This window comes from Agrobacterium larrymoorei (assembly GCF_037722385.1).
GTDB lineage: Bacteria > Pseudomonadota > Alphaproteobacteria > Rhizobiales > Rhizobiaceae > Agrobacterium > Agrobacterium larrymoorei_C.
On record NZ_JBBKAQ010000018.1, the window covers coordinates 1 to 357,267 of the forward strand.

Annotated in this window: 311 protein-coding genes, 2 pseudogenes and 4 riboswitches; of the genes and pseudogenes, 178 read left to right on the forward strand and 135 right to left on the reverse strand. The window is 58.9% G+C overall.

The window, feature by feature from the left end; translation table 11 throughout:
* Window positions 1-158: 158 nt before the first annotated feature.
* The 4 genes from WKI41_RS16425 (at window position 159) to WKI41_RS16440 (ending at window position 5,598) form a co-directional block, all read left to right on the forward strand.
* The gene (locus WKI41_RS16425) at window positions 159-1,109 is read left to right on the forward strand and encodes an ornithine cyclodeaminase family protein (protein ID WP_340194562.1); all 951 of its coding nucleotides are present in this window, start codon (window positions 159-161) and stop codon (window positions 1,107-1,109) included.
* Between the two features lie 4 nt (window positions 1,110-1,113).
* Entirely contained in the window at window positions 1,114-3,600 is a 2,487-nt protein-coding gene (gene hrpB / locus WKI41_RS16430; RefSeq protein ID WP_340194563.1) for an ATP-dependent helicase HrpB, read from the forward strand.
* 18 nt (window positions 3,601-3,618) lie between these two features.
* Complete coding sequence (locus WKI41_RS16435; RefSeq protein WP_340194564.1) at window positions 3,619-4,926, forward strand: ActS/PrrB/RegB family redox-sensitive histidine kinase; 1,308 nt, start codon at window positions 3,619-3,621, stop codon at window positions 4,924-4,926.
* Between the two features lie 87 nt (window positions 4,927-5,013).
* Entirely contained in the window at window positions 5,014-5,598 is a 585-nt protein-coding gene (locus WKI41_RS16440) for an ActR/PrrA/RegA family redox response regulator transcription factor (RefSeq protein ID WP_340194565.1), read from the forward strand.
* 15 nt (window positions 5,599-5,613) lie between these two features.
* Here the strand turns inward: WKI41_RS16440 and WKI41_RS16445 are convergent, their stop codons facing one another.
* Window positions 5,614-6,099: an MmcB family DNA repair protein gene (locus WKI41_RS16445; protein WP_340194566.1), complete on the reverse strand. Its 486-nt coding sequence runs from the start codon at window positions 6,097-6,099 to the stop codon at window positions 5,614-5,616.
* 182 nt (window positions 6,100-6,281) lie between these two features.
* Between WKI41_RS16445 and WKI41_RS16450 the strand changes: the two genes are divergently transcribed.
* Window positions 6,282-6,968: a L,D-transpeptidase gene (locus WKI41_RS16450; protein WP_340194567.1), complete on the forward strand. Its 687-nt coding sequence runs from the start codon at window positions 6,282-6,284 to the stop codon at window positions 6,966-6,968.
* A gap of 114 nt (window positions 6,969-7,082) precedes the next feature.
* Here WKI41_RS16450 and WKI41_RS16455 read toward each other — a convergent pair whose 3' ends face one another.
* From WKI41_RS16455 to hslV, 4 genes are all read right to left on the reverse strand, one after another.
* Window positions 7,083-9,251: a malate synthase G gene (locus WKI41_RS16455; protein ID WP_340194568.1), complete on the reverse strand. Its 2,169-nt coding sequence runs from the start codon at window positions 9,249-9,251 to the stop codon at window positions 7,083-7,085.
* A 118-nt stretch (window positions 9,252-9,369) separates the two neighbouring features.
* On the reverse strand, window positions 9,370-10,323 hold the full coding sequence (locus tag WKI41_RS16460; protein WP_340194569.1) for a DUF1402 family protein: 954 nt from the start codon (window positions 10,321-10,323) through the stop codon (window positions 9,370-9,372).
* A gap of 185 nt (window positions 10,324-10,508) precedes the next feature.
* Window positions 10,509-11,816, reverse strand: coding sequence for an ATP-dependent protease ATPase subunit HslU (gene hslU, locus WKI41_RS16465; protein ID WP_306934726.1), 1,308 nt, complete (start codon window positions 11,814-11,816; stop codon window positions 10,509-10,511).
* 77 nt (window positions 11,817-11,893) lie between these two features.
* Entirely contained in the window at window positions 11,894-12,418 is a 525-nt protein-coding gene (gene hslV / locus WKI41_RS16470) for an ATP-dependent protease subunit HslV (RefSeq protein ID WP_340194570.1), read from the reverse strand.
* A gap of 213 nt (window positions 12,419-12,631) precedes the next feature.
* Here hslV and hisB point away from each other — a divergent pair, with 213 nt between their 5' ends.
* The 7 genes from hisB (at window position 12,632) to coaA (ending at window position 17,391) form a co-directional block, all read left to right on the forward strand.
* Entirely contained in the window at window positions 12,632-13,228 is a 597-nt protein-coding gene (gene hisB, locus WKI41_RS16475; protein ID WP_062424656.1) for an imidazoleglycerol-phosphate dehydratase HisB, read from the forward strand.
* Window positions 13,229-13,289: 61 nt separating this feature from the next.
* Window positions 13,290-13,778: a DUF2628 domain-containing protein gene (locus WKI41_RS16480; protein ID WP_340194571.1), complete on the forward strand. Its 489-nt coding sequence runs from the start codon at window positions 13,290-13,292 to the stop codon at window positions 13,776-13,778.
* Window position 13,779: 1 nt separating this feature from the next.
* On the forward strand, window positions 13,780-14,430 hold the full coding sequence (gene hisH / locus WKI41_RS16485) for an imidazole glycerol phosphate synthase subunit HisH (protein WP_340194572.1): 651 nt from the start codon (window positions 13,780-13,782) through the stop codon (window positions 14,428-14,430).
* A gap of 1 nt (window position 14,431) precedes the next feature.
* A complete protein-coding gene (hisA, locus tag WKI41_RS16490) occupies window positions 14,432-15,166 on the forward strand; it encodes a 1-(5-phosphoribosyl)-5-[(5-phosphoribosylamino)methylideneamino]imidazole-4-carboxamide isomerase (RefSeq protein ID WP_340194573.1) in 735 nt (244 codons plus the stop codon).
* A gap of 106 nt (window positions 15,167-15,272) precedes the next feature.
* Window positions 15,273-16,049 carry an imidazole glycerol phosphate synthase subunit HisF gene (gene hisF / locus WKI41_RS16495; RefSeq protein ID WP_062444626.1) on the forward strand — a complete coding sequence of 259 codons (777 nt, stop codon included), beginning with the start codon at window positions 15,273-15,275 and terminating at the stop codon, window positions 16,047-16,049.
* 20 nt (window positions 16,050-16,069) lie between these two features.
* A complete protein-coding gene (locus WKI41_RS16500; protein ID WP_340194574.1) occupies window positions 16,070-16,393 on the forward strand; it encodes a phosphoribosyl-ATP diphosphatase in 324 nt (107 codons plus the stop codon).
* Between the two features lie 5 nt (window positions 16,394-16,398).
* Window positions 16,399-17,391: a type I pantothenate kinase gene (gene coaA, locus WKI41_RS16505; RefSeq protein WP_186330281.1), complete on the forward strand. Its 993-nt coding sequence runs from the start codon at window positions 16,399-16,401 to the stop codon at window positions 17,389-17,391.
* A gap of 40 nt (window positions 17,392-17,431) precedes the next feature.
* Here the strand turns inward: coaA and arfB are convergent, their stop codons facing one another.
* Window positions 17,432-17,866, reverse strand: a complete 435-nt coding sequence (arfB, locus tag WKI41_RS16510) for an alternative ribosome rescue aminoacyl-tRNA hydrolase ArfB (RefSeq protein WP_062424662.1) — start codon at window positions 17,864-17,866, stop codon at window positions 17,432-17,434.
* A 203-nt stretch (window positions 17,867-18,069) separates the two neighbouring features.
* On the reverse strand, window positions 18,070-19,680 hold the full coding sequence (locus WKI41_RS16515) for a phosphoenolpyruvate carboxykinase (RefSeq protein WP_340194575.1): 1,611 nt from the start codon (window positions 19,678-19,680) through the stop codon (window positions 18,070-18,072).
* Window positions 19,681-20,021: 341 nt separating this feature from the next.
* Here WKI41_RS16515 and chvI point away from each other — a divergent pair, with 341 nt between their 5' ends.
* From chvI to trxA, 12 genes are all read left to right on the forward strand, one after another.
* Entirely contained in the window at window positions 20,022-20,747 is a 726-nt protein-coding gene (chvI, locus tag WKI41_RS16520; RefSeq protein WP_340194576.1) for a two-component system response regulator ChvI, read from the forward strand.
* Between the two features lie 201 nt (window positions 20,748-20,948).
* A complete protein-coding gene (locus tag WKI41_RS16525) occupies window positions 20,949-22,736 on the forward strand; it encodes a stimulus-sensing domain-containing protein (RefSeq protein ID WP_425341059.1) in 1,788 nt (595 codons plus the stop codon).
* The gene (locus WKI41_RS16530) at window positions 22,726-23,190 is read left to right on the forward strand and encodes an HPr kinase/phosphorylase (protein WP_340194578.1); all 465 of its coding nucleotides are present in this window, start codon (window positions 22,726-22,728) and stop codon (window positions 23,188-23,190) included. Before WKI41_RS16525 ends, WKI41_RS16530 begins: the two co-directional genes overlap by 11 nt.
* A gap of 146 nt (window positions 23,191-23,336) precedes the next feature.
* Window positions 23,337-23,738: a PTS sugar transporter subunit IIA gene (locus WKI41_RS16535; protein ID WP_340194579.1), complete on the forward strand. Its 402-nt coding sequence runs from the start codon at window positions 23,337-23,339 to the stop codon at window positions 23,736-23,738.
* Window positions 23,739-23,752: 14 nt separating this feature from the next.
* Window positions 23,753-24,028: an HPr family phosphocarrier protein gene (locus tag WKI41_RS16540; RefSeq protein ID WP_340194580.1), complete on the forward strand. Its 276-nt coding sequence runs from the start codon at window positions 23,753-23,755 to the stop codon at window positions 24,026-24,028.
* A 130-nt stretch (window positions 24,029-24,158) separates the two neighbouring features.
* Window positions 24,159-25,559 carry an adenosylhomocysteinase gene (gene ahcY, locus WKI41_RS16545; protein WP_296077760.1) on the forward strand — a complete coding sequence of 467 codons (1,401 nt, stop codon included), beginning with the start codon at window positions 24,159-24,161 and terminating at the stop codon, window positions 25,557-25,559.
* A 310-nt stretch (window positions 25,560-25,869) separates the two neighbouring features.
* Window positions 25,870-28,350: a sensor histidine kinase gene (locus WKI41_RS16550; RefSeq protein ID WP_340194828.1), complete on the forward strand. Its 2,481-nt coding sequence runs from the start codon at window positions 25,870-25,872 to the stop codon at window positions 28,348-28,350.
* Window positions 28,347-29,864 (forward strand): tRNA (adenosine(37)-N6)-threonylcarbamoyltransferase complex ATPase subunit type 1 TsaE, encoded by a 1,518-nt coding sequence (gene tsaE, locus WKI41_RS16555; RefSeq protein WP_340194581.1) that lies wholly within the window; start codon window positions 28,347-28,349, stop codon window positions 29,862-29,864. Before WKI41_RS16550 ends, tsaE begins: the two co-directional genes overlap by 4 nt.
* Before the next feature lie 10 nt (window positions 29,865-29,874).
* Complete coding sequence (locus WKI41_RS16560) at window positions 29,875-30,594, forward strand: nucleotidyltransferase family protein (RefSeq protein ID WP_340194582.1); 720 nt, start codon at window positions 29,875-29,877, stop codon at window positions 30,592-30,594.
* 88 nt (window positions 30,595-30,682) lie between these two features.
* Entirely contained in the window at window positions 30,683-33,859 is a 3,177-nt protein-coding gene (gene addB / locus WKI41_RS16565; RefSeq protein WP_340194583.1) for a double-strand break repair protein AddB, read from the forward strand.
* Window positions 33,849-37,427 carry a double-strand break repair helicase AddA gene (gene addA, locus WKI41_RS16570; protein WP_340194584.1) on the forward strand — a complete coding sequence of 1,193 codons (3,579 nt, stop codon included), beginning with the start codon at window positions 33,849-33,851 and terminating at the stop codon, window positions 37,425-37,427. Before addB ends, addA begins: the two co-directional genes overlap by 11 nt.
* Window positions 37,428-37,502: 75 nt before the next feature.
* Window positions 37,503-37,823 carry a thioredoxin gene (gene trxA / locus WKI41_RS16575; protein ID WP_340194585.1) on the forward strand — a complete coding sequence of 107 codons (321 nt, stop codon included), beginning with the start codon at window positions 37,503-37,505 and terminating at the stop codon, window positions 37,821-37,823.
* An 83-nt stretch (window positions 37,824-37,906) separates the two neighbouring features.
* Here trxA and WKI41_RS16580 read toward each other — a convergent pair whose 3' ends face one another.
* From WKI41_RS16580 to WKI41_RS16620, 9 genes are all read right to left on the reverse strand, one after another.
* Entirely contained in the window at window positions 37,907-39,250 is a 1,344-nt protein-coding gene (locus tag WKI41_RS16580; protein WP_340194829.1) for a bifunctional folylpolyglutamate synthase/dihydrofolate synthase, read from the reverse strand.
* Between the two features lie 39 nt (window positions 39,251-39,289).
* Window positions 39,290-40,183: an acetyl-CoA carboxylase, carboxyltransferase subunit beta gene (gene accD / locus WKI41_RS16585; RefSeq protein WP_340194586.1), complete on the reverse strand. Its 894-nt coding sequence runs from the start codon at window positions 40,181-40,183 to the stop codon at window positions 39,290-39,292.
* A complete protein-coding gene (locus tag WKI41_RS16590; protein WP_340194587.1) occupies window positions 40,180-40,308 on the reverse strand; it encodes a hypothetical protein in 129 nt (42 codons plus the stop codon). The genes accD and WKI41_RS16590 overlap by 4 nt, the downstream gene beginning before the upstream one ends.
* Before the next feature lie 40 nt (window positions 40,309-40,348).
* On the reverse strand, window positions 40,349-41,176 hold the full coding sequence (gene trpA, locus WKI41_RS16595; RefSeq protein WP_340194588.1) for a tryptophan synthase subunit alpha: 828 nt from the start codon (window positions 41,174-41,176) through the stop codon (window positions 40,349-40,351).
* Window position 41,177: 1 nt separating this feature from the next.
* Window positions 41,178-42,398 (reverse strand): tryptophan synthase subunit beta, encoded by a 1,221-nt coding sequence (gene trpB, locus WKI41_RS16600; protein ID WP_340194589.1) that lies wholly within the window; start codon window positions 42,396-42,398, stop codon window positions 41,178-41,180.
* A 2-nt stretch (window positions 42,399-42,400) separates the two neighbouring features.
* Window positions 42,401-43,054 carry a phosphoribosylanthranilate isomerase gene (locus WKI41_RS16605; protein WP_340194830.1) on the reverse strand — a complete coding sequence of 218 codons (654 nt, stop codon included), beginning with the start codon at window positions 43,052-43,054 and terminating at the stop codon, window positions 42,401-42,403.
* A gap of 115 nt (window positions 43,055-43,169) precedes the next feature.
* Window positions 43,170-43,937, reverse strand: coding sequence for a M48 family metallopeptidase (locus tag WKI41_RS16610; protein ID WP_340194831.1), 768 nt, complete (start codon window positions 43,935-43,937; stop codon window positions 43,170-43,172).
* Between the two features lie 50 nt (window positions 43,938-43,987).
* Window positions 43,988-45,217: a polyhydroxyalkanoate depolymerase gene (locus tag WKI41_RS16615; protein ID WP_340194590.1), complete on the reverse strand. Its 1,230-nt coding sequence runs from the start codon at window positions 45,215-45,217 to the stop codon at window positions 43,988-43,990.
* A gap of 165 nt (window positions 45,218-45,382) precedes the next feature.
* Window positions 45,383-46,225 (reverse strand): fumarylacetoacetate hydrolase family protein, encoded by an 843-nt coding sequence (locus WKI41_RS16620; RefSeq protein WP_340194591.1) that lies wholly within the window; start codon window positions 46,223-46,225, stop codon window positions 45,383-45,385.
* 131 nt (window positions 46,226-46,356) lie between these two features.
* Between WKI41_RS16620 and WKI41_RS16625 the strand changes: the two genes are divergently transcribed.
* Entirely contained in the window at window positions 46,357-46,956 is a 600-nt protein-coding gene (locus WKI41_RS16625; protein WP_340194592.1) for a nitroreductase family protein, read from the forward strand.
* Between the two features lie 155 nt (window positions 46,957-47,111).
* Here the strand turns inward: WKI41_RS16625 and gyrB are convergent, their stop codons facing one another.
* From gyrB to WKI41_RS16650, 5 genes are all read right to left on the reverse strand, one after another.
* Window positions 47,112-49,547: a DNA topoisomerase (ATP-hydrolyzing) subunit B gene (gyrB, locus tag WKI41_RS16630; protein ID WP_340194593.1), complete on the reverse strand. Its 2,436-nt coding sequence runs from the start codon at window positions 49,545-49,547 to the stop codon at window positions 47,112-47,114.
* Between the two features lie 160 nt (window positions 49,548-49,707).
* Complete coding sequence (locus WKI41_RS16635) at window positions 49,708-50,073, reverse strand: helix-turn-helix domain-containing protein (protein ID WP_340194594.1); 366 nt, start codon at window positions 50,071-50,073, stop codon at window positions 49,708-49,710.
* Complete coding sequence (locus tag WKI41_RS16640; protein WP_340194595.1) at window positions 50,070-50,648, reverse strand: Smr/MutS family protein; 579 nt, start codon at window positions 50,646-50,648, stop codon at window positions 50,070-50,072. Before WKI41_RS16640 ends, WKI41_RS16635 begins: the two co-directional genes overlap by 4 nt.
* Window positions 50,648-51,763 (reverse strand): murein transglycosylase A, encoded by a 1,116-nt coding sequence (gene mltA, locus WKI41_RS16645; protein WP_340194596.1) that lies wholly within the window; start codon window positions 51,761-51,763, stop codon window positions 50,648-50,650. Before mltA ends, WKI41_RS16640 begins: the two co-directional genes overlap by 1 nt.
* Complete coding sequence (locus WKI41_RS16650; protein WP_340194597.1) at window positions 51,760-52,452, reverse strand: Tim44/TimA family putative adaptor protein; 693 nt, start codon at window positions 52,450-52,452, stop codon at window positions 51,760-51,762. The genes mltA and WKI41_RS16650 overlap by 4 nt, the downstream gene beginning before the upstream one ends.
* A gap of 139 nt (window positions 52,453-52,591) precedes the next feature.
* On the opposite strand from WKI41_RS16650, the gene WKI41_RS16655 reads away from it, so the two are divergent.
* Together WKI41_RS16655 and secB are read left to right on the forward strand one after the other, a co-directional pair.
* Window positions 52,592-53,101: an FxsA family protein gene (locus WKI41_RS16655; RefSeq protein WP_340194598.1), complete on the forward strand. Its 510-nt coding sequence runs from the start codon at window positions 52,592-52,594 to the stop codon at window positions 53,099-53,101.
* Window positions 53,102-53,185: 84 nt separating this feature from the next.
* Window positions 53,186-53,668 (forward strand): protein-export chaperone SecB, encoded by a 483-nt coding sequence (gene secB, locus WKI41_RS16660; RefSeq protein ID WP_062424798.1) that lies wholly within the window; start codon window positions 53,186-53,188, stop codon window positions 53,666-53,668.
* A gap of 86 nt (window positions 53,669-53,754) precedes the next feature.
* Here secB and dnaQ read toward each other — a convergent pair whose 3' ends face one another.
* From dnaQ to WKI41_RS16685, 5 genes are all read right to left on the reverse strand, one after another.
* On the reverse strand, window positions 53,755-54,459 hold the full coding sequence (dnaQ, locus tag WKI41_RS16665; RefSeq protein WP_340194599.1) for a DNA polymerase III subunit epsilon: 705 nt from the start codon (window positions 54,457-54,459) through the stop codon (window positions 53,755-53,757).
* Window positions 54,460-54,515: 56 nt separating this feature from the next.
* The gene (gene coaE / locus WKI41_RS16670) at window positions 54,516-55,109 is read right to left on the reverse strand and encodes a dephospho-CoA kinase (protein WP_340194600.1); all 594 of its coding nucleotides are present in this window, start codon (window positions 55,107-55,109) and stop codon (window positions 54,516-54,518) included.
* The gene (locus tag WKI41_RS16675; RefSeq protein WP_340194601.1) at window positions 55,106-55,966 is read right to left on the reverse strand and encodes a shikimate dehydrogenase; all 861 of its coding nucleotides are present in this window, start codon (window positions 55,964-55,966) and stop codon (window positions 55,106-55,108) included. Before WKI41_RS16675 ends, coaE begins: the two co-directional genes overlap by 4 nt.
* Window positions 55,959-56,558: a Maf-like protein gene (locus WKI41_RS16680; RefSeq protein ID WP_340194602.1), complete on the reverse strand. Its 600-nt coding sequence runs from the start codon at window positions 56,556-56,558 to the stop codon at window positions 55,959-55,961. The genes WKI41_RS16675 and WKI41_RS16680 overlap by 8 nt, the downstream gene beginning before the upstream one ends.
* 106 nt (window positions 56,559-56,664) lie before the next feature.
* Entirely contained in the window at window positions 56,665-57,507 is an 843-nt protein-coding gene (locus WKI41_RS16685; RefSeq protein WP_340194603.1) for a pyruvate, phosphate dikinase/phosphoenolpyruvate synthase regulator, read from the reverse strand.
* Window positions 57,508-57,915: 408 nt separating this feature from the next.
* Here WKI41_RS16685 and hemE point away from each other — a divergent pair, with 408 nt between their 5' ends.
* The 8 genes from hemE (at window position 57,916) to WKI41_RS16725 (ending at window position 66,643) form a co-directional block, all read left to right on the forward strand.
* The gene (hemE, locus tag WKI41_RS16690; RefSeq protein WP_340194604.1) at window positions 57,916-58,950 is read left to right on the forward strand and encodes a uroporphyrinogen decarboxylase; all 1,035 of its coding nucleotides are present in this window, start codon (window positions 57,916-57,918) and stop codon (window positions 58,948-58,950) included.
* Window positions 58,947-59,492 (forward strand): protoporphyrinogen oxidase HemJ, encoded by a 546-nt coding sequence (gene hemJ / locus WKI41_RS16695; RefSeq protein WP_340194605.1) that lies wholly within the window; start codon window positions 58,947-58,949, stop codon window positions 59,490-59,492. Before hemE ends, hemJ begins: the two co-directional genes overlap by 4 nt.
* 184 nt (window positions 59,493-59,676) lie before the next feature.
* Window positions 59,677-60,942: a transcription termination factor Rho gene (gene rho, locus WKI41_RS16700; protein WP_296016142.1), complete on the forward strand. Its 1,266-nt coding sequence runs from the start codon at window positions 59,677-59,679 to the stop codon at window positions 60,940-60,942.
* 83 nt (window positions 60,943-61,025) lie between these two features.
* Window positions 61,026-62,351 (forward strand): tRNA uridine-5-carboxymethylaminomethyl(34) synthesis GTPase MnmE, encoded by a 1,326-nt coding sequence (mnmE, locus tag WKI41_RS16705; RefSeq protein WP_340194606.1) that lies wholly within the window; start codon window positions 61,026-61,028, stop codon window positions 62,349-62,351.
* A 50-nt stretch (window positions 62,352-62,401) separates the two neighbouring features.
* A complete protein-coding gene (gene mnmG, locus WKI41_RS16710; protein WP_340194607.1) occupies window positions 62,402-64,279 on the forward strand; it encodes a tRNA uridine-5-carboxymethylaminomethyl(34) synthesis enzyme MnmG in 1,878 nt (625 codons plus the stop codon).
* Between the two features lie 11 nt (window positions 64,280-64,290).
* Window positions 64,291-64,908: a 16S rRNA (guanine(527)-N(7))-methyltransferase RsmG gene (gene rsmG / locus WKI41_RS16715; RefSeq protein ID WP_340194608.1), complete on the forward strand. Its 618-nt coding sequence runs from the start codon at window positions 64,291-64,293 to the stop codon at window positions 64,906-64,908.
* Between the two features lie 20 nt (window positions 64,909-64,928).
* Window positions 64,929-65,723 carry a ParA family protein gene (locus tag WKI41_RS16720; RefSeq protein ID WP_340194832.1) on the forward strand — a complete coding sequence of 265 codons (795 nt, stop codon included), beginning with the start codon at window positions 64,929-64,931 and terminating at the stop codon, window positions 65,721-65,723.
* A gap of 38 nt (window positions 65,724-65,761) precedes the next feature.
* Entirely contained in the window at window positions 65,762-66,643 is an 882-nt protein-coding gene (locus WKI41_RS16725; RefSeq protein WP_340194609.1) for a ParB/RepB/Spo0J family partition protein, read from the forward strand.
* A gap of 361 nt (window positions 66,644-67,004) precedes the next feature.
* Here WKI41_RS16725 and WKI41_RS16730 read toward each other — a convergent pair whose 3' ends face one another.
* Window positions 67,005-67,205, reverse strand: a complete 201-nt coding sequence (locus tag WKI41_RS16730) for a DUF1674 domain-containing protein (RefSeq protein WP_340194610.1) — start codon at window positions 67,203-67,205, stop codon at window positions 67,005-67,007.
* 117 nt (window positions 67,206-67,322) lie between these two features.
* Here WKI41_RS16730 and htpX point away from each other — a divergent pair, with 117 nt between their 5' ends.
* The 4 genes from htpX (at window position 67,323) to purH (ending at window position 73,287) form a co-directional block, all read left to right on the forward strand.
* Window positions 67,323-68,282 carry a zinc metalloprotease HtpX gene (htpX, locus tag WKI41_RS16735; RefSeq protein WP_340194611.1) on the forward strand — a complete coding sequence of 320 codons (960 nt, stop codon included), beginning with the start codon at window positions 67,323-67,325 and terminating at the stop codon, window positions 68,280-68,282.
* Entirely contained in the window at window positions 68,279-69,664 is a 1,386-nt protein-coding gene (locus WKI41_RS16740) for an RsmB/NOP family class I SAM-dependent RNA methyltransferase (RefSeq protein WP_425341060.1), read from the forward strand. The genes htpX and WKI41_RS16740 overlap by 4 nt, the downstream gene beginning before the upstream one ends.
* Before the next feature lie 193 nt (window positions 69,665-69,857).
* Window positions 69,858-71,537 (forward strand): heparinase II/III family protein, encoded by a 1,680-nt coding sequence (locus WKI41_RS16745; RefSeq protein ID WP_425341061.1) that lies wholly within the window; start codon window positions 69,858-69,860, stop codon window positions 71,535-71,537.
* 133 nt (window positions 71,538-71,670) lie between these two features.
* On the forward strand, window positions 71,671-73,287 hold the full coding sequence (purH, locus tag WKI41_RS16750; protein ID WP_340194613.1) for a bifunctional phosphoribosylaminoimidazolecarboxamide formyltransferase/IMP cyclohydrolase: 1,617 nt from the start codon (window positions 71,671-71,673) through the stop codon (window positions 73,285-73,287).
* Between the two features lie 78 nt (window positions 73,288-73,365).
* On the opposite strand, the gene WKI41_RS16755 is transcribed toward purH, so the two are convergent.
* Both WKI41_RS16755 and WKI41_RS16760 read right to left on the reverse strand, forming a co-directional pair.
* Window positions 73,366-74,898, reverse strand: a complete 1,533-nt coding sequence (locus tag WKI41_RS16755) for a UxaA family hydrolase (RefSeq protein ID WP_340194614.1) — start codon at window positions 74,896-74,898, stop codon at window positions 73,366-73,368.
* Between the two features lie 47 nt (window positions 74,899-74,945).
* Complete coding sequence (locus tag WKI41_RS16760; protein ID WP_340194615.1) at window positions 74,946-75,638, reverse strand: FadR/GntR family transcriptional regulator; 693 nt, start codon at window positions 75,636-75,638, stop codon at window positions 74,946-74,948.
* Between the two features lie 258 nt (window positions 75,639-75,896).
* On the opposite strand from WKI41_RS16760, the gene WKI41_RS16765 reads away from it, so the two are divergent.
* From WKI41_RS16765 to WKI41_RS16795, 7 genes are all read left to right on the forward strand, one after another.
* Window positions 75,897-77,462 (forward strand): sugar ABC transporter ATP-binding protein, encoded by a 1,566-nt coding sequence (locus WKI41_RS16765; protein WP_340194616.1) that lies wholly within the window; start codon window positions 75,897-75,899, stop codon window positions 77,460-77,462.
* A gap of 8 nt (window positions 77,463-77,470) precedes the next feature.
* Window positions 77,471-78,493, forward strand: a complete 1,023-nt coding sequence (locus WKI41_RS16770; RefSeq protein ID WP_062424708.1) for an ABC transporter permease — start codon at window positions 77,471-77,473, stop codon at window positions 78,491-78,493.
* 100 nt (window positions 78,494-78,593) lie between these two features.
* Entirely contained in the window at window positions 78,594-79,535 is a 942-nt protein-coding gene (locus WKI41_RS16775) for an ABC transporter substrate-binding protein (protein ID WP_340194617.1), read from the forward strand.
* Between the two features lie 124 nt (window positions 79,536-79,659).
* Window positions 79,660-80,673: an aldo/keto reductase gene (locus WKI41_RS16780; protein WP_340194618.1), complete on the forward strand. Its 1,014-nt coding sequence runs from the start codon at window positions 79,660-79,662 to the stop codon at window positions 80,671-80,673.
* 3 nt (window positions 80,674-80,676) lie between these two features.
* Window positions 80,677-81,498: an amidohydrolase family protein gene (locus WKI41_RS16785; RefSeq protein ID WP_340194619.1), complete on the forward strand. Its 822-nt coding sequence runs from the start codon at window positions 80,677-80,679 to the stop codon at window positions 81,496-81,498.
* 3 nt (window positions 81,499-81,501) lie between these two features.
* Window positions 81,502-82,512 (forward strand): zinc-binding alcohol dehydrogenase family protein, encoded by a 1,011-nt coding sequence (locus tag WKI41_RS16790; RefSeq protein WP_340194620.1) that lies wholly within the window; start codon window positions 81,502-81,504, stop codon window positions 82,510-82,512.
* Window positions 82,513-82,564: 52 nt separating this feature from the next.
* Window positions 82,565-83,842 (forward strand): L-fuconate dehydratase, encoded by a 1,278-nt coding sequence (locus tag WKI41_RS16795; RefSeq protein ID WP_340194621.1) that lies wholly within the window; start codon window positions 82,565-82,567, stop codon window positions 83,840-83,842.
* A gap of 79 nt (window positions 83,843-83,921) precedes the next feature.
* Here the strand turns inward: WKI41_RS16795 and cobD are convergent, their stop codons facing one another.
* Complete coding sequence (cobD, locus tag WKI41_RS16800) at window positions 83,922-84,950, reverse strand: threonine-phosphate decarboxylase CobD (RefSeq protein WP_340194622.1); 1,029 nt, start codon at window positions 84,948-84,950, stop codon at window positions 83,922-83,924.
* On the opposite strand from cobD, the gene cbiB reads away from it, so the two are divergent.
* Window positions 84,949-85,914, forward strand: a complete 966-nt coding sequence (gene cbiB, locus WKI41_RS16805; RefSeq protein WP_340194623.1) for an adenosylcobinamide-phosphate synthase CbiB — start codon at window positions 84,949-84,951, stop codon at window positions 85,912-85,914. The two genes, cobD and cbiB, sit on opposite strands and share 2 nt — an antisense overlap.
* Here cbiB and WKI41_RS16810 read toward each other — a convergent pair.
* Together WKI41_RS16810 and cobO are read right to left on the reverse strand one after the other, a co-directional pair.
* Window positions 85,901-87,358 carry a cobyric acid synthase gene (locus tag WKI41_RS16810; protein WP_340194624.1) on the reverse strand — a complete coding sequence of 486 codons (1,458 nt, stop codon included), beginning with the start codon at window positions 87,356-87,358 and terminating at the stop codon, window positions 85,901-85,903. The genes cbiB and WKI41_RS16810 overlap by 14 nt on opposite strands.
* A gap of 3 nt (window positions 87,359-87,361) precedes the next feature.
* The gene (cobO, locus tag WKI41_RS16815; RefSeq protein ID WP_340194625.1) at window positions 87,362-87,979 is read right to left on the reverse strand and encodes a cob(I)yrinic acid a,c-diamide adenosyltransferase; all 618 of its coding nucleotides are present in this window, start codon (window positions 87,977-87,979) and stop codon (window positions 87,362-87,364) included.
* Window positions 87,980-88,101: 122 nt separating this feature from the next.
* Window positions 88,102-88,313: riboswitch (cobalamin riboswitch) on the forward strand.
* 117 nt (window positions 88,314-88,430) lie between these two features.
* Here cobO and WKI41_RS16820 point away from each other — a divergent pair.
* Genes WKI41_RS16820 through WKI41_RS16850 form a run of 7 tightly spaced genes read left to right on the forward strand, consistent with a single transcriptional unit; the run spans window position 88,431 to window position 96,798 of the window.
* Window positions 88,431-88,856 carry a DUF1636 family protein gene (locus tag WKI41_RS16820; protein ID WP_340194626.1) on the forward strand — a complete coding sequence of 142 codons (426 nt, stop codon included), beginning with the start codon at window positions 88,431-88,433 and terminating at the stop codon, window positions 88,854-88,856.
* Entirely contained in the window at window positions 88,850-89,887 is a 1,038-nt protein-coding gene (cobW, locus tag WKI41_RS16825; protein ID WP_340194834.1) for a cobalamin biosynthesis protein CobW, read from the forward strand. The genes WKI41_RS16820 and cobW overlap by 7 nt, the downstream gene beginning before the upstream one ends.
* Window positions 89,888-89,893: 6 nt before the next feature.
* Window positions 89,894-93,253 (forward strand): cobaltochelatase subunit CobN, encoded by a 3,360-nt coding sequence (gene cobN / locus WKI41_RS16830; protein WP_340194627.1) that lies wholly within the window; start codon window positions 89,894-89,896, stop codon window positions 93,251-93,253.
* Window positions 93,250-94,623 (forward strand): precorrin-3B synthase, encoded by a 1,374-nt coding sequence (gene cobG, locus WKI41_RS16835; RefSeq protein WP_340194628.1) that lies wholly within the window; start codon window positions 93,250-93,252, stop codon window positions 94,621-94,623. Before cobN ends, cobG begins: the two co-directional genes overlap by 4 nt.
* Window positions 94,620-95,252, forward strand: coding sequence for a precorrin-8X methylmutase (locus WKI41_RS16840; RefSeq protein ID WP_340194629.1), 633 nt, complete (start codon window positions 94,620-94,622; stop codon window positions 95,250-95,252). Before cobG ends, WKI41_RS16840 begins: the two co-directional genes overlap by 4 nt.
* Window positions 95,249-96,028, forward strand: coding sequence for a precorrin-2 C(20)-methyltransferase (locus tag WKI41_RS16845; RefSeq protein WP_340194630.1), 780 nt, complete (start codon window positions 95,249-95,251; stop codon window positions 96,026-96,028). Before WKI41_RS16840 ends, WKI41_RS16845 begins: the two co-directional genes overlap by 4 nt.
* Window positions 96,025-96,798, forward strand: a complete 774-nt coding sequence (locus WKI41_RS16850; RefSeq protein WP_340194631.1) for a precorrin-3B C(17)-methyltransferase — start codon at window positions 96,025-96,027, stop codon at window positions 96,796-96,798. The genes WKI41_RS16845 and WKI41_RS16850 overlap by 4 nt, the downstream gene beginning before the upstream one ends.
* Here the strand turns inward: WKI41_RS16850 and WKI41_RS16855 are convergent.
* Window positions 96,765-97,544: a cobalt-precorrin-6A reductase gene (locus WKI41_RS16855; RefSeq protein WP_340194632.1), complete on the reverse strand. Its 780-nt coding sequence runs from the start codon at window positions 97,542-97,544 to the stop codon at window positions 96,765-96,767. The genes WKI41_RS16850 and WKI41_RS16855 overlap by 34 nt on opposite strands.
* Here WKI41_RS16855 and cbiE point away from each other — a divergent pair.
* Genes cbiE through cobM form a run of 3 tightly spaced genes read left to right on the forward strand, consistent with a single transcriptional unit; the run spans window position 97,543 to window position 99,943 of the window.
* Entirely contained in the window at window positions 97,543-98,808 is a 1,266-nt protein-coding gene (cbiE, locus tag WKI41_RS16860; protein ID WP_340194633.1) for a precorrin-6y C5,15-methyltransferase (decarboxylating) subunit CbiE, read from the forward strand. The genes WKI41_RS16855 and cbiE overlap by 2 nt on opposite strands.
* Window positions 98,805-99,182 carry a cobalamin biosynthesis protein gene (locus tag WKI41_RS16865; protein WP_340194634.1) on the forward strand — a complete coding sequence of 126 codons (378 nt, stop codon included), beginning with the start codon at window positions 98,805-98,807 and terminating at the stop codon, window positions 99,180-99,182. Before cbiE ends, WKI41_RS16865 begins: the two co-directional genes overlap by 4 nt.
* The gene (cobM, locus tag WKI41_RS16870) at window positions 99,179-99,943 is read left to right on the forward strand and encodes a precorrin-4 C(11)-methyltransferase (protein ID WP_340194635.1); all 765 of its coding nucleotides are present in this window, start codon (window positions 99,179-99,181) and stop codon (window positions 99,941-99,943) included. Before WKI41_RS16865 ends, cobM begins: the two co-directional genes overlap by 4 nt.
* A 2-nt stretch (window positions 99,944-99,945) precedes the next feature.
* Here cobM and WKI41_RS16875 read toward each other — a convergent pair whose 3' ends face one another.
* Window positions 99,946-101,085: a M20 aminoacylase family protein gene (locus WKI41_RS16875; protein WP_425341063.1), complete on the reverse strand. Its 1,140-nt coding sequence runs from the start codon at window positions 101,083-101,085 to the stop codon at window positions 99,946-99,948.
* Window positions 101,086-101,677: 592 nt separating this feature from the next.
* Here WKI41_RS16875 and WKI41_RS16880 point away from each other — a divergent pair.
* Window positions 101,678-110,170 carry a GH36-type glycosyl hydrolase domain-containing protein gene (locus WKI41_RS16880; protein WP_340194637.1) on the forward strand — a complete coding sequence of 2,831 codons (8,493 nt, stop codon included), beginning with the start codon at window positions 101,678-101,680 and terminating at the stop codon, window positions 110,168-110,170.
* 80 nt (window positions 110,171-110,250) lie between these two features.
* Here the strand turns inward: WKI41_RS16880 and WKI41_RS16885 are convergent, their stop codons facing one another.
* The gene (locus WKI41_RS16885; RefSeq protein ID WP_340194638.1) at window positions 110,251-110,910 is read right to left on the reverse strand and encodes a YggS family pyridoxal phosphate-dependent enzyme; all 660 of its coding nucleotides are present in this window, start codon (window positions 110,908-110,910) and stop codon (window positions 110,251-110,253) included.
* Between the two features lie 197 nt (window positions 110,911-111,107).
* Between WKI41_RS16885 and leuS the strand changes: the two genes are divergently transcribed.
* The 3 genes from leuS to holA are packed head-to-tail and all read left to right on the forward strand — an operon-like array spanning window position 111,108 to window position 115,323.
* On the forward strand, window positions 111,108-113,738 hold the full coding sequence (gene leuS / locus WKI41_RS16890) for a leucine--tRNA ligase (protein ID WP_340194639.1): 2,631 nt from the start codon (window positions 111,108-111,110) through the stop codon (window positions 113,736-113,738).
* Window positions 113,728-114,276: an LPS assembly lipoprotein LptE gene (locus WKI41_RS16895; protein ID WP_340194640.1), complete on the forward strand. Its 549-nt coding sequence runs from the start codon at window positions 113,728-113,730 to the stop codon at window positions 114,274-114,276. Before leuS ends, WKI41_RS16895 begins: the two co-directional genes overlap by 11 nt.
* A gap of 9 nt (window positions 114,277-114,285) precedes the next feature.
* The gene (gene holA, locus WKI41_RS16900; protein WP_340194641.1) at window positions 114,286-115,323 is read left to right on the forward strand and encodes a DNA polymerase III subunit delta; all 1,038 of its coding nucleotides are present in this window, start codon (window positions 114,286-114,288) and stop codon (window positions 115,321-115,323) included.
* Window positions 115,324-115,405: 82 nt separating this feature from the next.
* Here holA and fdxA read toward each other — a convergent pair whose 3' ends face one another.
* The 4 genes from fdxA to WKI41_RS16920 form a co-directional block, all read right to left on the reverse strand.
* The gene (fdxA, locus tag WKI41_RS16905) at window positions 115,406-115,744 is read right to left on the reverse strand and encodes a ferredoxin FdxA (protein ID WP_062444698.1); all 339 of its coding nucleotides are present in this window, start codon (window positions 115,742-115,744) and stop codon (window positions 115,406-115,408) included.
* Window positions 115,745-115,901: 157 nt separating this feature from the next.
* Window positions 115,902-116,318: an RNA-binding S4 domain-containing protein gene (locus tag WKI41_RS16910; RefSeq protein ID WP_340194642.1), complete on the reverse strand. Its 417-nt coding sequence runs from the start codon at window positions 116,316-116,318 to the stop codon at window positions 115,902-115,904.
* 4 nt (window positions 116,319-116,322) lie between these two features.
* Entirely contained in the window at window positions 116,323-119,385 is a 3,063-nt protein-coding gene (locus tag WKI41_RS16915) for a helicase-related protein (RefSeq protein ID WP_340194835.1), read from the reverse strand.
* Window positions 119,386-119,738: 353 nt separating this feature from the next.
* Window positions 119,739-120,986, reverse strand: coding sequence for a ubiquinone biosynthesis hydroxylase (locus tag WKI41_RS16920; protein WP_340194643.1), 1,248 nt, complete (start codon window positions 120,984-120,986; stop codon window positions 119,739-119,741).
* A gap of 58 nt (window positions 120,987-121,044) precedes the next feature.
* Between WKI41_RS16920 and tesB the strand changes: the two genes are divergently transcribed.
* From tesB to WKI41_RS16950, 6 genes are all read left to right on the forward strand, one after another.
* Complete coding sequence (gene tesB / locus WKI41_RS16925; RefSeq protein WP_340194644.1) at window positions 121,045-121,929, forward strand: acyl-CoA thioesterase II; 885 nt, start codon at window positions 121,045-121,047, stop codon at window positions 121,927-121,929.
* A gap of 214 nt (window positions 121,930-122,143) precedes the next feature.
* On the forward strand, window positions 122,144-122,494 hold the full coding sequence (locus WKI41_RS16930; RefSeq protein WP_062424736.1) for a P-II family nitrogen regulator: 351 nt from the start codon (window positions 122,144-122,146) through the stop codon (window positions 122,492-122,494).
* Between the two features lie 29 nt (window positions 122,495-122,523).
* A complete protein-coding gene (locus WKI41_RS16935) occupies window positions 122,524-123,879 on the forward strand; it encodes an ammonium transporter (RefSeq protein WP_340194645.1) in 1,356 nt (451 codons plus the stop codon).
* Window positions 123,880-124,087: 208 nt separating this feature from the next.
* Complete coding sequence (locus tag WKI41_RS16940; protein WP_340194646.1) at window positions 124,088-126,721, forward strand: DNA translocase FtsK; 2,634 nt, start codon at window positions 124,088-124,090, stop codon at window positions 126,719-126,721.
* 117 nt (window positions 126,722-126,838) lie between these two features.
* Window positions 126,839-127,564, forward strand: a complete 726-nt coding sequence (locus WKI41_RS16945) for an outer membrane lipoprotein carrier protein LolA (RefSeq protein WP_340194647.1) — start codon at window positions 126,839-126,841, stop codon at window positions 127,562-127,564.
* Window positions 127,565-127,741: 177 nt separating this feature from the next.
* The gene (locus tag WKI41_RS16950) at window positions 127,742-128,545 is read left to right on the forward strand and encodes an exodeoxyribonuclease III (protein WP_340194648.1); all 804 of its coding nucleotides are present in this window, start codon (window positions 127,742-127,744) and stop codon (window positions 128,543-128,545) included.
* Window positions 128,546-128,659: 114 nt separating this feature from the next.
* Here WKI41_RS16950 and WKI41_RS16955 read toward each other — a convergent pair whose 3' ends face one another.
* Together WKI41_RS16955 and WKI41_RS16960 are read right to left on the reverse strand one after the other, a co-directional pair.
* The gene (locus tag WKI41_RS16955) at window positions 128,660-129,115 is read right to left on the reverse strand and encodes a cyclic nucleotide-binding domain-containing protein (RefSeq protein ID WP_340194649.1); all 456 of its coding nucleotides are present in this window, start codon (window positions 129,113-129,115) and stop codon (window positions 128,660-128,662) included.
* 146 nt (window positions 129,116-129,261) lie between these two features.
* Entirely contained in the window at window positions 129,262-129,945 is a 684-nt protein-coding gene (locus WKI41_RS16960) for a response regulator transcription factor (protein ID WP_340194650.1), read from the reverse strand.
* 141 nt (window positions 129,946-130,086) lie between these two features.
* Between WKI41_RS16960 and WKI41_RS16965 the strand changes: the two genes are divergently transcribed.
* A complete protein-coding gene (locus WKI41_RS16965; RefSeq protein ID WP_340194651.1) occupies window positions 130,087-130,632 on the forward strand; it encodes a L,D-transpeptidase family protein in 546 nt (181 codons plus the stop codon).
* A 121-nt stretch (window positions 130,633-130,753) separates the two neighbouring features.
* Here WKI41_RS16965 and WKI41_RS16970 read toward each other — a convergent pair whose 3' ends face one another.
* Entirely contained in the window at window positions 130,754-131,326 is a 573-nt protein-coding gene (locus tag WKI41_RS16970; protein ID WP_027673546.1) for a CarD family transcriptional regulator, read from the reverse strand.
* Between the two features lie 535 nt (window positions 131,327-131,861).
* Between WKI41_RS16970 and WKI41_RS16975 the strand changes: the two genes are divergently transcribed.
* Window positions 131,862-136,625, forward strand: coding sequence for an NAD-glutamate dehydrogenase (locus tag WKI41_RS16975; RefSeq protein WP_340194652.1), 4,764 nt, complete (start codon window positions 131,862-131,864; stop codon window positions 136,623-136,625).
* Between the two features lie 132 nt (window positions 136,626-136,757).
* Window positions 136,758-138,068, forward strand: a complete 1,311-nt coding sequence (locus WKI41_RS16980; RefSeq protein WP_340194836.1) for an MFS transporter — start codon at window positions 136,758-136,760, stop codon at window positions 138,066-138,068.
* Here the strand turns inward: WKI41_RS16980 and phaR are convergent.
* Window positions 138,063-138,641, reverse strand: coding sequence for a polyhydroxyalkanoate synthesis repressor PhaR (phaR, locus tag WKI41_RS16985; RefSeq protein ID WP_340194653.1), 579 nt, complete (start codon window positions 138,639-138,641; stop codon window positions 138,063-138,065). The two genes, WKI41_RS16980 and phaR, sit on opposite strands and share 6 nt — an antisense overlap.
* 244 nt (window positions 138,642-138,885) lie before the next feature.
* Between phaR and WKI41_RS16990 the strand changes: the two genes are divergently transcribed.
* The 4 genes from WKI41_RS16990 (at window position 138,886) to bfr (ending at window position 141,879) form a co-directional block, all read left to right on the forward strand.
* Window positions 138,886-140,067: an acetyl-CoA C-acyltransferase gene (locus WKI41_RS16990; protein WP_340194654.1), complete on the forward strand. Its 1,182-nt coding sequence runs from the start codon at window positions 138,886-138,888 to the stop codon at window positions 140,065-140,067.
* Between the two features lie 71 nt (window positions 140,068-140,138).
* A complete protein-coding gene (phbB, locus tag WKI41_RS16995) occupies window positions 140,139-140,864 on the forward strand; it encodes an acetoacetyl-CoA reductase (RefSeq protein WP_340194655.1) in 726 nt (241 codons plus the stop codon).
* Between the two features lie 246 nt (window positions 140,865-141,110).
* A complete protein-coding gene (locus tag WKI41_RS17000) occupies window positions 141,111-141,422 on the forward strand; it encodes a (2Fe-2S)-binding protein (protein WP_113326764.1) in 312 nt (103 codons plus the stop codon).
* On the forward strand, window positions 141,388-141,879 hold the full coding sequence (bfr, locus tag WKI41_RS17005) for a bacterioferritin (protein ID WP_027673553.1): 492 nt from the start codon (window positions 141,388-141,390) through the stop codon (window positions 141,877-141,879). Before WKI41_RS17000 ends, bfr begins: the two co-directional genes overlap by 35 nt.
* 52 nt (window positions 141,880-141,931) lie before the next feature.
* Here the strand turns inward: bfr and WKI41_RS17010 are convergent, their stop codons facing one another.
* The 14 genes from WKI41_RS17010 to rplU form a co-directional block, all read right to left on the reverse strand.
* Window positions 141,932-142,444, reverse strand: a complete 513-nt coding sequence (locus WKI41_RS17010; RefSeq protein ID WP_340194656.1) for an RNA pyrophosphohydrolase — start codon at window positions 142,442-142,444, stop codon at window positions 141,932-141,934.
* Window positions 142,445-142,479: 35 nt separating this feature from the next.
* Complete coding sequence (locus WKI41_RS17015) at window positions 142,480-143,670, reverse strand: divergent polysaccharide deacetylase family protein (RefSeq protein WP_340194657.1); 1,191 nt, start codon at window positions 143,668-143,670, stop codon at window positions 142,480-142,482.
* Between the two features lie 80 nt (window positions 143,671-143,750).
* Entirely contained in the window at window positions 143,751-145,079 is a 1,329-nt protein-coding gene (locus WKI41_RS17020; RefSeq protein WP_340194658.1) for a S41 family peptidase, read from the reverse strand.
* Window positions 145,069-146,490 carry a murein hydrolase activator EnvC family protein gene (locus WKI41_RS17025; protein WP_340194659.1) on the reverse strand — a complete coding sequence of 474 codons (1,422 nt, stop codon included), beginning with the start codon at window positions 146,488-146,490 and terminating at the stop codon, window positions 145,069-145,071. The genes WKI41_RS17020 and WKI41_RS17025 overlap by 11 nt, the downstream gene beginning before the upstream one ends.
* 141 nt (window positions 146,491-146,631) lie before the next feature.
* Entirely contained in the window at window positions 146,632-147,114 is a 483-nt protein-coding gene (gene rlmH, locus WKI41_RS17030; protein ID WP_340194660.1) for a 23S rRNA (pseudouridine(1915)-N(3))-methyltransferase RlmH, read from the reverse strand.
* A gap of 204 nt (window positions 147,115-147,318) precedes the next feature.
* Entirely contained in the window at window positions 147,319-147,861 is a 543-nt protein-coding gene (gene rsfS / locus WKI41_RS17035) for a ribosome silencing factor (RefSeq protein WP_340194661.1), read from the reverse strand.
* Window positions 147,858-148,442: a nicotinate-nucleotide adenylyltransferase gene (locus tag WKI41_RS17040; protein WP_296019317.1), complete on the reverse strand. Its 585-nt coding sequence runs from the start codon at window positions 148,440-148,442 to the stop codon at window positions 147,858-147,860. Before WKI41_RS17040 ends, rsfS begins: the two co-directional genes overlap by 4 nt.
* 42 nt (window positions 148,443-148,484) lie before the next feature.
* Complete coding sequence (locus tag WKI41_RS17045) at window positions 148,485-149,771, reverse strand: glutamate-5-semialdehyde dehydrogenase (RefSeq protein ID WP_340194662.1); 1,287 nt, start codon at window positions 149,769-149,771, stop codon at window positions 148,485-148,487.
* Window positions 149,764-150,933: a glutamate 5-kinase gene (gene proB / locus WKI41_RS17050; protein WP_340194663.1), complete on the reverse strand. Its 1,170-nt coding sequence runs from the start codon at window positions 150,931-150,933 to the stop codon at window positions 149,764-149,766. Before proB ends, WKI41_RS17045 begins: the two co-directional genes overlap by 8 nt.
* Window positions 150,930-151,994: a GTPase ObgE gene (gene obgE, locus WKI41_RS17055; protein ID WP_340194664.1), complete on the reverse strand. Its 1,065-nt coding sequence runs from the start codon at window positions 151,992-151,994 to the stop codon at window positions 150,930-150,932. Before obgE ends, proB begins: the two co-directional genes overlap by 4 nt.
* Window positions 151,995-152,167: 173 nt before the next feature.
* Entirely contained in the window at window positions 152,168-152,752 is a 585-nt protein-coding gene (locus WKI41_RS17060; protein ID WP_340194665.1) for a GNAT family N-acetyltransferase, read from the reverse strand.
* Window positions 152,749-153,381, reverse strand: a complete 633-nt coding sequence (locus WKI41_RS17065) for a GNAT family N-acetyltransferase (protein WP_340194666.1) — start codon at window positions 153,379-153,381, stop codon at window positions 152,749-152,751. Before WKI41_RS17065 ends, WKI41_RS17060 begins: the two co-directional genes overlap by 4 nt.
* 129 nt (window positions 153,382-153,510) lie before the next feature.
* A complete protein-coding gene (rpmA, locus tag WKI41_RS17070; protein WP_062424761.1) occupies window positions 153,511-153,780 on the reverse strand; it encodes a 50S ribosomal protein L27 in 270 nt (89 codons plus the stop codon).
* Window positions 153,781-153,820: 40 nt separating this feature from the next.
* Window positions 153,821-154,135: a 50S ribosomal protein L21 gene (rplU, locus tag WKI41_RS17075; protein ID WP_062424762.1), complete on the reverse strand. Its 315-nt coding sequence runs from the start codon at window positions 154,133-154,135 to the stop codon at window positions 153,821-153,823.
* Between the two features lie 324 nt (window positions 154,136-154,459).
* Here rplU and WKI41_RS17080 point away from each other — a divergent pair, with 324 nt between their 5' ends.
* Window positions 154,460-154,903: a metallopeptidase family protein gene (locus tag WKI41_RS17080; RefSeq protein WP_340194667.1), complete on the forward strand. Its 444-nt coding sequence runs from the start codon at window positions 154,460-154,462 to the stop codon at window positions 154,901-154,903.
* A gap of 174 nt (window positions 154,904-155,077) precedes the next feature.
* Here the strand turns inward: WKI41_RS17080 and WKI41_RS17085 are convergent, their stop codons facing one another.
* Together WKI41_RS17085 and WKI41_RS17090 are read right to left on the reverse strand one after the other, a co-directional pair.
* Window positions 155,078-155,284: a DUF1737 domain-containing protein gene (locus tag WKI41_RS17085; protein WP_340194668.1), complete on the reverse strand. Its 207-nt coding sequence runs from the start codon at window positions 155,282-155,284 to the stop codon at window positions 155,078-155,080.
* Window positions 155,281-156,192 (reverse strand): HpcH/HpaI aldolase/citrate lyase family protein, encoded by a 912-nt coding sequence (locus tag WKI41_RS17090; protein WP_340194669.1) that lies wholly within the window; start codon window positions 156,190-156,192, stop codon window positions 155,281-155,283. The genes WKI41_RS17085 and WKI41_RS17090 overlap by 4 nt, the downstream gene beginning before the upstream one ends.
* Before the next feature lie 111 nt (window positions 156,193-156,303).
* Here WKI41_RS17090 and WKI41_RS17095 point away from each other — a divergent pair, with 111 nt between their 5' ends.
* The 3 genes from WKI41_RS17095 to leuB all read left to right on the forward strand — a co-directional run bounded on the left by WKI41_RS17095 (window position 156,304) and on the right by leuB (window position 158,817).
* On the forward strand, window positions 156,304-156,540 hold the full coding sequence (locus tag WKI41_RS17095) for a hypothetical protein (RefSeq protein WP_062424811.1): 237 nt from the start codon (window positions 156,304-156,306) through the stop codon (window positions 156,538-156,540).
* A gap of 145 nt (window positions 156,541-156,685) precedes the next feature.
* Complete coding sequence (leuD, locus tag WKI41_RS17100) at window positions 156,686-157,291, forward strand: 3-isopropylmalate dehydratase small subunit (RefSeq protein WP_340194670.1); 606 nt, start codon at window positions 156,686-156,688, stop codon at window positions 157,289-157,291.
* Between the two features lie 419 nt (window positions 157,292-157,710).
* The gene (gene leuB, locus WKI41_RS17105; protein ID WP_340194671.1) at window positions 157,711-158,817 is read left to right on the forward strand and encodes a 3-isopropylmalate dehydrogenase; all 1,107 of its coding nucleotides are present in this window, start codon (window positions 157,711-157,713) and stop codon (window positions 158,815-158,817) included.
* A gap of 70 nt (window positions 158,818-158,887) precedes the next feature.
* Here the strand turns inward: leuB and WKI41_RS17110 are convergent, their stop codons facing one another.
* Window positions 158,888-159,505 (reverse strand): helix-turn-helix transcriptional regulator, encoded by a 618-nt coding sequence (locus WKI41_RS17110; RefSeq protein WP_340194672.1) that lies wholly within the window; start codon window positions 159,503-159,505, stop codon window positions 158,888-158,890.
* Between the two features lie 111 nt (window positions 159,506-159,616).
* Between WKI41_RS17110 and WKI41_RS17115 the strand changes: the two genes are divergently transcribed.
* A complete protein-coding gene (locus WKI41_RS17115) occupies window positions 159,617-161,029 on the forward strand; it encodes an MFS transporter (protein ID WP_340194673.1) in 1,413 nt (470 codons plus the stop codon).
* Between the two features lie 38 nt (window positions 161,030-161,067).
* On the opposite strand, the gene WKI41_RS17120 is transcribed toward WKI41_RS17115, so the two are convergent.
* The 4 genes from WKI41_RS17120 to WKI41_RS17135 all read right to left on the reverse strand — a co-directional run bounded on the left by WKI41_RS17120 (window position 161,068) and on the right by WKI41_RS17135 (window position 165,143).
* Window positions 161,068-162,318 carry a cytochrome-c peroxidase gene (locus tag WKI41_RS17120; RefSeq protein ID WP_340194674.1) on the reverse strand — a complete coding sequence of 417 codons (1,251 nt, stop codon included), beginning with the start codon at window positions 162,316-162,318 and terminating at the stop codon, window positions 161,068-161,070.
* 109 nt (window positions 162,319-162,427) lie between these two features.
* Complete coding sequence (locus tag WKI41_RS17125; protein WP_340194675.1) at window positions 162,428-162,805, reverse strand: hypothetical protein; 378 nt, start codon at window positions 162,803-162,805, stop codon at window positions 162,428-162,430.
* A 12-nt stretch (window positions 162,806-162,817) separates the two neighbouring features.
* Window positions 162,818-163,714, reverse strand: a complete 897-nt coding sequence (gene yghU / locus WKI41_RS17130; protein WP_340194676.1) for a glutathione-dependent disulfide-bond oxidoreductase — start codon at window positions 163,712-163,714, stop codon at window positions 162,818-162,820.
* 115 nt (window positions 163,715-163,829) lie between these two features.
* On the reverse strand, window positions 163,830-165,143 hold the full coding sequence (locus tag WKI41_RS17135) for a cobyrinate a,c-diamide synthase (RefSeq protein ID WP_340194677.1): 1,314 nt from the start codon (window positions 165,141-165,143) through the stop codon (window positions 163,830-163,832).
* A gap of 91 nt (window positions 165,144-165,234) precedes the next feature.
* Here WKI41_RS17135 and WKI41_RS17140 point away from each other — a divergent pair, with 91 nt between their 5' ends.
* Window positions 165,235-166,356 (forward strand): cobalt-precorrin-5B (C(1))-methyltransferase, encoded by a 1,122-nt coding sequence (locus tag WKI41_RS17140; protein ID WP_340194837.1) that lies wholly within the window; start codon window positions 165,235-165,237, stop codon window positions 166,354-166,356.
* 7 nt (window positions 166,357-166,363) lie between these two features.
* Here WKI41_RS17140 and WKI41_RS17145 read toward each other — a convergent pair whose 3' ends face one another.
* Window positions 166,364-166,507: a hypothetical protein gene (locus WKI41_RS17145; RefSeq protein WP_340194678.1), complete on the reverse strand. Its 144-nt coding sequence runs from the start codon at window positions 166,505-166,507 to the stop codon at window positions 166,364-166,366.
* A 225-nt stretch (window positions 166,508-166,732) separates the two neighbouring features.
* Here WKI41_RS17145 and WKI41_RS17150 point away from each other — a divergent pair, with 225 nt between their 5' ends.
* Entirely contained in the window at window positions 166,733-167,836 is a 1,104-nt protein-coding gene (locus WKI41_RS17150) for an NAD(P)/FAD-dependent oxidoreductase (RefSeq protein WP_340194679.1), read from the forward strand.
* Window positions 167,837-167,852: 16 nt separating this feature from the next.
* Here the strand turns inward: WKI41_RS17150 and WKI41_RS17155 are convergent, their stop codons facing one another.
* The 5 genes from WKI41_RS17155 to denD form a co-directional block, all read right to left on the reverse strand.
* Complete coding sequence (locus WKI41_RS17155; RefSeq protein WP_340194680.1) at window positions 167,853-168,251, reverse strand: (R)-mandelonitrile lyase; 399 nt, start codon at window positions 168,249-168,251, stop codon at window positions 167,853-167,855.
* Between the two features lie 34 nt (window positions 168,252-168,285).
* The gene (locus WKI41_RS17160) at window positions 168,286-169,260 is read right to left on the reverse strand and encodes a threonine ammonia-lyase (protein WP_340194838.1); all 975 of its coding nucleotides are present in this window, start codon (window positions 169,258-169,260) and stop codon (window positions 168,286-168,288) included.
* Window positions 169,261-169,369: 109 nt separating this feature from the next.
* Window positions 169,370-170,803, reverse strand: coding sequence for an aldehyde dehydrogenase family protein (locus WKI41_RS17165; protein ID WP_340194681.1), 1,434 nt, complete (start codon window positions 170,801-170,803; stop codon window positions 169,370-169,372).
* Window positions 170,804-170,977: 174 nt separating this feature from the next.
* Window positions 170,978-171,880 (reverse strand): NAD(P)-dependent oxidoreductase, encoded by a 903-nt coding sequence (locus WKI41_RS17170; RefSeq protein ID WP_340194682.1) that lies wholly within the window; start codon window positions 171,878-171,880, stop codon window positions 170,978-170,980.
* Window positions 171,877-172,863, reverse strand: a complete 987-nt coding sequence (gene denD, locus WKI41_RS17175; protein WP_340194683.1) for a D-erythronate dehydrogenase — start codon at window positions 172,861-172,863, stop codon at window positions 171,877-171,879. Before denD ends, WKI41_RS17170 begins: the two co-directional genes overlap by 4 nt.
* A gap of 154 nt (window positions 172,864-173,017) precedes the next feature.
* On the opposite strand from denD, the gene WKI41_RS17180 reads away from it, so the two are divergent.
* The 6 genes from WKI41_RS17180 (at window position 173,018) to WKI41_RS17205 (ending at window position 179,715) form a co-directional block, all read left to right on the forward strand.
* Window positions 173,018-174,463: an FAD-binding oxidoreductase gene (locus tag WKI41_RS17180; protein WP_340194684.1), complete on the forward strand. Its 1,446-nt coding sequence runs from the start codon at window positions 173,018-173,020 to the stop codon at window positions 174,461-174,463.
* Window positions 174,464-174,513: 50 nt separating this feature from the next.
* Complete coding sequence (locus WKI41_RS17185; protein WP_340194685.1) at window positions 174,514-175,233, forward strand: FadR/GntR family transcriptional regulator; 720 nt, start codon at window positions 174,514-174,516, stop codon at window positions 175,231-175,233.
* Between the two features lie 297 nt (window positions 175,234-175,530).
* Window positions 175,531-176,691, forward strand: coding sequence for a fumarylacetoacetate hydrolase family protein (locus tag WKI41_RS17190; protein WP_340194686.1), 1,161 nt, complete (start codon window positions 175,531-175,533; stop codon window positions 176,689-176,691).
* Window positions 176,692-176,810: 119 nt separating this feature from the next.
* On the forward strand, window positions 176,811-177,341 hold the full coding sequence (locus WKI41_RS17195) for a TRAP transporter small permease (RefSeq protein WP_340194687.1): 531 nt from the start codon (window positions 176,811-176,813) through the stop codon (window positions 177,339-177,341).
* A gap of 3 nt (window positions 177,342-177,344) precedes the next feature.
* Window positions 177,345-178,622 carry a TRAP transporter large permease subunit gene (locus WKI41_RS17200; protein WP_340194688.1) on the forward strand — a complete coding sequence of 426 codons (1,278 nt, stop codon included), beginning with the start codon at window positions 177,345-177,347 and terminating at the stop codon, window positions 178,620-178,622.
* A gap of 85 nt (window positions 178,623-178,707) precedes the next feature.
* Entirely contained in the window at window positions 178,708-179,715 is a 1,008-nt protein-coding gene (locus WKI41_RS17205) for a TRAP transporter substrate-binding protein (RefSeq protein ID WP_340194689.1), read from the forward strand.
* A gap of 231 nt (window positions 179,716-179,946) precedes the next feature.
* Here the strand turns inward: WKI41_RS17205 and acs are convergent, their stop codons facing one another.
* Complete coding sequence (gene acs, locus WKI41_RS17210; RefSeq protein WP_340194690.1) at window positions 179,947-181,905, reverse strand: acetate--CoA ligase; 1,959 nt, start codon at window positions 181,903-181,905, stop codon at window positions 179,947-179,949.
* A 229-nt stretch (window positions 181,906-182,134) separates the two neighbouring features.
* Between acs and WKI41_RS17215 the strand changes: the two genes are divergently transcribed.
* On the forward strand, window positions 182,135-182,836 hold the full coding sequence (locus WKI41_RS17215; protein WP_340194691.1) for a DUF1013 domain-containing protein: 702 nt from the start codon (window positions 182,135-182,137) through the stop codon (window positions 182,834-182,836).
* A 230-nt stretch (window positions 182,837-183,066) separates the two neighbouring features.
* On the opposite strand, the gene WKI41_RS17220 is transcribed toward WKI41_RS17215, so the two are convergent.
* Window positions 183,067-184,851 (reverse strand): glucan ABC transporter ATP-binding protein/ permease, encoded by a 1,785-nt coding sequence (locus WKI41_RS17220; RefSeq protein ID WP_340194692.1) that lies wholly within the window; start codon window positions 184,849-184,851, stop codon window positions 183,067-183,069.
* 342 nt (window positions 184,852-185,193) lie between these two features.
* On the opposite strand from WKI41_RS17220, the gene WKI41_RS17225 reads away from it, so the two are divergent.
* The 6 genes from WKI41_RS17225 to WKI41_RS17250 all read left to right on the forward strand — a co-directional run bounded on the left by WKI41_RS17225 (window position 185,194) and on the right by WKI41_RS17250 (window position 193,904).
* Window positions 185,194-185,931 carry a helix-turn-helix transcriptional regulator gene (locus tag WKI41_RS17225; protein ID WP_340194693.1) on the forward strand — a complete coding sequence of 246 codons (738 nt, stop codon included), beginning with the start codon at window positions 185,194-185,196 and terminating at the stop codon, window positions 185,929-185,931.
* Between the two features lie 120 nt (window positions 185,932-186,051).
* The gene (pyc, locus tag WKI41_RS17230) at window positions 186,052-189,513 is read left to right on the forward strand and encodes a pyruvate carboxylase (RefSeq protein ID WP_340194694.1); all 3,462 of its coding nucleotides are present in this window, start codon (window positions 186,052-186,054) and stop codon (window positions 189,511-189,513) included.
* A 114-nt stretch (window positions 189,514-189,627) separates the two neighbouring features.
* Window positions 189,628-190,452, forward strand: a complete 825-nt coding sequence (locus tag WKI41_RS17235; protein WP_340194695.1) for a DeoR/GlpR family DNA-binding transcription regulator — start codon at window positions 189,628-189,630, stop codon at window positions 190,450-190,452.
* Window positions 190,449-191,636 carry an MFS transporter gene (locus tag WKI41_RS17240; RefSeq protein ID WP_340194696.1) on the forward strand — a complete coding sequence of 396 codons (1,188 nt, stop codon included), beginning with the start codon at window positions 190,449-190,451 and terminating at the stop codon, window positions 191,634-191,636. The genes WKI41_RS17235 and WKI41_RS17240 overlap by 4 nt, the downstream gene beginning before the upstream one ends.
* Before the next feature lie 287 nt (window positions 191,637-191,923).
* Entirely contained in the window at window positions 191,924-193,174 is a 1,251-nt protein-coding gene (gene ispG, locus WKI41_RS17245; RefSeq protein ID WP_340194697.1) for a flavodoxin-dependent (E)-4-hydroxy-3-methylbut-2-enyl-diphosphate synthase, read from the forward strand.
* A 67-nt stretch (window positions 193,175-193,241) separates the two neighbouring features.
* Window positions 193,242-193,904: an OmpA family protein gene (locus WKI41_RS17250; RefSeq protein WP_340194698.1), complete on the forward strand. Its 663-nt coding sequence runs from the start codon at window positions 193,242-193,244 to the stop codon at window positions 193,902-193,904.
* A 101-nt stretch (window positions 193,905-194,005) separates the two neighbouring features.
* On the opposite strand, the gene WKI41_RS17255 is transcribed toward WKI41_RS17250, so the two are convergent.
* On the reverse strand, window positions 194,006-194,905 hold the full coding sequence (locus WKI41_RS17255) for a farnesyl diphosphate synthase (RefSeq protein ID WP_340194699.1): 900 nt from the start codon (window positions 194,903-194,905) through the stop codon (window positions 194,006-194,008).
* Between the two features lie 252 nt (window positions 194,906-195,157).
* Between WKI41_RS17255 and mtgA the strand changes: the two genes are divergently transcribed.
* Window positions 195,158-195,805, forward strand: coding sequence for a monofunctional biosynthetic peptidoglycan transglycosylase (gene mtgA, locus WKI41_RS17260; RefSeq protein WP_340194839.1), 648 nt, complete (start codon window positions 195,158-195,160; stop codon window positions 195,803-195,805).
* 6 nt (window positions 195,806-195,811) lie between these two features.
* Here mtgA and WKI41_RS17265 read toward each other — a convergent pair whose 3' ends face one another.
* Window positions 195,812-196,837 carry a galactose-1-epimerase gene (locus tag WKI41_RS17265; RefSeq protein WP_340194700.1) on the reverse strand — a complete coding sequence of 342 codons (1,026 nt, stop codon included), beginning with the start codon at window positions 196,835-196,837 and terminating at the stop codon, window positions 195,812-195,814.
* Window positions 196,838-196,933: 96 nt separating this feature from the next.
* Complete coding sequence (gene metA / locus WKI41_RS17270) at window positions 196,934-197,860, reverse strand: homoserine O-acetyltransferase MetA (protein ID WP_340194701.1); 927 nt, start codon at window positions 197,858-197,860, stop codon at window positions 196,934-196,936.
* A gap of 62 nt (window positions 197,861-197,922) precedes the next feature.
* Window positions 197,923-197,999: riboswitch (SAM riboswitch) on the reverse strand.
* A gap of 90 nt (window positions 198,000-198,089) precedes the next feature.
* Between metA and WKI41_RS17275 the strand changes: the two genes are divergently transcribed.
* From WKI41_RS17275 to WKI41_RS17305, 7 genes are all read left to right on the forward strand, one after another.
* Window positions 198,090-198,740 carry a thiamine diphosphokinase gene (locus tag WKI41_RS17275; RefSeq protein WP_340194702.1) on the forward strand — a complete coding sequence of 217 codons (651 nt, stop codon included), beginning with the start codon at window positions 198,090-198,092 and terminating at the stop codon, window positions 198,738-198,740.
* Window positions 198,741-198,744: 4 nt separating this feature from the next.
* Window positions 198,745-200,571, forward strand: a complete 1,827-nt coding sequence (locus tag WKI41_RS17280) for an ABC-F family ATP-binding cassette domain-containing protein (RefSeq protein WP_340194703.1) — start codon at window positions 198,745-198,747, stop codon at window positions 200,569-200,571.
* Between the two features lie 64 nt (window positions 200,572-200,635).
* Window positions 200,636-201,028: a VOC family protein gene (locus tag WKI41_RS17285; RefSeq protein ID WP_340194704.1), complete on the forward strand. Its 393-nt coding sequence runs from the start codon at window positions 200,636-200,638 to the stop codon at window positions 201,026-201,028.
* A 45-nt stretch (window positions 201,029-201,073) separates the two neighbouring features.
* Window positions 201,074-201,182, forward strand: a riboswitch (TPP riboswitch).
* A gap of 38 nt (window positions 201,183-201,220) precedes the next feature.
* Window positions 201,221-202,234, forward strand: a complete 1,014-nt coding sequence (thiB, locus tag WKI41_RS17290; RefSeq protein ID WP_340194705.1) for a thiamine ABC transporter substrate binding subunit — start codon at window positions 201,221-201,223, stop codon at window positions 202,232-202,234.
* 19 nt (window positions 202,235-202,253) lie between these two features.
* Window positions 202,254-203,879 (forward strand): thiamine/thiamine pyrophosphate ABC transporter permease ThiP, encoded by a 1,626-nt coding sequence (gene thiP / locus WKI41_RS17295; protein WP_340194706.1) that lies wholly within the window; start codon window positions 202,254-202,256, stop codon window positions 203,877-203,879.
* Complete coding sequence (locus WKI41_RS17300; RefSeq protein WP_340194707.1) at window positions 203,876-204,592, forward strand: ATP-binding cassette domain-containing protein; 717 nt, start codon at window positions 203,876-203,878, stop codon at window positions 204,590-204,592. Before thiP ends, WKI41_RS17300 begins: the two co-directional genes overlap by 4 nt.
* 263 nt (window positions 204,593-204,855) lie before the next feature.
* Window positions 204,856-206,379, forward strand: a complete 1,524-nt coding sequence (locus WKI41_RS17305) for a M48 family metalloprotease (RefSeq protein ID WP_340194708.1) — start codon at window positions 204,856-204,858, stop codon at window positions 206,377-206,379.
* Between the two features lie 40 nt (window positions 206,380-206,419).
* Here the strand turns inward: WKI41_RS17305 and WKI41_RS17310 are convergent, their stop codons facing one another.
* Window positions 206,420-207,493, reverse strand: a complete 1,074-nt coding sequence (locus tag WKI41_RS17310) for an MBL fold metallo-hydrolase (RefSeq protein ID WP_340194709.1) — start codon at window positions 207,491-207,493, stop codon at window positions 206,420-206,422.
* Between the two features lie 338 nt (window positions 207,494-207,831).
* On the opposite strand from WKI41_RS17310, the gene ffh reads away from it, so the two are divergent.
* The 5 genes from ffh to trmD all read left to right on the forward strand — a co-directional run bounded on the left by ffh (window position 207,832) and on the right by trmD (window position 211,549).
* On the forward strand, window positions 207,832-209,400 hold the full coding sequence (gene ffh, locus WKI41_RS17315; RefSeq protein WP_340194710.1) for a signal recognition particle protein: 1,569 nt from the start codon (window positions 207,832-207,834) through the stop codon (window positions 209,398-209,400).
* Between the two features lie 8 nt (window positions 209,401-209,408).
* Window positions 209,409-209,726: a chorismate mutase gene (locus WKI41_RS17320; RefSeq protein ID WP_340194711.1), complete on the forward strand. Its 318-nt coding sequence runs from the start codon at window positions 209,409-209,411 to the stop codon at window positions 209,724-209,726.
* Between the two features lie 32 nt (window positions 209,727-209,758).
* On the forward strand, window positions 209,759-210,136 hold the full coding sequence (gene rpsP, locus WKI41_RS17325) for a 30S ribosomal protein S16 (RefSeq protein ID WP_340194712.1): 378 nt from the start codon (window positions 209,759-209,761) through the stop codon (window positions 210,134-210,136).
* Window positions 210,137-210,270: 134 nt separating this feature from the next.
* Window positions 210,271-210,846 (forward strand): ribosome maturation factor RimM, encoded by a 576-nt coding sequence (gene rimM, locus WKI41_RS17330; RefSeq protein ID WP_340194713.1) that lies wholly within the window; start codon window positions 210,271-210,273, stop codon window positions 210,844-210,846.
* A gap of 4 nt (window positions 210,847-210,850) precedes the next feature.
* Window positions 210,851-211,549: a tRNA (guanosine(37)-N1)-methyltransferase TrmD gene (trmD, locus tag WKI41_RS17335; RefSeq protein WP_340194714.1), complete on the forward strand. Its 699-nt coding sequence runs from the start codon at window positions 210,851-210,853 to the stop codon at window positions 211,547-211,549.
* On the opposite strand, the gene WKI41_RS17340 is transcribed toward trmD, so the two are convergent.
* A complete protein-coding gene (locus WKI41_RS17340) occupies window positions 211,531-212,277 on the reverse strand; it encodes a sulfite exporter TauE/SafE family protein (protein WP_340194715.1) in 747 nt (248 codons plus the stop codon). The genes trmD and WKI41_RS17340 overlap by 19 nt on opposite strands.
* 263 nt (window positions 212,278-212,540) lie before the next feature.
* On the opposite strand from WKI41_RS17340, the gene rplS reads away from it, so the two are divergent.
* The 3 genes from rplS (at window position 212,541) to WKI41_RS17355 (ending at window position 214,976) form a co-directional block, all read left to right on the forward strand.
* Window positions 212,541-213,086: a 50S ribosomal protein L19 gene (gene rplS, locus WKI41_RS17345; protein WP_296076383.1), complete on the forward strand. Its 546-nt coding sequence runs from the start codon at window positions 212,541-212,543 to the stop codon at window positions 213,084-213,086.
* A 243-nt stretch (window positions 213,087-213,329) separates the two neighbouring features.
* Window positions 213,330-214,124, forward strand: a complete 795-nt coding sequence (locus WKI41_RS17350; protein ID WP_340194716.1) for a transporter substrate-binding domain-containing protein — start codon at window positions 213,330-213,332, stop codon at window positions 214,122-214,124.
* Between the two features lie 36 nt (window positions 214,125-214,160).
* Complete coding sequence (locus WKI41_RS17355) at window positions 214,161-214,976, forward strand: ABC transporter permease subunit (protein WP_340194717.1); 816 nt, start codon at window positions 214,161-214,163, stop codon at window positions 214,974-214,976.
* 6 nt (window positions 214,977-214,982) lie between these two features.
* Here the strand turns inward: WKI41_RS17355 and WKI41_RS17360 are convergent, their stop codons facing one another.
* Window positions 214,983-216,275: an MFS transporter gene (locus WKI41_RS17360; RefSeq protein ID WP_340194718.1), complete on the reverse strand. Its 1,293-nt coding sequence runs from the start codon at window positions 216,273-216,275 to the stop codon at window positions 214,983-214,985.
* Between the two features lie 446 nt (window positions 216,276-216,721).
* On the opposite strand from WKI41_RS17360, the gene leuC reads away from it, so the two are divergent.
* The 7 genes from leuC to WKI41_RS17395 all read left to right on the forward strand — a co-directional run bounded on the left by leuC (window position 216,722) and on the right by WKI41_RS17395 (window position 224,492).
* Window positions 216,722-218,131 carry a 3-isopropylmalate dehydratase large subunit gene (gene leuC / locus WKI41_RS17365; protein WP_340194719.1) on the forward strand — a complete coding sequence of 470 codons (1,410 nt, stop codon included), beginning with the start codon at window positions 216,722-216,724 and terminating at the stop codon, window positions 218,129-218,131.
* A gap of 172 nt (window positions 218,132-218,303) precedes the next feature.
* Window positions 218,304-219,206: a diaminopimelate epimerase gene (gene dapF, locus WKI41_RS17370; RefSeq protein WP_340194720.1), complete on the forward strand. Its 903-nt coding sequence runs from the start codon at window positions 218,304-218,306 to the stop codon at window positions 219,204-219,206.
* Window positions 219,203-220,477, forward strand: coding sequence for a tRNA (N(6)-L-threonylcarbamoyladenosine(37)-C(2))-methylthiotransferase MtaB (gene mtaB, locus WKI41_RS17375; RefSeq protein WP_340194721.1), 1,275 nt, complete (start codon window positions 219,203-219,205; stop codon window positions 220,475-220,477). Before dapF ends, mtaB begins: the two co-directional genes overlap by 4 nt.
* Before the next feature lie 22 nt (window positions 220,478-220,499).
* Window positions 220,500-221,966 carry a signal recognition particle-docking protein FtsY gene (gene ftsY / locus WKI41_RS17380; protein ID WP_340194722.1) on the forward strand — a complete coding sequence of 489 codons (1,467 nt, stop codon included), beginning with the start codon at window positions 220,500-220,502 and terminating at the stop codon, window positions 221,964-221,966.
* Between the two features lie 2 nt (window positions 221,967-221,968).
* Window positions 221,969-222,619 (forward strand): septation protein A, encoded by a 651-nt coding sequence (locus WKI41_RS17385; RefSeq protein ID WP_340194723.1) that lies wholly within the window; start codon window positions 221,969-221,971, stop codon window positions 222,617-222,619.
* Entirely contained in the window at window positions 222,616-223,212 is a 597-nt protein-coding gene (locus tag WKI41_RS17390) for a DUF2585 domain-containing protein (protein WP_340194724.1), read from the forward strand. The genes WKI41_RS17385 and WKI41_RS17390 overlap by 4 nt, the downstream gene beginning before the upstream one ends.
* A 92-nt stretch (window positions 223,213-223,304) precedes the next feature.
* The gene (locus WKI41_RS17395; protein ID WP_340194725.1) at window positions 223,305-224,492 is read left to right on the forward strand and encodes a diguanylate cyclase; all 1,188 of its coding nucleotides are present in this window, start codon (window positions 223,305-223,307) and stop codon (window positions 224,490-224,492) included.
* Window positions 224,493-224,510: 18 nt separating this feature from the next.
* Here WKI41_RS17395 and WKI41_RS17400 read toward each other — a convergent pair whose 3' ends face one another.
* The 5 genes from WKI41_RS17400 to ccmA form a co-directional block, all read right to left on the reverse strand.
* Window positions 224,511-225,110 carry a DsbE family thiol:disulfide interchange protein gene (locus WKI41_RS17400; protein ID WP_340194726.1) on the reverse strand — a complete coding sequence of 200 codons (600 nt, stop codon included), beginning with the start codon at window positions 225,108-225,110 and terminating at the stop codon, window positions 224,511-224,513.
* The gene (gene ccmD / locus WKI41_RS17405) at window positions 225,107-225,283 is read right to left on the reverse strand and encodes a heme exporter protein CcmD (protein WP_340194727.1); all 177 of its coding nucleotides are present in this window, start codon (window positions 225,281-225,283) and stop codon (window positions 225,107-225,109) included. Before ccmD ends, WKI41_RS17400 begins: the two co-directional genes overlap by 4 nt.
* Before the next feature lie 5 nt (window positions 225,284-225,288).
* Window positions 225,289-226,050 carry a heme ABC transporter permease CcmC gene (locus WKI41_RS17410; protein WP_340194728.1) on the reverse strand — a complete coding sequence of 254 codons (762 nt, stop codon included), beginning with the start codon at window positions 226,048-226,050 and terminating at the stop codon, window positions 225,289-225,291.
* A gap of 66 nt (window positions 226,051-226,116) precedes the next feature.
* Window positions 226,117-226,776 (reverse strand): heme exporter protein CcmB, encoded by a 660-nt coding sequence (gene ccmB / locus WKI41_RS17415; RefSeq protein ID WP_340194729.1) that lies wholly within the window; start codon window positions 226,774-226,776, stop codon window positions 226,117-226,119.
* 235 nt (window positions 226,777-227,011) lie between these two features.
* Window positions 227,012-227,653 carry a heme ABC exporter ATP-binding protein CcmA gene (gene ccmA / locus WKI41_RS17420; protein ID WP_340194730.1) on the reverse strand — a complete coding sequence of 214 codons (642 nt, stop codon included), beginning with the start codon at window positions 227,651-227,653 and terminating at the stop codon, window positions 227,012-227,014.
* Window positions 227,654-227,926: 273 nt separating this feature from the next.
* On the opposite strand from ccmA, the gene acnA reads away from it, so the two are divergent.
* From acnA to WKI41_RS17435, 3 genes are all read left to right on the forward strand, one after another.
* Window positions 227,927-230,620, forward strand: coding sequence for an aconitate hydratase AcnA (acnA, locus tag WKI41_RS17425; protein ID WP_340194731.1), 2,694 nt, complete (start codon window positions 227,927-227,929; stop codon window positions 230,618-230,620).
* 268 nt (window positions 230,621-230,888) lie between these two features.
* Window positions 230,889-231,671 carry a DUF1223 domain-containing protein gene (locus WKI41_RS17430; protein WP_340194732.1) on the forward strand — a complete coding sequence of 261 codons (783 nt, stop codon included), beginning with the start codon at window positions 230,889-230,891 and terminating at the stop codon, window positions 231,669-231,671.
* Window positions 231,672-231,968: 297 nt separating this feature from the next.
* Window positions 231,969-232,361 carry a DUF2794 domain-containing protein gene (locus tag WKI41_RS17435; RefSeq protein WP_340194733.1) on the forward strand — a complete coding sequence of 131 codons (393 nt, stop codon included), beginning with the start codon at window positions 231,969-231,971 and terminating at the stop codon, window positions 232,359-232,361.
* Window positions 232,362-232,545: 184 nt separating this feature from the next.
* Here WKI41_RS17435 and WKI41_RS17440 read toward each other — a convergent pair whose 3' ends face one another.
* The 3 genes from WKI41_RS17440 to WKI41_RS17450 form a co-directional block, all read right to left on the reverse strand.
* Window positions 232,546-233,328 carry a Bax inhibitor-1/YccA family protein gene (locus tag WKI41_RS17440; protein ID WP_340194734.1) on the reverse strand — a complete coding sequence of 261 codons (783 nt, stop codon included), beginning with the start codon at window positions 233,326-233,328 and terminating at the stop codon, window positions 232,546-232,548.
* A gap of 267 nt (window positions 233,329-233,595) precedes the next feature.
* Window positions 233,596-236,145 carry an ABC transporter permease gene (locus WKI41_RS17445; protein WP_340194735.1) on the reverse strand — a complete coding sequence of 850 codons (2,550 nt, stop codon included), beginning with the start codon at window positions 236,143-236,145 and terminating at the stop codon, window positions 233,596-233,598.
* Window positions 236,142-236,855: an ABC transporter ATP-binding protein gene (locus WKI41_RS17450; protein ID WP_340194736.1), complete on the reverse strand. Its 714-nt coding sequence runs from the start codon at window positions 236,853-236,855 to the stop codon at window positions 236,142-236,144. Before WKI41_RS17450 ends, WKI41_RS17445 begins: the two co-directional genes overlap by 4 nt.
* A gap of 67 nt (window positions 236,856-236,922) precedes the next feature.
* Here WKI41_RS17450 and WKI41_RS17455 point away from each other — a divergent pair, with 67 nt between their 5' ends.
* The 10 genes from WKI41_RS17455 to WKI41_RS17500 all read left to right on the forward strand — a co-directional run bounded on the left by WKI41_RS17455 (window position 236,923) and on the right by WKI41_RS17500 (window position 244,549).
* Window positions 236,923-237,573: an arylesterase gene (locus WKI41_RS17455; RefSeq protein WP_340194737.1), complete on the forward strand. Its 651-nt coding sequence runs from the start codon at window positions 236,923-236,925 to the stop codon at window positions 237,571-237,573.
* A gap of 68 nt (window positions 237,574-237,641) precedes the next feature.
* Window positions 237,642-238,235: an RNA 2',3'-cyclic phosphodiesterase gene (gene thpR, locus WKI41_RS17460; RefSeq protein WP_340194738.1), complete on the forward strand. Its 594-nt coding sequence runs from the start codon at window positions 237,642-237,644 to the stop codon at window positions 238,233-238,235.
* Between the two features lie 152 nt (window positions 238,236-238,387).
* Complete coding sequence (locus WKI41_RS17465) at window positions 238,388-238,693, forward strand: 4a-hydroxytetrahydrobiopterin dehydratase (RefSeq protein WP_340194739.1); 306 nt, start codon at window positions 238,388-238,390, stop codon at window positions 238,691-238,693.
* Window positions 238,694-238,745: 52 nt separating this feature from the next.
* A complete protein-coding gene (locus tag WKI41_RS17470) occupies window positions 238,746-239,123 on the forward strand; it encodes a YkvA family protein (RefSeq protein WP_340194740.1) in 378 nt (125 codons plus the stop codon).
* A 364-nt stretch (window positions 239,124-239,487) separates the two neighbouring features.
* Complete coding sequence (locus tag WKI41_RS17475) at window positions 239,488-239,991, forward strand: invasion associated locus B family protein (protein WP_340194741.1); 504 nt, start codon at window positions 239,488-239,490, stop codon at window positions 239,989-239,991.
* A 22-nt stretch (window positions 239,992-240,013) separates the two neighbouring features.
* Window positions 240,014-240,190 (forward strand): hypothetical protein, encoded by a 177-nt coding sequence (locus WKI41_RS17480; RefSeq protein ID WP_340194742.1) that lies wholly within the window; start codon window positions 240,014-240,016, stop codon window positions 240,188-240,190.
* A gap of 70 nt (window positions 240,191-240,260) precedes the next feature.
* On the forward strand, window positions 240,261-241,433 hold the full coding sequence (rlmN, locus tag WKI41_RS17485; protein WP_340194840.1) for a 23S rRNA (adenine(2503)-C(2))-methyltransferase RlmN: 1,173 nt from the start codon (window positions 240,261-240,263) through the stop codon (window positions 241,431-241,433).
* A gap of 296 nt (window positions 241,434-241,729) precedes the next feature.
* On the forward strand, window positions 241,730-242,683 hold the full coding sequence (locus tag WKI41_RS17490; protein ID WP_340194743.1) for an ABC transporter substrate-binding protein: 954 nt from the start codon (window positions 241,730-241,732) through the stop codon (window positions 242,681-242,683).
* Window positions 242,684-242,876: 193 nt separating this feature from the next.
* On the forward strand, window positions 242,877-243,758 hold the full coding sequence (locus WKI41_RS17495) for an ABC transporter permease (RefSeq protein WP_340194744.1): 882 nt from the start codon (window positions 242,877-242,879) through the stop codon (window positions 243,756-243,758).
* Complete coding sequence (locus WKI41_RS17500) at window positions 243,755-244,549, forward strand: ABC transporter ATP-binding protein (protein WP_340194745.1); 795 nt, start codon at window positions 243,755-243,757, stop codon at window positions 244,547-244,549. The genes WKI41_RS17495 and WKI41_RS17500 overlap by 4 nt, the downstream gene beginning before the upstream one ends.
* A gap of 145 nt (window positions 244,550-244,694) precedes the next feature.
* Here the strand turns inward: WKI41_RS17500 and WKI41_RS17505 are convergent, their stop codons facing one another.
* Window positions 244,695-245,342, reverse strand: coding sequence for a LysE family translocator (locus tag WKI41_RS17505; protein WP_340194746.1), 648 nt, complete (start codon window positions 245,340-245,342; stop codon window positions 244,695-244,697).
* 105 nt (window positions 245,343-245,447) lie between these two features.
* A complete protein-coding gene (locus tag WKI41_RS17510) occupies window positions 245,448-246,302 on the reverse strand; it encodes an SDR family NAD(P)-dependent oxidoreductase (RefSeq protein WP_340194747.1) in 855 nt (284 codons plus the stop codon).
* Window positions 246,303-246,560: 258 nt separating this feature from the next.
* Between WKI41_RS17510 and WKI41_RS17515 the strand changes: the two genes are divergently transcribed.
* The gene (locus tag WKI41_RS17515) at window positions 246,561-247,784 is read left to right on the forward strand and encodes an argininosuccinate synthase (protein WP_306934551.1); all 1,224 of its coding nucleotides are present in this window, start codon (window positions 246,561-246,563) and stop codon (window positions 247,782-247,784) included.
* Window positions 247,785-247,844: 60 nt separating this feature from the next.
* Here the strand turns inward: WKI41_RS17515 and WKI41_RS17520 are convergent, their stop codons facing one another.
* Window positions 247,845-248,312, reverse strand: coding sequence for a MarR family winged helix-turn-helix transcriptional regulator (locus WKI41_RS17520; protein ID WP_340194841.1), 468 nt, complete (start codon window positions 248,310-248,312; stop codon window positions 247,845-247,847).
* A 184-nt stretch (window positions 248,313-248,496) separates the two neighbouring features.
* On the opposite strand from WKI41_RS17520, the gene WKI41_RS17525 reads away from it, so the two are divergent.
* The 4 genes from WKI41_RS17525 to ppa all read left to right on the forward strand — a co-directional run bounded on the left by WKI41_RS17525 (window position 248,497) and on the right by ppa (window position 254,150).
* Window positions 248,497-250,563, forward strand: coding sequence for a M3 family metallopeptidase (locus tag WKI41_RS17525; protein ID WP_340194748.1), 2,067 nt, complete (start codon window positions 248,497-248,499; stop codon window positions 250,561-250,563).
* Window positions 250,564-250,832: 269 nt separating this feature from the next.
* Window positions 250,833-252,653 carry a translational GTPase TypA gene (typA, locus tag WKI41_RS17530; protein ID WP_340194749.1) on the forward strand — a complete coding sequence of 607 codons (1,821 nt, stop codon included), beginning with the start codon at window positions 250,833-250,835 and terminating at the stop codon, window positions 252,651-252,653.
* A 211-nt stretch (window positions 252,654-252,864) separates the two neighbouring features.
* The gene (locus WKI41_RS17535) at window positions 252,865-253,371 is read left to right on the forward strand and encodes a GNAT family N-acetyltransferase (protein ID WP_340194750.1); all 507 of its coding nucleotides are present in this window, start codon (window positions 252,865-252,867) and stop codon (window positions 253,369-253,371) included.
* Window positions 253,372-253,616: 245 nt separating this feature from the next.
* Complete coding sequence (gene ppa / locus WKI41_RS17540; RefSeq protein ID WP_340194751.1) at window positions 253,617-254,150, forward strand: inorganic diphosphatase; 534 nt, start codon at window positions 253,617-253,619, stop codon at window positions 254,148-254,150.
* Between the two features lie 2 nt (window positions 254,151-254,152).
* On the opposite strand, the gene WKI41_RS17545 is transcribed toward ppa, so the two are convergent.
* From WKI41_RS17545 to hemC, 7 genes are all read right to left on the reverse strand, one after another.
* The gene (locus WKI41_RS17545) at window positions 254,153-254,464 is read right to left on the reverse strand and encodes a DUF167 family protein (protein WP_340194842.1); all 312 of its coding nucleotides are present in this window, start codon (window positions 254,462-254,464) and stop codon (window positions 254,153-254,155) included.
* Window positions 254,464-254,778, reverse strand: coding sequence for a YggT family protein (locus WKI41_RS17550; RefSeq protein ID WP_340194752.1), 315 nt, complete (start codon window positions 254,776-254,778; stop codon window positions 254,464-254,466). The genes WKI41_RS17545 and WKI41_RS17550 overlap by 1 nt, the downstream gene beginning before the upstream one ends.
* A gap of 259 nt (window positions 254,779-255,037) precedes the next feature.
* The gene (locus tag WKI41_RS17555) at window positions 255,038-255,529 is read right to left on the reverse strand and encodes a TerB family tellurite resistance protein (RefSeq protein ID WP_340194753.1); all 492 of its coding nucleotides are present in this window, start codon (window positions 255,527-255,529) and stop codon (window positions 255,038-255,040) included.
* A 26-nt stretch (window positions 255,530-255,555) separates the two neighbouring features.
* A complete protein-coding gene (locus WKI41_RS17560) occupies window positions 255,556-257,343 on the reverse strand; it encodes a heme biosynthesis protein HemY (RefSeq protein WP_340194754.1) in 1,788 nt (595 codons plus the stop codon).
* Window positions 257,344-257,346: 3 nt separating this feature from the next.
* Window positions 257,347-258,831 (reverse strand): COG4223 family protein, encoded by a 1,485-nt coding sequence (locus tag WKI41_RS17565; RefSeq protein ID WP_340194755.1) that lies wholly within the window; start codon window positions 258,829-258,831, stop codon window positions 257,347-257,349.
* Between the two features lie 132 nt (window positions 258,832-258,963).
* On the reverse strand, window positions 258,964-259,722 hold the full coding sequence (locus WKI41_RS17570) for a uroporphyrinogen-III synthase (protein ID WP_340194756.1): 759 nt from the start codon (window positions 259,720-259,722) through the stop codon (window positions 258,964-258,966).
* A gap of 3 nt (window positions 259,723-259,725) precedes the next feature.
* Complete coding sequence (gene hemC, locus WKI41_RS17575; protein WP_340194757.1) at window positions 259,726-260,655, reverse strand: hydroxymethylbilane synthase; 930 nt, start codon at window positions 260,653-260,655, stop codon at window positions 259,726-259,728.
* Between the two features lie 72 nt (window positions 260,656-260,727).
* On the opposite strand from hemC, the gene tsaD reads away from it, so the two are divergent.
* Genes tsaD through WKI41_RS17600 form a run of 5 tightly spaced genes read left to right on the forward strand, consistent with a single transcriptional unit; the run spans window position 260,728 to window position 264,242 of the window.
* A complete protein-coding gene (tsaD, locus tag WKI41_RS17580; protein WP_340194758.1) occupies window positions 260,728-261,825 on the forward strand; it encodes a tRNA (adenosine(37)-N6)-threonylcarbamoyltransferase complex transferase subunit TsaD in 1,098 nt (365 codons plus the stop codon).
* Window positions 261,822-262,811, forward strand: a complete 990-nt coding sequence (locus tag WKI41_RS17585; protein ID WP_340194759.1) for an NAD(P)H-dependent glycerol-3-phosphate dehydrogenase — start codon at window positions 261,822-261,824, stop codon at window positions 262,809-262,811. The genes tsaD and WKI41_RS17585 overlap by 4 nt, the downstream gene beginning before the upstream one ends.
* A gap of 25 nt (window positions 262,812-262,836) precedes the next feature.
* Complete coding sequence (locus tag WKI41_RS17590; protein WP_062424898.1) at window positions 262,837-263,130, forward strand: YciI-like protein; 294 nt, start codon at window positions 262,837-262,839, stop codon at window positions 263,128-263,130.
* Window positions 263,131-263,144: 14 nt separating this feature from the next.
* The gene (locus WKI41_RS17595; RefSeq protein WP_062424897.1) at window positions 263,145-263,588 is read left to right on the forward strand and encodes an EVE domain-containing protein; all 444 of its coding nucleotides are present in this window, start codon (window positions 263,145-263,147) and stop codon (window positions 263,586-263,588) included.
* Window positions 263,589-263,597: 9 nt separating this feature from the next.
* Window positions 263,598-264,242 (forward strand): class I SAM-dependent methyltransferase, encoded by a 645-nt coding sequence (locus WKI41_RS17600; RefSeq protein WP_340194760.1) that lies wholly within the window; start codon window positions 263,598-263,600, stop codon window positions 264,240-264,242.
* A 120-nt stretch (window positions 264,243-264,362) separates the two neighbouring features.
* On the opposite strand, the gene WKI41_RS17605 is transcribed toward WKI41_RS17600, so the two are convergent.
* Window positions 264,363-264,728 carry a hypothetical protein gene (locus WKI41_RS17605; RefSeq protein WP_340194761.1) on the reverse strand — a complete coding sequence of 122 codons (366 nt, stop codon included), beginning with the start codon at window positions 264,726-264,728 and terminating at the stop codon, window positions 264,363-264,365.
* Window positions 264,729-265,031: 303 nt separating this feature from the next.
* Between WKI41_RS17605 and sdhC the strand changes: the two genes are divergently transcribed.
* From sdhC to WKI41_RS17685, 16 genes are all read left to right on the forward strand, one after another.
* On the forward strand, window positions 265,032-265,424 hold the full coding sequence (sdhC, locus tag WKI41_RS17610; RefSeq protein ID WP_296035216.1) for a succinate dehydrogenase, cytochrome b556 subunit: 393 nt from the start codon (window positions 265,032-265,034) through the stop codon (window positions 265,422-265,424).
* A 12-nt stretch (window positions 265,425-265,436) separates the two neighbouring features.
* Entirely contained in the window at window positions 265,437-265,817 is a 381-nt protein-coding gene (sdhD, locus tag WKI41_RS17615) for a succinate dehydrogenase, hydrophobic membrane anchor protein (protein ID WP_340194762.1), read from the forward strand.
* A 6-nt stretch (window positions 265,818-265,823) separates the two neighbouring features.
* Window positions 265,824-267,665: a succinate dehydrogenase flavoprotein subunit gene (gene sdhA, locus WKI41_RS17620; RefSeq protein ID WP_340194763.1), complete on the forward strand. Its 1,842-nt coding sequence runs from the start codon at window positions 265,824-265,826 to the stop codon at window positions 267,663-267,665.
* Window positions 267,666-267,682: 17 nt separating this feature from the next.
* The gene (locus WKI41_RS17625; RefSeq protein WP_340194764.1) at window positions 267,683-268,462 is read left to right on the forward strand and encodes a succinate dehydrogenase iron-sulfur subunit; all 780 of its coding nucleotides are present in this window, start codon (window positions 267,683-267,685) and stop codon (window positions 268,460-268,462) included.
* 204 nt (window positions 268,463-268,666) lie between these two features.
* Window positions 268,667-269,200: a protease inhibitor Inh/omp19 family protein gene (locus WKI41_RS17630; RefSeq protein WP_340194765.1), complete on the forward strand. Its 534-nt coding sequence runs from the start codon at window positions 268,667-268,669 to the stop codon at window positions 269,198-269,200.
* 64 nt (window positions 269,201-269,264) lie between these two features.
* The gene (zapE, locus tag WKI41_RS17635) at window positions 269,265-270,428 is read left to right on the forward strand and encodes a cell division protein ZapE (protein WP_340194766.1); all 1,164 of its coding nucleotides are present in this window, start codon (window positions 269,265-269,267) and stop codon (window positions 270,426-270,428) included.
* 178 nt (window positions 270,429-270,606) lie between these two features.
* Window positions 270,607-271,569, forward strand: a complete 963-nt coding sequence (gene mdh, locus WKI41_RS17640) for a malate dehydrogenase (RefSeq protein WP_062424888.1) — start codon at window positions 270,607-270,609, stop codon at window positions 271,567-271,569.
* A 32-nt stretch (window positions 271,570-271,601) separates the two neighbouring features.
* Window positions 271,602-272,795, forward strand: a complete 1,194-nt coding sequence (sucC, locus tag WKI41_RS17645; RefSeq protein ID WP_340194767.1) for an ADP-forming succinate--CoA ligase subunit beta — start codon at window positions 271,602-271,604, stop codon at window positions 272,793-272,795.
* Window positions 272,796-272,814: 19 nt separating this feature from the next.
* Window positions 272,815-273,717 carry a succinate--CoA ligase subunit alpha gene (gene sucD, locus WKI41_RS17650; RefSeq protein ID WP_340194768.1) on the forward strand — a complete coding sequence of 301 codons (903 nt, stop codon included), beginning with the start codon at window positions 272,815-272,817 and terminating at the stop codon, window positions 273,715-273,717.
* A 258-nt stretch (window positions 273,718-273,975) separates the two neighbouring features.
* The gene (locus WKI41_RS17655) at window positions 273,976-276,972 is read left to right on the forward strand and encodes a 2-oxoglutarate dehydrogenase E1 component (RefSeq protein ID WP_340194769.1); all 2,997 of its coding nucleotides are present in this window, start codon (window positions 273,976-273,978) and stop codon (window positions 276,970-276,972) included.
* A 55-nt stretch (window positions 276,973-277,027) separates the two neighbouring features.
* Complete coding sequence (odhB, locus tag WKI41_RS17660; RefSeq protein WP_340194770.1) at window positions 277,028-278,266, forward strand: 2-oxoglutarate dehydrogenase complex dihydrolipoyllysine-residue succinyltransferase; 1,239 nt, start codon at window positions 277,028-277,030, stop codon at window positions 278,264-278,266.
* Window positions 278,267-278,334: 68 nt separating this feature from the next.
* Complete coding sequence (locus tag WKI41_RS17665; RefSeq protein WP_340194771.1) at window positions 278,335-278,748, forward strand: MAPEG family protein; 414 nt, start codon at window positions 278,335-278,337, stop codon at window positions 278,746-278,748.
* 13 nt (window positions 278,749-278,761) lie between these two features.
* A complete protein-coding gene (locus WKI41_RS17670; RefSeq protein ID WP_340194772.1) occupies window positions 278,762-279,400 on the forward strand; it encodes a LysE family translocator in 639 nt (212 codons plus the stop codon).
* A 33-nt stretch (window positions 279,401-279,433) separates the two neighbouring features.
* Window positions 279,434-280,186 carry an SDR family oxidoreductase gene (locus tag WKI41_RS17675; RefSeq protein ID WP_340194773.1) on the forward strand — a complete coding sequence of 251 codons (753 nt, stop codon included), beginning with the start codon at window positions 279,434-279,436 and terminating at the stop codon, window positions 280,184-280,186.
* A 24-nt stretch (window positions 280,187-280,210) separates the two neighbouring features.
* Window positions 280,211-281,617 carry a dihydrolipoyl dehydrogenase gene (gene lpdA / locus WKI41_RS17680; RefSeq protein ID WP_340194774.1) on the forward strand — a complete coding sequence of 469 codons (1,407 nt, stop codon included), beginning with the start codon at window positions 280,211-280,213 and terminating at the stop codon, window positions 281,615-281,617.
* A gap of 135 nt (window positions 281,618-281,752) precedes the next feature.
* Entirely contained in the window at window positions 281,753-282,247 is a 495-nt protein-coding gene (locus WKI41_RS17685) for a cytochrome b (RefSeq protein ID WP_340194775.1), read from the forward strand.
* A 177-nt stretch (window positions 282,248-282,424) separates the two neighbouring features.
* Here WKI41_RS17685 and WKI41_RS17690 read toward each other — a convergent pair whose 3' ends face one another.
* Window positions 282,425-284,422, reverse strand: coding sequence for a BCCT family transporter (locus WKI41_RS17690; protein ID WP_340194776.1), 1,998 nt, complete (start codon window positions 284,420-284,422; stop codon window positions 282,425-282,427).
* A gap of 235 nt (window positions 284,423-284,657) precedes the next feature.
* Between WKI41_RS17690 and WKI41_RS17695 the strand changes: the two genes are divergently transcribed.
* A complete protein-coding gene (locus WKI41_RS17695; protein ID WP_340194777.1) occupies window positions 284,658-285,146 on the forward strand; it encodes a DUF2867 domain-containing protein in 489 nt (162 codons plus the stop codon).
* 8 nt (window positions 285,147-285,154) lie between these two features.
* Here WKI41_RS17695 and WKI41_RS17700 read toward each other — a convergent pair whose 3' ends face one another.
* Window positions 285,155-286,252: a TraB/GumN family protein gene (locus WKI41_RS17700; RefSeq protein ID WP_340194778.1), complete on the reverse strand. Its 1,098-nt coding sequence runs from the start codon at window positions 286,250-286,252 to the stop codon at window positions 285,155-285,157.
* Between the two features lie 90 nt (window positions 286,253-286,342).
* Window positions 286,343-287,278, reverse strand: a complete 936-nt coding sequence (locus WKI41_RS17705; protein WP_340194779.1) for a tyrosine recombinase XerC — start codon at window positions 287,276-287,278, stop codon at window positions 286,343-286,345.
* A gap of 180 nt (window positions 287,279-287,458) precedes the next feature.
* Between WKI41_RS17705 and WKI41_RS17710 the strand changes: the two genes are divergently transcribed.
* The 7 genes from WKI41_RS17710 to WKI41_RS17740 all read left to right on the forward strand — a co-directional run bounded on the left by WKI41_RS17710 (window position 287,459) and on the right by WKI41_RS17740 (window position 295,416).
* The gene (locus WKI41_RS17710) at window positions 287,459-289,702 is read left to right on the forward strand and encodes a primosomal protein N' (protein WP_340194780.1); all 2,244 of its coding nucleotides are present in this window, start codon (window positions 287,459-287,461) and stop codon (window positions 289,700-289,702) included.
* 85 nt (window positions 289,703-289,787) lie between these two features.
* A complete protein-coding gene (locus WKI41_RS17715; RefSeq protein ID WP_340194781.1) occupies window positions 289,788-290,174 on the forward strand; it encodes a DUF4345 domain-containing protein in 387 nt (128 codons plus the stop codon).
* Window positions 290,175-290,435: 261 nt separating this feature from the next.
* Window positions 290,436-291,002, forward strand: coding sequence for a F0F1 ATP synthase subunit delta (locus WKI41_RS17720; RefSeq protein ID WP_340194782.1), 567 nt, complete (start codon window positions 290,436-290,438; stop codon window positions 291,000-291,002).
* Window positions 291,002-292,531 (forward strand): F0F1 ATP synthase subunit alpha, encoded by a 1,530-nt coding sequence (atpA, locus tag WKI41_RS17725; RefSeq protein ID WP_296020386.1) that lies wholly within the window; start codon window positions 291,002-291,004, stop codon window positions 292,529-292,531. The genes WKI41_RS17720 and atpA overlap by 1 nt, the downstream gene beginning before the upstream one ends.
* 27 nt (window positions 292,532-292,558) lie before the next feature.
* The gene (locus WKI41_RS17730) at window positions 292,559-293,437 is read left to right on the forward strand and encodes a F0F1 ATP synthase subunit gamma (protein ID WP_340194783.1); all 879 of its coding nucleotides are present in this window, start codon (window positions 292,559-292,561) and stop codon (window positions 293,435-293,437) included.
* Between the two features lie 23 nt (window positions 293,438-293,460).
* A complete protein-coding gene (gene atpD / locus WKI41_RS17735; protein WP_296020383.1) occupies window positions 293,461-294,918 on the forward strand; it encodes a F0F1 ATP synthase subunit beta in 1,458 nt (485 codons plus the stop codon).
* An 87-nt stretch (window positions 294,919-295,005) separates the two neighbouring features.
* Window positions 295,006-295,416: a F0F1 ATP synthase subunit epsilon gene (locus WKI41_RS17740; RefSeq protein WP_340194784.1), complete on the forward strand. Its 411-nt coding sequence runs from the start codon at window positions 295,006-295,008 to the stop codon at window positions 295,414-295,416.
* 478 nt (window positions 295,417-295,894) lie between these two features.
* On the opposite strand, the gene WKI41_RS17745 is transcribed toward WKI41_RS17740, so the two are convergent.
* The 6 genes from WKI41_RS17745 to WKI41_RS17770 all read right to left on the reverse strand — a co-directional run bounded on the left by WKI41_RS17745 (window position 295,895) and on the right by WKI41_RS17770 (window position 307,168).
* Window positions 295,895-297,664 carry a methyl-accepting chemotaxis protein gene (locus WKI41_RS17745; RefSeq protein ID WP_340194785.1) on the reverse strand — a complete coding sequence of 590 codons (1,770 nt, stop codon included), beginning with the start codon at window positions 297,662-297,664 and terminating at the stop codon, window positions 295,895-295,897.
* A gap of 331 nt (window positions 297,665-297,995) precedes the next feature.
* The gene (locus WKI41_RS17750) at window positions 297,996-298,472 is read right to left on the reverse strand and encodes a chemotaxis protein CheW (RefSeq protein ID WP_062424868.1); all 477 of its coding nucleotides are present in this window, start codon (window positions 298,470-298,472) and stop codon (window positions 297,996-297,998) included.
* A complete protein-coding gene (locus tag WKI41_RS17755) occupies window positions 298,472-300,256 on the reverse strand; it encodes a methyl-accepting chemotaxis protein (protein WP_340194786.1) in 1,785 nt (594 codons plus the stop codon). Before WKI41_RS17755 ends, WKI41_RS17750 begins: the two co-directional genes overlap by 1 nt.
* Before the next feature lie 205 nt (window positions 300,257-300,461).
* The gene (locus WKI41_RS17760) at window positions 300,462-304,622 is read right to left on the reverse strand and encodes a translocation/assembly module TamB domain-containing protein (RefSeq protein ID WP_340194787.1); all 4,161 of its coding nucleotides are present in this window, start codon (window positions 304,620-304,622) and stop codon (window positions 300,462-300,464) included.
* A 96-nt stretch (window positions 304,623-304,718) separates the two neighbouring features.
* Window positions 304,719-306,647: an autotransporter assembly complex protein TamA gene (locus WKI41_RS17765; protein ID WP_340194788.1), complete on the reverse strand. Its 1,929-nt coding sequence runs from the start codon at window positions 306,645-306,647 to the stop codon at window positions 304,719-304,721.
* A 269-nt stretch (window positions 306,648-306,916) separates the two neighbouring features.
* Window positions 306,917-307,168 (reverse strand): glycine zipper domain-containing protein, encoded by a 252-nt coding sequence (locus WKI41_RS17770; protein WP_340194789.1) that lies wholly within the window; start codon window positions 307,166-307,168, stop codon window positions 306,917-306,919.
* Between the two features lie 368 nt (window positions 307,169-307,536).
* Between WKI41_RS17770 and hemA the strand changes: the two genes are divergently transcribed.
* Window positions 307,537-308,754 carry a 5-aminolevulinate synthase gene (gene hemA / locus WKI41_RS17775; protein ID WP_340194790.1) on the forward strand — a complete coding sequence of 406 codons (1,218 nt, stop codon included), beginning with the start codon at window positions 307,537-307,539 and terminating at the stop codon, window positions 308,752-308,754.
* A gap of 58 nt (window positions 308,755-308,812) precedes the next feature.
* Here hemA and WKI41_RS17780 read toward each other — a convergent pair whose 3' ends face one another.
* The 4 genes and pseudogenes from WKI41_RS17780 to dxr all read right to left on the reverse strand — a co-directional run bounded on the left by WKI41_RS17780 (window position 308,813) and on the right by dxr (window position 312,572).
* Window positions 308,813-309,493, reverse strand: coding sequence for a metal-binding protein ZinT (locus tag WKI41_RS17780; protein ID WP_340194791.1), 681 nt, complete (start codon window positions 309,491-309,493; stop codon window positions 308,813-308,815).
* A gap of 333 nt (window positions 309,494-309,826) precedes the next feature.
* Window positions 309,827-310,828, reverse strand: coding sequence for a methyl-accepting chemotaxis protein (locus WKI41_RS17785; RefSeq protein ID WP_425341064.1), 1,002 nt, complete (start codon window positions 310,826-310,828; stop codon window positions 309,827-309,829).
* Window positions 310,823-311,215: pseudogene (locus tag WKI41_RS21760) on the reverse strand (PAS domain-containing protein); the annotation flags it as partial. The pseudogene WKI41_RS21760 and the gene WKI41_RS17785, both read right to left, overlap by 6 nt.
* A 157-nt stretch (window positions 311,216-311,372) precedes the next feature.
* Window positions 311,373-312,572 (reverse strand): 1-deoxy-D-xylulose-5-phosphate reductoisomerase, encoded by a 1,200-nt coding sequence (dxr, locus tag WKI41_RS17790; protein WP_340194793.1) that lies wholly within the window; start codon window positions 312,570-312,572, stop codon window positions 311,373-311,375.
* A gap of 227 nt (window positions 312,573-312,799) precedes the next feature.
* Here dxr and WKI41_RS17795 point away from each other — a divergent pair, with 227 nt between their 5' ends.
* Both WKI41_RS17795 and WKI41_RS17800 read left to right on the forward strand, forming a co-directional pair.
* Entirely contained in the window at window positions 312,800-313,498 is a 699-nt protein-coding gene (locus tag WKI41_RS17795) for a phosphatase PAP2 family protein (protein WP_340194794.1), read from the forward strand.
* A gap of 17 nt (window positions 313,499-313,515) precedes the next feature.
* Complete coding sequence (locus tag WKI41_RS17800) at window positions 313,516-314,748, forward strand: FAD-dependent oxidoreductase (protein WP_340194795.1); 1,233 nt, start codon at window positions 313,516-313,518, stop codon at window positions 314,746-314,748.
* Between the two features lie 10 nt (window positions 314,749-314,758).
* Here the strand turns inward: WKI41_RS17800 and WKI41_RS17805 are convergent, their stop codons facing one another.
* The 7 genes from WKI41_RS17805 to WKI41_RS17835 all read right to left on the reverse strand — a co-directional run bounded on the left by WKI41_RS17805 (window position 314,759) and on the right by WKI41_RS17835 (window position 324,515).
* Entirely contained in the window at window positions 314,759-315,952 is a 1,194-nt protein-coding gene (locus WKI41_RS17805) for a glycosyltransferase family protein (RefSeq protein ID WP_340194796.1), read from the reverse strand.
* Window positions 315,949-317,196: a glycosyltransferase gene (locus tag WKI41_RS17810; RefSeq protein WP_340194797.1), complete on the reverse strand. Its 1,248-nt coding sequence runs from the start codon at window positions 317,194-317,196 to the stop codon at window positions 315,949-315,951. Before WKI41_RS17810 ends, WKI41_RS17805 begins: the two co-directional genes overlap by 4 nt.
* Window positions 317,197-317,287: 91 nt before the next feature.
* Window positions 317,288-318,493: a glycosyltransferase family protein gene (locus WKI41_RS17815; RefSeq protein WP_340194798.1), complete on the reverse strand. Its 1,206-nt coding sequence runs from the start codon at window positions 318,491-318,493 to the stop codon at window positions 317,288-317,290.
* Between the two features lie 56 nt (window positions 318,494-318,549).
* Window positions 318,550-319,725, reverse strand: a complete 1,176-nt coding sequence (locus tag WKI41_RS17820) for an ABC transporter permease (protein ID WP_340194799.1) — start codon at window positions 319,723-319,725, stop codon at window positions 318,550-318,552.
* Window positions 319,722-320,720, reverse strand: coding sequence for an ABC transporter permease (locus tag WKI41_RS17825; protein ID WP_340194800.1), 999 nt, complete (start codon window positions 320,718-320,720; stop codon window positions 319,722-319,724). Before WKI41_RS17825 ends, WKI41_RS17820 begins: the two co-directional genes overlap by 4 nt.
* Window position 320,721: 1 nt before the next feature.
* Window positions 320,722-322,626, reverse strand: coding sequence for an ABC transporter substrate-binding protein (locus WKI41_RS17830; RefSeq protein ID WP_340194801.1), 1,905 nt, complete (start codon window positions 322,624-322,626; stop codon window positions 320,722-320,724).
* The gene (locus WKI41_RS17835) at window positions 322,623-324,515 is read right to left on the reverse strand and encodes a dipeptide ABC transporter ATP-binding protein (RefSeq protein WP_340194802.1); all 1,893 of its coding nucleotides are present in this window, start codon (window positions 324,513-324,515) and stop codon (window positions 322,623-322,625) included. Before WKI41_RS17835 ends, WKI41_RS17830 begins: the two co-directional genes overlap by 4 nt.
* A gap of 197 nt (window positions 324,516-324,712) precedes the next feature.
* Here WKI41_RS17835 and WKI41_RS17840 point away from each other — a divergent pair, with 197 nt between their 5' ends.
* Complete coding sequence (locus tag WKI41_RS17840; RefSeq protein ID WP_340194803.1) at window positions 324,713-325,675, forward strand: glycosyltransferase family 32 protein; 963 nt, start codon at window positions 324,713-324,715, stop codon at window positions 325,673-325,675.
* On the opposite strand, the gene WKI41_RS17845 is transcribed toward WKI41_RS17840, so the two are convergent.
* The 3 genes from WKI41_RS17845 to WKI41_RS17855 all read right to left on the reverse strand — a co-directional run bounded on the left by WKI41_RS17845 (window position 325,667) and on the right by WKI41_RS17855 (window position 327,849).
* Window positions 325,667-325,879 (reverse strand): hypothetical protein, encoded by a 213-nt coding sequence (locus WKI41_RS17845; protein WP_340194804.1) that lies wholly within the window; start codon window positions 325,877-325,879, stop codon window positions 325,667-325,669. The genes WKI41_RS17840 and WKI41_RS17845 overlap by 9 nt on opposite strands.
* 126 nt (window positions 325,880-326,005) lie before the next feature.
* On the reverse strand, window positions 326,006-326,755 hold the full coding sequence (locus tag WKI41_RS17850) for a polysaccharide deacetylase family protein (protein ID WP_340194805.1): 750 nt from the start codon (window positions 326,753-326,755) through the stop codon (window positions 326,006-326,008).
* On the reverse strand, window positions 326,752-327,849 hold the full coding sequence (locus WKI41_RS17855) for a glycosyltransferase family 4 protein (RefSeq protein ID WP_340194806.1): 1,098 nt from the start codon (window positions 327,847-327,849) through the stop codon (window positions 326,752-326,754). Before WKI41_RS17855 ends, WKI41_RS17850 begins: the two co-directional genes overlap by 4 nt.
* A 69-nt stretch (window positions 327,850-327,918) precedes the next feature.
* On the opposite strand from WKI41_RS17855, the gene WKI41_RS17860 reads away from it, so the two are divergent.
* Both WKI41_RS17860 and WKI41_RS17865 read left to right on the forward strand, forming a co-directional pair.
* Window positions 327,919-329,319, forward strand: coding sequence for a nucleotide sugar dehydrogenase (locus WKI41_RS17860; protein ID WP_425341062.1), 1,401 nt, complete (start codon window positions 327,919-327,921; stop codon window positions 329,317-329,319).
* A 15-nt stretch (window positions 329,320-329,334) separates the two neighbouring features.
* Window positions 329,335-329,817 carry a class I SAM-dependent methyltransferase gene (locus WKI41_RS17865; RefSeq protein WP_340194808.1) on the forward strand — a complete coding sequence of 161 codons (483 nt, stop codon included), beginning with the start codon at window positions 329,335-329,337 and terminating at the stop codon, window positions 329,815-329,817.
* A gap of 140 nt (window positions 329,818-329,957) precedes the next feature.
* Here WKI41_RS17865 and WKI41_RS17870 read toward each other — a convergent pair whose 3' ends face one another.
* The 9 genes from WKI41_RS17870 to WKI41_RS17910 form a co-directional block, all read right to left on the reverse strand.
* Complete coding sequence (locus WKI41_RS17870) at window positions 329,958-331,670, reverse strand: adenylate/guanylate cyclase domain-containing protein (protein ID WP_340194809.1); 1,713 nt, start codon at window positions 331,668-331,670, stop codon at window positions 329,958-329,960.
* Window positions 331,671-331,922: 252 nt separating this feature from the next.
* Window positions 331,923-332,783: an MBL fold metallo-hydrolase gene (locus WKI41_RS17875; RefSeq protein WP_340194810.1), complete on the reverse strand. Its 861-nt coding sequence runs from the start codon at window positions 332,781-332,783 to the stop codon at window positions 331,923-331,925.
* A 170-nt stretch (window positions 332,784-332,953) separates the two neighbouring features.
* Window positions 332,954-333,409, reverse strand: a complete 456-nt coding sequence (locus tag WKI41_RS17880) for a cyclic nucleotide-binding domain-containing protein (RefSeq protein WP_340194811.1) — start codon at window positions 333,407-333,409, stop codon at window positions 332,954-332,956.
* 44 nt (window positions 333,410-333,453) lie between these two features.
* Window positions 333,454-336,171 carry an ABC transporter transmembrane domain-containing protein gene (locus WKI41_RS17885; RefSeq protein WP_340194812.1) on the reverse strand — a complete coding sequence of 906 codons (2,718 nt, stop codon included), beginning with the start codon at window positions 336,169-336,171 and terminating at the stop codon, window positions 333,454-333,456.
* A gap of 341 nt (window positions 336,172-336,512) precedes the next feature.
* A complete protein-coding gene (locus WKI41_RS17890; protein WP_340194843.1) occupies window positions 336,513-338,972 on the reverse strand; it encodes a glycosyl hydrolase 2 galactose-binding domain-containing protein in 2,460 nt (819 codons plus the stop codon).
* Window positions 338,973-338,974: 2 nt separating this feature from the next.
* Window positions 338,975-339,961: a DUF1839 family protein gene (locus WKI41_RS17895; RefSeq protein ID WP_340194813.1), complete on the reverse strand. Its 987-nt coding sequence runs from the start codon at window positions 339,959-339,961 to the stop codon at window positions 338,975-338,977.
* A gap of 7 nt (window positions 339,962-339,968) precedes the next feature.
* The gene (locus WKI41_RS17900; protein ID WP_340194814.1) at window positions 339,969-340,880 is read right to left on the reverse strand and encodes an amino acid--[acyl-carrier-protein] ligase; all 912 of its coding nucleotides are present in this window, start codon (window positions 340,878-340,880) and stop codon (window positions 339,969-339,971) included.
* A gap of 4 nt (window positions 340,881-340,884) precedes the next feature.
* Window positions 340,885-342,066, reverse strand: coding sequence for an acyl-CoA dehydrogenase family protein (locus WKI41_RS17905; protein ID WP_340194815.1), 1,182 nt, complete (start codon window positions 342,064-342,066; stop codon window positions 340,885-340,887).
* Window positions 342,066-342,317 (reverse strand): acyl carrier protein, encoded by a 252-nt coding sequence (locus tag WKI41_RS17910; protein ID WP_062424835.1) that lies wholly within the window; start codon window positions 342,315-342,317, stop codon window positions 342,066-342,068. Before WKI41_RS17910 ends, WKI41_RS17905 begins: the two co-directional genes overlap by 1 nt.
* Window positions 342,318-342,493: 176 nt before the next feature.
* Window positions 342,494-342,605: riboswitch (TPP riboswitch) on the forward strand.
* A 107-nt stretch (window positions 342,606-342,712) separates the two neighbouring features.
* Here WKI41_RS17910 and thiC point away from each other — a divergent pair.
* The 6 genes from thiC to WKI41_RS17940 all read left to right on the forward strand — a co-directional run bounded on the left by thiC (window position 342,713) and on the right by WKI41_RS17940 (window position 348,406).
* Complete coding sequence (gene thiC, locus WKI41_RS17915; protein WP_340194816.1) at window positions 342,713-344,536, forward strand: phosphomethylpyrimidine synthase ThiC; 1,824 nt, start codon at window positions 342,713-342,715, stop codon at window positions 344,534-344,536.
* A gap of 1 nt (window position 344,537) precedes the next feature.
* A complete protein-coding gene (thiO, locus tag WKI41_RS17920; protein ID WP_340194817.1) occupies window positions 344,538-345,533 on the forward strand; it encodes a glycine oxidase ThiO in 996 nt (331 codons plus the stop codon).
* A complete protein-coding gene (thiS, locus tag WKI41_RS17925) occupies window positions 345,502-345,699 on the forward strand; it encodes a sulfur carrier protein ThiS (protein WP_340194818.1) in 198 nt (65 codons plus the stop codon). The genes thiO and thiS overlap by 32 nt, the downstream gene beginning before the upstream one ends.
* 3 nt (window positions 345,700-345,702) lie before the next feature.
* Window positions 345,703-346,476: a thiazole synthase gene (locus WKI41_RS17930; protein ID WP_340194819.1), complete on the forward strand. Its 774-nt coding sequence runs from the start codon at window positions 345,703-345,705 to the stop codon at window positions 346,474-346,476.
* 530 nt (window positions 346,477-347,006) lie between these two features.
* Window positions 347,007-348,014, forward strand: coding sequence for a P1 family peptidase (locus tag WKI41_RS17935; protein WP_340194844.1), 1,008 nt, complete (start codon window positions 347,007-347,009; stop codon window positions 348,012-348,014).
* On the forward strand, window positions 348,011-348,406 hold the full coding sequence (locus WKI41_RS17940) for a winged helix-turn-helix domain-containing protein (protein WP_340194820.1): 396 nt from the start codon (window positions 348,011-348,013) through the stop codon (window positions 348,404-348,406). The genes WKI41_RS17935 and WKI41_RS17940 overlap by 4 nt, the downstream gene beginning before the upstream one ends.
* A 7-nt stretch (window positions 348,407-348,413) precedes the next feature.
* On the opposite strand, the gene modC is transcribed toward WKI41_RS17940, so the two are convergent.
* From modC to modA, 3 genes are all read right to left on the reverse strand, one after another.
* Window positions 348,414-349,487: a molybdenum ABC transporter ATP-binding protein gene (modC, locus tag WKI41_RS17945; RefSeq protein WP_340194821.1), complete on the reverse strand. Its 1,074-nt coding sequence runs from the start codon at window positions 349,485-349,487 to the stop codon at window positions 348,414-348,416.
* A complete protein-coding gene (gene modB, locus WKI41_RS17950; RefSeq protein ID WP_340194822.1) occupies window positions 349,484-350,185 on the reverse strand; it encodes a molybdate ABC transporter permease subunit in 702 nt (233 codons plus the stop codon). The genes modC and modB overlap by 4 nt, the downstream gene beginning before the upstream one ends.
* A gap of 462 nt (window positions 350,186-350,647) precedes the next feature.
* Window positions 350,648-351,442 carry a molybdate ABC transporter substrate-binding protein gene (modA, locus tag WKI41_RS17955; RefSeq protein ID WP_340194823.1) on the reverse strand — a complete coding sequence of 265 codons (795 nt, stop codon included), beginning with the start codon at window positions 351,440-351,442 and terminating at the stop codon, window positions 350,648-350,650.
* Between the two features lie 252 nt (window positions 351,443-351,694).
* On the opposite strand from modA, the gene WKI41_RS17960 reads away from it, so the two are divergent.
* On the forward strand, window positions 351,695-353,788 hold the full coding sequence (locus WKI41_RS17960; protein WP_340194824.1) for an AAA family ATPase: 2,094 nt from the start codon (window positions 351,695-351,697) through the stop codon (window positions 353,786-353,788).
* 91 nt (window positions 353,789-353,879) lie between these two features.
* Here the strand turns inward: WKI41_RS17960 and WKI41_RS17965 are convergent, their stop codons facing one another.
* Together WKI41_RS17965 and WKI41_RS17970 are read right to left on the reverse strand one after the other, a co-directional pair.
* Window positions 353,880-354,608, reverse strand: a complete 729-nt coding sequence (locus WKI41_RS17965; RefSeq protein ID WP_340194825.1) for a hypothetical protein — start codon at window positions 354,606-354,608, stop codon at window positions 353,880-353,882.
* Between the two features lie 63 nt (window positions 354,609-354,671).
* Window positions 354,672-355,955 (reverse strand): NAD(P)/FAD-dependent oxidoreductase, encoded by a 1,284-nt coding sequence (locus WKI41_RS17970; RefSeq protein WP_340194826.1) that lies wholly within the window; start codon window positions 355,953-355,955, stop codon window positions 354,672-354,674.
* Window positions 355,956-356,238: 283 nt separating this feature from the next.
* On the opposite strand from WKI41_RS17970, the gene WKI41_RS17975 reads away from it, so the two are divergent.
* Window positions 356,239-356,475, forward strand: a complete 237-nt coding sequence (locus WKI41_RS17975) for an Lrp/AsnC ligand binding domain-containing protein (RefSeq protein ID WP_340194827.1) — start codon at window positions 356,239-356,241, stop codon at window positions 356,473-356,475.
* A gap of 463 nt (window positions 356,476-356,938) precedes the next feature.
* On the opposite strand, the pseudogene WKI41_RS17980 reads toward WKI41_RS17975, so the two are convergent.
* Window positions 356,939-357,267: pseudogene (locus WKI41_RS17980) on the reverse strand (IS481 family transposase); the annotation flags it as partial.

Consider the following 357,267-nt stretch of genomic DNA (forward strand, 5'->3'; position numbering starts at 1 on the left):
TGTAAGTGACCGTAATTGTTGTGTTTTTTCAGCCAACTTAGGGCAGGAGCGCCTTAAGCCCCTTCAAACGTCTTGTTCGAGACTCTGCAAATCGCGCGTCTCTTCCCTGATCCGCACGGCATGCTAAGCTTCGAGGCACAGAGAAGAGGGAAAAGTCCATGCTGGTTCTGAATGAAGACGAAACGCGCAACGCCCTGGCGTGGCCACAGCTTATCGAAGCGATCGAAACGATGTTTCGCACCGGCTGTGAGATGCCCGTTCGGCATCATCATGATGTCTCCGTGCCGGGTGAGAGAGATGCCACGCTTCTGATGATGCCCGCCTGGGTGCCTGGCTCTTATATGGGGGTGAAGATCCTTTCGGTCTTTCCGGATAACAGCACCCGCGCCCTGCCCGCAATCTTCGGAACCTATCTTCTCTCTTCTGGCAAGACTGGGGAAATGCTGGCAGCAGTCGAAGGCGGCGAGTTGACGGCGCGCCGGACTGCGGCGACCTCCGCCCTCGCGGCGAAATACCTCGCGCGACCTGATGCGTCGTCCATGCTGATGGTTGGCACCGGGCGCCTGTCGCTCAACCTGATGCAGGCCCATGCCACGGTGCGAAACATTTCCACCTTCCATATATGGGGACGGAATATGGCCTCTGTGGAGAAGGCAGCCGCTGAAGCCCGGCAGATGGGGCTCAATGCTTTCGCCTGCGCTGATCTGGAAGTCGGCGCACGGGACGCCGATATCATTTCCTGCGCCACGCTCTCCAACGAGCCATTGATCCGAGGCGCTTGGCTGAAACCGGGCGCGCATCTCGATCTCGTTGGCGCTTTCAAGCCCTCCATGCGCGAAAGCGACGATGCGGCCGTGCAGTTGGCAAGCGTTTATGTCGACACCTTCGATGGCGCTCTTAAAGAAGGGGGCGATATCGTACAGCCGCTCCAAGCGGGTCTGCTTCAGCGAGAGGATATCAAGGCAGAGCTTGCCGATCTCGTTTCAGGGCGTCAAAAGGGCCGAGACAACGATAATGAGATCACGCTGTTCAAATCGGTCGGTGCGGCGCTGGAAGATCTGGCTGGCGCGATCCTTGCCTATGAAAGCGTGACGCGACGGACTAACTGACGTCATGAAGAGTACGATCAAAACGGCAATCCAGGATTCGAGCAATCTACCGGTCACGGATGTGCTGGCTGCGTTGGGGCAGGAACTCGCCCGCGCGAAGAAAGCCGTCCTCTGCGCCCCGCCAGGGGCCGGCAAGACGACCCTGGTGCCGCTTTATCTGCTCGATCAGGATTGGCTTGGTGACGGCAAGATCATTCTTCTAGAGCCTCGACGGCTGGCGGCGCGAGCGGCAGCAAGCCGCATGGCGTCGCTCCTGAAAGAAGATGTCGGTGGCACGGTGGGCTATCGCATGCGCCTCGACAATCGCGTTTCTGCCAGAACGCGAATCGAAGTGGTGACCGAAGGCGTGTTCGCGCGGATGGTTTTGGATGATCCTGAGCTTCGCAGCGTGTCTGTTGTCATCTTCGACGAATTTCACGAGCGCTCGCTTGATGGCGACTTTGGCCTTGCGCTAGCGCTGGATGTGCAGGCAGGCCTTCGCGATGATCTGCATTTGCTGGTGATGTCCGCCACGCTGGATTCGGAGCGGATCAGTGCACTGCTCGATGACGCGCCGGTCATCACCAGTCTCGGCCGCAGCTTTCCGGTCGATATACGCTACGAAGACAAAGCCGGACAGGAGCGGGTCGAAGACAAGGTGGCGCGGGCGATCATCAAGGCGCATGTCGCAGAGGCCGGATCGATTCTTGCCTTTCTGCCCGGGCAAGCGGGGATCAAGCGCACCGCTGAGAGACTGGAGGGCCGCTTCGATCCGAATACGCAGGTGATCCCGCTTTATGGAAACCTCTCGCAGAAAGAACAGGACGCGGCGATCAAGCCAGCGGAAAGCGGTCGGCGCAAGATCGTGCTGGCAACCTCGATTGCCGAGACCTCGATCACCATCGACGGTGTGCGGATCGTCATCGATAGCGGGCTGCAACGCCTGCCCGTCTTTGAGCCCTCCACCGGCATCAGCCGACTTGAAACAGTCAAGGTCTCTCGAGCTTCTGCTGACCAGCGTGCTGGCCGCGCGGGGCGAACGGAGCCGGGTATTGCTATGCGTTTGTGGCATGCGGGACAGACGGCGGCGCTGCCGGCCTTTACGCCGCCACAGATTCTCGCCAGCGACCTTTCCGGTTTCGCGCTCGATCTTGCCCATTGGGGTGTCAGCGATCCGGCGTCCCTCAAATTTCTCGATCAACCACCAGCGTCTACGTTGAAAGAGTCAACGTCGTTGCTGCATGGGCTTGGGGCGCTGGATGCGTCAGGGGCGATTACGACGCGGGGAAAGCTGATGCGCGAGATGGCTCTGCCGCCGCGCCTCGCAGCAATGGTGCTCGCGGCAGAAGAGCTTGGATGTGGCCATGAGGCCTCGCTGCTTGCCGTGCTGCTGACTGAACAGGGGCTCGGCGGTAACGATATCGATCTTGAAGAGCGGCTTCGTCGGTTCAGGGGCGAAAAGACAGAGCGCGCGGCCGCTGCCAAACGACTAGCAAAACGGCTCCTTTCCTCCCTTCCAGGCAGAAGGAACGGATCGGAAGCACCTTTGACGGCCGGGCAGCTTCTGTTGCATGCCTATCCGGATCGCATCGCGTTTCAACGCGGAGCACGCGGTCGCTATGTCATGGCCAATGGCCGGGGTGGAGAGCTGGAAGAGACGGAGCGGCTGGCGGCGGAGAAGATGCTGGTGGTTGCCGATATTGTCGGCCGCGCCGCACGACCGAGGATTCTGGCCGCGGCGTCGATCAGCCTTCGAGACGTGGAGGCATTTCTGGCTGAGGCGATTGTCAAGGAAGACCAGCTTTTTTTCGACAGGCCTAGCGGACAGGTGCGCGCCAGACGCGTTTCGCGCATCGGTGCCATTATCCTGGATGAAACACCACTTGCCCGTCCCACCGGCGAAAAGGCCGCGCAAGCGCTAGCAAACGGCATTCGCGAGCATGGGCTTGGCATTGTGCCCTTCTCTAAAGAGGCGCAGCAGTTGCGCCATCGTCTCGGATTTCTTCACCGCAGTGTCGGCGCTCCCTGGCCGGATATGAGCGACGCGGCACTGATCGACAGACTGGACGAATGGTTCGTGCCCTTTCAGAATGACGCCAAGACGATCCATGAGATCAATGGCGGCAACATCATTGAGGGGCTACGCTCTCTGGTCCCGCACGAGGAGTTGCGCCAGCTTGGCAAATTGCTGCCGACCCACTTCGAAGCGCCGACGGGGCAGAGGCATCCGATCCAATATGAGGGTGAAGAGCCGACACTGACCATCCGTGTGCAGGAACTCTTCGGCTTGAAAGAACACCCAAGTGTGGCAGGCGGCAAATTGCCACTGTTGCTAGAATTGACCTCGCCTGCTCATAGGCCGATACAGACCACGCGGGACTTGCCAGGGTTCTGGGCCGGCTCCTGGAAGGACGTGCGCGCGGATATGCGCGGGCGTTATCCGCGCCATCCATGGCCGGAAGATCCTGCCTCCGCACAACCGACGCACCGCGCCAAACCGCGTGGAACTTGACAGAAAAATGAGGCACCGATGGCAAAGCAGCCCGTAGAAACGACACGGTTTGGCCGCGCCAGCCGCCAGATCAGGTTACAGACCATTGTCTGGCTGCGCTGGCTTGCCGTGGCCGGGCAGAGCGCCACGCTTCTAATCGTTGCCTTCGGCCTTGGGTTTCCCCTTCCGCTGCTGACCTGCGCGCTGCTTATTGCGGCCCTGGCGACTGCCAACCTCTTTCTATCGGCACGCTTTCCGGCGACCTATCGTCTGGAGCCCTGGGAGGCGACGCTGCTGCTCGCCTTCGACCTGCTGCAATTGACGGCGCTGATCTACATTACCGGCGGCCTATCCAACCCGTTCGCGCCGCTGATCTGCGTCCAGGTCATCATTGCCTTTGCCTCGCAGCCGCTCAAACATTCTCTCGTGTTGTTGTTCTTCGCGCTGGCTTGCGCGACGGCGATTGCTTTTTCGCCGTTTCCCGTTCCGTGGTATCCAGGGGAAGAACTGCCGATCCAGCTCATCATCCATATCGGCATCTGGTGCTCGATCGTGGCGATGATGCTGTTTGCCGCATTTTATGCGTACCGCGTCTCGCATGAGGCCAATCAGCTTGCCGATGCGCTTGCTGCGACCGAACTGGTGCTGGAGCGGGAAAAGCATCTGTCGCAACTTGACGGGCTAGCTGCCGCAGCGGCCCATGAGTTGGGTACGCCGCTCGCAACGATCAGCGTGGTCGCCAAGGAGATGCAACGCGAGCTTGGAAAGGACGAGCGCTTCAGCGAGGATGTGGCGCTGCTGCGCAGTCAGAGCGAGCGGTGCCGCGATATTCTCCGCCGGCTCACATCTCTATCCGCGGAAGGCGAAGAACATATTCGCCGGCTTCCGCTCTCCTCTTTGATCGAGGAGGTGATGGCACCGCACCGCGAATTTGGGGTCAAGCTCAAGCTGGTGGAAAGGTCCGGAAGGGCAGACGAACCGGTTGGCGCCCGCAATGCAGGCATTCTCTACGGCCTTGGAAATCTGCTGGAAAACGCCGTCGACTACGCCAAGGATATGGTGACCGTTACCGTGGCGCATGATCAGCAGCAGGTGATGGTGACGATCGAGGATGATGGCGACGGTTATTCGCCGGATATTCTTGCGCGCATCGGCGATCCTTACGTGACCAAGCGGCACAATGATGCAACGGCTGGAGGGCTTGGACTTGGTCTCTTCATTGCCAAAACGCTGCTGGAGCGCTCCGGTGCTTCACTAACATTCGAAAATCGTGGACCAAATGCCGCAGGGGCGAGAGTGACCGTCATCTGGCCGCGGTCGGTCATGGAGGATAATAAGAGCCGGTGATCTGGCTTTTGTTAGGAAACTCTTACGCTTGTAGCGCATGAGGGATATGATCGCCGAAAGATAACAGAATGACCGAAGGAAACGACCATGGCTGATGACGGACAAAAGCACGAAGAAGAGGCGATACCGGCTTCGGATGCGATCGGTCCGGATAAGTCGCTGCTGGTCGTCGATGATGACGGCCCGTTCCTTCGCCGTCTGGCGCGCGCCATGGAGGCACGTGGATTTATCGTAGACACCGCCGAATCGGTGAGCGAAGGCATCGAGAAATCGAAGAGCGCGCCGCCGAAATATGCGGTGGTGGACCTGCGGCTCGGCGACGGCAATGGATTGGAAGTAATCGAGGCCATTCGCCAGCATCGCGACGACACGCAAATTGTTGTGCTGACCGGCTATGGAAATATTGCGACCGCAGTGACTGCCGTAAAGCTAGGCGCGCTCGACTATCTGGCAAAGCCAGCGGATGCCGACGACGTCTTCAACGCGCTGACACAGCGTGAAGGCGACCGGATGGAAGTGCCGGAAAACCCGATGTCTGCCGACCGGGTGCGGTGGGAGCACATTCAGCGCGTCTATGAAATGTGCGAGCGAAACGTCTCGGAGACGGCACGGAGGCTCAACATGCATCGCCGCACGCTGCAGCGCATTCTGGCAAAGCGCGCACCCAAATAGCACGACGGCAAGGGATCAGTCCGAATAGCTGGTGCCGCTGGACCATTCGGCCATCATCAGGCGACGGGCAGCGGTTCTGGAGAAATCCAGCATGAGAGATTTGCGCGTGGCAGGCGCCAGCTTATGTTCCGGTGCCTCGCGGACCATGTGGGCACCATAGCCGTCCGAGAGGAACAGGCCGCACTCTTCAGGAAAAATATCGAGCGGGACGCCGGCGTGGGTGGCGAAGAACAGCCGGTCGCAATGCAGCCGGTAGTCCGGCCACTTTCTATCCACCCTGAAATCCTCGATCGAGGATTTGATCTCGATGATCCAGATTTCGCCCTTCACCGACAAGCTGATCAGATCCGCGCGCCTGCCGCTGGACAAAGCCAGTTCCGGCAGAACGGAGTGGCGCATCTCGTTCAGCAATATCTGCACGCCCCGGCGCACAAGCATAGCTTTCTCAGATTGGCGACCGTCGATTAACGGGTTGTTGTTGGTAAAAGAAAGAATAGTCATGGATCGAATCTGGAAAAGGGCCCCGAAATTGTTGCAAAAAGACCATGAAGCGGCAATTTCGCACAAGCGGTAATCTTGCTGCGGTGCGATGGCTTGCCAAGCAAGGATTAATCGAAAATAACCCGATGATCCAATATCGCTTCATGCACCGCTTATATAAGCGAATTTTCCGCGAGAACACCATGCGCATTCGCACTTCATTGACTGCACTCGGCCTGTCGTCCATCCTTGCGCTGACCGGCTGCGCGTCCACGACGACTGAAACCTCTTCCGCCCGCCCGCTGACAACCCCGGTTGTCGTCGAGACCGCCCAGATCTTCGGTGATGAAGTTTACGGCGCGACCACGGACGCTGGTTATGCCCTTCCCGCCATTCCGATCAACCGCGTGGACAAGAAGTTTCATCGCCAGATCGTGAACTATGAGACAGCGGAAAAGCCGGGCACGGTGATCGTCAATACGCGCGAGCGCTTCCTTTATTACATCCTGCCCGGTGGCAAGGCTGTGCGCTACGGCATTGGTGTCGGCAAGCAGGGTTTTGCCTGGGCTGGTGAAGCCTATGTGGCCTGGAAGCAGGAATGGCCGACCTGGCATCCGCCGAAGGAAATGGCTGCCCGCAAGCCTGAAGTCGCCAGATATGTCGAAAACGGCATGGGTCCGGGCATCAGCAATCCGCTCGGTGCGCGCGCCATGTATCTTTTCAACGAGCAGGGCCAGGACACACTGTTCCGTATCCACGGGTCGCCTGAATGGGCTTCGATCGGCACAGCCGCCTCTTCCGGCTGCATTCGCATGATCAACCAGGACGTCATCGATCTCTACAGCCGTATCCGTCCTGGCCGCAGCTCCAAAGTTATCGTGATCCAGTAATCTCCTGGACCACAAAGCATAAAAAAAGCCGCCGATGATTTCCGGCGGCTTTTTTGTTTGCTGTCTGAGGTGCTTGCTGATGAGCCAAGAACCTCAGACCGCTAGAGTGTGCGATCAGGTGCTATGCTTGGCCTTCAGCTCACGGCGACGACGGTGCAGGACCGGCTCGGTGTAGCCGTTTGGCTGCTCCCTACCCTTCAGCACCAGTTCAACCGCCGCCTGGAACGCAACCGAACTCTCGAAGTCTCCGGCCATTGGCGTATAGGCCGCGTCACTGGCATTCTGCTGATCGACCACGGCTGCCATGCGCTTCATGGTCTCGACAATCTGATCCTCAGAGACGACGCCATGGCGCAGCCAGTTTGCCATGTGCTGGGCGGAGATGCGCAGCGTCGCACGGTCCTCCATCAGGCCGATATTGTTGATGTCTGGTACCTTGGAGCAGCCGACACCTTGATCCACCCAGCGCACGACATAACCCAGGATGCCCTGGGCATTGTTGTCCAGTTCTCGCTGAATTTCCTCCGGCGTCCAGTTGGGGCGAACTGCAACCGGAACGGACAGTATGTCGGCAAGCTTGGCGCGGCCGCGGCTCTTCAGACCTTCCTGCACGTGGGCGACATCGACTTTGTGGTAGTGAGTCGCGTGCAGCGTTGCTGCGGTTGGTGACGGTACCCAGGCGGTGTTGGCGCCAGCCTTGGGGTGAGCGATCTTCTGCTCCAGCATGGCGGCCATCAGGTCGGGCATGGCCCACATACCCTTACCAATCTGCGCGTGGCCGGAAAGGCCGCATTCGAGACCGATATCGACATTCCAGTTTTCGTAAGCCGCGATCCAGGCGGCCTGCTTCATGTCGCCCTTGCGAATCATCGGACCCGCTTCCATCGAGGTGTGGATTTCGTCGCCGGTGCGATCGAGGAAGCCGGTATTGATGAAGACGACGCGATCCTTGGCGGCGCGAATGCATTCCTTGAGGTTGACGGTCGTGCGACGCTCCTCGTCCATGATACCCATCTTCATGGTGTTGGACCGCATGCCGACAAGCTGCTCGACGCGGGTAAATATCTCGGCTGCGAAAGCAACCTCCTCCGGCCCATGCATTTTGGGCTTCACCACATACATGGAGCCAGCGCGCGAGTTCTGGTGGCGACCGGCTGGGCCGACGTCGTAAAGCGCAATCACACCGGTAATGACGGCATCCATGATGCCCTCGGGAACTTCGTTACCCTCACGGTCAAGGATAGCCGGGTTTGTCATCAGGTGACCGACATTGCGCACCAGCATCAGCGATCGCCCTGGAAGCGTCAGAGCTGCGCCGTTAGGGGCGGTGTAGTTGCGGTCTGGACTGAGACGGCGGGTGAAGCTTTCACCGCCCTTGGAAACCTTCTCCGTTAGATCGCTGCGCATCAGGCCGAGCCAGTTGCGATAGACGACCAGCTTATCCTCGGCATCGACCGCCGCGACAGAATCCTCGCAGTCCATGATGGTGGTCAGCGCCGATTCGAGGATGACGTCGGAAATGCCGGCGCGATCACCCTTGCCGATGTCAGTGGTAGGATCGATGGCGATCTCGATATGGATGCCGTTGGTTTTCAAGAGAACAGCAGAGGGCTTCGACCCATCGCCATTGAAGCCGGCAAATTGGGCCGGATCGGCAAGCGGTGTCGACTTGCCATCCAGAGCGACAGTGAGAGCACCGTCGTCGACGGTGAGGCCGCTGACATCTGCCCAGCTGCCGCTGGCAAGGGGAACTGAACCATCAAGGAAGGAACGGGCCCAAGCGATGACCTTTTCACCACGGCGGGCATTGTAGCCCCTGCCCTTTTCGGCGCCGTCCTCTTCGGCAATCGCGTCCGTGCCGTAAAGCGAATCATAGAGCGAACCCCATCGCGCATTGGCGGCGTTCAGCGCATAGCGCGCATTCATCACCGGTACGACGAGTTGCGGCCCGGCAAGCTCGGCGATTTCGGGATCGACATTTTGGGTATTGACCTTGAAGGCCTCCCCTTCCGGTACGATATAGCCGATCTCGCGCAGATAGGCCTCGTAGGCAGCGAGATCGGAAGGCGCGCCGTTTTCGCGGTACCAATTATCGAGCTTTTCCTGAAACGCATCGCGTTTGGCGAGGAGTTCTTTGTTCTTCGGCGCAAGATCGTGAACGATCGCAGAGAAACCGTCGAAGAAGGTATCTGCGTTCAGACCTGTCTCGGGCAGAACCTCGTCCTTCAAAAACTGGTAGAGCGTCTCGTCGAATGACAGTCCGTTATGCTCGATGCGGCTCACAACATATCTCCCTATGGTCATTGTCCATAGAGTGGAGGCTGTACACAGCTTCCGTCAACCGTTGCGACGCATCAAAGATTTTTTCCATTCAGGAAACAATCACAAAAACCTGTTCCAGTTACAGAAGTTTCTGCAGCTCTGGCAGCTTCTCATTGACGAGCCAGCCATAGTAATTCTCTTCCGGCCAGATGGTGGAGCCGCTTTGACGGTTTCTCTGCGCCAGCGCAGCAGCGCGCTGCTGTGAGCCGCCGAGGTTGTAGAGCGTCGATGTCAGGCCTGGATTTTTGGAAATATCCATGTCGGCGATTGACTTGTAGTCATCAATAGATTTCCGGATGGCAGCGGCCATATAGGCAAGGGAATGGTCGGGATCCATGATGGCCGTATAAACGGCGGAGGCGTCGTTTTCGTCCAACTTCTCATAGCCAGAGGTCCGCGCCACCGTATCCGACAGCATGAGCGCAGTCAGCGGATTGATCTGTCCCAGTCCGAAGGTCTGTCCAGCATAGAAAGGCTGAAAGAATACGGCGCTGAAGCGGTTATCAGGATAGCTGACGCCATCGACCTTTTTCCCGCGGAAGCTCGCATCCCAGACGTCTTCGCGGCAATTCCACAGGCTATAGGAATCGCTCTTCGACTGACATTTGGAAAATTGCGAATGCGTCAGAAACTGCGCGATCGTCTCATCCTTATAGCCGAAGCGGAAGCTGTTACCCGCGTAGGACGCCGCCTTAACATAATAGGACTGCAGGCGATCATAGGCATCGACATTGTAGGTATGTTCGCCAACGATCGCGCCGATCATGTGGATCGGATCAATGCCATAGCGGCTTGCCGTCGATTTGATCTTGGCGATCAGCTGCTTGTCGCTGGACAGAAGCTCGTAGACCTTCTGATACTTCCGCTCATAGGTGGAGTTAGACCCCTTGGTGCGGCGTGCGGAGGCACCCGGAACATTCGGCTGTTCCGCATTGCGGTTTCCAGGCGGCACAAGCGTCGCGGCCTCAGCATAGGACGGAAGAACGGTGCCAATGGCCAGAAGTGCTGCCAATGCCAGAAGAGTTTTGCGCACGAGCGGATGCCTTTTCTCTTGTCGGCTCTGATGCCGGAGTAATCCAGAGGATCGACTTTCGACATTCATTAACGAAAAGCGATGCCTTATGTCGAGAGAAGGCCGATAAAATAAGAGTGCGGCAAGATTTGCCGCACTCCTCATTATTTTAATACCTAGGCTGACTGCAAAGCCATGGGTGCGCTTTAGAGGATGTACCGCGACAAATCCGTGTCAGCGGCGATATCGCCTACATGTTCCTTGACATAGGCGTCATCGATCTTGACCGACGAGCCACCGCGATCGGGCGCGTTGAAGGAGATTTCGTCCAGAACACGCTCCATAACCGTTTGCAGACGGCGCGCACCGATATTCTCGACCGACGAATTGAGATGGACCGCCACGTCGGCCAGCGCATCGATGGCGTCGTCGGTAAAATCCAGGTCTAGTTCTTCGGTCGCCATCAGCGCCTTGTACTGGCGGATGAGGCTCGCCTCAGTCTCGGTCAGGATGCGACGGAAGTCTTCCTTCGTGAGCGGCTTCAGCTCCACGCGGATCGGCAGGCGGCCCTGAAGTTCCGGCAGCAGATCCGAAGGCTTTGCGACGTGGAAAGCGCCCGACGCGATGAAGAGAATGTGATCCGTCTTCACCGGTCCGTACTTGGTGGAGACCGTTGTGCCCTCGACCAGCGGCAGCAGATCGCGCTGGACGCCCTCGCGAGAGACTCCGGCACCCATTCCGCCATCGCGGGCTGCGATCTTGTCGATTTCGTCAAGGAAGACGATGCCGTCGTTTTCGACGGATTTGACCGCTTCGCGTTGAATCTGCTCGTTGTCCAGAAGCTTGTCCGACTCATCGCGGATCAGTTCGGCGTAGGATTTCTCCACCGTGGTGCGGACCTTCTTGGTACGACCACCCATGGCCTTGCCGAACATTTCAGACAGATTGAGCACACCGATATTGGCACCAGGCATGCCGGGGATCTCGAAGCCGGGCATGCCGGAACCGGTGTCGGCCACCTCGATATCGATCTCCTTCTTGTCGAGTTCGCCGTCGCGCAGCTTCTTGCGGAAGCTGTCCCGGGTGGCGGGCGACGCGGTCTGCCCGACGAGAGCGTCAAGAACACGCTCTTCGGCGCTGGCATGAGCCTTGGCCTGCACCTCGGCGCGCATCTTTTCGCGCACAAGCCCGATACCGATCTCGACCAGATCGCGGATGATCTGTTCGACATCACGGCCGACATAGCCGACTTCGGTGAATTTCGTTGCCTCCACCTTGATGAAGGGGGCACCGGCAAGCTTTGCCAGACGGCGAGAGATTTCGGTCTTGCCGACACCGGTTGGTCCGATCATCAGAATATTCTTCGGCATAACCTCGTCGCGCAGGCTCTCATCAAGCTGCTGGCGGCGCCAGCGGTTACGAAGCGCAATGGCGACCGCACGCTTGGCGTCATGCTGACCGATGATGTAGCGGTCGAGTTCCGAGACGATCTCCCGGGGAGAAAAAGTGGTCATTTCGATCCTTTCGGCTTCCTGTTGCGGCCAGCCGTGGCGGCCCAGCCCGCAGGAACCATGGTTGGTGATCTGTCCGCTTACTCAGCGTCCAGCGTTTCGATGACGAGATTGTGGTTGGTGTAGACGCAGATGTCTGCGGCGATATCGAGCGCCTGACGCGCAACGTCCTCGGCGGATTTCTCGGAATCCATCAGGGCACGTGCCGCAGCAAAGGCGTAGTTGCCGCCGGAACCGATCGCGATGGCACCATGCTCAGGTTCCAGAACATCGCCATTGCCGGTGATGGCAAGTGTGATCGACTTGTCGGCGACGAGCATCATGGCTTCGAGATTGCGCAGATATTTGTCCGTCCGCCAATCCTTGGCAAGTTCGACCGCGGCCCGCATCAGCTGGCCGGGATATTGCTCCAGCTTCTTTTCCAGCCGGTCGAGAAGGGTGAAGGCATCGGCGGTGGCGCCGGCGAAACCGGCGATCACTTCGCCCTTGCCGATGCGGCGCACCTTGCGGGCATTGCCCTTCATCACCGTCTGGCCGAGGCTGACCTGTCCGTCGCCTGCCATGACGACCTTGCCGCCCTTTCTCACTGTAATGATCGTTGTCATAAAGCACCTGTCTGCCCATCCGGGCCTTGCATGTAGAGCACTCGAACCGCTTATCGGCTGCGGTCCTTTTCGCAAATTATGTAAGTCCCGTTTTGCCGATTGCAATCTTGCTTAACCGTAGCACCCAGGCGGCACTGACAAGACGATGGAATGACTGGATATTTGAGGTGCGGGCTGGTAAGTAACGGCCAGATTGTCCAAGGAGCAGCCGCAATGGCAGAGCGCACAGCCGAGATTTCCCGCAAGACCAACGAGACCTCCGTCTCGGTCCGCGTGAATATCGACGGAACGGGTACGGCGAAAATTTCGACAGGCGTCGGCTTTTTTGATCATATGCTGGACCAGCTAAGCCGCCATTCGCTGATCGACATGGAGATCGACGTGAAGGGTGACCTTCACATCGACGATCACCACACAGTGGAAGATACCGGCATCGCCATCGGCCAGGCTATTGCCAAGGCACTTGGGGACCGCAAGGGCATCACGCGTTATGCCTCGCTCGACCTTGCCATGGACGAGACGATGACGAAGGCTGCCGTCGATATTTCCGGCCGGCCTTTCCTCGTTTGGAACGTGCAGTTCTCCGCACCGAAGATCGGTACATTCGATACCGAGCTGGTGCGCGAATTCTTCCAGGCGCTGGCGCAGAATGCCGGGATCACGCTGCATATTCTCAACCATTACGGCGCCAATAATCATCATATTGCCGAGACATGCTTCAAGGCTGTAGCGCGGGTGTTGCGCAGCGCCACAGAAATCGATCCCCGGCAGGCGGGCCGTATTCCTTCGACGAAGGGCATGCTGGCCTGATCCGGTGAAACATGAAGAGCGACCGAGACCGGTGCTGCTCTGAACGTCGTCAGGAACGCCAATGACATCTTATCTTGTTCTGGAAGCACCGGGCGGGCCCGACAGGGATCACCGCACCACTCGCTTCATCGCGGACAGATTTTCGTGGCTTGCTCTTTTGTTTCCGTGGCTCTGGTTTGCCATCCATCGCATGTGGTGGATTGCCGTCTCCGTCTTCATCCTGCAGGTCGCGGCCGGTCAGGTGTCGAGGCTCGATGGCCTCGGCATAGTGGGCCTCCTATTCACTATCACGGCAGGGTTGATAGCCGGATTCGAAGGTCGCAACCTGCTTCAGCGTCATTTGATTGGCAAGGGCTGGACGCTCAAGGATGTGATCGTGGCACGTGATCTTGCGACGGCGGAAGAGATGTATTTTTCGAACCTGCCCGAACAGGACGATGCGCATATGACGGTGTCGCAGCCTGAGTGGAAGACCCGTGATCGGGTGGGCGGCTTCATGACGAACGATCCCGCGGGCTCGTTTCAATTCGATTTGAATGGAAGGCGCTGATATGCGTGTGGCAATTATCGACTACGGCTCCGGCAATCTTCGGTCCGCGACCAAGGCGTTTGAGCGTGCGGCTCGGGAAGCCGGTATCGACGCGACGATCGATCTGACCGACAAGCCTGAAAGCGTCGCATCTGCAGACCGTGTCGTTCTGCCGGGCGTCGGCGCCTATGCCGATTGCCGCGCTGGCCTTGGTGCAGTGACCGGCATGCATGAGGCACTGATCGATGTGGTGGAGAAGAAGGGGCATCCCTTCCTCGGCGTCTGCGTCGGCATGCAGCTCATGTCCTCTCGCGGGCTTGAGAAAACGGTCACCGAGGGGCTTGGCTGGATCGAAGGCGATGTCGTGGAAATGACGCCATCGGACCCGGCGTTGAAGATCCCGCAGATCGGCTGGAATACGTTGGAACTGCACCGCCCTCACCCGCTTTTTGATGGCATCAAAACCGGTGCCGATGGCCTCCACGCCTATTTCGTCCACTCCTACCATCTGGCGGCAAAGCATCGCGACGAGGTGATCGCCACCACCAATTACGGTGGCGCGATGACCGCCTTCGTTGGGCACGACAACATGGCTGGCGCTCAGTTCCATCCGGAAAAGAGCCAGACACTTGGTCTTGCCCTCATTTCGAATTTCCTCCGCTGGAAGCCCTGACATGATCCTTTTTCCCGCAATCGACCTCAAGGACGGCCAGTGCGTTCGCCTGAAACTCGGCGATATGGAGCAGGCCACCGTCTACAACACCGATCCCGGCGCGCAGGCCAAGGCCTTTGAGGACCAGGGCTTCGAGTGGCTGCATGTGGTGGATCTGAACGGCGCCTTTGCCGGCCAGACCGTCAATGGCAAGGCGGTCGACGCCATCTTGAAATCCACCAGGAACCCGGTGCAACTGGGTGGCGGTATTCGCACGCTGGAGCATATCGAGGCCTGGCTGAGCCGCGGTCTCGCACGCGTCATTCTCGGCACCGTTGCGGTGCGCGATCCGGTTCTGGTTCTGGAAGCCTGCAAGCGCTTCCCCGGCCAGGTTGCCGTAGGAATCGATGCCAAGGGCGGCAAGGTTGCGGTGGAAGGCTGGGCGGAAGCGTCCGAACTTGGCGTAATCGAGCTTGCCAAACGCTTCGAAGGGGCAGGTGTGGCGGCGATCATCTACACTGATATCGAGCGCGACGGTATTCTGGCCGGGATCAACTGGGCATCGACGCTGGAGCTTGCCAGTGCCGTCTCTATCCCCGTGATCGCATCTGGTGGACTTGCTTCCATCGACGATATCAAGCGCATGCTGGAGCCGGATGCCGCCAAGCTGGAAGGCGCAATCTCGGGCCGCGCGCTCTATGACGGGCGCATCGATCCGGCAGAGGCATTGGCGTTGATCAAGGAAGCACGGGCATGACTTTGAAAGCGCGCATTGTTCCCTGCCTTGACGTCAAAGACTGCCCGCGTCGCCCCCAGCCGCCACGCGGCGAGGACGTGCAAACTCAAAAAAAGGCGACCGTCTGATGACACTCAAAGCACGCATTATCCCCTGCCTTGACGTAAAAGATGGTCGCGTCGTCAAGGGCGTGAACTTCGTCGATCTGATCGATGCCGGCGATCCGGTCGAGGCGGCGAAAGCCTATGATGCGGCCGGTGCCGATGAGCTCTGCTTTCTCGACATCACCGCCTCTTCCGACAATCGCGAAACGATTTTCGATGTGGTGTCACGCACCGCCGATCACTGCTTCATGCCGGTGACGGTGGGGGGCGGCGTTCGTGCCGTGTCGGATATTCGCAAGCTTCTGCTCTGCGGTGCCGACAAAGTGTCGATCAATTCGGCAGCGGTCAAAGACCCCGATTTCGTCGCCCAGGCGGCGGATAAGTTCGGCAATCAGTGCATCGTTGTCTCCATCGACGCCAAGAAGGTGTCGGCCAGCGACGAAGCCGATCGCTGGGAAATCTTTACCCATGGCGGACGCCAGCCGACAGGCATCGATGCGGTGGAATTTGCCGTGAAGATGGTCGAGCGTGGTGCCGGCGAATTGCTGATCACCTCCATGGACCGCGACGGCACGAAGAGCGGCTATGACATTGCGCTGACCCGCACCATTGCCGATCAGGTGCGTGTTCCGGTTATCGCTTCCGGCGGTGTCGGAAATCTGGACGATCTGGTAGCGGGCGTGAAGGAAGGCCATGCGACAGCGGTTCTGGCGGCGTCGATCTTCCACTTCGGCACCTACACGATCGGGCAAGCCAAGGCCTATATGGCCGATCATGGCATTGCCATGCGTCTCGACTGATCTTTGAAAGGACAAGCAGCATGAGCGGGTTTTCCCTTTCCGATCTCGAGCGCATCGTTGCCGAACGTGCCAGCGTATCGCCTGATCAATCATGGACGGCCAAGCTTTTTGCCGCCGGCCAAGCCAAGGCGGCCAAAAAGCTCGGCGAAGAGGCGGTCGAAACGGTGATCGCGGCGATCTCGCAGGATCGCAAGAACCTGACGGACGAGGCAGCCGATCTGCTTTATCATCTTCTCGTGGTCCTCAAGATCGCCGATATCCCTCTCTCCGATGTCTTTGCGGAGTTGGAGAGACGGACAGGTCAGTCCGGATTGCAGGAAAAGGCATCAAGGCCTCAATCATGACGACGATGGCACGCAGGGGGGAGCAAGGCATGCCAACGACGCTCGATCATTTCAGGCCGGATGAATACTCGCCCTATCACTTCTTCAGTTCGGAAGAGTGGTCGAAGTTTCGCGCCGATACGCCCCTGACACTGTCTGCCGACGAGGTGAAACGCCTCCGATCGCTTGATGACCCGATCGATCTCGACGAGGTTCGGCGGATCTACCTATCGCTCTCGCGACTGCTCTCATCCCATGTGGAAGCGTCGCAACTGCTGTTCGAGCAGCGCAACCGCTTCCTCAATATGGAGCACGTCAACAAGACGCCCTTCGTCATCGGCATTGCGGGCTCTGTGGCGGTCGGTAAATCCACCACGGCGCGTATTCTAAAAGAGCTTCTGGCGCGCTGGCCTTCCAGTCCAAAGGTCGACCTGATCACCACGGACGGGTTTCTCTACCCGAACGAGGTGCTGCGGCGTGAGAACCTTATGGAGCGCAAGGGCTTTCCGGAAAGCTACGACATCGGTGCGCTTCTACGCTTCCTTTCCGCCATCAAGGCGGGCCAGCCGAACGTCCAGGCGCCCCGCTACTCGCACCTGGTCTACGATGTCCTGCCCAGCGAATTCACCAATGTCGACCGGCCCGACATCCTGATTTTCGAAGGCATCAACGTGCTGCAGGCGCGCAACCTGCCGGCCGGCGGGCGAATCGTGCCGATGGTGTCTGACTTCTTCGATTTCTCGATCTATATCGATGCGGACGAGACGATCATCCATAACTGGTACGTCAACCGCTTCATGAACCTGCGCAAGACGGCGTTCCGCGATCCGACATCCTACTTCAATCGCTATGCGTCGATTTCGGAAACTGCGGCGCTCGCGATCGCAGAAGGGCTTTGGGAGAATATCAACCTCAAGAACCTGCGCGAAAACATCGTGCCGACGAGACCGCGTGCCGACCTCATCCTGAGAAAAGGCCAGAACCATCTGATCGACATGGTGGCGCTGAGAAAGCTTTAAGTCTGGGGACGGCACGGAGAGCGTTTCTCGGCCAAAGCTGTTAATCCTGTCCCGGCTTGCCGCGCATCTTCTTGATATCCGAGCGGCCTGATTTTGCTTTCAGTCTTCGTTCGACAGAGCCTTTTGTCGGCTTTGTGGCCTTGCGCGGCGGCGGCGGCGGCTCGGCTGCCTTGAGGATCAGTTCCTTCAGACGCTCCCGCGCATCCTCGCGATTGCGCTCCTGGGTGCGGAACTGGCTTGCCTCGATCATCAACACGCCTTCTTTCGAGACGCGCCGCCCACCAAGCTTGACCAGATTGGTTTTGATCCGATCCGAGAGCGCCGGAGAAGCCGTGATATTGAAGAAGAGTTGAACTGCGGTGGAGACCTTGTTGACATTCTGTCCGCCCGGCCCGCCAGCCAGCACGAATTGCTCCGTCAGTTCCCATCCGGCAATCGTTATTCTGCTGCTGATGTAAAGGGGCGCGCTTGCCATGTCATTCTCCGGCAGGCGTGATGCCACAGATGCGGTGGAATGAAAACAGTTGAGAAGGCTTCAAGCGCCGGAATAAACTGATAGGGCGCCGTGCGTCTTTCTAGACGCACGGCGCCCTATTGTCTTTAGATCTACGCATCGTGCTTTTTCGAACGAAAAACCCGGCGCGAGGCCGGGTTTCGTATTTTGAAGAGATCGACCGCTTATTCGGCGGCAGCCAGGAGGCCAGGAGCCGCGTCGCGGACGGTGCTGTCGACATGGTCTTCGAACTTGGTGAAGTTCGTGACGAACATGTTGACCAGCTTCTTGGCTTGCGCGTCGTAAGCAGCGCCATCGGCCCAGGTCGAGCGTGGGTCGAGGATGCTGTTGTCGATACCTTCGAGCGAAGTCGGTACGGCAAAGCCGAAATTCGCGTCGGTGCGGAACTGGGCGTTCTTCAGCTCGCCGGCCAGTGCAGCGGTCAGAAGCGCGCGGGTGGCCTTGATCGGCATGCGCTTGCCGATGCCGTAGGCACCACCGGTCCAGCCGGTGTTGACCAGCCAGCAATCCACGCCGTGCTGTGCGATCAGATCACGCAGCAGGTTGCCATATTCCGTCGGATGACGCGGCATGAAGGGAGCGCCGAAGCAGGTCGAGAATGTCGCTTCCGGCTCGGTCACGCCTTTTTCCGTGCCGGCTACCTTGGCAGTGTAACCGGAGAGGAAGTGGTACATGGCCTGTTCCGGCGTCAGACGCGCAATCGGAGGCAGCACGCCGAAGGCGTCGGCGGTCAGCATGATGATCGTCTTTGGGTGACCGGCAAGACCTGTCTTCGAGGCGTTCGGGATGAAGTGCAGCGGATAAGCGCTACGGGTATTTTCCGTCAGCGAATTGTCGTTGAAATCAGGAACGCGGTTTTCGTCGAGCACGACGTTTTCCAGAACGGTGCCGAAGCGGCGGGTGGCGGCGTAGATTTCAGGTTCTGCCTCTGCAGAAAGCTTGATCGCCTTGGCATAGCAGCCACCTTCGAAATTGAAGATGCCGTCTTCGCCCCAGCCATGCTCATCGTCACCGATCAGCGTGCGGGCCGGATCGGCAGACAGCGTAGTCTTACCGGTGCCCGACAGGCCGAAGAAGACAGCCGCGTCGCCCTCTGGACCGACATTGGCCGAGCAGTGCATCGGCATGACGCCCTTTGCAGGCAAAAGGTAGTTGAGAACGGTGAATACCGACTTCTTGTTTTCGCCGGCGTAAGACGTGCCGCCGATCAACACGATGCCCTTGATCAGATCGCAGGCGATCACCGTTTCGGTGCGCACACCATGGCGGGCGGGATCAGCCTTGAAGCTTGGCAGGTTGATAATGGTGAGCTTCTGCTTGAATGAGGCCAGCTTCTCGCGCGCTGGGCGGATCAGCAGGTTGCGAATGAAGAGGCCGTGCCACGCAAGCTCTGTCACGACGCGTGTCGGCAGCGCATTCGCTTCATCGGCACCGCCGACGAGATCCTGAACGTAGAGCGTCTTGCCGGCAGCATGCGCGAGCATATCCTTATGGAGGATCTCGAAATGCTCAGGCGACAGCGGCTTGTTGTTGTCCCACCAGATGGTGTTTTCCGTGTGCGCATCGCGCACGACGAATTTGTCCTTCGGAGAACGTCCAGTGTGTTGACCGGTTACAGCGCGCAGTGCGCCATCGACGGTGATATCCGCCTCCCCGTTGCGGATCGACTGCTCGTACAACTCACTCTCGATGAGGTTGTAATGGACGACAGCGGCTTCGCCCAGACCAAGTGCAGACACACCGTTTTCTGGATTGTGTACTCCGAGTTCTTTCATGGCGCGTTCCCTTTGTTCTGAATGCGGGCCGTGTAAATTTGCAGTGAAGCTACCGGCAAGAAGGAGAATTGGCAAGATGCCACTCTAAAAATATCTAACAATTTCAATATATTAATCGATTTAAAAGATTTTATTCCTTTTTAAATCGGTTTAGTCGGCTCGCAAATCCGGGTTCTTGCCGCTGTCTGGAAAATCTTCCTGCAAGCGCGTGCTTTCTTGAGGCTTGGCCTTTGCCACAATTTGTTCCACCTTTATACTCATGAGACATGTTCGCGGCGCACAACCTAGGCTGGGGTGAATGTCGGGAGCAGAGATTGCAAATGACGACGGAGACCAATTTTATGCAAACGATTGCGCTTGTAGACGACGACCGGAATATCCTGACATCGGTGTCGATCGCGCTCGAAGCGGAAGGCTATAAGGTCGAAACGTATACCGATGGCGCTTCCGCCCTCGACGGGCTCATTGCCCGCCCGCCGCAACTGGCGATCTTCGATATCAAGATGCCGCGCATGGATGGCATGGAGCTTTTGCGCCGTCTGCGGCAGAAGTCCGACCTTCCCGTCATCTTCCTGACTTCCAAGGATGAGGAAATCGACGAGCTGTTCGGCTTGAAGATGGGTGCTGACGATTTCATTACCAAGCCGTTTTCGCAGCGCCTTCTCGTGGAGCGCGTCAAGGCAATCCTGCGCCGTGCCAGCAGCCGCGAAGCCGCGGCGACGGGGACCAACCCCATCAAGACTGCTGCCGACCAGGCAGCCAGAACGCTGGAGCGCGGACAACTGGCCATGGACCAGGAGCGCCACACCTGCACCTGGAAGGGTGAGCCGGTGACGCTGACCGTGACCGAGTTCCTGATCCTGCATTCTTTGGCGCAGCGCCCCGGCGTCGTCAAAAGCCGCGATGCGTTGATGGATGCCGCCTATGACGAGCAGGTCTATGTCGACGACCGCACGATCGACAGCCACATCAAGCGCCTGCGCAAGAAGTTCAAACTGGTCGACAACGACTTCGACATGATTGAAACGCTTTACGGCGTGGGCTATCGCTTCCGTGAGGCGGCTTGAGGCCGTACGAGACGCCGCGCTAGTGGCCCGATTTTGACATTTGCCAACGCTTGCAAAGGCCTCGAGAGCAGATGTCAAAATCACGAAGACCACTAGTGAGTTTTTGTTCTAGTGGAATTTCGGAATTTGATCTTCGAAGATCGTCGCACACGGTATCAAATGTCAAAATCATTCCACTAGCGGGGCTGAGGAACGCAATTGTTGAATAAAACGCAGGATAGCGCGTCGGAGACATCCGATGCCGACGATCGTGAAAGCGGTCGGCGGCACCGGATTCATCCGCTGACGATCATCCGACGTATTTTCGGCAATGCCGTCTTTTCCAGCCTGACGCGGCGTATTCTCTTCTTCAATGTCGCGGCGACGGTGGTTCTCGTCGGCGGTATTCTCTACCTCAACCAGTTTCGCGAAGGGCTGATCGATGCGCGCGTCGAAAGCCTGCTGACGCAGGGCGAAATCATCGCTGGCGCTATCTCCGCCTCGGCATCGGTCGATACCAACTCGATCACCATCAATCCGGAAAAGCTGCTGGAGTTGCAGGCGGGCCAGAGCATCACGCCGGTACCGAATGATGAGGACTTAAGCTTTCCGATCAATCCCGAGCGTGTTGCGCCAGTTTTGCGTCGGCTGATCTCGCCAACCCGCACCCGTGCCCGTCTCTTCGATGCGGATGCAAACCTGCTTCTCGATTCCCGGCATCTCTATTCGCGTGGTCAGGTGCTGCGCTACGACCTGCCACCGGTCACCCCCGAGACGCAGACCTGGGGCGAATGGGTGGCCAGCCTGTTCAACCGCATGCTGCAGCCAAGCAGCCTGCCACTTTATAAAGAAACACCAGGCGGCGATGGGTCGATCTACCCGGAGGTGATGAATGCGCTGACAGGTGTTCGAGGCGCTGTCGTGCGCGTGACCGAAAAGGGCGAGTTGATCGTCTCGGTGGCCGTTCCCGTTCAACGTTTTCGCGCCGTGTTGGGTGTTCTGCTTCTGTCAACGCAGGCCGGCGATATCGACAAGATCGTTCACGCCGAACGTCTGGCGATCATGCGCGTCTTCGGCATTGCGACGCTCGTCAATATCGTGCTGTCGCTGCTCCTCTCCTCCACCATCGCCACACCGCTTCGCCGGCTTTCGGCGGCGGCCATCCGTGTACGGCGCGGTGCGAAAGCACGCGAGGAAATTCCGGACTTCTCCGCCCGTCAGGACGAGATCGGCAACCTCTCCATTGCACTTCGCGAAATGACCAACGCTCTTTATGACCGGATCGATGCGATCGAGAGCTTCGCTGCAGATGTCAGCCACGAGCTGAAGAACCCGCTGACCTCACTGCGAAGCGCTGTGGAGACGCTGCCGCGGGCGAAGACGGAAGAATCCAAGCAGCGCCTCACCGAAATCATCTTCCACGATGTCCGCCGCCTCGACCGCCTGATCAGCGACATTTCCGATGCGTCCCGCCTCGATGCGGAATTGGCGCGCGCCGATTCCTCGCCGGTCGATCTTGAGATACTGCTGAACGGCCTTGTGGAAATCTCGCGGCAGATCTCCAGCAAGAAGAAGACCGTCACGATCGATTATGTGGCCGACCACAAGCCGGGCGTGAAGACGAGCTATGTCGTCAATGGTCATGATCTTCGTCTTGGCCAGATCGTCACCAATCTTATCGAGAACGCCCGTTCCTTTGTTTCGCAGGATGGCGGCCGTATCTTCGTGCATCTGCTGAGACACAAGGATCGCTGCCTGGTTCGTGTCGAGGATAATGGTCCGGGCATCCAGGCTGAAGACATCGATCGCATCTTCGAGCGCTTCTATACAGACCGTCCGGCAAGCGAAGGCTTCGGCCAGAATTCAGGCCTTGGTCTCTCGATCAGCCGCCAGATTGCCGAAGCCCATGGCGGCACGCTGAAAGCGGAAAACATCATCGACAAATATGGCGTGATCTCCGGCGCCCGCTTCACGCTCTCGCTTCCTGCAGCCCATACGCATGAGCGCTGACCGCATCAATTACCATGCAACCGCGATCGTCGTCGACGGTGTTGGACTGCTGTTCGTCGGCCCATCCGGCAGCGGCAAAAGCGAACTTGCCTTCAGCTTCTTGACTGAAGCAAAACGGTGTGGCTTAGCGGCCGCGCTTGTGGCGGACGATCAAGTCCTGATCTCATCGGAAAACGCGCGTGTTTTTGTCGAGCGGCCGGAGAGCATCGCAGGACTATTGGAACTTCGCGGCAGCGGAATTATCGAACTCGACAGCATTGCGTCAGCAACGATGGATTATGCGGTGACGACCGTTCTGCATCTGCAGACCCCTCGCCTGCCTCCGCAGGATGAATGGCTGGATTTGCCGACCGGCAACAGGCTACCTCTGATCCGAATTCCGCTTTCCAGCATCACGCCCTATGGAAAATTTGCTGCACTTGCTCAAAATCTGTTCGAAGCCAAGGGAAAGTGAACAAAAATCCCCGGTTTGGGGGCTTGCGCTTCGCATTTTCCTCATCAAGATGGGCTCCCACCGATGGACAGGTTTGCGGCATTGCGATAGGGCGGCACACCAGACGCAAGTCCAGGTGGCAAGGTGCGTGTGTAAGGGAGCATTTCATGATCGGACTAGTGCTTGTCACTCATGGCAAGCTGGCTGAGGAATTTCGTCACGCGGTAGAGCATGTGGTCGGTCCTCAGAAGTTGATCGAGACCGTTTCGATTGGTCCCGAGGACGACATGGATCAGCGCCGGCAGGATATCATCGATGCGGTTACACGCGCCAATGACGGCAATGGCGTCATCATCCTCACAGACATGTTCGGCGGAACGCCTTCCAACCTCGCTATCTCTGTGATGAGCAGCGGCACCGTTGAAGTGATTGCCGGCGTCAACCTTCCCATGTTGATCAAGCTTGCAGGCATCCGTACCGAAGACAATATGGACAAGGCGTTGCAGGAAGCCTCCGATGCCGGTCGCAAATATATCAACGTCGCCAGCCGCGTTCTCAGCGGCAAATAAGAAGAACACGCTTCATGTCCTCACTGTCGAAGGAACTGCTGATCGTCAACAAGCGCGGCCTTCACGCGCGTGCGTCTGCAAAATTCGTGCAGACGGTGGAGAAGTTTGACGCAGCCATCAGCGTTTCGAAGGACGGTATGACGGTGGGCGGCACGTCTATCATGGGTCTGATGATGCTGGCGGCCAGCCCGGGATGCACGGTGTTCGTCGAAGCGAGCGGCAATCAGGCAGAAGAAGCACTTGCAGCACTCGAGGCTTTGGTCGCGGACCGGTTCGGCGAAGAACTTTGATAACCATCATATAAAGACATAAAGACTTCTTTATATGATTATTGCCAGATCGGCCATTGCCTGTTAGAACCGCAGCCTGAATTGCAAGGCAGCGGCACAGGTCCCTGCCATTTTTGAGCAGGAGATCTTTATGAGCGCTGACAAAGACTACATCGTCGCGGACATCAACCTTGCCGACTACGGCCGCAAGGAACTGGATATTGCCGAAACCGAAATGCCTGGCCTGATGGCCTGCCGCAGCGAATTCGGTCAGAGCAAGCCGCTGAAGGGCGCACGTATCTCCGGCTCGCTGCACATGACGATCCAGACGGCGGTTCTCATCGAAACGCTGAAGGAGCTTGGCGCAGACATCCGTTGGGCATCCTGCAACATCTTCTCGACGCAGGACCACGCGGCCGCGGCGATTGCTGCTGCCGGCATTCCGGTCTTTGCCGTCAAGGGTGAAAGCTTGACGGAGTATTGGGAATATACCGACAAGATCTTCCAGTGGACCGACGGCGGCGTCTCCAACATGATCCTGGATGATGGCGGCGATGCCACCATGTACATCCTGCTCGGCGCACGCGCTGAAGCTGGCGAAGACGTTCTGTCGAACCCAGGCTCGGAAGAAGAAGAAATCCTTTTCGCGCAGATCAAGAAGCGCCTTCAGGCTTCTCCCGGCTGGTTCACCAAGCAGCGTGATGCCATCAAGGGCGTGACCGAAGAGACCACGACGGGCGTCCATCGTCTTTATGACCTCAGCAAGAAGGGTCTTCTCCCCTTCCCGGCCATCAACGTCAATGACAGCGTCACCAAGTCGAAGTTCGACAACAAGTATGGCTGCAAGGAATCGCTGGTTGACGGCATCCGTCGCGCAACCGACGTGATGATGGCTGGCAAGGTTGCCGTCGTTTGCGGTTACGGCGATGTCGGCAAGGGTTCGGCTGCTTCGCTTCAGGGCGCTGGCGCTCGCGTCAAGGTCACCGAAATCGACCCGATCTGCGCGCTTCAGGCTGCCATGGACGGTTTCGAAGTCGTTCGCCTGGAAGACGTTGTTTCTTCGGCAGATATCTTCATCACCACCACCGGCAACAAGGACGTCATCCGCATCGAGCATATGCGCGAGATGAAGGACATGGCGATCGTCGGCAATATCGGTCACTTCGACAACGAAATTCAGGTCGCTTCGCTGAAGAACCTAAAATGGACCAACATCAAGCCGCAGGTCGACATGATCGAGTTCGCCAAGGGCAACCGCATGATCCTTCTGTCGGAAGGCCGCCTGCTGAACCTCGGGAATGCGACCGGTCACCCTTCCTTCGTCATGTCGGCCTCTTTCACCAACCAGGTGCTCGGCCAGATTGAACTCTTCACCAAGCAGGGCGAGTACAAGAACGATGTTTACGTACTGCCGAAGCACCTCGACGAGAAGGTAGCGCGTCTCCACCTCGAGAAGCTTGGCGTCAAGCTAACCGAACTTTCCGACACGCAGGCAGATTATATCGGCGTCTCGAAGACGGGTCCTTTCAAGGCAGAACACTACAGATATTGATTTCATAGTTAATATCCACATCAAATACACCACATCTAGGCATCGCGGACTTGACAAAGTCCGCGATTTCTTTTTTGGGCGCCGCCCTTCCCGGAAATTTGCTGAGACGGTATTGTCTGAAGACTTGATTCGTGTGGGCGGATGCCCGTGCGAAAATGGGATGTCTTGTCGAAGATGCGGCACATAGGACGGAGACAGACCGGGGATGTCGGTAAAAAAAGCGAACTCGCGCCAGCGGGTGCAAAACAGCGTGGAGACGGGCAGCGACGAGGCGCCCGTTCTTGAACGATTGCGCGGCTCTCTGACCACCATGGCAGGCGCCTTGCGCCAAAAGATTTGCGCTTTCTCAGCGCTGATGGCTGGAACGGCGCTTAGCGGTTTCGCCACTGCCGCTCGGGCGCAGGACGGTGCTCTCCTCCAAAGAAGTGCTCGACTGTTCTCTTCCAGCGAGACGATCGCCTATTCGATTTTCCTTGGCGTTGTGTCGGCAACCCTGTTTTCCATCGTCTGGCTGGTGCGCCAGCGCGGCAATATCGAAGCCGAGGTCAACGAATACCGTACGGCCCTTTCAGATGCTCAAAACAAGATCTCCAAATACGAGGCGCTGATTTCCGACAAGTCGCGCCGGATCGTCATCTGGGAAGACACTGGCGAGCGTCCCGAGTTCGTCGGACAACTGCCGCCCGAAACCGGCGTGCCTATTGCAGATTCCGATTTTCTGGCCTTTGGCCGCTGGTTGCGCCCTACCTCGGCAGCACCGCTGGAAAAGGCAATCGAGCAGCTGCGCAGCCAGGCGCAGAGCTTCGATCTCACCATCGAGACGCAGCGCGGCGAAGTAATCGAAGTTCAGGGACGGGTGTCTGGCGGCAAAGCCTTTGCCCGCTTCATCGCGCTCAACAACATGCGTGCAGAACTGGCGGAGTTGAGGGTCGAGCGCGAGCGTCTGCTCTCCTCCATGTCGACCTTCCAGGAGCTTCTCGATTCCATCGAGCAACCTGCCTGGCGCCGAAACAATGATGGCGCGCTGATCTGGGTCAATCACGCCTATGCGATTGCTGTCGATGCCACGACGCCGCAGCAAGCGGTCAACGAGCAGCGCGAATTGCTGAACACGGTAACACGGCAGAAGATTCGGGCGACGGCTACGCCGGAATCGCCTTATCACGACCGCATCTCTACCGTGGTTTCCGGCAACCGCACCTTCTTCGATGTGGTCGATATCAAAACACCGAGCGGCTCTGCCGGTATTGCCATTGACGCTTCCGATGCTGAAACCATCCGGGAAGAGCTCAAACGCACGCTGAAGAGCCATGCGGAAACCCTCGATCATCTGGGAACCCCGGTCGCCATCTTCGATGGCGAGCAGCGTCTGCAATTCTACAATCAGGCTTTCGCGCGCCTGTGGGGTCTTGATCTGGTATTCCTGGAATCAAAACCCGGCAATTCCGAGCTTCTCGATCGTCTGCGCAGTGCCGGCAAATTGCCGGAGCAACTCAGCTGGAAAAGCTGGAAAGAGACTGCTCTTTCCGTCTATCGCGCGCTCGATACCCAGACCGATCTCTGGCACCTGCCGAACGGGCAGACGCTGCGTGTGATTGCAACCGCGCATCCGCAAGGCGGCGCGACCTGGGTGTTCGAGAACCTGACCGAACAGGTCGATCTTCAGACCCGCTACAACACGCTGGTCAAAGTCCAGGGCGAGACGATCGATCATCTTGCCGAGGGCGTCGCCGTGTTTGGTGCTGACGGACGCATTCGCCTGTCCAACCCGGCATTCCGGGCGCTTTGGGGCATTACTGCAGATGAGGCGGAAGCCGGCAAACATATCCGCTCCATAGAAGCGGTTTGTGCCCAGTCCTACGACAAGCCGGATGGCTGGCGCGCGTTCTCACAATTCATCACCAGTTTCGACGACGAGCGTCATTCCAAGCAGGGAACGCTCGAACTTCTCTCCGGCTTGGTGCTCGATTATGCTGTGATCCCGCTGCCCGACGCGCAGACGATGCTGACTTTTGTCAACATGACCGACAGCGTTCGCGCCGAACGGGCCTTGAAGGAAAAGAACGAGGCGCTGCGAAAGGCCGACGAGCTGAAGAACGATTTCGTTCAGCACGTCTCCTACGAACTGCGCTCGCCGCTGACCAATATCATTGGCTTTACCGATCTTCTCAAGACCCCTGGCATGGGCGAACTGAACGATCGTCAGGCCGAGTATCTCGACCACATCTCGACCTCTTCATCCGTGCTGCTGACCATCGTCAACGACATTCTCGATCTGGCAACCGTGGATGCCGGCATCATGCATCTGAACTATGCCGAGAACGATCTGAACGAGCTTCTGGACGATGTGGCGGTGCAGATCACCGACCGTCTGCAGGAGAGTGGCGTTTCGCTTGAGATCGTCGCGCCTGCGCATCTCGGTTCCATCGTCGCCGATCACCAGCGACTGAAGCAGATACTGCTGAAGCTCCTGACCAATGCGGTCAACTTTGCGCCCGAAGGGTCTGCAATCCGCCTGACCTGCCAGAGAAGCGAAGGCGATTTCGTCTTTTCCGTTGCCGATCAGGGGCCCGGTATCCCAGAAGATATGCTGAAGACGGTCTTCGACCGCTTCTCGACACGCGGCCAAGGGGGCCGGCGCACCGGTGCGGGGCTTGGCCTCTCGATCGTCGAGAGCTTCGTCAGTTTGCATCAGGGCACCGTCACGCTGGACAGCCGCCCTGGTGAAGGCACAGTCGTCACCTGCCGCATTCCCTCCCACGATCAGCCGCAGTCCATTGCTGCCGAATGAGTGACAAGACGCTTTCCCTCTCGCTCTTCCTTGCAGATGAGGCCGACACCATCCGGCTTGGCGAGGAGCTGGCGCTTGCCGTGAAGCCTGGCGATGCCATTGCGCTGGTGGGCGATCTTGGGGCCGGGAAGTCGACGCTGGCGCGCGCCTTGATCCGGGCCATCGCCGATGATGCGGAGCTTGAGGTGCCAAGCCCGACCTTCACCATCGTCCAGTCCTATGCCCTTCGCTTTCCTGTCGCGCACCTCGATCTCTATCGTCTCTCCGACGTGTCAGAGCTGGATGAGCTTGGAATCGACGAGATGCTGTCGGACGGCGTGTGCCTGATCGAGTGGCCGGAGATGGCAAGCGATGTGCTGCCAAAGGCATCGACCATCCTGCTGCGCCTGACGCATGAGGGAGAAGGTCGACGCGCCGTGATCGAAGCCTCCAGGCGTCACGTCGAGCGACTTGAGCGCGTCTTCGCCATCCGCCGCTTTTTGGAACGAAACGACAAGGCGAATGCGACCCGACGCTATTTCAGTGGCGATGCCGCCTATCGCACCTATGAACTGGTGCGCGATGAAGACCGCCAATATCTGTTGATGGACTGGCAGCCCCAGCCGCCCGGCCCCGCTCTTCACAACGGCAAATCCTATTCGGAGATCGTGCATCTTGCCCGCACGGTCGAGCCGTTCGTTGCTCTTGATCTCCATCTCCGAAGCGAAGGCTTCGCGCTGCCCGAAATCCTGGCGCGCGACATGGATGAAGGCATCCTGCTTTTGAGCGATATGGGACGCGCAGGCGTTCTGGATGCCAATGGTGCGCCCATTGAGGAGCGCTACATCGAAAGCGCTGCCTGTCTGGCGGCGCTGCATGAAAAGCCGATGCCTGCAACGATCGGGCTGCCGGATGGTGGGCGCTATGAGATTCCACGCTTCGATGCCGATGCGATGAAGATCGAGACCTCGTTGCTGCTGGACTGGTACCTGCCCCACATCCATGACGGCAAACCAACCGACGACGCCAAGCGGCAGGATTTTTTCGCCGTTTGGGATCAGTTGATCGCTAAGCTTGCCGATGTGGAAACAGGGCTCGTCTTACGCGACTTCCACTCGCCAAACATCATCTGGCAGCAGGACAAACCAGCGCCGCAGCAAGTGGGCATCATCGATTTTCAGGATGCGATGATCGGCCCAACGGCCTATGATCTGGCGTCTCTGGTACAGGATGCGCGCGTGACCATCCTGCCTGATCTGCAGGCGCGGATGATGGAGCGCTATCTCGATATTCGCCGAAAAAATCCTGCCTTCGATGAGAAGGTGTTTCTCAAAGCCTTCGCCATCATGGCGGCGCAACGCAATTGCAAGTTGGTCGGCGCCTGGGTTCGGCTTTTGAAGCGCGATGGCAAGCCGGGCTATATGAAGCACATGCCACGCACCTTCACCTATATGCGGGCCGCGCTTGAGCATCCCGAACTTGCGCCGCTGCGAGACTGGTTCGCGCGTGCGGGCATAGACCTCAACTCTCACTGAAGCTTTTCCCATGACGATCAGACAAGCGATGGTTCTGGCAGCAGGTCTCGGCACGAGAATGCGCCCGATCACCGACACGATCCCCAAGCCGCTGGTCAAGATCGCGGGCAAGCCGATGATCGATTATGTGCTCGATCTCCTAGCAGCGGCGGGAGTCGAGACGGTTTCCATCAACATCCATCACCATGCCGAGCAGATGGTGGCGCATCTTGAAGGCCGTCAAGACCTTGAGATCCTGATCTCGGATGAGCGCGCGCAGTTGCTGAATTCCGGCGGCGGTCTCGCCAAGGGTTTGAAATTGCTGACGCCAGGACCGGTTCTGGTGATGAATGCCGATCTCTTCTGGGTCGGTGAAACGCCTGGTCTTCCCACCAATCTACAGAAGCTTGCGGCAGGGTTCGATGCTGGCCGCATGGATATGGCGATGCTTTGCGTCGATATGGATCGCACGACTGGCCATAACGGCAAGAAGGATTTCAACTTCGCAGAGGATGGGCGCCTCACCCGTTATCAGGAGGGTGAACCCCACCCGGTGGTTTACGCTGGCGCGATCGCCATGGATTCGCGCCTTCTGAACGATGCCCCTGTCGATGCCTTCAACCTCAATATCTATTTCGACCGTGCCATTGCAAAAAACCGTCTGTATGGCGTGATGCTGGACGGTCAGTGGATTACGGTCGGCACACCGGATGCTATAGAGGATGCGGAGCGAACTATCGCTTCCGTTTAGAGCGCCGTGCATTCATTAGGACGCAAAAAGGACGCTCTAACGCTTTAAATCGAAGCATCGTGCTTTAATCCGAGAGAAGGTCGAACCATTGGCGCATGCCAAACGCATCCTGACCATCGCGCCGGGAACACCCTTTCTAAAGACGCTGGCGCAGAGCCTTTGTGCGGGGACACTCGCGAAGGGCTTTGCCTATGATCCGGCCGACCCGCTGTCGCTTGCCCGCGTGACGATCTATGTGCCGACCCGCCGTTCGGCCCGTGTGCTGCGCTCCGAATTCGTCGATATTCTCGGCGGTCGTTCGGCCATTCTGCCAGTCATCCGCCCGCTCGGCGAGACCGATGACGACAGCGGCTATTTCGACATTGAAACGCCTGCGACAATCGATCTTGCACCACCGATTTCCAGCACGGCTCGGCTTGTGGAACTGGCACGGCTGATTCTTGCCTGGCGAAACAGTCTACCGGATGCGATTCGCGCTATCCATTCCGATTCGCCGCTCGTGGCACCCGCCAGCCCGGCAGACGCGATCTGGCTCGCGCGGGCACTCTCCGAAGTCATCGACGCGATGGATACGGAAGACAAGGATTGGGAAGCGCTTTCCGATCTTGATACGGCCGATCACGCCCAATGGTGGCAGTTGACGGCAAAGTTTCTGGAAATCGCAAGCATTTACTGGCCAGCCCGCCTCACCGAGCTTAACCGCTCCTCTGCCGGTCGGCACCGCAACGCCATCTTGCGCGCAGAGGCGGAGCGGCTGAAGAAGAGCGTGACGACGGATCCAATCGTCGTCGCGGGTTCCACTGGCTCCATTCCGGCTGCCGCCGATCTGATTGCTGCCGTCGCTTCGCTGCCGCATGGCACAATCGTGCTTCCCGGTCTTGACCTCGACATGCCGGAAGATCAGTGGCAGGCAATCAATGAAGCGCCGGATGACGCGGCAAGCCGCACCCATTCGCAATATGGCCTTTTCATTCTGTTGCAGAAGCTTGGGGTCTTGCGTCGCGATGTGGAGCGGATCGGTGCGCTGGACCGCGACCTGCAAGACCGCGCCGCCATTTTTTCCACCGCCCTTGCGCCAGTTCGGGCGACAGCGGAATGGAACGAGTGGCGCGCGGACAAAACCCCGGCCTTTTTCGAAAATGCCTTCTCTGCCGCTTCGATGATAGAGGCTGCCAATGAACGCGAGGAGGCAACCGCAATCGCCATCGCGCTAAGACTGGCGCTTGAAAAGCCCGGTCAGAACGGCCCGTCACAGGCAGCTCTCATCACGCCGGATCGCGGGCTTGGGCGACGGGTGGCGACGGAGCTTGCCCGTTTTGGCATTGAGGCGGACGATTCTGCCGGGACGCCGCTCTCTGCCACGCCACAGGCCGGACTTCTGCAATTGGCGCTGGAAGCGATCTTGCGGCCTGGCGATCCGGTGGCGGTCATTTCTCTGTTGAAGCACCCGCTTTGTCGCTTCGGTCTTAGCGAACATCAAATGACTGAGGCAGTTGCAGCGCTTGAGCTTCTGGCCCTGCGCGGAGGGCGCGAAGAAACGACGCTTGGCAATCTCGGTGCGCTTCTGGCGCATCAGATGGCACTTCATGCCGACGATCGCCATCCGCCGCATTGGCGTACGGCATTGTCCGAGGATGCGCCGCTTGCGGCTGGAGATTTGGCGGCGCGCGTGAAAGCCGCGATAGAGCCGCTGGAGCAGGCTTTCATCCATCACGATCCGCTGCGCGGTCGCCTCACCTCCCGCCTGACGCTGGCTGAATGGGCGGAGCGCTCGGGCCGGGTGATCGAGGCGATCTGCCTGGATGAGGCAGGAGATTTGGCAAGCCTTTGGTCCGGCGAGGCGGGCGAAAAGCTCTCTAGCCTGTTTGCCGAACTGATGGAGTGCGGCAACGCGTTGGAGGCGGATGGTCCGCAGTGGATCGATATCGTCGCTGCCTTCGTCGCGGGCGAATCGATCAAGCCGCGCGCCATGCGCCACCCGCGCGTCTTCATCTTTGGTGCATTGGAAGCACGTTTGCAGAGCGTCGATACCGTCATCATCGGAGGCTTGAACGAGGGCGTCTGGCCGGGACAAACGGCCAACAACCCTTTCCTGTCCCGCAGCATGAAGACGTCGATCGGACTTGAGCCGCCGGAACGCCGTATCGGCCAATTGGCACATGATTTTGAGATGGCGAATGGCACGCGTCACATCATCTATAGCCGCGCACTGCGCCAGGGCTCCACACCCGCCGTCGCTTCACGTTGGCTGCAAAGGCTGCTGGCGCTGGGCGGAGAGGATTTTGCCCAATCGTTGAAACAGCGCGGCGAATCCTTCCGCCATTGGGCGACGATGCTGGATGACGCTGAGACGCAGGATCCGGCACGACGCCCTTCCCCCATCCCGCCTGCCGAACTGCAGCCGAAGAGCTACTCCTTCAGCGAGGTCGGGCGGCTCAGGCGCGACCCCTATTCCATTTATGCGCGGCGCATCCTGAAGCTTAATCCACTGGACGAGTTCAATCGCGATCCAGGCGCTGCCGATCGCGGTACGCTTTATCACCGTATTATCGAACTCTATTCCCGTGAGGAGCACGTTCCAGGCACGCCGGCATCCGAAGACGCCATGATGCGCGTGTTGAACGCGTGTTTCGACGATGAAAATCTGCCAGCACATATCGATATCGTCTGGAGACCTCGGTTCGTCGCGGTCGCACGCGAGTTTCTTGCCTGGGAGAAAGACCGACGTCCGATGGTGCGACGCTCCTATATTGAGGCTCGTGCAGGCCAAGAAATTCCGGAGGCCGGGATCCGGCTGACCGGCGTGGCCGATCGGATCGACATCAAGACCAACGGCAAGGCGGATATTGTCGATTACAAGACTGGCCTTTCTCCCACCGTGAAACAGGCGCGCTCCCTCCTCGATCCGCAACTGGCACTGGAAGGAGCGGCCTTGATGCGCGGCGCTTTCCGCGACGCCGGGACACCAACGCCGGAGGATTTGATCTATGTGCGCCTGCGACCCGGAGAGCGCTTTGGCACCGATGTCGTCAACAACGAGGACGCCAAGGCCACAGCCAAGACGGTGCCTAAGAGCGCGGCGGAATTGGCAACAGACTCGATCGACCAACTGACCAAGTTCATCAAGGCGCTGCGAGAGGGCAAAAATGGCTTCGTGTCGCGGCTGATCCCGGAAGAACAGCAATCCTATGGCGGCGAGTACGACCACCTGGCGCGTGTCTCCGAATGGTCCACCGCAGAACCGGGAGATGGCGATGGCGAATGATCTTTTCGAATACGCCGCCGAGCAGGCTCTCGATCATGGGCCGGAGCGCGATGAACCAAGCGCTTGGATCGACTGGACGACACGGCAGCAGACCCGCGCGTCCGATCCGAAAAGCTCGGCATGGGTGTCGGCAAATGCGGGTTCGGGCAAGACACACGTTTTGACGCAGCGTGTGATCCGTCTGCTGCTGGCCGGTTGCCGCCCTTCCGCCATTCTGTGCCTGACCTATACCAAGGCCGCGGCCTCGGAAATGTCGAGTCGTGTCTTTGATCGTCTCGCGGATTGGGCCACGCTCTCCGACACCGCCTTGAGAGACCGCATCACGTCAATTGAAGGCCGCGTCCCGGACGCGATCAAGCTGAAGGAGGCACGCCGCCTCTTCGCCAAGGCGCTGGAAACACCAGGTGGGCTGAAAATCCAGACGATCCACGCCTTTTGCGAAGCGCTGCTGCACCAATTTCCGCTGGAAGCGAACGTGGCCGGCCACTTCTCGGTTCTGGATGACCGTGCCGCCAGCAGTCTTTTGGCAGAAGCGCGCCGTAGCCTGCTGACCGCCGTTTCGCTGGAACGCGATACACCGCTCGCACAAGCGCTTGCCTATGTGCTCGATCTGGCCGACGAGACCGGGCTGGAAGCTCTACTGAGCGCCATCGTTGCCAACCGCAATCCTCTGCGTGACTTTCTTGAAGACGCGTCCCGCAGCGGCGGGATCGACGCGGCGCTCCGAAGTCATGCCCGCATCGGTGCCAGTGAGACGCTCGAGACGGCAGCGGCCGCTTATTGGCCGCTCCCGGGCCTCTCCGGCCTGTCGCTCGATACCTATATGACGCTATCCGATGAGGTGGGCGGTGCCCGGACACACGAGGTTTCTTATGCATTGCGGGAAGCGGCAAGGGAAAGCGACCCATTCAAGCGTATAGCATTCATCGAAAGCGCGCTTCTGACCCAAAAGGGCGAGCGCAAATCTGATGCCTACGTCGTCAACAAGGCGATGCAGAACGCAGCGCCCAATCTTCTGGACGACCTGACGCTGGCGCGCACCCATGTAGTTGCCTGCCGCGACCGGTACCGGACGCTGCGCATGCTGGAAGCCACCAGACATGCTCTTACACTGGCAGATCGGCTGATCGGCGACTTCGAAGACTTGAAAAAGCAGCGCAGCCAGCTTGATTTCGAAGACCTGATCGAGCGCGCAGCTACGCTTCTCAACCGCGATACGGCAGGCGCATGGGTGCATTACAAGCTGGACCAGGGCATCGACCATATTCTTGTCGACGAGGCGCAGGATACCAGCCCGGTACAGTGGTCGATCATCCAGTCATTGGCGGCAGATTTCTTCCATGGCGAGACCGCACGCGCTGGTCAACGAACGCTTTTTGCCGTGGGTGACGAGAAGCAGTCGATCTATTCTTTCCAAGGAGCAAGGCCGGAGCGTTTTTCGCAGGAGCGTGAGGAAACGGCGCGCCGCGTGACCGCCGTCCAGCAGGTCTTCCATCCCGTTCGTCTGCCGCTGTCCTTCCGTTCCACGGCAGATGTACTGGCCGCAGTGGATCAGGTCTTCTCTCTGCCTGCGAATGCTGCAGGTCTGAGCGCCGACAACGAACCCGTCGAGCATCGCTCCAACCGCCTTGGTCAGCCCGGAACGGTGGAAGTATGGGACATGATCGCCGCCGAGCCCGTGGAAGATGAGGAAGACTGGACGGCACCATTCGATGCACTGCGCGAGAGCGCACCGCCTGCCATCGTTGCAAGACGAATGGCGGCGCGCATCGCAGCGATGATCGGCAATGAAACGGTGATCGAGAAAGGTGTCGAGCGTCTTATCGAGGCCGGCGATATCCTAGTTCTGGTGCGCAAACGCCACGCCTTCGTCAACGCTCTGACGCGCGAGTTGAAGCAGCGCAAGAACATTCCCGTTGCCGGTGCCGACCGCTTGCGGCTGACGGACCACATCGCCATTCAGGATCTGCTGGCGCTCGGCCGCTTCGTGCTTCTGCCGCAGGATGATTTGTCGCTCTCCGCATTGCTAAAAAGCCCGCTCTTCAATCACGATGAAGACGATATTTTTGAGCTCGCCGCTCAACGTCCTGAAAAGACGAGTGTGTGGGACTGGTTGCAGCAGCGGGCAGAACAGCAAGGCAGCCGTTTCGCCAACACGCTGCAAACCCTCTCCACCCTGATTGGGCTATCCCGTACGGCCACGATTCATGATTTCTACGCGGCCGTCATGACCATCCATGAAGGTCGCAAGCGGTTTCTCGCACGGCTCGGCAACGAGGCAAGCGACGTGCTCGACGAGTTCCTGTCCTTTGCGCTCGACCATGAAAAGACCGGTCTTCCCGGCCTGCAATCCTTCATCTCCGTACTTGAGACAGACGCGCCGGAGATCAAGCGCGAGCAGGACAAGGAGCGCGGCGAAGTTCGCATCATGACGGTTCACGCCTCCAAGGGTCTAGAGGCACCCGTGGTGTTTCTCGTCGATGGCGGCTCGAAGGCCTTCATTCCAAGCCATGTGCCGCGCTTACGCTTTCTCGAGACCAAGGATGCGGCGTTCCCCGTGTGGCTTCCGGGGAAGAGCTTCGACAACACTTTGATCGACCAGGATGACAGTCGCTTGAAGGATGCGGCCGAACAGGAATATCGCCGCCTCCTCTATGTCGCCATGACGCGTGCTGCCGACCATCTGATCGTCTGCGGCTATCGTGGGCCGAAGGAGAACCCGGATTGCTGGCACCAGATGGTGAAGCGATCGCTTGCCGCCGACGAAGCCCGCTGTGCGCCCTATCAATTTAAGGCAGGCGATGAAGCCTGGGATGGTTTGCTGTGGCAGATGCATGCGCAGGCCCCCAGAACGATCGCGAAGAGCAAGGTGCTGCCAAGCGCCGAAGCTGAGGCGTTTCCCACCTCGTTGATGCAACCACTGCCACCTGCTCCAGCCCTTCCCCGGCCGCTCAGCCCGTCCGGTGCCGGAACGATCGTCGATGACGGCGCAGACGACCTTATCGTCTCCTCCCCGCTCTTTACCAAACCTGAAACATCGTCCGGCCTTGCACTGCAACGGGGACGACTTGTGCACCGGATGCTGCAAACGCTGCCGGACTATCCCGAGCATGAGCGGGAAGACGCTGCCCATCGTTATGCGGAACGCGCTGCACGGTTTTGGCCAGAGAAGGAACGCGAGCGGCTGATCCGGACCACTCTTGCCGTGATCGCCGAGCCGGCCATTCAATCGGCCTTCTCCGCCAACAGCCGGGCGGAAGTTTCGATCATGGGCACTTTGCGATTGGGCAGGCAGGAGTTTGCCGTTTCAGGCCGGATCGACCGCTTAGCGGTGGAGGGCGAGCGCGTCATTCTGGTGGATTACAAGACCAACCGGGTCCCGCCATTCGACGAGAATGCCATCCCGTTTGCTCATATCGCGCAGCTTGCGATCTATCGCGAGATCCTAAAACCGCTTTATCCAGGCAAGGCTTTCACCTGCGCACTTGTTTATACCGAGAATGCATCTTTCGTGACGCTCAAGGACGAAGCACTGTCACAGGCCCTTGCCGCCATCTCGACAAAGTGAGATACCGGGCATTGAAAATGCGTCGCTTCCGCATCACATGAATGCCGAATAGATTCACTGAAAGGAGAGCCAATCATGGCTACCGTGAAAGTCGATACCTCCAACTTCCAGTCTGAAGTTCTCGAATCCGCTGAGCCTGTCGTCGTGGACTTCTGGGCAGAGTGGTGCGGTCCGTGCAAGATGATTGCGCCGAGCCTCGAAGAAATCGCGACGGAACTCTCCGGCAAGGTGAAGGTCGTGAAGTTGAACATCGACGAAAACCCTGAGCTTGCTGCCCAGTTCGGTGTTCGCTCCATCCCGACGCTTGCCATGTTCAAGGGCGGCGAAGTGGCTGACATCAAGGTAGGTGCGGCTCCGAAGACTGCGCTTTCCGCCTGGATTTCCAGCGCGGCCTGATGGCTTTCAAGATACCAGATTAAACAAAAGCCCGGTTCTGCCGGGCTTTTTTCTTGGGAATTTTTTGTTTCATCTCTTCAAGATTATTGCGGCGGAGTGCCGTTTAGCGCAAGCGCGTTGCCGGCAAGATAGAGCGATCCGCCGATCAGGATGCGTGGCGCGGGCTTTGCCGGATCGAGTCGTTTTGCCAATTCCTCCAAAGCCTCTTCGATGGAGGCTGTCGGCGCTGCCGTCAGGCCGGCGTCGAAAACGGCATGGGCCAGGACAACCGGATCAATCGCCGCATCCGAGCCGTTGATCGGCACGGTGAAGACATATTCGGCAATACCAGCGAAGGCCTTGAAGTAACCAACCTGATCCTTGGTGTTGATCATCCCGGCAATCAGCACTAGTGGACGGGCGGCCTTCTCTTCGAAGCCAGCCATGGCTTCGGCAATGACTTCGCCGGCGCCGGGGTTGTGACCGCCATCGATCCAGATTTCGCTGCCTTGCGGGGCAAGCTCGAAGATGCGGCCACGGGTGATGCGCTGCAGGCGGCCCGGCCACTCGACCGACGTCATGGCCTTTTCGATCATGCGGTCGGTGACGCTGAAACCTGCAGCCTTGACGGCGCGAATGGCGGCTGCCGCATTACCCAGCTGATGGCGGCCAGGGAGCCGCGGTAGCGGCGCATCCACCAGGCTGAACTCGTCCTGATAGACCATGCGGCCATGTTCTTCATGAGCGGAAAAGTCCTGCCCATAGATCGATGTCGGGCACTTCAGCCGCTCGGCCGTCGCGATCAGCACATCGAGTGCTGCGTCGTACTCCTGATAGCCGATGACGACCGGCGAACCGGTCTTCATGATGCCAGCCTTTTCCGCGGCGATTAGTTCGACGCGATCGCCGAGATAAGCCTGATGGTCGAGCGAGATCGGCATGATCACCGAGACGGCCGGATTGGAAATCACATTGGTCGCATCAAAACGACCACCGAGGCCGACTTCCAGAATGACCACGTCCGCTGGCTGTTCGGCAAAGAGCACGAAGGTGACTGCGGTCAGGATTTCGAAAACAGTAATGTGCTGGCCATCATTGGCGACTTCCACGCGCGCTAGCGCGTCTGCCAACATGCCATCTTCCACTAGCCGTCCCGGTGCGCCGGGAACACCGATACGGTAGCGCTCGTTCCAGTTGACCAGATGGGGTGAAGTGTGAACGTGAACGGCCAGGCCTGCCGCTTCCAGCAACGCGCGGCTGAAGGCCGTGACCGAGCCTTTGCCATTGGTGCCCGCCACGTGGATAACCGGCGGCAGGCGCTTATGCGGATTGCCAAGCTTTTCGAGGAGGCGGGTGATCCTATCAAGCGACAGATCGAAGCCCTTGGGATGAAGCTGCATCAATCTGTCGATGATGCGTTCCGCCTCGCTCGTGTCAGGCTTCGTCATATCCGTCATCCACCCCTCCGGAGCGATTTGTTCGAGGCGTCAGGCAGTCGCAGCCAACGGCACGATGTCCTTGGACGTGTTGGCTGGCGCCTTCGTCATGATCTTCAAAAGGTTGGCAAGCGTATCCGGGATCGCATGGCGATCGACAACCATGTCTACCATACCGTGATCCAGCAAATACTCGGAGGTCTGGAAGCCCTCGGGAAGCTTTTCGCGGATCGTCTGCTCGATGACGCGCTTGCCGGCGAAGCAGATTTCAGCACCAGGCTCGGCAATATGAACATCACCCAGCATCGCGTAGGATGCCGTCACGCCGCCCGTCGTAGGGTTGGTGAGAACCACAATATAGGGCATGCCTGCTTCCTTGAGCATATTGACCGCAACCGTTGTGCGCGGAAGCTGCATCAGCGAAAGGATGCCCTCCTGCATGCGCGCACCACCGGAAGCCGGGAACATGACGAGGGGGCAGCGCTCCGAGATTGCGCGCTCGAAAGCCTTGACGATCGCTTCGCCAGCGGCAATGCCGAGCGAACCGCCCATAAATTGAAACTCGTGCACGACGGCGACGATCTTCAGACCCTGAAGCTTGCCGACACCAGCAAGGATTGTGTCTTCCTGCTCTGTCTTGACGCGGCTATCGCGCAGACGATCGGCGTATTTTTTCGAATCGCGAAACTTCAGCGGGTCCTGTGCCACCTTCGGCTGCGGCAGCGCTTCATAGGCGCCGTCGTCGAACAGGTCGGCGAGGCGTGCCTTTGCAGGCATTTTCATATGGAAGCCGGAGGCCGGAATGACCCACTTGTTGTCTTCCAGATCCTTGTGGAAGACCATCTCGCCGGTTTCAGGGCACTTGATCCAGAGATTTTCCGGGGTGTCACGGCGGCCCAGCATGGAATTGATCCGCGGGCGTACGTAATTGGTAATCCAGTTCACGTTCTTTTCTCCTGACTGTCCGCGCTAAACCGATGATCCTTCGGCAGCAGTGAAGCGGAATGGCGACGCATCGCTGCGTTTTCAACCTTGTTCCGCTCGTCTTCTTTTACATTCAAAATCAGCATGGCGATTTCAAGTCGGTCACGACCTCAGTTCGCCTTGATCTTAGGCCCGCGAGGCGCGCACGCCCGTTGAAAGGCCCTTTACCAGCGTTGTTACCGCCGGCACAGTGTCATTCGTCGCCTTGCCATCCTTGGTGAGGCTAAGCGCGATCTGATTGACGATGGCCGAACCGACCACGACACCGTCGGCCACTGCACCGATTGCCTTGGCATGATCAGCGGTCTTGACGCCGAAGCCAACGCAGACAGGGAGACTCGTGTGCGACTTGATCCGCTCTACGGCACCTGAAATCGTCGACGGATCGGGCAAGGCCGAACCGGTAATCCCATTCATCGAGACGTAGTAGACGAAGCCCGAGGTGTTTTTCAGAACCGTCGGAAGACGCTTTTCATCTGTGGTGGGCGTGGCCAGACGAATGAAGTTCACATCCTTCTGGACTGCCGGGATGCACAACTCGTCATCCATTTCCGGCGGCAGATCGACGACGATTAGGCCGTCGATGCCAGCCGCGAGCGCATCGTCCAGGAACTTGTCGACACCGTAGATGTAAATCGGATTGTAGTAACCCATCAGCACGATCGGCGTCTCGTCGTTCTGCTTGCGGAATTCGCGCGCAAGATCAAGCGTCGTTGCCAGCGTCTGTCCGCCTTTTAGTGCCCGCTGGCCGGCCATCTGGATCGCGGGGCCATCGGCCATTGGATCGGAAAACGGCATGCCGAGTTCGATCACATCGGCACCGGCTTCCGGCAGGGCCTTCATGATGCCGAGCGAGGTTTCGAAATCAGGATCGCCACCCATGAAATAGGTGACGAGGGCCGGACGATTTTGCGCACGCAGATCGGCAAAGCGCTTGTCCATACGTGCAGTCATATCAGAGTCCCATTCCCAGAATTTTACCGACCGTGAAAATATCCTTGTCGCCGCGGCCACAGAGATTCATCAAGATGATCTCGTCCTTGCCCATCTTCGGAGCGCGCTTGATGACTTCCGCCAGCGCATGGCTCGGCTCAAGTGCCGGAATGATGCCCTCGGTGCGTGTCAGCATCTGGAACGCTTCCAGCGCCTCATTGTCCATGATCGGCACATATTCGACGCGACCGGCATCCTTCAGCCACGAATGCTCAGGGCCGATGCCCGGATAATCGAGACCGGCGGAGATGGAGTGACCTTCCTTGATCTGCCCGTCATTGTCCTGAAGCAGATAGGTACGGTTGCCGTGGAGCACGCCTGGGGAACCGGCAGTGAGCGAAGCGCAATGCTCTTCGCCATCAAGGCCCTTGCCGCCCGCTTCGACGCCAACGATTTTTACGCTCGCATCATCCAGGAACGGATGGAACAGGCCGATGGCGTTGGAGCCACCGCCCACGGCCGCAACCAGCACGTCCGGCAGGCGGCCTTCAAGCGCCAGCATCTGTTCGCGCGCCTCCTTGCCGATGACGGCCTGGAACTCACGCACCATTTCCGGATAGGGGTGCGGACCAGCTGCAGTGCCAATCATGTAATAGGTGTCGTCGACATTGGTGACCCAGTCGCGCAAGGCCTCGTTCATGGCGTCCTTCAGCGTGCCATGACCCGCCGTCACCGGCTTCACCTCGGCACCGAGAAGCTTCATGCGAAAAACGTTGGGCGCTTGGCGCTCCACGTCCGTTGCGCCCATGTAAACGACGCAAGGAATGCCAAAGCGCGCAGCCACGGTTGCCGAAGCCACACCGTGCTGACCGGCACCGGTCTCGGCAATGATGCGGGTCTTGCCCATGCGCTTGGCAAGCAGGATCTGGCCAAGGCAGTTGTTGATCTTGTGCGAACCGGTGTGGTTCAACTCGTCGCGCTTGAAGTAGATCTTCGCGCCGCCAAGCTCGGCCGTCAGCCGTTCGGCAAAATAGATCGGGCTCGGGCGGCCGGTGTAGTGCGTATTGAGATGCTCAAGCTCCGCCTGGAACTCCGGATCGTTCTTCGCCTTTTCCCACTCAGCCTGCAGGTCAAGGATCAGAGGCATCAGCGTTTCAGCAACGAAGCGGCCTCCGTAAATACCGAAGCGTCCGTCCTCATCGGGACCGGCGCGAAACGAGTTGGGTTTCAGCGTTTCGTTCACTTTCAAGCTCCCTGCAGCCTAGCCGATCGCACAGCATCGAAGAATGCATCGATCCTGGCCAAATCCTTCACACCCGGCGCGCTTTCCACGCCCGAGGAAACATCCAGTCCACCTGCCCCGGTTTCCACCAGAGCCTCAGTGACGTTATCCGCGTTCAGCCCCCCGGAAAGCATGTAATTCACGCCTTCGTCAAGAGAATGCAAAACGCTCCAATCAAAGGAGACGCCGTTGCCTCCCGGCAGTTCAGATCCCGCCGGTGCCTTGGCATCGAAAAGGAAACTGTCTGCGATTCCGATATAGGGATCGATCTTGGCGAGATCATCGGCGTCACGAATAGAAAAAGCCTTCATCACGGGCAAACCGTAGAGCGCCTTGATGCTCAACACACGCTCAGGGCTCTCGCTACCATGGAGCTGAAGAATGTCCGGTTTCAAAAGATCGATGATCTCGTCAAGTTCGTCATTGTCGGCATTGACGGTAACGGCGACGATCTTGACGCTGCCGCGCACGGCGTCCGCGAGCTTGCCGGCAATATCCGGTTCGATGTTGCGCGGGCTCTTCTCGAAGAAGATAAAACCGATATGGCTTGCCCCGCGTCGAACAGCGCGCTCAATGGCTTCCGGCGTCTTCAGCCCGCAAATCTTGATGTCCGGCATACTGGCACTTTTCATGACTGGGACGTGACACGAAATGGTGTGTGAGTCGAGCCAAAATACTGTCGAAGGCGGTCGGGCGAATAATGTTTCACGTGAATCCAGACCCTGATTGAGCTTAATCGAAGTCTATGGCGTGGAGTTGCGAGCCGTTCTGCTTCAGCCAGGCTTTCGCCTTCTCCATCTCCGGACAGAGCGTCTTGCACAGTGCCCAGAACTTCGGTCCGTGGTTCATCTCTTTCAGATGTGCAACCTCGTGCGCGGCCAGGTAATCGATGACGCTTTCCGGCGCCATGACGATACGCCAGGAAAAACTCAGGTTGCCTTCATGCGAGCAGGAACCCCAGCGGCTGCGCGTATCCTTCATCGAGATGGAGCGTGCCGGTCTCCCGACAGCCTTGGAATGGATCGCGACCAACCGTTCGAGATCGGCACGCGCCTCCTTTTTCAAAAAGGTCGCCACACGCCGCCCCGTATGTTCAGGCAGGCCGCTGACCTTAAGAAGAAGCTGACCATCCTCATCCTTCGCAATCTGGGTCACACCGCGCATCAATCCGGTGTGGTGGATCTTGTGAGGCGTGCCGCGAATAGAAATGGTGGCACCATCTCTCATTCCTGTCGGCGCGGAGAACTTGGCAAACTTGGTTTCGAGCCAGCCCTGATGACGATCGAGAAACAGATCAACCTGGGCGTGATGCAGACCATTAGGGATGGTCAGCTTTAGCGCCTTGCCGCCTGGCTCGATGCGCAGCGTGATACGCGTTGCTCGCGGGTTTTCCTTGATGGTGATCGGGATACTCCGTCCGCCAACCTCCACCGTGCGCTGGGAAAGCGTCGGCTTGCGAGGGGACGAAGATTTCAGGGACTTTCGAAGCAACGAAAACATGACGCCGTCATAGCGCTTTCTGCCTTCAAAAGCCATGCACCCCCTTATTGCTAAAGTCGATGCTGCTGAAAGAACGCGACCATCTGCGGAACGATTTCGTTGCGGAAGCGTGAGCCGTTAAAGACGCCGTAATGGCCGACATCTGGCTGCATATAATGGCGGCGTCTATCCGCCGGCAAATTGGAGCAGAGGTCGTGGGCAGCCTTTGTTTGTCCAACGCCGGAGATATCATCATTCTCCCCTTCCACGGTGAAGAGCGCGACATTGCGGATGGCAGCCAGATCCACTGCCCTGCCCTTGTGCATCATCGTGCCCTTGGGAAGAGCATGCTCGATGAAGACAGTCTCGACAGTCTGAAGGTAGAACTCAGCGGTCAGGTCCATGACCGCAAGATATTCGTCATAAAACTCCCGATGCTTTTCCGCCGAATCGCCGTCATTCTTGACGAGGTTCAGGTAGAAATCCTTGTGCGCCGTCATGTGCCGGTCGAGGTTCATCGACATGAAGCCGGACAATTGCAGGAAGCCTGGATAGACAGAGCGGCCAAAGCCTGGTTGCGGCCACGGAACCGGCATGACGACATTGTCGCGGAACCACTCGATCGGCTTTCCCTTTGCCAGTTCGTTGACACCGGTGGGATTGATGCGCGTATCGATCGGTCCACCCATCAGCGTCATGGACGCAGGCGCAAGCGGGTCTTGATCCGCCTCCATCAAGGCTACAGCCGCCAGAACCGGGACGGATGGCTGACAGACGCCAACCACATGGGCACCCTTACCCAAATGATGCAGCATCTCGACGACGTAGGAGATGTAATCATCCAGATCGAAGCGGCCGTCCGTCAGAGGAACCGTACGTGCATCGATCCAGTCGGTGATATAGACATCCGCCTGGGGCAGCAGCGCTTCCACCGTGCCCCGCAAAAGCGTGGCGTAGTGACCCGACATCGGTGCCACCAACAGGATTTTCGGATCGGCTGGCCGGTCTTCGGGGAGCGTACGGTTGAAGTGGATGAGTCGGCAGAAGGGTTTCGACCAGACAACCTCCTCCACCACGTCAACGATCTTGTCATCGATTTTTGTGCTGGAGAGCCCGAACTCCGGCTTGCTGTACCGACGCGTCAGACGCTCGAACACTTCGAAGCCTGCATCGAGGCTGCGGCCGAACGCAGTGTTGGATAAAGGGTTGAGAGGATTATTGCAGGCCTGGCGCATCAGGTCAGCGCTCGCCCGCAAGGGTGCCATAGCGGCATGGTTCATTTCATAAAGATGGTAAAACACGAATAAACGCCTCCCGTCGTCATCGTCGTCTTTTGTGACAGTCTAGCATCTTTTCGCAGTTGCACAAAATGGCGTGCGAACAGCGATTTGTGGCGGAGGTCTATCGCGGTTCATCCCTGCCCTCAACCGCCTTCGCGGTGAGGCCAGGGATGAACGTGTTCAATCTTAGTTGTCGGCGACGAAGGTCTGCTTCTGAGAGCCAAGACCCTCAATGCCGAGCTCGACAACATCACCGGCCTTGAGGAAGCGCTGTGGCTTCATGCCGAGACCCACACCTGGGGGCGTTCCGGTGGAGATCACATCGCCTGGATGAAGCGACATGAACTGGCTGAGATAGGACACGACATTGGCGACGCCATAAACCATGGTCTTGCTGGAGCCATTCTGCATGGTTTCGCCATTGACCTTCAACCACATGCCGAGATTCTGTGGATCAGCGATCTCGTCCTTGGTGACGAGCCAAGGGCCGATAGGGCCGAAAGTGTCACAGGACTTGCCCTTGGTCCACTGGCCCTGACGTTCCGTCTGGAAGGCGCGCTCGGAGACGTCATGCGAGACGCAATAGCCAGCGACGTAATCGAGGGCATCAGCTTCCGACACATATTTCGCGGTTTTGCCGATGACGACGCCAAGTTCGACTTCCCAGTCGGTCTTTTCGGAACCGCGCGGAATGACGACATTATCGTTCGGGCCGACAATCGCAGAGGTGGCCTTCATGAAGATGACAGGCTCGGAGGGAACAGCTGCGCCGGTTTCCGCAGCGTGGTCGGAGAAGTTCAGACCGATGCAAATGAACTTGCCGGTACCGGCAACGCAAGCGCCGATCCGATCGTCGGTCAGAACCGGAAGCGTCGAAAGATCAAGCGCTGCGATCTTCTTCAGACCTTCGGGTGAAATCGCTTCCCCGCCAATGTCTTTGACGTGGCCTGAGAGATCGCGGACTTTTCCTTCCGCATCGAGAATGGCGGGCTTTTCGTGGCCGGGCTGACCGACGCGCATCAGTTTCATGGATCTCTCCCAGTTGTCAGACAAGATTATGCATATATGAACGAACTATTTATACTTGTCACCCCTTGACCATGAAGAGGCCGAAAAAATACGATCGCTCCGACTTCTTCTCCTCTTGATAAGGACAGATCATGACGACCAGCAATTCTCGTGACACGGATTATCCCGTAGATCCTCTTTTTCTTGATCGCTGGTCACCGCGCGCCTATGACGGCAAGCCCATGCCAAAGGACGATGTGCTGACCATTCTCGATGCAGCGAGATGGGCGCCTTCGGCTTCCAACTTGCAGCCCTGGCGCTTCGTCTATGGGTTGAATGGATCGCCTGATTGGGATGGATTTGTCAGCCTTCTAATGGAAGGCAACCAACGCTGGGCGAAGAATGCCTCTGCCCTGATCGTCATTCTGTCACGCACTTACAATCTCCGCGATGGTGAAAAGAAGCCGGCGACGACACATTCCTTCGATGCAGGCGCGGCGTGGTTTGCTCTCGCCATGCAGGCGCATAAACTCGGCTACCACGCTCATGGTATGGCGGGAATCTTCAAGGATAAGATCATCGAGCAGCTAAATGTGCCGGCGGGTTACGCCGTGGAAGCCGTGGTTGCGATCGGCGAGATCGCGCCTAAGAGCACACTTCCCGACGACCTTGCAGAACGCGAAGTGCCGAGCAAAAGGCTGCCGCTGTCGGACATCGCCTTCGAAGGCACGTTTACGGGCAAGGCGGACTAACTCAGAGACTTCCGTTTAGCCGGAGTCTTGAGCTCCGCGCGTGTGTCTCACGGGCGGCAAACTCCTTATCACCAACAAAAAACCCGGCATCAAAGCCGGGTTTCTTAACAAACTGTTTCACGTGAATCGTGCGCCAGCATGATTCACAGCAAAAATCAAATATCGAGGTTCGCGACGCTCAGCGCATTTTCCTGAATGAAGTCGCGGCGTGGTTCCACTTCATCACCCATCAGGCGGGCGAAGAGACCATCGGCATCGGTCGCATCATTGACCTTGACCTGTAGCAGCGAACGGACGTTGGCATCGAGCGTCGTTTCCCACAGCTGCTCGGCGTTCATTTCGCCAAGACCCTTGTATCGCTGCATGGACAGGCCCTTGCGGCCTGCAGCGAAGATAGCCTCGAGAAGCGCACGAGGCCCGGCAATCTGCAGGCTTCCATCCTTCCTCTGCAGGACAGGAACAGTCGCGTACACCTCACGGCTGCGTGCGGCGAGCTGGTCGATGTGGCGAGCGTCGGCTGAACCAAGCAGGCCCATATCGATGGTGGACACTTCCTTGACGCCACGGACCATACGCTGGAAGCGAAGGCCGCCATCGGCCAGAACCTCGCCGGACCAGCCGCGCTCCGTCTCTTCAGCAATCATGTCCAGACGACGGGAGACTTCGGCAACCGTGGCTTCCGCCTGGCTGGCGTCGGCGGATAGTTCCGGGTTCAGAGCACCAGCAATCGCTGCCTGCTCCACGACAGAGCGATTGTAGCGCGAATGCAGACCGTCAATCAGCGAGCGCATGCGAACGGCGTCGGCGATCACTTCACGCAGATCCTGTCCAACGCGCACTTCGCCGGAGCCCAGCGTCAGCGATGCTTCTTCGATGCCCATCGAAATCAGGTAATCTTCCAGTGCTTTTTCGTCCTTCAAATATTGGACGGACTTGCTACGCGTCACCTTATAAAGCGGCGGCTGGGCGATGTAGAGATGACCGCGCTCGATCAGTTCCGGCATCTGACGGAAGAAGAATGTCAGGAGCAGTGTACGAATATGGGCGCCATCCACATCAGCATCGGTCATGATGATGATCTTGTGGTAGCGCAGCTTATCGGCGTTGAATTCGTCCTTGCCGATCGACGTGCCGAGCGCAGTAATTAGTGTACCGATTTCCTGGCTGGACAGCATCTTGTCGAAGCGGGCGCGTTCGACATTAAGAATTTTACCGCGCAGCGGCAGGATGGCCTGCGTTTCACGCGAGCGTCCCTGCTTGGCCGAACCACCAGCGGAGTCACCCTCAACGAGGAAGAGTTCGGATTTTGCCGGATCGCGCTCGGAGCAATCTGCAAGCTTGCCCGGCAGCGACGCGATATCGAGCGCGCCTTTGCGGCGGGTCAATTCGCGGGCCTTGCGCGCGGCCTCGCGCGCAACGGCGGCTTCCACCACCTTACCGACGAGAATCTTTGCTTCCGTCGGGTGCTCTTCGAACCAGGTGCTGAGAGCTTCGTTGACGAGGTTTTCGACGACCGGGCGCACTTCGGACGAAACAAGCTTGTCCTTGGTCTGCGAGGAGAATTTCGGATCAGGCACCTTGACCGAGAGAACGGCAGTCAGGCCTTCGCGGCAATCTTCGCCCTGCAGCGAGACCTTTTCCTTCTTGGTGATCCCTGAGCTATCCGCATAGGATGTGACCTGACGCGTCAGCGCGCCACGAAAGCCCGCCATATGCGTGCCGCCATCGCGCTGGGGAATGTTGTTGGTGAAGCAGAGCACGTTTTCGTGGTAGCTGTCGTTCCACCACATGGCCACTTCGACTGTAATGCCATCCTTTTCACCACGAATGGCCACCGGCTTATCCACCAGGGGCTTCTTGGCGCGGTCGAGATAGCGAACGAAGGCTTCGAGACCGCCATCATAGACCATCTCTTCCTGCTTGATGTCGGAGTGGCGCTTGTCGGTGAGAAGAATGCGAACGCCAGAATTGAGGAAGGCGAGTTCGCGTAGGCGGTGCTCGAGCGTGGCGTAGTTGTACTCAGTCATGGTGAAGGTGTCTGGGCTCGCCAGGAATGTGACTTCCGTTCCCGAGCGGCCTTCGTATTCGCCGATGACTTCAAGCGGCTTGTCCGCAACGCCATGGCTGAAACCGATTTCGTGAACCTTACCGTTGCGGCGGATGCGAAGTTTCAGCCAGACCGACAGGGCGTTGACCACCGACACGCCGACACCATGCAGACCGCCGGAGACCTTGTAGGAGTTCTGGTCGAACTTACCGCCGGCATGGAGCTGCGTCATGATGACTTCGGCAGCCGAGACACCTTCGCCGGTGTGGATGTCGGTCGGAATACCACGGCCGTTATCCGTGACAGTTACGGAGCCGTCGGCATTCAGCGTGACGGTCACAAGGTCGGCATGACCGGCCAGCGCCTCGTCGATGGCATTGTCCACCACTTCGTAGACCATGTGATGCAGGCCGGATCCGTCGTCCGTATCCCCGATATACATGCCGGGGCGTTTGCGCACAGCATCAAGGCCCTTGAGAACCTTGATCGAATCGGCTCCATATTCCGTATTCACGCTGGTTTCGCTCGACGGTGTTTCAGTCATAAGCATTCTTTCCAATGGGCGCCGCCAGAGCGTACCACTTTTCGGGCGCGCAATCGCAGCGAATCACTTTCAATCCGGTTGACCGACTATAGGAATTCCGCCCTGATATCCAAAGTCTGCGCCCCTCAAACCCTCGATAAAACAGGGGATAGCGCGACTTTCAATCATAAGAACGGCCTTTTTGCAGCACGGCCGACAATTCGTCTATCACAGTCGGAGGCAGCTTGCGAATATCACGCGCAAGAGTGTTGGCTAGCGCCGTATATTCCGGCGGAAGACCGACCGTATCGATGATGATACGCGGGTGGGATGTGCCGGCCAAACGAAACAATTCTTCTGCATCGTCCCAAATGATGTTGAAGTAGCCGGCAATGCGCTGCAACAGGTCAAAGCTCGGCGTCCCTCGTTTCCCGTGTTCCAGAGCGGAGAGATAAGCAGGCGAAACACCGATTGCGAGCGCCATTTCCTTCTGCGTCACACCTTTCTGTTCCCGCAGCCGTCGCACCGCTTCGGCAAAAGGTGTCACGTCTTGTCTCCGCGTCTGCGGGAAAGCCGCACGTAAAGCGCGCCGTCTCCGCCATGGTTCATGGACGCATCTTCATAGGATGAGATGAGGTGACGGTATTCCGGCTTGGAGAACCACATCGGCACCGCCCGCTTCAACGCACCGTCACTTCCCATCGACCGACCCTTGCCGGTGATCACAAGGACGTGGCGCAGGCCACGCTCGTGAGCGCGCACCAGAAAGTCGAGCAGCACAGCATGGGCCTCGCTTTGGAACATGCCATGGAGATCAATCCGCGCTTCCAGCGCGAGACGTCCCCGGGTGAGCTTGCGCTTGACGGGCTTTTCCAGCGGGTGATGGACCCGATCCCTCTTCACACCCTGTGTAGGATGCTCCGGCAACACCGGCTCGACGACCATTTGCGGGAATGGCGGAATAGGCTTGGCAACTAATGCCGGAGGCTGAGCAACCGGTTCCGCTTCCACATCATCGAAGGTCAGCAGCTCTTCCATGCGGCCGGAAATGGGTCGCGCCGTCCGGGCGACCTTTCCCCAGAGAACACGCTCCTCCTTGCCGAGTTTGCGCCCGCCCTTCATCAGAGATACCTTTCCGCAGCCTCTTTCGGGATGAGTATAGTAAAATCTGCGGAGTTGCGCACCGTGCCTGCAAGTTCACCTGCTTCATCGCCGGAGCCGGTGAAGATATCGCCGCGAGCTGGGCCGACGATGGCCGAACCGGTGTCGAGCGCCAGCATCAAACGGGCAAAGGGCTTTCCTCCATCGAGATGGGTGAGGCTCTCCGACTGGATGAAAAAGGGAAAGCCAAACGTGTGGATAAGACGATCCACTGCAAGAGACCTTCCCGCCACCAATGGAATTTTGGCTGCAGCTATAGGCCCGAGATCGAGCCCGTCAACTACGGCCTCGCGGAAGAAAATGTAGGATCGGTTGTGCCAAAGGACTTCATCCACCTGGTCGGGATGATCGGCGAGCCATTGGCGAATGGTCTGCATCGAGATGGTCGCCGGGTCGAGTTCGCCACGATCCAGCAACAGGCGACCGACGGGAGAGAAGCGATGACCCGCCTTTGCCGAATAGGTGACGCGTTTCAGCGATCCATCGGTGAAGCGCAGCCTTGCCGCGCCCTGGACATGAACGAAGAACAGATCGACCTTGGATTTAGCGTAGGCGATTTCGAGGCCCCTGCCCTGGAGATAGCCCTTATCGATTGCTCGGCGATCGGGATATTCGGAGATCATCCCGTCCTTACTCCGCGCAAAGGCGTAATAAGGATCGATGTGAGATGGGCGATTGCTATCGTCGAGATCGATCAGGTCGTCCGGTCTATTGTAGATCGGATATTTCCAAACCTCATCACGTATTGCCGAGACCTCTAGTTCCGGCTCATAGAAGGCTGTGACGAAACCGCGCTTGTTCTCCCGCAGATTGATGCCGAAAGGAACGCAGTTGTCCTCGAAAAAGGCGCGCGCTTCATCGGGTCCTGTGATTCTTGCACTTTTTGCCTTTTCCAGCAGCACCGTCAGATCGGCAGCCGTCAGTCCGAGGCTTGCGGTACGATAGGGTTTGCCCTTTTCAAGATGGGTCAGAATATCACTCATGGCGGCAAAAAGGGCTGAGGGGTCGTCTTGCCCCCAGCCCTCAAGCTCATCGAATGACACCTTTGTCAGGTGAAAATCTTCGCCCGTACTCATGCTTCGGATTCGGTTGCGATCAGCTTCCAATTCGGATCGCGCGAACGGATATCGCGAGAGAAGGTCCAGATGTCATCGACCTCAGACACATTCTCAGCGTCGCCATCCACCAGTTTCCCATCCTTGTCATAGGTAGCGGATATCAGCTGGCTGATGATGCGAAGCGTGATCTGCTCTTCGGAGCCGCGCACTGCCGCCTGGGTGATGTCGATCTTCTCGATGCCAACAAAGGTGGACTTGACCACTTCACCACGCTTTTCGCGCTCTGTGATGGCAGCATCGAAACCGTCGTAGACTTCCTTGGACAGAAGGTTCTTCAAGGTGTTCCGGTCGCCATCGGCAAAAGCCATGACGATCATCTCGTACGCCATACGCGCACCGTTCAAAAATTCCTTCGGCTGGAACGACGGGTCGGTCTCCACAAGCTGGCGCAGGGAGTCGCTCAGCGCGGTGCCTGGAGCGGCAATTGCGTCCACCGCAGCGAAGCGATTTTCATCCGTCTCACCGCGCTTCGGCAAGGTAACGACCTTGTTATCGTCAACGGGCGCTTTGGCAGCTTCACGAGCGCTGAAAGGATCGAAAGGCGGCTTCTCATTGCCTGTGCGGCGGCCGAGCACACTGCGCAGTTGGAGAAAGATCAGCACCGCTGCCACAAGGAAAAACAAGGTAATGAAGTCGCTTGAGCCCATCTTTTACAAAAACCACCATTTAAATCCAATGTTGAACCATCATATAGTCTGCATCCGCTTAATCTTCAAATATGCAGATTCAATCGGCGGTTCCCGCAGTTGGGTTTTCTGTCACGATAAAACACGCAAGGCTTGAAATATGCGTTTCTCACTGTTGCCGGTCATCGTCCTTCTGATGCCGATTCTGGAAATTGCCGGCTTCATCGTGGTCGGAAAGGCAATCGGCCTTTGGCCAACCCTTGCACTGATTATCCTGACCTCGATGCTGGGCCTTATCATTTTGCGAAATGGCGGTCTTGGCATGGTGCGTAATTTGCAAAATGCCGGACGCACGGGTGAGCAGCCAGCCGAGGCTCTAGTGCGGGGTGGCATGCGCGTGATCGCCGGCATCCTGCTGTTCGTTCCAGGTTTCATCACCGACATCATCGGGCTGTTGCTGCTGGTCCCCGCGGTTCGTGGGTTTTTCTGGAAAGTGTTCCGACCAAACATCATCGTCACGGATTTTGCCCGCAGCGGCTTTCGCGGCAATCCGCGCGGTCCCGCATCATCCAAGGTCGTCGATCTTGACGAGGAGGATTTTCACCGCGAGGGCCCTAACAATTCACCGTGGTCGGCTGATCGTAACGACCGCGATCTACCGAGACCCTAAGCTAGCAAGCGGGGTCCTGAGGGTTGTAAGCCTCCGGCCCAGATGATAGACGGCTTTCAAGGCATTCACTTTGCGAGGCATATCATGACCACTGAAAATGGTGCACAGAACGGCGCAGCGCCGTCTCTCAATATTCTGACCCAGTACACGAAGGATCTTTCGTTCGAAAATCCGGGTGCACCGCGTTCGCTTCAGGCTCGTGATGGCGCGCCCGCGATCAACATCAACGTCAACGTCAATGCGAACCCGATCTCCGGTTCCGACTTCGATGTGGTGCTGACACTAAATGCAGAAGCCAAGGATGGCGACAAGGTTCTCTTCGTTGCCGAACTGACCTATGGCGGCGTCTTCCGCATCACCGGCTTCCCGCAGGAACACATGCTGCCGGTTCTCTTCATCGAGTGCCCACGCCTGCTCTTCCCCTTCGCGCGTCAGATCATCGCTGATGTAACACGCAACGGCGGCTTCCCGCCGCTGATGATCGACCCGATCGATTTTGCCCAGATGTTTACCCAGCGCGTTGCCGAAGAACAGGCTCGCTCTCAGGTACAGGCCGTTCCGAACTGATCGGATCGTAGACGACCACGTTCAAAACCCGGGTTTAACAGACCCGGGTTTTTTGTTGCCTTATCAAAAAACGCCAAAGTGCGAGATCAGGACGACTGCCGATACTTGTTCCAGATTGCCTTTTCACCCATGGACTGAACCAGCTTTTCATGCGCGGCCAAGGCCTGAACATCCAGCCGCGAGGGCAATGGCCGTTCGCGCTGCAGGGGCGCTACAGGTTGATCGTCCATCTGCGACGAGATCTGCGCTTTCGAGGCCGAGCCGAAGCCGAGAGCCGTCTGACGGCCGCCGATCATCTCGATATAAACTTCCGCCAGAAGCTCGGAGTCGAGGAGCGCGCCGTGCTTGTCGCGGCGAGAATTGTCGACGCCATAGCGGCGGCAGAGAGCATCGAGAGAATTCGGGCCCATCGGATGCTTGCGGCGCGCCAGCGCCAACGTGTCGGTCACCCATTCCGGAGATACGGGCTCGATCCCGAGGCGAGCAAATTCCGCATTGATGAAGCCCATGTCGAAAGTGGCGTTGTGGGCCACCCATCGCGCTCCATCAAAGAACGATCGGATTTCGTCCACGACCTCTGCAAATTTTGGCTTGTCCTGTAAGAATTCATCAGTAATGCCGTGCACGGCAAGCGCATCCGGATGTACCTTGCGGTCTTCAGGATTGATGTAGATGTGAATGCTTCTTCCTGTCGGGAAGTGATTCATCAGCTCGATGCCACCGATTTCGATGATGCGGTCGAACTTGGATTCCAGCCCGGTGGTTTCCGTATCGAAAATGATTTCGCGCATCGAATGCTACCCTCTGATCTGATGTCTATGCACCCAGCGTCGAAACATCTTCGGCGTTAAGCGCTTTGCCGCTGTGTGAGCGTTTCGAGGACGTCTCGAACCTGGGCTCGTGCGTCCTCGATACCACGTCCGGTATCGATCACGAAATCGGCTCTCGAGCGCTTTTCCACATCCGGCATCTGCCTAGCGATGATCATCGCGAATTTTTCTTCCGTCATCCCGGGCCGTGACAGAACCCGTTGCCGCTGAATGTCAGCCGCGCAACTGACGACCACCACGACATCGACACGGCTTTCAGCTCCCGTTTCGAAAAGTAAGGGGATATCGAGAAGCGCAAATCTAGCGCCGTTTCGCCTTTGATCATCGACAAAAGCATCTTGTTTGGCGCGCACCAGCGGATGAACGATCTGCTCCAAAACAGGAAACTGAGCCGGATTCTCTCGCAGGATTTTACTGAGGCGATCACGGTCAACGACGCTGCCGATCACTGCATCCGGAAAGACAGCAGCGATCGGCGCCACCGCTTCGCCACGATAGAGGTCATGGACAACCGCATCGGAATCGCAGAGCGGCACACCCTCTTCCGCAAAGAGTTTCGCGGTTGTGCTCTTTCCCTTACCGATGGAACCGGTTAGGCCGATGACGATCATGCGTGCTGTTCCATATCGGCTATGATCAGCGAGCGGAGGTCTTTTGTAACCTCCGGCTTTCTGCCAAACCACTTCTCAAAACCTGGACGTGCTTGGTGGAGCAGCATGCCAAGACCATCGGCTGTCGCGAAGCCCTGTTGCTCGGCCATACCGAGGATCGGTGTCTTCACCGGCACGTAGACAATATCGGTGACGACGGCGTTGTCGGCTAAAGGCGAGAAGTCGATGAAGGGTGCTTCTGCGCCGTCCATTCCAAGTGAGGTGGTGTTGACGAAGAGACCGGCACCGGTTGAGACTTCCGCCAGCGCCTCCATAGAATGGGCGTAGACAGTCGGGCCAAACCGGTCGGCAAGCTCTGCCGCCCGTTCAACCGTCCGGTTTACGACATGAATCTCAGCAACACCTCGGTTACGAAGTGCCTGGATCACAGCGCGGCTTGCTCCGCCCGCGCCTAGAACAACAGCTCGATCCGTCTTGTCCCAACCTTTGTGTTTTTCATCAAGATTGGAGACGAAGCCAAAACCATCGGTATTGGTGGCGTGGATGAGACCGTTTTCGACCCAGATCGTATTGGCCGCACCCAATTCAGCGGCGAGATCGTCTGGGCGATCGGCTAATCGGTAGGCGGATTCCTTGTGAGGAATCGTGACGTTACCACCGACATAAAGCGCGTCACCTTGCTTCAATGATTGAAAAAATGCTGGAAAATCCTCCGTGGATTTTTCCACCGCCTCGTACAGCCCGTTGATATAGAACTGTCTCAGCCAGAAATTATGGATTATCGGCGAACGCGAGTGCTTGATCGGGAAGCCGGTTACAAAGGCTTTCTTGGTTAATGTTTCACGTGAATCAGCCATCGATCAGTCCAAGCTCCCGCATTTGTATCAGTAGAGGTAGCAGCGGCAGGCCCAGTATCGTAAAGTAATCGCCGTCTATCGAGGTGAATAGCTGGATTCCCTCACCCTCCAACTGGTACGCGCCAACACTGGAAAGCACTTGTGATCCTGCTCTTTCCAGATAGCGTGAAATGTAACCAGGAGAGAGGTCGCGCATTGTCATCTGCGCAAGACTGACAGCCTCCCATACAATCTCGCCATTTTTTGCAATCGCGATCCCACAATTTAGTCTGTGCGTCTTTCCCGATAGAGAAAGAAGATTGGCATGCGCCTCAGCCATATCTTTGGCCTTGTGGTAGATCCTGTTCCCGAGAGACATCGTCTGGTCAGAGCCTATGACATAATCATCCGGGTACAGACGGCTGACGGCGACTGCTTTGGCTTTCGCCAACTCCAGCGCGATCGTTTCAGGCGTTGCCCCTGCCGCTTCCAGTCTCGCGTCGATTGCGCGCTCATCGATCGCTGCAGGAATGCTGGAAAATCTGAGACCAGCATTACGCATCAGCATTTGGCGCGAGGCGCTGGCAGAGGCGAGGATCAATTCGGATGTCATGGCCGTCTCCAGTGAATATCAGGAATCGGATTACAGCATCGAACAGAAAATCGGAATCGCTTTTGGACAAGCATGGTGCAGAAATTGAAAGGGAAGAGCGTCGCGGTCAATCCGAAGAATGAGCGCTCGATCGCGTCCGTTGACGCAAAGCAAGGATCGCTGCAGCCGTCTCCTCGATCGAGCGCCGTGTGACGTCTATCAATGGCCAGTTGTTGCGGGCACAAAGCGCGCGTGCATATTTCAACTCCTCCATGATCGTCGCCCGATCGATATATTGCCCCCTGTCGAACGCGCCCGTCGCTCCGAGTTCGCGGTTCTCGCGAATTTGCGATATGCGATCGGATGTCGCGACCAGTCCGACAACGAGAGGTTTCGTCGCCTTGTAGATGTTGTCCGGCAAAGGGACGTTCGGAACGACCGGGATGTTGGCTGTCTTGATCCCTCGGTTCGCGAGATAGATGCTCGTCGGCGTTTTTGACGTTCGACTGATACCGATGATGACAATATCGGCTTCGTCATAATGTTCCGGCATCTGACCATCATCATGGTCCATGGCGAAGTTCAACGCTTCAATGCGCGCAAAGTAATCTGCGTTTAATGCATGCTGCGCCCCTACCCTGCGCCGCGACGTCGCGCCGAGATAAGTTTGGAAGATACCGATGATTGGCTCAAGCACGTTGACGCAGGGGACGCCGAGTGCATGGCATTGAATTTCCAGGAAGGATGAAAGCTGCTGATCAACGATCGTGTAGAGCACGATGCCCGGCTGGCGATCAATCTCCTCCACCACCGTCTGCAACTGCTTTTGATTGCGGATCATCGGATAGACATGCTCGATTGGCATGGAGGCATGAAACTGTGCCGAGACCGCGCGCCCCGCCGACATCAGAGTCTCGCCGGTTGAGTCCGATATCAGGTGCAGATGGAAGAAGTTTTTTTTGTTCTCCACGCTGTTTTCTACTCCCTGTTGATAAGGCTGGACAGATCCGGGAAGGCGGCGACGGGTCGAGGAGCCCGGCGGAAAACGGGCGACTTATCCACACTTGGCGGTTTGGTGTAGCAAGCTGAAGGGCTGCTGTGAATTGCTGGGAGAAGAGAAAACGGCACTTTGGTTGTTCGTGTCTTATCCACAGGATGTGCCGTTCTGAGCGATAGCTCAAGCCCCTGAAGATACTAGTTTAAATCGGATTTCCACCTGCGCTTTCGAAATCATATCAATCGTCGTTCACTCCGGAAAGCATGCGCGGTCGCCTGCGGCATATCAGCTTGAATGTTTTTAATCCTTGCTACTCACCGACTCTAAGAAATAGAAAATCTTTTAAATCTCTTTGTTTTTTTATTTGGGAAGTTGAGCGAGATGATCGACCGCAGCGTCATGAGGGTTTTGAACGGCGAGACGTTGAGCCCTCCTCCGATTTGGCTTATGAGACAGGCTGGTCGATACCTCCCGGAGTACAGAGAAACGCGCAAGGTCGCGGGAAGTTTTCTCGATCTCTGTTACAATCCAGGTCTGGCAACCGAAGTCACTTTGCAGCCGATCCGTCGTTTTGGTCTGGATGCTGCAATTCTGTTTTCAGACATTCTTGTCATCCCGGATGCTTTAAAACGCAACGTCACTTTCTCCGAGGGCAAGGGACCGCAGATGGATCCGATCGGTGCGTCGGAAATCGATGCGCTTGACCCGTCCAATGTCATCGCCCATCTCGCTCCTGTCTTTCGAACGGTCGGCAAGCTTCGTGCTGAACTGCCGCAACAAACAACGTTGCTCGGTTTCTGCGGTGCGCCCTGGACAGTAGCCACCTACATGATTGCCGGCCACGGCACACCAGACCAGGCGCCTGCGCGCCTTTTCGGCTACCAGCATCCAGAGGCGATGGAGAAGCTTCTGTCATTCCTCGCTGAGGTCTCGGCGGATTATCTGGTGGCGCAACTCGACGCTGGGGCGGACGCCGTTCAGATCTTCGATTCTTGGGCGGGCGTTCTCGGTGAGAAGGAGTTCGAAAACTATGCGGTGAAGCCCGTCGCCCGCATCATCCAGTCCGTGCGTGCGCGTCGCCCGGCTGCCCGTATCATCGCTTTCGCCAAGGGAGCCGGCATCCTGCTGAAAGATTATCGCCAAAAGACCGGTGCTGACGCGATCGGCCTTGACTGGAGCGTGCCCCTCTCCTTTGCACGTGAGCTGCAGAAGGAAGGTCCTGTCCAAGGCAATCTTGACCCGATGCTGATGATTGCCGGTGGTAAACCGTTGGAGGACGGTATCGATGCCATCCTGCAGGCGCTTGGTGATGGTCCTCTGATCTTCAATCTTGGCCACGGCATCACGCCACAGGCCGATCCTGAGAACGTCACGAGGCTTGTAGCGCGAGTTCGGTCTCAAGGGGCTGGACGATGAGCGAAGATACGCAGACATCTGCCACAGCGGGCCGTAAAACCTATTTTCGGGCAGGTGTCGCGCTCGCCGTTTTCATCGGCTTCATCGCATTCGTCCTGCATGTGGATTCTTCCGACGCCTATCTCTGGATCAAAGCGCTGCATATCATCGCGGTTATCTCCTGGATGGCGGGTCTGCTCTATCTGCCGCGGTTGTTCATCTACCACACGGACGCACCGGTTGGCTCCGTTCAGTCGGATACCTTCAAGGTGATGGAGCAGCGATTGATACGGCTGATTATGAACCCGGCGATGATGATCAGCTGGGTTTTAGGACTATACCTCGCCTGGTCCGTTTACGGCTTCAGCGGCGGGTGGCTTCATGCCAAGATCACACTGGTGATCGTGCTGACAGCCACGCATGTCTATTTCAGCCGTAGCGCAAAAGCCTTTGCACAGGACAAGAACCGACGCACTGCCCGTCACTGGCGGTTGATGAATGAGGTGCCTACGGTGCTGATGATAGTAATAGTCATACTGGTGGTTGTGAAACCGTTCGGATAACTGACGATCACGATAATTTTCCCGGAATTGTTGCTTTGCTCTTGCAGCGGCGGGTCTGAAACGCTATTTTCAGCCCACCCATCTCCTGGCATGTGAATTATTCAGACGGCTGCGGTTGCACCTCAGAAGCTGATTCGCGAACACGCCGCTCCCCCACATATATTTAAAGACGGTCTTTCTCTTCATGGCTGAAATGAAGCTACAGGAACTCAAAAGCAAATCCCCGACCGATTTGCTGACGTTTGCCGAATCCCTGGAAGTCGAAAATGCGAGCACCATGCGCAAGCAGGAGCTCATGTTCGCTATTCTCAAGATGCTGGCGAGCCAGGACGTAGAGATCATCGGCGAAGGCGTCGTTGAAGTTCTTCAGGATGGCTTCGGTTTCTTGCGTTCTGCCAATGCCAACTACCTACCCGGCCCGGACGATATCTATATCTCGCCCTCCCAGATCCGCCGCTTCTCGCTGAAGACAGGCGACACGGTTGAAGGGCCAATCCGCGGACCGAAGGAAGGTGAGCGCTATTTTGCCCTGCTCAAGGTCAACACGATCAATTTCGACGATCCTGAAAAGATCCGTCACAAGGTTCACTTCGACAATCTGACGCCGCTCTATCCGAATGAGCGTTTCAAGATGGAACTTGATGTTCCAACGTCCAAGGACCTCTCCTCGCGCGTCATCGATCTGGTCGCCCCTCTCGGCAAGGGTCAGCGCGGTCTGATCGTTGCACCACCGAGAACCGGTAAGACGGTGCTGTTGCAAAACATCGCCCATTCGATCACAGCCAATCATCCGGAATGCTACCTCATCGTGCTTCTCATCGATGAGCGCCCGGAAGAAGTCACGGATATGCAGCGCTCGGTGAAGGGCGAAGTCGTGTCTTCTACCTTCGATGAGCCAGCGGTCCGTCACGTCCAGGTCGCGGAAATGGTCATCGAGAAGGCCAAGCGTCTGGTGGAGCACGGTCGCGACGTCGTCATTCTCCTTGACTCGATCACTCGCCTTGGCCGCGCCTACAACACCGTGGTACCGTCCTCTGGCAAGGTTTTGACCGGTGGTGTGGATGCCAACGCTTTGCAGCGCCCGAAGCGCTTCTTCGGTGCGGCCCGTAACATCGAAGAAGGTGGTTCGCTGACCATCATCGCTACAGCGCTGATCGATACCGGCAGCCGGATGGACGAAGTCATCTTCGAAGAGTTCAAGGGAACGGGTAACTCGGAAATCGTGCTTGATCGCAAGGTTGCCGATAAGCGCATCTTCCCCGCCATGGACATTCTCAAGTCTGGTACCCGTAAGGAAGACTTGCTTGTGCCACGTCAGGACTTGCAGAAGATCTTCGTGCTTCGCCGAATTCTGGCTCCAATGGGAACGACCGACGCGATCGAGTTCCTTATCGATAAGCTCAAGCAGACGAAGAACAACGGCGATTTCTTCGACTCGATGAACACATAAACCTATTAGCCGGATTCTCTGGCAGACAATCGGCTGCGCTTCTTAACTAGAAGCGCGGCCATTTTCTTTAGAAGAGCTTTGGCATGTCTCAGTCGACCGACACGATTTACGCACTTTCCAGTGGATCGCTTCCTTCTGGCGTGGCTATCATCAGGATTAGCGGCTCGAAGGCCATCGAGGCGTTGCGTTCATTGGTCGGCGATGAACTACCCGCCCCGCGTCAGACGAGCTTAAAGACGATTCGTGACCGAAATGGCGAGATGATCGACCAGGCTCTGATCGTCCGATTTCCCTCACCGCAATCGTTCACTGGCGAGGATTGCGTTGAGCTCCATGTTCATGGAAGCCGGGCAGTCGTGTCTGCGGTGTCCAGCCTGCTGGATGCCATACCCGGTTTACGCCCAGCAGAGGCTGGGGAATTCTCGCGAAGAGCCTTTGACAATGGGAAGATGGATCTGGTGGAGGTCGAGGGCCTTGCCGATCTTCTTCAGGCAGAAACGGAGATGCAACGCCGTCTAGCGGTAGAGCAAAGTAGCGGTCACCTTTCAGAACTTTACGATGGGTGGGCAAACCAATTAACACGTTGCCGCGCGCTGATCGAAGCAGAACTCGATTTCGCTGACGAGGATGATGTCCCGGGTTCGGTTGCAGCACAGGTGTGGGAGACGGTGGAGCAGCTTGAAAGAGACCTCCGTCGTCACTTGGCAGACGGCCAGGGCTCAGAAATTATTCGGGACGGTTTTAAGGTAGCGCTGCTCGGCGCTCCGAATGTCGGAAAATCCAGCCTGATGAACGCTTTAAGTGGTCGGGATGTCGCAATCGTCACGGACGTGGCGGGAACGACGCGTGATGTATTGAGTGTTGATCTAGATATTGACGGGTATCTCGTGACGCTTTTCGATACTGCTGGCCTGCGCGAAACAAACGATATCGTGGAAAGAGAGGGCATCAAACGAGCAGAGCGCACAGCAGAGGGCGCCGATCTGGTTCTTTATCTCACCGATATCGATTCGGATACGCAACAATTTGTCACTGGCCCCGACGCTCGTACTCTCTTTGTCAGAACCAAGACAGACCTTGGTATTCTAGAACGGTCCGGCGGAGCCGATCTATTGGTCTCAGCCCAGGCTGGGACCGGTCTTAAAGCCCTGAAATCGGCAATCAAGTGCGCCATCGAGCAACACGTGGGATCAGGTACGAGTTTGATGCCGGCACGGCTTCGGCATAAAAAACGGCTTGAAGAGACGCTGAACTATGTTAGGGAAGCGCTCAAATCCGAAAGCATGGAACTTGCGATCCGTTCGGAGTACCTTCGGTTGGCAGCGACCTCACTCGGGCGCATCACAGGCAGGGTTGACGTCGAAGATTTGCTTGGCGTCATATTTTCCGAATTTTGCATCGGTAAATGATTCACGTGAAACACAGGGTGTACCGCACCCGAACACTTAATGGATACTCGATGGTCTATGATGTTGTCGTGATCGGTGGTGGGCATGCAGGCAGCGAAGCAGCGGCCGCGTCAGCGCGTTACGGTGCGCGGACAGCGTTGTTGACCCACCAGCGTGATACCATTGGTGTAATGTCCTGCAATCCTGCGATTGGCGGCCTTGGCAAAGGCCATCTCGTTAGAGAAATAGATGCTCTCGATGGACTCATGGGCCGCGTCGCCGATACGGGTGGCATTCAGTTCCGGATGCTCAATCGCAAAAAAGGACCCGCAGTTCGCGGGCCGCGAACGCAGGCTGATCGGCGGCTTTACCGCGAGGCCATGCAAAGAGAGATATCTGGTATACAGGGCCTGGATATTGTTGAAGGCGATGCCTTTGATATCGACACCCAGAATGATGAAATCAAAGCGGTCGTTCTTGCGGACGGACGACGTATTCCATGTCGAGCTGTGGTATTAACGACTGGCACATTTTTGCGTGGTCTAATTCATATCGGATCCGATAAGATTCCTGCTGGCCGTGTTGGTGAGGATCCATCGATCGGCTTGTCTGAGACTCTTTCCCGCGCTGGTCTTTCGCTTGGTCGACTGAAGACCGGCACCCCTGCGCGCCTGGACGGTCGCACCATCGACTGGGTCGGACTGGACAAACAAGGTCCGGATGAGGATCCTATTCCGTTCTCCTTCATGACCGACAAGATCACTAATCCCCAAATTGATTGTGGCGTCACGCGAACGACGCCGGAGAGCCATAAAATCATCCAGGACAACATCCATCTGTCCGCGATGTATTCGGGCCAGATTGAGGGTGTCGGCCCGCGTTATTGCCCCTCCATCGAGGACAAGATCGTTCGCTTCGGCGAACGGGATGGGCACCAGATCTTTCTGGAGCCGGAAGGTCTTGACGATCACACTGTCTACCCAAACGGAATTTCGACCTCCCTTCCAGCCCATGTGCAAGAGGCATTCATTCACTCCATCCCAGGGCTGGAACGGGTCACCATTCTTCAACATGGTTACGCGATCGAGTATGACTATGTCGATCCCCGAGAGCTAAAGCCTTCGCTTGAATGTCGCAAGATTCCCGGTCTGTTTCTTGCGGGGCAGATTAATGGGACAACTGGTTACGAAGAGGCGGCCGCTCAAGGCTTGGTGGCTGGTCTAAACGCTGCCCGGTTGGCGGCGGATACAGACGCCCATATCTTTAGCAGAACCGATTCTTACATCGGTGTCATGATCGATGACTTGACCTCAAAAGGCGTCACCGAACCATACCGGATGTTCACATCTCGGGCGGAATATCGACTCTCACTCAGGGTCGATAATGCTGACCTCCGACTGACGCCGATGGGTCTGGAGATCGGTCTCGTCAGGACAGAGCGTACTAAGAAATTCGTTGAGTACACTGGTGCGTTGGGTCAGGGCCGGCAGCTCCTGAATGACCTTGTTATCACTCCAACACAGGCTGCGAAACAAGGGTTGAAGCTCAACCAAGATGGTCAACGACGAAGCGCATATGAGTTGCTTGCCTACCCGGACATTACGCTTGAGACATTGAAACCGATTTGGCCTGAGCTGAATCATCTTGCAACGAAAGTTGCAGAAGTGCTTGAGATTGAGGCCAGCTATGCTGTTTATATGCAGCGCCAGAATGCCGATATCATTGATGTCAAGCGTGACGAAGATCTTCAGATCCCGGCGGACTTCGACTTCGCGAGCCTGTCCGGACTCTCAAACGAATTGAAACAAAAGCTGCTCTTGGCGAAACCCCTAAACCTCGCTCAAGCGGGCAGAGTTGACGGAATGACACCAGCTGCGATCTCTCTTATTCTTGCGCTGGTCAAAAAAGGGACTTATACGCGAGCGGAGAAGATCCGAATACAGCCTTAACGAGTCCCAATATGACGATTAACGGCCAGAGTGTTTCACGTGAAACACAAGAACGCCTGGAGCACTTTGTTGAGCTCTTCAAGAAGTGGAATGCAACGACCAATCTCGTTGCGCCTTCGACACTTAAGGACCTGTGGTCGCGTCACGTAGCCGATAGTGCACAAATCTTTCAGCTTGCTCCCAAGCCATTAGTTTGGGCTGATCTAGGAAGTGGCGGCGGTTTCCCTGGCGTTATCACTGCCATTTTTCTTGCAGAACACCAGGACGGCTGGGTGCATCTGGTTGAAAGCAACCATAAGAAGGCTGCATTTTTGCGTGTCGCTCTGGCGAAAACCGGCGCACGCGGGACTGTTCATCCTCTTCGTATTGAGGCGGCTCCGGATGTCATTGGCAGATGCGATGCCGTGTCCGCCAGGGCTCTGGCGGATCTTGATCTCCTGCTTTCCTACATCTATCCTTGGGCTCAGAAGAACGAAGACCTCAAGGCCTTTCTTAATAAAGGCCGGGATTATGATACAGAGGTCACAAATGCCCGTGGTCGTTGGTCCTTCGATCTGATAAAACATCGAAGTGCGGTCGATGAAGACTCGGTTGTTCTCGAGATCCATAACCTGTCGACGAAGCGCTGAATCATCAAGCCAGGTGCGGCATCATGTCTGATAAGAACCGGATTATTACGATAGCGAACCAGAAGGGTGGCGTGGGCAAGACCACGACCGCTATCAATCTCGCCACCGCGCTTGCTGCTATTGGCGAACGCGTCCTGGTTGTGGACCTTGATCCGCAGGGCAATGCAAGCACAGGTCTAGGGATTGATCGTCGCGAGCGAAAGCTCTCTTCTTATGATTTGCTGGTGGGCGCCAATACCGTCTCAGAAGTCGCAGTGCCGACTGCGGTGCCGAATCTGGACATCATTCCATCGACCATGGATCTCCTAGGCTTCGAGATGGAGGTCGCGAATGCGCCAAATCGCGTTTTCCTGCTTCGGAACGCTTTGCGAAGCCCGGAGGCAATGGCCTATTCGTATATTCTGTTGGATTGCCCGCCCTCATTCAATCTCCTGACGATGAACGCTATGGCGACGGCGCACTCGGTTCTTGTGCCGCTGCAGTGCGAGTTCTTCGCGCTTGAAGGCCTGAGCCAGCTGCTTGATACCGTCAACCAAATTCGCGGCACTGTTAATCCTGCGTTGGATATTCAGGGAATTGTCCTGACAATGTTCGATGCCCGCAACAACCTGGCGCAGCAGGTCGTCAATGATGTGCGTACGCATCTCGGCGACAAGGTTTACCATACGCTCATCCCTCGAAATGTGCGCGTTTCAGAGGCGCCGTCCTATGGTAAGCCTGCCATTCTGTATGATCTGAAGTGTGCGGGTAGCCAGGCCTATCTGCAGCTGGCGTCCGAAGTGATTCAGAGAGAACGGCTGCGCAAGGCTGCCTGAAGCGCAGCTGACCCAAATGAATTGGTATGGAGTATAGTATGAGTGACGATCTCTCCAAGCGCCGCCTCGGTCGCGGTCTTGCTGCCCTGATTGGCGAGATGGATCAGCCTTTGCCCGTCGGTGAGCCACAGCGTGCGATTAGCCCCGACCGCATGGTGCCGATCGAGTTCATCGCTCGTAGCCCCCGTAACCCGCGTCGTTACTTCGACGAAAATGAGCTGCAAGATCTTGCCGCTTCCATTCGTCAGCATGGCATCGTGCAGCCTGTCGTCGTGCGAACGGTTGAACAGAACCGGTTTGAAATAATCGCAGGCGAGCGTCGTTGGCGTGCTGCCCAGCTTGCTGGCTTTACAGAGGTTCCTGTCATCGTTCGCGATGTCGATGATCGCACAGCGCTGGAACTGGCAATTGTCGAAAACGTTCAGCGTTCGGATCTCAATCCGCTTGAAGAAGCTCTCGGATACGAACAGCTGATTGCCGAGCACGGTTACACGCAGAACGATCTCGGAGAGATTATCGGCAAGAGCCGCAGTCACGTTGCCAACAGCCTTCGTTTGCTAAAACTGCCAGACCCCGTGCGTGACATGCTTTCGGAAGGTTCTCTGTCGGCCGGTCATGCACGTGCCCTCGTCTCCACCTCCGATCCCACCACGCTGGCAAAGACCATCGTATCGAAGGGACTTTCGGTTCGCGATGCGGAGCGCTTGGCGCAGAACGATATCCGCTCCCAGCTTGACCCGATGCAAGCGCGCAAGCCTGAGAAGGATTCAGATACGGTTGCGCTTGAACGCACGCTGTCGGACGCCCTCGGTCTTGACGTATCGATCAGCCACAAAGGCAATGGCGGGCAAGTCCGGATCAACTACAAGACGCTCGAGCAACTCGAAGGAGTCTGCCGTCTATTGGAACAGCGCGGCTGAGGTTGTCGATAATTTCCTAAGTTGTTGAAATACAATATAATAATCATGCCCGTTAAGGAAAAGCGCTTGCCCCCGCGTACCGGTCTCATGGCCGGTCGGTAACGGGCTTCGAGTTGGAGCTTGCGGCAGCCACCAAGATGATACGCGGTTGATGAACGCCTCTGCCTGAGGAAAAGACCCTCAAAGCTCTATACGTCCAATGGCACTGCTTTGCCGCATGGGCGCATGGAAAGCATGGTCCTGTCAGCATTGTTAAGGGTCGCAGTAGCGACCACCCACACTGTTATCGATAAACGAACGCTACGTTACTCAAAGTAATGAACGATGTATGCCGAGACGTCGGTCGGCCGAATGGATTTTCTTAAAAATCGATTGCGCGACCGTTGATCTCATAATCTCCGAAGCGCACAGGCTCAGCGCCGCCACGTCCACCGGTTTCCGGTGGAAGCTCAAGCTTCTGTGCGGCACGGCGTCGTTCTTCTGCTTCGTTCAGCGCGCGTTGGGCAGCGGGCGACAGGGCTTTGCCGTCCTTGTTCGCATTGTCGTTATCGGCGTTCTGCATGGGCTTCACCCTCGTCACGGCATATTGAAAAGCATTTTCAGGTAACCAGATTATAGAAAACTGCCCGCTTTGATAAGCCTTTGCGGGTCTTTTCATCGCTTATGACGGAGATGCTGGATGAACCTGATGCGTACGGCCATGCTGTTGGCCTTCATGACGGCCCTGTTCATGGGCGTCGGATTTCTGATCGGCGGTAAAGGCGGCATGATGATCGCGCTGGTGATTGCCGCCGGCATGAACCTGTTCTCCTACTGGAACTCCGACAAGATGGTGCTGGCGGCCTATCGCGCTCAGGAGGTTGACCAGCGCAATGCACCTGAGTTCTTTCACATGATCCGTGACCTTTCGCAGAATGCCGGCCTGCCGATGCCGAAGGTTTATGTCTATGACAGCCCGCAACCAAATGCCTTCGCCACTGGCCGCAATCCGGAGAATGCTGCTGTGGCCGCTTCAACTGGTCTGATGGAGATGCTGACGCCGCAGGAAGTTGCAGGCGTGATGGCGCATGAACTGGCGCATATTCAGAACCGTGACACGTTGACGATGACGATCACCGCCACGCTTGCCGGTGCCATCTCGATGCTCGGCAACTTTGCCTTCTTCTTCGGCGGTAACCGCGAGAACAACAATCCGCTCGGCTTTATCGGCGTATTGGTCGCGATGATCGTAGCCCCTCTCGCCGCCATGCTTGTCCAGATGGCGATCAGCCGCACGCGAGAATACTCCGCAGACCGTCGCGGGGCCGAAATCTGCGGTAATCCGCTGTGGCTGGCCTCGGCGCTGCAGAAGATCGCTGGAGCTGCCCAGCATATCCACAACAATGATGCCGAGCGAAACCCGGCCACGGCGCATATGTTCATCATCAATCCCCTGTCCGGCGAGCGGATGGACAACTTGTTTTCCACCCATCCGAATACAGAAAATCGTGTTGCGGCGCTGAACGCCATGTCGCAGGAGTTCAGCCGGGCATCGACGTATCAACCGACAAGTGGTAATGCCGTGCGCAAATCACGCTCCGTGCCCACCACCGGTCCTGGCCGCGGCACCGACAATCCACACAAAGGTCCTTGGTCTTGACATCATCCAACGCCCCTGCCCGGCCCAAGTTCAAAAATAGAAAGCCAACGTCTTCGGACGCTGGTGGGCCAGGCGGAGAATGGAAACCGGGTCTGTCTGCTCGCATGGCGGCGGCCAAGATCATTTCGGCGGTCATCGACAAGAAGACATCGCTTGATGGGATGATGGATGCCGAGCACGGCAATCCCACGTATCGCTCTCTCAATCTTGCCGACCGTGCATTGGTGCGAGCCATCGTCAATAGTGCACTTCGCCACCTGCCGAGGATCGAAGCTGCCATTTCCATGATGTTGGATGGACCGCTGCCTCAGGGCGCGCGGTCTCTGCACCATGTTCTGGTCGTCGCAGTTGCCCAGATGCTCTACCTTGATGTCCCTGATCACTCCGCAGTCGACCTTGCGGTGGAGCAAGCACATCGCGATCCGCGCAACAAGCGTTTCGTTAAGCTGGTCAATGCCGTCTTGCGCCGTCTCGGGCGTGAGAAGGACGCGGTTATGGCAGAGATCGATGCCGTGCCGGTTCTTCCAGACTGGTTCTACAACAGGTTGGTGAAATCCTATGGTGAGGACGCAGCCTCGCGCATTGCCGCCTCACAGCTTCTTCCCTCTTCGATCGATGTGACAGTAAAGTCCGATCCTGACCATTGGGCCAAGGAACTGAATGGCACCGTGCTGCCCAATGGCAGCGTGCGTCTGGGTTCTTTCGAGGGACAGGTTTCAGCGCTTCCCGGTTTCGCTGAAGGGGAATGGTGGGTTCAGGACTTTTCGGCGAGCATGCCCGTGCGCCTTATGGGAGATTTGAAGGGCAAGCGTGTTGGCGATCTCTGTGCCGCCCCTGGCGGCAAGACGGCCCAATTGATCCTTGCTGGCGCAAAGGTGACGGCGCTCGATCAGTCGGGCAACCGTCTGAAGCGGCTTCGCTCCAATCTTGAGCGTCTTGGATTCGAAGCCGAAACGGTTGAAGCCAATATGCTGAAGTATCAACCAGAAGAGCTGTTCGACGCCGTCCTCCTCGATGCACCTTGCTCATCGACGGGCACGATGCGCAAACACCCCGATGTCAGCTGGACGAAGGACGAGAAGGATATTGCCAAGTTGGCGAGCCTTCAGGAGCAGATGCTTCGTCAAGCCGTCACACTGGTCAAAGCCGGCGGCATGATCGTGTTCTCGAACTGCTCTCTCGATCCTTCCGAGGGAGAGGAGATGGTTGCCCAAGTCTTGGAATCGAACAGCAATCTTGAACGCGTGCCGGTGGAGGCAAAAGATTTGCCTGGCTTGGAAATTGCCATCAATCCCGATGGCGATCTCCGTACGACGCCGGACATGTTCGGTGGCGTCGACGGTTTTTACGCCACGGTTCTACGCAAGCGTGACGTGGGGTGAGGAACCCACACCATCAACACATGTCCTGATGCTTTATGAGGCTTCCTGATCAAGGAATAGGCGTGAGATCTGCGCGCGCTGCTTCATTCGTTTACAAAATATGAAGTTTTTCGTGAAACTTTATCCCTCTTCTTCAATAACGCTTTATATGCGTCGTCTCTAAAGCGAATTCCGCGAGGCAGGATACAGACGTTTGGCGAGCTCCCTGAACAATCGCGTTAGCGTTGCGGGCTACTTCTTCCGCACGGTCAAGCGCCGCGTCATGATCGCGGTTGCACCGTTGCGTCTGCAATTGTGGCGGCTTTCCAGCAGGACCCCAAGCGCGCTTGTCGCTGCACCCACGGATTTGCGCGCCGTCGATCCCTACGTCGCACAGGAACTCGTGCATGGGCGGCTGTTCCTGGCGGGCAAGATCCTGGAAACAGGCGGTGTCTCGCCTTTCCTGCTTGAGGCCCCGTCTCCGGCGTTTGAGGAGCGGCTGCATGCATTTGGCTGGTTGCGCCACGTTCGCGCTAGCAGATCGGAAGAAGCGGGAAACCGTGCGCGTCTGCATGTCGCGGAATGGATGAGCCTTTATGGACGCACAATTCGTGGAGCGGCATGGTCGCCAGAGCTTGCAGCACAGAGATTGACCTCCTGGCTCTCCCACTCGCCGGTGATCCTGCAGAAGGCAGATGCCAATTTTTACCGGCGCTTCTTACGATGCATTGGTTTGCATGTTGGCTATCTCGGTTTTATCGCGAAATATGTGCCGGATGGAGAGGCTCGCCTGAAGATCCGCATCGCGCTTGCCATGGCTTCTATCTCCATGCCCAACAGCGCGTCGAAAATCGCTCGCCAAGGCCGAAAGCTAGACCAGGAGATGGAGCGTCAGATCCTGCCTGATGGAGGTCATGTGTCGCGCAACCCGCGCGTCATGCTGGAGCTGTTGCTTGATCTGCTGCCGCTTCGGCAGAGTTACATCAATCTCGGTCATGACGTACCAGCGGGGCTTGTACCTGCGATCGATCGCATGTTTCCGGCTATTCGCTTTTTCCGCCATCAGGATGGTGATCTGGCTTTGTTCAACGGCGCCACGGCCACACTTGCCAACGAGCTTGCATCTGTGTTGCGTTACGATGAAACGGCTGGGCGTCCGTCGCGCTCGCTTCCCGACATTGCCTATCACCGGCTTTCAGTGGGCGATACGGTCGTCATCGTCGATACGGGCAAGCCTGCTTCCATCGAACTGTCGCGCAGCGCCCATTGTGGCTGCCTGTCTTTCGAGCTCTCTTCGGGCCGCTATCGCTTCATCGTCAATTCCGGCTTCCCGCAATATGCTTCGGTCGCCTTCAAGCGTGTCAGCCGGACCACCGCCGCTCATTCTACCGTCACGATCGCCGACCGCTCATCGGCCCGGATTTCGCACTCGCGTTTCCTAGGCCCCGTGATCGTCAAAGGGATCAGCGAGGTGGAGGTCGATCGTCGGACTGACGAAAAGCGAGCGGACATCCTGACCGCCTCTCACGACGGGTATGAGAAACTTGGTTATGTGCACCAGCGCGAATTGGAGTTGAACGAGGCTGGTACCAAGATCAGGGGGCGGGACTGGGTCAGGATCGATGAGAAGAAGCAACCTGAGCCGGCCGAAGCTGTCAGCCGCTTTCATGTTCATCCCTTGATCGAGCTGACGCAAGAAGATGAAGAAACGGTGCTGATGCAGGCACCGGATGGTACAGCTTGGGCGTTCTCAGCGCCTGCGCGTCAGGTCACCATTGCAGAAGACGTCTTCATGGCGGATGCATCAGGCATCCGGCCTTCGCTGCAAATCGAAGTCGCTTTCCAGCTTCCGCAAACGACGGAAATCCGCTGGATTCTTGAACAGCGCAACTGATCCTCGTCAACTATAGCGCTGCCGATAAAGCCGGACGCTCTGTTTATTAATCTACCAAGCTGTGCTAACGCGGCGGCAACCGCCGGGGCGTGCTTCCTCCGGCTCATCCTCCACCGTTCACGGAGTCGCCACGATGGCCGTCGTTTCCAAGAAGATCCCTGCACCCGACAAAGTTCGTATCCGCACCGCACTTTTGTCCGTCTCCGACAAGACCGACATCATCGAGCTTGCCGGCGCGCTGGTAAAGATGGGTGTGAAGCTGCTTTCTACCGGTGGTACATCCAAGGCGATTGCCGAGGCAGGTCTCCCGGTCACGGACGTATCCGACATCACCAAGTTTCCGGAGATCATGGATGGCCGGGTGAAGACCTTGCATCCGAATGTGCATGGTGGACTTCTCGCCATTCGTGACGATGCAGAGCACCAGGAAGCGATGCGTGCTCACGGTATCGAGGCCATTGATCTGTCCGTGATCAACCTCTACCCCTTCGAAGAGGTTCGCGCCAAAGGTGGCGATTATCCGACAACGGTCGAGAATATCGATATTGGCGGCCCCGCAATGATCCGGGCTTCGGCCAAGAACCACGCCTACGTCACCGTGGTTACCGATCCGACCGACTATCCGGAACTACTGGAAGCCCTGCAGGCGGACGACGGGCAGACGTCCTATGCGCTGCGCCAGCGCTTCGCGGCCAAGGCCTATGCGCGCACCGCCGCCTACGATGCCGTCATCTCGAACTGGTTTGCGGAAGCGCTTGCAATCGAGACGCCGCATTACCGCGCCATTGGTGGGACATTGAAGGAAAAGATGCGTTACGGGGAAAACCCGCATCAGAGTGCCGGCTTCTATCTGACGGGTGAGAAGCGTCCGGGTGTCGCGACGGCCACGCTGCTCCAGGGCAAGCAGCTTTCCTACAACAACATCAACGACACGGATGCGGCCTATGAACTGGTCGCTGAATTCTTGCCTGAGAACGCACCGGCGGTTGCCATCATCAAGCATGCCAATCCATGCGGCGTGGCAACTGGCTCGACGTTGCTCGAGGCTTACAAGCGCGCGCTGGCCTGTGATCCCGTTTCGGCTTTTGGTGGCGTTATCGCCCTGAACCAGACGCTTGATGCACAAACGGCAGAGGAGATCATCCAGCTCTTCACCGAGGTCATCATCGCGCCAGACGTTACGGAAGAGGCAAAGGCGATCGTTGCGCGCAAACCGAATTTGCGTCTCCTTTCCGCTGGCGGCCTTCCTGATCCGCGTGCGGCCGGCATTACTGCCAAGACGGTTTCTGGTGGTCTCCTTGTGCAAAGCCGGGACAATGGCATGGTTGAAGACCTCGATCTAAAGGTCGTTACCAAACGGGCCCCGACGGCGCAGGAACTTGAGGACATGAAGTTCGCCTTCAAGATCGCCAAGCACGTCAAGTCGAATGCGGTGATCTACGCCAAGGATGGACAGACAGCCGGTATCGGCGCCGGTCAGATGAGCCGTGTGGATTCGGCCCGCATCGCGGCGCAGAAGGCGGAAGATGCTGCCAAGGCCATGGGTCTCGCCGAGCCGCTGACCAAGGGTTCGGCGGTTGCCTCTGAAGCCTTTTATCCGTTCGCGGACGGTCTTCTTGCGGCGATTGCCGCCGGTGCCACGGCCGTCATTCAGCCCGGCGGCTCCATGCGTGACCAGGAAGTGATCGACGCAGCTGATGCCCACAATGTGACAATGGTCTTCACCGGCATGCGGCACTTCCGTCACTAAAATCTTCGCTCCAAAAAGCAAAAGGCCCGGAGAACGATCCCGGGCCTTTTCTTTATCATCAACGTTTCACGTGAAGCATCAGGTCACGGCGCCGACCTGCCAAGGCACGAATTCGTTGTCTCCGTAGTCGTAGATTTCGCTAACGGTCTGCTCGCCAGATGCTACGGCGATAATGTGGTCGAAGATGCGTTGCCCGGCTTCTTCGATCGTTTCCTTGCCGGTGACGATGTCGCCGCAGTTGATATCCATATCCTCTTTCATGTGCTCGTACATTTCGGAGTTTGTGGCGATCTTGATGCAAGGGGCTGGCTTGAAGCCGGAGACGGAGCCGCGGCCGGTGGTGAAACAGATGACATTGCAGCCGCCCGCTACCTGGCCCGTGACTGCCACCGGATCATAGCCGGGGGTATCCATAAAGACGAAGCCGGGCTCGGTCACGGTCTCGGCGAATTCATAGACAGCCTTCAGCGGCATCGAGCCGCCTTTGGCAACAGCACCCAGGGATTTTTCCAAAATTGTGGTCAGTCCACCCAGCTTGTTGCCGTGTGACGGATTGTTGTTCAACTCATCACCATTACGGGCGGTGTAATCGCGCCACCAGTCGATCCGCTGCAGCAGCTTCTCTGCAACGGCCGGCGTCACGGCACGGCGTGTCAGAAGGTGTTCTGCGCCATAAATCTCAGGCGTTTCGGCCAGAACCGTGGTTCCGCCATTGCGGACGATGAGATCCGAAGCGTATCCGAGAGCCGGGTTTGCCGAGATGCCGGAGTAACCGTCTGAGCCGCCGCATTCCAGCGCCAGCTTCAGTTTCGACAAGGGCTGTTCGGTGCGCTTTGCCGCGTTGACGATCGGCAGCATCTCCTTGACGTTGGCAATCGCGGCCTCGATCGTCTTGCGTGTGCCGCCATGCTGCTGGATCGTCATGGTGCGCAGACGGTCGCCCTCTTCCATCTTGTAGTGTTCGAGGATCGGAGCAATCTGGTTGGTCTCACAGCCAAGGCCGATCAGGAGGATACCACCGAAATTTGGATGGCGGGCATAGCCCTGGATCGTGCGAATCAGCAGGCGATAGCCTTCAGACTTGGTGTTGAGCGCACAGCCCGTTCCATGCGTTAGCGCCACGACGCCGTCGACATTGTCGAAACCGTCGAGGCCGCCTTCCTTGTTGAAATAGTCGGCTATGTATCGCGACACCGTGGCGGAACAGTTTACCGACGCAATGACGCCGATGTAGTTGCGCGTGCCGGCACCGCCTGTCCCACGATCATAGCCCATGAAGGTCCGACGTTCGGCTTGCGGCAGCATGCCTTTTTCTTCAATGTCGACGCTAAACTGGTGCGCGTGCTCGGATGGCACCATGGCAAGGTTGTGCAGGTGCACGTGGCGGCCTGGCTCAATGTCCTGTGTGGCAACGCCAATCACCTGACCGTATTTGATCACCTCTTCGCCGGACTTGATCGTCTTCAGGGCGACCTTGTGACCGCGCCCGATGAGATCGAGCGCTTTCAGATCACCGCGTCCGATGTCTGTCTCTTTCGGAATAGGTCGGCGGGCGACCGCGACATTGTCCTTGGCGTTCAGCAAAATGGTAGATTCGGTATTCTCAGTCACTCTTTTCCTCCTCCCGACAGATTGTCCGCCGAGGCCTGTCTAAAAAATTACGTGTCGATCCAGCGTCGTCTTGAGCTTTCGAGGTGAATGCGCATGGCAGCCTGAGCCATCAATGGATCACGGTTTTCCAACGCGATCAGAATCGCCTCATGTTCCTCCAACGCGAAGGTCCATGTGCTTCGGTCCTCGAACTTCACCCGCAATTGCGTCGAGATTGGGCTGTGCCTGTCATCGAAGAGATCGGCGACCAAACGCGCCAGAATGGTGTTTCCCGATTGTTCGGCGATCGTGGAGTGAAACTTTCGGTCCTGATCGAGAGGCTTGCGGCCTGCCTCGATCTCCTTCCTCATTTCGTCCAGCGTCGCTCGCAACATCGCAAGAGCAGGCTCATCGATACGGCTCGCCGCAAGGACAATGGTTGCACCTTCCAGTGTGGATCGAGCCTGCATCAGCTCAGAAGGGCTGTCGCCGAGAGACCGCGTGCTTGCCTGTTGGGCGGCGGTCTCTGTCGAGACGTAAACGCCAGAACCCATGCGGATTTCGACGCTGCCGTCGATTTCAAGCGCGATCAATGCCTCGCGCAAAGAGGGACGAGAAACGCCGAGCTTTTGGGCTAAGTCCCTCTCAGAGGGCAGCCGTGTTCCAGGCTGGAACTCTCCACCGTCGATCAAGTCGCGGATCTGGTCTGCAACCTGTTGGTAGAGGCGTCTCGGCTCAACGATTTTGGCCTGACCATTCATTTGAGGTCCACGATGATCCTGAGGGAATTTAAGATTTGGCCTTACCGTAGACCTTACGGAAGGCATTGGCAAAGATATATTTTATCCTATTGAAATATATTGATATTATGAGAATTATGCCAGTTTCATTTCCTGAGGATTGCTATGCGCAGCAACAAAAAATCACAAATTGGCTTGACCACTCAAAAAATGCGGCCTAACCATTGCGGCCATTGAAGCGCTCTGCGGGAGAACGGAGCGGCTATTGGGAGGTAGCGGATGTCGCAAGGCGCATCGTCCATTTCGAGCCATGATGACACACGGCATGACGCGCTTCAGGCGTCCGGTACGCTTTTGCGTCTCGAGGACATCTGCAAGGAGTTTCCTGGCGTCAAGGCTTTGAGCGATGTGCGTTTCGATCTGCGCTCCGGTGAAGTTCATGCCGTCTGCGGCGAGAACGGTGCTGGCAAGTCCACCTTGATGAAGATCATCAGCGGCGTCTATCAGCCCACCAGTGGTACGATCCTGCATAAGGGCCAGAAGGTCCAATATGCCTCTCCTCTGGAATCCGAAGCTGCTGGCATCGCCATCATTCACCAGGAACTCAATCTCGTTCCGCATTTGAGTGTTGCCGAAAACATTTATCTGGCCCGCGAGCCGAGGAAAGGCTTCCTCGTCGATCGCAAGAAGCTACGTGCTGATGCCAAACGCTGTCTCGATCGTCTCGGCGTCGATATCCATCCCGACACGCTGGTACGCGGACTGTCCGTGGCGCAGTGCCAGATGGTCGAAATTGCCAAGGCGCTCTCGCTCGATGCCGAAGTGCTCATCATGGATGAGCCGACTTCTTCGCTCACCGAGCAGGAAACACGCCTGTTGTTCAAGGTCATCCGCGACCTGAAGGCATCTGGCGTCGGTATCGTCTACATCTCCCACCGTCTGGATGAAATGGCCGAGATCGTCGATCGCGTTACCGTGCTTCGCGATGGACGCTATATCTCGACCGACGATTTCAAGTCGATCACGGTCGATGATATCGTCACACGCATGGTTGGCCGCTCGCTGGAAGAGAAGTTTCCTGAGCGGACATCGAAGCCGACGGATGAAGTGATCTTCTCGGTCAAAGGCCTGACGCGGGCGGGCGTATTCCATGACGTTAATTTCGAATTGCGCCGTGGCGAAATCCTGGGATTTGCGGGCCTGATGGGCGCTGGCCGTACTGAAGTCGCACGTGCCATTTTCGGCGCGGATGCTTTCGATGCCGGCACGATCACCTTTGAAGGCCGCGAGCTGACGATCAAGTCGCCTCAGGACGCCATCGAGCAGGGTATTGCCTATCTCTCCGAAGATCGTAAGAGCGACGGCCTGGCGATCAAGATGTCGGTTGCTGCCAATACTTCGCTTGCCAATATGGACGAGGTCTCCAACCGCTTCGGTCTGATCGACTTCAAGAAGCACGACGAGGTGGCAAAGCGCTACGTCGATCTCTTGAATGTTCGTACGCCCTCGATCAAACAGACGGTTCGTCTCCTATCTGGCGGCAACCAGCAGAAGATCATCATCGGCAAATGGTTGTTCCGCCAGTCACGCATCCTGTTTTTCGATGAGCCGACCCGTGGCATCGACGTCGGTGCAAAGTTCGCCATCTACAAGATCATGGATGAACTCGCAGCGCGCGGCATCGGCGTCATCCTCATCAGCTCGGAATTGCCCGAAGTGCTGGGCCTGACGGATCGTATCGCGGTGTTCCACGAAGGAACAATTACCGGTGTGCTGGAAACGGCCAAGACCAATCAAGAAGAAATCATGCGCTATGCCTCCGGCTATAGCCGCAAGGCGCAATGAGGTAAGACATGTCGAAATCACCAGAACCCGTTAAGACCCCTTCGCTCAGCGATAGACAGAAGGACATCATCCAGAAGTTTGCCGCTCTCGGCAGCCTCGTGGTGCTGGCCATCGTGTTTTCGGCAACTAGCAGTGCCTTCTTCAGCGTCAACAACGCCATGACGATCGCTCTGCAGGTCACCTCGATTGCGCTGTTGGGTATCGGCGCGACCTGCGTCATCATCACCGGCGGCATCGACTTGTCCGTCGGTTCGGTTCTGGCGCTTGCCGGCGTGGTTGCTGCACTTGCGGTAAAGGAACTTGGCATGCCTGTTCCGGTTGGCATGTTCCTCGGCATCCTCACGGGTTCGCTCTGCGGTCTGATCAACGGTTTTCTGGTCACGCGCTTCAAGCTGCCGCCCTTCATTGCAACGCTTGGCATGATGTTGATCGCGCGCGGTGTGGCGCTGCAGATCACTGGTGCCCGTGCGGTCTCCGGTCTGGGTGAATCCTTCGGCGAACTTGGCAACGGCGCCCTCTTCCGCATCGTCAATATCGGTGACGATGGGTTCCCGAATGTCGTTTTTCCCGGCATTCCCTACCCGGTCATCTTGATGGTCGTCATTGCCCTTGCCGTGGCCTTCATGCTGAACCGTTCGGTTCTCGGACGCCACATCTATGCGGTCGGCTCCAATGCTGAAGCGGCTCGTCTTTCCGGCGTCAATGTCGCCCGCGTCACCAACTTCACCTACGTTCTTTCCGGCACGCTTGCTGGTCTGACGGGCTGCGTATTGATGTCGCGCCTTGTCACCGCACAGCCGAACGAAGGTGTCATGTACGAGCTTGATGCCATCGCCAGCGCCGTCATCGGCGGAACCTCGCTGATCGGCGGCGTCGGAACGATTTCAGGGACAGCAATCGGTGCATTCGTCATCGGTATCCTGCGCAACGGTCTCAATATGAACGGGGTCTCTGCCTTCACGCAGCAGATCATCATCGGCCTCGTCATCTTGATGACAGTCTGGATCGACCAGTTGCGCAATCGCCGCTGATTGCACTGCAAAGCTTCTGAAAAGGGTGCGGACCCTATCCGCGGGACAGCCGGTGTCGAGAAGAGGAGCTCTCCCTTCGCCGGTACAAATGGAGGAAGACATGAAAAAACTGACGACTGTTCTTTTGACATCCGTGATCGCGCTCTGGAGCGTTTCCGCGGTACAGGCCGGCGAAATCGCCGTCATCGTCAAGACCGTCAACTCGACATTCTGGCAGAACGTCCAGAAGGGCGCCGACGCTGCGATGAAGAATGTCAAGGGCGAAACGATGACCTTCCAGGGTCCGGCGTCCGAATCCGCCATCGCCGACCAGGTGAACATGGTTGAAAACGCAGTCAACCGTAAGGTCGATGGCATCGTGCTCGCACCGTCCGATCCGGACGCTCTTCTTCCAGCCGTCAAGAAGGCATGGGAAGCTCGCATCCCAGTTGTTCTGATCGACTCGCAGCTCGCCAAGGGTGGCGATCAGTATTACCAGTCGTTCCTGGCGACCGACAACAAGAAGGCCGGTGAGCTGGCCGCCGAAGAAATGATCAAGAAGGTCGGCAAGGAAGGCAAGATCGCGGTCATGTCCTACGTCGCCGGTGCCGGTTCTGAAATCGGTCGCGTCGGTGGCTTCATCGACTACATCAAGGCCAATTCCAAGCTGCAGATCGTCGGCCCATACTACTCTCAGTCCCAGATGGCGACCGCTCTGAACCAGACGACCGACGTTCTGGCCGCCAACCCTGACCTGAAGGGCATCTTCGGCGCCAACGAGCCCACCGCAATCGGTGTTGGTCGTGCGCTCGCTCAGTCCGGCAAGGCTGGCAAGGTGGTTGCGATCGGCTTCGACGGTAACGAAGACCTCCAGAACTTCGTCAAGGACGGCACGCTGTCTGCAATCGTCGTTCAGGGTTCCTACCAGATGGGCGAAAAGGGTGTAGAAACCGTCGAAAAGCTGATCAAGAAGGAAAAGGTCGAGAAGTTTGTTGATACCGGTGTCGTCGTCGTCACGAAGGACAACATCGACAAGCCGGAAGCCAAGAACGTTCTGTACTAAAACTCTCCTCTGTCACGCCTGACCCGATTTCGGCGTGATAGAACTCCCGAAGAAACGTTCAAAACAGATGGTCGCATATCGTGCGGCCATCTCCACCAGATGACAAATGTGAAAGTGCCCCGCCATGAAGGTCTCCGATAAACGCAAGTTGCCACACAGAGATGTCGAAGTGACCATCATGGGCCTCGGCTGTGCGCAGATGGGCAACCTCTATCGCCTCACGCCTTATGAGGAATCCAAGGGCGCTTTCGACAAGGCCTGGGACAGCGGAATGCGTTACTTCGATACCGCGCCCTTCTATGGCTACACCCGCTCCGAGCGTCGTCTCGGCACGATGGTGACCGAGCACGATCGCAGCGACTACACGCTCAGCACCAAGGTCGGCCGCGTTATGGTGCCGGATGAAACCGTTGGACCGGAAGAAGACACCTACGTTGCGCCGCTGCCCTTCCGGCCGGTTTACGACTATTCCTATGACGCGATCATGCGCTCCTTCGAAGCGAGCCAGCAGCGTCTGGGGATTCTCAAGCCCGACATTCTCTACATCCACGATATCGGCCCCTATACCCACGGCGACAAGCACCAGCACTACTGGGAACAGCTGACGACAGGTGGCGGCTTCAAGGCGCTCGGCAAGCTGCGCGACGAAGGCTCCACGAAGGCCGTCGGTCTTGGCGTCAACGAATGGGAAGTGGTTCGCGATGCGATGGACGTGTTTGATATCGATGCCGCCATGCTTGCCGGTCGTTATACGCTTCTGGAACAAGAGAGCCTGAGCTTCATGAACGCCTGCGCCGAAAAGGGTGTTGGCATCGTTGTTGCCGGTGCCTTCAATTCCGGTATTCTCGCCGGCAATCGCAAGTTCAACTACAAGGACGCGCCCGCAGAACTTTTGGCACGGGTGGATGCCCTGCACGATGTTTGCGAAGAGATGGGGGTTTCGCTCCAGGCCGCTGCATTGCAGTTCCCGCTGGCTCATCCTGCCTCGGTAACGGTCGTTTCCGGCGCACGCAACGCGGAGCAGTTGACCTCCAACATCGCATGGTTCGAGCAGGAAATCCCGGACGCGTTCTGGGCCGAATTGCACCGCCGGGGTCTCATTGCCGAAGGCTCACCAGTGCCAGGCGCAAAGGGCTGAACCATGCTCATCGATGCACATCAGCATTTCTGGCTGCTGAAGGACCGGCAGGGCCAGTGGCCTCCGGCGTCGCTTGAAGCGATCTATCGGGACTTCCTGCCCGCGGATCTTCAGCCCTTGCTGGAAAAGGCGGGCGTTTCCGGCACCGTGCTGGTGCAGACGATGGAACGCCCGGCCGACACGGATTTCATGCTGGCGCTTGCTGATGACCACAGCTTCATCAAGGGTGTGGTCGGTTGGGTGGATATGAAGGCGGCGGATGCGCCCCACGAGATCGCTCGGCTTGCTTCAAATGCAGCCTTCAAGGGTGTGCGACCGATGTTGCAGGACATCGCGGATGTCCGGTGGATCGACGATCCGGCCCTTGATGCTGCTGTGGAAGTGCTGGTGGAAAAGGGTCTCGTCTTCGATGCGCTGGTTCTGCCGCCGCATCTGCCTTATCTGCTGCGTTTCGCAGAGCGTCATCCTTCACTCAAGATCGTTATCGATCATGGCGCAAAGCCCAAGATCGCGACAGGCCATTATGTCGAATGGCGCAGCGACATGGCCGCACTTGCCGCTCTGCCAAATGTGTACTGCAAACTCTCCGGTCTTCTGGTGGAGCGCGGGGATCAAAAGCCGCAAGCGGTTCGGCCCTATGCTGAAACGATTCTGGAGCTGTTCGGTCCCGAGCGGGTGATCTTCGGCAGCGACTGGCCGGTCATTCGGCTTGCTGGAGACTACCAGGACTGGCTGGATTTTTGCCGGGATGTCGTGCCCCAAGAGCACCATTCCAAGGTTTTTGGCGGCAACGCCATACGTCTCTATTCTCTCTCGGACAGGTGATTCATGCTGGCGATCTTTTGCGACAAACCCGGTCTGCTCGTTTCCAAGGAACTTCCGAAGCCGTCTCGCGCGGAGAATGAAGTTCTGGTCCGCGTTCGCCGCATCGGAGTGTGCGGCACGGATTTGCACATCTTCACCGGTAACCAGCCCTATCTTTCCTACCCTCGTATCATGGGCCATGAACTGTCGGGCACCGTAGAGGAAGCACCGCAGGGCAGCAGCCTGTCGGCCGGAGATATCGTCACCATCATTCCCTACATGTCCTGCGGACACTGCAATGCGTGCTTGAAGGGCAAGAGCAATTGCTGCCGCAACATCGGCGTACTCGGTGTGCATCGCGATGGTGGTATGGTCGAGTATCTGAGCGTGCCGCAGCAATTCGTGCTGAAGGCAGAAGGCCTCTCTCTCGATCAGGCGGCCATGACGGAGTTTCTGGCGATCGGCGCGCATGCCGTGCGTCGCGGCGCGGTCGAGAAGGACCAGCATGTGTTGATCGTCGGTGCCGGCCCCATCGGCATGGCCGTTGCCGTCTTTGCCGTGATGAATGGTGCGACGGTGACAATGATCGACAGCCGCGGGGACCGGCTGTCCTTTTGCCGCGATCATTTGGGCGTTGCCAATATCGTGCTGCTTGGCGACGGCGATAAGGATCGTCTGGGCGAGATTACCGAAGGCAACTTCTTCGATGTCGTCTTCGATGCGACCGGCAATCCGAAAGCCATGGAGCGGGGATTCTCCTTTGTCGGCCACGGCGGTGCTTATGTTCTTGTTTCCATCGTTGCCAGCGACATCAGCTTCAACGATCCAGAATTCCACAAGCGCGAGACGACGCTTCTCGGCAGCCGCAATGCGACCCCGGAAGATTTCGAACGGGTATTGGAAGCTCTGCGCGCCGGACGCGTGCCGGAAGCCCTGATCACCCACCGCATGACGCTTGCCGACGTGCCAGCCAACTTCGCCGGCTTGACCGACCCCCGCGCCGGCGTCATCAAAGGCATGGTGGAAGTGGCCTGAACTGCCCGCCAGCCATCCTATTCAACGACCTCTGACCGCGAGTAAAACGGCCATGACCAAGATTACCGACCTGCGCGTTTTCGATCTGCGCTTCCCAACTTCACAGAGCCTCGACGGCTCGGATGCGATGAATCCAGATCCGGATTACTCAGCGGCCTACGTTATTCTTGATACGGACGAGCCTTCGCTGAAGGGGCACGGACTGACGTTCACCATCGGTCGCGGCAACGACATCTGCTGCATGGCGATCAAGGCAATGCGGCACCTGGTGGTCGGAACGGATCTCGCTAGCGTCGTCGAAAACCCCGGTAAATACTGGCGCCATCTGACGAGCGACAGCCAGCTACGCTGGATCGGGCCTGACAAGGGCGCGATGCACCTGGCAACCGGTGCCGTTGTCAATGCCGTCTGGGATCTGCTTGCAAAGCAGGCCGGTAAGCCGGTATGGCAGTTTGTTGCCGATATGAGCGCCGAAGAAATCGCCGACATTGTCGACTATCGCTATCTGACCGACGTCCTGACCCGCGAGGATGCGCTTGCAATCCTGAAGAAGGCGGAGGTCGGCAAGAAGGAGCGCGTCGATATCCTTAAGTCAGAAGGTTACGCCTGCTACACCACTTCCGCTGGGTGGCTCGGTTACAGCGACGAGAAGCTGCGTCGCCTCTGCCATGAAGCGATCGATGCCGGCTTCAACCATGTGAAGATGAAGGTCGGCCGCGATCTGGACGACGATATTCGTCGCCTCACCATTGCCCGTGAAGTCATCGGTCCCGATCGTTATCTGATGATCGATGCCAACCAGGTCTGGGAAGTCGATCAGGCCATCGAGTGGGTCAACAAGCTTGCGTTCTGCAAGCCGTTCTTCATCGAAGAGCCGACGAGCCCTGACGATGTCGCCGGTCACCGTAAGATTCGCCAGGCCATCGGCTCCGTAAAGGTCGCGACCGGTGAGATGTGCCAGAACCGCATCATGTTCAAGCAGTTCATCGCCGAAGGCGCAATCGACGTCGTGCAGATCGACAGCTGCCGCATGGGCGGTCTGAACGAAGTTCTCGCTGTGCTGCTGATCGCCGCGAAATACAATCTGCCCGTTTGGCCGCACGCCGGTGGCGTGGGTCTGTGCGAATATGTCCAGCATCTGTCGATGATCGACTATCTGGTCGTGTCCGGTACCAAGGAAGGCCGCGTGATCGAGTATGTCGATCATCTGCACGAGCACTTCTTCGAGCCATGCGACATCCAGAACGCAGCTTACATGCCGCCAAAGATGGCTGGCTTCTCCATCGAGATGAAGCCGGAGTCGATCGAGGCTTACACCTTCAAAGGTTGAGGCTCCGAACTCTCCTCTTGGAGCATCCTATGCTCGGGCTTGTCCCGAGCATTTTTTTGTAAGCCGATACAGGAACGATCTAAAGCTCTGAAAGAGCGGCTTGAAGCCTTTGCCATTCCAGTTCCGTGCCCGGCAGACCAAAGCGCATATCGTTCGCCCGCTCATCGAAGATGCGGATCAGGATGCCGCGATGGGCAAGATGGTCAAATATTGTTGCGGCCCTCTCATCGCGGACTAGACGGAAGAGGCTCGTGCCGCCCACGACGTTGAGACCTGCGCCGATCAAACTCGCATCGAGGCGTGCGGCTTCAGTTCTTAGCCGGAGTCGCATGGTGTCACGCCAATGACGATCTGCCATGGCCTCTGCTGCCACGTGCAAAGCCGGACCTGAGACGGCCCACGGCCCCAAACGCTGCTCGAGCCCCTCGACGATGTCCGGGTGCGCAACGGCAAAGCCGAGCCGAAGACCCGCCATTCCGTAGAATTTTCCGAAAGATCGCAGGACAATGAGCCCATCGATTTGCGTGGCATCGGCCAAGCTCTCGACATGGCCGGTTTCGATGAAGGCTTCGTCGATCACCAACAGGCCGCCTTTGCGGCTCATCTTCTCGGCAAGAGCGAGAAGCTCACTCCGCTCTATCATGCGACCGTCGGGGTTGTTCGGGTTAACGACGACGGCGTAGCCGAAATCGGAGAGTTTGGAGAAGTCGGATACCTCGGCAACTTCAAGGCCTGCCATTCGCGCTGTTCTGGCGTGCTCGGCATAGGTTGGAGTAAGAATGGCCGCGCTTTTTGCCCCGCGCTTGAGTGCGAGTTCTGCCAGCAACGGCATCAGCATTTGCGTCCCAGGTGCAGCGCAAATATGCGCCGCAGAAGGCGCGCCAAATGCCGCCGCGGCAATGTCCTTCATGTGGTTCAAGGCAGAAGGTTCGGGCAGACGAGCAAAGGCGCTGGCAGGAATGGGAGAATGCGGATAGGAATGCGGATTGATCCCCGTGGAAAGATCGATCCAGGGTTCCGGTGCCAGCGGAAAAGATGCACGCGCCCGCCCCAGATCGCCACCATGACGGATCGCAGCCTGCATAGTCACCGGTCCCCTATTGCCCATGTTCTTTGCTCTCGCTTTCCTGTCACTTCTGATCGAACGCCTTGTCGGCTATCCCGATTGGCTGTTCCGCCGCATCGGCCATCCGGTCACATGGATCGGTTCGCTTATCGCGCTGCTCGACAGAAAATGGAACCGGGAACAAGGATCATTTTCCAATCGAGAAGCAAAAGGTGTGCTGGCGCTTGTGGTCTTTCTCGGTATCACCGTCGCCGTCGCCCTCTTGTTGCAAAAGGTTTTATTGCTTCTGCCGCTGGGATTGTTGCTGGTCGCTATCGTCGGCGCTTCGCTTCCCGCCCAAAAGAGCCTGGAAGACCATGTTGCGGCGGTGGCGACCGCATTGGAAAGCGAGGGCCTCGAAGGCGGCAGAAAAGCCGTATCGATGATCGTCGGCCGAGATCTGGACCAGCTGGATGAGGCAGCGGTGTGCCGGGCAGCCATCGAAAGCCTTGCGGAGAATTTCTCCGATGGCGTCGTGGCCCCATCCTTTTGGCTCGGACTGCTTGGTCTGCCGGGCGGGGCGGGCTACAAGGCGATCAATACGGCTGACAGCATGATTGGCCACCGCACGCCGCGTCATGAAGCTTTCGGTTGGGCGTCAGCCCGGCTGGATGATCTGGTAAACCTTCCTGCCTCGCGCCTGACGGCATTTTTGTTCGTCGTCGCTGCCATCTTCGTCAAAGGCGCTTCGCCGCTCGAGGCCATGCGTGCTGTCGCGCGCGATGCGAAGCATCACCGCTCACCCAACGCCGGCTGGCCTGAATCGGCGCTAGCGGGCGCGCTTGGTTTTGCACTTGCCGGTCCCCGCTCCTATGGCGGGCAGATGATCCAGGCGCGTTTCATGGGTGAAGGCGGACGGCGTGATCTGACCGCTGCCGATATTCGAAAAGCGCTGAAGCTTGCGCGTGCTGCGGACGCCCTGTTGATCGGGCTCTTCGGCCTATTGGCGTTGGTCACCGTGCTATAGACAGCAGAGCGTCGAGATCGAGGTGGCGCTCCATATGGTCCGCCAACCGTTCCAGAACCGCATCCACCTGCGCCTCGTAATTCAGCGCTGATGGTTGCCCGCCGAGCCTTTGCAGCCAGGCGCTGCGCTGTCCGTCGTCGGAAAAGAGACCATGGACATAGGTGCCGAAGACGCGACCGTCTGCTGAGATTGCACCATCCACATGATTGCCGATCGTGGCAAAGGGACGATTGCAGTCATCGCCCTTTGTCACGCCCACATGCATCTCGTAGCCGGAAAAGGCCTGACCATCGAAGCTGCGCCCTTCGACCGAGACCAGCCTCTTGTCTCCCGTCAGCACTGTTTCGACATTCAGCAAGCCAAGCCCATCAACGGTGGAAGGCGGACCTTCCATGCCGTCCGGGTCCGACAAGACGCGTCCGAGCATCTGATAGCCACCACAAAGACCAAGCACAAAGCCGCCGCGGCGAAGGTGCGCCTTGATGTCGATATCGAAACCGGCCTGCTTCAGGACTGTTAGATCGGCGATCGTCGATTTCGATCCGCAGAGCAGGATGAGGGTGCAATTGCCAGGAATTGCGGCCCCAGGACGCACGCGGATCAGCTCGACATTCGGCTCCATATCGAGTGGATCGAGATCGTCGAAGTTGGAGATATGCGGCAGGATCGGCACGGCGATGCGGATTTTTGCACCGGGCTTTGACGGGCTTACCCCGGCTAAGTCGAGCGCATCCTCGGCTGGCAGGCGCGAAGCATCGGCGAAGTGGGGCAGGAGGCCGATGGAGCGCCAGCCAGTATGCTCGGCAATGATGCGCATGCCTTCATTGAACAGTGATGGGTCGCCGCGAAACCGATTGACGATGAAGCCTTCGATCATCGATGTGTCATCTGCATCCAACACTGTCTTCGTGCCGACGAGGCTGGCGACCACCCCGCCGCGGTCGATATCGCCAATCAGAATCACGGGAACATCGGCTGCACGGGCAAAGCCCATATTGGCAATGTCGTTGGCGCGCAGATTGACTTCCGATGCGCTGCCGGCACCTTCGATGAGCACGAGATCGGCGCAAGTCTTCAGATGCTGGAAGCTTTCCAGCACTCGGGGCATCAGCCCAGCCTTCATCTGTTGATAGTCGGCTGCTTTCGCATTGCCGAGAACTTTTCCCTGAACCACGACTTGCGCACCCGTTTCGCTCTGCGGCTTCAACAGAACGGGGTTCATGTGCACTGACAGCGGCACGCCAGCAGCACGCGCCTGCAGAGCTTGCGCGCGGCCGATCTCGCCGCCATCGGCTGTGACCGCCGCATTGTTGGACATGTTCTGCGGCTTGAATGGCAAAACCGAAAGTCCCCCTCGGGTAAAGGCGCGCGCCAGACCCGCCACCATCAGCGACTTGCCGACATCCGAGCCGGTTCCCTGAAACATGATGGATCTGGCGGCCATGGATCAGTACTCGATGCCGGATTGAGCTTTCACACCCGCCTTGAAGTGATGCTTCACCAGTGTCATCTCCGTCACCATGTCGGCCGCTTCAATCAAGGGCGGCTTGGCATTGCGGCCGGTGACGATGATGTGGAGGTCGGGACGGCGGCTTTGCAGCGTTGCGACGACCTCTGCGAGATCCAGATAGTCATAACGAAGCGCGATATTCAGCTCATCTAAAACCAGAAGACCGATCGTTTCGTCGGCCATCAGCATTTTGGCTTCGTCCCAGGCTTTCGTAGCTGCTGCGACGTCACGCTTAAGATCCTGCGTGTCCCACGTGAAACCTTCGCCCATGGTGCGCCATTCCACCCGGTCGCCGAAAATCGTCAGCGCTTGCTGCTCGCCGGTCGACCACGCACCCTTGATGAACTGAACAATGCCAACGCGTCTCCCGGTGCCAAGCATGCGAAGCGCAAGGCCAAAGGCCGCTGTGGACTTGCCCTTGCCGGGGCCGGTATTGACCATCAGCAGACCCTTCTCGATCGTCTTCTCGGCCACTTCCGCGTCCTGCACGCTCTTGCGGTTCACCATCTTCTCGCGGTGGCGGGCGGCTTCGCTGTCGCTGATCTCGCGTGTCATGATGTTCCATGTCCTTCCGAGCCGTATTTAGAAGCGGCGACTATAGTCAAAACGCCCTCCTCCGCAATGGAGCCTGTAAGCCGGGTGGCAAGGCTTGCATTGACCGCGGCGCGGCTTGCCCTTAAAGGTAAGGCACTGACGGTCTTTTTCCGGCAACGGGAAAAGCTAAGAGGGAACACGGTCCGCCCACTCTTCGGGTCAATCCGTGGCTGCCCCCGCAACTGTAAGCGGCGAGCCCGCACCGTAAAGCCACTGGATTTCGATCCGGGAAGGCGGTGCAAGGGCGCTCATTCAAGCCGCAAGCCAGGAGACCTGCCGTTTCAGAACAAAACGTCTGCCGGGCGGGGTGCTCCGGTCAGTCGGTCTCGCCGAATATCGGTTTGCGGTCTCTCGCATTCCGTCTTCGGCATCCGCACCCCTTGCATGTTTTGATGGCGGAAGCGGATACGGTTTGGATATTACCTCGACATCGTCACGGACTGAAGGACAGACCGAAACGCGTGGCGCGTCCGGCTTGGTCATCTATGTCTGCCGCAGTTGCCGCGACGAGGCGGAGCCGAATGCGGAACCCCGTCCCGGTGCGCTTCTGGCGCAAGCGGCGATCGCGCTCGGCACTGAGGCAAATGTCGAGGTGCGCAGCGTCAATTGTCTCGCCAATTGCAAGCGTGGCGCTAGCGCCGCCATGCGCACAGCCGACGGCTGGTCCTATGTCTTCGGCGGGCTGACGCCTGAAAACGCCGATGATCTGATCACCGGCGCAAAGCTGCTTGCCACGTCCACCGATGGCCTGATGCCCTGGCGCGGCCGTCCTGATAGCTTGAAGCGCGGCATGGTCGCGCGTATCCCCCCTTTGAATTTCGTCGAGGAGACATCATGACCACGCTAGAGCGCGTTCCCTGCACCATCGTCACCGGCTTTCTGGGCGCCGGCAAAACCACGCTGCTGCGCGGCCTTCTGGAAAAGCTCGATGGCAAGCGACTGGCGATCATCGTCAACGAGTTCGGCGATGTCGGCATCGATGGCGAAATTCTCAAAGGCTGTGGCATCGAAAGCTGCCCGGAAGAAAACATCGTTGAGCTTGCCAATGGCTGCATCTGCTGCACGGTCGCTGACGACTTTCAGCCAGCCATCGAACAGATCCTAAGCCGTCAGCCCAAGGTCGAGCATATCCTGATCGAAACCTCGGGCCTCGCACTACCAAAGCCGCTCGTGCAGGCCTTCCAGTGGCCGGCAATCAAAAGCCGCGTGACCGTCGACGCCGTCGTTGCGGTGGCCGATGGTGCGGCCTTGGCGGAAGGCATGGTATCGCATGACATGGATGCGCTCGCCGCCCAGCGCGCCAATGACGAAGCGCTCGATCATGACGATCCGGTCGAAGAAGTCTTCGAGGACCAGATCGCCTGCGCCGACCTGATCGTGCTGACCAAGGGTGATCTTCTCGATGCGCATGGTCTGGAGCGCGCCAAGGCACACATCACGGAGCATCTGCCAAAGGCTGCGAAAATCGTTGTCGCATCGCATGGACAGATCGATCCTGCCGTTTTAATCGGTCTTGGGCTTGCGGTCGAGAACGATATCGAAAACCGCCATACCCACCATGATGATGAAGAAGACCACGATCACGACGAGTTCGACAGCTTCGTCGTCGAGCTTGGCGCGGTGTCCGATCCTGAGGCGCTGGCGGAGCGTATCGCCCAGACGGCGGCCTGCGAGAACGTCCTGCGCATCAAAGGGTTCGTCGAAGTCTCCGCCAAGCCGATGCGTTTGCAGGTTCAGGCCGTCGGCTCGCGCGTGAACCATTACTTTGACCGCCCTTGGGCTGCGGGCGAAGTGCGGCGTTCTGCGCTGGTGGTGATTGGCGAAAAGGGCCTGAACCGCGAGAAGATCGAACAGATGCTGGCTGCCTGACTCATCATGCATATTCTCGCCACCACATCTTCGTCGCTAAACGACCTGATCGAGCCGGTTGATCTCAACCAGCCCCAGGCGGATGTGGTGGTACTGTCTTTCTCGTCAAGCGACCTGGCCGGTCTGCAGCGCGCCTGGCCTGAAGAATCTGGCGTTTCGCTCAGCGTCGCCAATCTCTCTGAACTGCGCCATCCGATGTCCGTCGATCTCTGGATCGAAAAGACAGCAGAACATGCCAAGCTGATCCTTATCCGGATTCTTGGCGGGGCGGACCGTTGGCGCTACGGCGTCGATCAGCTGGCGATGATGGCGCGCAGGCGCGGCGTCAAGCTCCTGCTCCTGCCGGGTGAATGTAGCGAGCGCGACGAAAAGCTCGAGGCGCAATCCACAATCGACCGGACGTGGCTCGCTTCGATCCTCTCCTTCTTCCGCGAAGGCGGCCCGCAGAACATGCGCCGGCTTTCGGAAGGTCTCGCCGCTTTTGCTAAAGAGGGTGCCTGGCCCGGCTTCACGCCGGAGCCGCTGCCGAAGTCCGGCTTCTATCTGCCGGGTCTTGGCGCCGTCCATGTCGATGAGGTGCTCGCGGCTTTTGCCCCCGAAGCGATAAGACTTCCCATCCTTTTCTATCGCTCGATGCTTCTGGCTGCCGATGTTGCGCCAATCGATGCGCTATTCGAGGCGCTGAAATCCCGCGGTTTCGCACCTTTGCCGATCTTTGTCAGCGGCCTGAAGGATGGCGAAGCGATCCAATTTCTCGACGACGCGCTGGCGCCGCTGGAGCCCGCTGCCATCATCGCAGCCACCGCCTTTGCCAGCCAGACGGATGCGGAGAACAAGAGCCTGTTCGACCGGCTTGGCGTGCCGGTGTTCCAAGTGATCATGGCCACGACCCGGCGCGATGGTTGGGCCGAAAACATGCGGGGCCTCAATCCATCCGATCTTGCCATGCATGTGGTCTTGCCGGAACTCGATGGGAGGATTCTCGCGGGTGCGATCTCCTTCAAACAGGCCGATCCTGCCGGTCGCCCGGGGATGATCAATGCTCCCGAGCCAGACCGGGTCGAGCAGGTCGCTCGTCGTATTGCTGCCTTCCTTCGGTTGACGCAGACTGCGGCCCGGGAAAGGCGCCTTGTCATCCTGATGCCGGACTATCCCGGTGCCGCACCCGGTCGCACGGGCTATGCCGTGGGTCTCGACGTGCCCCAAAGCGTGCTGGAGATGCTGCGAGATTTGCAGGATGCGGGTTATGCACTCGGCGATATTCCGGCCACCGCACGGGAGCTTCTCGATTGGATCGAGACTGGGAGCACCGCTCTTCCCCTCGATCGCTACCGAGCCTCTCTCAACGCTCTTCCGGACGAGGCACGCGCTGGAATGGCTTCGGCCTGGGGCGATGCTGCTGACGACGAGGCTGTGGTTGATCAGGCTTTTCACTTCCGCGTCGCCCGTTTCGGCTCCGTCGTTGTCGCGCTTGCTCCAGACCGGGGGCGCCATGCAGACAGGCGGGTGGACTACCACGATCCGGCCTTGCCGCCGCGTCATGCGCTTGCGGCTTTCGGTGCCTGGATGCAGCGGGATTTCGATGCTCATGCGATCATCCATGTGGGCGCTCATGGCACCCTGGAATGGCTGCCGGGAAAGACGGTCGCGCTGTCGCAAACCTGTTTTCCAGAAATCGTCACTGGAGCGCTGCCGGTCATCTACCCCTTCATCGTCTCCAATCCGGGGGAGGCTGCTGTTGCCAAACGACGGATCGCTGCCGTCACCATCGGGCACATTCCGCCCATACTGGTTGCCGCCGGTCTTTCGCCGGAGCAGGCAGCGCTCGAGCAACTGGTGGACGAATATGCTCAGGCCGATGGGCTTGATCGTCGTCGCCGCGACCGTCTGGCGAAGCTGATCGTCGAGAAGGCCTTCGAAACTGGACTTGCAGCGGATGCCGGTATCGGCGCGGAGGAGGACGCGGATTCAGCGCTCACCCGGATCGATGCCTTTCTGTGCGATCTCAAAGATTTCGCCATCAAGGACGGCCAGCATGTGTTCGGGCGTTGCGCTGACGATGAGCCGGATTCTCTGAGGCGCGAAAGTGCTGCCCAAGAAAAGGCGGCGCTGCTGGCGGCGCTGGACGGTCATCATATTGTGCCAGGTCCCTCAGGTGCACCCGCACGCGGACGACTGGATGTGCTGCCGACAGGGCGCAATCTCTATGCTGCCGATCCGCGTACCATGCCGACACCGACGGCGTTCGAGCTGGGGAAAGCAGCGGGCGAAGAGGTGCTGCGTCATCATCTGCAAAGCCATGGCGACTGGCCGCGGCATCTGGTTTTCGATCTCTGGGGCTCCGCATCGCTGCGCAATGGCGGCGAAGATGTCGGTCAGGCGCTGCATCTGATGGGTGCGCGTCCGATCTACGATCAGGCGACCGGCCGGGTCAACGGCATCGAAGTTCTGCCACCGGCCGCGCTCGGACGCCCGCGGGTGGACGTGACCTTCCGCATTTCCGGCCTGTTCCGGGACATGTTCCCGCCTCTGATTGCCCTCCTCGATGCGGCGGCAAGAACGATTGCTTCACGCGAAGAATCCCCCGGCGACAATCCTCTGGCGGAGGAAACGGCGTCTCTCGGTCATATCCCGGCACGCATTTTCGGCTCTGCCCCCGGCACCTATGGCGCTGGCATCGAAGAAGCCTTGGCAAGCGGCGATTGGGACGAGCGGGAAGAGCTTGGCCAAGCCTATCTGGATGCAGCCAGCCACGCCTTTGGCGGGGCAGATGGCTTGTCGATCCTCTCCGATTCAGGCTTTGCCGCCCAAGTCGAACGCGCTGAACTTCTGGTTCACACCGGCGACGATCCGGGCCGCGATCTTCTGGACGGTTCGTCCGATGTCGCCTTCATCGGCGGCTTTGCCGCCGCCAAGGCAAAGCTTGGACAGGCGGCAGACGTGGTGGCTCTGGATACGACCGATCCTGCCCGGCCGCGTGCGCGCTCAATCGCCCAGGCAATCACCCGCGTGGTGCGAGCCCGTGCCGTCAATCCGCGCTTCATCGTCGGACAGATGCGCCATGGTCCGCGCGGTGCCGCCGAATTTGCAGAGACCGTCGACCGGCTGATTGGCTTTGCTGAAACCACGCAGGCCGTTTCCTCGTCGCTGATCGAAGCGCTCTACGATGCCTATTTCGGCAACGAAGAGGTGCGCGATTTCATTTTACGGGAAAACCCCAAGGCTGCGGAACTGATGGCGCAGCGCTTCCTGTCTGCACGCCGCCGCAACCTTTGGCACAGCCGTCGCAACGCCGTGGATGCGGAACTGGAAATGCTGATCGCTCCGCGCTCGTCCGAGGCCTTGTCCAAGAGGGTCTCAGCATGAACCCTCTTCCCCAGGTTCAGCCCTTTTCTCGCAGAGGCGTCTGCCCCGCCCTCTCCGCCCCAATGCGGACGGGCGATGGACTTTTGTCGCGCGTGGCGTTTACCGCTTCGCTGTCGCCAAGCGATCTTGACCGTCTTGGCCATCTCGCCCGCCACCACGGCAACGGGCTTCTGGATGTGACCGCACGCGGTAGTCTTCAATTTCGCGGATTGACGGCTGAAAGCGCTGTTGAGCTGGAGCACGATGTGCTGGCGCTGCAATTGCCCTTGCGTCAGGGGCTTGCTGTGGAAGGCTCACCGCTTGCCGGGATAGACGACAGCGAAGTCGCCAATCCGGGACCAATCCTTGAACTCATCAGCCATAAGGCCACGGCACTTGGTCTCGACGCGAAGCTGGCCGCGAAGATGTCGGTTATCGTGGATGGCGATGGTCGGGCTCCGATGGGCGGGCTGCTTGCCGATATCAGGCTCAAAGCGGCCCAGCGGGACGGCGACGTCCTCTGGCTGTTGATGTTGGGTGGCACGGAAGAAAAGGCGCTGCTTGTAGGGGCTTTGCGGACGGAAGATGCCGCGGATTGCGTCATCGACCTGCTCATTCACCTGGCGGAGCGAGGACCGGATGCGCGCGGGCGCGATCTGGATAGGGCGGCTGCGCACAATATCTGCAGTGATCGTTTCCTGCCGATCTCATCAGACGTTCGCGCTCCACCGCGTGACATCGGGACATTGAGCCAAACCGACGAGCGCCGATTGTGGCCTATCAATGATCGCCTCTACGCCGCTGTCATCGCTCCGGCTTTTGGGCAGATCACCTCGGAAGCGCTGTCTGCGCTGTGCCAGATTGCAGGCGATCTCGGCGTTCGGTCCATCCGGCCCGGTCCTTCGCACGGGCTCTATGCGCTTGGCAATCGCGACGCGTGTGCGGCACTGCTGGATTACGCGCAGAAGGCTGGTCTCATCGTTAGCGACAACGATCCCCGAACCGCCATTGCGGTGTGCGCGGGCGCACCGTCCTGCGCATCGGCCTATACGCCGGTTCAAGCGCTCGCCGCGTTCGCAGCCAAAGAGTGTGGCACGATGCTCGATGGTTCCTTCACCTTGCATCTTTCCGGTTGCGGCAAAGGCTGTGCACATCCTGCGCCCGCCCTTCTTGCCTTTTCGGGCACTTCGGAAGGTTTTTCCTTTGGCTATCAGGCCAAGGTTTCAGCCCTTCCCGATGCGCGCTTGACCATCGATCAGCAGAAGGCCGGGCTTTCCAGGCTTGCCCGCCTCTATGAAAAAGAACATAAGCCCGGAGAAAATGCCCGCACCTTCCTTGTTCGACTGGGCAAGGACAGGATTGTCGCGGCGCTCCGACAGGACAAGACATGACGACGTACGACTATATCCGCAATGGCGACGCGATCTATGAGCGCTCCTTCGCCATCATCCGTGAGGAAGCGGATCTTACCGCCTTCACGCCCGAGCAGGCGGATATCGCCATTCGCATGATCCACGCCTGCGGCCAGGTGGAGGCAGCGCGGCACTTTCGCTTTTCTGACGATTTCGTTTCGGCGGCGCGTGGTGCGCTCGCAGCTGGAAAGCCCATCTTATGTGATGCGGAAATGGTGGCGCACGGCGTCACACGGGCGCGTCTGGCTTCTGGCAATGCCGTGATCTGCACGCTGCGCGATCCGCGGACGCCCGATCTTGCGAAATCCATCGGCAACACTCGTTCTGCGGCGGCCCTCGAGCTCTGGACCGATCATCTTGACGGCGCTTTGGTTGCCATCGGCAATGCGCCGACAGCGCTCTTCTATCTTTTGGAAATGCTGGAAAGAGGCGCGCCTCGTCCGGCTGCTATCATCGGCATGCCTGTGGGCTTCGTCGGGGCGATGGAATCGAAGGACGCGCTGGAAGAAAGCACGCTCGGCATTCCCTACGCCATCGTCAAAGGCCGCATGGGAGGCTCTGCTATGACGGCAGCCGCCGTCAACGCCGTTGCGAGGGCCGGCCTATGAGTGCTGCCCTCTACGATCCGGCACCTGAAAAGGCATTGAAGGGTAAGGTCATCGGTGTCGGCACAGGCCCCGGCGATCCCGATCTTCTGACGCTGAAGGCCGTCCGCGCTATCGAAACGGCAGACGTGCTTGCCTTTTTCTGCAAGCGCGGCAGCAAGGGCAATGGCCGCGGCATCGTCGAAAGCTTCATCCGGCCCGGCACGCTGGAAATGCCGCTCGTCTATCCGGTTACGGTGGAAAGCGACAAGAACGGCGACGACTATCGCGACGCGATCGCCGCCTTCTTCGATCAGTCGGCACGCGACATCGCCGCCCATCTGGATGCGGGCCGCACCGTTGCTGTTCTGTCGGAAGGCGATCCGCTCTTCTACGGTTCCTACATGCATCTGCATCTGCGGCTCGCGCCCAATTATCCAGCGGAAGTCGTTGCGGGCATCACCGCCATGTCCGGTTGCTGGTCGATGACCGGACTGCCGCTCGTACAGGGTGACGACATCCTAAGCGTCCTTCCCGGTACGCTTGGTGAGGATGCGCTTTTCGAGCGGCTCTCCGGCACGGATGGTGCTGTCATCATGAAGGTCGGTCGCAATTTGCCGAAGATACGCCGCGCGCTGGAGAAAGCGGGCAAGCTGGAAGGCGCGCTCTATGTCGAACGTGGTACCATGGCCAATGGCCACGCCATTCGATTGATCGAGCGTGATGAATCGCCTGCCCCCTATTTCTCTCTCGTTCTGGTGCCTGGCTGGAAGGATCGCCCGGCGGGAGAGATTGCGTGAGCCCGTCCTCCACCGGACGTCTGACAGTTGTGGGCCTCGGGCCCGGGAACCTCTCGCAGATCACGCCGGAGGCACTGGCGGCGGTGGATGAGGCGGAGGACTTCTTCGGCTATATTCCCTATCTCGACAGACTGTTGTTGCGTCCAGACCAACGGCGTCACGCGTCCGATAATCGCGAGGAGATCTCGCGCGCAGAGGCGGCGCTGACGCTCGCGGCTGCGGGTGGCAAAGTCTGCGTCGTCTCAGGCGGCGATCCAGGCGTCTTCGCCATGGCGGCTGCTGTCTGCGAGGCGATTGAGAACGGCCCCGCCGAGTGGCGCGACATCGACTTTTCGGTCGTGCCCGGCGTCACAGCCATGCTGGCCGTCGCGGCAAGGGCGGGCGCGCCCCTCGGTCACGACTTCTGCGCGATTTCGCTCTCCGACAATCTGAAACCCTGGTCGCTGATCGAAAAGCGGCTGGTGGCTGCGGCTGAAGCCGGGTTCGTCATGGCCTTCTACAATCCTGTCAGCAAGGCGCGACCGCATCAGTTGGCGACGGCCTTCGATGTGCTGCGAGCACACTTGCCGGGCTCCGTACCTGTCATCTTCGGTCGCGCTGCCGGTCGTGCAGATGAGCGCATGCGGGTCGTGCCTTTGGCCGAAGCGTCGAGCGATATGGCCGACATGTCGACCTGTGTCATCGTCGGGTCGGTCGAAACCCGCATCATCGAGCGTGAAAGCCAGCCGTCGCTCATCTATTCGCCGCGCTTTTCCAAGAGGGAAAGCTGATGGCGGATTGCAGACAGCGCAGTCTCGATATCCGGCACCACCACGCTCGCCGCATCGGCCTGTTGGCGAGCGGGACGGTCGATCATGATTACGGGAATGCCAAGCGCGCTGGCAGCTTCGATCTTCGCATAGGCCGCCGTTCCGCCGGAGTTTTTCGAGACGATCACCTCGATCCCGCTGCCCTTCAACATGTCGATCTCATCGACAAGCGCGAAGGGTCCACGCGCCGTGATGTACCGCGCATTCGACACCTTAAGCGGCGGTTCCACCGGATCGACGCTGCGGATCAGATAGCGGTGCTGAGGCGCGGTCTCGAAGGGCAGGAGCTCTTGTCTTCCAAGCGCCAGAAAAGCGTTTTTGCTGATGGGACCCAGTGTCGTGACCGCTTCTTCAACGCTTCCAACGTTCAGCCAACGGTCGCCCTCCCTCGCGACCCAAGCCGGGCGCGACAGTCTGACCAATGCGACGTCTGCTGTTTCTGCAGCCTTGACGGCATTGGCAGAAATGCGCGCCGCATAAGGGTGCGTCGCATCCACCAGCAGATGAAAACCTTCTTCGGCAATAAAGCGCGCCAAGCCCTCTGCGCCGCCGAAACCGCCGATACGCATCGGTACGGGCTGCCTCACGGGATCCTTCGTACGGCCCGCCATGGACAGCAAAATCCGGTAGCCGGATTCGTCGGCAAGCTTTCCGGCCAGAATGCGGGCATCCGCAGTGCCGCCGAGAATGAGGATGGAGTGCGTCATGGCCGTTGAATATGCCGGAACACCCGCCACTGCCAGCGAAAAACCAGCGCCCTGGCTATCCATCGTTGGTATTGGGGAAGATGGACTTACCGGTCTGGGTGAAAATGCTCAGGCAGCCATCGAGGCGGCCGAGATCGTCTTCGGTGGCAAACGCCATCTCGAACTTGCCTCGGCTGCCATTACCGGCGAAGCACGGCCCTGGCCCGTGCCCTTCGACGTCGGCATGGCGGACGTCGTCGCCCTTTCTGGTCGGAAGGTCTGCGTCCTTGCGTCCGGCGATCCGTTCTTCCACGGTGTTGGCGTCACCTTGTTGCGGCTGGTCGATCCGATAGAGGTGATCACCTACCCTGCTCCCTCCTCCATCTCGCTTGCTGCATCGCGTCTTGGCTGGGCCTTGCAGGATACAGTCTGCATTTCACTGCACGGGCGTTCCATTGATCTCATCCGGCCGCATCTTCATGCTGGCGCTAAAATTATCGCGCTGACATCCGATGCGAATGCCCCAGCGCTGATTGCCAGCCTTCTGAAGGGGGCAGGTTTTGGCCGGTCGGTCTTCCATCTGCTGGAAGCACTTGGCGGCACCCGCGAAAACACTCGCACGACGACGGCCCAGGACTTTGCCTTTGCGGATGTCGATCCGCTCAATGTGGTCGCAATCGACGTCCTTGCGGATGAAGCGGCACGAATCCTTCCCTTCGCCAGCGGGCTGGACGATTCGCTGTTCGAACATGATGGGCAAATGACCAAGCGCGAGATCCGCGCTGTCACGCTCTCCTCTCTTGCACCACGTCATGGTGAGCTTCTATGGGATATCGGTGCTGGTTCGGGTTCGATCGGCATCGAATGGATGCTCTCGCACCCTTCGCTGCGGGCCATCGGCATCGAGCAGAATACGGAGCGGGCAGAGCGCGCCATGCGCAATGCCGAAGCCTTCGGCGTGCCGGGTCTGGATGTGGTGATCGGCACGGCACCGGACGCTTTCGAAGGCCTGCCGACGCCTGATGCCATTTTCATCGGCGGCGGCGGCAGCGAGGCCGGGGTGTTAGAGAGCGCGATCAGCGCCTTGAAGCCGGGCGGGCGGCTGGTCGCCAATGCCGTTACGCTGGAAATGGAGGCCATGCTGCTCTCCGCTCAGTCGCGATTAGGCGGCTCGCTGATCCGGCTTGAGGTGGCGCGTGCATCGCCTGTCGGGCATATGCAGGGCTGGCGTGCGGCAATGCCCGTCACGCAGTGGGCTTGGGTCAAACCGAAGGATGTGCCGTGATTGTCGCTGGCATCGGGTGCCGCAAGGGTGTGAGTCCCGAGGCGGTGATGGCTGCGCTTGAGCAGGCCTCTGCCGAGCATCAAGTATCCTTTGCCTTCATCGCAACGGCACCGATAAAGGCCGATGAGCCGGCGCTTCTTGAAGCGGCGACCCGGCTGGGCATCGCTTTTGTCGTGGTGGCGCGGGCCGATTTCGTCGCAGCTGCCGCTCGCACTCTAACGCATTCTTTCTTGAGTTCGAAACATGCCGGGTCGCCGAGTGTCAGCGAAGCCGCAGCACTCGCAGCACTGGGCGAGCGATCATGGCTGATCGCGCCTCGCATGGTGATTGGCGATATTACCGTGGCCTTTGCCACGTCAGGAGACAAGACATGACGGTTCACTTCATTGGCGCTGGCCCCGGTGCCGCAGATCTCATCACCGTGCGCGGACGCGATCTGATCGCTGCTTCGCCCGTCTGCCTCTATGCCGGTTCGCTGGTGCCAAAAGCGCTTCTCGACTATTGCCCGGAAGGTGCGCGCATTGTTGATACGGCGGCCTTGTCTCTGGATGAAATCGAGGCGGAGTTCGTTGCCGCCGCGCGAGACGGGAAGGATGTCGCTCGCCTACATTCCGGCGATCTTTCTGTCTGGAGCGCCATGGGCGAACAGATCCGCCGTTTGGAAAGGCTGGGGCTCGACTACACCGTCACCCCCGGCGTGCCATCCTTTGCCGCCGCTGCCGCCACGTTGAAGCGAGAGTTGACGGTGCCGGAGGTGGCACAAAGCTTGGTGCTGACACGCATTTCCGGGCGGGCGTCGAAAATGCCGGAGAGCGAAAACCTCAAAGCTTTCGGCGCAACGGGCGCGACGCTTGCCATTCATCTCGCCATCCACGCCATCGGTCAGCTGGTCGAGGAATTGACGCCGCTTTATGGTGCCGATTGCCCGGTCGCCATCGTGGTGCGCGCCTCCTGGCCGGAAGAGCGCGTCATCTCCGGCACGCTGTCCAATATCGAAGCTCGCCTCGCGGAAGAGCCGGTCGAGCGCACTGCGATGATCTTTGTCGGCAAGGGTCTTGCCTCATCCGATTTTCGCGAAAGCGCGCTCTACAGTGCTGATTACGTTCGGCGGTTCCGAACGCCGTCGGCCGAGTAGTCTCAGCTCGCCTTCAGAAAATCTTCTGCAAGCTCGACCCAGAAAGCGGTGCCGATCGGGATGATGTCGTCGTTGAAGTCGAATTTCGGGTGGTGCAGCGGCGGGTCGTTGTCGGTGCGCTTGGTGCCGAGGAAGAAATAGGAACCGGGGCGCTTCTCCAACATATAGGCAAAGTCTTCCGCGCCCATGGTCGGGCGCTCCATTTCCAGAACCTTGTCGGCACCGGCAAAGCGCGTTGCAAGCGCTCGCACATAGTCCGTTTCCGCCTTGTGATTGACGGTCGGGCTATAGCCGCGCTCATACTCCAGTGTCACACTCATGCCGTAGCTGGCCGCCTGCCCTTCGGCGATCATGCGAATGCGCTTTTCCAGTTCGTCGCGGGCTTCGGGATCGAAGGAACGGATGGTGAGCAGCATTTCCGCCGTCTCGGGGATGACATTGCTCGCCTTGCCGCCGTGAAAGGCACCGACAGTGACCACCGCCGGCATCAGCGGATGGACGTTGCGCGAGACCACCGTTTGCAACGCCATGATGATACTGGCGCCGGCAACAATCGGGTCTGAGGCGCTTTGCGGTTCTGCGCCATGGCCGCCGTAGCCGTTGACGGTGATCTTGCATTCATCCACCGCCGCCATGACCGGGCCGTCGCGCAGAACAAAATGGCCGAAGGGCTGGCTCGGATCGTTGTGAAGCGCAAAAACTGCGTCGCAAGGGAAGCGGTCGAACAGGCCGTCTTCGATCATGATGCGCGCCCCGCCGAAATTTTCTTCCGCCGGCTGGAAAATCAGATGGATCGTGCCGTCGAAATTGCGTCGCTCGGCGATGATCTTTGCAGCTCCCAGCAGCATGGCGGTGTGGCCGTCATGGCCGCAGGCATGCATCATGCCCGGTGTTTCGCTGGCATAGTCCGCGCCGGTTTCCTCCTGGATCGGCAGTGCGTCGATGTCGGCGCGGATGCCAATGCTGCGGTTGCTTGTTCCATTTTTCAATGTGGCCACCACGCCGGTGCCGGCCAATCCGCGTGTTACCTCATAGCCCATCGCGGTCAGCCGCTCCGCGACGTAATCGGAGGTCTTGAATTCCGAGAGGCCGATCTCGGGATTGCGATGCAGATGGCGGCGGATTTCAACCACCTCTTCCATGACGTTGGACGACGAAGAAATGGTTACCGGATGGAGGGTCATGCTTGCTATTCCGTATCTTTGCCGCAGTTGTCTTGTCGCTGGGCGCGTTCTTCAAGCATCATGAATAGCAAGAGTAGACCGTGTTGATAAGAGCGCGTCATTGTCTGCCAAGATTTGTCTTCTTGCGCGGCAATCAAACAGATGGCATGGAACTGAAAATGCCTTGAAACATTCCAAACCTTCTGGTCACATCAGTTCAGGAAGACGAATGCTAAGCAGGTACGGGGAGACATCCGGGAAGGCAGTGACAGTTTCGCGCGGAGGAGTTTGCGGAACGTCGAGCACCAAGGCAAAACGTCCTTGCGTTACGATCCGTTCTCGAGAAACTATTGATATCATATATTGAAATCGTAATGCCCCGATTTCACCATGTCGGGGATCAAGATTTGTGCCTCGCTACCGTGCGCTGGTTCGCGGTGGTTCAGCAAAGGTTCAGGATCAGCGCGGAATAAAGCCTGCCACATTGTTTCACTCTCGATGAGAACTCTGAAACAGTTAAGGGTTAAAGACTAGCCTAAAGCACTTCACTCAGGGTCCAGAATACGAGCCGATGTCATTTCATATTACGCCGCCCGCCGCCGCCCGTGAATCCGAAACCAAACAGATCGATCACAACGACTCGATCCGGTCCGTCTATTTCAATATAGACGAGCTGAAAGCTTGCGGATCGGACCTGTCTCAATCCGGCTCACCTGCGTTGCCAGGTTTCACGGAGTTCGACTTCTTTGCGCGTCATCGCGAGAACGAGAAGGAAATTCTGCGCGTCTATCGCACCACGGCGGTGGATTCGGAAAACGGCCTGACGATCACGCCGGCTGCGGAATGGCTGCTCGACAACCACTATGTGATTGAAGAAGCGATCCAGGAAGTCCGCCGCGACTTTCCGAAGAAGTTTTATCGCCAGCTGCCGACGATGAAGATCGGCAATGCCGAGATTCCCCGTGCGCTGGCATTGGCCTGGCTCTATGTCGCCCATACCCACAGCACGGTGTCGCGCGAGAGCCTGACCGCTCTTGTCGAGGGTTTCCAGGCTCACAAGACGTTGCAGATCGGTGAAATCTGGGCCCTGCCTTCTTTCCTGCGCTTCGTGCTGATTGAGAACCTGCGACGCATTTCCATTCGTGTGGAGCGCTCGCGCCGCATGCGCCATAAGGCGAATGAGGTGGTGGACGAGATCATTCGTCTCAACGATGCGGAGCCTTCGGCCGAATTCCTCAAGCAGATCGATCCTCTGGTGGACGATCCGACATTTGCGACCCAGTTCCTCTATCGTCTGAAGAACGGCTCGCAGACCTCCAACTTCGCGCTGAACTGGCTGGAGGAGCGCCTCCACAGTGTCGGCACCGACGCCGAAAACGTGATGATGGCGGAGCATAACCGCCTGGCATCCGGCAACGTGACGATGGGCAATATCGTCAAGAGCTTGCGCGAGATCGACGATACGGAGTGGTCCGTCTGGTTCGAAGAGGTCAGCCATATCGACAAGGTTCTGCGTGAGCAGACCGATTATGAAACGCTCGATTTCGGCTCGCGCAACACGTATCGCAACAATGTCGAACTGCTGGCGCGCCGCTCCAGCAAGACTGAAGTGGAAGTCGCTCAGCTTGCCGTCGATATGGTGGCGGAAGCTGCCAACTCGAAGGATGCCTATCCGCATCAGCCGAATGTCGGCGCGTTCCTTGTCGGCCAGCGCCGCAAGGAGCTTGAGCAGCGCATCGGTTACAATCCGCTATTCGCTCAGCGCGTCGTGCGCACCATGCGCCGTTTCAACTGGCTTGCTGTTGCCGTCCCTGTTCTGGTCTTGACGGCGATTGCCATGCTAGCGGTCGGCTGGTTCCTGGCTGAGGCCGGTATGCCCTGGTATGTCGTCAGCGTGTTCCTGCTGATGTTTGCGCTTCCGGCATCCGAAGGCGCCACAGGTCTTTTCAACACGCTCGTCACCTTCTTCGTCAAACCGTTCCGCCTTGTTGGTTACGAGTTCAAGAACGGCATTCCTGAAGATGCCCGCACGCTGGTTGCCGTGCCGTGCATGATCACCAGCCGCGATGCGGTTGACGAGATGATCCGCAATCTCGAGGTTCACTATCTCGCCAACCCGCACGGCGAGATTTACTTCTCGCTGATCAGCGACTGGCGTGACGCGCAGCAGGAGCAGACCACCCAGGATGTCGAGCTTCTGGAATATGCCAAGCGCGAAGTGGCCACGCTGTCTGCGCGCTACGCCTTTGACGGCAAGACCCGCTTCTTCCTGCTTCATCGTCGCCGCATCTACAATCCATCCGAAGGTTGCTGGATGGGCTGGGAGCGCAAGCGCGGCAAGTTGCATGAGCTGAACCTGCTGCTGCGGGGCGACAAGGACACGACCTTCCTCAATGGTGCCAACGCGGTGCCGAAGGACGTCAAATATGTCATGACGCTCGATGCCGATACGCGCCTGATGCGCGATGCGGTCACCAAGCTTGTCGGCAAGATGCATCACCCGATCAACCGCCCGGTGCATGATCCGGAAACCGGCCGCGTGATCCACGGTTATGGCCTGCTACAGCCGCGTGTGACCCCGTCGCTGACGACGGGCAAGGATGCGTCGGTCTTCCAACGCGTCTTTTCGATCAGCCGCGGTATCGACCCTTACGTCTTCACCGTTTCGGACGTCTATCAGGATCTCACCGCAGAAGGCTCGTTCACCGGTAAGGGTCTTTATGACGTTGACGCTTTTGAAAAGGCCTTGAAGGGCCGTATCGATGAAAACGCCGTTCTGTCGCATGACCTTCTCGAAGGTTCATTCGCCCGCTGCGCGCTCGTCACCGACGTCGAACTGGTTGAAGACTTTCCGACCCGCTACGAGGTGGAAGTCTCGCGTCAGCACCGCTGGGCACGCGGCGACTGGCAGTTGCTTCCTTACATCCTCGATCCTGCACGCGGCGTCACCGCACTTGGTCGCTGGAAGATGATCGACAACCTGCGCCGCTCGCTGACGCCGATTGCATGGTTCGTCGCATCGGTTCTTGGCTGGTACTTCATGGATCCGTTCGGCGCGCTGATCTGGCAGATCCTGCTGATCTTCTCGCTCTTCGTTGCGCCGACGATCTCGCTGCTGTCCGGCCTCGTTCCGCGTTCGACCGATATTGTCCCGCAGGCGCATTTCCATACCATCTGGTCGGAAATTCGCGCCACCAATGCGCAGGTCGCGCTTCGCATCGTCTTCATTGCCGATGGCGCCTGCATGATGGCGGATGCCATTGCCCGCTCGCTCTATCGCCTGTTCGTAAGCCGCAAGCTGATGCTGGAATGGCGCACGGCTGCCAGCATCCAGTCCAGCGCTCAGGGCAGCGTGTTCGATTATTACAAACAGATGTGGCACGCGCCGGTTGTGGCATTGCTCGGTCTGCTCTTTGCAGCCCTTCCAGGCGACAACGCCTTCCTCGTCGGCGTACCGTTTGCGCTACTTTGGGTGCTGTCACCTGTCGTTGCCTGGTATGTCAGTCAGTCGGCTGAAACCGAAGACCGGATGTTTGTCTCCGAGCATGTGTCGAGCGAGTTCAGAAAGATCGCGCGTCGCACGTGGCGCTACTACGAGACCTTCGTCAACAAGGACGAAAACTATCTGCCGCCGGATAATTTTCAGGAAACGCCGACGCCGGTCGTTGCCAGCCGCACCTCGCCGACCAATATCGGTGTCTATCTGCTGTCGACAATTTCCGCCCGTCAGTTCGGCTGGATCAGCTTCTCCGACACGATCGAGCGTCTGGAAAAGACCATCGAGACTGTCGAGAAGATGGAGAAGTATCGCGGTCACCTCTACAACTGGTACCACACCGATACGCTTCAGACGCTTGGCCCCCGCTACGTTTCTGCGGTAGACAGTGGTAACCTCGCCGGTCATTTGATCGCGATCTCGTCCGCGTGCCGCCAGTGGGCAGAGGCACCTTCCGCACATCTGCAGGGTAATCTCGACGGTATCGGCGATGTCGCTGGCATCGTTCGCGAAAGCCTTAAGGAACTGCCGGACGACCGCAAGAACCTGCGTCCGCTGCATCGTCGTCTGGAAGAGCGCATCATCGGCTTCTCCAACGCGCTCGCCTCCGTGAAGCGCGAGCATGAGTTTGCCTCCATCCGCGTCATCAATCTTGCGGTCCTCGCACGCGACATCCAGAAGCTTGCCGCCAATCTCGATCTCGAAGTGAAGTCTGAGCAGAGCGCGGAAATGACGCGCTGGGCACAGATGCTGGTGGATTGCTGCGAAGCGCATATCTCCGATAGTGCCTTCGATCACTCAACCATCGATTCGCTGCGCGAACGGCTGGCCTCGCTTCGCGATCGCAGCCGCGATCTTGCCTTTTCCATGGATTTCGGCTTCCTCTATCGAAAGGATCGCCGCCTGCTTTCCATCGGCTATCGTGTGGAAAGCCAGGAACTGGACGAAGCCTGCTACGACTTGCTGGCTTCCGAGTGCCGCCTGACCTCGCTCTTTGCCATTGCCAAGGGCGATCTGCCGACGGAGCACTGGTATCGTCTCGGTCGCCAGGTCGTGCCGATCGGTGCACAGGGTGCGCTGGTTTCCTGGTCCGGTTCGATGTTCGAATATCTGATGCCGCCGCTCGTCATGCAGGAGCGTCAGGGCGGGATTCTGAACCAGACCAACAATCTGATCGTTCGCGAACAGATCAATCACGGTCGCCGCCTCGGCACGCCATGGGGTATCTCCGAAGCCGCGTTCAATGCCCGTGACCACAATATGAATTACCAGTACACCAACTTCGGTGTGCCGACGCTGGGCCTCAAGCGTGGTCTCGGCCAGAATGCGGTCATCGCGCCTTACGCCTCAATTCTCGCGGCTCAGTATGATCCGGACTTGGCCCTTGAGAACCTCGAGAAGCTGCGCAAGCTCGGCGCTCTTGGCCGCTATGGCTTCCATGACGCCGTGGACTTCACGCCGACCCGCGTGCCGGATGGCAAGGTCTGTGCCGTCGTCTACAACTACTATGCCCACCACCATGGCATGTCGATTGCGGCTGTCGCCAACGTCGCCTTCGATGGCTTCCTGCGCGAACTCTTCCATGCTGATCCGGTGATCGAAGCGGCAGAACTGCTGTTGCAGGAAAAGGCGCCGCGTGAAGTGCCGGTGATGAGCGCCAAGTACGAGCCGGAAACGCCTGGCAAGGAACAGGCGGATCTGTTGCGGGCCGAAGTTCGCACCGTCACCGATCCCGCAATCCGTGATCGCGATGTGGTATTCCTGTCGAATGGCCACTACTCGACGATGCTGACGGCAACCGGTGCCGGCTACTCGAAGTGGAACGGCCAGGCGGTGTCCCGCTGGAAAGCCGATCCGACAGAAGACCGGTGGGGAACATTCCTGTTCCTGCGCGACACGACAACCGGCCAATGGTGGAGTGCAACCGCAGAACCCCGTGTCGCGGAAGGCGAGACGACCAAGACTGTCTTCATGGACGATCGTGCCGAATTCCACAAAACAGTGGGCGATCTGCAGAGCGTCGTCGAGTGCATCGTTGCCACCGAGCACGATGCCGAAGGCCGCCGCATCACCCTTCTGAACGTCGGTACGGAAGATCGCTTCATCGAAGTAACGTCCTATCTCGAGCCGGTTATCGGCAAGGAAGACGACGACAACGCCCATCCGCTCTTTTCACGCATGTTTGTGCAGACGGAGATCGGCAAGCGCGGTGACGTCATCCGCGCATGGCGCAACAAGCGTTCGCCGAGCGAACCTGGCACGATCATCGCCCATCTGGCGGCCGACAATGCCGGCTCGTCGCGCGCGACCGAGTACGAGACCGATCGTGCCAAGTTCATCGGTCGTGGCCGCACGCTCGCCGAAGCGGCAGCCTTCGATCAGGGTGCTTCGCTCTCCAACTCGGATGGCTTTACGCTCGACCCGATCTTGTCGCTGCGTCGCGTGGTTCGCGTGCCTGCTGGCAAGAAAGTCAGCGTGATCTTCTGGACGATCGCGGCCCCTGGCCGTGAGGATGTCGATAAGGCGATCGACCGTTACCGCCATCCGGATGCCTTTGCTCATGAACTGGTCCATGCCTGGACGCGTACTCAGGTGCAGATGCGTCATGTCGGCGTCACCTCGCAGCAGGCGGCAGCCTTCCAGCATCTCGGTCGCTACCTCGTCTATCCGGACATGCATCTGCGTGCCGATGCCGAGACGCTCAAGACCGGACTTGCCTCCCAGCGTTCGCTCTGGTCGCTGGCCATCTCCGGCGACTTCCCGATCTTCGCACTGCGCATCAATGACGACATGGACATGGATATCGTCCGTGAAGCCTTGAGTGCGCACGAATATCTGCGCTCGCGCGGCGTCATTTTCGATCTCGTCATCGTCAATGAGCGCTCAGCATCCTACGCGCAGGATATGCAGCATGCGCTGGATCACATTTCCGAAGCACAGCGCCGCATCAACCCGGCTGACGGCGGTCGCCCGCACGTCTTCTCGGTGCGCCGAGACCTGATGGACGAGGAAACTTGGGCAGCTCTTCTCGCCGCGTCCCGCGTCGTGCTTCACGTGCGCAACGGCAAGATCGTCGACCAGGTCAATCGTGCCGTGTCGCTGTTTGCCGCCAATCGTGGACCGGACAGTGCCAATACGGCGCTTGCCCGCCTGCCGACGCCGACCTACCCGGTTGCGGATCCGGTTGAAGACGCCAACGATCTCGATTTCTGGAACGGTTTTGGTGGCTTCACCAAGGACGGGCGCGAATATGTCGTCCGGCTCAACCGTGGCCAGGCAACCCCGCATCCGTGGATCAACGTCATCTCCAACGAGAAATTCGGCTTCCACATTTCGGCAGAAGGTGCTGGCTTCACCTGGAGCCGCAATTCGCGCGACTACCAGTTGACGCCATGGACGAATGATCCGGTTACCAACCGTCCGGGGGAGGCGATCTATGTTGCTGACGCCGAAAGCGGAAAGATCCATTCGCCCTTCGCTGCCATCGGTCGTAACGCCGAAGCAGTCTTTGAAGCCCGTCACGGTCTCGGCTATTCCACCTTCCGCAGCGTGGATGACGGTCTCGACATCGAAGTGACGCAGACGGTCGATCGCGAGAAGCCGGTGAAGCTCTCGCGCCTGACGATCCGCAACGTCGGAACGCAGAACCGTCGACTGAAGACCTATGGCTACGTCGAATGGGTGCTGGGCAACAATCCCCAGAAGTCTGCGCCATTCATTCTGAGCAGCCATGATGAGGAAACAGGAGCGCTCTTTGCCTCCAATCCTTACAGCATCGACTATAATGAAAGAACGTCGTTCCTGTCGCTTGATGGCCCGTCAACCAGCTTCACCACCAGCAAGCGGGAATTCATTGGCCGCTTCGGCACGATCCAGACCCCGCAGGCGGTGGTCACGGGTGCCGCCCTTTCCGGCAGCACCGAGCTTGATGGCGCGCCATGCGCAGCCGTGATGCAGGAAGTGCATCTCAAGCCGGGCGAAGAACGCCATGTGCTCTTCTACCTTGGCGATGCCGATACCGTGGACGAGGCGCGTGCGCTGGTGAAGGATATCCGCAGCGCGGATTTCGACACGGTGCTTCAGGCCAACAAGGAGTTCTGGAAGGGCTTTACCGGCCAGTTGCAGGTCTCGACGCCGGATGCCGGCTTCAACCACCTGGTCAACACATGGCTGCCATACCAGGCCTTCTCCTGCCGCATTCTGGCACGCACGGCCTTCTATCAGTCGAGCGGTGCCTTCGGCTTCCGCGACCAGTTGCAGGATACGCTTGCCTTCCTGCTCTACCAGCCGGATCTCGCGCGTGCACAGATCCTCCGCGCTGCGGGTCGTCAGTTCGTCGAAGGCGACGTGCAGCACTGGTGGCTGCCGCTCACTGGTGCTGGCGTTCGCACCACGATCTCCGACGACGTGGTGTGGCTCGCCTATGCGACATATCAGTACATCGCGACGACTGGCGACAAGGCGATCCTTGAGGAGAATATTCCGTTCCTCAAGGGTGCCGCCTTGATGCCCGGCCAGCATGACGCCTTCTTCCAGCCGGAAACGAGCGAGAAGACCGGAAGCCTCTACGAGCATGTAGCGCTGGCGCTCGATCTCGCCATCCACCGCACCGGTGAAAATGGCCTCCCGCTGATGCTTGGTGGCGATTGGAACGACGGCATGAACCTCGTCGGTATCGGCGGCAAGGGCACCAGCGTCTGGCTCGGCTGGTTCCTGGCCGGCACGCTGCGCGACTTCATCGCCATTGCCGAAGAGCGTCGTGATCTCGATCGTGTCGAACGGTGGAAGACGCATCGCGACAAGCTGCGTGCGGCCCTCGAAACCGCTGGCTGGGACGGCGAATACTACCGTCGTGGCTATTTCGATGACGGCACACCGCTCGGCTCGTCCTCAAGTGAGGAATGCCAGATCGATTCGCTCGGCCAAAGCTGGAGCGTGCTTTCCGGCGAAGGCGAGGCGGACCGCTCGCAGCAGGCGATGAATGCAGTGATGAGCAAGCTGGTGGATGAAGATCTGGGGATTATCCGCCTCTTTACGCCGCCGTTCAGCCGCACGCCGCACAATCCCGGCTACATCAAGGGTTACCCGCCGGGCGTTCGCGAAAATGGTGGTCAGTACACCCACGCCGCAACTTGGGTGGTGCTGGCGCTCGCAAAGCTTGGTCGCAATGAAGATGCATGGAAGTGCTTCTCAATGCTGAACCCGGTCAACCACGCGCTGGATCGCAGCTCGTCCGAAACCTACCGCGTCGAGCCCTATGTGGTGACGGCAGATGTCTATGGCGAAAACGCCTATGCCGGCCGAGGTGGCTGGAGCTGGTACACCGGGTCTGCGGGCCTGCTCTATCGTGCTGCCGTAGAAGGTATTCTCGGCATCACCCGTCATGGCGGGAAGCTGCATATCGAGCCGTCCCTACCGGACGCTTGGGATGGTTACTCGGTGAAGGTCACGATCGATGGCGAGAGCCGCGACGTGTCGGTCAAGCGTAGCGAAGGCTACTCGCAGATTGCCGTCACCATCGACGGCAAGCCGGTGGAAAGCACGGATCGGCTCATCCCGTTCAACTGAGCGGGACGGCCATAGAGCAAAGAAAAAGCCACGGCGCCAAAAGTGCCGTGGCTTTATCATTTTAAGAAGGCCGGCTTGGTTCAGCGCGTGCCGAAGAGAGCCGAGCCAACTCGCACGCTGGTGGCACCAAACTCGATAGCCGTCTCGAAATCGCCGGACATGCCCATGGAGAGTTTTTCCACGCCGCATTCCTTGGCGAGCTTTGCCAGCAGCGCAAAATGCGGGCCGGGGTTTTCGTCGGCTGGCGGAATGCACATCAGGCCTTCGACGGTCAGCTTCAGCTCGTCGCGGCAGAGCTTGACGAAGGCCGCGGTCTCTCGCGGATCGAGCCCTGCCTTTTGCGGCTCCAGCCCGGTATTCACCTGCACGTAGACGCGAAGCGCCTTGCCCTGCTTGGCGCATTCGTCTGCAAGCGCGCGGGCGATCTTCTCGCGATCGACGCTTTCGATCACGTCGAACAGGGCCACGGCATCGGCGGCCTTGTTGGATTGCAACGGACCGATCAAATGGAGCTCGATATCCGGTGTCTTTTCTGTCAGCGCTGGCCATTTGCCCTGGGCTTCCTGGACACGATTTTCGCCGAAGACGCGCTGACCACAATCGATGACTGGCTGAATTGCGTCATCGTCGAATGTTTTCGAAACGGCGACCAGTGTCACATCGGCTGGCTTTCGCCCTGCCTTCTCGGCTGTGTTAGCAATCCGCTCGTTGATGTCGGCAAGACGGGCTTCGATGTCCATGGGAAACCTCTGTTCTATCTCAGACTGTGTTGTGTTCGTCCTAGAGCCGGCGACGCTTGATGCCAAGCGTGATTGTCACCATTTAAGCGGTGTATTCCAAGTTTGCGCCCCCTAACGCCCTGCAAAACTTGACGCATCGGTCGTTTCATGGTGAAGGTCACCGCGCATTACCCCCTCGATACCCGGATTTCAGAAGTATGGCCATCGAACGTTATAATCCTCGCGACGCCGAGCCGCGCTGGCAGCAGCAATGGAACGAAGACAAGGTCTTCGTGACAGACAATAGCGACAGCCGTGAGAAATATTACGTCCTCGAGATGTTCCCGTACCCATCCGGTCGCATCCATATGGGCCATGTACGCAACTATGCGATGGGCGATGTGGTTGCCCGTTACAAGCGTGCGCGCGGCTACAACGTGCTGCACCCCATGGGTTGGGATGCATTCGGCATGCCGGCCGAAAACGCAGCCATGCAGAACAAGGTGCACCCGAAGGACTGGACCTACCAGAACATCGCCACCATGCGCGGCCAGCTGAAATCCATGGGTCTGTCGCTGGACTGGAGCCGTGAATTTGCGACCTGCGACGTGGATTATTACCACCGTCAGCAGTCGCTGTTCATCGACTTCATGCAGAAGGGCCTGGTCTATCGCAAGCAGTCCAAGGTCAACTGGGACCCGGTCGACCACACGGTTCTGGCCAATGAGCAGGTGATCGACGGTCGCGGCTGGCGCTCCGGTGCGCTGGTCGAACAGCGTGAACTGACGCAATGGTTCTTCCGCATCACCGATTTCAGCCAGGATTTGTTGGATTCGCTGGACGAACTGGATCAGTGGCCGGAAAAGGTCCGCCTGATGCAGAAGAACTGGATCGGAAAGTCTGAAGGCCTGTCGTTGCGCTGGCAGACGGTGGCCGCCACCGCGCCAGAAGGTTTCGACGACATCACCGTCTACACGACGCGTCCGGACACGCTGTTTGGCGCCTCATTCCTGGCGATTGCTGCCGATCATCCGCTGGCGAAAGCGCTGGCTGAGAAGAATGCAGAGATTGCTGAGTTCTGCGACGAGTGCCGTCGTCAGGGCACGTCTCTGGCAGCTTTGGAGACCGCTGAGAAGCGCGGCATGGATACCGGCGTCAAGGTCGTGCATCCGCTGGATTCCTCCTGGGAGCTGCCTGTCTACATCGCCAACTTTGTGCTGATGGATTACGGCACCGGTGCGATCTTCGGTTGCCCATCGGGCGACCAGCGCGACCTGGACTTTGCCCGCAAATATGGTCTGCCCGTGGTCCCGGTCGTCATGCCGGAAGATGGCGATGCGGCAAGCTTTAGCGTCGGCGATACGGCCTATGTCGATGACGGCGTGATGATCAATTCCCGCTTCTTGGACGGCATGAAGACAACTGACGCGTTTGAGGCCGTCGTGACCAAGTTGTCGCAACAGGTTCTTGGCGATGCGCCACAGGCCGAGCGCAAGGTCAATTTCCGCCTCCGCGACTGGGGCATTTCGCGCCAGCGCTATTGGGGGTGCCCAATCCCGGTCATCCATTGCGAAGTCTGCGGCGTCGTTCCCGTTCCGAAGAAGGATCTGCCAGTCAAGCTACCCGACGACGTCACCTTCGACGTGCCGGGCAATCCGCTTGATCGTCATCCGACATGGCGTCACGTCGCCTGCCCGCAATGCGGTCACGATGCGCGGCGCGAAACCGATACGATGGATACGTTCGTCGATTCCAGCTGGTACTTCACCCGCTTTACCGCCCCTTGGGAAGATCAGCCGACCGATCCGAAGGTCGCCAATCGATGGCTGCCGGTCGATCAATACATTGGCGGTATCGAGCACGCGATCCTGCATCTCCTCTATTCCCGCTTCTTCACCCGCGCGATGAAGGAAACCGGCCATGTGGACGTGAAAGAGCCTTTCAAGGGTCTGTTCACCCAGGGCATGGTGGTGCACGAGACCTATCGCCTCGGCGAAGGCCAGAACGGCCAGTGGGTTGTGCCGGCAGATATCCGCATCGAGGATGTCGATGGCAAGCGTCGCGCCTATATGCTGGAGAGCGGTGAAGAAGTTACGATCGGCTCCATCGAGAAGATGTCGAAGTCGAAGAAGAACGTGGTCGATCCGGACGATATCATTGCCTCTTACGGTGCCGATACCGCACGCTTCTTCGTGCTGTCCGATAGCCCACCGGATCGCGACGTGATCTGGTCGGAAGCCGGTGTCGAAGGTGCGCATCGTTTCGTCCAGCGCGTCTGGCGCATCATCGGAGAAGCGGCAGACGAGCTGAAGGCGGTCAATGCGGCGCCGGCAACGGCAGGTGATGGCCTGGCAATCTCCAAGGCAGCTCACAAGACGCTGAAGGCCGTGCAGGACGATCTGGACAAGCTCGCCTTCAACAAGGCCATTGCTCGCATTTACGAACTAGTAAACGCGCTGGCCGGCCCTTTGTCAGAGGTTGCCAGTGGCGGCAAGGGCAATGATGTGAAGGCTGCTGCGCGTGACGCGGTGGAAATTCTCATCCGCATGATTGCGCCGATGACGCCGCATCTGGCGGAAGAGTGCTGGAAGGTGCTTGGCAATTCCGGCTTGGTCGCACAGGCGGCATGGCCGGTCTTCGTGCCTGCGCTGGTCGAAGAGAACGAAGTTGTCTTGCCGATCCAGATCAACGGCAAGAAGCGTGGCGAATTGACAATCGCCCGCGATGCGGATCAAGATACCGTCCGCGCCGCCGTGCTGGAACTGGATGCCGTCAAAGCGGCGCTTGCCGGTTCAGAGCCGAAGAAGATCATCGTGGTTCCACAAAGGATCGTGAACATTGTTGTTTGATGCCTATTCCAGATGGGGCCGCATAGCCGCCGCAGTGTCTGTCGTCGTTTTGTCCGGTACGCTCGCAGGCTGCCAGGTTCGTCCGCTCTACAGCGTGGAATCGGGAACGCGTGAGAAGCTCGCGTCCGTCAGCTTCGCGTCGGCCAGCGACCGCATCACACAAGAGGTGCGCAATCACCTGATCTTCCTCGCTTACGGCGGGGAAGGGGCACCGACGAAGACGGACTACCAGGTCAAACTCGTGGTGTCGTCCAGCGCTACCTCCACCGAAGTGACGAACGACACCAGCCTGTCGGTCGGCAAGAGCAACTATGAGGGTCCTTACCCAGGCCGTGTGACCATGACCGGTCAATATGTGCTGACGCGCATGTCCGATGGTCAGGTGCTGCGCTCCGCCAAGCGCACCGTGACAGCCATGCTGGACCTGCCGCAACAGGAATTCGCCAAGATCCGTGCGATCCGCGATGGTGAAAACCGTGCGGCACGTGAACTGGCTGAGATCATCCGCACGGATATTGCCGCCACGCTCAGCCGATAAGCTGCGATCATGACGGAAATCAAGTCCCATGAATTCGAACGCTTCGCCGATAATCCGGCGGAGCGTTTTCGCATTTTCGTTCTCTACGGACCGGATCGCGGCCTGGTCTCGGAACGTGCTTCGGTGATTGCTGCAAAGACCGGCATCGATCCCAATGATGCTTTCGCCTCGCTGAAATTAGCCGTGACCGACCTTCAGGGCGATCCTGGGCGGCTTCTGGATGAGGTCAATGCGATCGGCCTCTTCGGAGGCGAAAAGCTCGTCTGGGTCAAGGGTGCGGCGAATGAGAAGCCGCTTGTCGATGCACTTCAGGTGCTGGCCGACAACCCGCCGGAAACCAGCTTTCTCATCATCGAGGCGGGGGATCTCAAAAAGGGCACGGGGCTTCGCAAGATCGCCGAGCCATCGCGCGCCATTGCCGCCATCCCCTGCTATGCGGATGATGCGAGATCGTTGAACGCGCTGATCGATCATGAGCTTGCCGATGAAAATCTGAGGATCACGCCTGCGGCACGCCAGCGGCTGATCGAATCGCTTGGCGGCGATCGCATCGCCTCGCGCAACGAGGTGAAGAAGCTGGCTCTTTACTGCCGCGGCCGGGATGTGATCGAGGAAGACGATGTTGCCGCGATCATCGGCGATGCAAGTGCGGTGTCTGCCGACGATGCCGTCGATGCGATCCTGAAGGGCGACCGCAACGCCTTCTTTCACGCCACGCAGAAGATCATATCATCCAAGACGCCGATTTTCCTGGTGCTGCAGGGGTGCCTGCGCCAATTCCAGTTGCTCGATCAGATGCGAGCGGAAATGGATGAGAAGAAGCTGCAGGCCGGGCAGGTGATGCAGACGCTCGGGCGCGGCATCCATTTTCGCCGCAAGCCGGTGATCGAGCGCGCGTTGCGCACATGGCAACCAGCAGCGATTGCCAGAGAGATGAACCGGCTGCAGTCGGCGATCCTGCAAAGCCGCCAGCGCCAGAGCCTGGAGGAGAGCGTGGCACTCCTGACGCTGCTTGCTACAACCCTGCAAGCGGGTAGGGGCAGCTAAACGTTCAACGACCCAGAGACATGAAAAAGCCTCCGCGGCAGATACCGGGAGGCTTTTCGAATTCGCGATAAGTGGACTTGTATCAGTCGCCCTTGCCAGGCTCGGCGGAGAAATAGAGGTCGAGCTTACCTTCGACGCCGTCCATCTCCTTGGCCTCCGGAAGCGGATCGCGCTTGACGGTGATATTCGGCCAAATGGCAGCATATTCGGCGTTAATCTTCAGCCACTTGTCGAGACCCGGTTCGGTATCCGGCTTGATCGCCTCGGCGGGACATTCCGGCTCGCACACGCCGCAATCGATGCATTCGTCGGGATTGATGGCGAGGAAGTTTTCGCCTTCGTAGAAGCAATCTACAGGGCAGACTTCAACACAGTCGGTGTATTTGCAGCGAATGCAATTATCGGTCACGACATACGTCATGAAGAACTCCAGAATATGCAGGCCGGGTCAGTGGCTTTCGAACACAAGCCTTCGCCCGGAATTCAGACAGGGCATTTTCGCAAGTGAGGTAATGCCTTTATGACAAGATGGCAAGGACAAAGGATGCTGAAAAAAGGCAGCGACGTAGTCGTTTATTCTAATCGTCCGCGTTCTCGGCATCGGAGATGAACCTGTCCAGCGCCCGGCGTTCTTTCTTGGTCGGGCGACCGCTTCCGGGCATACGGACGGCCTGCTCGAGCAGGGTCATGTGATCCTTGGGTTCGCGTGGCGGGGTCTGATCGTCATAGAGCAGTTTGGCTTCTTCGTAAGGCCCGCGGCGCTCGCCCGGCGCTTTGACGATGAGAATGCGGTCCATTCTCTCAATCGCGATGTCCAGTCTGTCACCGGTTTTCACCATGTGGCTGGACTGGCGCACGAGCGCGCCGTTCACCTTGATATTGCCCGACTGGATGTAGCTCTGGGCAATCGATCGGGATTTGGCCATACGGGCGAAGAACAGCCACTTGTCGAGGCGCTGACGCCCGGCTTCCAGTGGCTGTTCCTTATCACCCATGGGCTTACTTCTTCAGCTGCTCCTTGAGAGCAGCGAGCTTTGCGAAAGGCGAATCCGGATCCATCGGCTTTTCCTTGCGCGGTGGCTTGGCTTCGAAACGCTGCTGACCCTGCGGCTTGCCACCGCGATCATTGCGTTCAGGACGGTCCTTGTGCTCGCCGCGATCGGGACGATCGCCGCGGTTGTTGCCGCGTGCCTTGTTATCCGGACGTCCGCCTTCGCGCTTGCGATCACCATCACGGTTGCCGTCGCGATTGGCGTTCTGGCGGTTGCCGGGACGGCCTTCGCCGCCCTCACGACGTTCGCCCTCGCCACGGCTACCGGCGTTGCGGTTGCCAGGACGACGGTTGTCGCTGCGCTGGTTGTCGTTTCGGCCACCGGGGCGCCACAGAAGAACCGGCTTCGGCTCGGTATTTTCAGCCGATGCCTCGTCAGACTTTGCTTGCTCAGCAGTGGCTTCCTCGGACTTTGGCTCTTCAGCCGCTACCTCTGCTTGCGTTTCGGCAGGAGTTTCCTGTTCAGGTGCATCGGAAGCATCGGCATCGTCGCCTGCAGCCTCCTCAGCCGGTGCCGCATCCGTCGCGCTCGCCTTCGCAGCATCACCGCTCTGGGCGGCGAGGAAGGTTGCTGCTTCTTCTGCAGAGACCTGGTCGGCGCGGTAGCCGAGACCCTTCAGGATCTCTTCCATATCGTCCAGCGTCGCACCGAGGATCGACAGCATCGCCGTGGTGGTGGTGAAGCGGCGACCGTCATAGGCGCCTTCAGGGCGCGGCTGCTGGCCTGGCTTCCACTGCAGCAGCGGACGGATGAGGTCTGCCAGACGCTCGAGAATATCGATGCGCACGGCGCGCTTGCCGAGGAAACGGAAGCCAGCGAGCTTGTAGAACATGCGTTCGAAGCCGGGATCGGTGACAACCGAGGTACGGCCAGCGGCCAGAATCGGGATGAGATCACCATAGCCCGGCTTGCCGAGACCGTCATTCTTCAGCGCCCAGAGCAGCGTCACGAGTTCGGCTGGAGCCGGCTTCAGGAGTGCGGGCAGGAAAACGTGATAGGCGCCAAAGCGGATGCCATAACGGCGCATCGAGGCGCGAGCATCCTGGTCCAGCGTCTTGACCTCATCGGCCACGTCACGACGGAAGAGGATGCCGAGATTTTCGACCAGCTGGAAGGCGAGACCCTTGGCAAGACCCTGCAGGTCTTCGGCGCGCGAAATATCGTCGAGCGGCTTCAGAACCGTTGCGATCTGGTGATTGACGAAGCGCTCGATGCGAGCCAGCGCGTGATCGCGCGCATTGCCGCTCAGCTGCTCGTCGGCCAGCATGATGACGCGCGGCTTCATGATGTTGTCGCCGGCAGCCAGACGCGCCACGGGCTCACCGAGCCAGCGGACGAGACCGTCCGAGCTCAAGGCGAGGTCGCCATTGCCACTGGCATGAAGACGGGCGGCACGCGCCTCATACTCCAATGCGAGCGCCTTTTGCGCTGCCGCCTGTACGGCCTTGGCATCTGGACCTTCGGTTCCCGAAACCGGAGTGAACCGGAATCCCGCCAATTGACCGACATGATGTCCTTCTACGAAGACATCACCATTCACACTGATTTCAGCTTCAAGCATCGCATTCTCTCTTAGGCGCCTCATGAGCACAGATGTCCTGCGATCAACAAAGCGTTTCGTCAACCTTTCATGTAGAGCATCGGACAATCGATCTTCGATTTCCCGTGTCTTTTCTTGCCAGTGTGTCGGATCGGCAAGCCATCCTGGGCGGTTGGATACATACGTCCATGTTCTGATCTGCGCAATCCTGGCAGAGAGCGTGTCGATTTCACCATCCGTCCGGTCGGCGCGGCGCACCTGTTCGGCCATGAAAGTCTCATTGACCGTGCCACGTTTGACGAGATCGAAGTAGAGCGTCGAAATCAGATCGGCATGTTGTGCAGGCGCGATGCGGCGATAATCCGGCAAAGCGCAGGCTTCCCACAATCTTTCCACGCGCTCCGCCGTCGTGGTGACATCGATGATCTCGGGATAGCGACCAAGATACTCCAGCGCCTGCTGATCGATCGCAGGCAACGCGCGCGACAGGCCCTGTACCGTGGGCGCTGCATCGAGGCTCGCCTGGAGATTTCTGATGGACGAGAAATCGAAATTCTTCGTGCGCCACTGCAGCACTTTGACTGGATCGAACTCATGTGATTCGATCCGTTCCACCAACTCATCGTCTAGCGGATCGACGCGACCGGTGACGCCAAAGGTGCCATCGCGCAAGTGGCGCCCTGCTCGACCGGCGATCTGGCCCATTTCAGCCGGGTTGAGATTGCGGAACTGATAGCCGTCGAATTTTCGATCCTGGGCAAAGGCCACATGATCGACATCGAGGTTCAGGCCCATGCCGATGGCGTCGGTCGCCACCAGATATTCCACATCGCCATTCTGGTAGAGGCCGACCTGGGCGTTGCGGGTGCGCGGCGACAGCGCGCCGAGAACCACCGCCGCACCACCACGCTGACGACGCACCAGTTCGGCAATCGCATAGACCTCGTCGGCCGAGAAGGCGACGATCGCTGTGCGCTGCGGCAGGCGGGTGATTTTCTTCGAGCCCGCATAAAAGAGTTGGGAGAGGCGAGGGCGCTCAACCATGACGATGCCGGGTAGCAGCTTCTCAAGGATCGGCCGCATGGTTCCGGCACCCAGAAGCAGCGTCTCTTCCTTGCCGCGCAGATGCAGAATGCGGTCGGTGAAAATATGGCCGCGTTCCAGGTCGCCTGCGAGCTGAACCTCGTCGATGGCGACGAAGGCGGCATTGGTTTCGCGCGGCATCGCCTCCACGGTGCAGACGGAATATTTGGCGCGGGGTGGGGAAATCTTCTCTTCGCCGGTGATCAGCGCGACATTGTTGGCGCCCACCTTTTCTACCAGCCGCGTATAGACCTCGCGCGCCAGAAGGCGCAGCGGCAGGCCGATGACGCCACTTCCATGCGCCACCATTCTCTCGATGGCATAGTGGGTCTTGCCGGTATTTGTCGGTCCAAGAACGGCCGTTACACCGCGGCCGCTCAAGATCATGGGGCGAAAATTCAACGTACTATCCGCGAAAACGACGAAATTCAGACTTCTCGGGTACGGCGTGAGGGCACCCGCATTTCAGTTGTCTCACACATGGCAATCGCCGGGGGCAAACGCAAGGACGAAAGCGCCTATCATCGGCATCGCCCCTTATTTGACCGCTCATATGGCCAGCCAGAATCGCTTTTTTCGTGAGAAACGCCAAAGGCGCAAGATTCGGAACAGGTTGAGAACGAATCAGAGACGAATCGCTGACTCTATAGGATTCAGTCTTTGTTCACGGCAAGATATGGCTGTCATGGCTGCAAAAGCCACCAGATGCTGAATCAGGGGACGCTACACAATGATGCTGGCTATAGAGGCTGCCCTGCCAGCAATTTCGGCCCATTGCGATCTGATGTGCCGGCCGCCTGTCCAATGAAATAGGATTTTAGCGCTGGGATCCGGTCGACTAGGCCAAGTCCAAAATCGCGTGCAATGCGGATCGGCCCGACGTCGTTGGAGAACAGACGGTTCAGCACGTCGGTGGTCACACCCATGCGCACGGTGTCGAAGCGGCGCCAGGACTGGTAGCGCTCCAGCACATTGAGTGAGCCGATATCGAGCCCGATGCGGTCTGCCTCGACGACGGTTTGTGCCAGCGCTGCCACATCCTTGAAGCCAAGATTGAGACCCTGGCCGGAGATCGGGTGGATACCGTGGGCCGCGTCGCCGGCAAGCGCAATGCGAGGTGCCACAAAAGCGCGGGCAAGCGTCAGGCCAAGCGGGAAGGCGCGGCGCGGACCAACAGGGCGGATGGGTCCGAGCTTGTGCCCGAAGCGTCGCTCAAGCTCTTCTTCGAAGATAAGATCGTCGGAGGCAACGAGGCTGTCGGCATCAGCGGTGCGCTCCGTCCATACGAGCGACGAGCGGTTGCCCTTAAGCGGCAGGATGGCAAAGGGACCGGAAGGCAGAAAATGCTCTTCCGCGCAGCCATTGTGCGGCCGCTCGTGTTCCACAGTCGTAACGATGCCCGACTGATCGTAAGCCCAGTGAACAGTCTTGATGCCGGCCATGTCGCGAAGCGCCGACTTGACACCGTCGCAGGCAACGAGCAGACGCGTTTCCAGAGACGAGCCATCGGAGAGCGAAATCAGGTTGCTTTGCGGACCGGCGGAAAACCCGGTGACACTGAGACCGTGTCGGATTTCAACACCGAGCCGCTCGCACAGCGCCCTGAGAGCACCGACCATCGCGACATTCGGCACCATGTGCGCAAAGGGCTGGCCTTCTGCCACGTCACCGTCGAAGGTCAGAAACACGGGGCGAACGGGATCTGCCGTGCGCGAATCCGTTACGATCATTTTGTTGATTGGCTGGGCTTCCGGTTCCAACTCTTGCCAGATGCCGAAGACATCCAGCATGCGGCTGGCAGCAGCAATGATGGCGGAGGCGCGGACATCCTTCTTCCAGACGTCTTCAGGCGCGGCTTCGATGACCTGTACGCCCAGATGCGGTGCTGCCTGCTTGATGGCGACGGCAACGCTTAGGCCCACATATCCGCCTCCGGCGATCACGACATCAAGCATTGGGTCTCTCCTGCGCCTTGCGTTCTTGTGCATATTCTTTCTGCATTATAGACCATCCCATCACGTCTTCATACAGCCGGAGCATGCCGAAATGTCGCATCCTTCTCATTCATCAAGCCCGATGGAAAATCTTCTCGCCACGCTTGATCTTGAAAAGCTTGAAGAAAATCTCTTCCGCGGCACCAGCCCACAGGTCGGATGGCAGCGCGTCTTCGGTGGTCAGGTCATTGCACAGGCACTGATGGCGGCACAGCGAACGGTGGATGCGGACCGCTTTATCCACTCGCTCCATGCCTATTTCATGCGCCCGGGCGATCCTCTCGTGCCGATTGTCTATCAGGTCGATCGCATTCGCGACGGGGCAAGCTTTGCCACGCGGCGCATCGTCGCCATCCAGCATGGCCATGCCATCTTTTCCATGTCCGCCTCGTTCCAGATCGAGGAGGGTGGATTTGATCATCAAAGCCCGATCCCGAACGTGCCGCAGCCGGAGAGCCTGATGAGCGAAGCGCAGTTGCAAGAGGCATTTCTTGCCAATGCACCGCCTGCGATTCGCAAATACTGGGAGAACAAACGGCCGATCGAAATCCGCCCTGTGTCGCTAACGCATTATATCTCCAAGGAAAAACTCGATCCGAAACAGGACATCTGGGTGCGCGCCGTCGGCGAGGTGCCGGATGACAGGCATTATCAGGCAGCGGTTCTCGCTTATCTTTCCGACATGACACTGCTCGATACGTCACTGTATGCCCATGGAACGACCATCTTCGATCCGACCATCCAGGTTGCGAGCCTTGACCACGCCATGTGGTTTCATCGCCCGTGCAAATTGGAGGACTGGCTGCTCTACACGCAGGACAGCCCTAGCGCGTCCGGTGCCCGCGGATTGACCAGAGGCAGCCTTTTTACACGCGAAGGCGTTCTCATCGCCTCCATGGCGCAAGAGGGGCTGATTCGCAAACGAGCAAATGACTAAAAAATACTCATTTTCAAAAAATCGCCCATAAATTGTTCGCCTAAAGTGCGAACAATTGCCCGTTTTGCGGCCTCATCATTTATAATCATTACTTTTCAATAACTTATTTCCCGCGTGCGCAAACTGGCACGGCCTTTGAATATAGAGTGGCAGTCGCTGTTACTGATCTGCCAGCGGCAAGGAGAGTCGGCTCCATGCCGAGCACAAACAAAGGATGGGAAACCAGATGAAAATTGTGATGGCCATTATCAAGCCGTTCAAGCTGGATGAGGTGCGCGAGGCTCTCACCGCCCTCGGCATTCAGGGCCTGACCGTCACCGAGGTCAAGGGTTACGGACGTCAGAAGGGACATACCGAGATCTATCGCGGTACCGAATATGCGGTCAGCTTTCTTCCGAAGCTGAAGATCGAGATCGCGGTGGCGTCCGACGTGGTGGAAAAGGCAGTCGATGCGATCGCATCCGCGGCCAAGACGGGGCAGATCGGCGACGGCAAGATTTTCGTCTACTCGATTGAACAGGCAGTGCGTATCCGCACCGGCGAAACGAACACAGAAGCGCTTTAAAGCTCGGCTGACAGGGGAGTCCTCACATTATGAACTTCAAAAAAATTTCCACACTCAGCGCGTTGAGCGCCGGTGCGGCAGCCCTCCTGGCGCCGGTCATGTCACTCGCCCAGGATGCCGCCGCTCCGGCCGCAGCAGCCGTTGCAGCCGTTCCGGACAAGGGCGACACCGCCTTCATGTTCCTCTCCACCCTTCTCGTGCTGTTCATGGCGGTGCCGGGTCTCGGCCTGTTCTACGGCGGTCTCGTTCGCGCCAAGAACATGCTTTCCGTTCTCATGCAGTGCACGGTCATTGCTGCGACTGTCATGATCGCCTGGGTAGCCTATGGCTATTCCTTCGCTTTTGGTGGTTCTGAGAGCCCCTTCTTCGGCGGCTTTGCCAAGCTTTTCCTCGCTGGCGTGACCAAGGACACGACTGCTGCGACCTTCTCTCAGGGCGTCGTCATCCCCGAATACATCTTCGTGATGTTCCAGATGACCTTTGCGGCACTGACACCAGCGCTGATCATCGGTGCCTTTGCAGAACGCATCAAGTTCTCGGCTTCGGTTCTCTTCTGCCTGCTTTGGGTTACCTTCGTTTACTTCCCGATCGCTCACATGGTCTGGGACGCAAAGGGCTATCTCTTCGGCCTCGGCGCACTTGATTTTGCTGGCGGCACGGTCGTTCATATCAATGCCGGTGTTGCAGGTCTCATCGGTGCGGTCATGGTCGGCAAGCGTACTGGCTACGGCAAGGACATGATGGCTCCGCACTCCATGACGCTGACCTATGTTGGCGCTGCCATGCTGTGGGTCGGCTGGTTCGGCTTCAATGCTGGTTCCAATCTTGAAGCCTCCGGCGGCGCGATGCTTGCAACCGTCAACACCTTCGTTGCTACGGCTGCTGCCATTCTCTCGTGGTGCGTGGTCGAAAGCTTCACGCGTGGCAAGGCTTCCATGCTCGGTGCTGCTTCGGGCATGATCGCTGGTCTCGTCGCCATTACGCCTGCTGCCGGCATTGCCGGTCCAATGGGCGCGATCATCATGGGTCTGCTCGTATCCCCGATCTGCTACTTCTTCGTCTCGGTGGTAAAGAACAAGTTCGGTTACGACGATACGGCTGACGTCTTCGGCGTTCACGGTGTTGGCGGTCTCTTTGGCGCGCTCGCAACCGGTATCTTCGCAAGCGCATCGCTCGGTGGCGTTGGTTACGCCGGCGAACAGACCATGGCTGGCCAGTTCATGGTCCAGGTGCAGGCGGTCGTCATCACCATCCTGTGGACGGGTATCGGCTCTGCGATCCTCTACAAGATCGTCGACATCATCGTTGGTCTACGTGTGCCGGTCGAAGCCGAACGCGAAGGTCTCGACCTCGCATCGCACGGCGAAGCTGCTTACCACAACTAAGGTCACTCGGGAGCCGTTTGCGCACTCGAACCTTGCTTCATCGAAGCCCGGCGATCGTCTCTCCGGGCTTCTTCTTTCAGTGCGCTCAGCTTGGTAAACGACTTTTCCCGTGGTTAATGCCGCATTAACCACCATGCCGCTATTTTGCCCTGTCATCCCTGCTTCGGTCACGAGGCTCCGGAAACACTAAGGACGACAGGTTCAACATATGGGCAGAGTGAATTCTCCGACATTCGAGGGCCGCGACAACCGCTTCGTGCTGACGGCATTCGTCGTGCGACAGATCATGGCGCTGTGTGGCTTTGCCGTTCTGGCAGCATTGGCGCTGGGCGTGACCGCACTTGCGACCTGGAATGTGGCCGACCCCAGTCTCTCCTACGCAACCTCGAACGAACCGACCAATCTGCTTGGACATAGCGGCGCGATCTTCGCCGATATCATGATGCAGTTTCTTGGGCTGTCGTCACTGATCGCTATGCTGCCCACTCTGTCCTGGGCCTTCGTGCTGATTTCCGGTCGTAAACTCACCCGTATGCCGACCCGCCTGATGGCCTGGATTGCCGGTGCATTTATCGCCTCCGCCTCACTTGGATGCTTTCCGGCGCCGCAGACCTGGCCACTTCCAAACGGCATTGGTGGCGTGATCGGTGACATGATCTTGCGCTTTCCTGCACTCTTCCTCGGCGCCTATCCGACAGGCACCGCAGCGACTGTTCTCGGCGCGATCCTGGCGGTACCCGCGGCCTGGCTGATGCTTGTCGCTTCCGGCCTGCTCGGTGCTTTCGATCAGGATGCGGAGGAGCCCTTTGCGCCACAGGCTGCCACCAACAGCAAGGCTCGCAAGGTTCAGGAGATCGAAGAGGATGATGAGGATGACGGTGAGAGCTTCTTTGCCAACTTCCTCGCATTCGGTGCGCTAACCCATTACTGGTACATCACCCAGGCGAGGCTTCGCCGCATCTTCGGCCTGAAGCCCAAGTCGCTCGCCAACGAATTCGAACAGCCCTATGACTTCAACGATTACGAGTTCGGCACGCTGAATGAGCCATCGCGACTGAAGACTGCCATCAATCGTCTGGAGCGCGCAGAGCCATCCTTCGAGGAACGGGCTGAAGCGCGTGCGCGCGGACAAGCACCATCGGTTTCTCGCGACGATCTTGACGAGCCGTCCTTCGATGACGAAGACAGCCTGCCGGATGGTATCCTCTCTGGGGATGCACCTTTCGCTGCTCGACCCGCACCGGGAACCCCGACGCGTATTACTGCGCCACCTCCGCGGCCGAAGCCGAGCGAACGCGTCGCACGCGAGGCACAAACCTCGTTCATCTCGCCGGACGGCTTCCAGGTTCCGTCGATCCATCTGCTGGCCGAGCCAAAGAATGTCGTGCGCGACAACACGCTGAATGAAGATGTGCTGGAGCAGAATGCCCGTCGTCTCGAAGGCGTCCTGGAAGACTTCGGCGTCAAGGGCGAGATCATCCATGTGCGTCCCGGTCCCGTGGTGACGCTTTATGAGCTCGAACCTGCACCGGGCATCAAGTCTTCGCGCGTCATCGGTCTGGCGGACGATATTGCCCGGTCGATGAGCGCAATTGCCGCGCGCGTCGCGGTCGTCCCTGGCCGCAATGCCATCGGCATTGAGCTTCCGAACCGCACGCGCGAGACGGTGTTCTTGCGCGAACTCGTCGGCTCGCGCGATTTCGAAAGCAGCAAGGCGAAATTGCCCATGGCGCTTGGCAAGACGATCGGCGGTGAAGCCGTCATCGCCGACCTTGCCAAGATGCCGCATCTTCTCGTAGCCGGTACCACCGGCTCGGGTAAGTCGGTCGCGATCAACACCATGATCCTGTCGCTCGTCTATCGCATGACGCCGGAACAGTGCCGCCTGATCATGATCGACCCGAAGATGCTCGAACTGTCGATCTATGACGGTATTCCGCATCTGCTCTCGCCCGTCGTTACCGATCCGAAGAAGGCCGTCGTCGCGCTGAAATGGACCGTGCGGGAGATGGAAGAGCGCTACAAGAAGATGTCGAAGATCGGTGTCCGCAACATCGATGGCTTCAACACCCGCGTTCAGCAGGCGCTCGACAAGGGCGAAGTGCTGACCAGAACGGTGCAGACCGGCTTCGATCGCCAGACGGGCGAAGCGATGTATGAGACGGAAGAGTTCGATCTGAAGCCATTGCCCTATATCGTCGTCATCATCGACGAAATGGCCGACCTGATGATGGTCGCGGGCAAGGACATTGAAGGTGCTGTGCAGCGTCTGGCGCAGATGGCGCGCGCCGCCGGTATTCACGTCATCATGGCCACGCAGCGTCCGTCGGTAGACGTCATCACCGGTACGATCAAAGCCAACTTCCCGACGCGCATTTCCTTCCAGGTCACCTCCAAGATCGACAGCCGTACCATCCTTGGCGAACAGGGTGCCGAACAACTGCTCGGTATGGGCGACATGCTTTACATGGCGGGCGGTGGACGCATCCAGCGCGTACACGGACCGTTTGTCTCGGACAATGAAGTCGAAGAGATCGTTTCCTACCTCAAGACGCAGGGCTCGCCCGACTATCTCGAAGCGGTCACCGAAGAGGATGAAGACGAGGATGGGGGCGGCCCTGCCGGCACCGGCAACATGGCTGAATCCGACGATCCTTACGATCAGGCCGTGGCTGTCGTTCTGCGCGATGGCAAGGCCTCGACATCCTACGTCCAGCGCAGGCTCGGCATCGGTTACAACCGCGCTGCCTCATTGATCGAGCGGATGGAACAGGAGGGAATTATCGGCCCTGCAAACCACGCCGGAAAACGCGAAATTCTCGTGCCAACAGAGAATGATTAAGCCCCACGTGCCGCCATGCTCCACCTTCGGTTGGTCCTTGAGGCGGAGCGCGTAGCTCAAGGTTCGGCAGCCGCAACCAGGCGTGGGCTTTCAGCGTTATAGCGCGTGCTCCATGTCATGAAGCCGCCGTGTTTTTTCGGCACATGGGATGCGATGAAGGAGAACAGAATGAAGAATACCCGCCCGGTCGTTTCCGCTCAGCATCCCAGCTTTGAAAGCAGCATGACACGCCGAGGCGTGATGACGCTGTTTTCGGCAGCGGCGGCCTCTTTGGCGCTTTCGCCGATTGCCGCTCTCGCGCAGGGCGCAGGAGATGGCGTGACGGCGCAGAAGATCGCCAACCACTTCTCGTCGGTCAAGACGATGATGGGCGAGTTCGTCCAGTTCGGCCCGCGCGGCGAGCAGACAGGCGGCAAGTTCTACATTTCGCGTCCCGGCAAGCTTCGCTTCAACTATGAAGACCCGTCGCCCATGCGCGTCATTGCGGATGGCCGCAACGTCGTGATCGGCAACATGAAGCTGAAGACATGGGACATCTACCCGCTGTCCAAGACTCCGCTCAGCCTGCTCTTGGCCGACAAGATCGATCTCAGCAATCAGAAGGTCCGCAGCGTCAAGGAAGAGTCCGATCTGATCACAATCGTTCTCGGTGACAAGAGCATTTTCGGCGATTCAACGATTACGCTGATGTTCGATCCGAAGACCTTCGATCTTCGCCAGTGGACGACGACAGACGCGCAGAACAAGGATACGACCGTCATGATCTTCAACGTTCAGACGGGCGTGAACCTCGACGACAAGGTCTTCAACATCAACTACGAAGAGGTTCGCAAACGCGGTTGACCTCGGGGCCGCAGAAAGCGTTTCCAGTTTTCTGCCCTCTTGTTATAAGCCTGCCTCTACAGCATCGGTCCGAAAATCGAATTCGAATTTCGGAAAAGCGATGCGCAGTTCAAGGTAAAGCGTCGTACGCCGAATAGGACACACGACGCTCAAGCCGCATCGAACGGAGCGTGAGGCATGACTTTCTCGATAACCACCTGGAACATCAACTCGGTGCGGCTGCGCATGCCGATCGTCGAGCAATTTCTGGTGCGTTACAAGCCGGACATTCTCTGCCTGCAGGAGACGAAGTGCCCGAATGGCGAGTTTCCGCTGAAGCCCCTGCGGGCACTCGGTTACGAGCACATCATCATTCACGGTCAGAAGGGCTATCACGGCGTTGCGATCGCTTCGAAGCTGCCGCTCACCGAAGATCATCGCCAGGATTATTGCGGGGTAGGCGACGCCCGCCACATCTCCGCTCTGGTGCAGGTGGGTGCCCGACGCATCCGCCTTCATAACTTTTATGTTCCGGCAGGGGGCGACGAACCGGACCGGTCGATCAATCCGAAGTTCGGCCACAAGCTCGATTTCGTCGAGGAGATGAAGGTGCTGAGCGCCGACAGCATGCCTGGCACCTCATCGATCCTAGTCGGTGACTTAAACATCGCTCCGCTGGAGAACGATGTCTGGTCGCACAAGCAACTGCTGAAGATCGTCAGCCACACACCTGTCGAAACGGAAGGCCTTCTTGAGGTGATGAAGCGCGGCAACTGGCTGGATCTGATGCGGCTCAACGTGCCGGACGCGGAAAAGATCTACACCTGGTGGAGCTACCGTGCCAAGGATTGGGAGGCTGCCAATCGCGGCCGTCGCCTCGACCATATCTGGTCGTCGCAGGATCTAGGTCCATCGCTCGATCGTATCGAGATCCTCAAGGAAGCCCGCGGCTGGAACCGCCCCTCCGACCATGTGCCGGTGACAGCTCACTTCAAGTTCTAAAGCATGTCGCGCGAAAGTGTGCAGCGGTTTCGCGATAACGACATGCGGCAGAAGAAGGAGTTCAAAGCGCAAGGAGCGAATCTGAAAGATAGCGACACGCTTGAACTGGGAAGCTCAGAGAAAGCGGTTGCGCATCTCAGCCGCGCTGGTCGCAAGCGCTGCGATATTGCCGCGGATACGTTCGGACACGACGTCCGCCACATCCGGAAATTCTTCGATCATGCGATGAAAGAGGATGCGGGTGATGCGAATGACTTCGGAATCTTCCCTTGCGACTGCGGTAAACTTGCGTTCGCAAAGGGTAAAGAGCGCCAGCTCTGAGAGGAGGCAACCGCTGCCGACAGTCGCCTGGACGCCGCGCTTGCCGTCGCGTTCTTCGGTCCACAGATCGAAGCTTCCATGACAGACGACGAAACCGCACTCGGCGGGCGAGTGCTGGCGAAACAGCATGTGCCCTTCGGCAATGCGTCTTCTTTCTGCTCCGAAGGCGATCAGCCGCAACTGGTCTTCGCTGAAACCTTTAAACAGCGGCACCTGGGCGAAAAGCTTGATATCGTCATTCAACGCCATGGGCTGGTCCACCTGGGAAATGCAAGTCGGTCGCCGCGCTCCCAGATTTGAGGCAGCACGGTTAAAGCCGTTTTCGACCAATGCGGACCCTAAGACAAGAGCCGGTCACCAAAATAGCCCTAAAGGCCACCCGGCAAGCAACGCTCTTACGGCACGATCTTGTAGCCGCCGTTCTCAGTCACGAGGATTTCGGCGTTGGAGGGGTCGCGTTCTATCTTCTGGCGAAGACGGTACACGTGGGTTTCCAGCGTGTGGGTGGTAACGCCGGAATTGTAGCCCCAGACCTCTTCCAGCAGCACGTCGCGTGTGACGACGGCGCTGCCAGCGCGGTACAGGTAGCGAATGATCGCCGCTTCCTTTTCCGTCAGACGGATCTTCTTGCCGTCCTCCGTGGTCAACAGCTTCTGGCTCGGCTTGAACTGGTAAGGACCGACGGTGAAGACCGCGTCTTCGCTTTGCTCGTATTGGCGCAGTTGCGCGCGCACGCGTGCAAGCAGCACGGCAAAGCGGAAAGGCTTCGTCACATAGTCGTTCGCACCGGCCTCAAGACCAAGGATCGTGTCGGAATCCGTGTCGTGTCCAGTCAGCATGATGATGGGGGATTTGAAGCCGTTCTTGCGCATCAGCTTCACTGCCTCGCGTCCGTCCATATCCGGCAGGCCCACATCCATGATCAAAAGATCGACCTGAGTGGATTTCACCGTCTGGATAGCGGCATTGGCGTTCGCACCCGTCAGAAGCGAGAACTCGTCATAGGGCGAAAGTTGTTCGGCAAGGGTGTCGCGCAGATCGTCGTCGTCATCAACAAGAAGCAATGTACGGGCCGTCATAGAGTACCTTCGCCTTTCTCTTTTAATTTTCGAACCAATTCAGCGGTTTGCACGCTTCGCGTCAACCCTTGTGCCGCAATAACGGCGTGCTATGACGTCAGGGTGAAGCATCTTCAAAGCAAAATCTCGTGAAAAAGAGTGATGACCAGAAAGATTGAATCCAGAACGTCACTCCCCAAGCTTCTCGTCCGTCCCTCGCCATTGAATGCAAGTCGAGCGATCGTTCAGCTTGGCCATTTAACGTTTCAGGCTGCGATTGGTCGCAGTGGACGCACCGTTTTCAAGCGTGAGGGCGATGGCAAAACGCCTATCGCTCAGATGCCATTGCTTCATGGCTTCATCCGTGGGGAGCGCATGCGTGCCGTGCAGACGGCCCTGCCGTTACGCCGCGCCGTCCAATCGATGCTGTGGTGCGACGCGCCAAGCGATCCGAACTACAATCGGCTGGTAAGGGCGCCGTTCAAGCCAAGCCATGAAGAGATTTGTCGCGCCGATGGTCTCTATGACGTCTGCCTTGTGCTCGACTGGAACATCAGGTCCAGGCAGCGCAATCGCGGCTCTGCCATCTTCATGCACATGATCCGCCCAGGCTACGAGCCAACGGCGGGCTGCGTCGCGCTTCATCCCCGAGACATGCGGCGTCTTCTGCCACATCTTCGTGCGGGGCAAATTATCCAGGTTCTATAATAGCTTGTTTAAAGATTGTTGTGTCGAGAGATGCTCAACACAGAATGGCCATCTTTGCGAAACAAACAAAAAACCCGCCACGAGACGGGCGGGTTCTTTGACATTCTGCAGGTGAAAAGCCTTACGCGGCTTCTTCTTCCGGCGCATCGTCTTCTTCGACGGCCTTGCCGCGCTTGGGGCCCTTGTTGAGATTGACTTCAACGAGGCGAACGGCTTCGGTTTCGGACATCTTGTTCACGGCTGCGATTTCGCGCGCCATGCGATCGAGAGCAGCTTCGTAAAGCTGACGCTCGGAGTAGGACTGCTCAGGCTGGTTCTCGGCACGATAGAGATCGCGAACCACTTCCGCGATTGCGATCAGATCGCCGGAATTGATCTTTGCGTCGTATTCCTGCGCGCGACGCGACCACATAGTCCGCTTGACGCGCGCCTTGCCCTGAACAACCTTCAGCGCACGCTCGACGAAATCACCTTCGGACAGCTTACGCATGCCGATGCTCACAGCCTTGGCAACAGGTACCTTGAGGCGCATCTTGTCTTTCTCGAAATCGATGACGAAGAGTTCGAGCTTCATGCCCGCGACTTCCTGTTCTTCGATTGCGGAAATGGTACCGACACCGTGAGCGGGATAAACGATCGCTTCTCCGGTTTTGAAGCCGTGGCGCGCTGGAGATTTCTTCTGCTGGGTCGTCATTCGTTCTTTAAACTCCCTGTTACATACACCCGGGGGTTTCCGGGGTCGGGTCGGTCAGGCCCGGATGAGACGGGGGCAAGCCGTCAGGTGACTCCGAACTGGTCCAGCCGAGCACGCAAAAAGAAACCATCTCGCAGGCCCGGGATCGACAACACAAAAGTGGGATATGTCACGGAAACCGCGTGCAATTGATGACTTGCTTTCGAGGTGTTTTAGGGCACGATAGTGCCGCGCTGTGGATCAGTTTTTTCTGTCTACCACAAAAATAGGTGGAAATCAATAATTTGCTTCCACCGTGGCGACTGAGTCACAACAAGGTTTACGTATACGTTAACAAAACGACCCCGGTTAACGCCCGTCTCACAAGGTCGATCCGTGGCGAATCGATTAAATTCTTCGCCTTGTCCCAATTTGTCGATTGCCACTTAAACTATTCATAATTCCACGCCAATATCCGATTCGAATTTGGGAGAAATCGCGATTTTTCTCTCCTTTATCGACGAGATGAGCAGATTTTTGGAAGAAAGAAGGCAAAATGGGGTACCGGAACAATCCAAAACGCGACAAGCAGCTCGAAAAAGCGAAAAAGTTGGCGGAAGCCACCGGCAACCCATTTCTCGATCCCAATACACTTTTTAGTCGTGCTAGCACGGACGATATCGAGCATTATTCGCCTGAGATGTTGGCGCTGGCTGCAAGCCATACTTTAAGCGAACTTTCGCAGTGGAAGGCCGACCGTCCCTATATCGGTATCGCGCAGGTGGACGGAATTGCACCGCGCGCCACGCCGGTTTCCATCCTGACGATCGTCGGCCGCAACATGCCTTTTCTCTATGACTCCGTCATGGGTGAGGTGACCAGCGGTTATCGCAGTCTTTATCTCGCTGTTCACCCCATCATGGTGGCGGATGCCAAGACGATTGGTGGCTACAGGCTCGCTGATCCGGAAACCGATGCGCCGAAAACCAATATCAGCCTCATTCAGCTGCACATCGCGCCTGTTGCGCCACAAGCAGCCGAGGCCCTGAAAGAGCGACTTCGCTTCGTTCTTGCTCAGGTGCAGTCCGCCTACAGCGACTGGAAGCCGATGCTTGCGAAGCTCGATGAGGCGCTGAACGAGTTGAAGGAGCGCGGATCGTCGCGTCGCAAGACCGACCGCACAGAAGCCGCCGAGTTTCTCGAGTGGCTGCGCAAGGACAATTTCACCTTCCTTGGCATGCGTGACTACAGCTATTCCGTCAAGGGAAGCGCTGCCAAGATCGAACGCGGCGACGGTGTCGGTCTTGGAATCTTGAGCGATCCGGATGTGCGCGTGCTGCGCCTCGGCAAGGATGCGGTGATGACGACGCCGGAAATTCTTGCCTTTCTAGACGGCCCGGACTTCCTCATCGTCACCAAGGCCAACGTCAAGTCGCTCGTCCATCGCCGCGCCTATATGGATTATATCGGAATCAAGCGTTTCGATGCCGATGGAAATGTCGTCGGCGAGCTGCGCATCGTCGGTCTCTTCACCGCCACGGCCTATACGCGCTCGGTTCATGAAATTCCGCTTTTGCGTGCCAAGGCATCCGAGGTCGAAGAACATTTCGGCTTCGACCCAAACAGCCACTCCGGACGCATTCTGCACAATACGCTCGAAGCCTATCCGCGTGACGATCTCTTCCAGATCGAGACCGATCTCCTAGTGCGCTATACCGAGCAGATCATGGAGCTTGCCGATCGCCCGAGGGTGAGAGTGCTTGCCCGTATCGATCGTTTCGACCGCTTCGTTTCCGTCATCATCTATGTGCCGCGCGAGGAGTATAACTCCTATGTGCGCGAGAAGATCGGCGACTATCTGGCCCGCGTCTATGATGGCCACATCTCCGCCTATTATCCGGCGTTTCCGGAAGGGGCTCTCGCCCGCGTCCATTTCATCGTCGGGCGCAGCAACGGCAAGACGCCACGCATCGCGCAGGACAAGCTAGAGGATGCCGTCAGCGATATCGCCGCGCGCTGGATCGATCACTTCACCGCACTCTCTGAACCCGGCGCTCCTCTGCTCGATGTCGACCAGGCCTATCAGGAGGCCTTCACGCCGGAAGAGGCGATCGTCGACATGGCCGATATCGTCGCAACCGCCAAGGGCGAGCCGGTCCGCATCGAGTTCTACCGAACATCCGAGCAGGCGGAGAATATCCTGTCGCTGAAGATTTTCCACCGCGACGGCCATTTGCCGCTGTCGCGCCGTGTGCCGCTTCTTGAAAACCTCGGCTTCAGTGTCATCAGCGAACGGACCTTCGATATTGGCGTCGTCTCCGGCGACCAGACAGACGTGATTGTGCTGCACGATATGGAGCTTCAGGTGCAGCCAGGTGTCACGCTTGATCTTGCGGTCAACGGCCCGCGTCTGGAAGAGGCATTTCTTGCCGCGTTTGACGGCACGGTCGACAATGACAATTTCAACCGACTGATCGTTGCCGCCGGACTGACGGTGCGCGAGGTTTCCGTGCTGCGCGCCTATGCGCGCTATTTGCGCCAGACCGGCATCGTCTATTCGCAGGAGCATATTTCCGAGACGCTGTTCAAGTATCCGGCCACTGCCCGCAGGATTTTCGAGCTCTTCGCCCACGGTTTCGATCCAAAACTCGGCGAAAAGCCGCGTCTTCGCAAACTCTCGGATCTGCACAAGGCAATCGAGGCCGATCTTTCCAGTGTGCCCAATCTGGATGAGGACCGCACGCTTCGCCGCTACGTCAATGCTATCGACTCCACGCTTCGCACCAACTACTTCCAGCGCAACGAAGATGGTTCGCCAAAGGCGATGCTTGCCTTCAAGTTCGATCCGAAGCTTCTGGATGGCCTGCCGGACCCACGCCCCTTCCGCGAAATCTTCGTCTACGGCACGCAAGTGGAAGGTGTTCATCTGCGCTTTGGCAAGGTGGCCCGCGGGGGCTTGCGCTGGTCGGATCGCGGCCAGGATTATCGCACCGAAGTGCTGGGTCTCGTCAAAGCCCAGCAGGTGAAGAACGCTGTTATCGTGCCGGTGGGCGCCAAGGGTGGCTTCTTCCCGAAGATGTTGCCCGTCGCCGGCAACCGAGACGAAATCTTCAACGCCGGCAAGGATGCCTATAAGACCTATATCCGCACGCTGCTTTCCATCACCGACAATATCGTTGGCGATGATGTTGTAGCGCCGGCCGATACGGTGCGGCTCGATGGTGACGACCCTTACTTCGTCGTCGCTGCCGATAAGGGAACGGCCACCTTCTCCGATACCGCCAACGGGCTTGCCCGTGAGGCGGGCTTCTGGCTCGACGATGCCTTTGCCTCTGGCGGGTCCGCCGGGTACGACCACAAGAAGATGGGCATCACCGCGCGTGGCGCCTGGGAAACCGTCAAGCGCCACTTCCGCGAGATGGACACCGATATCCAGACCACGCCGTTCAAGGTCGTCGGCGTCGGCGATATGTCCGGCGACGTGTTCGGCAATGGCATGCTACTGTCGGAAAAGATCGAGCTGATCGCTGCTTTCGACCACCGCGATATCTTTATTGACCCAACGCCGGATACGGATGTTTCATTTGCGGAGAGAAAGCGTCTCTTCGAGTTGCCGCGCTCCAGCTGGCAGGATTATGATCGGTCGACACTCTCCAAGGGTGCGATGATCATCTCGCGCGCGGAGAAATCCGTGACGCTGACGGCGGAAGCCGCTGCCGCAATCGGCATCGACAAGACGGTGGCAACACCCTTCGAGATCATGACGGCGATCCTGAAAGCGCCTGCCGATCTCCTGTGGTTTGGCGGTATCGGCACCTATGTGAAGGCGGCGGTGGAAACCAATGCCGAGGTCGGTGACCGCGCCAACGACCCGATCCGGATCAATGCGACGGAGGTGCGCGCCAAGGTTATCGGCGAAGGCGCCAATCTCGGCATCACGCAGAAGGGCCGCATTGCCTATGCGCTGTCCGGTGGCCGTTGCAACTCCGATGCGATCGACAATTCCGCAGGCGTCAATTCCTCCGACGTCGAGGTCAATATCAAAATCGCGTTGGCATCTGCCGTCAATGATGGTCGCCTGACACTGCCGAAGCGCAATCAGTTGCTGGCCTCCATGACATCGGAGGTGGCGCAACTGGTGCTGCGCAACAACTACCTTCAGTCGCTGGCCATCTCGCTTGTCAAGCGCAAGGGCAGCGGCAATCGCGAGGAGCTGGGCCGCCTGATGGCTGCGTTGGAGTCCTCCGGCCAGTTGAACCGCAAGGTGGAAACCCTGCCGAACGATGTGGAGTTCAGTGAACGCTATGCTTCTGGTAAATCGCTCACCCGCCCCGAGATCGGCGTTCTGCTTTCCTATGCCAAGCTGACGCTGTTCGATACGCTGGTGGCCAGCACCCTGCCGGACGAGCCCTATCTGCAGCATCTGTTGACGGATTACTTCCCGAGCAAGATGCAGAAGACCTATGCAGGGGATATTGCGAGCCATCGTCTGCATCGCGAAATTGTCGCCACTGCGCTCGCCAACCAGGTCGTCAACCGTGGTGGTCCGGGCTTTGTGCAGAAGCTGGTGGATGCAAGTGGCCTGCTTGCGCCAGCTGTGGTCAAGGCGGCGATGATCGTCGAGGATGGCTTTGGGCTGAAGCGGCTTTGGAACGAGATCGATGCGCTCGACGGGCATATTTCCGGTGAGGCGCAGAACGATCTCTATGCCAAGGTCATGCAAATCTTTGGCGATGCGACGCGGCTCTATCTCCAGACGGCAGGCACGATCACCGGCGCCATGCAGGAGGAGGTGGACCGGCTGAAGAGCGCCATCAAGACGCTTTCCCCGGTTGCGGCAAAGTATCAGGAGGAAATGGGCCTTCCGGGGATCGACGGAGTCTCGTCATCACTCATCCGAGAGCTGGAAACGCTGCGCCTGCTGGTCTACGTACCGGAAATCATGCTGATCGCCGATCAATCCGGCACCACGCTCGCACGTGCGGCGGAAAGCTACGCTGCCGTCTCCACCACCTTCCGCGTGGCACGGCTTCTCGATGCCAGCCAGCGTGTCAGCCCGGCCGATCACTATGAGAGCCTTGCATTGCTGCGAAGCCAGGATCAGATCGCCTCGTCGCGCCGACGGATCGTTGTTTCTGCCTTGACGGAGTACGCCAAGGAGAAGAACCCGGTTCAGGCGTGGTACGCAGCCGACCGTGTGCGCGTCAATCGGATCGTCTCGGAACTTGCAGCGCTGAGCGATAGTGGCGAGACGAATCTGGCGCGGCTCACCGTTGCCGCGGGTCTGCTTTCGGATATAGTCCAGACCAGAAGCGTGTAAAATCCAACAGCGAATAGGCCCGGCTGTAAAAGCCGGGTCGCCTGCGTACGGAAAGGCAATCCATTGAGTTCTTCTTTCCGTGTGGCAGAATCCGCCGAACCCAAAGTTGATGCGAAGGGTATCTGGGGTTGGATGCTGTTCGATTGGGCAGCGCAGCCCTTCTTTACCGTCGTCACCACCTTCATCTTCGGACCTTACTTCGTTGCGAGACTGACGGACGATCCGGTCTCCGCCCAGACACTCTGGAGCAATGTTGCGACCATTTCCTCGGTGGTGATCGCGATCTTCTCGCCCATCCTCGGATCGATTGCCGATCAGTCCGGGTCGCGAAAGCCGTGGATCGCGTTCTTTGCCGTCATCAAGATCGCCTGTCTGGCGATGTTGTGGTTTGCCGCGCCGGGATCACCGGTGCTGTGGCCCGCGCTCTTCATGATCTTTGCTTCGATTGCGGCTGAATTTTCCATCGTTTTCAACGATTCGATGATGCCGCGTCTCACAAACCCCGAGAACGTCGGGCGTATCTCAAACACGGCCTGGGGGCTCGGTTATCTCGGCGGCATGATCGTGCTGATCTTCATCGTGCTGTTCATGGCGGCGAGCCCGCAGATGGGGCTCACGATCATCGGCCTGCCGCCGCTTTTCGGGCTGGATCCGACAACGGGAGAGGACGCTCGCATCACGGGGCCGATTGCAGCGGTCTGGTATCTTGTCTTCATCCTGCCGATGTTCTTGTTCACGCCGGACGTGAAGAAAGGGCTGCCCCTTGGGCTCGCTGTGCGCTCCGGCCTGTCAGAGTTGAAGTCGACGCTGAGGGAGCTGCGCCACCGGCCGCTGATCACGCGGTTCCTGATTGCCCGGATGCTCTACCAGGATGGTGTCAACGGTCTGCTCATCCTTGGGGGCGCCTTCGCTGCCGGCATGTTCGGTTGGGCGACAATGGAAATCGGCATTTACGGCATTATTCTCAACATCGTTGCCATTGGCGGCTGCTTTGCCGCCGGTCGGCTCGATCAGCGGCTTGGCTCGCGTATGATGATCATCGTCAGCCTCGTGCTGCTGCTTATGGCGACGATCGGCATCATTTCCACACAGAAGACATCAACGCTCTTCGGGCTGCTGCAATTTTCGACAGAAGAAACCCACGGCCTGTTCAGCAGCGGTGCGGAAAAGGCATATCTGGTTTACGGCGTTCTGATCGGACTTGCCTTCGGCCCCGTGCAGGCCTCGTCGCGGTCTTACCTCGCGCGCAACATTACGATTGCGGAAGCAGGGCGCTATTTCGGCATCTATGCGCTGTCTGGGCGCGCCACCAGCTTCATGGCGACGCTGATGTTTTCGGCCGCGACCTACGCGACCGGGTCCGCCCATATCGGCATGGCAACGCTCATCCTCTTTTTGGGAGCAGGGTTCATCCTGCTCCTGAGAGTTCCAAAGACCCTATAGCTGGTCGAGCTTGGTCTGGAGGCTGCGCAGTTGCGCCTTCAGCTCATCGATTTCCGATGCATCGGGCTTGCGCGGTTCCTTCGGCGTCGATGCAGGCGCCGCAAACGGGGTGAACATCTGCATCGTCTGCTTGAAGAGTTCGGTGTTGCGCTTGATCTGCTCTTCCATCAGTTGAAAGGGAGCGGAGAAATTCTTCGTCATCGACGGGTCGCCGAACGCCTTGCCCATATGCTCCTGCATGTGGCTCTGCTGCTCGGAGAAGGTCTTCATCGAATGTTCGAGAAAGGTCGGCACGACCATCTGCATCTGATCGCCGTAGTACGAGATCAACTGGCGAAGGAAGGCGGTCGGCAGAAGGGTGTTACCGGTCTTGGCTTCCTGTTCGACGATGATCTGCGTCAGCACGGCATGGGTGATGTCTTCAGATGTCTTGGCGTCCTGAACCTTGAATTCTTCGCCTCGCTTGACCATTTTCGCCAGGTCTTCCAGCGTCACGTAGGTGCTGGTGCCGGTGTTATAGAGACGCCGGTTGGCGTATTTCTTGATGATGGTCTCGCCGCCATGTCTTCCCATGCTCGCCTCCTCGCGATGCCGGTATTGCGCATTTTTTTGGTGTTTTTGCTCTTCCCATCCAAAAGAGTATGCTGAAACAAAGGCATCTGACAAATGATTTGTGCGATGCAACAGTCACTTTCTTGCGCAGCAATTTCGCAGCATCAGGATGCTGCTTTGCAGTGTCCCTTTAAATCAACTTGGCCAAATTGACTTGCGCCCCAAGCTTTGACAGTCTCGCGCCAAAATCCGGGAGAAAACATCAATGGCTTCATCCTCCATCGTGATCGCGAGTGCTGCCCGCACGCCGGTCGGCTCGTTCAATGGTAGCTTTGCCAATACGCCGGCGCATGAACTTGGCGCATCCGTCATCAGCGCGGTTTTGGAAAGGGCTGGTGTTGCTGCAGACGATGTCGATGAAGCGATCTTGGGACAGGTGCTGACCGCTGGCGAGGGGCAGAACCCGGCGCGCCAGGCTGCAATGCAGGCGGGCATTCCGCAGGAGGCAACCGCGTTCGGTATCAACCAGCTTTGCGGCTCAGGCCTGCGGGCGGTCGCGCTCGGCGCGCAGCAGATCGCGCTTGGTGATGCCGCAATCATCGTTGCGGGTGGGCAGGAATCCATGTCTATGGCGCCGCATTCAGCGCATCTGCGTGGCGGTGTGAAGATGGGCGACTTCAAGATGGTCGATACCATGCTGAAGGATGGCCTGATTGATGCTTTTCACGGCTACCACATGGGAATCACCGCGGAAAATATTGCACGCCAGTGGCAGTTGTCACGCGAGGAGCAGGACGAGTATGCGGTGCGCTCGCAAAATCGCGCCGAAGCGGCGCAAGCAGCCGGGCGTTTTGAGGACGAAATTGCACCCTTCATCATTAAAGGCCGCAAGGGCGATGTGACCATTTCGTCCGACGAATATATCCGCGCAGGTGCCTCGCTCGAGGCGTTGACCAAGCTACGTCCCGCCTTCGACAAGGAGGGCAGTGTCACGGCTGGCAACGCATCCGGCCTCAACGACGGTGCCGCTGCCGTGCTGCTGATGACGGAAGAAGAAGCCTCCAAGCGCAATATCCAGCCTCTGGCGCGCATCGCCTCCTGGGCAACCGCCGGTGTCGATCCGCAGATCATGGGAACGGGCCCGATTCCCGCGTCGCGCAAGGCCTTGGCGAAGGCCGACTGGGCGGTGGGCGATCTCGATCTGGTCGAGGCAAACGAGGCTTTTGCGGCGCAATCCTGCGCCGTGGTTCGCGATCTCGGCCTCGACCCAGAGATTGTCAACGTCAATGGCGGTGCGATTGCGATCGGCCACCCGATCGGCGCATCCGGTGCACGGGTCTTGAACACGCTGCTTTTCGAGATGAAACGCCGCCAGTCGAAGAAGGGTCTCGTCACGCTTTGCATCGGCGGCGGCATGGGCATTGCCATGTGCCTCGAAGGGCTGTGACCACCGCGTATCATTGAAATGCCACGTTGGCCCCTCTAAAGGGCTACTCAATCGAATCGAGGGCCTTGAAGATGAGCCGTGTGGCATTGGTAACGGGTGGAACGAGCGGCATCGGCGCAGCAATCGCCAAGGCCTTCAAGGCGGCTGGCTACAAGGTCGCGGCCAACTATGCCTTCACCGAGGACCGCGCCGAGACCTTTCGGCAAACGACCGGTATTCCAGCCTACCAATGGGATGTGCGCGATTATGATGCCTGTGTAGCCGGCGTGGCAGAGGTTGAGCAAACACTCGGGCCGATCGACATCCTGGTCAACAATGCCGGCATCACCCGCGACGCGATGTTTCACAAGATGACGCCGCAGCAATGGCGTGATGTGATCGATACCAATCTCAACGGCGTCTTCAATATGACGCATCCGGTCTGGCCGGGCATGCGCGAACGCGGCTTCGGTCGCATCATCACCATCTCGTCGATCAACGGCCAAAAGGGCCAGGCGGGCCAGGCGAACTATTCGGCGTCCAAGGCTGGCGACATCGGACTGACGAAGGCGCTGGCGCAGGAAGGCGCCTCTCGCAACATCACCGTCAACGCAATCTGTCCCGGATATATCGGCACGGAGATGGTGCGCGCAATCCCCGAGACCGTTCTGAATGAGCGCATCCTGCCCCAGATCCCGGTCGGTCGATTGGGTGAACCGGATGAGATTGCCCGATGTGCGCTCTTCCTTGCGTCCGATGAGGCGGGCTTCATCACGGGATCGACGCTGACGGCCAATGGCGGACAGTATTTCGCCTGACGGGGTCGACGCCCGATCACAAACCCGTGATATCTGACGTGGCCAGTCGGTGGAATTCGTCGGTACGATCAACGCACTTCTCATCAAGAATCTGCTAAATAAATGAAAAGACGAAGGTTTTCATCTAGTTTAGAAGCGATCTAAGTCGATCACTTGTCCAATTGCGTGATTGTTTTTCTTGACATGGAATGTCCTGTTTTGGTTTAACAGAAAAAACAACGTGTTGCGTCACGCAGGCAATGGATCATGCTGGTTTGTAGCTGCAATTACATCACCGATAACGACATTCGCGATGTCATCAACGAGCTTCTCGACGAAGACTGTTGGCAGCTCATCGTTCCGGCGAAAGTCTATCACGCCATGCAGAAGCGTGGTCGTTGCTGTGGCTGTTTCCCGACCGTCGTCGACCTGATCATCAAAACAACGGAAGACTATCATGCACGTCGGCACTCGACTGAGGCCGAAGTTTTTGATTTTATGTCCCGCCTGAAACAATTACATGAAGACCACAGGAGAGCGGACATTGAAAGGCGACAAAAGAGTCATCGAGCAGCTTAACGAGGCACTGTTCCTCGAACTCGGTGCAGTGAACCAGTACTGGCTTCACTACCGGCTGTTGAACGACTGGGGCTACACGAAGCTCGCCAAGAAAGAGCGCGCCGAGTCGATCGAAGAGATGCAGCACGCTGACAAGATCATTGATCGCATCATCTTCCTCGAAGGCCATCCGAACCTTCAGACCGTAGCACCCCTGCGCATCGGCCAGAACGTCAAGGAAGTGCTGGAAGCCGATCTTGCTGGCGAGTATGACGCCCGCACAGCGTACAAGAAGTCTCGCGACATCTGTCACGATGCTGGCGACTACGTCTCGATGAAGCTGTTCGAACAGCTGCTCATCGACGAAGAAGGTCATATCGACTTCCTCGAAACACAGCTCGATCTGCTCAACAAGATCGGCGAAGCCAAGTACGGCCAGCTCAACGCCGATTCGGCCGATTCTGCCGAATCCGAGTGATCCATTCAGATTGATCGAAAAGGCGGCAGAGATGCCGCCTTTTTTGTTGCCGTTATTTACCTGCCAGATGTCGGAACTGGTCCACGACCTCTTCATAGACCGCGCGTTTGAACGGTACGATCAGGTCAGGCAATGTTTCCATCGGCTTCCAGTCCCAGGCGTCGAACTCGGCCTCGTTGCTGCCGGGTGGCGGGTTGATCTGGATTTCGCTTTCATCGCCGTCGAAACGGAAGGCAAACCATTTCTGTGCCTGGCCGCGATACTTGCCGCGAAGCCCGACGCCGATCAGCTGCGGCGGCAGATCGTAATGAATCCAGTCGCGCGCCTCGGCCAGCAGCGTCACCGTCTTCATGCCGGTTTCTTCATAAAGCTCGCGAATGGCAGCGGCCAGAGGGGCTTCACCGTCATCGATACCGCCCTGGGGCATCTGCCAGAGTTGAGGCGACCCATCGAACTCGGAATTGCCTTGGGAGATACGGCGCCCGGCCCAGACGAGACCCTTATCGTTTAGAACCATGATACCGGCGCAGGGGCGGTAGGGCAGATCGTCTGCTTTGATCGACATTATTGAACCCGGATGTTGATGTTGGTAGATCAGACTTACTGTTTGCCATCTTGCGAGACAAGCGCGGACACGCCGACGATCTCAATGCCGCGCGCTGCCGCTTCGATGGACCATTTGGAGATGGCAGCAACACTCTCATCGAAGGCAGAGGCGACACCAATGGCGGATCCATTACGGCGCGCAATCCGCTCCAGATCGTCCAGCTTGCGAAGAATAGCGGCGTCGTTCACCTGATCGTCCAGTTGCAGATCGGCAAAGCCGGTGGGCGTGGAAACGGCTTTTGCGATAATGCCGGTGCGCGATTGTGCCGACGACCCGTCATCGAGAAACAGCAAGCCGCGTTGCCCGAGATCGCGAAGCACCGGTTCGAGTGCCTTGTCATCGGCCATGAAGCGCGCGCCGAGATAATTCATCACGCCCGTGTAGTTGGTGATCTTTGCCATGGAGCGGTGAAGCCGCTCCACATTGATCTTCGCCGGATCGGAGACCAGCAGGGTGTCTGGACCTGGATTAGTGCCGGGATAGCCGAAGGGCTCGAAAGGGATTTGCAGCAGAATTTCATGGCCTTCACGGCGGCCCTCCTGCATCCAGCGCTGCAGGCTGTTACCGGTCGCGGCGAAGCCTAGGGTAACTTCCGGCGGAAGCTCCTTGATGGCCTTCTGCGTACCGGTCTGGCTCAAGCCAAGTCCACCCACCACTATGGCGATACGGGTGCCGCGTGCCCCGGACCAAGGTCTGGCATATTGATCCATCGGCTTCAGGCCGTCGGCACTGACGATTGGGAGCTTGCCGAAGGGGCTGTCCTCAAGCAGGTCCTCATTCGGTCGCATCGCGACGCGAGGGTCCTGGCCAATCGTCTGGCCGGTCATCAGCACAGGGGCGTTATCGGTTCGGTCCTTTGGAGAGAAAACGGACACGACATTGCCGTCCGACATCGTGTTGCGCTGGACATTGGCGCCGGATCGTCCGCTTTGCAGATCGACGCTGCCATCCTCATTCGTGGCTGGTGCCCGTTCCTGTGGGGTTCCAGCAGGTCCAAGCGCCACATCCGGCGCTGTTGAGCTCTTTGCCAGATTGCCGGGCGAAAGCGCCGTGTAAAGCGACAATCCCGCCACGCCACCGAAAGCGAGCACCGCCAGCAGCGTCAACACAGAAAAGCGCCGGAAAAACCCGACGCTCTTTTTACGCTTCCGACCCATGAGCGGCTTACGCAGGTCTGATGACAATGGTGTATCCGTGGCTATGCGTGAGTGACGTCTGACCAGACAGAGAAAGACACCGGCCGTTGGCCGGTGCCTTCGATGTCTTACTGCTTGTTGACGACTGCCTTTTCCGGGTTCGGCGGGAAGGACGCGTCGGTCTTGGTACCATGCAGCAGGTCCAGCGCGTAGTTAAGCTGGATATCGTCCTTTGCTTCCGGTGGAACGTAAGCTGCGGAGCCCGATCCTTCTTCGGTTTCGCTCTGGCCCTGGATGTGACCGCGCAGGCTGGATTCACCCTCGGCGCGAACACGACCCTGAAGCTCCGGCGGCAGCGGCTGTTCCACCTTGATGTCCGGCGTAATGCCGGTGCCTTGGATGGATTTGCCGGACGGCGTGTAATAAAGCGCCGTCGTCAGGCGAAGCGCGCCGGTTTCGCCAAGCGGAATAATGGTCTGGACCGAACCCTTGCCGAAGGAGCGCGTACCGACAACAGTCGCGCGACGCAGATCCTGTAGCGCGCCAGCGACAATTTCAGACGCAGAGGCCGAGCCGCCATTGATGAGCACGATAACAGGCTTGCCATCGGTGAGGTCGCCGGCGGTGGCGTTGAATCTGCGGGTTTCATCCGGGTTGCGGCCGCGGGTGGAGACCACTTCGCCACGCTCGAGAAAGGCATCGGACACGTTGATCGCCTGGTCGAGCAGACCGCCTGGGTTCAAGCGCAGGTCGAGCACATAGCCCTTGAGCTTGTCGGCCGGCACGTCCTGCTTGATCTTCTTGATCGCCTTTTCGAGGTCGTCGTAGGTTTTCTCCGTGAAGGAGATGACGCGCAGATAGCCGACATCGCCACCTTCGACGCGCGACTTGACGGCGCGAACCGCGATGATGTCACGCATGACGGTGATGTCGAGCGGCTTGTCGGCGCCCTGACGGATGATGGTGAGCTTGATCGGCGTCTTGACGGCGCCGCGCATCTTCTCGACCGCTTCTTCCAGCTTCAGACCGCGCACCGGCTGACCGTCGATTTCGGAGATGAAGTCACCGGCGAGGATACCAGCCTTGGCGGCAGGCGTATCGTCCATCGGCGAGATGACCTTGACCAACTCGTTTTCCATCGTCACTTCGATGCCGAGACCGCCGAACTCACCCTTCGTCTGGGTGCGCATGTCATTGGCATCTTCGGCGTTCATGAAGCTCGAATGCGGATCGAGCGAGCTCAACATGCCGTTGATGGCGTTTTCGACGAGCTTCTTGTCATCGGGCGGCGTTACATATTGTGCACGCACTCGCTCGAAGACATCGCCAAAAATCGAGAGTTCTTTGTAGGTGGAAGGGCCTGCGGCCTGCGCCGGCAGACTGGCAGAATAGATAACGCTCATCGCTGTGGCGCCCATGAGCCCACCGATGAGAAGAAGCGAAGCCTTACGAATCATTACGCGCCCTTCCGGTATTTTTCGCGGACCACCAGGGTTGAGAATCAACCGGCACTCCATCTTTTCTGAATTCAATGTAAAGCGTCGGCTTGTCAGTTTCCAGCGCCAAAGCCGCCGCACTTGCCACTCTTTTTACGCCCATGGAGGCAATCGGTTCACCGGAGAAAACGAACATGCCCTGCCGCGTTCTCACATTGTCCATGCCCGTCAACACCAGGTGATAACCGTCGCCGGCGTTAAGGATGATCATGCGGCCGTAGCTTCGAAATTCTCCAGCAAAAACCACAAAGCCATCGGCGGGCGCTGTTACCAGTGCTTCCGGGCCGGTCGCGACGACAATTCCCTTGGAGAAATGCCCCGTTCCGTCGGCATCGCCGAAGCGTCTCAGCACGTCCCCGGAAACCGGCATAGCCAGCTTACCCTTCAAGCTCGAAAACGGATATGCTGGCGCAATGCGGTTTTTATCGGGCACCCCAGCCTCGGTTTGTGCCTCCAATTTGTCCCGCTCGGCAGGGGGAAGACGGGCGATCCGCTCCTCCTCCAGACGCGCCTTTTCCTTGGCTTCGCGCACCGATGAAATCTCGTTTTCAAGCGAGGAGACGAGGCCTTCAAGACTGGTCGCTTTGCTCGCAAGTTCTTCTGATCGCTTGCGTTCTGCCTCGAGATCGGCTGTCGTCTGGCTGCTCTTCTTGTCGTTTTCGGCACGCAGCAGATCGAGACGCTTTTCCTCTTCCAGACTTGCCGTCATCATGCCGGTCAACTGCTCGCGCTCGGTAGCAATCGCCTGGCGCAGATCAGTCAACTCTTTGAGAGCAGTAACGAGCTTGTTCGTTTCAGCGCGAATGCCGGGAACGACGGCACCGAGCAGGATTGCGCTTCGCACGGAGGCAAGCGCATCTTCCGGGGATACGAGAAGGGCAGGCGGAGGGTTGCGGCCCATGCGTTGAAGGGCTGCGAGAACTTCGGCCAGCACACCGCGCCGCTCGCGAAGCGACGCTTTCACATCGTCCTCACGCACGCTGAGTTTCGCCAAACGGTCCTGACCATCATTGATCTTGGCTTCCAGATCCTTGCGGCGCTGGGCAGATGCGATCAGTTCTTCCTTGATCCGCGCAGTGTCCTGGTTGAGCGCTGCAATGCTCTCTTCAAGCTGTCGCGCCTTGTCTTCCGATAGCCCGATACTGTCGACCAGTTCCTGCAGGTCCTGGCGGTTCTGGTCGCGTCGTGTTTCCAGTTCCTGCAATTCACTGGAAGATTCGGGCTGCTCTGCGGTCGGCGCGGGCACAGCGTCCTGCGCGTCGGCGCGATGCGGTGTGAGCGAGGTGAGGCCGATGATGACAGCCACGCTCCCTCGGAGCGCAAGTCGACATGCCCTCAAGGCAAGTCGAGATCTGTCGCGCGCTGGACCCATGATGATGTTCTTCTACCCGCTGATAAGATCGGCGACCATACGCTGCTTCGCGGCTTTGCGCCAATAGGCATGATTACAGCGCGACATAGACGCGTTTTTGCGACGAAAGCATGTCGAGGCGAGAAGGATGGAAGGCAACCTTCAGACCCGGTGGTACGGATGGCCGGAGAGGATGGTGACGGCGCGGTAGAGCTGTTCGGAAATCAGGAAGCGCACGATCTGGTGTGGCCATGTCAGTTTGCCGAGGCAGAGCGTGGCGGCTGCCTTCTCCGTCAGCGATTGGTCTAGTCCGTCCGCACCGCCGATGGCGATGATCACATCGCGTTTGCCATTATCGCGCATGGTGGAGAAAAGCTCGGCGAAAGCGGGACTGTCGAGCGCCTTGCCGCGCTCATCCAGCAGGATCAGTGCAGCACCATCGGCCAGATGCTTTTCCAGCATCGCCGCTTCTTCGCGTTTGCGCGTATCCGGGTTGGAGGCGCGGCTTTCCTGCACCTCGATAATCTTGCCGAATTCCAGCCCGATGGCCGGGCCGGCCTTGGCGAAACGATCCAGGTAGCGAGACGCAAGCTCTTTCTCGGGGCCGGATTTCAGCCGTCCCACCGCAAAAATTGAAATCCGCATTCACATATCAGCCTGTTCGCAACCCTGTAAGGCTGCGGCTTGTAGCAGAATTGGCTGCGGATTTCCATGCGACCGAGAAAAGCCTTTGGCCTAAAGCGTGTCGCGACCTCTCAGATTGGCGCTTACGCTTTATTCCTATGCTTCATCGCATGTCGTTAATGCAAAACCGCTGCATATATTTGCGCGGCATGCTCTAACCCGCGATCAATGCAGTGTTTCTTCCTCAATGTCCGGGGTCGCCCACATCTTTTCGATGTTGTAGAACGCCCGCACTTCTGGACGGAACACATGGATGATGACATCGCCTGCGTCGATCAGCACCCAGTCGCCAGCCTCCAGGCCTTCAACACGCGCGCCGCCGAAACCCTCATCCTTCATGTCGGTGATGAGATGTTCGCAGATCGCCGTCACATGCCTGCTTGAGCGCCCGGACACGACCACCATGTAGTCTGCCAGCGCCGACTTTCCGGCAATGTTCAGGGAAACGATATCTTCTGCTTTGGAGTCCTCGACACTCGCAAGGACGGTTTCCAGGGCACGACGGGCGGCATCGACGCCACTCTCCTGGCCCTTCGGGATAGCGCTGTAAGCTCTTCCCTTGGTGTGTACTGTTGTCAGAGGTTTTCCTTTCCGAAATGACAAAACAGATACTGAGCGCCGCGATTCACCACGGCACACAATAAAGGTGGCATCATTATATTCACTTTTCAAGATGGTGGGGCCGTAGCGCAGAGGCTCATACTTCATTTATGCCCGTTGCGTATGGCAGTGGAACTCAAGGTCGAGCGCGGACCGTGAATGAAAACCCAAGCGGGGGCGTCCTTCTTCCACAAGACCCCGGCATCGTCCTCATCGATCCGCGCATGGCTGAAGGCCTGCGCCATGGTGGAGGAGAGGTAGGCAAGCGTTGCCCCCGGGCGGTCGATGACGGCAATTGGAAAGGTCTCAGCAATCACGCGCCATTTCTGCCAATGGTGGAAGGTCCTCAGATTATCCGCACCCATGACCCAGATGAAACGCGCGTGCGGATTTCGCGCTTTGATCTTGGCGAGCGTATTGGCCGTGTAGCTGACCCCAAGGGTCTGCTCGAATGCGGTGATCTTGATGCGCGGATCGGTGACGAGGTCCTCACAGGCGGCAATCCGTTCGGCAAGTGGCGCCAGTCCGGTCTTGCTCTTCAGCGGGTTGCCTGGCGTCACCATCCACCAGAGTTGATCGAGGCCCAAACGACGCATAGCGATTTCCGCCACCAGTGCGTGGCCATCATGCGGGGGATTGAAGGACCCACCAAATAGCCCGATCACCATGCCGCGCTCGGTGTGCGGCATGGTCAGGTAACGTTGGTCAAGAACCGGATCAGCCGCCAAATATCAGATCCGCGTCTGGCCGGTGCCGTGCACACGGTATTTGAAGGAGGTCAACTGTTCGACGCCGACCGGACCGCGCGCATGCATCTTGCCGGTCGCAATGCCGATTTCAGCGCCCATGCCGAACTCGCCGCCATCGGCAAACTGCGTGGAGGCATTGTGCAGAAGAATGGCGCTATCGATCTCGTTGAAGAAGCGGGCAACCACTTGCGGGTCTTCAGCAATCACCGCTTCCGTGTGATTGGACGAATAGGTGCCAATGTGCTGGATCGCGCCATCGATACCGTCCACCAGGGTCACCGATATGATGGCATCGAGATATTCCGTGCGCCAGTCTTCCTCATTCGCCAGCGTCACGCCTACAACGGCGTTTTGCACCTCATCCGAACCGCGTACCTCGCAGCCTGCCTCCAGCAGGATTTTTACCAGGGGTTCAAGGTGGCTTGCCGCCACGGCGCGATCGACCAGCAAGGTTTCGGCGGAGCCGCAAATGCCGGTACGGCGCATCTTGGCGTTCAGCACGATCTTCTGTGCCATATCGAGGTCGGCGGATTTGTCGACATAGACGTGGCAGATGCCTTCCAGATGCGCAAAGACCGGTACGCGGGCTTCCGTCTGTACTCGGCCTACGAGGCTCTTTCCGCCGCGCGGCACGATCACATCGACAGTCCCGCCAAGGCCGCCGAGCAGCAGGCCGACCGCGGCGCGGTCGGTCACCGGCACCAGTTGGATCGCATGCTCTGGAAGTCCTGCAATCTTCAGGCCTTCCACAAGGCAGGTATGGATAGCGCGCGATGAATATTGCGAATCCGATCCGCCGCGCAGGATCACAGCGTTACCCGCTTTTAGACACAGCGCACCGGCATCCGCCGTAACATTCGGACGGCTTTCATAGATCACGCCGACGACGCCGAGCGGTGTGCGCACCCGCTCGATCTTCAGACCATTGGGGCGATCCCATGCAGCGATCACCTCACCGACAGGATCGGCAAGATTGGCGATCGCGCGGATGCCTTCGGAAATGCCGGCGATGCGCGATGGGTCGAGTTTCAGCCGGTCGATGAAGGAGCCTGCCACGCCTGCCTGTTCGGCCGCTGCAACGTCCTTTTTGTTGGCGTCCAGAATGCGATCCACCGAGGCGTCGATGGCAGACGCCATGGCCAGCAGCGCGCGGTTCTTCTGGGCAGTCGACGCGATGGACAACGGTCGTGAAGCAGCGTTCGCCTGTGCGCCGATATTCATCATCAGCGCATCGACAGATTGGCTTTGCTCCAAGGCCTGGTCAGGCATCGACTTCATCCTTCTTTGCTTTTTTCACTTTGACGGCGGTTCCGGTCATCACCAGATCGTCGCGATGGATCATCGCCGAGCGTCCAACGTAACCGAGGATCGCTTCGATCTCGTTCGACTTGTGACCGTAAATGCGGCGTGCCTCGTCGGCATCGTAGCCGGCAAGTCCGCGCGCGATCTCGCGGCCTTGCGCGCCGATGATTGCGACAGCATCGCCGCGGCCGAAATTGCCTTTCACCAGTTTGACACCGGCCGGCAGCAGGCTCTTGCCCTGGTGAAGCGCCTTTTCAGCACCCTCATCGACATGCATTTCGCCGGCGGGCTGCAACTGACCGGCGATCCATGTCTTGCGAGCCGTGACCGGCGTGCCGGATGGCGCAAACCAGGAGGAGCGCGCACCCTCTTCAATGGCCTTCAATGGATGAAGCGTCTTGCCCGATGCGATGATCATGGCGCAGCCAGCGGCAGTGGCAATCTTTCCGGCATCAATCTTGGTGCGCATGCCGCCACGTGACAGTTCCGATGCGGCACCACCGGCCATCGCCTCGATCTCGGGCGTGATGTCCGCAATAGTTTCGAGAAACCGGGCGTCGGGATCGAGATGCGGAGGGGCCGTGTAGAGGCCGTCGATGTCGGAGAGCAGGACAAGCAGATCTGCACCGGTCATGGTGGCAACGCGGGCGGCCAGCCGGTCATTGTCGCCATAGCGGATTTCCGTCGTCGCCACCGTGTCGTTTTCATTGATGATCGGTGTCGCGCCAATCTTCAGCAACTGGTTGATCGTCGCGCGCGCATTGAGATAGCGACGGCGCTCTTCCGTGTCGGAAAGCGTCAGCAGGATTTGCCCTGCGACGATGTCATGCTTGGAAAGGCTTTCCGACCATGCGCGGGCCAGCGCGATCTGTCCGACGGCCGCGGCCGCCTGGCTTTCCTCCAGCTTCAATGCGCCAGAAGGCAGGTCGAGAACCGTTCGGCCAAGCGCGATCGCGCCGGAAGAGACGACCTGCACATCCGCGCCGTTCTTCTTCAGCGCCGCGATGTCATCGCAGATCGCGTCCAGCCAGTCCTTCTTCAGCCCCGTCTTGCGATCCACCAGAAGCGCAGAGCCGATCTTGATGACGATGCGATGATGGCTGCCAAGCGGTTTTCTGGCAGATGTCATAGACGGTCGTCTCCGTCCTCTAGCTCTTCGACGGGCATGGAACGGTCGGGGAGGGCGGTCTCTCCGCCTTCGCTTGCATCGACGATCACGTCGCGCAGTGCGCGCAAGGCTTCCGTCATGCCGATATGGGCCGCTGCCGAGAGAAGAAGCGGCGGACGGCCACAGGCTTTTTCCAGTTCCTTGGCTTTCTTCTTCAGTTCCTTCTCGTCCAGCACGTCGATCTGGGAAAGTGCCACGATCTCGCGCTTGTCGGTCAGGCCGCCACCGTAGGCGTTGAGTTCAGCCTTGACGGTCTTGTATGCCTGGCCAACCTTTTCTTCCTGAGCTGACACCAGATGAAGCAGCACGCGGGTGCGCTCCACATGGCCAAGGAAGCGGTCGCCGATACCCACACCTTCATGCGCGCCTTCGATCAAGCCTGGAATGTCGGCCAGAACGAACTCACGCCCGTCGATGGTCGCAACGCCGAGATTGGGATGAAGCGTGGTGAAGGGATAGTTTGCGATCTTCGGACGCGCGCGGGTCACCGTCGCAAGGAAGGTGGATTTTCCGGCATTTGGCAGACCGACGAGACCGGCATCGGCAATCAGCTTCAGGCGAAGCCAGATGGTCTTTTCTTCACCTGCAAGGCCGGGATTGGCATGCGTCGGTGCCTGGTTAGTGGAGGATTTGAAATAGGCATTGCCGAAGCCGCCATTGCCGCCCGCGGCCAGACGAAAGCGCTGACCTTCCTTGGTCAGGTCGACGATCAGCGTCTCGTTGTCTTCCTCGAAGATTTGCGTGCCGACAGGCACTTTCAACACAACATCGGAGCCCTTGGCGCCGGTACGCGTCTTGCCCATACCGTGCTGGCCGATGGAGGCTTTGAAGTGCTGCTGGAAGCGGAAGTCGATCAGCGTGTTGAGGCCGTTGACGACCTCGACCCACACATCACCCCCGCGTCCGCCATCGCCGCCATCCGGGCCGCCGAATTCGATGAATTTTTCGCGCCGGAAGGATACGGCACCTGCGCCGCCATCGCCGGACTTGATATAGACTTTTGCTTCATCGAGAAATTTCATCGGACTGCCGTTCTGTCAGCTTGCATGCGGTCATGGCCATGCCATCCGCGTAAAAAAGTTTCTGCCGCCTGGAATATAGCCGCTTGCCCTGAAGGTCAAAGATTATCATGGGCAAGCGCCTAGGGAACAAGGCCGGCTTGCGACAAAACCGGCCTTGTCTGTAATGCTTCACGTTACGGTCGGACGAAGCCTTCCGCCCTCAGCTCGGTATCGATATGTGCCACCATGGTGGATCGCGCGACCGCATAGATCTCGCTGCAGCCGGTGATGTTGAAGCCGAGCTTCTGCTGCACCTTCAGCGAAGCCGGGTTGTCAGCAAAGACACCCGAATGCAGGGTTTCACCCGGCATGCGCCGGAAGAAGCGTTCGACAACAGCGCCGACAGCTTCCGTCATGTAGCCCTTGCCCCAGTAGAAGCGGTTCAGCCAGTAACCGAGGTGCCACTGGCCGTGACGCCGCTCCACCGAAACGACGCCGATCAGGGTATCGTCACCGGCAGTGATGGCGAAGTCCCAATCGGGCAGCGTGCCGGAGGTGCGAAGGATCAGCCATTCCAGCGCATCCTGCTTGTAGTAGGGTGCGGGAACGCGGGCCAACATCCGGGTAACCTGGAAGTCGGCAAGTGTTTCCGCAATCGAGCCGGCATCGGTCAACCGCTGGGGCCGAAGCACCAGCCGCTTGGTTTCGATCGTCGGGCAGGGACCGGGCGGCGGTGTGGTTTCCACGCTACGCGGGCGCATCAGCTGAGCCGTAGTCATCGCATGTCTCCCCAGCTTCTCAACGATACCCATGTCTTGCGATCCAGCCTGTACCATTCGACGGGAACCATGGCGCCGAGCGCCAGCGATCCGACCATGCCGGAACCCTGCAACTGAAAGCCGCACTTTTGTATGACGCGGCGCGAGCCGATATTTGTGACGCGGCACCGCGCATCGATCTGGTCGATCTCGCGGGTGCGGAAGGCCATGTCGATCAGCGCGTGAGCTGCCTCTGTGGTGTAGCCCCTGTTCCAATAGGGTTGGCCAAGCCAGTAGCCCATCTCGAGGGTCTTTTCATCTTCCTGCGGCTCCAGTCCGCAGCACCCCATGAATTCGCCATTGTCCATGCGCGTAATCGCATAGACGCACTTGCCAATCTCGCCATTTGCTGCACGGCGCACGAAATCCGCGGCGTCTTTGGCCGTGTATGGGTGCGGCATGCGCGACACCATGGTCGCGATGTTGGCGTTGTTGGCAAGATGGGCAAGGGCGTCGATGTCTTCTTCGTGGGGTTTGCGCAGAACTAATCTTTGCGACAACAAGACGGGGCAATCGCTCCTTGACCGTTCAGGTCTTATCCGTTCTTCGGGTGACCGTGATTGGTCGACCCTCAACAATTCAGCTTGCATGGTTCAGTCCTCCGTGGAGTTAAAGAAAAAGGGGAGTTGGGTGGTGCCCCAACTCCCCTTTTTTGTGACTGAACCTGTTACGTCTCAGCCGGGTCATTGGGACACCGGCTGCATATGACGCTTACCGGCTTATTCTGCGGCTTCCGCTTTCGGCGCTACGGACACGAATACGCGACCATTGGCCTTCGTGCGGAAGTTAACGTTGCCTGCCGTGAGTGCAAAAAGCGTATGATCTTTGCCCATGCCGACATTGGCGTCGGGATGCCACTGCGTGCCACGCTGACGAACAATAATGTTGCCTGGAATGACGGCTTCGCCGCCGAACTTCTTCACGCCAAGGCGCTTGGAGTTGGAATCGCGACCGTTACGCGAAGAACCGCCAGCTTTTTTGTGTGCCATTGGATTGCTCCTTTAAACCTAGTTTCCCGTGTCGCGCCGATTAGGCAGCAACGATGTCCGTGATACGGACGACAGTGTGATGCTGACGATGGCCGCGCGTACGCTTGGAGTTCTGACGACGACGCTTCTTGAAGGCGATGACCTTCTTGCCGCGGTTGTGCTCGACAACTTCAGCCTTGACCGTTGCGCCTGCAACGAAAGGTGCGCCGAACTTTGCATCAGCGCCAACGCCGACAACGAGAACTTCAGTGAATTCTACAGTTGCGCCTGCGTCTGCTTCCAGCTTTTCGATGGTCAGCACGTCGTTGGCGCTTACGCGGTACTGCTTACCGCCGGTCTTGATGACTGCGAACATTTTTTATCCTTTCATGTTCGTTCCGGCTCTGCGCTTTTGGCGCTGGCCGTCTTTTTATCAGTCGGAGTAGCGGAAATTCGTCGAGGCAAATGCCCTTGGAACTCTGCCGGTGAGCCACTTTTTTCAAAGCGGAGTAAACGGAAGGCGCAATACGCCATCAATTTCGCTCGGGAGTTACGCGAGAGAGGTCTTTATGTCAAGATTCGAAATGGCCTAAAAACCACGGCGCCGCCTAGAAAATCAGGCCTTTTCGACCGTTGTTGCAAACAGGTCTCGAATTTTACGTCGCAAGGGTTTATATCAGCCCCACAGCAAGGAGCAGAAATGGCCCGCATAGACAATACCGACGATTGGCGGGATCGCCACGCGCCGACAATATCAGCGTTTGAATCGCTTGCCATTGAGGCATATGGCCACCTGCCGGAAGAATTTCGAGCCCTGACGAAAGACCTCATCATCGAGATTTCGGATTTCCCGACCGACGATGTTTTTGAGGACATGGCGCTCGAAACGCCGTTCGATCTGCTCGGCCTTTTCGAAGGCCGCGGTGTGTCGGAGCGTTTCACCATGGAAACGGGCGAGATGGTCAACCGCATCACGCTCTATCGCCGCCCGATCCTCGACTACTGGGCTGAGAACGAAGAGACGCTTGGCGATATCATCACCCACGTCCTCATCCACGAAATCGGCCATCACTTCGGCTTGTCCGATGACGACATGGAGCGGATCGAGGAGAGCGCGGACGACGCAGCTGCGGATCGCGGGTAAGTTACGTATTTGCGTGCGCATGTGCGACGAAGCCGCAACGCCTGCTTGTCGTCATCCCCGGCCTTGAGGCGAGGGTCCCTAAGCCGTTGGAAAATCGGATCCTCGGGTCGAGCCCGAGGATAACGGTAGCGAGGGTGTCGATCCTCCAGTCAGCGACTGGATAAGCCAGCGGCTTTACTGCTCGCCCAGCTTCATATCGGGATGATATTCCTTGCCCTCGACGGTCTTCGTCACCGCTTGGCCGCAATGCATGATGCCGGCTGCGGCGTTGAAGGCATAGCTTGGGGAGCCTGCAAGTTCCCAGCCCTTGTTGAGAGCCTCGGTGACGCGGTGACAGAATTTGGCGTCATCCGGGCCGGTGATGAAACGATAGACTTTCATGGTTTTTTTGCCTTTCTTTCGGCGATGATCTCGGCGATGGCGACAAGGCGTTCTGCTCCGGCCATATGCAGCCGTTCGATCATTCGTCCGTTCATGTTGATAACGTTCAATCCCACAGATTCGGGTTTTGCGAAAGCCGCGATCGTCTCGCGCGCTTCGGCAAGTACGGCCGCATCCGGCGCAAAGGCGGCGTTGGCGGCATCGATCTGGGCCGGGTGGATCAGCATCTTGCCATCGAAGCCCATGTCGCGGCCCTGCTCGCATTCCATGGCGAAGGCATCCAGATCGCGAAAATCGTTGGAAACGCTGTCGATCACATCCAGCCCGTAGGCCCGGGCTGCCAGAACCACCTGCATCAGCCAGGGAACGAGATAGATCCGCCCAGGTATTGCCGGAACGCGGGTTTCCTTGCGCAGATCATTCAGACCCACCACGAAGGCGCCAAGCCTTGCGGCTTTTGTGTGCGCGGCTTCGGCAATCGCTGCGGCGTTCAGAACGCCGCGCGGTGTCTCGATCATCGCCCACATCTGCATCTCTTCCGGAGCGTCGGCTTCGTCCAGAAGGTCGGCAAGTTCATGAATGTCGGAGGGCTGCTCGACCTTGGGCAAGAGCATGGCTTGTGGGCCGCAGGTCAGCGCAGCCTCCACATCCTTGAGCCCGGTCTGCGTGGAAAGCGGGTTGATGCGGATGATCGCTTCGCGGTTTGCAAGCGGTGTCTCGCGGAAGAAGGACAGAAGGTTGCTGCGCGCCTCATCTTTCATGTTGGGAGCAACCGAATCTTCCAGGTCGAAGATCGCGCCATCGCAGTCAAGAGAGCTTAGCTTTTGGAGGGCGCGCAGGTTGATTGCAGGCACAGACAGCAGCGAACGGCGCGGGCGTGCAGTATTATCGACAAAAAATTCGGCCATGCCCCACTTGTGTCAATCTTTTGTTACATCTGCAAGGTCGATGACGGTGTGAAACCTCTTGCAAGCGTCAAGAAGAAGGCCCACATTCGTCTGGACAGAAAGGTTTGGACCATGCAGGGCATTCGTACATTCTTCATCGCAGCCTCCAGCATCGCAGTTCTGGCTTTGGCCGCGCTCTTCACCGCATCTCTGACGATTGCATTCGTCGGAACGCTTGCGGTCCTCAGCATCGCCAAGATGTTCTCCTCCCGCCTGAAGCCTGAGCCGATCCGCGTGAAGACGCAGGATCGCCGCCAGCAGAACATGCGCGTGTGGAATGACGGTCGCGGCACGATCATCGACCTCTAGTCCCATCGACTGATACGCGGGCTTCCAACCCTATGTAACATGCGGCGTACCGCTAAGGCGTGCTTTGATCTTCAAAAGCGCGCCTTTTTGCTGTAAAGGCCCTGGTGAAACGGCTAGGAGCCGTGCCTGAATTTCGGAGTGAGAAATGGATAAGTTCACCAAGCTGACGGGTGTCGCCGCCCCCATGCCGGTCGTCAATGTCGACACGGACATGATCATTCCAAAGGATTACCTCAAGACGATCAAGCGCACCGGTCTTGGAAAGGGCCTGTTCGCCGAGTCTCGCTATCTGGAAGACGGTTCGCCAAATCCTGATTTCGTGCTGAACAAGCCTGCTTATCAGAACGCACAAATCCTGGTGGCTGGCGACAACTTCGGTTGCGGCTCCTCGCGTGAGCATGCGCCGTGGGCGCTTCTCGATTTCGGCATCCGTTGCGTTATCTCCACCAGCTTTGCGGACATCTTCTACAATAACTGTTTCAAGAACGGCATTCTGCCCATCGTCGTCAGCCCCGAAAACCTCGAGAAGCTGCTGGACGATGCCTCGCGTGGCTCCAACGCCGTATTAACGATCGACCTGGAAAACCAGGAAATCAGCGGCCCGGATGGCGGACGCGTCACCTTTGAGATCGATGCCTTCAAGCGTCACTGCCTGCTGAACGGTCTGGACGATATCGGTCTGACGCTGGAGCATGCCGGCGCGATCGACAGCTTCGAAAAGAGCAATGCCTCCGCCCGGCCCTGGGCCTGACAGCCCGTCCCATAATTGCCGTTGGTCGCCTGCAAATGGCAAATTCTGCGCTTCAGGTGCTCACGCAACTAGAGCGCCGTGCGTCCTATTGGACGCACCAAGGACGCTCTATCTTCTTTGATCTAAGCATCGTGCTTACCGAAAATTGATTCCGATTTTCGGGCCGATGCCGGAAGTGCGCTGCGCTCCGGTTCTCGAAATCCCCATTTTCGGCAGATCAACGACAATTCTTGAACAGACTGTGAAACGAAACGACGGCGTCTCGAAAGCCGGTTTGGTGCGTCACCCGTACCGAATCGGCTTTTGCTTTGCTTGAAATGCTTCAGGTCGAGCGTTAAGAAGCCCGCATCTTGCAGGCTTTCGGCATTGCAAACCACGTTTTGACGCGCGCTTTTCATTAAGCGCCCAAGGAGGATTTCATGACTGTGCGCTCGCTCTTCCTGTTGCCCGGCGACGGTATTGGCCCAGAGGCCATGGCCGAGGTTCGCAAGCTGATCGATTACATGAACAGCGAGAAGAATGCCGGCTTCACGGTCCAGGAAGGTCTTGTTGGTGGTTGCGCTTACGATGCGCATGGTGTGGCGATTTCCGACGCGGATATGGAAAAGGCGCTTGCAGCTGACGCCATTCTCTTCGGCGCGGTCGGCGGACCGAAGTGGGATGGCGTGCCTTATGAAGTTCGTCCGGAAGCGGGCCTGCTGCGCCTGCGCAAGGATCTCGAGCTTTTCGCGAACCTCCGCCCAGCCATCTGCTATCCGGCGCTGGCCTCTGCCTCGTCGCTGAAGCCGGAATTGGTTGAGGGCCTCGACATTCTCATCGTTCGCGAGTTGACGGGCGGCGTGTATTTCGGCGAGCCGAAGCAGATCATCGACCTCGGCAACGGCCAGAAGCGCGGGATCGACACGCAGATCTACGATACTTTCGAAATTGAGCGTATCGCCAGCGTCGCCTTTGAACTGGCGCGCACGCGCGGCAACCGTGTCTGCTCCATGGAAAAGCGCAACGTCATGAAGTCCGGCGTCCTGTGGAACCAGGTTGTCACTGAAACGCATGCGGCAAAGTACAAGGATGTGCAACTGGAGCATATGCTGGCCGATGCCGGTGGCATGCAGCTGGTGCGCAAGCCCAAGCAGTTCGACGTCATCGTCACCGACAATCTCTTCGGCGACATGCTCTCCGACGTCGCGGCCATGTTGACAGGGTCGCTCGGCATGCTGCCATCCGCGTCTCTCGGCGCGCCTGATGCCAAGACCGGTAAGCGCAAGGCCATGTACGAGCCGGTTCACGGCTCCGCCCCGGATATTGCCGGCCAAGGTATTGCCAACCCGATCGCGATGATCGCTTCCTTCGCCATGTGCCTGCGTTATTCCTTCAACATGGTGGACGATGCCACGAAGCTGGAAACGGCGATTGCCAATGTGCTGGAGAAAGGCATCCGCACCGCCGACATCATGGCGGCCGGCGCGCGCCAGGTCAGCACGTCGGAAATGGGCGATGCGGTTCTGGCGGAATTCAAGGCTCTGTAAGAACGTCTTTGTGGTTTTGTTGCGCCCGAGCTTTGCTCTGGCGCCACTCTTGCGAGGTCGGGAACTTGCGCTAACCGATCCGGTACGCGCACCGTCTCGCACCCTGTAGCATGTGTTCGGTCCTCTCCACCGGTGCACCCAGCACAGCTCTGAAAATATCGATCTCCGACCGACAAAAGCCACGGCAAGCGGTTGCGGCGGCGCATATCGGACAGTGGTTTTCGACGAGGATGAAGTGTCCATCCTGTTCCTGCCACCAGCTTGCCATGTAGCCCTCCGCGACCCGCAATGCTGAGAGCCGCGCGACACGCTCGTCCAGCGTTTGGGCGCCGAGGAGTGCCGCGCCGTAAGTCGCCTCTGTCTTGCGCTCCCGGGCTGTAATGATCGTTTCGAGCGCATCCTCGCCAAGCTCGCTGCCGATCGCTTCGATGAGTGAAACCGCGACGTCGGCATGACCATCTGGAAATTCGCGATGGCCCGCGCTGGTCAGGCGCCAGGTCTGGCGCGGCCGTCCCCGCCCGATCGCGGGCTGTAAAATGCTTTCCACCAATCCTTCATCGGCGAGTTTGGCAAGCTGCTGGCGCGCGGCTTCGCCCGTCAGGCCAAGAACTTCGCTTAGCTCTGACGTGGCTTTCGGGCCTTCGGTCTTCAACAGATAGAGGAGCCTGTCACGGGGAGAAGGGCGCATTTTGTCTATCCTGCCGCTTGCTTAATTTATCTGCGGGTGTAATTTCCAAGATATAACTTGGATAATTCCATGCCGCCAAATTTGCAACGGCCTTTTATCGGAAATTCGATCATGTATTCTTCGGACGCCCCTTCATCAACCAGCCTTTGGACCCTCTTTTCCGCCCGGCATCTGGGAGCAAGTCTGATGCTCTCCGGTGGCATTGCGCTTTATGCGATCGAGACCTACGTGACGGCCACGATCATGCCGTCCGTCGTGCGTGATATTGGTGGCCTGCCCCTCTTCGCTTGGGTGACGACGCTCTACGTGACGGCCTCTGTGCTAGGCTCGGTGTTTATCGCCATCCGTCCACGTGGTCTTAGCCTCAATCGGACCTACAGCGTCGGTGCGGTCCTGTTTCTTCTCGGCTCGGCGATCTGCGCCGTGGCCCCGACCATGGAGATCGTCCTTGCCGGGCGCGCCGTGCAGGGCTTTGGGGCCGGGACGTTGGCAACACTAGGCTATGCTTTCATTCGCTATGTCTATCCCGAGTCTCTATGGAACAAGGCAACGACGCTTTACGCCGCGATCTGGGGCATCTCGACCTTCATCGGGCCGACACTTGGTGGCTTCTTCGCCGAGGGCCGCGCATGGCGACATGCTTTCGCGATCATCGTCCCCTTCGCACTCGTCATGGGACTTCTGGCGCCGTGGCTGCTGCCGGTCGGCGTTGACGACCGGACGGAGACGAAGGCACCGCTAAAGCAGATGATCCTGCTGTCCGCTTCGCTTCTGCTGGTCAGTTTTGCCAGCACCGCCGAAGAGATCGGCGCTCGCACTTGGCTTGTTGTTGGCGCTCTCACCGCCATTGCAGCACTTCTGTTTGTCGAACGACGGGCGATGTTGCGTATCCTGCCGCGCGGCGGCACTCTTCTATCGATGCCGATCGCGCGTGTTTATGCTGCGATGTTCATGCTACTGGCGGCGCTGACCTGCGACATTTACATCCCGTATTTCCTCCAGACCTTACACAACGTAACGCCGTTGATCTCGGGCTACATCGTTGCCCTCGTGGCGCTCGGCTGGACCGTAGCCGCCTTCACATGCAGTGATTTCACCGGCAAGGCGATGCGCCGCTCCATCCTTGTCGGCGCCATTCTGGTGACGCTGGCAAGGCTCAATCCCGCTGGGGACGTGCTTATGGTCAGCGCAGCCGCTTTTCTGATCTTCGGCATGGGCTTCGGCGTTGGGCTTGGTTGGGCGCATCTCGTGACCCGTATTCTGCATCTCGCCGAGCCTGACGAGAAAGACAAGGCATCGGCTGGCATCACCACCGTACAGTCTCTCGGCAGCGCTTTTGGCGCGGCTCTTTCCGGCGTGATCGTCAACAGCACCGGGCTAGTGAGCCCCGGCGGCGTCGAGGGTGCAGCATCTGCTGCGACGTGGCTCTTCATGCTCTTTGCCTTGCCAGCGGTTCTGGCGGCGTTCGCGGCCTTCTCATTGCCGGAGCCACGGTACGGAGCGCGAGTAGGCGGTAACGATTGATCGATGCTGAAGCGAAGCCTCTGAGTGTTTAGGACGGCTTAATTTTTCTCGGTATCGGCAGGCTTTGCAGAGATTGCGTGGACGGTCGGATCTTCCGGGCGTCCGATGTTCTCGCCCTTGGCAAGCAGCGGTTCGTAGCGCTTGTCGGTAAGCGTCTTGAGGAAGGCCACGATGGCATCGACGCGTTTGTCGTCGAGTGCCGGGGCGGACGTCAGTTCTTCCATGGCGATGTTGTCCGCAACCTCCGGCGCATCCCATTTCTCGCCGGTTTCCGGGTTGATCTGGCGGCTCGGCTTCTTGCTCTTGTACTTCACATAGAACAGCACAACGGTGCGCAGATCCTTGAACACGCCGTTGTGCATGTAAGGGCCGGTGACTGCGATGTTGCGGAGCGACGGCACCTTGAACTTGCCGCGCTGAGCCGGATCGTCGCCGACTGCCGGGTTTTGCGCCAGACCGAGATCGACAGCATCGGGCTTCGACCCATTGGCTGCGCGGGCTAGTCTGTTGGCCGGGACGCCGATGTTGAAATATTTGTGGTTGGTGAAGACGCCATCCGAAAGGCCGTGGTCACCCTTGATCGTGTGGCAGGTGTTGCAGTTGGTGAACTGCGTGGACGACATCAGCACGCGGCCGAGTTCTTCCTGATCCGTCAGCTTTTCCTCGCCGCGCAGGAAGCGGTCATATTTGGAATCGAAGGTGGAAAGGGCATCGGAGCGCTCGTAGGCCGCCAGCGCCTTACCCATGGCGGCAAAGGCTTGCTCGTCGTTCTCGAATATGTTCGGTCCAAAGTGGCTTGCAAAGGCGGTCACGTAGTCGGGATTTTCTTTCAGCCGCTTTACCACGCTGCCTTTATCGGCCATCCCCATTTCGATTGGGTTCAGCGGCGGGCCGCCGGCCTGATCCTCCAGCGTAGCGGCGCGTCCATCCCAGAACTGGCCACCGATATAGTTTCCGTCTGCGTCCTTGCCGAAGGGCGGAGAGAATTTGGCGTAAGTTGCCGTCGGCGCGTTACGATCGCCGAGCGACGTGCCGTCATCACCAAGCGAGACTGCATGGCCCACCTTTTCTGTGTCGCGGATATCGGTGAAGCCATTGGCGGAGGTATGGCAGGTGGAACAGGACACCGTCCTGTTCATCGACAGATTGGCGTCGTGAAACAGTGCGTCGCCAAGTTTCTCTAGCGTCGGATAGTCGGTGCCGCCATGGGCGGTGCTTCCGAGGCCTATCGCCACGGGCAAAAGGATAAGCGCCGATGCGGCGAGAAATTGAGTAAACTGCCTGACCATGTCAGCGACGCCGGAAAAGATAAAACCGGTGGCTCTATACCATCTTCTTTCCGCCGCGCACAGAAACTTTCTTCAAGCTCTCCACTTTGCCGCAGGTCGCTATGGGATTTCAAACGTCGAAGTAATCCTCGAAGGATTCCGGAAAACTCTGGCGCGCCACGCGCTCGTCGATCACCAGCATCGCCTCATAGGAGAGCGGATCGAAATACTTCTCGGCCGGGAGAACTTCACGGCCGAAGAGCAGGCTGAGACGGGCGGCATCGAGATTGCCGCGCTCGAAGGGTTCTGCGCCGAAATGGTGCCAGAGCGCATGCAGGAAGGCCCCATCGATGCGATGTTCCGGCGTGCCGGGTCGCGCCTTGCGCGGCAGTTGCTTGATAGGTGTCACGCCGCGCGGATTGGCGCGGCGTATGGTGAACTGGACGCCTGTGCCCGGCATGCCGGATGGAAAACCACGATGTTTGGTCATGTCGGGCAGGTTCGCCATTTCGTCTATCCTTCAGCTCTTGCCGATCTTGTCCTGCGTCTTGGTGTCGAAATCGGACGCGTCATGACGCTCATGTAGCTGTTCTGAGGGATCACCGGAAGCCTTGTTGACCATGCGACCGCGTTTGACGGCAGGACGCTCGGCAATTTCATCGGCCCAGCGCTTCACATTCTTGTAGCTTGCTGTTTCCAGGAACACTTCAGCATTCGGGTAGGACTGTCCGCGCGCCAGGTTGCCATACCAGGGCCAGATGGCGATATCGGCGATCGAGTATTCATCGCCTGCCATGTAGCGGTTCTCGGCGAGATGGCGATCGAGCACGTCCATCTGACGCTTGGCCTCCATGGCGAAGCGGTCGATCGCGTATTTGATATGGATCGGAGCATAGGCGTAGAAGTGGCCGAAGCCGCCGCCCAGGAACGGGGCCGAACCCATCTGCCAGAACAGCCAGTTCAGCGCTTCGGTGCGGGCCTTATGCTCTTTCGGCAGGAAGGCGCCGAATTTTTCCGCGAGATAAAGCAGGATGGAGCCGCTTTCGAAAACGCGCGTCGGTTCGGGTGTGGAATGATCGACCATGACCGGGATCTTCGAGTTCGGATTAGCGGCAACGAAGCCTGAACCGAACTGGTCGCCATCACCGATCTTGATCAGCCAGGCATCATATTCCGCGCCTGAGTGACCGGCTGCCAGAAGCTCTTCCAGAAGAATACCGACCTTCTGACCATTTGGGGTCGCGAGTGAATAAAGCTGCAGCGGATGCTTGCCGACCGGCAGTTCCTTCTCATGGGTCGGTCCAGCAATTGGCCGGTTGATATTGGCGAAGGCGCCGCCATTGCCCTTTTCCCACTGCCAAACCTCTGGCGGCTGGTAGCCTGCAGGAAAGTTGTTTTCAGGAGACTTGTCGGTCATGAAGATCCGTCCTTGTTTCAGGTGGGGGATGCTGTGTTTCAGCAATATAGGAAATGCAAAGTCTTTCCTCCACTCTCAGGACGAACGGAACCTCAGTCTTGAGAAAAAGAACCTGCTAAGCCTTTGCGATCGCGTGGAAAAATGTTCCGCTGACGAGGCCGCGCCTGCCGCCGGACGGGCCAAGCGGCTTGCCGAGACCATCGGCAATTTCGGCAAAAGGCTGGTCAATGCCGCGATGCGTGACGCTGGCATAATGGAACTCATGCCCGCGCAGAACATCGCCGGCTTTGCCGAGCGGGCCGGTCTCGACAATCCTTGCCTGACGGTAACCCAGGTTCATTTTCCGTTTAGCAAAGCTGGTGGCGTGAGACAGCAGCCCAGTCATGACATGTGTTACGCCGCTTGCATCCTCCAGTGCTTCTCCCAGCACCATATAGCCACCGCATTCGCCGTGAACCGGCTTGGTCTGCGAAAACGAGGCAAGCGACGCTTTGAAGCGCGAGGCGGCTGAAAGCTCTCCTGCGAAAAGCTCCGGGTAACCGCCGGGCAGCCAGCAAATATCGCAGGAGGCATCCGGGCCTTCATCCGCAAGCGGCGAGAAGGGGATGATCTCGGCACCCGCCTCTCGCCATTGCTTCTTCAGATGCGGGTAAAGGAAGGTAAAGGCTGCGTCCTCGGCCAAGGCGATGCGCTGGCCGGGCGGGGAAATTCCCGCGTCCAACGATCCCTCAGCCAAGTCGATCGGCATGGCCAGAGCAAGCAGCGCATCGAGGTCGATGGCGCGCTCCATCGTATCGGCCAGTCTTTCGATATGGGCGTCGATTTGCGGATGTTCGCTCGCCTGCACCAGACCGAGATGCCGTTCGGGCAAGGTGAGCGACGGGTCGCGCATGACGCAGCCGGAAACAGGAAGGCCGATTTTCTCGATGGCCTCGGTGCAGAGCGTGCGGTGGCGCTCGCTGCCCGCGCGGTTTAGAATTACGGCGGCCATCTTCACCGCCGGATCGTAATGGGCAAAGCCATGCGCCATCGCGGCCGCAGTTTGCGACTGGCCGGATACATCCAGCACCAGCAGCACGGGGATGTCAAACAGACGCGCCAGATCGGCGGCCGAACCGGTGCGATTGTCGGCGACGGCGATACCGTCAAACAGGCCCATTGCACTTTCGATGAGCAACAGGTCCGCGCCATCAGCCTGTTGCGTCATGAGATGGCGTAGCAGATCGGGCTGCATTGCCCAGCTATCGAGGTTGAGACCAGGCGTTCCGGTTGCGACTGCATGAAAGCCGGGATCGATATAATCCGGCCCGGTCTTGATGCCGCGGACCTTCACGCCGCGGCGGGCAAAAGCGCGCAGCAGACCGATGGTAACGCTGGTCTTGCCGGAGCCGGAGCGGGGCGCGCCGATGATGATGGCTTTTGCTGTCATGGCAGAATTCTCGGCTCCAGGCGCTTTCGATAGTTTGATCGGTCTGTTGTTTAACGATGACGGCTCACGCTGCAAGGTCTATAGGATATTCATGGAAACGGATGGCAAAAACCTTCGACGTGGCTGGACCACCGGCACCTGCGCTGCCGCAGCGACAAAGGCCGCCTGCCAGGCGCTTTTGACCGGTTCCTTTCCTGATCTTGTCGATGTCGAACTTCCAAATGGCTCCCGACCGGCCTTTGCTTTGGCAACAGAAGAGAAGGGCGATGGGTTCGCCCGCGCAGGCATCGTCAAGGATGCTGGCGACGATCCGGATGTGACCCACGGCGCGCTGATCGAAAGCACATTGCGCAGAACGGTGAAGGGAAGTGGCATCAGCTTCAAGGCGGGCAGGGGCGTGGGTACCGTCACCCGGCCAGGTCTGCCGCTTTCGGTTGGAGAGCCAGCGATCAATCCCGTGCCGCGCCAGATGATTACGTCGGCAATCCATGAGGTGGCAGGGGGTGACGCAGATTTCGAGGTGGAAATTTCCGTGCGCGACGGGGAGATTCTTGCGGAGAGGACGTTGAATGGCCGTCTTGGCATCGTCGGCGGCCTCTCGATCCTCGGCACCACTGGTATTGTCATCCCCTTTTCCTGTTCGGCCTGGATCCACTCGATCTGGCGCGGAATCGATGTCGCGCGGGCAGAAGGACTTCCCCATCTCTTGGGTGCAACCGGCGATGTGTCGGAAAAGGCGGGTCAGGCGTTCTACGGCCTACCTGAGACGGCGCTCATCGATATGGGCGATTTCGTCGGGGGCATGCTGAAATATCTGAAAAGCCATCCGGTCCTCAGAGTGACGGTCGCAGGCGGGGTCGCGAAGATGACAAAGCTGGCGCAAGGGATGCTGGATGTGCATTCCAAGCGCGGGCTGGCGGATCTGGAGGCGCTGGCAAACTTGGCGCAAGAGGCAGGTGCAACGGGTCAGCTTTCATCCGCTATCCGACAGGCCAACATGGTGGCTCATGCCTTTCAGCTGGCTGAGGTTGCGGGGATAGATCTGGGACGGGTCGTTGCACAAAAGGCCTGGGCGACAGCAGCTTCGGCACTCGGCCGGGAGGATATTGCGCTGGATGTTCTGGTGTTCGATCGTGATGGCAACCTCAAGGGACGCACCGCGCCAACACCATCCAATCAACCGTTCCCTTATCCTGTTGGGCCGCTTGGCTAAAGCCTCATCAAGGCACGAGACCGAAGATGACGGCTGCGACGAAAGCGAAGCAGATCCCTACGAGCGCTGTGTGGATCGACGCCTGCCAGCCGCGATGCGGCGCGTTCGACGGCGTGAAATCTCTTGCTTTTCCTGCTTTGGAATAAGACATCGCACCCTCCATTTTCGTCCAAAAATCGGTACCGCCGATCTGCGGGATCATGACACTGAGGATATCGCTATTCACACGGGTTCAAGTAGGCACAAATTTCCATAAGATTGGTCTTGCGGGGAAAATACTGGTCGTGACTTGCCTCCCAACAAGGTCCGATCTACCGCATTCACGATTCCTTAACGTGCGATTGGTGTTTCGGTTCAAGCATAAGAAGGCGCAAACTTGGCGGATATCGATGCGATCATCATAGGGGCAGGCGTCATCGGCCTTGCGATAGGGCGGGTACTTGCTCGTGCTGGCCACTCCGTCATCGTCCTTGAAAAAGAAAGCGAATTTGGTGGCGCGACCTCCTCGCGAAACAGCGAGGTGATCCATGCCGGGCTTTACTATCCGCAGGGCAGCCTGAAGGCGCGGCTCTGTGTCGAAGGGCGAAAGCAGCTTTATCACTATTGCGAGAGCCATGGGGTCGCACACCGGCGCTGTGGCAAGCTGATCGTGGCAACGGACGAGCCAGAAATTCCGTTGATCGAAGACTTGCAACGCCGAGGTCTCGATAATGGCTGCGAGGTTCTGGATCTGATCAGCGCCTCGGACGCTCGGCGTCTCGAGCCGGCACTCTCCTGCAACGCGGCCTTGTCGTCACCCATGACCGGCATCATCGATAGCCACGGCTATATGCTGGCACTGCTCGGCGACATGGAGGACGCTGGGGGCAGTCTCGCTTACAGGGCACCGTTCGTGTGCGCGGTCGTGGAGGACGACGGCTTCCGGGTCTTCGTCGGTGGCAGTGAGCCGGTAGAACTGACCTGCCGAATGCTTGTCAATTCGGGCGGTCTGCTGGCACCTCACGTTGCTGGTGCGATCGAGGGGCTAGCGGCGGCACATATTCCGCAAGCCTATTATGCCAAGGGTTCCTATTTCTCACTGAAAGGCAGATCGCCGTTTTCGCGGCTCATCTATCCCGCGCCGCATGCCCATGGCCTCGGCGTCCATCTGACGCTCGATATTGCCGGGCAGGCGCGATTCGGCCCCGATATTGAGTGGATCGACCGCATCGATTACGCCGTCGATCCGAAACGGTCAGCGGGCTTTGACGAGGCTATCCGCCGCTACTGGCCCGGCCTGCCGGATGACGCGCTTCAGCCGGCCTATTCCGGCATACGGCCCAAGATTTCCGGACCTTCAGAGCCTGCGATGGATTTCCGCATCGACGGGCCGGAGCAGCATGCCGTTGCCGGTCTCGTCAATCTTTTCGGCATCGAAAGCCCAGGGCTGACGGCCTCGCTGGCGATCGCGGATGAGGTTGTCGCAAGGCTTGCTGTGTAGCGCGCCTTACCGGTCGTTAGTCGCCCGTGTACTGAGCATCCGTGACATGCTCCATCCAGTCCACGACCTTGCCATCCTTTACTTCCTGAATGGCGATATGGGTCATAGCCGTTTGTGGCGATGCGCCGTGCCAGTGCTTCTCACCAGGCGCGAACCAGACCACGTCCCCCGGCGCGATCTTCTCGATGGGCCCACCTTCTCGCTGCACCAATCCCGATCCGGACGTGACGATTAGTGTTTGACCAAGTGGATGGGTGTGCCAAGCAGTGCGGGCGCCCGGTTCGAAAGTCACCTGCGCGCCCTGAACGCGTTCTGCATCGTGCGGATTGAACAGCGGGTCGATGCGCACTGTTCCGGTGAAGTAATCGCCAGGGCCTTTGCCCGACGGTTTGTTACCTGCGCGGGTGATTTCCATACTCGTGTTCCTCGTCTCGTTTTACTCGTGAAGATCAGGCGTATTTCGACAGCACATCCGCCATGATGGCGGGATCGACATTGCCGCCGGATGCGATGGCGATCACCGTATCAGTTTGCAATTCATCGCCATGGAAGAGGGCGGCTGCGAGTGCCACCGCACCGCCCGGCTCCACCACAATCTTCAGGCGCTGGAAGGCGAGCACCATGGCGCGTAGCGCCTCCTCTTCGGTAACGGCAATGCCTGCACCACAGAGACGCTTGAGGATCGGAAAGGTGATGTTGCCCGGCTGCGGCGTAACGATCGCGTCGCAGATGGAGCCGCTCAGCGCCGCGTTTCTTTCGATCTTTCCTGAAGCGAGCGAGCGCGCCACGTCGTCAAAATCTTCGGGTTCCGCCGTTCGCACCTTGAGGCCCGGCGCCTTTGCTTCCAGCGCAAGCGCGATACCCGACGTCAGCCCACCGCCACCGCAACAAACCAGCACCTCTGCCCTTTCGATACCTGCCTCTTGCGACTGCTCGGCAATCTCCAGCCCGACTGTTCCTTGTCCGGCGATAACCAGCGGTTCGTCATAAGGGCGGATCAAGGTCAGGCCGCGTTCTTCGGACAGCTTGGCACCGATTGCGTCACGGTCTTCATTGGCGCGATCGTAGAGCACCACCTCGGCGCCATAGGCTTTGGTGTTCTCGATTTTGATCGCTGGTGCGTCACGCGGCATGATGATGACGGCAGGTACGCCGTGGATGCGTGCCGCCAATGCGACGCCTTGCGCGTGATTACCGGAGGAAAAAGCGATGACGCCGCGTTTTCGTACCTCCGGGTCGAGGCCCGAGACCGCCGACCAGCCGCCACGAAACTTGAAGGAGCCGGTGCGCTGCAGGCATTCCGGCTTGATCAGGACCTTACGGCCGGCAATCTCGTCAAGAAAAGGGGAGGACATCAAGGGTGTGCGTATGGCCTCGCCATTCATGCGCTGGCGGGCCGCTTCGATCATCGCAATATCGGTCATCATCGTCTCACGTCATTCGAATATCGCCCTACCATAGGGCCAAATGCTGCGACGTGAAGTCAAAAAAATCCCCGGTCGGAGCCGGGGATTTTCGTGTCTGCGTTTCGATTTAAGCCAGGGTGTAGGCGGTCTTCACGGTGGTGAAGAACTCGTTGGCGTACTTCCCCTGCTCGCGTGGACCAAAGGAAGACGCCTTGCGACCGCCAAATGGCACGTGGAAATCGACGCCAGCGGTTGGCAGGTTGACCATGACCATGCCGGCTTCCGCGTTGCGCTTGAAGTGGGTGGCGTGCTTCAGGCTGGTGGTGGCGATGCCGGAAGACAGGCCGAAAGGCGTGTCGTTGGCAACGGCCAGAGCCTCGTCATAATCCTTGACGCGGATGACGGAGGCGACCGGTCCAAAGATTTCTTCACGCGAGATGCGCATGTCGTTGGTGGCTTCGGTGAAAAGCGTCGGCTGCAGGAAGAAGCCGGGGGTTTCGCGCTTCAGCACCTCGCCGCCAAAGGCGAGCTTGGCGCCTTCCTTCTTTCCGATTTCGATGTAATCGCAATCCTGTTTCAACTGCTTCTCATCGACGACCGGGCCGACATGGGTGTCCTTGGACAGTGCGTTGCCGACATTGATCTTGGCCAGACGCTCGGAAAGCGCTGCCACGAACTTGTCGTGAATGCCTTCGGTGACGATGATGCGCGAAGAGGCGGTGCAACGCTGTCCGGTGGAGTAGAAGCCAGAGTTGGCTGCCGCTTCCACGGCCACACCAAGATCGGCATCATCGAGAACGACGAAGGGATTCTTGCCGCCCATTTCCAGCTGGAACTTGCGGTTGAACGGCAGCGACGAAGCGGCAACTCGCTGGCCCGTGCCGGTGGAGCCGGTGAAGGTGATGCCGGCGAGATCCGGGCTGTCGAGCATCGCCTGGCCGACGACAGAACCGCGACCCATAACGAGGTTCAAAACGCCCTTGGGCAGGCCTGCGCGATGCAGGATATCGACGATTGCCCAGGCGCAACCGGGAACGAGGTCAGCAGGCTTGAAGACGATTGTGTTGCCGTAGCAAAGGGCTGGCGCAATCTTCCAGGCGGGAATAGCGATCGGGAAGTTCCATGGCGTGATGATGCCGATGACGCCGAGCGGCTCGCGCGTCACTTCAACGCCGATGTTCGGGCGAGCCGATGGAATGACTTCGCCCGCCAGGCGCAATGCTTCGCCGGCAAAGAAATCGAAAATTTGCGCTGCGCGGATCGTCTCGCCGATGCCTTCGGCCAGAACCTTGCCCTCTTCACGGGCGAGAAGCGCGCCAAGCTCGTCCTTGCGGGCGAGAATTTCGTCGGCGGTCTTCTTCAGGATGGCGTGACGCTCGAGAATGCCGGAGCGCGACCAGGCTGGGAAAGCGGCCTTGGCTGCAGCGATAGCCTGCTTTGCGTCGTCAGCGGAAGCCTGGGCGTAGAGACCGACGACTTCGTTGGTGTCGGATGGGTTGATATTCTTCGACGTGTCGGATCCGATCCATTCGCCGCCGATAAGGTTTTGATGAATTGTCATTGGTGAACTCCCTGTAAAACTTAAAATTTATGGGGTCGGGCAGCGCTCAAGCACTGCCTTTCTCCCGCGCGGTGTCACGCCGCACGGATGCGCGCGACGACGTCGGCGGTGACCCTATGTCATGTCATCCCATCGCGAAAGGCGTTCGACCACCTAATTGTATGATTTTTTAAATCAGCCTTCATGCTCGCGCTTGTTCAGCCGTTCCAGATGCAGCAACAGGCCGCTGTGATCGATATCGGCGCCGCCGTTGCTGACAAAGGTGTCGAAAGCGCGGGTTACTTCTTCCGTCAGAGGCAGGGCAAGATCGAGATCCTTCGCTGTGGCCAACACGCCGTTCAGATCCTTCAACTGGAATTTCGAAGGCCCACCGGGCACGAAGTTGCGCTTGACCATGCGCTCGCCATGCAGCTCGAGAATGCGGCTTTCGGCAAAGCCACCACGGATGGCATTACGGAAACCTTCGCGCGATGCGCCGCCGGCTTCCACCAGCATCATTGCTTCTGCCACAGCACCGATGGTGATGGCGACGATCTGCTGATTGGCGAGCTTGCAAAGCTGGCCTGCACCGGATGGTCCCACATAGGTCAGGCGGCCCATAGCAGAAAAGACATCGCCAAGACTTGTCACAGTTGGCTCGTCACCACCGGCCATGATCGCCAGCGTGCCGGCGGTTGCGCCGGGCACGCCGCCGGAGACCGGTGCGTCCACATGAGCGATGCCGAGCGCTTTCAGCTTCTGCGAATGATCACGCGCAATCGGTGGGGCAATCGAGCTGCTGTCGATGACGATGGCGCCCTTTTCCAGCGCCTCGGCAACGCCCATGTCGAACAGCACGTTGCCGACTGCATTGCCATCGCTCAGCATGGTGATGACGATATCGGCACCCTTTGCAGCCTCAACGGGTAAGGTGGCGAGGACCGCCCCATGCTCTACCAGTGCCTGGGCTTTCTCCGTGCTGCGGTTCCAAGCGCGCACCGTGAAGCCGGCTTTCAAAAGGTTGCGCGCCATCGGGCCACCCATCAGGCCGGTGCCGAGGAAAGCGATGGTGCGGTTCTTTTTGTCCGATCCGGTCATTTCAGCGAACCTCCCAGCTCGTCTTCGATATGGACCTTGATGATCTCTTCGAAGTTCGTCTCGGCTGTAAAGCCCAGTTCTCGCGCGCGCGTCGCCTCGAAGCCAGGCGCCCAGCCTTCGCACATGCGCATGATCATCTCATTGGGCTCGCGGCGGATGAGGCTGACGGCCTTTTCGCCGGCAATCTTGCGCAGTGCCTCGATCTGCTCGCCCACCGTGGCGCTCAGGCCCGGCATGGAGAGATTGCGGCGTGCGCCGACTTTCTCCGAATCGATGGTTGCGCCGTGCAGCAGGAAGCCGACGGCTGAACGTGGCGAGGCGTGCCAGTGGCGGATGGTTTCCGGTACAGGCAGTACGGCTTCCTGGCCGACCAGCGGCTCGCGCAAGATATTGGAGAAGAAGCCGGAGGCAGCGGCATTCGGCTTTCCGGGGCGGATGCAGATTGTCGGCAGGCGAATGCCGATGCCCTCGAAGAAACCGCGCCTGGTATAGTCCGAGAGCAACAGCTCGGAGATAGCCTTCTGCGTGCCATAGCTCGTCAGAGGCGTGGTGTGGAAATCATCAGGGATCGGGTAGGGGAGTGGCGCGCCGAAGACGGCGATCGACGAGGTGAAGACCACCCGCGGCTTGTAGCCATCTTGCCCATTGGCAATGCGGATCGCGTCGAAGAGATAACGCGTACCGTCCAGATTGATGCGGTAGCCCTTGTCGAAATCGAGTTCAGCCTCGCCCGAAACGATGGCCGCGAGATGGAAAATGACATCAGGGCGGGTGGCGACCAGCGTTTCGGCCTCCCCTGGCGCAGACAGATCGGCTGCGCGTGCTGCGACTGTGCCTTCGAAACCCACAGGGCGCTCCGGCTGAAACACATCGATCAGCGTGAATTTCTCGATGTTCCTGCCGTTCAGGCTGCCTTCGCGAACGAGCCTTTCGGCCAGCTTGCGCCCCACCATTCCGGCTGCGCCGATAATCGCGATATGCATCTTCTGTCTCCTCCACACCATCCGAAAATTTAACTTGTAAGGTTGTCTGATAACCTTATATGACTGGCTTGAAAACAGTATTTTGAAAAACCGAAAAATTTAAGAGCGGAGACGCCAAAGAAGCGTCACCGCCTGGGTGGAGGCGAGAGGACAGATGCTCAAGGTTCAAGCGCAATCACGCGAGGAGCTGCAAGCTTCCTTGAAGGCTAGACTTGGCGAGGGGCTGGTTCTGACGGACGCGACGGAAATGGTCCGCTACTGCCGCGACTGGCATGGCGATGTGTCCAGCAGCGCTGTTGCCGTCATTCGTCCGCGCAATGTGGAAGAGGTCGCTTCGACTGTGAGGCTCTGCGCAGAACTCGGTCTTGCCATCGTGCCACAGGGCGGCAACACCGGCCTCGTGCTTGGCGGCGTTCCGGATGCGCCCGATCACCAGATCGTTCTCAGCCTCGAGCGCATGAATGCCGTCCGAACCATTGATACGGACGATTTTTCTGCCGTCGTGGAGGCCGGCTGTATTCTCTCTGAATTCAAGGACGCGGTGCAGGAGAAGGGCATGTTCTTCCCGCTGTCGCTCGGCGCGCAGGGCTCGTGCCGCATCGGCGGCAATGTCTCGACCAATGCTGGCGGCATCAATGTGCTTCGCTATGGCATGACGCGCGAACTCGTACTCGGTCTGGAAGTCGTCCTGCCGGACGGGACGATCTGGAACGGGCTCTCCACACTTCGCAAGGACAATCGCGGCATCGATCTCAAGCAGCTTTTCATCGGCGCGGAAGGAACGCTTGGCATCATCACCGCCGTCTCGGTCAAGCTTTACCCCAACCCCGAGCATGTCGAGACCGCTCTTCTCGGGTTGAACTCGCTGGACGACGCAATCAAGCTTTATCGCCGCGCGCGCCGAGAATGCTGCGACCTGATGTCGGCCTTCGAATTCATGCCGCCGGTTGCCTTTACACTCGCCATGGAAGCCATTCCGGATCTGAAGATGCCAATTTCCGGCGACTATGCCGCCTATGTGCTGATGGAAATCTCGGGCTCCGGTCTGGTCGATACCGGCGACCTGATGAGCCGCTTCCTTGAGGGCGTGATGGAAGACGGGCTGGTGCTGGATGGCGTGATCGCCTCTTCGCGTGCGCAAGCCCAGTCACTCTGGCTATTCCGTGAAGGCATGAATGAGGGCCAGGCACTACGCGGCGCCCATATGCGCACCGACATTTCCGTGCCGCTATCGCGTCTCGCCGAGTTCGTTGCAGAAGCAGAGGCGGAGCTAGCAAAGGATCTGCCGGAATGCCTGGCAGTTTCCTATGGCCATGTTGGAGATGGCAATGTCCATCTCAACGTGCTGCCGCCGAATGGCACTGCGCGTGAGGAGCGGGATCATTACATCTATAAAGCCAAGGTCATCGTCAATGCGGTACTCGATCGCTACGCCGGTAGTATCAGCGCAGAGCACGGTATCGGTCGCTTGAAGCGGGATGACTTCGAAAGCCGTCTCGGCACCGTCCAGCGCGATATGATCGAGCGGCTGAAGGCGGCCTTCGATCCCGAGCTTCGCATGAATCCCGGTTGCCAGCTTGCCCTACAAGCGGCTAGCTAGAAGAATGAAAGTGCGCCGTTCTTCGGCGTCCATGTCTACCGGGAGCCATCATGACGCTGGAGTTTAACCAGATTCACCGCACCGACCATCTTCCAGGCCGGATTGCCGCGGAGATTGCGCGTGAGATCGATGATGGAAAGCTGAAAGCCGGCGATAAGCTGCCCACCGAGCATGCGTTGTCCAAGACGTTCGGCGTCAGCCGTTCCGTTGTACGCGAGGCCATTGCCCAGCTTCGCAATGAGGGTGCAGTCGAGACGCGCCAAGGCGTCGGGGCCTTCGTCAGCGATCCGCGCCATCGCGTCTCCATCCGTATCGAGCGCTCCAAGCTTACCGATCCCGACAAATTCCGCGATCTCTTCCAGTTGCGTCTGCCGTTGGAGATTGAGGCAGCGGGACTGGCCGCCGTCAACCGCACGCCGGACCAGTTGAAAAGGCTGGAAGCAGCGCTCAACAATATGCGTAATGCACCGGATTGGGATAAGGACGGTATTCCCGCCGATCTCGATTTCCATCGCACTTTGGCCGAGGCGACGCAGAACGATTACTTCTCGATGTTTCTCGGATTCATTGCCGAGCGGATCAGCTCGGCGATAAAGGTCGCCTTTTCGCGCGCAGTCTTCGGAGAAATCCTGGAAACCACCATCCAAGAGCATGTGCCGATCTACGAGGCCATTGCTGCGGGCGACGCGCCCGCCGCGCGCGCTGCCATGCGCACCCATCTCGTCGGGGCGGCGGCGCGATTGAATCTCGAGATGGAAGTTTACGAATAAGCCTTCGTACCGGTGCAATTGGATCTGCCCACCACGGGCTGTGAATTTCCTCTAAAGCAAGTCGCGATCTTTCAGATCCGCTCCTTACGCTTTAGTTCCTTCTCCTGCCCGCATGTCGTTATCGCAAGACCGCTGCACAGTTTTGCGCGACATCCGCTAAAATTCGGCGTCTGGCAGGCTGGACTACGGCCTTTTCTCATACTAAGAAGATTGACGTATTCAGGTTGTCAGACATCCAGACAATACAGTCGCTGTGGAGGCAGTGGTCGGATGTGCTGAAAATGGGAGGGATCAAGCTTGGTCGGATCTAGGACTGTCGATGCTGCTGCAATTTTGCCGGAAGACCATCAGGATGCCATCCTGGTCGGTCGCGTCTGGTCCAAGAGCGAAGACGGCCCATGCCCCGTCCTGTTGAAGGATGGCGTTCTCTACGATCTCTCCAAGCTTGCGCCGACCGTCTCGGAACTTTTGGAGAAGAACGATCTTGTCGATCGTCTCTCGGACACCTTGCAGTTTGCAGCGCTTGGCGCCTTCGAAGCCTTTCTCGACGGTTCGGCCGGACAGTTGCTTTCACCGAACGATATCCAGGCGGTGAAGGCGGCTGGCGTCACCTTCGCCGACAGCATGCTGGAACGCGTTATCGAAGAACAGGCCAAGGGCGATCCGCAGCGCGCGCAGGAAATCCGCGGCCGTCTCGCTCCGGTGCTTGGCGATAGCCTCAAGGGTGTCGAAGCCGGCTCCGAGAAGGCTGCAGAGGTCAAGCGCCTTCTGCAGGAAATGGGCCTCTGGTCGCAATATCTGGAAGTTGGTATCGGCCCGGATGCGGAGATTTTCTCCAAGGCGCAGCCCATGTCTTCGGTCGGCTGTGGCTCTTTGATCGGCGTTCATCCGAAATCGCAATGGAATAATCCTGAGCCGGAAGTCGTGCTGGCCGTCACCTCTGACGGTCGCATTGTCGGTGCAGCGCTCGGTAACGACGTCAATCTGCGCGATTTCGAAGGACGCTCCGCCCTGCTTCTCAGCAAGGCGAAGGATAACAACGCCTCCTGCTCGATCGGTCCGTTCATCCGTCTGTTCGACGGCAAGTTCACACTGGACGATGTCAAGCAGGCGCAGATTTCGTTGCTCGTCGAAGGTGAAGATGGGTTCACCATGACGGGTGTCAGCCCGATGCAGGCGATCAGCCGCACGCCGGAAAATCTGGTGTCGCAGCTTCTGAACCGCGATCACCAGTACCCGGACGGCGCCGTCTTTTTCCTCGGCACCATGTTTGCTCCGGTCAAGGATCGGCATGGTCCAGGCCTCGGCTTCACCCATGCCAAGGGAGACCGGGTGGAAATATCGAGCCCGAAATTGGGCAAGTTGATCAACTGGGTGGCCAGCACGTCCGATTGCCCGGAATGGACCTTCGGCACGACGGCGTTGATGCGCAATCTCGCGAAGCGCGGGCTTCTATAAAACGTCCCTTACGGGGCGAACGATCTCGCTTGGCGCGAGACGCATATCCAAAGGCTTAGACCGTTGCGTGCGCACCTGTTGGTGTTCGCGCCGCTTCGGATCATTCTCGGGAGGGGAAGATGCAGAAAGTCATCAATCTTTTTTACCGCATCCTCGAGACCATTCTCGTCGCGCTTCTGGCAGGCATGGCAATCATGGTCTTCATCAATGTGGTCATGCGCTACACCATGAATTCCGGCATCAATGTTTCGGAAGAACTGGCGCGCTATTTCTTCGTCTGGATCACCTTCATCGGGGCGGTCGTCACCTTCCGCGAAAACAGCCATATGGGCATTGAAACGCTGGTGATGTTCCTGTCGCGGCGCATGCGTATCTTCTGCATGATCCTCTCCAACATCATCATCCTTCTCTGCTCGGCGATCTTCTTCTGGGGAACGTGGAAGCAGTCTGGGATCAACGCCAGCATGCATGCGCCTGTAACTGGTCTGTCGATGATCTGGGTCTATGGCATCGGCATGTTCACCGGCGGCATCATGTTCCTGATCGCTCTGGAACGACTTTACCGGCTTCTGACCGGCAAGGTCCGCGAAGACGAGATCGCCGCCTTTGCCGGTGAAAATCTCACCATCGAACAGCTTTCGGAGCGCTGACACATGACACTTTTCGTTTTTGTCGGCTCGCTTCTGGGCGCCATGGCCATCGGCGTCCCCGTTGCCTTCTCGCTGATGTTCTGCGGCGTCGTGCTGATGTGGTACATGGGCATGTTCAACACGGCGATCATCGCCCAGAACATGATTTCCGGTGCCGATACCTTCACGCTGCTTGCCATTCCCTTCTTCATCCTGGCCGGTGAATTGATGAATTCCGGCGGCCTTTCGCGCCGTATCATCGATTTTGCGATTGCGCTCGTCGGCCATATTCGCGGCGGTCTCGGCATCGTCGCCATCGTGGCGGCCATCATCATGGCCTCGATTTCCGGCTCGGCCGCGGCGGATACCGCAGCGCTTGCGGCGATCCTCATCCCCATGATGGCGAAGGCCGGGTACAACATTCCACGTTCCGGCGGTCTGATTGCTGCCGGCGGCATTATTGCCCCTGTCATCCCGCCATCGATGGCCTTCATCGTCTTCGGCGTTGCGGCAAACGTGTCGATTACTCAGCTCTTCCTCGCCGGCATCGTGCCTGGCATTCTGATGGGCGCATCCCTGATCATCGCCTGGCTGATCGTCGTGCGTAAGGACAACGTCCAGCCGCTGCCGAAGACGACCGCAAAGGAACGTCTCGTGGCAACGGGTCGCGCCGGATGGGCAATCGGTATGCCGGTCATCATCCTCGGTGGCATCAAGGCCGGCATCATGACACCAACGGAGGCCGCAGTCGTTGCAGCCGTCTACGCACTCTTTGTCGGCATGGTCATCTACCGCGAATTGAAGCCTGCGGATCTCATCCATGTGCTGCTGCGTGCTGCCAAAAGCACGTCTATCATCATGTTCCTTGTTGCCGCGGCACTTGTTTCGGCCTGGCTGATCACTGCGGCGAACATTCCGGCGGAAGTTGCCGGCTATATCGAGCCGCTGATCGACCGTCCGATGTTGCTCATGGCCGTGATTATGGTGCTGGTCTTCGTGGTCGGCACCGCGCTCGATCTGACGCCGACCATCCTGATCCTGACACCTGTTCTGATGCCGATCATCAAGCAGGCGGGTATCGATCCGGTCTATTTCGGTGTGCTCTTTATCATCAACAACGCCATCGGCCTCATCACGCCGCCGGTCGGTGTTGTCCTCAATGTGGTTTCGGGCGTTGGGCGTATTCCGCTCGGCAAGGTCACGGTTGGGGTCTGGCCATTCCTGGTCGCCGAAACCATCGTTCTGGCCCTTCTGGTGATCTTTCCGCAGATCGTCATGGTGCCGCTGCAATATCTGCGGTGAGGGGATACTCCTCACTCAACCACATTTGCGGTCGTAAAGCCGCATAGATCTTGACTGGACACGCTCAATTCCAAGGGAGGAAAACATGAGAAAGCTACTTCTACTCACGACAGCCATCGCCTTCACCGCCGGTGCGTCCGCGCCCGCTTTTGCCGAATACAACAGCCGCATGATCCGCGTGTCGAACGGTATCAACCAGGATCATCCGGTCGGCAACGGCATCAAGGCCATGCAGGCTTGCCTGGATGACAAGACCGGTGGCAAGCTGAAGATGACAGCCTTCTGGGGCGGCGCGCTCGGCGGCGACTTGCAGGCAACCCAGGCACTGCGTTCCGGCGTTCAGGAAGCGGTCGTCACATCGTCTTCTCCGCTCGTCGGCCTCATCCCGGCGCTCGGCGTCTTCGATCTGCCCTTCCTGTTCTCCAACACGAAGGAAGTCGACGCCGTTCTCGACGGCGAATTCGGCGACATGATGAACAAGAAGCTGGAAGAGCAGGGCCTCGTGAACCTCGCCTACTGGGAAAACGGCTTCCGCAATCTCTCCAACTCCAAGCACGCCGTCGACAAGTGGGAAGACTTCTCGGGCCTGAAGGTCCGCGTGATGCAGAACAACATCTTCCTCGACACCTTCCAGAACCTTGGTGCGAACGCAACGCCAATGGCGTTTGGCGAAGTGTTCTCCGCACTTGAGACCAATGCGATCGACGCGCAGGAAAACCCCTATGTGACGATCGATACTTCGAAGTTCTATGAAGTGCAGAAATTCGTCACGGAGACGAACCACGCCTACACGCCGTTCCTCTTCCTCTTCTCCAAGCCCATCTTCGACAGCTACACGCCCGAAGAGCAGGCCGCCCTTCGTGAATGCGCGATCGTTGGTCGTGACGAAGAGCGCAAGGTCATCCGCGCGCTGAACCAGAAGTCGCTCGACAAGATCAAGGAAGCTGGTCTCAAGGTGAATGTCCTGTCTGCGGAAGAGCAGGCGCGTATCCGCGAGAAGTCTGCGGTCGTCTATGAAAAGCACAAGGCTCAGATCGGTGCCGACGTGATTGACGGCATTCAGACTAAGCTCAAGGAAGTTCGCGCTCAGTAACAGTCTATCCCATAATCGCCGTTGGCCGCCTGCAAATGGCAATTTCTGCGCTTCCGGTGCTCACGTACATTAGTACGCTTAAGCTCCGGTTCTCGAAATCACCATTTTCGGCAGGCCAACGGCAATTCTTGAACAGACTGTGAGACGCGCAGCCTCATATGAAAACGCCCAGTAACAGATCGTCACCGGGCGTTTTTGTTTCTCAGGGCATGTCAGGCACCCATAAGGGCCTCAAGCCGCCGCAGGCTTGTTCTGGCGGTTTTCGATCAGGTCGTCGACGACGGCTGGATCGGCGAGCGTCGAGGTGTCGCCCAGCGCGCCAAAATCGTCCTCGGCGATCTTGCGGAGGATGCGGCGCATGATCTTGCCCGAGCGGGTTTTCGGCAGGCCGGGTGCGAACTGGATCTTGTCGGGCGTCGCCACCGGTCCGATTTCCTCGCGCACATGCTTGATGAGCTCTGAGCGTAGCGCCTCGTCGCCGGTCTTGCCCGCCATCAGTGTCACATAGCAATAGATGCCCTGTCCCTTGATGTTATGCGGATAGCCGACCACGGCGGCTTCCGACACGGCGCTGTGGGAGACGAGCGCCGATTCCACTTCCGCCGTGCCGAGGCGGTGGCCGGAGACGTTCAGCACGTCATCTACGCGTCCGGTGATCCAATAATAGCCATCCTCATCGCGCCGGCAGCCATCGCCGGTAAAATATTTCCCCTTATAGGTGGAGAAATAGGTCTCGATGAAGCGCTGATGGTCGCCATAGACCGTGCGCGCCTGGCCTGGCCAGCTATCGATGATGCAGAGATTGCCGTCTGCTGCCCCTTCCAGCACTTTGCCTTCGGCATCGACCAGTTGCGGCTGAACGCCGAAGAAGGGACGGGTGGCCGAACCGGGTTTCAGATCGGTCGCACCGGGGAGCGGCGAGATCAGAATGCCGCCGGTCTCCGTCTGCCACCAGGTATCGACGATCGGGCTCTTGTCCTCGCCCACCACGTGATAATACCACTCCCAGGCTTCGGGGTTGATCGGCTCGCCGACGGTACCCAGAAGGCGGATGCTGGAGCGCTCGGACCGTTTGACGAATTCGTCACCGGCCCCCATCAGCGAGCGCAGCGCCGTCGGTGCGGTGTAGAAGATATTGACCTTGTGCTTGTCGATGACTTCCCAGAAACGTCCCTGGTCGGGGAAGTTCGGTACACCTTCGAACATCAGCGTCGTGGCGCAATTGGCAAGCGGTCCGTACACGATGTAGGAGTGGCCGGTCACCCAGCCGACATCGGCGGTACACCAGTAGATATCGCCATCCTTGTAGTCGAAGACATATTCATGCGTCATCGACACATAGACGAGATAGCCGCCGGTGGTGTGTAGCACACCCTTTGGTTTGCCGGTGGAGCCCGAAGTGTAGAGAATGAAAAGCGGGTCTTCCGCCTTCATCTTCACCGGCTCGCAATGCGGCTTCACGCTTGTGGTTTCCTGGTGGTACCAGAGGTCGCGACCGGGCGCCCAGTTGGTCTTGCCGCCGGTGCGGCGCACGACCAGAACCTTGTTGACGATGACATGCTGGCGCGCGGCGATATGGATCGCCTTGTCGGTGTTATCCTTCAACGGAATGGGCTTGCCGCCGCGAACGCCTTCATCGCAAGTGATGACGAAGGTGGACTGGCAGTCGACGATGCGGCCAGCCAGTGCTTCGGGCGAGAAGCCGCCGAAGACGACCGAATGTATGGCACCGATGCGGGCGCAGGCAAGCATAGCATAGGCTGCTTCCGGGATCATCGGCATGTAGATGGTAACGCGATCGCCCTTCTTGACCCCGTGCTTTTTCAACACGTTGGCGAGACGGCACACCGCATCGTAGAGCTGATTGTAGGTGATCTTCTTGTCGATATAGGGGTTGTCGCCTTCCCAGATGATCGCGGTGCGCTCGCCATGGGTTTTGAGGTGGCGATCAATGCAGTTGTAGGAGACGTTGGTCAGGCCGTCTTCGTACCATTTGATCGGCACCTTGCCTTTGAAGGAGGTGTTCTTGACCTTGGTATAGGGCTTGAACCAGTCGATCCGCTTGCCGTGCTTGCCCCAGAATTTTTCCGGATCCTCGACGCTGTCCTGATACCATTTTTGATAGCGGTCATTGTCGATCAGCGTGCCGGTCTTGGCCGATTTGAGAACCGGGTAGATCTTCGCAGACATGAACTCCTCCTCATGCAGATTGTCTTTTTTGTCTGGAGACTCCTGTTCCCCAGTCATGTGCTCAATTCATAACAGGTTGGTGACGTCCGGCAATTAGACAAAGGTCATTTGTTGCTCAAACAATTGCAATTCTGATGCAATCCGGTTATAGAGCCGTCATATTCCCGGAAATCAGTGGTTTCATCCCACGCCCGCGACACCGGCGCGGACGCTCAGAAGGATTGTATCTATGGCTCAAACACTGCTCATGCCGAAAGCAACTGCCGTCTGGCTGGTTGACAACACGGCGCTGTCGTTCGATCAGATCGCCACGTTCTGCAAGCTTCATCCGCTTGAGGTCAAGGCGATCGCCGATGGTGAAGCAGCGCAGGGCATCAAGGGTCTCGATCCGATTGCGACCGGCCAGCTGTCCCGCGATGAAATCCAGCGCGCAGAAGCCAACCCGAACCACAAGCTGAAGCTTTCCGAACCCAAGGTTCGCGTTCCCGAATCCAAGCGCCGCGGCCCGCGTTACACGCCGGTCTCCAAGCGCCAGGACCGTCCGAATGCTATTCTCTGGCTGGTGCGCAACCATGCCGAACTGAAAGACGCGCAGATTTCGCGCCTCGTCGGCACCACCAAGTCGACCATCGAGCAGATCCGTGATCGCACCCACTGGAACGCTGCCAACCTGACGCCGATGGACCCGGTCACGCTCGGCCTCTGCAGCCAGATCGATCTCGACCTCGAAGTCGAACGTGCGTCGCGCGGTCGCCCGCTTCCCACGCAGGAAGAACTGGACGCGACGCTGCAGCCGGCAAGCACCACCGAGAAGCTCGACTTCAGCTACGAGCGCGAAGAAGAGAAGGAAATCGACGCCAACGCCGTATTCGCCAAGCTCTCCTCGCTCAAGTCCACCCGCAAGGACGACGACGAAGACGACAATTATTGAGACGTTCAATTGGGCTTGTCCGCTTTGCGGCAGCCAGAATCAGCGTTGCAAGTATCAAAGCCTCGGTTCGCGCCGGGGCTTTTTTGTTGCTGTTTGGACGATGGGCACGAAAGAAAAACCTCCGCGACATCAAGCTGCGGAGGTCAATCGAACATCATCGTCTTTTTATCTTAAAGCGTATCGCGATTTCTCAGTCACACAACCGGTTCGCGCGTCGCGTGGACCATGCGTTACGCGTGGTCCATCTGCCGCTGTGGCATATTGAGCGACGGCGAGCCGGTCTTTTCATCGTCCGTGACAAGACCGCTTGCACGCAGCAGCGAGGTGAAGCGGCCACCGCGCATGCTGAGTTCATCGAAGGTGCCCTTCTCGACGATACGACCGTTGTCCATGAACAGCACCAGATCGGCGTCGCGGACCGTCGACAGACGGTGGGCGATAATGAAGGTGGTGCGATCCTTGCGTAGCGCATCGACGGCGTCCTTGACGCGCGCTTCGGTTTCTACGTCGAGCGCACTTGTCGCTTCGTCGAGAACGAGGATCGGCGCATTCTTCAGGACCGCACGAGCAATGGCGATACGCTGGCGCTCACCACCGGAGAGGCGGTTGCCGCGCTCACCCACCTGGGTCATGTAGCCGTTCAGCCTGCTGTCGATGAAGTCGGTCGCCGCCGCCGCGGTTGCGGCCTGGACGATTTCGTCGTCGGTCGCTGAATCGCGGCCAAGGCGGATGTTGTCGCGGATCGAGCGGTTCAGAAGGCCGGCATCCTGGAACACGGTTGCAATCGAGCTTCTGAGCGACTGGCGCGTCACCGTCGAGATATCGATGCCATCGACGAGGATCTGGCCGGAGCTTGGGTCATAGACGCGCTGCAACAGGTTGATGAGCGTCGTCTTGCCCGCACCTGTCGGGCCGACGATGGCGACCGTCTCGCCAGCATTGGCGACGAAGGACACGTCATGCACGCCCTGCTTGGTGTTGGCGAAGCCAAAATTGACGTTGCGGAATTCAACCGTGCCTTCGACATGACCAAGTTCGCCAGCGGAATTCGGCTCTTCACGCTCCTGGACGGAATCTTCCAGTTTGAAGAAGTCTTCAAGCTTGGCACGGGCTTCGAAAATCTGGCTGACAAAGGCGCGCATCTGGTCGAGGCGGCCGATCAGAAGATTGGCAAAGCCGATAAAGGCAATGACGTCACCGACGCGAAGCTCGCCGTTCTTCACCAGGATCGTACCGATGATGAGGATGATCATCATCGACAGCGTCGAGGCCGTGCGGTTCAGCGCGCTGGCGAAAGCCCACCAGTCGAGCACGGGATACTGGGCGCTGAGCAGACGCTCTGTGAAGGACTTCAGGGCCTTGGTTTCCGCTTCGATGCGGTTGTAGCTGTGCAGCACCGAGACGTTGCTGATGGAGTCGCTCACATGGGCGAAGACGGTGTGGTAATGCTCTTCGACGGAGGCCTGGCCTTCCTTCGTGCGGTTCATCACCCACTTGCCGATGAACCAATAGAATATACCGAGGCCCACCAGCACGAAGCTGAGGCGAATATCCATCGAGAAGGCAGTCGGGATCAGTAGCGCCACGGCAACAAAGGTTGCCAGATGCGTGCGCATGAATTCAAGCCAGAGGCCAAACAGCGTCTCGCTGGCGCGCAGCAGCGTATGCAGCGCGTTGGAGGTGCCGCGCTGATGATGCCAGGAGAGCGGCATGGAAATGATGCGGCCGAAGGCTTCCGTCAGAAGCGAGGCGCGACGCCCATGGGCAAGCCGGTCCGCCTCACGCGCCACGGCAACGTAAGCCACTGTATTGAAGAGGCCGAACGCGCCCCAAAGAATGAGGATGTTGGTTGGAACGGACCCCGTCGACAGCGCATCGATGATCTTGCCGAACAAAACCGGCTCAGCGATGGTAATTGCCGCAAGAATAACGTTTGCAACAACGACGATCGTGACCCGCCATTTGTTGGTTGCAAGGTAGCGCAGTGCGCGCGTGTAAACTTGAAACAGTGTCAATTTCCAAATCCCGTCTTCATGTCAGTCCTGCCCCTGGAGGGCGAAACCCTCGGCTTCAGCGACAAGGGCGATTGCGGGCTATGCAAGCAGTTGTTTTATCGCTCTTTCTACATGAATGGGCGCTTAACGTGGGGGCTTTTCAAGCGGGAGTCGAAAAAAAATCCGTTGGTACAATTTCAACATTAAGGATTGTCAAATCGCTCCGTTTCGCGGAAAAGTTTCAGTGCATGATAGGTCTCTTTATTACAGTGCCGCCGCTTTCGAACCTGGCTGGCAGAGGGAGTGGAGGACATACCTCCTGCTAGGTTCGCGGTCTTTTTCTTCGCCAGGATTTATTTCGAGATGCAGACGTTGTTTAAGTTCCTGGATACTCATGCAGAGCTTTCGGACCTAGCAGAACTTCTTTCCTCTTTTCAGCGCGCTATCAGCCAATACGGGTTTGATTACTACCGCATTTTCCGCCGCGCCGTGCGGCAGGTCGCGGTCAAGGATATCGTGCTGGCAGAGGAGCAGCCCGAAGGTTGGTCCGCGATTTACGACAAGAAGAAATATAGCGAGGTCGATCCCATCGAACGATCGCTCTGCCTGCTGCAAAAGCCGGTGCGGTGGCGGGATGCGGTGTGCCTTCTTCCGCAGGCGACGCATCGCAAACGTGCGGCGAAACTTTTTCAGGACGCGGCTCGCCATGGATTGCGGGAAGGCTATGCTTTTCCGATTCATGGGCGCAACGGCATGCTGGGTGGCGTCTTCATCAGCGGCCTTGGCTGCCATCTGACAGAACGCGAGCTGGCGATATTCGACGCGGTCATGCGCGCCACCTTCTGGCGTGTTGCCGATCTCACCGGACATTCGGAAGATCTTCTTTCCTTTCCGGATCTTTCGGTCGCGCAGCTGACGCGGCGGGAGCGTGATGTGCTGACGCTACTTGCGCTTGGCAACACATCGCCGGAGATCGGCAAGGCCCTTTCGATTACCAGTCACACGGTTGATTGGTACCTTACCGGTATCCAGCGCAAGCTCGTTGCCCGAAACCGCCAGCATGTCGTGGCGCTTGCGTTTCGCTATGGTTTGATTGGCTGACGCATCCAGACGCGCGGACCCGAACCGCGATGATGAAAATCGGCCTTTCCAATCGATTAATTTGCTGCTTAATTTCGCGGTGCAGCATGTTGGAGTGCTCAAAGGTTCTGGGAGGCCGTTTTGAAGATATCGAAAATTCTCGTTGCCAATCGTTCGGAGATCGCAATCCGCGTATTTCGTGCCGCCAACGAGCTCGGTATAAAAACGGTCGCCATCTGGGCCGAAGAGGACAAGCTCTCGCTTCACCGCTTCAAGGCGGATGAAAGCTATCAGGTGGGACGCGGCCCGCATCTTGCCAAGGATATGGGTCCGATCGAGAGCTATCTGTCGATCGAGGAAGTGATCCGCGTTGCCAAGCTCTCCGGCGCCGACGCCATCCATCCAGGTTACGGCCTTCTGTCGGAAAGCCCCGAATTCGTCGATGCCTGCGATGCGGCGGGCATCACCTTCATCGGCCCGCGCCCGGCAACCATGCGTCAGCTCGGCAACAAAGTGGCCGCGCGCAATCTGGCAATTTCGGTTGGGGTTCCGGTGGTTCCGGCAACAGAACCACTGCCGGATGATCTTGCCGCAGTGGAGCGCATGGCTGAAGAGATCGGCTATCCGGTGATGCTGAAGGCCTCCTGGGGCGGCGGCGGTCGCGGCATGCGCGCCATCCGCAAAAAGGAAGATCTGGCGCGGGAAGTCACCGAAGCCAAGCGCGAAGCCAAGGCCGCCTTCGGCAAGGACGAAGTCTATCTCGAAAAGCTGGTAGAACGCGCGCGCCACGTGGAAAGCCAGATTCTTGGCGATACGCACGGCAATGTCGTCCACCTCTTCGAGCGCGACTGCTCCATCCAACGCCGTAATCAGAAGGTGGTCGAGCGCGCGCCAGCGCCCTATCTTTCCGAAGCGCAGCGCCAGGAGCTTGCCAGTTATTCTCTGAAGATCGCAGCCGCGACCAATTACGTCGGTGCCGGCACGGTCGAATATCTGATGGATGCCGATACCGGCAAATTCTACTTCATCGAGGTCAATCCGCGCATTCAGGTGGAGCACACGGTGACCGAAGTCGTCACCGGCATCGATATCGTCAAGGCGCAGATCCACATCCTCGAGGGTGCTGCCATCGGCACGCCGGAATCCGGCGTTCCCGAACAGAAGGATATCCGTCTCAACGGCCATGCGCTTCAGTGCCGCATCACCACGGAAGATCCCGAGCACAACTTCATTCCCGATTACGGCCGTATCACCGCCTATCGTTCAGCTTCGGGCTTCGGTATTCGTCTGGATGGCGGCACGTCCTATAGTGGTGCGGTTATCACCCGCTATTACGATCCGCTGCTCGTCAAAGTCACGGCATGGGCGCCGAAGCCGGATGAGGCGATCAGCCGTATGGACCGCGCACTGCGCGAATTCCGCATCCGCGGCGTAGCGACGAACCTCACCTTCCTCGAGGCCATCATCGGCCACGAAAGCTTCCGCAACAACACCTACACGACGCGCTTCATCGACTCGACGCCAGAGCTGTTCGCTCAGGTGAAGCGTCAGGACCGCGCGACCAAGTTGCTGACCTACCTTGCCGACGTGACCATCAACGGCCATCCGGAAACCAAGGGTCGCGCCACGCCCTCCGATAAGGCCGTCAAGCCCGTCGTGCCTTACATCGATGCGCCGACGCCGGATGGAACCAAGCAGCTTTTGGACAGGCTGGGGCCGAAAGGTTTTGCCGAGTGGATGCGCAACGAGAAGCGCGTTCTCGTCACCGACACCACCATGCGCGATGGTCATCAGTCGCTTCTGGCAACGCGCGTGCGCACCCATGACATTGCCCGTGTGGCCAGTGTTTACGCCAAGGCATTGCCGCAGCTTCTGTCGCTCGAATGCTGGGGTGGCGCGACCTTCGACGTTTCCATGCGCTTCCTCACCGAAGACCCATGGGAGCGTCTGGCGCTGATCCGCGAAGGCGCGCCGAACCTGCTTCTGCAGATGCTGCTGCGTGGCGCCAATGGCGTCGGCTACAAAAACTATCCTGACAATGTCGTGAAATATTTCGTTCGGCAGGCGGCGAAAGGCGGCGTGGATCTCTTCCGCGTCTTCGACTGCCTGAACTGGGTCGAAAACATGCGCGTGTCGATGGATGCGATCGCCGAAGAGAACAAGCTTTGCGAAGCGACGATCTGCTACACGGGCGATCTGCTCAATTCGGCACGACCGAAATACGACCTCAAATATTACACCAACCTTGCAGCCGAGTTGGAAAAGGCTGGCGCGCATATCATTGCCGTAAAGGACATGGCAGGCCTTCTGAAGCCTGCCGCCGCCAAGGTTTTGTTCAAGGCGCTGCGCGAAGCGACCAGCCTACCGATCCATTTCCACACGCATGACACCTCCGGCATTGCCGCAGCGACCGTGCTTGCCGCCGTCGATGCGGGCGTCGATGCCGTCGATGCGGCGATGGACGCCTTCTCCGGCACCACCTCGCAGCCCTGCCTTGGCTCCATCGTCGAGGCGCTCGCCGGTTCGGAGCGCGATACCGGTCTCGATGCCGAATGGATCCGCCGCATCTCCTTCTACTGGGAAGCTGTGCGCAACCAGTATGTCGCTTTCGAAAGCGACCTCAAGGGACCGGCATCGGAAGTCTATCTGCACGAAATGCCGGGTGGCCAGTTCACCAACCTCAAGGAGCAGGCGCGCTCGCTCGGTCTTGAAAGCCGCTGGCATGAGGTGGCGCAGGCCTATGCCGACGCCAATAAGATGTTCGGCGATATCGTCAAGGTCACGCCATCCTCCAAGGTCGTCGGCGATATGGCGCTGATGATGGTGAGTCAGGATTTGACGGTGGCCGATGTCGAAAACCCCGATAAGGAAGTCTCCTTCCCGGATTCGGTCGTCTCCATGCTGAAGGGCGATCTCGGCCAATCTCCGGGTGGCTGGCCGGAAGCGTTGCAGAAGAAGGCGTTGAAGGGCGAAAAACCCTATACTGTCCGTCCGGGCTCGCTGCTGGAAGATGCCGACCTCGATGCCGAGCGCAAGGCAATCGAGACAAAGCTGGAACGTCCGGTCGATGATTTCGAATTCGCCTCGTATTTGATGTATCCGAAGGTCTTCACCGATTTTGCGCTCGCTTCGGAAACCTATGGCCCTGTCTCGGTGCTGCCGACGCATGCTTACTTCTACGGCATGGAAGATGGCGAGGAACTGTTTGCCGATATCGAACGCGGCAAGACGCTCGTCATCGTCAATCAGGCGTCGTCGGGCGTCGATGACAAAGGCATGGTCACGGTCTTCTTCGAGATCAATGGTCAGCCGCGCCGCATCAAGGTGCCGAACCGGGCCCACGGCGCAACGGGCTCCGCGGTCCGCCGCAAGGCCGAGCCGGGCAATGCGGCCCATGTCGGCGCGCCGATGCCGGGCGTCATTTCTCGCGTCTTCGCCAATGCCGGCCAGGAGGTCAAGGCCGGTGACGTTCTGGTTTCCATCGAGGCGATGAAGATGGAAACCGCGTTGCATGCCGAGCGCGATGGCAAGATCGCCGAGGTTCTGGTGCGCCCGAGCGACCAGATCGATGCCAAGGATCTGCTGGTCGTCTACGCAGAATAACCCAACGTCACATAGATTGATCGAAATGCCCGCCACCGTGCGGGCATTTCCGCTTGTGGATGACGTCTTCTCCCTTTATGCATGTTTATACACGATTCTACATGTTGATGCCGAATGTCCAAAATCGATCACTTCGTTTCTGAGCGTCAGACGCTGATCTTCGCGGAGCTGCAAAGCAAGGGCCGGGTGCTTGCGCAGGACCTGGCGCAGACATTCGACGTGTCGGAAGACACGATACGGCGTGATCTTCGCGATATGGCGGCACGCGGTTTGTGCGAACGCGTTTATGGCGGAGCACTGATTTCCGCCGGCAAGACAACTCCGCTCAACCATCGCATGACGGATATGCAAGACCGCAAGGATGTATTGGGTCAAGCGGCGGCCGCCTGCATCTTGCCTGCAACGACGATCTTCCTGGATGCCGGCTCCACCAACCTCGCCATTGCCCGCCATTTGCCGGAGGGGGCTGGTCTCACGGTGATTACCAACACGCCCGTTATCGCGGCCGAACTTTCAGGTCGCGCCGATCTGGAACTGATCGTGGTTGGCGGACGGATCGATCCTGCGGTCGGTGCCGCCATCGACACTACCGCGATTTCGCAACTGCAGGAGATGCGGCCCGACCTCTGCATCCTCGGCGTTTGCGGCATGACTGCAGGTGATGGCCTGTCTGCCGATATTTATCAGGATGCCGCCTTCAAGCGGCTGGCCTGCAAGGCAAGTGCGCGCACACTGGCTGCCATCACCAGCGAGAAGCTGGGAGCGGGTGCAGCTTTTCATGTGGCGCCGCTCAACCCCGATCTTACCCTTGTTCTGGAAGATGACGCAGACGATGCTCTCGTGCGTGATCTGCGCAGACAAAAGCTCGATATTCATCTTGCCGGGTGCAACGCCCGCGCCTCATCCCATCTGCTTTCACTGAAGGACCAGCCCGCATGACCGGCTCCCCCATGTCCGTCTCCACGGCCCGCACACCCTATATGACGCGAACACGCTTCGGCGTCTCGCTACTGTTCCTGATGAACGGCTTCATGATGGGCTCATGGGCACCGATGATCCCTGAATTCGCCAAGCGTCTCTCTTTAAGCGAAGGCGAGCTCGGCCTCGTCATTCTCGTTTTCGGTCTCGGCTCGCTTGCCTGCATGCCGGTTGCCGGGTCTCAGATCGCGCGAGTCGGATCGCGCACCGTCACACTGTTCTGCGCCACGATTTTCGTGCCAACGCTGCTTCTCATCACGCTCTCCAACACCGTTTGGGCCGGCGTCATCTCCGTGTTTCTCTTCGGCGGTTTGACGGGTGCCATGGATGTGGCGATGAACGCCAATGCGGTTGCGGTCGAGCGTGGCATGCGGCGCGCCATCATGTCGTCTTGTCACGCCTTCTGGAGCCTTGGCGGGTTGATCGGCGCAGGGCTTGGCGGTTTGCTGATCACCAAGATCGGCATTTACGGCCATGCCATTGCCCTCACCATCATTGCCGCGGCGCTGTTGGCAATTGCCTGGCCGCGCGTCATGGTGGATCGGCCCCATCCGGAAGAAGAGCGACCAAAGGGTCGCCTGCCGCTCACACCACTGCCATGGATCATCGGCCTGATGGCGCTGTTTTCCATGGTGCCTGAAGGTGCTGTCCTCGATTGGGGTGCGCTTTATCTGCGCAACGAGCTTGGCGCGTCGGTTGCTGTTTCCGGTTTTGCCTTCGCGGCCTTCTCACTCACCATGGCCGTCATGCGCTTTGCCGGCGATCTGGTGCGCGAGCGTCTGGGAGCAGTGCGCACCTTGCAGGTCTGCTCGGCCATGTCGATCGTCGGCCTTTTGATTGCGGGTACTGCCGGCAACGCATCGATTGCCATTATCGGCTTTGCCATCGCCGGTATCGGCATCTCCAACATGGTTCCAATCGCCTTTTCCGCTGCCGGCAACATGCCGGGGCTTGCACCGGGGATCGGTCTGTCTGTGGTGACCACCATGGGCTATTCCGGCATTCTGGTCGCACCATCAGCCATCGGCTTTATTGCCGAACATACTGGTCTTGCGACCGTCTTCCTGTTCATTCCGCTTCTGCATGTGGTGGTGCTGCTACTCTCCAGGCTCGCACGCCATGCCGATGGCGCGAGAGGCCACTGAAGCCTAAACTTTGCCGGCTCCGTTTGATCGAAACGCTTCCATTGCCCGTGGAAGCGCTTTCGTTTTGGTAAGCTGGCAGACAGGCTCGAATTTCGCCACGATTGCGGTAAAATAAAACATGGCGCGCAAAAGTGTGAAGCGGTTCTGCGATAACGCCACACGAACAAGAAGAACGTAAAGTGTGAGAGTGAAGCGACGCGCTTTACCAGTTGACTGCTTCTATGTTGACAAGGCGCGCGCCTTGATCCACCTGAATAACGATCCTCACCGCAGTTGCAGAGACCATGATGAACGCACACGCCGATTACGATCCCAAGCCACGCCGCGCCTCGGTTGCCGTCGATGTGGGCGGCGTCATTGTCGGTGGTGGCGCGCCGGTCGTCGTGCAGTCCATGACCAATACCGATACCGCCGATATCGACGCGACGGTTCAGCAGGTTGCGGCCCTTCATCGTGCTGGCTCCGAAATCGTCCGCATTACGGTGGATCGGGACGAGAGTGCAGCCGCCGTTCCAAAAATCCGCGACCGTCTGCTGCGGCTTGGCATGGACGTGCCGCTTGTCGGCGACTTTCACTATATCGGCCATAAGCTTCTGGCCGACCATCCAGCCTGCGCCGAGGCTTTGGCGAAATATCGCATCAATCCTGGCAATGTCGGCTTCAAGGACAAGAAGGACAAACAGTTCGGCGATATCATCGAGATGGCGATCCGCTACGACAAGCCGGTGCGCATCGGCGTCAACTGGGGTTCGCTCGATCAGGAACTGCTGACCAGCCTGATGGACAAGAACAAGGAAGAGGGCTTTCCGCTGTCTGCCCGCCAGGTCACGCGCGAAGCCATCGTCCAGTCGGCGCTGATCTCTGCGGAGCTTGCCGAAGAGATCGGCTTGCCGCGCAACCGCATCATCCTCTCCGCCAAAGTCAGTCAGGTCCAGGATCTGATTGCGGTCTATTCCATGCTGTCGGAGCGCTCCGACCACGCGCTGCACCTCGGCCTCACCGAAGCCGGCATGGGTTCCAAGGGCATCGTCGCGTCGTCTGCTGCCATGGGCTACGTGCTGCAGCACGGAATCGGTGACACAATCCGCGTGTCCTTGACACCGGAGCCGAATGGCGACCGTACCCGCGAGGTGCAGGTGGCGCAGGAACTGTTGCAGGTTATGGGCTTTCGCCAGTTCATTCCCGTGGTCGCTGCCTGTCCGGGATGCGGGCGCACGACGTCGACCGTCTTTCAGGAACTGGCGCAGAACATCCAGAACGATATTCGCAAGAACATGCCGGTCTGGCGCGAGAAATATCCAGGCGTCGAAGCGCTGAACGTCGCCGTCATGGGCTGCATCGTCAACGGGCCGGGTGAAAGCAAGCATGCCGATATCGGCATTTCGTTGCCTGGAACGGGCGAGAGCCCTTCGGCACCTGTCTTCATCGATGGCGAAAAGGCGCTGACATTGCGCGGTCCGAATATCGCCCAGGACTTCGAGGCGCTGGTCATCGACTATATCGAAAAACGTTTTGGCCAAAAGGACGCGGCGGAGTGAGTCTCGACCGTGAAAATGCCCGAATCGCTGTGTCTTACCTCCAAAAACTCACGGAGCAATGATTTCAATGATCAAGAAGTTTGCTGTTCTTGCGCTTGCCGCAACCTATCTTTCCGCCTGCACCACGACCGACCCCTACACGGGTGAGCAGAAGGTTTCCAACATGGCGGGCGGTGCGGGGCTTGGCGCGCTGGCCGGTGCGGTTGGCGGTCTGGCGATCGGTGGCGGCAACAAGGGCCGTAACGCCTTGATTGGCGCCGGGATCGGGGCGCTCGCCGGCGGTGCGATCGGCGGCTATATGGACAATCAGGAAGCGGAGCTTCGCCAGCAGTTGCAGGGTACCGGCGTCTCGGTGACGCGTCGCGGCGACAGCATCGTTCTCAATATGCCGTCCAACATCACCTTCGCGACGGACCAGGATCAGGTGATCCCGCCATTCTTCCCGACGTTGAATTCGGTCGCGATCGTTCTGAACAAGTTCAACAAGACCTATATCGACGTCAACGGCTTCACCGACTCCACCGGCAGCCTGAACCACAACCAGTTGCTCTCGCAGCGTCGCGCCGCCTCGGTTGCCAATTATCTCGCAAGCCAGGGTGTGGATCAACGCCGCATGTCCACCATGGGCTTTGGCCCGTCGCAGCCAGTGGCATCCAACGCAACGCCGGACGGCCGCGCCCAGAACCGCCGCGTGGAAGTGTTGATCTCGCCGCTGACGCAGAACGGCTAAGTCGCAATCGCGGCTGTCAGATTTTAGAAAAGGGCTGCTTCGGCGGCCCTTTTTGTTGTGGGTGTGAAGATGTTGGGCAAGTGTGAGAGACGCTTACGCCCTTAGCTCTTTCGCTCAGCGATAAAGCGTGCCGCTTCCACCAGGATCTCCGCCTGCTCGCCATAGGGCGCAAGCAGGTTGGCCGCATCACGCACCTGCTCTTGAAGCTTCATCCGCGCCCAATCCTCACCGCGCAGTGCCACCAGCGTGCCCTTGCCGCGGGCTGCGTCCTTGCCGGTTGCCTTGCCCATCGTGGCAGCGTCTGAGGTGAGATCGAGGAGATCGTCGGCAAGCTGGAAGGCAAGGCCGATCTTTTCTCCAAAGCGGCGAAGCGTCTGGCGGTGAGAGGCATCGTTTCCGGCAATGATGGCGCCGGCCTCACAGGCAAAGCGCAGCAGCGCACCGGTCTTCATCGCCTGCAATGTCACAATGCCTGATTCATCTGGCGCTTGCTTTTCCGCTGCCAGATCAAGGGCCTGACCACCTGCCATGCCGCCAATGCCCGCGGCGCGAGCCAGTGCGACCACGAGGGCCGTCTTCTGATCGCCTGTCAAGGGCGTTTGGGGGCTCGCGATGATGTCGAAGGCGAGCGTCAGGAGGCTGTCGCCCGCAAGGATCGCGGTCGCCTCGTCGAACTTCTTGTGCACGGTCGGTTGGCCGCGGCGCAGGTCGTCATCGTCCATGGCGGGCAGATCGTCATGCACCAGCGAATAGCAGTGGAGGCATTCCAGTGCGGCGCCTACACGCAACGCTGCAGCTTCGCTTCCGCCGAGCAGACGTGCGGTCTCGATAACGAGGAAGGGCCGAAGGCGCTTGCCGCCGTTCAGCACGCCGTGGCGCATCGCATCCAGCAGGTTTGCGGGCCGAGCGATCTCGTCATCCCCTACCGCGTCCGTCAGCAGCTCTGCCAGCAGTTTTTCCGTGCTCGCCGCGTTGTCACGCAGCCGTGTGTCGAATGTCATGGCGCCGCTTCCTTCCATCTCGCGGCTGTTTCGCATGGGGCAAAAGGGCTGGCAAATGTTTTGTTGAACGGGTGTGGAACTTCACCATCGTGAGTAGCCTTGATGGTGCGAGCGGAATATGAAAGGCTTGATCTGAACGAGCGGGGACGGGATGTGAGCAGTACGCCGGAAAGCGAAAGGGAGTACGAGGCGCTTCCCGACGAGGAGAGCAGGCCGAAGGTGGATATCAAGAGCCTTGCAAAACGCTTCGGCATGTTCGTGCTGGCGCTGTTAATCCTGCCCTATCTGCTCATCCCGGTTTATGCCATCCCCTTCATCCGTCCAGTCTCGACGCTGATGATCGCCGATCTTGTCACCTTTCAAGGCTATGATCGCCGGTGGGTACCGCTCGAAGATATCTCGCCGCGCCTCATCCAGTCGGTGATGATGTCGGAAGACGGGCAGTTCTGCTTCCATGATGGCGTCGACTGGAACCAGATGCAGGGCGTCGTCAATGATGCGCTGGAAGGCGAGGCCACGCGTGGCGCCAGCACCATACCCATGCAGACGGCCAAGAACCTGTTCCTATGGAATGGACGATCCTTTATTCGCAAGGGGCTGGAGCTTCCGCTTGCGCTCGTCTCCGACTTCATCTGGTCGAAAAAGCGTATGATGGAAATCTATCTCAATATCGCCGAATGGGGTCCGGGCATTTACGGCATCGAGGCTGCGGCGCAATACCATTTCAAGGTGCCGGCCTCGAAACTCAGCTCCCGCCAAGCCGCGCTTCTGGCGGTGTCCTTGCCGAACCCCATTGATCGCAATGCCAGCAAGCCCGGCCGCGGCATGCAGCGTCTTGCAGGATTGATCGAGCGCCGGGCCAGAGGCTCCGGCGCTTATGTTGGATGCGTGCTGGACTGACGGACCTTAGCCCTTGGTAAAGATGTAATCCGTTTCCTGGCGAAGCGTTTCGCCAGGGCGAAGGATCGCTTTCGGGAAGCCTTCGTGATTGACGGCGTCCGGCCAGATTTGGGTTTCCAGGCAGAAGCCGGCAAAGGGGCCGTAATGGCGTCCGTCATGTCCAGGGACGGCGGTGTTCAGCTTGAAGCCGGAATAGAACTGTACGCCGGGTTCGGTGGTGTGAACTTCGAGCGAAATGCCGGAGGCAGGCGCATGGACGCGGGCGATCTTGCGCTTGGCCACACGCTCTGCCGAGAGGCAGAAATTGTGGTCGTAAAGTACCTGTTCGCCTTGGTCGTCCTTTCGGCTCATCGGCGTCGGCTCACGCAGGTCGAAGACGGTACCGGAAACGGCGCGGATTTCGCCGGTTGGAATCTGGCGTTCATCGGTCGGTAGATAATGATCGGCGGCGATTTCAATCTGGTGATCGAGTGCGGTTTCAGCACCGTCGAGATTGAAATAGGAGTGCTGGCAGACATTGGCGATGGTCGGCAGGTCGGTCGTCGTCTCATACAAGACCGAAAGCACGCCGCCTTCGCGGATCGTGTAAGTTGCCGTTATCGTGCAATTGCCGGGATAGCCGGCGCGGCCGTTCGGATCGATGATCTGTAGCACGACGTGGCTTGGCCCATGTTCCATGATCAGCCAGTTGCGCTTGCCCGTGCCATCGCTACCGCCATGGAGATGGCTGATGCCCTTTTCGTTGAGCTCGAGTTGGTAGTCCTTGCCGTCGATGGAAAACGTACCGCCACCGATGCGATTGGCGTTTCGGCCCGGCGTCGCGCCGAAGTAGGAAGAGTATTTCGGGTAGTCGTCAAAACCATCGAAGCCGAGCACCAGCGGCGGCTGATGACCCTCAAGGCGCAGATCCTGGATGACCGCGCCCCAGGTCATCACCTTGGCGGTCAGGCCGCCAGCGGAAATCGTTACCCGCTCGACCTTTTCGCCGGTTGCCGTAAAGCCGAAATTCTCCCGTGCGCCTGCTTCGCTCATCCCGAATGCTCCCTATCGCTTGCGATTTGTGCAGGACGTTGCGTCATTTTAGCGTCTGGCGCAACGCCGCAATGTCAAATTCGTCACGGCTCTTGATCAGCCGGTCGTCTTGCCGATCTCGGCGAGTTCGTAAGGTGTCGTCTGGTAGATCTCGTTGATCCAGTTGCCGAAGAACAGATGCGCGTGGCTGCGCCAACGGTTGAGCGGGGTCAGCGCCGGATCGTTGTGCGGGAAATAGTCATGCGGCAGCTTGATCGGCACGCCGGAATTGACGTCGCGGAAATATTCGTCTCCCAGCGAGGTGGAGTCATATTCCACATGGTTGAACATGTAGAGCCGCTTGCCGCGCTTTTCATGCACCAGGCACACGCCCATCTCCTCGGACTCCATCAGGATTTCGAGGTCGGGGCGCTTCTCGATATCGGCGCGACGTACCTCCGTCCAGCGCGACACCGGCACCTGGAAATCGTCGGAGAAGCCGTTGAGATAGATGGAAGCGGGGCAGAGATTGCGGTGGCGATAGACGCCGAAGGCCTTTTCCTTCAACTCGTGCTTCGGCACGCCATGGAAATGGTAGATCGCCGCCATTGCGCCCCAGCAGACATTCAGCGTCGAGTGGACGTTGGTCTCCGTCCAGTCGAAGATTTTCTTCATTTCCTCCCAGTAGGTCACGTCTTCATAGGCCAGCGTCTCAACGGGCGCGCCGGTGATGATGAAGCCGTCGAACTTGCGGTGGCGCACCTCCTCCCACGTCTCGTAGAAAGACAACAGGTGTTCTTCCGGCGTGTTCTTGGCGCGGTGTCCGCCGATGCGCACCAGCGAGAGCTCCACCTGCAGCGGCGAGGCTCCGACAAGGCGGGCCATCTGGATTTCAGTCTTGATCTTGTTCGGCATGAGGTTCAGGAGCCCGATCTGCAGCGGGCGGATATCCTGACGGATCGCCATGGTTTCGGTCATCACCCGCACACCCTCATTCACCAGAGTTTCGAAGGCGGGCAGCGTATCGGGGATCTTGATGGGCATTGCGAACTCTCACGTCCAAAAACAAAAAAAACCGGCAGCGAAATCGCGACCGGTCCTCGGAATTGCCTGTTTCCTCGACCCTTTAGCGACTTCTTTAAAGTGGCTGCAAGCCGGTCGGCAAATCACCACTGGCGGCTGTCATAATCCTGTCTGGCCGAAAAATCAATATCGCCGCCCTTCTGGGCGTTTCCGCCTTTCCTTGAGGTGATGTTTCGCGATAAGGCAGGGCATGACATCGGATCATTTCACCATTCTGCTGGGCGGCGATATTGTCGTGACGGATCGCCTGCACAAGGCGGTTGCAGGATCGCGTGTGATTGCCGCAGACAGCGGCATGAAACATGCCAACCCGCTTGGTCTGAAGCCTGAGCTTTGGGTGGGTGATTTCGACTCCGCCGATGCAGCCCTTGTCGACGAATGGCCAGATGTGCCGCAGCAGCCTTTTCCTGCCGCAAAGGGTGAGACGGATGGCGAGATCGCCGTTTCCGAGGCTTTGGCGCGGGGCGCGAAACGATTGACGCTGGTTGGCGCGCTTGCAGGCGAGCGATCCGACCATGCGCAGTTTCATCTTCTCTACGCTGTGGCACTGGCCGAGCGCGGCTACAAGGTAATGCTGACTTCCGGCAACGAGGAGGCGTTCCCGTTGCTTGAAGGTGAACTCGCGCTCGATCTGCCACGTGGCTCGCTGTTTTCCGTTGCCGGTTTTACAGCCCTTTCCGGCCTCGATATCGAGAATGCCCGCTACCCTCTCAACGATTTTGCGCTTGCCTTCGGCTCGTCGCGCACTATGTCCAACGTGGCTGAGGGTGACATTCGCCTTCGCCTCAAAAGCGGCAAGGCCATCGTGCTTGCCCGTCCCTACGATCTGACCGGAGCCTGATGCCTTGGCACCCCCCATTCTGAAACTCGACGATATCAAGCTGACCTTTGGCGTGACGCCCCTTTTGGACGGCGCCAACTTGCAGGTGGAGCCGGGCGACCGTATCTGCCTCGTCGGCCGCAACGGGTCGGGCAAATCGACGCTGATGAAGATCGCCGCCGGTCTGGTCGAAGCGCAATCGGGCGAGGTTTTCCGTCATCCCTCCGCGACGATCCGCTATCTGGAGCAGGCGCCGGATTTCGGCGCTTACGACACCGTGCAGGCCTATGCCGAATCCGGTCTTGGACCGGGCGACGATCCCTATCGCGTCAGCTATATTCTCGAACATCTCGGTTTGACCGGCCAGGAGAATCCAGCAAGCCTGTCGGGCGGTGAAGCGCGTCGCGCGGCCTTGGCGCGGGTCATGGCGCCGGAGCCGGACATTCTCATGCTGGACGAGCCGACCAACCATCTCGACCTGCCGACCATCGAATGGCTGGAAAGCGAATTGCAGCAGACGCGAAGCGCGCTTGTCCTCATTTCGCACGACCGTCGTTTCCTCGAAAAGGTCTCGACCGCCACCGTCTGGCTCGACCGCGGCCAATCGCGCCGTCTCAATCGCGGCTTCGGCCATTTCGAGGAATGGCGCGACAAGGTGCTGGAAGAGGAAGAGCTGGAGCAGCACAAGCTTGGCAAAGCCATCGAGCGCGAAGAGCACTGGATGCGCTATGGCGTAACGGCACGCCGCAAGCGCAACATGCGCCGCGTGGGAGAGCTGCGTGACATGCGCGCCGCCTATCGCGGACATAAGGGTCCGCAGGGCACCGTGCAGGCAACCGCAGTCGAAGCGCGCGAATCCGGCAAGCTGGTCATAGAGGCGGAAGCCATCACCAAGGCTTATGGCGATCGCACCATCGTCGCCCCTTTTTCGCTGCGCGTGCATCGCGGCGACTGCATCGGCCTTGTTGGCCCAAATGGTGCGGGCAAGACCACGCTTCTCAAGATGTTGACCGGTGAACTGGCACCCGACAGCGGCACGGTGAAGCTCGGCACCAATCTGGAAATCGCGACACTCGACCAGAAGCGCGAGGACCTCAATCCGAACGACACGCTGGCCCATTACCTGACCGATGGTCGTGGCGAAAGCCTGCTGGTCAATGGCGAGCAGAAGCATGTGACCGGCTATATGAAGGACTTCCTGTTCCAGCCGGAACAGGCCCGCACGCCGATCCGCAATCTGTCCGGTGGCGAGCGTGCCCGTCTTATCCTGGCGCGTATTCTCGCAAGACCAACCAACCTTCTCATCCTCGATGAGCCGACGAACGATCTCGATATCGAGACCCTGGATCTGCTTCAGGAGATCGTCGCAAGCTTCTCAGGCACCGTCATCCTCGTCAGCCACGATCGCGACTTTCTCGATCGCACCGTGACCTCGACGATCGCGCCTGCCAATCCGGATGCGCCGGACGGACGCTGGATTGAATATGCAGGCGGCTATTCCGACATGATGGCGCAGCGCAAGGGTGCGGCAGAAGACAAGAAGCGTTCGGAAAAGCAGGAAAAGGCGAAGGCCTCGGCAAGCGCTGCGACCAGTGCCGAGCCTGCGAAGGCCAAGGGCAAGCTTTCCTTCAAGCAGAAATTTGCGCTCGAAAACCTGCCCAAGGAAATGGAAAAGCTTCAAGGCGAAATTGCCAAGCGCGAAGAGCGCATGGCCGATCCGCAACTTTTCGCCAAGGACCCCGGCGGCTTCAACAAGCTGGCAGACGAGATGGCGAAGCTTCGTGAGAAGCTTGAGACCATGGAAGAAGAGTGGCTGGAGCTTGAGATGCTGCGCGAAGAGATGGAAGGCTAATCCACACCATCTTTGACAGGCCGTCGAATATGCGGTTCTCTGTCCAAAACGGAGGAGCCCGACCATGCGCATGATCTTCGTCAATCTGCCGGTGAAGAATATTGAGACATCGAAATCCTTCTTCACCGCGCTCGGCTTCAGCTTCAATCCGGAATATTCGAATGAGCGAACGCTGTGCATGATCGTCGAGAAGAACATCTTCGTCATGCTGCTTCAGGAAGAACGCTTCCGCGATTTCATCAATGGCGAGATCGCCGATGCTCATCGCGGAACGGAAGTGCTGACCTGCCTTTCCGCCTCCAGTCGCGAGGAGATCGACAGCATGCTGAAAACAGCGTTGTCCTCCGGCGGACACGAGTGGAAGCCGGTGCAAGATCATGGCTTCATGTATGCCGCAAGCTTTCAGGATCCCGATGGCCATGTCTGGGAACTGGTTTACATGACGGAGCAAGCATAGGCGCTTGCCGGCTTGCCAATAACCGATTGTGTCATTACATCTTTTCTCGCTCTAACGGGGTGCTTTGTCTTTCGGGACAAGGCTGAGAGGCGTTCGCCAACCCGAAGAACCTGATCCGGTTAACACCGGCGGAGGGATTAGACGGCTTCCATCCAGACGCCTATTCCCGTAACCCATTCGAGAAGGTGTCTGATGTATCGTCGTTTTCTGCTGTCCGGCCTCGTCGCCGCGTCCTTCCTCCTGCCGAGCCTTGGCATCGCGCAGGATAAAAAGGTTCTCACCGTCTATACCTATGAAAGCTTCGTCTCCGAATGGGGTCCAGGCCCAAAGGTGAAGGCGGCGTTCGAGAAGACCTGCGATTGCACCGTAAACTTCGTCGGCGTCGCCGATGGTGTGGCGCTGCTCAACCGCCTCAAGCTGGAAGGTGCCGGCTCCAAGGCGGATGTCGTCGTCGGTCTCGATACCAATCTCATTGCCGAAGCCAAGGACACCGGGCTTTTTGAAGCATCGGGCATCGACGCCTCCGCAGCAAAGGTGCCGGGCGGCTTTAAGGACGATGTTTTCGTTCCCTATGATTACGGCCACTTTGCCGTCATCTATGACACACAGACGCTGAAGAACCCGCCAAAGAGCCTAAAGGAACTGGTCGAGGGCGACCCGTCGCAGAAGATCGCCATTCAGGATCCGCGGACGTCGACGCCGGGCCTCGGCCTGCTGCTTTGGGTGAAGTCGGTCTACGGCGACAAGGCGCCGGAAGCCTGGGCAAAACTCAAGGATCGCGTGCTGACGGTTACGTCGGGCTGGTCGGAGTCCTACGGACTCTTTACCAAGGGCGAAGTGCCGATGGTGCTCTCCTATACAACGTCGCCCGCCTATCACATGGTGGCCGAGCACAGCGAGCGCTATCAGGCCGCAAGCTTCGAGGAAGGGCATTACATTCAGATCGAAGTCGCCGGTCTGTTGAAGAACGCGCCGGAGAAAGAGCTTGGCAAAAAGTTCCTTTCCTTTATCCTGACGCCCGGCTTCCAGGATGCCATTCCGGAAAACAACTGGATGATGCCGGTGACTGCCACATCGCAGCCGCTGCCGGATGCCTTCAACAAGCTGGTGCAGCCGAGCAAGACCTTCCTGATGTCGCCGGAAGAGGTGGCGAAGAACCGCAAGGCCTGGATCGATGAGTGGCTGAACGCGATGAGCGTGAAGTAATCTCACGCGGACCTCGCCCGTGATTGCGCGCAGCGACAGAAGACAGTTCCTGATCAGTGGCATAGCGGCTTTCACCGCCGTGTTGCTCTTCATCGGGCTTGCGGTCGCAGCGCTTCTGTCCTTCGATACACAGGCGGCGTCGAACGCCCTCTTCGATACCTACACGCTGCGCATTCTCCGCTTCACGCTCTGGCAGGCGACGCTCTCCACCCTTCTTTCGGTGGCGCTCGGTCTACCGGTCGCGCTGGCGCTCGCTAGACAGAGGGAATTTCCAGGCCGTATCTGGATCATCCGGCTGATGGCGGTCCCGGTGGGTCTGCCGGTGATCGTCGGTGCGCTCGGGCTTATCGCGATCTGGGGGAGGCAGGGGCTTCTTAATACAGCGCTCCTCTCTGCGGGCGTGGAGCAGCCTTTCAGCATCTACGGCCTTTCCGGCATTCTTCTTGCCCATGTCTTCTTCAATCTGCCACTGACCGTGCGCTTCTTTCTGGCGGGGCTAGAGAGAGTACCTGGCGAATATTGGCGGATGAGCAGCGTTCTTGGCATGGGCGCGCTTTCCACCTTCCGCTTCATCGAATGGCCGGTGGTGCGACGGCTGGTGCCGGGTGTGGCGGGGTTGATCTTTATGCTCTGCGCCACGAGCTTTACGCTCGTCCTGCTGCTGGGTGGCGGTCCAGCTGCGACCACGATCGAAGTGGCGATCTATCAGGCGCTGCGCTTCGATTTCGATCCACCCCGCGCCATTGCGCTGTCGCTGATGCAGATCGCAATGACCGGGCTATTGCTGGCTCTGCTTTCGCTTCTGCCGGGGGCAGATGCGGAGGGACAGACACAGGGCCAGTCAGTGCGTCGCTTCGATGCCTCGCGCCCGTTATCGCGCCTGTTGGACGGTATAGTCATTGTCCTTGCGGTGCTGCTGGTGGGTACGCCGCTCGTGGCAGTCGCTGCCTCCGGCCTGACTGCCGACCTGTTGCGCCTCTTGAGTGCCGAGGTGTTTCGTCGTGCGGCGATCACCAGCCTGTCCATCGCACTCGTTTCCGCCTCGCTTTCCGTGCTGATCTCCACGGCCCTCATCCGGGCGCGTCAGGTGATCGCGGATCGTCGAGAGCCGGGACGGAGCACGAGGCTCCTTTCGGCGATGCTGGGTGGCGGTGCTTCTATGGTTCTACTGGTGCCACCGGTGGTGCTGGGCAGTGGCTGGTTCTTGCTGCTGCGCCCCTTCGGTGATGTTTCCGTCTTCGCGCCTTTGCTTGTGGCGCTCATCAACGTGCTGATGGCGCTGCCCTTTGCCATGCGGGTGCTGGAGCCTGCCTTCACCACCCATCAGGCCAGAACCGGCACGCTGGTTGCCAGCCTCGGCCTCACCGGTTTTTCGCGCTTCCGCCTGGTTGATGTCCCGGTTCTATGGCGGGCCTTTGCCATGGCCTTTTCCTTTGCCATGGCATTGTCGCTTGGCGACCTCGGGGCCGTGGCCCTCTTCGGCTCGGAAAGCTTCGTGACCTTGCCGTGGCTGGTCTACAGCAATATGGGCAGCTATCGCACCAATGATGCGGCGGGCTATGCCTTCATCCTCGGCGTCATCTGCCTTATCCTTGCAGCGGGCGGTGTCTCGCGCCAATCGGAGAGAGCGAAAGCAGCGGCATGAAAAGCGATCGGGTCAACATAACGCTGGAACAGGTATCGCTGCAGCTTGGACAACAGGCGTTCTTCTTTGATACCTTCTTTGAAGCGGGCAAAGTGACCGCCGTTGTCGGCCCCTCAGGGTCAGGCAAGTCTACGCTTCTCAATCTTGTCGCTGGCTTTGAAAAGCCGACCAGTGGTCGCGTGCTCATCGGGGCCGAAGAGATGAGTGGACTCGATCCTGCAGACAGGCCGATCTCCCTGATCTTCCAGGACAACAACCTCTTCGCCCATCTCGATATCTTCACCAATATCGGGCTTGGTATCCACCCGTCGCTGCGCCTCACAAGTGAAGACAAGGCCCTGATTGCAACGGCGCTCGAACGGGTCGGGCTTGCAGGTTTTGAAAAGCGGCTGCCCTCAAGCATGTCCGGTGGCGAACGCCAGCGTGCCGCACTTGCCCGCGCGCTGGTTCGCCAGCGCGCCGTCATGCTTCTCGACGAACCCTTCGCAGCGCTCGATCCGGGCTTGCGCGCCGGAATGGCGGCGCTGTCGAAAGAGCTGCAATCGGAGAACGGCAACACGGTTCTTCTCGTCACCCATCACCCGGACGATATTCGCCGCCTTGCCGATGCGGTCGTCTTTCTGTCGGATGGAAAGATCCTGTTTCAGGGCACCACCGATGCATTCTTTTCGGCTATAGATATTGCCGAGGTCGCAGCGTTCCTCCAGCAGTAGTGCAGGGCTGCGCCACAATTTGGACGCGGCGCAATGTCAATCCTGCAAATAGACAGTGAAGGTGCGTATTTTTTGCACTTGCCAATCAGGCTCAACTATTTGAGACATATATAGAGAACGTCTTTTGTCAGGGTCTTTCCGCAGCATAGATCGTTTTTGGGATCGTTTTGGATGTTCAGGCATTCTGGTGCCTGTGGGGTTTAAGCTGATATTCTGGTCTGCATATAACGGATGATCAGGAACGTTTGGGGCGGACTGGCAGGATGATGACGCGTGTGAAGGCCGTAAATGGCCGCTCCGGTCACAATGTGGAAAACGGGTCGATATCGCGGCGAGGCATCATAGCCCTCGGTGCTGCGGCATTGCTGCTGTCCTCATGCCAGTCGCTGTTCAGCCCGGCTTACCAATCCACACTCAAACCCTCAGACAATCCACAGACCGTGGAAGAGGTGCAGAAGAACGATCCGCGCGCACAGATGGGCGCGCGTGAGCATCCGCGCATCGTCGCAAGCTATGGCGGTGAGTATCACGACGAGAAGACCGAGCGTCTGGTTGCCCGCATCACCGGCGCGCTGACGGCAGTGTCGGAAAATCCGCAGCAGTCCTACCGCATCACCATTTTGAATTCGCCGGCTATCAACGCTTTCGCGCTGCCCGGTGGCTATCTCTATGTGACGCGCGGCCTGCTGGCGCTTGCCAATGACGCGTCTGAAGTTGCCGCCGTGCTGTCGCACGAAATGGGCCACGTGACTGCCAATCACGGTATCGAGCGTCAACGCCGCGAAGAGGCGGAAGTCATTGCCAGCCGCGTCGTAGCAGAGGTTCTGTCCAGCGATCTTGCCGGCAAACAGGCGCTTGCGCGTGGCAAGCTTCGGCTTGCGGCCTTCTCGCGCCAGCAGGAATTGCAAGCGGACGTGATCGGCGTGCGGATGCTGGGTGAGGCGGGTTACGACCCTTACGCCTCGCCGCGCTTCCTCGATTCCATGGCGGCCTATGCGCGCTTTACCTCAGCCGATCCCGACAGCGACCAGAGCCTCGACTTCCTGTCCAGCCACCCGAACACGCCGCAGCGTATCGAACTCGCCAAGCGCCATGCGCGCGCCTTCGGCCAGGAAGGCCAAGTGGGCGACAAGGGCCGCGACTGGTTTCTGACGGGCATCGACGGACTGCTTTATGGCGACAGCCCGCAGGAGGGTTATGTCCGTGGCAACACCTTCCTGCATGGCAATCTCGGCATTCGCTTCGATGTGCCGGACGGCTTCCAGATCGACAACAAGGTGGAAGCGGTTCTCGCAACTGGCCCCGGCGATATGGCAATCCGCTTCGATGGCGTGGCCGATCCCAAGCAGACCAGCCTGCCCAACTATCTGACCAGCGGCTGGGTGGCCGGCTTGATACCGGATACGGTGCGGGAAATTCAGGTGAACGGCCTGCCTGCGGCCACCGCGCGCGCAAGCGCCGACAAATGGGATTTCGACGTCACCGTCATTCGGGTCGGCGATCAGATTTTCCGTTTCCTCACCGCCGTGCCGAAGGGCAGCGCTCAGTTGGAGACGGTGGCGAACCTATTGCGCTCCAGCTTTCGCAAGATGACACCTGCGGAAATTTCCGCACTGAAACCGCTTCGCGTGCGCGTCGTCACCGTCAAGCCGGGTGAAACGGTCGCCTCGCTCGCCGCACGGATGATGGGCACGGACCGCAAGCTGGAACTGTTTCGTGTGTTAAATGCGCTGAGCACAACGGCCGCCGTCGAGCCGGGCCAGCGGGTGAAGATCATTTCGGAATAAGCAGGGCGCTGTCCAACAACGCTCCATTCCACACGTCCGTTCAAACCACCGGCACGTCGAACACTTCGCCTGGGCGCATCGGGCGGAACTTGTCTCTGGCCACGCCCTGGTTTTTCAGCGCTGCCTCAAGCGCGATGATCGGCGCATCGATCGCCTCATCTGTCAGTTGCACCGTGCCCCAATGATGGCCGCAGGCATAAGCGGCGTTGCAAATCTTCATGCCTTCCACCGCTTCTGCCGGATTCTGGTGCTGGCCCTTCATGAACCAGCGCGGCTCGTAGGCGCCGAAGGGCAGGTTGGCGAGGCGGAAGCTGCCATGCTTCTTGGCGGCAGCGTGGTAGTTGAGCCCGCTGTGAAAGCCGGTATCGCCGATATGGTAGATCTTGCCACCCGGCGTCTCGATGACGAAGGCGGCCCAGAGCGCCATACGCCTGTCGTTCAACCCGCGTGCCGACCAGTGGTGGCAGGGCTCAAAATGGACTTTGATGTCGGGGCTGACGGCAATCGCATCGCCCCAGTCTCCGACCGAAATCTTCGCCGCCTGCACCTTGGTGCGGATGATCGCGTCATTGCCGAGCGGCGTGACGAAATGCGGCTTGTGCTCGACATGCAGCCTGTGCAGCGTTTCAAGGTCAAGATGATCATAATGATTATGCGTCACCAAAACGAGATCAATCGGTGGCAGATCTTCGAAGCGGATGCCGGGCGGATTGACGCGCTTTGGCCCGACAAAGCTGAACGGGCTGGTGCGCTCAGACCACACCGGATCGACCAGAATATTCAGACCCGCCGTCTGGATGAGGAAGGAGGCGTGGCCAACAAAGGTGACCCGCAGATCCTTTCCTTCGACGCGAGCGTCTGGTTTGGCTGTCGGATAGGGGCTTGGATAATTCTCCGGCCATTGCGCTCTTTGGCCGTTGAAGCGCCATTTCATCAAGTCGCCAAAGCCGTTCGGCTGTTCGCCGTTCGGATTGAAAAAGCGGATGCCATCGAAATGGTCCGAGACGGGGCCGTTGTAGTAAGCGCTGGCATAGGAACGGCTGGCGAAAATGCCGCCGCTGGCAAGCAGCAGGCCACCAATGGCGGAGACGCGAAAGAAGTTTCGACGGTTCATGAATATAAGCTATAAGAAGAGGAAGGGCAGACCACAAGCACCCGGCAGGTAGAAGAAGCATCTGCAATGTCGACCGTTTGAAGGCGTTTTCGCCAAAACGCCGGACTTGCCTTGACTTTGCCGCGTATTTCCTGTTTATCCCGCCCGATCAGCTGGCAGTTTCAAGACTCCAAGCCACCGACCGGGACCCGCAAAGGTATAAAGAGATCCCGGAGGTCAACACCCGACAGCGCGATGCGCCCTCGGGTGCTTTTTGGCTTTGCGCGTTCTTGGGCGTCTTGTTTTTGTCGGCAAAAGCACCGACGTTTCGGGAAACCGAAACGAAGAAGGATGAACAGATGTTTGAAAACCTCCAGGACCGCCTTGGCTCCATTTTGAATGGACTGACCGGCCGTGGCTCGCTTTCGGAAGCCGATGTTTCCGCAGCGCTGCGTGAGGTTCGCCGTGCGCTTCTGGAAGCGGACGTGGCGCTGGAAGTTGTTCGCACCTTCACCGAAAAGGTGCGAGAGAAGGCCGTTGGCGCCTCTGTTCTGAAATCCATCAAGCCCGGCCAGATGGTCGTCAAGATCGTCCATGACGAGCTTGTCGAAATGCTAGGTTCGGAAGGTGTTTCGATCGATCTGCACGCGCCGGCACCCGTCGTCATCATGATGGTGGGTCTGCAGGGTTCGGGTAAGACGACCACCACCGGCAAGATTGCCAAGCGTCTGACGGATCGCGAGAAGAAGAAGGTGCTGATGGCATCTCTCGATACGCGCCGCCCCGCCGCCCAGGAGCAGCTGCGCCAGCTTGGCGTCCAGACCGGCATCGACACGTTGCCGATCATTGCTGGCCAGTCGCCGACCGATATCGCCTCGCGCGCCGTCCAGGCGGCCAAGCTTGGCGGCCATGATGTCGTGATCCTCGATACAGCCGGCCGCACCCACATCGACGAACCGTTGATGCTGGAAATGGCCGAGATCAAGAAGAAGGCCAATCCGCACGAAATCCTGCTGGTCGCCGACAGCCTGACCGGTCAGGATGCCGTCAATCTGGCGCGCAATTTCGATGAGCGCGTTGGCATTACCGGCCTTGTGCTCACCCGTATGGATGGCGATGGACGCGGCGGTGCAGCCCTTTCCATGCGCGCCGTCACCGGTAAACCGATCAAGCTGATCGGTACCGGCGAGCGGATGAACGAGCTGGATGAGTTTCATCCACGCCGTATCGCAGACCGCATTCTCGGCATGGGCGACATCGTCTCGCTGGTCGAAAAGGCCGCTGAAAATATCGATGCGGAAAAAGCCCGCGCCATGGCCGAGAAAATGGCCAAGGGCAAGTTCGACCTCAACGATCTGGCCGATCAGCTGCGCCAGATGCAGAAGATGGGCGGCATGGGCGGTATCATGGGCCTGATGCCCGGCATGGCCGGCATGAAGGACAAGATGGCGTCTGCCGGATTGAACGACAAGATGTTCGACCGTCAGCTGGCGATCATCTCCTCGATGACCAAGGCCGAGCGCGCCAATCCGGATATTCTCAAACACAGCCGCAAGAAGCGCATCGCTGCCGGTTCCGGCACGGATGCTGCCGAAATCAACAAGCTCTTGAAGATGCATCGCGGCATGGCCGACATGATGAAAGCCATGGGCGGCAAGGGCAAGGGCGGCATCATGAAGCAGATGATGGGCGGCCTGGCCGGCAAGATGGGTCTCGGCGGCATGGGTGGCATGCCCGATCTCGCCAATATGGACCCCAAGCAGCTTGAGGCGTTGCAGAAGCAGGCGGAGGCCGCGGGTCTTGGCAAGCCGGGCGCTATGCCTCCGGGCCTCGGCGGTCTCCCCGGTGGCCTGCCCGGTCTGGGTGGCGGCAAGCTGCCGGGCCTTGGCGGTCTTCCGGGTCTTCCCGGTTTTGGCAAGAAGAAGTGAGGCCATCCGTGACCACGACAGACGTCAAACAACAACTCGCTGAATACCGCCAGTCCATCGACAATGTCGATGCCGCACTGGTGCACATGCTGGCTGAACGTTTCCGCTGCACGAAAGCGGTGGGCGTGTTGAAGGCCACCTACGATTTGCCGCCGGCAGACCCGGCGCGCGAAGAATACCAGATCGAACGCCTGCGCCGTCTGGCCAAGGATGCCAATCTGGATCCGGATTTCGCCGAGAAGTTCTTGAACTTCATCATCAAGGAAGTCATCCGGCATCATGAAGCAATTGCCGCTGAACACAACGGCACAGAAAAGACCGCCTGACCGGCGGGCAAGCCATTATAAGGAGAACTCACATGGCACTGAAAATTCGTCTCGCACGCGGTGGTTCCAAGAAGCGCCCGTACTACCAGATCGTTGTTGCTGACGCCCGCAGCCCGCGCGACGGCCGCTTCCTCGAGAAGGTCGGTTCCTGGAACCCGATGCTGCCGAAGGACAACGCCGATCGCATCCAGATCAATGGCGACCTCGTCAAGGAATGGCTCGCAAAGGGCGCACAGCCGACCGACCGCGTTCTGCGCTTCCTCGCAGAAGCCGGCATTGCAACGCGCGACGCGCGCAGCAACCCTGAAAAGGCAAAGCCAGGCAAGAAGGCTCTCGAGCGCGTTGCCGAGAAGAAGCAGAAGGCTGAAGACGCCGCTGCTGCTGCCGCTGAAGCTGCTGCTGCAGAATAAGTCTGGTTTATCCTGATAGAAACGGGTGGCACGGTTCCCGCGCCACCCGTTTTCATGTTTAATTCCCATGGACTTGGCTCCAGATCAGCCAGGTACTAAAACGATACGCGCACAACGCGACAACGGACGGATCGATGGCAAAGCTGGAAAACCCCATTCTCATGGCCAAGATTGGCGCAGCCCAGGGCTTGCGTGGCGAAGTGCGGGTCAGCTCCTATACCGACGATCCCCTGGCGCTTGGCGATTACGGCAATCTGGTTGCCGCCGATGGGCGCGTGTTTGAAATTCTCGAAGTGCGCCAAGGCAAGAATGTCGTCATCGTGCGCTTCCGTGGCGTCAACGACCGCAACGCCGCTGAAGCGCTGAACGGGCTTGAGCTCTTCGTCGATCGCGACAACCTGCCCGACGAGGATCTGGACGAGGACGAGTTCTTCTACACCGATCTCGAAGGTCTTGACGTGGTGGACGGCGAGGGCAAAAGCTACGGTTCAGTCAGTGCCGTTTATGATTTTGGCGCGGGCGACCTGCTTGAGCTCAAAGGGGCGGGACGTCGCCCGGCGCTCATCCCCTTTACCGAGGCTGCCGTTCTCGAAATCGATCTTGAAGGCGGAAAGATTCTGATCGATCCCTTTGCGGCTGGGCTAATCGACAATCCGGAAGACGGCAAGGACGACCCCGATCATCCGATCTTCGGCAAGGGCAAGAAGTAAGCCGATGCGCTTCAAGGCAACCGTGCTGACGCTCTACCCGGAGATGTTTCCGGGGCATCTTTCCTATTCCCTGGCTGGCAAAGCGCTGGAGCGCGGCCAATGGCAGATGGAGCCGGTGCAGATCCGCGACTTTGCCTCCGACAAGCATCGCAGTGTCGATGACACCCCGGCGGGTGGCGGTGCCGGCATGGTGCTGAAACCCGATGTCCTGGCAGCGGCCATCGATGCAGTCTCTGAAGGCGATACAAGACCCCGCCTGCTGATGAGCCCACGTGGCAAGCCGCTGACGCAAGAACGGGTGCGCGAGCTAGCGGCAGGCGAGGGCGTCATCATTGTCTGCGGTCGCTTTGAAGGCGTGGATCAACGGGTGATCGATGCACGCGGTCTCGAAGAGGTCTGCATCGGCGACTATATTCTTTCGGGTGGCGAGCCCGCAGCGCTGACGCTTCTCGATGCGGTGGTGCGCATTTTGCCAGGCGTGATGGGCAACGACCTGTCCGGTGTGCATGAAAGCTTCGAAGGCGGACTGCTCGAGCATCCGCACTATACAAGGCCACAGGTGTGGGAAGGCCGGGACATTCCCGCCGTTTTGACGTCGGGCAATCACAAGCTGATCGACAAATGGCGGCACGAGCAGGCGCTGGCGCTGACGAAGGAGCGCCGCCCGGATTTGCTGGCCGAAACTCAAGCCGTCAAGAAGTAGTAGCCGGTCAGAAGCAGACCTACCGTGATGACTAGCGCGCGGATGATCCATTGCGGAACGCGGCGGGCGAGATAGACGCCACAATATCCACCGAGCGCGGACGCGGGGATCATGATCAGCGCTGCATGCCAGGAAACCACGCCACCGCCGACGAAAACAACAATCGCAACGGCGGCAATCACCACAGCCAGCAGGTTCTTCAACGCGTTGAGATGATGGTAGGTGCCTCCTGCTGTCAGTCCCAGCACCGCCAGCATCATGATGCCCATGCCGGCCCCGAAGAAGCCGCCATAGATCGAGGTGAAGAACTGGCCGATCAGGCTGGCGATATTGCTCTTCGGATGCTCTTCATTCGAGCGCGGACGGAGCCAGGGACCGGCGGCAAACAGCGCGGTGGCCGCAAGCAGCAGCCACGGCACCAGCTGGCGGAAGGACGGGTTGTCGAGCGACAGCAACAGCAGCGCGCCGCCGGTGGAACCCAGGATGGACAGAATGGAGAGCAGGACCGCACCCTTCCAGTGGGCGCGAATTTCCGGCCAGTAGGCAATCACCGAGGTGACATAGCCTGGAAACTGGACGATGGAGGAAGTGGCGTTGGCGGAAATGGGGGCAATCCCCGCCACCGTCATGGCGCCGAAGGTCAAGAACGTGCCGCCGCCTGCAATGGCATTGACGGCACCGGACAGGAAGCCGCTGACGAACAAGAGTAGAATGATAGCAATGGACATGGCCCCTCCCCGAGCGTTCCATCTCCCATATAAGCAGATATGCTTTCCGACAATCAGGTGGCGGCCGACAAAATATTGTCATGAAAGGGATGACAAAGCGGCGATCTTCATGTATTGGCCCGCGTGGAATTGGGCTTATGCCCATTAACCGCAAGCAAAGAATGGCGAACCCGCTCCTGCCGCAAGGCATAATTCCAAGGACAGGATCCAAGGAATGATCCAGTTGAGCGCTCTGGCTGTTTCAGAAGAACTCAGAGGTTAACATGACCAACATTATTGCACAGCTGGAAGCCGAACAGGCCGCCAAGATCGAAGCCAAGCGCAAGCTTCCTGAATTTTCTCCTGGTGACACCGTCCGCGTCAACGTGCGCGTTACGGAAGGTAACCGTACCCGCGTACAGGCTTACGAAGGCGTCGTTATCGCTCGCTCCGGCGGCGGTCTCAACGAGAACTTCACCGTTCGCAAGATCTCCTACGGCGAAGGCGTAGAGCGCGTATTCCCGGTTTACTCTCCGCTGGTTGAAGGCGTTGAGATCGTTCGCCGTGGTAAGGTCCGTCGCGCGAAGCTCTACTACCTGCGCGACCGTCGCGGTAAGTCCGCTCGTATCGTTGAAGACACCGGCGTTCGCGCTCGCAAGCTCAACGATGCCGAGCGTCAGGCTGCTGCCGACGAAAAGGCACGTATTGAGGCTGAAAAGGTTGCAGCAGCACAGGCTCTGGCCGCCGAAAAGGCAGCAGCAGAAGCCGCTGAAGCCAAGGCAGCTGAAGAAGCTGCAGCAGCAAAGGCTGCTGAAGGTGCAGCTGAATAAGCTTTACCTTTCGGGATGTCGAAAAGGCGGTCTTCAGGCCGCCTTTTTTGTTTTGGAGACGATGGCTCCTCGGGTCGGGCCCGAGGATGACAGTTGAGGATGGAGATAGCAAAGAAGTCCACCGTAAACCTTAACTAAGAAATAAGAATCCATTCCAAGGATGTGCTCTCCTCAGAACGCATATCCCTTGCGCAGCGGCTCTGAAGCGTGTCATTTTCCCCCATTCTTTTCAGGAGACCGCCATTGTTCAGACGCTCGTTTTTCATCGCCATCGCCGCCACGCTGCTATCGCCGGTTTTCGCATCGGCCGCTGATCTGCCGGATCTGAAGGGTCGCGAGATCGTCGTGGTGACGGAGAATGCCTATCCGCCGCTGCAATTCGTCGATCCGAAGACGGGCAAGCCGATCGGTTGGGAATATGACGCGATGAACGAGATCGCCAAGCGGCTGAATGCCAAGGTCGAGTATCAGAACGCATCCTGGGATGCGATGATCCCGGCCGTTTCTGCCGGACAGTACGACATCGGCATGACCGGAATCAGCATCAAGGACGAGCGCAAGGAGAAGGTGGATTTCTCCGATCCCTACATGCGCTCGGAAATGTTCATGCTGGTGCGCGCAGACGAAACCCGCTTTACCGATGCCCAGAGTTTTGCCGCCTTCGACAAGGGGCTTATCGGCGCCCAGGCTGGCACAACGCCTTTCTACACGGCCGTTTACGATATTCTCGACGGCAATGAGCAAAACCCTCGCGTCAAGCTGATGGAAACTTTCGGCGCCACCGTCCAGGCGCTGCGGACCGGCGATGTCGATCTGGTTCTGACCGATGGCGTTGCGGGCAAGGGCTATGTCGATTCGTCGAATGGCACTCTGAAGCTCATCGGTGGACCGCTCGGCGGGGACGATTTCGGTTTCATCTTCAAGAAGGGCTCCGATCTGGTGGCCCCCGTCAATGCCGCGATTGCTGCCTTGAAGGCAGACGGCACTTTTGCCGCGCTCGATAAGAAGTGGTTCCTGGACTACAAACTTGGCGAATAAGCGAATGGGCCTTTCGTTCTGGCCGGGCGTTCGGCCTTGAAGCGCCCGCCTTCGAAACATGCAGCCGATGATTTTCCCTGGTGGCTGGTGGCACTGATTGGTATCGGCGCCATTCTTGCCGTTGTGATTGCCATCAACGGCGTCTATGCGCAGGTCTTCACCACCGTCATCAATGGCATTGGCATGACGATCTTCGTCACGCTGGTGGCCTTTCTTCTCGCCTGCCTCTGGGGCCTGCTGATCGCGCTGCTCGGCATGGCCGACAGCATCGTGCTGCGGCAGATCGCACGGTTTTACATCGAAACCATGCGCGGCATTCCGATCCTGGTGGTGCTGTTCTACATCGCCTTTGCTGGCGCGCCGCTGCTGGTGGATTTCGTCAACTGGCTGATGACGCCGTTGATTGCTCCGGGCTGGGTCGAGCCGGTTATCGTGCGCGACTTTTCGCTGATGTGGCGCGCGATCCTGGCGCTGACGCTTTGCTATGGAGCGTTCCTCGCTGAAATCTTTCGGGCGGGTATCGAGGCTGTCGATCAAGGCCAGATCGAGGCGGCCAAGGCGCTCGGGCTCAGCCGTTATCAACGCTTTCGCCTGGTCGTCTTTCCGCAGGCGGTACGGACGATTTTTCCGCCGCTCTCCAATGATTTCGTGTCGATGGTGAAGGACAGTTCGCTGGTATCGGTGCTGGGGGTGGCGGATATCACCCAACTCGGCAAGGTCTATGCGGCCGGATCGTTCCGCTTCTTCGAGACCTATTCCATCGTCGCTTACGTCTATCTGATCCTGACGCTTGGACTGTCTTTGATCTTGCGGCGCATCGAAAAAGGGATGCGCCGCAAGCAGGGGCGTTGAAGCCGATCAAGCCTTCACATTCGGTTGCGAGGTGATCTGATTGGCGATCATCCGGCCCGCGATGATGACAAGGACGCCGGCAATCGCAAGGCAGGCAGAGAGGAAGAACATCGGGGCGATGGTGCTTCCCGTTTCATCTTTGATCCAGGGAACGACGTTCTGGGCAACAAAGCCGCCGAGATTGCCGACCGAGTTGATTGCGGCCAGACCTGCGGCTGCACCCGCACCCTTCAGGAAGCGACCGGGAAGGCTCCAGAACACCGGCTGTCCGGCAAAGATGCCAGCGGCTGCGATGCAGAGGAAGGCGAACTGTGCGACCGGCGATGTCATCAGAGCGGACATTAGAAGGCAGAAGGCGCCGATGAAGGCAGGCACCACGATATAGGTGATCTTCTTCTCGGAGCGATCGGCAGCCGATGGCACGAGGTAGAGCGCGACGGCAACGATCAGCCACGGGATGATGTTGATGAAACCGTTTGCCGTATTCGACACGCCGAAGCTCTTGACGATGGTCGGTAGCCAGTAGCTAAGACCATAGGCCGCCAGCGGGAAGCCGACATAGCAAAGCGACATGAAGAGGACGCGTGGATTGATCAGCGCGCGGAAGCCATCCTCGGCATGTTCCTCCATGCCGGAATTTTCGGACGCGATGCGTTGGCGCAGCCAGTCCTTTTCGTCCTGGGACAGGAATGCAGCCGTTTCCGGCTTGTCGTCTAGATAGAAGATGGTGACGATACCCGCAATCACCGCCGGAATGCCGGTGGCGAGGAAAACCCACTCCCAGCCCGCATAGCCCCAGAGGCCGTCCAGATCGAGCAACATGCCGCCAAGCGGTGCGCCGATGGCATTGGCGATCGCCGAGAAAATCATGAACAGGCCGACCATGCGGCCGCGATAATCGCGCGGGAACCACAGCGTCAGGAGATAGAGAACGCCGGGGAAGAAGCCGGCCTCGCAGACGCCGAGCAGGAAGCGCAGGATGTAGAACATGGTGGGGCTGGAGGTGTAGGCGAGCGCAATCGTCACAAGCCCCCAGGAAATGATGATGCGGGCAAACCAGAGCCTTGCGCCGAAGCGGTTGAGCAGCAGATTGCTCGGGACTTCAAAGATGAAGTAACCGATGAAGAACAGCGAGGCGCCAAGGCCATAGGCATATTCGCTGAGGCCCAGATCGCCGACCATCTGCAGTTTGGCGAAGCTGACATTCTGACGGTCGATATAGGCGATGAGATAGAGAAGCCCAAGAAACGGCATCAGTCGCCATGTGATTTTCGAAATAAGTGCTTTTTCAGATACCAAGATGTATCCCTCCCTGTCGGCGGCCAGGGTGCCGCCCCGATTTGACGAGACTGTTCTCACGCGGCTTTCACATCACCGTGAGATCTGTTCCGTTGCCGTCCTAACGCCTCTCGCGAGAATTTTATCCCGCACACAACGCCCGGCGTTTCTTTTTGCATTGCACAAAAAGGGAATCCTTAAATAGCGGCCAGGCTGTTTTCAATCGCAAAGCACGATGTTGCTGTTGAAAAGCCGATCTGCTATGAAATGGACATGGGATCGAAATTCGGATGCCTCGCGCCAAACATTTTCGTGCTGCAGGATCACAAGCGTCTGCCGGCACGATTTTTTGCGCGTATTTCCGGTGCGTTCAATGGTCGACTTACGTCCGCCTGATGGCCTGAAAAGGCTGTCGGCCTTTACTCCACGCCCCCACTTTCCTTTTTGACATTCGAATGGATAAAGCCATGAGCGCTCCGCGTACTCTGTATGATAAAATCTGGGATGATCACGTCGTCAACCGCGATCCCGATGGAACCTGTCTTCTCTACATCGACCGTCACCTGGTCCACGAGGTGACGTCACCGCAGGCTTTCGAAGGCCTGCGGATGGCCGGTCGTCCGGTTCATTCGCCCACCCGCACTCTGGCCGTCGTCGATCATAACGTTCCGACCACCGCCGACCGTCTGGAAGGCATCAAGAACGAAGAAAGCCGCATCCAGGTGGAAGCGCTGGCGCAGAACGCCAAGGAATTCGGCCTCGAATATTATTCCGAGCGCGACAAGCGCCAAGGCATCGTTCACATCGTCGGGCCCGAGCAGGGCTTCACCCTGCCGGGCATGACGATCGTTTGCGGGGATAGTCACACTTCCACCCATGGCGCTTTCGGTGCCTTGGCGCATGGTATCGGCACGTCCGAAGTGGAGCACGTGCTGGCAACCCAAACGCTGATCCAGAAGAAGGCCAAGAACATGCTGGTGCGTGTGGATGGCAAGATCCCGGACGGCGTAACCGCCAAGGACATCATTCTTGCCATCATTGGTGAGATCGGCACAGCTGGCGGTACGGGTCACGTGATCGAATTTGCCGGTGAGGCGATCCGTTCGCTGTCGATGGAAGGCCGCATGACCGTCTGCAACATGACGATCGAGGGTGGCGCGCGTGCCGGTCTGATCGCCCCGGATGAGACGACCTTCGAATACATTAAGGACAAGCCACGTGCACCGCAGGGCGAGACGCTGGAGCAGGCGATCGCCTATTGGAAGACGTTGAAGTCGGACGAGGGTGCCCATTACGACAAGGTCGTCATTCTGGATGCCGCCAGCCTTCCGCCAATCGTTTCCTGGGGCTCGTCTCCGGAAGATGTCGTTTCGGTTCAGGGCATCGTGCCGAACCCGGACGACATTGCCGATGAGAACAAGCGCAATTCCAAGTGGCGTGCGCTAGACTATATGGGCCTGAAGCCCGGCACCAAGATGACCGATATCGCTATCGACCGCGTCTTCATCGGCTCCTGCACCAATGGCCGCATCGAGGATTTGCGCGCAGCCGCCAAGATCGTCGAAGGTCGCAAGGTTGCGCCGACCGTTTCAGCGATGATCGTGCCGGGCTCGGGTCTCGTCAAGGACCAGGCGGAGCAGGAGGGCCTGGACAAGATCTTCCTCGAGGCGGGTTTCGAATGGCGCGAGCCCGGTTGCTCCATGTGCCTGGCGATGAATGACGACCGTCTCGCACCCGGCGAGCGTTGCGCGTCTACCTCCAACCGCAACTTCGAAGGCCGTCAGGGTTACAAGAGCCGCACACATCTGGTCTCGCCCGCCATGGCGGCGGCGGCAGCCGTTGCCGGCCATTTCGTCGATGTGCGTGAGTGGCAGTAAGTATTGCTTGCTATTAAGAGTTCCGCACCCCTGGATCGCTCCGGGGGTGTTTTGTTTTCAGCTTACGGGCGCAAAGGCTTTTGCCTCGGCCAGACTGGTAATTGCCCTGTATTTCCGCCATATAGGGCGAATGCGCCCGCACGAGGCGCGCCTCTCCAATGGATTTAGGGACATGACGCAGACGGTCGAATTCGCGAAGATGAACGGGCTTGGCAACAAGATCCTGGTTGTCGACATGCGCGGCCGCAAAGACATGGTCTCGCCGCAAGCGGCCATCGCCCTCAATGCTGACCCGGACACCGCTTTCGATCAGATCATGGCGATCCATGATCCGCGTCTTGCCGGCACCGATGCCTATATCGACATTCTCAACTGTGATGGCACCAAGGCGCAGGCCTGTGGCAATGGCACACGCTGCGTGGTGCAAGCGCTGGCGTCGGAAACCGGCAAGAAGGCTTTCACCTTTCAGACAGTCGCCGGCATCCTCAATGCCAGCGAGCATGAAGACGGTATGATCTCCGTCGATATGGGTCTGCCGCGTTTTCGCTGGAGCGATATTCCGCTTTCGGAAGAGTTTCACGATACCAGCCGCATCGAATTGCAGATCGGCCCGATCGACGAGCCGGTGCTTCATTCGCCATCGGTCATGTCCATGGGCAACCCGCACGCCATCTTCTGGGTGGATCGCGATCCGATGGAATTCGATCTGGAGCGGATGGGGCCGCTACTCGAAAACCATCCAATGTTTCCGGAAAAGGCCAATATCACGCTTGCGCAGGTCCTCTCCGACAGCCGGCTTCGCACCCGCACCTTTGAACGCGGCGCGGGGCTGACACTTGCCTGCGGATCGGCGGCTTGCGCTGCCGCTGTCTCAGGCGCACGAACTGGACGCACAGGTCGTCGCGTGGAGATCGACGTGGCCTCAAGCCCGGTTCGCATTCCGCTCACAATCGAGTGGCGCGAGGACAACCACGTCATTATGACCGGCCCGGCCGAATGGGAGTGGGCTGGACAAGTCGATCCGGTCACCGGCGAATGGACGCGTGAGGCGGGCGAGAAGCAGGGCGTCTTATGAGCGGTGTCGAGGTCATAACCTTCGGCTGCCGCCTCAATACCTATGAATCGGAAGTGATGCGGGCCGAGGCCGAAAAGGCGGGGCTCAACAATGCGGTGCTGGTCAATACCTGTGCTGTGACCGGTGAAGCCGTGCGCCAGGCGCGTCAGGCGATCCGCCGGGCGCGACGTGACAATCCGCATGCGCGCATCATCGTCACCGGTTGCGCTGCCCAGACCGAGAAGCAGACCTTTGCCGCCATGCCGGAAGTCGACGCCGTTCTCGGCAATGAGGAGAAGCTGAAAAGCACATCCTATCGCGCACTGCCGGATTTCGGCGTCTCGGCGGAAGAGAAGCTGCGCGTCAACGACATCATGAGTGTGAAGGCCACCGCGCCGCAGATGGTCAAGCACATCGACGGGCATGTGCGTGCTTTTATTCAGGTGCAAAATGGCTGCGATCACCGCTGCACCTTCTGCATCATACCCTATGGTCGCGGCAATTCTCGTTCCGTGCCGATGGGCGCGGTGGTGGACCAGGCCCGCAAGCTGACCGAAAGCGGTTATCGCGAAATCGTGCTAACGGGGGTGGATGCCACAAGCTACGGCGCCGACCTGCCGGGCGAGCCGTCGCTCGGTTACCTGGCGAAGGTGCTGCTGAAGCAGGTTCCGGACATTTTGCGGCTCAGGCTCTCCTCCATAGACAGTATCGAGGCAGACCGTCACTTGATGGATCTAATTGCCGATGAGCCGCGCTTCATGCCGCATTTGCATCTGTCGCTCCAGCATGGCGACGACATGATCCTGAAGCGGATGAAGCGCCGACATCTGCGTGACGATGCCATCCGCTTCTGTCGCGAGGTGCGCGCGCTACGCCCGGATATCGCCTTTGGCGCCGACATGATCGCTGGCTTTCCCACCGAGACCGACGAGATGGCGGAGAATGCCGCGACACTTGCGGAAGAGTGCGGCATTTCCAGCCTGCATGTCTTTCCCTATAGTCCGCGTCCGCGAACGCCTGCCGCAAGAATGCCCCAGCTCGACCGCGCTTTGGTCAAGGAGCGGGCGGCACAGTTGCGCGCGCGTGGCGAAGCGCTTCGGCTTGCGCATCTCGACGGCATGGTCGGAAGCGAGCAGACGATCCTGGTGGAAAACAATGGTTTTGCCCATACAGACAACTTTACTCTGGTAGCGGCTCCTGATCTTGCGCCGCGCACTCTTGCGCGGGTTGCCATTACCGGTCACAACGGTAAGCACTTGAATATGCAATATCTGGCAGCGCAAGCGGCCTGAAAAATCACGAGACGGAACAGTCATGGCCCTCGGCTTCATCAAAAAAGTCTTTTCGTTCGGCAAGGACAAGGCCGAGACGGATAAGCCGGAAGGCGAAGAGGCCGCTTCGCACGAGCAGAACCACAGCGCCTTCGAAGAGGCACTCAACGAGGCGGAAGCCCACACGTTGCCGGCGCAAGACCCTGTTCCTGACGTGGAAATGGAAACCGCAGCAGGGCCTGTTTCTGACGATGTCGAGCCAGTCACTGAGGCCGTCGATCCTGTCGAAGACGACGATGAGGAGGAAGCGCCGCTTCTGCCCGGGCCTGAAATGGTCGGCGATATCGGCATGGTGCCGCTTTCCCTGCTGGAAGCCGAAGCGGCTGCCGGCGAGGCTGTCGACGGTGCCTCGCCAGAGACCGTTCCTGCCGACGCGCCCCTCAATGACCACGCCCTGGATGATATTCTGGACGAAGCGGAAGCCGCCAGCGGCATTCCACCCGCTGCCCTGTCTCCTGCCGTTCCGGCCAGCCTTCCAAAGGGCTTTGCCTCTGCGGCGGATCGTGTTGCGCCGGTCGAGGTCGCGCCTGAGGTCAAACTCACCTGGTTCCAGCGCCTGCGGGCGGGTCTTGCACGCACCTCCTCGCAACTGACGAACCAGATTTCGGCCCTCTTCACCAAGCGCAAGCTCGATGAAGACACGCTGGATGAGCTGGAAGATTTGCTGATCCAGTCGGATCTCGGCGTCGAGACCGCCATGCGCATCACTGGTGCCTTGTCTTCCGAGCGCTACGGCAAGGATGTCAGCGGCGAGGATGTCGCCAAGATCATGGCAAGCGAGATCACCAAGGTTCTGGAGCCTGTTGCCAAGCCGCTCGAACTCGATCTGTCTCACAAGCCGCATGTCATTCTGGTCGTTGGCGTCAACGGGACGGGCAAGACCACCACCATCGGCAAGCTGGCGGCGAAGCTCTCAGGCTCCGGCCTGAAGGTGATGCTGGCCGCGGGCGATACATTCCGCGCGGCTGCGATCGAGCAGCTGAAGATCTGGGCCGACCGTACTGGCTCGGAATTCATCGGCACGAAGCTTGGCGCCGATGCGGCAGGGCTTGCCTATGATGCCTATGAACAGGCGCGCGCGAAGAAGAGCGACGTGCTGATCATCGATACGGCCGGCCGCTTGCAGAACAAGACCGAGCTGATGGCAGAGCTCGAAAAGATCGTACGCGTGCTTGCCAAGCTCGATCCGGATGCGCCGCACACCGTTCTTCAGACGCTGGATGCGACCACGGGCCAGAACGCCATGAACCAGGTTGAGATTTTCCGCAACGTGGCGGGCGTCTCGGGCCTGATTATGACAAAGTTGGATGGCACGGCGCGCGGCGGTATCCTCGTTGCCATTGCTGCCAAGCACAAGTTGCCGGTCTATTTCATCGGCGTGGGCGAAGGCGTGGACGATCTGGAGCCGTTCGAAGCAGAAGATTTCGCCAAGGCGATTGCAGGAGTTTGAGTATGGACGTGGAAAGCAATCAGCGCGAAAGCGAAAAGATGGTGCGGGAAGTCAGCCCGCTCCTGAAGTTCATTCTCGAACTTGGGCCGCTTGTCGTCTTCTTCTTTGCCAACTCCAAGGGCGACTGGCTGGCGGAAAAGCTTCCCGTTCTGCACGAGTTCGGCGGCCCGATCTTCATCGCCACCGGCCTCTTCATGATCGCCACCGCACTCGCGCTCACCGTCTCGTGGATTCTCACCAAAACCCTGCCGATGATGCCGCTGATCTCGGGCCTTGTGGTTCTCGTGTTCGGTGCGCTGACGCTTTATTTGCAGAACGATACCTTCATCAAGATGAAGCCGACGATCGTCAACACGCTGTTCGGCGTCATCCTGCTTGGCGGTTTGTTCTTCGGCCAGTCCTTGCTCGGCTATGTCTTCAATTCCGCTTTCAAGCTGGACGATGAGGGCTGGCGTAAGCTGACGCTGCGGTGGGGCCTCTTCTTTCTGTTCCTGGCGGTGCTGAACGAAGTCGTGTGGCGCAATTTCTCCACCGATACCTGGGTCGCCTTCAAGGTCTGGGGCACCATGCCGATCACCATCATCTTCACCATGGCGCAGATGCCGCTGGTCATGCGCCACTCTGTCGAACCGCTGACCAAGGACGACAAATGACAACGACGGTTGTGCCTGTCTCCCGCTCGTCTTCGGTCAAATGGTATTGGGTGGCGGCGGGGCTGCTGCTCGCGCAGATTGTCATTCTCTACTTGATGGGCCGCGTTCCGATCTGCGAGTGCGGGTATGTGAAGCTGTTCGAACCGGGGGTGAACACGCCCGGAAATTCGCAACATATCGCCGATTGGTACACGCCGTCCCACATCATTCATGGCTTCCTGTTCTATGGGTTTGCCTGGCTTCTGTTCCGCAGCAGGCCCTTGTCGTTTCGCCTCTCTCTTGCGGTTCTGGTCGAGGCTGCCTGGGAAATCCTGGAAAACTCGCCAATCATCATCGATCGCTACCGCACCGCCACCATGGCGCTCGGTTATACGGGCGACAGCATTCTCAATTCCGCGATGGACACGGTCTTCATGATCGTCGGCTTCTTCTTCGCCGCCCGCGTGCCGGTGTGGCTCACGGTGCTGATCGCGATCGTCTTCGAGATATTCACCGGCTGGCTGATCCGCGATAACCTGACCTTAAATGTGTTGATGCTGGTCTGGCCGGTGGATGCCGTCAAGGAATGGCAAAACGCACTTCCTGGCACCTGATCTCATTTTCATTTGCAGACAAGCAGGCGCTTTTTTAACAAAGCCTCCTTATAGCTCGTGGCTTATTCCATTATTTTTCAAAGGCGCCCGGCTTGCAGGACAATTTTGCTTATCTGCTCCCCTTTATCCTGCTTACGTTCGGATTGATCTTTCTCAGCCTCCAGGCGGTGGGTTTCAATGCTGGGCGCTATTGGGGCATCGGCTTCCTGTCGGCCTCCAGTGGATTTGCCCTGCCGATGGTGCTGACGGACACGTTTCTGGTTACCCAGGCCGTCGTGTCTAACCTGCTGTTCTTCGCAGCCTTCTTCTTCTATGGCCACGCGCTGCTTGTCCATTTCGGCGTGAAAAACCATTGGCGGCGGCGACTTGGCTTCGCCGCTGCCGGTTATTGTGCGGTGTGCTTCTTCATTTTCATCGAGCCGAATTTGAGAAACGGGCTCGCGACGTCCGATACCTTGCTCGCTCTGCTTCTGGCGCCCTCTATTTTTCTTGCAAGCCGGCACGCGCGCAACCTCATGGATAAGCTGCTGCTCACTGCCGTCAGTCTGGTGGTGATCGAGACAATGACGCGGGTCACGCTGTTGATGACCCAGACCAGCGCCACGTCGATGGAAAGCCTCGATACTTATCTCTCGTCCGACTACGCCTATATCGCCCAATTTGCCGCCAGCATCTGCGGATTTCTAATGGCGCTTTCGGTTTTAGCCAGCGGAGCCGCGCGGGTTCTGGACCAGCACCGGCAGCTTGCAGATCAGGATTCGTTGACTGGGCTGTTGAACCGGAGAGGTTTCGATCTCGCCGCACCAGACTTCCGCGTCTCGACGCCGCCTGTGGGCGCCGCGCTGATCTGCGATATCGATCATTTCAAGACGGTCAATGACCGCTTCGGCCATGCCACCGGCGACCGGGTTATCATTGCCCTCGCATCGCTCTTGAAGGAGACGCTACCGGCCAATGCCAAGGTCGCGCGGTTTGGCGGTGAGGAATTTGTGGCTTATGTTCCCGATCTGCCAGCTTCGCAGCTTGCTATTCTTGCCAACATGGTGCGCAGCGCCTTTGCCGCCCGCAACTGGTCGGAAGGGCCGTTTCCGGTCCATATCACCAGCAGCTTCGGTGTGTCGGCGATCGCGCTTGGCGATCACTCCATTCATGACGCGATCTCTCGGGCCGACGGTTTTCTCTACAAGGCCAAGGAAGCGGGGCGCAATCAGGTCATGCAGGAAGGGATTGCCGTGCTCGGCGTCGCGCCCGCTGTCAGCCTCAAGGTCGTGGCAAGTTAATCATCGTCAGCGCCGCCATCAATCTCCGGCGGCAGCGTTTTCGATGGCCGGGATCAGTTCACGCTCGTAGGTCGCCACGTCGATCGGGCCGACCTTTTTGTAGATGATCGTGCCATCCGGACCGACGAGATAGGTTTCCGGAATGCCGTAGACACCCCAATCGATCGCGGCTCTGCCATTCGGATCCACGCCGATGGCAGCATACGGATTTCCGAGTTCACCGAGAAAGCGCACGGCGTTATCGGCCTTGTCCTTGTAATTGATGCCGACAATGTTGAGACGCTTGTCCTTGGACAGTTCCTTGAGCATCGGATGCTCCTGCCGGCAGGGCACGCACCAAGAGGCGAAGACGTTGACCAGCGTCAGCTTGCCGGCAATTGCCGCATCGGTCAGTGCCGGCACATCGGAGCCTTCCAGCGGAGGCAAGGTAAGGGAGGGCGCCTTCGTGCCAATCAGCGCCGAAGGAATGGCGCTGACATCAAGGCCATTGACGTCCTGCTCGTAGAGCATCTTCGCAGCGATCGCGGCAAAACCGCCAAAGAACAGCAGCGGCAGAAGCGCAAGCACATAGCGCGATCGCCCACGTGATGGACGAGGAGAGGCTTGTTCGTCGCTCATGCCGAAGACCCCTCGGTCTTGGCCGGACGCGAGCGGCGGCGAATGCCGAGCGCTTCCAACTCGTTCAACTCTCGCTTTCGAGCGCGCCCATCGAGCCAGACCCAGGCGATCAGGGATAAGACGATTAAGCCGGTGAGGGCGTAGGACATGCCGATGTAAAACGCGTGGGTCATCTCTTTTACGCTCCTCGTCCAGCCGCACGTGCAGCAAGACGCCGTTGTGCGGCGATGCGACGGCGCATGATTTCATTGCGCATGGCGGCAAGGTGAAGCGTGAAGAACAGCAGGGTGAAGCCGATTGCCATGGTCAGCAACGGCCAGAGAAATTCCGGGTCGATGGCTGGGCCATCCATGCGCATCACGCTTGCCGGCTGGTGCAACGTATTCCACCATTCGACGGAAAACTTGATGATCGGGATGTTGACGAAGCCGACGAGGATCAACACCGCACTGACACGCGCCGCCTTCGACGGATCGTCCATCGCCTTGTTGAAGGCGATCAGGCCGAGATACATCAGGAACAGGATGAAGACGGAGGTCAGGCGTGCATCCCACACCCACCACGTGCCCCACATGGGCTTGCCCCAGAGCGAACCGGTGATCAATGCAATGAGGGTGAAGGCCGCACCGATGGGCGCTGCGGATTTATGGCTGACATCGGCCAGCGGATGACGCCAGACCAGCGTGCCGATGGCAGAGAGCGCCATGACTGTATAGCACATCATCGAAAGCCAGGCGGCGGGCACGTGCACATACATGATGCGTACCGTATTGCCCTGCTGATAATCGCCCTCTGTCGAGAAGGCGAGATAGAGACCGGCCAGCAGACACAGGGCGGAGAGCCCGGCCAGCCATGGCAGAATGCGCGATGACAGCGCCAGAAACCGGGTAGGATTGGCAAGATCGCTGAATTTCGTAATGGCGAGGCTCGTATTGGTCATGGCATCTTTCTGGCCGCGGGCGAAGCCCTTTTACAATGCAGACGAAGCCGCCGCAATTGATCCTTGTCAATCCGTGGAGTTGCGCAATGCCAAAGCGGCGAAGAACGGACCGACCACCGATGAAAAGAGCGTGATGGCGATCAGGATCAGGAAGGGCGGCAGGAAGGGGGCCGGGTCTTCCACTGCTGCGTAAGATGCGCTGACACCGAAAATCAGCACGGGGATCGCAAGCGGCAGAACAAGGATCGACACCAGCAGACCACCGCGCGGCAGGGCAACGGCAACCGCCGCGCCGACTGCACCAATGAAGGTGAGCGCAGGGGTTCCAACAAGCAGCGTCAACATGACGGCGCCGATGGCGACTTCGCCCATATTCATGAAGAGCCCGAGAAGCGGCGAGGCGACGACGAGCGGGAGGCCGGTCGCGGTCCAATGCGCCAGGCATTTGACGAGAACCGTCAGCACGAGCGGGTTCTCGTGCATGAGGATGAGATCGAGAGAGCCGTCGTCGCGCTCTGCCTGGAACAGGCGGTCGAGGCCGAGGAGGGCGGCCAGCAGCGCGCCGATCCACACGATGGCAGGTCCGATGCGGGAAAGGAGATTGAGGTCCGGCCCGACGCCGAAGGGAATGACGGCGACGACCGTCATGAAGAACAGGACGCCGATCAAGGCACCGCCGCCGGCGCGGATGGAGAGTTTGAGATCGCGGAAGAAGAGGGCGGTCATCGAGGCGTGCTCCAGGTATCTTGGCCCGGAGGCTTTGGTTGTGGGCCCCCCTCTGCCCTGCCGGGCATCTCCCCCTCAAGGGGGGAGATCGGCAAGAGGCGGGCTCTCCACTCCATCTTCAAGAGATGAGATTGGCAAGACCGTGCCACGGTTCGATCTCCCCCCTTGAGGGGGAGATGCCCGGCAGGGCAGAGGGGGGTATCGTCTGCGACGAAGGTGGTAACGAGGGAGCCCATCAATAAACCTCCTCCACCCCGGCAAACCCCGTCATCCGCAATTCCTGTGCCTTCTCCAGTCCAAGCGGCTGATGGGTCGCGGCAATCACCATTCCGCCCTTGGCAAGATGCGCCTTCACAAGTCCCGTAAACATCCGGTCCGCTTCCGCATCCAGCGCCGCCGTCGGCTCATCCAGGATCCAGATCGGCTTCCACGCCACAAGCAGCTTTGCCATAGCGAATCGCCGCTGCTGGCCGGCGGAGAGATAACCGAAGGGCAGGTGGGTGATTCCGGCAAGCCCGACAATCTCGGCGGCTTCTTCAATCGAGACGGAGGACGTGCCGTTGAAATCACCGAGGAAGCGTTTCCAAAAGGACAGGTTCTCGTAAACCGTAAGTTCCTGCTTCATGGCGTTGCGGTGGCCGAGATAGTGGCTGACTTCGGCGGGGCGAGTGCCCTCTTCAATTCCTTTGCCGGCTATCTTTATGGTCCCGGCCTCGGCAGGCAGGAGCCCCGCAAGGACGCGCAAGAGCGTGGATTTGCCTGACCCGTTGGGGCCTGTAAGAACAAGAGCGTCGCCATCCGTTAACTGGAGAGAAACATTCATGAATATGAAATCTTCACCTCGTCTGACGCCAAGATTTTCCGCTGTCAGATGCACTGCTCCGCCTCGTTTAAGACTTTAATCATCTCGATCAAAAAAAATCGAATTTAGCCGTTGGTTGGTCTGGCACGTTTTGGCGAAATTATCTATATGGGTCTCAACCACGCCAGCGGCCGGCGTGAACATCACCTAGCGCCGGACCTGAACGTTGCGAAAGCAATTTTCTCGTGCGGACAGCGGAAATGGTCGTACCCGCATCCTGATGTGCATGATAGTGCATAGGTGTCCGCACGCGCGTGTTGGCTATCAGAATGAACGGGGTTTACTACCGTGGCCAAATCTCTCGACAGTTTCAATTGTCGTTCGGTTCTTACCGTTGATGGTAAGGACTATGTCTATTACAGCCTGCCGAAAGCGGAAGCGAACGGCCTCAAGGGCGTCGCCAATCTACCCTATTCGATGAAGGTTCTGCTTGAGAACCTGCTGCGCAATGAAGACGGCCGTTCGGTTCGCAAGTCCGATATCGAGGCTGTTGCCGAGTGGCTGAACAACAAGGGCCTGAAGGAAGCGGAAATCGCTTACCGTCCCGCCCGCGTTCTGATGCAGGACTTCACCGGCGTTCCCGCTGTCGTCGACCTCGCAGCCATGCGCGATGGCATCAAGGCACTCGGTGGCGATCCGGAAAAGATCAACCCGCTGGTTCCCGTCGACCTCGTCATCGACCACTCGGTGATCGTCGACGAATTCGGCAACCCGAACGCTTTTGCCCGCAACGTTGAGCTGGAATATGAGCGTAACGGCGAGCGTTATCGCTTCCTCAAGTGGGGCCAGCAGGCGTTCAAGAACTTCCGCGTCGTTCCTCCGGGCACCGGTATCTGTCACCAGGTGAACTTCGAATATCTCGGCCAGACCGTCTGGACGAAGGACGAGGATGGCGAGACGATCGCTTATCCGGATACCTGCGTCGGCACCGACAGCCACACGACCATGATCAACGGTCTTGGCGTTCTGGGCTGGGGCGTTGGCGGTATCGAAGCCGAAGCGGCCATGCTCGGCCAGCCGGTTTCCATGCTTCTGCCAGAAGTTATCGGCTTCAAGCTGACGGGCACGCTGAGAGAAGGCGTCACCGCGACCGACCTCGTTCTGACCGTCGTACAGATGCTGCGCAAGAAGGGCGTCGTTTCCAAGTTCGTCGAGTTCTTCGGACCTGGCCTCGACAAGCTGCCGGTTGCAGACCGTGCGACCATCGGCAACATGGGCCCGGAATACGGCGCGACCTGCGGCTTCTTCCCGGTCGACACCGCAACCGTCGGCTATCTCGACATGTCCGGCCGTGCGAAGGATCGTATCGCGCTCGTCGAAGCCTACTCCAAGGCGCAGGGCATGTGGCGTGACAATGATGGTTCGCAGCTCGTCTTTACCGACACGCTCGAACTCGACCTCGGCGACGTCGTCCCATCCATGGCCGGCCCGAAGCGTCCGGAAGGCCGCCTGCCGCTCGAAACCATTGCACCGAACTTCGCAACGGCTCTCGAAAACGACTACAAGAAGCCAGGCCAGCTCGACACCCGTTACGCGGTCGAAGGCGAAAGCTACGATCTCGGCCATGGCGATGTGGCCATCGCCGCCATTACGTCGTGCACCAACACCTCCAACCCTTCGGTGTTGATCGCTGCCGGTCTTCTGGCACGCAATGCCGTTGCCAAGGGCCTGAAGTCCAAGCCGTGGGTAAAGACCTCGCTCGCACCTGGAAGCCAGGTCGTGGCCGAGTATCTGGAAAAGGCTGGCCTGCAGAAGGAGCTCGACGCGCTCGGCTTCAACCTCGTCGGCTTCGGCTGCACGACCTGCATCGGCAACTCCGGCCCGCTGCCTGCACCGATCTCCAAGACCATCAATGACAAGGGTCTGATCACCGCTGGCGTTCTTTCCGGTAACCGTAACTTCGAAGGCCGTATCTCGCCCGACGTTCAGGCGAACTACCTCGCGTCTCCGCCGCTCGTCGTCGCCTATGCGCTGGCCGGCACGGTGCAGAAGGACCTGACGACCGAGCCGCTCGGCGAAGACCAGAACGGCAACCCGGTCTACCTGAAGGACATCTGGCCGACCTCTGCGGAAGTGCAGGAGTTCATCCAGAAATACGTCACGCGCGAACTGTTCGAAACAAAGTACGCAGACGTGTTCAAGGGCGACGAAAACTGGCAGGCCGTACAGGTTCCTGCTGGCCAGACCTATGCCTGGGACGACAACTCGACCTATGTCCAGAACCCGCCTTACTTCGTCGGCATGGGCAAGAAGGGCACTGGCCTCAAGGACATCAAGGGCGCGCGCGTTCTCGGTCTCTTCGGCGACAAGATCACCACCGACCATATTTCTCCGGCCGGTTCGATCAAGGCAGCGTCTCCTGCCGGTGCATACCTCACCGAGAACGGTGTGGCGGTTGCCGACTTCAACCAGTACGGCACACGCCGTGGCAACCACGAAGTGATGATGCGCGGCACGTTTGCCAACATCCGCATTCGTAACCACATGCTTGGGCCGAACGGTAAGGAAGGTGGCTACACCATCCACTATCCGTCCAAGGAAGAGATGTCGATTTACGACGCAGCGATGAAGTACAAGGATGAGGGCGTTCCGCTCGTCATCTTCGCTGGCGTCGAATACGGCAACGGTTCCTCGCGTGACTGGGCTGCAAAGGGCACCAATCTGCTTGGCGTCAAGGCCGTGATCGCACAGTCCTTCGAGCGTATCCACCGCTCCAACCTGGTCGGCATGGGCGTTGTGCCCTTCACCTTCCAGGAAGGCACGACGTGGGCAAGCCTTGGCCTGAAGGGTGACGAGACGGTTACGATCGAAGGCCTCGAAGGCGAGATCAAGCCGCGTGAAACCAAGATCGCTAAGATCACCTACTCGGACGGCACGGTGAAGGACATTCCGCTGCTTTGCCGCATCGATACGCTGGACGAAGTGACCTACATGGACAATGGCGGCATTCTGCAGACCGTTCTTCGCGATCTGGCAGCCTGATCCATCTGTCGAAGAGTTCGAAACGCCGGGAGCAATCCCGGCGTTTTTTTGTGACTAGAGGAGCGCTGTTTCGCAATAGCTCATGGGCGCGTTTTGAGATGTAGCCGGTCTCAGTCTCGCGCGTTTGCTTGCCGACGCATAGCCCAGCAATGCTCACCCCATCGTGACTTCCTCTTGAACGGAGTTCGAGGCTATTTTCCGCCTTGCCACCACACCCATATTGATTGCATCAATGGTTCGGACCGGCCTTCAGACAAGGGTTCACATCATGCCGAAGACATTTGGCCCGCAGCGAAGCGGCATTTTCAGAAACGGGCTTCGCAGCGTCGGCATTTCGCTGTGCCTGTTCGGTGGGCTTTTAGGCAGCACGGCCTATGCTCAGGATCAGCTGAAAGGCGTCGTCGAACTCTTTACCTCGCAGGGCTGTGCCTCTTGCCCGCCGGCAGATGCCAATCTGCGCAAGCTCATCCAGAACGGCGATGTGATCGGTCTGTCCTACCATGTGGACTACTGGAATTATCTCGGCTGGACGGATTCGCTGGCGTCGAAGGAAAATACCGAGCGGCAATATGGTTACGCGCGCGCTCTTGGACGCAACAATGTCTACACGCCGCAGGCCGTGGTGAATGGTCGTGACCATGTAAAGGGCGCGGATATTCAGACGATATATCGTCGGCTGGATGATTTCACCAAGGCTGGTGAGGGTCTGAACGTGCCAATAAACACCGAGCGCGTCGGCGACGAGATCGAGATCGATATCGGTGCCGGTCAGGGTAAGGCAGAAGTCGTCGTCGCCTATTTCAATCGCGAGCAGGTCGTGGACGTGCAGAAGGGCGAGAACCAGGGCAAGACGATATCCTACTGGCACAGCGTCTATGATGTGCAAACAGTCGGTATGTGGGATGGCAAGGCCATGACTGTGAAGCTTCCGGCGAGCGTCATGAGCAAGGCGAAATCCGGCGGCTGCGCCGTTCTGCTGCAACAAATGGATGCAGCCGGCAATCCATCGGCGATTGTGGGCGCCAACGTGCTGATGCAGTCTGAAGGGTAAGAAGAGATTTGGAGATCCCCGGTGGGGGAGATCCGGCCCGGGCATTGGGGGCTGGGGGTAAAGGGTCAATGCACCGGACCGGGTCATCTTGGTGCCTAGGCATCAATTGACTATCGCAATATTCCATCGAATTCGGGCCATGATTTGTTCGAAATTGGGCATTTGCGCCTGTTCGATCTGCCTCATTGGTTACCGACCCGGTTGGCCTTTTGCGCGTATAATCTGTGGGCTTGCAATTTCGCCAAGGCAGGGACAGACTGTTATATAGATGTCATAAGCAGTCGAGCGAGGTGCCGGATGACCGATCAGCCGGATTTGCAACACGCAAATTCCCAGACGCGAGAAGGCTCAACCGTCGTTGATCTTCGTGAATACAAGCGAGCCAAGGACCCCTTGCCCGTAACCTTCCACCGCCGCGAGCTGGACGCCATCCTACGGATCTACGGACGCATGGTGGGCGAGGGTGAGTGGCGCGACTACGCCATCGATCACATGAGGGAAAAGGCGGTGTTCTCCGTCTTCAAGCGCTCCGGCGAAATGCCGCTCTTCAGGATCGAAAAGAACCCGAAGCTTGCTGCCAAGCAAGGCGCTTACTGCGTCATCAATACGGATGGCCGTATTCTCAAGCGCGGGCACGAATTGCCGCAGGTGCTGAAGGTGTTCGACAAGGCGTTGAAGCTGATCGACTAAAGTGCCATGCGTCTGATTAGATGCGCAAGGGACGCTTTTTTGAATCCACGCATCGGCCCCAAATCGAGTTCAATCCTCGAGCCGACGCAGTAAGGCGGCGGTGGAGCGACGCTTCCTCGGCCTTGCAGCGGACATGAAAAAGGCGGCCAGTGGCCGCCTTTCTGTTTGAGCGCTATTGCGATCCTTAGTTGTTCCGGTTGCCCAGGAACTGAAGCAGGAACATGAACAGGTTCAGGAAGTCGAGGTAGAGCGTCAGAGCACCCATGATCGCCTTGCGACCAGCGACGAGAACGTCATCACCTTCGAAGTACATTTCCTTGATCTTCTGCGTGTCATAGGCGGTCAGGCCTGCAAAGATCAGAACGCCGATCGCGGAGACCGCAAAGCCAACAGCGCTGGACTTCAACCAATAGTTAACGATCGACGCGATGATCAGGCCGAAAAGGCCCATGATCAGGAACGAGCCCATGCCGGACAGGTCCTTCTTTGTGGTGTATCCATAAATGGACAATGCACCGAAAGACGCCGCGGTGATGAAAAAGACCTGAAGAACGCTGCCTGTGGTGTAAACCAACAGGATGGACGAGATGGATATGCCGACAAGAGCAGCATAAGCCCAGAACGTAGTCTGCGCCGCAGACAGGCTCATCTTATGCACGCGGAAGCTCAGGAAGAAGACCAGCGCGAGCGGAGCGAGCATTACCACCCAGCGCAATGGCGATGCGTAGACTGCGGCACCAAGTTGCGTCAGCATTTTGCCGTTAGACAGTGTTGCGACTGCCGCCGCAGGATCGTTTGTCACAGCGAGGCTAGCAAAACCAAAGGCAGCAACACCGGTAATTACCAGCGCGAGCGCCATAAGGTTGTAAACCTTGAGCATGTAGGAGCGAAGACCTTCATCGATCATCGCACCAGACTGAGCACGGCCTTGGGCCATGCGGTTCTGGTAGTTGTTAAAGTCAGCCATTGTTTCCTCTTTTAGCTCCGAAGTTGCTACGGTGTCGGGATAAGACCGTTATGCGGATACTATCCCAGGCGCCGCTGCGGAGCTACAGCAAGCCTACCAGAGAATATGAGACGATGGCGCAGTTGTTACAAGAGCGGAGAATGTCTAAAAAACACCGTATGCGCGAAAAGCGATAACGTTTTTGACATCATTACGAAGAATTAATCGTAAAAGTTAAATCGCGCACAACTTTTCCGATTTTTCAGCTATTGCTTTGCATCCAGTGGATTACTCGCCTGCCTGACGCAGCACGGGTGCGGCCTTCTGGCCGAGAATGCGCCATGTGCCGATGAGCCCGATGCCCACCGTCATGAGGAGCGAAACGACAAGCGTGCCGATCGCCACATCCGGCAGGAAGCTGGACGGCAGCTTCATGATGCGGGCAATCACGAACCACGCGGAAACACCACCCGCGAGAAGGGCGAAGGTGGCGGTCGCCACGCCGAGAATCATATATTCGTACGAGAAGGCGCGGATCAGCATGGAACGGGTGCCGCCCAGCGTTTTAAGGATCACCGCATCGCGCGTGCGCGCGCGGTTGCCTGCCGCCAAGGCACCGGCCAGCACCAGTACGGAGGCAATCAGCGCAACGGCAGCAGCCGCCCGGATCGCGGTGGCCAGCTGCCCCACCAGCCGGTCGACGATATCGAGCGCATCCTTTACGCGTACGGTGGTAATGGTCGGATAGGCGTTGGTGACGCTGCGCAGGATCTCGCCTTCCTTGGCGGGTGTCGCCGACGGGTCAGCAAGCGTTGCAAGCCATGCATGTGGGGCGCCACGGAAGGTATTGGGCGAGAACACCATGACAAAATTGATCGACATGGACTGCCATTGCACGTCACGCAGATTGGCGATCTTGGCGGTGATGCTGCGGCCAAGGACATTGACGGTGACCGTATCGCCGATCTTGAGGCCGAGTTCGCCCGCCTCTTCGGCGGCAAAGGAGACGAGCGGCTCACCGCTATAATCCTTGCCCCACCATGCGCCTTGCGTGAGCTTGGCATTTTCGGGGAGATCTTCCGAGTAAGTAATGCCGCGGTCGCCGCGCAGAACCCAGCGGCCGGATGGTGGCACCTCGATCTTGGTGACGTCCTGGCCGTTCAGCGCCAGGATACGACCGCGCAGCATCGGCACTTCTGTCAGCGTGCCTTCCGGTGCCTCGCGCTTGACGAGGTCGTGGAAACCATCGCGCTCGCTGCCTTGGATATCGACGAAGAAGAAGTTCGGGGCCTTCTCCGGTAGCGTCGAGGTCAATTCCCGCCGCAGGTTGCCATCGATCAGCGTCAGCGTCACCAGCAGCGTCAGCCCTAGCCCCAGCGACAGCACGACCGAGGGCGTCAGCGCGCCGGGTCGGTGAATATTGCCGATCGCAAGCCTAAGGGCTGCGGAATGGACGCGTGGGCTGCGTTTCGCCAAGGCTTTGATGCCGGCAGCGACAAGCCTCAAAACAACGAAAGCAAACGCTATGGCGCCAAGGAACACCGCGGCGATGAAGCGGTCATCCGCCGTGAAAATCGCAAGGCTCGCAAGCGCTGCGAGAAGGATTGCCGTTGCAGCCAGATACGGCCAGGAAGGAAGCCTACCCTCGTCGAACCCCTGTTCGCGGAAGAGAGCTGTGGCGGGCACTTCACGCGCCTGACCGAGCGGCACGATGGCAAAAGCAAGCGTCGTCAGCATGCCGAAGACGGCAGCAAGCCACAGCGCCGATGGATAGAAGGCAAGCTCTTTCGGGATTGGAAGAACGCCGTCCAGAAAGCGCATGGCAATCAGGGGCGCAACCGCACCGAATACCAATCCGATCAGGATGCCGACGCAGGCAATGAAGCCGATCTGGAAGAGATAGGTCATCGTCACCACGCTTGCTGGCGCGCCAAGGCACTTTAGCGAGGCAATGGTGGTGCGCTTGGAATCGAGAAAGGCGCGTACGGCGTTGGCAACACCGACGCCACCGACGATCAGCGCAGTGAGGCCGACAAGCGTCAGAAACTGGGAAAAGCGATTGACGTTTTCGGTCAGTTGCGGCGCGGCGCGATCACTGGTGCGAATGGACCAGCCGGCGTTCGGAAACTGCTTGTTGGTCGTTTCAATGATCGTCGCGCGCCTGGATGGGTCGGTCAGGCGAACCTTGTAAGCATGCTCGATCAGGCTTCCTGTCTGGATCAGACCGGAGGCGACAAGCGCATCCCGGCTGATGAGAAGGCGGGGCGCGAAGCCGAAGCCGTCGGAAAGCGTGTCCGGTTCGGTCACGATGATGCCCGTCAGTTTCAGCCTTGCATTGCCAAGAAGCAGGTCGCCGCCGACCTTGATGCCCAGACGCTCAAGCAGCATCGGCGCCGCGACCGCGCCGAAGCTCTCACCCTGTCTAGCCAGAAGCTCCGGAAGCGGACGCGCCGGTTCGGAGACGAAATCCCCGTAGAGCGGATAGGCACCATCGACGGCCTTTACCTCCGCCAGCGTCTGCTGCGATCCGTCCTCAAGGCGGGCCATGGAGCGCAGACCGTCGGAGACGGCGACGTCACCGAGACTGTCGATATAGGCGCGTTCCTCTGTATTGGCTTCGCGGTTTCTGAGCTCGAAACGCACATCACCGGCGAGAATGGACTGACCCTCATCGGCAATGGCGCTGGTGACGGCCCGCGAGACGGAATTGACGGCGGCAATCGCTCCGGTGCCAAGTGCAATGCAGGCGAGGAAAATGTAAAAACCGCCGAAACCGCCGCGGATTTCCCGGCGCGCCAATCTCAATGCGTTTCGAATGTTGGCCGCTGACGGAATCATGCGCTTGCCGCCTGTCTGGCGGCGGTGGAACCGGCGCTGTCACCCTCGATCTGTCCGGAGCGCACCTTGATCTGGCGCGTGCATCGGGCGGCGAGCGAGGGATCATGCGTGACGAGGATCATCGTCATCCCGCGTTCGGCCTGCTTGGAGAAAAGAAGGTCGGCGATTTGCTTGCCGGTGTCGGTGTCGAGATTGCCGGTGGGCTCATCCGCAATCAGCACGGCAGGCGAAGGCGCCAGCGCTCTGGCAATCGCCACGCGCTGCTGTTCACCGCCCGACAATTGGCCGGGGTAGTGGTTGAGGCGTTGCCCGAGACCAACGGCGGTCAACTCTCGCTCGGAGATTTCAAAGGCATTCGGTACATTGGCAAGTTCCAGCGGCACTGCGACATTTTCTAGTGCCGTCATGTTGGCAATCAGGTGGAAGGACTGGAAGACGATGCCGATATTCTTTCCACGAAAATCCGCCAGAGCATCTTCGCCGAGCTTGTGAAGCTCCGTTCCCGCAATCGTGATCTCGCCGCTATCCAGCCTCTCAAGGCCTGCCAGCACCATCAGCAACGTGGACTTGCCGGAGCCAGAAGGCCCTACAATACCGACTGCTTCGCCTTCCTGGATGGTGAGATCGATGCGTTTCAAAACGTGGACGGAAGCGGCAGCACTGCCAAGAGTGAGATCCGCTTTCTTCAGCTCGATGGTGCTTTTCGCCACGTTTCGCGTTCCTATATATCCAAGAGTGCAGAAGCCTTGCCCGGCTTCACCAATTAGGAAGGCTGGTATGAATTTTAAAGCCGCTGCCGCTCACTTCGTCGTCATTTGTGGAGCGCTCTTTTCATCCTCTTATGCGCAGGCTCAAGACAAGCCATTGCAGATCGTCGGCTTTGGCGACAGTCTCATGGCCGGTTATCAGCTGGCGCCAAACGAGAGCTATGCCGCGCAGCTTGAAGCGGCGCTGAAGGCCAAGGGCATGAATGTGGTGGTCACCAATGCCGGCGTTTCGGGCGATACGAGCTCCGCCGGGCTCGCCCGTGCCGAATGGTCGGTCCCGGATGGGACGGACGGCGTAATCCTGGAACTTGGTGCCAACGACGCGCTGCGGGGCATTCCGCCGGCCGATACCGAGAAGAACCTCTCAGCCATCATCGAAGGGTTCCAGAAGCGCAAAATTCCGGTCCTGTTGGTGGGCATCATCGTGCCGCCGAATATGGGCGGCGATTACGGCAAGGCGTTCAACCCGATCTATGAGCGGCTGGCGCAGAAGTATCAGGTACCGCTCTATCCGTTCTTCCTGGATGGTGTGGTGCTCGATCAGAGCCTGCAACTGGAAGACAGGATGCATCCCAATGCTAAGGGTGTGGCGGTGATGGTGGAAAAGTCGCTGCCAGCAGTCGAGGCCTTTGTTAAGACTATCAGTGCGCAAAAAAAATAAGCACTTGCGCAGCCAAGCGTTGCATGATTCGCTGTTCTTGTTCTGCCAAAAGATTCGGGGAGCTCGCCATGCCGAGACTGTTTACCGCCCTCGAAATTCCGCGCAACGCGGCGATGAGCCTTTCATTGTTGCGCGGTGGTCTACCGGGAGCCCGGTGGATTGACGTGGAGAATTATCACATCACCTTGCGCTTTATCGGGGATATAGACGGCCGCACTGCCGATGAGGTGGTCGACCGGCTGGATCGCATCGAGCGTGAGGAATTTCAGATCAACCTGACGGGCATCGGTTCCTTCGGATCGAAGAAGCCGCACTCCATCTGGGCAGGGGTGTCTCCTTCCCCGGAAATGGTCGCTCTCCAGGCAGAAATCGAGCGCATTTGCCAGAGACTTGGCCTGCCGCCGGATCCGCGAAAGTTCACGCCGCATGTCACGCTGGCAAGGCTTCGCAATTCGAGGCTCGACGATGTGGTCCATTATCTTTCGGGCCGCGGGGACTTTCGCACATCCACCTTCACCGTCGGACGCTTCGTTTTGATGTCGTCGAAGGAATCGGTGGGTGGCGGACCTTACATCGTCGAAGAGGCTTTCCCGCTCTACGAAAACCGTTCCGCCGGCATCTATTCCGACGCTGGACTGCTTCCGGAAAAGAGCCTGTTTTAACGTCGCGCATCCATGATGCATGCTCGTAGCATCGGCTGGGCATGGTCCTGGCCGAGGTCTCCTTTCGGATGCGATCTATCGGCCATGCGTGAACCAAAGCGCATGTCCGACCGTTGAATCGCATCGAATCAATGTGCGGGGGACGGACCATCATGACCTATGCGAAGCTTGAAACGGAAGCAGTGCAGACGGCGCTTGAAACGCTCGACGGCTGGTCGCTGCGCGAAGATGGGCTTGCAATCGTCAAGGCCTACAAGTTTGCCAGTTTCGCTGAAGCCTTCGGCTTCATGGCCGAGTGCGCGCTTGCGGCGGAGAAGCTCAATCATCACCCCGAATGGTCGAACGTCTATTCTCGCGTGAAGATCTGTCTCACCACGCATGACTCTCAGGGCATTACCGAGCGCGATATCCTGCTGGCAAAGGCCATGGACAAGGCGGCTGCCGGGCGCGGCAATTGAACGCCAGACGCGGGCGACTATATTATTCGCCATGACCAAAGGAACCACGACCATGGATGACGTCAAGATCGGTGAAATCCTGCTTCCCGGCGATCCCGATACGCAGAAGGAACGCGAGCAGACGGTGCGCGCCAAGTTCTGGCCGAAGATGAAGCGGGTCGTCAGCAAGGTGCCTTTTGCCAGAGATGCCGCTGCCGCTTATTATTGCGCCGTCGACCCGTCCACGCCCTTGCGCGCCAAGGGTATTCTGCTGGCCGCGCTCGGCTATTTCATCATGCCGATCGATGTCGTGCCGGATATGTTGGCGGTTATCGGCTTTACCGACGACATCGCCGTTTTGACAGCAGCGCTTGCGATGATCCGTGCCCATATCAAGATGGAGCACTACGACGCGGCGGACGCAGCGCTGGAAAAGATGCGCGAAGAGTAACGGCCCTGTGATGCGCCGTTAGAGGCGCTTCGAAATCCCGACAAATTCTTGCCTGAATTGGCGTGTCATAGCTGTGGGTGTGGCGCTGTCTCGCGTCGCTTGGAGCGTGCTTTTGCACGCATCCAGGACCCTCTGACGCATGTGTTTTGTCGAGGCTTTACCAGGCTTTGGCGCAGCAGGCTTCTTTGGGCGCGCGGGGAGTATCCGAACTGTAACACCGCGATACAATTCTCACCTTTTAATGATGGCGTTGACGGTTTGGTAACCGTTCCTTAGCCAAAATGAAGATGACGGCCTTCACCTAGCACCGGCCCGGCCTAGCCGTTCGGGCAACTGGAAGACAATAAACCCGGCAGGAAATTCAATGTTTGTAAGAAGTGTAGCAACCGCAGCCGCCATTTTGCTGACCAGCGTCAGCATTGCCTCTGCACAGTCGCCCACGCGCATCCAGCAGTTCAACGCTTGGGGTGCCTATTCGTACAAATCGGGTAAAAGCACCGTTTGCTATGTTCTGTCCGTTCCAACCGCCAAGGAGCCGGCAAGCGTCGACCACGGCGATATCTTCTTCATCGTGTCGCAGCGTCCGGGCCAGAACATCTCCTATGAGCCGCAGGCCATGGTGGGCTATTCTCTGAAGGAAGGCTCCAAGGTCAATGTGACGATCGATGCCAAGAACTTCGTCATGTTCACTAAGGACAAGGCTGCCTGGGTTGAAAACGCCGCGGAAGAGCCAGCGCTCGTTGCCGCCATGAAGACGGGCAAGAGCATGACCGTCAAGGCGACGTCGGGTCGCGGCACGGCAACCTCGTACTCCTATTCGCTCTCCGGCATCTCTGCCGCGCTGAAGCAGATCGAAAGCTGCAAGTAAGCAGTCTTGAAGATAAAGCGTAATGGCCGGTCTTTTGACCGGCCATTTGCGTTTTGGCCGGTTTGGTGCTAGATGCGCGCCTAACACGAATGCTGGCGACACCAAGATGATCGCAGCACTTTTGGATTTTCTCGACATGCAGATGACGTTCCGCCGTTTCGACAGGTCGGTTTCGCTCGTGCATTGGATGATGGGATAGGACGATGTCCATTTTGGAAGCTACACCCGGTCTTGCAGTCAAAGCGCCTCTGGTCGCCAACAGCGATCTTATGTCGGACAAGCCATCGCTGATCGGCATGACGCGCGAAGAGATGGCCGATGCGCTGATGGACATCGGCGTGCCGCAAAAGCAGGTCAAGATGCGCGTGAGCCAGTTGTGGAACTGGCTTTACGTGCGCGGCGTATCCGATTTCGACAACATGACAAATGTCGCGAAGGACCTGCGCGAGACGCTGAAGGCGAAGTTCACCATCGCGCGACCGGAAATTGTCGAAGAGCAGATCTCCAATGACGGCACGCGTAAGTGGCTGATGCGTTTTCCCCCGCGTGGTGCCGGGCGCCCGGTGGAAATCGAGACTGTCTATATTCCAGAAGAAGGCCGCGGGACGCTTTGCATCTCCAGCCAGGTCGGCTGTTCGCTCACCTGTTCCTTCTGCCACACCGGCACGCAACGCCTGGTGCGCAACCTGACGGCGGAAGAAATTCTCTCGCAGCTTCTGCTCGCCCGCGATCGTCTGGGCGATTTCCCGGATGGCTCGACGCCGGTCGGCGCCTACGTGCCGAGCGAAGGCCGCAAGGTCTCCAACATCGTCATGATGGGCATGGGCGAACCGCTCTATAATTTCGAGCATGTGAAGACAGCACTGCTAATCGCCACCGATGGCGACGGCCTGTCGCTGTCCAAGCGCCGCGTAACGCTCTCGACCTCCGGTGTCGTGCCGGAAATCTTCCGCACCGGCGACGAGATCGGCGTGATGCTGGCGATCTCGCTGCATGCCGTGCGCGACGAGTTGCGCGACATGCTGGTGCCGATCAACAAGAAGTATCCGCTAAAAGAACTGATCGAAGCCTGCCGCAACTATCCGGGCCTGTCGAATGCGCGCCGCATCACCTTCGAATATGTGATGCTGAAGGACGTCAATGACAGTCTGGAAGATGCCAAGATGCTGATCCAGCTTCTCAAGGGCGTTCCGGCCAAGATCAATCTCATCCCCTTCAACCCATGGCCCGGCACCAACTATCAGTGCTCGGACTGGGCGCAGATCGAGAAGTTCGCCGACTTCATCAACCAGGCAGGCTACGCCTCACCGATCCGCACCCCGCGTGGACGCGATATCCTGGCAGCCTGCGGCCAGCTGAAGTCGGAGTCCGAACGCATGCGCAAGACCGAGCGCCTGGCGTTTGAAGCGATGATGATTGCCGATCATGGGGCTGACGACTGAGCCGTTTGTCCGGTGCTTGGTCGTTTGCCGAGGCAGTAAGTGTCCACTGCCCTCATCCTTGAGCTTGACCTGAGGAACCACCTATCAATGGCTTATAAATCCTCGGCTCGAGGCCGAGGATCACCCGAGAGTGGCCTTTGGCCGCTGTGGACCATGGTGACGGTTTCACGCACTTCGCGCGTCACGCTCAAATCAGTCGAATAATTGATCACCCCGATCGCTCCCGCGTGATTGATTTCGGTTTAACCCTTTCTTAAAGAGAGCGGGAAAAGCAAAACAATCGGAGGAATACCCTTATGCGCGCACTTATCCTGGCGCTTGCCGCCGCCACGGCTCTTGTCATTCCTGCCAAGGCGGAAGACGTCACCGTCGCTGTCACAGCTATTGTCGAGCATCCAGCCCTCGACGCCGCACGTGATGGCGTGAAGGCAGCGCTTGCCGAGGCTGGCTACAAGGAAGGCGAGAACCTCAAGTTCGTCTACCAGTCCGCACAGGGTAACCCCGGCACCGCCGCGCAGATCGCCCGCCAGTTTGTTGGCGACGCGCCGAATGTCATCGTGCCGATCTCCACGCCGTCGGCGCAGGCCGTCGTTGCCGCAACGCGCGACATTCCGGTCGTCTTCACCGCCGTTTCCGATCCCGTCGGCGCGCAGCTGATCAAGTCGATGGAGAAGCCCGGCCGCAACGTCACCGGTCTTTCTGACGCGCTTCCGGTCAATGAGCATCTGGCTCTGGTCAAGGAAATCGTGCCGTCTGCCAAGACGATCGGCTACATCTACAACTCGGCTGAGGCCAACTCCGTCTCGACGCTCGCTCTGCTGAAGGAAGCAGCGGCAAAGGCCGGTCTGACGGTTGTCGAATCCGTCGCCACCAAGTCCTCCGAAGTCCAGGGCGCGACCCGCGCGCTGGTCGGCAAGGCGGATGTGATCTATGTCCCGACCGACAACACCATCGTCTCCGCCTTCGAAGCGGCAGCCGGTGTTGCGGCCGAAGCGAAGATCCCGCTCTTTGCTGCGGATACGGATTCGGTTGCTCGTGGTGCCATTGCCGCGCTCGGCTTCAACTATTTCGATGTGGGCAAGCAGACCGGCGCTGTCGTCGTGCGTATCCTCAAGGGTGAGAAGCCAGGTGAAATTCCTGCGACCGTTGCTGCTGGCACCGATCTCGTTCTCAACAAAAAAGCCGCCGAAACGGTTGGCGTGACCTTCCCCGAGGCCGTTGTGAAGCGCGCCACGAAGGTGATCGAGTAAGATCGAACTTGGCCTTCAGTCATCCTCGGCCTTGCGCCGAGGATCCAGTTCTGGATGGTCGGGTCAAGCCCGATCGTGACGATAGCAACGTTTAGGCCTTCATCATTCCCAATCGAGAGTGCCGCCGACGAGCGGCACTCTTGCTCTATCGACCCGGCGAAACATCCGGTCGAAAAACCCAAGGACTTCTGTCGTGAGCCAAATCGCCTTCTGGGGTGCCGTCGAACTGGGGCTGGTCTTCGCCTTCGTCGCAATCGGCGTTTATCTCGCCTTTCGGGTGCTCGATTTTCCCGACCTGACTGTTGATGGCTCCTTTCCGCTCGGCGCTGCCGTGGCGGCGGTGCTGATCATTGCCGGTCTTAACCCCTGGCTTGCGACAGGTGTTGCGATGATTGCCGGCGCCTGCGCCGGTATGGTCACGGCACTGTTGAATGTCCGCTTCAAGATCCTCAATCTCCTCGCCTCGATCCTGACGATGATTGCGCTGTTCTCGGTCAATCTGCGCGTGATGGGCAAACCGAATGTCGCACTGCTGAACCAGGAAACGGTTATCGAGCCCTTCTATGGTCTTGGCGTGTCCGACTATCTGGTGCGCCCGCTCTTCGTTGGTCTGCTGGTGATCGTTGCCGTCATCCTCGTGTGGCGCTTTCTGGAAAGCGATGCGGGACTTGCCATGCGTGCCACCGGTGCGAATGCCCGAATGGCCCGCGCTCAGGGGGTGAAGACCGGCAACCAGATCTATCTCGGCATGGCACTCTCCAACGCGCTTGTCGCTCTCGGCGGCGCGCTCTTTGCCCAGACCAACGGTTTTGCCGATGTGACGTCCGGTGTCGGCACCATCGTCGTCGGCCTTGCCGCCGTCATCATCGGCGAGACGCTGTTCGGTTCGCGCGGCATTCTGATTGCGCTGATCGGCTGCGTCTTCGGTTCGATCGCCTATCGCCTCGCCATCCAGCTCGCACTTTCCAGCGACGCGCTTGGTCTTAAGGCGTCCGACCTCAACTTCGTCACCGCCGTATTGGTGGCTGTCGCCCTTATCCTGCCGCGCCTGCGCCGTGGAGGAGCCGCATCATGATTTCGCTATCCGATATCCAGGTCATCTTTGGCAAAGGAACACCGCTGCAGAAGCAGGCGCTGTCCAAGCTCAATCTCACCATCGAAAACGGCTCCTTCGTCACCGTCATCGGCTCCAATGGTGCCGGCAAGTCCACGCTTCTCGGCGTGCTGGCGGGCGATGTACTGCCAAGCGCTGGCAAGGTGACAATCAGCGGCGTGGATGTGACACGCAAGCCGACCGCCAGCCGTGCGGGCCAGGTGGCGCGCGTCTTCCAGGATCCGTTGGCCGGAAGCTGCGGCGCGCTGACCATCGAGGAAAATCTGGCACTTGCCGCTGCCCGCGGCAAGGTGCGCGGTCTGCTACCGGCACTCGGCGGTGGACGTCGCGCTTTCTTCCAGGACCGCATCGCCTCGCTTGGCCTTGGGCTGGAAAACCGGTTGAAGGACCGCATGGATCTTCTCTCCGGCGGTCAACGCCAGGCGGTGTCGCTCGTCATGGCGACGCTTGCCAGTTCCGATGTGCTGCTGCTTGACGAACATACCGCAGCACTTGACCCTGGCATGGCAGAGTTCGTCATGGAGCTTACCCGCAAGGTGGTGGAGGAGCGCAAGCTCACCACGCTGATGGTGACACACTCCATGCGTCAGGCGCTGGACTATGGCGATCGCACCATCATGCTGCATGCGGGTGAAGTGGTTCTCGATGTGTCGGGCGAAAGCCGCAAGGACTTGCAGGTGGAAGATCTGATCGAGATGTTCCGCAAGATTCGCGGGCAGACGCTCGACGATGACGAGTTGCTGATCGGCTAAAGCATGTCGCGCAAAAGTGGTCACCGGTTTTGCGGCAACGACATGCGACAAAACAAGGACTTAAAGCGTAAGGAGCGAATCTGAAAGATCGTGACACGCTTTAAGAAAAAAGGCGCCGCGAAGGCGCCTTTTTCGTATCCGCTTGTTACTTCGCCTGCGTCAGAAAAATCTTCACGGCAAAAAGCGAAAAGACGCCGGCAATGGTGTAATCCAGTCCGCGCAGGACCTTGCGATTGCGCTGTAGCCAGTCCGAAAGCGAGTCCGCCGCAACGACGATGCCGATGCCGATCGGCAGTGCGACGACGATTGACCAGAGACCAAGGAAGATCAGCTTGCCGGTCACATGCGGATCGGATGCCGTGACGAATTGCGGCAGGAAGGTCATGAAGAAGATGATGACCTTGGGATTGAGCAGGTTGACCCACAGCCCGTTGATCAACGCCGACGCCATCGAGGCTTCAGCCTTCTGTTCCTTGGGGCGCTCCATGACGAAGTTGGAGCCGTGGCGGATGGCCTGGATGGCAAGCCAGACGAGATAGGCGGCACCGCCCGTCTTCAACACCATGAAGGCTGTCGGTGACGCAACGATGAGGGCTGCTACGCCAAAGGCGACCAGCAGCGTGTGGACGGTTATGCCGAGATTGGTGCCCACCAGCGTCATGAAGCCCGCCTTCCGGCCTTCTCGAAGCGAGCGGCTGATCCAGAGCGTCATGTCCGGACCGGGCGTTACTGCCAGCACAAGGATGGCGATGGTGAAGGCGATCAGCGTTGGCAGGCTCGGAATGAAGTCCACGGTGGTACCATCCAAAACGGAGTGAGTTGCTTACTCATAACGCCGTTTCGCGAGCCTGCCAATCGCCTCTTCACGCAACGTGATGAGAGCTTCCTCGTCAGCCGATCAACTGTTCAGAAAGGATTTGAAACCCTCGGCATAATCCGCGTGCCAGCGCGACAGCGGCGGGCGGTTCTGGACAATGTCATTGGCCGCCCAGAGAATGCGTTTCTCATCGGTTATTCGATCCACCTCGTTGTCGGGGCACAGAATATAAAAGTCGCCTCTGCCGATGCTTTCCAGCATGAAGTCGACCGTCTGTTCCGGCGTCCAGGCCCCATCCGGCTTTTGTGTCCTGTCGCCTGCCGTCAGCCCGGTGAAGACGAAGCCGGGGATGAGCAGATGCGCCGAGATCGAGCCTTTGTCGGAATTGCGCAGCTCATGCTGAAGCGCTTCAGTAAAGGCCTTCACGCCTGCCTTAGAGAGATTATAGGCAGGATCACCCGGTGGCGTGGTGATGCCCTGCTTGGAGCCGGTGTTGATGATCAGGCCCGGCTCTCCGTGCGAGAGCATTCCTGGACCGAAAACACGCGCACCGTTGACGACGCCCATAAGATTGACGCCAAGAACCTTGTCCCAGTTGGCCTGCGGGCCGAAAAGGGCGCTGCCCGGCTGGACGCCGGCATTGTTCATCAGCATGTGCACACGGCCAAAGCGCTGGATCACGGCTCTCTCCAGGGCTTCGAGTTCGTCGAGCTTTGAGACGTCTGTCGGAATGGCGACGATTTTTGCCGCGCCGTCCTCTATAGTTGCGGCAATCTCGCTTTCGGCTGCTCGCAATTTCTCTCCGTCGAGATCGACCAGCACGACGCTCATGCCAAAGCTGGCGAACTTGCGTGCCGCGGCAAGTCCAATACCGGAAGCGGCACCGGTGATGACGGCAACATTTTCCTTTTCAAATGCGGGATGAAATGTCGACATTGGTTTCTCCTTCTCAGGGCCGTGTTTTTCAGACGACGGTGGCACCTTATGCAACCAAGCGCCTCTCAGGCGCGCTGATGAATTCTGGCGTTTTTCGTGTCTCGATCACGTGACAAGTGTTCAGACTAGCAAAGTGTTCCCGCGCCCGATCCGCTTCCATTATCTCTTGCGTGTGCCGCCAAACTCGCTAAAAGTGCCGCAATCCCAAGGAAAGGCGAGGCTTCACGCGATCGCCGGTTATGCAAATGGATTTGACGAATGGCACTCCCGAAAGACGTTAAGAAAGTCGTTCTCGCCTATTCCGGCGGTCTCGATACCTCGATCATCCTGAAGTGGCTCCAGACCGAACTCGGCGCGGAAGTCGTGACGTTTACCGCCGACCTCGGCCAGGGCGAAGAGCTTGAGCCTGCGCGCAAGAAGGCAGAGATGCTCGGCATCAAGGAAATCTTCATCGAGGATGTCCGCGAGGAGTTCGTTCGCGATTTCGTCTTCCCGATGTTCCGCGCCAATGCCGTCTATGAAGGCGTCTACCTGCTCGGCACGTCGATTGCCCGCCCGCTGATTTCCAAGCACCTGATCGAAATCGCCAAGAAGACCGGTGCCGATGCGATTGCCCATGGCGCGACCGGCAAGGGCAACGACCAGGTTCGCTTCGAGCTTTCCGCTTACGCGCTGAACCCGGATATCAAGATCATCGCGCCGTGGCGTGACTGGACCTTCAAGAGCCGTACGGATCTCCTGAACTTTGCCGAACAGCACCAGATCCCGGTTGCCAAGGACAAGAAGGGCGAAGCGCCGTTCTCCGTCGATGCCAACCTGCTGCACTCGTCCTCCGAAGGCAAGGTTCTGGAAGACCCGGCACAGGAAGCCCCGGAATATGTGCATATGCGCACCATTTCTCCGGAAGCTGCACCCGACAAGGCAACCGTCATCAAGGTTGGTTTCCGTAAGGGCGATGCCTGCTCGATCAACGGCGTTGAAATGTCGCCTGCGACGCTTCTCAAGACGCTGAACGATTATGGCCGCGACAATGGCATCGGTCGTCTCGACCTGGTGGAAAACCGCTTCGTCGGCATGAAGAGCCGCGGCGTCTACGAAACCCCCGGCGGCACGATCCTGCTTGCAGCCCACCGTGCCATCGAATCCATCACGCTCGACCGCGGTGCAGCGCACCTCAAGGACGAGCTGATGCCGCGTTACGCCGAGCTGATCTATTACGGCTTCTGGTTCTCGCCGGAGCGCGAAATGCTGCAGGCCTTGATCGACAAGAGCCAGGAGCATGTGGAAGGCGAAGTGACGCTGAAGCTCTATAAGGGCAATGTCATGGTCACCGGTCGTGAGAGCGCCAAGTCGCTCTATTCCGATAAGCTCGTCACTTTCGAAGACGACCAGGGCGCCTACGACCAGAAGGACGCGGCTGGCTTCATCAAGCTCAACGCGCTGCGTTTGCGCACGCTCGCAAAGCGTAACCTCGGCAAGTAATTTTGCTTGTGATACGACGTGTCAAAGCCCCGTTCGCGGGGCTTTTTTATTGCTTTCGGCTCAGCCTTCCGTTCGGCTCTTATCCATCGCAGCGGTGTGGAGGTTCTTCTGCACGACGGAAAGCAGCGCGTGGAAGCGTTCCACGTCTTCTCTGCCGAACCCTTCGGTCGCTTGGGCCATCAGGCCATCCACCTCCTCTCGGACCGATCTCAGCATCTCAGTGGAGCTTTCGGTGAGGTAGATGCACTTCGACCGGCGGTCGTCCGGGTTGGGGCGGCGCTCTACGAGGTCGAGCGATTCCAGCTTGTCGAGATAGGTACAGACCGTCATTGGTTCGAGACCGATGCGGGCGGCAATGTCAGCCTGTTTGGCGCCGTCAATGGCGGCGACCGTCAGGAGCGCGCGGGCTTCGCCGGGCGTCAGCCCAAGGCCGGCAGTGGCGATACGTCGCTCGAAAACGCTATTGAGGAATCGGGCGCTGCTGTTGAGCAGAAAGGCCAGCGGTTCTCGTTCGGGATTGGATGTCATCAAACAGGTGCTTTTCATTAGAACTCTTCTACTTTGTGACAATTTCTGCCTTTGCATGCAATCGGACGAAAGAAGAATTCGTTCCGCACGTCGGTTGGCATTGGCCTTCTCGACGTTGGATATTGAAAGCTTGTGGGCGGCATGCCCATATGGCTGGCAATCACATCTGCATGAGGACATCACCATGACATCAACGATCGCGCATTATTCCGCTCTGACCGATTGGAACGGGAAAAACGGCCTGCCGCGTTTCGATGCCGTCAAGGATGAGGATTTTGCCGGCGCGTTCGATGCGGCCCTTGCCGCCCATGATGCGGAGATCGATGCGATTGCGGAAAACACGGAGGCGCCGAGCTTCGCCAATACGGTGATTGCGCTTGAAATTGCCGGTGACGAGCTATCGCGCGTGTCCGCACTGTTCTGGAACAAGGCGGGTGCGCACACCAATCCTCAGATTCAGGCGCTGGAGCGCGAGATCGCGCCGAAAATGTCGCGCCATTATTCGCGCATCGGCATGAATGAGGCGCTGTTCAAACGCATCGATACCCTGTGGGAAAAGCGCGAGACGCTTGGGCTTACCCATGAGGAACTGCGTGTTCTGGAGCGCCACTGGAAGGGCTTCGTGCGCGCAGGTGCGAAACTGCCAAAGCCGGAGCAGGAGCGTTTGGCCGCAATCAACGAACAACTGGCGGGCCTCGGCGCCAACTTCGGTCAGAATGTGCTGGCGGATGAAAAGAACTGGAAGCTCATCTTGTCCTCGGATGAAGAACTTGCCGGTATTCCAGGGTTCCTTCGTGATGCCATGGCGGGTGCTGCCAAGGAGCATGGCGAAGAGGACAAGTTTGCGGTGACGCTGTCGCGCTCGATCATCGAGCCGTTCCTGACCTTTTCCGAGCGTCGCGATCTGCGCGAACAGGCCTTCAAGGCTTGGGTGGCGCGCGGCGAAAATGGCGGCGAGACCAACAATCGCGACATCGTCAAGAACACGCTGGCGCTGCGCGAGGAGAAGGCAAAGCTCCTCGGTTACGACAGCTTCGCGGCCTACAAGCTGGACGACACCATGGCGAAGACGCCGGATGCGGTGAACGGCCTTCTTACAGAGGTCTGGGAGAAGGCGGTTGCGCGTGCCGGAGAGGAAGAAGCAGAGCTTGCTGAGATGATCGCCGACGAGGGCAAGAACCATGACGTCATGCCCTGGGATTGGCGCTATTATGCCGAGAAGCTGAGAGCGAAGCGCTTCAATTTCTCCGAGACCGAGCTGAAGCCCTATCTGCAGTTGGAAAAGATCATCGAGGCCTGCTTCGATGTCGCGACCCGTCTCTTCGGCATTCATGCCGTCGAACTGAAAGACGTGAAGGCCTATCATCCTGATGTGCGCACCTTCGAAATTCGCGATGCCAATGGCGAATTGAAGGCGATGTTCCTCGGCGATTACTTCGCCCGGCCGTCCAAGCGCTCGGGCGCCTGGATGAGTTCATTCCAGTCGCAGCATAAGCTGCCGCTGAAAAATGGCACAGTCGGCGAGTTGCCGATCATCTACAACGTCTGCAACTTCGCCAAGCCATCCGCAGGCAAGCCTGCACTCCTGTCGCTCGACGATGCGCGCACACTATTCCACGAGTTCGGCCACGCGCTGCACGGCATGATGTCGAACGTCACCTATCCGTCGGTCTCAGGTACGGGCGTATCGCGCGACTTCGTCGAACTGCCGTCACAGCTTTACGAGCACTGGCTGACGGTGCCGGAAATCCTCGAAAAATACGCCCTGCATTATGAAACGGGTGAGCCGATGCCGAAGGCGCTGCTCGACAAGGTGCTGGCGGCGCAGACGTTCAATGCCGGTTTCAACACCGTCGAGTTCACCTCTTCGGCGCTCGTCGACATGGCGTTCCACACCCGCGGCCCGGTGGACGATCCGATGGCGGTGCAGGCAGAGGTGCTGTCTTCGCTCCACATGCCGAAGTCGATCACCATGCGCCACGCCACGCCGCACTTCCAGCATGTGTTTTCCGGTGACGGTTATTCGGCCGGCTACTATTCCTATATGTGGTCGGAAGTGCTGGATGCCGATGCTTTCGAGGCTTTCGAAGAAACGGGAAATCCCTTCGATCCTGAAACGGCGCGCAAGCTTCTCGAGAATGTCTATTCCGTTGGCGGCGCGGTCGATCCGGAGGAAACCTACAAGGCCTTCCGCGGCAAGATGCCGAGCCCGGAGGCCATGCTGAAGAAGCGCGGACTGGTGGCGGCTTAAAAGCGGTTGCGCAAAGCGAGACGCCGTTTCGCGACGCCGGCACGCCGTCGGGTAATGGGTTGAAGCGGGAGGAGCCGATCTGAAGGATCGCACCCGCTTCAACCTTAAAAGCGCGCAAAAACCTGTCACACATCTCTGATACGGCGTTTTCGCAAGGGGCTTATGTCACAAGCCCCCCTTTCGCATTTGCAAAAAAAAGGTTATGAGCCCGCCAAACTAAATTGGCGCATCCCATACGATCAGCGCCCCAACCTCAGAGATATAATCATATGGCCCTTCGCAACATCGCGATCATCGCGCACGTTGACCATGGAAAAACGACACTGGTCGACGAGCTTTTGAAGCAGTCTGGTTCGTTCCGCGACAACCAGCGCGTTGCCGAGCGTGTTATGGATAGCAACGATCTGGAAAAGGAACGCGGCATCACCATTCTCGCCAAGGCGACTTCGGTCGAGTGGAAGGGTGTTCGCATCAACATCGTCGACACCCCCGGCCACGCCGACTTCGGTGGTGAAGTCGAGCGTATTCTCTCCATGGTGGACGGCGCCATCGTTCTGGTCGACAGCTCCGAAGGCCCGATGCCGCAGACGAAGTTCGTCGTCTCCAAGGCGCTCAAGGTTGGTCTTCGTCCGATCGTCGCGATCAACAAGATCGACCGTCCGGATGGCCGCCATGAGGAAGTCATCAACGAAGTCTTCGACCTTTTCGCCAACCTCGACGCCACCGACGAGCAGCTGGACTTCCCGATCCTTTACGGCTCCGGTCGTGATGGCTGGATGAACGTCAACCCGGAAGGTCCGAAGGATCAGGGTCTGGCACCGCTTCTCGATCTGGTTCTTGAGCATGTTCCGGAGCCGAAGGTTGAAGAAGGTCCGTTCCGCATGATCGGTACGATCCTCGAGGCCAACAACTTCCTCGGCCGCATCATCACCGGTCGTATCGCTTCCGGCTCGATCAAGCCGAACCAGGCCGTCAAGGTTCTGGGCCAGGATGGCAAGACCATCGAAACCGGTCGTATTTCGAAGATCCTCGCCTTCCGCGGCATCGAGCGCACCGCGATCGAAGAAGCCCATGCGGGCGACATAGTTGCCATTGCCGGTCTTTCCAAGGGTACCGTCGCCGACACGTTCTGCGATCCTTCGGTGACTGAAGCCATGACCGCGCAGCCGATCGACCCGCCGACGGTGACCATGTCCTTCATCGTCAATGACAGCCCGCTGGCTGGCACCGAAGGCGACAAGGTCACGAGCCGCGTCATTCGCGACCGTCTGCTCAAGGAAGCCGAAGGCAACGTCGCTCTGAAGATCGAAGAAGCCGAAGGCAAGGACTCGTTCTTCGTCTCCGGTCGTGGCGAATTGCAGCTCGCGGTTCTGATCGAAACCATGCGTCGCGAAGGCTTCGAGCTTGCCGTGTCGCGTCCGCGCGTCGTGATGCACAAGGATGAGAACGGCACCCTGTTGGAGCCGATCGAAGAAGTCGTCATCGACGTCGATGAAGAGCATTCCGGTGTCGTCGTTCAGAAGATGTCCGAGCGCAAGGCTGAAATGGCCGAGCTTCGTCCTTCCGGTGGCAACCGCGTTCGTCTGAAGTTCTACGCTCCGACCCGTGGCCTGATCGGATACCAGTCGGAACTCTTGACCGACACGCGCGGTACGGCGATCATGAACCGTCTGTTCCACGATTATCAGCCCTTCAAGGGTCAGATCGCTGGTCGCGTCAACGGCGTTCTCCTGTCCAACGGTTCTGGCGAGGCCGTCGCTTACGCCATGTTCAACCTGGAAGACCGTGGTCCGATGATCATCGAACCGGGTGAAAAGGTCTATGCCGGCATGATCATCGGCATTCACACCCGTGACAACGATCTCGAAGTCAACGTGCTGAAGGGCAAGCAGCTCACCAACATCCGCGCCGCTGGCAAGGATGAAGCCGTGAAGCTGACGCCGCCGATCCGCATGACGCTCGACCGCGCTCTGTCCTGGATCCAGGACGACGAGCTGATGGAAGTGACGCCGAAGTCGCTACGTCTTCGCAAGCTGCATCTCGATCCGAACGATCGCAAGCGCTTCGAAAAGGCCAAGCTGGCTGGCTGATCGCCGCTTGATTAACCACATTTTGAGAAACCCGGTTCGAGCATCCCTCGATCCGGGTTTTTCTTTGTCTGCGCGAATCGGCCTGCTTGTCTCATTGGTAAAAAAAGCGTTAATCTTTCACTCGTCGTCCACATGATTAGGCTGTGGGTAAGCTTCCCGCCGTTAACCTTTATGGCTGGTAAGTTTTCATGGCCGGGGCCAGAATCGCGTTATGAAAACGTTATCCATCGATGTTCGCCGGGCTGAACCGGAAGACGCTCGCGCTATTGCGCAGACGCATCGGCTGTCCTGGGAACAGGCATATTCGGGGCTTATACCCCACAAGCCGCTCTGGCAGATGCTGGATCGTCGCGGTGAGGACTGGTGGCGCCGTGCTGCCCGCGGCTCTGCCACGCTGCTGGTGGTCGAAGTGGCAGGTGTGATCGCTGGCTACACGACGCTTGGCCTCAACCGCGCCCGCGGACTTCCCTATGATGGCGAGATCTACGAGCTTTATCTGCGCCCGGAATATCAGGGCATCGGCCTGGGTACCGTTCTTTTCAAAGAGGGACGTCGTCTGTTGAAGTCGCTCGGCTGCAACGGCGTCGTCGCGTGGTGCCTGGAGGACAGCGATGTCGCCAGCCGCTTCTTCCGCTCGCATGGCGGCAAGGATATTGCCGAAGGCATGGAAGACTTCGCCGACAAACAATTGCGCAAGATCGGTTTTGCCTGGCGCTAAGCAAGTTCGCGACGCCCACGCTTTCTTCGCGCAGATGAGAATGGCTGGATTGGCCTGATCTTGATACCGATCCACGGCAGGTATTAAAACTTCTCGTCCGTTGTTTCTTGTAAGCGTCTCAATCCTTTAACCAGCGCCCATTCTTGGTTCTACAAAAGCGCCCGGCTTGCGGCGGGCGATGTTGCAATAATGCGGCTTTCCCAGTATCGAGGAGCAATCTCAACTCACCGAAATAAGGAAAGAGTATGCGTATTGATGCAATCTCCGTCGGCAAGAACCCGCCTGAAGACGTCAATGTGATCGTTGAAGTGCCGGTCGGCGGCCATCCTATCAAGTACGAGATGGATAAGGATGCAGGCGCACTGATCGTCGATCGCTTCCTCTACACGCCAATGACCTATCCGGGCAATTACGGCTTCGTGCCGCACACGCTGTCCGAAGATGGCGATCCGATCGATGTGTTGATCTGTAATACCCGCCCGCTGGTGCCTGGCTGCGTCATCAATGTTCGCCCGATCGGCGTGATGATCATGGAAGATGATGGCGGCAAGGACGAAAAGATCCTCGCAGTTCCAGCGCCGAAGCTGACCCAGCGTTACGACAAGGTCAAGAACTACACCGACCTGCCGGAAATCACACTGAAGCAGATCGAGCATTTCTTCGAGCACTACAAGGATCTGGAACCCGGCAAGTGGGTGAAGATGGGCGGCTGGCAGGATGTCGACGTTGCCAAGAAGCTGATCCTCGAAGCCGTCGAGCGCTACAAGGCTCAGGGCTGAGTTCAGCCCAACACCGTCTTGAGTTTTAAGATGATCTCCTCCGGTTCGCCTTCGAGCCGGAGGATTTTTTTACGCGATGTTTCGCCTGAGACGAAGCTGATCGAGGATTTGGCGATCTTGAGCGTCTTCGACAGAAGCGCAATCAGCGCCTTGTTCGCTTTTCCATCCTCAGGCACAGCGGTAACGCGGGCTTTCAGGTAAGCCTGCCCTTCGGCATCCTGCTCTAGGCCGTCGATCGCGTCACGCCCGCCAGAGGGCGTGAGCCGGACCCTCAGCTCTACGTGTTGCTGAGCGGCTTTCCAGGGATGCGAGATCACATGAAGAGCGAGATCAGGAAGGGTCTGATCGGGTTCGCGATGATCATCTGCAAGAAGACGATGCCGAGCAGCACGACGAGCGGCGACAGATCAATGCCGCCCATGTTCGGGAGAACGCGACGGATCGGGCGCAGGACCGGCTCGGTGGCATGATAGAGGAAGCTGCCGATCGAGTTGACGAACTGATTGGAGGAGTTGATGACATTGAATGCGTAGAGCCATGAGAAAATGGCGCTGGCGATCAATATCCACCAGTAGATCTGCAGCGCCAATAATATGACCGTAATCACTGCGTCAATAATGCCTACCATCAATGTCTCCTATGTTGTTGGCAGACATTTAGACATTACCACATGAGCCGACAAGTACCGTCACACGGAAGTGCGCGTTTAGGAATACGGTTGCCTTAGCGGCCTCTTTCCAAGGTGGGTAAAAAGCTGACGACTGATATCGGCTTTGCCTGACCTCGAAAGTATGCCGCGGTCTTTCATATCCGCTTCTCACGCTTGTTGCGTTGGGTCGCCGCGTGTCGTTATCGCAAAACCTCTTCATACCGTCGCGCGGAATGCTTCAGATCGCGTCAGCCTCGGCCTCATCGTGACCGTCGGTGTGCTTGTGGCCTTCCACCTGCTGGCGCTGGAGGACGCGATCACGGACGGAAACACCAAGAAGCTCGGCAATGCGCCAGATGACGTTGTCTTCCATCTCGTTGCGCTCGCCATCAGCATAGACGATATCCCAGAGGATGCCGATGAGTTCGACGCGTTCCTGTTCGTTCAGATGGCGGCGAATGTCAGTGGTGAAGCGATAGTAATCGACCGCCTCTTTTCCGGCCTCCTGTCCCGCATCCATCAGTGCGTCGAGCTTGCCGGAACTGAGATCATAATGCTCCTGCAGCAATTCGCGCAGGCGCTGGCGCTCTACCTTGGATACCGTTCCGTCCGCTTCCATCACCTGAAAGCAAAGGGCAGCGATAGCGACACGCAGGTCATCGGGCGGAAAATCGCGAGACGTATCGCTATTCGTCAGGCTTTGAAAGAAGGACTGGATACGTTCGAGCATGGCTCTCCTTGAGCGTCAATGACGCCTTAAAACAGATTGAGGCGGTTTTTTTCGTCCGTCGTGGCAGGGGTTTTCTTCACGCCCGGATCATCCGGCAGGCCGCCATAGAAGGGAACGGGTTCATCGCCATTTTCGGCAGCTGTAGTTTTCTGTGCGGGTGGTTTGGACACTGGAGTTGTCTGGACTATGGGCTTGACGGGTTCCGCAAGGGGCGCGCCCTCTGCTTTTTTAACGCCAGGATCATCCGGCGCGCCACCGAAGAAGGGTACGACTTCCTCTGTCTTTGCCGAGGAGGCCGGTTGCGGCGGCTGGCTTGGTTGAACCTTGGGCTTCGGTGTCTCGATCACAGGCTTGACCGGGGTCCTCGTCTCGACTCTGGGCTCGACCTTTGTTTCGACATGTGGCGTCGGCTGGGCCTTTACCGGAACCGGGATTTCGATGATCCGCTCGCGGATTTCCGGCTGCGCCACGTCAGGCAGGGATGCAAGCGCATTGTCGACGCTCACATCTTCCACCGGGCCTTCCAATTGGCCGAAGGGGGCTTTCCATTCGAAGGCATCGAGACGTCCGGAGACTGGCGAAACAGGATGCCATTTTTCCGAAACGATGCCGTCCGCGACCCAGGCCGGATCACGCGGCGCACGCAACGCCTGCGCCATCCAGTGGCGAACGCGACCCTGATCACCGCTTTCGGCTTCTTCGATGTCGGCCAGCAGAAGGAAGATGCTCTCGCGTGGTGCAATGCGGGCTGCAGCCTGGGCTTTTGATCTCGCCTTGTCGAAGTCCTGTGCAGCCAACGCTGCCTGCGCCACGGCAAAAAGCGACTCGATATTGTTGGGCTTCAGGCTCTCCAGCCGCTCGGCACGCTTCAGTCTGTCGATGGCCGTGTCGCCGCTGCGGGCGCGAACATAAAGCTCGGCAATCTGCGGATGCGGTTCGGCCCTCCAGACAGGCTCCAGAATGGCCGCTGCCTTGCGCAGGTTGTCTTCGCGCAGATAGGATTTTGCAGCGACAAGTGCGGCCGGGACGAGCGCTTTCGCGAGCTTAAGGGCGGCTTTCGCATCCTCGCGTGCAGCTTTCGGATCGCTTTCGAACTTTTCCTCCGCCTTTGCCGTCAGAAGCACGGCCTTGAGGCGCTCGGCTTCGCCGCGCTCGATCACGTGGGCAGCCTTCTGCTGGTCGAGCAAGCGGATCGCGTCATCCCATTCGCCGCTGCGACATTTGCTTTCGAGCGTCGCTTGCGCTGCCCAAGGCAGGTAGGGCGCGTTTCGCGCTGCATCCTCGGCATATTGAAGGGCGGCTTCATGCGCACCCTGTCGGCGAGCCTCGATATAGAGCCCCCGAAGACCGAGTTCGCGTGTTTCCGGATCGTTTGCCATCGCCTCGAACTTGCGGCGCGCGGCATCATATTTGCCTTCGATCAGATCAGCTTGGGCTTCCAGAAGATGTATCAGAGGCTCCTGATCGGCGCTGAGCAGGCCTTGGGTTCTGGCCGTCATCTTGCGGGCCAGCGTTGCATTGCCGGCGCCGGCCGCGATCAGGCCTGTCGAAAGCGCCTGGTAGCCGCGGTCGCGCTTGCGGGCGCGGAAGTAGCGGCGTGCGGCGTGCGGTGAGTTCCACAGCGTGCTGATCATCCACCACAAAAGCAAGATCGCAGCGATGAGGCCGCCGACAAGCGTTGCGGCGACCATCAGACTCATCTCGATCAGTTGCCCCTGCCAGGTGATAGCGAGAACCCCCGGACGATCCGCCAGCCAGGCAAAGCCGACGGCGATGAGAAGGACGATGACGACGAAGCTAACGATTCTGGTCATGTCTTACCCCTGCTGGCCTGTGCTGCTGACTGCGCGGTTCAATGTGCTGTTGACGAGATCCTCGACTTGAATGCGGGCGTCCAGCGACTTCTTGTAATCGGCTGATGCCGTCTTGGCTGCTTCCGGCAGGGCATCCCATTCCAGCGCCGCACCCTTGAGGTCGCCATTCTGCAGTTTGTCTTCCATGCGGGCGATCTTGGCATCGTCACCTTCGCCCTCGACATTGCCGACAGGGCGCACCTTGACCAGCGACATGGCGCTATCCGCCAGCCGGTCGATGATCCCCTGGTTCGGATCGGTTGGACGAAGGGCCGCCAGCATTGCGTTGGCGACATCGGGGAAACGGCGCACCAGTTCCGCACGTGTTGGCACGCCAGTATTGGCGAAAGGCCGCAGCGACTGGATCGCCGGATCGTCTGGCGTCACCTTGGAGAGCGTATCGAGTTCGGTCAGGAAGGGACCGCCACGATCGATGGCTGCCTTCAGTGCTGCGGAGGCTATGGCACGCGCCACTTCGACATCGTCGCGCGGTTCGTTGATCTTGGTTTCCGCGGCGTCGAGGCGCTGTGTCAGCGAAGCGATCTTCTGGTCATCGGTGGCGCGCCCGGACTGCAAGGTCGAAACCGTGTTCTCAAGCTGCGAAATCTTGGCGCTTGCGTCGCCGCCGGATGCGGTGGAGCTTTCCAGGGCGGCAATGCGCTGCTCGAGCGCAGAGGTATCCCCTGTCTGCGCTTTCGGCGCTTCGGCCATCTGCTGTTGCAGAGAGGCGACCTGGGATTTCAGGGTAGTCAGTTCATCCGACGATGCGCCGCCGGTCGAACTGGATGGCAGGAAGCCAGCATATTGCATGCTGCCGGCAGCCAGAAGTGCAATCAGACCACCAACAATGCCAGCCGCAATCAGGCCGGAATTGCCCTGCGATTTTGGATCGCGCGAAGACGATGTGGCGGCTGCTGATGGCTTGCCCGCCGACGATGCGCTAGAGGTCGTCGATGTCGTCGTCTGCGGCTTGAAGGGGTCGGTCTTTGGAGCGTCCTTGCCAAGGGTGCCGGATGTACCTTTGGCGCTATCAGCAGTGCTGCTTGATGCTGCTGGCGATGTGGTAGTGGCGGCCGATGCTGCTGCGGCTTTCGGTGGTTCCTGCGTGATCGTCGAGTCGGGCTTCGGTGGCGCTTCGTCTTTGCCGGACGCCGCATGCTTGCCGACATTCGGCTCTGGCTCGATTGGCGGTTTCGCCGGCTGATCCCAAACCGGCTTGGGGTTCTCGGCTTTCACGCTTTCCGTGGCGACAGTTGCCGGCTTGATGGCTTCGGAGACTTTTGGCTCTGGCGCTGGCTTTGCCTCACTCGATGTGCTTGTCGTCGTCGTATCCGTAGGAGTAGTCGATGGCTTGGGCGCGCTCACATCCGTCACGTCTTTTGCGTCCAGATCGATGGTGACCGGTTCGGTCTTAGATTTGGAGTGGCGTGGCGGCTTTCCGGATACCATGACAACCTCATATAGTCTTATCTGTTCCTCGGTCGCGGTGGCGACGTACCACCTTTGGGGAAGACGGGGTCGCATGTCGCCACCCCTCAAACCTAGTCAGTGACGGTGGCAAAGGAAAGGGGCGAAAGGGAATTAGGTTCCAGTCACCGTTTCCAGAAGCTGCAACATTGCTTGCTCGCTGGGCAGGGCGCTAGCCATTGCACGACTGCGATGCGGTGTCGGAACGACGTCCAGAACCTTTTCGCTGATGCAGATGAAGTGAGAGGTGGCGAGTGCTGGCGCCAGACCATGCGTCTCGACAAGGTCAAAGAAGATCCGGGCGGTCTCGCGGGAATAAAGGAGAACCGCATCGAGCTTGGGGCCGAGCGCGGCTCGTAAAGCTGGTCCCTCCCACACGACCGGCTGCATCTGATAAATCTCGGCAACGTTCAGCTCGATCGTGCTATTCGTGAGCGTGGTCTCGAAGCCGCCCTCGCGTGGCCGTCCGGCAAGATAGAGTACGCGCGGTGGAGAGCTTTTTACCGCTAATGCTAGCGCGGGGTGTAACAGTGTTGTCTTGACCAGATGCGCGAGTGCCGCTCCATCTCCTTCACCAGTAATGACGGTGTTGAAACCGCGCTCTCTTGCCGCCTGCCCGGTCGCTTCACCCACGGCAAAAAGCGGTCGATCGAGATGGCCGGACAGATCGATGTCGGATGAATCCAGAGCGCGCAAAGCTTCGGCGCTGGTGACGACGATAGCGTTGGGTTGGCGCGTCAGAGCCTCTCTTGTGGCTTCGGCCTTGTGCACCGCTTCGGTCAGAGGCAGCAGGATGGGTTGATGGCCGCGTTGCTGCAAAAGCGTCGCCGTCTTCTGCCCCGAACGGATCGGACGGGTCACGACGACGCGCATGGTTCAGGTCCAACTTTCGAAGAAGCCGGGGCCGGCCGCTTGGCGCACTTTTTCGCCAGCCTGACGTCCGAGCGTTTCGGAATCTGCAAGCTTGCCGGAGACTTCGACGGCATGCTCCGTCTGTCCATCCGGTGTGAGGATGACCCCGTGGAAATGCAGGTCCTCCCCATGACAGGTGGCAAGCCCCGCAATGGGCGTGCGACAGGAGCCGTCGAGCGCTGCGAGAAAGGCGCGTTCGCACATCACCGCATCATAGGTCGGCACGTCATTGATGGCCGAGAGCAAATCCTGAATCCGGCTATCGCCGATGCGACATTCAATGCCGATGGCGCCTTGTGCTGGGGCAGGTGGAAATTCCTTCGGGTCCAGCAGCTCCGTCGGCACATCGTCCTTGTTCAGCCGCTTCAGGCCGGCAAAGGCGAGCAGGGTGGCGTCTGCCTGGCCTTCCGCCAGCTTACGCAGTCTTGTATCGACCAGACCGCGGAAGATGATGACCTCAAGATCTGGGCGTAGACGACGGATGAGCGCCTGACGGCGAAGCGAGGCCGAGCCGACGATGGCCCCGTGCGGCAGTTCGAGGAGGCGAGGTGCGGTTCTGCCGATGAAGGCATCACGCACGTCTTCGCGCGGCAGAAAGGCGCGGAGCTCCAGACCGTCCGGCAGCTTGGTCGCCATGTCCTTGGACGAGTGAACAGCAAAGTCGAGATCGCCGGACAGCAATTGCGCTTCCAGCTCTTCGGTGAACAGGCCCTTGCCGCCGATTTCGGACAGGGGGCGGTCGGTCATGCGGTCGCCCTTGGTCGCGAGCGGCACGATTTCGAACATCTCCGGGGCCAGGTCATGGGCCGCCGCCAGCCGGTCGCGCGTTTCGAACGCCTGCGCCAGTGCCAGCGGGCTACCGCGCGTGCCTATTCGGAAAGGTTTTGTTTGCATCGGCATCTATCCGTTGTTACCGGAGGTGTTCGTACCTAAGTTTCAAAAGCACCGCAATCAACGAACCGGCTGATGACCCCCTTTCTTCGTATCCTCGGCATAGAGACCAGTTGTGACGAAACCGCTGCATCTGTTGTGGTTCGGCATGCTGATGGCCGTGGCGAGATCGTCTCTGACGTCGTTTTGTCGCAGCTGGAAGAACACAGCGCCTATGGTGGCGTGGTACCGGAAATTGCCGCCCGCGCCCATGTGGAAGCCCTCGATACGCTGATCGAGGAAGCGCTCGCCAAGGCGGGCGTGACGCTGGGGCAAGTGGATGCGATTGCCGCTACCTCTGGGCCAGGTCTCATCGGCGGGCTGATCGTCGGGTTGATGACCGGCAAGGCAATCGCGAAGGCTGCGGGCAAGCCGCTTTATGCCATCAACCATCTGGAAGGCCATGCACTGACGGCGCGGCTGACGGACGGGCTCTCCTTTCCCTATCTGATGCTGCTCGTGTCCGGTGGTCATACCCAGCTGATCCTGGTGCGCGGTGTCGGCCAGTATGAGCGCTGGGGAACGACCATCGACGATGCGCTCGGCGAAGCCTTCGACAAGACGGCCAAGCTGCTTGGCCTGCCCTATCCTGGTGGACCGGCGGTCGAGAAGGCGGCGAAGAATGGCAATCCCGATCGCTTCCACTTGCCGCGTCCGATGGCGGGTGAAGTAAGGCTCGATTTTTCCTTTTCCGGTCTGAAGACGGCCGTGCGGCAGGCAGCCACGGCCATCGCCCCACTCACAGATCAGGACATTGCCGATATCTGCGCCTCCTTCCAGAAGGCGGTATCGCGCACATTGCAGGACCGGATCGGGCGCGGGCTTCAGCGTTTTACCGAAACATTCCCCTCCGTCGAGGGTGGACCGGCCCTCGTCGTCGCCGGTGGTGTCGCCGCCAATCAGGAGCTTCGCGGCACCCTGCAGGCGCTCTGCGACAAGCACCGCTTTCGCTTCATCGCGCCGCCGCTTGCGCTTTGCACCGACAATGCCGCGATGATCGCCTGGGCAGGCCTTGAGCGCATGGCGCAAGGCATGGAGCCGGACGGTCTCGACACGCAGCCGCGCTCGCGTTGGCCGCTCGATGCGGATGCGAAGACACTGGTCGGCTTTGGTAAGCGCGGAGCCAAGGCATGAGCAAGCGCGAAACCATCGTCGTCATCGGGTCCGGCGCCTTCGGCACGGCGATTGCGGTGGTGATTGCGCTGGAAAATCGCCATGACGTCACGCTGCTTGGCCGCGATCCGTCCTTGATGGCCGACCTGCAGGCCGATGGCGTGCATGATGCGGCCCTGCCAGGGATCGCGCTTCCCTATGCGCTGAAATATTCCGCCGAACCCGAAGTGCTGCGCAATGCCGGCATCGTGCTGTTCGCCATGCCCTCACAGGCCCAGGCGGACGCGGCGCGCCAATATGGTCCTTACCTGGCTAAGGATGCCGTGGTGATTACCTTGGCGAAGGGGATCGACCGCTCGTCCGGCTTGCTTCTCACACAAGTGCTGGAAGAGGAATTGCCGTCGCATCCCGTCGCCGTGCTCTCAGGGCCGGGCTTTGCCGCCGACATCGCCAAGGGGCTGCCGACAGCCATGGCGGTCGCAGCCAGCGATGCCGCACTTGCCGAGCACCTGGCGCAAACCATTTCCGGACAGACCTTTCGGCTTTATGCCTCGACCGATCGTATTGGCGTGCAGCTTGGTGGCGCGTTGAAGAATGTGCTGGCGATTGCCGCCGGCATCGTCGAAGGGGCGGGGCTGGGTGAATCGGCGCGTGCGGCCTTGATTGCCCGCGGGCTTGCGGAAATGTCGCGGCTTGTCGTTGCCGTCGGCGGACAGGCGGATACGGTGCGCGGGCTTTCCGGTCTTGGCGATCTGGTCCTGACCGCCACCAGCCACCAGTCGCGCAATCTGCGCTTCGGCATATCGCTGGGGCAGGGGGATGCACCCTCGGCCTTTCATGGCGGGCTGGTGGAGGGCGCCTACGCCGCCTCCGTCGCGTCCCGGCTTGCCGCCGACCACAAGATCGACATGCCCGTGACCGATGCCGTTGCGGCGATCATCGAGGGGCGGCTGGACATTCGTACCGCCATGCGACAATTGATGACACGGCCCATCACCACCGAATAGGACTGGGCGACAAGAGGAGAAGACAATGCTGTTTGCCTTTATCTGCAAGGATAAGCCCGGCCATTTGAATGTGCGTATGGACACACGTCCCGCGCATCTTGAGCATCTCAACAAGCTGAATGCCGAAGGCACGCTGAAGATTGCCGGTCCGTTTCTGGATGCAGACGGCAAACCGAATGGCAGCCTCGTGATCGTCGAAGCCGCCGATATCGATGCTGCGCGTGCGCTTGCCGATGCCGACCCTTACGCCAAGGCGGGTCTGTTCGAAAGCGTCGATGTGAAGCCCTATAATTGGGTTTTCAACAATCCGGCGGCGTAAGGACAGAGCGCGAGATGGCGAATTACTGGCTATTCAAATCCGAACCCGACACATGGTCCTGGGAGCAGCAGAAGGCCAAGGGCGAGGCCGGCGAGGAATGGACCGGCGTGCGCAACTATCAGGCGCGCAACAACATGCGGGCCATGAAGCTTGGCGACAAGGGTTTCTTCTACCACTCCAATGAGGGGCTGGAGGTCGTCGGCATCGTCGAGGTCTGCGAATTGTCCAAGCCGGATTCGTCCGCCGAGGGGGATGCGCGCTGGGACTGCGTGCACATCAAGGCGGTCCGCGATGTGCCGAAGCCGGTGACCTTGAAGGCGGTAAAGGCCAATCCGAAGCTTGCCGACATGTCGCTCGTCACGTCCATGCGACTTTCCGTTCAGCCGGTGACGGAAGAGGAATATCTGGAAGTCTGCCACATGGCAGGCGTCGATAAGCCGCCACGCTCGCCTGATTGATATCATCCCGTGAAGACCGCGCCAGAAGACTTCATCCGCGCCAACACCAGCATCATGTCGCCGCCGCACGTGCCGGAGCTTGCCCTTCATCTTGGAAGCGAAGCCCATGATCTTTGGCTGAAGACGGAGGAAGAGCTGGAAGAGATCGGCCTGCCGCCGCCCTTCTGGGCTTTCGCCTGGGCCGGCGGGCAGGGGTTGGCGCGCTATATTCTGGATAACCCCGACGTGGTGCGCGGCAAACGCGTCGTCGATTTCGCCAGTGGCTCCGGCATGGTGGCGATTGCTGCGGCGCTGGCGGGGGCGACCCATGTGCTTGCGGTCGATATCGACCCCTGGGCAAAGAGTGCTGTGATGCTCAACGCTGCGGTGAATGGCGTGACGATCGATGTGATCTCGCAGGATGTCATCGGAAGGGACATGGACGCCGACGTGTTGCTTGCCGGCGACGTATTTTACGACAAGGTGTTCGCAGACGCGCTGATCCCTTGGTTTGCATCTCTTACAGCCCACGGCGTTACCGTACTGGTCGGCGATCCAGGCCGTGCCTATTTGCCGAAGACGAAGCTCAGCGCCTGCGCTACTTACCAGGTGCCGGTAACGCGGGCGCTGGAAGACAGCGAAGTCAAGCAGACAACCGTCTGGCGCTTATCCTAAAACCGCGCACCTGCCCAAAAATCCAAATCGATCTTCGAAATCGCACGCCGCTTGGATCCCAAGGCGTTGAAGCGTCCTTTGCACCTGCAAATAGGACGCAAGGTGCTTTGGGCAAAGCTCTTAGGGACGGATGACGCAGACGCCGGCTTCATACTGGCAGTTGGCGTTCATCGTACGCTGGTTGACGTGGATGATGCGCGGCTCGACCGTCGTCTTACGGTATCCGTCCGGCAGATATGCACCGCCACCCTGGGCGTAGAAATAGTTTCCGTTGCCGGGAAAACGCACCGCAGACAGCCCGCCCGCATAGGTACCAAGGCCTCTAATGTAGGACGGTAGCCCATCACCGCCGACGACGGAGGGCTGCGAATAGCTGTAAGGGCGGTACGAACGATGATCGCGGTGATAGTCGCTCGCGCTCGCCAAAGAGGGGGAACCAATGGTGATCAGAAGGGTTGGAATGATCCAATAGGCCTGCTTGAACATGATCTTCTCCATCCAGTTTTGAAGCTCTCCGTTCGGGCGGAAAGGCATTTTTTGTTTTACGTTTACGTAAATTAAATAGAATGTTGACGTCTGGAAACGCTCGACATTTTATTTTCGATCCAGAGAATCACGCAGAATTTTTAGACCACAATCGATTAAATTCAAAACGGTTGCCGATTGTACTTGTCGTGATGCCCTCCTGCGATTAAAGGTCGCGCTTGGTGCAATGCACATTCTTTCGTCATGTGCGTTGTTTGGGGGCGCCCGGCTATGATCGGCGCCAAGAAACGCCGTGAGGTTCATATGGCGAACACGACAAACAATCGGCCTTTGTCGCCGCATCTTCAAATCTACAAGCCAATTCCGACGATGGTTGCGTCCATTGTACACCGTATTACCGGTGGCGCACTCTATTTCGGCACGCTTCTGGTTGCCTGGTGGCTGATTGCGACCGCCTCTGGCGTCGACGCTTACGCCTGGGTCCAGTGGGCCATGAGTTCGCTGATCGGCAAGCTGATCCTGATCGGCTATACCTGGGCGCTGGTTCACCACATGCTCGGCGGCCTTCGCCACTTCATGTGGGACCTCGGCCACGGCTTCGAGAAGCATTTCACCACCAAGCTCGCCAAGGCGTCCTTTGTCGTTTCGATCTGTCTGACCGCGCTGATCTGGGTTGTCGCCCTGATCGTGCGCTGAGGAGATACCATCATGGATATGCGCACCCCTCTCGGCAAGGTTCGCGGTCTCGGCTCCGCCAAGGAAGGCACCGAGCATTTCTGGCGCCAGCGTGTGACGGCCGTTTCCAACGTGCCGCTTCTGATCTTCTTCGTCGGTTTTCTCGTTATGTACGGCGGCGCGCCCTATGAGGTTGTCGTTTCGGCTCTCTCAAACCCGCTCGTTGCGGTGATCATGGGCCTCGTCGTCATCTCCGGCCTCATTCACATGAAGCTCGGCATGCAGGTCATCATCGAGGACTACATTCATGCGGAAGTTCCCAAGCTGGTTCTTCTGATGCTGAACACCTTCTTCGCGGTGGCAGTCGGCGGTCTCTGTCTCTTCGCCGTTCTGAAAATCGCATTCGCAGGATAATCCGTCATGGCACCGAACAGTTCACCCTCACAGAACGGCAAGGCCTATACTTACGTCGATCACTCCTATGACGTCATCGTCGTAGGCGCCGGCGGCGCTGGTCTGCGCGCCACACTCGGCATGGCCGAGCAGGGCTTCAAGACCGCCTGTATCACCAAGGTTTTCCCAACCCGTTCGCACACCGTTGCCGCCCAGGGCGGTATCGCTGCCTCGCTCGTCAACATGACGCCCGACTGTTGGCAGTGGCACCTTTACGACACCGTAAAGGGGTCCGACTGGCTCGGCGACGTGGACGCCATGCAATATCTCGCCATGGAAGCGCCTAAGGCGGTCTATGAGCTCGAGCATTACGGCGTGCCGTTTTCGCGTAACGCCGAAGGCAAGATCTACCAGCGTCCGTTCGGCGGCCACATGCAGAATTACGGTGAAGGCCCGCCGGTACAGCGCACCTGCGCCGCCGCTGATCGCACCGGCCACGCCATTCTGCACACGCTGTATGGCCAGTCGCTGCGCAACAATGCCGAATTCTTCATCGAGTATTTCGCGCTCGACCTCATCATGTCGGATGATGGCCGCTGCACCGGCGTCGTTGCCTGGAACCTCGATGACGGCACTATTCACCGTTTCGCCGCCAAGATGGTCGTTCTGGCGACCGGCGGTTACGGTCGCGCCTATTTCTCCGCCACCTCCGCGCATACCTGCACGGGCGATGGCGGCGGCATGATCGCACGCGCCGGCCTTCCGCTTCAGGACATGGAATTCGTTCAGTTCCACCCGACCGGCATCTACGGCGCAGGCTGCCTGATCACCGAAGGGGCGCGCGGCGAAGGCGGATATCTCGTCAACTCCGAAGGCGAGCGCTTCATGGAGCGCTATGCCCCATCCGCCAAGGATCTGGCATCGCGCGACGTCGTATCCCGCTGCATGACCATGGAAATTCGCGAAGGCCGAGGCGTGGGCAAGAACAAGGACCACATCTTCCTGCATCTGGACCACCTCGATCCGGCGGTTTTGCATGAGCGTCTTCCAGGCATTTCCGAAAGCGCCAAGATCTTCGCAGGCGTGGACGTGACGCGCGAGCCGATCCCGGTTCTGCCGACGGTTCACTACAATATGGGCGGCATTCCGACCAATTATTGGGGTGAAGTGCTGAACGCCGATAGCGAAAATCCCGGTCGTATCTCGCCCGGCCTGATGGCTGTGGGCGAAGCGGGCTGTGCCTCGGTTCACGGTGCAAACCGTCTCGGCTCCAACTCGCTGATCGACCTTGTGGTCTTCGGTCGTGCCGCTGCCATCCGTGCAGCCCAGGTCATCAACCGTGACGAGCCGGTTCCGGCTCTCAACACGGTTGCCTGCGACAAGATCATGGATCGCTTCGACCGCCTGCGCAACGCCAGTGGCAGCACGCCGACGGCGGTGCTGCGCGACAAGATGCAGCGCGCCATGCAGGAAGATGCCGCCGTGTTCCGCACGCAGGAATCGCTTGCAAACGGCTGCCAGCGTCTCTCCGCCATCTGGAAGGAACTTCCGGATGTGAAGGTCACCGACCGTTCGATGGTGTGGAACTCCGATCTGGTGGAAACGCTGGAGCTGGAAAACCTGATGGCCAACGCCATCACCACCGTCTACGGCGCGGAAGCCCGCAAGGAAAGCCGCGGCTCGCATGCACGCGAGGACTATACCGATGGCCCGTTTGCCGGCCGCGACGACGTCAACTGGCGCAAGCACACGCTGGCCTGGGTCAGCGAAGCGGGCGACGTCAAGCTAGACTACCGTCCGGTGCACACCGAACTCATTGCCGATGGCATCGATCCTAAAAAGATCGAGCCAAAAGCACGCGTCTATTGATTTGAGAGGTATTGGACATGGTTGAACTTGCTCTCCCCAAAAACTCTCAGATGACCGAAGGCAAGGTCTGGCCGAAGCCGGCAGGCGCGAAGAACGTTCGCGAATACCGGGTTTATCGCTGGAACCCTGACGACGGCCAGAACCCACGTATCGACACGTATTACATCGATATCGATGATTGCGGCCCTATGGTTCTCGATGCGCTTTTGTACATCAAGAACAAGATCGATCCGACGCTCACACTTCGCCGGTCCTGTCGTGAAGGCATTTGCGGTTCCTGCGCGATGAACATCGACGGCACGAATACGCTGGCCTGCACCAAGGGCATGGAAGAGATCAACGGCACGGTAAAGGTCTATCCTCTGCCGCATATGCCTGTGGTCAAGGATCTGGTGCCGGACCTGTCGAACTTCTACGCCCAGCACCGCTCGATCGAGCCTTGGCTGAAGACGGTGTCTCCTACACCTGCCAAGGAATGGAAGCAGAGCCATGAAGACCGTCTGAAGCTGGATGGTCTTTACGAGTGCATTCTGTGCGCCTGCTGCTCCACCTCCTGTCCCAGCTACTGGTGGAATGGCGACCGTTATCTCGGTCCAGCCGTTCTGCTTCAGGCCTATCGCTGGCTGATCGACAGCCGCGACGAAGCAACGGGCGAGCGTCTCGACAACCTCGAGGACCCTTTCCGTCTGTATCGCTGCCATACCATCATGAACTGCGCGCAGGCCTGCCCCAAGGGTCTGAACCCGGCCAAGGCGATTGCCGAGATCAAGAAGATGATGGTCGAGCGTCGCGTTTGATGATCGCGTCCTAGATCAGAAATGTCAGAAGCCGCGGCTACAGGTCGCGGCTTCTTTATTGGGAAGCGGCGAAGAATTTTCCTAAAATGCCGACGAAATGGCAATTATCGTTGCCGCGTCTTGCCTTAGCTAAGGCTTTGGTAATAATTCAGCCGCTTTGTGTAACCATGAATTTTCCGAAGCGACGAGAATCGGGAGCTTGAGATGCAAGTTAGATATGTGGTGACGGGCCTTGTGGTCGTTATGGGCCTCGCCGGTTGCCAGCGTACCTCTTACGATTACAACAGCAATTCCAATGCTGGTCCCGGATACACGCCGCCGCTTCAGGCGCAGCCTGTTCCATCCGTCCAGTCCGGTGCGCTTCCTCCTCCCGGTGGCTCTTCGCAGTTTCCGACGGCTCCGACGGCAACGCCTCCCGGCAGCGCCAATGTCGCAGCGGGCGCGCCGACGACGGCGCTCGACGTGACCAAGGAATCGATGGTTGGAAACTGGCGCGTCTCCAACGGTGCAGCCAATTGCGACATGTTCCTGACGCTCACCAATCTCGGCAGCGGCTCTCGTGGCGGCACGCGCGGTTGCACCGGCGACCTGACGTCCATGGGCTCCTGGGAAGTCTCGGGCAAGATGGTCCAGTTCAAGAACCGTGCAGGCGATACGATCGGCCGCGTTTACAAGACGTCTGACGCCCGTTACGACGGCACGACCAATAACGGCCAGCCTCTGAGCCTCAGCCGATAACAGATCGACGGGAAGCGCGCGTCCGCTGCAAGCGACGTGCGCTTCGCGCGCGGGGTTTTTCTCCATGCAGCGAGTGCCGGACTATAACCATAGTGTCGTTGAGCAACTCAACGCATTGACGGCGTCCGGAGAGTTGAAGGCCGATGCCGCCCAGCTTGGCGTTGCTGCCCATCTCGACAGAATCCTCTCCGACCTGAAGCTGCGCAAGCCCGCCAAGAAGAAGAGCGCGCTTGGCTGGATGTTTGCCCGCAAGGCCGCTTCTTCCCCGTCGGTCAAGGGTCTTTACGTCCATGGCAGTGTCGGGCGCGGCAAGACCATGCTCATGGACATGTTCTTCCAGGTGGCGCCGGTGGAGAAGAAGCGCCGCTGCCATTTCCATGAGTTCATGGCAGACGTTCACCACCGCGTCCACGCCCACCGGCAAAAGCTGAAGAGCGGCGAGACCAAGCAGGCCGACCCTATTCCGCCGGTTGCCGCGCAATTGCTCGCAGAAGCCGAACTGCTCTGCTTCGACGAATTCACCGTGACGGACATTGCCGATGCGATGATCCTGGCGCGGCTCTTCACCGAGCTCTTCGCAAATGGCTGTACGCTGGTGACCACCTCCAACGTCGTGCCGGACAATCTCTACAAGGACGGCCTCAATCGCGGCCTCTTCCTCCCCTTTATCGATCTGCTGAAGCAGAATGTCGACGTCGTCTCGCTCGATAGCCCGATCGACTATCGCATGGAGAAGGTGAAGAGCTTGCCTGTCTATGTGACGCCACTCGATGGCGCTGCCGATCAGGCGATGGACATGGCATGGCATCACCTGACTGCGGGGCAGGTCGTCGCGCCGGTGGAGATCGAGATGAAGGGTCGCTCGGTCCTCGTGCCGCGCGCAGCGGGGCGGGTCGCACGCTTCACCTTCCGCGATCTTTGCGAGAAGCCACTCGGTGCGTCCGATTTCCTGGCGATTGCCGATCGGTTCGATACCGTCTTCATCGACCATATTCCTCTGCTGAACGCCGATCGTCGCAACGAGACCAAGCGTTTCATCATCCTGATCGACGCGCTTTACGATCACCGCGTTCGGCTCTTCGCCTCCGCCGCCGCCATGCCGGAAGACCTTTTGGGAACCAGAAAAGGTACCGAAGGTTTCGAGTTCGATCGCACGGCGTCGCGTCTATTCGAGATGCGCAGCGCCGATTATCTTGCGCTGCACAACGAAAAGCGGCAGGCGGCATGACGTTTTGATGACACAATATATTACGTTTACGTAAGAATTTTATCATCTAAACGATTGAAAAACCTTGCTCTGAAAGAATTGGTTGCCATTTTTGGCCAATGCGTCTAAGCCGAGTACGACAATTTCAGCCGCAGTCCGTCTGCGGAAAATTGAGTTGAAGCTTAAGAGGAAGCATTCGATGTCTCGCAAAAAGATTGCACTTATTGGTTCTGGCATGATCGGCGGCACGCTGGCGCATCTCGCCAGCCTGAAGGAATTGGGCGATATCGTCCTCTTCGATATTGCTGACGGTATTCCGCAGGGCAAGGGTCTGGATATTGCCCAGTCCGGCCCGGTCGAAGGCTTCAACGCAAAGCTTACCGGCGCGTCCGACTACGCTGCCATTGAAGGTGCAGATGTCTGCATCGTCACCGCCGGCGTTGCCCGTAAGCCTGGCATGAGCCGCGACGACCTTCTCGGCATCAACCTCAAGGTCATGGAACAGGTTGGCGCGGGCATCAAGAAATATGCCCCCAACGCGTTCGTGATCTGCATCACCAACCCGCTCGACGCCATGGTCTGGGCTTTGCAGAAGTTCTCCGGCCTGCCGAAGAACAAGGTCGTCGGCATGGCTGGCGTTCTCGATAGCGCCCGTTTCCGCCTCTTCCTCTCTGAAGAGTTCAACGTCTCGGTTGAAGACGTCACCGCCTTCGTTCTCGGCGGCCATGGCGACACGATGGTGCCGCTTGCCCGTTACTCCACCGTTGCCGGCATTCCGCTAACCGACCTCGTCAAGCTCGGCTGGGTCTCGGCAGAGCGTCTCGAGCAGATCATTCAGCGCACCCGTGACGGCGGCGCGGAAATCGTTGGCCTGCTGAAGACCGGTTCTGCCTACTACGCACCTGCCGCTTCCGCTATCGAGATGGCCGAATCCTACCTCAAGGACAAGAAGCGCGTTCTGCCTGCTGCCGCCTATCTCTCGGGCCAGTACGGCGTTAACGACATGTATGTCGGCGTGCCGACGGTTATTGGTGCGGGCGGTATCGAGCGCATCATCGAGATCGAACTCAACAAGGACGAGGAAGCAGCCTTCCAGAAGTCCGTCGGTGCCGTTGCCGGTCTTTGCGAAGCCTGCGTCAACATCGCTCCGTCGCTGAAGTAATTGCCTCTCAGGCTGTAAACAGGGAATAACCCATGAATATTCATGAATATCAGGCCAAGGCTCTTCTGAAGGGCTATGGTGCGCCGGTTGCCGAAGGGGTTGCCATCCTCAAGGTCGAAGAAGCCGAAGCTGCCGCCAAGCAGCTTCCTGGCCCGCTCTACGTGGTCAAGAGCCAGATCCACGCTGGTGGCCGCGGCAAGGGCAAGTTCAAGGAACTCGGCCCTGATGCCAAGGGCGGCGTTCGCCTGGCAAAGTCCATCGAGGAAGTCGTTTCCCACGCCAAGGACATGCTCGGCAACACGCTGGTCACCGCCCAGACGGGCGACGCCGGCAAGCAGGTCAACCGTCTCTACATCGAAGACGGTGCCGACATTGCTCGCGAACTCTACTGCTCGCTGCTCGTCGACCGCTCCGTCGGCAAGGTTGCCTTTGTCGTTTCGACCGAAGGCGGCATGGACATCGAGGCTGTCGCTCACGACACGCCTGAGAAGATCCACACGATCGCTATCGACCCGGAAGCCGGCGTAACGGCTGAAGACGTTGCCAAGATTTCCAGCGCGCTGGAGCTTGACGGCGTTGCTGCCGAAGACGCCAAGTCGCTCTTCCCGGTTCTCTACAAAGCGTTTGTCGACAAGGACATGGCGCTTCTCGAGATCAACCCGCTGATCGTCATGGAAAACGGTCATCTGCGCGTTCTCGACGCCAAGGTTTCCTTCGACGGCAACGCGCTGTTCCGCCATGACGACGTCAAGGCGCTGCGCGACGAGACCGAAGAAGACGCCAAGGAAATCGAAGCCTCCAAGTGGGACCTCGCTTATGTGGCGCTCGACGGCAACATCGGCTGCATGGTCAATGGCGCCGGTCTTGCCATGGCGACGATGGACATCATCAAGCTTTACGGCAAAGAGCCTGCAAACTTCTGCGACGTCGGCGGTGGTGCTGGCAAGGAGAAGGTCGCTGCAGCCTTCAAGATCATCACCGCAGACCCGAAGGTCGAGGGCATCCTCGTCAACATCTTCGGCGGCATCATGAAGTGCGACGTCATCGCTGAAGGCGTTATCGCCGCCGTGAAGGAAGTCGGTCTCAAGGTTCCGCTCGTCGTGCGCCTGGAAGGCACGAATGTCGAACTTGGCAAGAAGATCCTGAACGAATCCGGCCTCGCCATCACGGCTGCCGACGATCTGGACGATGCTGCCAAGAAGATCGTCGCCGCGGTCAACGGCTAATTTTTAAGGATCCTGATTAATGTCCATTCTCGTCAATAAAGACACAAAGATCCTCGTGCAGGGCCTGACCGGCAAGACCGGTACGTTCCACACCGAACAGGCGCTTGCCTATTACGGCACGCAGATGGTCGGTGGTATCCACCCTTCCAAGGGTGGCACCAACTGGACCGGCTCCAAGGGCGAAACCCTGCCGATCTTCGCAACCGTTGCCGAAGCCAAGGAAAAGACCGGTGCAGACGCATCCGTGATCTACGTTCCGCCAGCAGGTGCCGCTGACGCGATCATCGAAGCGATCGACGCCGAGATCCCGTTCATCACCTGCATCACCGAAGGTATTCCGGTTGCAGACATGGTTCGCGTCAAGGCTCGCCTCGACCGTTCGAACTCGCGCCTGCTCGGCCCGAACTGCCCAGGTATCCTGACGCCGGAAGAATGCAAGATCGGCATCATGCCGGGCTCGATCTTCCGCAAGGGTTCGGTCGGTATCGTCTCGCGCTCCGGCACGCTGACCTATGAAGCCGTATTCCAGACATCCAACGAAGGCCTCGGCCAGACGACGGCTGTCGGCATCGGCGGCGACCCGGTCAAGGGCACCGAATTCATCGACGTGCTGGAAATGTTCCTCGCAGACGAAGCCACGACCTCGATCATCATGATCGGTGAAATCGGCGGCTCGGCTGAAGAAGATGCAGCCCAGTTCCTGATCGACGAAGCCAAGAAGGGCCGCAAGAAGCCGATGGCTGGCTTCATTGCCGGTCGTACCGCGCCCAAGGGCCGTACCATGGGCCACGCCGGTGCTGTCGTTTCCGGCGGCAAGGGCGACGCGGAATCGAAGATCGCTGCCATGGAAGCAGCGGGCATCAAGGTTTCGCCCTCTCCGGCACGCCTTGGCAAGACGCTGGTCGAAGTCCTCAAGGGCTGAGACTGAGATAATCTGGCAGCGGGCAGGGGCTGGAAACGGCGGCCTGCCCGAAGCCGCATGAAGACAAAGACGTTACGTCGTTTCGGTAAAGCAAAGAGCGGTTCTGCCGTTCAGCATGCAGTGAAACGAAGACTTGAGAGCAGGTCGGCTTTCCTTTGAAGAATCCGACAATGTTCCAGCGGCAAGAATGCAAGCGACCGGTCGCGAATGACCATCAACGGGATTGAGGAGGCGGACGATCACGTCCGCGAAAAAACAATGGCAAGGCAAGAAGCCAACGAGCAGTTTCAGATCACGTCGTTTCTCGACGGCGCGAATGCGGCCTATATCGAGCAGCTCTATGCCCGGTACGAAGAGGACCCTTCCTCGGTATCGCCTGAGTGGCAGAGTTTCTTCAAGGGTCTGTCCGACAATCCTGACGATGTGAAGAAGGCCGCCAAGGGCGCGTCCTGGAAGCGCTCCAACTGGCCGATCGCGGCTGGCGGTGAGCTGATTTCCGCGCTCGACGGCAACTGGGCGACGGTCGAAAAGGCCATCGAGAAGAAGGTTCAGGCCAAGGCCGAAGCCAAGGGTGCTGAAACGGGCAAGCCCGTCAGCGAAGCCGAAGTGCTGCAGGCGACCCGTGATAGCGTTCGCGCCATCATGATGATCCGCGCCTACCGCATGCGCGGCCACCTGCATGCCAAGCTCGATCCGCTCGGCATTGCGAGCGCTGTCGAGGACTACAACGAGTTGTCGCCGAAGTCCTATGGCTTCGAAGAGAGCGACTACGACCGCAAGATTTTCATCGATAACGTGCTCGGCCTCGAATACGCGTCCGTTCGCGAGATGATCGATATTCTGGAGCGCACCTACTGCTCCACCATCGGCGTCGAATTCATGCACATGTCCAACCCGGACGAGAAGGGCTGGATTCAGGAACGCATCGAGGGGCCGGACAAGGGCGTTGCATTCACTGCCGAGGGCAAGAAGGCGATCCTGTCGAAGCTCGTCGAAGCCGAAGGCTACGAGCAGTTCCTCGACGTGCGCTTCAAGGGCACCAAGCGTTTTGGTCTGGACGGCGGTGAATCGCTGATTCCGGCGCTGGAACAGATCATCAAGCGCGGCGGCCAGGACGGTCTGGAAGAAGTCGTTCTCGGCATGGCGCACCGTGGCCGTCTGAACGTTCTGACCAACGTCATGGGCAAGCCGCATCGCGCCGTGTTCCACGAGTTCAAGGGCGGGTCCTTCAAGCCGGACGACGTCGAAGGTTCGGGTGACGTGAAGTACCACCTCGGTGCCTCTTCCGACCGCGAATTCGACGGCAACAAGGTTCACCTGTCGCTGACGGCGAACCCCTCGCACCTGGAAATCGTCAACCCGGTTGTCATGGGCAAGGCTCGCGCCAAGCAGGACCAGCTTGCCAAGATCTGGGATGGCGACACCATTCCGCTGTCCGAACGCGCCAAGGTTCTGCCGCTGCTGCTGCACGGCGATGCCGCCTTTGCGGGTCAGGGTGTGGTTGCCGAAATTCTCGGTCTGTCCGGTCTTCGCGGTCACCGCGTTGCCGGCACCATGCACTTCATCATCAACAACCAGATCGGCTTTACGACGAACCCCGCTTTCTCGCGCTCGTCGCCCTATCCGTCCGACGTTGCCAAGATGATCGAAGCGCCGATCTTCCACGTCAATGGCGACGATCCGGAAGCGGTGGTCTATGCGGCCAAGATCGCGACCGAATATCGCATGAAGTTCCACAAGCCTGTCGTCATCGACATGTTCTGCTACCGCCGCTTCGGCCACAACGAAGGCGATGAGCCAGCGTTCACGCAGCCGAAGATGTACAAGGTCATCCGTGGCCACAAGACCGTTGCCCGCATCTACGCCGACCGCCTCATTGCCGAAGGGCTGATGAACGAAGGCGAATTCGAAAAGATGAAGGCCGACTGGCGCGGCCATCTGGAGCAGGAATTCGAAGCCGGTCAGAGCTATAAGCCGAACAAGGCCGACTGGCTGGACGGTCAGTGGTCGGGTCTTCGCGCCGCCGACAATGCCGATGAGCAGCGTCGCGGCAAGACCGGCGTGCCGATGAAGCAGCTGAAGGAAATCGGCAAGAAGCTGTCGACCATTCCAGAAGGCTTCACTGCGCACCGCACGATCCAGCGTTTCATGGAAAACCGCGCACAGATGGTCGAAACCGGTGAAGGTATCGATTGGGCGATGGCGGAAGCCTTTGCCTTCGGCTCGCTTGCGGTCGATGGCCACAAGATCCGTCTTTCCGGTCAGGATTGCGAACGCGGCACCTTCTCGCAGCGTCACTCGGTTCTCTACGATCAGGAAACCGAAGAGCGTTACATCCCGCTGGCAAACCTGTCGCCGACCCAGGCTCGTTACGAAGTCATCAACTCGATGCTGTCGGAAGAAGCCGTTCTCGGTTTTGAATACGGCTACTCGCTGGCCCGTCCGAATGCGCTCACCCTCTGGGAAGCCCAGTTCGGCGACTTCGCCAACGGCGCGCAGGTGGTGTTCGACCAGTTCATCTCGTCTGGTGAACGCAAGTGGCTTCGCATGTCCGGTCTCGTCTGCCTTCTGCCGCATGGCTATGAAGGTCAGGGTCCGGAGCACTCTTCTGCCCGTCTGGAGCGTTTCCTCCAGCTTTGCGCCGAAGACAACATGCAGGTTGCCAACTGCACCACGCCTGCCAACTACTTCCACATTCTGCGCCGTCAGGTGAAGCGCGACTTCCGCAAGCCGCTGATCATGATGACGCCGAAGTCGCTGCTGCGCCACAAGCGTGCGACCTCGTCTCTGACGGAAATGGCGGGCGAATCCTCCTTCCACCGTCTGCTGTGGGACGATGCGGAGGTCATCAAGGACGGCCCGATCAAGCTGCAGAAGGATTCCAAGATCCGTCGCGTCGTGCTCTGCACCGGCAAGGTTTACTACGACCTTCTGGAAGAGCGCGAGAAGCGTGGTGTGGACGATGTCTACCTGCTGCGTATCGAGCAGCTCTATCCGTTCCCGGCCAAGGCGCTCATCAACGAGCTGTCCCGCTTCCGCAACGCGGAAATGGTCTGGTGCCAGGAAGAGCCGAAGAACATGGGCGCGTGGTCCTTCATCGACCCGTATCTCGAATGGGTTCTGGCGCATATCGACGCCAAGTACCAGAAGGTCCGTTACACGGGCCGTCCGGCTGCCGCCTCTCCGGCGACCGGCCTGATGTCCAAGCATCTGGCGCAGCTTGCTGCGTTCCTCGAAGACGCATTGGGAGAGTAACCACTCTCCCGCTTCGACCCTCGCAACAAAGACACCTGAATAACGGAACGATAACATGGCCACTGAAATCCGCGTACCAACACTGGGTGAGTCCGTCAGCGAAGCGACTGTCGGCACCTGGTTCAAGAAAGTCGGCGACACCGTCAAGGCCGACGAGCCGCTGGTGGAACTGGAAACCGACAAGGTTACCGTCGAAGTCCCGGCTCCTGCTTCCGGCGTGCTGACCGAGATCGTTGCCCAGAATGGCGAAACCGTCGGCCTCGACGCGCTGCTCGGCCAGATCGCCGAAGGCGCTGCTGGTGCTGCCACCTCGGCGCCTGCACCGGCTGCCGCTCCAGCTGCACCTGCGCCTGCCGCAGCGCCTGCTGCTGCAGCACCGGCGCCTGCCGCTTCCGGCTCGGTTCCGCCAGCGCCTGCTGCCGGCAAGCTCCTATCCGAGAACAATCTGTCTGCCGATCAGGTCGATGGTTCGGGCAAGCGCGGCCAGGTTCTGAAGGGTGATGTTCTGGCCGCTGTCGCCAAGGGCGTTTCGGCTCCGGCCGCTGCTCCGGCTCCAGTTGCTGCACCACGTCCGGTTTCCGCCGAGCAGGACGCCGTTCGCGAAGAGCGCGTGAAGATGACGCGTCTGCGCCAGACGATCGCTCGCCGCCTCAAGGACGCGCAGAATACCGCTGCCATGCTGACCACCTATAACGAGGTGGACATGAAGGCTGTCATGGATCTGCGCAACCGCTACAAGGACGTGTTCGAGAAGAAGCATGGCGTGAAGCTCGGCTTCATGGGCTTCTTCACCAAGGCCGTGACCCACGCGCTGAAGGAACTGCCTGCGGTCAACGCCGAGATCGATGGCAACGACATCATCTACAAGAACTATTGTCACGTCGGCATGGCTGTCGGCACGGACAAGGGTCTTGTCGTTCCGGTCATCCGCGATGCAGATCAGCTCTCCATCGCCGGCGTCGAAAAGGAACTTGGTCGTCTTGCCAAGGCAGCCCGTGATGGCTCGCTCGGCATGGCCGACATGCAGGGCGGTACCTTTACCATCACCAATGGTGGCGTTTACGGTTCGCTGATGTCCTCGCCGATTCTCAACGCACCGCAGTCGGGTATTCTCGGCATGCACAAGATCCAGGAGCGTCCGGTCGCGATCGGCGGTCAGGTCGTCATCCGCCCGATGATGTATCTGGCGCTTTCCTACGATCACCGTATCGTCGATGGCAAGGAAGCCGTGACCTTCCTCGTTCGCGTCAAGGAAAGCCTGGAAGATCCGGAACGTCTGGTTCTCGATCTCTAATCGACTTGCTTTTCGTTTCAGCGGGGTCTCAATTGAGGTCTCGCTGAAGCTTTATCAGGAGCACCTCCTTGCAACCGACATTCCTCGCCGCATCTCCCTTCCTGCCGGTTATCGGCTTGAGCGTGATGATCCTCGTGTTGCACGTGATGTTGCAGGCGCTGATTGCGACCAAGGAACTTGGGCGCGACTGGAATGCCGGTCCGCGCGATGACGACCGTAAGGCGACGGGTAAGCTTGCCGGCCGCGCCGAGCGGGCATCCTCCAACTTCCGCGAGACCTATCCGGCCTTCATCGCTCTTGCCTTCGGCGTGATCATGGCGGGCGATCCGTCCGGCATTGCACTGATCGGTGCCTGGATCTGGCTGGTGTGCCGCATCGTCTATATTCCCCTTTATCTGATGGGCATCCCTTACATCCGTTCGCTCGTCTGGGTCGGATCGATGGTCGGCTTGCTGCTGATGTTCTTCGTGTTGATGTTCTAAAGGCGGGCAAATCATGCACCAATATGTCGTCGAGCTTGCATCCCTGATGGCAATCTTTGCCTTCGCGATCGTCTCTCCCGGCGCGGACCTGGCCATGGTCATGCGTCAGGCCATGGTGCATGGACGCCGCGAGGCCATCATCACCAGTTTCGGCATCGGCACGTCGCTGATGTTTCACGTCACCTACACGATTCTCGGTCTTGGCCTGATCATCTCGCAGTCGATCTACCTCTTCAACATCGTGAAGTGGCTTGGCGTGGCTTACCTGATCTATATCGGCATCAAGGCCCTGCGCGCGGACAAGATGGAACTGCCCGAGGTTTCGGAAAATGCGGTGGCGCATAAGCGTCAGTCCGGTCTCAAGTCCTTCACCCTTGGCTTTGCTGCCAATGCGCTGAACCCGAAGCCGGTCTTCTTCTTCCTGTCCATCTTTTCCACCGTGGTTCATGCCCACACGCCGGTCATGATCAAGTTCGGCTATGGCATCGTCATGGCAAGTTGCCTGATTACGTGGTTCGTCGGCGTCAGCCTCTTCATGACGACACCGCGCATGCGCGCAGCCTTTGCCCGCGCCAGCCAGTGGATCGACCGCACCAGCGGCGTGGTCTTCATCGCGCTCGGCATCAAACTCGCAACGGAAAAAGCGGCCTGACATGCAGTCGGTTGTCTGGCAAAGTGAGCGCTGATGAGTGAGGGACCGGTTCTCCTCGTGACGGGTGGCAGCCGCGGCATTGGTGCTGCGACCGCGCGGCTTGCTGCCAAGCGCGGCTGGCGCGTTCTCATCAATTACGCCACGAATGAAGCGGCCGCGCAGGCCGTTGCCGACGATATCACCCGAGATGGCGGCATTGCCCGTATCGTTCAGGGTGATACCGGGACGGAAGAGGGCATCGCCTCGATCTTTGCCGCATTGGATAGCCGCTTCGGCCGTATTGATGGCCTGGTCAACAATGCCGGCGTGGTCGATCAGACAGCCCGCGTCGATGAGTATCCGCGCGACCGGCTCGACCGGATGTTTGCGATCAATGTCATTGGCAAGATCCGCTGTGCGTCCGAGGCGGTCAAACGCATGTCCACCAGGCATGGCGGACGCGGCGGATCGATCGTCAATATTTCATCGATGGCGGCAGTGCTGGGCAGTGCCGGCCAATATGTGGATTATGCCGCGTCGAAGGGTGCGGTGGACACGTTCACCATCGGCTTATCGCGTGAAGTCGCGGCTGAGGGTATCCGCGTCAACGCGGTCCGCCCCGGCATCATCGATACCGACATCCATGCATCGGGCGGGCTGCCTAACCGCGCCACGGATCTGGCGCCGATCGTGCCGATGCAAAGACCCGGTACAGCTCAGGAGATCGCAGATGCGGTCCTCTATCTTCTTTCGCCCGAGGCGTCCTATGTGACGGGCGCCATATTGAATGTGAGCGGCGGCAGATAGCTGCCCAACAATAAAGGAAATCCAATGGCTTATGATGTAGTTGTTATCGGTACCGGCCCCGGCGGTTATGTTTGCGCCGTCAAGGCTGCACAGCTCGGTCTCAAGGTTGCTGTCGTCGAAAAGCGCGCCACCTATGGCGGCACCTGCCTGAACGTTGGTTGCATTCCTTCCAAGGCACTGCTGCATGCATCTGAAATGTTTGCCCATGTTGCCCATGGCATGGACAGCCTCGGTATCGAGGTGGCGGCACCGACGCTCAACCTTGACAAGATGATGGCGCATAAGGACGGCGTGGTGAAGGCCAATGTCGACGGCGTCTCATTCCTTTTCAAGAAGAACAAGATCGATGCCTTCCAGGGTACCGGCAAGGTCGTGTCCGCTGGCAAGGTTTCCGTCACCACCGAGGATGGCTCGGTGCAGGAACTGGAAACCAAGAACATCGTGATCGCGACGGGTTCGGATGTCGCGGGCATCCCGGGCGTTCAGGTCGATCTTGACGAACAGGTTATCGTTTCCTCCACCGGCGCAATCGCGCTTCCAAAGGTTCCGGAAAAGCTCATCGTCGTTGGCGGCGGTGTGATCGGTCTGGAACTCGGTTCCGTCTGGCAGCGCCTCGGCGCCAAGGTGACCGTCGTCGAATATCTCGACAACATTCTCGGGAGCATGGATGGCGAACTGTCCAAGCAGGCACAGCGCCTGTTTGCCAAGCAGGGTATCGACTTCAAGCTCGGCGCCAAGGTGACGGCGGTCGAAAAGACCGGCGCCGGCGCCAAGGTCACGTTCGAGCCGGTCAAGGGCGGTGCAGCCGAAACGCTGGACGCCGATGTGGTTCTGATCTCCACCGGCCGCAAGCCGTACACCGACGGTCTCGGTCTGGCGGAAGCAGGTGTTGCGCTCGACAGCCGTGGTCGCGTTGAAATCGACGGTCACTTCAAGACCAATGTTGCCGGCATCTATGCTATCGGCGACGTGGTCAAGGGCCCGATGCTGGCGCACAAGGCGGAAGATGAAGGCGTGGCCCTTGCCGAAATTCTCGCTGGCCAGCATGGTCACGTCAATTACGACGTCATCCCCGGTGTGGTCTACACCCAGCCGGAAGTCGCTTCCGTTGGCAAGACGGAAGAGGAACTGAAGGCCGCAGGCATCGCCTACAAGGTCGGCAAGTTCCCCTTCACCGCCAATGGTCGTGCCCGCGCCATGCAGGTCACCGACGGTTTCGTCAAGATTCTTGCCGACAAGGAAACCGACCGCGTTCTCGGCGGCCACATCCTCGGCTTTGGCGCTGGCGAAATGATCCAGGAAATTTCCGTGCTGATGGAGTTCAGCGGCTCGTCGGAAGATCTGGGTCGCACCTGCCACGCTCACCCGACCATGTCGGAAGCGGTGAAGGAAGCGGCACTCGCAACCTTCTTCAAGCCGATCCACATGTGATCGGACCTGTTCGGCCTCTGCTTCATCGATTGAGGCCGAACATTATATTTCGGTAAGCTTGTAAGCCGCATCTTGTTCTTCAGGATGCGGCTTTTATTGTGGCCTTTCGAACCGTTCCATCGAGAGGGATAGTCCATGGGTTCAACGACGCTCACCGGCTACAGCATTCCGCAGAAAGCGCTTCACTGGATCATGGCGCTGCTGATTGTATTCAATCTCCTCCTCCCCGACGGCATGGAGCATTGGAACCGGCTGATGCGCCGAGGAGAGCCGATCACGCCGGATGATATCGCCTCCGCCAATATCCATGCCTATGTCGGCATCGCCATTCTGGTGCTCTGCCTCGTGCGTCTCTGTCTTCGGCTGGTGCAAGGCGTGCCGGAGGCGCCCGCGGCCGAGCCGCCGCTAGCCAAGCTGGTGGCCAAGGTTACGCATTGGGCGTTTTATGCGATCTTTCTGGCCATGCCTCTTACCGGCATAGGCAAATATTACTTCGGTAATGACATTGCGGGAGAGCTGCATGAAGGGCCTATCAAGCTTCTGCTCTGGGCGCTCATCGGCCTGCACATTCTTGGCGTGCTGGTTCACCAGTTCTTCTGGCGGACCGATCTGTTGCGGCGGATGGCCTGAGCTGTCTTGAAGGACGAGGTGCAAAGGGCTCGTCGGCAATTTATGCAGTTACGTACGGTGGAGAAGTCCTCTGCGCAGGGCGTTCGATAGGGCTGACTTCTCTTTGCGGAAGCGACGTAGCCCGTCTTCTCCAATCGAAGAGGGCAGGCCGCTCGGTGAGTGGCCTGCCCTTTTGCATTACGCCCTGATGGCGTGGAGATACTGGAAGTGGCGCTCATACTGTTCAAGCACGTCCTGAATCAGTTCGTCCTTTGAGAACTCCATGACGTCGTAGTCCTGGCCACCATCAAGCAGGAAGACTTCTGCGCGGTAGTAATAGTCCGCGCGTCGGCGGTTGCTCTGGCTTTCGAAGAAGCTGTAGCCCGGGGTCTCGTAGCGGCGCATGCGCACGCCGTAGACGAACTCTTCCGGCTCACCAGGCGCTACCGTCAGCTTGAGCTTGCCGGGTTCTTCCGCCAGTGTCGTGACCAGTGAACGTTTTTCCAGTTCGGTCGCCACGGCGCGTAGCGCCTCGGTGGCGATGCCGCTCATGAAGCGTTCGCCTTCTGCCTTTGACGGATGATGCAGGATGCCCTGCAACTGTCGCTGCCAGGAGATGGCGTTGCGGGGTCGCAGATTCTGGACCAACGCGTTCTGGCGCGCACCCTCGCGTCTCAGACCCTTCCACAGGCCCCAGCACATCAACAGCATGACGAAGGTGAAGGGTAGGGCCCCGGCAATGGAGGCGGTTTGCAAGGCATCGAGACCGCCCGCGTAAAGCAGGATCGCGCCGATGACGCCGGATATGATGGCCCAGAAGACACGGCGTGCCACTGGTCCGTCTTCCCGTCCGCCCGATGTCAGCGTGTCGATGACGAGTGCCGCCGAATCCGCGCCGGTGACGAAGAAGAAGACAATCAGCGCCATTGCGAACCAGGACACGTAAAGTCCAAGCGGGAACTGTTCCAGAAGCACGAAGAGCGCCAGCGAAACGTCCTTGGACACGGCTTCGGAGACAGCGGTGGTGGCGCCCGTCAGGTGGAGCGACAGCGCGGTATCGCCAAAGACGGTCATCCAGGCGAAGCTGAAGCCAGCCGGCACGATAAGGACGCCGGCAATGAATTCACGGATGGTGCGCCCGCGCGAGATGCGGGCGATGAACATGCCCACGAAGGGCGACCAGGCAATCCACCAGCCCCAGTAGAACAGCGTCCAGTTGCCGAGCCATTTGCTTGGACCCTCATCCGGCGAATAGGCATACATGTAGAAGGTGCGCATGACGAAGTGATCGAGATAGGCGCCGAGATTCTGAACGAAGGCGCGCATCAGGAATGTCGTCGGCCCCATGATGAAGACGAAGAGCATCAGGGCGACGGCCATCAACATGTTCATGTTGGACAGAAACTTGATGCCCTTGTCGAGGCCCGTCGCCACGGAGACGGTCGCCATGGCGGTGATGATGACGATGAGCGGCAGCTGCACCCAAAACGAGATCGACCAGCCGAGCACGTGGTTGAAGCCGGCATTGACCTGAAGCACGCCAAGTCCCAGTGATGTCGCGACGCCGAACAACGTCCCGATGACTGCAAAGATATCGACGGCGTTGCCAATCGGGCCGTAGATGCGATCTCCGATCAGCGGATAGAGCGCGGAGCGCATGGTGAGCGGGAGGCCATGGCGGAAGGAGAAGTAGGCAAGCGACAGGCCGATAACCGCATAGACGGCCCAGGCATGCAAACCCCAATGAAAATAGCTGATTTCCATCGCAGTTCTCGCCGCTTCGACCGTCTCGGGATCGCCGATCGGCGGTGCGGTAAAATGCTTGATCGGCTCGGCGACGCCAAAGAAGACGAGGCCGATGCCCATGCCGGCGGCAAACAGCATGGAGAACCATGCGCCATAACTATAGTCTGGCTCCGCGTGGTTCGGACCGAGCTTGATGCGGCCATAGCTGGAGCAGCCAAGATAGAGCATGAAGATGAGGAAGATGGCGACCGACAGCAGGTAGACCCAACCGAGTTCGGTAACGATCCATGATTGCACCGCACTGAACACGGCCGCGGAGCCTTGAGGCCAGATGACACCGGCCAGAACGAAGATGGCGGTCAAACCGACCGACCAGAAAAATACGGGTTTATTGACGCCTTCCATCAACCCCATAGGCTTCGTGTCTTCAGACGCTTGTTCTTCGCCCATGTGTTTTCCCTCTCAATCTATCACTTAATCAAATGTCTGTTGCGCGGGCGCGCATGCCCCACGCTAAACGCGCCCATGCCGCAAATGTATTGCGCGCCAAATAGTTGCGTGGACATAGTGGTTTTCGTACGAAGCCTCTAATACACGCTGAAGCCGAACCTGCCGAAGTCGTAGCAGCGTCGGATTGTCGCGTATCCGCGCCGTCTGAAAAGAACGATAGTACCGCTCGAGGAAATTGAGGTGGAAGGCCGGGGCGTGGGGGACGAGAGATTTAAGCGGCATATTGCCGGGGGCGGGTTGGCGCGATTGTTTTGAAGGCACGGTGGGCGACGATCCCTCTCACTCGCTTGATGTCGCCCGGCGTCTCCTTAATCATCCGCCAGCCTGGATCAGCGGGTTGATGGCGCTTCGAAACGGTATCGTTTCGGTTTTCGGTCTGAAAACGGTAGCACTTGCTGCCGGCGAATCCGCCGGTGGATTTCCTGTCGTCTCGTGCTGGTCCGAGCGCACGGTTGTCGGTTTCGACGATCGCCATCTGGATTTCAGGATCGTGGTCGATCTGGAGGAACGGGCAGTTGGCCGCGTGCTGCGCGTGACCACCCTGGTTCGGCGCAAGAATCTCTTTGGACGGATTTATCTCTTCGCCGTTGGGCCGTTTCATCGCCGAATCGTGCCGGCGATGATGCGGCCCTTTTGCCGGGATGTTCGTACTGCTTCTCTGTAGGAACGTCGTCAGTTCACCGGGGTCAGCGTAAAGCCCTTTTTCCGCAGCAGTTCGATGACGCCTTCGTTGCCGGGGAGGTGCAGTGCGCCCACAGCCATGAAGACACCGCCTTGATCGAGGTGGCTTTCGGCCCGGTCCGCCATCACGTGGTTGCGGTCGGTAATCAGCCGTTGTTCGAAGGCGGCGTAGCCGTCGTCGCCCTTCTTTGTCTCGTCCGGATCGACGCTCTTCATCATCGGGGTGATCATGGCAATCTCGCCCTTCAGATAAAGATCAATCATGGTTGCCATGATATCCTGCATCCGGTTGCCCATGCGCAGCATCTCGATCAGCGACTGCACGTGAAAGGTCATCGGCAGATCGGACATGGCGCTCATCTGCTCTACCAGCGTTTCCAATCCAACGAGTTGCTTGTCGTCTTTCAGGGCGTCATTGGCAAGCTTCATGTCGAGAAACTCGGCACCCTTGGCCTTGCGCGCCAGCTCGCAGGCGGGAAGTGCCACGAAGCTTGAGAGAATCCACGGCTTCATCTTCATCACTGCATTCAGCGGAATGCCGCGCTCTTTCAGGCCGGTTTCGAGCTTTGCTACATCGTCTGCAGGAAGCATGTCGGTGATGGATTTGCCATCGAGGAACATCGTCAGATCAGGCCGGGCAAGAAGCGAAGCGCCTGCCTTCTTGTCGCTGGTGATTTCGTCGGATTCGACGATAACGGTTTTGGCTGCGGCAAAAGCTTCTTTCGCGCCCTTCGGCATATCCACCACGCGCGGATCGGCAAGATGCATTGTACCAAGAAGCCAGGACGGCTCCTTGCCGTCTTTCTCGACCTTCCAGAACGTGCCTTTGCCGTTCGGGATTTTCGCAGCGTCGGCGACAATCGTGGCGTAGGCTTGCGGGTTGGTCTTCTGCATCTCGACCAGGATGTCGCTGCCGCCGCAGGTATCTGCCTGCTCTTCGGCGGCATTGGCGTCTGAAAGGGTCAGAAGCGTCATCAGCAGAATGGAGAGTGCAGCCAGGTGCAGTGCGGCAAGCAACCACAAAAGTGCATTGCCGAAACGGCCCATCAGTAGCGCTGTCAGGCCTTGCGGCCGCAAGAGAACGGTCATCGAATCACCTCCGTCTGCACCTTATGGCTTATAGGAGGGGCCGGTTGCACGGACGGTTAATGCGCATGGTTTACAAAGCGTTAACTAGGCTCATGCCCTCGGATGGGCCTTGTCGTAGATGTCGAGAAGGCGTGCCGTATCGACACCGGTGTAGATCTGCGTCGTCGACAGGCTGGCGTGTCCTAAGAGTTCCTGGATGGTGCGAAGATCGCCGCCGCCGGCCAGAAGATGGGTGGCGAAGGAATGGCGCAGCGCATGTGGCGTGGCGTTGTCCGACAGGTTGAAGGCGCCGCGAAGCTTCTGCATTTCGCGCTGAATAATGGCTGGCTGCAATTTGCCGCCGCGCGCGCCAAGAAAAAGCGGTTCGTCGTTTGAGAGCGCATAGGGGCAGAGCTTGCGATAGGTCTCGACCGCCTCCAGCACGACGGGCAGGAGTGGCACGAGACGCATCTTCTTGCCTTTACCGATAACGCGCAGGCTTCTGGCACCTGCCGGAAAATCGCCGGGCTTGAGATCGAGCGCTTCGGAGATACGAAGACCGCAGCCATAAAGCAGCGCCAGCACGGCGGCGTTGCGCGCGGCAATCCATGGCTCTTCGGCGAGTTGACCTTCCTGCGTGGTGATCCTCAGCGCCTGTCCATCGGTCAGGGGTTTGGGCAGAGACTTCGGCTGCTTGGGAGCACGCATGGCGGTTGCACCTGCGGCATTGACCAGCCCGGTCTTTTCCAGAAAGCGCAGGAGGGAGCGCAGGCCCGCCAGATTACGGCCTAGCGAGCGCGCGCCGGTTCCCTCCTTGCGCCGGGCAGCCAGAAAGGCGCGCAGATCGGCGGCGCGAAGATTTTCGATATCCTTCATGCGGGCAGGATGGCCGTTATAACCGGTCATGAAGATCAGGAACTGGCGCGTATCGCGTTCATAGGCATCCAGCGTATGCTCCGACAAACGGCGCTCGTCTTCCAGAGCGGCCAGCCACTCCCGGCGCTTTTCCAGAAGCTCCGGATCGGCAAAGGTGAGAATTTCGTCCACGTCGTGCATCCTCTTGCGGTTAGGCGTCCATCATGGGCTCTCGCGGTCAGTATTTGGTTAAAGCCTCGATAACGAGGACATGGCATCCCAGATAACCCGTGTGCGAAAACCGTTCCGATTTCAGGAACGATGCTATAGAGGTTCCCTTTTCGTTTCCTGAAGGACAATGTCGCCGCAACCATGGCAGACGATTCGACCGATCTTTTTGGCGCCCTGTTTGGCCCCGCATCCGGCACAGCGAAACCGGGTGACGCTTTGCCAACCGTTGCCGTTCCCGTTCTGGTGCCCATGCCGGCGCCGGGGCCTTACAGCTATGGCGTTCCCGAAGATATGGTGGTGGAGCCGGGGTCCATCGTGCAGGTGCCGCTTGGCCCGCGGCAGGTCATCGGTGTCGTTTGGGACAGGAATGACGGGCCGCCTGTCGATCCGAAGAAGCTTCGCCCAATCACCAAGACATTCGATTGCCCACCGCTTCGCGAAGAGATGCGCCGCTTCATTGACTGGGTGGCATCCTACACGCTCTCCCCGCCAGGACTGGTGGCAAAGATGGCGTTACGTGCGCCGGCCGCTTTCGATCCCGAACCGATGGTTGAAGGACTGAGGCTGACCGAAGCGCGGCCGGAACGGCTTACCCCTGCACGCGAACGGGTGATCGAGCTTGCCGGTGAGGGCCATGGCTGGACGCGTAGCGGCCTTGCCCATGCCGCCGGTGTATCAACCAGCGTGGTCGAGGGGCTTGCCAAGCAGGGCGTGTTCGAAACCGTCTTCCTGCCCGCGCCCCCGGTTGTGGCGGAGCCTGATCCGGAATACGCGCCATCGCGACTGGAAGGGCCGCAGAAGCAGGCTGCCTCCGAAATTCTGGAGGATGTGCGCAAAGGTGGCTTTGCCGTGTCGCTGATCGATGGCGTGACGGGCTCGGGCAAGACGGAGGTCTATTTCGAGGCGGTGGCCGAGACCCTGCGGCAGGGCAGGCAGGTGCTGATCCTATTGCCTGAGATCGCTCTGACCGCCGCCTTCCTCGATCGCTTTCAAGACCGCTTCGGCTCACGCCCGGCGGAGTGGCATTCGGATATTTCGCCGCGCATGCGCGAGAGGGTCTGGCGCCAAGCGGTGACGGGCGAGGTACGTGTCGTTGCCGGAGCGCGTTCGGCACTCTTCCTGCCTTTCGATAATCTCGGTCTCATCATCGTTGATGAAGAGCATGATCCGGCTTACAAGCAGGAAGACCGCGTCTTCTATAATGCGCGCGACATGGCGGTGGTGCGCGCGCGCATCGGCGATTTTCCCATCGTGCTGGTGTCGGCAACACCTTCGGTGGAAAGCCAGGTCAACGGCAATTCCGGTCGCTACAACACCATTCATCTGCACACGCGCTTTGGCGATGCGGCCATGCCCGATCTGCATCTGGTCGACATGCGCCGCCACCCGCCCGAACGCGGCGGCTTTCTCTCGCCGGTGCTGTTGCGCGGCATTGGCAAGACCATCGAGAAGGGCGAGCAGGCGCTGCTCTTTCTCAATCGGCGCGGCTATGCGCCACTGACACTTTGCCGCGTGTGCGGCCACCGTTTCCAGTGCCCACAATGTTCAAGCTGGCTGGTCGAGCATCGTTTCCGCAGCCAGCTGCAATGCCATCAATGCGGCCACAGCGAGCCGACGCCCGATCATTGCCCGGAATGCGGCACCTTCGATCATCTGGCCGCTTGTGGTCCCGGCGTGGAGCGTATTGCTGAAGAGGTCGAGAAGCACTTTCCACAAGCCCGCACCATTGTGCTCTCTTCCGATCTGATGGGCGTGAAGCGCCTGCGGCTGGAACTCGAAGCCATCGTCAAGGGCGAGGCGGATATCGTCATCGGCACGCAGCTGGTCGCCAAGGGGCATAACTTCCCGCTGATGACGCTGGTCGGTATTGTCGATGCCGACCTGGGGCTTGCCAATGGCGATCCGCGCGCGGCGGAGCGCACCTTCCAGCTCTTGTCGCAGGTGACGGGCCGCGCCGGGCGAACCGGGCGCAAGAGCCATGGTCTGCTGCAAACCTATCAGCCGCAGCATCCGGTAATGCAGGCCATCGTTTCGGGTGACGCGGAAGCCTTTTACGAGCGCGAAATCATCGAGCGCGAAAAGGCGTTGCTGCCGCCATTCGGTCGCCTGGCGTCCATCATCGTGTCGGCCGATAGCCGCGCGGAAGCCGAGACCCATGCGCGGGCGTTGCGCGCCTCAGCTCCGCAAGCGCCGGGCATTATGCTGCTCGGTCCGGCGGAAGCGCCACTCGCCTTGATCCGCGGACGCCATCGCTTCCGGCTTTTGGTGCATGGCAAGCGCAATTCCGACATGCAGTCCTTTCTTCGGGCGATGATCACGAATGGCCCGAAGGAGCGTGGCTCCATCCATGTGCAGACCGATATCGATCCGCAAAGCTTCCTGTAGCGGGGGCAGGGCGCAAACATCTTTCGGCATCGTTCCTGCCGTGGCATAAGGCGGCCCGAGGGATTCGCAATTTGGGGGCGGAACGATGGAATTTTATTTTCCGACAGAACCGGGTGAGCAGCTGGCTTTTTTCGCAGCGATTCTGTCGTCGCTGATCGGGCTTGTGGTAATGTTTGCGCCGATGATCACCTTTCGCCTCTTCGGCCTGCAGGTGGTGGGCGAGCGTCGTGATGGGCTGGCGCTGATCCGCTCCTCGCTTGCCGGCTTCTACCTCGGTCTCGGTGCCTCGGCGCTGCTTCTCGCGCAGCCGATGGTCTATCTTGCCTTTGGTGCTGCTTTTGCGCTCGCCTCGTTTGGCGCGCTTCTCTCCATTCTCTCCGATGGAGGCGCAACGCTCCGCAATTCATTACTTCTGGTTGTGCATGCAGCGCTTGCTGCTCTTCCGCTGATGTATGTGTTTGGGCTGGTCTAATGTACGGTTAATGGCAATTCTTCCCGGCATGCGCGTCACAAGCGCGTCATTGGGAAAATTAAACGGCATTCCCTCTTGTCCAAAAGAAGGTTTCCGCTATTACGCGTGTTGCGAGTCCCGGCGTCGTATGCTAGACGGACCGCGAAATCGAGATAAGGCAGGGGGGAATTCCAGCCTTTTTCGGGGAAATTGAAACGATTTCAAGAATTTGACGAAGCCGATCGCTCGGCTGCGTTTTCTTGGATGAATAGCAGGGAAAAATTGCCCGTGGCAGATACCTCCCATGGAACATCCGGTGTAGCGGAAAGGTATGCGTCTTCGCTTTTCGAGCTTGCCTTGGAAGCGGGTGTTGTTGAGGCAGTCGGTGCCGATCTCGACAGGTTTCAGGCCTTGCTCGATGAAAGCGACGACTTGAAGCGTCTGGTTGCGAGCCCGGTCTTCTCTGCGGAAGATCAGTCGAAGGCCATTTCGGCCATCGTCGAAAAGGCTGGCATTTCCGGTCTTGCTGCCAATTTCCTCAAGGTCGTGGCCAATAACCGCCGCCTGTTTGCCGTTCCCGGCATGATTGCCTCCTACCGCACTATTGCTGCTGCCCACCGCGGCGAAATTGTTGCCGAAGTTACCTCGGCGCATGCGCTCGACGAAGCACAGGAAACTGAACTGAAAGCGGCGCTGAAGAGCGTGACCGGCAAGGATGTGACGATCGCACTTACGGTCGATTCTTCCATCCTCGGCGGTCTCATCGTCAAGGTCGGTTCACGCCAGATCGATACGTCTCTTCGCACCAAACTTTCCACCCTTAAGCTTGCACTGAAAGAGGTTGGCTGATGGATATCCGCGCCGCGGAAATTTCCGCAATTCTGAAAGATCAAATCAAAAATTTCGGCAACGAGGCGGAAGTCTCCGAAGTCGGCCAGGTTCTGTCCGTTGGTGACGGTATTGCTCGCGTTTACGGCCTCGACAATGTCCAGGCTGGTGAAATGGTCGAGTTCCCCGGCGGCATTCGCGGCATGGCGCTGAACCTTGAAGCCGACAATGTCGGTGTCGTTATTTTCGGTTCCGACCGTGACATCAAGGAAGGCGACACCGTCAAGCGCACAGGCGCGATCGTTGACGTTCCAGTCGGTCCTGAGCTGCTCGGCCGCGTCGTTGACGCTCTCGGCAACCCGATCGACGGCAAGGGCCCGATCAATGCGACGGAACGCCGCCGCGTTGACGTCAAGGCTCCTGGCATCATTCCGCGCAAGTCGGTTCATGAGCCTATGTCGACCGGCCTCAAGGCCATTGACGCTCTGATCCCGGTTGGCCGTGGCCAGCGCGAGCTCGTCATCGGCGACCGCCAGACCGGCAAGACCGCCATCATTCTCGACACGTTCCTGAACCAGAAGCCGATACACGACAACGGCCCGGACAACGACAAGCTGTACTGCGTCTACGTCGCCGTCGGCCAGAAGCGTTCGACCGTCGCTCAGTTCGTCAAGGTTCTGGAAGAGCGTGGCGCTCTGCAGTACTCCATCGTCATCGCGGCTACTGCTTCGGACGCTGCTCCGATGCAGTTCCTGGCACCGTTTGCCGGCTGCGCCATGGGCGAATACTTCCGTGATAACGGCAAGCATGCCCTGATCGGCTATGACGACCTGTCCAAGCAGGCTGTTGCCTACCGTCAGATGTCGCTTCTTCTGCGTCGTCCTCCGGGCCGCGAAGCTTACCCTGGCGACGTTTTCTATCTGCACTCGCGTCTTCTCGAGCGCGCTGCCAAGATGAGCGACGAAATGGGTGCTGGCTCGTTGACGGCTCTGCCGGTCATCGAAACCCAGGGTAACGACGTTTCCGCCTTTATTCCGACCAACGTGATCTCGATCACCGACGGCCAGATCTTCCTTGAAACCGACCTGTTCTATCAGGGTATCCGTCCGGCTGTTAACGTCGGTCTGTCGGTTTCGCGCGTTGGTTCTGCCGCTCAGATCAAGGCCATGAAGCAGGTTGCCGGCTCGATCAAGGGCGAGCTTGCCCAGTATCGTGAAATGGCAGCATTCGCCCAGTTCGGTTCGGACCTCGATGCCTCCACCCAGCGCCTGCTGAACCGTGGTGCGCGTCTGACCGAACTTCTGAAGCAGCCGCAGTTCTCTCCGCTCAAGACGGAAGAGCAGGTTGCGGTGATCTTCGCTGGCGTCAATGGCTACCTCGACAAGGTCGCGGTCAACCAGGTCGGCAAGTTCGAACAGGGTCTGCTGTCCTACCTTCGTTCCGAAGGCAAGGCGATCCTCGACACCATCCGCACGGAAAAGGCTATCAGCGACGATACCAAGGGCAAGCTCAAGGCTGCTCTCGATAACTTCGCCAAGTCTTTCTCCTGATTAGGCTCTGACTGGGACGGATAACGGATGCCTTCACTAAAGGATCTGAAAAACCGCATTGCCTCCGTAAAGGCGACGCAGAAGATAACCAAGGCGATGAAAATGGTCGCCGCGGCGAAGCTTCGGCGCGCCCAGGAAGCTGCGGAGGCCGCCCGCCCATATTCGCAGCGCATGAGCGCCGTGCTGGCCAACATCGCTCAGGCGGTGGAAGCCGATGTCGCTCCGGCGCTGATGACCGGAACCGGCAAGGACGATGTGCATCTGCTCGTCGTCTGCACGGCGGAGCGCGGTCTGTGCGGCGGTTTCAACTCACAGATTTCCCGCTTTGCCCGCGATCATGCCCGCAAGCTGATGGCGCAGGGTAAGACGGTCAAGATCATCACGGTCGGCAAGAAGGGCTACGACAGCCTGCGTCGCGAATTCGCCTCCAACATCATCGAGCGCATCGAACTGCGTGACGTGAAGCGGGTGGGTTTTGCCAATGCCGACACGATCGCCAAGAACATCATTGCCCGTTTCAACGCTGGCGAGTTCGATGTCTGCACGCTGATCTACTCGGAATTCAAGTCCGTGATCAGCCAGATCCCGACCGGTCTCCAGTTGATCCCGGCTGCTGTTCCAGCTGCCGAACAGGCAGCGACCGCCAACACGGCGATCTACGAATACGAGCCGGATGCGGCCTCCATTCTGGAAGACCTCATTCCGCGCAACATTTCCGTCCAGGTTTTCCGCGCACTGCTGGAAAACGTGGCTGGCGAAATGGGCGCCAAGATGAGCGCGATGGACAACGCAACCCGCAATGCCGGTGAAATGATCCACAAGTTGACGCTGTCCTACAACCGTCAGCGTCAGGCTCAGATCACCAAGGAACTCATCGAAATCATTTCGGGCGCGGAAGCGCTCTGAGGTAAGGAAAGAGGGTAAGGATAATGGCTCAGGCAGCTACCCCCATTAAGACCGCAGCGACCGAGGGCGCTACCGGCAAGGTTACGCAGGTTATCGGCGCTGTTGTGGACGTTGCGTTCGAAGGCGAACTGCCGGCGATCCTGAACGCGCTCGAAACCGACAACAACGGCAACCGCCTTGTTCTCGAAGTTGCGCAGCACCTCGGCGAAAACGTCGTTCGCACCATCGCGATGGACTCCACCGAAGGCCTCGTTCGTGGCCAGCCGGTCGCCAACACGGGCGCACCGATCTCGGTTCCGGTCGGTCCTGAGACGCTCGGCCGTATCATGAACGTCATCGGCGAGCCGGTTGACGAAGCTGGTCCGCTGAACACCGCGTCCAAGCGTGCCATCCACCAGGAAGCACCGTCCTACGTCGACCAGTCGACGGAAGCACAGATCCTCGTCACCGGCATCAAGGTCGTCGACCTGCTCGCGCCTTACGCAAAGGGCGGCAAGATCGGCCTGTTCGGCGGCGCTGGCGTTGGCAAGACGGTTCTGATCATGGAACTCATCAACAACGTCGCCAAGGCGCATGGCGGTTACTCCGTCTTCGCAGGCGTCGGTGAGCGTACCCGTGAAGGTAACGACCTTTACCACGAGATGATCGAGTCCGGCGTTAACAAGCACGGCGGCGGTGAAGGCTCCAAGGCTGCTCTCGTTTACGGCCAGATGAACGAGCCGCCAGGTGCGCGTGCCCGCGTTGCTCTGACCGGTCTGACGATCGCTGAAAACTTCCGTGACGAAGGCCAGGACGTTCTGTTCTTCGTGGATAACATCTTCCGCTTTACGCAGGCTGGCTCGGAAGTGTCGGCTCTGCTCGGCCGTATCCCTTCTGCCGTTGGTTATCAGCCGACGCTTGCAACGGACATGGGCCAGATGCAGGAACGCATCACCACCACGACCAAGGGTTCGATCACCTCGGTTCAGGCCATTTACGTTCCCGCCGACGACTTGACCGACCCGGCACCTGCCACCTCGTTCGCCCACTTGGACGCAACGACGGTTCTGTCGCGTTCGATCGCTGAAAAGGGTATTTATCCGGCCGTTGACCCGCTCGACTCCACCTCGCGCATGCTCGACCCGCTGATCGTTGGCGAAGAGCACTATGAAGTGGCTCGTAAGGTTCAGTCGACCCTGCAGCGCTACAAGGCTCTCCAGGACATCATCGCCATCCTCGGCATGGACGAACTGTCGGAAGAAGACAAGCTGTCGGTTGCCCGCGCCCGTAAGATCGAGCGCTTCCTGTCCCAGCCGTTCTTCGTTGCCGAAGTCTTCACCGGTTCTCCGGGCAAGCTCGTGGCTCTCGAAGACACGATCAAGGGCTTCAAGGGTCTCGTCAACGGCGAGTACGACCACCTGCCGGAAGCGGCATTCTACATGGTCGGCTCCATGGACGAAGCCATCGAGAAGGCAAAGAAGCTGGCTGGCGAAGCCGCTTAATGTGATTGAACTGGTGCGCGGTTTTTCGCCGCGCGCCGTTGCTCCCCGCGACATGCTCTGTCGCGCAATCTGAAGAAGTGAATAGCCATGGCCGACACTTTCAAATTCGAACTTGTTTCTCCCGAGCGCTTGCTGGTTTCCGAAACGGTCAGCGAAGTCGTGATTCCGGCGACGGACGGCGAAATGACGGTTCTGGCGAACCACGCTCCGGTCATGACGACGATCAAGGCGGGCATCGTCACCGTGAAGACGGCATCTGGCGAAACCCACAAATATGTGGTGTTCGGCGGCTTTGCCGACATTCTTCCGACAGGCTGCACGCTGCTCGCTGAATCGGCCGTATCGGCTGACGACATGAGCCCGGATGATCTGCAGAAGCGCATCGCTGCTGCCCGTTCGGAGATCGAGGAAGGTAACCACCACCACGATCATCTGACGAAGCTTGAAAAGCACCTGTACGAGCTGACGAACCTGCACGAGGTTCTCGTCGCCGCTTGAAAGGACCGGGCGGGATAGCGAAAGCGACCGTCCACATAGCACATCAAAATGGAGCGGTCCCTGCGGCCGCTTTTTTGTTTTGGGACTGTCGGCAAGGCGGGTGCTGGATGATCCACCTGGTAGCGGTGGAACGCTCTATATTGCTGGATCAGGGCGATCGCCCGCTCGGCCCCGCACGATACCGTGCCAGTATCACTCGCTGGGCGAGCGTGACTGTTATTCACAGCACGAGGTTACGTCGTCTGAACGTCGCCCTTTCTCCTCCTGCTTTTCCGCAAGAATGCGCGACGGAGGATCCGTGCCCTGGAGGCGGCCCCGCACGCATGGTCACGACGTTGTTCGAGCGAGATATTGCTCCCAGCAACCGGCGCCTGCGTCGTCGCCTGGCATCAAGAGCTGCCTTTGAAACAGCCAGCTCATCTCACCGCTACGACGCCATACGCCAGACCCGCGCCCCGTCTGATGAAGAGGAAGCGCTTCAAAACTCCGTCCATTCCGCTGCAACAATCGCCGGGGCCGCTGAGCCATATCGTCGTGCCGGCATTGGGCTCGCTGTTGCAATGACCGCGCGCGCGTGGACGGGCGCGGCAGGTGCGGCGGCGTTGGCGAAGCCGACGTCGAACTGCGTCAGGAGCTGGCGGAGCGTTTCGGCTTCACGCGCCAGCCCGTGGCTTGCGGCGGTCGTTTCTTCCACCATAGCGGCGTTCTTCTGGGTGGCCTGGTCCATCAGGTTGACGGCGTTGTTGATTTCGCTGAGGCCCGTCGCCTGCTCGCGCGCGGCCTCGACAATGGCCGATACGTTCGTGTCGATCATCTCGACCTGGGAGGCGATGTGCTTCAAGGCTTCACCCGTCTCGCCAACAAGCCCGACACCACGGGCAACATGCGCGCCGGACGCGTTAATCAGCTGCTTGATCTCCTTGGCGGCTGCGGCGGAGCGTTGAGCGAGATCACGGACCTCCTGCGCGACGACGGCAAAGCCCTTGCCGGACTCGCCGGCGCGTGCCGCTTCGACTCCAGCATTCAGGGCCAAAAGGTTGGTCTGGAAGGCGATACTGTCGATGACGGCAATGATGTTGGTGATTTCGCCGGCAGAATGCGAGATCGCGTCCATCGCAGCAATGGCGCGGTGGACGATGTCACCGGAGCGCTCAGCATTGGCCTTGGTCTCGCTGACAAGACGACCCGCCTCATCGGCCCGCCGGCTGGCGTCTGCACCGGTGGTGGTGATCTGCTCAAGGGCAGCGGCACTTTCCTCCAGCGAGGCTGCCTGTTGCTCCGTGCGCCGCGCCAGCTGGTCCGCCGCCACGCGGATTTCCGCAGAGCCGGAGGCGATGATCTCAGAGTTCTGCGCCACGGTCTGCATCGTCAGGCGCAGCTTTTCGATCACCTCGTTGAAGTCGCTTCGAAGCTTCTCCATGCTCGGCACAAAAGGGGTATCGAGGCTCTGGCGCAAATTGCCCTCTGCGAGCGCGCGCAGTGCCAGCCCAAGCGTCGAGATCGCGCTCATGCGTGGTGTCACATCGGTGGCAAATTTCACCACCTTCACCACCACGCCATTGTCGTCCAGGATAGGGTTGTAGGCCGCCTGAATCCAGACTTCCTTGCTGTTCTTTCCGAAGCGGACAAATTCATCGGAGATGAATTCGCCAGCAGCCAGCCGCCGCCAGAAATCACCGTAAGCGTCAGATGCGGCATAAGCCGGCTCGCAAAACATGCGATGATGGCGGCCTTGAATCTCTTGCAGGCTGTAACCCAGCGTGCGACAGAAATTATCATTTGCGGTGAGGATGTCGCCTGCCGGCGTGAATTCGATGACGGCTTGAGAACGCGAGATCGCTTCGAGCTTGCTGTTGTCCTCTTTTGCCTTCAGCTTCTTCTTCGTGATGTCGCTAGCGATCTTCACGACCTTGTAGGGGTTGTTACCGCGAAAGACAGGGTTGTAGGATGCCTCGATCCAGATGTCGCGACCATCTTTGCGCAGCCGCTTGAACTCCCCGGCTTTGAACGATCCTGCTGCCAATTCGCTCCAGAACTCTTTGTAGTCCACCGAGTTGACATAGTCCTTGTCGCAGAAGATGCGATGATGCTTGCCGACAATGTCAGACAGCTCATAGCCTAGTGCTTCGCAGAAGTTGGCGTTTGCGTCCAGGATGTTGCCATGCAGGTCGAATTCGATCACGGCTTGTGATGTGGAGAATGCCCTTAGAACATTGGTCTTGTCAGCGCTCTTTGCCAACCAAAACATTTTCCCCTCCGGGACAGCCGAAATGTTGTGGCGGTGCTCCTGATCACCTGAGCACATTGACGCCCGTTACTTGCGCATCGGCCGGATCGATTATGCGCCTGTATCGATTTATTAGAGCAAATTAATATTAAAAGTTTCTTTCGTAACGTAAGTACAAACTTGGCGTGTAGAAAACATGGAGCGGTGTCAGGCTACCGGGGGACGTCAACACGTTGAAGCCTCCTCGTTCGTCCAATAGAACGCACGGCGATTTAGACTTCCGCACAGCAAAAAAGCCGTGCGGAGGATGTCCGCACGGCTTTCGTAGTAGGTCCTGAAGATAAAGCGCCGATCAGGCGGCCAGTTCATCCATGTCAGTGCCCTTGAACATCTTGGCGAGGTTCAGGAAGCAGATCATGCCATGCTCGTTGGCAATGATGCCTTCCGAGAAGGACTTGTCGAAGGATGCCGAGACTTCCGGAACCGGCTGAACCTGGCTTGCCGGGATCGTCAGAATGTCGGAGACGCGGTCGACCAGCATGCCGATGACCATGTTGTGCACTTCTGCCACGACGATGGCGCTACGCTCATTGGCAACGGTGCTCGTCATGCCCAGCTTGTAGGCCAGGTCGATGATCGGAATAACCGAGCCGCGCAGGTTCATGACGCCGATAACATCCGGCGGCGCATGCGGGATGGGCGTGGAAGGTGCCCAGCCGCGGATCTCGCGGATCGTGGTGGTCTTGACGCAGAATTCCTGATCATGAAGGCGAAACGCTATGATTTCCAGGGTTTCGCCGCCGAAGTTCGTCGAATTGATCATTGCCATCAGAATTCTTCCCAATCCTTTTGAGTCGGAGCCAGAGCGAGAGAACCGGACGTCGCATAGACTGCGGGCTTCGGCTTCCTCTCCGGAGCGCGTGCAATCGGCACTCGTTCTTCCAGCTTCATTGAGTGATTCGTAACAGAAGATTGTTTCCCAAATCTAAATTGCGCGAGAAGTTCGTGCAGGACATGCGCCTCATGCGCGAGGCTATGGCTTGAGGCGGTTGTCTCTTCCACCATCGCCGCATTCTGCTGCGTGTTGGTGTCCATGGCTTCGACCGCGTGGTTGATTTCCCTGATGCCATTGGCCTGGTCATGGGCCGTCTCGACGATGGCCGCGACATTGGTGTTGATTTCCGCCACTTGGCCGACGATCTTGCTCAGCGCCTTGCCGGTTTCGCCGACGAGGTCGACACCCTCTTTCACCTGCAATGCGGAAGTGTTGATCAGCGTCTTGATTTCCTTTGCGGCATTGGCGGAACGTTGCGCCAACTCGCGGACCTCCTGCGCCACGACGGCAAAGCCCTTGCCGGCTTCACCGGCGCGCGCAGCTTCCACGCCGGCGTTCAAGGCCAGCAGGTTGGTCTGGAAGGCAATATCGTCAATGACGCTGATGATATTGCCGATTTCGTTCGAGGATTGCGAGATGCGGCCCATGGCTTCGATCGCCCTGCCGACGATCAGGCCAGACTGTTCCGCGTCGGCCTTGGTGTTGGCAACCAGCCGACCGGATTCTTCTGCGCGAGACGCGTTTTGCGCCACGGTGCGGGTGATCTCATGCAAGGCAGCGGAAGTCTCTTCGAGGCCTGCCGCCTGTTGTTCAGTGCGCCGCGCAAGGTTGTCGGTGGCTTCGCTGATTTCGCGTGCGCCAGTGGTGATGCCACTGGTGCATTCCGCTACATCGCGCATGGCACCTTGCAGCCTCTGCAACGAAGCGTTGAGATCGTGACGTACCTTTTCAAGAGCCGGGGTGAAAGGGACCGAGATCGTCCGGGTCAGGTCGCCGTTCGAGAGCGCGGTAAGGCTTGCGGCAAGATCGTCCACGGCGATCACGCGGTCTGTAACGTCGGTCGCGAATTTGACGATCTTGAAGACATTGCCGTTTTCATCGAAGATCGGATTGTATGACGCCTGGATCCAGATCGGCTTGCCGCTTTTGGTCACGCGCTTGTACTCAGCCGCCGTAAATGCGCCGCCAGCAAGAGACTTCCAGAATTCGCCGTAGGACGGATCGTTGCGAACGTTATCTTCGCAGAAAATGCGGTGATGCTTTCCTTGAATTTCCTCAAGCCTGTAGCCCACGGCATTGAGAAAGTTCTCGTTCGCCGTAATGATTTCGCCGGTGGGCGTGAACTCGATAGTGGCCTGCACGCGCGAAATCGCATCCAGCTTGCCAGCGTCTTCGGCTGCTTTGCGTTTGGCTTCGGTGATGACGGTCGCAAGCTTGACGACGCTCTTGACGCTACCGCCCTCAATGACCGGGTTGTAGGACGCCTCGATCCAGACTTCCTGGCCGCCATTGGCGATCCGCTTGTATTGACGCTTGTCAAAACGACCAGCGGCGAGGTTTTTCCAGAATTCTTTGTAATCGCCGCTGTTTGCGTAGGACGGTTCGCAGAACATGCTGTGGTGCTTACCGATCACCTGATCGGCCGTGTAACCCATCGCGTTGCAGAAATTCTCATTCGCAGACAGGATTTTTCCCGAAGTATCAAATTCGATAATTGCCAGAGAACGACCAAGCGCGGCAAGAACCGCCTTGGCATGAGTTCCAGGAAGAAAAAGCATTCAATGAACTCCATCACGGTTCAACCGTAAGGTCACACCAATATCGCGTTGCGTGCAAGCAAGAGCCTTTAGCGCAACCGGCGCGGATGGTTCAGGGCAACAACAATTGGTTTAGCTCATCAAATTTAAGAATCTCTGAACTTTGAAAGTTTAACTATTTTCTTAACATTGCTACCTGAAATCTTATGGTTCACGCATAAGTTGATCAATATTCTTTCTCGTAGAAGATACCTGCGGCGCCTTCACCACTGCCGCCGGCCTCACCGCGCAGTTTTACGCCGCGTCCGACGTCGAGATTGATGATCGCCTTGGCGCCTGAATCGCCGCTCTGTTCGAGCTCGAGATAGGTTCGCTCGTTGATGTATTTGCCGGCGGAGACACGCGCGCGTCCTTCCGAATCGGTGGAGATATCGAGATCATCAATTCCGAGATTGCTGCGCAGGCTGTTGAACAGCGAAGTCGAGCGGCCACCGGCGAGCTGGCTTGCCGCATCTGCGAGACGGGCGATCTGTAGCGGCGAGAGCTTCGACATGGACTGGCCGAAGATCAACTGCGCCATGATCTCATCCTGCGGCAGAGCAGGCGAGGAGCTGAAAGCGAAAGCCGGATCGTTGGCGTTACCGCTGACGGTGACTGTCACGGTGTTGGAGCCAACGGTTGAATCTGCAGACATATTGAGAACGGGGATCAGTCCGCCGCCGAAGGTGATATCGCCATTGGTAAAATCAAGTCGCCGCGTCAGAATTTCCAGGCGACCACGGCGCATGGTGAAGCCACCCGAGACCTGCGGGTTTGATGCAGTGCCGCGAACCGTCAGATTGCCGTTCAACTCCGCGTCGACACCGCGACCGCGCACGAAGATGCCGCTCGGCGCATTGATCTGCAGATCGAGACCGATGGTCGCGGAGGTGCCGTCACCCCCCTGGTCTGCGCGCAGTTCCGCATCCTGGCGTCGCACCGCAGGCGGTGCGTTCTTGTGCTTGATGTCGATTTCCGTCAGCGAAGCGGGGAGGCGCTCCGGAATGGTGATGGCGCTCTTGTCCAGCGTGATTGTTCCCGCCAGCATGGGCGAGGTGAGGACCGGCCCCTTCAAGGTCACCGTGCCGCTGGCCTGGGTGGTGAAGAGCGTACCGTCGACATAGGTCGCGCGGTTCAGCGTCAAGCTGAGATCGGCAGGGAAACCGGCGCCGGGATTGATGCCGATGGTGCCGGAGCCCGAAAGCGTGCCGCCGCCCGACATCGCGCCGGTCAGTCGCGAAATGGTGGCAACATCGCGGTTGAAGCTGATCGTCGCGGCGATATTGTTGATCGTCAGATTGCGCCGGACATCCGTCACGCGGGTGCCGTCGGTAGTAATCGTGCCCGTTACCGAGGGAGCTGTCGCCGTACCCTCAATGCGGATATCGACAGCTGCAGAGCCGTTGACGACGAATCCCTGGGCGGATGTTTGCGCGGCCAGCGCTGCAAAAGGAACATTGCCCTTGAAGCTCATGGCCAGTGGACGGTCGCCAGCAAGGCCTATCGTGCCGCCACCGGAGAGGCCTAGGCCGCCGCCCGCGCTCAGGTTGGTATCCAGCCGCAGCGTCTGGCCGGTGTAGCGGCCATTCGCCTTGATGCCTAATGGGCCAAGGCCTGCCGCGCGGGTTTGCGCGACCGCTGCATCCGACCAGGTGAGATTATAATCCACGGACGGATCGGTCGCTACACCCTTGGCAACGACCGTGCCGGAGATGGTGCCCGAAGCATCGAGCCCTGGCGAAAAGGCGTTGGCGAGATTGGCCGGCAGCGAGCGGATGGCGACGTTGAGATCGAGGGTAGATCCAGCCGTGCCATTGACCTCGACCCGGCCATTGCCTGTCTGGATGGTCAGGCCCGCAATGCGCGCGGTACCATTCTCGATGGCGATCGCGGTCGGGGCGGCAAGGCGCACGGGAATTCCGCGCGGCGTTGCGGAGAAGGTATCGACCGAGACGGTCATCGGCGAGGCGCCGGTGTCGGCTCGACCTTTCAGCACCAGTGGCGCATTGTCATAGCGACCGTTGAGATCGAAGGTCGTGGCGTTCGACGCATGGTCGATATTCAGCGCGATGCCGGAAAGGGCTGCGGCGCCCGCATCGATCTTGTCCGCCTTCACAGTGCCGTTGATGGCAAGTGCCGCAAGATCGTCAACTTTCAGATCCGCTGCCAACCCGGCAATGGTCGTAGTGCCTTGGCGGATGCTGTTGCCACTGGCACGAATTGTGGCGGCGATCTTCCCATTGGCGTTGCTGATGGCGATGTCACCCTTCAGGTCGCCGCTTGCCTGCTGGGCGGCGAGTGCTGCCAAAAGGGAAATATCGGGGAAGTCGAGAGAAAGGTCGCCAGACGGCAGGAACTGCGGCGTCAATTGCAGCTTGCCGGTCATGACATTGGGGCCGACCTTGACGTTCAACTCAGGAATGGCTGTGCCTTCCCCCGTCTGTACCAAAGCGGCGGATGCGTCGATCGGCTGGTTGTCGAGCGTGCCGGTTGCCTGGAACCTGGCTTGTGGGGCAGCGACATCCGCCTTGCCACTGGCCGAAACCTTCAGCGCTCGCAGTGCGCGACCCGCCAGCGTTGCCTCTGCCGCAGAGAGGTTTGCGGTAAAATCCGCCGCATTGATCGGGCCGTTGGCCTGCAATGAGAAGTCGAGAGAGCCTTGCGCCTGCGGTGACAGCTTCTGCAGTGAGGGCAGGCGGCCAGAGAGCTTTGCGCCGACCGTGCCATTATCGAGCGTCACGTCGCCATTGGCTTCGAGCGTGCTCGATTTCACCACGAGGTTTTCCAGGCTGGTGGCGCCGCCGATGAGGCTGTTGACATAGCCGTCAATCGCAATCGTCCCATCGAATTTCTCCGAAAGCCCGGTCGGCAGAACCGAGGGCAGGACAAAGAGGCGCAGGTTGGAGGCGATGCGGCCTTCATATATATCGTAAGAGCCGCTTGCGGTGCCGCCGATACTGGCGCTTTCCAGCGTCGCGCCCTCAAAGGCAATGGACTGCGGAGAGACACGCAATGGGGCGGTGAGTTTCAACGGTGCCTTGATGGCGCGCTCCAGATCGGGCGCCGTCAATGCCGACTGGTCGACGGCAAGCAGCGTGCGGATCGTGCCGGTGCGGCTGGCAATATTGAGATCGTCGCTGGTCGCGGTGAGCTTCACACCCTGAAATGTGCCCTGCGGTGCTGTGAGTGAGCGCAGCGACACGACCGTGTTCAGCCTCGCCGCATCGGCATTGCCGCGCAGGCTGAGATCGATGCCATCGACGAGTGCTCGAACCTCATCCTGTCCAAGCGGCAGGCGCACATCGACCGGGCCGTTAGTGCCGATCAGATTGGCGGAAAGGTCGTTCTGGCCTTGAGGGTCGAGACTGCCGGAGGCGGTGAGGATCAGCGCGCCGGTTTCGAGATTGCCGTTTTCAACGCTGATGCGTCCCTCCGGCGAAATAGACGCGGCCAGATCAACCTTGGTCTCTCCCGTAAAGAGCTGGCGCATGAGAGGCGGCAAAAGCCGATCCGGCTCGCCGCCACCCTGCAAAGTCAAACGGCGCGTGCCATCGGTTGCCAGACTATGATGGCCATCGAGAGACAAAACCTGGTTCCCACCAACCGTGCCAACGAGCTTTCCTGACCAGTCCGACAGGGGGCCATCGCCATTCAGATTGATGGAGACCGCCGGCGCGCCGGGAAGACGCAGCAGATTGGCAAGCAGGCCGCCTTCCGGCTCATTCAGAACCGCCTTGAGCTTCAGCACGTTTTCACCCGGAACATAGGCGAAGTCTGCGTCGATCGAGGCGCGCTGCTCATCCTTGCGGGAGGCCGAAAGAGAGGCCGTCATCGTATCGGCTGTCGCATAGCCATTGCCGGATGCGCTCAGAGAAAAGGCGCGCCCAGCAAGCTTCTCGCCAAGCTCGATATTCGGCAGCGAGAGGTTGTCGATGGCCACCTCGACTGGAAGGGTGAAGCTGCCCGAGCTTTGCTGTGCCGGGTCAGACGAGGGCAGTGGAAGACGATCGACAGTGATGTTGGCAGCGGTCAGCCGTTCGGCATGGAACGTGCCGGTGAGAAGATCAAGCGGCGACCAGTCGAGTTCGACGCCATCAAGCTTGGCATAAGGGCCGTCGCGATCGGCAATCGTCACCGAGTTAAGGCGCAGCCTGCCGCTCAGCAGACCGCTCGGCGGGGAAATGGTGATCGTCTGATCCTTGCTGGAGGCGAGACGCGAGACTTCATCGGCGACGAAACGCGCGCCGAAGGGGCTCAGGCCCAAAAACAGCACCACGACCACAAGAAGGGCGACAACCCCGAATGCGATAAAGGCGAACCATTTCAGCAATCGAATCAAGATGTTCATGAACGGTAATCTACACTTCGCTTGGTCGTCGTAACAGGTCTGGGCAATTTGCCTTGCGGCACCATGCCCGGCGTTGTCGGCCATTCGTCGCTGGCTTTAGAAGGCTTGTCCGATACCGGCATAAATTCCGAAGCTGCTGCCGCTTGGATATTTCTCCAGCGGCATGGCGACATCAAGACGCAAGGGTCCAAAGGGGGTCTGGTAGCGAAGGCCGATGCCGGCGCCAGCGCGAATATCGGAAAAATCCGGCGTGATTTCTGAGGAGACGACGCCCGCATCGACAAAGGGCACAAGTCCGATCGTCTCGGTCACCTTGAAGCGTGCTTCCAGCGAGCTGACGATATAGGAGCGTCCGCCGGTCGCCTCGCCATTGGCCGCATAAGGCGAGATTTCCTGATAGCTATAGCCGCGCACCGAGCCGCCGCCGCCAGCAAAGAATCGGCGCGTGGTGGGGATGTTTTCAAGCGAGCCGCCACCCACGAGCACGCCGCCTGCGAGCTTGCCGGCCAGCACCACCTGATCGTCGGAGCCAAGGCCAAGATAACCGGTGGTCGAGGCTTCAAGCGAACTGAAGATCGTGCCGTTCAAGGCTTCATAGCTCGGCGTGGCTGCAATCGAGGCGCGGAAGCCCTCGGTCGGATTGAGCCTGTCATTGCGTCTGTCGCGAACGAATTCCAGTGGGATCGATGTCGTCAGATACTGATTTTCGCCGAATGCGTCTTGCGTGTTTTCCCACTCGACTTCGAAACCGGCCGAGGCCGTATCGTAGTCGTTGAAGTCATAGGCGAAGCCGGCATAGGCCGTCACCGTCTGTGCGTCGTAGCTGTCCGGATGCTCGGTCTTGGCCTTCAGGCTCGCGGTAAACGTGGTTTCAGGTGTGAACATCCCGGGTTTGACGAAGGTGATGCCCGCGGAATAATCCATATCCTGAACCGTGGAGGCTTCCCCAAGCCGGTTGACCGCGCCTTCTATGCGAAGCGATTCGGCTTTTCCAAACAGGTTGCGATGGCCCCAATAGCCCTGCAGGCCCGCACCATCGGTGGTAGAATATTGCGCGCCAACGCCGAAATAGCGGAACTTGCCCTCCGAGACCTCAATGGTCAGCGGCAAGGTCCCGTTGGGTGCGAGCGTGTTGGCTTCCTTGATGGTGATGCTCGAAAAGACACCGAGCTTGCGCAGTCTGTCGGAGGCCTTGCGCAGTCTTTCCGGCGAATAGGGCTCGCCGCGGTTCAGTCGCGAATAGGTACGAATAAAGTCGGCATCGACGGCTCGGTCGCCTTTGACCGCCACGTCGCCCATGGCAGCGACGGGGCCAGCCTCGGCCACCATCGTCAGATCCACGGTGTTGTTGGCGTGGTTGGCAACCGCTTCGCGCTTCGTCAGCTTGGCGAAGGGGCGGCTCTCGGACTTCAAATCCTCGATCAGCTTGTTGCCGGCACGAATGATGGCCAGCGAGCCCGCGTCTCCGCCGGTCTCCAGACCATATTCAGCGGGGTTGTGTCCGCCCACATCGCCCTCGAATCGCACGGTGCCGAGCGTGAAGACGGGACCGGGCGTCACATCGATGACGACCGGGACAGGGCCGGATGTGTTGAAGGTCGGGACGGGCGGGATGGAATCGATATCCTGTCCGGCAATGGTGATCTTGACGATGCCGCCATAGCGGGCGTTCTCATAGAGGGCAGCAACCAGCCTGTCGCGATCGTCCTTGGCGCGGATCAAAAGGCCGAGATCGCCCGATGCCGGCTTGTCTGGCTCTGCGATTAGCAGCGCGCTGTTTTCAAGGCTGTCACGCAGCTTGCTGTCGGCGCCAGGGCTGTTGAGGGTGGCTGTAAACTTGACGGGATTGAGGACCTCGTTCTCCTTGTCCTCGTCGGAGCCCCAAAGCGTAATGCCGAAGATTTTGAGCGCGAAGGCCTCGCGCACGAAGCCCGGATAAAAGGACACGGCTGCCGCCACCGCCAATGCGGTGCCTGCCCTCCAGTACGCAATACTCTTCCGTTGGTCAGTCCGCTTTTTTGGCATGCGCTGCTTTATGGTTGAGCATTTATTATTGCCCCCGCCCGTTTATCCTTCGTTAAAGCGCGTCACGATCCAAAAGAATTCGCGCACTCCGCCGCCCGTCCATGGCAGTTCAATCGCGTCAAAACAGCTGTGCCGTTCTCTGCAAGCTGCTCTTATCCTCAAATTTAATCATAAATAAGAAGCAGGGGCACCCCAAAAACGGCTCGATGGGTGTGGAAACAAAAAAGCCCCGGCTTTTGCCGGGGCTTCTGATGCAATTGTGTCACGCCTTAGCGGCAACGTGCCGTGTAACGCTGACCGTACTGGTCGCGGTAGTAGCAGTAGCCTGGCTCGGACGCACGGCCGATGAGGTAACCGGTCGCGCCACCGATCAGACCGCCAACGGCTGCGCCGCGGACGTTACCGGTGATTGCGCCACCAGCCAGCGCGCCGATAACAGCGCCGCCACCAGCGGTCTTTTCAGTCTGCGTGCAGCTCGCGAGCGCCAGACCCATAACAGCAAAAATAACAGCCTTTTTCATGAACTCTCTCCACGTTACATTTGAGCTCGATGGCTCTCGGTAGGCGTCCCAATACATCTGCGGCGACTGCTACCTCCGACCGCTGCAGATATTTAACAAGTCGAATGTTACTGTGGAAGCCCCCATTTAAGGCTGCATTCCCCTGGTCAATCGATTGTGCCCTACTCAACGGCGCGTCGATTAAAAGGTTCCAAATTTTTTAGAGCTTTGACATGAATCAAGTTTGTTATTCATCAAGACTCTTATAAGTATTCTGGAACGGTTCAAAAGTGGAGGCGAATTGACGCATCGGTGCAATATCGGCGTCAAGGGGGTTGACGGTTCAAGGAGGTGAGCCGACAACGATTGCACGTATTCTGGAGCATGGAATGGACTTCGAGGCATTTTTCAAGACCGAGCTGGATGGCTTGCATTCGGAAGGTCGCTACCGCGTTTTTGCCGATCTCGAGCGACAACAGGGACATTTTCCGAAAGCAACCCGTTACACCGCCGACGGTGAACAGCGCGACGTCACGGTCTGGTGCTCCAACGACTATCTCGGTATGGGTCAGAACCCCAAGGTCATCGAGGCGATGAAAGCCGCCATCGATCACTGTGGCGCGGGTGCGGGAGGCACCCGGAATATTTCTGGCACCAACCATCACCACGTCAAGCTTGAGCGCGAACTGGCCGACCTGCACGGCAAGGAATCGGCGCTGATCTTCACCTCCGGCTATATTTCCAACTGGGCGACCCTCGGCACGCTCGGTCAGAAGATCCCCGGCCTCATCATCTTCTCGGATGCGCTGAACCATGCATCGATGATCGAAGGCATTCGTTACGGCCGTTGTGAGAAGGTCATCTGGAAGCATAATGATCTGGACGATCTCGAAGCCAAGCTGAAGGCCGCCGATCCGGCCGCGCCGAAGATGATCGCGTTTGAATCCGTTTATTCCATGGATGGTGATATTTCGCCGATCAAAGAGATTTGCGACCTCGCCGACAAGTACGGGGCCATGACCTATCTCGATGAGGTGCATGCGGTGGGCATGTATGGTCCGCGCGGCGGCGGCATTGCGGAGCGCGAAGGGCTGATGGACCGCCTGACGATCATCGAAGGGACGCTCGGCAAGGCCTTTGGCGTGATGGGTGGCTATATCGCGGCGTCCGAAGCGCTCTGCGATTTCATCCGTTCGTTTGCGTCCGGCTTTATCTTCACCACCGCACTTCCGCCGTCCTTGGCAGCCGGTGCCGTGGCGTCGATCCAACACCTGAAGGCAAGCCCCTTCGAGCGCGCTCGTCATCAGGAGCGCGTGCGCACGCTACGCTCCATGCTGGACGCTGCCGGCATTCCGCACATGACCAATCCCAGCCATATCGTTCCGGTGATGGTGGGCGACGCCGCCAAGTGCAAATGGATTTCCGATATCCTGCTCGACGATCACGGTGTCTACGTGCAGCCGATCAATTATCCGACGGTGCCGCGCAAGACCGAGCGTTTGCGCATCACGCCGACGCCGCTTCACACCGATGCGGATCTGGAACGTCTGGTCGGAGCGCTTCATCAGCTCTGGTCGCGTTGCGCGCTCGCACGCGCTGTCGCCTGATCAACAAGACGTGGAATAAAAAGAGGGGCGCGGCTTATCGGCTGCGCCCCTTTTGTATTTAATGCTCAAGCATCTCCTGGACGATTTCCTTGCCGGAAAGCGACGACGGGTAATAGGTGGGCCAATTGGTGAGTTCCTTCAGCACCGTGGCGCGGTCGTCACCCCAGTAAAGGTGGTAGTGGCCAGCCTTTTGCGGCGCTATGGTGTGGTCGCTGAACTGGATATATTGCGGTGCGGATGCATCGCCGCCGGTCTTCTTGAAGATGTAGCGAACGCCGCGATTGCCTTTCTTGTAGGTCAGGATTTCGTATCCGTCGCCGGCGTATTTGCCTTCGGTGGCCTTGCCGTCACGATAGAAGGTTACGTCTTCACCCTTGATCGTGATGCGGTTGACGTCGGTCTTGTAGCCGACATCATATTCCTCGCGAAACGCCTTGGCACTCTTCTTGCCGTGTTCGGCCTTGTGCTGCATCACCGGATCGAGGGTGCCATCCACCAGATAAGGATAAACCGACTGCCAATCGCCTTCCCAATCGGAAAGCGGGCGCTCCTTTACGGCGCTGTCCTCGAAGTAGCCCTTATAGACGTCGCTGGAACCATGCGAATGTCCATGGGAATGGTTATGGGCGTGATTGTGGCTTTCGGACTTTGATGGTGCCGATTTCTCCTGCGCCACCGCAGCGGTAGACAGAAGCAGGAGTGAGCTGACGGAAAGGGCGAGGGCTTGCGTGAGTTTCATCGTGGTTTCCTCATCTGTGATGTAATAACGTAACAAAAAGCGACATAACCAGAAAGGACGGAGGTGGCAAGTGCATTTCTCGAACTTTGAATAGCAGGACGGGGAGTGTTGAAAGGGGATGACAGGATGGCTCCCTGCGGATCTTGATCTTGGCCATCACGTCTTCAGCAACGGTTCGCCTGCTTCTGAAGCGTCCAGGCATCGTTCTTGGTTCGAGCCGACCATGGGCAGAACGAGGAAGGCGGAGTTGCCAGAACCGGTCACTCCGCCCTTAAACCACTACGTATTTCAAGCAGTCTACGCGACGTGTCCGAGCACGTGGCCGTTCAACCGTCAGGCCGCCCAGCGGCGGGAGCTTTGCTCGCCGCCGGCGGTGCGGAAACTTTGCAGCTTGCGTGCGATCTCAACCATCTCGTCGATCATGGCATTGGATGCCGCAGCCGTTTCTTCCACCATGGCCGCATTCTTCTGCGTGACCTGATCGACCTGTCCGATAACGCTGTCGATTTCGCGGATGGCGGCTTCCTGGTCACTGGCTGAGCGTTCGATGGTTTCGACGGAACCGCCGACCTGCGCAATATGGGTGGAGATGCGACCAAGGGCCGAGCCCGTCTCGTTGACGAGGCCGACGCCGTTTTCCACCAATTGGTTCGATGTGGTGATCAGCGCGCGGATTTCCCGGGCGGCAGTCGCCGAGCGTTGGGCAAGCTCGCGTACTTCCTGCGCCACCACGGCAAAGCCTTTGCCCGCTTCGCCCGCACGGGCGGCTTCGACGCCGGCGTTCAGGGCCAGCAAATTGGTCTGGAACGCGATCTCATCGATGACGCCGATGATCTTGGCGATTTCGCCGGAAGATCGGTCGATGGCTTCCATCGCAGCGATTGCCTTCTCGACAATCACATGGCCTTCGCCGCTGTCATTGCTGGCGAGCGCGATCGTATTTTTGGCGGAACGGGAGGCGCTCGCCGCATCGCTCACGGTGCTGACGATCTGTGAGAGCGCACCAGACGCTTCTTCGATGCGTGCGGCCTGGCGCTCGGTGCGACCTGCCAGTTCCGAGGAAGCGGAGCCAATCTCCCGACAGCGATGCAGCACGGAGGTGACGGCGTTCGACACCTCGCTGACGAGCGCGCGCAATTGCTCTGTGGCAACGTTGAAATTCTGTCGGAGGCTATCGGTCTTTGGGGAGAAGGCGCGGTCGATCTGTTGCGTCAGATCGCCACCGGCCAACTGACGAAGACCTGCCGCCAGCTGCTCGATTGCCTCGCGGTCTTCCTCTGCCTCACGTGCGGCCTGTTCCTGGCGCCGGCGTTCGGCATTGCGCAGCCGGATCATTTCTTCAATATCCTGCCAGACGACGATCAGCAGTGTTTCATCGTTTCGCTTCCAGGAAATGAGCGTAACCTGAACCTGGAAAAGGCTCCCGTCGCGGCGCAGCCCTTCCCACTCGAAGCGGGAAAATCCTTCCTTCATGGCCTGGCCGATGTACACGTTTGCCTTCTGGTCGGAGCGTTCTCCATCCGGCTGACGCTCCGGCGAAAAATCGGGAGGGGTCAGGCCATTGATCGTGTCGGCCGGCTGACGAAGGGTTTTCTGGAATGCGTCGTTGAAGGCGACGACCTTACCTTCGCGCAGAACGCAATAGGCATCCGGTGAGCTCTCGAAAAGAAACGACGCAAGCTCACGGCGAAAATCTTCCTTCGGGCGGGCAAAACCGAACATTGCAATACCTCCAACGACAATATCGTCGGAATTATCATTAATGATTTAAGCCTATATTAATTCAGCCTTATACTCTTTCCATGGGGAAACGGGTTTTACAGCTGCGGCCTCTGGGTCTCACGGGTTCTATTCTAGGCGCCATTTTCGGCTCCTTTGCTTAAGCGGCCTTCTGCTTTTGCGAAATGACATCCTCGGCGTAGGCGCGCGCTTCGGCATCGGCGGCGAGAATGGCTTCGATCGTGTCAGCTGTCCTGCCATCATTCATCCGCTCCATGACGGACTCGACCGTATCGGCCATATGCAGGAAGCCGATTTTTCCGTCGACGAAGGCGTGGAAGGCGGTTTCTTCCGCTGCATTCAGCACCGCACTTTGCACGCCGCCGCGTTCCAGCGCCAGACGTGCGAGTCTGATCGAGGGGAACCGCTCCTCGTCGGGGGCCTCGAAATCGAGCCGTGCCAACTTGGCAAAATCCAGCCTCTCGACATCCAGCGCGCCGCGTCCGGGGTAGGTCAACGCATAGGCAATCGCCGTGCGCATATCCGGGCAACCGAGTTGGGCGATGACCGATCCGTCGGTATAGGCCACCATGGAGTGGATGATGGATTGCGGGTGGACGATCACTTCGATCTGAGAGGGCTCAAGATCGAAGAGATACTTTGCCTCGATCATTTCCAGTGCCTTGTTGAACATCGAGGCGCTGCCGATGGAGACCTTCAAGCCCATGGACCAGTTGGGATGGGCGCGCGCGATCTCGGCGGTCACTCCGTCCATCTGCTCTCGGCTCCAGGTGCGGAAAGGGCCGCCGGAGGCGGTGAGGATGATGCGCTCGACCTTGTCGCGGTTGGCAGGTTCCAGGCACTGGAAGATGGCGCTGTGTTCGCTATCGACCGGGATCAGCGTGCCGCCGCCCTCGCGCATGGTGGAGATGAAGACATCGCCGCCGGTGACCAGACATTCCTTGTTGGCGAGCGCGATGTCGGCGCCGCGCCGTGCAGCCGTCAGCGTCGGCTCAAGCCCGGGCGTGCCGGCAATGGCCGCCATCACCCAATCGGCCTCCAGACTTGCGGCTTCCTGCAAACCGCTTTTGCCGGATGCAACGGCAATGCCGCTGCCGGCAAGCGCGTCCTTCAACTCGGCATATTTCTCGTCGTCAGCGGTGACGGCCAGCTTTACACCAAACTCGCACGCCTGTTCGGCCAGCAACGCCACATTGCCTGCACCGGTCAGCCCCAAAACGTCGAAGCGATCACGCCCGCCGAGCTGGCGAATGACATCCAGCGTGTTCGTTCCAATCGAACCGGTGGCGCCAAGGACGGTCAGTTTTTCAGGCGGGTTGCTGCCGTTGTGGCGTGTCATGTGAAATCCGACTTTGGTGGAAACTCTCAACCCAAGGCTCTACTCGCGAAACCCGGGCAGAACAAGGTCAAAGCCTGTCGGCGATTTTTCGCCACCATTGCGTCCTCTTCCTCATCAATGACATCTGCGTGCGTCGCTTGCCAATGGCCGCGCGAGCATGCAGTTTGTGGGGCTGATGCACCGCGCCGCTGAAGCGATGATACCGTATTGATAAATAGAGGATTTTCATGAAGCGATTTTTGATCTCCAGCGGCTGGATTTTCGTCATCACTCTTCTGCTGGTCCTCGTCTTCATTCCCTTCGATCCGCGCATTTCGCAGCGCGCGCAGGCCCTTCCGGGCGCGGTCGTCGGCTTCAACCATGCCATCACCGATTTCGGCACCTTTCGCTGGATGCTCTACAGCACCGGGCTCTTTGCCATCCTCGCCTACATTGCCGGACGCTTTCTGCTGAGCAGTCCCTATTCGGCAAGAATTGGTACGGCGATGCGCCTCTTTGTCTATTTCTTCCTGACCATCGGTAGCGCGAGCATCTTCGTGCATCTCCTGAAATTTCTGATCGGTCGCGGAAGGCCAGAGCTTTATGCCGATATTGGCGCCTACAGCCTGACGCCATTCACCGGCGACAATCTCTATGAGAGCTTTCCCTCCGGCCATTCGACGGCGGCCGGTGCCTTCTTCGGCGCTTTTGCCATGCTGATCCCGCGCTTTCGCTATGTGTTCATGGCGCTCGCGCTCGTCATCGGCATTTCGCGGGTGATCGTCGGGGCGCATTATCCAAGCGATGTGGCAGCTGGCCTTCTCCTCGGCATCTGGACGTCCATGCTCTTCGCCTTTATCTTCGCCCGCAAGGAATGGTTGTTCCGGCTGGTCAAGGGTTGGCCCTATCCGAAGAACAAGCCGCTTCCAGCAGCCGATCAGGCTTGATGACACAGGATATCGCCATGCCAAGCGACGACCACAATGACGTCCAGGCAATCGAGACCACAATTGCCATCGTCGGCGGTGGGCCGGCAGGCATGATGCTTGGTCTGCTTCTTGCGCGGGCGGGGATCGACGTTACCGTGATCGAAAAGCATGGCGATTTCCTGCGTGATTTTCGCGGTGATACGATCCATCCCTCCACCATCGCCGTGATCGAGCAACTGGGTTTTGGGCAGGAATTTCTGGCCCTGCCGCATACCAGGGCGGAGAAACTGCATGCCGAGGTGGGCGGTCACAGGCGCACCATTGCGGACTTCTCCTGGCTTCCGGTCAGACACAAGTTCATCGCCTTCATGCCGCAATGGGACTTTTTGAACTTTCTCGCCGGCAAGGCCGGGCAGTTCGAGAGTTTCCGCCTGCTTCACAATGCGGTGGTCAGTGACCTCATCGAAAGCAAGGGAAAAGTCAGCGGCCTCAAGCTTTCCACACCCTCCGGCGGCCTTACGGTTAAGGCTGATCTCGTGGTCGGTGCCGATGGCCGCAATTCCACTGTGCGGGAGAAGGCCGGGCTGCATGTCGAGCGCTTCGGCGTACCGACGGAAGTTTTGTGGATGCGGCTTTCGAAGCAGCCGGGCGATCCCAACGAGACGATGGGCCATGCCGGTCCGCAGCAGGGCTTCGTGTTGATCGATCGCGGTGACTACTGGCAGTGCGGCTATGTCGTGCGCCGCGGCGTCTTTTCCGAGATCAAGGAGAAGGGCGTCGAGGCGTTCCGCAGGCGGGTGGCCGAAGTCTGCCCGCTGCCCGCCGAACGGCTGCAGGAGATCAAGAGCTTCGATGATGTGTATCTTCTCACCGTGCGCATCGATCGGCTGACGCAATGGTGGAAGCCGGGGCTGATCTGCATCGGTGACGCTGCGCATGCCATGTCGCCGATCGGCGGCGTCGGGGTCAATCTCGCCATTCAGGATGCGGTCGCCGCTGCAAACATTCTGGTGCCGGCGCTGCGTGACAAAGGCTCAATCTCCGACGACGATCTTGCGGCCATTCAACAGCGCCGGACCTTCCCGACGAAAGCCACGCAGAAGCTGCAATTGATGATGCGCAGCAAGAACCGCAAGGATCACGAGGCCGCTCCCAAGGCCAAAGGCCCGCCCGCCTTCGTGCGCGCCATTCTGCGCTTCCCGCTTCTCGCCCATCTGGCTGGCCGTCTGATCGGGCTCGGATTCAGGCGTGAGAAGATTACTTACTAAGGCTTAAGCCCTACTCGTCATCCATACGATGTTCGGCATAGAGCCGACGCAGAACGCGCGCGGTGCCATTGGCGCCATCAAGATCAAGGCTGATCTCGCCCGGCTCCGGTAGCGCCAGTGCTGCGCGGATCGCCTCTGCCATGGTCTGCGGCGAGATGGTGTTTTCTTCCAGAACCTGGGCAAGGCCGAGCTTAGCGAGCCGCAATGCGCGTGCTCCCTGTTCGGTTTCGCCACCGACAGCGAATGGGATGAGGAGCGAGCGGCACTTGGCCTGCAGGATATCGCAAACGGTGTTGTAACCGGCCTGAGAGATCGAGAGCTTTGCACCGGAGAGAAGGCTGGCGAAATCCTTGCGGAAGCGGAAGACGGAGATGGTATCGCCGGCTTCAGCCGAGATGGCATCGAAATCCGCCTGCGGCATGTTGGGGCCGGTGATCAGGCACCAGGTTTTCAGTTCTGGGATGTTGGGTGCGGCGGCAAGCGCTGCTTTCAGAAGCGCGCCGCCGACGGCACCGCCGCCTGCCGAGACCACCACGTCGAAGCGCTCCTGCGGCGGCGTTGGTTTGTTGGGTGCCACGAGGCCGGTATAGACGATTCGCTCGCGTATCTGTTCGGCGAGCGGAAAGGTCTCTTCCAGCCGCACGAAATTCGGATCGCCATGGACGAGCACCGTGTCAAAGTGCTTCTTGACGAGATCGATCGTTTCCTCGTCACGGCCGGGCTTGGCGCGTTCCTGCAGGATATCGCGCAGCGACGTCATGACCAGCGGACGCTTGATGCTTTTCTCGATCGCGTTGAGCAGCGGCAAGAGTTCGAAGCGCACTTGCCGACGGCCGAACGGGAAGGCTTCGATGATGACGATATCTGGCATCGCACCGTGATAGGCGCCAAGCAGCATGCTGGTGCGGTTGTCCTTGAAGGCCTCATCCACCGGGGCACCATTGGCATCGACGAGGCCCGCAAAATTGCCATCGGCCACGGCCACCGGTGGCAATTCGACATGGCGGATGCGTTCTCCCGGAAAACCAGGAACGGGCGTTCCGCCTGTCACCATCGTCACATCGAAACCATCGGCGACCAGAGCCTGAGCCACGCGACTGGCGCGGGCGATGTGGCCGATGCCGAGCAGATGCTGGACGTAGAAGAACACGCGTGGGGCTTGGGTGGCGTCGGTGGCGGGGGCGATGGCGGTGGCGGTGGTCACGGGGTCTTCTCCCATTCCTGTTCGAAGAGATTTTTGAGGTCGGTGATGCTGGTGCGGTGATCGAAGGCGGAGCGTACGCGGTGTTCCGCGGCCGAGCCAAGCCTCGATCTCAGCGTCGGATCGGTAATGGCGCGCTCCAGTGCTTTCGAGAAAGCCGCTTCGTTTTCCGGTTCTGTCAGCAGGCCGTTTTCGCCATCGATGAAGAATTCCGGGATGCCCGAAATATTGGTTGAAACACAGGTGAGCGCCTGGCTTGCTGCCTCCACCAGAACATTCGGCAGGCCATCACGGTCGCCATCGGCGGTGATGCGGCAGGCAAGCGCGAAAAGATCGGCCTTGCGATAGTGCTCCAGCACCTGCTTCTGATCCATGGCGCCGGTCCAGGTGATCCTGTCGGCGAGGCCAAGTCGCTCGGCCAGCGCCTTCAACGTCACAAGTTCGTCGCCGCCTCCGATGTGAGTGAAGCGCCAGTGGAGGGACGCCGGAAGGGCGGCGAGCGCCTTCAGCAGAATATCGATGCCCTTCTTCTTCACCGCGCGGCCAACGCTCAGGATATGCACCGGATCGGCAGGATTCGAACCGTCCCGTGGCGGGCGGGTCCCGTCTATCGCCGGGAAGCGGGTGAGATCAAGGCCGTGATAGCTCAAATGCACCGTGCCCGGATTGGGCGACAGGTTTTGCAAATGGCGATAGCCGCTCGCGGTGCAGGTCACGGCCCAACGGGCGCTGCCGAGCTTGTTTGAAAGATCGGCATCCGTCGAGGTCCATATATCCTTGGCATGGGCCGAGATCGTCCACGGAATGCCGGTAATCAGATGCGTATAGGCGGCGACGGAAGCGGGCGTGTGGATGAAGTGCACATGCAGCCAACCGGCATCGTGTGGCCATTCATGCGAGAGCACTGCGGCCTGACCGAAACGGCGGAAGCGGTTGCGGGAAACATCGTGGCTGAGATCACGGACGAATTGGCGCAGCGCTTTGCCGAAGCCGGGCTTCTTGCGGCAAGCCCACAGCGCTTTCAGCACGCGCAGCGGTTCCTCATGCAGATATTCCGGCAGGTAGGTGACGGGTGCGCGGATCTCGTCGTGGACCGGGTGGCGCTTCTTGTCCGTCGGGCGGCGCATGGAGACGAGGTCGAGCTGCAAGCCTGCTCTCTCCAGACCGAGCAGTTCCTGCGCGATGAATGTTTCGGAGAGGCGCGGATAGCCTTTCAGCAGCACCACGATTTTCTTTTTTGCGGTCACGTCGTCGTGCCTTCTATTCTTTGGCGCTAGTCCCGGCGAATGTGACGAACGCTACATCGCCAGACGTTTCGCGGACATGCTTCTGCCCGCCTCAGGCGGTGGCGGAGAGGACGTTTGGGGTGTCGTCCGGCTGCAGCCATTCGGCAACGCGCCGCGAGATGTTTTCCAAGCCGTCCAGCTTGAGGTTGCGACCATTGGCAGAGGGTGGCGGACGCTGCATCAATGCCTTCAACGCCTTTGCCATCAGTTCGGGATTTTCCGCCTCTTCGGGCGAAAGCATGTCGAACAGGCCAAGCTCGGACGCGCGGCTGGCCCGGATCAACTGTTCCTCACGCGGCACGATGCGCGGTACGACAAGGGCTGGCTTGTCGAAAGAGAGAATTTCGCAGACCGTATTATAGCCACCCATCGACACAACGGCTTGGGCACCCGCGACCAGATCTTCCATGCGGTTGTCGAAGTCGATGATTTCCATCTGCGGAATATCGGCCACGTTCGCTGCAAATTTCTGCCGCTGCTCCGTCGGCATATAAGGCCCGAGCACCACCAGTGCCTTCTGGGTCAGGGTTCGATCGAACTTGTAGGCGCGGATCACGTCGTCGATCAGTTCGGAGCCATCGCCGCCGCCGCCGGTCGTCACCAGAATATAATCGCCCTCGTGGCGGCTGGGGTTGTCGCCGCGCGTCTTGGAGCGCTGCAGGAAGCCAACGAATTCGGTTTTCTCGCGAACACCGTGTGGTACATCCAGGCCTGCAAGAGGGTCGTGGAAATCCGGCGGACCGTAGACCCAGACGTGGTCGTAGAAGCGCTCGATCTTGTTCAGCACATCGTTGCGCTTCCACTCGGCCTCAAGCAGCTGCGGCGCATCCATCACGTCGCGCAGGCCGATGACCAGCTTGGTGCCGCGCGATTTCAGGTAGGTGAGGGTTTCCTCCACCTCGCCGCGCAGTCCCATTGGCTCCTTGTCGACGATGAAGATATCCGGCTGGAAGCTTTCAGCAGTGTGGTAGATGATCGACCGGCGCATCTTCAGGGTTTCCTGAAGATCGATATGCTGGTCGAGCGAGGTATATTCGCCGTTTCTGAGCTTGATCACGCTCGGGATTTTTACAAAGTCGACGCGGGCGCGGTAATCGAAGGCGCCTGCGATGGTGGCGCCCGAGATGATCAGCACGTTCAGGCCGCGATAATCCTCCACAAGCGCGTGAGCGATGGTGCGGCATCGACGCAGATGTCCAAGCCCGAAGGAATCGTGGCTGTACATCAGAATGCGTGCATCGTTTAAACGAACTGTCACGGGCAGAACCTCTTTTTACCGCTTATGCGCCTTGGATGGTTGCGGAGCCATCCGCGTCATTTGAACGGGTCTGCTGCATCACGTAGTCCATCGCCGAGGAAATTAAAGGCGAGCACGACCAGAACGACAGGAAGGATCGGGATCAAAAGCCAGGGATAGAGCGCAATCACGCTGACGCTTCGCGCTTCCGTGAGCAGAATGCCCCAACTTGTGATCGGCGGACGCAGGCCAAGGCCCAGAAAGCTCAGCGCCGTTTCGCCCAAAATCATGCCGGGAATGGTGAGCGTGGCGGACGCGATCAGGTGCGACATGAAGCCCGGGATCAAATGACGGCCGATGATGCGGCTGGTGCTGGCGCCCATCAGCTGCGCGGAAAGTACATAATCCTCTTCACGCAGCGCCAAAAGCTTGGAGCGCACGGCGCGCGCAAGTCCCGTCCAGTCCAGCAGACCGAGGATCACGGTGATGCCGAGATAGACGAGGATCGGGCTCCAGGTGACCGGCATGATGGCGGCAAGCGCCAGCCATAGCGGAATGCTGGGGATCGACTGCAGCACCTCGATGATGCGTTGGACGATCAAATCGAAGACGCCGCCACGATAGCCTGCAAGACCGCCGATCACGATGCCGAGGACGAAGCTCATCGCCACGCCGAAGAGGCCGATGGTGAGCGAAATGCGCGCGCCATAGATGATGCGCGATAGCACGTCGCGGCCAAGCCGGTCGGTGCCGAGCAGGAACATCTGGCCATCCTTGGCAGGGCAGACGAGGTGGACGTTCGTATCGAACAGTCCCCAGAAGCGGTAGCTGTCGCCACGGCAGAAGAAGCGTATCTTCTGCACATCCGTCGGCACGTCGGTATAGACCCGACGCAGATTGTCCATGTCGAGGCTCATGGTGCGGCCATAGACGAAGGGGCCGACGAACTGGCCGTCATGAAAGAGATGGATGCTTTGTGGCGGTGCGTAGATGTTTTCCACGTCGCGGGTGTGGAGATTATATGGTGCTAGAAACTCGCATATGAAGATCGAGAGATAAAGCACCAGCAGGAAGATGCCGGAATAGAGCGCCAACTTGTGCTGCCGGAACTGCCACCACATCAGCTTCCATTGCGATGCGCGACCCACCATGGCAAGCGCGCTTGTGGCAGGCTCGACCAGATAGGGATCGAAAGGGGCGGTGGAGACGTAATGCGGCAGCGGCTCGCCGGGCTTTGGAATGGATGAAGTCATTTGACGCTCCCACCTCCCAATCGAATGCGAGGATCGAGAATGGCGAGCGCGATATCGGAGATCAGCACGCCAATGACGGTGAGGAAGGCGAGGAACATCAGAAAGGAGCCGGCAAGATACATGTCCTGGCTCTGCAGCGCGCGGATCAGCATCGGGCCGGTGGTTTCCAGCGACAGGACGACGGCGGTGATTTCAGCACCCGAAATGATGGCGGGCAGGATGGAGCCGATATCGGAAATGAAGAAGTTCAGCGCCATGCGCAGCGGATATTTGGTCAGCACCTTGAAGGGGTGAAGCCCTTTGGCGCGGGCCGTCACCACATATTGCTTCTGCAATTCGTCCAGCAGATTGGCACGCAGGCGCCGGATCATGCCCGCCGTTCCGGCCGTGCTGATGATCAGAACCGGGATCCATAGATGTTCAAGGATCGACTTGAACTTGTCCCAACTCATTGGCTGGTTCAGATATTCGCGGTCCATCAAGTGGCCGATGGACGTGCCGAACCATATATTGGCGAAATACATCAGGATCAGCGCCAGCATGAAGTTGGGAATGGCAATGCCAAGCAGGCCGAGGAATGTCAGGCCGTAATCGCCCCAGCTGTATTTGTGCGTGGCGGAATAGATGCCGATCGGGAAGGCGACGAGCCAGGTGACGATGATGGTGACGAAGGAGACGAGAACTGTCAGCCACAGACGCTCGCCTACAACTTCGCTGACGGGCAACTGGTACTCGAAGGAATAGCCGAAATCACCGACCAGCATGCCGGTCGCCCATTTGAAGTAACGCACCGGCGCGGGCTGGTCGAAGCCGTAACGGCTGCGCAGCTCCTCGATTTCCGCCATGTTGGCAGTCTCGCCCATGGCGCGCATTTCGGCGACATAGCTTTCGAAATAGTCGCCTGGCGGCAGTTCGATGATGGTGAAGACCAGCATCGAAATCAGGATCAGCGTCGGGATCATGACGAGAATGCGCCCGATAATATATCTGAGCATGTCAGGCGCTCCCGTCGTACCAGAAGGTGTCTGGCATATAGATGCCGAGATAGGCGGTCGGCTCGAAGCCGAAGAGCGCCTTTTCCGGCACGTTCTTCAGCCGGGCTCTGTGAACGATCGGCTGCAGCGCGCCGTTCACCGTGCCGATGGAGAAGACCTGTTGCGTGTAGATCGACAGCATTTCCAGCCAGATCTCCTTGCGCTCCTCGAAGGTCACGCTGCCGCGCCATTTTTTGAAGAGGTCGAGCAGCTGGATGGCTTCCGGCAGATCCGGCGGTTTGCCTTCGCGCCCTCCGGAGAGATAATGGATGCCCCAGACCGGCCATTGCAGCTGATCGTCGCCGGTGGGTGCGAGGCCGGATGGCAGCATGTCGGCGTTGGGAATGGCGTTGTCCATGCCGAACCAGACCGACATCATCACCTCGCCGCCCATGGCGCGCTTGCGGAACACATCACGCTGTGTCGGGCGGCTGGAGAGCGAAATGCCGATCTTGCGCCAGTGGTCGGTGATCAGTTCCAGCACGTCGGTTTCCAGCGTGCTTTCGCCAGCGGTCTCGACGATCACATGCGCGGGCCTGCCATCGGGCAGAAGACGGATGCCGCGATCGTTGCGCTCCGTCAGCCCCACTTCGTCCAGAAGCCGATTGGCAAGCTCAGGATCGAACTGCGCCCAGGCAGCGGCGAATTCCGGTCGGAAGAGCGGGCTTTCCGGCAATACGGTGTCGGCGCTTTCCTTGGCAAGACCGTAGAAGCAGACCATGTTGATCTCGTGCCGGTTGATCGCCACCGAGAGCGCACGGCGCATGCGCACATCGCGAAACAGCGTGCGCCAGGTATCGTCGGCACAGTTCAGGTTCGGCAGCAGGCAGACGCGAGAGCCCTGGCTGCGCTTCCACAGATTGACCTTCAGCGGATAGCGGGCTTCGGCATCCTTCAGGAAGGTATAATCGTTGAAATCGAGGTTCATGAACTGCAGGTCGCTATCGCCCGAGGCCGTCTTGGCAGCGATGATCTCCGACGATGTGACATTCAGCAGATAGCGGTCGATGTAAGGAAGCTGACGGCCGTTCTCGTCGACGCGATGGTAGTAGGGATTGCGCTCGAAGATGAACTGCTCGGCAGGCGGTGCGGTGATGACGCGCCAGGCATCGAGTGTCGGCAGATCGGGATTTTCCGGGCGCAACTGGCGTGACATCTTCACGTGCAGGCTGCTCCAGTCGTCCACCTTGTTCTTCTTCATCAGCTTGGCGAGCTTTTCCGGCGTCTGATATTTGACGTGGAACTGCTTCATATAGGCGGCGGGAAGGAAGACGCGGGCGGGTGAGGCGCCGGCAAGTTTCGCCAGGAAATCGGGGTTTGGACCATCCCAGGTGTAGCGCACCGTTAGCGGATCGACAGCCTCGACCAGCGGCGGCTTCTTGTTGACCAGAAGCTCGATGGGCGGGCCGCCCTTGTGGATTTCCAGGTTCAGCGCCACGTCTTCCCAGAAATAGCGGAAATCTTCAGCGGTAAAGTCGCTGCCATCCGACCACTTGTGGCCTTCGCGCAGTTTCAGCGTGAAGATGCGCTCCTCGTCCACCGTGTAGGATTCGAGGATGTCGGGAACGAAATTCAGCTTTTCGTCATAGCCCACGAGGCGGGCGTAACTGTCGATCGGCATCAGCCGGATGTCGCGCTGGCCGCCGATCAGCATGCGGATATTGCCGCCATGCTGGCCGGGCTCGCGGCCCATGGATTTCAGATCGATGACGCGCGGATTTTTCGGAAGGCGCTGATCGAGCGGCGGCAACTCGCCCTTGTCGCGCTTCTCTTTGAAGAAATCGGCGTCGATATAGGTGGCGGCGGAGGCCTTCCAGGGCACGAAGACGGAGGCGAGCAGGGCAAGGGTGGTGCGGCGCGTGATCAAGACCGTAGCTCCCGAACATCCGCATTGGCATTGGCAAGCACGAGATGCCCTCCGCCCAGATCGGCCGTTATCATCTGTCCGTTGTCTTCATCGCGGAACTGTTTGCCCCAGTCGAACTTGCCGGTGGCGCTGATCTTGCCGATCGTCTTGAAATCGAGCGGCCGATCAAGATCGGGAAAGGGAACGGCGGCGAGCAGCGACTTCGTATAGGGATGAACCGGATTGCGCATCAGCGTTTCGCGCGGCGCAAGCTCGACGATCTTGCCTTCGCACATCACCGCCACACGGTCGGCCATGTAATCGACGACGGCAAGATTGTGCGAGATGAAGAGATAGGTGAGCCCGAGGTCCTTCTGCAAATCCTTGAGCAGATTGAGAATCTGCGCCTGGACCGAAACATCGAGCGCAGAGACCGGTTCATCGCAGATCAGCAGTTCAGGCCCGAGCATCAGTGCGCGCGCGATGCCGATGCGCTGGCGCTGGCCGCCGGAGAAGCTGTGCGGATAGCGGTTCAGGGCATTGTCGCCAAGGCCGATCGCGCGCAGCAGGTTCTTCACCCGTTGCAGCCGATATTTGGAGTCGCCACGCCCATGGATTTCCAAGGGTTCGCTGAGAATATTGCCGACCGTCATGCGCGGCGACAGCGACGAAACAGGATCCTGAAACACCATCTGGATGCGGGTGCGCAGCTCACGCAGATCGCCATCCACGGCATTCAGCACGTCGATATCGCCATTCTTGCTGTGGAAGGTGATCGAGCCTTCTTCAGGCTTTACCGCGCGCATCAGGATCTTGCTGACGGTGGTCTTGCCGCTGCCGCTTTCGCCGACAAGACCCAGACATTCACCGCGCATGATATCGAAGCTGACGCCATCCACTGCCTTGGTGACGTTGGCATTGCCAGCGGTGAACCATGTGGATTTGCGGGTTGTGTAGGTCTTGGAGATATTCTTGACGCTGAGAATAACGCCAGGCGCCTTATCGACGGTGTCGGTCTTCTTGCCGATCAGGCTTTCCTTGTCGATGGTGACATCGCGCAGCGCCTTCAACCGCTCGCCCGGCTTCATGTCGAAATGCGGGACTGCTGCCATCAGGCCTTTCAGATAGGGGTGCGAAGGCGCGCGGAAAATATCATCCACCGTGCCCGATTCCATGATCTCGCCCTGGTAGATGACTGCTACCTCATCGGCAATGTTGGCGACGACGCCGAGATCGTGAGTGATGAGCAGCATGCTCATGTTGAGCCGGCTCTGCAGATCGCGCAAAAGCTTGAGGATTTGCGCTTGGATCGTCACGTCGAGTGCCGTGGTCGGCTCGTCGGCGATCAACAGCGCCGGACGGCAGATCAGCGCCATGGCTATCATGGCACGCTGGCGCATGCCGCCGGACAGCTCGAAAGGATACATCTGGCAGATCTTGGCGGGGTTGGAGAAGCCGACGAGATCGAGCGTCTCTTCCATCTTTTCCTGCCGCTCCTTCGGTGTCAGAACCGAATGGATGCGTAGTGCCTCGTCGATCTGGTTGCCGACGGTGTGGAGCGGCGAAAAGGACGTCATCGGCTCCTGGAAGATCAGGCCGATGCGGTTGCCGCGAATGGCGCGCATGGGCTTGCCGTCCTGCTCCAGTTGCAGGAGGTCGATGGGGCGCTCATCTGGTTTCAACGGATCAGAGAAAAGCACGCGGCCGCTGACATGGGCGGTGCGCGGCTGGATTCCCATGATCGTCTGGCCGATGACCGATTTGCCGGAGCCGGATTCTCCGACGAGTGCGGTGACTTTTCCTGGCAGGATGCGAAGGCTTGCGCCCCGGACCGCTTCGATCTTTCCGCCCATGATGGAAAAAGAGACCTGCAGATTTTCAATGCGAAGCAAATCTGCGCCTGCACTCATGCCAAGGGATCCCCTGCCGTCTTGTTGGTTGCCTGTGGCATTATCACGCGGCCGTTGATATTCACGTTATCGCACACTCCAGGCTCTGTCCATGCTCTTGAAACCATGAAAATTTCCGGCTTTCTGCCTCATCTTGGGCTTGCAGGAAAACCTCTATTCCGAAGATATGTCGGGCTTATTAAAGCTGCGGAGCGACCATGCCAGACAAAGCCACTTTCGATGCAACGCTTGCAGACATCCGCCGGTTGCTGGCGCAGAAAGATTTCGCTTCTGCGCAGGATCGCCTTGCCCGGCTCGCCAGGGAGGACGACCAGCATCTGATGGGCGAGGTAACGGCGCTCGGTCTGCCGCGTCGCCTGCATTCGGCCTATCTCAGGCTTGCCAAGGCAAAGGAAGATGCGGTTGCCAAAGCCGGCTATCAATATCTTCTCGTTCCGCCGCCCGAGGTCTTTGCGCCCTATGGCCGCTTTTGCGCCGATGAGAGACGAGTGATTGCACGGAAGAACCGCGAGGCGGTGCCAAAGCTGATTCACCAGATCTGGATCGGTAACAAGCCAGTGCCGCCCTCAACAGATGCCTGGCGCAAACATGCTGAGGCGAATGGCTATACCTATCGGCTGTGGCGGGAAGCCGATCTCGAAGCACAAGGCATCGATGCCGATCCGATCTTCAGGCGGATGCTGGAAGATGGAGATTATCCGGGTGCGGTCGATGTGGCGCGGTATTTCATCCTGTCGCGCGTCGGCGGCATCTATCTCGACTGCGATTTTTACCCCGCCCGCGATGACATCAGCTTCTGCGACATTCTCCCCATGGTGGGTCTCACAGCCTTTGCCGAAGAGACGCCTCGCTTGACGGGACAGGGAAGCGTGCTGTTCGCCAACTCCTTCATCGCAACACCGCCCGGTCATCCCGTCTTTGAGCGCATCTTGCAGGTTTTGCCGGAGATTGCCGAGCGGCTGCCGCGTGCGCCTGCATGGTGGGGAACGGGTCCGCTTATCTTTACCGTTGTGGCGCGTGCGGGATCGGTGACGCTTGCGGGCGGCGATTTCGTCGCGGCGATGCTGGCTGATCGGGCAGACTTCAGTGCGGTAGAGGTGGCGCGCGATCAGGCCAAGGCAAAGGGCGATGGGCTGCTGATCGCGTGGAAATCATGGTGAAGGCTGAGGGAGTTCCGCCGTTGCGATCTCACGATCCTCGGCGGCCCTCGCGGCGGCGGCCATCTGCTCTTTGCGCTTCTCGTCTTCCGCGCGCTTCAGCTTGCCTTGATCGTAATGCCACTTGATCGAATAATACATCCCGATGCCGACGACGAGCAGCTTCAGCGGCAACATTACAATCGGAAAATACTCGAACCATTCCATCTTCGTCACACTTTCCAAACAGAGCCTACAGCATCGGCCTGAAAAATCGGCCTCGATTGTTGCTCTTCGTTCGTGTGCTTACGCCTGAGTGGTTCGACTTGATATTCGACATATTGTCGCGCCATGTTAGGCCGTCGAACCGGCCTTTTCGACCAGCGATCCGGCGCTGCGCCAACGGCAGCCGGGATGGTTGGCGGTCAGCGAAAACAGCCGGTCGAGGAAAGTCCATGCCGCCTCGTCGTGATCGAGGTGATGGGTGAGAATGCCGGTGGTTCTCGTCCCTTGCTCTGCCACCACCATGCGCTCTGCGGTTTCGGCGAAGAGCAGATCGTGGTCCTTGCCGCCTCTCGTTCCCCGCCAGTCGATGATATCGACATGGGTGTTCAAGAGAAAAAGAGGAGCGGTCTTTTCCGGCCCATAGACCGACAGAGCCCGGTAGCCGAGTGCGGGTAGACCGTCGACGATGTCGGGGTCGATGCGGTTCCAAGGTGGGACCAGCATCGGCGTGAAGCGGCTTGGGAAGAGGTTCTGCAGCTTTTCAAAACCACTTTGCAGTTCTGCGAGCACGGTATCCGTCGGGCGATGCAGTCCAAGCTCCCGCTTCTTCTCCGCCGGCCCAGCATGGTTTCGATGCGCCCAGCCATGTACTGCGATGTCGATCCTCTCGCTGCTTTCCAGCCGCTTCGCCAATGCCCCGCCGGTCGGCTGAGGAATGACGGCCAGCGTCATCGGCACGGCGTAGCGCTCGGATAGGGCCAAGAGCTTATCCAGCGCGGGCGTCGGCTCTGTCGCATCGTCGTCGCGCAGCCAAAGGTCGGCGGCAGCGCCGCGATCGGCGAAGCTGTCGAGCGTTTCCAGAAGTTTCTTTTCCGTCATAGGGCGTTTCCTCTGGCGTTCTGCAAGATGCGGTCGAGCCTTACCGCAGCCTTGGGCGAGGAACGCTCTTCCATGACAAATGCTCTCGCATTTGCCGCCATGGACTGTCTCTTGTCCGGGTCGGTCAGCAGCTTTTCTATGGCATCCTTATAGTTTTGCGAATTCCCCGGGTCCGTCAGGATGCCCGTTTCCCCATCGATCACCACTTCCGGCACGCCGGCGATGCGCTCGGCGATCACCGGCAGGCCTGCTGCCTGCGCCTCCAGATAGGCAAGCCCGTAAGCCTCGCCATGGCCGGGCCAAAGATAGATCGAGGCGCGCGACAGAAGTTCGGCGATCTGCTGCGCGGTCTTCTCGCCATGCCAGGTGAGGCGATGGGGAGCGATATCAGTGAAGAGCTTTTGCACGGTTTCGCGCTCCGGCCCGTCGCCGATGACATCGAGTGTCCAGTCGAGATTGAGGGGCAGGCGTTTCAACGCAGCCGCCAAGGCTTGATAGCTGCTGAGCTTGTCGCCAGAACGCATCATCGCCACCGTCGCCATTCGCCCGGCTTGCGGAGCCGGGGTCTTTGCTTCGAACAGGGAGGTGTCGAGGAAGGGTGGCAGCATCTGCAGGCGCATCGCCGGATCGGCCTTCAGCAGGCCGTCGCGGTCGCGATGGGTGAAGCAGATGTTGACGGCAGCAAAGCTCAGGTCGTCCAGCAGCAGGGTCTGCACCTCGGACCAGCCAGCGGCATTACGCTTTGGCGAATAGGAGGCTTCTGCGGTCACATAGGGAATGGAGAATGACCGGCACAGAGCGGGTCCCAGGCGATCGAGCGCCTTGTAATAGGGATGATAGCAGAACCAGAGGTCTGGTGGGCTTGTTTGCTGCCAGAGCGTCGATATACATTGACGTTCCTGCTCCGCACCCCGATCCAGCTGATCGGCTTCTTCGCCATCCGGCTGGCGCAGGAAGGACCGCAGTTCCGACACAACCTCGACCTCATGACCGACAAGCTGCATCGCTCGCATCAACAGCCGCGCCATCAGCCTATCGCCGGAGGGGACCGGGTGGTTCGGAGACTTCATCGGGCAGTAGAATGCGATCTTCATGGCTGTCAGTCATGCGTTCTCTGCTGACGCTTCGTCAACTGTAATTTAGACCGCCGCAGCCTTGACACCATGGGTCTTCTCGCCCAACTGAAAGGCCAAGTTTTCCTCGCGCGCAGGACGCAAAACGCCTTGACCTCTTCTCCAAATGCACAGCGACTTCTCGACCTCATTCACTCGAAAGAGGCGCGAGCAGGCGTCATCGGCCTTGGCTATGTGGGCCTGCCGCTTGCCATGACGATTGCCACCTCCGGCTTCAAGGTGACCGGTTTCGATATCGATCCGGGCAAGATCAAAGCCGTCGAAGCGCGCAAGAGCTATATTGAAGCGGTGCCGGACGACATTCTGGCAAGCACCTGCGAGAACGGTACCTTCGAGGCAACCAGCGATTTTTCCAGACTTGGCGACTGCGACGTGATTGCGATCTGCGTTCCGACCCCGCTGACGAAATATCGCGACCCCGATCTCTCCTATGTGGAAAATACCTGCCGCAAGATTGCCGAAACGCTTCGCCCCGGTCAGCTCGTGGTGCTGGAATCTACCACCTATCCTGGCACGACCGACGGCATCGTCAAGACGATCCTGGAAAAGACCGGGCTGAAGTCCGCCGAGGACTTCTTCCTCGGATTCTCGCCGGAGCGCGAAGACCCCGGCAATCGTGACTTCCACACATCGACCATTCCCAAGGTCGTGGCTGGTGACGGGCCTGATGCGGCCGAACTCATGACAGCCTTCTATGGCTCGGTGGTCAAAACCGTCATTCCCGTCTCCACTACTGCTACGGCGGAAGCTGTGAAGATTACCGAGAATGTCTTTCGCGCCGTCAATATCGCGCTCGTCAACGAACTCAAGGTCGTCTACGAGGCGATGGGTATCGATATATGGGAAGTGGTGGATGCGGCAAAGACCAAGCCCTTCGGCTACATGCCCTTCTATCCCGGCCCAGGTCTTGGCGGTCACTGCATTCCGATCGATCCTTTCTACCTGACCTGGAAGTCCAAGGAATACGAACTGCCGACCCGCTTCATCGAGCTGGCCGGTCAGATCAATACCGCGATGCCGCGCCATGTCGTGGGGCGTCTGGCGGAAGCGCTGGACGTGCATCAGGGCAAGGCGCTCAGCCGCTCCAAGGTGCTGGTGCTCGGTCTCGCCTACAAGAAGAACGTGCCGGACATTCGAGAAAGCCCGTCCTTGAAGCTGATCGAACTCATCCTCGAGCGTAGCGGCGATGTCGCCTTCCACGATCCTTATGTGGCCGAAATCCCGAAGACGCGCGAATACAGCGATCTGATGGGCATGAAGTCCGCCGCATGGACCAAGGACAGTATTGGCAGCTTCGACGCGGTGCTGGTTGCCACCGACCATGATAATATCGATTACCAGCAACTGGCCGACTGGTCGCCGCTGATCATCGATACGCGCAACGCCTTTGCCCGTCGCGGCATCAGCGCAAGCCACATCCTCAAGGCCTGATTGGAAATCCTTCCCATGAGCAGACTGGACAGCTTCATCCGCCGCCTTAGCGCCCAGCGCGACATTTTGAACCATGTGCACGGCGATCTCGATCTGCCAGCCGATGGTCCGGTCATGGAAATCGGCCTCGGCAATGGGCGCACCTTCAACCATTTGCGTGAGCTGTTCCCGGAGCGCCGCATCGTCGCCTTCGATCGCGCCATGGGCGCGCATGCGTCTTCCGTGCCGGAAGAGGGCAATCTGGTGCTCGGCGAAATCGACCAGACGGCAAAGGCCTGGGTCGGAATCGGTGCGGCCCTCGTCCATGCCGATATCGGCACCGGTTATGACGAGAAGGATGCGGTGACACTCACATGGCTTCCGCAGATCGTTTCGGGCATGCTGGCCAGTGGCGGCATTGCCGTCAGCGGCCTGCCGCTGGAAGAGCCGAGCCTAGATCCGCTGCCGGTGCCAGACACGGTGCCGACGGATCGATATTTCCTCTATCGCAAGGTCTGACGCCGTTAGAACGTTTCTATTTAACAAGGAAACGCTCTAAGGCATGCCGCGCAAAGCGTGCAGTGGTTGTGCGATAACGACATGCGGCGGAAGAAGGAGCGAAAGCGTAAGGGTGGGAATCTGAGAGATCGCGACGCGCTTTAAGAAAGCAGCTCCCGGCTTTCTTCTTCGGATATCAGGAAGACTGTCATCTCGGAGCTTCGCCCGCGAATGGGAATAGTGCGGCTTCTAAGCGTTTCACGCTTGTGCCCGGATTGAACCATTACCGGTTCGGAGACGACAATGGAGGCGCCAAACTCCTTTGCGGCCGTCTCCAGGCGGCTGGCGACGTTGACCGTATCGCCGATCGCTGTCAGCGTTTTGGCAGCGCCATAACCCATGATGCCGACAATCGAGGGGCCTGCGTGAATGCCAATCGCGATGCGCAGGCGCACCCCAAACTGCTGCTCCAGTTCCTCGTTCAGCTTCTCGACATTGCGCAGGATCAGGCACGCCGCCTTTAGCGCATCGGCCGAAGCGGTTTCCCGATTGCCGTCGAGACCGAACAGCGCCATCGCACCATCGCCGATGAACTTGTCGATGCGTCCACCGGCTTGCTCCACCGATTGGCCGACCACGGTGAAATAGCGGTTGAGCAAAAACACCATGTCGTAGGGCAGGCGTGTCTCCGAAAGTGCCGTGAAGTTTCTCAGATCGCAGAACAGAACCGCAATCTCCTCCTCACGACCGGGGCGGATAGGCTCGTCGTTTGCCGGCGCGTCATCCTGTTGTCGAACGGCAAGCAGCAGCGCTACCTTGACGCGACCAGTCGGGCGAAGCTGACAGCCGAGCCTCACATCGGAATCGGCGTGAATGCGCTGCAAGGTGGCGCGCTCGATTTCGCCCGGTTCCGGCAGTGGCTCGTCCGATTCCAGAATCTTGACGCGACAGGTGGAACATCGCCCCTTGCCGCCGCAGGCGGAGAAATGCGAAATGCCCTCCAGCCGGCTTGCCTCCAGAATGCTGAAGCCTGCTGGTGCACGTAGCGCATGGCCGTCCTCATAGAGGATTTCAAAGCCTCTCGATCTCTGCCGCCAGCCACGAATGGCGCGGGCAGCGAATGTCAGGATGACGGCTGCGCCGAAGGCGAGGCGAAGGCTGAAAGTGATTTTCGAAATTACCGCCTGACGTTCGGCCGATCGGCTGGGAGCGGGCCGTGGAGGCACAGGTGCCGTCGGCGATTGCATCGCCGCTTCGGAATGAGGGTGATCGGCAGGCAGATCCATTTCCATCTGCCGCCCGGCATCGCTGAAACCTAAAAGCGCCATGATCGGCAACAGAACGGCGATCATCAACAGGTAGGGTGCCACCTGCCGATACCAGCTTCGGTAGCGCAGCCAGAAGAACACGCCAAAACAGCCATGCGCCCAGATCAGCACCAGCGCGATGCTTTGCCGCAAGCCGAGATAAGGGGCCGTAATCCAGAACCGCCGAATGACGATGTCGTAGCCTTCATCGACGCCAAAGAGCATGCGCGAGAAGCGGATACCCGCTGCATGGTCGATGATGAGAAAGGGAATCGCCAGGCCGAGCAGAATCTGCATCGCCTCACGCCAGGGCATCTGCAACGAACGCAGCAGATAGATGGAGCGCAGCACGAGCGCGATGTGAATCAGCACCGAGCCGTAGAGGATGATGCTGCTGAGCGGGTTCAGCCAGATGAGGCTGAACCACCATCGGCCATATTCTGCCGTATCGATGGAAATGAGCGCCAGCGCGTGATTGAACATGTGACAGGCGACGAAGGTCAGCATGACGAGACCTGAGAGCAATCGCGCTCGCCGCAAAGAGGTCTCTGTCACGTACTGCGCCAATCCCGACCTCAAATCGCCTTGGATAGAAATGGATATTTAAAAATTCATCGTCTGTGGTCGTGCGTCGCCCGGCTGCAGGAACCGGCCAGACAAAGCCGTCTCAATAAAGGCTGTAGTCTTATGCTCCAAGCGAATCCACCACCTCACGAAGATAATGCTTTTTGGTCTTATTCGAGGCAGGCGCTGGTCTAAAGCGTGAAGCGAGCTAAAGACTGCAGCGGCTTTGCGATAACGACATAGGATAAAAAACGCCTAAAGCTCAATCGTCTGCCCGTCATAGGCGGCGAAGGCACCGGCAAATTCCTTTTTCGCATCCTGGTCGATCTGGTCGAGCTCGTCATCGGTGCGGAAAGGCGCGTGATGAATGAAGCCGACCGATTTTGCATTGGCATGTTTGGCGAGCTTTATGCCCTGCTGCCAGGATGAGTGCCCGTATCCCTTGTAAAGCTCCATTTCCGCATCGGTGAAGCTCGCGTCGTAGAGAAAGAGATCGACATCGTCGATCAGCTTCAGCACCGCCTTGTCGAGCTTGCCCGGTTCGTGCTCGGTATCGGTGATGATGGCAAGGCTCTTGCCCTGCCAGTCGATGCGGTAGCCGATGGCGTTGCCGGGATGGGTCAGCATGCCGGTGCGGATAGTGAGGTCCGGATGGACCGAGAGCGTGTCTTCGGCGGTAAAATCGCGGGTGTCGATATGGGCGCAGCAAATGTCGAGCGGTGCCGGAAACCAGGGCGGGCTCATGAATTCGCGCAGCATGTCGCGGGTGGTTTTCTGGCCTGCCAGATGACCGGACCAGATGCGCACATCATTCTCGCGCTTGAAGAAGGGTTTGAAATAGGGAAAGCCGACGATGTGGTCGTAATGGCAATGGGAGAAGAACATGTCCACATTGCCGGCACCTTCGGCTCTGAGCGCCAGCCCTGCCGGATGAAGACCCGAGCCTGCGTCAAAGAGCAGAATATGCTCGCCGCACCGAACCTCGATGCAGATCGTGTTGCCACCATATTTGTGGAATTTTTCTCCCGATACAGGAAGCGTCCCTCGCGCTCCCCAGATCTTGACCCGGAATTCCTGTCTATTGCCCCGACGGTCTCCGTCGGAATTCAACGCCATCATACACCCCAACCTGCCACGGCAACCCGTCTCAACGCTTCCTCCGCAGGGTTCCGTTTTCTCTTCGTCACTTGGTGACGCGTGCCTACTCCATGCAGCATTTCAGTTTTATGACTGCAGCACCACTTTTATTTTTCTCTTAAAATATCGTGGTGCGGAAGATTATATTATCAAACGCTTGAATGCGCGCGGGCCTTACTCAGTTCCGCCGTAGTCTGCGTCAGGCGTTCAGCCAGAACACGCATGACCTTGATGGTGATCTCCGGGAAGTCCGACATCAGCTTGAAGAACTGCTCCTTGCCGATGCGCAGCGCCTCCACCGGCGTCGAGGCCTTCACGGTCGCGGTTCGCACGCTGTCGCACAGAATGGCAATTTCGCCGACGATGGCGTTGCCGCTCATTTCCGTCAGCTTGATCTGGCCCGACGGAGAGTCGATCAGGACATCAACCTTGCCGGTCAGAAGCACATAGGCGCTATCGCCAAGATCGCCCTGCCGGAATAGCTCGTCTCCCGCAAGATAGGAAACGCGGTCGGAAGCAAAAGCAAGTAGCTTGAGTTTCGAAGGCTCCATCTCGCTAAAGAAGGGGACGCGCTTCAGCATCTGAATTTCATCTTTGAAAAGCATAGCCCTGTCCTGGTTGTTGTTCCTGTCGGGGTGCCTGCACCATGTCAGGCAGCGATCATTTCCTTGAATGTACCGTTTTCTTGCATAAGAGTCTCGTATGATCCGTCTGCGACAATCGTACCGTGGTTAACGACGATAACCCTATCGAACATCTTGGAAAGCGACGGGTTCGACAAGACCCATAGAATTGCCGGATTTGCGCCATCGCGCCTCAGGAAGGCGATGACGTTATCGACGATTTCCTGCTGCAGGCGATGATCGAGACCCGGTAGCGGACGGTTCAGCACGTAGTAGTCCGAGCGGCGCATCAAGGCGCGCGCGAGATTGAGCTTCTGGCGTTGCAACGGACCAAGTCGTTTGCCGCCTGCACCGAGATTGAATTCCAGCCCGACAGCGAGAACGCGCTCATAGACACCCTGTTTACGCATGGCATCGGCCACGAGCCGGGTGATACGACGCGAGGCATCGGTGTAGCGATGGCTGACCTTGCCGAAGAGGATGTTGTCGAGCAGGCTGGTCGATGCGGCATATTGATCGGGATCGTAAGGCTCGATCACGTCGCGCAGTTCGTCGGGCAGCTTCTCATGGAACATGTGGCGCACTTCGACGATCCGCTTCATCACCTCCGGCGTCAACAGACCAAAACGCTGCCTCGGTTCGACATAGAAGAAGCTGAGGCGGATCATGGCACGGCGGTCGGCCTCGCTCGCATCGTCGTACTTCTTGCCTTGCAGGCGCTGCAGCATCTGCTGGTAGTTCGGAATATCGTCAGCCGTCATGAAGGTCAGCTGCTGGTATAGCGGATGATCCGGCGGCAGGTCGGAGAAGATTTCGACGATGTTTTCGGCAATCGTGTAGCCCATGTCGAAGAGCGTGTGGGACAGGCCCGTGCCGCGCATCAGCGACAGGAAGTACTTGCTTTCGATGATCTTGCTGCTGCCCGTCTGCGCATCGCGCATCGTGCCGAACAGGATGTTTTCGCCGACGGTCGCTTCGGTGTTGTAGCTGTCCGGTTCGAAGGGGACGATGAGGCCGGAGAGGTTCTCGCGCTCCAATTCGCTGCGCAGCGCCTTGCGCAATTCGACGATGCGGGCTGCCAGATGCAGGTCGCTCATCGGATCGATGGAGGAACGGAGTGCAAACTCAAGAATGTCTGGCGAAAGCTGAACCGTGTCCAAAACGGCGAGCATGGATTTGAGGAAATGCTCCGGGTCCTCGCGACCGGCCGGGCTCGACTCGTAATCGATCCAGTCGCCGTTCAGATCCATGTCGGGGTTTTCGGCAAGCTTGGCCTCGCGGATTTCCCACTTGCGGTGCTCCAGCTCGGTACCCTCATACTGCTTGGGTTTGAGCGGCGCATGCTTCAGCCCGTAGAGGAGATTGTCCTTCAGGCTGGCATGGAAGAAGTAGCTGTCGGCCGAGACGTAGGAAATGCGCCGTCCGGTGACGGATTCGGGCAGATCGTGGAAGTCGGTATCGCCAATGGAAATCTTGCCGGACGTTGGCCAGAGCGTGCGTCCCAGGGCATCTGCCAGAGCTTCGCCGCCGGCACTGCCGACGATCGCGACGGTTTCGCCAGGATTGATGGTAAGCGTTGCCTGATCGAGAAGCCGCGTGCCGCTGTCGTCATCAAGCGAGAGTGCGGAAATGACGATCGGGCCGGTGATCGCAGCTGCGGCGGCTGGCGACAGGTTCTGAATTTTCGGGTCGATCATGCTCGGAGAATCGAACTGTTCAAAGACCTGTTCGTACTTCACCTGCACATCCTGGCGGGCCTGATCCCAGTCGATCAGCTCCTTCAACGGGCCGGGCAGTTCCTTGTAGGCGTTGATGACGGCAACGAGCTGACCGACATCGAGGCTGCCGCGCAGCGTCAGATAACCGCCGACCGCATAGAAGAAGAATGGGGTCAGCTGTGCCAGGAAGTTGTTGATGAACTTGACCAGGAACTTCCACTGATAAAGGTCATAGCGGATCTTGAAAATCTGGCCGAGGCGCTGGCCGGCATCGGCGCGCTCGAAGTTGGAGGTGTCATAGGCATGAATGGTGCCGATGCCATCGACCATTTCGCCGATACGACCGGCAAGCTCGCGCGCGGTCAGCTGTCTCTGGCGTCCAAGATCGATCAGGCGGCGGCGCATTTTCGGGATGATGCCCACCTGAATGGCGGCCATGAAGGCGGCAATCATGCCGAGCCAGAAATTCTGCACGAGAATGAAGAACAGCGCCGACAGTGCCTGGCCGCCAAGCAGCGCCGGCTGCACGAAGGCGTCGCCGGTAAAGCCGCCGAGCGGCTCCACCTCGTCCTTGATCATGCTGGAGATTTCCGCACCCTTGACGCGCTTGAAGTGCGTGGGCGGAAAGCGCAGGACACGGTCGATCAGCTGGAAGCGAATGCGGCGCAGCAGGCGCTCGCCGAGGCGGCCCTTGTAGGTGTTGATGTAATATTTGAAGAGGCCGTTGATGATGACCAGCGCCAGGAAGGTAAGGCTGAGGCCCATCAGCGTCGCCATGCGGTTCAGCTCGATGCCTGGAAACAGCGTCACGGTGCCGAAATACGGCAAGCTGACCGTCAGATGCATGAAGAGCTGCGTGGCATTGGCCCCTTCGAAGCCATCGCCCTGGATTGGACCGTTGACGATCTGCTTGGGCAGATCGAAGGCCAGGAAGTACGGGATCATCGACAGCGCCACGATCAGCAGAATGAAAAGCTGCTGCTTCTTGGTGTGCGTCCAGATGTAACGCGTCAGACTTTTTTCCATCGAGGACTTCTATGCCGTGCCGGATAAAGTGGAAGGTAATGGATGTTCATGCTGGCGTCAAAGCGGCTCTGGAGGGGGCAGAGAAGCGCTGAAACGGGGATAGGATATGGTGGTTCACATAACGGTGAAACAAGCCGCTTCACTACAATATCGCGCAGGGAACCGAAACTTTTTTTTGGAGAGCGCTTCCTGGTTCAATGGATACGTTCTGCCGGGCATCTTTCCGCCATGCTCAAAGGCGATCGGCTCGACCGTACCTTCGGGGTATGCCCTTCGCCAATCGCCTTTGCCCTGACGAAAACCTGCTCCGACGGAACCTACCCATTGAACAAGGAAGCGCTCTAAAACCGAAAGTGCTGGCGTGAGCCGAGCGACCGGATCTCACCATGGGGCTCGGCAGGGGCATTCTCCTCAGCGATCAGTGCTATCGTCTTGGCCTCGCCGGGGCCCAGATGGAACCAGTCATCGGCTGGGCGGAAGCCATCGGTGCTGATACTGACCGACTGAGCCAGCCGATCCGTCGTCAGCGTCAGGAACCATCGTCCGTCCTTCTGCTCCGTCGCCGCGCTCAGAGCGGCCGCGTGCATGGCGGATGCGCGGCCGCGCGGAAAATGGAAAGCCTCGGCGATCACGTCGCCGGTGCCAGCGTCCCTCAGTCTTGCGACCGTGACATCATGCGCCGGTGGGCCGAAGCGATAGGCATAGGTCGTATCGAAGAATGCGCCGAAACAATCAGTGGCGGCAAGGCTCGCCTTGGATCGTGGCGCAAGATCGAGCTGTTTCTGGCCACGGACGACGGGTTGCAGACCATCGCGCAGGCAGGCGATTTCGACCACGGGGTTTCGGCTTTCCGCCGTATCGTTGATGATGTGGATGGCAAGGCCGTTGGTCCCTTCGTCTGTCAGGATCAGCTGCACCGGACGAAATGCGCGCTTCAGCCCATACCAGGCCGACTTCGGTTCACAGGTCGAATCGATCACGCCCCAGCCTGCACCCGGCAAAAGGTCCTGAAGGGTGAGCACCATGGCACCCTGACAGGAGGAGCGGTTGCGTCGCCACTCGCCATAGGTCGCTTCCATCACCTCGGCAACGGCTGCTCGCGAGAGGTCGAGATAGCGCTCACCATCTTCGCGCCGGACTTTTGACGGATTGAGGTCGTAGAGGAGCTTGAGGTAATGGTCGCGCACATCCTCAAAATCCCAGGACGCACCGCGATCGCGCGGCACGCGAGATTTCCATACGGGATGATGAACGGCGGCGACGGGAAGGTGCCGATCAAGCGTCTTCTGCTGCGGCACATTGGCAAAGGCGAGGCACTCGCCGGCAAAGCGGACATCGGCGCGCCGCGCATCCTCCAGCGGCCGGCAATAGGCGCCCACACCGTAGTAGTGGCCGACCTTCTCTTCGGTGAAGAAGGGCTGTGCGCCGCCAAAAGGCGAGTTCGGCACATAGGCGATGTCGGAGCGACGCGCTTTTATGAAACGCGGCAACACCTCCTCGGTCAGCGGACCTTTCCAGAAGGACTCGCCGAGGCCCAGCATCGCACCCTGCTGGTACATTTCGCTGCCACCGCAGATCACGGTCAACGATGGAGAGAGCGCCGCGTTCGCCAGAAGGTTCGCCGTTTCCTTTTCGATATGGGCGACGAAGTTTTCGTCCTTTGCCGGATAATCGAAATTGGCGAGCATCATGTCCTGCCAGACCATCAGGCCGAGTTCATCGCAGAGGCTGAAGAAGTCTCTGGTTTCATAGGCCATGGTGCCGCCGATGCGGATCATGTTCATGCCTGCCTCCGCGGCAAGGCGCAGCCAGGGTGCGTAGACTTCGGTGCTGCCGGGAAGCCGGACAATATCGGCATTGGACCAGACGGCGCCCCGGCAGAAGACGGGCACGCTATTGATCTTGAGGCCAAAGCCCTCTCCATCAGCGCCATGATCGATCTCGATGCGGCGAAAACCGGTTTTGCCAAGCTTGTGCGTCGTGCCGTCAACGCGAAGGCGAACCTCGTGCAGCGTCGGCGTGCCGTGAGTGGTGGGCCACCATGGCTCTATAGCCGGGAGGTGCAGTTCGCCGGAGAAGGTTCCGCCTGACACCGGCGCAAGCTTTCGCCAGCAATCGCCGCAGCCGATTTCGAGGGTGGACGATACGCGCGCTTCGACAGTCACGCGAATGATGCCGGTGCCGTCTTCCGTCAACTCGTTGGCGAAGGCTACAAGGTCGAAGTCGGCCTCGCCGTCGCGCACCAGCCGGATCGGCCGCCATGGTCCGCTTGCGTGGATCTCCGGGCACCAGCCGGGCATGTAACCGAGCGCTGTCGTGCGGATCAGCCGAAGGCCTTGCGCCGACATCATCTGCGGACGCCAACGGGCGCGGGTGCCAGTCTTTTCCAGATGGGGTTTCAGGGCGCGAAAGCAGATCGCCAGCTCGTCCGTGCCAGAAAGCTGAACTGGAACCTCCAGCGTCTCGTACATGCTGGCGGAATGCGCGATAGGCTCGTCGTTCAGATAGATCTCGGCAATGGTGGCCAGGCCATCGAAATGCAATGTCGCGGCCTGCGGTTCGCCCGTTTCCAGGCTGAGGCGGTACCAGACATCGAGATGGTTGAGCGGCTTTGGATCAAAGCGGTCAAATTGGCCCACCTTCTCCAGTGCCTCGGCCACCGTTCCGGGAACTGGTGCATCGACGCTTTCGGCATCTGCCGGGATTGCCGATGGACGCTCATAGACACCCGCCTGCGTCACTGTCAGCGTCCAACCTTCCGTCAACCACTGACCGAGAAGGGCGTCATGTCGAAGGCTCACGCTCACGCGGCCTCGCTGGCATTGCCGAGATGGGCGGAAAGCTTTGTCATCAGCGCATCCCAGGCGTCAGCGGCGGGATCGAGCGCGGTGGCGAGCGGCTCGAACTTGCGGCGCGCGACAGCACGTGCCAGCTGGAACTGCACCGTCTTTGCCACTTCGGCGATCTTCAGCGCCTCGGCGGCTGCGTCATCGAAAGCCTGTGGTCCGGCAAGCCATTGCAAGTGGCTGGCGGCGAGTTCGAAATTGGCACCGAGCTGGCGCAACGTGTTGAAGGCGTATTTGTGGAAGAAGCCGAAGGGCCTGTCGGCCACCTTTTCCACCTGTGCCGGGAAAACTTTCGAGAAAGCCCGGATAGGGTTCTCCGTTGGTCGTCTGGAAAAATGCTGCACCAGCAGGCGTTCGGCGACCTTGCGGCGGCGCTCGTCGGACACTGGCTTTTCCGGGAACTTGGCGAACTCCGCATAGGGCAGGAATGGCGGATCGGTTTCCTTCAAGTGATGCTGGAAAACGCCCGCATAGTCCTCGCCTTCCAGCGCGAAGTAGCCGGCATTGTGGAAATATTCGAGCTTCAGATTGATGCGGTCGATGCGGTTGATGGCGATCGTCGTCTTGCCGTGATCGTTGCGGTAGCCGACCCCATGCGTATCCGGCAGGTAGAAGCTGTCCACCTCGATCAGGGAAATGCGGCCACGCTTCAGTTGCGTTTCGATATGGGTTTCGACATCGTCGAAAATCGCGAGTTCGGTAGAGCGGATGCCGTAGAGCGCTTCGAGATCTTCGAGCGGCATCTTGAAGAAGGTGAGGTGGTCGCCCTCGAAGTCCTGCGTCAGGGTGAAGCCAAACATGGCTTCCGGCGGCAGGCCGCACGAGGCCACAAGCTCGATCCATAGATCGACAAAGCAATTGGTTTCCGGCCACATCCTGTCAGATGCGTGGAGCAGGTGAGGGACTTGGCTCTCAGGGCTCAAGGCCGGAAAAATTGCCGTCATGTGAGCCTCAGTTCCAAAGCGTGTCTCGAACCGATTCCGGCCATTGGTCGACATCCAGTCCATGCTTGGCAAGCAGTGCGAGCGCCAGTCGCTCCAGGCCGAAGCCGACGCAGGCGGTGTGGGCGACCGAGCCATCCGCAAGGTTCAGGCCCCATTTCGCCCCGAAGGCATCCTGGTGGTAGTTGAAACTCATGCAGGCCGTCAGGTTGGTCGTCGAGGTGACGGGAATGAGCAGCTCGAATTTTAGGTTCTGGTCGCGCTGGTTGTTGGCGAGCATCCGGCCTGCGCGTCCGAAGAAGGGATCGTTGGCGATATCGAGCTTCACGTCGAGACCGATTCCTTCCATCATCGCCACGCCCCGATCCATCCACAGCTGGCGGAAATCGGTGACGTCGCTTTCGGTGCCCATGCGCACGAATTCGCGCATGCGGAAGAGCTGCTGGCGCGCCGGGTCCTTGGACGGCTCATGGCGGAAGCAATAGGACTGGATGTCGTAGAGACCGCCACCGTCCGGCAGATTGCCGCGCTTGGCAATCGTCGGGTAGAGCGGATAGCAGGCGGCTGGTGTCAGGACGATATCGGTGATCTTCTGGTCCTTCGCCCAGTCGTCGCCGCCCTCATCCATTTTCTTCAACAGGTTGACATGGTCGAGCTCGCAGCCGCAGAAGGAATGGACGGTACCCGCCAGCTGCGGAAAGCTCTTCATGTAGCCGCTTTTTTCGAAATAGGCGCGGTTGATGCCGGGCGGAAAGCGGATCGCTTCGGCCTTGTCGCTGCCACCCACCTTGCTGACCAGTCTTTCGAGACCGGTAATGATATCCTCGAACTGGCCGCTCCGGCCATAGAGTCCGTCGACGCCGGTATCGATCAGAAGGCCTTGGTCGAACAGCCGATCGAGGAAAGATGTTTGTGCGTCCATGGTCCTACCTCAGAAGGCTCGTATCCTGCTTTTGAACCAGCAGGAGATTGGCGGAATTGCTTAAGATTCGATCGTTGGAGATCATCAGCCGGGCGGAATGCGCATCGCGAAGATGGCGGCCAAGGCTGTAGGGCGTGCCGTTCTTGTAGCCCATGATGCCGCAGATCAGCAGGGCATGGTCGATGATTTCCAGAATGGTCTCGGACGAGCAGATCTTGACGTTATTCATGGCAATGGCAAAGCCCATCGACATCAGCTTGTCCGGGTCGGCTCTGGTCTCGTCATAGGCCTTGATGCCGGCAATGACGTTCGATTTGACGATCTGCAATTTGGTCGACACTTCGGCCAGTCGCAGCGCGCCGGGTGGTGCGGAACCGGGGGACTTGCGGGCGGCAGCGCGCACAAAACTTTGCGCACGTGCTACGGCGTCAGACGCGATGCCGTACCACACGCCGCTCCACAGAAGGTGCGAGGTGGCGAGCATGGATTGGGCTGCAATTTCAGCAAAAGGCTTGGGGAATATCTGTTCGGCCGGTGCCTCGCCCTTGAACAGGAAGCCGTCGGAGCGGGTGCCGCGCATGCCGAGCGTATCCCACACATGGGTGCGCTCCAGGCTATACTGGTCCTTCAGGAACACCGTCATCACCTGATCGGAGGGAGCGGCATCCTTTTGGGCGCGAGAGGTGATGAGAATGGCGTCAGCTTCGCTGCCGTAAGAAATGACGGTCGCGTCCTTCTCCAGGCGGCAGACATCGCCATCCACCTCGATGGCGCAGATGGAATTACGAAGATTGCCGCCAATGCCGCCCTCGGTGGTGGCAGAGGCAAGCAGCAGCTGTTCGCTCGCAAGGCGGCGCATGAAGGCGCTGTGCCATTGACTGTCTTCGCCGTGCTCCACAAGGCTCGAGGCCTTGATGTGGTGCATGGCGTAAATCATCGCCGTGGCCGAACAGGCCTGTCCCAGAATGGAGCAGATATCGGCAAGCTCCAGCATGGTGGCGCCTTCGCCACCCATATGAACCGGAACCTGAATGCCGAGCAGCTTTTCTTGACGAAGCGCGTCGACGGCCTCTTTCGGGAAGCGGCCTTCGGTATCCACCACGTCGGCATGTTTTGCGGCAATCGCCGCCACCCGCGCCGCCCTGGCGCTCAGTGCTTCACGGTGAGGCGCGACGGCGAGGTTCATCAGGCGGCCTCTTTTCCATCCAGTATGGCTTTGACCGTGGTTTCGATGGCGGCAATGCTGGCAAAGGATTTGCGGTTCAGCATGCTGTCGGGAAACTCGATGTCGAATGCCTCTTCCAGGCCCAGCATCAACTGCACGGAGGCGAAGGAGGATAGGCCGGCCGCGTAAAGATCGGCGTCGTCGGCAAGCGTGTCGACGGAAACGGGAAGCTGGCCAAATTTTGCCAGTACGTCACGGATAGTAGAATTCATCTGAGCTCATCTCCCTAAACTAGAGCCATCATAGCGTTCTTCATGGTTACATTTAAAACCATAACATTGTCATAAGTGGAGCGGTTAATTTCCAGTGACATTGCTTTGCGCGCTATGCAGTTTTGGCGCAGATGGACTGCCAGCTTGACAATCGGCGCCATGAGGTTTTTGATTGCGCCATTCACCAGGGGGGTCCCGGCAAGGGGCTGAGATACTGCTAGAGCGCGCAGTGACCCGTTGAACCTGATCCAGTTCATACTGGCGTAGGGACGGTGCAAACGCGGGCATTGTGGCAGAACCGGCTTAACGCCGGGGAACCGTCATCACGTCTACCCCCGCGCTTTTCGTCTTCATGCTCGAACTGGGTCTCCACTGTTTTGCTTTGGAGCCTCACGATGAACATTGCCGCTAAAAATCTCAGCCCAACCGTCACAACCGGTCCGTTGCCGGCCTCCACCAAGGTGCACAAGCCGGGCGTTCTTCACCCGCATATCCGCGTGCCGATGCGCGAAATTGCGGTCCATCCCACCGCCGGCGAGCCGCCGGTCACGGTCTATGATGCCTCCGGTCCCTATACCGATCCGATGCATCTTGTGAACATCGATGCCGGTCTGCCGCGTCTGCGCCAGGAATGGGTCATCGCCCGCGGCGATGTCGAGGCCTATGAGGGCCGGCATGTGAAGCCGGAAGACAATGGCTTTGCCACCGGCGAGCGGCTGACGCCGGAATTTCCCGTGCGCAACCAGCCACTGCGGGCCAAGGCGGGCAAAGCCGTCACCCAGTTGGCCTATGCGCGCGCCGGCATCATCACGCCGGAAATGGAATATATCGCCATTCGCGAAAACCTCGGGCGCGAGGCGGCGCAGGAGAAGCTTGTGCGCGATGGCGAAAGCTTCGGCGCGCATATTCCAGATCACGTCACGCCGGAATTCGTCCGTCAGGAAGTGGCATCCGGTCGCGCCATCATCCCCTCCAACATCAACCATCCGGAAGCCGAACCGATGATCATCGGGCGGAATTTTCTGGTGAAGATCAATGCCAATATCGGCAACTCCGCCGTCACCTCCTCCATGGCGGAAGAGGTGGAGAAGATGGTCTGGGCCACCCGCTGGGGTGCCGATACGGTGATGGACCTTTCCACCGGGCGCAACATCCACAACATCCGCGAATGGATCATCCGCAATTCGCCGGTGCCGATCGGCACGGTGCCGCTCTATCAGGCACTGGAAAAGGTCAATGGCATTGCCGAGGATCTGACCTGGGAGGTGTTTCGCGATACGCTGATCGAGCAGGCGGAGCAGGGCGTGGATTACTTCACCATCCATGCCGGCGTGCGCCTGCATTACATTCCGTTGACCGTCAATCGCGTCACCGGCATTGTCTCGCGCGGCGGATCTATCATGGCCAAGTGGTGTCTGCACCACCACAAGGAAAGCTTCCTCTACGAGCATTTCGACGAGATCTGCGACATTTGTCGTGCCTACGACGTGTCGTTTTCGCTGGGTGATGGCCTGCGTCCGGGGTCGATTGCCGATGCCAATGATGCGGCGCAGTTTGCCGAGCTGGAGACGCTTGGCGAGTTGACGAAGATCGCCTGGGCCAAGGATTGCCAGGTGATGATCGAAGGCCCCGGCCATGTGCCGATGCACAAGATCAAGGAGAATATGGACAAGCAGCTGAAGACCTGCGGCGAGGCGCCCTTCTACACGCTTGGGCCGCTCACCACCGATATCGCTCCCGGCTATGACCACATCACGTCGGGCATCGGGGCGGCGATGATCGGCTGGTTCGGCACGGCGATGCTCTGCTATGTCACGCCGAAGGAGCATCTGGGCCTGCCGGACCGCAACGACGTAAAGGTGGGGGTCATCACCTACAAGATCGCCGCACACGCCGCCGATCTCGCCAAGGGGCATCCGGCAGCACAGGTGCGCGACGATGCGCTGTCGCGCGCCCGCTTCGAATTCCGCTGGGAGGATCAGTTCAACCTTTCGCTCGATCCGGAAACGGCGCGTTCCTATCACGACGAGACGCTGCCAAAGGAAGCGCACAAGGTCGCGCATTTCTGCTCCATGTGCGGGCCGAAATTCTGCTCCATGCGCATTTCCCACGATATCCGCGCCGAAGCCCAGAAGGAGGGACTGGAGGCCATGGCGGAGAAATTCCGACAAGGTGGCGATCTCTATATGCCGCTGGAAAAACCCGTGGCCGGTGAATGAGATGCGCATCCTGATCAAAGGCGCAGGCGTCGCCGGTCTGACGGCTGCCCTTGAGCTGACGCGGCGCGGTCTTGCGGTGACGGTGTTCGACACCGCGCCGCAGATCGGCCACGGCGCATCCTGGTTTGCCGGCGGCATGCTGGCGCCGTGGTGCGAAAGGGAGAGCGCCGAACAGGCGGTGCTCGACCTCGGACAGTCGGCGCTCGACTGGTGGGAGGAGGCCACACCCGGCCTTGTGGCGCGCCACGGTACGCTGGTGGTCGCACCCGCGCGGGACAAGGCGGAACTCACCCGCTTTGCCTCGCGCACCAGCGGCTATCGGCTGGTGGACGAAGACGAGATTGCCGCACTTGAGCCGGACCTCGCCGGACGCTTCCGCCATGGGCTGTTCTTCGAGGGTGAGGGCCATCTCGATCCGAGGCTGGCAATGGCGGCGCTGCACCAGCGTCTGGTGGCAAGCGGTGTCGCCTTCCATCTGGGCGGAGAGCCACCCGATGAAGGCGGCTTCGACCGCATCGTCGATTGCACCGGCTATGCGCAGGTGGGATCGCTTTCTGGCCTTCGCGGCGTGCGCGGCGAAATGCTGTACCTCGCCACGCACGAGGTTTCGCTGTCGCGCCCGGTGCGGCTCCTGCATCCGCGCATCCCGCTCTACATCGTCCCGCGCGAGCCGGGGCGCTTCATGGTGGGTGCGACGATGATCGAAACGGTGGAGGCGGGGCCGATTTCCGCCCGCTCGATGATGGAGTTCTTGAACGCCGCTTACGCGCTGCATCCGTCTTTCGGCGAGGCGCAGATCATCGAAAGCGGTACCGGCATCCGCCCCGCCTTTCCCGACAATCTTCCGCGTATCACCGAAAGTGGCAACACGCTCTTCATCAACGGTGCGCACCGGCATGGCTTCCTGCTCTCGCCTGCCATGGCGCGCCAGGCTGCCGATTTCATCGAACATAAGGAGGTGTCCCATGCGGATCCACGTCAACGGCGAAGTGCATGATCTTTCCGCCGCTACGCTGTCAGAACTTCTTTTCGCGCTTGATTACGAGGGCGACTGGCTGGCAACGGCCGTCAATGGCGATCTCGTCCATGCGGAAGATCGTCCGCAGTTTCAATTGAAGGATTCCGACCGCATCGAAATCCTTTCCCCGATGCAGGGAGGATGAACCATGTTTCGATTGTATGATCGCGATGTCAGCTCACGGTTGTTGCTGGGGACTGCACGTTATCCGTCGCCCGCCGTTCTGGCGGATGCGGTTCGCGCCAGCAGGACCGACATCCTCACCATTTCGCTGCGGCGTGAAACGGCAGGCGGCAAAATGGGCGGGCAGTTCTTCGAGATGATCCGCGAACTCGACCGCCTCATCCTGCCCAATACCGCAGGCTGCCATACCGCCCAGGAAGCGGTGCTGACGGCGAAGATGGCGCGGGAGGTCTTCAAGACCAACTGGATCAAGCTGGAGGTGATCGGCCATCACGACACACTCCAGCCGGATGTCTTCGCGCTGGTGGAAGCCGCTCGCATCCTCTCAGACGAGGGGTTCGAGGTGTTTCCCTATACGACTGACGATCTGGTGGTGGCGGAAAGACTGATCGATGCCGGCTGCAAGGTGCTGATGCCCTGGTGCGCCCCAATCGGTAGCGCCATGGGGCCGCTGAACCTCGTGGCACTCAAATCCATGCGGGCGCATTTCCCCGATGTGCCGATGATCGTCGACGCCGGCCTTGGCCGCCCCTCGCATGCTGCAACGGTGATGGAGCTTGGCTATGACGCCGTGCTGCTCAACACCGCAGTCGCCGGTGCCGGCAATCCGGTGATCATGGCCGGGGCATTCGCGAAAGCCGTAACAGCAGGTCGTGAGGCCTATCTCTCCGGCATGCTGGAGCCGCGTGATATGGCGGTGCCGTCCACGCCGGTGATTGGGACTGCGGTGTTTTCGTGAGGGCTTGGTAGGGGGTGGCGCCCTTGTCATGTTGTGCGCAAGGTCTCCTCTTCCCGGACGTGATCCACTGCTGTCCGGTTTTAAGTTCTGGTTTGGATCTGCCGCACCCCCCTCTGTCCTGCCGGACATCTCCCCCTCAAGGGGGGAGATCGGCAAGCGGCGCCCTTCGCATGTTCTATCCCACTGGAGTTTGGGGCGAGACGGTGCAACAGTTCGATCTCCCCCCTTGAGGGGGAGATGTCCGGCAGGACAGAGGGGGGTGCGGTACGTCTCGGCGGTCTACCGAAAGAGCCGAAGTGAGGTGACGGCGGGATATCCCTCCTTCCTTCATTCCTGTGCTTGTCACAGGAATCTAGCAGTCGCGCGTCTGCGCGACGAGAAAGGTCCTTTCAGACCAAAGACTTGGTCTGACTGGATTCCTGTGACAAGCATAGGTATGAGGGTGGGTGAGGCTGACCCCCGGCAACAGTGACTATCCCGCAATTGACAACACCTCCCCACAGCGGGATACCGGCATGACAACAGAAGGAATGCCGCCCTTGCATAATCTGCTGATCGATATTGACGGTGTTGCGGTGGGCCATGCCACCGATCTTACGCTCGGCTCCGGCGTGACAGCCATCGTTTTTGACGAACCGGCCATTGCCTCCGGCTCGGTTCTGGGTGGTGCGCCAGGTGGGCGCGATACGGCCCTTCTCGATCCTTCGATGACGGTGGAGGCGGTGGATGCCTTTGTGCTCTCCGGTGGGTCGGCCTTTGGGCTGGATGCGGCAGGTGGGGTGCAGGCGGGGTTGCGACAGGCCGGGCGCGGTTTTCCGGTGGGCTATACCCGCGTGCCGATCGTGCCGCAGGCGATCCTGATGGATCTTTTGAATGGCGGCAACAAGGATTGGGGGCTGCATTCGCCCTATCGCGATATGGGATATGAGGCGTTCGAAGCCGCTTCGCGTGAACCCTTCGCGCTTGGAACCGTGGGGGCCGGAACGGGGGCCACGACCGCGACCGTGAAAGGCGGGCTGGGCTCTGCCAGTGCCAAGACCTCCACCGGCATCACGATTGCGGCGATCGTTGCGGTCAATGCCTTGGGCTCGGCAACGGTTGGCACCACGCAAAACTTCTGGTCGGCTCCCTTTGAACAGAATGGCGAATTTGGTGGGCTTGGCCTGCCAACGCAGTTCACTGAGACCGATACGGCGCTTCGCATCAAGGGCGTGACGCTGACGGCCACCACCATTGGTGCAGTGGTGACGGATGCGGTGCTGACCAAGGCGCAGGCGCATCGGCTTTCGATCCTGGCGCATGATGGGCTTGCCCGCGCCGTGCTGCCCTCGCACCTCTCCAGCGATGGCGACACGATGTTTGCCGCCGCGACGGGCAGACGCCCGCTCTCGCAGCCGAGCGATTTTGCCGAACTTTGCCATCTCGCCACGCTGGTCATGGCGCGTGCCATTGCCCGCGGTGTGTTCGAGGCGAGCGCGCTTCCGCATGAGGGCGCGCAACCCTCCTGGCGGGATCGCTTCGGAGCCGCGCAGCCATGAGCGACACGCCATCGCGCCCGCCGCTCAAACCTGTGCTGCGGGTGGATTTTCCGCCTAACGAGCGGCTCGGTCGCGGCAAGATCGAACTGATGGAGCGTATCGTTGCCACCGGCTCCATCTCTGCGGCCGGACGCGCCATGGACATGTCCTACCGCCGTGCCTGGCTGCTGGTGGATGCGCTGAACCACATGTTCAAAGAGCCGGTGATCGAATCGCAGCGCGGCGGCAAGCAGGGCGGCGGTGCGGGGCTGACGCCTTTTGGTGAAGAGCTGCTGGTGCGCTTTCGCGGCATGGAAGCGCGCATGCGCGAGACGCTGCAGGCCGATCTCGACTGGCTGGAAGCCAACCGCGCAGCCGACGATCGCAAGACGCAGGATGCGCCCTCTCAATAGCGCCCATTCAATAAGGGTCGAGTGCTGCCGATTTGACGATGGCGAAGACTGGGCTTCCGGCTTTGAGCGACAGCCGCTCGATGGAAAGGCTCGTTACGCGCGACTGGATGAGGGTGCCGCTGCACGCCACCTGCACCAGCGCCATGCCATCGGCCAGCGCAATGCCTGTCACGTGGCCTTCGAGAATGTTGAGGGCGCTCAAACCCTCCGGTCGCACCGTTGCCAGCATCACGTCTCTTGCGGGAATATGCACGCGCACCGCCTTGCCGGGCTCTGCGTTTTGCGCGGGCACCTGAAGCGCGGTTTGACCCAGCCGAACGGTCGCGAGCCGGTGGGCAGCATCGAAGGCCTCCACCGTGCCGGAAAGAATGCTGCCTGCTTCGCGCCGCTCCAGATAGGCGCTGAAGGCGGGCTGCGAGAGGATGTCCGAGGCCGGCCCAGCGGCATCGATCCGGCCATCCTTCATCACCACCACCTGGTCTGCCAGGCGCGAAACTTCGCTGACCGAATGGCTGACGTAAAGGATCGGGATGGTCGTCTCGTCGCGCAGCCGCTCCAGATAGGGAATGATCTCGGCCTTGCGCGCCTCATCGAGGGCGGCCAGCGGCTCGTCCATCAACAGCAGGCGGGGGGAGGAGAGCAGCGCCCGGCCAATCGCCACGCGTTGCTTTTCGCCACCGGAGAGCTTTTCCGGCCGCCGCTGCAACAGCGCGCCGATGCCGAGCATTTCGATCACATGGGACGTGACCGCCGCATCGCTACGCGCACCGGAAAACCAGCGGCCATAACGCAGGTTCTGCTCCACGCTCAAATGCGGAAAAAGCCGCGCTTCCTGAAACACATAGCCGAAGCGCCTCTTATGCGCGGGCGTGAAGATGCGTTTCTGCCGATCCGCCAGCACCGCGCCATCCAGCTCGATCCGCCCTTCATCCGGCTTCACCAGCCCGGCAATGATGCGCATCACCGAGGTCTTGCCGGAGCCGGAGCGGCCGAAAAGTGCGGTCACGCCTTTGTCTGCGGTAAAACCTGCATCCAGTGTGAAGCTGCCCAGCCTGTGGCGGGCGTTGAAGGCCAGCGTCATTGCCCGGCCACCCTTCTGCTGACCAAGCGGGCCAGAAATTCCGATGCCAGCAGCGCCAACATGGAAATGACGATCGCCACCAGCGTCAGGCGCATGGCGCCTGCATCTCCGCCCGGCACCTGGGTGAGGCCATAGATCGCCGCTGAGAGCGTTTGCGTTTCGCCGGGAATGTTGGAGACGAAGGTGATGGTCGCGCCAAACTCGCCCATCGCCTTGGCAAAGGCGAGGATCATTCCGGCAATGATGCCGGGAAGGGTGAGCGGCAGCGTCACCGTCAGGAACACCCAGAGCGGGCTAGCGCCCAGCGTTCCCGCCGCTTCCTCCAGCTTGCGATCCACCGCCTCGATCGACAGGCGAATGGAGCGCACCATCAGCGGAAAGGCCATGATGGCGCAGGCAAGGGCCGCACCCGTCCAGCGGAAGGAAAAGACGATGCCGAAATGCTGATCGAGAAACGCGCCGATCACGCCCTTGCGGCCAAAGAGGATCAGCAGCAGAAAGCCGGTGACGACCGGCGGCAGGATCAGCGGCAGATGCACGATGCCGTTCAGCAGCGACTTGCCGAAGAACCGCCCGCGCGCCAGCGCCAGCGCAATCAGAATGCCGAAGGGAAGGCTTGCCAGCATGGCAACGGTCGAGACCCACAGGCTCAACCGTATCGCCGTCCATTCCTCCGCACTCAGCGATAACCAGTCCAAACTACCATTCCTGTTTTTAAAGCGCGTCACGATCTTTCAGAGTCGCTCCTTACGCTTTAGGTCTTTGTTTTGTCGCATGTCGTTGTCGCAAAACCGCTGCACACTTTTGCGCGACATGCTTTAGGCGCCGAGGTGCGCAACATCGCCCCCCACTTTTGCGACACCGCCGCCTGCGATCTGACCGCCTGTCGTTCCCGCAAACCGCTGAGCAACTTTGCGCGATTTGCTTTAAGGATTTGTTCCGATGCCCGTTCTGAAGCATGGTCCACGCAAAACTGTGCAGCGGCTTCGCGATACGACATGCGACAAAACAAGGGCCGAGAGCGCCGGGAGCAAATCTGAAAGATCGCGATACGCTTCTAGCCAATGACGAGTAGCGTTTTGGCGCAAACGCGGTCAGAGCCGACGCGATGATGGGGCTGTGAAAGCCCGCCACGCCGTTTCAAACCATGCGTCCTTGCCTTACTTCAGAACCGTAAAACCCTGGGCCTCGAAGAAGGGTGCTGCCTTGGCCGATTTCAGAAATTCAAGATAGGCGGCCGCTGCCGGGCTTTTGGCATCCTTCAGGATCGCGACGGGATAGATGATCGGCGGATGCGAATCTTCCGGGAAGGTGCCGACGATCTTGACGCCGGGATCGGCCGCCGCATCCGTCTGGTAGACTATGCCATAGGGCGCTTCCCCGCGCGAGACCAGCAGCAGCGCTGCGCGCACACTTTCCGCCCCCGCCACTTTGCCGGAAACGGCGGACCAGACGCCAAGCTTCTCCAGCGCCGCCTTGCCATATTTGCCCGCCGGCACGGAATCCACCGCCCCCATGGCAAGCTTGCCATTGCCCACGAGAGCCGAAAGATCAAACCCAGGCTTGATCTCCACCGGCTTGGCACTTGCCGCAGGCGCAACCAGAACGAGGCGGTTGCCCAGAAGATTGCTCCGCGTGTCTTGCCTGATCAGCCCCTTGCCCGCCAGATAATCCATCCAGGCCAGATCCGCCGAAATGAAAACATCCGCCGGCGCACCCGCCTCCACCTGCTTCGCCAGCGCAGAACTCGCCGCATAGGACACCACAACGTCATCCCCACTCTCCTTGGCGAATTCGGCATTCGCCGCATCCAGCGCATTCTTCATGCTGGCCGCAGCAAAGACAGTGACCTTCTCGGCAGCCAGCGCCGGGGAGGAAAGGGCAGGTACCACAAGACACGCGGCGGCGATGGCCCATGCTGCGGTTTTCAGAATGATGCGGCGGTGAAGTGTCATGGTTGCTGCCCTCAAGCGAGATATCTGGTTGGATATATCGGTGGTAATGGATGAGGGTTATGTTTGCAAGGATATAGCGAAGCGCCAAGTTTTGAGATCTGAAGATTCGTATCGCCGCATATGCGCCCGCAAGTATGAGGCGCGACTTACCTGCAGTATTCAAATCGAATATCGCCAGATGTGCCGACCTTCATAAATATCTAAAGTTGTATATCATCTGAATCGAGAATATTTTTCACCTTGGTCAGGCAAATGAAAATAGATCATCTGAAAGTGAGCAACTTCCGTGGAATTCGAGAAGTTGAGATGTACGATCTTGGCACAATGGTCATAGTTGCTGGCCAAAATGGCTCTGGTAAGTCGTGCATATTTGACGCAATTCGACTATTGAAGTCAGTTTATGGAGGCTATCAGCAAAACGAATGGCAGCAGTGGCTTGGTGAGTTTCAAATACAAATTACGAATAGGGCAAGTGACTTTGCCTCTATGTTTAACGACGCTTCTAAGCCTCTCTCTATCGTTTGCGGATTCAAACTATCCGCCGAAGAACGCTCTTACATTCAGGCAAACGCCAGTGATCTTTTAACGGAAGCCACATGGCGTATGCTTATACCCGAAGCCTACGGGTGGGGTGGAATGCGAATGGCTCCTTTCGCGGCGCAGTTTAGGGATAGAGAACCAGAAGTGCGCGCCCGTGTAGAAGCGGCTCAAGTGAACTTGATGGCTGAACTCGCCAAGCCCATCTTGCATGCGCAGTGCATAATCCCTGTAGGAGATGTGCCGAGGATTGTGCCATCCATAGCGTTGGAAGCCATATTCAGCACCTTTCGACCGCGAGAAATTGGCGTTATCGATTATCATGGAGCACAAAGGCACTACGGGCGTGAGCTAGTACAAGGCATTAACCTGAACTTGGATGCAAATGAGCAGCAACGTAGTCAATCGGCGTTATACAACTATTCTGCTAAGTATATGAATGTCAAAGCGGAAATGGCCTCGTCTTACATCCGTGAGGTACTTTCTGAGCAGGCGGGAATACCTAGATCAACGCAATCATCGCTCACAAACACGCTCAAAGAGTTGTTCGAAACTTTCTTCCCGGACAAGACATTCCTAGGACCTCAACCCACCCCAGACGGCAAATTGACATTTCCGGTTCAGACGGCCGGCGGTAACGTGCACGATCTTGATGAATTGAGCGCGGGGGAGAAAGAGATTCTTTATGGTTATCTTCGCATCCGCAACTCTGCACCGCAACATTCAATAATCTTGTTGGATGAGCCGGAGCTTCACCTGAATCCTAGGCTAATCCGCGGACTACCCGGCTTCTATCAGAAGAATTTAGGATGGGCGCTCGACAACCAAATCTGGTTAGTGACGCACAGCGATGCCTTGCTTCGAGAGGTCGTTGGGAGAGATGGTTACAACGTCTTCCATATGCTGCCATGTGGTAATGTTCCCGCAGGAGAAACGCAGTTAAAGCCACTATCAGTGAACGCAGACTTGGAGTTAGCGATAATCGATTTGGTCGGAGACTTAGCTGCTTATCGACCAAGTGGCAAAGTTGTAATTTTTGAGGGTGGCGGCGATTCTGATTTCGACCAGAACATAACAGGCAAGTTATTTCCTGAGCTCCTTGAACATGCCAATCTCGTTTCAGGCAGCAATAAAGCGAGGGTACAAGCGCTTCAAGAGGTGCTAGAAAAAGCTACTGAAAAAGCCCAACTTCCGTTCAAGTTCTTCGCAATAACTGATCGAGATTCTGAAACGCACATTAATCAGAATCAGAGGGTGCGCTCCTACTCCTGGGATGTATATCACGTTGAAAACTATTTTTTACAGCCTCTATTTATCGGGAGGGTCCTAGAAGCTTTGGGTAACTCAACTATTCCTCGAGAAGCCGAAATTACAGATGATCTCCGCGAGTGTGCTCGTGAAAGTATGTCTGAATTAGTACGTCATGAACTGGCTGAGTTTGCCAATAGTGCCATGGTGGGAGCGATTGACACTCGCACGGATCCAAAAGCCGGTGATGTTGGCTTGTCGCTTTCCAAAGCGGTTGAACGCTCACTCAACCGTTTTGAGTCGGTAGCGGCCTCCGCTTTGAGCCGAGAAGCGTTATCGAACAAGGAGCTAGAGCTTCGTCGAAAATATGAGGAGCATCTGGCAAGTGGTGAATGGATCAGATCTTTCCGAGGTCGAGATATTCTGAAAAGATACGCAGGAAAACGGGTGCCCGGCCTATCTTACGAAGTATTTCGAAATCTGATTATTTCTCAGATGCGCGATGCGAGCTATCAGCCCCCTGGTATGAAGCAAGTAATAGATCGCATTATTGCGGACTGAGGCTTCTTGTGGCTTGTCACAACCATTCGGAACTTACCTGTTGATCCGCAGCATGCAGACTTGGTCAGCGCGAGCTAGCTACGGTCTGTAACTAGTTTGCGTTGAGTTTCATTTTCCTGATGATCTCACCCAGCAGGACGTCCAAATCTGCGGAGAAATCAACCTGCACGGACGTGGGTAAATCTTCTGAGGCGCGTATGGCGGAGTGGAGATGAGCGTCAGCAATACTCCGCAAAGAATGTTGAAGCCGCATCATGTTCGTCTTGAAGGAACGGTTCTGCGGCCCGCCGTAGTTACTTACCACCTCTGCAAAGGATCTGAAGCCTAGTACTGGAGGAACATGGTTTACTATTGTTCTAAGCAACATCGCCGTTGACATATGGCAATTGTTGGCCGCTGCAACGTTGATTTCTCTGCATAGCTCAATTAGCCGCGAGAAGTCCCACTGTCTGCCTTGGAGCGCTTCCAACGCTGAGATGCGTGTGGGATCGACGTACATTCTGTGAAATGTTTGGGAGGCCGGATTGATTCTCTCTTTCCGCGCTACCGCACGTGAGGCGGCTCTAATTTTGGCAATTACTTCTTGTGCTGAGGAGTATGAGGGGCTGCCTGTCACCCTCATGGGTAAGTAAGTTAGATTGGCTGAGAAATTATTTGGATTCCCGAACTTGCAATCTATTTCTTGTCGGGCCTCCGCCAGGAGGCGATCGAAATGCGCTTTGAACGGTGAAGGTAAAAATTGACCTGCGAAACCTCCTCCGTTTTGGAACAAAGGGAGTAAGTTGTCCAATTCGTCAGCAATTGATTCCAGCTCGTGCATATTCACTTCTGAGTAGTTGCTTGCGCCTCCAATTTATACATAGCCCAGCTATAACAACCAGTGCTAAAACCTTTCCCCCGCAAAATGCGCTACCTGCGCACCCGCCTCATAATAGGCTTCCTTCAGCGCCCGAAAACTCTGTGCCTTGGGCTCCGACACCGGCAGCGGCAGGTCGCTTTCGCTGATCTCGCCGGCCACATGGGTGGCCAGTGTTTTGCCGAAGGTGGTGCCCGGCGCGATGCCGCGGCCGTTATAGCCGCAGAAACCCACGACGTTCTTGGCGAAGCGGTGGAAGCGGGGGACGGCGTTGTCGGTCATGCCGATCTGGCCGTACCATTCGCATTCGAACTCCACATCGCCAAGCTGCGGGAAGAGGCGTTTGAGCGCGCGTTTTGCCCAGGCGCGGTGGACGCTAGCGCCTGTGTTGCGCAGTGCGCCGACACTGCCGAAGACGAGGCGGCCGGCCTTGTCCATGCGGAAGGAGGAGAGGATTTCTTTGGTGTCCCAGCAGCCTTCCCGGCCGGGCAGAACGGACTTGGCGAGATTATCGCCCAGCGGGCGGGTGGCGAAGTTGAAATAGGGGAGGTAGACCTGCTCCTCGCGGATGATCTTCCACGGGCCCTGGCTATAGGCTTCCGTGGCCACAATGATCCAGCCTGCCGAGACGGACCCGCGGTCGGTGCGCACCGTCCAGCCTTCGCCATTTTCTTCCGTCGCATGCACCGGGCTTGCCGTGTGGATGATGGCGCCCGCCTTCAGTGCGGCGTTGGCCAGTCCGCGCACGTAGGCAAGCGGCTGCAGCGTTCCGGCGCGTTCGTCGAGAAGCGCGCCCGTGTATCCGCTCGTGCCGATGCGTCTTGCGGTTTCCTCGGCGCTGAGGATTCTGACCGGCGCTCCGCGGGCGGCCCATTGGTCGCAGCGCTCGCGAATTTCGGTCAGCCCCGCTTCGCCGACGGCGCAATGCAGCGTGCCGTTCTTTTCCAGCTCGCAGGCGATCTCGTGTTTCTCGATGATCTCGCGCACCAGGAAGGGCGCGTTGCCCAGAAGGTCGAGCAGGCGGTCGCCATAGACCGGGCCCAGCACATTGGGCAGTTCCTTCGGCATCACCCACATGCCGCCATTGATGAGGCCCACATTGCGACCCGCACCCCCAAAGCCGATTTCCTTGCCTTCCAGCACGATGCACTTGATGCCGCGTTCCGCCAGATGAAGGGCCGCCGAAAGGCCGGTAAAGCCACCGCCGACGATCACCACATCCGTCGTCACATCCCCTTCCAGCGCGCTGGTTTGTGGCGGTGGCGGAGCGGTCTTTTCCCAAAGGCCATGCGAGCGGGGATCGTTATACATCGGGGGCATCCACAATCATGAGGCAGCGTTGCCGGACAGGCGATTGGGCGCGTTGAAGCGCCCTTTGGCAAAACTCTATCGCGGCGCACCCGCGCTGACCATCGACATATCGTCATCAATTCATGCAGGGCGGGAATAGCAGGGTGAGCAGGCTCAACGGGATCGTGCGATGTGAAAGGCTTGAAAGAGCGTGCGGCCTCGGCCAATAGTGGCGCATCCATGCGTCGGCGGCTGTTTGCCGCTCGCAACGCTCATATCAGCCTTTCGGCGAGGAAGACCAGTCATGAAGCCCATCTTCGTTCAGCTCCAATGCGCACCTGGCAAGACCTATGAGGTGGCGGACGCCATCTACAAGACCGAACTGGTTTCGGAGCTTTATTCAACCAGCGGCGAATATGATCTGCTGTTGAAGATCTATCTGGAGGCGGAGCACGACGTGGGCAAATTCATCAACGACAACATCGTCAATATTCCGGGCATCGTGCGCTCGCTGACGACGCTGACCTTTACGGCGTTTTGAGACGGGGTTCGTGGCGAGGAGAGGGCGACACCCTCTCGTTCGTCATCCTCGGGCTTGACGCACTGCTGCCCGGTTTAAGCTGAGGCATCTTTTTGGGCGAGCGGTTTTTCTCTTTCCGGTAGCGCCCGGACGTGCCGCACCCCCCTCTGCCCTGCCGGGCATCTCCCCCTCAAGTGGGGAGATTGGCAAGAGGCGCTCCTGGCATGTCTTATCTGACCGGAGTTTGGGGCACGACGGTGCAACAGGTCGATCTCCACCCTTGAGGGGGAGATGCCCGGCAGGGCAGAGGGGGGTAAGCCGCAAATCCAGAACGTAGCGGGACATGGGCAATCAGCACACGACGTAAATCTGGATGCGAACATCAATGCTTCAAGGGTGAGCATGACATGGAGAGGTTTAACCGCATCGCTACGTGGTGCGGACGAGAACTGTCCGGACCGAAGACATAGGTAACAGTTTGTACCTAAGACATAGGTGACAATCTCGTGCCGAACGGATTGTCGATGGTTTGCAGCGTTCTCTGTTCCAGGTCGATATATCCTATATCATAATGCATGAAGCTGACGAGCCAAATGCCGTCTTCCACCTCCTTCAATCCGAGTTTCTGTCCGGCCAGCACGGTCGAGATGTTGATCTTCTTGCGATAGAGGCAGGCGCGTCCGCAATTGGTGACGATGATGTCGCGATCATGAAAAGAATAATCGATCTCCGGCAGGCCAAGGTAGGATTGCAAAGAGGCGGTATAGAGATCGGCAGGCACTTTCATGCCGATCGCCTCATGTGGCCTTTCAC

Excerpts from the sequence above, each read along its gene's own strand:
- WKI41_RS16425 (WP_340194562.1), top strand. The coding sequence starts at position 159 with ATGCTGGTTCTGAATGAAGACGAAACGCGCAACGCCCTGGCGTGGCCA.
- hrpB (WP_340194563.1), top strand. The coding sequence starts at position 1,114 with ATGAAGAGTACGATCAAAACGGCAATCCAGGATTCGAGCAATCTACCG.
- WKI41_RS16435 (WP_340194564.1), top strand. The coding sequence starts at position 3,619 with ATGGCAAAGCAGCCCGTAGAAACGACACGGTTTGGCCGCGCCAGCCGC.
- WKI41_RS16440 (WP_340194565.1), top strand. The coding sequence starts at position 5,014 with ATGGCTGATGACGGACAAAAGCACGAAGAAGAGGCGATACCGGCTTCG.
- WKI41_RS16445 (WP_340194566.1), bottom strand. The coding sequence starts at position 6,099 with ATGACTATTCTTTCTTTTACCAACAACAACCCGTTAATCGACGGTCGC.
- WKI41_RS16450 (WP_340194567.1), top strand. The coding sequence starts at position 6,282 with ATGCGCATTCGCACTTCATTGACTGCACTCGGCCTGTCGTCCATCCTT.
- hslU (WP_306934726.1), bottom strand. The coding sequence starts at position 11,816 with ATGACCACTTTTTCTCCCCGGGAGATCGTCTCGGAACTCGACCGCTAC.
- hslV (WP_340194570.1), bottom strand. The coding sequence starts at position 12,418 with ATGACAACGATCATTACAGTGAGAAAGGGCGGCAAGGTCGTCATGGCA.
- hisB (WP_062424656.1), top strand. The coding sequence starts at position 12,632 with ATGGCAGAGCGCACAGCCGAGATTTCCCGCAAGACCAACGAGACCTCC.
- WKI41_RS16480 (WP_340194571.1), top strand. The coding sequence starts at position 13,290 with ATGACATCTTATCTTGTTCTGGAAGCACCGGGCGGGCCCGACAGGGAT.
- hisH (WP_340194572.1), top strand. The coding sequence starts at position 13,780 with ATGCGTGTGGCAATTATCGACTACGGCTCCGGCAATCTTCGGTCCGCG.
- hisA (WP_340194573.1), top strand. The coding sequence starts at position 14,432 with ATGATCCTTTTTCCCGCAATCGACCTCAAGGACGGCCAGTGCGTTCGC.
- hisF (WP_062444626.1), top strand. The coding sequence starts at position 15,273 with ATGACACTCAAAGCACGCATTATCCCCTGCCTTGACGTAAAAGATGGT.
- WKI41_RS16500 (WP_340194574.1), top strand. The coding sequence starts at position 16,070 with ATGAGCGGGTTTTCCCTTTCCGATCTCGAGCGCATCGTTGCCGAACGT.
- coaA (WP_186330281.1), top strand. The coding sequence starts at position 16,399 with ATGGCACGCAGGGGGGAGCAAGGCATGCCAACGACGCTCGATCATTTC.
- arfB (WP_062424662.1), bottom strand. The coding sequence starts at position 17,866 with ATGGCAAGCGCGCCCCTTTACATCAGCAGCAGAATAACGATTGCCGGA.
- WKI41_RS16515 (WP_340194575.1), bottom strand. The coding sequence starts at position 19,680 with ATGAAAGAACTCGGAGTACACAATCCAGAAAACGGTGTGTCTGCACTT.
- chvI (WP_340194576.1), top strand. The coding sequence starts at position 20,022 with ATGCAAACGATTGCGCTTGTAGACGACGACCGGAATATCCTGACATCG.
- WKI41_RS16530 (WP_340194578.1), top strand. The coding sequence starts at position 22,726 with ATGAGCGCTGACCGCATCAATTACCATGCAACCGCGATCGTCGTCGAC.
- WKI41_RS16535 (WP_340194579.1), top strand. The coding sequence starts at position 23,337 with ATGATCGGACTAGTGCTTGTCACTCATGGCAAGCTGGCTGAGGAATTT.
- WKI41_RS16540 (WP_340194580.1), top strand. The coding sequence starts at position 23,753 with ATGTCCTCACTGTCGAAGGAACTGCTGATCGTCAACAAGCGCGGCCTT.
- ahcY (WP_296077760.1), top strand. The coding sequence starts at position 24,159 with ATGAGCGCTGACAAAGACTACATCGTCGCGGACATCAACCTTGCCGAC.
- WKI41_RS16550 (WP_340194828.1), top strand. The coding sequence starts at position 25,870 with ATGGCAGGCGCCTTGCGCCAAAAGATTTGCGCTTTCTCAGCGCTGATG.
- tsaE (WP_340194581.1), top strand. The coding sequence starts at position 28,347 with ATGAGTGACAAGACGCTTTCCCTCTCGCTCTTCCTTGCAGATGAGGCC.
- WKI41_RS16560 (WP_340194582.1), top strand. The coding sequence starts at position 29,875 with ATGACGATCAGACAAGCGATGGTTCTGGCAGCAGGTCTCGGCACGAGA.
- addA (WP_340194584.1), top strand. The coding sequence starts at position 33,849 with ATGGCGAATGATCTTTTCGAATACGCCGCCGAGCAGGCTCTCGATCAT.
- trxA (WP_340194585.1), top strand. The coding sequence starts at position 37,503 with ATGGCTACCGTGAAAGTCGATACCTCCAACTTCCAGTCTGAAGTTCTC.
- WKI41_RS16580 (WP_340194829.1), bottom strand. The coding sequence starts at position 39,250 with ATGACGAAGCCTGACACGAGCGAGGCGGAACGCATCATCGACAGATTG.
- WKI41_RS16590 (WP_340194587.1), bottom strand. The coding sequence starts at position 40,308 with ATGCTGATTTTGAATGTAAAAGAAGACGAGCGGAACAAGGTTGAAAAC.
- trpA (WP_340194588.1), bottom strand. The coding sequence starts at position 41,176 with ATGACTGCACGTATGGACAAGCGCTTTGCCGATCTGCGTGCGCAAAAT.
- WKI41_RS16605 (WP_340194830.1), bottom strand. The coding sequence starts at position 43,054 with ATGCCGGACATCAAGATTTGCGGGCTGAAGACGCCGGAAGCCATTGAG.
- WKI41_RS16610 (WP_340194831.1), bottom strand. The coding sequence starts at position 43,937 with ATGTTTTCGTTGCTTCGAAAGTCCCTGAAATCTTCGTCCCCTCGCAAG.
- WKI41_RS16620 (WP_340194591.1), bottom strand. The coding sequence starts at position 46,225 with ATGAAACTGATGCGCGTCGGTCAGCCCGGCCACGAAAAGCCCGCCATT.
- WKI41_RS16625 (WP_340194592.1), top strand. The coding sequence starts at position 46,357 with ATGACGACCAGCAATTCTCGTGACACGGATTATCCCGTAGATCCTCTT.
- gyrB (WP_340194593.1), bottom strand. The coding sequence starts at position 49,547 with ATGACTGAAACACCGTCGAGCGAAACCAGCGTGAATACGGAATATGGA.
- WKI41_RS16640 (WP_340194595.1), bottom strand. The coding sequence starts at position 50,648 with ATGAAGGGCGGGCGCAAACTCGGCAAGGAGGAGCGTGTTCTCTGGGGA.
- mltA (WP_340194596.1), bottom strand. The coding sequence starts at position 51,763 with ATGAGTACGGGCGAAGATTTTCACCTGACAAAGGTGTCATTCGATGAG.
- WKI41_RS16650 (WP_340194597.1), bottom strand. The coding sequence starts at position 52,452 with ATGGGCTCAAGCGACTTCATTACCTTGTTTTTCCTTGTGGCAGCGGTG.
- WKI41_RS16655 (WP_340194598.1), top strand. The coding sequence starts at position 52,592 with ATGCGTTTCTCACTGTTGCCGGTCATCGTCCTTCTGATGCCGATTCTG.
- secB (WP_062424798.1), top strand. The coding sequence starts at position 53,186 with ATGACCACTGAAAATGGTGCACAGAACGGCGCAGCGCCGTCTCTCAAT.
- dnaQ (WP_340194599.1), bottom strand. The coding sequence starts at position 54,459 with ATGCGCGAAATCATTTTCGATACGGAAACCACCGGGCTGGAATCCAAG.
- coaE (WP_340194600.1), bottom strand. The coding sequence starts at position 55,109 with ATGATCGTCATCGGCCTAACCGGTTCCATCGGTAAGGGAAAGAGCACA.
- WKI41_RS16675 (WP_340194601.1), bottom strand. The coding sequence starts at position 55,966 with ATGGCTGATTCACGTGAAACATTAACCAAGAAAGCCTTTGTAACCGGC.
- WKI41_RS16680 (WP_340194602.1), bottom strand. The coding sequence starts at position 56,558 with ATGACATCCGAATTGATCCTCGCCTCTGCCAGCGCCTCGCGCCAAATG.
- hemE (WP_340194604.1), top strand. The coding sequence starts at position 57,916 with ATGATCGACCGCAGCGTCATGAGGGTTTTGAACGGCGAGACGTTGAGC.
- hemJ (WP_340194605.1), top strand. The coding sequence starts at position 58,947 with ATGAGCGAAGATACGCAGACATCTGCCACAGCGGGCCGTAAAACCTAT.
- rho (WP_296016142.1), top strand. The coding sequence starts at position 59,677 with ATGGCTGAAATGAAGCTACAGGAACTCAAAAGCAAATCCCCGACCGAT.
- mnmE (WP_340194606.1), top strand. The coding sequence starts at position 61,026 with ATGTCTCAGTCGACCGACACGATTTACGCACTTTCCAGTGGATCGCTT.
- mnmG (WP_340194607.1), top strand. The coding sequence starts at position 62,402 with ATGGTCTATGATGTTGTCGTGATCGGTGGTGGGCATGCAGGCAGCGAA.
- rsmG (WP_340194608.1), top strand. The coding sequence starts at position 64,291 with ATGACGATTAACGGCCAGAGTGTTTCACGTGAAACACAAGAACGCCTG.
- WKI41_RS16725 (WP_340194609.1), top strand. The coding sequence starts at position 65,762 with ATGAGTGACGATCTCTCCAAGCGCCGCCTCGGTCGCGGTCTTGCTGCC.
- WKI41_RS16730 (WP_340194610.1), bottom strand. The coding sequence starts at position 67,205 with ATGCAGAACGCCGATAACGACAATGCGAACAAGGACGGCAAAGCCCTG.
- htpX (WP_340194611.1), top strand. The coding sequence starts at position 67,323 with ATGAACCTGATGCGTACGGCCATGCTGTTGGCCTTCATGACGGCCCTG.
- purH (WP_340194613.1), top strand. The coding sequence starts at position 71,671 with ATGGCCGTCGTTTCCAAGAAGATCCCTGCACCCGACAAAGTTCGTATC.
- WKI41_RS16760 (WP_340194615.1), bottom strand. The coding sequence starts at position 75,638 with ATGAATGGTCAGGCCAAAATCGTTGAGCCGAGACGCCTCTACCAACAG.
- WKI41_RS16765 (WP_340194616.1), top strand. The coding sequence starts at position 75,897 with ATGTCGCAAGGCGCATCGTCCATTTCGAGCCATGATGACACACGGCAT.
- WKI41_RS16770 (WP_062424708.1), top strand. The coding sequence starts at position 77,471 with ATGTCGAAATCACCAGAACCCGTTAAGACCCCTTCGCTCAGCGATAGA.
- WKI41_RS16775 (WP_340194617.1), top strand. The coding sequence starts at position 78,594 with ATGAAAAAACTGACGACTGTTCTTTTGACATCCGTGATCGCGCTCTGG.
- WKI41_RS16780 (WP_340194618.1), top strand. The coding sequence starts at position 79,660 with ATGAAGGTCTCCGATAAACGCAAGTTGCCACACAGAGATGTCGAAGTG.
- WKI41_RS16785 (WP_340194619.1), top strand. The coding sequence starts at position 80,677 with ATGCTCATCGATGCACATCAGCATTTCTGGCTGCTGAAGGACCGGCAG.
- WKI41_RS16790 (WP_340194620.1), top strand. The coding sequence starts at position 81,502 with ATGCTGGCGATCTTTTGCGACAAACCCGGTCTGCTCGTTTCCAAGGAA.
- WKI41_RS16795 (WP_340194621.1), top strand. The coding sequence starts at position 82,565 with ATGACCAAGATTACCGACCTGCGCGTTTTCGATCTGCGCTTCCCAACT.
- cbiB (WP_340194623.1), top strand. The coding sequence starts at position 84,949 with ATGTTCTTTGCTCTCGCTTTCCTGTCACTTCTGATCGAACGCCTTGTC.
- cobD (WP_340194622.1), bottom strand. The coding sequence starts at position 84,950 with ATGGGCAATAGGGGACCGGTGACTATGCAGGCTGCGATCCGTCATGGT.
- WKI41_RS16810 (WP_340194624.1), bottom strand. The coding sequence starts at position 87,358 with ATGGCCGCCAGATCCATCATGTTTCAGGGAACCGGCTCGGATGTCGGC.
- cobO (WP_340194625.1), bottom strand. The coding sequence starts at position 87,979 with ATGACACGCGAGATCAGCGACAGCGAAGCCGCCCGCCACCGCGAGAAG.
- cobN (WP_340194627.1), top strand. The coding sequence starts at position 89,894 with ATGCATATTCTCGCCACCACATCTTCGTCGCTAAACGACCTGATCGAG.
- cobG (WP_340194628.1), top strand. The coding sequence starts at position 93,250 with ATGAACCCTCTTCCCCAGGTTCAGCCCTTTTCTCGCAGAGGCGTCTGC.
- WKI41_RS16840 (WP_340194629.1), top strand. The coding sequence starts at position 94,620 with ATGACGACGTACGACTATATCCGCAATGGCGACGCGATCTATGAGCGC.
- WKI41_RS16845 (WP_340194630.1), top strand. The coding sequence starts at position 95,249 with ATGAGTGCTGCCCTCTACGATCCGGCACCTGAAAAGGCATTGAAGGGT.
- cbiE (WP_340194633.1), top strand. The coding sequence starts at position 97,543 with ATGGCCGTTGAATATGCCGGAACACCCGCCACTGCCAGCGAAAAACCA.
- WKI41_RS16855 (WP_340194632.1), bottom strand. The coding sequence starts at position 97,544 with ATGACGCACTCCATCCTCATTCTCGGCGGCACTGCGGATGCCCGCATT.
- cobM (WP_340194635.1), top strand. The coding sequence starts at position 99,179 with ATGACGGTTCACTTCATTGGCGCTGGCCCCGGTGCCGCAGATCTCATC.
- WKI41_RS16875 (WP_425341063.1), bottom strand. The coding sequence starts at position 101,085 with ATGGAAGAGGTGGTTGAAATCCGCCGCCATCTGCATCGCAATCCCGAG.
- WKI41_RS16880 (WP_340194637.1), top strand. The coding sequence starts at position 101,678 with ATGTCATTTCATATTACGCCGCCCGCCGCCGCCCGTGAATCCGAAACC.
- WKI41_RS16885 (WP_340194638.1), bottom strand. The coding sequence starts at position 110,910 with ATGGACATCGAAGCCCGTCTTGCCGACATCAACGAGCGGATTGCTAAC.
- leuS (WP_340194639.1), top strand. The coding sequence starts at position 111,108 with ATGGCCATCGAACGTTATAATCCTCGCGACGCCGAGCCGCGCTGGCAG.
- holA (WP_340194641.1), top strand. The coding sequence starts at position 114,286 with ATGACGGAAATCAAGTCCCATGAATTCGAACGCTTCGCCGATAATCCG.
- fdxA (WP_062444698.1), bottom strand. The coding sequence starts at position 115,744 with ATGACGTATGTCGTGACCGATAATTGCATTCGCTGCAAATACACCGAC.
- WKI41_RS16910 (WP_340194642.1), bottom strand. The coding sequence starts at position 116,318 with ATGGGTGATAAGGAACAGCCACTGGAAGCCGGGCGTCAGCGCCTCGAC.
- WKI41_RS16915 (WP_340194835.1), bottom strand. The coding sequence starts at position 119,385 with ATGATCTTGAGCGGCCGCGGTGTAACGGCCGTTCTTGGACCGACAAAT.
- WKI41_RS16920 (WP_340194643.1), bottom strand. The coding sequence starts at position 120,986 with ATGCACAAGAACGCAAGGCGCAGGAGAGACCCAATGCTTGATGTCGTG.
- tesB (WP_340194644.1), top strand. The coding sequence starts at position 121,045 with ATGTCGCATCCTTCTCATTCATCAAGCCCGATGGAAAATCTTCTCGCC.
- WKI41_RS16930 (WP_062424736.1), top strand. The coding sequence starts at position 122,144 with ATGGGAAACCAGATGAAAATTGTGATGGCCATTATCAAGCCGTTCAAG.
- WKI41_RS16935 (WP_340194645.1), top strand. The coding sequence starts at position 122,524 with ATGAACTTCAAAAAAATTTCCACACTCAGCGCGTTGAGCGCCGGTGCG.
- WKI41_RS16940 (WP_340194646.1), top strand. The coding sequence starts at position 124,088 with ATGGGCAGAGTGAATTCTCCGACATTCGAGGGCCGCGACAACCGCTTC.
- WKI41_RS16945 (WP_340194647.1), top strand. The coding sequence starts at position 126,839 with ATGAAGCCGCCGTGTTTTTTCGGCACATGGGATGCGATGAAGGAGAAC.
- WKI41_RS16950 (WP_340194648.1), top strand. The coding sequence starts at position 127,742 with ATGACTTTCTCGATAACCACCTGGAACATCAACTCGGTGCGGCTGCGC.
- WKI41_RS16955 (WP_340194649.1), bottom strand. The coding sequence starts at position 129,115 with ATGGCGTTGAATGACGATATCAAGCTTTTCGCCCAGGTGCCGCTGTTT.
- WKI41_RS16960 (WP_340194650.1), bottom strand. The coding sequence starts at position 129,945 with ATGACGGCCCGTACATTGCTTCTTGTTGATGACGACGACGATCTGCGC.
- WKI41_RS16965 (WP_340194651.1), top strand. The coding sequence starts at position 130,087 with ATGACCAGAAAGATTGAATCCAGAACGTCACTCCCCAAGCTTCTCGTC.
- WKI41_RS16970 (WP_027673546.1), bottom strand. The coding sequence starts at position 131,326 with ATGACGACCCAGCAGAAGAAATCTCCAGCGCGCCACGGCTTCAAAACC.
- WKI41_RS16975 (WP_340194652.1), top strand. The coding sequence starts at position 131,862 with ATGGGGTACCGGAACAATCCAAAACGCGACAAGCAGCTCGAAAAAGCG.
- WKI41_RS16980 (WP_340194836.1), top strand. The coding sequence starts at position 136,758 with ATGCTGTTCGATTGGGCAGCGCAGCCCTTCTTTACCGTCGTCACCACC.
- phaR (WP_340194653.1), bottom strand. The coding sequence starts at position 138,641 with ATGGGAAGACATGGCGGCGAGACCATCATCAAGAAATACGCCAACCGG.
- WKI41_RS16990 (WP_340194654.1), top strand. The coding sequence starts at position 138,886 with ATGGCTTCATCCTCCATCGTGATCGCGAGTGCTGCCCGCACGCCGGTC.
- phbB (WP_340194655.1), top strand. The coding sequence starts at position 140,139 with ATGAGCCGTGTGGCATTGGTAACGGGTGGAACGAGCGGCATCGGCGCA.
- WKI41_RS17000 (WP_113326764.1), top strand. The coding sequence starts at position 141,111 with ATGCTGGTTTGTAGCTGCAATTACATCACCGATAACGACATTCGCGAT.
- WKI41_RS17010 (WP_340194656.1), bottom strand. The coding sequence starts at position 142,444 with ATGTCGATCAAAGCAGACGATCTGCCCTACCGCCCCTGCGCCGGTATC.
- WKI41_RS17020 (WP_340194658.1), bottom strand. The coding sequence starts at position 145,079 with ATGATTCGTAAGGCTTCGCTTCTTCTCATCGGTGGGCTCATGGGCGCC.
- WKI41_RS17025 (WP_340194659.1), bottom strand. The coding sequence starts at position 146,490 with ATGGGTCCAGCGCGCGACAGATCTCGACTTGCCTTGAGGGCATGTCGA.
- rlmH (WP_340194660.1), bottom strand. The coding sequence starts at position 147,114 with ATGCGGATTTCAATTTTTGCGGTGGGACGGCTGAAATCCGGCCCCGAG.
- rsfS (WP_340194661.1), bottom strand. The coding sequence starts at position 147,861 with ATGAAGTATGAGCCTCTGCGCTACGGCCCCACCATCTTGAAAAGTGAA.
- WKI41_RS17040 (WP_296019317.1), bottom strand. The coding sequence starts at position 148,442 with ATGCCGCACACCGAGCGCGGCATGGTGATCGGGCTATTTGGTGGGTCC.
- WKI41_RS17045 (WP_340194662.1), bottom strand. The coding sequence starts at position 149,771 with ATGCCTGACCAGGCCTTGGAGCAAAGCCAATCTGTCGATGCGCTGATG.
- proB (WP_340194663.1), bottom strand. The coding sequence starts at position 150,933 with ATGACATCTGCCAGAAAACCGCTTGGCAGCCATCATCGCATCGTCATC.
- obgE (WP_340194664.1), bottom strand. The coding sequence starts at position 151,994 with ATGAAATTTCTCGATGAAGCAAAAGTCTATATCAAGTCCGGCGATGGC.
- WKI41_RS17060 (WP_340194665.1), bottom strand. The coding sequence starts at position 152,752 with ATGACTACGGCTCAGCTGATGCGCCCGCGTAGCGTGGAAACCACACCG.
- WKI41_RS17065 (WP_340194666.1), bottom strand. The coding sequence starts at position 153,381 with ATGCAAGCTGAATTGTTGAGGGTCGACCAATCACGGTCACCCGAAGAA.
- rpmA (WP_062424761.1), bottom strand. The coding sequence starts at position 153,780 with ATGGCACACAAAAAAGCTGGCGGTTCTTCGCGTAACGGTCGCGATTCC.
- rplU (WP_062424762.1), bottom strand. The coding sequence starts at position 154,135 with ATGTTCGCAGTCATCAAGACCGGCGGTAAGCAGTACCGCGTAAGCGCC.
- WKI41_RS17080 (WP_340194667.1), top strand. The coding sequence starts at position 154,460 with ATGGCCCGCATAGACAATACCGACGATTGGCGGGATCGCCACGCGCCG.
- WKI41_RS17085 (WP_340194668.1), bottom strand. The coding sequence starts at position 155,284 with ATGAAAGTCTATCGTTTCATCACCGGCCCGGATGACGCCAAATTCTGT.
- WKI41_RS17090 (WP_340194669.1), bottom strand. The coding sequence starts at position 156,192 with ATGGCCGAATTTTTTGTCGATAATACTGCACGCCCGCGCCGTTCGCTG.
- WKI41_RS17095 (WP_062424811.1), top strand. The coding sequence starts at position 156,304 with ATGCAGGGCATTCGTACATTCTTCATCGCAGCCTCCAGCATCGCAGTT.
- leuD (WP_340194670.1), top strand. The coding sequence starts at position 156,686 with ATGGATAAGTTCACCAAGCTGACGGGTGTCGCCGCCCCCATGCCGGTC.
- leuB (WP_340194671.1), top strand. The coding sequence starts at position 157,711 with ATGACTGTGCGCTCGCTCTTCCTGTTGCCCGGCGACGGTATTGGCCCA.
- WKI41_RS17110 (WP_340194672.1), bottom strand. The coding sequence starts at position 159,505 with ATGCGCCCTTCTCCCCGTGACAGGCTCCTCTATCTGTTGAAGACCGAA.
- WKI41_RS17115 (WP_340194673.1), top strand. The coding sequence starts at position 159,617 with ATGTATTCTTCGGACGCCCCTTCATCAACCAGCCTTTGGACCCTCTTT.
- WKI41_RS17120 (WP_340194674.1), bottom strand. The coding sequence starts at position 162,318 with ATGGTCAGGCAGTTTACTCAATTTCTCGCCGCATCGGCGCTTATCCTT.
- WKI41_RS17125 (WP_340194675.1), bottom strand. The coding sequence starts at position 162,805 with ATGGCGAACCTGCCCGACATGACCAAACATCGTGGTTTTCCATCCGGC.
- yghU (WP_340194676.1), bottom strand. The coding sequence starts at position 163,714 with ATGACCGACAAGTCTCCTGAAAACAACTTTCCTGCAGGCTACCAGCCG.
- WKI41_RS17135 (WP_340194677.1), bottom strand. The coding sequence starts at position 165,143 with ATGACAGCAAAAGCCATCATCATCGGCGCGCCCCGCTCCGGCTCCGGC.
- WKI41_RS17140 (WP_340194837.1), top strand. The coding sequence starts at position 165,235 with ATGGAAACGGATGGCAAAAACCTTCGACGTGGCTGGACCACCGGCACC.
- WKI41_RS17145 (WP_340194678.1), bottom strand. The coding sequence starts at position 166,507 with ATGTCTTATTCCAAAGCAGGAAAAGCAAGAGATTTCACGCCGTCGAAC.
- WKI41_RS17155 (WP_340194680.1), bottom strand. The coding sequence starts at position 168,251 with ATGGAAATCACCCGCGCAGGTAACAAACCGTCGGGCAAAGGCCCTGGC.
- WKI41_RS17160 (WP_340194838.1), bottom strand. The coding sequence starts at position 169,260 with ATGACCGATATTGCGATGATCGAAGCGGCCCGCCAGCGCATGAATGGC.
- WKI41_RS17165 (WP_340194681.1), bottom strand. The coding sequence starts at position 170,803 with ATGACAATTCATCAAAACCTTATCGGCGGCGAATGGATCGGATCCGAC.
- WKI41_RS17170 (WP_340194682.1), bottom strand. The coding sequence starts at position 171,880 with ATGACCGGATCGGACAAAAAGAACCGCACCATCGCTTTCCTCGGCACC.
- denD (WP_340194683.1), bottom strand. The coding sequence starts at position 172,863 with ATGCATATCGCGATTATCGGCGCAGCCGGAATGGTGGGGCGCAAGCTG.
- WKI41_RS17180 (WP_340194684.1), top strand. The coding sequence starts at position 173,018 with ATGCTCAAGGTTCAAGCGCAATCACGCGAGGAGCTGCAAGCTTCCTTG.
- WKI41_RS17185 (WP_340194685.1), top strand. The coding sequence starts at position 174,514 with ATGACGCTGGAGTTTAACCAGATTCACCGCACCGACCATCTTCCAGGC.
- WKI41_RS17195 (WP_340194687.1), top strand. The coding sequence starts at position 176,811 with ATGCAGAAAGTCATCAATCTTTTTTACCGCATCCTCGAGACCATTCTC.
- WKI41_RS17200 (WP_340194688.1), top strand. The coding sequence starts at position 177,345 with ATGACACTTTTCGTTTTTGTCGGCTCGCTTCTGGGCGCCATGGCCATC.
- WKI41_RS17205 (WP_340194689.1), top strand. The coding sequence starts at position 178,708 with ATGAGAAAGCTACTTCTACTCACGACAGCCATCGCCTTCACCGCCGGT.
- acs (WP_340194690.1), bottom strand. The coding sequence starts at position 181,905 with ATGTCTGCGAAGATCTACCCGGTTCTCAAATCGGCCAAGACCGGCACG.
- WKI41_RS17215 (WP_340194691.1), top strand. The coding sequence starts at position 182,135 with ATGGCTCAAACACTGCTCATGCCGAAAGCAACTGCCGTCTGGCTGGTT.
- WKI41_RS17225 (WP_340194693.1), top strand. The coding sequence starts at position 185,194 with ATGCAGACGTTGTTTAAGTTCCTGGATACTCATGCAGAGCTTTCGGAC.
- WKI41_RS17235 (WP_340194695.1), top strand. The coding sequence starts at position 189,628 with ATGTCCAAAATCGATCACTTCGTTTCTGAGCGTCAGACGCTGATCTTC.
- WKI41_RS17240 (WP_340194696.1), top strand. The coding sequence starts at position 190,449 with ATGACCGGCTCCCCCATGTCCGTCTCCACGGCCCGCACACCCTATATG.
- ispG (WP_340194697.1), top strand. The coding sequence starts at position 191,924 with ATGAACGCACACGCCGATTACGATCCCAAGCCACGCCGCGCCTCGGTT.
- WKI41_RS17250 (WP_340194698.1), top strand. The coding sequence starts at position 193,242 with ATGATCAAGAAGTTTGCTGTTCTTGCGCTTGCCGCAACCTATCTTTCC.
- WKI41_RS17255 (WP_340194699.1), bottom strand. The coding sequence starts at position 194,905 with ATGACATTCGACACACGGCTGCGTGACAACGCGGCGAGCACGGAAAAA.
- mtgA (WP_340194839.1), top strand. The coding sequence starts at position 195,158 with ATGTTCGTGCTGGCGCTGTTAATCCTGCCCTATCTGCTCATCCCGGTT.
- WKI41_RS17265 (WP_340194700.1), bottom strand. The coding sequence starts at position 196,837 with ATGAGCGAAGCAGGCGCACGGGAGAATTTCGGCTTTACGGCAACCGGC.
- metA (WP_340194701.1), bottom strand. The coding sequence starts at position 197,860 with ATGCCCATCAAGATCCCCGATACGCTGCCCGCCTTCGAAACTCTGGTG.
- WKI41_RS17275 (WP_340194702.1), top strand. The coding sequence starts at position 198,090 with ATGACATCGGATCATTTCACCATTCTGCTGGGCGGCGATATTGTCGTG.
- WKI41_RS17285 (WP_340194704.1), top strand. The coding sequence starts at position 200,636 with ATGCGCATGATCTTCGTCAATCTGCCGGTGAAGAATATTGAGACATCG.
- thiB (WP_340194705.1), top strand. The coding sequence starts at position 201,221 with ATGTATCGTCGTTTTCTGCTGTCCGGCCTCGTCGCCGCGTCCTTCCTC.
- WKI41_RS17300 (WP_340194707.1), top strand. The coding sequence starts at position 203,876 with ATGAAAAGCGATCGGGTCAACATAACGCTGGAACAGGTATCGCTGCAG.
- WKI41_RS17305 (WP_340194708.1), top strand. The coding sequence starts at position 204,856 with ATGATGACGCGTGTGAAGGCCGTAAATGGCCGCTCCGGTCACAATGTG.
- WKI41_RS17310 (WP_340194709.1), bottom strand. The coding sequence starts at position 207,493 with ATGAACCGTCGAAACTTCTTTCGCGTCTCCGCCATTGGTGGCCTGCTG.
- ffh (WP_340194710.1), top strand. The coding sequence starts at position 207,832 with ATGTTTGAAAACCTCCAGGACCGCCTTGGCTCCATTTTGAATGGACTG.
- rpsP (WP_340194712.1), top strand. The coding sequence starts at position 209,759 with ATGGCACTGAAAATTCGTCTCGCACGCGGTGGTTCCAAGAAGCGCCCG.
- rimM (WP_340194713.1), top strand. The coding sequence starts at position 210,271 with ATGGCAAAGCTGGAAAACCCCATTCTCATGGCCAAGATTGGCGCAGCC.
- trmD (WP_340194714.1), top strand. The coding sequence starts at position 210,851 with ATGCGCTTCAAGGCAACCGTGCTGACGCTCTACCCGGAGATGTTTCCG.
- WKI41_RS17340 (WP_340194715.1), bottom strand. The coding sequence starts at position 212,277 with ATGTCCATTGCTATCATTCTACTCTTGTTCGTCAGCGGCTTCCTGTCC.
- rplS (WP_296076383.1), top strand. The coding sequence starts at position 212,541 with ATGACCAACATTATTGCACAGCTGGAAGCCGAACAGGCCGCCAAGATC.
- leuC (WP_340194719.1), top strand. The coding sequence starts at position 216,722 with ATGAGCGCTCCGCGTACTCTGTATGATAAAATCTGGGATGATCACGTC.
- dapF (WP_340194720.1), top strand. The coding sequence starts at position 218,304 with ATGACGCAGACGGTCGAATTCGCGAAGATGAACGGGCTTGGCAACAAG.
- mtaB (WP_340194721.1), top strand. The coding sequence starts at position 219,203 with ATGAGCGGTGTCGAGGTCATAACCTTCGGCTGCCGCCTCAATACCTAT.
- ftsY (WP_340194722.1), top strand. The coding sequence starts at position 220,500 with ATGGCCCTCGGCTTCATCAAAAAAGTCTTTTCGTTCGGCAAGGACAAG.
- WKI41_RS17385 (WP_340194723.1), top strand. The coding sequence starts at position 221,969 with ATGGACGTGGAAAGCAATCAGCGCGAAAGCGAAAAGATGGTGCGGGAA.
- WKI41_RS17390 (WP_340194724.1), top strand. The coding sequence starts at position 222,616 with ATGACAACGACGGTTGTGCCTGTCTCCCGCTCGTCTTCGGTCAAATGG.
- WKI41_RS17400 (WP_340194726.1), bottom strand. The coding sequence starts at position 225,110 with ATGAGCGACGAACAAGCCTCTCCTCGTCCATCACGTGGGCGATCGCGC.
- ccmD (WP_340194727.1), bottom strand. The coding sequence starts at position 225,283 with ATGACCCACGCGTTTTACATCGGCATGTCCTACGCCCTCACCGGCTTA.
- WKI41_RS17410 (WP_340194728.1), bottom strand. The coding sequence starts at position 226,050 with ATGACCAATACGAGCCTCGCCATTACGAAATTCAGCGATCTTGCCAAT.
- ccmB (WP_340194729.1), bottom strand. The coding sequence starts at position 226,776 with ATGACCGCCCTCTTCTTCCGCGATCTCAAACTCTCCATCCGCGCCGGC.
- WKI41_RS17430 (WP_340194732.1), top strand. The coding sequence starts at position 230,889 with ATGCCGAAGACATTTGGCCCGCAGCGAAGCGGCATTTTCAGAAACGGG.
- WKI41_RS17435 (WP_340194733.1), top strand. The coding sequence starts at position 231,969 with ATGACCGATCAGCCGGATTTGCAACACGCAAATTCCCAGACGCGAGAA.
- WKI41_RS17440 (WP_340194734.1), bottom strand. The coding sequence starts at position 233,328 with ATGGCTGACTTTAACAACTACCAGAACCGCATGGCCCAAGGCCGTGCT.
- WKI41_RS17445 (WP_340194735.1), bottom strand. The coding sequence starts at position 236,145 with ATGATTCCGTCAGCGGCCAACATTCGAAACGCATTGAGATTGGCGCGC.
- WKI41_RS17455 (WP_340194737.1), top strand. The coding sequence starts at position 236,923 with ATGAATTTTAAAGCCGCTGCCGCTCACTTCGTCGTCATTTGTGGAGCG.
- thpR (WP_340194738.1), top strand. The coding sequence starts at position 237,642 with ATGCCGAGACTGTTTACCGCCCTCGAAATTCCGCGCAACGCGGCGATG.
- WKI41_RS17465 (WP_340194739.1), top strand. The coding sequence starts at position 238,388 with ATGACCTATGCGAAGCTTGAAACGGAAGCAGTGCAGACGGCGCTTGAA.
- WKI41_RS17470 (WP_340194740.1), top strand. The coding sequence starts at position 238,746 with ATGGATGACGTCAAGATCGGTGAAATCCTGCTTCCCGGCGATCCCGAT.
- WKI41_RS17475 (WP_340194741.1), top strand. The coding sequence starts at position 239,488 with ATGTTTGTAAGAAGTGTAGCAACCGCAGCCGCCATTTTGCTGACCAGC.
- WKI41_RS17480 (WP_340194742.1), top strand. The coding sequence starts at position 240,014 with ATGGCCGGTCTTTTGACCGGCCATTTGCGTTTTGGCCGGTTTGGTGCT.
- rlmN (WP_340194840.1), top strand. The coding sequence starts at position 240,261 with ATGTCGGACAAGCCATCGCTGATCGGCATGACGCGCGAAGAGATGGCC.
- WKI41_RS17490 (WP_340194743.1), top strand. The coding sequence starts at position 241,730 with ATGCGCGCACTTATCCTGGCGCTTGCCGCCGCCACGGCTCTTGTCATT.
- WKI41_RS17500 (WP_340194745.1), top strand. The coding sequence starts at position 243,755 with ATGATTTCGCTATCCGATATCCAGGTCATCTTTGGCAAAGGAACACCG.
- WKI41_RS17510 (WP_340194747.1), bottom strand. The coding sequence starts at position 246,302 with ATGTCGACATTTCATCCCGCATTTGAAAAGGAAAATGTTGCCGTCATC.
- WKI41_RS17515 (WP_306934551.1), top strand. The coding sequence starts at position 246,561 with ATGGCACTCCCGAAAGACGTTAAGAAAGTCGTTCTCGCCTATTCCGGC.
- WKI41_RS17520 (WP_340194841.1), bottom strand. The coding sequence starts at position 248,312 with ATGACATCCAATCCCGAACGAGAACCGCTGGCCTTTCTGCTCAACAGC.
- WKI41_RS17525 (WP_340194748.1), top strand. The coding sequence starts at position 248,497 with ATGACATCAACGATCGCGCATTATTCCGCTCTGACCGATTGGAACGGG.
- typA (WP_340194749.1), top strand. The coding sequence starts at position 250,833 with ATGGCCCTTCGCAACATCGCGATCATCGCGCACGTTGACCATGGAAAA.
- WKI41_RS17535 (WP_340194750.1), top strand. The coding sequence starts at position 252,865 with ATGAAAACGTTATCCATCGATGTTCGCCGGGCTGAACCGGAAGACGCT.
- ppa (WP_340194751.1), top strand. The coding sequence starts at position 253,617 with ATGCGTATTGATGCAATCTCCGTCGGCAAGAACCCGCCTGAAGACGTC.
- WKI41_RS17550 (WP_340194752.1), bottom strand. The coding sequence starts at position 254,778 with ATGGTAGGCATTATTGACGCAGTGATTACGGTCATATTATTGGCGCTG.
- WKI41_RS17555 (WP_340194753.1), bottom strand. The coding sequence starts at position 255,529 with ATGCTCGAACGTATCCAGTCCTTCTTTCAAAGCCTGACGAATAGCGAT.
- WKI41_RS17560 (WP_340194754.1), bottom strand. The coding sequence starts at position 257,343 with ATGACCAGAATCGTTAGCTTCGTCGTCATCGTCCTTCTCATCGCCGTC.
- WKI41_RS17565 (WP_340194755.1), bottom strand. The coding sequence starts at position 258,831 with ATGGTATCCGGAAAGCCGCCACGCCACTCCAAATCTAAGACCGAACCG.
- WKI41_RS17570 (WP_340194756.1), bottom strand. The coding sequence starts at position 259,722 with ATGCGCGTCGTCGTGACCCGTCCGATCCGTTCGGGGCAGAAGACGGCG.
- hemC (WP_340194757.1), bottom strand. The coding sequence starts at position 260,655 with ATGCAAACAAAACCTTTCCGAATAGGCACGCGCGGTAGCCCGCTGGCA.
- tsaD (WP_340194758.1), top strand. The coding sequence starts at position 260,728 with ATGACCCCCTTTCTTCGTATCCTCGGCATAGAGACCAGTTGTGACGAA.
- WKI41_RS17585 (WP_340194759.1), top strand. The coding sequence starts at position 261,822 with ATGAGCAAGCGCGAAACCATCGTCGTCATCGGGTCCGGCGCCTTCGGC.
- WKI41_RS17590 (WP_062424898.1), top strand. The coding sequence starts at position 262,837 with ATGCTGTTTGCCTTTATCTGCAAGGATAAGCCCGGCCATTTGAATGTG.
- WKI41_RS17595 (WP_062424897.1), top strand. The coding sequence starts at position 263,145 with ATGGCGAATTACTGGCTATTCAAATCCGAACCCGACACATGGTCCTGG.
- WKI41_RS17605 (WP_340194761.1), bottom strand. The coding sequence starts at position 264,728 with ATGTTCAAGCAGGCCTATTGGATCATTCCAACCCTTCTGATCACCATT.
- sdhC (WP_296035216.1), top strand. The coding sequence starts at position 265,032 with ATGGCGAACACGACAAACAATCGGCCTTTGTCGCCGCATCTTCAAATC.
- sdhD (WP_340194762.1), top strand. The coding sequence starts at position 265,437 with ATGGATATGCGCACCCCTCTCGGCAAGGTTCGCGGTCTCGGCTCCGCC.
- sdhA (WP_340194763.1), top strand. The coding sequence starts at position 265,824 with ATGGCACCGAACAGTTCACCCTCACAGAACGGCAAGGCCTATACTTAC.
- WKI41_RS17625 (WP_340194764.1), top strand. The coding sequence starts at position 267,683 with ATGGTTGAACTTGCTCTCCCCAAAAACTCTCAGATGACCGAAGGCAAG.
- WKI41_RS17630 (WP_340194765.1), top strand. The coding sequence starts at position 268,667 with ATGCAAGTTAGATATGTGGTGACGGGCCTTGTGGTCGTTATGGGCCTC.
- zapE (WP_340194766.1), top strand. The coding sequence starts at position 269,265 with ATGCAGCGAGTGCCGGACTATAACCATAGTGTCGTTGAGCAACTCAAC.
- mdh (WP_062424888.1), top strand. The coding sequence starts at position 270,607 with ATGTCTCGCAAAAAGATTGCACTTATTGGTTCTGGCATGATCGGCGGC.
- sucC (WP_340194767.1), top strand. The coding sequence starts at position 271,602 with ATGAATATTCATGAATATCAGGCCAAGGCTCTTCTGAAGGGCTATGGT.
- sucD (WP_340194768.1), top strand. The coding sequence starts at position 272,815 with ATGTCCATTCTCGTCAATAAAGACACAAAGATCCTCGTGCAGGGCCTG.
- WKI41_RS17655 (WP_340194769.1), top strand. The coding sequence starts at position 273,976 with ATGGCAAGGCAAGAAGCCAACGAGCAGTTTCAGATCACGTCGTTTCTC.
- odhB (WP_340194770.1), top strand. The coding sequence starts at position 277,028 with ATGGCCACTGAAATCCGCGTACCAACACTGGGTGAGTCCGTCAGCGAA.
- WKI41_RS17670 (WP_340194772.1), top strand. The coding sequence starts at position 278,762 with ATGCACCAATATGTCGTCGAGCTTGCATCCCTGATGGCAATCTTTGCC.
- WKI41_RS17675 (WP_340194773.1), top strand. The coding sequence starts at position 279,434 with ATGAGTGAGGGACCGGTTCTCCTCGTGACGGGTGGCAGCCGCGGCATT.
- lpdA (WP_340194774.1), top strand. The coding sequence starts at position 280,211 with ATGGCTTATGATGTAGTTGTTATCGGTACCGGCCCCGGCGGTTATGTT.
- WKI41_RS17685 (WP_340194775.1), top strand. The coding sequence starts at position 281,753 with ATGGGTTCAACGACGCTCACCGGCTACAGCATTCCGCAGAAAGCGCTT.
- WKI41_RS17690 (WP_340194776.1), bottom strand. The coding sequence starts at position 284,422 with ATGGGCGAAGAACAAGCGTCTGAAGACACGAAGCCTATGGGGTTGATG.
- WKI41_RS17700 (WP_340194778.1), bottom strand. The coding sequence starts at position 286,252 with ATGACCGTTCTCTTGCGGCCGCAAGGCCTGACAGCGCTACTGATGGGC.
- WKI41_RS17710 (WP_340194780.1), top strand. The coding sequence starts at position 287,459 with ATGGCAGACGATTCGACCGATCTTTTTGGCGCCCTGTTTGGCCCCGCA.
- WKI41_RS17715 (WP_340194781.1), top strand. The coding sequence starts at position 289,788 with ATGGAATTTTATTTTCCGACAGAACCGGGTGAGCAGCTGGCTTTTTTC.
- atpA (WP_296020386.1), top strand. The coding sequence starts at position 291,002 with ATGGATATCCGCGCCGCGGAAATTTCCGCAATTCTGAAAGATCAAATC.
- WKI41_RS17730 (WP_340194783.1), top strand. The coding sequence starts at position 292,559 with ATGCCTTCACTAAAGGATCTGAAAAACCGCATTGCCTCCGTAAAGGCG.
- atpD (WP_296020383.1), top strand. The coding sequence starts at position 293,461 with ATGGCTCAGGCAGCTACCCCCATTAAGACCGCAGCGACCGAGGGCGCT.
- WKI41_RS17740 (WP_340194784.1), top strand. The coding sequence starts at position 295,006 with ATGGCCGACACTTTCAAATTCGAACTTGTTTCTCCCGAGCGCTTGCTG.
- WKI41_RS17745 (WP_340194785.1), bottom strand. The coding sequence starts at position 297,664 with ATGTTTTGGTTGGCAAAGAGCGCTGACAAGACCAATGTTCTAAGGGCA.
- WKI41_RS17750 (WP_062424868.1), bottom strand. The coding sequence starts at position 298,472 with ATGGCAATGATCAATTCGACGAACTTCGGCGGCGAAACCCTGGAAATC.
- WKI41_RS17755 (WP_340194786.1), bottom strand. The coding sequence starts at position 300,256 with ATGCTTTTTCTTCCTGGAACTCATGCCAAGGCGGTTCTTGCCGCGCTT.
- WKI41_RS17760 (WP_340194787.1), bottom strand. The coding sequence starts at position 304,622 with ATGAACATCTTGATTCGATTGCTGAAATGGTTCGCCTTTATCGCATTC.
- WKI41_RS17765 (WP_340194788.1), bottom strand. The coding sequence starts at position 306,647 with ATGCCAAAAAAGCGGACTGACCAACGGAAGAGTATTGCGTACTGGAGG.
- WKI41_RS17770 (WP_340194789.1), bottom strand. The coding sequence starts at position 307,168 with ATGAAAAAGGCTGTTATTTTTGCTGTTATGGGTCTGGCGCTCGCGAGC.
- hemA (WP_340194790.1), top strand. The coding sequence starts at position 307,537 with ATGGACTTCGAGGCATTTTTCAAGACCGAGCTGGATGGCTTGCATTCG.
- WKI41_RS17780 (WP_340194791.1), bottom strand. The coding sequence starts at position 309,493 with ATGAAACTCACGCAAGCCCTCGCCCTTTCCGTCAGCTCACTCCTGCTT.
- WKI41_RS17785 (WP_425341064.1), bottom strand. The coding sequence starts at position 310,828 with ATGATCCGGCTGCGCAATGCCGAACGCCGGCGCCAGGAACAGGCCGCA.
- dxr (WP_340194793.1), bottom strand. The coding sequence starts at position 312,572 with ATGACACGCCACAACGGCAGCAACCCGCCTGAAAAACTGACCGTCCTT.
- WKI41_RS17795 (WP_340194794.1), top strand. The coding sequence starts at position 312,800 with ATGAAGCGATTTTTGATCTCCAGCGGCTGGATTTTCGTCATCACTCTT.
- WKI41_RS17800 (WP_340194795.1), top strand. The coding sequence starts at position 313,516 with ATGCCAAGCGACGACCACAATGACGTCCAGGCAATCGAGACCACAATT.
- WKI41_RS17820 (WP_340194799.1), bottom strand. The coding sequence starts at position 319,725 with ATGACTTCATCCATTCCAAAGCCCGGCGAGCCGCTGCCGCATTACGTC.
- WKI41_RS17825 (WP_340194800.1), bottom strand. The coding sequence starts at position 320,720 with ATGCTCAGATATATTATCGGGCGCATTCTCGTCATGATCCCGACGCTG.
- WKI41_RS17835 (WP_340194802.1), bottom strand. The coding sequence starts at position 324,515 with ATGAGTGCAGGCGCAGATTTGCTTCGCATTGAAAATCTGCAGGTCTCT.
- WKI41_RS17840 (WP_340194803.1), top strand. The coding sequence starts at position 324,713 with ATGCCAGACAAAGCCACTTTCGATGCAACGCTTGCAGACATCCGCCGG.
- WKI41_RS17845 (WP_340194804.1), bottom strand. The coding sequence starts at position 325,879 with ATGGAATGGTTCGAGTATTTTCCGATTGTAATGTTGCCGCTGAAGCTG.
- WKI41_RS17850 (WP_340194805.1), bottom strand. The coding sequence starts at position 326,755 with ATGACGGAAAAGAAACTTCTGGAAACGCTCGACAGCTTCGCCGATCGC.
- WKI41_RS17855 (WP_340194806.1), bottom strand. The coding sequence starts at position 327,849 with ATGAAGATCGCATTCTACTGCCCGATGAAGTCTCCGAACCACCCGGTC.
- WKI41_RS17860 (WP_425341062.1), top strand. The coding sequence starts at position 327,919 with ATGGGTCTTCTCGCCCAACTGAAAGGCCAAGTTTTCCTCGCGCGCAGG.
- WKI41_RS17865 (WP_340194808.1), top strand. The coding sequence starts at position 329,335 with ATGAGCAGACTGGACAGCTTCATCCGCCGCCTTAGCGCCCAGCGCGAC.
- WKI41_RS17875 (WP_340194810.1), bottom strand. The coding sequence starts at position 332,783 with ATGGCGTTGAATTCCGACGGAGACCGTCGGGGCAATAGACAGGAATTC.
- WKI41_RS17880 (WP_340194811.1), bottom strand. The coding sequence starts at position 333,409 with ATGCTTTTCAAAGATGAAATTCAGATGCTGAAGCGCGTCCCCTTCTTT.
- WKI41_RS17885 (WP_340194812.1), bottom strand. The coding sequence starts at position 336,171 with ATGGAAAAAAGTCTGACGCGTTACATCTGGACGCACACCAAGAAGCAG.
- WKI41_RS17895 (WP_340194813.1), bottom strand. The coding sequence starts at position 339,961 with ATGACGGCAATTTTTCCGGCCTTGAGCCCTGAGAGCCAAGTCCCTCAC.
- WKI41_RS17900 (WP_340194814.1), bottom strand. The coding sequence starts at position 340,880 with ATGGACGCACAAACATCTTTCCTCGATCGGCTGTTCGACCAAGGCCTT.
- WKI41_RS17905 (WP_340194815.1), bottom strand. The coding sequence starts at position 342,066 with ATGAACCTCGCCGTCGCGCCTCACCGTGAAGCACTGAGCGCCAGGGCG.
- WKI41_RS17910 (WP_062424835.1), bottom strand. The coding sequence starts at position 342,317 with ATGAATTCTACTATCCGTGACGTACTGGCAAAATTTGGCCAGCTTCCC.
- thiC (WP_340194816.1), top strand. The coding sequence starts at position 342,713 with ATGAACATTGCCGCTAAAAATCTCAGCCCAACCGTCACAACCGGTCCG.
- thiO (WP_340194817.1), top strand. The coding sequence starts at position 344,538 with ATGCGCATCCTGATCAAAGGCGCAGGCGTCGCCGGTCTGACGGCTGCC.
- thiS (WP_340194818.1), top strand. The coding sequence starts at position 345,502 with ATGCGGATCCACGTCAACGGCGAAGTGCATGATCTTTCCGCCGCTACG.
- WKI41_RS17930 (WP_340194819.1), top strand. The coding sequence starts at position 345,703 with ATGTTTCGATTGTATGATCGCGATGTCAGCTCACGGTTGTTGCTGGGG.
- WKI41_RS17935 (WP_340194844.1), top strand. The coding sequence starts at position 347,007 with ATGCCGCCCTTGCATAATCTGCTGATCGATATTGACGGTGTTGCGGTG.
- WKI41_RS17940 (WP_340194820.1), top strand. The coding sequence starts at position 348,011 with ATGAGCGACACGCCATCGCGCCCGCCGCTCAAACCTGTGCTGCGGGTG.
- modC (WP_340194821.1), bottom strand. The coding sequence starts at position 349,487 with ATGACGCTGGCCTTCAACGCCCGCCACAGGCTGGGCAGCTTCACACTG.
- modA (WP_340194823.1), bottom strand. The coding sequence starts at position 351,442 with ATGACACTTCACCGCCGCATCATTCTGAAAACCGCAGCATGGGCCATC.
- WKI41_RS17960 (WP_340194824.1), top strand. The coding sequence starts at position 351,695 with ATGAAAATAGATCATCTGAAAGTGAGCAACTTCCGTGGAATTCGAGAA.
- WKI41_RS17965 (WP_340194825.1), bottom strand. The coding sequence starts at position 354,608 with ATGCACGAGCTGGAATCAATTGCTGACGAATTGGACAACTTACTCCCT.
- WKI41_RS17970 (WP_340194826.1), bottom strand. The coding sequence starts at position 355,955 with ATGTATAACGATCCCCGCTCGCATGGCCTTTGGGAAAAGACCGCTCCG.
- WKI41_RS17975 (WP_340194827.1), top strand. The coding sequence starts at position 356,239 with ATGAAGCCCATCTTCGTTCAGCTCCAATGCGCACCTGGCAAGACCTAT.